The following is a 452868-nucleotide window of genomic DNA, read 5'->3' as shown; positions in this document are numbered from 1 at the left end:
GCGATGATCTTCCAGGACGCGCTGTCGTCGCTCAACCCCGTGCTCTCGGTGGGCTATCAGCTCGGCGAGATGTTCCGGGTGCACGACGGTGTCAGCCGTAAGCAGGCCAAGGCCAAGGCCATCGAGCTGATGGAGCGGGTGAAGATCCCGGCCGCCAAGGAGCGGGTGAACGACTACCCGCACCAGTTCTCCGGCGGTATGCGCCAGCGCATCATGATCGCGATGGCGCTCGCCCTTGAGCCGGACCTGATCATCGCCGACGAGCCGACGACGGCTCTCGACGTGACGGTCCAGGCACAGGTCATGGACCTGCTCTCCGACCTGCAGCGCGAGTACAACATGGGCCTGATCCTGATCACCCACGACCTCGGCGTGGTCGCTGATGTCGCGGACAAGATCGCGGTCATGTACGCGGGCCGGATCGTCGAGACGGCCCCGGTCCACGAGCTCTACAAGCGCCCCGCGCACCCGTACACGCGCGGCCTGCTCGAGTCGATTCCCCGTCTCGACCAGAAGGGCCAGGAGCTCTACGCGATCAAGGGCCTGCCGCCCAACCTGCTCCACATTCCGTCCGGTTGTGCCTTCAACCCGCGCTGCCCCAAGGCGCAGGACATCTGCCGTACGGACGTCCCGGCCCTGGTGCCGGTGAGCGAGCAGGACGGCGCGGAGCTGCCGGGTCGCGGCAGCGCGTGCCACTTCTGGAAGGAGACGATCCATGGCTGAGCCGACGAAGGCTTCGAAGCTCTCGAAGACGGACGAGCCCGCCGACGCCACCCCGAACGTCTCCGAAGTGGAAACGGTCGACGCTGCCACCGCCGAGGAGGCCGTCGCGGCCATCGAGGCGCCGGTGGAGCGCGGCGAGCCGATCCTCCAGGTCCGCAACTTGGTGAAGCACTTCCCGCTGACCCAAGGCATCCTGATCAAGAAGCAGATCGGTGCGGTCAAGGCGGTCGACGGCATCTCGTTCGACCTCTACCAGGGCGAGACGCTCGGCATCGTGGGCGAGTCCGGCTGTGGCAAGTCCACGGTCGCCAAGCTCCTGATGACCCTGGAGCGCGCCACCGCGGGCGAGGTCTTCTACAAGGGTCAGGACATCACCAAGCTGTCCGGGCGCGCGCTGAAGGCGGTCCGCCGCAACATCCAGATGGTGTTCCAGGACCCGTACACCTCGCTCAACCCGCGTATGACGGTCGGCGACATCATCGGGGAGCCCTTCGAGATCCACCCCGAGGTGGCTCCCAAGGGCTCGCGCCGCCAGAAGGTCCAGGACCTCCTGGACGTGGTGGGCCTGAACCCGGAGTACATCAACCGCTACCCGCACCAGTTCTCGGGCGGCCAGCGCCAGCGCATCGGCATCGCGCGCGGTCTGGCCCTCAACCCCGAGATCATCATCTGCGACGAGCCGGTCTCGGCCCTGGACGTCTCCGTCCAGGCCCAGGTCATCAACCTGATGGAGAAGCTGCAGGACGAGTTCAACCTCTCCTACCTCTTCATCGCGCACGACCTGTCGATCGTCCGGCACATCTCGGACCGCGTGGGCGTGATGTACCTCGGCAAGATGGCGGAGATCGGCTCCGACGAGCAGATCTACGAGCACCCGACGCACCCGTACACGCAGGCGCTCCTGTCCGCTGTCCCGGTGCCGGACCCGGAGGCTCGTGAGGGCCGCGAGCGCATCATCCTCACCGGTGACGTGCCGTCCCCCGCGAACCCGCCCTCGGGCTGCCGCTTCCGCACCCGCTGCTGGAAGGCGGAGGCGAAGTGCGCGGAGGAGACCCCGCTGCTCGCGATCCCGCAGCGGTTCGCGGGCCAGGACACCCCGGCGGCCCATGAGTCGGCGTGTCACTTCGCGGAGGAGAAGAACGTCGTGCACGCGGCGTAGAGCCCGGCAACAATGCGTGCGCCCCGCCGAACATCAAGTTCGGCGGGGCGCACGCATTCCCTTGCCCGGACCGGCTAACGGTTGGGCTTGAGATTGAAGTAGAGCTTCGACCTGGGGTGGCACCACATCGGCTCGTTAGCGCCGGCGATCTGGAGGTGCAGCATGAACTGAAGCGGCTTGCTCTTGGAGAACTTGACCGTCTTGTTCAGCTTGTACGTCCTCCACTTGGAACCCTTGGAGATGTACCACCCGTTGGACTTCCGCCACTTCTCGTCGTGGCTTCCATCGAAGACGTAGGCCGAACCGACGTGCAGCTCGCGCTCGTTGTAGTAGCGCACCTTGATGCTCTTCACTCGCGCTGACTTGCGGGTGACCTTGCCCAGGTTCCAGACGACCTTCTCCATGGTGGAAGCATGCGGCTTGCACTCGGAGTAGGCGTTCTTGTTGTAGCCGATATTGGCTGAATAGACCTTCTGGGTTCCGCCCTTGACCTTGGCTTTGCTCGTGGTCGAGCTCGGAATCTCCTGAAGGGCGGACACGCCGCCACCAGAGATGTCCCCGTGGTTCTCGGCGGCGGACGCAGGGCCGGCCATGGCCAGCGTTCCGGCAGCCAGTGCCATGGCACTCATGAGGGACGCGGTGGTCAGTGCGCGCATTACTCTCCCATTATTGTTGCTCGGTGTTGCCCATGGCTAGCGGTGCGTATTCAAGCTAAGGGGTGAAGTTCTGGTACCGCTAGTGACTTGAGGGGGAGTTGAGGCTTTGGTGGGGCTCTGCGGGAATAGCCCGGAAAATCGTCCGTAACGTAGGCCGCACCCCGAGCGTGGGAAAGGTAGAAGCGGCGAGCGGGACGGGCGAGCCGCCGAACCGAGCGACGGACGGGGGACGATGACGCAGTGGGCGAGAGGGTCTGACCGGGATCCTGATCATGCTCAGGAGTTCGATACGTTCTACGCCGCCACCGCCAAGAGGCTGGTCGCGACGGTCTATGCGATGACCGGCGATCTGGCCGAGGCGGAGGACGCCGTGCAGGAGGCGTATGTGCGGGCGTGGCACCGGTGGGAGGGGTTGACGCGGGACGGGGATCCGCTGCCGTGGGTGCGGACGGTCGCCTCGCGGCTCGCGATCAGCACCTGGCGCCGGACCAGGAACCGGCTGCGGGCCCAGCTCAGGCACGGCGCGGCACCGGATGTGCCGGAACTTTCCGCGGACCGGGTGGCGCTGCTGGCCGCGCTGCGTGAACTGCCGCCGCAGCAGCGGCAGGCGGTGGTGCTGCATCACCTGCTCGACCTGCCGGTGGAGCAGGTGGCCCGGGAGACGGGCGCTTCCAACGGGGCTGTACGCACCCGGCTCAGCCGGGCCCGCAAGGTGCTGGGCGAGCGCCTGACGGACACGACCGCTTTCGCCGCTGAGGGGGCCGCCAACCATGGCTGAGGTCGAGGAACTGCTGGACGAGGTCGCCGTACGGATGCCGACGGCGGCCCAGGTGCGGGTACGCGGGCGGCGGCGCACGCTGCGTCGGCGGGCCGCTCTGGGCGTGGCCGTCACCGCGGTGGTGGCGGGGGGCGCCGTGTGGGTGGGGGCGCCCGGAGGCGGTGCGGGGCGTGAGGTGCGGCCCGCGGCCTCGCCGACGGCCAACCCCTTCAAGGTGGGCGGCATGGTGCGGGCGCTGCCCCCCGAGGAGATGCCGGAGGCCGGGAAGTGGCACTGGAAGGGCGACGAGGAGCAGGACGAGCCGGATCTGGCGTTGCCCGCGGTCGGAGAGCCGGACAGCTGCCCGGGGTCGTACGCCCTGCGGAAGGTGCCGAATCAGGTCCAGTACGCCACGAGCTACTACAGCGACAAGGGCGCCACCGCCCGGCAGCGCGTCACCGAGTACGACAGTGAGAACGCCGCGGGCGGTGAAGTGGCCCGCCTCCGGGGTGTGTTGGCCGAGTGCGGGCTGCGGGACCATGGGACGGGCGTGGAGCACTGGTCCGGGGAGACCAAGTCCTCCTCGTGGCTCCGTGTCGACGTGAAGCGGTGGGGCAAGTGGGTCTCGGTGGTCGAAGTGGAGGCGGAGGAGAGCGCGCGGTGAAGCCGGTGATCAGTGAGTCGGTCGAGGCGGGCGGGACCCTGGCCCTGCGGCCCTGGGCCGAGCGTGACGCCGGTGCCGTCGTGGCCGTCTTCGCCTCCCCGCGGGCGGGGGAGATGGCGCGGCAGGCCGACCAGCCCGTCGACTCGGCGGAGGATGCCGTCCGCTGGGTCGCGCGCCGGCAGCGGGAGTGGGCCGCCGGTACCGCGTACGCCTTCGCGGTCGTCGACGGCGAAGGCGCCCCGCTCGGCAATGTCGCGGTGGGCGCGGTGAACCGCACGCACGCCACCGGATGGGTCTCGTACTGGACGGTGCCCGGTGCCCGCGGGCGGAACGTGGCGACGTACGGCTGCCGGGCGCTGAGCCGGTGGGCCTTCGACGAGCTGGGCCTGTTCCGGCTCGAGTTGGGGCATCGCGTCAACAATCCCGCGTCGTGCGGCGTCGCCCGGGGTGCCGGGTTCGCGGTGGAGGGGATCCAGCGGCAGAAGCTCGCGTACGACGGCGTGCGTCACGACGTCGAGCTGCACGCACGCCTGGCGACCGACTGACGGCGCGGGTCCCTCACGACCGGACGGCCCCCGGCGCCGCCCCGTGTGTCACGCGAGTGCCGCAATGTGCCTCTCGAAAGGGTGACTCCGAGGTGCGACATGTCGGATGTGGGTCGATATTGGGCCTACGTGACGCGTGATCGTTAAGAGGAGGAACTCCATGCGTGGAGCCACGCACGCCAAGTGGGCCGCATGTGCGGTGACCGTCGCTCTCGCGGCGACCGCCTGCGGCGGAGGCGGGGACAGCGGCGGCGGTGGCGGCGACGGCTCCGGGATCGTGGGGTCCTCCTGGGGCGATCCGCAGAACCCGCTGGAGCCCGCCAATACCAATGAGGTGCAGGGCGGCAAGGTGCTCGACATGATCTTCCGGGGGCTCGTGCGGTACGACCCGAAGTCCGGCGAGGCCAAGAACATGGTCGCCGACAAGATCGACACCAAGGACTCGCAGAACTTCATCGTAAAGCTCAAGGACGGCTGGAAGTTCAGCAACGGCGAGAAGGTCACCGCGAAGTCCTTCGTCGATGCCTGGAATTACGGCGCGCACTTGAAGAACAACCAGAAGAACGCCTACTTCTTCGGTTACATCGAGGGCTACGACAAGGTCCACCCGGAGAAGGGTGACGCGAGCGCCGACAAGCTCTCCGGACTGAAGGTCGTCGACGACAAGACCTTCACCGTCAAGCTCACGCAGAAGTTCTCCACCTGGCCCAAGACCCTCGGCTATCCGGCCTTCGCGCCGCTGCCCAAGACGTTCTACGACGACCACGACGCCTGGCTCGCCAAGCCGGTCGGAAACGGCCCGTACACCGTGGACTCGTACGACAAGGGCTCCAAGATGTCCCTGCGGAAGTGGGACGACTACAGCGGCGAGGACAAGGCGAAGAACGGCGGTGTGGACCTCAAGGTCTACACCGACAACAACACCGCCTATACGGACCTGATGGCGGGGAACCTCGACCTCGTCGACGACGTTCCGGCGTCGCAGCTCAAGAACGCCAAGAGTGACCTGGGTGACCGCTACATCAACACCCCGGCGGGCATCATCCAGACCCTTGCCTTCCCCTTCTACGACAGCAAGTGGTCGAAGGCGGGAATGGAGAAGGTCCGCCAGGGCCTTTCCATGGCGATCAACCGCGACCAGATCACCGAGACGATCTTCCAGAAGACCCGCACCCCGGCCACCGACTGGACGTCTCCGGTCCTCGGCGAGGCCGGCGGCTACAAGTCCGGGCTCTGCGGCGACCCCTGCAAGTACGACGCGGACAAGGCGAAGAAGCTGATCGCCGACGGCGGCGGAATTCCCGGCGGCACGCTGAAGATCACGTACAACGCGGACACCGGCTCGCACAAGGAATGGGTCGACGCCGTCTGCAACTCCATCAACAAGGCTCTCGGAAACGACAAGTCCTGCGTCGGAAGCCCGGTCGGCACCTTCGCCGACTTCCGCAGCAAGGCCTCCCAGCAGAAGCTGGACGGCGCCTGGCGCGCGGGCTGGCAGATGGACTACCCGCTGATCCAGAACTTCCTGCAGCCGCTGTACTACACGGACGCACCGTCCAACGACGGCAAGTGGTCGAACAAGGAATTCGACAAGCTCGTCGACAAGGCCAACGCGGAGACCGACACCGGAAAGGCCGTCTCCACGTTCCAGGACGCCGAAAAGGTGCTCGCCGATCAGATGGCGGTCATTCCGCTCTGGTACCAGAACGGCAGCGCCGGCTACTCGGACAAGGTCTCCGACGTGGCACTGAACCAGTTCAGCGTCCCGGTCTACAACGAGATCAAGGTCAGCTGAGGCCAGGGAGCGGTCATCCGGCGCGGTGATGCGCGCCGGATGACCGCTCCCGTTACTTCCGGAGCCCCTCATGGGACGTTATGTGATCCGGCGTCTGCTGCAGATGATCCCGGTCTTCTTCGGCGCCACGCTGCTGATCTTCCTGATGGTGAACGTGATGGGCGACCCCGTCGCGGGACTGTGCGGGGACCGAAAGTGCGACCCCGCGACGGCCGCTCAGCTGAAGAAGGAGTTCGGCCTCGATAAGCCGGTGTGGCAGCAGTACGCGACCTATATGGGCAATGTCTTCACCGGTGACTTCGGGACCGCCTTCAACGGCCAGAAGGTCACCGAGCTGATGTCGACGGCCTTCCCGCTCACGATCCGCCTGACGCTCGTCGCGATCGTCTTCGAGATCGTCATCGGCATCTCGCTGGGCGTCGTCACCGGGCTGCGGCGCGGGCGCCCCATCGACACCGTCGTCCTGCTCCTGACACTCGTCGTCATCGCGATCCCCACCTTCGTCACCGGCCTGCTGCTCCAGCTGCTTCTCGGCGTCGAATGGGGCGTGATCAAACCCTCCGTCTCCTCGGAGGCGCCCGTCAACGAACTCATCGTGCCGGGGCTCGTGCTCGCCTCGGTGTCCCTGGCGTACGTCACCCGGCTCACCCGGACCTCCATCGCCGAGAACCGCCGGGCGGACTATGTCCGCACGGCCATCGCCAAGGGGCTCCCGAGACGCCGCGTCATCACCCGGCACCTGCTGCGGAATTCACTCATCCCGGTGGTCACCTTCATCGGCACGGACATCGGCGCCCTGATGGGCGGCGCGATCGTCACCGAGCGGATCTTCAACATCCACGGCGTCGGCTTCCAGCTCTATCAGGGGATCCTCCGCCAGAGCACCCAGACCGTCGTGGGCTTCGTGACCGTACTCGTCCTGGTCTTCCTGGTGGCCAACCTGATCGTCGACCTCCTGTACGCCGTACTCGACCCGAGGATCCGTTATGCCTGACCCCCGAGAGCCAGACGGTGCCATCGCCCCGACCGGTGCGGGTGGCGCGATGGACCTCGCGGCGACCGAGGGGTCGACGCTGGACAAGGTCCCCGGCGGCCCCGAAGGCACCGGTCCTTCGGCACCGGCCCGCAGCCTGTGGTCGGACGCCTGGCACGAGCTGCGACGGAACCCGATCTTCATCATCTCGGGCCTCATCATTCTCTTCCTCGTCTTCATCTCGCTCTGGCCGTCCGCGATCGCCTCCGGCAATCCGCTCGACTGCAACCTCGCCGACGCCCAGAAGAGCTCCGCCTCCGGCCACCCCTTCGGCTTCGACGGGCAGGGCTGCGACGTCTACACGCGGACCGTGTACGGGGCCCGTGCCTCGGTCACCGTCGGCGTCTGCGCCACGCTCGGTGTCGCGATCCTGGGCAGCGTGCTGGGCGGGCTCGCGGGGTTCTTCGGCGGGTTCTGGGACGCGATCCTCTCCCGGATCACCGACGTCTTCTTCGCCATCCCCGTCGTGCTCGGCGGCCTGGTGCTCCTGTCGGTCGTCACCAGCAACACCGTCTGGCCGGTGATCGGCTTCATGGTCCTGCTCGGCTGGCCGCAGCTCTCGCGCATCGCCCGCGGGTCCGTCATCACCGCCAAGCAGAACGACTACGTCCAGGCGGCGCGCGCGCTCGGCGCCTCCAACTCGCGGATGCTCCTCCGGCACATCGCGCCGAACGCGATCGCGCCGGTCATCGTGGTCGCCACCATCGCGCTCGGCACGTACATCGCCCTGGAGGCGACCCTCTCCTACCTCGGCGTGGGTCTGAAGCCGCCGACCGTGAGCTGGGGCATCGACATCTCGGCCGCCTCCCAGTACATCCGCAACGCCCCGCACATGCTGCTCTGGCCCGCCGGAGCCCTTGCGATCACCGTGCTCGCGTTCATCATGCTCGGCGACGCGGTGCGCGACGCCCTCGACCCGAAGCTGAGGTAGGCGCCCATGGCAACCGTGGCATCCGAGGCATCAGCGGCGCCCACCCCTGGGGCGTCCAAGCTGCTCGAAGTGCGCGACCTGCACGTGGAGTTCCGGACCAGGGACGGTGTCGCCAAGGCCGTCAACGGCGTCGACTACAGCGTCGCCGAGGGCGAGACGCTCGCCGTGCTCGGTGAGTCCGGGTCCGGCAAGTCCGTGACCGCGCAGGCCATCATGGGCATCCTCGACATGCCGCCAGGCAAGATCACCGGCGGCGAGATCCTCTTCAAGGGCCAGGACCTCCTCAAGCTCAAGGCGGAGGAGCGGCGCAAGACGCGCGGCGCCGGCATGGCGATGATCTTCCAGGACGCCCTGTCGTCGCTGAACCCCGTGGTCAGCGTCGGCCAGCAGCTCGGCGAGATGTACGTCGTCCACCAGGGGATGTCCCGCAAGGACGCCAAGGCCAAGGCCGTCGAGCTGATGGACCGCGTACGCATCCCGGCCGCGAAGGAACGGGTCGGGCAGTACCCGCACCAGTTCAGCGGCGGCATGCGCCAGCGCATCATGATCGCCATGGCGATGGCCCTCGAACCCTCGCTGATCATCGCCGACGAACCGACCACCGCCCTGGACGTGACCGTCCAGGCCCAGGTGATGGACCTCCTCGCCGAGCTCCAGCGCGAGCTGCACATGGGCCTGATCCTCATCACGCACGACCTGGGCGTCGTGGCGGACGTCGCCGACAACATCGCCGTCATGTACGCGGGCCGCATCGTCGAGAAGGCCCCTGTGCACGAGATCTACCGGGCGCCCGCGCACCCGTACACGCGCGGTCTGCTCGAGTCGATCCCCCGGCTCGACCAGAAGGGCCAGGAGCTCTACGCGATCAAGGGCCTGCCGCCCAACCTCATGAACATCCCGCCGGGCTGCGCCTTCAACCCCCGCTGCCCGATGGCACAGGACGTCTGCAGGACCGACGAGCCGCCGCTCTACGACGTGGCGTACGAGGGCCTGGCCGCCGACCGCCGGAGCGCCTGCCACTTCTGGAAGGAGACGCTCGATGCCGCACGGTGAGCACATCAGCAAGAAGCAGCTGGAGGAGGAGGGCGAGACCGCGCGGCAGCTGATGGACAAGGCGCGGGCGGAGCACGAGTTCGCCGCGCTCGGCTCGGCGTCGGGCCGTGAGCCGATCCTCCAGGTGCGGGGTCTGGTCAAGCACTACCCGCTCACCCAGGGCATCGTCATCCGCAAGCAGATCGGCGCGGTCAAGGCCGTCGACGGCGTCGACTTCGACCTCGGCCGGGGCGAGACGCTCGGCATCGTGGGGGAGTCGGGCTGCGGCAAGTCGACCGTCGCGAAGATGCTGGTCAATCTGGAGCGGCCGACGGCGGGCGAGATCCGCTACAAGGGCGAGGACATCAGCAAGCTGTCCGGGCGCGCGCTGAAGGCCGTGCGCCGCAACATCCAGATGGTCTTCCAGGACCCCTACACCTCGCTGAATCCCCGGATGACGGTCGGCGACATCATCGGGGAGCCGTACGAGATCCATCCGGAGGTCGCGCCGAAGGGCTCGCGGCGGCAGAGGGTGCGGGAACTCCTCGACGTGGTCGGGCTGAACCCCGAGTACATCAACCGCTATCCGCACCAGTTCTCCGGCGGCCAGCGACAGCGCATCGGGATCGCGCGCGGCCTGGCCCTGCGCCCCGAGATCATCGTGGCCGACGAGCCGGTCTCCGCGCTCGACGTCTCGGTGCAGGCGCAGGTGGTGAACCTCCTGGACAAGCTGCAGAACGAGTTCGACCTGTCGTACGTGTTCATCGCGCACGACCTCTCGATCGTGCGGCACATCTCCGACCGGGTCGGCGTGATGTACCTGGGACGGATCGTCGAGATCGGCTCCGACGCGGAGATCTACGAGCACCCGACGCATCCGTACACGCAGGCGCTGCTCTCGGCGGTGCCGGTGCCCGACCCCGAGGCGCGGGACCACCGGGAGCGGATCATCCTGAGCGGCGACGTGCCCTCGCCCGCCAATCCGCCCTCGGGCTGCCGCTTCCGCACCCGGTGCTGGAAGGCGCAGGAGCGGTGCGCGCTTGAGGTGCCGGCACTGGCCGTCCCGGCGGAATTCCGAGGCGTCACGGGCCCCGCGGCCCACGACTCGGCGTGCCACTTCGCGGAGGAGAAGCAGGTGGTGCCGTAGGGCGGGCGCTGTCCTCAATCGCCGGACGGGCTGAATATTTCAGCCCGTCCGGCGATTGAGGACGAACTCGGCGGAGCCGGTGATGACGGCAGCCAAGGCCCCCGCGCCGAGCGGGTTTTCGGGAAGGGGCGGGGTTGGGGAAAGAAGCCCGTTGGCGCTTTACACGCGAGCAACCGCACCGTCGCGCCGGCGATATACGCACGCGGCAGGCTGAAGAACGTACGGCCGTGCGGGTGCCGTGGATCGGCCGGGGTGTGCCATGTCGCCCCGGCCGATCGCCGTCCCTAGGCCCGGGGAAGGCCCAGCGAGCGCTTCAGGAAGTCCACCTGAAGCAGCAGCAGATTCTCCGCGACCTGTTCCTGCGGGGTCATGTGCGTGACCCCGGAGAGCGGCAGGACCTCGTGCGGGCGCCCCGCGGCAAGCAGCGCCGACGACAGCCGCAACGCGTGCGCCACCACCACGTTGTCGTCCGCGAGGCCGTGCACGATCATCAGCGGCCGGTGCGGCTCCTCCGGCGCCACCAGACCCTCGTCGGTGACCAGCGAGCTCAGGGCGTACGGCGCCGGGTCCTCCGAGGGGTTGCCCAGATACCGCTCCGTGTAGTGCGTGTCGTACAGCTGCCAGTCCGTCACCGGCGCCCCCGCCACCCCCGCGTGGAAGACGTCGGGGCGGCGCAGGACCGCGAGCCCCGCGAGGTAACCGCCGTAGGACCAGCCCCGGATGGCGACCCGGTCCAGGTCGAGGGGGTGGTCGGCGGCCAGCCCCCGCAGCGCGTCCACCTGGTCGTCCAGGGTGAGCGTGAAGTCCCGCCGGATCTCCTTCTCCCAGGCGGGGGAGCGGCCCGGGGTGCCCCGGCCGTCCGCGACGACCACCGCGAAGCCCTGGTCGGCGAACCACTGGGACGTGAGGTACGGGTTGTGGGCGGCGAGCACCCGCTGGCCGTGCGGGCCGCCGTACGGATCGAGGAGCACGGGCAGGGGGCCCGAACCCTCCTCGTAGTCCGTGGGGAGCAGGACGGCGCACGGGATCTTGCGTGCGCCCCCTTCGGTAAGAGTCACGCGCGGGGTGAGCCCCGGACGCCGCGCGTATGAGGCGACGGTCGCCACCTGCTTGCCGTCGCGCAGTACCTGGACGCGGGAGCCCGGCTGGTCGAGGGTGGCCGACACGAGCACCGTGAGGCCGCCCGCGCGCACCGCCGAGTGCACCCCGGGTTCGGCGGAGACGCGCTCGACGCCCAGTTCGTTGACCCGGTAGACGTGCACCTCGCCGGTCTCCGGGGACGCGGCGGCCGCGCCCGCCGACGCCGAGATCAGCACGTCCTCGTCCGCCACGTCGAGCACCGCGCGGACGTGCAGCTGCGGCCCCGTCAGCGGGCGTTCGCCCACCGCGAGGACCCGCGCGCCGCCCTCGTCCACGATCCGCACGAGGCGCCCGCTGGGGGACCACGACGGGGCGCCGGGGAAGAGCTCCAGCCACTGCGGGTCTTCCTCCGCGTGCACCATGCGGGTCGACCCGTCGTCCGGGTCCACGGCCAGATAGAGCTGGCTGAGCTGGTCCCTGGACTGGACGAGGAGCAGCGGTGCCCCGGCCGACGACCAGTGCACCCGCGCCAGATACGGGTAGCGGGCGCGGTCCCACATCACCTCGGTGCGCGTGCCGTCCAGCTCGACGACGAAGAGGCGCACGTCCGCGTTGGCCGTGCCTGCCGCCGGGTACGCGACCCGCGCGGGCTCCGTCTCCGGGTGCGCGGGATCGGCGATCCACCAGCGCCTCACCGGGGCGTCGTCGGCGCGTGCGACCAGGAGCCGGTCCGATTCCGGCGACCACCAGAAGCCCCGCGAACGCTGCATCTCCTCGGCCGCGATGAACTCCGCGAGGCCGTACGTCACGGTCTCGTTCTCCACGGAGTCCGGCTCCGGCGCCACCAGTGCCCGGTCGCCCTCCCCGTCGGCGCCCGTCACCCGCAGGGCGCCCCCGGCGACGTACGCGATGTGGCGGCCGTCCGGCGAGGGGCGCGGGTCGATCACCGGTGCGGGGGCGGGCAGTTCGCGCGCCGTGCCCACGCGCAGTTCCGCCGCGAAGAGCCGCCCGGAGAGCGTGAAGGCGGCGAGCTCCACCGCCGCGTCCGTCGCGTAGCCCACGATGCCCGCGCCGCCCTCACGGCTGCGCTCACGGCGGGCCCGCTCCTCGGCGGAGAGCTGCTCGACCGCGCCCTTCAACAGGGCCTGGGGGTCGGCCGCGACCCGCTCGGCAGCGCCGTCCGCCAGGTCCAGGACCCAGAGTTGGTTCGCCCGGTCGGTGCCCGACGACGAGCGCAGGAAGGTGACCCGGGACCCGTCCGGCGCCACCGTGAACGCGCGGGGCGCACCGAGAGTGAAGCGTTGCGTGCGGGCGTGCAGACGGGGGAAGGAGAGCCGCTGCGTGTGACTCTCGGCGGGCCCGGCGGATGCGGGCGTCTCGGTGGTCATCGTCCGAGCCTAGAGGGCATGCGCCCCCTTGTGCTGCCGTGCTCCGAGTCATGCGGACCCACGGATAGTTATGATCCGTAGCGCTTAGTGGGTATGTACCTGCTGGCGTCCGCACTGGTGCAGGGTCTGGGACTTGGAGGTGAGCCGCCGTGGCACTCTCGATTTCGGCGGTGGTGCTGCTGGCGATCATTGTCTTCTTGCTGGTCAAGAAGTCAGGGTTGAAAGCGGGCCACATGATCGTCTGTGTCTTGCTCGGCTTCTATCTGGCGAGTTCCTCCATCGCCCCGACGATCAACGAGCTGACGACGAACGTGGCGGGGATGATCGGCGACATCAAGTTCTGATCCCTTCGCATCACATTCCGATCGTCGCGCGGGGTGCTCGTAGGGTGGTCCCATGACGGAACTGCCCGCCCGGCGTCTACTGCTCGTGCACGCGCACCCCGACGACGAGTCGATCAACAATGGCGCGACGATGGCCAAGTACGTGGCCGACGGCGTCCACGTCACGCTGGTGACCTGCACGCTGGGCGAGGAGGGCGAGGTCATCCCGCCCGACCTCGCCCATCTCGCACCCGACCGCGAGGACGCGCTCGGGCCGCAGCGCATCGGCGAGCTGGCTGCCGCGATGAAGGAGCTGGGGGTCACCGACCACCGCTTCCTCGGCGGCACCGGCCGCTACCGCGACTCCGGGATGATGGGCATCGAGCAGAACCACCGCGCGGGCGCCTTCTGGTCCGCCGATCTCGACGAAGCCGCCGCGCACCTCGTCGAGGTGATCCGCGAGGTGCGGCCCCAGGTCCTCGTGACGTACGACCCGGACGGCGGATACGGCCACCCCGACCACATCCAGGCCCACCGGGTCGCGATGCGCGCCGCGGACCTCGCCGCCGAGGGCGCCTTCCGCGCCGATCTCGGCGAACCGCACACCATCCACAAGATCTACTGGAACCGCGCGCCGCGTACCGTCGTCGAAGAGCGGTTCCGGTGGATGGAGGGTGCTCTGCGGCACTCCCCGTTCACCACCCCCGGCGTGGTCGCGGACGTCCCCGGTGTGACGGACGACGAACGGATCACGGCGGAGATCGACGGGACCGCCTTCGCGCAGGCGAAGGCGGCAGCGATGCGCGCGCACGCCACGCAGATCGAGGTGCAGGGCCCGCTCTTCGTCCTGTCGAACGGGCTCGCGCAGCCGATCTTCGAAGTGGAGTACTACGAGTTGGTGCGAGGAGAAACCGGTGCGGTGGACGGCGAGCGTGAGACGGATCTGTTCGCGGGACTCGAAGGGGCAGGGGTGACGGCGCTGTGAGTACTCGTTCGCGTGCCACGTCGGCGCCGGGTTCCGGTTCGTCGTCCGCCGCCGCCCCGCCCGGCGGCAGCGCCCTCGCCCAGCCGCTGAATTTCGGCCGTATCGCCGCCTACGGAGGCCTCTTCGTGCTCGGCGCGGTCGTCGGCACCGCCGGTGCGCTGATCCAAGGGGGCTGGTTCCCGGGCGGGTTGCTGCTCGCGCTCCTCGGGGCCGCCGGGCTCTTCCACGGCGGGGTGCGGGCCATCGGCACCAGGGCGGGGGCGGTGGCACCGGCGGCGGGCTGGCTCGTCTCCGTCATGCTGCTCACGGCCAGCCGGCCCGAGGGAGACTTCCTCTTCGGCGCGGGACTCGGCTCGTACGCCTTCCTGCTCGGCGGGATGGCGGTCGCTGTGATGTGTGCCACCCTCGGCCAGGGGACGCAACCAGTCGGGCCCGCCGCCCGACTTGGCAAGTGACGTGCCACTTCAGCCCGTGTACCGCACGGGTTTGACGGCGGTCACAGGATGACTGCCGACGGCGGCCAGTATGGTGGTGCGCGCCGCCGAGCCTCCCCCAGCCTCCGGCCGGGGGAAATTCCCCTCCGCGCGGGGAGCACGGGCGGCGGAGCCAACCGGGAGAACCTGCCTTGAGTCGTGAAACTGACAGTTCGTCCTCCGGGCCCCAGGGGCGCGGTGGAGCCGCTTACCCCTCGGGGACGCCGCCGTACGGCTCCCCCGCGCAGGGTGCCGCGTCGGACGGCGCCGTGGACGGCGCGCAGCGGCAGACCGCCGACGAGCGGCCCGACGAGCCCAAGACCGAGACCACGCTGACCACGCGCATCCGGATCAACATTCCCGGATCGCGGCCCATCCCACCGGTCGTCATGCGCACGCCCGTCGGGGACAGCGACCCTGGTGCGTCCCGTCCGCTGAACGCGGGCCGCACGCCGGACGCGTCCGACGCCGGGGACGGCGCGGGGCGTCCGGGGTCCGCGAACGGCGCGGGTGGTCCCGGTGCCGCCGGGGCGCCCGTCGCGGGCTCCGCGCCCTCCGGACCGTCCGCCGCCGGGTCGCCTGCGCCCTCCGCCCCGGCGGAGGAGAAGACGAGCGACTGGTTCGCGCCGCGCAAGAGCACCAGCAGTGCGGGCACCGGCGGGAACGGCGCGTCCGGGTCCGCGGGTTCGGGGAGCGACGGCTCCGGCACGGGCTCCTTCGACGTGTCCGGCGCCGTGGCGGCCGGCCCGCTCGGCACGGGTGCGCCGCAGGGCGGCGACCCGCACCGCGGTGACCTGCCGTACTTCTCCGGAGGGGCCGCGGGTGACGGCGGCCGTGGCCCGGCCGGGCCGACCGGCGGTCCGGTGACCGGTGACGGCCCGCTGCCGCCGAAGCCCGCCGACCCGTCCCACCCGGCGAACCAGGCAAACCCGGCAGGCCGGGCGAACCCGATGGCATCGCCGAACCAGGGCGGACCCGGCGGCCCCGGCAACCCAGGCAACTCCGGCAACCGGCCCAACCCGGCCGGTCCCGCAGCCCGTTCGGGCATGGGCGCCGGTGCGCCCGTGATGGGTGACGACACCGCCATCCTCACGCCGCAGAAGGCGGGCCCCCTCCAGGGACCCCCCGGCGGCCAGACCCCCGGCGGCCCCGTCCACGGCGGCCCCGGCTCCATCCCCGGCGGCCCCAGCGCGCCTTCCCCCGGGACCAACGTCTCCGGCGACACCCTGACCAGCGGCATCCCCGTCGTGCCGCCCGCGCAGAACTCGCCGTTCGCCGCGGGCCCGCAGACCGACGGACCCCTTCCGCACACCCCGCCCAAGCTGCCCGAGCCGGTGCAGCCGAACGTGCCCGTCGCCGCGGCCCCGGCCAAGAAGAAGGGGCGCAACAAGCTCGTTCTCGTGGCCGTCGCAGTGGTCGTCGTGGCCTGCGGGGCGTACGGCGCCGGTCTTTTGATGAACCACGCCGACGTGCCGAAGGGCACCACCGCGCTCGGCGTCGACATCGGCGGCGGCACGCGCGAGGAGGCCGTCAAGAAGCTCGACGCGGCGATCGGCGAGCGCGTCGCCAAGCCCCTGAAGCTGTCGGTCGACGGCGAGTCGGTCACGCTCAAGCCGGACCAGGCGGGCCTGACCCTGGACAGCCAGGCGACCGTCCGCGAGGCCGCGGGCAGCGACTACAACCCCGTATCGGTGATCGGCTCGCTCTTCGGCGGCGCACGCGTCGCCGATCCGGTCATGCCCGTGGACGAGGAGAAGCTTGCGGCCGCCCTGGAGCGCGCCGCGGGCGGCTCCGGCTCGGCCAAGGAGGGCGGGGTCAAGTTCGTGCCCGGCAAGGCCGTTCCCGTGTACGGCAAGGCGGGCAACGGCATCGACGTCGCCGCGTCGACGAAGGCCGTCTCGGAGGCGTACAAGAAGCAGGTCGAGACCAACAGTGCCGGCACCGTCGAGCTGCCCGTCACCACGCGCAAGCCGACCGTCCCGAACGCCGAGGTCGACAAGTTCATGACGCGCTTCGCGAAGCCCGCCATGTCCGCGAACGTCACGATCAAGGCGGGCACCGCCTCGATCCCGTTCGGCCCGGCCAAGTCGCTGCCGAAGATCCTGGAGACGAAGGTGGCGGCGAACGGCACCCTGCAGCCGCACTACAACCTCGCCGAGCTCAAGAAGCTCTACGGCAACGTCTTCGACGGCATCCTGATCCAGCGCGGCAACGGCGAGAAGACCCCGGTCCAGCCGACGGACGTGGCCGCCGCGATGAACAAGGCGCTGACCGGCAAGACGCCCGCGGAGCGGGTCGGAGTGATCGAGACGAACGGCAGCTGATTCCGCCGCGCACCCGGAGGCCGGGCGGCCCGCCGAGACGGACCGCCCGGCCTCCGGCATGACATCTGTCATCCCGGACTCGGCACACACGACACTGCCGCCGTCGACCGCCCTTTGGCGACGATGGATCACATGACGACACAGACCGCGGCACCGCCCGCGACCGGCGCGGTGAGCTTCGAGCAGGTGACCAAGAGCTACGGCGACGTGCTCGCCGTGGACGCCCTCACGCTGGAGCTCCACCCCGGCGAGACCGTCGCCTTGCTCGGCCCGAACGGCGCGGGCAAGTCCTCCACGCTCGACCTGCTGCTCGGCCTGCGCCGCCCGGACAGCGGCACCGTGCGGGTCTTCGGCACGAGTCCGCGCGAGGCGATCACATCGGGCCGGGTCGGCGCGATGCTGCAGAGCGGCGGCCTGATGGACGAGGTCACCGTCAAGGAACTGGTCCGGCTCGCCTGCGCGCTGCACCCGCGGCCCCACCGGGTGAACGACGTACTCGCCCACGCGGGCATCTCGCAGCTCGCCGACCGCAGGGTCAACAAGCTCTCCGGCGGCCAGGAGCAGCGCGTCCGCTTCGCGCTCGCGACGGCCGGCGAGAACGACCTGATCGTCCTCGACGAGCCGACCACCGGCATGGACGTCACCACCCGCCAGGCCTTCTGGGCGACCATGCGCGAGCAGGCGGAGCAGGGCCGCGCCGTCCTCTTCGCCACGCACTACCTGGAGGAGGCCGACGCGATCGCCGACCGCGTCCTGGTGCTGCACCGCGGCCGTCTCCTCGCGGACGGCACCGCCGCCGAGATCAAGGCGAAGGCGGGCGCCCGCAAGGTCTCCTTCGACCTGGAGGACGTGAGCGACGCGCTCGCGGGCAAGCTGCGCGCACTGCCGTTCCTGACCACCCTCGACGTGTCGGGCCACACGGTCCGCCTCCAGTCGACGGACGCCGACGCGACCGTGCACGCGCTGTACGGGCTCGGCGTCTACCCCCGCAATCTGGAGGTCGCCGGGCTCGGTCTGGAGCAGGCCTTCGTGGCGATCACCGAGGCCGAGGAGGCCAGGACCCGATGACGAATCCGACGCGTTCCTTCGCTTCACGCGCTCTCGTCAAGCTGGAGATCGCCCGTTCCCTGCGCAACCGCAAATTCCTCTTCTTCTCCGTGGTTTATCCCTCGCTGCTCTTCCTGATCATCGCGGGCGGCCAGTCCGCCACCGAGAAGGTCGAGGGGACGGGCCTGAACCTGCCCGCCTTCTTCATGGTGTCGATGGCGTCGTTCGGCGCTCTCACCGCCGTCCTCATGGGCAACAGCGAGCGCATCGCCAAGGAGCGCGAGAACGGCTGGGTGCGGCAGCTGCGCCTGACCTCCCTGCCCGGCCGGGGCTACGTCCTGGCGAAGACCGCGAGCGCGGCCGTGGTCAGCCTGCCGTCCATCGTCGTGGTGTTCGTGGTCGCGGCGGCGGTCAAGGACGTCCGCTTCGAGGCCTGGCAGTGGCTGGCCCTGACCGGCGCGATCTGGGCGGGCAGCCTCTGCTTCGCGGCACTCGGCGTGGCCATCGGCTATCTCGCGACCGGTGACGCCGTACGCCCGATCACGATGATCGTCTACTTCGGGCTCTCCGTGCTCGGCGGCCTGTGGATGCCGACGACGACCTTCCCGCAGTGGCTCCAGGACATCGCGTCCTGGCTGCCCACGCACGCGTACGCTGCCCTCGGACAGGCCATCGAACTGGGCAACGCCCCGCATGCGAAGGACGTCACGCTCCTCGTCGCCTACTTCCTTCTCTTCGCGGGCGGCGCGGCGTGGCTGTACCGGAAGGACACACTGAAGGCGTGAGCGAGTCATACGCCGCGGGCGGCGAGAAGCATCCCGTGTACACGTTCGGGCGACCGCCGCAGGGCCGCCGCCAGTTCCTGACGAAGTCGGTCTGGATCGGCGTCTGGCTGGTCTTCCTGAGCTCGCCGATCAAGGACCTGACCGACGGCCACCACACGACCCTCGCCACCGTGTTCGGCTGGCTCGGCCTCGCGGTCTTCGTGGTCTGCTACCTGACCCTGGTCTTCCGCTACACCACCAAGATCCTCCAATGGCGCGCCGTCATCATCTCCTTCGGCCTGCTCCTGGCCCTCGCCGTGATCCTCGCCCTCGGCTTCGGCGACCAGTGGCTCGGCCTCTTCGTGTACGTCTCGGTCTCCGCGGGCGCCGTCCTGCCGATGCGGTACGCGATCTATGTCATCCCCGGGGTCACCCTGGTGATGATCCTGGTGGGCCTGCGGGACGACGGCCTCGGCGACCTGATCACCAACCTCGGGGTGATCACCCTCCTGGTGGGCTTCGCGATGTCGGGCGTACGCGAGCTGATCCGTACGACGATCATGCTCCGGCAGGCCCGCGCCACCGTCGCCCAACTCGCCGCCAACGAAGAGCGGCTGAGGCTCGCCAGGGACCTGCACGACCTGCTCGGCCACTCGCTCTCCCTGATCACGCTCAAGAGCGAGCTCGCCGGGCGCATGCTCCCCGACCACCCGGACAAGGCGGCCCAGCAGGTCGCCGACATCGAACAGGTCAGCCGCCAGGCCCTGGTGGACGTGCGCGAGGCCGTCTCCGGCTACCGCAGGCGCACGCTCGCCGGTGAGCTCGCGGGCGCCCGCACGGCGCTGACGGCCGCCGGTGTCGCCGCCGACGTACCGCTGGAGGTGCCCGCCGAACTCCCGGGCGAGGAGGGCGAGGCGGCCCTCGCGTGGGTGCTGCGGGAGGCCGTCACCAACGTCGTACGGCACAGTGGCGCCCGACGCTGCACGGTGACGTTCACCGCCCGGCAGACCCTCGCGGGTCCGCTCCTCGAACTCTGTGTGGAGGACGACGGATCGGGCGGCTCGGGCGCCGCGGCGGGCAATGGCCTCACGGGTCTGACCGAGCGCGTGGAGGCGGTCGGCGGCGTCCTGGAGACGGGTCCGGCCGACGGCCGCGGCTTCCGTCTCGCGGCCCGCGTGCCGCTGGCCGGGGCGGCCGTAGGATCCCCCTCATGAGCAGCGTGAGCAGGGTGGACGGCGGGGCCGGTGCGGGCGGCGGGAGCGGCACCGTCAGGGTGCTCCTCGCCGAGGACCAGTCGATGGTCCGTGAGGCGCTCGCGGCGCTGCTCGGCCTGGAGCCGGACATCGAGGTGGTCGCCCAGGTGGCCCGCGGCGACGAGGTCCTCGCTGCGGCACGCGAACACGCTGTGGACGTGGCGCTCCTCGACATCGAGATGCCCGGCTGCACGGGCATCGAGGCGGCGGCCCAACTGCACGCCGAATTCCCCGGGTTGAAGATCGTCGTCCTCACCACCTTCGGCCGCCCCGGCTACCTCCGCAGCGCCATGGAGGCCGGCGCGGACGCCTTCCTGGTCAAGGACGCGCCCGCGGCCCAGCTCGCCGAAGCGGTCCGCAAGGTCCTCGCGGGGGAGCGGGTCATCGACCCCACGCTCGCGGCGGCCGCACTCGCCGGAGGCGCGAACCCGCTGACCGACCGTGAGCGCGAGGTCCTGCGTGCCGCGGCCGACGGCGCGACCAACGCCGAGCTGGCCACGGCCCTGCACCTCTCCGCGGGCACGGTCCGCAACTACCTCTCGACGGCCATCCAGAAGCTGGCCGTGCGCAACCGCGCCGAAGCGGTCAAGGTCGCCCGGGACAAGGGCTGGCTCTGAACCACCCGCCCACGGGGCTCAGTTCATCATCGCCCGTGCCCCGATGGCCTCCTGACGCAGCCGCACCGCCGCCGCCTCATCGGTGTCCTCCAGGGCGTCGGCATACGTCTCGATCTCGGCGGCGCCCGCCATGAAGTCGCCGCGCCGGACCAGGAGTTGCGCCCGGTCGTAGTGCAGCCGGTCCGAGTGGGCGGGCAGCAGCAGGGAGAGTTCGACCGCCCAGAGCGCGACATCCGAACGCTCGGGGCGGGCCGCCGCCCACGCGCGGATGTTGTTGAGGACGCGCAGGACGATGTCGAGGGGTCCCGCGGGGCTCAGCATCGACGGCACGAGCGGCGCGCCGGTGGCCCCCGCCACCAGCAGCTCCGCGTCCGTGGTGGACAGGACGTGCCCGCCCGCGAACGGGTTGGCGAGGACCTGCTCGTCGCGCGCGCCGAAGCCGACCACGAAGTGGCCGGGCAGGGCCACCCCGTGGACGGGTACGCCCGCACGCCGGGCGACCTCGATCCACACCACCGAGAGCAGGATGGGCAGACCCCTGCGCCGCCGCAGCACCTCGTGCAGGAGCGCCGAGCGGAGGTGCTGGTAGTCGCCGGGTCTGCCCTTGAACCCGTAGCGCGTGCCGAGCAGTTCGGCCAGTGCGAGCGCCCAGGACCGGGGGCCGCCGGCCTTGTCGGGCAGCCGCTCGGTCAGCTGGTCGGCCAGGCGGTCGAGGATGCGCGGCGTCGCGCGCATGCCCGCGTCGTCGAGACCGGGGTCGGCCTCCGCGGCGATCAGCAGGCACAGCAGCGCGAGATCGGGCCGTGCGGCCCGTGCCTGATCGGCGAAGAGACGTCGCCGCTCCGGGGATTGGGGGTGCATAGCTGCTTCGTGCCCTGCCGGGCCGATCGATAGCGCTCCGATCTCGCCCCGCGCCGGTGCTCCCTTCGGTCAAGGGTGCATCCGGGCCCCTTTGAGGACCTTGTCCACGGCGTTGCGCGGACCGTGGACGAGCATCCCCACCAGGTCGAGCTGGTCCGTGGGCACCGCCCGCACCGCGGCCCGGTTGTCCCGGTCGTTGCCGGTGGCGAACAGGTCGGACGTGAAAAGCGCCCTCGGCAGCGAGCGGGACAGGGCCCGGCCGTGCGCCGCGGTCAGCGTCTCCTTCGAGCCCTCGAAGACGAGCACGGGCTGGCGGAACATCGGCAGATAGGGGATGCCGTCGGCGTCCTCGTACGGCTCGCCGACCACCTCGGGCACCGCCGTGCCGAGCCCGCTGACCAGGAACGCGGTCACGTTGAGGCGCTGCCAGGGCTCCAGGTCGTCACGGAGCAGGACGGCGATCTTCGTGTCGAAGCGGACGGGCGCCGGGCCCGTGACCTCGGCGGTCTCTGTCCCGGCGGCTTCTGTCTCAGCGGTGGTTCTCATGTCTTGAGACTGCCGAGTGGACGCCTGCCGCGTCTTGTACGTTCTTTGCATGGTGGCCCGGCAGGAGATTTCCGCATGGCGCCCGCCGGTCGCGGGTGTCGTGGAGGTCTTCCACGCCCACTTCACCGAGCACGCGTACCCGATGCACGTCCACGACGCGTGGACCCTGCTGATCGTGGACGACGGAGCCGTCCGCTACGACCTGGACCGCCACGAGCACGGCACACCGGGCGACACCGTCTCCCTGCTCCCGCCCCAGGTCCCGCACAACGGCTCGCCCGCCACCCCCGACGGCTTCCGCAAGCGGGTGCTCTACCTGGACATGACACAGCTCGACGCGAGCTTCATCGGCCCAGCGGTGGACGGCCCCGACCTCGTCGACCCCGTCCTGCGCGGACGCGTGGGACAGCTGCACGCGGCCCTGGCGCGCCGGGGCGACGAGCTGGAGGCCGAGAGCCGCCTGGCCCTGATCGGCGAGCGGCTGCGCGGCCACCTGCGCCCCAGGATCACCACAGGCACCCCCGGCGACACCGGCCGGGGAGTCGCCCAGAACCTTCGCGACCTCCTCGACGAGCGGCTGTTCGACGGCGTGACCCTGGCCGAGGCCGCACGCCTGGTCCACGCCCACCCCACGCATCTCGTACGCGCCTTCAGCGGGGCGTACGGCATCGCACCGCACCAGTACGTGATGTCCCGCCGCGTCGACCACGCCCGCCGTCTCCTCCTGGCGGGGCAGCCGCCGGGCGAGGTGGCGACCGCCGCCGGTTTCTACGACCAGTCGCACCTCACCCGGCACTTCAAGCGGGTGGTGGGCATCGCGCCGGGGCGCTACGCCCGCACGGGCGCCGTCAGTTGAGCATGGCCCGCGCGGCCCGCGCCTGATCCCGCACCCGGTCCGCGGTGGTCGGCTCCACCGTCGTCACCACATCGGCGTACTCCTCCAGCTCCGCCGCACCGGCGAGGAAGTCGCCGCGCTGGACGAGTAGTTGGGCCCGTTCGTAACGCAGCCGCGCCGGGTGGGCGGGCAGCAGCAGGGAGAGTTCGACCGCCCAGAGCGCGACGTCCGAGCGCTCGGGGCGGGCCGCCGCCCAGGCGCGGATGTTGTTGAGGATGCGGAGCACGATGTTCAGCGGATCGGCGGGCGTCAGCATCGAGGAGGACACCGTGCCGCCCGACGAGCCCGCCACCAGCAGCTCCGCGTCCTCGCGGGTCAGGAGCCGCCCGCCGGCGAACGGGTCGGTGAGCACCTGCTCCTCGCGCGCGCCGAATCCGACCACGAAATGACCGGGCAGCGCGACGCCGTAGACGGGTGCGCCCGCCCGCCGTGCCACCTCGATCCACACCACCGAGAGCAGGATCGGCAGACCGCGGCGGCGCTGCAGCACCTCGTGCAGGAGGGAGGACTCCAGGCGCTGGTAGTCGGTGGGCGTTCCCATGAACCCGCACCGCGCGCCCAGGAGTTCGGCGAGCGCGACCGCCCACGCCCGGGCCCCGCCGGGCCGGAAGGGGAGCTGCCCGGCGAGCCGGTCCAGCTCGATCTGCGCCGCGTCGATGTCGTCGTCCCCGAGCTCCGGATCAGCCTCCGCGCTCAGCAGGAGGCACAGCAGGGACAGGTCGGGCCGTTCGGACCTGGCCTCCTCGGCGAACCGCCGCCGGGACGCGGCGGTCCTTGACTCCTCGTGCATGCGTGCCTCGTGCCTTACTTACCGAGCCGCCCGGAGTCACCGAGCCGACGGGTATCGATAGTGGTGGTACGTGTGGTGCGCGGCGAAGCCAAGACCGCCGTACAGCGCTCGCGCACCCTCGTTGTCGTCCTCGACCTGCAGCCAGGCCGCCGAAGCGCCTTCGGCGAGCGCCTGCCGGGACAGCGCGGCCATCACCGCGGTCGCCAGTCCCTGCCTGCGGTGCGCCGGATCCACCTCGACCGCCATGAATCCCGCCCAGCGCCCGTCCACGACGCACCGCCCGATCGCCGCGGGCCCCGCGTCCCGAGAGGCCCCGGGCACGGAAGCGAACCACACCGACGGGCCGCCCGCCAGCACCTTGTACACATGGGGTCCAGGTACTCCGGATCGTTGGTACCGCCGCAGCCACGCCTCGTCGAGGGTGCGCGCGAGACGCACCTGCTCCACCCCTGCTCCGGGCGCTTCCAGATCGCCGAGGGGCGCGAGGGCGCCGATGTGGAGCTCCGCGCTCACCTCGCGCTCCCAGCCCCGCTCCGCCAGCTCCGCACAGAGCATCTCCTGGGTGCCCGCGGCCCCCGTCGCGGTCTGGATGTACGCGGGCAGCTCCCGCGCCGCGTACCACTCGCGCACGTAGTCCAGGGCGTCGTCCAGCGGCCGTCCCGGATCGCCCGTCGGAAGCACCGAGTTGGCCCGCCGGGTGAATCCGGCCGCCGCCCGCAGCTCCCACTCGCCGAGCGGCTCGCTCTCGACGGGCTGCCAGGCGCGCGCGGCCACCCGCGCCAGTTCGGCGTACGAGGCGGCCGGGCCGCGCCTGCGGGCCGGGGCGGCGGGGACGACCTTGCCCGCGACCAGGGCGGACTCCTCGATCCGGACACGCTCACCGTCGCGCCGTGTGATCAGTACCACACCGTCATTCCACGATGTGAGAACACCCACCGTGTCGGTGAACTTGCCGTCCGTACCAGTCCCTTCGTACAGGCGCCGCACGGAGACCCGTTTGCCCACGTCAGTAGGGGTAATGTGCACCTCAAGCCGTCCGCCCGCAGTGAATTCCACAGCTCTGTACGCCCCTCCTGTTCGGATCATGCCCGGGAACGGAGATACTAGGGGCGGGCATCGACGACGCCGCGCTCCCGCGCGCCAGGCGAGCGGAGCCTGAAGACGGCCCGCCAACGCCCGTATCGAGGAGGAACGACAGCGTGACCTACGTCATCGCGCAGCCTTGTGTCGACGTCAAGGACAAGGCGTGCATCGAGGAGTGCCCGGTCGACTGCATTTACGAGGGCTCCCGGTCCTTGTACATCCACCCGGACGAATGCGTCGACTGCGGAGCCTGTGAACCGGTATGCCCGGTCGAGGCGATCTTCTACGAGGACGACACTCCTGAAGAGTGGAAGGACTACTACAAGGCGAACGTCGAGTTCTTCGACGAGCTCGGATCGCCCGGTGGTGCCAGCAAGCTCGGCCTGATCGAGCGCGACCACGCCTTCATCGCCGCATTGCCGCCGCAGAACCAGTAACGGCAGCTTGAAGCGCCGCCCCGGTCCCGTACGGCACAAGCCGCCGTACGGGACCGAGGCATTTGTCCATACACGCAGTACGTACAGGCAGTACGGGAGTCAGCACGTGTCCGTAGTCTCCGATCGCCTTCCCACCTTCCCCTGGGACAAGCTCGAGCCCTACAAGGCCACGGCGGCCGCCCACCCCGGCGGCATCGTCGACCTGTCGGTGGGCACCCCGGTCGACCCGGTCCCGGAGCTGATCCAGAAAGCGCTGATCGCGGCGGCGGACTCACCGGGCTACCCGACGGTCTGGGGCACCCCCGAGCTGCGCGACGCGATCACCGGCTGGTGCGAGCGGCGCCTCGGCGCGCGCGACGTCACGCACCGCAACGTGCTGCCGATCGTGGGCTCCAAGGAACTGGTGGCCTGGCTCCCGACGCAGCTGGGCCTGGGCCCGGGTGACGTCGTCGCCTACCCGCGGCTCGCCTACCCGACGTACGAGGTGGGCGCACGGCTGGCCCGCGCGGAGTACGTCGCGTACGACACGGAGACATTTGCGGCTGCCGCCGCGGGCACCGAGCTCGACCCGACCAACCTCAAGCTCCTGTGGCTCAACTCGCCCTCGAACCCCACCGGCCGCGTCCTGTCCAAGGACGAGCTGACCCGCACGGTCGCCTGGGCGCGCCAGCACGGCGTGCTGATCGTCAGCGACGAGTGCTACCTGGAGCTCGGCTGGGAGGCGGAGCCGGTCTCGGTGCTGCACCCGGACGTGTGCGGTGGTTCGTACGAGGGACTCGTGGCCGTCCACTCGCTCTCCAAGCGGTCGAACCTCGCGGGCTACCGCGCGGCGTTCGTCGCCGGTGACGCGGACGTCCTCGGCGACCTCCTCCAGATCCGCAAGCACGGGGGCATGATGACGTCCGCGCCGACGCAGGCGGCGGTCGTCGCGGCGCTCGGCGACGACCAGCACGTCCACGAGCAGCGCGAGCGGTACGCGGCCCGGCGCGAGGCCCTGCGCGACGCCCTCCTGAAGCACGGCTTCCGCATCGAGCACAGCGAGGCGAGCCTCTACCTCTGGGCGACCCGTGACGAGTCCTGCTGGGACACCGTCGGGCACCTCGCGGAGCTCGGCATCCTCGTGGCACCCGGCGACTTCTACGGCCCGGCGGGCGACCGCTTCGTCCGCGTGGCCCTGACCGCGACGGACGAGCGCGTGGCAGAGGCGGTCGCACGGCTCGCCTGAGCCGTCGACCGGGCCCGGGGGCACGGACGCGACGAGGGCCCGGAGCCAGTGGCTCCGGGCCCTCGTCGCGTGTGGGCGGTGATCAGCCGAGCGGCAGGCTCTTGACCGGCAGCTGGTCGGTGGGCAGGCCGCCCTTGGTGACCGCGTCCGTCGGCAGGCCCTCGCCGACGGCGTCGGTCGGCAGGCCGTCCTTGGTGGCCGTGCCCGCGGTCTCGCCGACCACGTCACCGGCGTTGCCCGCGAGGTCGCCCGCGGCCTTCTGCGCGACGGGAGTCGTGGTCTTGGCGCCCGATCCGACGACCTTGCCCGCGGTCGGGACGCCCTTCTTCACGGCCTTGCTGCCGGTCTCACCCGCGAGACCGGTGGTGTTCTGAGCCGCGCCGTCGACGGTGTTGCCCAGACCGGCACTGTCCAGGGCGGTCACACCGCCCAGGTCGGGGGTGGCCGGAAGCTCGGCGGCGCTTGCGGAGCCGGCCGCACCGACCACGGGAGCCGCCCCCGCTGCGATGAGCAGCGCGGCGCGGGCGATCCGGCGGGTCAGGGGGAGGGACATGATGCTCCTTCAGACGGGAGAGAACGTGGGTGTGTCCGGCCGGATGGGGTCCGGCGCTTGGACGCAGTGACTACCGCTCGAAGCCCTCGAAGGTTGCGGTGGCCCAACGCAAAGAATTCGCAATGCATCGCATAATCGGCTGTGGATAAAAACGGGCAAAGCGATCAACGTGCGCGGGTCTGCTGAATCGTCAATGCACTGTGTCCGCAAGGGGTCCGGCGGATGCGGGGAGGGATGCGCGAAAGGGTGGGCGGCCCATCGCCCGTAAGTGATCAGCGTGACTCGATCGGGTGATCCGCCGTACTACTGCCCAACGACAATTCGGACCTCGTCCGTGCCGGTCCCGGCGCCCGCGCGCGGCTCGCCCTTGCCTGACTTGCCCGGCTTGCGCCACTCCTGCCCGGAATCCGTGGCGCTCCACTCCCGGCCGCCGTACGAGACGCGCTCGATGCCGAGCGTGGCCGCCTGGGCCACCGCCCAGTGCGCGAGCTCCCAGCCCCGCTGCCCGGAACCGCCCTCCGCGGTGCCCGCCGTGGCGCTCACCGGCACGGTGAGCGTGCTGCCGCGAGCGCTCTCCGGCGCCACACCGCGGCCGAAGTCGCGGACCAGGGCGGCCCGCACCTTCGCCGGGTCGCCCGGCTCGTCGGCCGTGCGGGCCTCGCAGGTGAGGGTGGCGGGGGCGCGGCCCGTCAGCGCGGCGGCGAGCAGCGCGGCGTCCGGCTCGTGCTTCGCGTACGCCTGGGGGTAGCCGCTGCGCTGCACGCGCTGCGCGGCGACGGTCAGAGGCAGCCGTGAGTAGCCCGGGACGTCCTTGAGATGGGCGTAGAAACGCGCCGCCGAGTACGCGGGATCCATGATCTGCTTCTCGTTGCCCCAGCCCTGTGAGGGCCGCTGCTGGAAGAGGCCGAGCGAGTCCCGGTCGCCATGGCTGATGTTGCGCAGCCCCGACTCCTGCAGGGCCGTCGCCAGGGCGATCGTGATCGCACGCTCCGGCATGCCGCGGGAGGTGCCCACCGCGGCCACCGTCGCCGCGTTCTGCGCCTGCTCGGCACCGAACTCGTACGACGCCCCGTCGCCGTTGCCCGAGACCACCTGGCAGCGTGGAGCGGCCTTGCCTCCAAAGACGTACTGGACGACCACATAGGCCACGAGCGCGAGGAGGACCGCCACGGCGGCCCCGATGCGCAGGAGGCGGCCGCGCCGGACGAGGGTGGGGGGCTCAGGCACGCGACCAAGGTACTGGAGGCCACCGACAGGGCGGCGCGAGGAGGGGCGTTAGGGTCGCAGCCATGGCTCAGACCTCACCCGACGCATCGCTCGACCTCACGCTCGACGCTGCCGCGCTCACCGCCCAGCTGGTCGATTTCCCGTCGCCGAGCGGCCAGGAGAAGGCCCTCGCGGACGCGATCGAGACGGCCCTGCGCGGCCTGCCGCACCTCACGGTCGACCGGCACGGCAACAACGTCGTGGCGCGCACGAACCTGGGCAGGGCCGAGCGCGTGATCCTCGCCGGGCACATCGACACCGTCCCGATCGCGGACAACGTGCCCTCGCGCCTCGACGAGGACGGCATCCTGTGGGGCTGCGGGACCTGCGACATGAAGTCGGGCGTCGCCGTCCAGCTGCGCATCGCGCAGACGGTGACCGAGCCCAACCGCGACCTCACCTTCGTCTTCTACGACAACGAAGAGGTCGCCGCCCACCTGAACGGCCTGGGCCATGTCGCCGAAGCCCACCCCGACTGGCTCGCGGGCGACTTCGCGGTCCTCCTGGAGCCGACGGACAACCAGGTCGAGGGCGGCTGCCAGGGCACGCTGCGGGTCTTCCTGAAGACGAAGGGCACGCGTGCGCACTCCGCGCGCGCGTGGATGGGCTCGAACGCCATCCACAAGGCCGCGCCGATCCTGGCGAAGCTCGCCGCGTACGAGCCGCGCAAGCCGGTCGTCGACGGCCTGCGGTTCCACGAGGGCCTCAACGCCGTACGCGTCGAGGGCGGTGTCGCCACCAACGTCATCCCCGACGAGTGCACGGTCGTCGTGAACTTCCGCTACGCCCCGGACCGCACCGAGGACGAGGCGCTCGCCTTCGTGCGCGACTACTTCGCCGACTGCGAGATCGACGAGTTCATCGTCGACGACCACACGGGCGCCGCGCGCCCCGGCCTCGACCACCCGGCCGCCGCGGCCTTCATGGCCGCCGTCGGCGGCGAGGCACACCCCAAGTTCGGCTGGACGGACGTCTCCCGCTTCAGTGCGCTCGGCGTGCCCGCGGTGAACTACAGCCCGGGCAACCCGCTGCTCGCCCACAAGATCGACGAGCGGGTGCTCGCCTCACTGATCCCGGAGGCCGAGGAGCGGCTGAGTGCCTGGCTGACATCCTGATTTCCCGCAAGGGTGCGCCGCCTGTAACGCCCGTAGACCTACGCTGAAGCGGCACGTCGAGCAAGACCGTCAGCGGAAGGGGACGTCATGGGTAGTCCAGAAGGGCAGTGCCCGCCGGAGGAGCAGCACTTGGGGCCTGTGGTGCGGCGGCGTGAGCAGATCACCCCCGGCACGACGGACCAGCGGCTCCTCGACACCGATGCCGAAGGCGAGTCGGAGTGGGTGCACACCGACCCCTGGCGGGTCATGCGCATCCAGTCGGAGTTCGTGGAGGGCTTCGGCGCGCTCGCCGAACTCCCCAGCGCCATCAGCGTCTTCGGATCGGCACGCACACCGGTCGGCTCGCCCGAGTACGAGGCGGGCGTCCAGATCGGCAAGGCGCTGGTCGACGCGGGCTTCGCCGTGATCACCGGGGGCGGCCCCGGCGCCATGGAGGCGGCCAACAGGGGCGCCCGCGAGGCCAAGGGCGTCTCCGTGGGCCTCGGCATCGAGCTGCCCTTCGAGCAGGGCCTGAACGAGCACGTCGACATCGGCGTGAACTTCCGCTACTTCTTCGTGCGGAAGACCATGTTCGTGAAGTACGCGCAGGGCTTCGTGGTCCTGCCCGGCGGCCTCGGCACCCTGGACGAGCTCTTCGAGGCCCTCACCCTCGTCCAGACCCGCAAGGTGACCCGCTTCCCGATCGTCCTCTTCGGCTCCGCGTACTGGGGTGGACTCGTCGACTGGCTGCGCGACACGGTGGTGGCGGGCGGCAAGGCCTCGGAACACGACCTGCACCTCTTCCACATCACGGACGACGTGGACGAGGCGGTCACGCTGGTCACCAAGGAAGTCGGCCGCTAGCGGTCCTGGCCGCACCGGGCGGGCATCCGCTCCGCCCGCCCGGTGATCCACCGGCTCCCGGTCCTACGCGAGCCCCCTGCGGGCCACGGCGGGCTCCCGGTGCCCCGCGATGGTAGCGACCATGTCGAGGACCTGCCGGGTCTCCGCGACCTCGTGCACCCGGTACACCTGCGCCCCCAGCCACGCCGAGACGGCGGTCGTGGCCAGCGTGCCCACGACTCGCTCCTTGACCGGCTTGTCGAGCGTCTCACCGACGAAGTCCTTGTTGGACAGGGACACCAGCACGGGCCACCCGGTCTCCACCATCTCCCCGAGCCGCCGCGTCGCCTCCAGCGAATGCCGCGTGTTCTTACCGAAGTCGTGCCCGGGGTCGATCATCACGGACTCCCGCGGCACCCCGAGTGCGACCGCGCGCTCGGCGAGGCCGAGGGTGACCGAGAGGATGTCGGCCATGACGTCCTCGTACGCGCGGCGGTGGGGGCGGGTCCGCGGCTCGGCGCCGCCCGCGTGCGTGCACACCAGGCCCACGCCGTACCGCGCGGCCACCTCGGCGAGCCGGGGGTCGACCCCGCCCCACGCGTCGTTCAGGACGTCCGCACCGGCCTCGCAGACCGCCTCGCCGACATCGTGCCGCCACGTGTCGACGCTGATGACGACATCGGGGAACCGCTTGCGCACCTCGGCGACGAAACCGACCGTCCGCCGCGTCTCCTCCTCGGCCGTCACCTCCTCGCCGGGGCCGGCCTTGACCCCGCCGATGTCGATGATGGCGGCGCCCTCGGACACCGCCTGTTCCACGCGGGCGAGCGCCGGCTCGTCGCGGAACGTGGCGCCCTGGTCGTAGAAGGAGTCAGGGGTCCGGTTCACGATCGCCATGATCACCGGCTCGTGCGCGTCGAATTCACGCCTGCCAAGCCTGAGCATCCCCTGTGAGCCTCCTCTGTCGGTGCCGCGGTTCGGCCGCCTGCGACCTTAACCGTCACAGGCTCATGGCACGATCGGACCCTGACAGTTTCAGCACGGCAGTCGAGCGTGGGGGCCTGAAGAGATGGTCTTGTTCTTGTTCCTGGTCATCGCCCTCGTCGTGGTGGTCGGCGCGGTGACCCTGGCCGTGGTGGGCGGAGGGGAGCGCGCCGCGCTGCCCGACGTCGCGGCGGAGCGGTTCGTCGACCCGCTGCCGCCGGACCGTGCCCTGCGCCGCGCGGACGTGGAGGCGCTGCGCTTCCCGCTGACCGTGCGGGGCTATCGCATGATGGACGTGGACGAGGCCCTCGGCCGCCTCGCCGCCGAACTGGCCGAGCGGGACGCCCACATCGCGGAGCTGGAGGCGGCACTCGCCGGCGCCCAGGCCACCGCGGTCGGCGGTCCCGGCCTCCTGAAGACGCACGCCCCGGCCGCGCTCCAGGGCGAGACGGCCCCGAGGGACACAACCGAAGAGGCTGAAGGGGCCGAAGAGGAGGGCGGGCGATGAGCGGCGACGCCGTGGCGGGTCCCGACGGCAGACTCCGCTGCCCGTGGGGCCTCTCGACCGAGGACTATGTGGCGTACCACGACGAGGAATGGGGCCGCCCGGTCCACGGGGACGACGCCCTGTACGAACGGCTCTGCCTGGAGGCCTTCCAGTCGGGTCTCTCTTGGATCACGATCCTGCGCCGCCGCGAGGGCTTTCGCGCCGCCTTCGCCGGTTTCAAGATCGCTGAGGTCGCGCGGTTCACGGACGCCGACCGGGAACGCCTCCTCGCCGATCCCGGCATCATCCGCAACCGCGCCAAGGTCGACGCGACCCTCGCCAACGCGCGCGTGCTCGCCGACTGGTCCGAGGGGGAGCTCGACGAACTCATCTGGTCGCACGCGCCGGACCCGGCATCCCGCAAGGCCCCGGGTGTGCTGGCCGACGTACCGGCGATCACGCCCGAGTCCACGGCCCTGTCCAAGGAGCTGAAGAAGCGCGGCATCCGATTCGTCGGCCCCACCACGGCCTACGCCCTGATGCAGGCCTGCGGTCTGGTGAACGACCACCTGGAGGACTGCGTGATCCGCGTCCCCCGGGGCCGCTAGGCCACCGCAGGCCCGTCAGGACCTACCGGCCGAGGTACTTGGGCTTCGCCTTGTCCAGGAACGCCTGGACGGCGATCGCGTGGTCCTCGGACGCGCCCGCCTTCGCCTGGAGCTCGTCCTCCTTCTCCAGGGACTCCTCCAGGGTGTGGCCCGCCGCGTAGGCGAGCGACTCCTTGAGGGCCCCGTAGGCGAGGGTCGGGCCCTCGGCCAGGATGCGGGCCAGCTTCTCGGCCTCGGCCGCCAACTCGGCCTCGGGGACGACCTTGTTGGCGATGCCCAGGTCGTACGCCTCCTGTGCGCCGATGTTGCGCGGGAACAGCAGCAGGTCGCTCGCGCGGCCGGGCCCGATCACGCGCTGCAGCGTCCAGGAGACGCCCGAGTCGGCGGTCAGCGCGACCCCGGCGAAGGACGTGTTGAAACGCGCGGTGTCCGCGACGATCCGGTAGTCGGCGGCGAGCGCGAAGCCCAGGCCCGCCCCGGCCGCGACGCCGTTGACGCCCGCGACGACCGGCTTGGCCATCCCGGTCAGCGCGCGCAGCACGGGGTTGTAGTGCTCCCGGACCGTGCTCATCGTCTGTCCGGTGCCCGCCGCGCGGTCCGCCATGAGGGAACCGACGTGTTCTTTCAGGTCCTGTCCCACACAGAAGGCGCGCCCGGTCGCGGTGAGCAGTACGGCACGGACCGCGGGGTCCGACTCGGCCGACTGCACCGCATCCCGCAGCGCGACCTTGGCCTCGACGTTCATCGCGTTCATCGCCTCGGGGCGGTTGAGCGTGATGGTCGCGAGACCGTCGCTCACCTCGTAGAGCACGGTGTCGGCCATGGTGAATCCCCTCCAGTGGTCCTGCGCCGGTCATCTTTGTCGGAGCCCAGCATGACGGAGATCATCGGGCTCCGACATGAGGGGAGATATGTGACCTGCGTCAAAGAATTCCTGGCCGTGGAGGCGTAAGAGGCGGCGCAGTATCGCAGCCACATCGCCGAATTGAGTGGTTTTGCGGGCGCGCGTTGCGCAAGCGATGCAGACCGATGTTGGTCATCGGGTCCCGCGATGCGGGATAATGGCCTGGAAGCAATGTGTTCGATGCCGGTGACACCTGGGTTGTCGGCTGCGATGAGCTGGTTTCAGGAAGGGGAACGAGCATGGCGGCCATGAAGCCGCGGACGGGCGACGGCCCGCTCGAGGTGACCAAGGAGGGGCGGGGCATCGTCATGCGCGTTCCGCTCGAAGGCGGCGGACGACTTGTCGTCGAACTGACTCCGGACGAAGCCGATGCACTCGGCGACGCCCTGAAGAAGGTCGTCGGCTGACGCGGAAGCGCCCACACTTTTTCACTGCCCCGGCATCGTACAAACGTGCCGGGGCAGTGCTATTCGCGGGGTTGGGGGTGCCCGGGCAGCGCGCCGGGGTCAGCGCTTGACGGCGCAGAGCAGGCCGTCGCCCACCGGGAGCAGCGCCGGCATCAGGTCCTGGCTCTCGCGCACGGTGCGCAGGAGCTCGCGGATGCGCAGCACCTCGGCGGGCTGCGGACCGGAGTCCACCGTGCGGCCGTCGGAGAAGGCGCCCTCGAAGCAGACGAGCCCGCCGGGCCGCAGCAGGCGCAACGATTCAGCGAGGTAGTCCAGGTACTCCGTGCGGTCGCCGTCACAGAACACGAGGTCGTAGCCGCCGTCCGCGAGGCGCGGCAGTACGTCGAGTGCGCGGCCGGGGATGAACCGCGCGCGATTGCCCGCGAACCCGGCGGCGCGGAAGGCCTCCCGGGCGAACTGCTGGCGGTCGGGCTCGGGGTCGACGGTGGTCAGGACGCCGTCGGGCCGCATCCCGTGCAGCAGGTGGAGCCCGGACACGCCCGTGCCCGTGCCGATCTCGGCGACGGCCTTGGCGTCCGCGGTGGCGGCCAGTATGCGCAGCGCGGCGCCGGTACCGGGAGACACCGAGGGCAGGCCCGCGTCCTGGGCCCGGTCACGGGCCCAGCGTGTGGCCTCGTCCTCGGCGACAAAGGCGTCGGCGAACGCCCAGCTCGTCTGCCGGTTGCCGGTAATGGCCCTCTCCTGTCCCCGTGGATGCCTGGCCGTGACTGTATCCGTTGGGGGTGGGAACCCGCAGATGGGACCGGGCGTTTAGTAGGGGTAGGCGGACGCCGGGGGTAACGAATGGATCAAGACTGGCGGCGGGCCCTTCGACCAGGCAGGACACCTGGCAGGAAGCCCGTACCAAATTCCAGTAAAAACGCTTATCCGGAGCTAACGGGCGAGGTGGCTATGGTAGGGGCTCCACTGGACACCACCAGAGCCGACAGGGGAGGTGCGGCTGCGTCCGCGGATCGGGGAGGAGCGCTGAGGCGCTTTCTCGGGTTGGCGGGTGAGCCGAAATCCGTGACCGACACCGCTGACCGATTCCACACCGCCAGTTCCGCTCAGACCGCGACCTTTGCCGCTGATGCGGAATCGCAGGCGTGGACTCCCCCCACCTGGGAGGAGATCGTCAGCACGCACAGCGGACGGGTCTATCGCCTGGCATACCGCCTGACCGGCAATCAGCACGACGCCGAGGACCTCACGCAAGAGGTCTTCGTCCGTGTCTTCCGGTCCCTGTCGACCTACACCCCCGGCACGTTCGAGGGCTGGCTGCACCGCATCACCACGAACCTGTTCCTGGACATGGTGCGCCGCAAGCAGCGCATCCGTTTCGACGCCCTCGGCGACGACGCGGCGGAGCGCCTCCCCAGCCGTGAGCCGTCGCCGCAGCAGGTCTTCAACGACACGCACTTCGACGCGGACGTGCAGCAGGCGCTCGACACCCTCGCTCCGGAGTTCCGCGCGGCCGTGGTCCTCTGCGACATCGAAGGTCTCTCGTACGAGGAGATCGCCGCGACCCTGGGCGTCAAGCTGGGCACGGTCCGCAGCCGTATCCACCGTGGCCGCTCGCAGTTGCGCAAGGCCCTTCAGCACCGGTCGCCCGAAGCCCGCGCCGAGCGCCGCTCGCTCGCAGGAGCCGTGGCGCCGGGAGGAGGGGGCGCGACCGAGTGAGTGGATCACGGTCGAATCCTGCCGAGCGGCATCTGGCCGAGCAGCATCTGGGGGACCGACTCGCCGCCCTGGTGGACGGTGAGTTGGGCCATGACGCGCGTGAGCGGGTCCTCGCTCATCTCGCGACCTGTCCGAAGTGCAAGACCGAGGCCGACGCGCAGCGGCGGCTCAAGAGTGTCTTCGCCGAGGCGGCGCCGCCGCCTCCCTCCGAGAGTTTCCTCGCCCGGCTGCAAGGCCTGCCCGGCGGTGGCAGCGAGCCTCCGCCCGGCCCCAGATCCCCCGGCGGCGGCTTCGCCACCGCGGACAGTGAGTCAGGGCTGCCGCCGAGCGGAGTCTTCGGCATACGGCCCGAGACCTTCGGCTACGCGCCCTCGGGCAGCCATGCCACGGTGCTGCCGGGTTCGGGGCGCGGTTTCCGCATCCATGACGTCGACCGCCGTGACGTGGGCCGGAACGAGGCCGAGCGGTCGCTGTGGCGCGGACGGAGGTTCGCCTTCGCCGCCGCGGGCGCGGTGTCGCTGGCCGCGATAGCGCTGGGCGGCGTCACGACGGGCATCCCTGCCGACCCGGGTGACTCGCGCGCGGGCTCGGGCAGCAGCAACAGCAGTTCTGGCAGCAGCAACAGCAATGCGTCGCCGCTGCGTTCGCCGGGCTCGGCTGCCACCTCGGCTCCCGATTCCGTCCGCCGCCGCGGCAGCGGGCCGCTGTCGGTGCAGGGTCAGCGTCCCGGAGTCCTCGTGGCGCCGGTCGCGCCGACTCAGGCGACCGGCCCTCTGCTGCCCGGTGTGCCTGCGCGGGGCCCTCGTATCGACCAGCCCGAGTCCGTGTCCGCCCGGCATCAGATCGCGGCGCCGATGCTGACCGGCGCGGCGATCATGTCCCCGCTGATCCGGCCGGTGCCTCCCGTCGTATCGGGCAGCACCTCTTCCGCCGGTACGGTGCCGACCCTGGACGAGGCGGCTTCGAGCACCGCGGCGTCCTCACCCATAGAGGGCACCCTGCAGGGCACTTCGCAGATCCGCTGACGTGCTCTGCGCTTCGGTGCGGGAACCTGGTTGAATCCTCGGTGGGCCGTGCCTGCCCGAGGCTTGTGGCGGGCGCGGAGTTGAGCACGTGATCGGCGTCCGCCGTAGGCCAGGTGTGGGGAGAGCATGGACGAGGGCAAGCCCACGAAGGCGAAGTGGTGGAGCCGCCCCAGGTCGGCGTCCGCGCCTGACGGCACGGGTGCGGAGCGGGGCGGACCCGCCACCGGGGACGAGGCCACGGGCGCCGCCGACCGAGAGGACGACTCCGGCGACTTCACCCTGGCAGCAGCGACTCCGCTGGGCGCAAGGCCTGAACCGACTTCACCTGGGGTTACGCCTGATCCGGGTCCGTCCGGGGTGGGGCCGGAGGTGGCTTCGCCTGGCGCGGGGCCTGAGCCGGCTTCGCCTGGGTGGACTTCGCCCGGGGCTGGGTCTGAGTCGACTTTGGCTGGGGTGACGTCTGAGCTGGCTTCGGCCGAGCCGACTCCGACCGCTGCCGCGCTTGGCCCCCGGGCTGATGCCGTGGGTCCGTCCGCTGTCGCGCCCGGCGCCGACGCCTCGGCTCCGGCCGACGCGGCTGCTGTAGCTGCCCATACGTCTGGTGCCCCCGGCCCGGGTGTCCCCACCGGTACCGTTCCCGTCGCGCCTGCCGACGCGGCCCCCGCGCCCGGCACCTCCGCCCCGGGTGTTCCCGCTCCGGCGGGTACCACTCCCGTCGCACACGCCGGCACTGCTCCTGGTGACCCGGCTTCGGGCGTTTCGACCCAGGCTGCCGCGAATCCTGCGCCCGGCACCCCGGGCCCGGGTGTTCCCGCCCAGAGCGGCTCCGCCCCCGACGCCTCGGCTCCTGGAGCCCCCGCCGACCGCCCCCGCCCGCTGCACGACCCCGATCCGTACAGCACCCCGCCCTACGGTGAGCCCGGCCCCTGGGCCCCCGCCCCGCCCGTACAGCACCCGACGGCCACCCCGACCCACGGCACACAGCTCCCGGCGGCGAACCACAGCGGCACCCCGCCCCACGGCACCCCGGGCCCGGCCCCCGCCCACGGCTCCACCCCGCCCCACGGCACCCCGCACCCCACGCCCCCGCAAGGCGGCGGCCCGCAGCCCCACCCTCACGCCGCCCCGCATCACCAGCCTCAGCCCCAATCCCAACCCCAACCCGCCCCTCCCCGTCAGTCCTACGACCCCTGGAACGCCCCCCTCCAGCAGAGTGGTGCCGTTCCCGTCGACAAGGACAAGCAGCGGAAGCGGGCGCGGCGGGTCATTCTTGTCGGGATCGCCGTCATCACCCTCGTGGCCGGAGGCCTGGGTGGGGCCTTGGGGGCGTATCTGGAGCGGAACGCCGGTGTTTCCGACATCGAGTTGCCGCAGGCCGGGTCCCAGGACAAGGCGCGGGCCAAGGACAGCGTCGCCGGGATCGCGGCGAGCTCGCTGCCCGGCGTCGTGACCCTGCACGTCAGCGGCGACGAGGCGCAGGGCACCGGCACCGGGTTCGTGCTGGACGGCAAGGGTCACATCCTCACCAACAACCACGTGGTCGAGCCCGCCGGCACCGGTGGCGAGATATCGGTGACCTTCAGCGGCGGCGAGACCGCCAAGGCGGAGGTCATAGGCCGTGACGCCGGGTACGACCTCGCCGTGGTCAAGGTCTCCGGCGTACGCGGGCTCAAGCCACTGCCCCTCGGCAACTCCGAGAACGTGCAGGTGGGCGACCCCGTCGTCGCCATCGGTGCCCCCTTCGACCTGGCCAACACCGTCACCTCGGGCATCATCAGCGCCAAGGAGCGCCCCATCACCGCCGGCGGGGAGAAGGGCGACGGCAGCGACGTGAGTTACGTCGACGCGCTGCAGACCGACGCTCCCATCAACCCCGGCAACTCCGGCGGCCCGCTGGTCGACGCCCAGGCCCGGGTGATCGGCATCAACAGCGCCATACGCTCCGCCGACGACAGCTCGGCACCCGGCGGCGGCCAGGCGGGTTCCATCGGCCTCGGCTTCGCCATCCCCATCAACCAGGGCAAGCGCGTCGCCGAAGAGCTGATCAACAACGGCAAGGCCGTGCACCCTGTGATCGGCGTCACGCTCGACATGGAGTACACCGGCGACGGCGCCCGCGTCGGCGACAAGGGCAAGGGCGGCGGCCCCGCCGTGAACGCGGGAGGCCCCGGCGACCGTGCCGGAATCAAACCGGGCGACGTCATCACCGCGGTGGACGGCCAGCGCATCCACTCCGGAGACGAGCTCATCGTCAAGATCCGCGCGCATCGGCCGAAGGACAGCCTTGAATTGACGGTCCAGCGAGCTGGAAAGGACCGGAAAGCGACCCTCGTGCTCGGCGCGTCGGGCGGGAACTGATCCACGTCTGTCGCCCAGCGGCTACCGGACGGACAGGAACGCCGGGTACCGTGGACCCGGTCCGGATGGCAAGGAGCTCAAGGTGTTCTCAGACATTGGCCCGCTTGAGGTAGTGGCGCTGGTCGTCCTCGCCGTGCTCGTTTTCGGCCCGGACAAGCTGCCCAAGCTGATTCAGGACGCCTCGCGGACCATACGTAAGATCCGTGAATTCTCGGACAGCGCCAAGGCGGATATACGCAGTGAACTCGGCCCGGAATTCAAGGACTTCGAGTTCGAGGACCTGAATCCGAAGACCTTCATCCGCAAGCAGCTCGACAACGACGAGCTCGGCCTGAAGGAAATCCGGAACGGCTTCGACCTGAAGAAGGAGATGGCCGAGGTCACGGACGCCGTGCACGGGCGGGAGAGTGAATCCTCCGACGGCGCGACCGGCACGGACACCGCGTCCGACGCGGGCGGCCGCGTCGACATGGCCAAGAAGGACGGCCGCATGGACATGGACAAGAAGCCCGGGAAGGCCGCGCCCGTCGACCACCCGCCGTTCGACGCGGACGCCACCTGACCTCCTCCGAGGCGCCCGCGCTCCGCCCCTGAGCACGCCCCGTGGCACGTCTTTCCGGACACCCGTACGCCGACCGGTGTCCCAGCTTCCGGAACGGGTGTGGCTATCCTGCCTTGTTGTCCGGCTGAGGACGCCCGAGGGGGGCGGGCCCTGCGGACCGATGAGAACGAGGAGGCGGCCGGGTACATGGAGACGACAAGTCGCGTAGGCGCACAGGCGCCGACCGCGGACGGCACCGCACAGGCGATGCCCTCCGCCCGGCGCACGGTCGACAGCTATCTGCTGGCGCCCTTCCCCTGGTACGGCCTCGACGAGGCCTTCACGGGGCAGCGCTGGCTGATGCAGGTCGGCACCGCCGCGGACGGCGCGGTGGAGCACGGCTCCATCGGGCACGGCGATGAGCCGTCGGTACGGAGCGACGGACCCTTCGGGAACAGCGACAAGGAGCGCTTCGCGGTCGTGGTGACCGTCGCGGCCAACCCGGTGCGCCGCAGCCCGGACGGCACGGGCCTGCTGGAGGCGACCTCGGTGTCGTCCGCGGCCTGGCTCGCCGGAGTGGGTCTGCTGTCCTACACCTGGCCCAGCCAGATGGACCACAGCCTGCGCGACGACTGGCTGGACCAGCAGACCGAGACGGCCTGGGTCCTCGCGGACGATCTGCAGGGCGAGGACTGGTCGACGCTCTCGCTCCCGGTGGACGGGGTGCCGACCTCGTTCCACTACCGCGAGTCGGAGTTCGGCTGGATCCTCGCCGGGTCCACCAAGGACGGTGTGCCCCTGGGCGCCTACGGCCGCGGCATGAGCGCGTACGGCCTGGGCTTCTCCGTGGTCAAGGACATCCACGAGTACGCCGCCTAGCCCGACCGCCGCACACGTACGCCGATGGGGGCGCCGCTCATGACGAGCGGCGCCCCCATCGGCGTACGGCGGTGAAGCCCGGTAAAGCCTCAGAACTTGTTGCGCGGGGTGATCCCCAGGGTCATGCCCGCGAGGCCGCGCTGGCGGCCGCCCAGCTTGCCCGCGATCGTGCGCAGCGCCGAGCCGGCGGGGGAGTCCGGGTCCGTCAGGACGACCGGCTTGCCCTCGTCGCCGCCCTCGCGCAGGCGGACGTCGATCGGGATGGAGCCGAGGACCGGGACGTTGGCGCCCGTCGTCTTCGTGAGGCCCTCGGCGACCCGCTGGCCGCCGCCCGTGCCGAAGACGTCGACCATCTCGCCGCAGTGCGGGCAGGGCAGCCCGGCCATGTTCTCGACCACGCCGACGATCTTCTGATGGGTCTGAACGGCGATGGAGCCCGCGCGCTCGGCGACCTCGGCCGCCGCCTGCTGGGGCGTCGTCACGACGAGGATCTCGGCGTTCGGGACGAGCTGCGCCACGGAGATCGCGATGTCGCCGGTGCCCGGGGGCAGGTCCAGGAGCAGGACGTCCAGGTCGCCCCAGAAGACGTCCGCGAGGAACTGCTGGAGGGCGCGGTGGAGCATCGGGCCACGCCAGACGACCGGGGCGTTGCCCGGGGTGAACATGCCGATCGAGATGACCTTCACGCCGTGCGCCGACGGCGGCATGATCATGTCCTCGACCTGGGTGGGCTTGCCGTCCGCGCCCAGCATCCGGGGCACGGAGTGGCCGTAGATGTCCGCGTCCACGACGCCGACCTTCAGGCCGTCCGCCGCCATCGCGGCCGCGAGGTTCACCGTCACCGAGGACTTGCCGACGCCGCCCTTGCCGGACGCGACGGCGTAGACACGGGTCAGCGAGCCGGGCTTGGCGAAGGGGACCTCGCGCTCGGCGGTGCCGCCGCGCAGCGCGGACGCCAGCTCCTTGCGCTGCTCGTCGCTCATCACGTCGAGGGTGACGTCCACGTGGGTGACGCCTTCGACGGCGGCGACCGCGTCGGTCACGTTCTTCGTGATGGTCTCGCGCATCGGGCACCCGGAGACCGTGAGGTACACGGTGACCGCTACCACCCCATCAGGGGAGATATCTACCGATTTGACCATCCCCAACTCGGTGATCGGTCGGTGGATCTCGGGGTCGTTCACCGTCGCCAGTGCTTCACGCACCGCGTCTTCCGTAGCCATAAGACCGATAGTACGGCGCGGTAACCCTGCCCCGGAAAGAGCCGTCAACGGTCGCCTACATCACGCCCGCCGCTCTCCTCGGCCGGGAATACGACACGGTTGCCCCTGCGCTGCTCCTCCAGCTCCCTGACCAGGTCCTGGAGTTCCGAGCGGATCCAGTCGCGGGTGGCCACCTCGCCGAGCCCCATGCGCAGCGAGGCGATCTCGCGGCTCAGATATTCGGTGTCCGCGATGGACCGCTCGTTCTGTTTGCGGTCCTGTTCGAGATTGACCCGGTCCCGGTCGTCCTGGCGGTTCTGCGCGAGCAGGATCAGGGGGGCCGCGTAGGACGCCTGGAGGGAGAGCGCCAGGGTCAGGAACAGGAAGGGGAACGGGTCGAAGCGCAGCCCCTCGGGTGCCCAGACGTTCCAGGCGACCCACACGATGATGGTGACCGTCATCCAGACGATGAAGCGCCCTGTCCCCAGGAACCGCGCGATCCGCTCCGAGAGCCGCCCGAAGGCCTCGGGGTCGTACTCCGGCAGGAACTTGCGGCGCGGTGGCCGCGGCTGGTCGAGCCGGAAGCGGGGCGCGGTCCGCGGCTCCGGGCGGCCGTCCCGCTCGCGGTCAGCCGGTGGCACGGGGCACCTCATCCTGGTGGAATTCCGTCTCGCGCCAGTCGTCCGGCAGCATGTGGTCGAGCACGTCGTCGACGGTGACCGCACCGAGCAGCGAGCCGCCCTCGTCGACGACGGGGGCCGCCACCATGTCGTACGTGGCGAAGAACCCGGCGACCTGCGGCAGCGCCGTCTCCGGCGTGAGCGGCTGCAGATCGTCGTCGAGGATCGAGCTGACCAGCGTGTACGGCGGATCGCGCAGGAGCCGCTGGAAGTGCACCGTGCCCAGGTACTTGCCCGTCGGCGTCTCGTCCGGCGGACGGCACACGTAGACCTGCGCGGCGAGCGCGGGGGAGAGGTCCTGCTGGCGCACTCGCGCGAGGGCGTCGGCGACCGTCGCGTCCGGCCTGAGCACGATCGGCTCGGTCGTCATCAGACCGCCCGCGGTGCGCTCCTCGTACGCCATCAGCCGCCGTACGTCGGCCGCGTCGTCCGGCTGCATCAGCGTGAGCAGCCGCTCCTTGTCCTCCTCGGGCAGCTCGGCGAGCAGGTCGGCGGCGTCGTCCGGGTCCATCGCCTCCAGGACGTCGGCGGCGCGCTCCTCCTTGAGCTTGCCGAAGATCTCGATCTGGTCGTCCTCGGGCAGCTCTTCCAGGACGTCCGCGAGCCGGTCGTCGTCGAGCGCGGCGGCCACCTCGGCCCGCCGTTTGGGCGACAGGTGGTGCAGGACGTTGGCGAGGTCGGCGGGGCGCAGCTGTTCGAAGGTGGCGAGCAGGCTCTCGGCGCCCTGACCGTGCTCCTCCAGGCTGAAGCCGTCGACGGCCGACCACTCGACGGTCAGCGTCTCGCCCTTGCGCCGGAAGGTGCCGCCCTTTCCCTTGCGCACGAAGACGCGGTCGATCTCCCAGTCGCGGCGGGCCGGCAGCTGCTGCACCGACACGTCCAGGACGGTGACCTCCTCGTCCGACTCGACGAGCCTGACCCGCCGGTCGAGCATCTCGCCGAGCACGAGCCGCTCGGTGGGCCGCTGCTCGAAGCGCCGCACGTTCAGTACGCCGGTCGTGATGACCTGGCCCGACTCGATGCCGGTCACGCGGGTCATGGGCAGGAAGATGCGGCGCCGCGTGGACAGCTCCACGACGAGGCCGAGGAGGCGGGGCGGTCTGCGCTGCACCCGGAGCATCGCCACCAGGTCGCGCACCCGGCCCACCTGGTCGCCGTTCGGGTCGAAGACGGCGGTACCGGCCAGATGTGACACGAAGACCCGGGAGGCGCTGGCCGCCATTGCTCGCCCCTCCTCCGCTGGTGTGTGCGCTCGTAACCTTTTGTGTCGTTCTGTCGGGCAATGCGGGCTTCAGGCTAGCCCGTCCCGGTCGGATACGCCCCGGCGGAGCGTCCGGCCGGACTGGCGACGATCCACCTAGTCAGCACGGGTACGCTGCCGTACTGCCGTAGCCGTAGCCGTCGTCCCCACGAGAGGCAGCGCCCCCTGTGTCAGCGATCCCCCCGGTCCGCCGCACCCGCAAGACAGCCCTCGTGAGCACACTGTGCGCGGGTCTCGTCCTGGGGATCACGGGACTGACCGGGTGCAGCAGCGAGGAGGACCCGGACAAGGGCACCAACGGCATCGGCAAACTCTCCGCCGCGAAGATCCAGAGCAAGTCCCGCGCCGCGGCCGACGCGGCACCCGCGGTGCGGCTCTCGGGCACGCTCGTCAGCAAGGGGCACACGTACAAGCTCGACATGCGCCTCAAGGACGAGGGCGGCACCGGGTCGGTCACCTCGAAGGGTGAGACCTTCCAGCTGCTGCGCGTCGGCAAGCAGCTCTACCTGCTGGCCGACTCCGCCTTCTGGACCCACGAGGACGCCAAGGGCGGCCAGAAGCCCGGCAGGACGGACGGCGACGCCGCGGCCAAGCTCGACGGCAAGTACGTGAAGGTTCCCGAGGCGGACGCGTCCTACCAGCAGCTGAGCGGCTTCACCGACAAGGACCTCCTCCTGGAGGGCATGCTCACCCTGCACGGCAAGCTCGCCACCGGCGAACGCGGCACGACGTCCGGCAACCCCAGCATCAAGATCACCGGCGACAAGGGTGCGGGCGGCACCCTGGACGTCTCGCTCAAGGGCAAGCCCTACCCGCTGCGCCTGCAGCGCGCGGGTGACGCGGGCACGCTCCGGCTCAGCGACTGGGGCAGGGACTTCCCCCTCAGCGAGCCGGACAAGGACGAGATGGTGGACTACGGCGAGCAGCTGCCCGACTCGTGAGCCCGCCGCGGCCCGCAGCTAGCTCCGCCGCTTCTTCCGCCGGAACAGCAGCCGGGGCAGCGCTTCCGGCGCCGGCTGCCGGGTGGTCGCCCCGGTCGGCAGGGGCGGGGCCGCGAGGGAGCCGTCGGGCAGGTCGGTGATCGTGTCCTGCGGGGTGAGCCGGACGACCCGGCACTCGTCCGCCCAGCGCTGCGGCATCCGCTCGCCGTCGGGGGCGTTCAGGCGCTTGCCCTTGAGCTCGGCGACGGCCGCCTCCCACGCCTCGGAACGCGGCGCGAGCTCGGTCACCAGAGCCGTCCATGCGATGAGCCGGCCGCCCTTGTCCTTGCTGCGTACGGTCACTTCGGCGGTGCCGCCGTCGACGAGACCCGGCAGCGGCTGCTCGCCGGGGCCGTCGCCGACGAGGTGCGCCGCGCCTTCGTGCCACACGTGCCACAGGGCGCGGGCCGGTTCTTCGCCGCGCACCCAGATGAGGCCCGACTTCTTGGTGGCCTCCTCGAGGAGGGCCCGGGCGAGCAGCGTTTCTGTCATGCGCGCAGCCTACCGAGTGCCCCCTAGAGCCAGCCGTTGCGCTTCAGGGTGCGGTGGATGGCCCAGCAGGCGCCGCCGATGAGGCCGAGCACCATGGGGTAGCCGAACCGCCAGTGCAGCTCGGGCATGTGGTCGAAGTTCATGCCGTAGACCCCGCAGACCGCCGTCGGCACGGCGATGATCGCCGCCCAGGAGGTGATCTTGCGCATGTCCTCGTTCTGCGCGACCGCGGCCTGCGCGAGGTTGGCCTGGAGGATCGAGTTGAGCAGTTCGTCGAAGCCGACGACCTGCTCCTGGACGCGGGCCAGGTGGTCGGCGACGTCACGGAAGTACTTCTGGATGTCGGGGTCGACGAGCCGCATCGGCCGCTCGCTCAGGAGCAGCATCGGGCGAAGCAGTGGCGACACGGCCCGCTTGAACTCCAGGACCTCGCGCTTGAGCTGGTAGATCCGCCCGGCGTCGACACCGCGCGCGGAGCCCTTGCCCTTGCTCGGCGCGGAGAACACCTCGGTCTCCACCTCGTCGATGTCGTCCTGCATGGCGTCGGCCACCGCGAGATAGCCGTCGACGACGTGGTCCGCGATGGTGTGCAGGACGGCGGAAGGACCCTTGGCGAGGAGCTCGGGCTCCTCCTGGAGCCGCCGCCGCAGGGCCCGCAGCGAGCCGTGGCCGCCGTGCCGCACGGTGATGAAGAAGTCCCGCCCGGTGAAGCACATCACCTCGCCGGTCTCCACGATCTCGCTGGTGGCGGTGAGTTCGGCGTGCTCCACGTAGTGGATGGTCTTGAAGACGGTGAAGAGCGTGTCGTCGTAGCGCTCCAGCTTGGGCCGCTGGTGGGCGTGCACGGCGTCCTCGACGGCGAGGGGGTGCAGCCCGAACTCGGCGGCGATACCGGCGAATTCGGCCTCGGTCGGCTCGTGCAGACCGATCCAGGCGAAGCCGCCGTCGCGCCGCACCTGGAGCATCGCCTCGTGCGGCGTGAGGGTGTCGTCGCAGGCCGCGCGGCGGCCGTCGCGGTAGACGGCGCAGTCGACGACGGCGGAGGCCGCGGTGGGGTCGCGGGTGGTGTCGTACGAGCTGTAGGCGCTGCCGTCCTTGCGGAGCGAGGGACGGACGGCGGCGCGAAGGTCACGGATCATCGACATGGGCAGGCTCCTTTGACGGAGGCCGCCGGCGGCGGGTGGAACTACCCGGAATGGGGACGTCCTGCTGAGGATGTTTGGCACGTCCACAAAGCGGGGAGCACCGCACCATCGCGGTGGCAGCTTCGCTACTGACTCAGATCAGAGAACAGAGAGATCAGGTGGAAACGAAGTGCTCTTCCGTCGCACGCGAGCACGGGGAGCGCAGGCGCACAGTGGCAGCTACAGGGCTGCGTGAGGTGTCAGACGGAAGAACGGGTGGTACTGCACGGTCGACTTCGATCCATGGCAGCCCCACCTCCTCCGGCCGGTCCCCCGTAGGGGAAGTCCCAAGCGCGTAGCGCGCGAAGTCATCTGCGCCGGGCTTGAAAGCGCGCTCTGCGTGCTGCCCGGAACCAGCGGCCAACACTATCAGCCGACTGAAGTGTCAAGCCCCGCCTTTACCCGCCACTGACGAGTTCTATGCTCGCGACATGGCTGATGTTCTTGCTCTGGTCGAGGCCCGTCTCCGTACGGCCCTCGGTGAACCGGACGCCCGCGCCGCGGTGACCTTCCTCGGCACCGACCGCGTCGAAGTGCTGCGTTTCACGGACGGGGACGTGGTCCGCTACGCCACCCTCGGCATGTCGGCCCAGCCGATGGCCGACCCCACTGCCGCCCTCGCCGACCCGGTCAAGGGTCCGCGCGCGGAGCTGGTCCTCTCGGTGCGGGGCGGCGAGGCCGACACGGACAAGGTGCTGCGCCCCCTCGCCGTACTGGCCGCTTCGCCGCAGGTCGAGGGCCTGATCGTGGCCCCCGGCGCCTCGCTCGACGTGGGTGAACCGCTGTGGCCCGGCGCGCAGTTCACGTCGGTCCTTGTCGCGGAGCCCGGCGGCCTGGTGCAGGACCTGGAGCTCGACGAGCCGATGGAGCCCGTACGGTTCCTGCCGCTCCTTCCCATGACGCCGAACGAGGGCGCGTGGAAGCGGGTGCACGGCGCGCAGGCCCTCCAGGAGCGCTGGCTGAACAGCGGGACGGACCTGCGCGATCCGCTGCGCAAGTCCGTGTCCCTGGACTGAGATCCCGTCCGGTGAAATCCCGTACGGACTGAAATCCCGTACGGGAGATATCAGTTGGCGAAGACGGTGACGCCGTCCTCCGCCGCGTGCTTCGGTTCGAGCTCCTCGGCTTCGTGGGTGAGGGAGTCCTTGCGGACCCAGACGACGACCGCGCCGAGCACCGCCGTGACGGCCGCGACCACGAACGGGATGTGGATGTTGCTCCACTCCTCGATCTTCGGCGCGAAGAACGGTGCGGCGGCGGCAGCGAACCACCGGACGAAGTTGTAACCGGCGCTGGCCACCGGGCGCGGCGCGTCCGAGACGCCGAGCGCGAGCTCGGTGTAGACGGTGTTGTTCACGCCGATGAAGGCGCCGGACAGGATCGTGCAGACGATGGCCGTCGTGTGGTTGCCGTAGCCGAGCACGAGGACGTCCACCGCGAGCAGCACCAGCGAGCCGCCGAGCACCTTCAGCGAGCCGAACCGCGCCTGCATCCGCGGGGCCACCAGCACCGAGAAGGCCGCGAGCAGCAGACCCCAGGCGAAGAAGATCGCACCCGACTTGTACGGGGTCGTGTTCAGCACGAAGGGGGTGAAGGCCAGGACCGTGAAGAACGTGTAGTTGTAGAAGAACGCGGAGGCGGCGGCCGACGCGAGCCCGCCGTGCCCGAGCGCCTTGATCGGCGCGAGCAGCGACGTCTTCTGCGCGGGCTTCGGCTGCTCCTTCAGGAACGCCGTGATGCAGAGGAAGCCGACCGCCATCAGGACAGCGGTGCCGAAGAACGGGTAACGCCAGCTCGCGTTGCCGAGCACCGCGCCGAGCAGAGGCCCGCACGCCATGCCGAGACCGAGCGCCGACTCGTAGAGCAGGATCGCCGCGGCGCTGCCGCCGGCCGCAGCGCCGACGATGACCGCGAGCGCGGTCGACACGAAGAGCGCGTTGCCGAGCCCCCATCCCGCGCGGAACCCGACGAGCTCGCCGACCGATCCCGAGGTTCCGGCGAGCCCGGCGAAGACCACGACGAGCGCGAGGCCGAGCAGCAGGGTCTTCTTGCCGCCGATCCGGCTGGAGACGAACCCGGTCACCAGCATGGCGACGGCGGTGATCAGGAAGTACGAGGTGAAGAGCAGGGATACCTGACTGGCGGACGCGTCAAGGCCCTTGGCGATGGAGGGGAGGATCGGGTCGACGAGGCCGATGCCCATGAAGGCGACGACGGACGCGCCCGCGGTGGCCCAGACGGCCTTCGGCTGGCGCAGGAGGCTGGTCGCTCCCTCGTCGAACGGGTCCCCTTCGGAGGGGCCTTCGGTGCTGCTGTTCATGCCTGCTCCTTAGCGGCTTCCGTCGAGATCGTTGACGTATACACATATTAGTTAGCCAGACTAAAAGATGCAAGCTACATCTAATTTCCCCTGGTGACAGGGCCACCGGACGGGTGATCGTCCTTGACGGGGCGACGACCGGGGAGGACCGTTGGTCGTTATGAGGGGCGAACCCAGTTGCCCGAAGTGTGGTGGCCGGGTCAGGGCTCCCGGTCTCTTTGCCGACTCCTGGCAGTGCGACGTGCACGGGACGGTGCATCCGCTGCAACCTGTGATCCCGCCCAGTGTCGAGGCCATCCAGGTCGTGGTGCATCGCGCTCAGGTGCCGGTGTGGATGCCGTGGCCGCTGCCGGTCGGCTGGCTGTTCACGGGCGTGGCCTGCGCGGGCGACGACCGCAGCGGCGGTCGTGCGACCGCCGTGGCCTGCTCGGGGCCCGCGCCGCTCGGCGGCATGGGCGAGCTGGTCCTGGTCGCCGAGGAGCTCGGGGTCGGTCTCGGCGCGCGGTACGCGGGAGTCGACGGCCCGGATCCCGGTCCGTATCTGAACGTCGAGAAGCCACCGCAGGCTAAGCTCCTCGCCGCGGGCCGGCCGACCCCGCTGTGGCACGTGGCGGGCACGCCGGATGACCGCGCGGTGTTCGCGGGCGAGGCGCGCGGCCTGTGGCTGTGGGCGATCGCGTGGCCGGAGCAGTCGGGGCTTCTGATGTACGACGAGCTGGTCCTGACCGACCTGCGGGACGCGGGGGCCGAGGTGGACCTGCTGCCGTGCGGGGCGCTTTCGCCGCGGATCTTGATGCCGTGAGGGCGTGAGGGCGTGAGGGCGTGAGGGCGTGATGCCGTGAGGGTGTGAGGGTGGCGAGGTGCCGGGCGGCGGGTCCTCGCGGACGCTGACGGCGCGCTCGTCGGCTGTTGAGGCAGTGAGGGGTGTCTCGTCCGGGGCGGGCGGCGGAACGTTCGAGTCCCGTTATCCTTGAGCGTCCCCCTTGTCACCCGTCAGTCGGCTGCCCCCTTGGTCGCCTGCCCGTCAGAGCCTGGAGTCCGCGTCGTGCGCATCGACCTGCACACCCACTCCACCGCTTCCGACGGCACGGACACCCCGGGGCAGTTGGTGCGCAACGCCGCCGCGGCCGGTCTCGACGTCGTAGCGCTGACGGACCACGACACCACCCGCGGGTACGCGGAAGCCGTCGCCGCCCTCCCCGCCGGACTCACCCTCGTCACCGGCGCCGAACTCTCCTGCCGCCTCGACGGCGTGGGCCTGCACATGCTGGCCTACCTCTTCGACCCCGACGAGCCGGAACTCGCCCGTGAGCGCGAGCTCGTGCGCGACGACCGCGTACCCCGCGCGAAGGCGATGGTCGGCAAGCTCCAGGAACTCGGCGTCGCGGTCACCTGGGAGCAGGTCGCGCGCATCGCGGGCGACGGTTCGGTCGGCCGCCCGCACGTCGCCGAGGCCCTGGTGGAACTGGGCGTCGTGCCCACCGTCTCGGACGCCTTCACGCAGGACTGGCTCGCCGACGGCGGCCGCGCGTACGCCGAGAAGCACGAACTGGACCCCTTCGACGCGATCCGCCTGGTCAAGGCCGCGGGCGGCGTCACCGTCTTCGCGCACCCGGCGGCCGTCAAGCGAGGCCAGGTGGTACCCGAGGCGGCGATAGCGGAACTGGCCGCCGCCGGTCTCGACGGCGTCGAGGCCGACCACATGGACCACGATCCGGCCACCCGCGCCCGGCTGCACGGCCTTGCCACGGACCTCGGTCTGCTGGCCACGGGGTCGAGCGACTACCACGGCAGCCGCAAGACCTGCGTGCTCGGGGAGTTCACCACCGACCCCGAGATCTACGGGGAGATCACGCGCCGGGCGACCGGGGCGTTCCCGGTGCCGGGCGCGGGCGGAAGCCCCGCCGCGTAACGCGACCGTACGACTCCACGAGCCCACGGCTCCGCGTGACGCGACTCCGCCCCACCTTTTCCGCCGCCCCGTGCGGCATTTTCGTACGACTCACTGCAAGGCCATCACTGTGTTCGACGTTGCCGTCTTCGGATCCCTCTTTCTCACCCTTTTTGTGATCATGGACCCTCCCGGGATCACGCCGATCTTCCTCGGACTCACCTCCGGCCGCCCCGCCAAGGTGCAGAAGAAGATGGCCTTCCAGGCCGTGTGCGTCGCCTTCGGCGTGATCGCGGTCTTCGGCGTCCTGGGCCATCAGATCCTCGACTACCTGCACGTTTCCGTGCCCGCGCTGATGATCGCGGGCGGTCTGCTGCTCCTGCTCATCGCGCTCGACCTGCTCACCGGCAAGTCGGACGAGCCGACGCAGACGAAGGACGTCAACGTCGCCCTGGTGCCGCTCGGCATGCCGCTGCTCGCGGGGCCCGGCGCGATCGTCTCGGTCATCCTGGCCGTCCAGGACGCCGACACCCTCGGCACGCAGCTCTCCGTGTGGGCGGCGATCGTGGCGATGCACGTCGTGCTCTGGCTGGTGATGCGCTACTCGCTGCTGATCATCCGGGTCATCAAGGACGGCGGCGTGGTCCTCGTGACGCGGCTCGCGGGCATGATGCTCTCCGCGATCGCGGTGCAGCAGATCATCAACGGCGTGACGCAGGTGATCAACGGCAGCTAGGGCGTACCCGCCGGGGGAGCGGCCCGGGCATGCCAAGGGCCCCCGTACCAAGATGTACGGGGGCCCTTCAACCTGTGCGTGCAACCTATGTGCGCAACATATACGTGCAACCTATATGTGCAACTTGTGCGTTATGAGGCCGGGGATTCGGCCGGACGGATATAGATGCGCTGGCCGATCGCTGCGGCCTGCTGCACGATCCGATTGACGGAGGCGGCGTCTACGACGGTCCGGTCCACGGCGGCGCCGTCGACGTCGTCGAGTCGCATGATTTCGAAGCGCATAAGGCTTCTCCCTTCGTCTGGTCATCCTCCTGAAGGAGAACTACTGGAGTTGTGGCCGCCGGGACAGCTGTGTCCGGCGTTCCATACGGGTACAACGAGTTGCCCCCAGCAAACATTCCCTACGCTAAGGAAATTTTTCGACAGGCTAATTACTCGCGAGTAGCGAGACCGGTTGTGTTCGCTGCGTGACCGACGGGACAATGGCACCGATGAACGACGAGATCGAGATCAGCGCTCAGATCAGCGCCCAGCTGGAGCGCGCCAACGGACTCCTGGAGCGCGTGCTCGCCGAGGTGGCGAAGACGCCGTCCACGCACGCGATCTTCGTCGATGCCGGGTATGTGTACGCGGCGGCGGGCCGCCTCGCGGTCGGCACGGAGGACCGGCGCGCCTTCGACCTGGACGCGGAGGGGCTGATCGAGGCGTTCATCGACAAGGCGCGCACGATCTTCGCGGACAGTCGTCTGCTGCGTGTCTACTGGTACGACGGCGCGCGGCGCCGCATCCACACGGTGGAGCAGCAGTCGATCGCGGAGCTGCCGGACGTCAAGGTGCGCCTGGGCAATCTCAACGCGAACAATCAGCAGAAGGGCGTGGACTCCCTCATCCGGTCGGACCTGGAGTCACTCGCCCGGCACCGCGCGATCAGCGACGCGGCACTGATCGGGGGTGACGAGGACCTGGTCTCGGCGGTCGAGGCGGCGCAGGGGTACGGCGCGCGGGTGCACCTGTGGGGCATCGAGGCGTCCGAGGGCCGCAACCAGGCGGAGCCGCTGCTGTGGGAGGTCGACAGCCAGCGCACGTTCGACCTCGACTTCTTCAAGCCGTACGTGTCCCGGCGCACCCTCTCGACGTACGCGACGTACGACACCGCGGGCACGCCGCGTCCCGCGCGGGACGACGTCCGTTTCGTGGGCGCCCAGATCGCCGCGAAATGGCTGGCCGCGCGGGGGCGCGAGGCGCTGGTGGACCTGCTGCCGGGGCATCCGTACCTGCCCGGGTCGGTGGACCAGGAGCTCCTGGTGGAGGCCGAGAAGCTGCTCGCGTACTCGCTGCGGGGGCAGTCGGATCTGCGGCGGGCGTTGCGGGACGGGTTCTGGGAGCATTTGCAGACGCAGTACTAGGGGGCTCCTGGGCTGGTCGGGTTCTGGTCCCAGAAGGTGATGAGCGCCGCGGCGGTCTCCGTGGGGCGGTCGGTGTTGGGGGAGTGCTCGGCGCCGGTGATGACCGTGCGGTGAGCCCGCAGCCGGGCCGCCATGTCGTCGAGCCAGGGGATGGGCCAGGTGTCGTCGCGCTCGCCGGAGATGACGTGCTTGCGCAGCGGGACGGCCGCGAGCTCCGTGACGCGGTCGGGCTCGACACAGAGCTGCTTGCCCGTGGCGATGAGCTGGGCGGGACTGTGCCGCAGCCAGCGGTCGCGCAGGGCGGCGCCGTCGAGGTCGGCTTCCTCCGGCGGATCCATGGCCTGGATGGCCGCCCAGGCCTCGGCCATCGACAGGACGCCGAGCGCGTCCGTCAGCATCTTGGCGCGGGCCTGCTGGGAGGGTGCGATCCGGGCCGGCCCCGAGGCCATCAGAGTGAGCGAGGCGAAGGTGTCCGCGGGGGCGCGGAGGGTGGCGGCGCGGGCGATGAGGCCTCCGAGGGAGTGCCCGAGGAGGTGTGGCGTACCGCCGAGTGCGTCGGCCTGGGCGAGGACGTCCTGCGCCAACTCGCCCTGCTCGTAAGGGAATTCGTCGTCGATCGGTCCTGAGGTCTCGTATTGCCCCCGACCGTCTACGGAGACGGCTCGGTACCCGGCATCCGCGATGGGCCTGAGCAGGGCGATGAAGTCCTCCTTGCTCCCGGTGAATCCGGGGAGCAGCAGGACCGTGCCCTTGGCCTCGCCGGCCGGGCGGGCGTCCAGGGTGGCGAAGTCGCCGCGCACGGTCTTGAGGGGTCGGGCGTCGACGCCGGGGGGCGGGGTGAAGGTGGGGGGCCTGCTCATGCCTTCGAGGCTATCCGTAGGCGGGGCGTGGGTCCCCCCGGGTGCACCGGGGGCGACTCTCTCCTGCGGGGTGGCCTCGCTGCGGGCCTCCGGCTGGTCCGCTGCGGGGCGTGGAGCCGGCGGCTGATCCCCTGCGGGTGGCTTTCCCGCGCTTCGCGCGGATCTTTCCCACCCACTCGCCCGCCCGATTGCCCCGCAGTCGTAGGGGGTGCGGGCTGCTGGTCTCCTGCGGGTGGCCTTGCCGCGCTTCGCGCGATGTTTCCCGCCCCCCCCGCCTGATTGCCGTGCAGCCGCAGCGGGTCTGCTGCGGGTGGTTTTGCCGTGTTGCGTGCGGGGGCGATCTCAGCGGCCCGCGACGTTTGGGCGCTCGCGTGCTGTCTGTTCGTTCGTCTTGTGGCCGCCGGGTGCACGGGTGGGCGGGTGGGAGACATCCGGCGCGGAGCGCCGGGACTGCGTTGGGCGTAGGGGGAGTTGGGGCACGGCGCACGGAAGGCCCGGCACCCCCGTGGGGGGGCCGGGCCTTCAGGCGTTCAACCTCAGCGGAGCGTCTCAGCTCTCCTCGGCCGGTGCCGCCACCGCCTTGCGGGTCCGGCGGCGCGGCTTCGCAACCGCCGGCTCCTCCTCGGTGGCAACCGGAGCTTCCGTCGCCTTACGCGTACGGCGACGCGGCTTCGTCTCCTCCGTCGGCTGAGCGGGGATCTCGGCCTCGACCGTGTCGACGGCCGCCTCCGCTGCCTTGCGGGTCCTGCGGCGCGGCTTGGTGGCCGGGGCCTCGGCGGCTTCTGCCGTCTCGACCACGGGCTCTGCCACCTTGCGCGTGCGGCGACGCGGCTTCGTTTCCACCGGTTCCGTGGGGGGCGCCGTCTCCACGGCCTCGACCGTGTCCACGGCCGCCTCTGCCGCCTTGCGGGTCCTGCGGCGCGGCTTGGTGGCCGGGGCCTCGGCGGCTTCTGCCGTCTCGACCACGGGCTCTGCCACCTTGCGCGTGCGGCGACGCGGCTTCGTTTCCACCGGTTCCGTGGGGGACGCCGTCTCCACGGCCTCGACCGTGTCCACGACCGCCTCTGCCGCCTTGCGGGTCCTGCGGCGCGGCTTCGTGGCCGGGGCCTCGGCCTCCACCTCGACCACGGTCTCCGCTGCCTTGCGCGTGCGGCGTCGCGGCTTCGTTTCCGCGGGCTCCGCCGGGGGTGCCGTCTCCACGGCCTCGACTGTTTCGACCACGGCCTCCGCGGCCTCGGAACCGGTCCGCGTCCGGCGGCGGCGACGCGGCGTGCGCGGCTCCGTCAGCTCGGGCTCCGGAGCGGCCACAGCCACGGCCGCGGCGGACGGTGCGGTGGCCTCGGCCACTGCCACCGCCGGAGTCTCCAGCGGCGTACCCGACCGGGTGCGGCGACGGCGACGCGGCGTACGTGCCTCACGCGGCTCGCGCTCCGGCTCGGCAGCGCGCCCACGGTCACGACCACCGTCACGGCCGCCACGATCGCGGTCGCGGTCGCGCCCGCGCGAGCCACCCTTGCCGCCCGTCTCGCCGAGGTCTTCGATCTCCTCGGCGCGCAGGCCCGCACGGGTCCGCTCGCCGCGCGGCAGCACACCCTTCGTGCCCGCCGGGATGCTCAGCTCCTCGTACAGGTGAGGAGAGCTGGAGTACGTCTCGACCGGGTCGGGGAAGCCCAGGTCAAGGGCCTTGTTGATCAGCTGCCAGCGCGGGATGTCGTCCCAGTCGACCAGCGTGATCGCGATGCCCTTGGCGCCCGCGCGGCCGGTGCGGCCGATGCGGTGCAGGTAGGTCTTCTCGTCCTCGGGGGACTGGTAGTTGATGACGTGCGTGACGCCACCGACGTCAATGCCGCGCGCGGCGACGTCCGTGCAGACGAGCACGTCCACCTTGCCGTTGCGGAAGGCGCGCAGCGCCTGCTCACGGGCGCCCTGACCGAGGTCGCCGTGCACCGCGCCGGAGGCGAAGCCGCGCTTCTCGAGCTGCTCGGCGATGTCCGCGGCGGTCCGCTTCGTACGGCAGAAGATCATCGCGAGTCCGCGGCCGTCGGCCTGCAGGATGCGCGAGACCATCTCGGGCTTGTCCATGTTGTGCGCGCGGTACACGTGCTGCTTCGTGTTCGCGACGGTCTGGCCCTCGTCGTCCGGCGCGGTGGCGCGGATGTGCGTGGGCTGCGACATGTAGCGGCGGGCCAGGCCGATGACCGCGCCCGGCATGGTCGCCGAGAAGAGCATCGTCTGGCGCTTGGCCGGAAGCATGTTGATGATGCGCTCGACGTCGGGCAGGAAGCCCAGGTCGAGCATCTCGTCGGCCTCGTCGAGGACCAGGCACTTGATGTGCTTGAGGTTGAGCTTCTTCTGGCCCGCGAGGTCGAGCAGACGACCCGGCGTGCCGACGACGATGTCGATGCCCTTCTTGAGGGCCTCGACCTGCGGCTCGTACGCACGGCCGCCGTATATGGCGAGGACGCGGACATTGCGCGCCTTGCCGGCGGTCAGCAGGTCGTTCGTGACCTGCTGGCACAGCTCACGGGTGGGGACGACGATGAGCGCCTGCGGGGCGTCGGTCAGCTGCTCGGGCTTGGCCCGGCCCGCCTCGACGTCCGCGGGGACGGTGACGCGCTCCAGGATCGGGAGTCCGAAGCCGAGCGTCTTGCCGGTGCCGGTCTTGGCCTGGCCGATGACGTCGCTGCCGGAGAGGGCAACGGGGAGCGTCATCTCTTGGATGGGGAAAGGGCTGACGATGCCGACGGCCTCAAGGGCCTCGGCCGTCTCGGGGAGAATTCCGAGATCGCGGAAAGTCGTAGTCAGGGCATTGCCTCTTCTGTGAGACGCAGTCCGAGGCGAACGCTGGGGGTCGTGACCGTGCCACTACCGCCGGCTGCTTGGGGGGCGGGGCCGGGGGCGCGGGACCACTGCCTGCGCTCGAGCGCTCGTACCGCTGAGGTTCCCTCCTCATGCCGTACGCACTGTGCGTACTGCCTGGAGGGCTGTCGGGTCGGAGCCGATCGGGCCTCCGACCGGGCATCCTCATTCGTACGGCCCGTCGAATATTCGGCAGGCGCATTACCACTGTACCCCGGAATCTCGCAGCCGTGTCTGGCGAATTGGTCACGTAGTCGTCGTCACAGTCACTGACCAGGCCCTTACACGTTGCTGCGAGCGGGCTATTGTGCGGTTTATGGAGACGCCTGACACCGCCGCTGACACGCCTGCCGAACCCAAGGGAATCGCCGCCCAGGACTGGACGACCGCTGCCGCCGACCCGAACTACCGCGCCGCGGTCGTCGACCTGCTCGGAGCGCTTGCCTACGGAGAGCTCGCGGCGTTCGAGCGGCTCGCGGAGGACGCGAAGCTGGCGCCGACGCTCGGCGACAAGGCGGAGCTGGCGAAGATGGCGTCGGCCGAGTTCCACCACTTCGAGCAGCTTCGGGACCGGCTCTCGGCGATCGGCGCGGACGCGACCGAGTCGATGGAGCCCTTCGTTGCCGCGCTCGACGGCTTCCACCGCCAGACGGCGCCGTCCGACTGGCTGGAAGGCCTGGTCAAGGCGTACGTGGGTGACTCGATCGCCAGTGACTTCTACCGCGAGGTCGCGGCGCGGCTCGACGGCGACACCCGTCGTCTCGTCCTCGGCGTGCTCGACGACACCGGGCACGCGAGCTTCGCCGTGGAGAAGGTGCGCGCCGCGATCGACGCGGACCCGCGGGTCGGCGGGCGGCTCGCGCTGTGGGCGCGGCGGCTGATGGGCGAGGCGCTCTCGCAGTCGCAGCGGGTTGTTGCCGACCGGGACGCGTTGTCGACCATGCTGGTCGGCGGCGTCGCCGATGGCTTCGACCTTGCCGAGGTCGGGCGGATGTTCTCGCGGATCACCGAGGCGCATACGAAGCGGATGGCTGCGCTGGGCTTGGCGGCGTAGTCGCTGGGGCTCCGGGGGCCGGATTCACCTGCGGGTGCGCTGTGGCTTGCCGCGTTTCCCTGGGGGCCTGATGCGCCGGGTTCTGCTGCGGGTGGGTTGGGGCTTGTCGCGCCGTTCCCCGCGCCCCTGGGGGGGCTGGTGTGCTGGGTTCTGCTGCGGGTGGGTGGGGGTTGAGCGCGCAGTTCCCCGCGCCCCTTGGAGGGGCTGGTGTGCTGGGTTCTCCTGCGGGTGGGTGGGGGTTGAGCGCGCAGTTCCCCGCGCCCCTGGGAAGGGCTGGTGTGGCCGGTTCCCTTGCGGGTGCGTCGTGGCTTGGCGCGCAGTTCCTCGCGCTCCCAAGGGGCGCTGTGACTTGGCGCGCAGTTCCTCGCGCCCCTAAGCGGCGCTGTGGCTTGTGCGTCGGTCTCCGCGCGCCCCAGAGGCGCTGTGGCTTGGTGCGTCGGTACCCGTGCCCCTATGCGGTCCGTGTCCCTTTGGGACGGCGCGGACCCGCCCGCTACGCCGTCGCTGAGCGACGGCGTAGGTGACCCCTGCTGGGGCGGAGCAGGAGTGAGAGCAGTGCTGCTGCCACGGCCACCGCGCCCACGAGTGTGCCGGGGGCGTGGCCGGCTCCCAGGGCCATGTGCGTGACGAACGACCCGATCACGGCGCCCGCGGCCCCGGTCGACAGGACCAGGTTGCGTGCGGGCAGCCGGTGGGGCAGTCGGTGGGCCGCCGCCCATGCCAGGGCGAAACCGAGCAGTGCGGAGCCGAGTGCTTCCAGAATCACAGGGTGTTCCCTCCCTCGCGGCCAGGTGCAAAACGGTCGTAGCCGGTCTTACCCCTGGCGGCCGGAATGCAATCCTCCAGAGCCTTCCCGCAAGCGGCGCGTCGACGCGTAAGAGCCAACGCACGCGAACGGCCCGGTGGTTGTGACCACCGGGCCGTTCCCGTTCTTCGTCCTGCGTGCGGCGCCCCTGAACTACAGGGCGCTGAAGCCCACCTTGCGTGCGGTCGGCTCGCCGAGCTCGACGTACGCGAGGCGGTCGGCCGGAACCAGGACCTTGCGGCCGTGGTCGTCCACGAGGCTCAGCAGCGGCGACTTGCCGGTCAGCGCCTCGGACACCGCGTGCTCGACTTCCTCGGCACTCTGGCCGCTCTCCAGCACGATCTCGCGGGGCGCGTACTGCACGCCGATCTTGACCTCCACGGCTTTGTCCCTCCGACGGTCAGTGATGTGCGCGGTGTCCGCGCCGTACTCAGCACACATTAGCCCGGTGAGGCGATGCGCATGCTTCCGCCGCTGCACGCCAGTAGCGAACAGAGATCGGGAACAGAATGCGGGAACGGGAAACCGGCGTTCCCGATCGGTGTCAGTGGCCTTCCAGGCCATGCAGCGGGAAGCCCGCGATACCGCGCCAGGCCAGCGACGTCAGCAGCTCCACGGCCTTGTCGCGCGGGACCGTGCTGCCGCTGGCGAGCCAGTACCGGGCGACCACCTGGGAGTAGCCGCCGAGGCCCACCGCCAGCAGCATCGCCTCGTCACGGGGCAGACCCGTGTCCTCGGCGATGACCTCGCAGATCGCTTCCGCGCACTGGAGGGTGACCCGGTCCACACGCTCACGGACCGCGGCCTCGTTCGTCAGGTCCGACTCGAAGACGAGGCGGAACGCGCCGCCCTCGTCCTCCACGTACGCGAAGTACGCGTCCATCGTGGCCGCGACGCGCAGTTTGTTGTCCGAGGTGGACGCGAGCGCCGTACGGACGGACTGCAGCAGTGATTCGCAGTGCTGGTCGAGCAGCGCGAGATACAGGTCGAGCTTGCCGGGGAAGTGCTGGTAGAGCACCGGCTTGCTGACTCCGGCCCGCTCGGCGATGTCGTCCATCGCCGCCGCGTGATACCCCTGCGCGACGAAGACCTCCTGCGCCGCGCCCAGCAACTGATTGCGTCGGGCACGACGCGGCAGGCGTGTGCCCCGAGGGCGCGCTGCCTCTGTCTGCTCGATGGCTGTCACGCCGCCTCCCATGATCGTGAATGTGCGGTGTGCGCCGCGCGGCCATCGTACTTTTCGGTAACTGTGATGTGCGCGGTACGAGCGGAGAATTTCACGGACTGGATGACCGTGAAAGCCGTGCGTAGCAGGGCAAACACGGGCAGCTCAGCGATAGTCGTCTTCGTCGAGACTGACGACGCGGGCCTGTTCGGCCAGGTCCGCCTCGCTCGCCGCGTCCGTGTTCAGGTCCTGCAAGGAGTCGTCCTCGCGAGGCGTGAGTTCGGTCTGCTGCTCCGCGGCATCGGCCTCGGGCGCTTCGGTGCTGGTGTCGGCGGTTTCCTCGGCCTCGAAGGTCTCGGGGTCGGACGGGTCGACGGTCATCGTGGCTCTCTTCCTTGGAGGACTAGTGGTGCGAGTGCCCTGTTCGCCCTCACTTATGAGCCTAGGAGCTTGCCGATCCGGGCGCTACGCGATCTCCGGGTGACATCGGCCGGATCTGTGACGGCGAACACATGAACCACCGCGTGATCGTCTCGTAACATTGCCCGCATGTCTTCGACCGAGCTGCCGAACGTGATCGCTGCCTCCGTAGCGCCCAAGCCGGGTGCCGTCGGGGTCGCGGCGGGCGAGCGGCTCGACTCGGTCACCCTTCCCGGGCTCACGCTTTCGGTGCGTTCCAGGCCGTCGGTGCGTGAGGGGCTGCCGCCCGCTCTGTACGTGCACGGGCTCGGCGGATCCTCGCAGAACTGGTCGGGCCTGATGCCGCTGCTCGAGGACGTCGTGGACTGCGCGGCCGTGGATCTGCCGGGCTTCGGCGACTCGCCGCCGCCGGACGACGGTGATTATTCGGTCACCGGGCATGCGCGCGCCGTCATCCGTTATCTGGACACGCGCGAACACGGGCCCGTGCATCTGGTCGCGAACTCGCTCGGCGGTGCGGTGACCACCCGCGTCGCCGCCGTCCGCCCCGACCTGGTCCGCAGCCTCACGCTGATCTCGCCCGCCCTCCCGGAGCTCCGGGTGCAGCGCACGGCGCTGCCGACCGGGCTCCTCGCGGTGCCCGGCGTCGCGAGCCTGTTCACCAGGCTCACCAAGGACTGGACCGCGGAGCAGCGGGTCAGTGGCGTCATGGCACTCTGTTACGGGGACCCGGGCAGGGTCTCGCCGGAGGGCTACAGCGCCGCGGTGCGGGAGATGGAGCGCAGGCTCGCCCTTCCGTACATGTGGGACGCGATGGCACGCTCGGCGCGCGGCATCGTGAACGCGTACACGCTGGGCGGGCAGCACGGGCTGTGGCGTCAGGCGGAGCGGGTGCTCGCGCCGACCCTGCTCATCTATGGAGGAAAGGACCTGCTCGTCTCGTACCGAATGGCTCAGAAGGCCGCCGCCGCGTTCCGTGACTCACGCCTGCTCACCCTGCCGGACGCAGGGCATGTGGCGATGATGGAGTATCCGGATACGGTGGCCACGGCATTCCGCGAACTGCTCGCGGACACGGGCGAGTTGAGTGCATCCGGTCATTCGGGCGCGGGGAGCTGAGGCGGCGAGTGGGACGTCATAGCCGCCGAGGTTCGGCCGACCTCGCAGACAACACGGGCAGCGCGGGCAACACAGACACCGGCGACGTACCGGCACCGCAGGGCACACGTCCGCCGGCTCCCGGCACGGGACGCCGCAGACGCGCTCCCGGGGACCCCGGCACGCCCGCGCACGGCTTCCCGCAGGCGACCCCGCCGCGCGGCATGCCCCAGGCCACCCCGCCGCACGGCTCGCCGCATGTCCGTGGTGGCCACCCCGAGCAGCGTGAGCCGGGCGGGGCGTGGGGAGCCGGGCCGCGGCTGGGTGCCGCCTACGGGGCGCCGGGAGCGCGGACCGCGCCGCCCCGCTTGCCGGGGCCGCGCCGCGAGTACGTGGACGCGTTCGGCGACGAGTTCGCGGAGGAGGACCTCTTCGGGGGCGGCGCGACCGGTGCCACGCCCACGGTGACCGGTCCGGCGCCCATGGCGGCCGGGGGCCCGCCCCTGCGGACACCCCCGCCCCGTGACCCGTACGCCTCCGTCACCGACTGGGACCGCTCGGTCGACGAGGAAGAGGAAGCACAGGGAGAGCTCTGGGCCGACGCGGCCGACGGAGCGGATGGAGCCGATGGCGGCCCCGGAGCCCCCGCGGACGGCGACGCCAAGGAAGGCAAGGGCGGCGGCAAGGGCCGCACCTTCACCGGGATCGCCGCCGCCGCTGTCACCACCGTCCTCGCGGTCGTGGTGGCCGGCCAGGTGACCGGCGGGCCGAAGGACTCCGCCGCTCCCAGGACACAGGCCGCGGAGGGCCAGGACGGCCGCGCCGCGGGCGAGGACGCGTCCCGCTCGGACGACCGGCCCACGCCCCCCGAGTCCGCCCCGGCGACGTACGAGACGAAGATGGCGAAGAAGTATCCGCTCGACGCCAAGCTCACGGCGTCCGGCGACTTCGACGCGATGGCCGGGTTCGAAAAGGCGCCGGGCAAGGGGCAGTTGTTCCGCTACCGCGTCGACGTCGAGAAGGGCATGGGCCTGGACGGCGAACTGTTCGCGTCGGCCGTGCAGAAGACCCTGAACGACGACCGGAGCTGGGCGCACAAGGGCGGCCGGACCTTCGAGCGGATCTCTTCGGGGAAGCCCGATTTCGTGATCACGCTCGCGAGCCCGGGGACGACCGCGAAGTGGTGCGCGAAGTCCGGGCTCGACACCATGGCGCAGAACGTCTCCTGTGACTCCGCCGCCACGGACCGCGTGATGATCAACGCCTATCGCTGGGCGCAGGGCGCCAAGACCTACGGCGACCGCATCCACCCGTACCGGCAGATGCTGATCAATCACGAGGTCGGGCACCGGCTCGGCTTCAACCACACGGACTGCACGAAGGACGGCGAGCTCGCGCCCGTCATGCAGCAGCAGACGAAGTTCCTCGACCACGACGGAATCAAGTGCAAGGCCAACCCCTGGGCTTTTCCCAAGAGTTGAGACGGATCTGCTCGGCATGTGGTTTTTTATGGGTCGGCAGCTTTGACATCTGCCGAAAGTTCGTTCATATTTCTCCGCATGTCGCCTCGTCACGCCTCCTCGCGCGCCGCCCTTGAGCTGGCGCTCTTTGGCGTGACCGCGCTCTGCGTGTCCGACATTCACTGTTGCTGACGCCCGCCCCTGGCGCGTGCGTCGCTTTCGCATGACCTTTCTGTGGTCCTGACCTCTTTCGGCGACCCCGGGGCGAGCTCTGCTCATTTCCTGCTGTCCCCTGCTTGATTCCCCGAGAGGTCCCTTTCCCATGCGCCAACCGTCCGTCATAGCCCGCCGCGTGGCAGCGGCATCCGTCAGCCTCGTCCTGGCAGCGGGCGCCGCCGCCTGCGCGGGCCCCGAGGACAACGACGCCGGGGGCGGCGGCGCCGACGGCAAGCCCGCCAAGGGCGGCACGCTCACCGTCCTCAACAGCGACCCGCAGGTCGACTTCGACCCGGCGCGGCTCTACACCTCCGGCGGCGGGAACGTCCCCTCGCTCGTCTTCCGCACCCTGACCACCCGCAACCGCGAGGACGGCGCCAAGGGCTCGGAGGTCGTGCCGGACCTCGCCACGGACCTCGGCAAGTCGAGCAAGAACGCCACGGTGTGGACGTACACCCTGAAGAAGGGGCTCAAGTACGAGGACGGTTCGCCGATCACCTCCGCCGACATCAAGTACGGCATCGAGCGCTCCTTCGCCGGCGAACTCTCCGGTGGCGCGCCCTATTTGAGGGACTGGCTGATCGGCGGCGACAAGTACGCCGGGCCCTACAAGGACAAGAGCGGCAAGGGGCTGAAGTCGATCGAGACGCCCGACGAGCGGACCATCGTCTTCCGGCTGAACAAGCCCGAGGGTGAATTCCCCTATCTGGCGACGCAGACGCAGTTCACGCCTGTCCCCAAGAGCAAGGACAAGGGCACGAAGTACGAGGAGCACCCGGTCTCCTCGGGCCCGTACAAGGTCGTGAAGAACGAGAACGACGGCGAGCGCCTGACCCTGGAGCGCAACCCGCACTGGTCGGCGAAGACCGACCCGGAGCGCAAGGCCTACCCGGACAAGATCGACGTGCGGTCCGGCCTCAACTCCTCCGTCATCAACCAGCGGCTCTCGGCCGGTCAGGGCGCGGACGCCGCCGCCGTGACCACCGACACCAACCTCGGCCCCGCCGAACTCGCCAAGGTCACCGGCGACAAGGCACTGGCCTCGCGCGTCGGCACCGGGCACTTCGGATACACGAATTACCTCGCCTTCAACCCGAAGGTGAAGCCCTTCGACGACCCGAAGGTGCGCCAGGCCATCTCGTACGCCGTCGACCGCTCCTCCGTGGTCAACGCGGCAGGCGGCTCGTCGCTCGCCGAGCCCGCCACGACGTACCTGCCGAACCAGAAGTCCTTCGGATACACGAAGTACGACCACTTCCCGGCAGGCAAGTCCGGCAACGCGAAGAAGGCCAGGGAGCTCCTGAAGGAGGCCGGTCACAAGGACGGGCTCACCATCACGCTGACCCACTCCAACGCCAAGGACTTCGAGACGAGCCCGGAGATCGCCACCGCGATCCAGGACGCCCTGAAGAAGGCCGGGATCAAGGTCAAGCTGGAGGGCCTGGAGGACAACGACTACAAGGACAAGGTGCACAGCGCCAAGTCCGAGCCGGGTCTCTTCCTCGCCCACTGGGGTGCCGACTGGCCCTCCGGCGGCCCCTTCCTCGCCCCGATCTTCGACGGACGGCAGATCGTGAAGGACGGCGCCAACTTCAACACCGGCTTCCTGGACGACAAGGCCGTCAACGACGAGATCGACGAGATCAACAAGCTCACCGACCTCGACGCGGCGGCCAAGCGCTGGGGCGCCCTCGACAAGAAGATCGGCGAGCAGGCCCTGACCGTGCCGCTCTTCCACCCGGTCTACAAGCGGCTGTACGGCAAGGACGTCAAGAACATCGTGATCAGCGACTGGACGGGCGTCCTCGACGTCTCGCAGGTCGCGGTCAAGTAGGGGCTACCGGTCACATCATCATGAGCGAGGCCCTGTTGGCCTCGGGAGCGGGGACGGGCGTCACGGCGCCCGCCCCGGCTTCCGGTGCCCGTCAGTTCTGGCGGCGGCTGCGCACGCAGCGCGCCGCCCTCGTCGCGGCGGCCGTCGTCGCGCTTCTCGTCCTGGTCGCGCTCGCCGCGCCGCTGCTCACCGCCATCGAGGGCCAGGACCCCAGCACGTACCACCCCGACCTCATCGACTCCGGCCGTGGCGGCGTGCCCATCGGCTCGTTCGGCGGGATCAGCGCCGAGCACTGGCTCGGCGTCGAACCGCAGACCGGGCGGGATTTGTTCGCCCGGCTCGTGTACGGCGCGCGGGTCTCCCTCGGTGTCGCGCTCGCCGCGACGGTCGTCCAGGTGGTGCTCGGCGTCGGCGTCGGCATCGCGGCCGGGCTCGGCAACCGCCTGGTGGACCAGGTGCTCAGCCGCGCCACCGACGTCATCGTCGCCATGCCGCTGATGGTCCTCTCGCTCGCCCTGATGGCGATCGTGCCCAGCGGCTTCCCGCGCCCCGTCCTGGTCGCCCTGGTCATCGGGCTCATCGCCTGGGGCAGCACGGCCAAGATCGTGCGCGCGCAGACCATCACCCTCAAGGAGCTCGATTACGTGGCCGCCGCCCGGCTGAGCGGCTGGAGCACCTGGCGCATCGCGCGCCGCGAACTCCTGCCGGGACTCGCCGCCCCCGTCATCACCTACGCGGCGCTGCTCGTCCCCGTGAACATCACGGTGGAGGCCGCGCTCTCCTTCCTCGGCGTCGGCGTCAAACCGCCGACCGCGTCCTGGGGCCAGATGCTCACCTCGGCCGACATCTGGTACCAGGCCGCGCCGCAGTACCTACTGCTGCCCGCCGGGGCTCTGTTCGTGACCGTCCTCGCGCTGACCGTCCTCGGTGACGGCGTGCGGACCGCGCTCGATCCACGGGCCGCGTCGCGGCTGAGCATCGGGACGGGGCGCAAGCGGGAGGGCAAGGCATGACCGGTTTCCCGGGATTCTTCCTGAGGCGCTCCGTGGGCACCCTCGTCACGCTGCTCGCCATCTCCGTGATCATCTACGCGGTCTTCTACGTGGCTCCCGGCGACGTCGCCCAGATCACCTGCGGGCCGCGCTGCTCACCGGCTCAAGTGGCTCAGGTGAGCGAGCAGTTGCGGCTCGACGACCCGGTGTACGTCCGCTACTGGGACTTCCTGCAGGGCATCTTCGTCGGCCAGGACTACTCGACGGGCACCGGCGTCGAGCACTGCGACGCCCCCTGCCTCGGGCTCTCCTACCAGAGCGACCAGCAGGTCACCCAGCTGATCCTGACGAAGCTGCCGGTCACCGGGTCGCTCGCGCTCGGCGCCATGGTGATGTGGCTGATCCTCGGGGTCGGCACCGGGGTGCTCTCCGCCTGGCGGCGCGGACGCGTCACCGAGCGGGTCCTGACCGCCGTCACGCTCGCGGGCACGGCCACGCCCGTCTTCGTCATCGGCCTGCTGCTGATGATCGTGGTCTGCGGCCAGCTCGAATGGCTGCCCTTCCCGCAGTACGTGCCGTTCACCGACGACCCGCAGCAGTGGGCGTGGAACCTGCTGCTGCCCTGGCTGTCGCTCGCGCTGATCGAGGCCGCCAAGTACGCGCGCCTCACCCGCTCCTCGATGCTGGAGACCCTCGCCGACGACCACGTACGCACGTTTCGCGCGTACGGCGTCGGGGAGCGCTCGATCATCGGCAAGCACGCCCTGCGGGGCGCGGTCGCGCCGGTCATCGCGCTCAGCGCCAACGACTTCGGGTCGATGTTCGGCGGCGCGGTGCTCAGCGAGACGCTCTTCGGGCTGCCCGGCATGGGGCGCGAACTCGTGCACGCGGTCAAGGTCGTCGACCTGCCGGTCGTGGTCGGCATGGTCCTGGTGACCGGCTTCTTCGTGGTGCTCGCCAATGCCGTCGCGGACGTGCTGTACGCGGTGGCCGACCGAAGGGTGGTCCTGTCATGAGCGGTCCGGTAGGGAGCAGTCCTGCCATGAGTCGTACTGCCGCGAGTCTCGTCCAAGTGACCGACCTGGTGGTCGACTTCGGGGACACGCGCGCCGTCGACCGGCTTTCCTTCACGCTGGAGAAGGGCGCCGCGCTCGGCATCGTCGGCGAGTCGGGGTCCGGCAAGAGCACGGTGGCGTCCGCGCTGCTCGGACTCCACCGGGGCACCGGCGCGGGCGTCGGCGGTGAGGTCCTCGTCGGCGGCATCGACGTACAGAAGGCGTCCGGTGACGAGTTGCGGCGGCTGCGGGGCGGGAAGGCGGCGATGGTCTTCCAGGACCCGCTGTCGTCCCTCGACCCGTACTACGCGGTGGGCGATCAGATCGCCGAGGTGTACCGCGTGCACACCGGCGCCTCGCGCAGGGCGGCACGCGCGCGTGCCGCCGACGTACTCGACCGGGTGGGCATCCCGGACGCCGCACGCAGGGCGCGGTCACGGCCGCACGAGTTCAGCGGCGGCATGCGGCAGCGCGCGCTCATCGCCATGGCCCTCGCCTGCGAACCCGAGCTCCTGATCGCCGACGAGCCGACGACCGCCCTGGACGTCACCGTGCAGGCCCAGATCCTCGACCTGCTGCACGTGCTGCGTGCCGAGACGGGGATGGGGCTGCTCCTGGTCACCCATGACGTGGGTGTCGCGGCGGAGAGCGTCGACGACGTCCTGGTCATGCGGTACGGGCGGGCCGTCGAACGAGGGCCGGTGCGGGAGGTGCTCGGGGCGCCCGCGGACACGTACACGCGGGAGCTGCTCGGGGCGGTGCCCCGGGTGGACTCGCCGCGGGAGGTGTCGGCGCCGCCCGCAGAGGGGGACGTCGTCCTCGAAGCGGTGGACCTGCGCAAGGAGTTCGGCCGCGGCAAGCGCGCCTTCGCCGCGGTGGACGGCGTCTCGCTCACGGTCCGCCGGGGCGAGACGCTCGGGGTCGTGGGGGAGAGCGGCAGCGGCAAGACGACCCTCGGCCGGATGCTCGTGGGGCTGCTCGACCCTTCGGCGGGGGAGATCCGGCACGGGGGCGAGAGGACGTCGGGCGGCGGTGTACGGGCCGGCGTGCAGATGGTGTTCCAGGACCCCGTCTCCTCGCTCAACCCGCGCCGCAGCATCGGGGAGTCCATCGCCGATCCGCTGCGCGCGCGGGGCATGGGGGTCCCCCCGCTCGAGCGAAGCCGGGAATGGGGGAGGGACGATTCCGTCGTGCGCGCACGCGTGCGGGACCTCATGGAGCGCGTCGGGCTCGATCCGGCGTACTACGGGCGCTATCCGCACGAGTTCAGCGGCGGCCAGCGGCAGCGCGTCGGGATCGCGCGTGCTCTCGCCGCCGAGCCCCGGGTCATCGTGTGCGACGAGCCGGTCTCGGCGCTCGACGTGACGACGCAGGCGCAGGTGACCGCGCTGCTGGCCGAACTCCAGCGGGAGCACGGGCTCGCCCTCGTCTTCATCGCCCACGACCTCGCGGTGGTACGCCAGGTCAGCGACCGGATCGCGGTGATGCGGCAGGGGCGGATCGTCGAGCACGGAACCGTCGACGAGGTGTACGGGGCGCCGCAACAGGCGTACACCCGGCAGCTGTTGGCGGCCGTGCCCGCGCTCGACCCGGAGGCCGCGGCGCGACGCCGTACGGCCCGCAGGGAGCTGGCCGCAGCTTAACGTTCCGTAGCGGAAGAGCGCTCTCTCGCCGCCATAGCGCGACAGAACGCTACCGGCGCGGGAAAGTTACTGCCGTTCACCCCTTTTGGTGGCGTGATGGACAACCGTCCATCACGCCACCGGCATGTCCGCATACGTTCGTCCCGCTGCGAGCCGCCGGTCCAACGGCGGCTCTCCACATGGGAGATCGGGGGTGTGCGCGTGCGCATCGGACTGCTTACGGAGGGTGGCTATCCGTATGTGAGCGGTGACGCCAGGCTCTGGTGCGACCGGCTCGTACGCGGGCTCGGGCAGCACGAATTCGACATCTACGCCCTCAGCCGCAGCGCACGGCAGGAGGCGCAGGGCTGGATCGAGCTGCCGCCCCAGGTGAACCGCGTGCGGACGGCGCCCCTGTGGACGGTCGACGACGACGGCGTGGCCTTCGGGGCCGGGTACGGACGGCGGGCGCGGCGGCGCTTCGCGGAGTGCTTCGGCGAACTGGCCGCGGTGGTGTGCGACTCCGGAGCGGCGGGCGCCGCGAGGGACTCCGGCGACTCCGACGCGTTGGCGGACCGTTTCGGCAGTGCGCTTTACGGCCTCGCCGAACTCGCCAGGGACCAGGGCGGCCTCGTCGCCGCACTGCGCTCCGAAGCGGCCGTGCGCGCTCTGGAGGGCGCGTGCCGCGCGCCGGGCGCACTCCGCGCCGCGCGCACCGCACGGGTGTCCGACCTGCTCGTCGTGGCGGGACTCCTGGAGCGCGCCCTGCGACCGCTCTCCCTCGACTGGTACGGCGACGACGCCCTCGGCGCGGTCGACCTGTGCCACGCCACGTCCGGCGGCCCGGCGGCGGTCCCCGGCCTCCTCGCCCAGCACTTCTCCGGAGTGCCGCTCCTGGTCACCGAGTACGGCGTGCAGCTGCGGGCGCACTACCTCGCGACCGGCGACGAGGCACTGAGCGCCCCGGCGCGCGCGCTGCTCACCTCCTTCCACGGCAGGCTCGCCGCCGAGGTGTACGGCAAGGCCACGATCATCACCCCCGGCAACACGCACGCCCGCCGCTGGCAGGAGCGGTGCGGCGCCGAGCGGGCGAAGCTGCGCACGGTCTACCCCGGCATGGAGGCGTCCCGCTTCGCGGAGGTCGGCGAGCGGGAGGACCCGGGCGACCCCGACACCCTCCTCTGGGTCGGGCGCATCGAACCGGCCAAGGACCTGATCTCCCTGCTCCACGCCTTCGCGGAGGTCCGCAAGGAGGAGCCGAAGGCGCGGCTGCGCATCGTCGGGGCGCCCGCGGAAGGCCCGGAGGCGGCGGCGTACCTCGCGCACTGCAGAGCGCTCGCCGCGCAGCTCTTCCCCGACGAGGCGGAGGGCGCGCACGCCGTCGGCGACAACCCCGTGTCCTTCGAGGAGATCGGCGCACCCGACGTGCCCGAACTCGCGGACGCGTACGCCGCGGGCAGCGTCGTCGTCCTGTCGAGCGTCGTCGAGGGCTTCCCGATCAGCCTGGTCGAGGCGATGTTCTGCGGACGCGCGACGGTCTCCACGGATGTGGGAGCGGTCGTCGAGGTCATCGGCGGCACCGGCCTCGTGGTGCCGCCCCGCAATCCGAGGGCGCTCGCCGAGGCGTGCGTGGCGCTGCTGCGCGACGCCGGGCGACGCGACCGGCTCGGCGCCGCGGCGCGTGCGCGAGCGCTCGAACTGTTCACCGTGGAGCAGAACACCGAAGCCTTCCGCGGCATCTACCTGGAGATCGTCTCGCACTGCCCCGTGCGCAGGGAAGCGCTCGACGACGCGGGCGAGCCCGTGCCGTTCGGCAATCCGGCGGAGGCCTGCATGCCGGGCCGGTGGGCGGTCGCCGCGGGCGGCGCGGACGCGGGCTCGGGCGGCGCGCCCAGCTGGGCGCAAGAGGCGGACGGACCGGAGCGGTTGAAGGGGGCGGGGGTATGAGCAAGGAGCGGCAGGTGGACGCCCCACGGGCGCCGGGGAGCCCCGGCGGCTGGGACGAGCGGTCCGAGGAACTGGTGGCCGACGCGGCACTGGTGCGCGAACCCACGGCCTGGCGGAGTGCGGGTACAGGTGCGGCTGCGGGCAGTGGAAGCGGGGCCGTCCCCGCCAAGTCCGCGCGGCGCGGTGCCGTCGACCCCGTGAAGGCACTGATGCACCGGCACCGCGAGCTGTGCGAGCGCGCCGTCGACCCGCTGGAGATCGCCGCGGGCCTTGAGGCGCACGGAGTGACCGACCGGACCGCCGCGCGGTTCCGGCACCGGGACGTGTTCGCGCTCGCCGAGGAGATGTACGCGCGCGTGCCCCGCGACGGGGAAGAGCGCGGAGCCCCCGCTGCCACTTCGTCGCGCGGAGCCCCCGAAGTGCCCGCCGGGTGGGCGCTGTTCGCCCTCCTCCCGGGCGTGGCCTGCGCACTCGCCGCCGTGGGGATCGAGCTGAGCGAGGGACACGCGCGGTACGCGGTGGGGCTCGGCGGAGCCCTCGCCGTGGCCGTCGCGCTCCGGCTCGCCCTTCGGCGCGGACCGCTGCGCTGCGCGCACCGTGTCGTGCCGGCCACGCGCGCGTGGGTGTGCTTCCTCGTCGCGTACGCCCTCTTCGGCGACGGCCTGATGCGGGCCGCCGTCTCGGGCGGGCCCGACGGCCCCTGGGCGCCGTCGACCGCCGCGGCGCTGGGGCTCTCGCTCGCCGTCGCGCCCGCCGTGTGGTGCGTGCGGCTGTTCGCCGTGGGAGCACGGCGAAGGCTCGCGTTCAGCCGGGGGCTCGCCGAATTCACCTCCGCCGTCCGGCCCTTGCTGCTGGGCAGCGTCGCGCTGTACCTGTGCGCCGTCGGGGTCCTCCTCGTGGGGGCCGGGGCCGCCTATGGCGTACCGGCATCCGCCGGGGCAGGGGCGCTGGGCGCGCTGCTGCTCCTCGCCCGCCTGCTCTCCTCGTACGGCTTCATGCGGGCGCCCCTGCTGATGCTGGGCGCCGCGGGCGCGGTGGAGGCGGCCTCGCTCGCCTCCGTGTTCGCGGGGCGCCTGCCCGGGTGTGCATGGCTCGCGGCGCCCGTCGAGGGGGTGGTCCGGGCCTGGGGGCCCGGTGCCGTGCCCTTCGTCGCGTGCGGCGCGACCGCGGGCGTGCTCCTGCTCCACTCGCTGCGGGTGCTCAGCCGGGCCTCCGCGCATGGCGACGGGGCGCCCTGAGGATGCGCGCCGGTCCCTCCCGGCCCCATGCGAAAACTCTCTCTCCCGCGGGGCCGACACCGCGGGCCTTACCCCGTGAATCACGGCAACCCCCTGAAGGAGAACGCCAGATGAGCACCCCCAGCATCCGAGAGTCCGACCCGGGAGCCGCCCGATGAGGGTGCTGCTGATCGGAGCCAACGGATACCTCGGCCGGTTCGTCGCCGACCGGCTGCTCGCCGACCCGGCGGTGCAGCTCACCGCGCTCGGCCGCGGCGACGACTCGGACGTACGGTTCGACCTCGCGAGCGGCAGCCCCGGCGCGCTCACCCGCTTCCTGGACGCCGTGCACCCGGGCGTCGTCATCAACTGCGCGGGCGCCACCCGCGGCGGTGCCCGCGAGCTGACCCGGCACAACACCGTCGCCGTCGCCACGATCTGCGAGGCCCTGCGCCGCAGCGGATGCGGGGCGCGGCTCGTGCAGCTCGGCTGCGCCGCCGAGTACGGGCCGAGCCAGCCCGGGTCCTCGACCGCCGAGGACGCCGTGCCCAGGCCCGGCGGACCGTACGGCGTCAGCAAGCTCGCGGCCACCGAACTGGTCCTCGGCTCGGGCCTCGATGCCGTCGTCCTGCGGGTGTTCTCGCCCGCGGGGCCCGGCACCCCGGCCGGCTCGCCGCTCGGGCGGCTGGCCGAGGCCATGCGGCGCGCCATGCAGGCCGGGGACGGCGAGCTTAAGCTCGGGGGGCTCGGCGTCCAGCGGGACTTCATCGACGTACGCGACGTGGCGCGCGCCGTGCACGCCGCCTCGCTCTCCGCCGCGCAGGGGGTCGTGAACATCGGCGCGGGCCGTGCCGTGCGGCTGCGGGACGCGGCGGCCGTCCTGGCGCGCGTCGCCGGGTACGGCGGAGCCCTGCACGAGCTCGACCAAGGCGCCCTGCGGCAATCCATCGGGCACCCCCGCACCGAATCCGACCACGGGAGCCCGGCCGCCTATCCCTATCCCGACGGGTGCGGCAGCTGGCAGCAGGCCGATGTGCGCACCGCGCGCGACCGGCTCGGCTGGCGCCCCCGGATCAACCTCGAAGAATCACTCGCCGACATCTGGATGGAGGCGGCATGCCGCATCTGACCAGCACAGCCACGGGCACCGCACACACCGACGTACGACTCGGCTTCGGCATCCCCGGCTTCGCGCACCCTCTCGTCGCGCCCGCCGAATGGTCCGAACTCACCCGACCCAGTACCCCTTTGCACTGGGTCGTCCTGAATGTGAGCAGGGGACCGGGGGACCGGCCCGACCCGCACTGCCTGGAGGCGGCAGGACGGCTGCGGAACGCGGGCGTGCGTGTTCTCGGTCACCTCGACGTGACGTACGGCGCCCGCAGCTTCGGGGAGCTCATCTCCGACGCCCACCGCTACCTCGACTGGTACCAGGTCGACGGCTTCTCGCTGGACCGGTGCCCTTCGGAGCGCGCGGCGCTCCCGGAGGTGCGCAGGACGGTCACGACGCTGCGCGCGCTCTGCGACGACGCGCACATCGTCCTGGGGCACGGCACCCATCCGTACCCCGGATACGCCGAATCCGCCGACCAGTTGGTGACCTTCTCCGGCCCCTGGAGCGACTACCGCTGGTCACAGGTGGCCGAGTGGACCGCCGACTATCCGCCCGAGCGCTTCTGCCACTTCGTGCACGGCATGCCGCGCGGCCATCTCGACGAGGCGCTGCGCATCGCACGCTGGCAGGGCGCGTCTACGATCTACTTCACCGACCGCATCGACGGCCGGGGGGCGGACGACCCGTGGGAGTCCATGCCCGGGTACTGGGACGAAATCGTCTCGCGCATCGGAACAGGTGTCTCGGAATGAAGAAGGGCGTGGCAGTGTTACAGGCAGAACACCGTTCCGAAAATACCGACCAACGGAGTCCCCGTGTCGCTGCCACCCCTGGTCGAGCCAGCATCTGAGCTCACCGTCGACGAGGTTCGCAGGTACTCCCGCCACCTGATCATCCCCGACGTCGGGATGGACGGGCAGAAGCGGCTGAAGAACGCCAAGGTGCTGTGTGTCGGCGCCGGCGGCCTCGGGTCACCGGCGCTGATGTACCTCGCCGCGGCCGGTGTCGGCACGCTCGGCATCGTGGAGTTCGACGAGGTCGACGAGTCGAACCTGCAGCGCCAGATCATCCACAGTCAGGCCGACATCGGCCGCTCCAAGGCGGCGTCGGCGAAGGACTCGGTCCTCGGCATCAACCCGTACGTGAATGTGATCCTCCACGAAGAGCGGCTCGAGGCCGAGAACGTGATGGACATCTTCAGCCAGTACGACCTGATCGTCGACGGCACGGACAACTTCGCCACGCGCTACCTGGTCAACGACGCCTGCGTGCTGCTCAACAAGCCGTACGTGTGGGGTTCGATCTACCGTTTCGACGGCCAGGCCTCCGTCTTCTGGAGCGAGCACGGCCCGTGCTACCGCTGCCTCTACCCGGAGCCCCCGCCCCCCGGCATGGTCCCGTCCTGCGCCGAGGGCGGCGTGCTCGGCGTGCTCTGCGCGTCGATCGGCTCCATCCAGGTCACCGAGGCGATCAAGGTCCTGGCTGGCGTGGGAGACCCGCTGGTCGGCCGCCTGATGATCTACGACGCCCTGGAGATGCAGTACCGCCAGGTCAAGGTCCGCAAGGACCCGGACTGCGCGGTCTGCGGCCCGAACGCCACCGTCACCGAGCTCATCGACTACGAGGCCTTCTGCGGCGTCGTGTCGGACGAGGCCCAGGAGGCGGCGCTCGGCTCGACGATCACTCCCAAGCAGCTCAAGGAGTGGATCGACGGGGACGAGAAGATCGAGATCATCGACGTACGCGAGCAGAACGAGTACGAGATCGTCTCGATCCCCGGCGCCAAGCTGATCCCGAAGAACGAGTTCCTCATGGGCACCGCCCTGGAGAACCTTCCGCAGGACAAGAAGATCGTCTTGCACTGCAAGACGGGTGTCCGGTCCGCGGAGGTCCTCGCCGTACTGAAGTCCGCGGGCTTCAGCGACGCGGTGCACGTGGGTGGCGGCGTGATCGGCTGGGTCAACCAGATCGAGCCCGAGAAGCCGATCTACTAGGCGTAGCGCCTGAACGGAGATGGGCCCGCACCTCTTGGTGCGGGCCCATCTTGCTTGCGGTCGTTCCGGGCCGGCCGCACCGCATCGCCTTGACGGCTCGTCCTTGAACGCCGGACGGGCTGAAATGCCACCTGTCGGGCGAACCCCTCAGGTCTCGCAGACCTTGCCGTCCTTCGGGGTCTTTCCGTTCAGCAAGTAGTCGTTGACCGTGTCGTCCACGCAGTTGCTGCCGCTGCCGTACGCACCGTGGCCCTCGCCCTTCCAGGTCAGCTCGACGCCGACACCCTTGCCCAGCTCGTCCGCCATCTTGCGGGCGCCTTCGTAGGGCGTCGCCGGGTCTCCGGTGTTGCCGACGACCAGGACCGGCGGTGCGCCCGGAGCGCTCACGTCGGGGGAGTCGTGCAGCCCGGCCACCGGCCATTTGTGGCACCAGCCCGCCGTGTCCCAGCCCATGAAATCGCCGAAGACGGGTGATATCGCACGGAAGTCGGCCAGCTGTGCCTTCGCCTCCGCGGGCGTCGTCCGCGCCTTGCCGTCACGGCAGCCGATCGCGCGCTGCGAGTGGCTCTGCGTGCTGTAACGCCCGGACGCGTCCCGTTCGTTGTAGAGGTCGGCCAGCTGCAGCAGCGCCGCGCCGTCGCCCTTCTCGGCCTGTTCCAGGCCGCGGGTCAGGGAGGGCCAGCTGTCCCTGCTGTACAGGGTGACCGTGATGCCGGTGAGCGCCAGGGACTGAGTGAGCTTCCGGTCGCCCGTTCCGGGCAGGGGCTTGGCGTCGAGGCGCTTCAGGAGGCGCACTATCTTCTGCGAGCCCGCCTTGGGGTCCTGGCCCGAGGACTTCAGGTAGTTCTCCAGGGCGCGCTGGAAGCCGCGTGCCTGGTTCTTGGCGTGACCCACCGAGTCCGCGCTCGGGTCGACCACCGCGTCCAGGGTGAGGCGTCCCACCTTCTCGGGGAACAAGTGGGCGTACGTGCCGCCGAGTTCGGTGCCGTACGAGATACCCATGTAGTGCAGCTTGTCGTCGCCGAGCACTTGGCGCATCACGTCCATGTCCTGGGCGGCCTCGACCGTCGAGACATGGCCCAGAAGCTTGCCCGATTCCCGGGCGCAGCCCGCGCCGAAGTCGGCCGCGTCCTTGAAGTACGCCGCTTCCTCGGCCGGGGTGTCCGGGGTGAGGTCGACGGACTCCGCGGCCTGCGTCTCCTTGTCGCTGCGGCAGTGCACGCCCTCGCTGCCGGCCACCCCGCGCGGGTCGAAGCTCACCAGGTCGTACCGCTCGCGCGGCTTGTCGTACATGTCCGAGAACGACGGCAGCATGGAGACGCCGGAGCCGCCGGGTCCGCCGAAGTTGAACAGGAGCGAGCCGATGCGCTTGCCCTCGCCGGTGGACCGGGCGCGGATCAGCGCGAGGCCGATGGTCTCGCCGTCCGGCTTCGCGTAGTCCAAGGGGACCTTGAGCGTCGAGCACTGCCACTCGGAGCCGGGCGCGGGGTCGCTGCCGGTCGCCTTGCAGGCGCCCCAGTGGAGCTTCTGCGAGGTGAGCGAGGCGGGCAGAGTGGAGGAGGGGTCGGGCTTCGGTGACTGCTCGGGGCCGGTCGGCGCGGGCTTCGCGTCGTCCTCGCCCCCGTCGGAACCACCGCAGCCGACGGCGAGCCCCGCCACCAGAACTCCTGCGGCGGCCAGAGCTGCTGACCGTACGAAACGCGGCATGGAGCGCTTCCCCCCTCGGAAGACAGTCAAGCCATAGTAGGCGGGACCTCGGACAACGGCCTTGGCGGGCCGCCGAAGCCGAAGAGGCCGAGCGGGCCCGGCCGCCCGCCGGGCCGCTCTCGCCTCAGGAGCAGACCGTGCCCTCCTTCGGCACCGTGCCGTCCAGCAGATAGCCGTTCACCGCGTTGCGCACGCACTTGTTCTTGCTGTCGTACGCCCCGTGTCCCTGGCCCTTGTACGTCAGCTCGACGCCGACGCCCTTGCCGAGCGAGTCCGCCATCTTCTTCGCGCCCTCGTACGGCGTGGCCGGGTCGCCCGTGTTGCCGATGACGACGACGGGCGGCGCTCCCGGTGCGCTGACGTCCGGGTGGTCGGCGGCGCCGTCCACGGCCCAGTCGGTGCAGCCGACCATGCCCCACGCCAGATAGTCGCCGAACAGCGGCGACGCCGCACGGAACCCGGGGAGCTTCCTCTCGACGTAGTCCGGTGTGTAGCGCGCCTTGTCGTCCGCGCAGTTGATGGAGATGTTGGCCGCCTGGATGTTGCTGTACGAGCCGTCCTGGTTGCGGCCGTTCATCGAGTCGGAGAGCGCCATCAGGATCTTGCCTTCGCCGTCGTACGCCTCGTCGAGGCCCTCGGTGAGATACGGCCAGAAGTCCTTGGAGTACAGCGCCTGCGCGATGCCGTTCGTGGCGGCGGTCTGGGTCAGTTCGCGGGCGGCGATACCGGGCAGCGGCTTGGCATCCAGATCCTTGAGAAGCTTCGCGATCTTGTCCTTGACGTCCTGCTCGGTGTCGCCGACGGGGCAGTCCTCGGCCTTGGACGTGCAGTCCTTGGCGTAGTTGTCGAGCGCGAGCTGGAAGCCCTCGGCCTGGCCGAGTGAGCCCTGCTCCGCCGTCTCGGTGGGGTCGACGACCGCGTCGAAGACCGCACGGCCCACCTTCTTGGGGAACAAGTGGGCGTAGACGCCGCCGAGTTCGGTGCCGTACGAGATGCCGAAGTAGTGCAGCTTGTCGTCGCCGAGCACCTGGCGCATCAGGTCCATGTCGCGGGCCGCGTCGGTGGTGCGGACGTGGGGGAGCACCTTGCCGGAGTTCTTCTCGCAGGCTCCGTTGAAGCTCTGCACGTTCTCGACGAGCTTCTTCCGCTCGGCGTCGTCGTCGGGTGTGGCGTCCTGCTGGAAGTACGTGTCGAGCTGTTCGTCGTCCTCGCACCGCACACCCGCGCTGCGGCCGACGCCGCGCGGGTCGAAGCTCACCAGGTCGTAGCGGGTGCGCAGCTTGGCGTAGTCCTCGCCGAAGGCGGGCAGCGTGGTGATGCCCGAGCCGCCGGGGCCACCGAAGTTGAAGACGAGCGAGCCGATCCTCTTGTCCTTGTCGCCGCTCGTCCCGGCGCGGATCAGGGCGATGTCGAGGGTGTCCCCCTTGGGCTTGTCCCAGTCGACCGGGGCCTTCATGGTGGCGCACTGCCATGCGGCGCCGCCGGGCAGCGGGGACGGGGCATCGCCTCCTCCTTCGGAGGCGGCGGGTGCGGGGCAGTCCTTCCAGCTGAGCTCCTGGGCCGACAGGTCCTCGGAGTCCTTGGAGTCGTCACCGCCACAGGCCGCGAGGGTCGCAGACAGCAGGACGACGGTGGCGGCGGCACGCGCCTTGAGGTTGGGCATGCTTCCCATCCTGCGGGGGGCGCAGACGGGGCGCACGGCTGGCTCGCCCTTCCGTGGACCGGCGTCCTTCTACAGAAGAGGGCCCTTCCCTCAGAGAGGGTCCTTCCCTCAGAGAAGGCCCTTCCTTGTCAGGTGGTTGAAGAACAGCCACCCCGGGAGCACCGGCAGCCACAGCGTGAGGAGCCGGAACAGCAGGACCGCCGGGGCCGCCACGTCCTTGGGCACTCCCACCGCGATCAGACCGAAGGTGAGCGTCGCCTCGACCGCGCCGACACCGCCGGGCGTGGGCGCCGCCGAGCCGAGCGCGTTGCCGGCGAGGAAGACCACAGCGACGCTGGCCAGGGTCAGCGGCTTCATCTCCGTGGTGCTGAAGGCCCGTACCGAAGCGTCGAGACAGAGCACGAAGGTGAGCGTCAGGAGCAGCATGCCGCCGATGCCGGTGAGCAGCTTCTGGGGGCGCTGCAGCACGTCGAGCATGCGCGGCACGACGCCCGCGAACAGCGAGCGCACGCGCGTGACGACGAACTTCCGCAGGAACGGGACGGCGGTCACCACGAGCACGAGCACCGCGACCGACAGGAGACCGGCGATGACGGTCCGGGACGGCGACAGGGACGGTGTCTTCTCCGTGCCGGTCACATAACCGAAGATCATCAGCAGCATGATGTGCGAGCCGAGCCCGAACAGCTGCGAGGCGCCGACGCTCGCCACCGCGAGGCCGGAGCGCACCCCGGAGCGCTGCAGGAAGCGCGTGTTCAGCGCCACGCCGCCCACCGCGGCGGGCGCCACGATCTTCACGAACGAGCCCGCGACCTGCGCCTGCACGGCCCGCAGGAACGGCACCCGCTCCGGCACGAAGCCGAGCAGGCTCATCGCCGCCGCGAAGTAGCTCAGCGCCGAACAGGCCACCGCCACGGCGACCCAGCCCCACTCGGCCTCGCCGACGATCGTGTTGAAGTCGACGTGCGTGAGCTGCGAGAGCAGGAAGTACGCGCCGATGGCACCGGCGATGAAGCTGATGAGCGTGCGCGGCCTGATCCGCTCCAGCTGGGCCGGCTCGACGGGCGCCTGCGGCCGGATGAGCAGCACCTGGTGGCGGATCTGAGTGAGCAGATCCTCCTCGCGGGCCTGGTCGAGCGCGACGTCTATGGCCTGCTTCTCGGCCAGCCTCTCCGCGCGCACGGCCTTGCGGTCGGGCCCCTTGGCGCCCCCCTCGGCGGCCTCCACCGCTTCCGCGGCTGCCTCGGCGTCCGCCTCCGCCGCGCGGGCCAGCTTGTCCTTGCGGGACGCCTCAAGGACCGCCTCGCGCTCGCGCTGCGACCGCTCCCTGGCCAGCTTGCGCAGGGTCGCCCTGGTCGAGCGGGTCAGCGCGATGGGCTGGAGCAGCGGCAGACAGTCGGCGACCGAGTCGGGGCCGAGCACGTCGACCGCCGTGGCGACCGCGCGTTCGGCGCCCACGCGCAGCCCGAAGGCGGTCAGGAGCTGGGCGATGTCCATCCGCAGGACCAGGTCGCCCGCGGCGATCTCACCGCCCCGCAGGTCGGTCAGGATCACCGTGCCGGAACGATCCACCAGAACCGCGTCGCCCGCGAGCCTGCGGTGCGCGATCCGTCGCGACTGGAGCGCCTGCACCTGCCGCCAGGTGTCGCACAGCAGCTCATCGGTGATGACGTCGTCCGGCAGGGAGTCCAGGGTGCGGCCGCCGGTGTGCTCGTAGACGAGTATCACCGCGTCGGGGCCGAGCTCGGAGGTGGCGATCAGCTTGGGGGCGTTGGCCCCGGCCGCGATCGCCGCGTACGCCAGGAGCGCCTCCTGCTCCAGGGCCTGGCGCAGCGACTGCAGGCTGCGGCGCTGGGTGATGCCGCGCAGGGTGAGCCTGCGCCACACGCGGTAGAAGAAGCCCTGCGCCTGCTGTTCGCGGTCGATGACCGTGACGTCGAGGGGCGGGCCGTCCTCAAGGGTGACGAAGTAGCGGCGGCCCCGGTCGCCGTGCTCGCTGTCCGGGGAGTCCTCGCGTGCCGCGCTCACCGGGTGGAAGCCGACGTGCCGCAGACCGGCGAGCAGCGTCTGGCCGGTGGGCCGGACGTTCGGCGAGCCGACCGCGTACAACGTCCCGTAGGCGACGCTCCAGCCGAGGAGCACCGTCAGGATGATCGAGAACGGTGTCGTGTAGCCCGTCACCAGCATGGTGAAGGCGTCGAGCAGCAGCACCACCCACAGCACCACGCGCCAGCGCGGTCTGCGGGACATCCCCACGGCTGTCATATACGCGATGACGGGTGCGAGATAGCCGTGCACGGGGTCGGTGAGCGCGTGCAGATCGCCGGGGGACGGCCGGGTCAGCGCCTCCTGGATGGAGCCGGGCGCGGCCTTGGCGACCCAGAGGTCGGTGGCCAGCGTCACGCCGTGCGCGAGGACTGCCGCGAGGACGCCGTCGGCGATGCGCAGCCCGTCCCGTTTGACCAGGCGTTCGATCGCGAAGGCGACGGGCACGAGCAGGACGCCGATGCTCGCGGTGAGGCCCGCGAACTTGATCAGGAGGTCGGGCGCCTGGTCCGTTCCCTTGTCGATGTCCTGGGCGAGGCCCGACGTCGTGCCGTGGGCGAACGCGGCGATGGCGAGGACGATGACGATCCCGAGGACGCCGACCAGCAGCCGCATCAGGTCCGACGGACGGTGCACGCGCGCGGCGAGCAGCGGTTCGTCGCCTGCGACGCGGTCGCTGTGCGCCTCCTCGCCGTCGGCGCAGTCATCGGCGCCGTCATCGGGGAGGTCACCGGGCACGAAGGCGTCGTGGACGTCCTGCCCGGACAGGGGTACGAAGGCGTCCTCGTCCCTGCCGGCCTTCTCGGCGTTCTCGTGCTTCTTCTCGTGCTTCTTCAGGGAGTGCCCACCGGTGTCCGGGTGCGCCTCGGCCGCAGGGGTGCCCGCCGTCTCATCGGGGTGCACATCCTGCTGCTCCGTCGCCTCTTCTTGATCTCGTATCACCAGTCACCGCCCGCACGATGGTGGCATGTCCCGCCGACAGAGGGGGGCATCAGGGTGCAATGCGGGGGCGCAAAGTGTTCACCGAGCTCCAGTTTGTCTCGTACCGCACACTCTGTCGCGGGCCGCTCACGGTGTCGGTGCGGTACGGCAGGATGGTTCGGATGAGCGAGGAGAGCGGACCGGAGCAGGAGCTGTCGGCGTATCCGGAGTACGCCGAGCGGGTCTTCGAGGTGGCGGAGCTGATCCCTCCGGGCCGGGTGATGACGTACGGGGACGTCGCGGAGTGGCTTGAGGAGGGCGGCCCCCGGCAGGTCGGCCGGGTGATGGCCCTCTACGGGGACGCGGTTCCGTGGTGGCGTGTGGTGCGCGCCGACGGCCGGCTGCTGCCGGGGCACGAGCTGCGGGCGCTCGGCCACTACCGCGCGGAGGCCACACCGCTGCGTGAGGCGGGCCGCGCGTCCGAGGGCCATGTGCCGCGCCTCGACATGCGGCGGGCGCGCTGGGACGGGGCAGCGGCTGTCGACGACGCGGCGGGAAGCGGCGAGGCCGCCCCGCCGCGGGCTCCGGAGGCTCACACCTGACAGCTTCGGCCATCCCGCGGCGTCGCGGAGGACCGGTGGCCCGTACGGGGGAAGCCACGCGTCCCGCACGCCCGCTGGCGTAGCGTCGACAGCACGCATTTCTCTCACCCCGCAGACCCCGCAGCCGTCGCGCAGCCGCTTTTCACCCCGTACACCCACCAGGACCGGCGACCCACGTGAGCTCCACTTCTTCCGCCCGGCACACTCGGCACCCGTCGTACCCCCAGGTGCGACAGGGGGCCCAGGGCGCCTATCGGCTGGTGCGTACCCCGCCGGTTCGCGTGGACCCCCCTCGTCTTGACGCACGGCAGCGTGCGGTGGTTGACCACCCCGGCGGGCCGCTGCTCGTCCTGGCGGGGCCCGGCACGGGCAAGACGACGACGCTGGTGGAGTCCGTCGCCGCGCGGATCGCCAAGGGCACGGAGCCGGAGCGGGTCCTGGTCCTCACCTTCAGCCGCAAGGCCGCGGTGGAACTGCGCGACCGCATGGCGCTGCGCATAGGAGCGGCCAACGCCCCGCAGGCGACGACCTTCCACTCCTTCTGTTACGCCCTCATCCGCGCCCACCAGGACGCCGACCTGTTCATGGAACCGCTCCGGCTGCTCTCGGGTCCCGAGCAGGACGTGGCCGTACGGGAGCTCCTCGCGGGCCAGATCGACCTGGCGGGCGAGGGGCGCTCCCACGTGCGCTGGCCGGACGAGCTGCGCGCCTGCCTGACGACGCGGGGCTTCGCCGACGAGGTGCGCGCGGTGCTCGCCCGGAGCCGTGAACTGGGCCTCGGCCCCGATGCCCTGGATGCCTTCGCCCGCCGCGCCGGGCGCCCGGACTGGGGTGCTGCGGCGGCGTTCCTCGCGGAGTACCTGGACGTCCTCGACATGCAGGGAGTGCTCGACTACGCGGAACTGGTGCACCGCGCGGTGCTGCTCGCGCGGCGCCCCGAGGTCGCACGGGCGCTCGGAGCGCAGTACGACGCGGTCTTCGTCGACGAGTACCAGGACACGGATCCGGCGCAGGTACGGCTGCTGCACGCGCTGGCCGGCGGCGGGCGCTCCCTCGTCGCGTTCGGCGACCCGGACCAGTCGATCTACACCTTCCGGGGCGCCGACGTGAACGGCATCCTGGAGTTCCCCTCCGACTTCCCGCGCGCGGACGGCACTCCGGCGCCGGTCGAGGTCCTGACGACGTCCCGCAGGGCAGGGTCCGGCCTCCTCGCCGCCACCCGCCTGCTCACCCGGCGCATGCCGCTGACCAGGCTGCCCGCGGAGAAGGTGCGGGCCCACCGGGAGCTGGCCGCGGTCAGGGAGGGCGGCCGCGTGGAGACCTACACCTATCCGACGCCGGGCGCCGAACTCGACAACATCGCGGACATCCTGCGCCGCGCGCACCTGGAGGACGGTGTCCCCTGGGGCGAGATGGCGGTCCTGGTCCGCGCGGGCGCCCACACGATCCCGGCGGTCCGCCGCAGCCTCACGGCCTCCGGCGTCCCCCTGGACGTCGACGGCGACGACATCGCCCTCCGCCACGAGCCGGCGGTCACGCCTCTGCTGACGGCGCTGCGGGCGGTGGCCACGGCGGTGGTGTCGGAGGGGGCGTCTCCTGGGGGTGAGCCTGAGGGGGAGGGCGAGCGTGCTCCCGGGCCCGAGGGTGAGGCCGAGGGGGATGGTGAAACCGAGGGGGATGGTGAAGCCGAGGGGAATGGTGAAGCCGAGGGGAATGGTGAAGCCGCCCCCGAAGCCACGGCCCCCGCCTGGCTCGACACCGAGACCGCGCTGACCCTCCTCACCTCCCCCCTCGCCGGCATGGACGCCGCCGACCTCCGCCGTCTCGGGCGGGCCCTTCGCGCGGAGGAGCGCGCCGCGGGGAACCATCTCCCCGCGCCCTCCGACGAGCTGCTGGCCCGTGCTCTGGCCGAACCGGAGCGGCTCGTCGCGCATGACCCCGCGTACGCCCGAGGCGCCCAGCGGCTCGGTGCGCTGCTCCGCAAGGCCCGGGAGCGGCTCGCGGGCGGCGGCACCGCCGAGGAGGCGCTCTGGGAGCTGTGGGACGGCACGCCGTGGCCGCGCCGCCTGGAGCGGACCGCGCGCCGGGGCGGTGCCGCCGGGCGCAACGCGGACCGCGATCTCGACGCCGTCTGTGCCCTGTTCGCGTACGCGTCCCGCGCCGAGGAACGCTCCGGAGGGCGCGGCGCCCTCAACTTCCTGGAGGAGACCGAGGCGCAGGACATCGCCGCGGACACCCTCATGCGCAGGGCGGTACGCCCCGACGCCGTACGCCTGATGACGGCGCACCGTTCCAAGGGCCTGGAGTGGCGGCTCGTGGTGGTCGCCGGTGTCCAGGAGGGCCTTTGGCCCGACCTGCGCCGCCGCGGCTCCCTCCTGGAGGCCGACCGCATCGGGAGCGACGGCCTCGCCGAGCCCCTCACCCCCGGAGCGCTCCTCTCCGAAGAGCGCCGGTTGTTCTACGTGGCCGCCACGCGCGCGCGTGAGCGCCTCGTCGTCACCGCCGTCAAGGCACCCGCGGACGACGGCGACCAGCCGTCCCGCTTCCTCACGGAACTCGGGGTCGAGCCCAAGGACATAACGGGCCGTCCACGCCGCCCGCTGTCCGTCTCCGCGCTCGTCGCGGAGCTGCGCTCCACCACCGTCGACCCCCGCGTCTCGGAGCCCCTGCGCGAGGCCGCCGCCCACCGCCTGGCCCGGCTCGCCGCGCTCAGCGACGCCGACGGGCGCCCCCTGGTGCCGTCCGCGCACCCGTACCGCTGGTGGGGCATGTACGAGCCGACGGCGAGCGAGGTCCCCCTGCGGGACCGCGACAAGCCCGTCGTGCTCTCCGGAAGCGCCCTGGACCAGCTCGCCAACACCTGTTCCCTGCAATGGTTCCTGGGCCGCGAGGTGAAGGCCGACGCCCCGGCGACCGCCGCCCAGGGCTTCGGCAACGTCGTGCACGTCCTGGCCGACGAGGTCGCGTCCGGCAGGACACCCGCCGACCTCGCCGTCCTCATGGAACGCCTCGACTCGGTCTGGGACGCGCTGGCCTTCGACGCCCCCTGGAAGTCGGCGCAGGAGAAGGAGCACGCGCGCGTGGCGCTCGAACGCTTCCTCCAGTGGCATGTGATGGACCGCGCGACCCGCACCCCCGTCAGCAGCGAGCACGACTTCGACGTGACCCTCGAAGCGGGGCCCTACGAAGTGCGGGTGCGCGGCTCCATGGACCGCGTCGAGCAGGACGCGCAGGGGCGTGCCTACGTAGTCGACTTCAAGACGGGCAAACAGACCCCCACCGCCGCCGAAGTGGCCCGCCACCCGCAGCTCGCCGTCTACCAGCTCGCTCTCCGGGAGGGCGCGGTCGACGACGCCTTCGACGGCGTGCGTCCGGAGGCGGGCGGCGCGGAACTGGTGCAGCTGCGCCAGGGCGCCGCCAAGAAGGACGGCGGCGAGACCCTCCCCAAGGTGCAGGCCCAGGAGCCGCTTTCGGGGGAGTGGGTCGGCGACCTCCTCGCCACCGCGGCCGGCAAGGTCCTCGACGAACGCTTCTCGCCCACCACGGGCCAGCACTGCACGCACTGCGCCTTCCGCGCCTCGTGCAGCGCACGGCCGGAGGGCCGGCAGGTCGTGGACTGACCCGTCCCAAAAGCGCCAGTGGTCAACGTCACCTCTGTGCGCCCCACGCTCATAGCAGCCTCACAGGCCATCTAAAGTCGCGGCAAAGCTCAACGTCTCTCGAGGAGAAACACACATGGCAGCCAACCGGAAGCTCCTGACCGCGGCAGTCGCCTGTGCCGCCGTGTTCGTCGGCATCACGGGCTGCTCCAGCGAGGAGAAAGACCCCTTCGACGGCATGAGTGCCGACAAGATCGCCAAGAAGGCGTCGGACGCGTCCAAGGGCGCGGGCTCCTTCCGCGTGACCGGCGAGGGGAAGCAGGGCGGCAAGGCGGTCAACGTCGACTTCTCGGTCGGCAAGTCCGGTGACTGCACGGGCAAGATCGGCGGCGGCGCGGACGGTACCGCCGAGCTGCTCGTGTCCGGCGACGCCCAGTACATGAAGGGCGACGAGGCGTTCTGGAAGAAGGCCATGGGGGGCAGCGGCAAGGCCGCGGCCCTCAAGGGCAAGTGGGTCAAGTCGCCGAACGCCAAGAAGGAAGGCGTCTGCGACCCGGACAGCATGTTCCAGTCGAAGGAGCTCAAGAAGCTCGAGCGCGAGAAGGACTCCGAGGTCGACGGCAAGAAGGCGGCAGTCCTCACGAAGAAGGAGTCCGGCAAGAAGACCACCTTCTACGTCGCCGCCGAGGGCAAGCCGTACTTCCTGAGGGTCGTCACCTCGGGCTCGGAAGACCCGGGCACGATGAACTTCAGCGACTACGGCAAGTCGGTCACCGTCAAGGCGCCGGCGCCGGGTGACGTCGCGGACATGGAAGAGCTCATGAAGCCCTGACCCCGAAAAGCCCTGATGCCCGAAGGCCCTGAGCCCGAAGGCCCTGAGCCCCGAAGGCCCTGGGGCGCCACGAGTGACAGCGGCCACTGACGACCGGGCGTGCCCCGTTTGTCAGTGGCCGCCGCTAGCCTCTCTGACGTGCCACCTCGTATCACCGACCCCGAGCAGCTCAAAGAGCTCCTCGGCATCCCGTTCACCCCGGAGCAGACGGCCTGCATCACCGCGCCGCCCGCCCCGCAGGTGATCGTGGCCGGAGCCGGGTCGGGCAAGACGACGGTGATGGCGGCCCGCGTGGTCTGGCTGGTCGGCACCGGTCAGGTCGCCCCCGAGCAGGTCCTGGGCCTGACGTTCACGAACAAGGCGGCGGGCGAACTCGCCGAGCGGGTGCGCCAGGCGCTCGTCAAGGCCGGGGTGACCGACCCCGAGGCGCTGGACCCGGACCACCCTCCGGGCGAGCCGGTCATCTCCACGTACCACGCCTTCGCGGGCCGCCTCCTGACCGACCACGGGCTGCGCATAGGGCTCGAACCCACCTCCCGGCTGCTCGCCGACGCCACCCGCTTCCAGCTCGCCGCGCGCGTGCTGCGCGAGGCACCGGGCCCGTATCCCGCGCTGACGCGCTCCTTTCCCGACCTCGTCAGCGACCTCCTCGCGCTCGACAGCGAGCTCGCGGAACACCTCGTACGGCCCGACAGGCTCCGCGCGTACGACACCGAGCTGCTGCACGCCCTGGAGGGCGCCAAGCTCTCCAACGCCGATCTGCGCAAGGTGCCGGAGACGGCGGCGGCCCGGCTCGAACTGGCCGAGCTCGTCGGCCGCTACAGGGAGGCGAAGCGCTCCCGCGACCTCCTCGACTTCGGCGACCAGATCGCCCTCTCCGCGACGCTGGCCGACGCCCGCGCGGAGGTCGGCGAGATCCTGCGCGAGGAGTTCCGCGTCGTCCTGCTCGACGAGTACCAGGACACGTCGGTCGCCCAGCGCATCCTCCTGGCGGGCCTCTTCGGAGGCGGCACGGGCCACCCCGTGACGGCGGTCGGCGACCCCTGCCAGGCGATCTACGGCTGGCGCGGCGCGTCCGTGGCGAACCTGGACGACTTCCCCGAGCACTTCGCGCACGCCGACGGACGCCCCGCGGCCCGCCACGCGCTCAGCGAGAACCGCCGCAGCGGCGGCCGCCTCCTCGACCTCGCGAACGGCCTCGCGGAGCCGCTGCGCGCGATGCACGCGGGCGTGGAGGCCCTGCGTCCCGCGCCCGGTGCCGAGCGCGACGGCATGGTGCGCTGCGCCCTGCTGCGCACGCACGCCGAGGAGATCGACTGGCTCGCCGACTCGATCGCGCACCTCGTGCGCACCGGCAAGGCCCCCGGGGAGATCGCGGTCCTGTGCCGCACGGCGACGGACTTCGCACAGATCCAGGGGGCGCTGGTCGCCCGCGACGTCCCCGTGGAGGTCGTCGGCCTCTCCGGACTGCTGCACCTCCCGGAGGTCGCCGACCTGGTCGCCGTCTGCGAGGTGCTCCAGGACCCGGGCGCGAACGCTTCCCTGGTGCGTCTCCTGACCGGCCCGCGCTGGCGCGTCGGCCCGCGCGACCTCGCCCTCCTGGGGCGCCGCGCACGCCTCCTCGTACGGCATGGGCACGCGGCCCCGGACGACGACCCGGACCGGCGTCTGGCCGAAGCGGTCGAGGGGGTCGACCCCTCCGAGGTGATATCGCTCGCGGACGCGCTCGACACCTTCCTGGAGACGCCGCTGGAGGAGGACACGGCGGACGACGGGCTGCCCTTCTCGCCGGAGGCGAGGGTGCGCTTCGCCCGCCTCGCGGCCGAACTCCGCGACCTGCGCCGCTCGCTGGCCGACCCGCTGATGGACGTGCTGCACCGGGTGCTCGCCGTCACGGGCCTCGAGGTCGAACTCTCCGCGTCACCGCACGCCCTCGCGGCCCGCCGCCGCGAGACGCTCTCGAACTTCCTGGACGTCGCCGCGTCCTTCGCCGCGAACGACAGCGGGGCGAGCCTGCTGGCCTTCCTCGCCTTCCTGCGGACGGCCGCGCAGTACGAGAAGGGCCTGGACAACGCCCTGCCCGGCGGCGAGAACACGGTCAAGGTGCTCACCGCCCACAAGTCGAAGGGCCTGGAGTGGGACGTCGTGGCCGTCCCCGGCCTGGTCACCGGGACGTTCCCCAGCACCCAGGGCCGCGAGAAGTGGACGGCCCAGGGGAAGGTCATCCCGCACGCGCTGCGCGGGGACGCGGCGACCCTGCCCGACATCGAGGCGTGGGACTCCCGGTCCATGAAGGCGTTCCACGAGGACATGAAGGAGCACCAGCGCACCGAGGAACTCCGCCTCGGCTACGTCACGTTCACCCGCCCCCGCTCGCTGCTCCTGGGCTCCGGCCACTGGTGGGGCCCTTCGCAGAAGAAGCCGCGCGGCCCCTCGGACTTCCTCCGGGCGCTGTACGACCACTGTGCGGTGGGTCACGGGGAGATCGAGGCCTGGGCGGACGAACCGGAGGAGGACGAGGAGAACCCCGCCCTGGTGGAGGGCGCCGCCGAGCACGCGTGGCCGCTCCCGCTGGACGACACGTCCCTGGCCCGCCGCAGGGCCGCCGCCCAGACGGTCCTCACGCATCTGGACCGGCTGACGGGGGAGCCGGCGGGCGAGACGGGGGAGGGCGACCCGGACGAAGCCCGCTCGCACGAAGAGGCCCACCCGTCCGCGTACGACGACGTGCCCCCGGCCGAGGACCCGGACTGGCCGCCCCCTCCGGAGGACGAGGAGCCGCCTTACGGAGAGGGCGACTTCCCCGACGTCACCCCGGACGACTGGGACGCCCTGCCCCAGGAACGCCCGGAGCGTCCGCCGGGCGACGTGGGGCACGCGCGCGTGCCCCATCAGGCCCCCGCACCCGACGCCCGTCCGCACCCGCCGGAGGTCACCCCGCCGCACGAGCGCGAGGCCGCCCCGGAGCACCCCCGCCTCACCCCGGAGGAAGCCCGCACCCTCGCGTCCTGGGACCGTGACCTGGACGCCCTCACCGGCGAACTCCTGCGCGCCCGGGAGGCGATCAGGGACATCCCCGTACCGGCATCGCTCACCGCGTCCGAGGTGCTGCGGCTCGCCGCCGACCCGGAGGGCTTCGCGCAGGAGCTCGCGCGCCCCATGCCACGCCCGCCGCAGCCCGCGGCCCGGCGCGGCACCCGCTTCCACGCCTGGGTGGAGACCCGCTTCGAGGAACTGCGCCTCCCGCTGCTCGCCCCGGACGACCTGCCGGGCGGCGGCCCCGGCGAGGCCGAGATCGCCGACGAACGCGACCTGGACGCACTCAAGGAAGCCTTCGAGCGCACCGAGTACGCCCACCGCTCCCCGCACCGCGTCGAGGTGCCCTTCCAGCTGACGCTCGCGGGCCGCGTCGTCCGCGGCCGCATCGACGCGGTCTACAAGGAGGTCGACGGCGACGACGTGACGTACGAGATCGTCGACTGGAAGACCAGCCGCACCCGCACCGCCGACCCTCTCCAGCTCGCCGTCTACCGCCTGGCCTGGGCCGAGCTGCACGATCTGCCCCCGGAGTCCGTGAAGGCGTCGTTCCTGTACGTGCGCAGCGGCGAGACCGCACGCCCCGCGCACCTGCCGGGCCGGGCCGAGCTCGAGCGGATCCTGCTGGAGGAACCGGGCGGGCAACCGGGTGACGAACCACCGGACGATTCGGCTCCCGGGGGCGGCTAGGCTCGTGACCATGAGCCAGTCCGTTGACAGTGACGTCAGTGGCGTCAGCGCCGTTCGTACGTACATCCAGACCCACCGTGCCGCCTTCCTCGACGATCTCGCCGAGTGGCTGCGCATCCCGTCCGTGTCGGCACAGCCCGACCATGCACAGGACGTGTGGCGCAGCGCGGACTGGCTCGCCGCGCAGCTCAAGGAGACCGGCTTCCCGACCGTCGAGGTCTGGCAGACGGCCGGGGCTCCCGCCGTCTTCGCCGAGTGGCCCTCGGGCGACCCGCAGGCCCCCACGGTCCTCGTCTACGGCCACCACGACGTGCAGCCCGCGGCCCGCGAGGACGGCTGGCACACGGACCCCTTCGAGCCCGTCGTCCAGGGAAACCGCCTCTACGCGCGCGGGGCAGCCGACGACAAGGGCCAGGTGTTCTTCCACACACTCGGCGTCCGCGCCCACCTCGCCGCCACCGGCCGCACCGCCCCCGCGGTGAACCTGAAGCTCCTGATCGAGGGCGAGGAGGAGTCGGGCTCCCCGCACTTCCGCGCGCTGATCGAGGAGCAGAAGGAGCGCATCGCGGCCGACGCGGTGATCGTCTCGGACACCGGCATGTGGGCGGAGGACACCCCCACGGTCTGCACCGGCATGCGCGGCCTCGCCGACTGCGAGATCGAGCTGCGCGGCCCCGACCAGGACATCCACTCGGGCTCCTTCGGTGGCGCCGTCCCGAACCCGGCGACCGCCGCCGCCCGCCTCGTCGCCGCGCTGCACGACGAGCACGCGCGCGTGGCCGTCCCCGGCTTCTACGAAGGCATCACCGAACTCACCGACCGCGAGCGCGAACTCTTCGCCGAGCTGCCCTTCGACGAGGAGCGCTGGCTGCGTACGGCCAAGTCCCACGCGACCCACGGAGAAGCGGGCCACACCACCCTGGAGCGCATCTGGGCCCGCCCCACCGCCGAGGTCAACGGCATCGGCGGCGGCTACCAAGGGCCCGGCGGCAAGACGATCGTTCCGTTGTCCGCCTTCCTGAAGCTCTCCTTCCGGCTCGTCGCGGGCCAGGACGCGGACCGCGTCGAAGAGGCCGTGCGGACCTGGGTCGGCGATCAGTTGCCGGCCGGAATCAGCCACACGATCACCTTCGGCGCCGCCACGCGCCCGTGCCTGACGCCGCTCGACCACCCCGCCCTGCAGTCCGTCGTACGGGCGATGGGACAGGCCTTCGAGCAGCCGATCCGCTTCACCCGAGAGGGCGGTTCGGGACCGGCGGCCGACCTCCAGGACGTGCTCGACGCCCCCGTGCTCTTCCTGGGCATCTCCGTGCCGTCCGACGGCTGGCACGCGCCGAACGAGAAGGTCGAAATCGATCTGCTCCTCAAGGGAGTCGAGACGACGGCCTACCTGTGGGGCGATCTCGCCGAGAACTGGCACGACGCACACTGAGCCCCGCCTTGTCGACCTTGCAGAACCACCCATTCCATCGGGGGAGTTGGAAGCACCTGTGACCACCTGGACCGACCGCACCGCTGACCGTCCCGTCTCGCTCACCGCACCGAGCGGCATCGATCGCGCAGCCCACCACCGCCTCGACGAGGCCTGGCTCGCCGCCGCCTGGAGCCACCCCACGACACGGGTCTTCGTCGTCTCCGGCGGCCAGGTACTGATCGACGAGACGCCGGACGGCAGCACTGAACTGGTGATGACCCCGTCCTTCGAGGCGCCCCTCACCGAGGCGCACCGCTACTTCCTGGGCACGGACGACGACGGCGTCAGCTACTTCGCCCTGCAGAAGGACTCCCTGCCGGGCCGCATGGACCAGCAGGCGCGCCCCGCGGGTCTGCGCGAGGCGGGACTCCTCCTGTCGCCCCGTGATGCGGGCCTGATGGTGCACGCCGTGGCCCTGGAGAACTGGCAGCGCCTGCACCGCTTCTGCTCGCGCTGCGGCGAGCGCACCGTCATCGCGGCGGCCGGCCACATCCGTCGCTGCCAGGCGTGCGGCGCCGAGCACTACCCGCGTACGGACCCGGCCGTGATCATGCTCGTGACGGACGACCAGGACCGTGCGCTCCTCGGCCGCCAGGTGCACTGGCCCGAGGGCCGCTTCTCGACGCTCGCGGGCTTCGTGGAGCCGGGCGAGTCCATCGAGACGTCGGTGCGGCGCGAGGTCTGGGAGGAGGCCGGTGTCACGGTCGGCGACGTCGAGTACGTCGCGAGCCAGCCCTGGCCGTTCCCCTCCAGCCTCATGCTGGGCTTCATGGCCAGCGCCACGACGTACGAGATCAACGTGGACGGCGAGGAGATCTCCGAGGCCCGCTGGTTCTCCCGGGAAGACCTGCGGGCCGCATTCGAGTCCGGGGAGGTCCTGCCTCCCTACGGGATCTCGATTGCGGCCCGGCTGATCGAGCTCTGGTACGGCAAGCCCCTGCCGAAGCCGGGCACCGTCGGCTAGGGGCCCGTCCGGAGATCGGGCCCCGCCGCTCAGGCGGCCAGCTTCTGCTTCACCTGGGCCAGCGACGGATTCGTCAGCGTCGAGCCGTCCGGGAAGAGAACGGTGGGAACCGTCTGGTTTCCGCCGTTCGCCTTCTCGACGAAGGTCGCGGAATCCGGGTCGTGCTCAATGTTGATCTCGTTGTACGTGATGCCCTCGCGGTCCATCTGGCCCTTGAGCCGGCGGCAGTAGCCGCACCACGTGGTGCTGTACATCGTCACAGTGCCCGGCATGTGTCTCGCGCTCCTTTGTTGCTCGGGGTGCGTCATCGCAATGACCTGAACGTACGTGACCCGGCCACCATTCCCGCATTAGTACGACCGCACCGGCCCCCCTGTGGACAACCGGGCTCACGCGCCTCCGGCGACCTGGCAGCATGGCGGGGTGACAGCAGCAACGCACTCCACCCTCTTCCCGCAGGTCCCGGACTCTGCCGACGCGGTGCTCGCCGGGCTCGACCCCGAGCAGCGCGAGGTGGCCACCGCCCTGCACGGGCCGGTGTGTGTCCTGGCAGGCGCCGGCACGGGCAAGACCCGGGCGATCACGCACCGGATCGCCTATGGCGTGCGCGCCGGAATCCTCCAGCCCGCCAGCGTGCTCGCCGTCACGTTCACCAACCGCGCGGCGGGCGAGATGCGCGGCCGCCTCCGCCAGCTCGGCGCCTCCGGGGTCCAGGCGCGTACGTTCCACTCCGCCGCCCTGCGCCAGCTCCAGTTCTTCTGGCCGAAAGCAGTCGGCGGCCAGCTGCCGCGGATCGTCGACCGCAAGATCAAGCTCGTCGCGGACGCCGCGGCCGCCTCCCGCATCCGCCTCGACCGCAATGAACTGCGCGACGTGACGAGCGAGATCGAGTGGTCCAAGGTCACCCAGACCGTCCCCGCGGACTATGCGGCCGCCGCCGCGAAGTCCGGCCGCCTGATCCCCCGGGACTCGGCGGAGATCGCCCAGATCTACGGGGCGTACGAAGATCTCAAGCGCGACCGCTCCGTCATCGACTTCGAGGACGTCCTGCTCCTGGCCGTCGGCATCCTCCAGGACCGCCACGACATCGCCGACCAGGTCCGCGCCCAGTACCAGCACTTCGTGGTCGACGAGTACCAGGACGTCAGCCCGCTCCAGCAGCGTCTCCTTGAGCTGTGGCTCGGTGACCGCGACAGCCTCTGCGTCGTCGGCGACGCCAGCCAGACGATCTACTCCTTCACCGGCGCGACCCCCGACCACCTGCTGAACTTCCGCACCCGCCACCCCGGGGCGACGGTCGTCAAGCTCGTCCGGGACTACCGCTCCACGCCCCAGGTCGTCCACCTCGCCAACGGCCTGCTCTCCCAGGCCCGCGGTCGCGCCGCGGACCACCGCCTCGAACTGATCTCCCAGCGCGACGCCGGAGCCGAACCGTTCTACACGGAGTACGCGGACGAGCCCGCCGAGGCCGAAGGTGCCGCCCGCCGCATCCGCGCCCTCATCGCCGACGGCACCCCGGCGAGCGAGATCGCCGTCCTGTTCCGCACGAACTCCCAGTCCGAGATCTACGAGCAGGCGCTCGCCGACGCCGGTGTGGCCTACCAGCTGCGCGGCGCCGAGCGCTTCTTCGAGCGCACCGAGGTCCGGGAGGCGGGCGCGGCCCTGCGCGGCGCGGCCCGCTTCGGGGGCAACGACTCCCTGCTCGACGACGTCGTCGACCTGCCCTCGCAGGTGCGGGCCGTGCTCTCCACGAAGGGCTGGACGACCCAGCCCCCGGCGGGCTCCGGCGCGGCCCGCGACCGCTGGGAGTCCCTGGCGGCCCTGGTGCGCCTCGCCGAGGACTTCGCGCGGGCCAAGCCCGACGCGACGCTCTCCGACCTCGTGGGGGAGCTCGACGAGCGCGCCAACGCCCAGCACGCGCCGACCGTCGAGGGCGTCACCCTCGCCTCGCTGCACGCCGCCAAGGGCCTGGAGTGGGACGCCGTCTTCCTGGTCGGTCTCGCCGAGGGCATGATGCCGATCACGTACGCCAAGACCGACGAGCAGGTGGAGGAGGAGCGCCGCCTCCTGTACGTGGGCGTCACCCGGGCCCGTCTCCACCTCTCCCTCTCCTGGGCACTGTCCCGCTCGCCGGGCGGTCGCGCCGGACGCCGGCCCAGCCGCTTCCTGGACGGGCTGCGCCCGGGCTCGGGGGCGGGCACCGGAGCGCGTGCCGCGGGCGGCGGACCCGGCGGTGTCGAGCGCGGCACCGGCGGCGAGGAGAGCGGCGGCAGCCGGAGCCGCCGAAGGACGGGCAGGTCACCGGCCCGGTGCCGGGTCTGCGGGCGGTCCCTGACCGACGCGGGCGAGATGAAGCTGATGCGGTGCGAGGACTGCCCGTCCGACATGGACGAAGGGCTCTACGAACGGCTTCGGGAGTGGCGTTCGGGCCAGGCGGAGCTCCTCGGACAGCCCGCGTACTGCGTGTTCACGGACAAGACCTTGATCGCCATCGCGGAGGCCTCGCCCGACGAGGAGGGCGAGCTGGCCCGGATCCCGGGCGTCGGCGTGCGCAAGCTCAACCGATTCGGATCTGATGTCCTCGCCATCTGTGCAGGTGAGGAGCGTGTAAGGGGCGCCGATGGCAACTGATTCAAACTCGTCGAAAAAATAGTTTGCGCATGCGCAAGGAAGACCCATAGGTTCTTAAGCACGGGAACGGCGGCTTCTCCGAAGCCCTCGCCCCGTGCTGTACTTAATAGCCCGCAGGATCGGTTCCGGCCGATCCCATAGACGCCGAGAGGAGGCGATTCCAGTGATCAGCATCAACGAGAGCTTCATCAGCACCGTGAAAATGACCGATCGCTCGGTCGTCGCTTCCTGCCTGCTCGGCTTCTCGAACCTGGGCACCGGTCTGTCCGGTGGCATCGCTGCCGCCGCCATCCGTCCGGAGTCCTCCGTCCTGCCTCTGTCCCTCCCGCGGAACGCTCGCACCGCTCTCAACGTGCAGCCGATGCGTGAGGTCAATGAAGGCAGCGGACGAGCGACCAAGGCACCGGAAGCAGTAGTGACGGCACAGGCGCAGGCCTATGCCTTTGCCGCAGCCGGTGCCGGATCCAAGAAGCAGACGAAGCAGCACCAGAACCACACGATGTGGGCCTTCCGTGGGCTCGAACCCTGGAGTGATCCAGTCTGATCCTCGATCAGACCGGCGCCTTCAGGGCCGCGGAACCCCACCCGGGATCCGCGGCCCTTCTGTTTTCCCCAAAACGGGATGACGGAGCGAAGGGGCCGAGCAAGACCCGGTACCAGCCGCCAACCGGCCGACCCAGGCCGGCACGACCAGACGAGGAAAACACCACCGTGCAACTCGAAGCGCACGCCCCGTCCGTACCGCCTTCAGAGACTCTCCCCCCGCCCGCTCCCACGGAGGACCCGACCTTGACTCCCCTCACTGCGCTCACCGCGCTCGACGACGCCATCGAGAACCTCGGCGTACCCGTCCCGTGCCGTGCCTACGACCCGGAGGTCTTCTTCGCCGAGTCGCCCGCCGACGTCGAGTACGCCAAGTCCCTCTGCCGTACCTGCCCGCTGATGGAGGCCTGCCTGGCCGGCGCCAAGGAGCGGCGTGAGCCGTGGGGCGTCTGGGGCGGCGAGCTCTTCGTCCAGGGTGTGGTCGTTGCCCGCAAGCGTCCGCGTGGCCGTCCGCGCAAGAACCCGGTCGCCGCATGAACACCGCCGGAACAATCGATCGCCCCCTGACGCACGACCCCAAGAAGCAGGCCCCGATGAAGGCAGCCACCGCCGAGCCCGCAGGCTCCGCCACCCCGGACTTCACCACCACCGGCGCGAACGACTCGCGTCAGAACAGGACCCGCGAGATGCAACTCATCCCAGAAGCCTTGGCTCGTGCGCATATGCACGAACGCATGCGTGAGGCCGAGGCCCAACGCCCCGCCGCCCGTGTGATGGCGGCCCGCCGGATGCAGCGCCGCGCCGAGCGCGCGTCGCTGCGCGCCAGGCGCGCGCTCGCCATGGCCGTCATGCAGTGACGAGTCGTCAGGCGCAACCGCGTAGCTGACATAGCTTCACCAAGATGCCCGCGGGGGCCGGTCCGAACGGACCGGCCCCCGCGGTGCGTTGTGCCGGGCGAACCTCCGGGAGCGACGATATGGTCGCCGGGTGGACCAGCAGACTCCTCAGCCCGCGGGCAGCGAGAATGCCGAGAATCTCGTGTGCTCCCGCTGCGGCACCGTCGCCGAAGGCGCGCCGCCCACCTGGACCTGCTCCGTGGAGAACGGCGCCCGTCACTACTTCTGCGACTCCTGCGCCCGCGAGAACCTCAGAGCAATCGAGAGCCGGCTCGACTCCTCCTGGTGGTGACGTCCACCGGGTGGTGAGGGCCGGCCCCCAGACCTCAGGCCTCGGCCGCCGGGTCTTCCTCCTGAGGCTCCTGCTCCTCCGACTCCTCCTCCAGGAAGCCCGGCAGCCACTCCTCGAGCTCGTCCCGCATCCGCACCGTCGCCCCGAGCTGACAGAGCACCCCTATCGTGCTCAACGTCACACGATGGATCAGCAGGTACGACGGCGGGAGATTCAGCCGCTTGCCCAACTGGTAGGCGGGGGAGCGGGGATCGGCCACCCGCGCGGCCTGGCCGCGCATCCAGCCGCGGGTGAAGGTGAACTCCTCCACCAGCATCGGTTCGATGATCGGCAGCAGATAGTCGAGCACCGCGTCCGGTTCGAGCTCCACGGACTCCTGGACGAAGTCCTCCTCGCGCAACATCGCGTAGACCGCGTCGGCCTCGCCGTCGAGCGTCATCCGCAGGGAACGGCCGATGGTCGGCGGGAGCCCGCCGGGCAGCCGGTCCACCGTTCCGAAGTCGAGAACCCCGAGCCGCCAGCCGTCCTTCTCGTCGGGCAGCAGACGGAAGTTGCCCGGATGCGGGTCGGCGTGCAGCAGGCCCGTGCGCGCCGGACCCGAGAAGAGGAAGCGGGCGAGGAGCTGTCCCGCCCGGTCGCGCTGCTCCTGGGAGCCGTCCGCGATCACGTCCGAGAGGGGGATCCCGTCCATCCACTCGGTCACCAGGACCTGCTCGCACTGATGCACCACATCGGGCACCGCGACATCCGGATCGTCCGCGAACTCCTCGGCGTGCGCCTGCTGCGCCTGGGCCTCCAGGCTGTAGTCGAGCTCCTCGGAGACCCGGTCGCGCAGCTCCGCGATGAGCGGCTTGATGTCCATGCCCGGAATCAGCGGCCCCAGAAGTCGGGCGAACCGGCTGAGCTGGTTCAGGTCGGAGAGCAGCGCTTCGCCCGCCCCCGGATACTGCACCTTGACCGCGACCTCGCGCCCGTCCGCCCACACCGCCCGGTGGACCTGTCCTATCGAGGCGGCCGCGGCCGGCTTGTCCTCAAACTCCAGGAACAGCGCGCGCCAGTCCTCGCCGAGCCGCTCCGCGAGCACGGCGTGCACGGTGCGCGTAGGCATCGGCGGAGCCGCTTCCTGCAGCTTCGTCAGCGCGGCGCGATAGGGCCCCGCGACCTCCTCCGGCAGCGCCGACTCGAAGACCGACAGCGCCTGGCCGAACTTCATGGCCCCGCCCTTGAGCTCGCCGAGGACCTTGAACAGCTGATCCGCCGTGCGCTGTTGCAGCTCACGGCCGACGATCTCCGCCGACTTGCCCCCGATCCGCTTGCCGAGCCCCCAGGTCGCCCGCCCGGCGAAGCCGAGTGGCAGCGCGGCCAGTTTGGCGGTACGGGTTACCGCCTTCCGGGGAAGATCAGACATGCGCCCCTCCAAGTCCCAGACAGCCACGCCCTCGCAGGCGGTTACCCGGCCATTGTGTCGTGCGGCTCCTCGTCCCCGGCGGGGTGTTCCCCGTTATCCACCTCACCCGCCCCACATGGGCACGTGAGATGGGGTGGCACCGGCCGTGCATGCCAGTCGAATCCGGGCACGGACGCCTCCCAGCGAACCCCCGCGCCCGCCGGTGCCGCCCCGTCCAGAAAGGCCAGGGCATGCGCCGCGGCGAGGCCGGCGACCGTGGTCGACAGCGCCAGATCACAGGCGTGAACATGGCGCGCGCGTCCCGAACGCCACTGCGCCAGCATGCGCGGCCAGGTCGGATCCCGGTCGGCGCGATCCAGTGCCAGACAGTTCGCGCAGGCTGTCATCCCCGGCAAGACGAGCGGCCCGACCACTCCGGTTCCCTCGATCACCCCCGCATAGAGATGAGGCGTCCCCGATGCGACGAGCGGCTCGGCGGTGAGCGGGTCGGGCGCGTGAACGGCGAGGCCGTCCCGCGGGGCGATGATCACGAGGGAGAGACCCGGCTCCCCTTCGGCCGGCGCCCCCGCTTCCCTCCGGCCCCGGCGGGGCGGCCGGTCCGGAGCCGACTGCCGCACGAGCCGCCGCGCTGCCGCGTCCCTGCGGTCGCCGACCGCTTCGGCGGGCAGACCGCCCGGCGCCACGTCCCAGGGCTCGACGACTCCTCCCTCCATCACGTCGACCTGCCCCACGCCGGCACCGGAGAGGACCGAGGCCACCACCGCCCCCACCCGGCCCGCTCCCCGCACCTGCACCCGCATCGCGCGACGCGCCGCCAGCCTCCGCATCCCGTCACCCGGTTCGCGGGTCACGACCGACAGGGTGGCCAGATCCGGGCGCAGCCGGTCCATGGCCGATGTCCTCCTGCGCAGGGCGTCGGCCGCCGCACCGCCGCCCGTCGCGTCATCGAGGAGCCCGGCTCTGGACAGCCGCCGCACCAGCTTGTCCACGTGATCGCCGGGCAGGCCCATCCGCTTGCCCTCGGCACGCAGGAGCGGCAATCCGCGCGTCCCGTCCAGGAGCTGGAGAAAGCTGCTCGTCGCCGTGTCCACCGGTCCGAGCGTCAGGGCATGGGCGGGCGCCACGCCGAACTGGATCGTGTTCAGATCGCGCCAGCCGCGCCGCAGCGCCGGTTTCAAGATCGGATGCATGGTCTTCGTCCCCCGTGTCTCGCCGGCTCTGTCCCCGTCCGCATCACCGGTCATCAGCCAGAATGCCCGCCCCGGCGAACAGTCGCGGAACGTTGTCCACAGGCAGGGGGTATTCGTCGTACTAATCGATCGCACGGGGAGCGATACCCCGCCGAACCGTCCCGGAGGCGGGACTTCCCCCATACCCAGCGGGTAACGTCGGGGCGTGCCCGCCGACCCACTGCACCGCGCCGGAAACCCACAGCGCAGCACGACCAGCCCGCCGTCACCCGGCTCGGGGACGAGCGCGGTCGAGGTCAGGCGGAGCGCCCGCCGCCGCAGAACGGTCTCCGCGTACCGAGAGGGCGATCGCACCGTCGTGCTCATCCCCGCCCGGATGTCCGAGGCCGAGGAGAAGCGCTGGGTCAGCGTCATGCTCGACAAGCTCGCGGCCCAGGAGAGCAAACGCGTCCTGGGCGACGCGGAGCTCGCCGAGCGCGCCGAGCGCCTTTCCGAGCAGTACTTCGGCGGTCGGGCCAGGCCCACGTCCGTTCGCTGGGTCACGAACCAGAACACCCGCTGGGGCTCGTGCACCCCGTCGGAGGGCAGCATCCGTCTTTCGCACCGGCTGCAGGGCATGCCCGAGTACGTCGTCGACTACGTCCTCGTCCACGAGCTCGCGCATCTCCTCGTCCCCGGTCACGGCCCCGACTTCTGGCAGCTCCTTGAGGCCTATCCCCGTACGGAGCGGGCTCGCGGGTACCTCGAAGGTGTGGTCGCGGCCGACCGGCTGCCCCATCTGCCCGCTGCCCGCGACGAGTGAACTTCCGCCGGGCGCGGAGGTTGTGTACCGGGTCTGTACCGGCTTGGTCCGCTGTCAGGGATTGCGGTTAGCCTGACGCGACGCATTTACATTCGGGATGGGGGACGGTCGTTACGTATGGCCAGGGAATTCCAACGCGGCCACAAGGCCAAGATCAGTGACCTCACCGCAGGGACCGATCTGTACGTAGGTGTGCAGATCTCCGCCCCCGGGCTGAGCTTCGACATCAGCTGCTTCGGCCTGGACGCGGACGAGCGCCTGTCGGACGACAGTTACTTCATCTTCTTCAACCAGCCGAAGTCGCCCGAGGAGTCCATCCAGCTCCTCGGCGCGCAGGCGGGCGACACGGAGTCCTTCCGGGTCACGCTCGACCGGATCCCGGCGCAGATCCAGAAGCTGTCGTTCACCGCGACGATCGACGGCGCCGGACAGATGTCGCAGGTCGCCCCCGGGTACATCCGGATCGTCGCCGGCGGCGAGGAAGTGGCCCGCTACTCCTTCAACGGCGCCGAGTTCTCGACCGAACGTGCCGTCATGCTGGGCGACTTCTATATGAAGGACGTCTGGCGGTTCGCCGCGATCGGCCAGGGCTTCGACGGCGGTCTCGACGCGCTCCTGAAGAACTTCGGCGGCGAGGTCGCCGAGGAGGAGCCCGCGCCGCAGGCACCGCAGGCCACCGGCGCCCCGTCGTTCGCGCCGCCCGCCCAGGCCACCACGCCGCCCGCGTTCGGAGCTCCGGCGACACCCGCGCAGACCCCGGCCCCGGCTCCCGCCCCAGCCCCTGCCCCCGCGCCCGCGCCCGCCCAGAACTTCGCGCCGCCGCAGGGCTCCACTCCGCCGCCCGCCCAGGCCCCCGACCCGTCGGTGCACGCGGCGCAGACGATCATCGCGCCGATGACCCCGCCGCAGGGCGGCACCGTGCCGCCCCCGCCGGCCCCCGCGCCGTACGGTCAGCCCGGCCAGCAGCCGCAGCAGCCGCAGCAGCCGCAGCAGCCGCAGCAGCCGCAGTTCGGCCAGGTCCCCGGCCAGTCGGCGCCCCCGCCGCCCGGATACGGCCAGCAGCCGAGCGCCCCGATGCCTCCCGGCTACGGCCAGCAGCCCTCCGGCCAGTTCCCCGGTCAGCCCGCCGCCCCTTCCCCGTACGGAGCCGGCGTCCCCCAGGGCGCTCCGCAGGCCGGCGGCGTGGCAGCGGCTCTCGCCGCGTACCGCGAGGCCCCCACCGGGCAGCGCTGGACGCAGCAGAACGAGAAGCTGGTCCGCGTCGACCTCGGCGTCAGCGAGCAGGCCGTGCTCGCCCGGCAGGGCAGCATGGTGCTCTACCAGGGCAAGGTCGAGTTCAGCTACAAGGGCGCGGGCTTCGCGGGCCGCGTCGTGGGCAACGCGACCGGCCAGGAGATGCAGCTGATGCGCTGCTCCGGCCGCGGCCAGGTCTTCCTCGCCGAGGAAGCCACCCACCTGCACCCCATCGAGCTCCAGGGGGACGCGATCTGCGTCTCCGCGGAGAACGTCCTCGCGTTCGACGAGTCGCTCCAGCACGAGGTGCGCAGGATCGAGGGCCACGGCATCCCCGGTGGCGCGCTGTTCGTCATGCAGTTCCAGGGCAGCGGCACGGTCATCGTCAAGACGCACGGCGTGCCCGTCGTCCTGCCCGTCACGCCCACGACGTTCGCCGACTGCCACGCCGTGGTCGCCTGGTCGGCGGCGGCACAGGCGATCGTCTCCAGCCAGGTCCGGGCGCGCAGCAACGCGTACGCGGGCTCCACGGGGGAGAGCGTGAACCTCCAGTTCCGGGGTGCGCCCGGGAACTTCATCATCGTCCAGCCGTTCGAGGTCTGAGGGAGCCCGTCATGAATCAGCAACTCGCGGGCTTTGCCCCGGCGCCTGTCGCCGCCCGTATGGAGAACCACGGCCACCACATGCTCAAGGTGGCCATGCAGACCGGAAACGACCTCCTCGCGCGCGTGGGCTCGATGGTCGCCTACGAAGGGTTCGTGCAGTACGAGCCCAACCCGCCCGCCGTGCGGCAGATCGCACGGGAGTGGATGACCGGCGAGGGCGCACCTCTGATGAAGTGCTCCGGAGACGGCCTGCTGTATCTCGCCGACTACGGGGCCGACGTCGTCGTCATCAATCTGGCGGGCGACTCGCTCTCGGTGAACGGCACGAACCTCCTCGCCTTCGACACGTCCCTGCAGTGGGGCGTCGAGCGGGTCAAGGGCATGGCCAAGTTCGCCGGGCAGGGCCTGTGGAACATCAAGATCTCCGGCCAGGGCTGGGTGGCGCTGACCTCCCGCGGCACCCCGATCGTCGTCGACTGCGGACGCGGCGAGGACGAGACGTACGTCGACCCGGACGCCCTGATCGCCTGGTCCCCGAACCTCAAGGTGAAGGGCAAGCGCAGCTTCAAGGCCGGTTCGCTCATCGGGCGCGGCAGTGGCGAGGCCTACCAGATGGGCTTCTCCGGCGAGGGCATCGTCGTCGTACAGCCCAGCGAGGACAGCACCGACCGTCTCCGAGCCCGGGGCTGAGGGGGAGCAACACACCATGCAGAGCCCACTTTTCGCGCACACCGAGCAGCAGACTCAGGAGCGCTACACCGTCCAGAACCCGCAGCTGCTGCGGGTCGCCCTGGAGGGGCGTGACGACGTCCTGGCCCGCAAGGGCGCCATGGTCGCCTACCAGGGGCTGATCGAGTTCGACGCCGAGTACCAGAGCCAGGGCAACCAGCGGGCCCGCGCGCACACCGGCGAGGGCCTCGACCTCATGCGCTGCCACGGCCAGGGCACGGTCTATCTCGCCAACCTCGCCCAGTACATCCACGTGGTGGATGTGGACCAGGACGGCCTGACCGTGGACAGCAGCTATGTCCTCGCGCTCGACTCGTCGCTGACCCACCAGGTCATCGCGGTGGACAGCCAGTACGGAATCTCCGGCTCCGGCAAGTACCAGCTCAACATCACGGGCCGCGGCAAGGTCGCCCTGATGACCTCGGGGCAGCCGCTGATGCTGCGGGTCACGCCGGACCAGTACGTGAACGCCGACGCCGACGCGATCGTCGCCTGGTCGAACGGTCTGCGGGTGCAGATGCAGGCCCAGACGCACTCCTCCGGAGTGTGGCGGCGCCGCGGCAACACCGGTGAGGGCTGGGAGCTCAGCTTCATGGGCCAGGGCTACGCCCTCGTCCAGCCGAGCGAGATGCTGCCGCCCCAGAACGCCGTCATCGGGCAGGGCGCCCGTGCCCAGTACGGCATGGGCCAGCAGGGCGCCCGTGGGCAGAACCAGGGCAACGTCTGGAGTTGAGGCGGTGCGCGCGTAAGGGGCGGTCGCCCATGAGGACCGCCCCTTACCCATGCCGTGGTGTCACCCCTGGAGGCGCGCCCTCGTGGCCTCCACCAGGCGTACGACCGACTCGTCGGCGACCTCCGCCACCTCGTCGTAGGCGAACCAGCGCAGGTCCAGGGACTCGTCGCTGATCGCCTCGACGGCATCGGCGGGGGCGAGCGCCGCGTACTGCACGTCCAGGTGCTGCGTGCAGGGGCCCGGAATCGGATGCCGGTCCAGGCGGACGGGGCCGCCCGGAAGAAGGGTCAGGCCCGGCACCCCGGACTCCTCCGTCGCCTCACGCAGCGCCGCCGCGGCAAGTGTCGGGTCACCCGGCTCGCAGTGGCCGCCCATCTGCAGCCACATCCGCAGCTTCTTGTGGAGGGTCAGCAGCACCCGCCCGCGCTCCGCGTCGATCACCAGGGCGCTGGCCGTCACATGGCCGTCCGTACAGGCCTTCCACAGGCCGTCCTCGGGGTGGGCGGCGAGATGGTCCAGGTAGTACTGGCGCAGCTCTTCCTGGTCCTCGTAGCCCTTCAGTACGAGGACCGCGTCGTCGTGAAGGGTCACTTGTCGCTGTCGCCCTCGGAGTCGTCCCGGGTGCCGCCGTCTTCCTCGGTGTTCTTCTTGAGGTCCGGCTTGGCGGAGCCGCCCGCGGCCTCGCCGAGCATCTTGTCCAGCTCGGAGAAGTCCAGCTGCTCGTGGTGCACGAAGCCGTCCGGGTCGTCCAGGTCCGAGGCCGTCGGCAGCATGTCCGGGTGGGCCCACAGGCCGTCACGGCCGTCCACGCCGCGCGCGTCCGTGAGCGAGGCCCACAGGCGCGAGGCGTCCCGCAGCCGGCGCGGGCGCAGCTCCAGACCGATGAGCGTGGCGAAGGTCTGCTCCGCGGGGCCGCCCGTCGCACGGCGGCGGCGCAGCGTCTCGCGGAGGGCGTCGGCGGACGACAGGCGGGGCTTGGCCGCCGCGTGCAAGACCGCGTCCACCCAGCCCTCGACGAGCGCGAGAGCCGTCTCCAGGCGGGCCAGGGCGGCCTTCTGAGCGGGAGTGTCCTCCGGCTGGAACATGCCCTGCTGGAGTGCTTCCTGAAGCTGCTCGGGGTTCTGCGGGTCGAGCTGGCCGACCACGTCCTCCAGCTTGGCCGTGTCGACCTTGATGCCGCGGGCGTACCCCTCGACCGCGCCGAACAGGTGCGAGCGCAGCCACGGCACGTGGGCGAAGAGCCGCTGGTGGGCGGCCTCGCGCAGCGCCAGGTAGAGCCGGACCTCCTCCTGTGGGACGCCCAGGTCCTTGCCGAAGGCCTCGACGTTCACCGGAAGCAGGGCGGCCTTGCCGGCCGGGCCGAGCGGCAGGCCGATGTCGGTGGAGCCGACGACCTCGCCCGCGAGCACGCCCACGGCCTGGCCGATCTGCTGGCCGAACATGGCGCCGCCCATGGAGCGCATCATCCCGATCAGCGGGCCCGCCATGGCCTGCATCTCCCCGGGGAGCACGTCACCCATGGCGAGGCCGACGCGCTCGGCGACCGGGTCGACCAGCTCCTTCCACACCGGGAGGGTCGCCTCGACCCACTCCGCGCGGCTCCAGGCCACGGCGAGGCCGGAGCCCGAGGGCAGCGACGTCGCGTCGTCCAGCCACAGGTCGGCGAGGCGGATGGCCTCCTCGACCGCGCCGCGCTCCGTGGGACCGACGCTCGCGTCCTTGGTGCCGTCGGGCGTCCCCTGGGAGACGGTCTGGCGGGCGATGTCCTTGGCCATGTCCCAGTTCACCGGGCCGCCCTCGTACGAGAGCATCTGGCCGAGCTGCTGGAACGCGGCGCCCAGGTCGTTCGGGTTCATCGAACCGAACATCGCGGCGAACGGATTGTCACCGCCGGAGCCGCCGGGGCCGCCCGCGCCGGGCAGGCCGAAGCCGAAGGGGTTCGCAGGGCCGCCGGAACCTTGTCCCCCGCCCTGGCCCCCTCCGGGGGTGTCCTTCTTCTTGCCCTCGTCGCCGTTCTCCGGCTCCTCCGGCGGAAGGCCGAATCCGAATGGGGTGTCACTCACGGGATTCCTCGGCTCGTCAGGCCGCCGGTACGGTTCCGGCGGCGGCTGCCTTACAACACCACCCAGCGTAGACACCGTGACGGGATCGGGCCTCAGTGCTCCGCCGACTCATGGCCTGCGGCAGGATGGATGCCACCTGGTACGTACGCGTCATTCGCGTATCTACTGAAGACAACCGCTGGAGACGCCTGGTGAGTTCCCCAGATCCACAGGTTCGCGCAGCGCGAAACCTTTCTACTCCGGCCCCCGTCCGAGGGCCCGTGGTCGCCGTCACCGGCGCCGCCTCCGGCGTGGGCGCGCTCCTGACCGAGCGCCTGGCCGCGTCCGAGGAGATCAAGCAGGTCGTTGCCATCGACGAGCGGCGGGGCGAGTGCGCCCAGGCCCAGTGGCACATCCTGGACGTCAGGGACCCGGCCATCGCCGAGAAGCTGCGGGGCGCGGACGTCGTGGTCCACCTCGCGCTCGATCTCGACCTGGAGACGGACGCCGCGGCCCGTACGGCCTACAACGTGCGGGGCACGCAGACCGTGCTGACGGCCGCCGCCGCGGCCGGTGTCCACCGTGTCGTGCTCTGCACGTCGGCGATGGTCTACGGAGCACTGTCCGACAACGAACTACCCCTCTCCGAAGACTCCGAATTGCGCGCCACCGCGGAGGCGACCGGCGTCGGTGACCTCCTTGAGGTGGAGCGCCTCGCCCGGCGCGCGCCCCGGGCCCACCCCGGTCTGAACGTCACCGTGGTGCGGCCGGCGATCCTGGTGGGCGGCACGGACACCGCGCTCACGCGGTACTTCGAGTCGCCCCGGCTGCTCGTGGTGGCGGGCTCCCGGCCCGCCTGGCAGTTCTGCCACGTCGAGGACCTGTGCAGCGCCCTCGAGTACGCCGTCCTGGAGAAGGTCGACGGGGAGCTCGCCGTCGGCTGCGACGGCTGGCTCGAACAGGAAGAGGTCGAGGAGCTCAGCGAGATCCGGCGCATGGAGCTGCCCTCCACGGTCGCCCTGGGCGCCGCCGCGCGGCTGCACCGGATCGGTCTCACCCCGTCTCCGGCCGGTGACCTCGCGTACACGATGTACCCGTGGGTGGTCAGCGTCAGCAGGCTGCACGACGCGGGCTGGCGGCCGCAGTGGACCAACGAGGAGGTCCTCGCGGAGCTGCTCGAGGAGGTCGCGGGACGCCGGACCGTGGCAGGCCGCAGGCTCGGCCGCAAGGACGCGACGGCCGCGGGCGCCGCGGGTGCGACGGTCGCGCTGCTGGGCGCCGCCGCGGTGGTGCGACGCGCGCGGAAGGCGCGGCGGCGGATCTGACACGCGGCGGGGTCCTGTCCGCGGGCCTGTAGAGAGCTCCAACGCGGCACGCGCGGGTGCCGGGTGAAAGCGCTATTCCGTGATGTCCGTGCCGTGCGGCACCATGGCCGCATGGCACGCACCACGAATGACCACCCCGGCGAGCAGGCCGCACAGGACCCCGTCAGGCTCCTCGCGATCCGTGACGCACCGCTCTCGCTGGACGAGGTCTTCCGGGCCGTCGGCGACGACGCCGCCGGCGGCACGGCGCTCTTCGTGGGCACCGTGCGCAATCACGACGGCGGTGCGGACGTCGACGAGCTCGGCTACTCGACCCACCCGACGGCCGAGGCAGAGATGCGCAGGGTGGCCGAGAAGGTCGTCGCCGAGTACCCGGTGCGTGCGCTGGCCGCCGTCCACCGCGTCGGCGACCTGGCGGTGGGCGACCTCGCGGTCGTCGTGGCGGTCTCCTGCCCGCACCGCGCGGAGGCCTTCGCCGCCTGCCGCAAGCTGATCGACGACCTCAAGCACGAGGTGCCGATCTGGAAGCACCAGCGCTTCTCCGACGGCCAGGAGGAGTGGGTCGGCGCCTGCTGAGCCCTTCGGGTGGGCCGATGGCCTCGTGCCGTCCCATCCGGCCAGTTGGCCCCAAGAGCTTCCAGTTGCGTAACCCGACCCCTGGCGTGAGCGTTGTCGGAGCGGATGGTTAATCTGCTGATCAGTCAGTTGTGGTCGCTCAAGGGGTCGGGAGGTCGACATGGCATCACTTGCCTGGTTGCTGATTCCGCTTGCGGCAGCTGTCGGTGCGGGGCTGTGGGGCGGCTGGGCGGCGCGCAACCGCAAGTCCGGCAAGACCGGCGACCACAGCGAGCTGAACGGCTACGCGGCCTTCCGTGAGGCGATGGACAAGTCCCACTCGGGAACCTGAGGTCACGGGCTCCGAAGGCCTCTGGGGGCCCTGTGAGCCCCGTACGGACTGGCCCCAGCGGTGCACTGACAGGCAGGTCCCGTACTGTCGTTCCATGCCACGCCGCACCGCGACGATGCTCGCCTCCACCCTGATGCTGATCGCGCTGCTCTGCGCCGGAGTGCTCATCAAAGTGCCGTACTCGGAGATGTCCCCGGGGCCGACGGTGAACACCCTCGGCGACCACGGCGGCGAGCCGGTGCTGCAGATCTCCGGCCACAAGACGTACCCGACGACCGGTCACCTCAACATGACGACGGTCCGGGTCACGAGTGCCGACTACAACATGAACATCGCGGAGGCCGTGTACGGCTGGCTGGCCCACGACAACATCGTGGTGCCGCACGACACCCTCTACCCGAACGGCAAGACCGAGCAGCAGTCGAGCCAGGAGAACGCCGAGGAGTTCAGCCAGTCCCAGGAGAGCGCCAAGGTCGCGGCGCTCAAGGAGCTGGACATCCCGGTGAAGTCCCAGGTCGTCGTCTCCACCGTCTTCAAGGACAGCCCCGCCGAGGGCAAGCTCCACGCGGGCGACGTCATCCGGAAGGTGGACGGCACGCCCGTCAAGGAGATGGCGGACGTCGCCAAGCTGGTCACCAAGCGCAAGGCGGGCCAGGAAGTCGTCTTCAGCGTCGTCCCCGTCAAGGAGGCCGCCGCGGCCGAGAAGGCCGGCAAGGAGCCGACCCGGACCGACGAGATCAAGATCACCACGCAGAAGGCCGAGGACGACGGCCGCGCGGTCGTCGGCATCAAGGCGGGCACCGACCACACGTTCCCGTTCACCATCGACATCAAGCTCGCCGACGTCGGCGGCCCCAGCGCCGGACTGATGTTCGCGCTCGGCATCGTCGACAAGCTGACCCCGAACGACCTCACCGGCGGCAATTTCGTGGCCGGCACCGGCACGATCGAGGACAACGGCAAGGTCGGCCCGATCGGCGGCATCGGCATGAAGACGGTCGGCGCGCGCGCCAAGGGCGCCAAGTACTTCCTGACGCCGAAGGACAACTGCGCCACGGCGGCCAAGGACGTCCCGGACGGCCTGACGCTGGTCAAGGTGGACACGATCGACGACGCGGTCGACTCCCTCAACGACATCCGCAAGGGCGACACCGCGGACCTGCCCCAGTGCACGGCCAAGAAGTAGACGAAGAAGCAGCAGCACTCGGACAGACGTACGCGGGTGAGGGCGACCCCACCCGCGTACGGGAACAGCGTGGGTGTCAGTCGGCGAACGTGGCCGCCAGCGCTTCGGCAAGCCCCGGAACCAGGTCGGACCCGGTGAGGACCTCGGTGGGCGAGTCCTTCTCGCGCAGCCGCAGGGCCGATTCACGCGCACCGTCACGCAGCACCGCGACCGTCATGCGGACCTCCTGGCGGTCGGGATGCTCGGCCACCCACTTCGCGAGCTGAGCCTCGCCGAGCCCCTCGGGGACGGACGTCTCCGCCGACGGCGGCAGCATCAGGCGCTCCACCGTGAGCGCGCAGCCCACGACGGCGTCCGGCCAGGCGATGGTGCCGAGGAACTCGTCCAGCGGCTTGCCCTCCGGGATCTCCTCCTGCTCGATGGGGGTGAGGCCGGTTTCCTCGGGGGAGTTGTCGAGGCCGAGCTGGTTGGCGAGGCCGGGTTCCTGGGAGCGCAGTCGCGCCGTGTCGACGAGCGCGAAGAGGCGTGCGGGCCGGTCCCAGCCGAGGCCGGACGCGTACTCATCGATCTCGAGTACGGCACGGGTGAGGGGGCTCGCTGCCATGGGAGTGTTGGACATGGTCACAATCCTGCCTCGTTAGTCCCCGGAAACGGGAACCGAGTAAAGCGTGAGTAAGTTGCATAGGTGTGGGTCCACGATCACAGGACCCTGACGGATCAACAGAATCAACATCGAACTTCGAGGTGCGCACCTTGGCTTTCCAGATGCCGGACCGCGGCGGAGGCCCGACGGGGCCACGGATCAGAGTGGGCCGACCGTCCCGTCGCGTCCGGACCCTGCTCATGACATTGGGCATCCTGGCTGTTCTCGCCATGGTGTTCGTCATGTTCGCGGGGTTCTGGACGGACTGGCTCTGGTACCGCTCGGTCAACTATTCGTCGGTCTTCACGACGACCCTGTGGACCAAGATCGGCCTGTTCTTCGTCTTCGGCCTGCTGATGGCGGCCGCGGTCGGACTGAACATCTGGCTGGCGCACCGGCTGCGCCCGCCGCTGAGTGCCATGTCGATGGAGCAGCAGAGCCTCGACCGGTACCGCATGAGCATCGCGCCGTACAAGAAGTGGCTGCTGCTCGGCATCGCCACGCTCGTCGGCCTGATCGCGGGCGCGTCCGCGGCGGGACAGTGGCGCACCTGGCTGCTGTGGGTGAACGGCGTCTCCTTCGGCCAGAAGGACCCGCAGTTCCACCTGGACGTGTCGTTCTTCGCGTTCGACCTGCCCTGGTACCGCTTCCTGCTCGGCTTCGGCTTCGCGGCCACCGTGCTCTCCCTGATCGCCGCCGCCCTCACGCACTACCTGTACGGCGGGCTGCGCATCACCAGCCCCGGCGCGCGTGCCACGGCCGCGTCCACCGGGCATCTGTCGGTGCTGCTCGGCGTCTTCGTGACGCTCAAGGCAGTGGCGTACTGGCTCGACCGGTACGGCCTCGCGGTGAAGTCCAGTGACTTCAAGGCGACGGGCAACTGGACGGGCCTTCGCTACGTGGACGCGAACGCGTACCTCCCGGCGAAGACCATCCTGTTCTGCATCGCCGTCATCTGCGCGCTGCTCTTCTTCGGGACGCTCTGGCGCCGCACCTGGCAGCTGCCGGTCATCGGCTTCGGCCTGATGGTCCTCTCCGCCATCCTCATCGGCGGTCTGTACCCGGCCATCGTGCAGAAGTTCCAGGTCCAGCCGAACGAGCAGGCCAAGGAAGCGCCGTACATCGAGAAGAACATCGAGGCGACGCGGAACGCGTACGGCATCAGCGGCGTGAAGCCCGAGGACTACAAGGGCGCAGGCAAGGCCGACGAGGACCCCAAGAAGAAACGCGACGACGCGGACTCGGCCGCCAACTACCGGCTGAACGACCCGAACATCGTCTCGCCGACGTTCCAGCAGCTGGAGCAGGAGCGCGAGTACTACCGCTTCCCGAAGACCCTGGACGTGGACCGTTACAACGGCCAGGACACCATCGTCGGTCTGCGTGAGCTCAGCCTCGACAAGCTCGACAAGCGCAACTGGATCAACGACCACTTCGCCTACACCCACGGCTACGGCATGGTCACGGCCAAGGGCACGGAGACGAAGAAGGGCTCCAAGGGTGCCCCGGACTTCACGGAGTCCGGTCTGCCGACCAAGGGCAACCTCGGAGAGTACGAGCAGCGGATCTACTACGGCGAGAAGACCACCCAGTACTCGATCGTGGGCGGGCCCCAGAAGGAGCTCGACTACGAAGAGGACGGCGGCGGCCAGAAGACCTACAGCTACAAGGGCGACAGCGGGGTCAACCTCTCCAACCCGATCAACCGTGCCGCGTACGCCGTGTCCTTCGGTGAACCGCAGATGCTGTACTCGGGCGCGATCGGCGACGGGTCGCGGATCCTCTACAACCGCACTCCCAAGGAGCGCGTCGAGTCGGTGGCTCCCTGGCTGACCATCGACGGCGACACGTATCCGACGGTGGTCGACGGCAGGATCCAGTGGGTCGTCGACGCCTACACGACCAGCAACGGCTATCCGTACGCCTCGCGGACCACACTCGGCGACACCACGGCCGACTCGCTGTCCGAGTCCGACGACGCGCGCGCGGTGGTGGCCCAGCAGAACCAGGTCAACTACATCCGCAACTCGGTGAAGGCGACCGTCGACGCGTACACCGGTGAGGTCAAGCTCTACACCTGGGACGACAAGGACCCGGTCCTGAAGACCTGGAAGAAGGCGTTCCCGGGCACCGTCAAGGACAAGGGCGACATCCCCAAGGCGCTGATGGACCACCTGCGCTACCCGCAGGACATGTTCAAGGTGCAGCGCGAGCTCCTGACGCTCTACCACGTCACGGACCCCGGCCAGTTCTACAACGCGAGTGACGCCTGGCAGGTGCCGAACGACCCGACGAAGAAGGACAACAGCGCGGTTCCGCCGTACTACCTGTCCATGAAGGCGCCGGGCCAGACGCAGCAGCAGTTCTCCCTGACGACGACCTTCACCCCCAGCGGGCGGCCGAATCTGCGCGCCTTCATGACGGTCGACGCCGATGCCAGAAGTGAGAACTTCGGCACGATGAAGCTGCTGAGAGTCACGGGCGACGTGGACGGCCCGGAACAGGTCCAGAACAAGCTGAACTCGATGACCGAGGTCGGTAACTTCGTCCGGGACATGAAGGGCGCCGACTCCGACGTCCTCTACGGCAATCTGCTGACCGTGCCACTGGACGACGGGTTCCTGTACGTCGAGCCCGTCTACGTACAGGGGCGCAAGTCGGCGTATCCCCTCCTGAAGAAGGTCGCTGTGTCGTACGGCACGGAGACCGCCTTCGCGGACTCCCTGAGCGACGGCCTCAACCAGGTCTTCGGGGCCGACGGGACCACCAAGCCGCCGGCCGACGACACGGACGAGCCCACCCAGCCGCCCAAGTCGAAGGATCCGACGGTGCAGGCCGCCCTCGACGACGCCCAGAAGGCGTTCGAGGACGGGCAGACGGCCCTGAAGGACGGCGACTGGAAGGCCTACGGCGAAGCGCAGGAGAAGCTCGAGGAAGCCCTGCAGCGAGCCGAGGACGCCCAGGACAAGGCGGGCGAGAAGACCGACAAGAGCGGTGACAAGAACGCCGACAAGGACGGCGACAAGAAGGGCGGCTGACCAGCTGCGAAACACCCCCTCCGCGCCGTGGTACGGTTTGAACACAACGGCGCGGGGTGGAGCAGCTCGGTAGCTCGCTGGGCTCATAACCCAGAGGTCGCAGGTTCAAATCCTGTCCCCGCTACTAAAGAAGAAGGCCCGGATCCTTATCGGATCCGGGCCTTCTTCGTGTGTGACTGGGGTCCGTGGCGTCGTGCGCTGGTCTGTGCGAACGGTGCTCCGCCCGGGGGCAGTTGGGAAAATCGTGTTTGACTTATCTCTCTGTGGGCAAGTCGACAAAACGCTGAAGTGACCTCACTGGCTGCGGTATACCAGGTGTACCCAGGTTGCAGGTGGTGCGACGATGGACGTTATGGGGGACAAGGCAACTCTGTTGGAGACAGGGCGGTTTGTGCAGCCGGCCGACCGGGAGGATCCCGGGACGGCCGCCGAGGAGTTGCGTCATCGACTGGCCGCCGAGGCCGGAGACGTCGACGCGATGAGCGTCCTCGGGAGCCTTCTGCTGCGCCGCGGTGATCTCGACGGGGCCGAGTCTCTGCTGCGCGCTGCGACCGCCGAGGGCGACCGCGCCGCGGCCAACAACCTCGGCGTCCTCCTCCACCAGCGCGGATACGCCGACGAGGCGGCCGGCTGGTGGCGCGTCGCCGCCGTCGCCGGTTCCGCCGCGGCCGCGCACGCGCTCGGGCGCCACCACCGCGAGCGCGGCGACGAGCCCGCCGCGGAGTACTGGCTGCGGCAGTCCGCCGAGCAGGGCCACGCCCTGGGCGCGTACGCCCTCGCCGATCTTCTGGAGCACCGCGGTGACGTCGGCGCCGAGCGCTGGATGCGGGCATCGGCCGAGCGCGGCCACCGCGAGGCCGCGTACCGGCTCGCCCGTCAGCTCGACCGCCGGGCCACCGCCGACCGCACCGAGAGCGCTCGCGACGGAGGCGGACGTTCCGCTGCCGCCGAGGCCGAGCAGTGGTACCGCCAGGCCGCCGCACGCGGTCACCGGCGGGCCGCGCTGCACCTCGGTGCGATCCTGGAGCAGCGCGGCGAGCTGAAGGAGGCGGGGCGCTGGTACCTGAACTCCGCGAAGGACGGGGAGGCGCGGGCCGCCTGCGCCCTCGGCTTCCTGCTGCGTGACGCGGGCGACGAGGAGAGCGCCGCCGTCTGGTGGCTGAAAGCCGCCCAGGACGGCGACGGGAACGCAGCGAACGCCCTGGGCGCGCTGCACGCCGAGCGGGGCGAGACCCAGACCGCCGAGCGGTGGTACAGGGCCGCCATGGACGCGGGCGACGTGAACGGCGCGTACAACCTCGGTCTGCTCTGTGCCGAGCAGGGGCGGACCGTGCAGGCCGACCAGTGGTACAGGCGTGCCGCGTACGCCGGTCACCGCGAGGCCGCCAACGCGCTTGCCGTGCTGCTGCTCCAGGGCGGCGACGCCGCGGGCGCCGAGCCGTGGTTCTCCAAGGCGGCCGAGGCGGGCAGCGTGGACGCGGCCTTCAACCTCGGGATCCTGTACGCGTCCCGGGACGACGAGGACTCCGCCCTGCCCTGGTACGAGCGTGCGGCGGCCGCCGGGCACACCGAGGCCGCGCTCCAGGTCGGCACCGCGCGGCTGCGGGAGGGCGACGAGCAGGACGCCGAGCGGCATCTGCGGTGCGCGGCGGGCGGTGGCAGCGCGGAGGCGGCGTACCGCCTGGGTACCGTGCTCGACGCGCGGCGGTCCGCCGCGGGCCCGCCCGCGCTGGGGGAGCCCGCCGCCGAGAAGACCGAGTGCGAGGAGTGGTACGAGCGGGCGGCCAAGCAGGGCCACCGGCGTGCGCAGGTGCGGGTCGGGATGCTGGCCGCCGGGCGCGGGGATGTCGTCGAGGCGGCTCACTGGTACCGCCTCGCGGCGGACGCGGGCAGCAGCAACGGCGCGTTCAACCTCGGGCTGCTGCTTGCCCGCGAGGGCAGCGAGCCGGAGGCGGCGCTCTGGTGGACGCGGGCCGCCGACGCGGGGCACGGGCGGGCCGCGCTGCGGCTCGCGCTGCTCTACGCCCGGCGCGGGCAGCTGGTCGAGGGGCAGCGGTGGGCTTCGCGTGCCGCCGAGCTGGGACCCGCCGAGGTCTCCGAGCGGGCGGCGAGGCTGCGGGAAGCCCTTCAGCAGGAGCTGACCGCGTAGACCCGGACGGTGGGCGGGCGCCCTGCGGAACGCCTGCCCACAGCGGGGCGCGGAACGGATTTGCGCTGGTCGTCGGCATTGACGTACGGTTACAACACAACGGCGCGGGGTGGAGCAGCTCGGTAGCTCGCTGGGCTCATAACCCAGAGGTCGCAGGTTCAAATCCTGTCCCCGCTACTAAAGGCCAGAGGCCGGGAAGCATCAGCTTCCCGGCCTCTGGTGTGTCCAGGGGTGGCCACTACGGCTTGTGGCCCACCGCCTCCTCGTACAGCTTGCGGTCCACCGCCTTCTCCTCAGGGACCCTGTCGCCCTCGGCGACGCCCGCGGCCTCGTACGCCGCCTGCAGCCGGTCCGTCGTGCCGGCCCGGATCTCCCAGTCCATGCGCAGTGACGGAGTCGACCTCAGGACCGCCTCGTCGGTCTTCAGGAGCTTCGCCAGATCGGACACGAAGGCCTTGTCGGCCTTGTAGTCGCCGGCGAAGTACGTGTTCACGGTCCTGATGTACGCGCGCAGCAGCGCGACGCCCGCGTCCGGGTCCTTGGTCAGGAGGTTGGGGCCGAACAGGAGGCCGCCGAGCGGCTCGCCCTGCGGCTGGCCGCCGAGGAAGGCGTACTGCTTGTCGCCGTCGACCTTGCGCCAGACCGGGTCGAGGAGCCAGGCGGAGTCGGTACCGCCGTTCTGGAGCGCCGTCAGGACGTCCGCCGAACCCAGCTGCTGGAACTGGATCTTGTCGAGGCCGCCGCCGTGCTTCTTCAGGGTCGTGCCCATGGGGTACGAGATGACCGAGCCCTTGCCGATCATCGTGCCGAGCTTGCGGCCCGCCATCGGGACGTGGTCCGCGCTCTCGCCCTTCTTCAGCTTCACCCACAGGCCGCTCTTGGACTTGGGGTCGGGGGAGAAGTTCCCGGCCGCCCACTTGATGGTGAAGCCGCCGGTGATGCCGTTCATGACGGCGGCCTCGGGGGCGGCCCACTGGGCGTCGATGTCTCCCTTGGCCAGGAGCGGCAGGGCGTCGGGGGTGGGGAGCACCTTGAGGTGGACGTTCAGGCCCTCCTTCTTGAACTCGCCCTTCTCGACGGCCATCTGAAGGGGCGCGACGTACTCGGCGCTGAGCGTGCCGGTCGCGATGGTGAGGCTGCGTTCCTTGGCCAGCGGGCGCGGGGCGGGGGCGCCCTTGTCGCAGCGGGCGGGCGCGCGGTCCTTGGCGAGGTCGGACGGATCCGTCCAGCTGCCCTTGCCGCAGCCGGGGACCGCCTTGACGGTCCGGGGCTTCGCGGACGCTGCCGGGTCCGTGGTGTCGTCCTCCTTCGCGCAGCCCGCCGAGGCGAGCAGCGAGCCCGCCGCGAGCAGGGCCAGGGCGGAGAACCGGGTGCGGGTGTGCATGGAGCCTCCGTACGCGTACGAATGGTTCATGACTGGCTTCTGCCGCGGTCGCGCGGGGCCCACGGGGTGAGCAGCCGTCCCGCGATCCGCACCAGTTCGGAGAAGACGACGCCGAGCACGGCGACGCAGACGATGCCGACGAACATCACGTCGTTCTGGAAGAGCGCCCGGGAGTCGAAGATCAGGTGGCCGAGGCCGTTCGACGCCGCGATCTGCTCGGAGGCCACGATCACCAGGACCGCGACGCCCGCCGCGATCCGCGCGCCCACGAGCACGGCGGGCAGCGACGCGGGCAGCAGGACGTGGCGGAACATCTGCCACGGCGACGCACCGAAGACCTGCCCCGCGTCACGGTGCCCCGACGGCACGGCGAGCACCGCGGCCATCGTCGAGATCCAGACGAAGAAGAAGACGGTGGCCGCCACGAGCGCGATCTGCGGGCCCTCCCCGAGGCCGAACATGTTCAGGAAGACGGGCAGCAGGGCCAGCTTCGGTACGACGTACAGCGCGTCCAGAAGTGGTTCCAGCGCCGCGCGCACCAGGGAGAGCGAGCCCATGAGGAGGCCGAGCGCGTAGCCGGTGACCGTGCCGATCGCGTAGCCGGCGAGCACGCGCTTGAGCGTGGCCCACACGTCGGGCCACAGGTCGCCGTCCGCCGCGCGCTGCCAGCCGTCCTCCAGGATGGTCTGGGGAGCGGGGTAGACGCGGTCGTCGATCCAGCCCTGGGTGGCGGCCAGTTGCCAGAGGAGGACCAGGGCGAGGGGGACGGCGACGGCGAGGCCGGTCTCCAGGGTGCGGCGCCTGCGGTGGGTGCGGGCGGGGTGCAGTTCCTGGGGGCCGGGCCTGCGGACGATGACGCCTTCCTGGGGTTCCTCGGAGGCTTTGGGGGAGGTGGCCGTCGTCATGCCGGGACCGCCGCGTCCTGTGAGTCCTCGCGGACCACCTCGCCGCGCAGGAGGTCCCACAACTCGCCCTTGAGTGCGGTGAATTCGGGCGCGGTGCGGACGTCTGCGGTGCGGGGCCTGGGGAACGGCGGGCGGTGTTCGGCGATGATGCGGCCCGGCCGGGCGGACATCACCAGGACGCGGTCGCCGAGGACGATCGCCTCTTCGAGGCTGTGGGTGATGAAGAGGGTGGTGGTACGGGTGGTCTGGGTGAGGTCGAGGAGCTCGTCCTGGAGGATCGTGCGGAGCTGGGCGTCCAGGGCCGCGAACGGCTCGTCCATCAGGAGGATCTCGGGCTCCACGGCCAGGGCGCGGGCGATGGCCACGCGCTGGCGCATGCCGCCGGAGAGGGCGGCGGGGTAGGCGTCGGCGAAGTCGGCGAGGCCCAGGCGGGTCAGCCAGGCGGTCGCGCGGGCGTTCGCCTCGCGGCGGGGGACCTTCTGGATGTCCAGGCCGAAGCGGACGTTGGCCTGGACGCTCTTCCAGTCGTAGATGCCGTAGTCCTGGAAGATCATCGCGGCCGGGCGCTGCGCGGTGGTGCGGATGAGCAGCTCACCCCTGCTCGGCCGCAGGAGGCCCGCGGCTATCCGGAGCAGGGTCGACTTTCCGCAGCCGGAGGGGCCGACGATGCAGGTGAATTCGCCTGGGGCGATCTCCAGGTCCACCGGACCCAGGGCGTGAACGGCCTTGGCGCCGCGGCCGAACGTTCTTGTCACTGCGTGGGCTTCGAGTTTGGGGTGCGGATCTCCCACGGTCTCTCCTTGCGGAGTGCTGGTGGATGCTCGGGCGCCGCCGACGATATGACGACCCGTCAGATTGGGGAAGGGGGTGCGCCGTGGCTGAAATGCGCAGGGCACACGAAGGCCCCCGGCGCCTGGGGGCGCCGGGGGCCTTCGCGAACGTGAGAGGGGTTGCTACGCCGCCGCGCAGTTCGGGCAGGTGCCTCGGTACGTGACCTCGACGCCCTCGACCTTGAAGCCGAAGCGCTCTGATTCGGGGAGGCTCATCAGAGGGTTGCCCGTGGGGTGGACGTCGCGGATCGCGCCGCACTGCGCGCACACCAGGTGCTGGTGGGGGCGGTGGGCGTTCGGGTCGTACCGCTTGGCCCTGCGGTCCGTGGAGACCTCAAGGACCTCGCCGAGGGTCACCAGCTCACCCAGGGTGTTGTAGACGGTCGCGCGGGAGATCTCCGGGAGCTTGTCCACGGCGCGGCAGTGCACCTCGTCCGCCGTGAGGTGGACGTGTTCGCCGTCGAGCACCTCGGCCACGACGCGGCGCTGCGCGGTCATGCGCCAGCCGCGTCCGCGTAGTCGTTCCAACAGGTCACTCATGGGAACCAGCCTAGCAGGCGAGGGGACCAAGTCCCGAACAGGTGTGACTTTGGATGTTTGCTTGACTTAGACAATGTCCATTGTAGGATCGAGTTCGGCAGACGCCAAGGGAATCGGCCTACGCCACAGGGACAGGACTTGCAGGAAATGACGCAGGAGGCGCACGTGACGCAGGGACCGCTCACCACGGAGGCCGGCGCGCCGGTCGCCGACAACCAGAACAGTGAGACCGCTGGTGTCGGCGGCCCGGTCCTGGTTCAGGACCAGGCGCTGCTCGAGAAGCTCGCGCACTTCAACCGCGAGCGCATCCCGGAGCGCATCGTCCACGCGCGTGGCGCCGGTGCGTACGGCACGTTCACGCTGACCCGCGACGTCTCGCAGTGGACGCGTGCGAAGTTCCTCTCCGAGGTCGGCAAGCAGACGGAGACCTTCCTCCGCTTCTCCACCGTGGCCGGCAACCTCGGCTCCGCCGACGCCGTGCGCGACCCCCGTGGCTTCGCGCTGAAGTTCTACACGGAGGAGGGGAACTACGACCTGGTCGGGAACAACACCCCCGTCTTCTTCATCAAGGACGCCATCAAGTTCCCCGACTTCATCCACACGCAGAAGCGCGACCCGTACACGGGCTCGCAGGAAGCCGACAACGTGTGGGACTTCTGGGGCCTGAGCCCCGAGTCGACGCACCAGGTCACCTGGCTCTTCGGTGACCGCGGCATCCCGGCGACGCTGCGCCACATGAACGGGTACGGCTCGCACACGTACCAGTGGAACAACGAGGCCGGCGAGGTCTTCTGGGTCAAGTACCACTTCAAGACCGACCAGGGGATCAAGAACCTGACGGCGGCCGACGCGGCCGTCCTCGCCGGTGAGGACCCGGACTCCCACCAGCGCGACCTGCGCGAGGCCATCGAGCGCGGCGAGTTCCCGTCCTGGACCGTGCAGGTGCAGATCATGCCCGCGGCCGACGCGTCGACGTACCGCTTCAACCCCTTCGACCTCACCAAGGTGTGGCCGCACGAGGACTACCCGCCGATCGAGATCGGCAAGCTGGAGCTCAACCGCAACCCGGAGAACATCTTCGCCGAGGTCGAGCAGTCCATCTTCAGCCCCGCCCACTTCGTGCCGGGCATCGGTCCCTCCCCGGACAAGATGCTCCAGGGCCGCCTCTTCGCGTACGGCGACGCCCACCGCTACCGCGTCGGCATCAACGCCGACCACCTGCCGGTGAACCGCCCGCACGCCACCGAGGCGCGCACCAACTCCCGTGACGGCGCGCTGTACGACGGCCGCCACAAGGGTGCGAAGAACTACGAGCCGAACTCCTTCGGCGGCCCGTTCCAGACGGACCGGCCGCTCTGGGTGACCACCCCGGTCAGCGGTGGCACCGGCAACCACGAGGCCCCGTCGCACGCCGAGGACAACGACTTCGTGCAGGCGGGCAACCTCTACCGCAAGATGTCCGAGGACGAGAAGAGCCGTCTGATCGAGAACCTCGCGGGCAACATCGCGGGCGTCTCGCGCGACGACATCGCCGAGCGCGCGATCAACAACTTCCGTCAGGCGGACGGTGACTTCGGCAAGCGCCTCGAGGCCGCGGTCCAGGCCCTTCGCGGCTGAGATCGCTTGTCGCAGGGAGGAAAGGCGGGCCGGATCCCTTCGGGGGTCCGGCCCGCCCGCCGTTCCGGACGGTGCTCGGGCCGGACGGCGCTCAGACCGTGAGAGCCGTCGCGTGGCGCCTGCTGGGGGCCCAGCAGCGGATGATGTCGCGGACCGAGACGATGCCGGTCGGTTCGTTCCCGTCCAGCACGATCAGGTGCCGGAAGCCGCCGTGCGACATGGCGTCGGCCGCATCCTCCAGGGTCCATGACGGGGTGGCGAAGACGACATCGGTCGTGGTGTGGGTGCCGGCGGTCTCGGTGTCCGGGTTCTGGCCGAGTCCCAGTGAGATCAGGACGTCGCGTTCGGTCAGTATTCCCAGGCCGCAGGTGTCGGAGTCGAGGACGACGGCCGCGCCGACGCGGCGCGCCGACATCAGACGGGCCGCCTGGCGCAGTGTGTGGGCGGGACCGATGGTGAGGACCACCGTGCTCATGGCGTCGCGGACGAGCATGGGCTTGAGCCACCTCCTGAGTGGACCGCAAGAGAAGCGATTCACAAGTTCACAAGTGGGGGAACTCTCAGAGTCGCAGCGATGTCCGCAGTCAACAAGGGGGCGCGTGCTTCCGGTTCGGGGCGTGTACGCGTGGGACGTGCGCCTCAGTAGCGCTGGTTGAGGTATCCCAGGAGCTCGTCGTGGAGCAGACCGTTCGACGCCGCCGCGTTGCCGCTGTGCGGGCCGGGAGCGCCGTCGAGGCCGGTGAAGGTGCCGCCCGCCTCGGTCACGATGATCGCGGTCGCCGCCATGTCCCAGAGCGAGAGCTCGGGCTCCGCGCAGATGTCGATGGAGCCCTCGGCGACCATCATGTACGGCCAGAAGTCGCCGTAGCCACGGGTGCGCCAGACCGCGCGCGTGAGATCCATGAACCCGTCGAGGCGGCCCTGCTCCTCCCAGCCCGTGAGCGAGGAGTACGCGAAGGAGGCGTCCTGGAGCCGCGAGACCTTGGAGGCCTTGAGCCGGGTCGCGGAGGTCAGGCTGCGCCCGGTGTAGGCACCGGCACCCTTCGCCGCCCACCAGCGGCGGCCGAGCGCGGGCGCCGACACGACGCCCACCACCGGCTGGAAGCCGCCCTCGCCCGCCTCCATCAGCGAGATCAGCGTGGCCCAGACCGGCACCCCGCGCACGTAGTTCTTGGTGCCGTCGATCGGGTCGATCACCCATCGGCGGGGGCCCGTGCCCTCGACGCCGAACTCCTCGCCGAGGATCGCGTCCCGCGGCCTGCCCCGCTTCAGGTTCGACCGGATGAGCTCCTCGGCCGTTTTGTCCGCCTCGCTCACCGGCGTCATGTCCGGCTTGGTCTCGACCTTGAGGTCGAGGGCCTTGAACCGGTCCATCGTCGCGGCGTCGGCGGCGTCCGCGAGGACATGGGCAAGACGCAGATCATCGTGGTAGTCGGGCATGAGTGAACAGTATCGATCTCGTTGTGCCTGAGCCACAGCGCCCGATGTCCGGGCCATTCCGGGACATGACGCATACCGTGCCACCTCGCGCCGGGGCTATTGACACCGCTCCCGAGCACGTCAACTCTGGCCGCAGAGCCGCTTCGGCCCCCGGGAGGCGACGATGCCTGCGGCACGGGATTCCTTACTTGACGCGGCCGGCACGGCACTCGCCCGCCGACCATGGCCAGGTGTCCGCATGGTCGATGTCGCGGCCACCGCCGGGGTGTCCCGGCAGACCCTCTACAACGAGTTCGGCAGCAAGGACGGCCTCGCGCGCGCCCTGCTCAGGCGCGAGACCGACGCGTATCTGCACGGTGTGGAGCGGGCGTTGGCCGTGGAGGGCGGACCGGTGGACCGGCTCGCCGCCGTGAGCGCGTGGACGATCGCCGCCGCCCGCGGGAACGACCTCACCCGGGCCATGCTCACCGGCTGCTGGAGCGAACGCCTGCCCGCGCCGAGCAGGCCCGGGGTCTCCGCATCGCCCGTACCGGCACAGCGGCGCGCGGACGCGGGTGTTCCGTCGCCCGCCGAACTGCTCGCCGTGGTCCGGGACAAGGCGGTGAACGCGCTGGACGGCAGGGCCCGGCCGAAGGACACGGAGGAGCTGGCCATGGCCTGCGAGAGTGCCGTGCGGATGGCGCTGTCCTACGTCGTCGCGCCCTCGCCCACCGGCGTGGACCCCGTGGAGCTGGTGCGCGGGACCCTGGGGCGCTGGATCAACACCTGAGACGCCCCAGGCACCCGAGAAGCCCCAGGCACCCGAGACGCCTGAGGAGGCCGCTCGGCGTGCGGGTCAGTGGGCGGAGCCCGAGAGCTGCAGGCCGATGACGCCGATGATCACGAACGAGATCGAGACGAGCTTGAGCGTGGACACCACGTCGCCGAGGAAGATCATTCCGTAGATCGCGGTGCCCGCGGCGCCGATGCCCGTCCAGACCGCGTACGCCGGACCCACGTCGAGCTTGCGCAGGGCGAGCGTGAGCAGACCGAAGCTGCCCAGGGCGAAGGCCGCGAAGGTGATGGTCGGCCAGAGCCGGGTGAAGCCGTGCGAGAGTTTCAGACAGACCGCGAAGCCTGTCTCCAGGAACCCCGCGACGATGACCAGCAGCCACGCCATGTCTCTGCCTCCCGCAACCGTACGTCCGGTGACCGCTTCGCCTGGCTTGGATCAGGCCTGGTGCGATTATGCCTTTGCCGCCGCGCCTGGGGAGCAAACAACGGCCAGGTCAGTCGTCGTCGCGTCGCTCACGGGTCGAGAGGAGCCTGCGCAGCGAGTAGAGCCGCGCGGGATCCGCGTGCCCCTCCGCCACCCAGGCGTCGAGCGCGCAGTCCGCCTCGTCGTGGCTGCACGCGCGCGGACAGCCCTCGGTCCCCGGCACCAGGTCGGGGAAGGCGAGGATGACGCGGGACGGGTCGACGTGGTGCAGGCCGAAGGACCGCACGCCGGGCGTGTCGACCAGCCACCCCCCGGGAGAGCCCGCCAGGGGGAGCGCGAGCGCCGACGTGGTGGTGTGGCGGCCGCGGCCCGTGACGGCGTTGACGTGCCCGGTGATGCGTCGGCGGTCCTCCGGGACCAGGGCGTTGACCAGCGTCGTCTTGCCCACACCGGAGTGGCCGACGAACGCGGTGACCTTGCCGTCGAGCACCTCGCGCACCCGGGTGAGCTCCGCGTCGTCGGTGAACTCCTCGCGGCTGGTGACGACATAGGGCATGTCGAGGGTGGAGTAGGTCTCCAGGATCTTGTCCGCGGACGCCAGGTCGGACTTGGTCAGGACGAGAAGCGGCGTGAGACCGCCGTCGTACGCCGCCACGATGCAGCGGTCGATCAAGCGCGTGCGCGGCTCCGGATCGGCGAGGGCGGTGACGATGGCCAGCTGGTCGGCGTTGGCGACGACCACCCGCTCGTAGGGGTCGTCGTCGTCGGCCGTGCGCCGCAGTACCGATGTACGCGGCGAGATGCGCACGATGCGCGCGAGGGTGTCCTTCTTGCCGGAGAGATCCCCGACGAGCGAGACGCGGTCGCCCACCACGGCAGCCTTGCGGCCCAGTTCGCGGGCCTTCATGGCCATCACGACCTGGTCGCCGACCAGGACGGTCAGGCGGCCCCGGTCGACGGTGAGGACCATGCCGTCCGACGCGTCCTCGTGCTTGGGCCTGATGTGCGTGCGCGGGCGGTTGCCCTTGCGGTTGGGGCGGACGCGGATGTCGTCCTCGTCGGGGTTCTTTCCGTAACGGCGCATGTTCTGGGATCCGCCCGTCAGTTCCCGAGCATTCCGGTCCAGAGATCGGGGAAGTCGGGCAGCGTCTTCGCCGTCGTCGCGACGTTCTCGATCTGCACGCCCTCCACCGCCAGGCCGATGATGGCGCCCGCGGTGGCCATGCGGTGGTCGTCGTACGTGTGGAAGATCCCGCCGTGCAGGCGGCGCGGCCGGATGTGCAGGCCGTCAGCGGTCTCGGTGACGTCGCCGCCGAGTTCGTTGATCTCCTTGGTGAGGGCCGCCAGGCGGTCCGTCTCGTGCAGCCGCAGGTGGGCGACGCCGCGCAGGGTCGAGGGGGAGTCGGCGAGGGCGGCGACGGCCGCGATGCCGGGGGTCAGCTCGCCGACCTCGCTCAGGTCCACATCGAGGCCGTGGATCGAGCCGGAGCCGGTGAACACCAGGCCCTGCCCGGTCAGTTCGCAGGAACCGCCCATCTCGGTGAAGATCTCCCGCAGCCGGTCGCCGGGCTGCGTGGTGTGCGCGGGCCAGTCGGGGACGGTCACGGTGCCGCCGGTGACCAGGGCGGCGGCCAGGAACGGCTGGGCGTTGGAGAGGTCGGGCTCCACGGTCAGATCGCGGCCGAGCAGGGCGCCGGGGGTGACCCGCCACACGTTCGGCTCGCCGCCCGACTCCGGGGTGTCCACCTGGGCGCCGACGGCGCGGAGCATGTCGACGGTCATCCGGATGTGCGGCATGGAGGGCAGCGCGGAGCCGGTGTGCCGCACCTCGACGCCCTGGTTGAAGCGCGGGCCCGAGAGCAGCAGGGCGCTCACGAACTGGGAGGACGAGGAGGCGTCGATCTCGACCGGGCCGCCGTCGAGGGCGCCGCCGCCGTGCACGGTCAGCGGCAGCGCGCCGCGGCCGTCGTCGTCGATACGGGCGCCGAGCGCGCGCAGGGCGTCGATCACGCCGTTCAGCGGACGCTCGTACGAACGGGGGTCGCCGTCGAAGCGGATCGGGCCGTCGGCGAGGGCGGCGACCGGGGGCAGGAAGCGCATGACCGTGCCGGCGTTGCCGACGTCGACCGTGGCGGGGCCGTGCAGGCCGGAGGGGATGACCCGCCAGGCCTCACCGGAACCGTCCGGGCCCACGCCTTCCTCGATGCCGACGCCCAGTGCGCGCAGGGCGCCCGCCATCAGAAGGGTGTCGCGGGAGCGCAGCGGGCGGCGCAGCCAGCCGGGCTCGGCGGCGAGGGCGGCCAGGACGAGGCCGCGGTTGGTGACCGATTTGGACCCGGGCACATGGACCGTCGCGGCGACGGCTCCGCTCGCGTGCGGGGCTGGCCAGAGGGTGCTGTGCGCGGGGTTAACGGTCATGCCCACACTTTAGTGGCTCACGGTAATGGCGCAGTCGGTGCTGCTCAGAGGCCGAGCAGCCAGCGACCGCCGCCTATCAGTGAGCACAGTGAGACGGCGTGGAAGAGGAAGAGCCACATTCCGGCGGGAACGTGCGTGAGCCGGGAGAGCTGGTCGGCGTCCGAGTCGCCCGCGCCACCGCGCCTGCGCTTGGACTGCAGCTCGAAGGCGGGACGTACGCCACCCAGGAGCAGGAACCACACCACCGCGTACGCGAACGCCGCCTGGACCTGCGAGCTGGTCAGCCAGGAGACGAGCAGGAAGGTGCCGCCGGTGATGACCACCGTGAGGGCGCCGTACGCGTTCCGGATCATGACGAGCATCACGATGAGCAGCGCCGTGGCGAGCCACAGGAACGCCGTGATGTGGTCGGCGGCCAGCAGCGCGGCCCCGCCGAGGCCGAGCAGGGGCGGCGCGGTGTAGCCCGATGCCGCGGTCAGGATCATGCCGAGGCCGGTCGGCTTGCCGCGGGAGACGGTGAGGCCGCTGGTGTCGGAGTGCAGCCGGATGCCGTCGAGGCGGCGGCCGGTCAGGAGGGCGACCAGGCCGTGGCCGCCCTCGTGCGCGATGGTGATGGCGTTGCGGGCCACGCGCCAGACGCCGTGCGGCACGACGACGGCGAGCGCCACGAGACCGGTGATGATCACCAGCCACTCGTCGGGGGCGGCCTGCGTGCCGAAGACCCGGTCCCAGAGGTCGGTCAGGCTGGCGTTCGCGGTGCTTTCCATTGCGTGGGCCATTGTCTGGACCGGCTCCTCTGGTCGTACGGGGTCTGGCAGTCTGGCACGTATGTGCGGACGGTATGCATCGAGTCGTAGGCCCGAGGATCTCGCGGGAGTCTTTGAGATCGAGAAGTGGGAGCCGGAGGAGGCGCTCGCCCCCGATTTCAACGTGGCTCCCACGAAGGAGGTCTACGCGGTCCTCGACCGTCCTGTGAAAGACGCGGAAGACCCCCGGCCGGTTCGCCAGCTCCGCACGCTCAAGTGGGGGCTCGTGCCGTCCTGGTCGAAGACGCCCGAGGGCGGCGCCCGGATGATCAACGCCCGCGCGGAGACCGTGCACGAGAAGCCCTCGTACCGCCGTGCCTTCTCCTCCCGCCGCTGCGTCATCCCGGCCGACGGCTATTACGAGTGGGTGACCGGCTCCGGCGAGCGCGATCTGGAGGTCGAGGGCAAGAAGAAGCGGCCCCGCAAGCAGCCGTACTTCGTGACGCCCGCCGACGGCTCGGTCTTCGCGATGGCGGGGCTCTACGAGTTCTGGCGCGACAAGACGCTCCCGGACGAGCACCCCCTGGCCTGGTGGGTGACGTGCACGGTGATCACGACGGAGGCGGAGACTTCGCCCCTCGCGGTTCCGCCCAAGGAGGGCCCGCACACGCTGGCGGAGATCCACCCGCGGATGCCCCTGATGCTGACGCCGGACCGCTGGGACGCCTGGCTCGACCCCTCGCGCACGGACGTCGAGGACCTGCGCCCCCTCCTGGAGCCGCCCCCGCCCGGCCTGATGCGGGCCTACCCGGTGTCGACGGCGGTCAGCAACGTACGCAACAACGGGCCGGAGCTGCTGAAGGAGCTGGAGGGGCCCGAGGAGGGCACACTCTTCTGATGTGACCTCTGATGCGACTCAGCACGTGACCAAGAGCGAGATCGTCGGGACCGACGCAGGTGAGGCGCGCATCACCTGGCACCCCGCCCCCAAGAACAAGGCCCGCCTGGTGCTCGCCGTGAGCCACGGTGCGGGCGGCGGCATCGAGGCGCGCGACCTGTGGGCCATCGCCGCCGCCCTGCCCGCGCACGGCGTCACCGTCGCCCTCGTGGAGCAGCCCTGGCGCGTCGCGGGCAAGAAGCTGGCGCCCGCGCCCAAGACGCTGGATGTGGGATGGCGCGGCCTGTGGCCCGCGCTGACGAAGCCGGGCCTCCCGGTGATCGCGGGCGGCCGCAGCGCAGGAGCCCGCGTCGCCTGCCGTACTGCCACCGAGCTGGGCGCCGCCGCCGTGCTCGCCCTCAGCTTCCCGCTGCACCCGCCGGGCAAGCCGGAGAAGTCCCGCGCGGACGAGCTCCTCGGCGCCGGGGTGCCGACCCTCGTCGTGCAGGGCGGCAACGACCCCTTCGGGAAGCCCGCCGAGTTCCCCGCGGGGACGTACGAGCTCGTGGAAGTTCCCCACGGCGATCACGGCTTCGCTATTCCCAAACGCGCCCCCATCGGGGAGGCCGAAGCCATGACGATCGTCACGGATGGCGTCACGCGGTGGGCGGGAATGTTGGGTGCATGACCTCTGTTGTGCCGAACAGAAGCTAAACGCTGTTGGTACGAGAGGAAGTCAGCCGCATGGGTTCGACCATCTGCCCGGCTCGCTCCAGCGCCCCTGACCTGGAGTGGACGGTGCTGAGCGCGCCCAAGACCGCTCCTATTCGAGCGGCGGCGGGACCGGATCGTCGTCTATCCTCCGATTCGAGTGGGACTGCTTTCGGTCTCACCACGTCTTTGGAGGAGGTGGGTCCGGTCACTGGGACCGACGCAGGGGCCGAGAACGGCCAGGCGGAGCGACCCGACGGAGGCGCTGAGACGTCGGCGGAGCGCACGGCCCGCTTCGAGCGGGACGCCTTGGGCTTCCTCGACCAGATGTACTCGGCGGCGCTGCGCATGACGCGCAACCCGGCGGACGCGGAGGACCTGGTGCAGGAGACCTACGCCAAGGCGTACGCGTCGTTCCACCAGTTCCGTGAGGGCACCAACCTCAAGGCGTGGCTGTACCGCATCCTCACCAACACGTTCATCAACTCGTACCGCAAGAAGCAGCGCGAGCCCCAGCGCAGCGCCGCCGAGGAGATCGAGGACTGGCAGCTCGCGCGTGCCGAGTCGCACATGTCCACCGGTCTGCGCTCGGCCGAGTCGCAGGCGCTCGATCACCTGCCCGACTCCGACGTGAAGTCGGCGCTGCAGGCGATCCCCGAGGAATTCCGCATCGCCGTCTATCTCGCCGACGTCGAGGGCTTTGCGTACAAGGAGATCGCGGACATTATGGGGACACCCATCGGTACGGTGATGTCCCGGTTGCACCGCGGCCGTCGCCAACTGCGCGGCATGCTCGAGGACTACGCCCGTGACCGCGGCCTCGTCCCCGCCGGCGCCGCGTCAGAGTCGTCGAACGAAGCGAAAGGCTCAGGCTCATGAGCTGCGGAGAGCCGCACGAGACGGATTGCAGTGAAGTCCTGGACCATCTGTACGAGTTCCTGGACCACGAGATGCCGGACAGCGACTGCACCAAGTTCGAGACACATTTCGAGGAGTGCTCTCCCTGCCTGGAGAAGTACGGCCTTGAGCAGGCGGTCAAGAAGCTGGTGAAGCGCTGCTGCGGCCAGGACGACGTCCCCGTCGACCTGCGCGCCAAGGTCATGGGCCGCATCGATCTGATCCGGTCGGGCGAGGCCGTGCCCGATCACGACGTGACGGTGGAGACGGTGACCGCCGACGGCGGTGTGCCCGCCAAGGGGCTGCGGGCCAAGGAAGCCTGAACGTGCGGTAGTTGAGTGTGAGCAGGCCGTGACGGGAGACCGTCACGGCCTGCTTTTTTCTGTTCACCGTCACTCGTACGGTGCCAATTTCCGCCAGAGGGGCGCTCAGCACGGGGCAGCCGTTCTAGTCTCCGGACCTTGGAACGTGGTCCCTGGGGACGGTCACGGGGGAGGAGGCAGCGCCATGCGGTCCATCGCTCCATGGGCGCGCGCCTACATCCTGTGCGCCGCCCTGGCCGGCGCCGCCTGCGCCGCGCCCGCGCTGACCGCGCGCACGCCCTGGGCCGCGCTCGCGCTGCTCGCCGTGCTCTACGCCGGGTGCGAGCAGATCACCCGCTGCCGGATCATCGGCCGCCGCGCGGGCGCCCACCTCAACGGCCTCGGCACCTTCTTCCCCGTACTGCTCGCCGCCGTCTTCCTGCTGCCGCCCGCCGCCGCCGCGCTCGTCGCGGTGCCGGGGGCGCTGCTCGCCCGCGTCGAGCGAAGCCCCCGGTGGGTGCGCAGGGTCTGGCGCGCGGCCCAACTCGCCCTGGCCGCCTGGGTCTCGGCGTGGGCGTACGGAGCGCTCGGCGGGCACGAGGCCGTGGCCGCGCCCGACTTTCCGTACGCGCTCGCGCCCGCGGGAGCTGCCGTCCTCGCCTTCTCCGCCGTGCTGACCGTCCTGGACGGCGGCATCCTGGCCACCGCGGAACGGGTGCCGGTGCGCAAAGCGTGGCGGGGGCTCTTCCTGCGGTCGTTCGCGCCGGTCGCGGTGCACGGTCTCGCCGGACTGATGATGGCGGTGCTGTGGCGCAGTCCGTACGGGCCGCTCGCCGCGCTCCTCGTGCTGCTCCCGATGGGGGTCTCCTGCTGGGTCTTCGCGCAGTACCACCGCGAGCGCGCCGCCCACCAGGCCACCATCCGGGCGCTCGTCCAGGCCGTCGACATCAAGGACCGGTACACCCGTGGGCACAGCGAGCGCGTGGGACAGGCCTCCGTGCTGATCGCGCGGGAGCTGGGGATGGCGGACGAGCGGGTGGAGAGCCTGCGGTTCGCCGGGATCCTGCACGACGTCGGCAAGCTCGGCGTGCCGACCAGGCTGCTGCGCAAGGACGGCCCGCTGACCCCCGAGGAGCGGCGGGTCATCGAGCTGCATCCCGAGTACGGCCACGAGATGGTGCGCGGGATCGGCTTCCTCGGCGAGGCGCGGGCGGCGATCCTCCACCACCACGAGCGGATCGACGGGAGCGGATACCCCTACGGGCTCGTGGGGCAGCAGATCCCGGAGTTCGCCCGGGTGGTGGCCGTCGCGGACGCCTTCGACGCCATGACGTCCACGCGGTCCTACCGGCGGGGCAGGCCCGTCGAGGCCGCCGTGGCCGAGCTGTCCCGGTGCGCGGGGTCGCAGTTCGACCCCGTCATGGTCACCGCCCTGCGGCGGGCCCTCGACCGGCACGGGTGGCACCCCGCGGTCACGTCGGACACGGGCGAGGTGCCGACGGCACGCCAGGGAGAGCCCGGAGTTCCCGCCGCCCAGGGGACGGCGCCGCGGTGAGGGCCGCCCGCCGTGCGGAACGCCTGCCCGCAGCGGTGACGGTCCTCGTGTACGGCTCCGCGGGGCTGCTCACCCTGCTCGGCCTCGGCTGGACCCTCTGGCACGGCATCGCCGAAGGAGGGATCGCGCTCGCCTTCGGGGGGCTCGTCGCCGTGGGGGAGCTTGCCCGGTGGGGCAGCGGGGGGAGCGACCGGGAGCCCGCGCCGCTCGGGGCCGCGGGGGCGCTCGCGTACGCGCTGCTGGGGGAGGTCGGCGGGCGCACCACGCACCACGGCGTGCTCCAGGTGATCGCCGTGGTCGTGGCCGCCGCGCTCGTCGGGGCGGTGCCGCATGTGGCGCTCGGCAAGGGGCCCGCCCTCGACCATGTGGCGCGGCGCGTGCTCACCGTGGGATTCGCCGCCGCCTGCTTCCAACCGCTCTACAACGCGGGCAAGTTGGAGGAGTGGGTGGGGCAGGGGCCCGGCTTCGCCGCCGTCATCGCCGCGCTGCTCGTCCTGACCGCCCTCTGCGACGCCGTGCTCGCCGCCGGCATGGCGCACGCCAGGACCCTCCCCCATAGCCTCAAAGGCATGGGAGGTACCCCCATCCCCTTCGGACCCATCCTGAGAGACGAGCTGCGGGCCATGCTCGGCATCGGGTCCGCCGTGTGCGCGACGGGGGCCGTCATGGCGCTCGCGGTGGCCGTGGCGGGGCTCTGGGCGCTGCCGGTGTTCAGTCTGCCGCTGCTCCTGACCCAGCTGTCGTTCGGGCGGTACGCCGCGGTGCGGACCACCTACCGGCAGACCATCACCTCGCTCGCCCGGTCCACCGAGATCGCCGGGTACACCCCGCAGGGCCACGCACGCCGCGTGGCCGCCCTCAGCCGGGCCGTCGGGCGTGAGCTGGGGCTCTCCGCGCCGGACCTCGCCGTCCTGGAGCACGCGGCGCTGATGCACGACATCGGGCAGCTCTCCCTCGTCGACCCGGTGCCCGCGGGCGCCACCGCCGCCCTGCCGGACGCGGAACAGCGGCGGATCGCCCTGCTCGGGGGCGCCGTGGTGCGTCAGACGGGGGTGAACGGCGACGTCGCCGTGGTCGTGGAGCGGCAGGCCGACCCGTACCGCGACCAGCCGCTCACCGCCCGTATCGTGCGAGCCGCCAACGCGTACGACGAGATGGCGCGGGGAGAAGGTCCCGGAGGCCCTCTCAACGCCCTGGAGCGGCTCCGTCTGGGCACGGGCCGCGACTATCAGCCCGACGTGGTGGAAGCCCTGGCCCGGGTGCTTGCACGGGGCGGTCATAGCTTGCCCCCGGTTGGGTAACCCATGGGTAATGAGCGGCCGTCCGACCGTACGTGGTTGGATGCCAAGAGGGCCCTCAGGGCACAGCGGAACTCAAGAACTCAGTAACCGGCAGGCGGGAATCGTGAGGATCTTCGGCAAGGGACGGCACCGGCCCTCCGCCTCATGGCGGCAGGCCACCGACCGCGCCTTCACGCTGATCGGCGACGGGCGGTACGAGGACGCGGGCGCACTCCTTACCCGCGCGGCGGATCTCGAGCCGTGGCTCTCGGAGTCCTGGTTCAACCTCGCGCTGCTCCACAAGTTCCGGCACGACTGGGAGCAGGCGCGCGCCGCGGGCCTGCGGGCCGTCGCGCTGCTCGACCGGTCGGCGGGCGCCCCCGACTGGTGGAACGTGGGGATCGCCGCCACCGCCCTCCAGGACTGGCCGCTGGCCCGGCGCGCCTGGCAGGCGTACGGCCTGAAGGTGCCCGGTGGCGTGGCCGCCTCCGGGGAGCCCACCGGTATGGACCTGGGCAGCGCGGCCGTGCGGCTTTCGCCCGAGGGCGAGGCCGAGGTCGTGTGGGGGCGCAGGCTCGACCCCGCCCGGATCGAGGTGCTCTCCATCCCGCTGCCCTCCTCCGGGCGGCGCTGGGGCGAGGTCGTGCTGCACGACGGCGTTCCGCACGGCGAGCGGACGACGGGGGCGGGGGACTCGTATCCCGTCTTCGACGAAATCGAGCTGTGGGCTCCCTCACCCGTCCCGACCTGGGTGGTCCTTCTGGAGGCCGCCACCGAGGACGACCGTGACGCCCTGGAGAAGCTCGCGGCGGACGCGGGCTTCGCCGCCGAGGACTGGTCGTCGTCCGTACGGCTGCTCTGCCGCATGTGCTCCGAGAGCCGCATGCCGAGCGACGAGGGCGACGGCGAGCACCTGGACCCGCACGACCACAGCGAACCGGGTCACCCCGGACCGCTCGGCCACCGCAGCCCCGGCGCCCTGTGGGTGCCCGAGCGCGAGTGCGGCATCGCGGCGCCCGCCGCCCTGGTGCGCGGGCTGCTCGACGGCTGGGTCGCGGACAGCCCGGACTCCCGTGACTGGCGGGATCTGGAAGAGGTCTGCTGACTCCTGGCCGTAGGCTGTACCGGCACCATCTCTTGTGGGTTCCCAGGAAGGCGTACGTCGGACAATGGCGCAGGACACTGAGCAGCAGTACTCGGACGGGGTGCTCCCCGTCGACGACGAGGGCTTCGTCATCGACACCGAGGACTGCGAGGAGCGTGAGACGGCCTACCGCGAGCGCGGCACGTCCCGGCCCATCACGGTCGTCGGCAACCCTGTGCTGCACAAGGAGTGCAAGGACGTCACCGCCTTCGACGACGAGCTCGCGAAGCTCGTCGACGACATGTTCGCCAGCCAGCGGACCGCCCAGGGCGTGGGCCTCGCGGCCAACCAGATCGGCGTCGACCTGAAGGTCTTCGTCTACGACTGCATGGACGACGAGGGCGTGCGCCACGTCGGCGTGGTCTGCAACCCCGTGGTGCGCGAGCTCCCCGCCGACAGGCGCCGTCTGGACGAGGCGGGCGAGGGCTGCCTCTCCGTGCCGACGGCCTACGCCGACCTGGCCCGCCCGGACTACGCCGAGGTCACCGGGCAGGACGAGAAGGGCAACCCCGTCAAGGTGCGGGGCACCGGCTACTTCTCCCGCTGCCTCCAGCACGAGACGGACCACCTGTACGGCTACCTCTACATCGACCGCCTCTCCAAGCGCGACCGCAAGGACGCGCTGCGGCAGATGGAGGAAGGCACTCCGCGCTACCCCGTGGTGCCGAACGCCTAGTCGACTCCTCACTCGCGCGCCCCGCGAGTCACCTGCGGCCCCTGGTCGGGAACTCCTTCCCGTCCAGGGGCCGTTCGCATGAACCGGCCGGAACCGGTCAGCTGTGCGATCGAAACAGGCGTGTGATGATCCAGAATCAGTCACGTACAGGGATTTTCTCGGCACTGGGGGGTAGTGAATGGCGCAAATCTGTTCCCTGAACGGTCAGTTGTGGTGCTGAATGGAAAGCGCGGGGATACACAACGGCGCGCGCCCGGTACGGCGGGAGGGGCGTACGTCCTCACGCGGCTGAGAGGGGTTTGTCCGTGCCTGCATATTCACATGGCATTTCACCGACACAGACACATGCACGGGCGGTATCTGTGCCACCGGCGTTGGTACTTCCGGTGATCGAGTCGGAGTTTCCTCGCCGACTGCATCCGTATTGGCCGCAGCTCCAGGAGAAGTCCAGGACGTGGCTGCGCGAAATGCGCCTCATGCCCGCGGACAAGGTGGAGCGGTACGCGGACAGCCTCTGCTACACGGACCTGGTGGCCGGCTACTACATTGGCGCCCCCGACGAGTTGCTCAGCGCGATAGCCGACCTCAGCAGTTGGTTCTTCGCGTGGGACGACCGGCACGACCGCGACTCGGTGCACGGCAGGGCGGCGCAGTGGCGCAGACTGTGCCGCGGGCTCCACGAGACGCTCCGGTCCCCCCGGCAACAACTGCGCCACCGTGACCCTCTGGTCGCGGGGTTCGCGGACTGCGTCCTACGGCTGTACTCGTACCTCGGGGCCAGCTGGAACGCCCGGTTCGCCCGGCATTTCCACAGCGTGATCGAGGCGTACGACCTGGAGTTCAGGAACCGCAGGACCGGCACGGTCCCGACGGTCGAGGCCTACATCGAGCTGCGCAGGCTGACGTTCGCCCACTGGACGTGGATCGACCTGCTGGAGCCTACGGCGCGCCACGAGCTGCCGACGGCGGTGCGGAAGCATCCCGCATACCGGCGGGCGGCGCTCGCCACCCAGGATTTCTCCGCCTGGTACAACGACCTGTGTTCACTCCCCAAAGAACTCGCGGGAGATGAACTGCACAATCTCGGGATCAGTCTCATCCAGCACGAGGGGCTTTCCCTCGAAGAAGCCGTGGCCGAGGTCCACCGGCGAGTGACCCGATGCATTTCGGATTTCCTCGTCGCGGAAAAGGAAGTGATCCGTCTCGCCGAGCAATTGGCCGACGGGAGTGCGCAGGGCAGGGAACTCGCGGACGCGGTGGAATCGTGCATCGCCAACATGCGGAACTGGTTCTCTTCCGTGTACTGGTTCCATCACGAATCCGGCCGCTATCGGGTGGACTCCTGGGACGACCGGTCCATTCCTCCGTATGTGAGCGACGCGGCAATCAGCGACTTGGCCGAAACTGAATTGGTAGGTGAGGAATGAGCGTCGAATCCGCCATACCCGCGACAATGACTCCACCGCTCGTCAGCGGCGGTGCCCCGCTCATCGGCCACGCCTGGAACCTGGTGCGCGACCCCCTCGGCTTCCTCGCCGCGCTACGGGACCATGGTGATCTCGTACGCATCAGGCTGGGACCCAAGACGGCGTACGCGGTCTGCGACCCGGAGCTGGTCGGGCAGCTGCTGCGGAGCCCCGACTACATCGTCGGAGGGCCGCTCTGGGAGACCCTGGAGGTGCTCCTCGGCAAGGGCGTGGCAACCAGCAACGGCAAGACCCACCGGCGGCAGCGGCGCATGATGCAGCCCGCGTTCAGGCCCGAGCGGATCGCCGGCTACGCCACGGTGATGGAGGAGGAGGCCCGTATGACGGCCGCGCGGTGGCGGCCGGGCGACACGGTCGACATCAACGCGGAGATGTTCCGCACCGCCGTGCGCATCGTGTCCCGCTCGCTCCTTGAGGTCGACGCGATCAGTGAGAAGGCGGACCGCATCGCCGAATCACTGCACACCGTCTTCGAGGGGCTCTACCGCAGGATGGTCCTCTCGGTCGGGCCGCTGTACCGCGTGCCGACCCAGGGGAACCGCCGCTTCCAGAGCGCGCTGGCCGATCTGCACACCCTGGTCGACGAGATCATCGCCGAAGGCAGGGCGGCGGGCGATGGCCAGGACGATCTGTTGGCCGAAATGCTGCGGGCGCACGATGAATCAGGGCAGCCGCTCAGCGATCAGGAGGTTCACGACCATGTGATCTCGCTTGTCGTGGCGGGCGCCGAGAATATCGCGTCGACCTTGGCGTGGACGTTCCACCTGCTGGCCGAACACCCCGAGCAGGAAAGGCGATTGGTTGAAGAAGTAAATGCCGTCGCGCCGGACCGGGAGATCACATTCGCCGACCTCGGCGACCTTCCGCACACACGGAATGTCGTCACCGAGGCCATGCGCATACAACCGGCCGCCTGGATATTCACCCGCAGGTCGGTGGGAGAAACCAACCTGGGTGGCTACCGCATTCCGGCCGGGGCCGACATCGTCTACAGCGTCTACGCGATGCAACGCGATCCGCGTTCCTTCGAGCAGCACCTGGAGTTCGACCCGGACCGCTGGAATCCCGAACGCGCGGGTGACGTACCGGAGTTCGCGATGATGCCGTTCGGCACCGGTAACCGCAAGTGCCCGGGAGACCATTTCAGCCTGGCGGAACTCGCCATCATCCTGGCGACGGTGGCCCCGAAGTGGCACCTGACGCCGGTCGCGGAGACCGACGCCGACGCGAGGATCGGCATCACGCTACAGCCGAAGAGGGCCGTTCTCCGGGCCGAGAGGCGCTGACGGCCGGTCCGCGGAAGGTGCGGCGGTAGGCGTTCGGCGTGGTGCCGAGCGCCCGCAGGAACTGGTGGCGCATCGCCGCCGCGTTGCCGAAACCGGCACGCCCGGCGATCGCCTCCACTGTCTCGTCCGAGCCTTCCAGCAACTCCTGTGCCAGGAGCACGCGTTGGCGCAGGAGCCAGCGGTAGGGCGTGGTGCCCGTCTCCTGCTGGAAACGGCGCGCGAAGGTGCGCGGCGACATGTGGGCGCGGTCGGCGAGCTGCTCGATGGTGATGTCCGCGTCCAGATGGCGCTCCATCCAGGCCAGCACCCCGCCCACGGTGTCGCACGCCGTGCGCGGCAGCGGACGCTCCACGAACTGGGCCTGGCCGCCGTCGCGATGGGGCGGCACGACCATGCGCCGGGCGATGGCGTTGGCGACCTCGGTGCCGTGCTCCTGGCGCACGATGTGCAGACAGGCGTCGATCCCGGCCGCGGTGCCCGCCGACGTGATGACCGGGCCCTCGTCGACGTACAGGACGTCGGGCTCGACCTCGGCGCGTGGATGGCGCACCGCGAGCTCCGTGGCATGCCGCCAGTGCACGGCGCAGCGGCGGCCCTCGAGCAGGCCCGCCGCGCCGAGCACGAAGACGCCGGAGCAGACCGAGAGGACGCGCGCCCCGCGGTCCACCGCGCGGCGCAGGGCGTCGAGCAGCTCCTCCGGGAAGTCGCGGTCCACGAACGACTGACCTGCCGGAACAGCGATGAGATCGGCCTCTTCGAGCCGGTCGAGGCCGTACGGGGTGGAGATCGTGAACCCGGCGTGGTTGCGCAGCGGCCCGCTCTCCGCGGCGACCACCGCGAAGTCGTACACGGGCAGGTCCTCGTCGCTGCGATCGAGGCCGAACACCTCGCAGACAACGCCGAGTTCGAAGGGATTCACGCCGTCGAGCAGCACGACGGCCACGTTCTTCAGAGCGCCGGTCCTCAGCATGCCTGCCAGTCTGCCGCAGGGTTGGCAGTAAGTCGATGCTGTGTGGCAGTCCTGCCACTGACGCTTCCGTCCGGCCCGCAGGACAGTGAGGACATGAACGCAATCACCGATTACGCGACCGTCCTGACCGTCCTCCTCCTGCTGGCCGCACCCTCGCTCGTCGGGTACGTCCACGACCGCCGGATCGACCGCGAGCTGCGCGAGGCGGAACGCGCCCCGCGCAGCCCGGAGGGGCAGGCGGCCCTAGAACTCGTCGTCGAAGGAGACCGAACCCTCGACCGCGACCTGGTAGGCCGAAGGACGCCGCTCGAAGAAGTTGGTCAGCTCCTGGACTCCCTGAAGCTCCATGAAGGAGAACGGGTTTGAGGAGCCGTAGACCGGCGCGAAGCCGAGCCGCTGGAGCCGCTGGTCGGCGACGCACTGCAGGTACTCACGCATCGAGTCGGTGTTCATGCCCGGCAGGCCCTCGCCGCACAGGTCGCGCGCGAACTGCAGCTCGGCCTCCACGGCTTCCTTGAGCATGTCCGTGACCTGCGTCTGCAGCGCGTCGTCGAAGAGCTCGGGCTCCTCCTTGCGGACGGTGTCGACGACGTCGAAGGCGAAGCTCATGTGCATCGTCTCGTCGCGGAACACCCAGTTGGTGCCGGTGGCCAGGCCGTGCAGCAGACCGCGCGAGCGGAACCAGTAGACGTACGCGAAGGCACCGTAGAAGAAGAGCCCCTCGATGCACGCGGCGAAGCAGATCAGGTTCAGCAGGAAGCGGCGCCGGTCGGCCTTCGACTCCAGGCGGTCCATCTTCTCGACGGAGTCCATCCACCGGAAGCAGAACTCGGCCTTCTCGCGGATGGAGGGGATCTCCTCCACCGCGTCGAAGGCCGCGGCGCGGTCCTCCGGGTCGGGGAGATAGGTGTCGAGCAGCGTCAGATAGAACTGGACGTGCACGGCCTCCTCGAAGAGCTGACGGCTCAAGTAGAGCCGCGCCTCGGGGGAGTTGATGTGCTTGTAGAGCGTGAGCACCAGGTTGTTGGAGACGATCGAGTCGCCGGTCGCGAAGAACGCGACAAGGCGGCCGATCATGTGCTGCTCGCCCGGCGAGAGCTTGGCGAGGTCGGCGACGTCCGAGTGGAGGTCGACCTCCTCGACGGTCCAGGTGTTCTTGATCGCGTCCCGGTAGCGCTCGTAGAAGTCCGGGTAGCGCATGGGACGCAGGGTCAGCTCGAAGCCCGGGTCCAGGAGGTTCTTGTCGGCGTTGGTGGGGGCGGCTTCCGGCGCGAAGCGCTGTCCATCGGGGGTGGTGGTCGGGTGACGGGTGGGCATTACTGGCAGGCCTCGCAGGACTCGGGGTTTTCCAGGGAGCAGGCGACAGCCTCTTCGGCGGTTGCCTGCGGGGGCACGGGGGCGGCGGCTTCGGTTTTGCCCGCCGCCGCGCGGGCGATCCGGGTAGCCGGGCGCGAACGCAGGTAGTACGTGGTCTTCAGACCCTGCTGCCAGGCGTACGCGTACATCGAGGAGAGCTTGCCGATGGTCGGCGTCTCCAGGAACAGGTTCAGGGACTGCGCCTGGTCCAGGAACGGCGTGCGCGCGGCGGCCATGTCGATCAGGCCGCGCTGCGGGATCTCCCACGCGGTGCGGTAGAGGTCGCGCACCTCGGCCGGGATCCAGCTGAAGCCCTGCACGGAGCCGTTGGCCTCGCGCAGCGCCTCGCGGGTCTGGGCGTCCCAGACGCCGAGCCGTTTCAGCTCCTGCACCAGGTAGGAGTTGACCTGGAGGAACTCACCGCTCAGCGTCTCGCGCTTGAAGAGGTTGGAGACCTGCGGCTCGATGCACTCGTAGACGCCCGCGATGGACGCGATGGTGGCGGTCGGCGCGATGGCGAGAAGCAGCGAGTTGCGCATGCCGGTCGCGGCGATACGTTCCCGCAGCGCGGCCCAGCGCTCCGGCCAGGTCAGCTCGACGCCGTAGTGGTCGGGGTGCAGGACGCCGCGCGCGGTGCGGGTCTTCTCCCAGGCGGGCAGCGGGCCATTGCGCTCCGCGAGGTCGGCGGACGCCTCGTACGCGGCGAGCATGATCCGCTCGGCGATGCGGGTGGAGAGGGCGCGCGCGGCGGGGGAGTCGAACGGCAGCTTCAGCTGGAAGAAGACGTCCTGCAGACCCATGGCGCCCAGGCCCACCGGACGCCACCTGGCGTTGGAGCGCCCGGCCTGCTCGGTCGGGTAGAAGTTGATGTCGACCACGCGGTCGAGGAAGGTGACGGCGGTGCGGACGGTCTCGTCGAGCCGCTGCCAGTCGATGTCACCGGCGTCCGTGTCCACGAACGCGCCGAGGTTCACCGAGCCCAGGTTGCAGACGGCCGTCTCCCCGTCGTCCGTCACCTCCAGGATCTCCGTGCAGAGGTTGGAGGAGTGGACCGTGTGGCCGGGCTCCGCCGTCTGGTTGGCGGTGCGGTTGGCGGCGTCCTTGAACGTCATCCAGCCGTTGCCGGTCTGCGCGAGGGTGCGCATCATGCGGCCGTACAGATCGCGGGCCGGAATGGTCTTGCGGGCGAGCCCGGCGGCCTCGGCCTTGCGGTAGGCGGCGTCGAACTCGTCGCCCCACAGGTCGACGAACTCGGGCACGTCGGCCGGCGAGAACAGCGACCAGTCCTGGTCGGCGGCGACCCGGCGCATGAACTCGTCCGGGATCCAGTGCGCGAGGTTGAGGTTGTGCGTGCGCCGCTGGTCCTCACCCGTGTTGTCGCGCAGCTCCAGGAACTCCTCGATGTCGGAGTGCCAGGTCTCCAGGTAGACCGCGGCGGCGCCCTTGCGCCGCCCGCCCTGGTTCACGGCGGCGACGGAGGCGTCCAGCGTCTTCAGGAACGGCACGATGCCGTTGGAGTGGCCGTTCGTGCCGCGGATCAGCGAACCGCGGGCGCGGACGCGGGAGTACGAGAGGCCGATGCCGCCCGCGTGCTTGGAGAGGCGCGCGACCTGGTGGTAGCGGTCGTAGATGGAGTCCAGCTCGTCCAGCGGCGAGTCGAGGAGGTAGCAGGAGGACATCTGCGGGTGCCGGGTGCCGGAGTTGAAGAGTGTCGGCGAGGACGGCAGGTAGTCCAGGCGGCTCATCAGGCGGTACAGGGAGGCGACCTCGTCCAGGGCGCGGACGCTGCCGTCCTCGGCGAGGCCGCTCGCGACGCGCAGCATGAAGTGCTGCGGGGTCTCGATGACGTGCCGGGTGATCGGGTGCCGGAGCAGATAGCGGCTGTGCAGGGTGCGCAGGCCGAAGTAGCCGAACCGGAAGTCGGCGCCGTCCTCCAGGGCGGCCTCCACGAGACCGTCGAGGCGCTCCGCGTGGTCGGTGACGAACGCGGCGGTGCGGTCCGCGATCAGGCCCTCGCGGTGACCCACGGCGACCGAATCGGAGAAGGAGCGCACGCCCTGCGACGCCGCCTCGTCACGGATGCTGAGACTGAGCAGCCTGGCCGCGAGCTGCGAATACGTCGGGTCCTCGGAGATGAGCCCCGCGGCCGCCTCGGTCGCCAGCTCCCGCAGCTCAGCCAGGTCCGCGCGGGCCGAGCGGCCGCGGAGCGCGGCGGCGGCGACTCTGCCGGGGTCGGCGTCGGGGAGGTCGGCGGTGAGGTCGGTCAGGGTACGCAGCAGCGCGGTTCCTGGGCCGTCGGCGGTCTGCTGACCGTCGGTGGTCTGCGCTGACGCAGGTTCGGCTGGCGCGATGGTCACGTGGAGCACTCCCTCGCTCGGCTCTGGGCCCGCGGAGGGATGAGTGACACACGGGCGCCCGCCCCTGGGCAGGGCTGCGCTCCGCGTCCACCAGCCCATTCCACGAGGCCCGGACGACGTTGGCACCCGGACCGGTCGGAACGGGCGCGCTGCCGACAGGTCTTCGGACTTGAGAGCACGACAAATGCGTACTCGTACACCGTTGCGGGACAGTTCCGGACTTGCACCGGATTCCCCTGCGGCGACAGCGAGCACGAGCATACATCTTGTGCTGGCCCTGGGCGGCAGCCCCACATCTTGTGTCGGAGCGGCTGTCCCCTCCGGTCCTCTAGGGTGGCGGCCGAACTGAAGGCCGAACAGGGGGCGGTGCCGTGCGAGGGCTGGGTGCGGGTTGTGCGGCCGTACTGCTGCTGGCGCTCACCGGGTGCGGGGACGGCGGTCGGGCGACGACGGCGGAGCACACACGGACCCCGAAGCCGACCACGGCCGCCGGTGTCGACGGCGAAGCCGACCCCCGCAAGCTCTTCACGGACGCCGAGCTGAAGGCCGCCCTGCTGCCCGCGAAGGCGGTCGGGGTGCGGGCCGACACGCTCAACGCCACCACGGGGCTCTACAACCAGCATTACGGAGGCGGTGACTGGGGCACCTGTGCTCCCGGCGCGAAGGCGAGCAGGGAACTGTTCTCCCTGCGCGGAGCCAGTGCCGGCCACACCATCCGCCCCTTCCCCGGGGCGATGGCCGACGAGGGCGACCCCGTCGTCTCCCAGAGTCTGGTCTCGATGCGGGCCGGGCGGGCAGGGCGTCACGTCGAACTGCGCCGGCAGCTCCACCAGGCGTGCCCCAGTGTCACCGTCGACACCGACGCGGCCCCGGTGGTGGAGCACCACACGGCCGAGAAGCTGCCCGGTCTCGGCGACGAGGCGATCCTGGAGACCACGAGGACCGAGGGCGACGACGAACACGACGGCGAAACCCCGTACTACAAGGTCGAGGTGCGGGTCGGCGGCGTGCTCGTGCTCGTGGACGCGGGCCCCCACAAGGATCTGGCGATCTCCTCGGCGGCCAAGGCCGCGGCACGGGTCCGGACGGAGCTCTACAAGGCCCCATGAGGGCGCACGCACGGCAACGGGCCGCCGGATTGCTCCGGCGGCCCGTGTCACACACGTACGAGGAACCTCAGTGCCCGCCCGGCGCTCCCGCCGTGGCCGGCGGCAGCTCCTCCACGACACCCGGGTCGCCCGCGTCCGCCGTGTAGTCCCCGGGAGACGTCTCGTCGATGCCGTCAGGGGCCTTCATGGCGCGCAGGACGAAGGTCATGACCACGGTGACCACCACGTTCAGGACGAACGCCGTGAGGCCGATGTAGCCGATCTCGCCGATGCCGGGGATCTCGTCGGACGAGCCGCCGAAGTGCTTCTGCGTCGGTGACGCGACACCGTACGCGGCGACCGTTCCGTAGATCATGCCGATCGCCCAGCCGGCGAGCAGCGCCCAGCGGTGGAACCACCGCGTGAACAGGCCGCCGACCAGCGCGGGCATCGTCTGCAGGATCCAGATGCCGCCCAGGAGCTGGAAGTTGATCGCGACCGTCTTGTCCATGGTGAGGACGAAGGCGAGCGCGCCGACCTTCACCAGGAGCGAGACCAGCTTGGAGATCTTCATCTCCTGCTGCGGAGTCGCGTCCGGCTTGAGGAAGTCCTTGTAGATGTTCCTCGTGAAGAGATTCGCGGCCGCGATCGACATGATGGCCGCCGGCACGAGCGCGCCGATGCCGATCGCCGCGAACGCGACGCCCGTGAACCAGTCGGGGAACATGTTCTCGAACAGCTGCGGAATCGCCAGCTGCCCGTTCTCCACCTTCACCCCGGCCGCGATCGCCATGAAGCCGAGCAGCGCGAGCAGGCCCAGCATCAGCGAATAGAGCGGCAGGATCGTGGTGTTGCGGCGGATCACGTCGCGGCTCTTGGAGGAGAGCGTCGCCGTGATCGAGTGGGGATACATGAACAGCGCGAGCGCGGAGCCGAGCGCGAGCGTGGCGTACGTCCACTGCCCGGCCTCGCCCGGCGCGAGGCCCGCGACGGGCTTGCCCGCCGCCTCGTTCGTCGCCGAGAACTTGTCGCTCGCCGCCCGGAAGATCTCGTCGAACCCGCCGAGCTTGATCGGGATGTAGATGATCGCGACGGCGATGACCAGATAGATCAGACCGTCCTTCACGAACGCGATCAGCGCGGGAGCGCGCAGACCGGACGAGTACGTGTACGCGGCGAGCACCGCGAACGCGATCAGGAGCGGCAGGTCCTTGATGAACCAGTTGGTGTCCGGACCGCCGCCGACGCCCATGACGTCGAGCACGGCCTGGATGCCGACCAGCTGGAGCGCGATGTACGGCATCGTGGCGAGGATGCCGGTGACCGCGACGGCCAGCGAGAGCCCCTTCGAGCCGAAGCGCCCGCGCACGAAGTCGGACGTGGTCACGTATCCGTGCTTGTGCGAGACGGACCACAGACGCGGCAGGAAGGTGAAGATCAGCGGGTAGACGAGGATCGTGTACGGCACCGCGAAGAAGCCGGCCGCGCCCGCCGCGTAGATCGCCGCCGGGACGGCCACGAAGGTGTACGCCGTGTACAGGTCGCCGCCGAGCAGGAACCACGTGACCCAGGTGCCGAACGAGCGGCCGCCCAGGCCCCATTCGTCCAGGCTCTCGGTCTCGGCCTTGCGCCAGCGCGCGGCCAGGAAGCCCATCGCGGTGACGGCGGCGAAGAAGAAGATGAAGACGGCGAGGGCGATGCCGTTGACGCCGCCCGTGTCCGCTGCGAGCACGTTCATCGGGTCGCACCCCCCTGGGCCTGCTCGGCCTTGCGGGCGCGCTGGTCACGCTGCCACAGCTTGTAGGCGATCATCGTCAGCGCGGTGGAGATGAGGACCCACAGCATCTGGTACCAGTAGAAGAACGGGATGCCGATGAAGGTCGGGTCGACCTTCGCGTAGGAGCTCACCCAGAGCATCGCCACGAACGGCGCGACGAGACAGAGGGCAATGACCACGCGGACCGGCGTGACCACCGGTCTGCTCACTTCAGGCGCATCTGACACTTCGCGGCTCCGCTCCCTCGCTTATCCCACCTTTAACGTGCGGGAAATCTAAGCGAGAGGATTGATCTATGGAACCCCCGTCCGGATACCGGACGGGTGCCGGATGGGTCAACGCGCCTGCTCAGCAGCAGCGGAACCCCTGCCGCGGGTCTGACTCCTGCCGGTCCGTCCGCATTCGCTCGAACTCCCTCCGGGAGGGCACGGATGCCCCCGGATGCGTCTTGTGCGCGTGCTCCACATACCGGTCGTACGCGGACTCGTCGGTCAACTCCCGCGCGTACCAACGGACCCAGCGCAGCCCCCGCAGCACCCAGGTCATTTCGTGAGCTCCGCCTTCTCCTCCTGGGTCGGGATGAGCCCGGCCGGAGCGGTCAGTCCGGACTCCACGTACTCGGCCTCGCTCAGCGGCGTCGACTGCGGGTTGCGGACGTGCTTCACGCAGATCCGGGCGGCGTCCGCGATCACGATGACGATGAGCAGCGCGAGCACGGCCGAAAGGACGCCGTCCACGGTGGAGTTGGTGACAACGGTATGCATGTCGTCCATGGTCTTGGCGGGCGGCAGGATCTTGCCCGCGTCGATGGCGTCCTGGTAGTTGGCGCGCTGCTGGAAGAAGCCCACGCGCGGGTCGCTGGAGAACACCTTCTGCCAGCTCGCGGTGAGCGTCACCGTGGCGTCCCAGGCGAGCGGAATCCCGGTGATCCAGGCCCACTTGAGACGCCCGGACTTCACCAGGAGCGTCGTGCAGACGGCGAGGGCGACCGCGGCGAGGAGCTGGTTGGAGATGCCGAAGATCGGGAAGAGCTGGTTGATCCCGCCGAGCGGCTCGTGCACGCCGACCCACAGGAAGTAACCCCACAGACCTGTTACCACCGCGCTGGTGATGACGAGTCCGGGCTTCCAACTGACCTTCTTGAAGGGCTTGTAGACGTTCCCGAGCATGTCCTGGAGCATGAAGCGGCCCACGCGCGTTCCCGCGTCGAGCGCGGTCAGGATGAACAGCGCCTCAAACATGATCGCGAAGTGGTACCAGAAGGCCCGCATGGAGCCGCCGGTGACCTTCGAGAAGATCTCGGAGACGCCGACCGCGAGGGTGGGCGCGCCACCGGTCCGCGAGAGCAGCGAGGACTCCTCGACGTTCTTGGCGGCCTGCGCGAGATCGGCGGGGGAGATGGAGTACCCGAAGCCGGCGACCGCTTGGCTCGCGGCCTGGACGTTGTCCCCGATGACGCCCGCGGGCGCGTTCATCGCGAAGTAGAGCCCCGGGTCGATGATGCTGGCCGCGACGAGCGCCATGACCGCGACCGCCGACTCCATCAGCATGGAGCCGTAGCCGATCATCCGGACCTGCGTCTCCTTCTGGATCATCTTCGGGGTCGTGCCCGACGAGATCAGCGCGTGGAAGCCGGACAGGGCCCCGCAGGCGATGGTGATGAAGACGAACGGGAAGAGCGATCCCGCGAAGACGGGCCCGTCGCCGCGCGAGGCGAAGTCGGTCACCGGGTCCATCTTCAGCGTCGGCAGCGTGATGACGACGCCGAGCGCGAGCAGCAGGATCGTGCCGATCTTCATGAACGTGGAGAGGTAGTCGCGCGGCGCGAGCAGCATCCACACCGGCAGGATCGAGGCGATGAATCCGTACGCCACCAGCCAGATGACCAGCGTCGACGGCGCGAGCGTGAAGGTGTCCGCGAGGGACGACTCGGCGACCCAGCGCCCGGCGACGAGCGCGAGGAGCAGCAGCGCGATCCCGATGAGGGAGACCTCGCTGACCCGCCCCGGCCGCAGGACCCGCAGGTAGAAGCCCATGAGCAGGGCGATCGGAATGGTCATCGCGATGGAGAAGGTGCCCCAGGGCGAGTCCGCGAGCGCGTTGACGATGACGAGGGCGAGCACCCCGAGCAGGATGATCATGATGGCGAACGCGGCGAGCAGCGCGGCGGCCCCGCCGAAGGGGCCGATCTCCTCGCGCGCCATCTGGCCGAGCGACTTGCCGTCGCGCCGGGTGGAGAAGAAGAGGACCACCATGTCCTGCACGGCACCCGCGAAGATCACCCCGACGATGATCCAGATCGTGCCCGGCAGATACCCCATCTGCGCGGCAAGTACGGGCCCCACCAGTGGGCCCGCGCCCGCGATCGCCGCGAAGTGGTGTCCGAGCAGGACGCGGCGGTCGGTCGGGTGGAAGTCGATGCCGTTGTCCAGGCGCTCGGCCGGGGTGGCCCGTTTCTTGTCGACCTTCAGGACGCGTTCGACGATGAACTTGGAGTAGAAGCGATAGGCGATGGCGTACGAGCCGAGGGCCGCGGCCACCATCCAGGCCGCCGACACCTCCTCGTCCCGCGCGAGCGCGAGCACGGTCCACCCCGCGGCGCCCACCAGCGCGACGAGGGACCAGATGACGATGGATCGGGGGTTCGCTGTGCGCACCGGGTCGTCCTCCCGTTCATCATGCGATGACGGGAGGAACGTAGAGCAGCACGGTTCCCGGCGCCAGACCCCCGGAAAAGGATCAGGCCGCCGGGTGCCGGATCACTCCGTGGGGCGCTTGAGGCGGGCCACGAACTTGTAGCGGTCGCCGCGGTACACCGAACGCACCCACTCCACGGGCTGGCCGCCGCCGTCCAGGGAGTGCCGCGACAGGAGCAGCATCGGCAGGCCCACGTCCGTGCCGAGCAGGCCCGCCTCGCGCGGGGTCGCCAGGGAGGTCTCGATGGTCTCCTCGGCCTCCGCGAGATGGACGTCGTACACCTCGGCGAGTGCGGTGTAGAGCGAGGTGTACTTCACCAGGGAGCGGCGCAGGGCCGGGAAGCGCTTGGCCGACAGGTGCGTCGTCTCGATGGCCATCGCCTCGCCGTTGGCGAGCCTCAGGCGCTCGATCCTGAGCACCCGGCCGCCCGTACTGATGTCGAGGAGCCCGGCGAGGGTGTCGTCGGCGGTGATGTAGCCGATGTCCAGGAGCTGTGAGGTCGGCTCCAGACCCTGGGCCCTCATGTCCTCGGTGTACGAGGTGAGTTGGAGCGCCTGGGAGACCTTCGGCTTGGCCACGAAGGTGCCCTTGCCCTGGATCCGCTCCAGGCGGCCCTCGACGACCAGCTCCTGCAGGGCCTGGCGCACCGTCGTGCGCGAGGTGTCGAACTCGGCGGCGAGCGTGCGCTCCGGCGGTACCGGGGTACCGGGCGGCAACGTCTCCGTCATGTCGAGCAAGTGCCGCTTCAGGCGGTAGTACTTGGGCACGCGCGCGGTGCGGCCGACGCTCGGGGCCGCGCCCGCGTCGGTCTCTGTACTGCTTGCCTCGGTGCCCATGCGCTGCCTTCCCGGCTCCTGTGCTGCTGCCGTCACCGGCTCCTCCGTCTGTCGCGGCTCACATCGTGGCACGTACCGGGCTGAGCAGACCGTGCCCGCTCAGGTGTCGGTCCGATAACGGACCTGACAGCCCTTCTTATACACCCTTGACACCCCTAAAGGTCTAGGCCAAGCTCCCCGTACTGGTCTACACCATTAAAGACCAGGTTCCAGTCCCACGGGCAGATCTCGGTCCATTTGGTCGCTGCGGGTGGGGGGTTGACTGGCATCCCTTGAGGAGGGTGACGTGAAGCGCAAGCTCATAGCGGCCATCGGTGTCGCGGGCATGTTGGTCTCGATCGCGGCCTGTGGCAGCGACGACAGTGACGACAAGAAGGCCGGAGCGGACGGCTTCAAGGGGGAGACCCTGACGCTCTGGGCGATGGACGGCTCCACGCCCGAAGGCTGGACCAAGGACGTCAAGGCCGCCTTCGAGAAGAAGACGGGCGCGAAGCTGAAGCTCGAGGTCCAGCAGTGGAACGGCATCCAGCAGAAGCTGACCACGGCCCTCTCCGAGGAGAATCCGCCCGACGTCTTCGAGATCGGCAACACGCAGACCGCGGCGTACGCCAAGACCGGTGGCCTCGCCGAGCTCGGTGACCTCAAGGAAGGGCTCGGCGCCGACTGGACCGAGTCGATCAACAAGTCCTCGGTCGTGGACGGCAAGCAGTACGCCGCCCCGTGGTTCGTCCTGAACCGCGTCGTGATCTACAACAAGAAGGTCTGGGCCGACGCCGGCATCAAGGAGACCCCCAAGACCCGCGCCGAGTTCCTCAAGGACCTCAAGACGATCGGCTCCAAGACCGAGGCCGAGCCGATCTACCTGCCGGGCCAGAACTGGTACCACTTCGTCGGCCTGACCATCGGTGAGGGCGCCGAGCTGGTCAAGAAGGACGGCGACAAGTACGTCTCCAACCTGTCCGACCCCAAGGTCGCCAAGGCCATGAAGACGTACAAGCAGTTCGCGGACCTCTCCAAGGCTCCCAAGAACAAGGACGAGGCCACCCCGCAGCAGGCCGAGGTCTTCGCCAAGGGCAAGACCGGCGCCTTCATCGGCATGAGCTGGGAGGCCGCGACCGCGATCAAGGCCAACCCGAAGATCGAGAAGGACATCGGCTACTTCACGATCCCCGGCGCCACCGCCGCCAAGCCCGAGGGTGTCTTCCTCGGCGGCTCGAACCTCGCCGTCGCCGCGACCAGCAAGAAGCAGGAGCTCGCCAAGGAGTTCCTGAAGATCGCGCTGAACGACAAGTTCGAGGGTTCGCTCGCCAAGGAAGGCGGCGTCATCCCGAACAAGCAGGCCCTGGAGGCCCAGCTCAAGGGCAACCCGGCCGCCGAGGCCATGGCCCCCGCCACCTCCGGCGGCGGCACGACCCCGCTGATCCCGGAGTGGGCCGCGGTGGAGAACCCGCCGAACCCGATCAAGAACTACATGACCGCGGTGCTGAACGGTAAGTCGAACGCCGACGCCGCCAAGCAGGTCGAGGGCGAGCTCAACAAGCGCCTGTCGCAGAAGCAGTAAGGACGCGCTTTCGCCGGGGACTTCGGGCCCGGGGTGTCATCCGCCCCCGGGCCCGCTGCCCCGGCTCAGCGCTGCGTTCCGCGATGCCCACGAAAGAGATGGCAAGCATGACCGTGCAGACCGAACGGCCGCCCTCCGGCCCGACGGAGGATCTGAAATCGGACAGTAGGCCGAAGGATCCGGGCGAGCCCCGCACACGGGCCCGGTCGCTTGGGCCCTACCTGCTACTGCTTCCCGCGGTCGCGGTCACCCTGGTGTTCCTCGGCTGGCCGCTGGTCAACAACGGGATCCTGTCGTTCCAGAACCTCAACATGAGGCAGTTCATCCTCCACCTCACGGAGTGGAACGGGATCGACAACTACAAGGAGGTCCTCAGCGGCGAGGACTTCTGGCGGGTCACAGGCCGCTCGATCACGTTCACCGCGGTCAACGTCGTACTGATCATGCTGCTCGGCACGCTGGTGGGCCTGCTGCTCGCACGGCTCGGCAGGCGGATGCGGACGCTCCTCCTGGTCGGCCTCGTGCTCGCCTGGGCCATGCCGATCATCGCGTCGACGACGGTCTACCAGTGGCTGTTCGCGACACGCTTCGGTGTCGTCAACTGGGTCCTGGACAAGGCCGGCTGGCACTCGATGGCCGACTACGACTGGATGGGCAGCCAGTACTCCACGTTCTTCGTGGTCCTCGTCCTGATCGTCTGGCAGTCGATCCCCTTCGTGGCGATCAACCTCTACGCCGCCACGACGACGATCCCCAAGGAGCTCTACGAAGCCGCGTCGCTGGACGGCGCCGGCGCGTGGAAGCGGTTCACGAACGTCACGCTGCCGTATCTGAAGCCCTTCCTCTACGCGACGACGTTCCTGGAGATCATCTGGGTCTTCAAGGCGTTCGCGCAGGTCTTCGCGCTCAACGAGGGCGGCCCCGACCGGCTCACCGAGATCCTGCCCGTCTACGCCTACATCGAGGGCATGGGCAACCAGCACTTCGGCATGGGTGCGGCGATCGCGATGCTCACCATCGTCATCCTGCTGGCCCTGACCGCCTTCTATCTGCGGATCGTGCTCAAGCAAGAGGAGGACGAGCTGTGACCCGCACCGCTTCGTCGAGGTCGTCGCGTTCGTCGCGTTCGTCAATGGGGCGCCGCATCTGGCCCAACGCCGTGGCCGTCGTACTCTTCATCGGCTTCGTCTTCCCGGTCTACTGGATGTTCTCCACGGCCTTCAAGCCGACCGGCGACATCATCAGCGAGGACCCGGTGTGGTTCCCGGCCGACGCGACGTTCGAGCACTTCAAGACGGCCGTCAACGCCGACCACTTCTGGACGATGGTCGGCAACTCCATCACCGTCACGGTGCTCGCCGTGGTCTTCTCGCTGATCATCGGCCTCGCGTCGGCGTTCGCACTCGCCCGGATGCGGTTCAAGGGCCGCAGGGGCTTCATCATCGGCTTCATGCTGGCCCAGATGGCGCCCTGGGAAGTCATGGTCATCGCGATCTACATCATCGTGCGTGACGCCGACATGCTGAACAGCCTGATCCCGCTCACCCTCTTCTACATGGTGATGATCCTGCCCTTCACGCTCCTGACGCTGCGCGGCTTCGTCGCCGCGGTGCCGCGTGAGCTGGAGGAGTCGGCGATGGTGGACGGCTGCTCACGGATGCAGGCGTTCCGCCGGGTGATCCTGCCGCTGCTCGCACCGGGCCTGATGTCGACCTCGCTCTTCGGATTCATCACGGCCTGGAACGAATTCCCGCTCGTGCTTGTCCTCAACAAGGAGGCGGAGTCCAAGACACTCCCGGTGTGGCTCTCCGGCTTCCAGACCGCCTTCGGTGACGACTGGGGTGCCACCATGGCCGCCGCCTCGCTCTTCGCCATCCCGATCCTCGTCCTCTTCGTCTTCCTGCAGCGCAGGGCCGTCAGCGGTCTGACCGACGGCGCCGTGAAGGGATAACCGCCATATGACGACACTCACCAGCCCCACCGACACCCTCACCCGGGATGCCCTGACCGTCCTGCAGCCCGGCTTCGTCGGGACCAGCGCGCCGGACTGGCTGCTCCGCAGGATCGGTGAAGGCCTCGCCTCGGTCGGGCTCTTCGGCCGCAACATCGCCTCGCCCGAACAACTGGCCGCACTGACGGCACAGTTGCGTGCCGAGCGCGACGACGTCCTGGTCGCCATCGACGAGGAGGGCGGTGACGTGACCCGCCTGGAGGTCCGCTCCGGCTCCTCCTTCCCCGGCAACCACGCCCTCGGCGCGGTCGACGACACGGCGCTCACCCGTGACGTGGCCGCCGAGCTGGGCCGCCGGCTCGCCGCGTGCGGCGTCAACCTCAACTGGGCTCCGTCGGCCGACGTCAACTCCAACCCCGACAACCCCGTGATCGGCGTACGGTCCTTCGGCGCCGACCCGCTCCTGGTGGCCCGGCACACCGCCGCGTACGTCGAGGGCCTGCAGTCCGCCGGCGTCGCCGCCTGCACCAAGCACTTCCCCGGGCACGGCGACACCGCGGTCGACTCGCACCACGACGTGCCGCGCATCGGGGTGGACCCGGAGGTGCTCCGGGCGCGTGACCTGGCGCCGTTCCGGGCCGCGATCGCCGCGGGCACGCGGGCCGTGATGAGCGCGCACATCCTCGTGCCGTCCCTGGACGCGGAGTACCCGGCGACGCTGTCCCGCCGCATCCTGACCGGCGTCCTCCGTGAGGAACTCGGCTTCGACGGCCTGATCGTCACCGACGGCATGGAGATGCAGGCCATCTCCGCGACGTACGGCATCGAGCGGGGCAGCGTCCTCGCCATCGCGGCGGGCGCCGACGCGATCTGCGTGGGCGGCGGCCTCGCGGACGACGAGACGGTCCTGCGGCTTCGCGACGCGCTGGTCGGTGCCGTCCGCACGGGCGAGCTCTCCGAGGAACGCCTCGCCGACGCGGCGACCCGGGTGCGGGCGCTTGCCCACTGGACTTCGGTGTCGGGCGCGACCGAGCGTTCGGGGGGCGCGCCCGGCACCGAGATCGGCCTGGTCGCGGCCCGCCGCGCCCTGACGGTCACCCGGGGCGAGTCCTACGCGGCCCCGCTCAGCGAGGCTCCGTTCGTCGCCGCCTTCACCCCGCTGGCCAACATCGCGGTGGGCGACGAGACCCCGTGGGGCGTGGCCGCGGAGCTGGAACGGCTGCTCCCGGGCACCGAGACGGGCAGCTTCACGGGCGCGGACGCGGGTGCGCTGGCCCTCGCGGAGGCGGGGGAGCGGCGGATCGTGGCCGTCGTCCGCGACGCCCACCGCCACGCGTGGATGGCGGAGTCCCTGAACACCCTGCTGACCGCACGCCCGGACACGATCGTGGTCGAGATGGGCGTCCCGCAGTCCGCCCCGACGGGCTCCCTCCACATCGCCACACACGGCGCGGCAAGGGTCTGCGGCCTGGCGGCGGCAGAGGTCATCACCGGGGCCTAGCAAGCGTCCCGCAGGGGCGCGGGGAACTGCGCGCTCCGCCCCCACGCACCAGCAGGTGTGGCTACGAACAAAAAGGTGCCGGGACACCCCCAGCAGGGGGCGCCCCGGCACCTTTGGCTACGGCCCAGAAGCGCGCCTAAATCCCCTGCCAGGCAGGCTTCGCCGCATACGTCGCCCGGAAGTACTCCCCAAGCTTCAGCTTGGAGGCGGCGGCCTCGTCCACGACCACGGTCGCGTGCCGGTGCAACTGCAGAGCCGAAGCCGGCACCACCGCGGCCACCGGCCCCTCCACCGTCGCGGCGACCGCGTCCGCCTTGCCCTCACCGGTGGCGAGGAGCACCAGATGCCGCGCCTCGAGGATCGTCCCGATCCCCTGCGTGATCACGTGGTGCGGCACCTGTTCGATGTCGCCGTCGAAGAACCGCGCGTTGTCCACCCGCGTCTGGTTCGTCAGCGTCTTGATCCGCGTGCGCGAGGCGAGCGAGGAGCACGGTTCGTTGAACCCGATGTGCCCGTCCGTGCCGATCCCGAGCAGCTGGAGATCCACACCTCCGGCATCGGCGAGCGCCTGGTCGTACGCCTCGCACGCCGCCTGCACGTCCTGCGCGCTGCCGTCGGGCCCCATGAAGGACTTCTCGCTGAGCCCCAGCGGCTCGACGACCTCACGCAGCACCACGGAGCGGTAGGACTCGGGGTGCCCGGCGGGCAGCCCCACGTACTCGTCGAGCTGGCAGATCCGCGCCCGCGAGGCATCCACGGCACCGGAGCCGACCTTGGCGGCCAGGGCTTCGTAGATGGGCAGCGGGGTGGATCCGGTGGCGACACCGAGCAGGGCGTCAGGCTTACGGCGCACCAGGGCGGCCATGGCCTCCGCGATGAGCTCGCCGCCTGCCTTGGCGTCCGGGACGATGACAACTTCCACGCTGGGCCTGCCGATCTGGAGGGGGCTCACGGGTCTGGAGAGAGAACCCACGGGGGACTATGTGGTATAGACCAATCTAGCAGAGCTGGCCCGTCCGGGCCCCAGGTTCCCCGGCTTCAAGTTCCCGCCTTCCATGCTCGGCTCTCCGGCCCGCCCCCGCCCGTCGGCACGGATGCCCCGAAGCTCCTCACACCCCCAGGACCGACCCTCCCGTCGCGTCGATCAGCTGGCCGGTGATCCATCGCGCGTCGTCCGAGGCGACAAAGGCGACGATGTCCGCCACGTCCCGGGGCTGGCCTATGCGGTCGAAGGTCGAGTAACCGGCCATATCGGCGCGCTGCTCCTCGGGAAGCCCGTCCATCATCTCGGTCTCGATGATCCCCGGCGCCACCGAGTTGACCGTGATCCCGCGGGGGCCCAGGTCCTGCGCCAGGGTGTGCGTCAGGACGTTCAGCGCGCCCTTCGTCATCGAGTAACCGATCGTGATCGGGAAGGCGATGCGGGTGACGCCCGAGGAGATGTTGATGATCCGGCCGCCGTCGCGCAGCCGGTCGAGTCCCTTTTGGATGATGAAGAACGGCGCCTTCACATTGACCGCGAACACCCGGTCGTAATCCGCCTCCTGGACCTCGCCCACCAGGCTGTACAACCCGATCCCGGCGTTGTTCACCAGGATGTCCAGCCCGTCGGCATGCCGGTCGAACTCGGCCCAGAGCGCCTCGGCGTCGCCGGGGACGCCCAGCTCCGTGCCGAACGCGAAGGCGGAGCCGCCCGCCTCCTCGATGGCGGCGACCGTCTCCTTCGCCGCCGTCTCGTTGCTGCCGTAATGCACCGCGACCCGCGCGCCGTCCCGTCCCAGCCGCTCGGCGATGCCCCGCCCGATGCCGCGGCTGCCGCCCGTGACCAGTGCAGTCTTCCCCGCAAGCTTTCCCGCAAGTGCGCTCATGAGAGCCGCCCCCTATTTCTCTAGTGGTCGCTACAGAAAGAACCGTAGCGGACTCCCGGCCGTTTTTCTAGCGGCCGCTATACAATTCACTCCATGGCGACGAAACAGCGCGGGCGCCCCCGCTCCTTCGACCGCGAGACCGCGCTGGAGCAGGCGCTTCGCACCTTCTGGGACCAGGGGTACGAGGCGACATCGGTCACGGACCTCACCCGCGCGATGGGTATCGGCGCCCCGAGCATGTACGCGGCCTTCGGTGACAAGAAGTCACTGTTCGAGGAGGTCGTCCTGCTGTACGGGCAGACGCACGGCTCCTTCGGTGAGCGCGCCTTCGCGGAGGAGCCGACCGTCCGCGGCGGGGTCGAGCGGATGCTGTTCGAGGCCGCCGACAAATACACGGAAGCCGGTCACCCCCACGGCTGCCTGATCATCTGCGCCGCGACGAACTGCGCGACGCCGGAGATCGAGGCCGCCCTGCGCGACCGGCGCAACGCCAATGTCAGCGCCATCGAGTCCCGCATAAGGGCCGCCGTCGCCACCGGCGAGCTCCCCCCGGAGACCGACGCCCCCGCCCTGGCCCACTACACCGGAGCCGTTCTGCAGGGCATGTCCCAGCAGTCCCGCGACGGCGCGAGCCGGCAGCAGCTGGAGGCGGTCGCCGAGCTGGCCATGCGGGTCTGGCCCGGTGTATAAGTCCGCTGGGCGGCAGGAGTCCGCCGGGCGGCGAGTGAGAGAAAGAGACAACAACAAACATCTGCCGACGCGTAGACACAGGAGAATGGTCTAGTCCACAATGCGTTGGTAAAGCATCCGTCCTTCCCGCACAGGAGGGCGGACCGAGGAACCGGCACTCTCTGCCCTGACCGTGTCGGATCCTCCGATCGACCGTCCGGTACCGCACATTCCGGTGGTCGGTGTTCCTGAAGGGCTGCGGTGCCGTGGGTGGGTTGAGGGTCCCGCCCTGGCGCCGCGGCTCGTCGGGAATCTCCCGGAGCGGGCCCGCCGGACGTGCCAGGTACGCTCGCACACGTGCCCTCCATGAACGACCTCGTACGCCAGCACACCGCTCTCGGTGACTCCGATCTCGAGTGGCTGCATCTGCTGGTCTCGGAGTGGCAGCTGCTCTCCGACCTCTCCTTCGCCGACCTCGTGCTGTGGGTCCCCACGCGCGACGGCACCCGCTATGTCTCCGTGGCGCAGATGCGGCCCAACACCGGGCCCACCTCCTACCAGGACGACATGGTCGGCCACCTCGTCCCGCGCGGCCGCCGCCCGCTGCTCGACGCCGCCCTGGACGAGGGCCGCATCGTGCGCGAGGGCGACCCCGAGTGGCGCGAAGAGGTCCCGGTGCGGGTCGAATCCATCCCCGTACGCAGGGAGGGCCGTGTCCTGGGGGTCATCGCCCGCAACACGAACCTGCTCACGGTGCGCACCCCCTCCCGCCTGGAACTGACCTATCTCCAGTCGGCGTCCGACCTGGCCCAGATGATCGCCGCCGGGTCCTTCCCGTTCCCCGGCCAGCAGGTCGACATGGACGCGTCCCCGCGTGTGGGCGACGGTCTGCTCCGGCTCGACGCCGACGGCATCGTCCAGTACGCGTCGCCGAACGCGCTCTCCGCCTACCACCGTCTCGGCCTCGCCGCCGACCTGGTCGGCCATCACCTCGGCACGGCGACCGCCGAACTCGCCCCGTCCCGCGGCCCGGTGGACGAGGCGCTCGCCAAGGTCGCCAGCGGCTGGGCGCCCCGCGAGTTCGAGATCGAGGGCGGCGACGGCGTGATCCAGCTCCGCGCGATCCCGCTCAAGCCCAAGGGCCCGCGCATCGGCTCGCTCGTCCTGCTCCGGGACGTCACCGAACTGCGCCGTCGCGAGCGGGAGTTGATCACCAAGGACGCGACCATCCGGGAGATCCACCACCGGGTGAAGAACAACCTCCAGACGGTCGCCGCACTCCTTCGCCTGCAGGCGCGCCGCATCGACTCCGCCACCGGCCGCGAAGCCCTCGAAGAGGCCGTACGCCGCGTGGGCTCCATCGCCATCGTGCACGAGACGCTGTCCCAGAACCTGGACGAGCGCGTGGAGTTCGACGAGATCGCCGACCGTGTCCTCGCGATGGTGGCGGAGATCTCGCCGGGCAAGGTCACCGGCCGGCGCACCGGACGCTTCGGCATCCTGGACGCCGAGGTCGCGACCCCGCTGTCGATGGTCCTTACGGAAGTGCTGCAGAACGCCCTGGAACACGGCTTCCAGGAAGGCGACACCGGCACGGTCGAGGTCTCCGCGGTGCGCGGCGGCACCAGCAAGGACGCCCGGCTCCTCATCACCGTCCAGGACGACGGCGTCGGTCTGCCCGACGGCTTCGATCCGCACCGCTCGGGCAACCTCGGCCTGCAGATCGTCCGCACCCTGGTCGAGGGCGAGATGGGTGGCACGTTCGACATGGTGCGGGCGCCGGAGCGCGGCACGCAGGTCGTCCTCGACATCCCGGTGCGCGCCGACAAGTAGCGCCGTAGCACGGCAGTTCGCCGCACATGCAAACAGAAAGCAGTGAGCCCCGGACCGAAATGGTCCGGGGCTCACTGCTCACGTTGCGTTGCGCATCGGGGGTACTGCGCGGCTGCGGCTCGGGGGCGGGAGATGCGTACTCGCTGTACGCGCCGCCGGGCTCAGGCTCGTAGGGGGCGTGAGCGTCAGGCGCTTGCCTGGCGTGCACGGTTGCGAGCGGCGCGGCGCTTCATTGCGCGGCGCTCGTCCTCGCTGAGGCCACCCCAGACGCCGGAGTCCTGGCCGGACTCGAGCGCCCACTGCAGGCACTGCTCCATGACGGGGCAGCGGCGGCAGACGGCCTTGGCTTCCTCGATCTGCAGCAGCGCAGGACCGGTGTTGCCGATGGGGAAGAAGAGCTCGGGGTCTTCCTCGCGGCAAACGGCGTTGTGACGCCAGTCCATGGCTGCTACCTCTCCTTGGTATTACATGCAAGGTTGCTTGTGAATGTGAACGCTTTCACGAATCCCCCGACAACGGAAGGGACGTACGTCACATAACGCGACGATGTCCTATGTGTTGAGGAGGGGGTTCTGGCTTTCTGTGGGGCCGATGTTGCGGGCCGTCCCGATCGCCATGTAGAGATTCGCAAACCTCGGCGGCGGATACAACCCCTTCCGGCAAGTTTTTTTTGATTCCTCAGTGTCGACTGGGTCACAGCCGTACTTCCATGGGGTGGACCCTGGCCTAAACGTTCGAGTGAAAGGACTTTGGGCCCTTCTACTCACACAATCACACGCAGTGCACGGCGTACGCCTGTGAACGTCACGCTGGTGCGCAGCCCCAGGTGGTCACCGTCCATCTGAAGGGGGAGCGGCACCTTCGAATGCAAGGTGAAGTCGGTGAGGTCATGGAGCGTAACCGCGTGCTTGCCGTGGGGTCCCCGATCGGGCGTCGAGGTCAGCAGCTGCGTCCCGTACCGGGCCACCGCGGTGGTCGAGAGCTTGCTCAGACCGAGCACGTCGAGGCCGGTGTCGAAGGAGGCCTGCGGGGAGGCGTACATCGGGCGATTGCCCAGGTAGGTGTACGGAGAGGTGTTGCAGACTATGGAGAGCACGAGGTCGGTCACCGGGTCCTCGCCGGCCCGTTCCAGCGTGATCATTCCGTGTCTGCGGTGCGGCTCGTCGAGGAACTGACGGAACACCTGGCGCAAATAGAGCGCATGCGTGGACCGCTTGCCGCGTTCCCTCTGTTGTTCGACCCGTCCCACCACTCCGGCGTCGAATCCGAATCCGGCGGCAAAGGTGAACCAGCGCGCGGGGACGGCTTCGTCCTCCGTGCCGGGGGTGCCCGACACCTGCCCCAGGCTCACTGTCCGTTCGCTTCCCTCACGCAGCGCGTCGAGCAGGGCGCCGGTCGCCTCCACGGCGTCGTTGGGCAGACCGAGGGCGCGCGCGAAGACGTTGGTGGAGCCGCCGGGGACGACCGCGAGGCGCGGCAGCCGGGCCGGGTCGGGGCCGTTGTGCAGCAGACCGTTGACGACCTCGTTGACCGTGCCGTCCCCGCCGAGGGCGACGACCAGCTCGATGTCCCTGCTCTCCGCGGCCTGTCTGCCGAGGTCCCGGGCGTGACCGCGGTACTCCGTGGTGACCGCCTCGAGTTTCATCTCGCTCGCCAGCGCGTGGATCAGTACGTCACGCGTGCGCGCGCTGGTGGTGGTTGCCGCCGGGTTGACCACAAGGAGTGCACGCATGCGAAGCAGAGTACCTAGAGCTCTTTGACCGGCACAGACCGAGGGGGCGGACCGGGGGCCGGAGCACGGATACGCACAGCTACCCTGCAAGGGTGAGCACTGAGCGGAATCCCACCCCTGAAGCCCCGGAGCCCGGCCCTCGTCCCGGACGTCTGACGGCCGCCGCGGCCCTTGCCGCGCTGGAGGGCGTCGCACTCATCGCCGGCGGTGTCTACATGCTCCTGATGGGCCTCGCGGGTGACCCCGACAACCCGGAACAGGCCACGACGGGCGGCATCACGCTGATCGTCCTCGCGCTGCTGCCCCTGCTGGCCGCCCGTGGTCTCCTGCGCCGCCGCAGCTGGAGCCGGGGGCCCGCCATCATCACGCAGATCATGGCGCTTCCGGTGGCCTGGCAGCTGTTGCAGGCCGACAGCATGGCCATCCCGGGCGGCATCGCGCTCGCCGCCGTCGCGGTGACCGCGCTCGTCCTGCTGGTCAATCCCGCCACGACCGAGGCCCTCGGCATCCGGGGCCCGGGGAACGCACCGGACGACGTGAAGTAGCTTTCCCGCCGCCGCGCGCGGAGCAGACGTACCGAACGCGGGGCAGACGTACCGAAGGAGCAGACCAGGAGGGGCGGTCTGCTCCTTCGTCACTCCTCGACGAGGAGCTTCTCGCGCAGCTGCGCGAGTGTGCGGGCGAGGAGCCGGGAGACGTGCATCTGGGAGATGCCGACTTCCTGGGCGATCTGCGACTGCGTCATGTTGCCGAAGAACCGCAGCAGCAGGATGCGCTTCTCGCGCGGTGGAAGGTCTTCCAAAAGCGGTTTGAGGGACTCCCTGTACTCGACGCCCTCCAGGGCCTCGTCCTCCGCGCCCAGGGTGTCCGCGACCGCCGGGGACTCGTCGTCCGTGTCCGGGACGTCCAGGGACAGCGTGGAGTACGCGTTGGCCGACTCCAGGCCCTCCAGGACCTCCTCCTCGGAGATGCCCAGTTTCTCGGCGAGCTCGTGCACCGTGGGGGAGCGGCCGTGCAGCTGGGACAGCTCGGCGGTCGCCGTGGTCAGGGCGAGCCTGAGCTCCTGGAGACGCCGCGGGACCCGGACCGCCCAGCCCTTGTCGCGGAAGTGACGCTTGATCTCGCCGACGACCGTGGGTGTCGCGTACGTGGAGAACTCCACGCCGCGCTCCGGGTCGAAGCGGTCGACGGACTTGATCAGGCCGATGGTGGCGACCTGCGTCAGGTCGTCAAGGGGCTCGCCGCGGTTGCGGAAGCGGCGGGCCAGGTGCTCGACGAGCGGCAGGTGCATGCGGACCAGCTTGTTGCGCAGCTCCGCGTACTCAGGGCTGCCGTCCTTCAGCTCGCGCAGCTCGATGAACATCGCGCGTGCGCCGCTGCGGTCCTGCGGATTGTGCCGGGTGTGCTGCTGCTCACCGTGTTCGCTCATGTATCCCGCCCGTTGCGCGCCGCCCCGGACGGAGGGCTTTGCGCTCTCCTCCTGGGCGGTCGGCTCTGCCTGCTCCGACGCATCAGCCACAGTCGACGGACCCGGCTCCTCCGGGTCCTCCGGGTGCGGCCTGGCCTGCTGCTCGGGGATGCCCGTGAGCGCCGGCTCCACCGGAGCCTCGCGCCCCCTCGTCGGCGTCCCTCTCCTGCCACCGGACAGACCCCGTGTGCCGCGCTCTTCGTCCCGCACCGGCCCCTCCCCGCCCCTCACGCCGGCCCGGGTCCCGCGCCGCGCTTCTTGTAGAGACTGATCGAGACGGTGTTGTCCTCGGCCACGGAGGAGTCGACCTGACCCGCGAGGGCGGACAGCACAGTCCAGGCGAAGGTGTCCCGTTCAGGGGCCCGGCCGTCGGTGGTCGGCGCCGAGACGGTCACCTCCAGGGAGTCGTCGACGAGCCGGAAGACGCAGCTGAGCACCGAACCGGGCACGGCCTGCTGGAGCAGGATCGCGCAGGCCTCGTCGACCGCGATGCGCAGGTCCTCGATCTCGTCGAGAGTGAAGTCCAAACGCGCCGCGAGACCGGCCGTGGCCGTACGCAGCACCGACAGGTAGGCACCCGCAGCCGGAAGGCGGACCTCGACGAAGTCCTGATTCCCGGGCTCGCCTGCGATCTGGGACACCCTCACCTCCAAGGTGGTACAAGCACTTTCGGGGCTCCAGGTCCGCCGTCAGCGGCGGTCCGGACTGCGTCACACGGGTAACGCACCACGTAGTTCTGCGGTGACGCTACCGCGCTCCCCAGTTCCGTGTCCCGGGGACCCCGCTCCGTTGCTGTCACTCATAGTAAGCCTAAGGGTACGGAGAGTGGCTAGGGGTCTCGCGGTCCCAATTGGAGAGTACGGGCGTCGGGTTGACGTACCCAGGCCTCAGACGATCGAACCGTCGACGAAGCACCAACGCCAGCTCTCGCCCGGTTCGAACGTTCTCATCACCGTGTGTCCGGTGTCCTTGAAGTGCTCCGTCGCGTGCCGGAAGGGCGAGGAGTCGCAGCAGCCCACATGGCCGCAGTCCAGACAGAGCCGCAGTTGCACCGGGTGACTGCCGACCGCGAGGCACTCCAGGCAGGTCTCGCTCAGGGGTGCGGGCTCAGGGTGCGGCAGCGTTGCGACGTGCGGGCACTCGTTCATGATTGCCAGGTTACGACGGGAACACGTGTCGCGGAGGCCTGACCGATGGACGTACTGCCCCTGGTGGCACTGATCGCGGCGAGCGCCGCGGTGGCCGGAGCCGCGCGCTGGACGCCGGTGCCCGCGCCGCTGCTGCTCGTCGCGGTGGGTCTCGTGGCCGCGTATGTGCCCGGGGTCCCGGACTACCACCTGGACCCGCACATCGTGCTGCCGCTGATCCTGCCGCCCTTGCTGCACACCGCGGCCCTGGAGAGTTCGTACCTCGATCTGCGCGCCAACATCAGACCCGTGGCGCTGCTCTCGGTCGGGTACACGCTGTTCGCGACCCTCGCCGTCGGCTATCTCGCGTATCTGCTGATCCCCGATCTGCCGCTGACCGCCGCACTGGTCCTCGGTGCGGTGATCGCGCCGCCGGACGCGGTGGCGGCGACGGCCGTCGCGCGGAAGGTGGGGCTGCCGTCACGGATCACCACGATCCTGCAGGGCGAGTCGCTGGTGAACGACGCGACGGCGATCACCGCCTACAAGGTCGCCCTCGCGGCGGCGGTCGGCGAGGGCGCGAGCTGGGCGGGCGGGATCCAGGAGTTCCTGGTCGCCTCGGTCGGCGGGGTCGGCGTCGGGCTCGTCCTCATGGTGCCGCTCCACTGGCTGCGCAGGCACATGAAGGAGGCGATGCTGCAGAACACCCTCTCCTTGTTGATCCCCTTCGTCGCGTACGCCGCCGCCGAGCAGGTCGGTGCCTCCGGAGTGCTCGCCGTGGTCGTCGTCGCCCTGTTCCTCGGGCACCGCTCCTGGGAGGTCGACTTCGAGACGCGGCTCCAGGAGGCCGCAGTGTGGAAGGTGGTCGCGTTCATCCTGGAGTCGGCGGTTTTCGCGCTCATCGGCCTGCAACTGCCGGTCGTGCTCAAGGGGCTCGGCGAGTACAGCGGCATCCAGGCGGCCTGGTACGCCCTGGGGGTCTTCTTCCTGGTCGTCCTCGCGCGCTTCGTGTGGTCGTATCCGGCGACCTATCTGCCGCGGATGCTGTCGAAGCGCATCAAGGAGCGGGAGAGCGACATGGACTGGCGGCGTCCGCTGATCGTCAGCTGGGCCGGGATGCGCGGAGTGGTGTCGCTGGCGATCGCCTTCTCGATCCCGCTCGTCATGGACGACGGGGAGCCGTTCCCCGCGCGCAACCTCGTCCTGTTCCTGACCTTCACCACGGTGATCGGCACACTGGTCGTGCAGGGGCTCTCGCTGCCGTGGCTGATCCGGGTCCTGAAGCTGCCGGGGCGTGACGCGCAGGCGGAGACACTCGCGGAGGCGCAGGCGCAGAACGCCGCCTCGCAGGCCGCGGAGCAGCGGGTGGACGAACTCATGCAGGACGAGCGCAACTGCCTCCCACAGCCCCTTCAGGACCGTCTGCGCACCGTCCTGGAGCGGCGCCGCAACTCCGTGTGGGAGCGGCTCGGGCAGCCCAACCCCGTGACGGGGGAGTCGGCCGACGACACCTACCGCCGACTCACCAGGGAAGCGATCGCCGCGGAGCGCGAGGTGTTCGTGAAGATGCGGGACGAGCGGCGCATCGACGACGAGATGATGCGGACGCTGCTGCGGAAGCTGGACCTGGAGGAGGCGGCGGCCTATCGCGAGGTCGAGGACTGATCCGCGGCGGTCGCCGGCTCCGTCGCGGTGATCACTGCCGTGACCACGGAGCCGGGAGGGAAAGCGCCCTCTTCTGAGAGAGCCGTCAGCGCGTAGAGGAGCTTGGCCACGTAGACGCGCTCCACGGGGAGGCCGTGCCGGTCCTCGAAGTCGTCCGCGAACGCGGTCAGTTCGGGGGAGGCGCGGGCGTAGCCGCCGCAGTGGAAGCGCTCGTCCAGGTGCCAGTTGGCGGTGGGGGCGCCGAAGGTCCGCTCCTGCAGCGCCCGTATCTCCGGGCCGAGGAAGCCGCCCTTGAGCACCGGTATGCCGAGCGCGCGCTGGTCCGGGGCGAGGCCCGCGGCCATGCCGGCCAGGGTGCCGCCGGTGCCGCAGGCCACGGCCGCCGTGTGGGTGCGCCCGCGCAGTTCCTCGCCCAGGGCCGTGCAGCCCCGCACGGCCAGGGAGTTGCTGCCCCCTTCGGGGATGACGTAGGGGTCCTCGGCGCCTGCCGTGCGCAGGAGAGCGGCAAGGACCTCGGGGTCGGTCTTCCTGCGGTACGTCGTCCGGTCGACGAAGTGCAGGCGCATCCCGTCGGCCGCGCATCGCGTCAGCGACGGGTTCAGGGGGCGGCCTGCGAGTTCGTCGCCGCGGACGATGCCGATGGTGCGCAGGCCAAGGAGGCGGCCCGCCGCGGCGGTCGCCCTGAGGTGGTTGGAGTAGGCGCCGCCGAAGGTCAGCAGGGCCGTGTGCCCCGCCGCGACGGCGGCGTCCAGGTTCAGGAAGAGCTTGCGGTACTTGTTGCCGGGGAGGTCCGGGTGGATCAGGTCGTCCCGCTTGAGCGTGAGGGTGACGCCGTGCCGCGCGAACCGGTCGTCCCTGAGCTCCTGGAGCGGGGACGGGAGCCGGGGGCGCGGGGTGGTCGGCGGGGTGGTGCTCACCCCGCCATTCTGCCCGGCACCGGGCCGGCGGGCACGGCCACGGCCATGGCCCTGGTCCGCCGACGTGAGATGCTCCTGGTGCCGAAGGCGTCGCTCCCGGGCGTTGGACCTACTTGAGGCGTTCCCCGATGCGGTCCCGCATCCAGTCCATGGTGAAGCCCTTGGGGTCGGTCTTGCCCGGCTGCCATTCGAGGTGGCCGATCACCGAGCGCTCCGTCCAGCCGTGGTGACGGCAGATGGCCGCGGAAACCCTCTCGATGGCCGCCAGCTGCTCATCGGGCCACGGGTCCTCGCCGTCGCCGAGGTTCTCGCACTCGAAGCCGTAGAAGTGGCGGTTTCCGTCGGTGTTCGCCTCGTTGTCCGGCGGGAGCCTCTTCTCGGCGATGACCGCGCGCAGGACGTCGTCGTCGCCCAGGCCCGCGTGGTTGGCGCGGCCGTACCCGACGAGGTGGACGCGGCCGTCCTTGGTGATGACACCGTGGCAGAGCGGGCCGGGCAGCGAGGCGTACCCGTCCCGGCAGATCTCCACCGTGCGCTCGCTGCCCGACGTGACCGTGTGGTGGATCACCACGCCGTGCACGGGCCCCCACGGCCCCTTGTGGTTGCGGTTGTGGTGGGTCCAGTCACCGACTTCGACGACCGTCGCCCCTTCGTCCCTGAGTACGTCGAGGAACCTGCTCGCGGACATGGGTGGGGCCATGGCGGACTCCTTTGCGGAGCACGACGGCCGCCGATCGCGGACCGCCTTGTATGTCCGCTTTTACCGGAACCACGGTGCCCGGACCAGCTGTTCGGACGTATTCCGTTGCTGTTCGGGCACCGTGCGAGCCGATTTGGTCAGCCGCGGTGGTCGCCGCTGTGCGGGAACGCGTCGCCGTTCGTCGCGATGTGTGCCTCCACTGCCTGCAGGGCCTGCTGTGTGGCCTGAGGGGTTCCCGTGCCGTGCTGCTGCGCGTAATACGCGGCGCCCAGCTTTTTCAGGAGGTCGCCGCCTGTGCGCTGCGCCTGGACCTCGTCGATCTTCTGCTTGCCCTGAGTGAGTCCGCGCTGCGCCTGTTCCTTGGCGCGATCCAGGAAGCCTGCCATTGCCGTCTCCTACGAATTGGTGCGGAATGGTGCTGATCGGTGCAAATCTGTACGAAGAGTATCGGCCGTTGTGTCCTGTTCAACGGATGCACGGATCTTGGAGTTCCCCGCCCCCGGCGGCCCCGTTCCTGGTACGCGGGTGAGTGCCCCGTATCGCCCGATCTATTCCCGCTCGTTTGTGTAATGGCGCCCGCACTCGCCGTGCTGGAAGGGTTGTCGGCGCAGATCAGCGCTTGATCGGGAGGGCATTGCCAATGTCGGTAGGCGAAGAGGTCCGTGCGGAACGGTCCGAGCCGCAGCAGAGCTTGGGTACATCGGCCGCGCGGAATCTGGCCACCACCACCAAGTCCGCGCCGCAGATGCAGGAGATCAGCTCGCGCTGGCTCCTGCGGACGCTGCCGTGGGTGCAGGTGCAGGGCGGTACGTACCGGGTGAACCGGAGGCTGAGTTACTCGGTCGGCGACGGCCGGGTGACGTTCGTGAAGACCGGGGACCGGGTGCAGGTCATCCCGGCGGAGCTCGGTGAGCTGCCGGTCCTGCGGGACTACGAGGACATCGAGGTGTTGGGGGAGCTGGCCGGACGCTGCCAGCAGCGGGAGTTCGCCGCGGGGTCGGTCATCACTTCCTTCGGCAGCCAGGCCGACGAGGTGTTCCTGCTCGCGCACGGCAGGGTCGAGAAGATCGGCACCGGTCCGTACGGCGACGACACGGTCCTCGGGTCGCTCGCCGACGGTGCGTACTTCGGCGAGCAGGCACTGCTCGACCCGGAGGCCATCTGGGAGTACACGACGCGCGCGGTGACCGCGTGCACCGTGCTCACCCTGCCCCGCCAGGACCTGGAGCAGGTGGCCGAGCGCACGGACTCGCTGCGTGAGCATCTGCGGCGGCTGCGGTCCATCCCGGCCCAGCGGACCAACAAGTTCGGCGAGGCGCCCATCGACCTCTCCTCGGGACACATCGGCGAGGCCGTGCTCCCGGGCACGTACGTGGACTACGAATCGGCGCCGCGAGAGTACGAACTGAGCGTCGCCCAGACCGTGCTGCGCGTCCACACGCGCGTGGCCGATCTCTACAATCAGCCGATGAACCAGACCGAGCAGCAGCTGCGGCTCACGGTCGAGGCGCTCAAGGAGCGCCAGGAACACGAGCTGATCAACAACCGCGAGTTCGGCCTGCTCAACAACTGCGAGTACGAGCAGCGGCTGCAGCCGCACGACGGCGTGCCGAGCCCGGACGACATGGACGAACTGCTCAGCCGCAGGCGGGGTTCGAAGCTCTTCCTGGCCCACCCGCGCGCCATCTCCGCGTTCGGCCGTGAGCTCAACAAGCGCGGCCTCGTGCCGGAGACCATCGATATGGGCGGCCACCGCATCCCCACCTGGCGCGGGGTGCCGATCTACCCGTGCAACAAGATCCCGGTCACCGAGGCCCGCACCACCTCGATCATCTGCATGCGTACGGGCGAGGAGGAGCAGGGCGTCGTCGGCCTGCACCAGACCGGTATCCCGGACGAGATCGAGCCGAGCCTGTCCGTGCGCTTCATGGGGATCAGCGAGCAGGCGATCATCTCGTACCTGGTGTCGACCTACTACTCCGCGGCGGTCCTGGTGCCGGACGCGCTGGGCGTGCTGGAGAACGTCGAGATCGGCCGCTGGCGATGAGGCCGTGTCTGCGGGCGCGCCGCCGGGTACACCCCTTCCGTACGCGCCCGCAGGCCCAGGAACCGCCACCGTCCGCATCCTCCCCGGGGTGAGTCCATGACGGACACGACGACGGACATGACGGAGAAGCCCGAAGAGTACGAAGAGCGCGAAGGGCACGCGGGGCACGATGCGCCCGAAGCGGCGGAGATCCTGGCGGCGGCGCGGCTGCGCGTCGACCCGGAGCTGCGCCGGGCGATCGACTCGCTGCCCGGAGCGATGCGCCGCATCGCGCTCTACCACTTCGGCTGGGAACACGCGGACGGCACACCGGCGGCCGGGCACGCGGGCAAGGCGATCAGGCCCGCGCTCGTGCTCGCCGCGGTGCGGGCGCTCGGCGGGGACGAGGCCCTGGCCGTCCGGGCCGCGACAGCGGTCGAGCTGACCCACAACTTCACCCTGCTGCACGACGACGTCATCGACGGGGACACCACCCGCAGGCACCGGCCCACCGCATGGACCGTGTTCGGCGAAGCCGACGCCATCCTGGCCGGTGACGCGCTCCAGGCGCTGGCGCAGCGGCTGCTCGCCGAGGACCCGCACCCCGGGGCCCCGGCGGCGGCCGCCCGGCTGGCCTCCTGCGTGGTGGAGCTCTGCGCGGGCCAGCACGCCGACGCCGCGCTGGAGAGGCGCGGCCCCGACGAGGTCACGCTCGACGAGTGCCTCGCCATGGCCGAGGCCAAGACGGGGGCGCTGCTGGGCTGTGCCTGCGCGCTGGGGGCGCTGTACGCGGGGGCGGGGCGGAGGGAGGTGGAGGCGCTCGACGGGTTCGGCCGTGAGGCGGGGCTCGCCTTCCAGCTCATCGACGACCTGATCGGCATCTGGGGCGACCCGGGGCACACGGGCAAACCGGCCCGTGCCGATCTCGTGGCCCGCAAGAAGTCCCTGCCGGTGGTCGCGGCCCTGGCCTCCGGCACCCCGGCCGCCGCCGAACTGGCCGAGCTGTACGGACGCCCGTCGGCCGACGGCGACCTGGACCGCATGGCGCAGGCCGTCGAGGCGGCGGGCGGCCGGGACTGGGCGCTGCTGCACGCGGGCGACCGGATGTCCCGCGCGATCAACCAGCTCGCCGGCGCGGTGCCGGTGCCGGAGGCCGCGGGGAGTCTGCTGACGCTCGCGGAGTTCGTCACGCGGCGCACGCACTGAGCGTAGGGAGGCACACGCATCTGCCGTACGGCGGTGTACGTCAGCACACGGTGGCGTACGGCTGCCCGCGGAGAAGGGACCAGCCCGGCAAGACGGGCCGGACGGGCCGGACGGGCCGGACAAGACGTCGAACACGAGCGGTGAGCCCCGCATCCTGCCGAGATCCGGTCAGGGTGCGGGGCTCGCCGGTGTGCCGGGGCCCGATCGCCTAGGCTGCAACCGAAGCAACCGGTGGGGCGTTACACGCAGTTGAGCGTGGGCGAGGGGCAAAGGGGCGGGCTGTGGGCGTAGTCATCCGGAGGGCCGGGGAGAGCGACAGGGCGGACCTGGTCCGGCTGCTCGACGAGGCGTTCCGGGACGACCCGGTGAGCAGCTGGGTCTTCCCCGACGCGGAGTACCGCCGCCGCAGGCACGGCGCGCTGATGGACGGTTTCCTCGACCTCGCGCTGAGCGAGGGCTACGTCGACATCACGGAGGACGGCTCGGCCGTCGCCCTGTGGTGGTCCGTCCCCGCCGGCGCGGACGAGGACGCGGAGGAAGGGCCAGCGCAGTTGCGCGAGGCCGTGGACCCGGGCAACGCGCGGATCGAGGAGATCGCCCGGCTGACCGGCGAGGCGCACCCGACCGAACGGCCCCACCAGTACCTGCACATGATCGGCGTGAGCCCGGAGCGGCAGGGCGAGGGGCTCGGCTCGGCGCTGATCGGCGCCGTACTCGAACGCTGTGACCGGGAAGGGCTGCACGCCTATCTGGAGGCGAGCAGCAGCCGCAGTCGCGCGCTCTACTCGCGGCTCGGATTCCGGTTCATCGGTAACGCCATAAACCTTCCGGACGGCCCGCAGTTGTGGCCGATGTGGCGGGAGCCCGAACCTTCCGGCACGGACGGTGGCGACACCGGCCGATTCGCATAAAGTCGTCCAAGCACCGCTGTGTTGTCCATGGACACAACGAAGGGGGGGACGAGCTCCATGTCCCACGAAGTGACCCGTCAGGTGTCCGGCGCCACGTCCCGCGAGCGACTTCTGGCGGAGGCATTCGTGGGGGTGGCTGATTCGTTGACCGAGGATTTCGATGTAGCCGAGTTCTTGCAGAGCCTGGCCGTGCGCTGCGTGGAACTCCTCGGCGTCTCGGTCGCGGGCGTCCTGCTGGCGGATCCCGAGGACGAGTTGCAGCTCGTCGCGGCGTCCGGCGAGCACGCATGGGTGCTCGATCTGTTCGCACTGCAGCGGGAACAGGGACCGTGCCTGGACTGCTACCGCTCCGGTGTCGCACACGTGAACATCGCGCTCAACGGCCTTGAGGCGACCACCACCTGGCCGCGGTTCGCGACGTGCGCCAGGGATGCCGGTTACGCGATGACGCAGGTACTGCCCCTGCGCCAGGGAGATCAGACGCTCGGCACGCTGAATCTCTTCCAGGCGAAGCCGCAGGTGATGGGCCCCGACGAGATCGCGCTCGCCCAGGCCCTCGCGGACGTCGCCACGATCGCGATACTGCAGCGGCGTTCCCTGGAGCAGAGTGAGGTGGAGCGCGGCCAGCTGCAGGAGGCGCTCACCAGCCGGATCGACATCGAGCAGGCAAAAGGCGTGCTCGCCGAGCGCTGGAAGTGCACGGTCGACGAGGCGTTCGGGGCGCTGCGGCGCCACGCGCGCGCGAACCGCCTGCGGCTCGCGGAGTGCGCGCGGCAGGTGGTGGCGGGGGAGCTCGACACGGAGGGAATCCGCCGGGGGTGACGTGGCGGTTCCCGCCCCTCGGCGCTCGGTCTTCTCCCTGCGAAGTCTGGGGCCCGCCGGATTCAAGAAGAAGTAATTCCGAGTCAGGAGCCCCCCTTGCGAAAGCTCGTGTATCTCGTCGCCGTGTCGATCGACGGCTTCATCAGCGACCGGAGTGGCGGCATGGAATCCCTCATGTCGCATGTGGACGAGGAGTTCCTGACGTTCCTCGGGACGGAATACCCGGAGACGCTGCCGACCGGAGTTCGCCGGGCCCTGGGTCTCGCAGACGTGGAGAACAAGCATTTCGACACGGTCGTCCAGGGCAGGGGCAGCTACCGCCTCGCCCTGGACGCCGGCGTCACGAGTCCGTACGGGCATCTGCGGGAGTACGTGGCGTCCGCCACCCTCGAAAAGTCGCCCGACCCGAATGTCGAGATCATCTCCGACGACGTGATCGGGAGGATCCGCGAACTCAAGCGGGAGGTCAGCGAGTTCGACATCTGGCTGTGCGGCGGCGCGAGGATCGCGGGGGAGCTGCGGGACGAGATCGACGAGCTGGTCATCAAGACGTACCCGCTGCTCCTCGGGACCGGCATGCCGATGTTCGACCTGGGGGCGGGCGTGGGTGCGGGCGCGGAGGCGGAGCCGGTGGTCAGTGAGTTCGCGTTCGACGCGTCCCGGGCCTTCGGGAACGGCATCGTCGTACGGACGTACCGCAGGAAGCGCTGACGGCCGGGCTTTCCGGGCGGGGCGACCCGTCCTACCTTGGACGTATGGGCAGCGATGGGAGCCGTTCCGGCCCCCGCCCGCGGAGCGAGCCGGTGTGCGCGAGCTGCGGACGGCCTGTCGGTACGGCCATCAAGCGACGCAAGATCCTCGGCGCGTACGTCCCTGTGTGGGGCCCCGGGCCATGCCACAACCCGGGGTGCGACGCGTGCGTGGACGAGCCCGAGCCTGAACCCGAGGATCGAGTGGGCGCCCTTTCGTGCGCCTCCATTGTTCTATTAGGATGCGAACAATGGAGGTTTTCATGGCAATGGCTGCTCGCTCATCCCGTCGTGACTCCCGTGGCGCGCGTGAGGCCCGTGGTGCCGGTGGCGCCCGCGTCGCGCTGCTCATCGCGCTGCCCTTCGTGCTCGGGCTCGTCGCCGACCTGGCGGTGTACGCGACCGTCCGTGATCAACTGCCCGACCGGCTGGCCCGGCACTTCGGTGCCGACGGCGAGGCGGACGGTTATGTCGGGCACGGTGGGTTCCTCGTGATGCTGGTCGGGGTGTTCGTCGTGCTCGGCGCGGCGGGCGTCCTGTTCGTCCTGCGCAGCGACCTCGCTGCCTACCGGCGCGGGTTCCGAGGGCTGCTCGCCGGCGCGTTCGCGACCGCCGCGTTCCTGGCCTGGCCGATGGGCGCGAGCCTCGTCGCCAACCGTGGCACCGCCGACGGCGCCACGGCGGTGTTCCCCCTGTGGCACCTCGCCGTCGCGGTCGCCGTCGCCGGGCTCGCGGCGGGCGCGGGCGCCGGACTCGCGCGGTTCGTGCCGCTGCCCGATGTGCGGGCGCCGCTCGGCACGGCGGGGCAGGGAGCCGCCGACCGGCTCGACCTGGGGCGGGACGAGGTCGCCGGGTGGGTGCGGCGGACGGGCTCCTGGGTGCTGAGCGGGACGGGCATCGCGCTGGCGGTGGCGGGCATCGTCACCCTGTGGCTGCTGGACGACGGCTGGCTGACGCCGCTGTCCCTGTTCGTCCCCGGGCTCCTGATCGCCGCCTTCGCGCGGGCCTGCGTCACCGTGGACCGGCGGGGCCTCACGGTCTCGCCGGGGATGGTGCCGTGGCCGCGCATCCGGCTGCCCCTGGACCGCATCGAGCGTGCGGACGCGCGGCAGATCAACGCCTTCGCGGATTACGGGGGCTGGGGCTACCGGATCGTCCCCGGGCGCTCCGGTGTCATCATGCGGTCGGGCGAGGCGCTGGTGGTCCGGCGGGCGAACGGCAAGGACTTCGCCGTCACGGTCGAGGACTCCGCGACGGCCGCCGCGCTCCTCAACACCCTGGTGGAGCGGGCGGGCCACGCGGACCACACCGGCCAGGCGGACCGCATGAACCGCACGGACGACGGGCGGCGTTGACAGCATGCTGTTCCGGATCGATGCGACATCGTCGGTGCCTCTCGCCGACCAGATCGCCGCGTGCGCGCGCCGCGCGGTCGTCGACGGCTCCGCGCGGCCGGATGAACGGCTGCCCGCCGCACGCACGCTCGCCGACTCCCTCGGGGTCAACGTCCATACGGTGCTGCGCGGTTACCAGCAGTTGCGTGATGAGGGCCTGATCGAGCTCCGGCGGGGCCGCGGGGCGATCGTCGTGGACGGCGCCGCGGCGCAGGCCCGCGCCCAACTCGGCCAGCGGGTGCGGGCGTTCGTCGCCGACGCGCTGGAGCTCGGCCTCTCGGAGGACGAGGTGCGTTCCCTGGTGGACACGGCACTGAGGGCGTGACGACCGAGCGGCCCCTCAACCGGACTGACTGACGCGGGGTGTTGAGGGTCCGACGCGAGACGGGATGTATGGTCCGACGGTTCCGGTACGTGAGTCACCTGGGGAGGGGACGGACCGATGGGGCTGTGGGGGCCGACGCGGAGTGCGATGACCCGGTGGACTGTCGCGGGGCTGGTGGTCGTGGGGCTCGCGGGATGCGGGTCCGGGGCGACAGGGGGAGGCTCGGGAGATCCCGGCATCCCCTCCGTGAAGGAGGCCAAGGACATACCTGAACTGCCCCTCGACCGCTACGAGTTCAGCCATCGCGACAGCCGCCGCCATACCGAGGCGCAGGCGCGCATGACGCAGCGCTGCATGCGGAAGCTCGGCTTCGAGGACTTCCCCCTCTATCCCGGGCAGCAGAAGATGGCTTCGTCGTACTCGCTGATCGCCGTGGCGATGACGTCGTATCCGTACGGGCAGCTCGACCTCGACAGCGCCCGCCGCTGGGGCTACGGCTGGGACCCGAAGCGGTCCTTCACCGATCCCGCGCGACCGAAGGGCCGCGCCATGACGGATGACGAGTACGAGGCGATGCACGAAATGAGCCGGAAGCCCGGAGAGAGAGGCGGGTGCGTGAGCAGCGGCGCCGATCGTCTCAGCGAAGGCGTGCGGAACAAGACGCGCATGTGGACGTACGCGTCCGAGCGGAGCCAGGCCGTGGACAAGGCGGTGATCAAGGACGAGCAGGTGCGCAAGGCCCTCGCCACTTGGTCCGCGTGCCTGGAGAGCAAAGGGATCAAGCACTACAAGACCCCGGAGGACGCGTTCCGGGACAAGGCGTGGAGCCGGGGGAACGACCACGGCGGCAACACCGGCCGGACGGAGAAGGAGCGGGCCACGGCAACCGCCGACGTCGAGTGCAAGCGCGAGCACAACACGGCCGGTGTGTGGTGGGCGGTGCGCGAGGAGAAGCAGCGCGCGGATGTGGCCCGCCACAAGGACGTGTACGACGCGGTGCGCGCGGACCAGGAACGGTTGCGGGCCAACGTGAAGCAAGTGCTCGCCGAGAAGTAGCGGGGACCGGCGGGGCAGCCGCCGCTTGAGGAGTGGCCCATGGACAGCCCACACCCGACTCACGCGAAACAGGGGACATCTGCATCATGGGCTCATGGACATGACCGAGCTGGATCAGCTTCCTCCGGCTGTCGACACCGGGCGGCTGCTCGCCCTCGCCGACGGCCATCACGCACGCACCGCACGGCCTCTGGGGGTCCGGGAGGCCGGCGGGCACCTCGTGAAGACGTACGCCGTCGAGGCGCCCGGACGGAAGGTGACCGCGCGGGCCGAGGAGTCCGCGCTCGCGATCGCAGGGGCGTACTTGGGCCTCGGTGGCGCCCGTGGGTCGGCAGGGCTCGCCGTGCTGATCGTGCACGCGGGCGGTGACGGGGACTACGTCCTCGTGCACAGCTGGATCGAGGGCTACATGTCCGACCTCGCCGTCTTCGTCGGACCCGTCGACGACCCCGGTGAGCTGCGGCCGGGCCGAGCGGGGCTCGCGCCCTGCGTGTGGGAGGCCGCCGTGCTCGCGCATGAGCGGGACGCCTACGTCCGGCACGTGCTCGACGGGAGCGGGACCCTCCCCGAGCGGCTCACCGCGTGGGGCCAGGACGTCATCGAGGGGGACCTGCGATGACGTACGACGCGCCCCTCGTGCGCCACGCCCGCCCCGCCGACCTCCCCCGCATCGTGGAACTCGTCGCCGAGCACGCCGCGTACGAGAAGGGCACCCCGCCCGCCCCCGGTCTGGAACAGCGTCTGCACGCCCTCCTCTTCGAGGTGCCGGACCCGCGTCTGCGCTGCTTGGTGGCCGAGCTGCCCGGCGGCGAGGTCGTCGGCTACGCCACCTGCGCGCCGGAGATCTCCACCTGGGACGGCGCCGAGTACCTCCACATGGACTGCCTCTTCCTGCGGGACGGTCACCGGGGCCTCGGCCTCGGCGAGCGCCTGACGGACGCGGTGGCGGAACAGGCCCGTGCCCTGGGCCTCACCGAGGTCCAGTGGCAGACGCCCGCGTGGAACGAGGGCGCGATCCGCTTCTACGGCCGCATCGGCGCCGAAGCCAAGGAGAAGCTGCGTTTCGCCTGGCCGGTGACGCCGGTGACGCCGGTGACGCCGGTGACGCCCGTGACGCCCGCACAGCCGGAGCCGCTTCCGTTCGACGCCGTGCTCTGCGACCTCGACGGCGTGATCCGCTTCTACGACATGTCGGGTCTTGAGGAGATGGAGCGCGCCGCCGGTCTTCCCCACGGCAGCACCACCGAGATCGCCTTCGCGCCCGAGACCGACATGCCACTGATGCTCGGGCACAGCGGCAAGAAGGAGTGGGTGGAGGCCATCGCGCACGGCCTCGCGGACCGGGTGCCCCACGAGCGCGGGCACGCCCTGGGTACCGCCCTCGCCGAGGCCGGTTTCTCCGCCGACGCCACCGTGGTGGACCTGCTCAGGCGGGCCCGCGCGCACCTGCATGTGGCGCTCGTGACGAACGCGACCCCCTGGCTCGACCAGGACCTGGCCGAGCTCGGCATCGCCGACCTGGCGCACACCGTGGTCAGCAGCGCGGACGTCGGCATCGTCAAGCCCGACCGCCGGATCTACGAGATCGCCGTGGAGCGCACGGGGGTCCCCGCCGAGCGCTGCCTGTTCGTGGACGACCGCAAGGAGAACGTGGACGCCGCCGTCGCGCTCGGCATGGCGGGGCTGCACTACACCGGGCCCGACGACCTCCGTGCGGCGCTGGCCCCGCTGCTCGGCCGGGACTGACCCCGGACCCCCGGCGCCCCGGGGGTCCCGACGGGGCTCACCGCACCGTCCACCGCCCGCCCAGCATCAGCTCCCGGCCCTCCAGCTCATCGGCCTCGCGCCAGGCCTGGAGCCGCTGCGGAGTGATGCGGAAGTAGGTGTACAGGGTGGTGAGCTTGGTCGGGTCGAAGCCCGTCTTCTCGGCGAAGGCGTCAGCGACCTCGCGGGTCAACTCGTCCTCGCCCAGGGCGCGTACGGCCCCTTCGATGAGCACGACGTCGCGGGTCGGACCGACGCCGACCCGCGCCTTGCCGGCCGCCCGGAGGTTGCGGCCGGTGACGCTGGCGTCCGGTGTGGCCACGAGCAGGCTCTCGCCGTCCCAGAGGAAGGACAGGGGGATCAGATACGGGGTTCCGCTGTCCGCGTCGGCCGTGGCCACCCAGGCGTCGACGTCGTGGGTGAGGCGGTGCAGGGTGTCGCGCTTGCGCTGCTCGGGCGTGCGGGGGCCTGCCGTCTCCGCGTTCATTACTGTTTCCTCCAAGTGCGCTGGCACGGTGCGTCACTTCCATGACGTATCGCGACGAGGGAATGTGACAGATGGACCAGAATGAAGCAGCGGTCGACCGGAAAGCAGCCATAAGCGGGAAAGTGGCCGTGGAGCAGGGTGAGGCGCTGGCCGCCCGCTTCGAGGAGCACCGGCCGCATCTCAAGGCTGTCGCCTATCGCATGCTCGGTTCGCTCAACGAGACCGAGGACGCCGTCCAGGAGTCCTGGATCCGGCTCAGCCGCTCCGACATCAGCGAGGTGGCGAACCTGGGGGGCTGGCTGACCACGGTCGTCGGCCGGATCTGCCTCGACATGCTGCGTACGCGGCAGTCGCGGCGCGAGGACTCCCTGTCGCTCGCCCTCGACACGCATGTGCCGGACCCGGTGGTGAGCTGGGGAGACGTGGTCGACCCCGAGCAGGAGGTGCTGCTCGCCGACTCGGTCGGCCTCGCGCTGCTCGTCGTCCTTGAGACGCTGGCGCCCGCCGAACGCCTTGCCTTCGTGCTGCACGACATGTTCGCCGTGCCCTTCGACGAGGTCGCCCCGATCGTGGAGCGCACCCCTGCCGCGACCCGGCAGCTCGCGAGCCGGGCCCGCCGCCGGGTGCAGGACTCCGCGCCCACGCCCGACAACGACCCCGTACGTCAGCGCGAGGTCGTCGGCGCGTTCCTCGCGGCGGCGCGGGGCGGCGACTTCGACGCGCTGCTCGAACTGCTCGACCCGGATGTGGTGTTGCGGGCCGACACCGGCGAACTCGCCTCCGGGCTCTCGAAGTTGGTGCGGGGCGCGTCGGTGGTGGCCGGGCAGGCGGCGATGTTCTCGAAGGGGGCGCCGACCACCGAGCTGGCGTTCATCAACGGCCGTGTCGGCGCGGTCGGAGTGCCGGACGGCGAGGTCGTCTCGGTCATGGAGTTCACGATCGCGGGCGGCAGGATCGTCGAACTCAACATCCTCGTCGACCCCGCCCGCGTGCGCGCACTCAACCTGCCCGCGTTCCGGCGCTGACCGGGATCCGGCGCCGGACAAGGTCCCGGCGCCGGACCGGGAATCAGCGCCGGACACCCGCCACCTCCCGCAGGTACTCCTTGCGGCAGAGCGGATTGCGGTCGGTCCGCGGCCGGTCGGGGGCCTCGCCCCGGACCGGCTGGTACCGCTCGAAGGCGGACTCCAGCTCGCCCTCGCCGCGCGTCAGCGAGGGCAGCAGCTGCTCAAGCTCGTGCACGCGGGCCGCGGGGATCTCGCCCTCGACGACGTACGAGGCCCCGCGCGCCGTCTGGGTGTGCGGGACCGCCCGCAGCCGTGAGAGCGCGGGCAGGAGCTGCCCGAACACGTCGTCCGGCACGCTGAGCCGGAAGCGGTGCAGCGGCTCGTGCACCTGGGTGCCCGCCCGCCGCAGCGCGCTCAGGAGGACCAGCGGGGTCAGCTGCCGGAAGTCCCCGGCCGTGCTCGACATGCTCTTGTCGAAGGTGCCGTGCGCGTGGCTCTGCCGGGGCCAGTACCCGGAGTGCGTCATGGTGACGACGCAGTCGCTGACCTCCCACCCGTGCACCCCCTGGTGGAGGGCCTCGCGCACGGTCTCCTCGACGGCGCGGAAGAACGCGTACGGCATCGAACCGAGCTCGATCTCCAGGCGGAACTCCACGCCGGAACCGGGCGGGCCGGGATCGACGCGCAGCCCGACGGTGGCCAGGAAGGGGTTGTCGTCCTTGTCGATGATCTCGAAGGCGGACCCGCTGCCGGTCACGCGCTCCACGCAGATGGTCGTGGTCTCGCGGAAATCGACGTCGATTCCGTACTCGTCGAGGAGGGTCGCCTGGATGACCTCCTTCTGGACCTCGCCGTACAGCGACACGTACACCTCCTGGCGGAGGTCGTCCTGCCGCAGGTCGATCAGCGGGTCCTGCTCGGCGAGCTGGGCGAGCGCGAGATGCAGCACGCCCTTGTCGCCGGGGCGGGTGGGGACGACGACGGTCTCCAGGGTGGGCGGCGCGAAGTGGTGCCGGCCGGCGCCGCCCACCCCGTCCTCGTGCGGTACGCCGACGACATCGCCGATCCGGATGTCGCCGAGCCCCCACAGTTTCCCGATCTGCCCCGCGGTGACTCCCTCGCGCGGGGTTGCGGACCCGCGGTCGAAGACGCTCACCGCGGTGACCTTGCCCTCGCGCCCGCCGCCGAAAGGCAGCCGGTCGCGCGTGCGGACCGTCCCCGCGAACATCCGTACGTAGGCGATCTTCTCCCCGGCGTCCCCGCGCTCGACCTTGAAGACGGTGCCGGACGCCGGTTCGCCGGCGAGCGGGGCGCCGTCCTCGGAGGGCAGCAACTCCCGGATGCCCGCGATGAGTTCCGTGACGCCCGCGCCGGTGGCGGCCGAACCGAAGTACACCGGGTGTACCAGCGCCTGCTGGGTCTGCGTCGCGAGTTCGGCGCGGAGCCGCCGGTAGGGGAGCTCCGTCTCGTCGTCGACGTACGCGGAGAGCAGCGCGTCGTCGTGCGCGGCCAGTACGTCGACGAGGCGGGCGGTGTAGGAGGGATCACCGCTGTCGAAGGGCACGAAGGCCGCGTCGCGACCGCCGAGGCCGCGGGCCGCCCCCATGGGCACGATGTCCGGGACGAGCCGCTCGGAGATGTCGCGCAGCAGATCCTCGTGGCGTGCGCCGCGGCGGTCGATCTTGTTCACGAAGACGAGCGTGGGGATGCGGAGCCGCCGCAGTGTCCGCATGAGCACACGGGTCTGCGCCTGGACGCCCTCGACCGCGGAGACGACGAGTACGGCGCCGTCGAGCACGCTCAGCACCCGTTCGACCTCGGCGATGAAGTCCGGGTGGCCGGGGGTGTCGATGAGATTGACGGTGACGTCGTCGACGGCGAAGGAGACGACGGCGGATTTGATCGTGATCCCGCGCTGCCGTTCCAGGGCCAGTGAATCGGTCTGGGTGTTGCCCGCATCGACGCGACCGATCTCGTCGATGACACCGGCGGCGTGCAGCAGCCGCTCGGTCAGGCTGGTCTTGCCGGCGTCAACATGCGCCAGGATCCCCAGGTTCAGGGTGGTGGACGTGCTCGACGTATGCACTGAGTGTCATGTCCTCTGGGTTGATGGCGATTCCCTTCTGGCTGGACATGAACCAACGGCGCATTGCGTCTCCTTGACGGGTCTGGGTGTAGGCAGAGTGCAACAGGGGACGGTGTGCGGCGGCAACTGATTTATCGGGCGGCGGGACGGCACGGCGGGCCCTAGCCTCCTGCCATGCTCACCTCCGCACTCGCGTTCGCGGGCGTCGCCGCGATCATCAACGTCACGCCGGGCCTGGACACGCTCCTGGTCCTGCGCACCTCCGTGGCGCACGGCCGTGACGGTGGTCTCGCCGCCGCGCTCGGCATCCTCACCGGCTGCCTGGCCTGGGGTGCGGCGACGGCGATCGGCCTGACGGCACTCCTGACGGCGTCCCGTTTCGCGTACGACGCCCTGCGCATCGGGGGCGCCGTCTACCTGGCGTGGCTGGGAGGCACGGCGCTGTGGCGGGCCCGCCGCCGGGCGGGGGAGGGGGCGGCGGAGGCGCAGGACGGGGAAGCGGCCTCGCCCGTCACTCCCCGCAACCGCTGGGCCGCCTTCCGCGCCGGCCTCGGCACGAATCTGCTCAACCCCAAGGCCGGGCTGTTCTACATGAGCCTGATCCCGCAGTTCATCCCGGCGGGCGCCCCCGTCTTCAGCGCGACTCTGCTGCTCACGGCCATCGACGTGGCCGAGCTCGCGCTCTGGTACTGGCTCGTCACCCACGCGGCTTCCGCGCTGGGCGAGCGCATCCGCCGGCCGGCGTTCCGGCGCCGCCTGGAGCAGTTCAGCGGGGTGGCGTTCCTGGGCTTCGCCGCGAACCTGGCGCTGCACGATCGGGCCTGATGCGGGATTCTTGAAGGGAGGAAGTGAGAGCCATGAGGGTCATGTTGAGAGCGCGTCTGGACACACAGATCTCGAACGAGGCGATCAAGAACGGCACACTGCCGAAGATCATGCAGTCGGTGACGGAACAGCTCAAACCGGAAGCCGCGTACTTCGGGCCCGGCGACGGCGGCCGGACCGCCACCTTCGTCTTCGACATGGAGGACAGCTCGCAGATGCCGTCCATCGCCGAGCCGTTCTTCCTGGAGCTCGGCGCGGAGATCGAGATCTCCCCGGTGATGAACGCGGAGGACCTGCACAAGGGCCTCGCGGCCCTGCAGGGCTGACGCGACGCAACGCAGAGAGCACCCGGCTCCGCGCGGATGCCGGGTGCTCTCGTGTGCGCTCTGCGACAGAGGCTGACCGGTGGGTCAGGCCTTCTTGGTCTCCCAGAAGATCTTGTCGATCTGGGCGATGTAGTCCAGCGCCTTCTGGCCCGTGGCCGGGTCCGACGAGCCCTTGGCGGCCGAGAGGGCCTTCAGGGTGTCGTTGACCAGCTGGTGCAGCTCCGGGTACTTCTCGAAGTGCGGGGGCTTGAAGTAGTCGCTCCAGAGCACCGACACGTGGTGCTTGGCGAGCTCCGCGCGCTGCTCCTTGATGCCGATGGCGCGCGTCTGGAACTGCGCGTCGTCGTTGGCGGCCATCTTCTCCTGGACGGCCTTGACCGACTCCGCCTCGATGCGGGCCTGGGCCGGGTCGTACACGCCGCAGGGGAGGTCGCAGTGGGCGCTGACCTTTACCTTGGGGGCAAACAGGCGGGAAAGCATGCAGCGGTCCTTCCTCGTGATCGTCTTCTCAGGTGGGACATTACTCCGTGAGAGGCGGCTTTTCGCGAGTGCCCCCATGGGCTTAGGACAAAAGTCCAGGGTCAGACTGGGACTCGTGGAGGATAGGACCGGGGAGGTGCGGTGATGCCGGAGCTGTCGCAGGAGAGCGAACGGAGAAGGGCCATCTTGCCGTTGGGCGCGGCCGAGGTGACCGGCCCTTCGATGGTGCCCACGCTGTACCACGGGGACCGTCTGGTGGTGCAGTGGGGCGCACGCGTCCGAGCGGGTGACGTGGTGGTGCTCCGCCATCCGTTCCAGCAGGACCTGTTGGTCGTCAAGCGCGCCGCCGGGCGGCGCGACGGTGGCTGGTGGGTGCTCGGGGACAACACGTACGCGGGCGGGGACAGCACGGACTACGGCACGGTGCCCGAGGAACTCGTCCTGGGGAAGGTGTGGTTCCGCTACCGCCCGCCCCGGTTCAGGTCCGGTCAGCGCTCGCCGTTCAGCCTGCTGCGCTGGGCCGTGTCGGCCGCGCGGCCGGTGCTGCCCGACCGCTCCGTCTCCAGGCGTTTGCGGGCGCGGTAGGCGGCGACATTGGCGCGGGTCGCACAGCGGTCCGAGCAGTAACGTCGGGAGCGGTTCGTCGACGTGTCGAGATAGGCGTTGCGGCAGGGCGCTGCCTCGCACAGGCCGAGACGGTCCACCCCGTGCTCGGTGAGGTGGAAGGCGAGGCCCATCGCGGCGATCGCGGCGTACCCCGAGGTCGCGTTCGACGGGTGGTCCGCCAGGTGCATGTGCCACAGCGGGTTGCCCTCGTCGTCCCGGTCGTCGTGGCCCGAGATCTGCGGGCTGACCGGGAACTCCATCAGGAGTGAGTTCAGCAGGTCGACCGCGAGGGTCTCGTCGCCGCCGTCGGCCGCCTCGAAGACCGACCTGAGCCTCGCCCGCACCGAGCGGAAGCGGGTGACGTCGGAGTCCGTGGCGCGACGAGCCGCCTGCGAACTGCCTCCGAACAGCTGACGGACCGCCTCGACCGACGTCAGCGTGTCCTTGTTGCGACCCGGCTCCTCGCTGTTGACCAGACGTACGGCGTAGTCCGAGTAATAGGCCAGTTCCACTTGTAGTCCTTACCGGGGCGGGCTATCTTCGTCAGGTGCGTGAGTAACAGTTGCGCGTGCTTCTAGGGTATTACGAGAGCGTATTACGTACGGGAGGGCTTCTCATGACGGAAACGGTGTCCGGGACCGACTGGCGTGGCTGGCAGGACAGCTGGGACCGGCAGCAGGAGTGGTACCTGCCCGACCGCGAGGAGCGGTTCCGGGTCATGCTGGACATGGTCGAGGCCGTCGTCGGCACCGAGCCGCGCGTCCTCGACCTCGCGTGCGGTACGGGGAGTATTACGGACCGGCTGCTCAAGAGGTTCCCGGACGCGGTCAGCACGGGCGTCGACCTCGACCCCGCGCTCCTCGCCATTGCCGAGGGCACCTTCGCCGGGGACGACCGCGTCACGTTCGTGACCGCCGACCTCAAGGACCCCGGGTGGACGGCGCAGCTCCCGTACGACTCCTATGACGCCGTCCTCACCGCCACCGCCCTGCACTGGCTGCACAGCGAGCCCCTCACCACCCTCTACGGCCAGATCGCGGGGCTCGTCAGGGACGGCGGCGTCTTCATGAACGCCGACCACATGCCCGACCCCGCGACGCCCCGCCTGAACGACGCCGACCGGGCCCAGCGGCATGCCCGCATGGACCGGGCGAAGGCCGAGGGTGCCCTGGACTGGCGTGACTGGTGGGAGCTGGCCGCCAAGGACCCGGTCCTCGCCGGGCCCACCGCCAAGCGCTTCGAGATCTACGGCGAGCACGCGGACGGCGACACCCCCTCGCCCGAGTGGCACGCACGGACCCTGCGCGACGCGGGCTTCGGCGAGGCCCGGACGGTGTGGTCCTCGCCGTCGGACGCGATGGTGCTCGGCCTGAAGTGACGCGGCGAGCAGCGCATACGCGAAGGGCGGTACGGATCCGGGATCCGTACCGCCCTTCGCGCGTAAGCAGGGTTCGCGCGACAGAGTTACAGCACCTTCGAGAGGAACGACTGCGTCCGCTCGTGCTGCGGGTTCGTCAGGACGTCACGCGGGTGGCCGGACTCGACCACCACGCCCTCGTCCATGAAGACGAGGCTGTCGCCGACCTCGCGCGCGAAGCCCATCTCGTGCGTCACGACGATCATCGTCATGCCGGACTCGGCGAGGTCGCGCATGACGTCGAGGACGTCACCGACCAGCTCCGGGTCGAGCGCCGACGTCGGCTCGTCGAAGAGCATCAGCTTCGGTTCCATCGCGAGCGCGCGGGCGATGGCCACGCGCTGCTGCTGTCCGCCCGAGAGCTGCGAGGGGTAGTTCTTCGCCTTGTCGGCGAGGCCCACCCGCTCCAGGAGCTGCCCGGCGCGGTCCCGCGCCGCCGACTTCGTCTCGCCCTTGACCTGGACCGGCGCCTCCATGACGTTTTCGAGCGCCGTCATGTGCGGGAACAGGTTGAAGCGCTGGAAGACCATGCCGATGTCCCGGCGCTTGAGGGCTACCTCGCTGTCCTTGAGCTCGTACAGCTTGTCGCCCTTCTGCCGGTAGCCGACCAGCTCGCCGTCCACGTACAGCCGCCCGGCGTTGATCTTCTCCAGGTGGTTGATGCAGCGCAGGAACGTCGACTTGCCGGAGCCGGACGGGCCGATGAGGCAGAAGACCTCGCCCGACTTGACCTCCAGGTCGATGCCCTTGAGGACCTCGACGTTGCCGAACGACTTGTGGACGCCTTCGGACTTCACCATGGCGGTCGTCATCAGTGACCAACTCCCGAGCGGTTGCCAAGGGACAACATATTGGCCTTGATCTTCTGGAACGGCGTGGTCGGCAGGGAGCGCGACGAACCGCGTGCGTAGTAACGCTCCAGGTAGAACTGGCCGACGCTGAGGATCGACGTCATGATCAGGTACCAGCACGCCGCGAGCAGCAGGGTCTCCACCGTCGCGCCGGACGACGTACCGATGTCCTGCGCGTACCGCAGGAGTTCGTAGTACTGGACGGCCGCGACCAGCGAGGTCGTCTTCAGCATGTTGATGACTTCGTTGCCCGTCGGCGGCACGACCACGCGCATCGCCTGAGGGAGCACGACCCGGCGCAGTGTCTTGCCGTGGCTCATGCCGAGCGCCTGGGACGCCTCGGTCTGGCCCTCGTCGACCGAGAGCAGACCGGCGCGGCAGATCTCCGCCATGTACGCGGCCTCGTTGAGACCCAGGCCGAGCAGCGCCGTCAGGAACGGCGTCATGAAGTCCGACCACTCGTCCTTGTAGACGGGGCCGAGGTTCACGTAGTCGAAGACGAAACCGAGGTTGAACCAGACGAAGAGCTGGACCAGGACCGGCGTGCCCCGGAAGAACCAGATGTAGAACCAGGCGATCGACGAGGTCACCGGGTTCCTCGACATGCGCATCACGGAGAGGATGACGCCGCCGACCACGCCGATGAGCATCGACAGGGCGGTCAGGATCAGGGTCTCGCGGACGCCCCGCAGGATGCGGTCGTCGAAGAAGTTGTCGGGGATCGCGTTCCAGTTGATGTCGCCCTGGGAGAACGCGTAGACGATCGCGGCGAAAGCGGCGATGGCGACGACCGCGGCGACGTACCGGCCGTAGTGCCGGACGGGGATGGCCTTGATGGCCTCAGGGTGGGAGGACGGGGGTGTGTCCTCCGGGCCCTTCTTGGAGATGTCGGTAGTCACGGGAGTGGCCTTTCAGCGGCGAGACGGGTGCGCGGTCACTTGCCGCCGTTGATCTTGGCTTCCTTGACCGCGCCGTCCTCGACGCCCCACTTCGAGATGATCTTGTCGTAGTCGCCGCTCTTGATGATCGCGTCGAGTGCGGCCTTGATCGCGTCACGCAGCTCGGGGTTCTTCTTGGAGATCGCGATGCCGTACGGAGCGGCCTCGACCTGCTCGCCGACGAGCTCGAAGTCCTTGCCGCCGCCCGAGGTCTTCACCGCGTACGCGGCGACCGGGAAGTCGGACGAGCCCGCGTCCGCGCCGCCGGAGCGCAGTCGGGTCTGGGCCTGCTGGTCGTTGTCGAAGGACTCGATGGCGATCTTCTTGCCGCCCTTGCACTTCTTCGACTCGGCCTTGGCCAGGTCGTGCGAGACGGTGCCGCGCTGGACGACGATCTTCTTGCCGCAGAGGTCGGCCCAGGTCTTGATGCCCTGGTCGTCGCCCTTCTTGGTGTAGATCGAGACGCCCGCCGTGAAGTAGTCGACGAAGTCGACGCCGGTGCCGATCTTCTTGCCGGTCTCCTCGTCGACGCCTTCCTGGCGGTTCTTGGTGTCGGTCATGGCCGACATCGCCAGGTCGTAGCGCTTGGAGCGGAGACCGCCGAGCAGGGTGTCGAAGGTGCCGTTGTCGAACTGGAACTCCACGCCGAGCTGCTTGCCCAGGGCGTCGCCGAGGTCGGGGTCGATGCCGACCGTCTTGCCGGACTTGTCCTTGAACTCGACGGGCGGGTACGCGATGTCCGAACCGACCTTGATGACACCGGCGTCCCGGATTTCCTTGGGGAGCTTGTCGGCGAGCGGAGCGTTGCTCACCTTCTCGCCGCCCTCGTCCTTGCTCTTGGTCTGGTCACCGCAACCGGTCAGCAGCAGCGCGCCGGCGACCGCGATCGCGCCGACCGTGGCCATCCGGGACTTCGCGGACTTACCGGCGGTGGTACGACAGATGGAGCGTGCGGTCATGAGGGTCCTCCGGCGGATGAGGGAGTTGCCGAGCGGTCGTGCACACACCTTCGGGTGTCGCGACCTCGTGTGATGACGGCATCTTGCCATTCGGACCGTCCGATTCTGGGTGCCAGAGATGTCAAAATCGGATAACGGGTGATCCCGGTACCCAGACAGGCCGGGACAACAGGGCCGTACCGGCCCGGAACGAAGTACCGCTATTTGAGATCTTCCGTGAATCTCGGATGAATCTCGCGATGTGGACCGGTGGCGGGCGCTCCACGGAAAATTCGGGCACGGCCCGCCATCCGTTCTTGTCGGACCACTACAACGGCCACGGGCACCTCAGGTAACCAATCCCACTCGCCCATGCCGAGCACCGTCAGGTAGAAAGGTGCGTTACACCCCTCATCCGGGGCCCAGAGCGCGTGTGCGGCGCGCTCGCGTGTCTGTACCTCCCTCCGCCGACAGGCGGGGAACAGACGCGGTGCCCGCCCACTTCTCAACCAGGAGTGGACACCCTCAACTGATGATTTAAGACTTAAGGGGTCAGACAAGTGGCAGCGGAGATCGTCAATCCTCGCAGCGACAGCAATACGGGTCACGAAGGCGCGGAAGAGCCCTTCGATCCGGCGTTCGCGCTGCACCGTGGCGGCAAGATGGCCGTGCAGGCCACCGTGCCCGTGCGGGACAAGGACGACCTGTCCCTGGCGTACACGCCCGGCGTCGCGAAAGTGTGCACCGCGATCGCCGAGCAGCCGGAGCTGGTGAACGACTACACATGGAAGTCGAACGTCGTGGCCGTGGTCACCGACGGCACGGCCGTGCTCGGTCTCGGTGACATCGGTCCCGAGGCCTCCCTCCCCGTGATGGAGGGCAAGGCCATTCTGTTCAAGCAGTTCGGCGGCGTGGACGCGGTTCCGATCGCGCTCGCGACGACGGACGCGGACGAGATCGTCGAGACCGTGGTGCGGCTCGCGCCGTCCTTCGGTGGTGTGAACCTCGAGGACATCTCGGCCCCGCGCTGCTTCGAGATCGAGCGCAAGCTCCAGGAGCGGCTCGACATTCCCGTCTTCCACGACGACCAGCACGGCACGGCGGTCGTGACGCTCGCCGCGCTGCGGAACGCGGCACGGCTGACCGGGCGCACGCTCGGCGAGCTGCGTGCCGTGATCTCCGGTGCCGGTGCGGCCGGGGTCGCCATCGCCAAGTTCCTGCTCGAGGCGGGCCTGGGCGATGTGGCGGTCGCGGACCGCAAGGGCGTCGTGAGCCGGGACCGCGACGACCTCACGCCGGTCAAGCGTGAGCTCGCGGAGATCACCAACAAGGCCGGGCTCAGCGGTTCGCTGGAGAGCGCCCTCGCGGGTGCCGACGTGTTCATCGGCGTCTCGGGCGGCACCGTCCCCGAGCCCGCGGTCGCCTCCATGGCGCCGAACTCGTTCGTGTTCGCCATGGCCAACCCGAACCCCGAGGTGCACCCGGACATCGCCCACAAGTACGCGGCGGTCGTCGCGACGGGCCGTTCGGACTACCCGAACCAGATCAACAACGTGCTCGCCTTCCCCGGCATCTTCGCGGGCGCGCTGCAGGTGCGGGCCTCCCGCATCACCGAGACGATGAAGATCGCCGCCGCCGAGGCGCTGGCCGGCGTGGTGGGCGACGAGCTCTCCGCCGACTACGTGATCCCCTCGCCGTTCGACGAGCGGGTCGCCCCGGCGGTCACCGCGGCTGTTGCGGCGGCCGCTCGTGCCGAAGGTGTGGCTCGCCGCTGATTTTTTCTGGCCCCTGGGCCTTGGGCCCCGTCACTGCTGTGGCGGGGCCCACCGCTTTCCCACCCGCCCACCCGTTCTGTCGCTTGAACGGGTGGGCGTGCTCCTGGAGCGGGACGCGTGTCACAGGGGCTGCTGGTTACGTGCGGGTAGGGCGCGCGCCTATCGTCTGCTTCATGTTCGCCGCCTACGCCGCCCGCATCGACCGTGACCAGCCGCTCAGCGGCCTTGAGTTGGGGGAGCGCCCCGCCCCCGAGGCCCGCACCGGCTGGTCGACCGTGAACGTCCGGGCCGCCTCCCTCAACCACCACGACCTCTGGTCCCTGCGCGGGGTCGGCCTCGCCGAGGACAAGCTGCCGATGATCCTCGGCTGTGACGCCGCGGGGATCGACGAGGACGGCAACGAGGTCGTCCTGCACTCCGTCATCGGCCAGAGCGGATACGGGGTCGGCCACCGTGAGGGCCGCTCCATCCTCACCGAGAAGTACCAGGGGACGTTCGCCGAGCAGGTCTCCGTCCCCACCTGGAACGTGCTGCCGAAGCCGAAGGAGCTGTCGTTCGCCGAGGCGGCCTGCCTGCCGACCGCGTGGCTCACCGCCTACCGCATGCTCTTCACCAACGCCGGTGTACGTCCCGGGGATTCGGTGCTCGTCCAGGGCGCGGGCGGCGGCGTCGCCACCGCAGCGATCGTGCTCGGCAAGGCGGCGGGCCTGCGGGTCTTCGCCACGAGCCGTGACGAGGCCAAGCGGAAGCGGGCCCTTGAGCTGGGTGCGGTGGAGGCCGTCGAGTCCGGCGCGCGGCTGCCGCAGCGGGTGGACGCCGTCATCGAGACGGTGGGGGCGGCGACGTGGTCGCACTCCATCAAGTCCCTGAAGCCGGGCGGCACTCTGGTGATCTCCGGCGCGACGAGCGGCGACCGGCCCTCGCATGCGGAGCTGACCAGGGTCTTCTTTCTGGAGCTGAAGATCGTCGGTTCGACGATGGGATCCAAGGACGAACTGGAGGACCTGCTCTCCTTCTGCGCCGCCACGGGTGTGCGCCCCGTCATCGACGAGGTCCTCCCCCTGGACCGGGCACGCGAGGGCTTCGAGCGCATCGAGTCCGGCGACGTGTTCGGAAAGGTCGTGCTGGAGGTCTGACCCCGCCACCGCCACCGCTATCGCTACCGCTCCTGACGTCAACTGTGGTTGACACTCTCTCCTTGTCAACGTAAGTTGACATGCATGACCGAAGCTACGGATCTCGCCGAGCGTGCGGGTGACCGTGACCCACGAGTCGGACTGCGAGCCGTCTCCGCGCTGCGGAGGCTGGTGGAGCAGTTGGAGGCCGTGCAGGTGCGCAGCGCGCGTCGGCAGGGCTGGTCGTGGCAGGGGATCGCCGCGGAGCTCGGAGTGAGCAGGCAGGCCGTGCACAAGAAGTACGGGAGGCAGTGATGTTCGAGCGGTTCACGAAGGACGCCCGCGCCGTGGTCAAAGGCGCGGTCGAGCATGCCGAGGGCGAGGGCGCCGCATCCGTCGACGACGGGCACATGCTCCTCGCGCTGCTCGACCGCGAGGCGAGCCGGGCGTCCTTCGCCCTGGCCTCGCTCGGGGCCACGCGCCGCCGGGGCTCGATCGAGGACGCACTGGGCGAGGCGCGGCGCCGAGGGGGCCTCTCGCAGGCCGACACGGAGGCACTGGCCGGACTCGGCATCGACGTCTCCGAGATCGTTACCCGGGTCGAAGAGGCCCATGGCGTGGGCGCGTTGGCGGGCGGCGGCAGGTCGGGCGGCGGCAAGGCGGCCGGGCGCCGGTCCGGCCGAGGCTGGAGCGGCCACCGGCCCTTCACCCGCGAAGCCAAGGACACCCTGGAGAAGTCCCTGCGCATCGCCACCGCGCGCCGGGACCGGCACATCGGCGACGAGCACATCCTGTTCGCCCTGACCGTCCGCCCCGGCCCCGTCGGCGAGGTCCTCGCGGACCACGGCGTGACCCACGAGTCGGTGGAGAGGGTGCTGTACGGCACCGGCACCGGAAGCGGCGCCGACACCGAGTAGGCCGTGGGTGCCGGCGGCCCCGGGTCAGTCCTCCGTCACCCCTCCGGTGTGCGCAGTGTCGCGGCGATGTGGGCCGCCGCCGACGACAAGTGACGGCGGGCGTCGCGGAGCTGATCCTCCGTCACGCCGTGGTCCCGGGCCACGTCACGGATGTCGTCCCGGAAGCGGTCCAGGAGGCGGTCCAGGTCACGTGCCGGGTTGCCGGTGGTGTCCTCCTGGGCCCACTCCGGGACGTACTCCGTGGGGACCCCGTCCTCCGGGGCGGACGTGAACCTGGGCTCCTCGGCGGTGGACCGCGAGCCCTTGCGGCCGAAGTCCTTGCCGAAGTCCTTGCCGAAGTCCTTGCCCAGGTCCTTCCCGAAGTCGCCGAACTCCTTGGCCAGTTCCGTCAGACCCTCGCGGACCCCCGTCGGCCAGTCACCCCGCGTGAAGTGGTCCTGCACCTGGTCCTGGACGCGCCGTGCGATGCGCTGCACCTCCTCCTGGGCCTGGGCGCGCGCGGTGTCCTGCGCGTCCTGGGCCTGGCGGCGGGCGCGCTGGGCCTCCTCGCGTGCCCTGCGGGTCTCGTCCTTCGCCCGCCTGGCCTGCTCCTTCCACTCCTGCTTGGCGCGCTTGAACTCCTCCTTGGCCTGGCGCCAGCCCTCCTTGTCGCCCCAGGAGCTGTCGAAGAAGTCCGAGGGATCGGGGAAGGGCTTGCCCGTACCGGCACCCGTACCGGCACCCGTACCCGCGCCCGTACCGGTGCTGGATCCGGCGCCGGCGCCGCTCTTGCCCTCGGGCATCCCGCCGGACGCGCGAGCCTCGTTGGCGGCCTCCCGCATCTCACGGCGGAGCTCACCTGCCGCGCCCCGCACACCGTCCCGGATCTCCGCGGCGAGCTCGGCGACGGAATCGCGGATCTCCAGCTCCAGGTCGGCCAGCTCACCGCTGCGGTCGGCCAGTTCGGCGCGGCCCGCGTCCGTGATGGCGTACACCTTCCGGCCGCCCTCCGTGGTGTGCGTGACCAGGCCCTCGGCCTCCAGCTTCGCCAGGCGCGGGTAGACCGTCCCGGCCGAAGGCGCGTACAACCCCTGGAAGCGCTCCTCCAGGAGGCGGATCACCTCATAGCCGTGGCGCGGCGCCTCGTCGAGGAGCTTGAGCAGGTACAGGCGCAGTCGGCCGTGGGCGAACACGGGGGCCATCTCAGAGCACCTTCTTGTCGGTCGGGGCGGCGTCGGTCGGGGGAGTGTCCGTCAGGGGAGTGTCCGTCGGCTCTTCCTCCGTCGGTGGCCTGCGCAGCAGCGCGATGGACCCCGAGACCGTCGTCGCCCTGAGCTTTCCGCTGCCCGACCCCAGACGGCCGGTGATCTTCTTCGCCCCCCACTGGCCGCTGACCCGCAGATCCTCGAAGGCGTTTGACACCGCACCGCTCGTGGTGTTCACCTCGACGTCCGCGTCCGTCGGATGAGGCAGCCGGATCGCCATCTCGCCCGAGACGCTCGTCAGACCGATGTCGGCCAGGGTGCCCGCCGGGTCCAGGTCCACGATCATCGAGCCGCTCACCGAATCGGCCCGAACGGAGGAGCCCGCGCCCCCGAAGACGGTCAGATCGCCGGAGACGGAATTGAACCGCAGGTCGCCCGTGATGCCCTGCGCCTCCAGGCTGCCCGAGACCGTGTCGGCGCTGACCCGGCCGGAGAGGCCGACGAGGGTGGTGTCGCCGGTGACGCCCCTGACCTCCGTGCTCCCCTCGATCCCCGAGACCACGGCGCCCGCTCCGACCACGCCCACCTCGACGCGGGTGCCCGCGGGGACGGCCAGGGAGACCACGGCACTGCGCCGCCAGCCCTTGCGGTCGAGCCACTTCAGGAAGCCCTTCCAGGGCAGGTCGTCATAGGCGACGGTCAGGGTGCCGGCCTCCTGGGTGACGGCCAGTGGCGGCCCCTCGATCTCGGAGACCTCAAGCCGGGCGGAAACTTCGTCGGTGCCCACGACGTTCACCGTTCCGTTGACGACGCGCACACGGAGGTTCTCCACGGGGGCGTCGAACGTGAGCTTCTGGGGCTCGGCGACGGACCACTCTGACATCGGGCTGACCTCCTCGGGCGAGCTGGACGGCAACGCGCCATATCGCGTCTCTGAGATACACGATATATCGCGGTTGCGGAAAGTCAAGACACCCGTCCTTCTCTGCGCTAAATATGGCGATTTGGCCTAGCGTGGGGCCATGTCGTCCGAAGCTTTCGAGCACGCCGCAGCGGCCCCCGAACACCCCGCCGCCGGTGCGCTGCTGCTCTGCCGGGCCGAACCCCACGCGGTCGAGCCCGCCGCCCGGCTGTTGCGCGAACAGATGCTGCTCGCCCCGACGGGTCCCGAGTGGAGCGTGCTCGTGCCCGAGGGCAAGCCCTGGGTGCACGGTGACGAACCGGTGGACCGGGTGCTCACGGGCTGGGCCACCGCGCTCGCGGTCGGGGCGTCCTGGCCCGTGCTCGCGCTGTGGTGGGACTCGGACCGCTCCGGCTGCACCCTCGCCGCGGGCTTCCGGCGCACCGTCGAGTACGTGTGGCTGGCGAACGGGACGCCCGTCGGCGAGGACGAGGCGCTGCGGACCTTCGCCGCGCGGCTCGGCCTCGACCCCGTCCTGGACGTGCAGTCCCTGGAGGCCCTGGGACGCCCCGACACGGAGTCCGACGCCCGCGCCCGGCTCCTGGGGCTGCTGGCCGTCCTCGCACGGGCAGGAGTGGCACTCCCGGCCGGCCTCGGCCCCGGCGAACCCGCGGACAGGCTGCGGGCGGTGGCGCGCGTGGTGCCGGGAGTGCGGGAGATCGAGTGGGCCGGGTGGCGCGACGCGGTGCGCGCGGAACTCGACGTGGTCGAGCGGGGCCCCTTCGGGCCCTGGCTACGGGGCCCGAAGGCGCGCGCGCTGGCCGTGGCCCAGATGGCCGTGGGGCTGCCGCTCGCGGCCTGGGCCCTGCGGCGGCGCAGCGGCGGATGGGCCGCTACCGGGGCACTCCTGCTGGTCCACGGCTCCCTGGGACTGGCGTACGACAGGGTGCGGGCGGCCGACACGGGTCCTGCGAGCGGCTGATGCCGGTCCTCACGGGCCCGGAACCAGCGGTTGAGCGCCCTACTCGTCCTCGTCCTCGTCGTCCAGACGGGCCAGCCACGTCGCCAGGCGTTCGACCGGGACCTCGAAGTCGGGGTTGAGGTCCACGAAGGTGCGGAGCTGCTCGGCGAGCCACTCGAAGGAGACTTCCTCCTCGCCGCGCCGCTTCTCCAGCTCCTCGATGCCACGGTCGGTGAAGTACAAGACAGGCTCCGCGATTCAAGAACGTTGCTGACGAACGATGTGTTCTGGGATGTGTTCCGGACGGACCTCCAGGATAAGCCGGTACGCCGGTGGGCCCGGCCCCGGGTGACAAGCACTCGGGACCGGGCCCACCAACGTACGAACCCTCAGGCTTACGCCTCGAAGACCTCGCGCAGGAGAGCTTCCTGCTCCTGCTCGTGGCGCTTCTTCGAGCCGACCGCCGGGGACGAGCCGTGCGGCCGCGAGATGCGGCGCAGGCGCTCGCCGTGCGGGATGTCCGCGCCGACCGCCAGGTCCAGGTGGTCGATGAGGTTGAGGGCGATGAAGGGCCATGCGCCCTGGTTCGCCGGCTCCTCCTGCGCCCACAGGTACTTCTCGGCGTTCGGGTACTTCGCGATCTCCGCCTGGAGCTCGGCACCCGGCAGCGGGTACAGACGCTCGATGCGGATGATCGCGGTGTCCTTGACCTCGCGCTTCTTCCGCTCGGCCTCCAGGTCGTAGTACAGCTTGCCGGAGCAGAAGACGACCTTGCGGACCGCCGACGCCTCGACCGAGTCGTCGCCGATGACCGGGCGGAAGCCGCCCGACGTGAACTCCTCCGTCTTCGAGGCCGCCGCCTTGAGGCGCAGCATCGACTTCGGGGTGAAGACCACCAGCGGCTTGTGGTGCGGGTTGTGCACCTGCCACCGCAGGAGGTGGAAGTAGTTCGACGGGAGGGTCGGCATCGCGACCGTCATGTTGTTCTGCGCGCACAGCTGGAGGAAGCGCTCGATGCGGGCGGACGAGTGGTCCGGTCCCTGGCCCTCGTAGCCGTGGGGCAGCAGCAGCGTGACGCCGGAGTGCTGGTTCCACTTCTGCTCGGCGGCCGAGATGTACTCGTCCACCACCGTCTGCGCGCCGTTGACGAAGTCACCGAACTGCGCTTCCCACATGACGAGGGACTCGGGACGGGCCAGCGAGTAGCCGTACTCGAAGCCCATCACCGCGTACTCGGAGAGCAGCGAGTCGTAGACGTTGTAGCGCGCCTGGTCCTCGGAGAGGTACAGGAGCGGCGTGAAGTCCTCGCCCGTCTCACGGTCGATGAGGACCGCGTGGCGCTGACCGAACGTGCCACGACGCGAGTCCTGGCCCGACAGACGGACCGGCGTGCCCTCCAGGAGGAGCGAGCCGATGGCGAGGGTCTCGCCCATGCCCCAGTCGATCGTGTCTTCCTCGACCATCGACGCGCGGCGCTGCAGCTGCGGCAGCAGACGCGGGTGGACGGTGACCCGGTCGGGGATGTTGACCTGGGACTCGGCGATCCGCTTGACGACTTCCTGGGTGATCGACGTGTGGACGTTCACCGGGAACTCGGCCTCCGGGGCCGGGACCTCGGCCTCGGCGGGCTGCGAGATGGCCTCGCGGACCTCCGTGAAGACCTTCTCCAGCTGCCCCTGGAAGTCCTGCAGGGCCTGCTCGGCCTCTTCCAGGGTGATGTCGCCGCGACCGATGAGGGACTCGGTGTAGAGCTTGCGCACCGAGCGCTTCTTGTCGATCAGGTCGTACATCAGCGGCTGCGTGAACGCCGGGTTGTCCGACTCGTTGTGACCGCGGCGGCGGTAGCAGATGAGGTCGATCACGACGTCCTTGTTGAACGCCTGACGGAACTCGAAGGCGAGCCGCGCGATGCGGACGACGGCCTCGGGGTCGTCGCCGTTCACGTGGAAGATCGGCGCCTCGATCATGCGGGCCACGTCCGTGGCGTACATGGAGGAGCGCGACGACTCCGGGGCGGCGGTGAAGCCGACCTGGTTGTTGATGACGATGTGGACCGTGCCGCCGGTGCGGTAGCCCCGCAGCTGCGACATGTTCAGGGTCTCGGCGACCACACCCTGGCCCGCGAAGGCCGCGTCACCGTGCAGGGCGACGGGCAGGACCGTGAAGTCGGTGCCGCCCTTGTTGATGACGTCCTGCTTGGCGCGGGTGATGCCCTCGATGATCGGGTCGACCGTCTCCAGGTGGGACGGGTTCGCGGCGAGCGAGACCTTGATCTGCTCGCCGTCCAGACCGGTGAAGGTGCCCTCGGCGCCCAGGTGGTACTTGACGTCGCCGGAGCCGTGCATGGACTTGGGGTCCATGTTGCCCTCGAACTCGCGGAAGATCTGGGCGTACGACTTGCCCACGATGTTCGCGAGGACGTTCAGGCGGCCACGGTGGGCCATGCCGATGACGACCTCGTCCAGGCGGGACTCCGCGGCGCTGTCGATGACGGCGTCGAGCAGCGGGATGACGGACTCGCCGCCCTCCAGGGAGAAGCGCTTCTGGCCGACGTACTTCGTCTGCAGGAACGTCTCGAAGGCCTCGGCGGCGTTCAGCCTGCGCAGGATGCGCAGCTGCTCCTCGCGCTCGGGCTTCGTGGCGTGGGTGCGCTCGATGCGGTCCTGCAGCCACTTGCGCTGCTTCGGGTCCTGGATGTGCATGAACTCGATGCCGGTGGTGCGGCAGTACGAGTCGCGCAGCACGCCGAGGACGTCGCGCAGCTTCATCATCGACTTGCCGGCGAAGCCGCCGACCGCGAACTCACGCTCCAGGTCCCACAGGGTGAGGCCGTGCTCGGTGATGTCCAGGTCGGGGTGCTTGCGCTGCTTGTACTCCAGCGGGTCCGTGTCGGCCATGACGTGGCCGCGGACGCGGTAGGAGTGGATCAGCTCGAAGACGCGGGCGGCCTTCGTGACGTCGTCGTCGTGCGAGGCGTCGATGTCCTTGAGCCAGCGGACCGGCTCGTAGGGGATGCGCAGCGCCTTGAAGATCTCGTCGTAGAAGTCGTTCTCGCCGAGCAGCAGGTTCGCGACGATCCGCAGGAACTCGCCCGAGGCGGCGCCCTGGATCACCCGGTGGTCGTAGGTCGACGTGAGCGTCATGACCTTCGAGATGCCGAGCTTGTTCAGGGTGTCCTGGGACGTGCCCTGGAACTCCGCCGGGTAGTCCATCGAGCCGACGCCCATGATGACCGACTGTCCGGGCATCAGGCGGGGGACCGAGTGGACCGTGCCGAGGCCGCCGGGGTTGGTCAGCGAGACCGTGACGCCGGTGAAGTCGTCCATGCCGAGCTTGCCGTCGCGAGCGCGGCGGACGATGTCCTCGTAGGCCTGCCAGAACTCGAAGAAGTTCAGCGTCTCGGCCTTCTTGATGCCCGCGACGACGAGCTGGCGGTCGCCGTTGGGCTTCACGAGGTCGATGGCGAGGCCGAAGTTGATGTGCTCCGGCTTGACCAGCGTCGGCTTGCCGTCCTTCTGCACGAAGGAGTAGTTCATCGACGGCATGGCCTTGATGGCCTGCACCATCGCGTACCCGATGAGGTGCGTGAAGGAGATCTTCCCGCCGCGGGCGCGCTTGAGGTGGTTGTTGATGACGATGCGGTTGTCGAAGAGCAGCTTCACCGGGACCGCGCGGACCGACGTCGCCGTCGGGACCTCCACGGAGGCGTTCATGTTCTTCGCGACCGCGGCGGCGGGGCCGCGCAGCGTCACGTACTCGGGCCCGGCAGGGGCCGTTTCAGCAGGGGCCGCGGGCTCCGCCTTGGCGGCGGGCTTCGCGGCTGCGGGCTTCGCGGCGGGGGCCGGTGCCGCGGCCGCGGGCTTCGCAGCCGGGGCTGCGGGCGCGGCGGGTGCGGCCGGGGCGGCGGGTGCGGCCGGAGCGGCCGCGGGTGCGGCAGGAGCTGCGGGGGACGTGGTGGCCGCAGCCCCCGCGGCTGCGTCACCCGCCGGCTTGGCCGGGGTGGCCGCAGGTGATGCGCCCGCTCCCGGCTTGTAGTCGGCGAAGAAGTCCCACCAGGCTCGGTCGACCGAATTCGGGTCCTGGAGGTACTGCTGATAGATCTCGTCGACGAGCCACTCATTGGGACCGAAGGCAGCAGCAGGGCTCTTGCCTTGCCCGTCTTGGTCGGTCGAGATGCTCGAGCTACTGGGGGACTGTGACGACACGGCGGTAACCGCCCTCTTCCGCTTCACAAGGTGATGGACAGCGGGAATTAAGGCTACGCCTCCATTGCCGCCAGGTGCAGACCGGCCCCGTCATCCGTCGCGTAAGTCACATTGGAGCGAAGGTTTCGGCGGCATTATTGGCGGGAAACAAGCGAGGTTCCGCAACGCAGGATGGCCGCGCGGGCCTTGCCCTGCGCGGCGGCTTCACCCGAGCGCGCTTCCGATGCGCCCGCGAATCGCTTCCTTTTCGAACCCTACGTCAACTTCGCACTTCGGGCAGGCCCGGAAGGGTGACCTGGATGCGGCAGCCACGAGGGGATTCGGCCACACCGATGTGCCCGCCGTGCAGATCGACCGCCCAGCGCGCGATGGCGAGCCCGAGACCGGTGCCGCCATCGCTGCCGGGGCCCGCCTGCGGGGCGGCGTTGGCGTGGCTGCCCCGGTTGAAGCGCTCGAAGACGCGGTGCCACTCCGACTCCGGGATGCCGGGGCCCTCGTCGAGGACCTCCAGGTCCAGGGACTCGGGGTAGAGGCCGCGCCGGGCGCGCACGGTGACGCGGCCGTGCGGCGGGCTGTGCTTGACCGCGTTGTCGATGAGGTTGGCCACGACCTGGTGCAGCCGCTCGGCGTCCGCGTGCGCGGTCAGCTCGGGCGGCGTGACGTCCAGGTGCAGATGCACGTCCGTACGCGTGTGGCTGCCGGAGCCCGAAGCGATCCCCGCGCGCGCCGAGGCGACCATGTTGGCCTCCTTCAGGACGCCCGACAGATACGGCCACACCTCGAAGCGGCGGGCCCGCAGCGGTACGACGCCGTTGTCCAGGCGGGAGAGGTCGAGCAGGGTCTCCACGAGGCGCCCGAGCCGCTCCGTCTGCTTCAGGGCCGTGCGCATGGTCTCCGGGTCGGCGGCGGAGACTCCGTCGACGACGTTCTCCAGGACCGCGCGAAGGCCCGCGATGGGGGTGCGCAGCTCGTGCGAGACGTTGGCGACCAGTTCCTTGCGCTGCTGGTCCTGGGCCTCCAGGTCGTCCGCCATGCGGTTGATCGTGGTGGCCACGTCGCCCAGCTCGTCACGGCGGTCGGCGCCGCGCACCCGGCGCGTGTAGTCGCCGTGCGAGACGGCGCGCGCCACGGAGTTCATCTCGTCCAGGGGCGCGGTGAGGCTGTGGGCCACGAACTGCGTGATGAGCAGGGTGGCGATCACCGAGAAGACGGTGATGAAGCGCAGCTCCGTCTCCGTCTTCATCGCCACCATGAGCAGACCCGTGGTGATGAAGACCGAGACGACCACGAGGGTGCCCAGCTTGGTCTTGATGGAGAAGGGCCGCAGCCCCCCGAAGGGACCACTCATCGGACGGCCCACCTCACGGGGTCGGGGTCTCCAGGGCGTATCCCACGCCGTGCACCGTACGGATCCGCTCGGCGCCGATCTTCCGGCGCAGTGCCTTGATGTGGCTGTCGACGGTACGGGTGCCCGACGCGTCCGCCCAGTCCCACACCTCGGCGAGCAGCTGCTCGCGCGAGAGCACCGCACGCGGGGTGTTGGCCAGGCAGACGAGCAGGTCGAACTCCGTCGGCGTCAGATGGACGTCCTCGCTGCGGACCCTGACCCGCCGCTGTGCGTGGTCGATCTCCAGCTCGCCGAGCCGCAGGATCCCGCTGCGCGGGGTGGTCGCGGCCAGCGCGGCCCGCTCGACCCTGCGCAGCAGGACGTGCACGCGGGCCGCGAGCTCCCGCATGGAGAACGGCTTGGTCATGTAGTCGTCGGCGCCGACGCCGAGCCCGACCAGCATGTCCGTCTCGTCGTCGCGGGCCGTCAGCATGAGGACCGGTACCGGCCGCTGGGCCTGCACCCGACGGCACACTTCAAGCCCGTCGAAGCCCGGCAGCATGATGTCCAGGATCAGCAGATCGGGCTGCCAAGCCTGTGCGGTGTCGACGGCCGAAGGACCGTCCATCGCCGTTTGCACTACGAAACCCTCGGCGCGTAGCCGGGCGGCGATGGCGTCGACGATCGTCGGGTCGTCCTCGACCACCAGAACCCGGCGCTGGGCGCCTGGCATCGCCGCCGTCGCACCGTTGTGGGAGGTGTGTGTCTGCTCCATCGCCCCGCCCCTGACACTGATCGCTTGTGTTCGGTCAGCAGGGTACGGGTCGCGAAGGCACCTCGGCTACGCAGCCCTTACGCCGAGGTGCACCACGTCGGGTACGCCTCGGGCAACGGGGATCTCTTCCGTCCGTACCGACTGGAACCCGGCATTCCGTAGAGCGAAGTCGAAAGCGGACGAGGCCTGGGCGGACCACACGGCCAGCACCCCGCCCGGGTTCAGCCGGGACCGGCAGACGGCCAGACCGGCCGGTGAATAGAGGGAGTTGTTGTCCTCGGTCACCGTCCAGTCGGGGCCGTTGTCGATGTCGAGACAGAGCGCGTCGTACGTTTTCGGGGTGCCGTCACAGGCGTCGGCGCCGCCGAGGTGTGCCACGAGGTCTGTGTGCAGGATCTCGGTGCGCGGATCGGCGAGCGCTGCCCCGGAGAGCGCGGCCAGCGGGGCGTCCGCGCCCGAGCAGTGCCAGTCGATGACGGCCCGCTCGCGCTCGACGACCGTGATGCGGCCCCAGCGCGGGTCGGCCGCCGCGTGGGCGAGGGAGAAGCCCACGCCCAGGCCGCCGATGAGCAGCGCGGGCTCCCGGGGGTCTTCGAGGGCGTCGTACGCCGCGTCGACGAGCAGCCGCTCCGAGCGGCCGTCCGAAGTGTCCATGAGGAAACAGCCGTTGGCGATGATCTGCAGAAGCGCACCGTGGCGCCGCAGTACGACCTCGCCGTACGGCCCCTCACGCCGGTCGATCACGACGGGGGTGGTGTGGGTGTGCATGGCGGCCAGCGTAGGGGCGCGGGATCGGGGGAGACTCAAGAAGCGCGGGCCGGCGCGGACGCGCTTTTGACCTGTGAGGTTGATGTGATTCGCGTCTCACGTGGCGCCGGTCATAGACAGCACCGGAAAAATCATCAAAGGGTGGACGTGACGGAAGGAGCGCCTCACCGTGAACCGGAGTGCGTCGGCTGCCACCACGGCACCCGAGGGGATCGCCGAGCCCGGCCTCGACGGCATTCCGTGTCAGCGGGGGCCAGTGCCCGGGGTGGTCGTCCCGGAACCGGTCCATGAGGCGAGTGCCGCCCCCGGTGCCGTAACCGCGCCCGGCGGGGTCGCCGCACACCTGCGCCGTCTGCGCCCCTGGCGGCTGCTGCCGACTCCCACGGGCACGCCCTTCACGTTCGGCTTCGCGGCGATCCTCGCCGTGACGTCCCTCCTGACCTCGTACGCGGCCCCGTCCCTGATCTCGGCGCTGCACCGGCACTCCAGCACGGACGTCGCGCATCTGGCGCAGGAGCCGCTGCTCGTCCTGGTGGCCAGCGCCCTGTGGATCGCCGGTGGCATCGCGTCGCCGTACGCGATCGGCTTCCTGCTGGTCCTCACCGCCCTGGAGCGCCGCATAGGCGCGCTCCGCGCGGCGGGCGTCTTTCTGCTCGGCCATGTCGTGGCCACCCTCGCGACCGAGGTCCCGGTCGGGCTCTCCGTCCTCGCGGGCCACCTGCCCCACAGCTCCCTGCACCGCCTCGACTACGGCATCAGCTTCGGCGTCGCGGCGAGCGTCGGCGCCCTCGCGGGGCTCTTCAGGCCGTGGCTGCGGTGGCTGGTGCTCGCCGGGTTCGGCGGGATGCTCATCGACGACCTCATCGCCTTCGCGGACCCGATGACCAACTGGGGTCATCTGCTCGCCCTGTCGCTCGGTGTCGCCACGTGGCCGCTGGTGCGCCGGTGGCGCCCGCCCGCCTGACCTTCCCTTCACCCTCCGCCGTGCGGCGTCACCCTTCGCCGTGCGGCGTTTCCGCACGTACCGACGTGATCGCTCACAGCGAACACCTCTTGGGGAACATTCATGGACTCACGAGCATTGAGTCCACATAGCTCAACTTGAATGCCGAAGGGGAGATCATGTCTGCTGAGTCCACTGAGCCGAAGGCGTCCACGCCTCTCACACTGCCCGTGCTGCCGCTCGACGACGAGGTTGTCCTGCCCGGCATGGTGGTTCCGTTCGACCTGTCCGATGCCGACGTGCGCGCCGCGGTGGAGGCCGCCCAGGCGGCGGCCCGCTCCACCGGGAGCAGCAAGCCGCAGGTCCTTCTTGTTCCGCGCATCGACGGGACGTACGCCGCGACCGGCGTCCTCGGCACCGTGGAGCAGGTCGGCCGGCTCTCCGACGGCGACCCCGGCGCGCTCATCCGCGGCCGTTCCCGGGTGCGGATCGGTGCCGGGACGACCGGGCCGGGTGCCGCGCTCTGGGTGGAAGGGGTCAAGGTCGACGAGACCGTGCCCGATCCGCTGCCGGGTGCCGTCACCGAGCTGGTCAAGGAGTACAAGGCGCTCGCCACCAGCTGGCTGAAGAAGCGCGGGGCCTGGCAGGTCGTCGACCGTGTCACCCAGATCGACGACGTCTCCGCCCTTGCCGACAACTCCGGATACTCCCCCTTCCTCTCCACCCAGCAGAAGGTCGCGCTCCTGGAGACCGACGACCCGGCCGCCCGCCTGAAGCTGGCCACCGAGCAGCTGCGCGAGCACCTCGCCGAGCAGGATGTCGCCGAGTCCATCGCCAAGGACGTCCAGGAAGGCGTCGACAAGCAGCAGCGCGAGTTCCTGCTGCGGCGCCAGCTGGACGCCGTGCGCAAGGAGCTGCGCGAGATCAACGGCGACAGCAAGGACTCGGCCGAGGAGTCCGACGACTACCGCACTCGCGTAGAGGCCGCCGACCTCCCCGAGAACGTCCGCGAGGCCGCCCTCAAGGAAGTCGACAAGCTGGAGCGGTCCAGCGACCAGTCGCCCGAGGGCTCCTGGATCAGGACCTGGCTCGACACCGTCCTCGAACTGCCCTGGAACGAGCGGACCGAGGACGAGTACGACATCAAGGGCGCCCAGAACATCCTCGATGCCGAGCACGCGGGCCTGCAGGACGTGAAGGAGCGCATCACCGAGTACCTCGCGGTGCGCAAGCGCCGCAGCGACCGCGGTCTCGGGGTCGTCGGCGGCCGTCGCGGCGGCGCGGTGCTGGCCCTCGTCGGCCCGCCCGGCGTCGGCAAGACCTCGCTCGGCGAGTCCGTGGCGCACGCCATGGGCCGCAAGTTCGTGCGGGTCGCGCTCGGCGGCGTACGCGACGAGGCGGAGATCCGCGGCCACCGTCGTACGTACGTCGGGGCGCTGCCCGGCCGGATCGTGCGGGCCATCAAGGAGGCCGGGTCCATGAACCCGGTCGTGCTCCTCGACGAGATCGACAAGGTGGGCTCCGACTTCCGGGGCGACCCGGCCGCCGCCCTCCTCGAAGTCCTCGACCCGGCGCAGAACCACACCTTCCGCGACCACTACCTGGAGGTCGAGCTCGACCTCAGTGACGTGGTCTTCCTGGCCACGGCGAACGTCATCGAGGCCATCCCCGAGGCGCTGCTCGACCGCATGGAGCTGGTCAGGCTCGACGGCTACACCGAGGACGAGAAGGTCGTCATCGCCCGCGACCACCTGCTCCCGCGCCAGCTGGAGCGGGCCGGTCTGCAGTCGGACGAGGTGACCCTGGACGAGAGCGCGCTGCGCAAGCTCGCGGGGGAGTACACCCGGGAAGCCGGTGTACGGAACCTGGAGCGGTCCGTGGCGCGGCTGCTCCGCAAGGTCGCGGCGCAGCACGAACTGGGTGAGAGGGAGCTTCCGTTCACCGTCGGCGACGAGGATCTGCGCGGTCTCATCGGGCGCCCGCACCACGTGCCCGAGTCGGCGCAGGACCCGGCCGAGCGGCGCACGGCGGTGCCGGGCGTGGCCACCGGGCTCGCGGTCACCGGCGCGGGAGGCGACGTGCTCTTCGTCGAGGCGTCGCTCGCGGATCCCGAGACCGGCGCGGCGGGACTGACCCTGACCGGTCAGCTCGGCGACGTGATGAAGGAGTCCGCGCAGATCGCGCTCTCCTTCCTGCGCTCGCGCGGCGCCGAACTGGAGCTGCCCGTCGCGGACCTGAAGGAACGCGGCGTGCACATCCACTTCCCGGCGGGCGCGGTCCCCAAGGACGGGCCGAGCGCGGGCGTCACCATGACGACCGCCCTCGCCTCGCTGCTCAGCGGCCGGCTCGTCCGTACGGATGTGGCCATGACCGGTGAGGTCTCGCTGACCGGGCGCGTCCTGCCGATCGGCGGCGTCAAGCAGAAGCTGCTGGCCGCGCACCGCGCGGGGATCACCACGGTGATCATCCCGAAGCGGAACGAGGCCGACCTGGACGACGTCCCGGCGGAGATCCTGGAGAAGCTGGACGTCCACCCGGTGACGGATGTCCGCCAGGTGCTCGAACTGGCCCTGACGGAGGCCGAGGTGAGGGTCCCGGCCGCCGCGTGACGGCTGGGCCCATCAGCGGGCTCCGCCCGCGGAGGCCGGTGCGTGAGGACCCGGGACCCCGAGAGGGGTTCCGGGCCCTTGTGCGCCGGGGGGCGGACTCAGCCGTTGGCTCAGCCGTTGGCGAGTGCCTGCACCCTGTCCAGTGCGCCGTTGAACTTGTTGTGGTCACCGACCGTCGGACCGGTCGAGGTGTACTGCCACATCGTCTGCACGCCCCAGCCGGCCGGGAGCTCACCCGGAGAGGTGTTGTAACGGGCGATCCAGAGCGGGTTGTTGGCGGCGAAGCCCCCGTAGTTGCCGGTGCACTGCTTCCACCAGCTGGTGGCCGTGTAGATCACGGCGTCACGCCCGGTGCGTGCCTTGTACTGGTTCAGGAAGTCACGGATCCAGGTGACCATCGCGGACTGGGACTTGCCGAAGCAGGCCGCCCCGTACGGGTTCCACTCGATGTCGAGCGCGCCCGGCAGCGTCCTGCCGTCGCGCGACCAGCCGCCGCCGTTGTCCACGAAGTAGTTGGCCTGGGTGGCGCCGCTCGTGGTGTCGGGGGTCGCGAAGTGGTAGGAGCCGCGGATCATGCCCACGTTGTACGAACCGTTGTACTGCTGGGCGAAGTAGGGGTTCTTGTAGTACGTCCCCTCGGTGGCCTTCACGTAGGCCCACTTCACACCGCTGTTCCAGAGCGTCGACCACGCGACGTTGCCCTGGTGGCTGCTGACGTCGACGCCTTCGGTCTGTACGGCGTCGCCGCCGGGCGGCAGACTGCCCTGCCCGTCGTGCTCGATGACGCCCTGTCCCATGCGGGCGGAGCCGCGGGGCGGGGTGTCATCGCCGCCGCTGGCCTGTGCGGCGCCCGGCAGCGTGAGGAGGAGGGAGAGCGCGGAGAGGACTGAGAGCAGGATTCCGGCCGCTGACCGGTGCGAGCGGCGGGGGGTTCCGGGTCTGTGCACGGGCATGTGCGTGCCTCCGTAGGCCTCGATTGAGCTCGATGGAGCTCGTGGGGGGACCTGTCGACATGACGTGGTGTGAACATGTCACGTACGACGCTACGCACGTAGACCTGTGGCTGGGAAGGGGGTCCGGTGTCTGCCGTTGGTCTACTCCTGCGGCGGTGTCCGCGGCATGGCCCCCGGGGGCGTTACGAAATACTGGTCGAGCTGCGGCGATGGGCCGACGCGGGTGTCTGCCGCCGTGCGGGGCGGAAAACTTCTCTGATCCGGAAAGAAAGCGTGCCATGGGTGCTGAAGTGCACGAGGGCGAGAACGACGGTGGGGCCGACGTGAACAGGGGGGTCGACCGCGAGTTCCTCTCCCTGGAGCGGGAGTTGACGCTGCTGCTGCGCCGGGCGCGGGCCTCCTCCGGAGAGATGGCGCGCCAGGTCCACCCCGATCTGGAGCCGGCCGCGTACGGACTCCTGGTCTGCCTCGACGACTCGGGTCCGCAGCGGGCCACGGATCTCGCCGCGTACATCGGCGTCGGCAAGGCGACGATGAGTCGTCAGCTGCGGGCCCTAGAGGAGCTCGGGCTCGTCGCCCGCGAGCCCGACCCCGCCGACGGGCGGGCGTGGCTGGTGCACCTCACCGAGGAGGGCGGTACGCGGTTCCGTACGGTGCGGGCGGGGCGGCGGGAGCAGTACGTGCGGAAGCTGGCCGGGTGGGACCGGGTGGAGGTGGCGGAGCTGGCCCGCTTGCTGCGGCAGCTGAACGAGTCCCCGGAGTCCTGAGGGGCGGGGCGTAGTCGGGGCGCGATTCTGTCTGCGGGTGGGCTGTGGCTTGTCGCGCAGTTCCCCGCGCCCCTTGGGGGTCGTCCGCCGGGTGTCGCCTGCGGGCCGGTCGTGGTTGCTCGCTCAGTTCCCCGCGCCCCTTGGAGGGCGTCCGTGCCCTGTCGCCTGCGGGCCCGTTGCGGTTGCTCGCGCCGTTCCTCGCGCCCCTTACGGGGCTGCCCGCGCCGTTCCTCGCGCCCCCAGAGGGGCTTTCACAGCTCCGCGTACACCACCGCCGCGTCGTCGTGCCGCTTCCCCCGGGGGTACGCCGTGCCCTCGGGGTCCGCTCGTTCCAGTTCCCGGACCCGGTCCACCAGGCGTTGCGGGCCGTCCTTGCGCAGGAGCGTGAAGCATTCCGCCCAGTCGCCCTGGCGGAACGTCTCGACCCAGCGGCCCACCCCGTCCGTCAGGGCCGCCACCGCCGTCACCTCGGAGCGGGGCCAGGTGCCCGTGACCGCGCGGGATGCCGCCGAGGGATCCGCCGCCGCGGTGAAGAAGCCGTCCTCCGCGTTGCGCAGGGCCTCCACGGCGGCCCCGTACGCGCGGCCCGCCACCTCACGCTCGGCCGAGCCGCGCGGCATCGCGCGGACCGCGTCGCGCATCGCGCGGATCCTCGGGGGCAGTTCGGCGAGACGCTCGTCGAGGACCGGCGTGACCCGGCCGTCCGGGCCCGCCATCAGGAGCGCGGAGTCGGACAGGACGAGGTGTTCGACCTGCTCCTCGTCCCAACGCACCAGAATCACGGTGGCCTGAGGCGTACGCGGGTGAGAAAGGTCACAAGTTTCACAATGGGCCTCCGCGGTGCGCACGATCGCCGCCGCGAGGATCTCGGAGAGCGTCATATCCCGTCGCGAAACGGACAGTTCCCCCAGTGCGCCCCCGAGTCGCGCCGTGAACCAAGGGACGGAATGCAGGCAGCCGTCATCTCCGGCAGGCGGAGTCACCCCATCCAGGAGGACGAGCGAACCGCCCTGTCCGGCCGCGGGAAGGATCACCGAGGCATAGTCCTCGTTGGGGCGTGCGGGGTCGCCGGGCTCGGTGGCGAGTTCGATGCGCATTCAGCCAGTCTGCACGAGGCCTTCACAAGGTCATCCGGAGGTGGCAAACGCGAGGGGCGGCCAGGACCGGCAGGTCAGACGCCGGAATTCAGTCGGAATGATCGCTTCCGTCGGCGTGTGGCGGCGAATCCTGCCAAAGCCTGCGGTCGACGTCCAACCGGCGCACCGTGGCCGAGACTTTCGGCCCGGGGCGGGACTTGCTCGCCAACTCCCCGCCGATGTTCACTCCTTCGGGTGGCCAGGCATGTGATGCACGACTGCCACCCATCGGCACTGGAAGGGTCTGGAGCCGTACCTGGGGGCGCGTGTGTTGACGGATCGTCACCCGGGCCCCTGGGCAGACGAAAAACAAGAATGCGAGCACCGGTGCAGAAGATGCGGCCTGGGCGCAAGGGCAAGCAGACGGCTCCCGAAGGAGCCACGCCGGGCGCGACCACCCCTACGGAGCGCTCGCCCGAGCCCACAGCGGGAGAGGCCCCCGAGACCGCGGCGGAAGGGCGGACCGCCTCCGCCGTGACGGCTCCTGACGGCTCGAAGCCCGTGCAGCCCCAGAAGTCCGTCCATTCCAAGCCCACCGCACGCGTGCGCAATCGGCTGATCGTCGCCGTCGCCGTCGTGGCCGCCGCGATCGCCGGGGCCGGAGCGCCCGCGATCATCGCAGCCTCCGGGCAACTGAGCGACGCGCAGCAGCTCGTGACCCTCGCCGAGCACACCCAGGAGGCCGTGTCCCTCGGCCACTCGCTGGCCGACGAGCGCGACGAGGTCACCTCGTTCATCGCGGCGGGCCGCCCGCAGGGCAAGGGCCTCTCCGAGAACCGCAGCGCCCGCGTGGACCGCCAGATCGAGGAGCTGCGCACCGCCGACGCCCCGGCCGGCCTGCGCGCGGACCTCGCCGACATCGGCGCCGTGCGCAGAGCGGCGCTCACCGGCAAGAGCACTGCTCTGGAAGCCCACACGGCGTACTCGAACGTCATCACCGAACTGCACGGCCTCACCCGCGAACTCGCCGAGAAGACCCCGCCCCGCGCGGGCTCGGGCGCCGACGCCCTCGCCGACCTGGACCACGCCGTCGAACAGGCCGCGAGCGCCCGCGGCCTGCTCCTCGCCACCCTCGCCGTCCCGCGCTCCACGGAGACGAGTACCGGCGTCGACCCCGTCACCGGACTGCCCACCACGGTGGTCGAGGAGTCCCCCGCGGGCAGCAAGAGCCGTGACGCCCTCAGCGCCGCGGGCCAGGAGGCCCACGTCCGCGCACAGGCGGCCCTCGCCGACTTCCGGGACGCGGCCACGGACGGCGCCCGCTCCACGTACGACTCGACGGTCACGGGCAGTGAGGTGACCACGGCCGAGAAGTACCTCGCCCGCCTAACCGACCAGCCCTCGCTCTCCGTCGCCGAGCTCGGCTACGACCGCAAGAAGCTCGACACCGCGCTCTCCGCCCGCATCGAGATGATGCGCGGCGCCGAGTCCGCGCTCACCGTGCAGCGCACCAAGGACCTCGCGCAGCTGCGCGACGACGACGTGACGGCGCTGGAGGCCCGCGTCGCGCTCATCGGCGTCACGCTGCTCGTCGCGGTCGGCGTCTCCATGGCGATGGCCCGCAGCCTGACCCGCCCGCTCGCCGTCCTGCGCATCGGCTCGGCCCGCCTCGCCACCGAGCCCGCGCCCCAGGAGCCGATCCGCTTCACGGGCCGCGACGACGAGTTCGCCCAGGTCGTACGGTCCGTCAACGCGCTGCACGAGCATGCGGCAGCCCTCACCGAGCGCCTCACCACGCTTGAGGCCGACCGCAAGCACCTCATCGGCAAGCGGCAGTCCATGGCCGACGAGCGCGAGACGCTGCGCGCCGAACTGGCCGAGGCCTCCGCCCACCTGGAGCGGGTGCGGCAGTCCATCCACGGCACGTTCGTCAATCTGGCGCTGCGCACCCTGGGCCTGGTCGAGCGGCAGCTCGCCGTCATCGAGAACCTGGAGGACCGCGAGCAGGACCCCGACCGCCTCGCCACGCTCTTCAAGCTCGACCACTTCGCCACGGTCATGCGCCGCCACAGCGAGAACCTCCTGGTCCTCGCGGGCGCCGAGCACGGCCACCAGCACCCCGGACCGGTCCCGCTGGTCGACGTCGTGCGCGCCGCCGTCAGCGAGATCGAGCGGTACGAGCGCGTGCGCATCGCCACACTGCCGCCGCACGCGCACGTCGCGGGCTTCGCCGCGGACGACATCAGCCACCTGGTCGCCGAGCTCCTGGAGAACGCGACCTCGTTCTCGCCGCCGGACGCCTCCGTGGAGGTCTCCGGATGGCTCCTGGAGAGCGGCGAGGTCATGCTCTCCGTGCAGGACGAGGGCATAGGGGTGACCGAGGACCGCATGGAGGAGCTCAACTCCCGCCTCGCGGAATTCCGTCCGGACGACGCGTACGACCAGGAGAGCGGGGACGGGCTCGGGCTCGGCCTCTACGTCGTGGCCCGGCTCGCCGCGCGGCACGGTGCACGGGTCCGGCTGCGCGAGCAGAAGCAGGGCGGTGTCGCGGCCGTCGTGGTCCTGCCGAAGTCGATCCTCGCCGCGGCGCCCGCGGTGGGTGCGCCGCCGGCCGGTGTTCCGGTGGCCGGGGCAGCGCCCGCAGTGCACCTGCCCGGCTCGGAGGCCGAGGCGAACTCCAACGTGCTGCCGGGGCGTGCGGCGGTGACCACCGCGGTGCCGACCGCGCCGGAAGCGACGGAAGCGACGGACGCGCCGGACGTGACGGTCGGCGCTGATCCGCTGATCGCGGCCGCCGAGCAGACGGTGCGTGACGCGGAGGCGGAGGCGGAGCCCACGGCCGCACCGGAAGCCGCGAGCGAGCCGGAGCCCGCGCCTGAGCCCGGGCGCGCGCCCGAGCCGGAGCCCGAGGTTTCGCCCGAGACGACCATGGAACTCGCCATTCCGCCCGCCCCGGAGGAGCCGAAGGCTCCCGAGGAGCCGGAAGCGGTGGCCCCCGAAGCCGCCCCCGCCCCCGCCCCCAAGTGGGAGCGCGTCACCGACAAGGGGCTGCCCAAGCGCACGCCCAAGATCACCGCGCCCGAGCCCGCCGTGCCCAAGGCGCGCAGCGGCTCCGTCGACGCCGAAGCGCTGCGCAAGCGGCTCGGGGGCTTCCACCAGGGAGCCATCAGCGGCCGTCGCGACGTAGAGGCCGAGCTGACCGAACGTACCGAACAGAACGAGCAGAACGAGCAGAACGAACGTACCGAAACCATGGGGGACACAGTCGAGGAGGCAAGCAGTTGACTGCGCCCATGCGCTCGCCCAGTTCTTCCACCGGCAGTTCTCCCACCGGCAGCTCCACCGCCGACAGCAGACCGGCCGGGTTCGGACTGAGCAGCGAAGCCCGCAACCTGCACTGGCTGCTGACGAATCTCGTCGAGGAGGTGCCAGGTCTCCTGTCGGTCGCGGTGGTCTCCTCCGACGGGCTGCTCCTGCTCTCCTCCGACCCCGCGCGCAACAGCGAGCAGGCGGTCGACAACAGTTCGGGCCCCAAGGGTTCCAGCGCGGACCTCGCCACCATCGTGTCCGGCCTCGGCTCCCTCTGCATCGGCGCGGGCAAGCTGATGGACGCGGGGTCCGTCAAGCAGACCGTCGTCGCGATGGAGGAGGGCAGCCTCTTCGTCATGTCGATCAGCGACGGCTCGCTGCTCGGCGTGCACGCCACCCCGGACTGCGACATGAGCGTCGTCGCGTACCACATGGCGCTCTTCGTCGGCCGCGCCGGGCATGTCCTCACCCCCGAACTCCGCAGTGAGCTGCGCCAGTCGATGGAGAGCGTCCGATGAGCAGTAAGCCCGGCAAGCTGCCCCAGCGGGGTGGCGCGCGCAAACCCGCCCGAGTGCGTCCGTACTCGCTCACCGGCGGGCGCACCCGCTTCGGCCACGTCCTGCTCGTGGAGACCTTCGTGGCGGCGCTCGACGCCCCCGAGGAGCGCCGCGAGCTGCCGCAGGGCAACGCCATCGCCCGCGTCATGCCGGAGATGCGGGCCATCGTCGAGATCTGCCGCCGCATGCGTACGGTCGCGGAGATCGCCGCGCTCCTGAAGATGCCGCTCGGCGTGGTCCGCGTACTGCTCAGCGACCTCGCAGACCAGGGAAAGATCCGCGTGTACGGAACGGGCCACGGCCCGGGACAGCCGGACCGCGCACTGCTCGAAAGGGTGCTGAGTGGACTCCGCCGTCTCTGAACTCCGCCACCCGGGCCCCGACCCGGACGAGAACCTCCAAGCCTGGCAGACGGACCGCACCCGGGCCCCGATCGCGACGAAGATCGTGGTGGCGGGCGGCTTCGGTGTCGGCAAGACGACCCTGGTCTCCGCGGTCTCCGAGATCACGCCCCTCCAGACGGAGGCGCTGATGACGCAGGCGAGCGAGGACACGGACGACCTCACGTCGACCCCGGACAAGACCACGACCACGGTCGCCATGGACTTCGGCCGGATCACGCTCGACGACGACCTCGTGCTCTACCTCTTCGGTACGCCGGGGCAGCAGCGCTTCTGGTTCATGTGGGACGACCTGGTGCGCGGCGCGATCGGCGCCGTCGTCCTCGCCGACACGCGCAGGCTCCCCGACTGCTTCCCCGCGCTCGACTACTTCGAGAGCTGCGGGCTGCCGTACATCGTGGCCGTCAACCACTTCGACGGCACCGAGGAGTTCGAGCCCGCGGACGTCCGTGAGGCGCTGACGATCCCGTCGCACATACCGGTGCTGATCATGGACGCGAGGCAGCGGATCTCGGTGATCGAGTCCCTGCTCTCGCTGGTCGGCCACGCCCTCGCAGCAACCCCCGAATAGCTTTAGCCTTAAGCTTTTTAGTACGTAGGAGAAGCGCCGCATGCGGAAGATACTCGTCGTCGGAGCCGGTCAGGCCGGGCTCCAGATCGCTCTCGGACTCCAGTCACAGGGGTACGAGGTCACCCTGATGTCCAACCGCACGGCGGACGAGGTCCGGTCCGGCCGTGTGATGTCCACGCAGTGCATGTTCGACACGGCGCTGGAGCACGAGCGTGAGTTGCAGCTGAACTTCTGGGAGTCCCAGGCCCCGAAGATCGAGGGCCTCGGCGTCTCGGTCGCCGGGCCCGACTCCTCCCGCGTCATCGACTGGGTCGGCAAGCTGGACGGCTTCGCCCAGTCCGTTGACCAGCGCGTGAAGATGGCGGGCTGGATGGAGACGTTCGCGCAGCGGGGCGGCCAGCTGGTCATCCACGGCGCGGCGGTCTCCGACCTCGACTACTTCTCCCGTACGTACGACCTCGTGCTCGTCGCCGCGGGCAAGGGCGAGCTGGTCTCGATGTTCGAGCGCGACGCCTCGCGCTCCCCGTACGACACCCCGCAGCGCGCGCTGGCCGTCGCGTACGTCCACGGGATGGGGCCGCGGCCCGAGCACCCCGAGTTCGACGCGGTGCGGTGCAATCTCGTGCCGGGTGTGGGCGAGCTCTTCGTCATGCCGACGCTGACGACGTCCGGGCGTGCGGACATCCTCTTCTGGGAGGGCGTACCGGGCGGCCCGCTGGACGTCTTCCAGGGCGTCAAGGACCCCTCGGAGCACCTGGCGCTGACGCTCGAACTCCTGGAGAAGTTCACGCCGTGGGAGTACGCGCGGGCGACCAAGGTCGAACTGACGGACGCGGGCGGCACACTGTCCGGGCGGTACGCCCCGACCGTGCGCAAGCCCGTGGGCCGGCTGCCGGGCGGCGGACTCGTCCTGGGCGTCGCCGACGTGGTCGTGGCCAACGACCCGATCACGGGGCAGGGCTCCAACTCGGCGTCGAAGTGCGCCGCGGCGTACCTCTCCTCGATCGTCGCGCACGGCGACAAGCCGTTCGACGAGGAGTGGATGCAGGCCACGTTCGACCGGTACTGGGAGACGGCTCAGCACGTCACCAAGTGGACGAACGCCATGCTGTCGCCGCCGCCGGAGCACGTCCTGAACCTGATCGGCGCGGCAGGCCAGCTCCAGCCGGCGGCCAACCGCTTCGCCAACGGCTTCAACGACCCCTCGGACTTCGAGAACTTCTTCTATGACCCGGAGAAGACGGACGCGTACCTGGCCTCGCTCTCCGGCGCCTGAAGGGCGTCCGACCTGCAGAGTAGCCGTCGTCATTGGTTGTCGTTGGCCGTTGTGGGCCGCCCTTTCACGGCCCACAGACGGCCCGGCTCTCCCTCGGCTGAGCTGCGCTCCTGCTCCCCGAGCTTCACCACGTGGTATCGCTCCGCGTAGCCGGATAGGGCACCACGAAGCTGGCCGACCTCTCGCTGATCTGCTCGAACTGTCACCGCATGATTCGCCGAACCATGCCGCGCCTCAAGATGTGGTTGCGGCTCAACTGCTCGGGGTCGGGCTAGGCCCCTCCCTAGGGAGGGGCTGTGCGTCGTCAGCGTCGACTCTGGATCCAGAGGATCAGGACCGTCACTGCGCTGCTGCCTGCTTTGTATGCGGCGCCCCGAAGCGCCTCCCCCATCAGGTCTCGGTGGCCGAGCAGCCTGATCCTGCGTGCCAATTTTTGCAGTCGCGTAGGCGCCCCATTGGTGCGGGGCTTACCATCGTCCATACGCTTCCTTTCTTCCCGTGAGTGGTGGACTGGAATGCCGCATAAGGAGCCCCCGACTAGTGGCCTAGGAACCGATGTCGGATCGCGGGCTCCTTTTGCGTTGGTAGACCTGACCTGATTCTAGGGCAGCTGTCGACGAACCCCGTTTCTGGACGGGGTATTTGATCACATCTACTTGGTTCAGTGACGGGCCATTGTCTAACTAGGGTGTAACTGCGGGGTAACTAGGGCCGCCCCAGAAAGCGGTCATATGGGATGCCTCACACTCTTAGGTGGTAGCCCGCGTGACGCTGATTTCGACTCTAGGGCCAAGGCGCGGTGATGCAGTGGGCGTGCGAACTGTCTTGGCCACGCACTCTTGATTGCGGACGCCATCCAAGCCGCCGCCAAAGGGAATCCAGGGAATCAAGGTTGATTGACGGGAAGCGACGGGAAGCGACGGGAAGTGACGGGAAGCGACCAAGAGAGTATTCGGAGGTTGTCCGAAATTCGCCCTCTCGGCCCCGTCCGGGCGAACCCCTGAAATCGCAGTGCGTACGGTCAGGAACGTCGGCGTACGGGGCTGAATGAGACGGAAACTGACGCAGGTCAAGGGGCAAATGGCATACGTGTGGCCCACCTCATCCTTATAGGAGGTGGGCCACACGTATGCCATCTGTCAGGAGGGGAGGAACCCCGGCTTCTCCTTGCCCAATTCTTGCAGGTGGGATAGGTAGTCCTGAGCTGCGGGTTCGGTGCCATAGCGCTGCCTCATTACCGCCGCGAGTTCTCGACTGGTCATGATGAGAGAGGGAACGGACTGCCGCTCGCCCTGTAGGGCCCGCTCACCATGAATAAGCGCCTCATCGAGGTTGCCCTCCCGCGCTGCGGCGACCCCCAGGGTTACCCGCGCTTCGGAGTTCCGCATGGGTGACCGCTCCGTGCCGTCGAAGTCGGTTCCGGCGCGCAGGACCTCGTCCGCGAGTGTCCGAGCGAGTCGGTCTTCCCCGACCAGTCGGTAGCAATCCATCGCGTAGAAGTCGAACTTGGCGGGGTCGACGACAAAGTGGTTGTCCAGGTTCTCGGGGTACGGCATCCCCTCCAGCAGGCGGCGCCCCTTGTCGAGAGCCACCTCAACCTGCCGACGGTCCCCGAGCCGCGCCCACGCCTTGGCCTCCTGACCGGCGAGCTGCACGGCGACGCCGTGCTGCGGTGCGGTCTCTGCTCCAGCCTGCGCTGCGGCGATGACCCCGCGATAGTCGCCGGTCGTGAGGGCGAACCATGCCCGCATCTCGTGTGCCCACCCCGCTACCTCGGGGTGGTCTGCCTCAGTGGCCAGCGACAGAGCGGCGCGACGCGTTGACTCGGCTGCGTGGCGATCTCCCGTGTCGTACTCGACGCAGCCGACCAGCAAGGCGAGCCAACCCGACAGCGCGAGCACTTCGCGATGCTGGGCAAGCGTGAGGCTCTTGGTGTGCAGCTCAACGACTCGGCGCAGCCACTGCCGCCCCTCGATGAGGAGCTGGGCACTCGGCATGAAGGGGTACTCAGAGCAGAGGCGGTCCGTGGTGATCCGAAGAGCATCGAGCGTCCCGCTGCTGACGTCGGACCGGTTCAGACGACTCACGATCTCCAGAGTCTCCATACCGCTCACTGCCAAGATTTCCCTGTCTCCGTCCCGTCGCGACGGAGCGGGGAAGAGCGCGCGCGTCACCGTGCCGAACACGGCGGCGATGATCGGTTGATAGAAGTCGTTCGGTGCCTGGCCGGACTCCCAGCGCTTCCACTGGCGAATCATGCTGTCCTCCGCCGGTAGCTCCGTGGGGGCGTGCGAGCGCAGGGCCCTGACCGCGTCCCGCTGTGACCAGTCGCGCGCCTGCCGTTCGGCGGCGATGCGTCGTGCCCATGCGGGCCTGTCGTCAGTCATGCGCCCTCCTCCGAATGCCTACTCCGAGTCTCGCGCCCGAGCCGGGGGGACAGGGAAGGGGACAGGGGGGTGTCACTGGACATGTCCCCAGCTCCTCCCATCGTCCCCAGGGCTGTCACTTACCCCACACGCTCCGTTACTCCCATGCTGATTGCAGATCAAGCGCCACCTGGTGCGGAGCGGTTTTCCAGTGCTTCGAGCCGTGCAGTCAACGCCTGGAGTTGGGAGCGGATTTCCTTGATGTCATCACGTACGTCGCCACTTGGGGCAGACCCGTCGCTGACGAAGTTGCCCAAGTTCCCCGCCGACACGACCAGTCCCTCGGCTCGGAGCGCGGCTAGCCCGTTCTGGATGGTCTGGCTTGCGTACCCGAAGCGGTCCATCAGCTCTCGCTGAGACGCGAGTTTCTCCCCCGGCTTCATCTTCTTGATGTCGTCGCGGAGTGCGTCCGCGACCTGCACCGCCTTTGGCTTTGGCCCTCCTGTGACAGTCATTCCTTGAGGGTACCCACCACAGCGAACTAGCGCGCATCACCTCGCGAGGGTTGTGGACCACAGCAGACTAGTGCAAGCTAGTTAGCAAGTGGTCGCCCCGATCCAAGGGGAAACCACTTGACCTGCATGTCAGTGCCCGTCTGAACCGGCGGAGCCGCACGAACCGCAGTACGCGCACCAGCAGGAAGACCTGGGGGAGCGACTTCAGTCGCTCACCGACGGGCTGGGAGCGGAACCGCCTTGAAAACTGAACAGCGTGCCGACCCAGCCGCCTGAACACGGGTGGTCGATGGGTGCGGGTCACCATCCCGACCGACCATGTCGGGCCGGGTGGCCTGCCCGGTTCCGCCCTCCAGGGCGTGACCGGCATTGCGTGATCTGAAATCCGCAGCACCTTCGCGAGGGCTCGCCCTCGCTTCGCACTGCCCCGGCATTCAGCCGCGAGGGCGCCGCATCGGATGCGGTCCGGGGCGCGCAACGATCCGATTCCCGATCACAAAGGAGCCCGCCATGGCGACGCAGACGCCTCCGGGCGAGTGCCCGCAGTGCTGGGAGCACGCCCACAACAAGCGGATACACCGCGCCCTTGGTCCTCGCGAGGACTGCCCGCAGTGCGTGAACCACATGGTCAACGGCTGCCCCAACATCACGCCGAAGAAGAAATCCCGCTGGTTCTGAGCGCTCGCCGCCGGACCAGCCCTGTACCGAACGAGGTCGGCTGACAAGCCGTCCGAACAGCCCCGATGGTCGAAGGCCGGGTTCGACTCCCGCGCCGGGGCGCTCGCTCCCGCCGTGCTCACGGCGTGGGGCTTCTCCGGGGCGGTCGCCTCTCACCAAGAAAGACCGCGACCGCCTCGCCCCTTCCCGCGAAACAGGAGATCCGCCATGACCGAGCGCACCTTCGTTTCCCAGACCCCCGGCCCGATCGTGCTTGGCCTGTCCCTCCAGATGGGCCGCGTGCACGTGAAGGTCAGTCAGGACCTCACCACCGCTCGTGTGGTGCTGCACACCGAGGACAGCACGGGGCCTGCCGCCGACGCGGTCAACCGGGCTCGCAGCGAGCAGAACGGGCAGGCGCTCGGCATCGAGGTTCCGGAGATGCCGGGCAATGTGATGGTGACCAGCGTGCGCGGCAACCGCGTCACGCAGACCATGGGCACCGTGTACGGCTCGGTGACCGGCATGACCATCATCAACGGCCGTGTCGTCACCGGCGGTTCGGGCGGCATGCAGACCGTGAGCCAGATCGAGGCCACCGTGCACGTGCCCGCCGGGTCGTCCTTCGCTCTGTCCACCACGTCGGCGGACACTGTGGTGTGGGGCGACATCGACCGGATGGAGATCCGCTCCGTCTCCGGTGACCTGGACGCCTGCGACGTCCGCGACCTCACGGTGAACAGCACCTCCGGTGACGTCCGGGTCAACCGGGTCACCGAGCGGGTCACCGCGCAGTCGGTCTCCGGTGACATCGAGGTGGCCCTGTACGGCGGGAGTCATGCCCAGCTCGCGGCCACCTCGGGCGACATCCGCGTGCAGGCCACGGCCGTCGCGTCCGGGCACCTGAGCGCCCGCAGCATCTCCGGTGACGTCCGGGTCTCTGGCGCCCGTCACCTGAGCGTGTCGGCCGACAGTGTCTCTGGCCGCGTCCGGAACGGCTGATCAGCCCTCGTTCCTCCCTTCTGGCAAGGAGTTACCCGATGGCTGCCGCCGTCTTCGCTGCTGTGTTCGTCGCCCTGTACGTCGCCCACAGCGTGGGCGATCACTGGGTGCAGACCTCGTGTCAGTCCGCGCACAAGGGCCGCCCCGGCTGGGTCGGCCGCCTCGCGGGCGCCCGGCACGTCGCCACCCTGACCGCCACCAAGCTCGTGCTGTTGCTGCCGGTCCTGTGGCTGCTGAACCTCTCCGTGAGCGTGCCCGGCCTGGTGCTGGGCCTTGGCATCGACGCCGTCACCCACTGGTGGGCCGACCGCCGCAGCACCCTCGCGTGGCTGGCCAAGGTGACCGGCAAGGGCGAGTTCTACCGGCTCGGGGCCCCGCGCCCTGAGCGCGACGACAACCCGCACATCGGGACCGGCGCCTACGCCCTTGACCAGTCCTTCCACCACCTGTGGCTGCTGGTCGCCGCGCTCATCATCGCCACCGTCTGACCCCCATTCTCGCCGGGGTGGCCGCCTCTCACCAAAGACCGAGGCCACCCCGGCATCTCCGTTCCTTCGAATCCAGGAGTCACTCCATGCGTAGCTACATCGGCACCCACGAGGCCCTGAACACGACCGAGTTCGAAGAGCTCGCGCTCGGCTTCGACGACCTGCCCGCGGACAGCGACACGGACGCCTTCCAGGAGCTGTTTCGTGGCCCGCTCAGGCCCGAGTCCCGCGCGGAGCGCGCGGCCCGTCTGGACGTGGCCCGCGAGATGCTCGCGGAGCTGCGGGAGGCGGGCGAGAGCGGCGACGAAGTGGCCGCGTGGGACGCGCTGTATGCCGACGCGCTCACCCGCACCGTGCCGCTCCTGCGCGTTGCTGCCCACTCTGCCGGCACGTTCTCCGGGGCGGGGGAAGCGGCATGAGCGAGAACACGAAGCCTTCCCCCAGCGGCGGGGCGCTGGCCCTGATCGTGGTGGGCGCGCTGACCATGGTGGCCGCGACCGTCTGCCTGCTCGTGCTGCATGAGCCCGCCTGGCGGTTCGGCGTTGCGGGCGGGGGCCTGGTGCAATTCGCCGGGTGGCTCCTGCACGGGCGTCGGCTGCGGCGGATCGGCGGTGCGGCATGAGGACCGCCGCCATGACGCCCAAGCAACTCGCGGGCGCGGAACGGACCTTGAGCGTAGGCACCTGGACGATCACGTTCGGCGCGATCCTCTTCAGCGTCCTGACGGTTACCCCGCTCGTGCAGCGCACCACGGCTGCCGAGTGGGACTGGACGGCACCGATCCTGCCGCTCGTGGTCGACTCCGCGGTCGTCATCGTGATCCGCCTGGATTCCACGGTGGCCCGTCTGGGGGGCGAGGCCGGTACGTGGCCGGGCATCCTGCGTTGGCTCACCGGATTGATGACGGTCGCGCTCAACATCGGCGAATCGGCGCTCAAGGGTGATCTCGTCGGCGTGGGTGTTCACCTCGTTGCCCCCGCCCTGCTGATTGCGACCGGAGAGGCCGGACTCGCTTACCGTCGCGCGATCTCCCGGCGCCTGGATGAACTCGCCCGTGAACAGTCCGAGCAGTCCGAGCGTGAACGCTGCGAACGGCAGGCCCGTGAACGGGCCGCCCGCGAGGAGCGTGAACGCGAACGCGAGATGCGTGAACGCCGGGAGCGCGAGGCTCGCGAACACGCTGAGCGGCTCGAAGCACAGCGGGCCGAACGGGAAGCCGTAGAACGCCGTGAACAGCGCGAACATGAGGAACGCCTCCGTCGCGAGGAAGCCGAGCGGCAGGAACGGGCCCGGCGCGAGCAGCGGCAGTACGAGCAGGAGCGCGAGGACCGCGAGCGGGCCGAACGCGAGCGGCGTGAACAGCAAGAGCGGGCCGCCCGTGAACAGCGCGAACGCGAGAGCCGTGAACGGGCCGAGGCTGCCGCTCGTGAACGCGCCGCGCGGCCCAAGACAACCCCGCAGACGCGAGCGGTGAACACCGCGTCGGTCACGAAGATGAACGAGACCGACGCCCTCGCCGCCGTCCGTGCCGGGCATGCCGCGGGCGACTCCGTGCGCACCATCGCCGATCGCACGGGCTGGTCGGTCGGCTGGGTCAACGCCCGCGTGCAGGACCTCCGCGACGACCAAGTGGCCGCGTGATGGGCACCGCATACGCCAAGTGCTACGACCCCAGCGGCGCCCGCTACGGCGTGCCCACGTTCCCCTGGCGCCTCGCCCCGGACGGCCTGGCCACCCGCAGGCAGCTCCGTGCGAAGGGGCTGCGTCCGGGCGGTCAGCCGATAGCGGCTCAGGTGATGATCCGCCAGCGCGGCCGGAAGTCCGGCGCGAAGGTCGCCTACCTCTACCGCCTCGACAAGGCGCTTCCAGTGCGGCCGATGACCTCGCGCAAGTGGGGCGCGCTCGCGCTGGCGATGCTCGCCCGCCGCACCTGCCCGGTCTGCCACCTGGACGCCGGGTACTGCATCCCGGCCTCGCTCGGCATGTGCGTGCCCTGCGCCTACCCCGAAGAACAGTGCACCGCCTGACCTGGCACGACTTCGCTCATCGGGGCCCGGACGGTCGGCCTACCAAAGCGCCGCCCGGACCCCTTCCAACCCCGCTGTACGGGAGGAACGTTCAGTGAATCACGACGACGAAAACAACCTGTTCAACCGGCTCGAAGCCGAGATGGCCACCGAGGCTGGCGGCGACGTGGTCGACCTCGACGCAGCCCGCACCGCCCGTGCCGAATCGGCCACCCCCGACCCCGTTCCGGATGGTCCGGGCGTTGAGTCGGGCAGTCCGGAGCGTCCGGTCATGGTTGACCAGCCGACCGCGAAGGCTGCTGGTCCGGGCTACCTGGGTCGACTGCGGGGTGCCCGCCGTCGCGCGGTCGTCCCGGAGTGGCTGCGGTCGATGGCGGAGCTGAAGACGGCCACCGCGTGGGTGGCCAGCCACTATGCGCACGCCACCGGCTATCACGCGCTGCGCTCCCCGATCTACGCCGCCCGCCTCACTCTCCAGGCACCGGCCGGGGCGGCGAAGTTCGTGGGCGGGACGCTGCGTTGGGTCGCCGACCGCGAGGGTGAGCCGGTGCGCCTGGCTGCCGTGCGTCGCGAGGACGCGGCCGAGTACCTCAAGCTCTCGCGGCAGCGCGATGGCCGGGTGCGGCTGCGCACGCTGGTCGCGGTGCTGTCGATGTTCGTCGGGCTGGGGGCAGCGCTCGCCATTTACGTGCTCGCCCCGACTTGGTTGCAGGCGATCTCGGTCAGCGCGGTCACGATGGCGCTCGGCTTCGCCGGACGCCGCGCGGATGACCCGGTCATCCACAAGGCCGTGGAACTGCCCAAGGCAACCAAGCTGACCAGCGATATCGTGCTGCGCGCACTCGGGGCGCTGGGCATTCCGGCGATCAATCAGGCGCAGGGCAAGGGCCGGGACGGGTTCGAGTTCACTGCCCCGATCACCCGGGATGGTCCGGGATGGCGCGCGGAGGGCAACTTGCCCTTCGGCGTGACGGTCACTGACGTGATCGAGCGCCGTGACCGGCTCGCTTCGGGTCTGCGCCGTCCGCTGGGCTGCGTGTGGCCCGAAGCCGTGCCGGATGAGCACACCGGGCGCCTGGTGCTGTGGGTCGGCGATCAGGACATGTCGACCGCCAAGAAGCCCAAGTGGCCTCTGCTCACCAGTGGTTCGGTGAACCTGTTCAAGCCGGTCGCCTACGGCACTGACCAGCGAGGACGCTGGGTCGAAGTCACGCTCATGTACATCGCGGGGATCATCGGCGCCATCCCGCGCATGGGCAAGACCTTCCTCCTGCGTCTCCTGCTGCTGATTGCGGCGCTGGATTCGCGGGCTGAGCTGCACACCTACGACATGAAGGGCACCGGCGACCTCGATCCGGTGGGCAACGCGGTCTCCCATCGGCACGCCGCCGGGGACGATGATGAGGCCATCACCTACGCGCTGAACGACTTCCGCGCGCTGCGCGAGGAGCTGCGGCGCCGGACCAAGGTGATCCGCTCGCTCCCGCGGGACATCTGCCCGGAGTCGAAGGTGACCAGCCAACTCGCCGACAAGCCCTCCCTTGGGCTGCACCCCATCGTGATCGGGGTGGATGAGTGCCAGGTGCTGTTCGAGCACCCCAAGCACAAGGACGAGTTCGAGGAGATCGCCACCGACCTGGTCAAGCGCGGTCCGGCCACCGGCATCGTGCTCCTGCTCGCCACCCAGCGCCCCGACGCGAAGGCGCTGCCCACCGGGATCTCCGCGAACGCCTCGGCCCGCTGGTGCCTGAAAGTCATGGGCCAGCTCGAAAACGACATGGTCCTGGGCACCTCCGCCTACAAGCGCGGGGTGCGGGCGACCATGTTCGCCTGGGGTGACAAGGGCATCCACTACTTCGTCGGCGAAGGCTCCGATGCCCGCATCGTCTCCTCGGCCTACGTGGATGGCCCCGGAGCCGACCGCATCGCCGCACGGGCCCGCAAGCTCCGCGAAGACGCGGGCAGGCTTTCCGGGCACGCGCTGGGCGAGGAGCCGGAAGTCACCGCGAGCGCGTACGACTTGCTCGCCGACATCCTCGCCGTGGTCACGGCCAAGGAACCCAAGCTGTGGTCCGAGACGATCGTGACCCGCCTCGCCGAACTGCGGCCCGAGGTCTACGAGGGATGGGGCCCCGAAGCGCTGAACGCGGCGCTCAAGCCGCACGGCATCGCCACCGTCCAGGTGGGCCGCCGGGTGGACGGCAAGGTCGTCAACCGCCGGGGCGTCGACCGGTCCCACATCACCACCGCGATTGCGGAGCGTGACGGAAAGCGGGACGCGGGCTGAGGATCCGGGGTCGCTAGCGCTAGCGGCACGCCCCGCTAACGTTAGCGACCCCGCTAGCGCCCCAAACCTGCTCTGATCAGGCCGCTAGCGGATAGCGGCCCACCTGCGGAAACCCCTGAAACCCGCCCGGGAGGGCCGTGATGACCCCTGCCCTGCTCGCTATCACCCTGATTCTCGGCGTGACGCTGTGTTACGTCTCCGTGTGCGCCGCCTCGCCGTTCGGCAACTGCCGCAAGTGCCGTGGTTGGGGCTTCGCGATGAAGACCGACCGCAAGGGCCGCATGAAGCGCGGCAAGGACTGCCGCCGCTGCCACGCCACCGGCAAGCGCATACGCGTCGGGCGCCACCTCTACAACCTGTGGGCCCGCACCTACCGCGCAGGCACCGACACACCCGCCCCCAAGCCCGCCCGCACTCCTGCCTCGAAGGGATAGCCCGATGGCCGTCACCGTCTCCCTGGTCCTGCTCTACGGACTGATCCTGTTCTTCCTCCTGCGGGGCAAGACCCTGGGCTACGGCTCCGCGTTCATCGCCGTGATGTTCGGGTTCTTCCTCGCCTCCACCGGCGCGGCCGGACCCGTCAACGAACTCACCACCGCCGTCATCAGCGCCATCCCCGACCTGTGAGCGGAGGCACGGCCATGAACGAACAGATCATCGCCCGGCACTGGCTGGCCATCATCGCCCCCAAAGCCGCGCCCGCACTGGCCACCTCGACCGTGCTGATCCTGGCCCGCATCTGGAACGCCGACGGCGCCGAACACAGCATCGGTAACGCCGCCTTGATGACCGTTCTCGCCCTCGCCGCCGGAGCGGCCGGCACTTTCGCTTCGGTCGGCTTCGCCGGTGACCGCGTCATCGCCGGGACCGCGTTCGCCACCTCCGGCGCCCTGGCCTTCGCCGGGGTCGCCGGGTACTCCGACGGTCTGTCCCTGCCGCTCCTGCTGTGGGTGCTGGCCACCGCCGTCGCCTACGGGCTCGCGGCCCGCTACTGGCGCACCGACCGCCGCGAGCGCCTCGCGCACGAGCGGCACACGAGCGGGCGCCGCGAGGAGCACGCCCACGTGGAACGCGTCGAAGCGCTGCGGGCCGGAGCACAGATCGAATCCGCCCGCGCCGGAGCGGCGTATGCCGAGCAGCTCGCCACCGCGCTGCTCACCCGAGCCGCCCTGCCCGGCTACGACCCCGCCGCGCTCAGCCGTGCGGGACTGCCCGAACTCCCCGCCGCCGAGATCACCAAGGAGGACGCCGCATGATCTGCCGAACCCGTATCGCCGCCGTTGCCGTGGCCGTGAGCGCCGTAACTGCGCTCGCTGGATGCTCCCTGCCCGATGGGCCGCCCGGCGTCGTCGTCGCCAAGGACAACAAGACGCCCCCGGCTTCCAAGAGCCGCCCCTACTTCCTGACCGTGCGAACCGCCGAGGGCGAACGCAAGCCCTTCCAGGTCCTGATCAGCGACTACGACAAGTGCGCTGTCGGCGATCCCTACCCCGCCTGCACCGAAGGCCAGTAGCTACGCCCGAGGCGGTCGCCTCTCACCAAAAGACCGCGACCGCCTCGGCTCTCCGTCCCTTCGAGAGAAACAGGAGAAACCCCAGCATGACACCTGCCTGCCCTCCCGCGCTGCTCTCCGCAGCGCTCCATGCCGCAGCACGCGGCTGGCACGTCTTCCCCCTGCGCGTCGGCGACAAGCCGCCCGCCCTGCACGGCGAGACCCGTTGCCCCGGTACCGGCGAGTGCGCCGACGGGCACCGTAAGTTCGAGCAGCGCGCCACCCGCGACCCCGCCCGCATCCACACCGCATGGGCCACGCGCCCGTTCAACATCGGCATCGCCACCGGCCCCTCCGGTCTGGTCGTCGTCGATCTCGACATGCCCAAGGCCAAGGACCCGAAGGGCACGCCTAGCGGCGTGACGACCTTTGCGGCGCTCTGCGAGCGCTCCGGACAGGCTGTCCCTGCTACCTACCGGGTGCGGACCGCGAGCGGCGGGGAGCACCTGTACTTCACCGCCCCCGACGGGGTGCGCCTGCACAACACGAAGGAGACCTTGGCGCCCAAGGTCGACACCCGTGCGTGGGGCGGGTACGTGGTCGCTCCCGGCAGCACCACGCCGTACGGCTCGTACACGGTCCTCGATGACGCCCCGGTACTTGCCTTGCCAGGCTGGCTCCGGGACGCTCTCACGCCCCGCCAGCGGCCCGCAGGCCCCCTCCCGCTGAACGTGCCCCGGCACGGAACCCGCTGTGCGCAGGTCGCCTTGGACCGCGAACGCGCCGCCATCGAGGCCGCGCCGGAAGGCAAGCGCGAGGAGACCCTGTTCAAGGCCGCCCGCGCCATGGGCCGCTTCGTGGCCTGGGGCGACATCCCCCGCCACGAGGTGGAGCAGGCTTTTCAGCTCTCGGGCGAGTCCACCGGACTCCCGGCCTCCCAGTGCCGCGCCACTCTGCGCAGCGCTCTGAACTGGGCCATCCGCACGTGCCAGCCCCGGAGGACGGCATGAGCACCACCCCCACCCCCGAACCCCTGAAAAGCCCTCCCCTCACCACCCGTTCACCCTGCGCCGCCCCACCGGCCGTTCCCCCGACGGCCGCTGGCGTGGCGAAGGTCGCCGCCCGCAAGGGCGCCCTTTCAGCTCTTCGCTCTGACCCGCAGGAGGGGAGGACCTCATGAGCGCACAGCCTGTGGACACCGACCTGTGGGCCGGACAGGACCTCACTGACGAACCGGCGCCCACCGAAACCCCGTGGGAAGAACCCATCCCGCTCACCGGGCGACGTGAGCTTCCCGTCTTCCCCGCGCACGTCTTCCCCGCCTGGCTGCGGGAGTTCGTGACAGCCGTCGCGGAGGAGACCCAGACGCCCATCGACCTTGCGGGCTCCGTGGCCCTGTCCACCCTGGCCACTGCGTCCGGCGGACGTGCGGTCGTTCACGTGCGGGGCAACTGGCGTGAGCCCACGAACCTGTTCGTGGTCTGCGCACTGCCCCCGGCCAACCGCAAGTCAGCCGTCTTCGCCCTGCTCACCGACCCGCTGTACGAGGCCGAGAAGCAGCTCAAGGCGACCATGGCGCCCGCCATCGTCGAAGCGGCCCTGACCGCCCGCCTGGCCAAGGAAGCAGCTGACAAGGCCGCAGCCAAAGCCGTGAATGCCGAGGGCGGCAAGCGCGAGGAGCTGGTAGCCGAGGCCATCGGGCTCGCGCAGACCGCCGAATCGGTAGCCGTTCCGGTCGAACCGCTGCTCCTGGCCGACGACTCCACCTCTGAGACGGTCACCTCGCTCATTGCCGAGCAGGGTGGTCGCCTCGCGGTGATGTCGGCCGAGGGCGGGATCTTCGACATCATCGCCGGACGCTACTCCGGCGCCCCGAACATGGAGGTCTTCCTCAAAGGCCATGCCGGGGACCGGCTGCGGGTCAACCGGCAGACCCGCCGCGAGTACATCGACCACCCCGCGCTCACCATCGGCCTGGCCGTGCAGCCCGACGTGTTGCGCGACATTGCCAAGGTGAAGGGGTTCGATGGACGCGGGCTGCTGGCCCGCTTCCTGTACTCGCTGCCCACCTCCCTGGTGGGAGAGCGGGAGATCATCACTGATCCGATCCCGGAGGAGACCCGCGCGACCTATGAGCGCAACGTCGTCGCCCTCACGCTGTCTCTGGCGGAGTGGACCGACCCGGCGGTCATTCAGCTCAGCCCCGAGGCAGATCAAGCCCTCATCGGCTACCAGAAGCGCGTAGAGCCCCAACTCAGGGCGCGTGGCGGTGCGTTGGGGCACATTTCCAACTGGGCGGGCAAACTCGCCGGAGCCGTTGCCCGCATGGCCGCTCTCCTGCACCTGGCAGAGCACCTCGATCGTGGCCACACCACGCCGGTCACCGAGGCCACCATGAGCAACGCGATCACGCTGGGGGAGTACTTCACCGCTCACGCGCTCGCTGTCTTCGACGTCATGGGCGCCGATCCCACCGTGGGCCGCGCCCGCGCCGTACTCGAAGCGCTGCGGGCGGGCGGCTGGGAGGACGTCAGCCGCCGGGATCTGTTCACCAAGCTGTCCCGCAGCGAGTTCCCCAACGTCGCCGATCTCGAACCGGCGACCGCGCTGCTCGAAGAGCACGGCTATCTCCGCAGCTACCAGCCCGAGCGCACCGGGGCACGTGGGCGACCACCCGCACCCCGCTACCGCCTCCACCCCGCCCTGCGGGAGACCGAGGCGTGAGCGCCCGCAGGTGTCCGACCCCGCCCGCACAAACCGCAGAAACGCAGAAATACCCGGGCCCCGCCGCTGACCTGCGGCAACTCTCTGTGCCCACGCCCGGTGGGGTCCCGCCGCACAAACCCCAGGTAATTCCGCAAAAATCCCGGCCCTTCTGCGCCCTCACCCGGCCACCCGAGCGGGCCGCTGAATATTGCGGAATTTCGCGGGTTTCTGCGGGACCCCCCACCGCACAAACACGCAGCATGAACGCGCTGGTCAGGACGACCGCCAGGGTTTATGCGGTTTCTGCGGCGGCTCACCACCCCGCAATCGGTAGCTAGCCGAGGAGGACCCGTGGCCACGTCCACGACGAACGACCCCCGCGCGACGCTCCGGGCCGGGCTCCCGGACCGCTATCTCACCCCCGACGACATCGCCGAGATATTCAAGGTGCCCAAGGAGACCGTCTACCAGTGGCGCAAGAAGCGCACAGGCCCGCCCGGCTTCCGCGTCGGCAAGTACATCCGCTACGACCCCGCCGCCGTCCACGACTGGGCCAGGGAACGCATGGCGGATGAGGACGCCGCCTGACTACGTACTCCTGAGCGCGACTCAACACCCCAGGGAGGGCCACACCGTGGCCCTCCCTTCCTCGTTTTGAGAAGGGAACCCCGCCCGTGGCTGGCCACATCCAAGACCGCTGGTTCAAGACCGAGAACGAGACCGACGCCGACGGCAAGACAACCCGCGTCAAGACCGACCGACACGGCAAGGGGCTGCGCTATCGGGCGCGCTACGTAGGCCCCGACGGCACCGAGAAGTCCAAGAGCTTCCGTGACGGTCAGAAGCGCCTCGCCGAGAAGTGGCTGAGCAACACCGAGGCCGACATGGGCAGCGGGCAGTACGTCGACCCGCGCGCGGCCAAGAAGACCTTTCAGCAGTACACGGAGAAGTGGCTGAGCACGCTTGGGGCGGACCCGAACACCATCGAGTCCATGAATTCCCAACTCAGGCTGCACGCCTTCCCGTACATCGGGTCGCGCCCGCTCGGGTCGTTCAAGCCGGAGCACATTCGTGAGTGGGTGGCGGAACTTGAAGCGAGCGTGCCTGGCTCGTACGGCCGGATCATCTACGCGAACGTTCGCTCCGCCCTGAGCGCGGCTGTCGACGACGGATATCTGAGCCGCAATCCCGTCTCCGCTCGCTCCGTGAAACCGCCGGCCGTTGACGCCAAGCGCGTCGTGCCATGGTCCGTTGAGCGGGTATTCGCTGTGCAGGAGGCGCTGCCGGATCGCTATCAGGCAATGGCCGACCTGGGGGCGGGATGCGGGATGCGGCAGGGCGAGATCTTGGGCATCGCGGTGGACGCAATCGACTTCGAAGCGGACACGCTGCACGTGGTGCAACAGCTCAAGCTCAGCGGAAGTAAGCCTGTCTTCGCTCTCCCCAAGGGCGGCAAGACACGGGACGTTCCCCTACCAGGGCCCGTGGCCGACGCGCTCAGGGCCCACATGAAGCAATTCCCGCCGGTCGAAATCACCCTGCCCTGGAAGACGTCTGACGGGCCTAAGACGACCCGTCAGATCCTCTTCACGGCGCCCATCGGCAACCACGTGTGGCGCACCACCCTGAACGAGACCGCGTGGAAGCCTGCTCTCGTCAAGGCAGGAGTCATTCCCGAGCCAGAGACGAAGGGCGACGACTACGCGGCGGCACGCGAGCACGGCATGCACGCACTGAGGCACTTCTACGCCTCGGCGCTCCTAGATGGTGGGGAGAACATCAAGGCCGTCAGTGAGTACCTTGGACACAGCAACGCGGCCCTGACGCTGAGGATCTACGCCCACCTCATGCCGAGTAGCCGGGAGCGGACTCGGAAGGCCATCGCGACCGTCTACGACAGTGCCTCTCGATCGCTTTGACGGCCCACAGACGGCCCACGGCCCGTCATGGGCCTGCCAGTTAGGGGAAACCTGCTGGTAGGGAGCCTGACGGGTTGGGGGCCGTTTTCTCTGACCCGGAGAAGACGGGCGCGTACCTGGCCTCCATCTCCGGCAGCTGACGGCCCGCAGCTGATCCCCTTGCGCTGAACTCCCTTGGGCGGCGCAAGGGTTGCGACACACTTGTCGAATGAGGATGAGTGAGACGTTCGCGGCCACTGTGGCTGGGGAGGCGCCTGTCATCCTGCTGGTCGCCGTACTGGAGATAGGCAGCCGGACTGGGACAGTCCGCTCCGTCTTTGAGCGGCTGGGTCGGCAGCAGGGGCTGATCGACGATCTGTACTCCACTGAGCAGCCCCCGACCGGGCCTCAGGTGGAAGCGGTTGGCGTGGCGATCAGCCAGTCGGGGCGACACGCGGTCGCGGACGTCTTCGTGATGCTTTACGTCGCCTCTGCCGTCGGTGTGGGCTGCCTCCTGCTCGGCGCGGAAGTGCTGGTGCTGCGTTGGCTCGCCATTCCCCAGGAGGGCCCTGTCCCTCTCCAGGCCGCCTTCTGCCTCGCGGCGCTGGTGCTGGGATTCGCCTGGGTCATGTCGGTGCCCATGATCAGGATGATCATTTCGATCGGTGGGCACGCGATGGCCGTCGTCAAGGGTGTCAGGCGGAGCACCCGGTTCTACCGTGACCTGAGATCCCACCGGCAGGAGAGTCGGGACGGCCGCCGGCGTTAGCGCCGGGGTGCCGCCGCCCGGTTGTTGCCCGTGTCGCCGCCCTTTCGTGCCCCGCGGGGCAGCTTTGGCGGGGTGTAGTTCTTCATGGGCTTTGCCGACGGGTCGGGGCGTACTGCTCCCAGGAGGGGGTTTGCCGCGATGGGGGAGACCTTGACGCGGGCTCCGGGGCGGGGTGCCTGGATCACCATGCCGTCACCCAGGTACAGCGCCACATGTGTGGCCTTGGGGAAGTAGACGATCAGGTCGCCCGGCCGCAGCTTCCGCAGCGAGACCCGCCGCAGCTTCGCCCACTGCTCCTGCGACGTACGGGGAATCTCCTTGCCCGCCGCCGCCCACGCCCGCGAGGTGAGCCCCGAGCAGTCGAAGGCCTTGGGCCCCTCGGCGCCCCACTTGTACGGCTTCCCGATCTGCCGCACGGCGTAGTCGAGGGCCTCGTCCCCCCGCCGGGACGGCGGCCGTGACGGCGCGGACCCGGCGGAGCCCGCGGAGCCGCTCAGCGAGCCCGACGCCAGGAACTTCCGCTGCGCAGCCGCCATCCCCTCCTCCTCGGCCCGTGCCAGCTCCGCCAGCTGCTCCGTGCTCAGCCCGGCGAGCAGCTCCTCGACCTCCTTGAGCTGCCCCTTGACCGTGTCCCGCGCCTCCTTCTGCCGCGCGGCGAGCGCCAGTTGGGTCTCCAGGGCACTCTTCGCCCTGGCCGCCAGCTCGGACGCCGTCTTCTCGCCGCCGACGAGCCGCTTCACCGTCGCGGCCCGCTCCGCCGCCGCCCGCCCGATCACATGCCCCTGGTCGAGGGCCTGCTGCGCGTTGCGGGCGAGGAGGAGGCGTACGTAGGGGGAGATCTGGGACGTGCCCTGGTACTGCTGGCGGACGAAGCGGCCCGCCGCGCCCCGGCTGTCGCGCAGCGAGGTCCGGGCGCGGGCCAGGCCGGCGTTCAGCCGGGTGACCTCGGCGCGCTGGTCCTTCAGCTTCTCCGCGGTCGCGTTGTATGTCTCCGTCGACTCCTCGGCCTTCCGGTACAGCTCCTGGAGGTCCGTCAGGAGCTCGGAGACCGGGCGCTCCCCGGTGCCGTCGGGCCCCGGGACGGCGTACGCGGGGGAAGCGGGCGCGAGCAACGCGCCGACCACCGCACCCGTACACACCCATCGCAGCAGCCTGCCTGACATGCCATCACCTCCGGCGCGCGGCGGCGGCTCCGCCCCGCACCGCGAGCATCGGCCGCCCCGGCGCGGCCCGCCTCCGGAAGGTGCGCGGGTTGGCGCAATGCGGTCACTCGTCCAGGGCCCCACGGCGCGTCGCCCTTGCCGAGGCGGCCCTCAGCCCGCCCCGCCCGGCTTCGACCACGGCCACTTCAGGCCGGACCCGGCCTTGTCGCCCTCGGGGTCGTACTCGAACTTCCAGCCCGGATGCAGCCCGAACCGCTTCCCCGCGGCCCTGGCCACCCTGCGGTACACGAGCACGGTCGGCGGGCCGCCCGCCTCGTCCGGCACCGGGACCCGGTACACCTTCGGGGGGTGGCCGGTCGGGCCCAGCAGGATGGGCAGTACGCGGCCGTCCAGGGGGCCACCCACGAAGGGGGTCTCTTCGCTCTTCACCCGGCCAGTGTCACAGGAGGTGCGCCGCGTCGCTCACCACGGGCAGCACCCGCCGGGCGAGCGAGCCCGCGGGGCCGTCGGGCGTCTCCATGGCCAGCGCGCCCCGTACCGCCTCCGCGGACTGCGGGTCGCGGCCCGCCGAGGCCACCAGGACCGCCATGAACTGCTCGACCAGCCAGTCCCGCAGCTCGTCAAGCGGCGGCTGCTTCTCCTCGTCCAGCCAGATCAGGGACGCCGCCTCGACGGAGGTGATCCACATCCGCACGGTCATCCGCAGCCGTGGGCCCGTGGCGCCCGCGACCTCCAGGTGGGCGAGTATGTGCTCGGCGGCCGTCCTGCGCACCTCGTCCACTATGGCGGTGGTGCGTGAGGTCTCCACGACGCTGCCGCCCTGGAGCAGCGCGCTGAACCCCGCGTCGTGCTGGTCGACGAAGGCGAGGTAGCGGTCGAGGGCGTTGGCGAGACGCTGGGTGAGCGGACCCTCGGGCGGCTCGGCGAAGCACTGCTCCAGCTCGTCGGCGGCGGACCGCAGTGCGGCCTCGTACAACTGCTGCTTGCCGCCCGGGAAGTAGCGGTAGACGAGCGGCCGGGAGACCCCGGCCGCCTCCGCGACGTCGTCGAGGGAGACCTCGTCGGGTGCGCGCACCGCGAAGAGGGACAGGGCGGCCTCTTTGAGCTGCCGCTGCCGCTCTTCGACACTGAGGCGCCGGTACGCGCGGGTGGGAGCAGGCGAGGTCATGCCTCGCAGCGTAACCGCCCTTTCGAACAAGCGCCCCGGAACCCCGCGTACCCTCTTCGCTACGCCAGCAGACCCGAGCTCTTCCACAGCCGCCGTCCGGCACCCCGCAGCACCCCGATGTCGTCCAGGAAGTCCGTCAGGCGCTTGGCTCCCGTCTGCATGATCTCGCGGCGGTGGGCGCTCGCCCTGACCTGCGCCATGGCCTCGCGCTTGTCCAGGCCGACGTTCGTGTAGACGTCGGGGTTGATGAAGGCGATGGAGAAGACGCGGGCGAACTCACCCGAGGTGAGGCGGGTGAACTCCTGGGACCAGCGCGGGGCGGTCACCATCTGGCGGCGCAGCTCCTCACGGGCGTACCGCACATGGCGCGCCTCCTCCACGACGTGGATCCGCGTGACGCCGCGCACGAGGGTCTGGACCCGCTCGTCCGGGAACGTCAGGCGCTGCATCCAGTCGAGGATCTCCTCGCCGAGCAGCGTCGCCGTGAACGAACCGGGCGTCGTCGAGATGGTCTTGAAGAGGCGGCCCAGGTTCCGGTGCACGGCGCTGACCGGGTAGTACGGGGTGTCACCGCGCGAGATGAGGCGCGCGAACATCTTCGAGTGCCGGCACTCGTCCTCGATCTCGGTGAGGGCATAGCGCACATGCGCGCTCGTCGCCGGCTTGTCATAGATGTGCCGTACGAGCAGCTGCATCAGGATCAGTTCGAACCAGATGCCCAGCGACGCGAGCGCGGCGGCCTCGTGCTGGGAGAGCGCGATGCGCTGCTCCTCGCTCATCCGCCGCCACATCGGCGTGCCGTACAGGGAGACCAGCTCCGGGGGCCAGAACCACTTGCCCTCCTCGAAGGGTGCCTCCCAGTCCAGCTCCTTGTCGGGATCGAAGGAGTGCTTGGCGGAGGAATCGAGCAGCCGCTCGGCCACCTGCTCCCGGTCCTTCAGCAGCCCGAGGGCGTCCCGCAGCCCTTCGATCGCCGCGTCCTCCGTGATGGTCGTCATGACTCTGCCCCTGCCTCGTCGTCAGAGTTACCGGCGGTCACGACTTATGAGACTGCCTGTCAGCAAGGGCGTCAATCCCTTGCGCACGACTTGTTGACCCCGCGTCTACGAACGTGTGAGCCTGCCAACTACCGGCAGTTCGAGGCGATTACGGAGAGACCTAGGCCAATTCTTAGGAGCCGTCAGTGTCCACGCATGAGCTGTACACCCACGCACCGGACGGAAACATCTGGCAGATACCGGCGAACGGCGCGGCCCGCTTCAGCTGGGAGTACGACGAGGGCCGCGCCCGGCTGCTCGCCCTCTACCAGAAGGGCAAGGACAAGCAGTGGGACGGCGCCAAGCGCATCGCCTGGGATCTGGAGGTCGATCCGTACGACCCCCTGGGCACCCCCGACGAGTCCATGTCGCTCTACGGCACCCGGCACTGGGCGAAGATGACCGACCGGGACAAGGGCGAGCTGCGCAAGCACTATGCCTCCTGGCAGTTCAGCCAGTTCCTGCACGGCGAGCAGGGCGCGATGGTGTGTGCGGCACGCATCGTGGAATCCGTCCCCGACCTGGACGCGAAGTTCTACTCGGCGACCCAGACCATGGACGAGGCGCGGCACGCGGAGGTCTACGGCCGCTTCCTGCACGACAAGATCGGCATGCTCTACCCGATCAACGACAACCTTCGGTCCCTGCTCGGCGACACCCTGCGCGACTCCCGCTGGGACATGCCCTATCTCGGCATGCAGGTCCTCATCGAGGGCCTCGCGCTCGCCGCGTTCGGCATGATCCGCGACACGACGGACAAGCCGCTGCCGAAGCAGATCCTCGCGTACGTCATGCAGGACGAGGCCCGGCACGTGGCCTTCGGCCGCATGGCCCTGCGCGACTACTACAAACAGCTCTCCGACGCGGAACTGCGCGAGCGCGAGGAATTCGTCATCGAGGGCTGCTACTTGATGCGCGACCGGCTGCGCGGCGTCGAGGTCCTGGAGAACTTCGGGATCCCGAAGGCGGAGGCCGAGGAGTACACCGAGAACTCCGAGTTCCTCGCCCTCTTCCGGCAGCTGCTCTTCAGTCGCATCGTGCCGTGCGTCAAGGACATCGGCCTGTGGGGCAAGCGCCTGCAGGAGGCGTACGTCGACATGGGCGTCTTCGAGATGGGCAACGCCAACCTCGACCAGCTGATGGCGCAGGACGAGGAGATCGCCGAGAAGCTGGACGCGGAACGCTTCGCGGCCGAGGAGTACGAGCGCGTGGCGGAGGTCGAGGACATGATCGCCGCGGGTGGCCGGACAGCCGACGGAAATTAGGGCCGCACGTCCCGGCCCGGGGCGGCAGCATGACCCCATGACCTCGGGCCCGCACGGGGGTCGGTGCGGTGCCGGAGGCCTGGCTGCTGCGCAGGGAGGCGCTGCCGGGGGCCCGGTGACGCCGCCGGGCCGCTCATCGGGCTCAGGGGCCGGCGAGCACCGCCTCCATCACCGCCTTCGCGATCGGCGCCGCGCTGCCGCCGCCGCTGATGTCCCCCCGGTCCGCCGACGCGTCCTCGACCACCACCGCCACCGCGACCGAGGGCTGTGCCTCGCCGGACTTCTGGGCCCAGGAGATGAACCAGGCGTACGGCGTTCCGGAGTTGTCGATGCCGTGCTGGGCCGTGCCCGTCTTGCCGCCCACCGTCGCGCCGGGGATCGCCGCGTTGGAGCCGGTGCCCTCCTCGACGACGTCGGTCATCATCTCCCGCAGCTGCATCGCCGTGGCCGGGTTCATCGCCTGGTGGAGGGACTCGTTGCCGGTGTTCCGCACCACGTCGCCGTCGTCGGTGGTGGTCTCGTCCACCAGGTGCGGTGCCTCCACGGAGCCGCCGTTGGCCACCGCCGCCGAGACCATCGCCATCTGCAGGGGTGTCGCCCGGGTGTTGAACTGCCCGATGGAGGAGAGCGCGAGCTGTGCCTTGTCCATCGACGTGTCGAAGTTGCTCGCCGCCACCGACGACGGGATCTTCAGGCCGCCGTCGTTGAAGCCGAAGTTCCGTGCCGTGCCCAGCATGTCGTTCAGACCGGTGTCCGCGCCCAGCTTGGCGAAGACCGTGTTGCAGGACCACTCGAAGGCGTAGCGGAGGGTCGCGTTCGTACAGCCGTCGACCTCGTTCGTCAGCTCCGTGCTCGTGCCGGGCAGCGTGTAGGGGTTGGGTGACTTGGTGGCCGCGTCCAGGTCGGTGACCGTGCCGGCGTCCAGCGCGGCGGCCGCCGTCACCACCTTGAACGTCGAACCGGGCGGGTACGTCTGGCGGATCGCCCGGTTCAGCATCGGCTTGTCGGGGTCGCCGTTCAGCGCCGCCCAGGACCTGGCCACCGACCCATTGGTACCGGAGAGCCGCTCGGGATCGTACGAGGGCGTGCTGACCAGGGCGAGGACCTTCCCGGTGGACGGCTCGATCGCGGCCACCGCGCCCTTCTTGCCGCCGAGCCCGGCGTACGCGGCCTGCTGCGCCGCCGCCCTCACGGTGGTGCGCACCATGCCGCCGGGGTTCTGCGCCCGGCTGATGTCGTTCCACAGGGGGAGCGGCGCGAGCATCGGATCGGTGCCGGAGAGGATGTCGTCCTCGGCGCTCTCCAGGAGGGTCGTGCCGTAGACCTGCGAGGCGTACCCGGTCACCGGGGCGTACAACGGGCCGTGCAGGTACGTCCGTTCGTAGCGGAGCTGCTCCCCGGTGTCCTTGGAGCCGGTGACCGCGCGGCCGTCGACCATGATGTCGCCGCGCGGCTGGCCGAAGCGGGCGATGGCCTGGCGGCGGTTGGCGGAGTTCTTGTCGAAGGACTCGGACTGGACGACCTGGACGCGGGTCGCGTTCACCAGCAGGGCGATCAGGAGCAGCGCGCAGAACGCGGCGGCATGCCGGATGTACCTGGTCACGCGTCCTCCCCGACGGGCCCCACCGGCTGGCTGCGCGCCGAGTCGCTGACCCGGATGAGCAGCGCCACGATGATCCAGTTGGTGACGACGGACGATCCGCCCTGCGCCAGGAAAGGCATCGCCATGCCGGTCAGCGGAATCAGCCCGGTCACCCCGCCCGCGATCACGAACACCTGCAGCGCGACGATCGAGGCGAGCCCCACCGCGAGGAGCCGCCCGAAGGAGTCCCGCAGCGCGAGCCCTGCCCGGTAGCCGCGCTCCACCAGGAGCGCGTACAGCAGGAAGATCGCGGCGAGCCCGGCCAGGCCCAGCTCCTCGCCCGCCGTGGCCAGGATGAAGTCGGACTTGGCGGCGAAGCCGATGAGGATGGAGTGCCCGAGCCCGAGCCCGGTGCCGAGCATCCCGCCCGCCGCGAACGCGAAGAGGGACTGGGCCAGTTGGTTCGGCCCGTCGCCCGCGTCGATGGAGGCGAAGGGGTGCAGCCAGTCCTCGACCCGGCCGTGCACATGGGGTTCGAGCGAGCCGACCACGAACGCCCCGACCCCGGCCAGCACCAGGCCGACCGCGATCCAGCCGGTGCGTCCGGTGGCGACGTACAGCAGGACCACGAAGAGGCCGAAGAAGAGCAGCGAGGTGCCGAGGTCCCGTTCCAGGACGAGGACCCCGACGCTCAGGAGCCAGATCGCGACGATCGGGCCGAGCACACGGCCGGTCGGCAGCTGGAGCTTCGTCAGCTTCCATACCGTACGGCCGGTGTAGGCGAGGGCGTTGCGGTTGGCGGAGAGATAGCTGGCGAAGAAGATCGCGAGCAGGATCTTCGCGAACTCGCCGGGCTGGATGGAGAATCCGCCGACCCTGATCCAGATCCGGGCGCCGTTCACGGCGGGGAAGAAGATCGGCACGATCATCAGGACCAGCGCCGCGACGACACAGATGTACGCGTACCGCTGGAGCACCCGGTGGTCGCGCAGGAGGACCACGACGGCGATGAAGAGAGCCACGCCGACGGTGGACCAGACGAGTTGTGTGGGCGCCGCCTCGTCGCCCGGGGTCTCCAGGTCGAGCCGGTAGATCAGGACGAGGCCCAGGCCGTTGAGGAGCACGGCGATCGGCAGGAGCAGCGGATCGGCGTAGGGCGCGCGGAAGCGGACCGCGAGATGGGCCAGGAGCGCGAGCACGCCGAGCCCGGCGCCGTAACCGGCGGCGCCGGGCGGGACGGTGCCGTTCTTGGCGAGGCCGACGTCGCAGTAGCCGTAGACCGAGAGCAGGACGGCCACGACGATCAGGGCGGCTTCGGTGCCACGGCGCCGGGGCACGCGAACAGCGGGTACGGACGGGGGCGCCGCTGCTGTTCCGGTCATGCCCGGAACGTAGCAAGCGATAGGCGTCGATGTCCGCTTATGTCACCGTGCGGTGGTGGTGCGTCAGCACCAGCGCGGGGCGGGCCCGATGTTGGAGATGTAGTGCGCGGCACCCCACGCCCAGGTGCCGTTGGTGAGCAGGTACCAGCGGTTGTTGCCCGCCACGTGGTCGCCCGTCGTCTTGCAGTAGATGGAGACGACCCTGCCGTACGGCACGCTGCGGATCACCCTGCTGCCCCGGGTGGGGGCGGTGCGCAGCAGCAGCCCGCTCTTGGCGGTCACGCGGCCCTTGTAGATGCGCGGGTTCACGCTGTTGGCGTCGTCGGCCGCGAAGGCGGGGCCGCTGAGGGTGAGGGCGGCGAGCGCACCGCCTGCGGCGAGTATGCCGAGCCGGGTGCTGAGAGCGGTGGGCCGAAGGGACATGGGGTCTCCTCTGGGGAAAGGGCGGATGCGACGCAGCCCTCGACCCCCTGGAATTCGGGTCATAGGCCGCGATTCACAGTAAAATCGGCATGCTGAGCGCGCAAAAGGTCACGCGGCGTCAAACCGCCCGTCAAGCCGCCCCGTCGGCGCCCCTGGCGCAGTCGTCCGCGGACTCCTCGTACGGCAGCGCCAGCGTCGCGACCGCCCCGCCGCCCGCCGCGTTCGCGAACGTGAGCCGCGCGCCGAGCACCGCCGTCTGGCCCAACGCGATGGTCAGGCCGAGCCCGTGGCCCCGCGACGTCCCCTCCGTGCGGAACCGCTGCGGGCCGTGTTCCACCAGGTAATCCGGGTATCCGTCGCCGTGGTCGCGCACCGAGACCACCGGCCCGTCGACGGTCACCACGATCGGCGGCCTGCCGTGCTTGGCCGCGTTGGCGATGAGGTTCCCGAGCACCCGCTCCAGGCGCCGCCGGTCGGTCACCACGCAGACATCGCGTACGACGACCAGCTCGGCGGCGACCGCCGAACCCCGCACGGCACGCTCGGCCAGTGGGGCGAGATGGTGGTCGTCCAGGTCCACGCGCTCGCTCTTCGCGTCGAGCCGGGAGATCTCCAGGAGGTCCTCGGTGAGGGTCCGCAGCGCGGCCACCCGGTCGCGCACCAGCTCCGTGGGGCGGCCCGGCGGCAGCAGCTCGGCCGCCGCGTGCAGACCGGTCAGCGGCGTGCGCAGCTCGTGCGCCACGTCCGCGGTGAACCGCTGCTCGCTCTGCAGCTTGCCCTGCATCGAGGACGCCATCGTGTCGAGCGCTCCGGAGACCGCCGCCACCTCGTCCTGGCGGCGCGACGGCTCGCGGGTGCGCGGGTCGTTCACACGGGCGTCGAGGTCACCCGCGCTGATCCGGCGGGCCACCGTCGCCGTCTGGTGCAGGCGCCGTGTCACGCGCGTCACGGCGAACGCCCCGACCAGCAGCGTCGCCCCGATCGCGAGCGCCGACGAGCCGAGGATCGCGCGGTCGAGCCCGTCGATGGTGCGGGCCCCCTGGGCGTAATCGACCTGCACGGCGACGGCACGCCGGTCCGTGGCGGGCCCCGCGGCCCACATCGTCGGCCGGGAGTCCCGCGCGTCGACCATCGTCCCGCGCTCCCCGCCCGTGGCGAGCTTCCGCAGCTGCGCGGGGAGGCCCGGCGGATCGACGCCCGCGCCGGGACCGAGGTCGTCGCCCGCCTCGAACGCCTCGGTCGCGTCGTCCAGCCGGGCGAGGGCATGCTCGCGGGCCTGGCCCACGGTCTGGTTGGTCACCGAGACATGCACGAGCGCGCCGAGCAGCGCGGCGAGCGCGCAGCACATGACGGTGATGAAGACCGCGGCCTTCCAGGTCAGCGTCGCCGTCCAGGCGGGGAGCCGCGGCCCGCGCGGCAGCCGGTGGCTCATCGGCCGGAGCTCGCGGAGGGCAGCGGGCGGGCGCTCGCGGCCGGCTCGGGCTTGCGGGACGGCTTCCTCTTGGGCGCGTTCGGGGAGCGCACGATCTCGTCGGTCGTCGGCAGCATGGACTTCTGGTGGGAGTCCCAGGACCAGACGGTGCGGTACTCGTACCCCGCCATGCCGGACACGGCGCGGACGATCACCTCATGACCGGCCAGCTCGACACCGAGCACCGCGTCCCCCATCTCCATGATCTGCGTCAGCTGCCGCTTCTCCACGGCGTAGGCGCGTATGTCGAGATTCTCGGCGTGCCCCTTGGCCAGCCGGATGCCGACGATGAGGTCGTCCTCGCCGTCGCCGGTGAGGTCGCGGTAGTAGGCGTTCAGGACGGGGCACTCGTCGTCGGCGTGCGCGGTGCCGCACTTGGCCAGCTGCGCGGCCGTCTGCTTGTAGACCGCGTCCGAACGGTCGTACATCCCCGGGTTCTTGTCGAAGTCGGTCTTGACGACGGTCACCGGATTCACCTTGTGCAGGTCTCCGCCCGGTACGTCCACGCCCTTGACCGGCACGCTCTCTATCGTGCCGTAGTCCTCGGCGGGCGCCGACGGGGGCGGCAGCTTCGGCCACAGGCGCGTGGGGGCCTCGGCGGGGGGAGTGGATCCCGCGCCGCGCAGGCCGCCCGGGTCGCCACAGCCGCCCGCCAGCAGGACGGCGGGCAGCACGACGACCGCGGCGAGCGCGAGACGGCTCCGGTGCACTGCACTCCTGCCTGCCGGTGGAGCGGCCCGGGTGGCTGCTCGGCTGCGGCGCGAGGTTCGGTTGCGGCGCCGCAGGGTCCGGGTCCCGTTGCCCGGGTCCGGCTACGGCGCGAGGTCGGCGTAGAGAATGATGTTGTCGGTGCGGTGACCGTCCTTGATGGGCCCGCCACAGGTCAGCAGGCGCAGCTCGGGACGATCGGTCGCCCCATACACCTTATGGGTGGGGAAGTTCTTTTTGTCCACCTGTTCAATCTCGCGCACCTTGAACGTCGCGGTACTCCCGTCCGCTCGCGGCACCTCGATCTCGTCCCCCATTCTCACCTTCGCCACGTTCTTCATCAGCGCGGGCCCCCGCGCCGTGTCGTAGTGCGCGACCAGGACGGCCGCCCCCTTCTGCCCGGGAGTGACACCCCCGGTCCACCAGCCGGGCTCGTCCGCCTTGTCCACGGGCGGCACCTCCAGCGCGTCGTCCGCGCCCACGCCGAGGTCGAGCATCGACTTCGCGTCGACATCGGCCGCCGGAATGCGCAGGCCCGTCGGCCGGGACTTGCCCAGCGGGGCGTGCGGGTCGGCCGCCGGTGCGGCGGTGGCGTTGTCGACCTTGACGTCGGGCGCGGGGCCGCCGGAGCCCTGACCGCAGGCGATGAGCCCGATGCCGAGGGCGACGGTCAGCGTGGCGGCTGCTGCTATGCGGGCGGTGTGGCGGGGCTTTGCGGGGGTGGGTGCGGGGGCGGGGGTTTCTTCGGTGGGGGTGCTCATGGGGGCTCCTGGGGTGGCCTTGGTCGCGCGCCTGGTTGCGTCTGGTCGCGTCTGGTCGCGGAGGGGCGGGCTCAGGCGTCGGTGCGGCCGCGGCGCAGCATCGCGTACCCGAGACCGGCCGCACCGGCCGCCGCCATGGCACCACCGGCGGCGATGAATACCGGGTCGCCGCTGTGGAACCCCTCGGTACCGGCCTTGACCCCGCCCTCCGGGGTGCCGGGGGCGAGTGGCGCCACCGTCCGCGTGCCCTCGGAGTGCTCCGGCGCGTCCGCGACGGCGGCCACGGCCGGCATGAGGAGCGCGCCCCCGACGACGGTGGTCACGGCGGCGGAACGGAGGAGGGTGCGACGGCGGTGGCTGCTCATGAGCGGTCGTTCCTTACGGCTGGAGGCTGACGGAGCCTGACGGAGGCGGATCGCTGTGAGGGAGCGAAGAGGACGCCTCCGAAGGTAGGTGTCCGCTATTGCGGCCTTTAGTCGGCTATGTAACAGCGGGCCATAACTGCGGGGGCGGTGCTGTGACGAGTGGCTCGACTTCGCCCGGCGGCGAATGGCTCAACTTCCTTCCGCGTCGCCCAGGTTCTTGCCCAAGGCATGTCCTTGCTGCTCCCATGGTCCATGGGGTGATGGTGCATGAGCGGACTGCGCGTCATACCGGCCTGGCGGCACGGACAGGAGCGGCTGTACGTCTGCCTCGCGGACGGCAGGAACGTGGCGTGGTACGAGAGGGAGTCGTCCCGCGTGAACCTGCTCGGCGAGGAGCACAGGGAAGCCGTCCTGCGCGCCCTCGCCCCCTTCCTGACCGGCGGTTTCTCGGTCGGCCCACCGCCCGTCCCCACCCCCGCCGAGCTGGCCCGCCTCGCCCTCCACCCGGACGACGACCTGGCCCCGAACCGCCCCGGCGAGGCCCTCCTGATCGCCCTGGACCGCGACCCGGCCCCCGCCCGCAGGCTGCGCGCCGACCCGCGGCAGCGGGCGCTCACCGCCGAGCAGTCCATCGGTGAGGTGCTCGACGGCCTCGAAGGCGCGGGCTGGCACACCCTGCACTCGGTGCCGCTGCCGGGCGGCGCCCGCCTCCACCACCTCCTGATCGGGCCCGGCGGCCTGTTCAGCGTCCACACGCTCCCCGCCCGTAAGCAGCGGGTGCGCGTCGCCGACCCGATGGTCACGGTCGGCCGCGCGGACCCGCGTCCACTTCTGCGGGAGCTCCGCGCCGACGCCGACCGGGCGTCCTTCGCGCTGACCGCCGAGATCCGCCCGGTCCTCGCCCTCTCCGGGGCGACGGACCTGGACGTCACGTCCCCGCCGCGCGAGGTGCGGATCGTGCGCGACGGGGAGGTGTCGGCCCTCGCGCGGATCGGCGGCGTACTGAAACCGGCCGATGTGGAGGCGCTGCACGCGATGGCCCGCGACCGGCGTACGTGGCTGCGGGTCTAGGCGTTGCGGCTGCGGCTGTAGGTCGCGACCGCGGGTCTAGAGGTTGTCGCCCCAGCCGCCCTGGATCATGGTCTGGAACGCCCAGGCCCCGCCCCGCTTCAGCAGGATGTCGGCGTACCGCAGCTGCTGTGTCTCGCCGTTCGCCGTCATCACCGAGTCGGTGAAGACCACGGCCATGGCGGGGGAGAGGAACACGGGCGTGCGCGTGGACTCGAAGGTGATCTCCTCGCTGCCGTCCCCCATCACGTGCGTCATGGTCGCGACGAACTGTTCCCGGTCCCACTGCGCGGAGCGCCCGTCGCCCGCGGAGTCGTCGCTGACCAGGTTGAGCGGGAAGACGGCCAGGTCGGCCATGCGCTCCACATCGCGCTTCGCGCTGTGTGCGTCGTACTCGGCGAACCAGGCGGCCAGGCTCGCGCGGTCGTCGTCGGTCGGGACGTATCCGGTCTCGGGCAGAACGGTCATGCGGTCTCCTGGTCAAGTTTGACTACGGGGTGCGTAAGGAAAGTTATGCTCCATCGACTGGCTAGTCAAACTTGATTAGATGTGACGCCGGTCACGCTTGATCTGTGGCCTGGTTGGGTTCGGGGGGGGCTCAGCGGAAGCGGACGACCACCGCTGTCGCGTGCCGGGTCGTGTTCTGCCGCACCTCTACCGTGACGGGCGGCTCGGACGGCAGGGCGGCATACGTGACCTCGCCGATCCCGACGGCGATCGCGGTCCCCTCGCCCCTGGCCGTCGGCAACGCCGCTCCGGCCGCCGTCCGCAGCGCGGGGGGGAGCGGTGACGACACCACGGGCGTGCCGTCCCCCGGCAGGACGAGCACGAGGGCCTGCGGCCGTGCGCCGCTCCCGGTGAACCCGACGACCACCGCGTCCCGCGTGTCGCTGTGCCGCAGTTTCAGCCACGCGCGCGTGCCGCCCCGGTAGGCCCCGTCGAGCCGCTTGAGCACGAGCCCCTCGATGCCGGTGGCGGGCAGGGTCTCGTACCAGGTCAGGGCCAGTTCGCGGTCGGTCGTCATCGGCACGGGCTGGAGCGGCGGGCCGAGCGGTTCGAGGACCCGTACGAGGCGTGCGCGCCGTTCCTCGTACGGCAGCGCGCGGCAGTCCTCGCCCCCGTCGGCGAGCAGATCGAAGGCGGCGTACGAAGCGGGGAGCGTGCGCGCGAGGTGCGTGGAGCGGGCGCGGGTGGCGGCGGCGCGCTGCTGGACGGCACCGAAATCGATGCGCCCGTCGGCCCAGACGACCACTTCGCCGTCGAGCACGGTCCCGGCGGGCAGCCGTGCCGCGGCCTCGGCGAGATCGGGGAACGCGGTGGTGACGAACCGTCCGGAGCGGGCCTGTAGTCGTACGCGGTGGCCGTCGGCGAAGACGACCAGACGGTGACCGTCGAACTTCGGCTCGTAGGCCCAGCCGCCACCCTGCGGCAGGGCGGTCACGGAATCGGCGAGGGCGACCCGGAGGGGCGGAGTGATCATGGGGCGGCCTTGCCGGGGAGGGGGCGGGCCTGGGCCGGATCGGTGAGGGGGGCCAGGAGGTCTCCGTGGCGGGCGAGGCGGGGTGCGATGTCGGAGGCGAGGAAGACGAGCGGTGGCGGGGTGCCTGTGGTGTCGCCTGCCCGGTGGGCTGTGCGCGTGCCTGTGGGGGTGCCTGCGCGGGAGCCCGCCTCCTCGACTTCCTCCCAGGTCACGGGGGTGGAGACGGTGGGGTCCGGGCGGGCGCGGAGGGTGTAGGGGGTGGCGGTCGTCTTCGCGGCGGCGTTCTGGCTGAAGTCGACGAAGACCTTGCCGGGGCGCAGGCTGCGGGTCATCCGGTGGACGACCAGGTCGGGCAGTTCGGCCTCGGCTTCCTGGGCGAGCTTCTTCGCGTACGCGGTCACCTGCTCGGAGGGCGTCGGCTCCAGGGGGCAGAGCAGATGCAGCCCCTTGGAGCCCGAGGTCTTCGCGTAGACCCCCAGGCCGTCCGCCCGGAGGCGCTCGCGCAGCCAGAGGGCCGCCCGGCAGCATTCGACGACGCTGGCGGGCTCGCCGGGGTCCAGGTCGAGCACGAGCCGGTCGGCCATGGCGGGGGCGTCGGCCTGCCACTGGTGGGTGTGGAACTCGGTGACGAGGTTGCCCGCCCACATCAGGGTGGCCAGGTCGTCCACGACGACCTGCCGGGTGTTCCCGTCCGAGCGCGGTACGTCGGCGGTGTGCACCCAGTCGGGGGTGCCCGGGGGAACGTTCTTGGAGAAGAAGCGCTGGCCGTCCGGCCCGTCCGGGAAACGGAGGAAGGAGACGGGCCGGTTGCGGAGGTGCGGGAGGAGGGCCTCCGCCGTGCTGGCGTAGTAGTGCAGCAGCTCGCCCTTGGTGAAGCCGGACGCGGAGTAGAGGACCTTGTCGAGATTGCTGAGGGCCAGCCGCCGCCCCTCCACCTCGGTGATCGGCGTCATACGATGAGAATCCCACGAATGTGTCGAATATGGACTAAATCGATGCTCGGCTGCTGAGAGGTGCCTGACGTGCGATCCATATGGAACGGTGCGATCTCCTTCGGCTTGGTCAGCATCCCGATCAAGCTCATGAACGCCACCGAGAACCACTCGGTCTCCTTCCGGCAGATCCACACGGAGGACGGGGGCCGGGTCCGCTACCGCAAGGTGTGCGAGCTGGAGGAGCGGGAGGTGACGTCCGCCGAGATCGGCAAGGGGTACGAGGACGCGGACGGCTCGATCATCCCGATCACGGACGGGGATCTGGCGGCCCTGCCGCTCCCGACGGCCAAGACGATCGAGATCGTCGCCTTCGTACCGGCGGACGGGGTCGATCCGATGCAGATGGACACGGCGTACTACTTGTCGGCCAACGGGGTGCCCGCGGCGAAGCCGTACACGCTGCTGCGGGAGGCGCTGAAGCGGAGCGAGAAGGTGGCGATCGCCAGGTACGCGCTGCGGGGGCGGGAGCGGCTGGGGATGCTGCGGGTGGTGGACGACGTCATCGCGATGCACGGACTGCTGTGGCCGGACGAGATCCGGGAACCGGAGGGCGTTGCTCCGGACGCCCGGGTCAAGGTGCGGGACGCGGAGCTGGACCTGGCGGACGCGCTGATGGACACGTTGGGGGAGGTCGACGTGTCCACTCTCCATGACGACTACCGGGCGGCGGTGGAGGAACTGATCACCGCAAAGGCGTCCGGCGCAGCTCCCACGGAGCTGGCCGCTGAGGGGGACTCGGGCGAGGGCAAGGTGATCGACCTCATGGCGGCGCTGGAGAAGAGCGTGCGCGCGGCGAAGAAGAAGGACCGGGGTGACGGGTCGGTGGCGGAGGTGACACCGCTGGCGGGCGGCGGCCAGCGGAAGCGGGCCGCGGCGAAGAAGACGGCGGCGACGCGGACGAGGACGACGCCGAAGGAGGTGGGGGGCAAGAAGTCCACTGCGAAGAAGACGGCGGCGAAGAAGACGACTGCGAAGAACACGGCGGCGAAGAAGCCCTCGGCCAAGAAGCGGGCTCCGGCATAGGGCGCGGGGCTGGGGCGGGGCTGGGGCGGGGCAATCGGGTGGGTGGATGGGGAGGGCTGTTCGGGCCGCGGGCTACGGGGCCCGCGGCCCGTAGCCCGCGTGGCCGTCCAGGCTCGCCGCAGCGCCCGTACGCGAGCAACCTGGAGGCATGACCCAGGACAAGGACAGCAACTACCGGCCCGTCGTCTTCCGGGACCGCTCGGCGGGCTACGCCTTCCTCACCCGCTCCACCGCGGAGAGCGACCAGACCATCGAGTGGGACGACGGAGAGACGTACCCGCTGGTGGAGGTGGAGATCTCCTCCGAGAGCCACCCCTTCTACACGGGCCGCGCCCGCGTCGTGGACTCCGAGGGTCAGGTGGCCAAGTTCGAGCGCCGCTACGGCGATCAGGCACCCCCGGACACGCAGGAGTGACCGACCAGCCGACAGCCCCCCCGGCCCACACCCCGCCCACGCCACGCCGCGTGAGCGGCAGGAGTGGCAGGAGGGGCACGGCGGCCCGACCATGGCCCTAGAACCTTGATCACGAACTGCGCACGACGAGCAACGAACGAAGAACGACGAGCGAGCTTGATCACGAGAAGGCGGCGGGCATGACCGACGGCACGACCGATCTCCAGGCGCTGGCGGCCGAGGCGTACATCTACGGCTACCCGATGGTGCGCAACCTCGACGAAGTCGACCACGTCTCCCGCAAGGGCATGGGCTCGGTGGCCCCCGCGCCGTTCAACGAGTTCAGCCACGGCAGCAAGCCCGCAAGCCCCGACGGCCCCGCGGCGCCCACGGCCGACGCCAACAACGACGTCATCTACTCGGTGGCACAGCTCGACCTATCGGGCGGAGCCCTGCTCCTGACCGTGCCGGACACCGGCGGTCGCTACTACGTCCTGCAGTTCGTGGACGCATGGACCAACAACTTCGCCTACGTGGGCCGCCGCGCCACCGGCACCGGCGCGGCCAGCTACCTGCTCACACCCCCCGGCTGGGACGAGGAGGTCCCGCCGGGCGCCACCCGGATCGCCGCGCCGACCGAGATGGCGACGATCGTCGGACGGTGGGCCTGCGCGGGCCCGGACGACGCGGCGGCGGTGCGGGCGCTCCAGGAGGACACGCACCTGGAGCCGTACTGGACGGCGACCGGAGAGCTCCGCGGGCTGCCGACCCACACGTACATCCCCGACGAGGAACCGGAGACCCTCTTCTACGAGAAGCTGCGGGCCCGCATGGCCGCCTTCCCGCCCGCGCCGGCCGACGGCACGTACCAGAAGAGGTTCGCGCCGCTGGGTCTGCTGGACGCCGAGAGCCCTTACGCCCGCCCCGAACCGGAGCTCGCCGAAGCGCTCCGTGCGGGGTTCGCCGCGGGCAAGGAGCAGGTCGAGCAGGAGGCCACCCGCGGGGACGGCGCGCAGCGGCAGAACGGCTGGCAGCGCACGTACCACGCCTTCGACTACAACGCCGATCACTTCGAGGTCGGTACGCTCAAGGATCCCCAATGGATCTGCGCCGACCGGGAGTTGGGCCGCATGCTGCGCGCCACCTCGGCGCACACCGCGCTCTGGGGCAGACACGGCTACGAAGCGGCGCACGCGATGGCGTGGGACGACGCCGACGGCCGGCCCCTGGAGGGCGAGCACTCCTACACCCTGCGCTTCGAGAAGCCGCCGCCCGTGGACGCGTTCTGGTCGGTGACGATGTACGGCCTGCCGGAGCGGAACCTGGTCGACAACCCCGTGGACCGTTACTCCATCGGGGACCGCACCCCGGGCCTGAGCTACGACGACGACGGCTCCCTCACCCTTCGCCTCCAGGCGCAGCGCCCCGCCGACGACAAGACGGCGGCGAACTGGCTGCCCACACCGGAGGGCCGCTTCCGCCCGGTCCTGCGGATGTACACGCCCCGCGCGGCGGTCTTCGACGGGACGTACGAGTTGCCGCCGATCCAACGGAGTTGAGGCCCCCGGCCCGGCGCCTGGTCAAGGGGGAGTGGTGGTCCACCGAGGGGCGGTACGGGCCCAGGCCGCCTCCCAGCGGGCGAGGTTGTGCCGCTCCAGCCTGCGGTGGGCGCAGGCGTATGCGGCGGCGCCCAGGATCGGGACGGCGAGGGCGGCCAGGACGACGTAACCCATGGTGTGGTCACGGACCTCGTCCTCGGTGAGGGGCGGCTCGGTGACCTTCCCGTCGTCGCTCACCCATACGCGGACGGAGTTCCCGGCGGACAGGGCGGGTTCGACGTCCGTCCGCGCGGTGTGGCTGTGCCCGTGGCGGTCGGTGAAGCGGACCGTGACCGGGTACCGGACCTTCTTCGCCTCGGCCGAACCGGGTTCGGGGTGGCGGGGCGCGTCGTGGACGAGGACGGCGGTGGTGCGGTGCCGGGTGTCGGCCTGGTGCCGGGCGGTCTGTTCGATGTGGCGGCGGGCCGTGTCACCGACCAGGACGACGGTGGCCGGGGTGGCGGTCACGACGGCCAGGAAGAGGCCGACGGCGATCCACCCCTGGACGAGGTCGTTGCGGCGGCGCAGGGGATTGCGCCGCCAGCGCCAGAGGAGGGGGTGGGGAGTCCGGGGGTTTTGGTGTTCTTCAGGGGGCGGCTGTGCCGGGGGGATGTGGCCGGCCACGGGAGGCTCCTTAGATATTTAGATATGGGGAGGTTGGTTGGTCGGGCTGCCGGGACTAACGGGGACGGGTGGTGTCGGCGTCGGTGTGGGCGGCAGTGCGGTTGTCGGTCGCGGAGGGGTGGGCGTGGGCGGCCCGGAGGAGTTTCGAGGCTCCGCGGACCGCGGCGGTGTGCGGGGCGGGCACGGGCTGGACGGGAGCGTGCAGCGCACCGGCGAGACCGCGGCTGATGCCGGGAAGCAGCGCGCCGCCCCCGGCCAGCAGCGCACCCCGCCGGAGGGCTTCCATGGTCCGGGAGGTGCGGTCCTGTTCGAGCATCGCGCTCACCATCGCGAGGACGGAGTCGGTGATCCGGGTGGGCGTGGACGGAGCCGGTCCGTCTCCGTCGCTGGTGCCCAGGGCGGTGTGCCGTGCGTCGATCACATCGCCGTCGCAGAGGAGGGCGACCTCGGTGAGGTGGGCGCCGATGTCCACGACGAGCAGGGGCCGGGACAGATCGGCGTCGACGGCCGAGGCCACGGCGCGCGCGGTGGGAATGGTCAGGACGGCGCGCGGGCGGAGGACCTCGACGGCGACGCGGGCTTCGGCCCGGTAGGCGACTCCGCCCAGCACGGGGGCGGTCAGGATGAGCAACGGGCGTCCGAAGCGGGGCAGCCGGTGGCCGAGCAGCCGGTCGAGCATCAGGGCGGTCCCGGGGGTGTCGACGATGGCGCCGCGCCGGATGGGATACACGGCACCACCGCCGTGAAAGGTCACCGTGGGGACGTCGAGGATCATCCGCCGTCCGGACGTCCAGGCGCGGGTCCGGGCACTGCCGAGGTCGAGGGCGATGCCGGAGCACTGGCGGCACCAGGGCCAGGAGCGGTGCCGCCCTGGCACGGGCGTCGAGGGCGTCGAGGGTGCCGAGGTCATCGGTCGGCTCCTCGGGCCTGCTGGCAGCGGGCGCAACGAGCGCAGTAGCGGGCCTGCGGCACGATCAGCAGGCGCTCGCGGTCGATGGGGTGCCGGCACAGGTGGCAGGCACCGTAGTCGCCGCGGTCCATGCGTCCGAGGGCCGCCTCGACGTCGGCGAGGACCATGCGGGCGGACGCGGCGAGTTTCACACGGACCTCGGTCCGGGACGGGCTCTGGCGGTCGAGGAGCGCGTCCGTACGGGTCAGCGCGGAGGCGGAGAGCTGCTGCAGTTGTTCGCGGCGGAACAGGGCCTGCTCGCGCAGGTTCTCGCTCAGGGAGGCGAGGTCCTCGGGCGACAGGCGGGATGGGCGGGACAGACGGGATGGGCGGGACAGGCGGGAGGGCTGCGTACTTCGGTCGTCGACGATCTGGCTGGTCTGTTGGTTCACCACTTCACCCCTCGGGCAGGTCCTGGCAGGGCTCGGCAGGGCGGGAGACGGAGAGCGAGCGACAGTCGGTCACAGGGCCGACCGGTCAGTCGGCCCTGTGCTGGCAGGGGACGCAGAACCGCGTGTAGGGCAGGATCTCCAGGCGCTCGACCGGGATGGACTTGGAGCAGCCGGGGCAGGTTCCGTAACTGCCGTCCCGGACGCGGGCGAGAGCGGCCTCGATCTCTCCGAGCACCCGCTCGATGGTGTCTTTCTGCGCCGACATCACCTGTTCCTCCGCTTCGTGCCCGGCCTCGTGCCCCGCCTCGTCGATGGCCCGCAACTGGGTCAGCCGGGAGGCACGTTCGTGTTCCAGGCGCCGGCGCGCGTCGTGCGGGGTCAGACGCTCGGTGCGGGCTTCGATCGCGGGAGTGTCGAGCGACATGGCGGGTCCTTCTTCCGGCGAGGAGGCCGCCGCCAGGGGTGGCGGGGCGTGGATGCCCCCACCGTCGCCGGTACGCGACGTAAAACCCATCGGGCGCGATACCCATCTGTTGCGGGGCCGGTGGCCCACCCGGGCGTGGGCAGGCCGAGGTCAGGAAATGGGCATTGGACCCCATCGACGGACGGAACGGAAACGGGCAGGCTGGGCGGCAGCCGATCAAGACCGAGCCCCCGAGCCCCCGAGCACGAGCGAGCACGAGTGATTACGAGCGAGCACGAGTGATTACGAGAGAAAGGCGCCACCCCGTTGTCCCTGTTCTGGCGGATCTTCGCGCTCAACGCGGTGGTGCTCGGGAGCGCCACCGCCCTGCTGCTGTGGGCGCCGGTGACCGTCTCCGTACCGGTGGTACTGACCGAGGCGGTCATCCTCGTGGGAGGCCTGGCCGTCATGCTGGTCGCCAACGCGGCCCTGCTGCGGATAGGCCTGGCCCCGCTGGAGCGGCTCACCCGGCTGATGACGACGGTCGACCTGTTGCGCCCCGGGCACAGGCTGCCGGAGCAGGGCGGCGGTGAGACAGCCGAGTTGATCCGCACCTTCAACGCCATGCTCGAACGGCTGGAGCAGGAACGGGCCGCCAGCAGCGCCCGCGTGCTGCTCGCGCAGGAATCCGAACGGCGCCGTATCGCCCAGGAGCTCCACGACGAGGTCGGCCAGACCATGACCGCGGTCCTGTTGTCCCTCAAACGGGCGTCGGACGGGGCGGACGAACCCCTGCGCGGCGAGCTGCAGCAGGCGCAGGAGATCACCCGGGGGAGCCTGGACGAAGTACGCCGCCTGGTGCGCAGGCTGCGGCCGGGCGTACTGGACGACCTCGGTCTGATCAGCGCCCTGACCTCGCTGACCACGGAGTTCGCCACGCACGCGGGACTGCGGGTGGTACGCCGCTTCGACTCCGATCTGCCGCCGCTTGATCAGCAGGCGGAACTGGTCCTGTACCGGGTGGCCCAGGAGGCCCTGACCAACGCGGCCCGGCATGCCGACGCGGGCCGGGTCGAGGTGAGCCTGTCCCGGTCCGACGGCGCGGTCGTGCTGTCCGTCGAGGACGACGGCCGGGGGACCGGGATCGCCCACGAGGGGGCGGGGATCCGCGGGATGCGCGAACGGGCCTTGTTCATCGGGGCGGCACTGGACGTCACGTCACGACCGGGGGCAGGAACGAGGGCCAGACTGAAGGTGCCAACGCGGGCACAGCCCACGCCCACTCCCTCGACCCCGCCCACGTCGCCGACCCCGCCCACCCCCGGGAAGCAGTAATGAGCACGACCGACACCACAACCGACACCACGTCACCGAGGATCCGAATCCTCCTGGCGGACGACCACGCGCTGGTGCGTCGAGGGGTGCGGCTGATCCTCGACGGTGAGCCGGACCTCGAGGTCGTCGCCGAGGCCGGGGACGGGGCGGAGGCCATCGCCCTGGCCCGCACGAACGAGGTCGACCTGGCGGTCCTGGACATCGCGATGCCCCGGATGACCGGCCTGCAGGCCGCCCGCGAACTGGCCGCGCTGAAGCCCGGCGTACGCGTGCTGATGCTGACGATGCACGACAACGAGCAGTACTTCTTCCAGGCGCTGAAGGCGGGCGCGAGCGGATACGTACTGAAGTCGGTGGCCGACCGGGACCTGGTCGCGGCGTGCCGGGCGGCAATGCGGGACGAGCCGTTCCTGTACCCGGGAGCGGTCACCGCGCTGATCCGCAACTACCTCGACCGAGTACGCCAGGGCGAGGAACCGCCGGACCAGGTGCTGACGGCGAGGGAGGAGGAGGTCCTCAAGCTGGTGGCGGAGGGCCACTCGTCCAAGGAGATCGCGGAAATGCTGTTCATCAGCATCAAGACGGTCCACAGGCACCGAGCGAACCTGCTGCACAAACTGGGCCTGCGCAACCGCCTGGAACTGACGCGCTACGCAATCAGAGCAGGCCTGATCGAACCCTGACCTCCCCCCTCTGCCGCAGGACACTCGTCACCCCTGCCCGCTGCCTTACGCGCTCGGTCACCCACCGACCTTGGCCGCCGGAGGCGTCCGGTCCATCTGGCTCGTCCACTCTGTCCCACTCGATCGGTACGCCGGCCCTGCCCGGTAGCCCGGCGGCCCCTACCTGACCCACCTGCCCTGTCTCCCTGCTCCGTTGGTCGGCCACTCTCGGCTGCCCTGCCCCAACGGCTGGCCCAGCCCGACCGAACCCGGCCTCGGCCTGCCCCTCCCGACCGCCTCAAGGCCCTGGCTGCCACTCCCCAGCCGGGCTTTGAGGCCCTGAACGGCTCCGAAGGGGCCGACGGCCAGCACCAACACGGACACCAGCACGAACACGGATATAGACAGGAAAAGGGGACGGAACGTGGCACGCTCCTCGCGCACCGTCCCGCGCACCGCCTTGAGTGCGATCGGCCCGATCCCGGCAGCGGTGTTGGCTGTCCTGCTTGCCGTACTCACGACGCTGCTGGGCCCCTCGGCACACAGCGACGCACACTCACCCGTACCGCGCGTCCCCGCTGCTTCCGCGCAGGCGTGCAGCGGAGTCTTCGCGACCCTGACGGCCGCAACGGCACAGGAATGCGGCAAGCTCCCTACAGGGCCAACTACCCCTCCTGTAAAGGAACTTGGCGGGCGGGCTCCGGCAGCGACTGCCGCATCCGCCCACCCACGCACCGAGCCCCACACGACGCCTACCCCCGACGCAGGGTCAACCGCCGACGCCGCGCCCATGCACAGCGCGCCGCACGCAGACGACGGGGACTCCGCGGTCTCAAGCGCCGCGACCCGAGGCCCTCGCGACACCACCGGCGAGCGCCCGTCGCCGCTACCTTCTGCCGCGCCGGCCCGATCCAGCACGGCCGCCGGTCGACCCTCCCGGCCCGCATGGACGCCACCGTCAGCGATACGCCCACCCGCCTCCCCAGAGGCAGCGGGCTCTCCCGGTGTACGCGCGCCACCCACCCCTCCCGGCATCTGAAATCTCCCTTTCCATCCGCTGACCGCGGCCACTGTCCTGGCCGAGGCATGCCTGCCGGAGGCCCGCCGTGCACCGACCCTCGCGCCCTGACGCGAACCCCCCGAATCCCGACGGAAACCCTTCCCCGAACGCGGACGCGAACCATTGCTCGAACCCGGAGATGAACCCCACCCCGAGCCCAGAGGCGAATCCTTCCCCGAGCCCGGAGGTGAATCCTTCTCCGAGCCCGGAGGTGAATCCTTCTCCGAGCCCGGAGGTGAATCCTTCTCCGAGCCCGGAGGTGAATCCTTCTCCGAGCCCGGAGGTGAATCCTTCTCCGAGCCCGGAGGTGAATCCTTCTCCGAGCCCGGAGGTGAATCCTTCTCCGAGCCCAGAGGCGAAACCTTCCCCGAACCCGGAGGTGAACCCCACCCCGAGCCCAGAGGCGAATCCTTCTCCGAGCCCGGAGGTGAATCCTTCCCCGAGCCCAGAGGCGAATTGCTCCTCGAACCGGGAGGTGCACCGTTCCCCGAGTCCGGAGGCGAACCGATTCCCGCGCCCTGAGACGAGCCGTTCCCCGAGCCCGGCCGCGGACCGCTCTCCGAACCCGGAAGCGGACGAGAACCGCCGCTCCTCAAGTCCCGACGCGAGTCGCTCTGCGAACGCGAACGCGAACCGCTCCCTGAACCCCGACGCGAAACGCCCGCATCGCCCAGCCACCCACCCACTCCGGCGCCCAACCACCAACCGCCCGCCACCCCGAGCCGTCACCCGCCCCCCACGCCGAGCCGCGACCCGCCCCTCGTACATCAGAGCCCTACTGGCCCTGGCCGCAGTAGTCCTGTCCCTCTACGTCGCCCTGACCGTGCCCGTCCAACTGGGACTCGACCTACGCGGCGGCACGCAACTAGTGCTGGAAACCCGCCCCGCCACCTCAGACGCAAGCGGCACAAGCGGCACAGGCGAGGCCGGCGAGGCCGGCGAGGCGGGCAAGGCGGGCGAGACAGGAAAAGAGGCCACCGACCGCACCATGGAGGTGCTGCGCGGCCGTATCGACGCGCTAGGTGTCGCCGAACCCACCATCGCCCGCTCCGGCGACAACCGGATCGTTGTCGAGCTGCCCGGCGCACAGGACCCCAGCAAGGCGGCGGACATGCTCGGCCGCACCGCCGAACTCACGTTCCACCAGGTGCTGGGCCCAGCGAAGAGCCCCGCAGACGAGCCCCCCACCCCCACTCCAACCCCCACCCCCACCCCCCTAGAACTCCCCGACGAGTCCGGCCAACTCCTGCACCTCAAGCCGGCCTCGCTGACGGGCAAAGACGTCGAGGGGGCAACCAACCGCTTCGACCAGCAGGCCGGCGCCGGCTGGCATGTCACCGTCGATTTCAGGGACCCGGGCGGCGACGACGGCGACAACGGTGACGGCTGGGCCCGCCTGACCGGCGAGGCCGCCTGCCATCAAGCAGGAGACCCGGCCCGCCGGGTGGCCATCGTCCTGGACGGCAAGATCATCTCCTCGCCGCAGGTAGACCCCTCGGTCCCGTGCCGCACCGGAATCAGCGGCGGCTCGACACAGATCACCGGCAACTTCAGCGACACCGAGGCCCGCGAACTGGCCCTGCTCATCAGCGGCGGCGCCCTCCCCGTACCAGTGGAGATCATCGAGCAGCGCACGGTCGGAGCCAGCCTGGGCGAGCAGGCCATCACGGCCAGCATCTGGGCCGCAGCCATCGGCGCCGCGCTGACCTCACTCTTCATCATCGCCGTCTACCGCCTCATGGGCGTCCTGGCCACCGTGGCCCTGGCCGCCTACGGCCTCATCTCCTACGCCGCCCTGGCCGCCATCGGCGCCACCCTCACACTGCCCGGCCTCGCCGGCTTCGTGCTGGCCATCGGCATGGCGGTAGACGCGAACGTCCTCGTCTTCGAACGCGCCCGCGAGGAGTACGCGGCCCGGCACCGCCCGACGCCACGGTCGTCCCTCGCCGCAGGATTCCGCAGCGCCTTCAGCGCGATCGCGGACTCCAACATCACCACGCTCATCGCCGCGGGCCTGCTGTTCCTCTTCGCATCAGGCCCCGTACGAGGCTTCGGCGTCACCCTGGGCATCGGCGTCCTGGCCTCGATGTTCAGCGCCCTGGTCATCACCCGCGCCCTCGCCGACTACGCAGCGGCCCGCCCAGCCATACGCCGCCGCCCCGCCCTGACAGGCATCGCAGGCATCGGCACCGTCCGAGCCCGGCTCACGCGCGCGAACCCCAACTTGATGCGCCACCCCCGGAGATGGCTGGCTGCCTCCGCGGCCGCGCTGGTCCTGGCCACTTCCGGTATCGCCCTACGAGGCCTCGACTTCGGCATCGAATTCACGGGCGGCCGCCTCATCGAGTACGTCACCGAGACCCCCATCGCCCCCGAAAGAGCCCGAACGGCCCTGGCGGAAGCCGGTTTCCCCGAGGCAGTGGTGCAGAAAACCGGCAGCAGCAGAGGCAGCGGCGACGACAACAACCTCCACCACCTAACGGTCCGCACCCAACCCCTGACGAACCCTCAGGCGGGCAAACTCACCACAACAATCACCAACCTGACAGACGAACGCCCGAAAAAGCTCCGCGACGAAGCGATCGGCCCCAGCCTCGGCAAGGAACTACGCCAAGGCGCCCTCACAGCCCTCGCAATAGCGCTGGCAGCCCAACTCGCTTATCTGGCAGCCCGATTCCGCTTCCTGCTCGGGACAGCCGCGGTCGCCGCCCTGGCCCACGACGTCGTCATCCTCATCGGCATCTTCGCCTGGCTGGGCAAACCGATAGACGGCGTCTTCCTGGCAGCGCTCCTGACGGTGATCGGCTATTCGGTGAACGACTCGGTGGTCGTATTCGACAGAATCAGAGAACTAACAAAGCCCACCCCGACCCCCACCCCCACAAAGGGCACCCCCACCCCCCGGCGCGCCTTCTCCCAATCCACCAACCAGGCACTCCTACAAACCCTGCCCCGCACCATCAACACAGGAATGGGCGCGGCATTCATCCTCACGGCCTTGGCAACCCTGGGAGGCGCCTCCTTGACCGACTTCGCCCTGGCTCTCCTGATCGGCCTGGCGGTCGGCACGTACTCCTCCATGTTCACGGCCGCACCCCTGGCCATAGAGTTGAACAACCGCACCAAGAGGGGCCGTTCGGGACGCACGGCTGGACTCAGCCATGCAGGGTGGGCCGGTAGATGAGCTCCTGGGTGCGGCCGTCGAGCGTCCTCTGCTCGATCAGCTCGAGGTCGAAGTCGGCCGCACCCCGGAAGATCGGGTCCAGCCCGGTCCGACCGGTGATCACAGGGAAGACCGTCACCTGTACGCGGTCGACCAGACCGGCGGCCATCAGCGCCCGGTTCATCGACAGGCTGCCGTGCGAGCGCAGCGGCACGTCGGACTCCTTCTTGAGCCGAGCGACGACGTCGACGGCATCCCCACTCGCGACGCTCGCATCAGGCCAGTCGAGGGGACCCTCCAGCGTCGTCGACACAACGATTGCCGGGAGGCTCGTCATCCGCGTGACCCACGGGTCACGCACATCGGACTCCTCGGTGCTCGACGCCAGCATCTGCGCGAACGCCCGATACGTATTGGCCCCAAAAACCATCCGCTGCTCCTCGCGGTACAGGTCGAGACGGTGGTCGAGGAGCTCCGGCCCTTGCTTGCCCCAGTAGCCGGTCCAATTTCCGCTGGCGCCCCCAAAGCCGTCAAGGCTGGAAAAGACGTCGAAGGTGTAGGTGGCGGTCATGACGCTCTCCTCGCGATTGATGGCATGTCGTAAATACAGACCGACAACCCCACCGAGACTCATCGCCCACACGCCCCTGGATTCGGATCCCCCGAACGCCTTGATCAACTACAAGCCTTTCCCAGGATCCACCCCCACTGAAGCCCATGACCAGCACAGCAGAAGCAGCACGCGAACCGACACGAGAAAAACCTGCAACTCACTCAGTCAGTCACCCACGGGCGGGCGCGCTGACGCTGTCCATGACAGCCGCACGGTGCCGTTCAGGAGCTTCGTCGCCACGTCCACCTCGACACCGTTCCAGGTGGCGCAGGTGGCGCAGGTGACGTCAAGGTCCAAGTCACTGCTGTAAGCACGACCCACACATACGCGAAGACCCCGGCCTCAGCGTTTCCGCTGGTGACGGGGTCTTTGGGCACCTCATAAGGGGTGCCCCCGGCAGGATTCGAACCTGCGCACACGGCTCCGGAGGGCCCTTGCGACACACGCGTTTAAGCAGGTCAGGAGTCTAGGAGTAGTCTGCCCAGCCGCGTCCGTCCACAAATAGTCCGCGTGCCACGTCAGGCAGTTACGGCTTCGGAAAGCTCTGATCCAGCCACTGACGGACAGCAGCGACGGTAGTACGACCGTCCTGCCGCAGGGCGTCGACGATGTCCCGGCCGGCCACGAGAACGATCGGGTGGCCGTCCTCGTGGACCTCTTCTTGGACCTGCTTGTGGAAGTAAGACGTTGTCACCAGGACGCCGAAGTTCCGGTGCCTGATCCTGGAGATCAGACGCGAGACTTCCCGGACCCCAACTGAGCTAGCAGTCCCGTAGCACTTGGCTTCGAGGGCAAAGTCGATCGCAATTCGGCTAGAGGACGGCCCAAGCCCGTACGTTCCAATGGCATCTCGTCCTCCATCCCGGCTGGGGCGCGTGACGTCGACCGGTCCTGTGTTTGGAGCGATCAGTCGCCAGATGGCCACAGCGCAACTTTCGAAGTCGTGCTCGCGGCCGCGGAAGTACTCCCTGATTTCTTCCAGCATGGCTGTTCCGGCGGAGTCGTTCGGGAGCTGATCAGCTTTGGAACGGATGACAGTCGTTGCCGGAGCCAGCATTGGGCGGTACACCCGGCCCTCGACCCAGGTGCGCCATACGTCCGGGCACCCATCGCCGATGGGATCCCCTCCGGCGAGAAGGTGCTGAATCCAGCTGCGGGGGATCAGGCTGTGATCGAGGACGGTGAAGTGGGACCGGTAGTTCTGGAAGCGCAGACCAGCAGTGGCTCGCCAGATGGCGGTCAGTTCATCGTCTGACGTGAGGGTGGGGCTGCCCGGGGCCAACAACCCGCGGAAGAGAACCGAACGCCCCGGTCCAGCCTTCTCGAACAGGAAGAACGGAGGAACCATGGCGCGGTCGGCTGCGGTTCCGTGGGAGGCGGTGAATACGTCTCGGAGGAGAACGTTTCCTGCTCGGGGCGTGCCGTGGAGGCTCTGGCCGGCCTTCTTGTTGTCGCCGTAGTACGTGAAGGTGCCGGTCTCTACGTCCAGATGGTCTGGCCAGTCCACCTCGCCCCCGCTTGTGTAGAGCACGGCCAGCTTTACGTTGCTTTTGGTCGGCCAGCCGACATAGCGAAATCCACCCTGGTTGCCAACCCCCTTTATGAGTTTGGAGATCGGCTCATCGCCCGTGTTGCCACTCGTGCCGCCCGCGTAGAGGGCATCGACGATCAGGTCTGCGGTTTCCAGGTCAGAGAACGCCACGTGCGGCTTCGAGGTGACAGGAAGAGTCATGCTCCATGATCTACCAGCACCCACTGACAACTTGGCCCGATCGGACGGGCGTTGAGCTCGACCACGCAGCGCTCGACACCTTCGAGGACGGCCTTCCGTTAGAGCGACAGCTAGTCGTCTGGTCGTGCGGGCGGCATCTATCCAGGCAGAATCTCGCCGCCGGAATCTTCTGGCGAAGACGAATTTTCCGGCGGCACAGGTTCAGGAAACACGCAGGTCATAGCGCCAAACGGGATACTTTAGGGGTGTGCGGCATGGATAAACGCCTTGTCGTGCTGACATGCCGCCCTGTACCTTCCTCGTTGTTGGCCGCAGGGGCTGACGGCGAGGAGGGGGTCCTTGATGACGGACGAGAACGAACCGACCGAACGCCCGCTGCCCGAGTGGGACAGTGCAGAGATCGACACCCTGTTCACGAGCCGGGAGACGGCCGAGGCTGCTCGCTTCCTGCTGAAGCGGCGCAGCGACCCGCCGACCATGGATGAGTGGATTGAGCGGTCCCGCGAGGTCTTCGGCAAGGGCAACGTGCACACCCAGCGTCGGCTCCGTGAAGTGCGTGACCACTTCAAGGTCGAGTCCTACCGTCGCGAAGGCGATGGCAAGTGGGCTTACAAGCTTGATGGTTGGAGCGAGACGCCTGCCGGCGACAACGCGAAGATTTCCCCCAAGCTCCAGGCCGAAGTCTTCACCATCAAGGGCCGCTTCTGTGCGATGTGTGGTCTGGGGCCGAAGGACACCAAGCTCCAGATCGACCACATCGTGCCCCGCTCTTGGGGCGGCAAGACGGAGCTGGACAACCTGGAACCGCTCTGTCAGTCGCACAACAACGGCAAGAAGGCATTCTTCAAGAGCCTGGACCCCTACGGCGATGCTCTGGCGCGGGCGATCCACCGGCCCAACCCCTGGGAGCGGATCGGAGAGCTGCTCAAGGCTTTCGCCGAAAAGGGGGAGTTCACGCCTGCCGAACTGATCCAGATCGTGGCGCGGGACACGCACAAGGGAGACCCCAAGAAGCGATTGCGTGAACTGCGGTTCGTCCTTGGATGGGACATCGTCCCTCATCGGACCAAGGAGAACGGCGTCACGACGGTGACCTACGAGCTCCGCGGCTGTAAGCCCTGGCCGTCAGAGGGCGCACCTGAGGCGGTCAAGAAGTACGAGCGCGATCGCAAGCGTCGCAAGGACGAAGACTCAGACTGAGTCAAGCTCGGTTCGTCGGGGTTGCAGGGGCATCACACGCATGCGTTGCCCCTGCAGTCAGGGCCGCTACTTCCCGAAACACCTCCTGTCGCAGGACTCTCGTGGGTAGACTGATGTAGTGGTATGGACAGTGCCTTACGCCTTTGACCAGTTCTACGCTGCCATCAATCTCCCGGGCGATCATCGAGCTCTGGCAAACACCAGGAAAGACTGGATCATCCGTCGAATCGGTACCTCTTTGGATGTTCTGAACAGTTTCCCAATGGGTTCAATTCCAAGGTTCACGGCCTTGGAAGCGCATGCTGATCTCGATGTAATTCTCGTTCTGCACTTTGGGAAGCACATCAAAGATGAAAAACCTTCCGCTGTCCTGTCGACTGTGAAGGCGGCCTTGGGCTCAGGAGCTGGCAGTGTGCGGCGTAACGGCCAAGCCGTGACCATGAGGTTCGAGTCCTGGCCAGACGTGGACGTCGTTCCTGCATCTCGGGTTACCAACGACGACGGATCCATTTCTCACTACAACATCCCGGATATGAACCGGGAAGAATGGATCGAGACAAAGCCAAATCTTCACACTCGCCATATGATAGATGCGGCGTCAGAACGTGGTGCAAATTTCAGGCGAGTCGTGAAGATGATGAAAGACTGGAATAGGCGTCAAGATGTAAGCATTCAGAGCTATCACCTTGAAGTGATTGCGCTAAAAATGGATGCCGTCGACTGGGATGACACTGGGTGGGCTATCTATCAGTGGTTCGTCACGGCAGAATCTTCCCTGGACTGGCTGTGGCATGAGGGTAAGGACGTTTCTGAGTATCTAAGCGCTCCACGGGCGTTGAGGGTAAAGAATCAGATTGCTGATACCAAGAACAAGGCTTTCACGGCCTGGTATAAAGCATCCATCGAAGATAATCGTGAGGCCATCAGAATTTGGCGCTCCATCTTTGGTAACAGGTTCCCTACCTACGGATGAGCGGATACTTTACATGTCCTATGCGCCAACAAATCCCCCTATCTCCGAGGCTCAGAACTCGGAGAGATCCGTACGTCTGCTGGCCGCGCAACGCAGGCTTTATGCGGATGCCAAGGCGATCCATAATGCCAGAGTAATCACTGTTGTGGGGGCAGGGATGTTGGGTGTGGTGTTGGCCCTTTGCTACCCGTCTGCTCGCGCTCCAATTGGTTTTGGCTCAGCAGTTGTTCTCCTTCTGATCAGCATCGTGGGAAGCGCGAGAGAGAAGAGGAAGAGTAAGGAAGCTGCCAGCGTACAAGAGGAGTTCGATACCACAATCTTCCAACTGCCCTGGAATAGTGTCCTATCTGACCGCCCTACGAGTGGGCTTGTCGTAGAAGCTGCACACCGACACAAGGGGGGAGACCTTGAAGACTGGTACGGCAACACCGGGTCGCTGGCTCGTCCGCTCGATGTGCTTGTGTGCCAGCGCAGCAACCTAGCTTGGGGTGTTTCCACTCATCGCCGCTGGGCTGCAGTCGTCATGGCGGCGATTATTACTTGGATCGCTGGCATTGTTCTTGTTTGTTATTTTCTTGACTTGTCTTTCGCTAGCTCTATCTTCGCTGTCGTTACGCCACTTCTGCCTACTTTTCGCGAGTACATCGAAATGTGGAAGTCCAATATGGAGAGCGTTCGAGCTAAAGAGAAGGCCGAATCGAAGATCTCTGATATCTGGCAATCTGCATTGAATGCTCGTCGGTCACCCTCTGCTGCAAAGTGTCGAGAAGTTCAAGATCGTCTATGCGCTATCCGGCAAGTCAACGCAGCGATCCCCGACTGGTTCTATAGAATTTTCCGGTCCGAATCTGAGAAGGTAATGCATGTCAGTGTCACTGACTACGTAGAGCAGGCCCGGTCCAAGGGGCTAGCCTGATATATTGACAGATTTTTCTGGCTATCGATCGGGTGATTGACTTTACATTCAAGATTCACCACACGGTCGGTGGAGCTCAATGGTCGCGCCAATTCAGCGGCTCTCCCCTCGGGTGGCTCCTGCTGTGGTCTGACGCAGAGGTTGCTGCACTCCGCCGCTGTGCTGCAACGGCTCCGTAGGCCCATCGGCGTAGCGGCGTCTATCGCTCGGAGCCGTCCCAGCGCACACTGTGTCGCCACCACCGCCACCACCAGCCGGGCCTTAGACCGTGCCAGGCCCGCCGGAGGACATTCATCTCGCAGAAGTCGTAGCGGCCATTGTGTGCCTCAACCTGCCTGAGGTACTCGAATTGGGGCTTCAACGGTATGTCGGGGTGGGAGGAGTCACGCACCTGCCACCACACGTCACGAACCGGCCATCTGGCGAGCTGGTGCCGCATGCCGAGGACCCACTTTTTCCAGGTTTGATCAGACACGCCGCTCCGTCTACGTAGTTCGCACTCGTCCTCACTCAGCCGCAGATACAGGGCGCACGCACGGTAGAGATCGACTTGATTAGAATCGTCTGGATCTACTGGAGGCTTTTCCTCGTTGGGTGTGTCAAGCAACGCGGCGGGAGGAAGGCTCTTGAGGACTTCCCAATAGTGCTGAAGGTAGAACTGCTCAGATTGGCGAACGGCCTCGCGGCGCCCCTCAACGCTACGGTGCAGTATCCCCCCGATAAAGACCACGAACGCGATAATCGCGCCGAGAAGGGTGTAGTCCATACGATCACCTCAGTAGGACCTTCTGAGATCAGTGTCCTTCTTCTCAGCTCGAATGCCCACTTGAGCCCGGTGGTCTCTAACGTCCCCCGGGAAACCTCCAGTCGACCACCCAACTCCTTGCCGCGCGGTCGGTGGAGCGGCTTTGGGCGGGAGCTGCCATGGGGCGAGTGATCATGGCCCCGTAAGCTCATGGCGAGTCGGGCAGTCTGTGGACCTGCCCGTTAAAGCACGACGTTGGGGCCATGATCTTCGAGGCTCGCCCCATGGTGGCTGCCTAAAGCCGTGGAGCCGACCGCCCCAGCCGCGGGGCAACGGCCCAGGTAGCGGGTTTGCCCGCCGGGTACCGCCGCCGCGATCCGGCCTTATCGGTAACACAAAGCTGTCCCTGGCCTGCTGTGCGGCAATCCCCTGTGCCCTGTGGCTCCGTGCTTGGTTTTGGCCGCTGCCGGGGCGACGGACGGACGGCGCGCGCAGCTGGTGGCGGAGACATGGAAGCGGCGGGCGGCGGCCGGCCGGCGCCCCCGCGCTGTGCGCGGCCCCTCGGTCCTTGGATCGATCCCGACTTCGTTGGGTGGCGCGTGCCTGGTGGTCTTGATGGGGGTGTTCTTCGGCGTGCGCTTCTCGGGCCTACGGATGCTGCTGGTTCTTTTCCCCTCCCTAGGTCGGATCGCGGCGGCGGTACCCGGCGGGCTTCTCCCGCGTCACCGGGGACGGAAGACCCAGGCCAGGGGTAGTTGAAGCTCGCGGCTGACTCTGGCGGCCGCGAGCGCAGCGAGCCTTGATTAAGTAGGGAAACTCTGTCCGCGACTGCTCGGCGCTCTTGCCGCGGGGGTGGTCCGCTGCTGCCATGTCGGTGGGGAAGCTACTGGCGTGGGGGCGGACATGAGTGATCTCAAGGTCGTTCACTGGAAGCGGCATGGACACGATCGGCTCTATGTGAATCTTCCGGACGGTACTGCCGTCGCTTGGGCTGATCGCCGCACGGGCAAGGTCACGATCCTGCTTGAGCTCCACCGCCGCGAGGCGCTGCAGATGTTGCGGCCTCGACTTGTGCGCGCGGAGGTACAGCCGACGGAAGTGCCAGCACCACCGCGCACACGGCCCAGGCAAGAAGAGGTAACAAGGCTGCCTGAGCTGACACCGGCAGATGACCTTGCGTTGAACCCTCCTGGTGCTGCGCTCAGGAAGCTGCTTGACGAGAGCGGCCAGACCCTCGGGCAGCGTGCCCTCGACTGGTTGTTGAGGCGTCAGTCTGAGTGGGATTCATGGCGCAAGGGACTCGCCGGTGAGCGGCGGGTTGGTGGCGAGTTACAGAGGCTCTCTCGAAGCGGCTGGCGTGTTCTGCACTCGGTGCCGTTACCCCGAGACGTGGACATTGACCATCTGTTGATCGGCCCCGGTGGTGTGTTCAGCATCAATACCAAGCACCACCACGGCAAGGCTGTGTGGATCGGCGACGAGATGGCGCGTGTGAACCATGGCAGCCCCCAGCCATACGCGCGTAAGAGCAAGGCGGAGGCTCATCGGGCACAGAAGGTGCTGGAGCGCTACGTCAGCTTTCCTCTTCGGGTCGAGCCCGTCATCGTGTTCGTTGGGGTGACAGATCTCGCCAAGGCAGCGACTCAGCTCACCGTGCGTGTGTACCGCGAACGGGAGGTGTCCGCGCTCGGACCGCTCAGCGGGGTACTAGATCCTGGGCAGGTCGAGATGGTGCATTCCGTCGCGCGGCATCGACTCGCTTGGCTGTCGGCATGAGGTGACCCCCGGTGCAGGATGGGCCGCGACCGTTGCCATCAGCCCTGTGCGCTGTCAGATCGGGCGGCTACGCTGGTGCTGGTTGGCAGTCGGACAGAGAATCTGAGGAGTTGCTGCTTGCATGGGGCCGAAGTCGGCGCGGGCCTACCGGACGATTCGCGAGTGGGTCGCGTCGGGGAAGTATGAGCCCGGTGCGAAGCTTCCCTCTGAACGCACTCTTGAGAAGGAACTGGAGATCGGTCGGACTCAGCTTCGCGTCGTACTCGCGAAGCTCGTCGCGGAAGGCGTGATCGAGTCGCACGTCCGAAGCTCCTACCGGGTTCCTGTCCACGCCGTGAGCGTCGAACGACCAGAAGACCTCGAACCCTGGCAGATCCATGGTGAGCGTCGGATCTACGACAACCGTTGGGTGAAGCTGGATCTCGTGGACGTCGAGCCGCCCGGCGTTGAGCGCTTCGAACATCACGTGGTCCGGCTGCACCACGTCGCAATCACTGCTGTGATCGATGATCAGGACCGTGTACTCATGCTCTGGCGTTATCGCTTCGTGCCGGGTAAGTGGGGATGGGAGCTACCCGGCGGCATCGTGGACGATGGCGAGGAACCGCAAGCGACCGCCCTGCGAGAGTTCGAGGAAGAGACGGGCTGGCGCCCGAAATCCTTGGAACACGTGGTCACCTATCAGCCCATGGTGGGCATGGTCGATTCCCCGCACGAGATCTACGTCGGACGGGGCGCCACGCACGTCGGTGACCCCACGGATATCGAGGAAGCGGGGCACGTCGCCTGGGTGCCCCTCTCGGACGTTCCCGCGCTGATGGCTCGGGATGAGCTGATGGGTTCGGGAACACTTGTCGCTCTACTGCACGTCCTGGCTTCGCGCGCCGGAGGGTCGTCTAGAGCTTCTGCGTGAGCTGCTCGATTCGCCGGCGGTGTCGGACTGACCCAGTGCGGTTAGCCAGCAAGCGGGCCTGTTGTAGATGCTCCTGTGCTTGGCTGAACTCGCCGCGGGCAAGGTGTGCTTGAGCGAGATCGCAACGCAGACCGGATGTCGCGCGGACGAATGTGGGATCGGTTGTCCGGAGCCCGGTGTAGAGGCTGTCAAGAGCGTTGGCGTCGCCGATCATGGCGAGTGCGTTGCCTCGCCAACGGGCAAGGTGGCTGCTGTTCAGGAAGATGCTAAGCATGTCCGGATCTCGGTCTTCGTCTCCAGGTGGAAGGGAGACGATGGCCTTGTCCAGAGCTCGGTTGCAGTCGTCCGGCATGTTGGCCTTGGCGCACAGCTCGGCTTCGGCAGCGAACAGCCATGCCCGGAGACGTGGTGAGGTCTGCTCCCCGCCTAGGCGCTGCGCTTCCCGTACCAGTTGGACCGCCATCTCAGGACGGCCGCCCTCATTCAGTACGTACGCTTGCTCCGCCGTGGCGTGGGCTAAATACATGGGTTCTTCAGCCTCTTGCGCTGCACGCTTCCCCAACTCGTAGTTTCGCCAAGCCCGCTCGACAGAGCCGGCGCTGAGAGCTTGCCAAGCTGCCAGGGTTGCGGCCCCGGCAAGCGCTCGTGCAACGGGGCGTCGAGCGTCAGGCAATACGGCGAAGGTCAGGGCCTCTTCGAGTGCCGTTAGGTGACCCGTCATCTGGTCAACGAGGCTTGCAGCGCCCATCTGACGATCAAGGGTGCGTAGGAGCTCGGTTTGATCCATGAACGTCTTCACCATGGCGGTACTGACACTTCGGGCCGAGTCGATCCGGCTCATCAACTCGGTGTATCCGCCGGGCTCGACAGCAGGAGCGTGCCCGTCGTTGCGGTCGAAGAGCTCCGCATCTGTGACCCCGAATAGCGGGCGCAGGATGTGTGCGTATCGCTCGCTGACCTGGCGCTTTCCATTCTCCCATTCGGAGACGTAGACGCGCAGGCTCGCCGTTGATGCCACATCGAGCATGTGCTGATGTGCGAATCGCTCGATCTCGCGGATTAGTCGATCTTGTGACCAGCCTCGTGCTTTTCGGATCTCGCGTAGCCGGTTGGACACCTGTACCGCCCTCAACTTGGCGTCGTCACCTGTTAACAGAAGCATGCCGCACATCGGTGCAGGTCGGCAGGGGTTAACAGAGACCCGGTTAACCCCTGTTGGCTACCGGCGAGTTGAGGTTGGCGGTTCTCTTTAGGTGTCGCCAGAAGGCGAGTTCAGAAGCCAGATAGCGAGAGTGGTTGACAACTGGTGCGCACCAGATGCAATCTACTGGTGCGCACCAGTTGGGAACACGAGAGCCCGGAGCTGTCGAAAGCTCCGCCACACCACGCAGGAGCGGCGCCCTACCGCCAAGCAGCCCGCCGCTCCTGCCCCTCAATCAAGGGAGTTCCATGATGCAGCAGATCCCCGTGGACACCGTCGGCGCGACTCTGATGGTGGCTCAGCCTCCGCAGCCGAAGTACGCGAACCAGAAGACGCAGGAGCGTGCGGCTGACCGGCAGACCGGCGAGTTCCTAATGACCCTGGACGTGCTGTTCGTGATGAACGGTAATGCAGAGGTCGTGAAGGTCACCGTCGGTGAGTCAGCTATCTCCGGTGAGCTGACGATGGGTACGCCGGTCGCACTCACCGGGCTGATCGCCCGACCGTGGGAGAACGAGTTCAACGGCCAGAAGCGGCACGGCATCAGCTTCCGTGCGGTCGCGGTCACCGCTCAGACGGTCGGGGCACCCAAGAGCGTGAAGGCGGCCTGATCATGGTGTGGTTAACGATCGCGCTCGTGGTCGTTGCCGGGCTGGCGCTGCTGCTTCGGTGGCGCCGCCCCGCCTGGTACTGGATGACCTTTGGCATCCTCTTCGCCGCGGTCAAGGTCCGCATTCGGTACGCGTCCGTGATGGACGCCTGCGACTTGACCGAGCCGGCTTCGCGGCTGCGGCTGGCGCTGGCCCGCATGTTCAACTGGCAGACGCCCCGCCAACGCGTCCCGCGCCTGCTGTGGATCAAGCCGACACGGACCGGGCTGCGGTTGCGGATTCGGATGCTTCCGGGGCAGGACGCCTTCGACTACTCGGCCGCGGTCGACCGCCTGCGGCACGCCTTCGGCGTCCATCAGGTCACCTCACGCGAGATCAAGCCCGGTGTCATGGAAGTCGCGACGACCGGCTATGACGTGCTCAGGCTGGTGCAGATGCCGGCCAAGACCAACCGAGCCGAGCTGCGGGTTCCGGTGGCGCTGTGTGAGAACGGCTCGGTGCACTACCGGGACTACAAACAGGTACCGCACTCGGTCACCCTGGGCGCGGTCGGCTCGGGCAAGTCCGTCACCCAACGCAAGGTCATCAAGGAACTCGCCCCGCAGCGCGTGGCGTTGGTCGGGATCGACTGCAAGCAAGGCGTCGAGATCGCTCCACTGGCGCGCCGGTTCACCGCGTTGGCGGACAACCCGGACGATGCGGCCGATCTCCTGGAAGCTCTCGTCTCCCGCATGGATGCGATCTACCAGGTGATCCGGCGTGAGCAGCGGGTCAGTGCGGATACCCCGGACGGTGAGATCACCGCCAACATTTGGGGCCTGCCCGAGAAGCTGCGCCCGGTGCCGGTGGTGGTCACGATCGATGAGATCGCCGAACTCGCCCTGTTCACCACGTCGGCGGAGAAGAAGCGCCGTGAGCGCATCATCGTCGCCCTGGTCCGCCTGGCCCAGCTCGGCCGCGCCGCCGGCATCTTCCTCGACATCTACGGCCAGCGCTTCGGCTCCGAACTCGGCGACGGCATCACCATGCTGCGCGCCCAGCTCACCGGTCGGATGGCCCACCGGGTCAACGACGAATCGTCGGCGAAGATGGCCTTCGGAGACGTCTCCCCACATGCGGTGTTCGCCGCCACACAGATCCGCAACGATCGCCCCGGCATGGCCGTGATCGGCCACTCCAACGGCGACTGGACACGCATCCGCACCCCGCACACCTCCATGCGCGAAGCCGTGAGCGCCTGCAACAAGCACGCCGCTCTCACCCCAGAGATCCCGGAACTCGCCCGCTTCCGCCCGGTCGTCGACCTCGACACCGTCAAGGCGCCCGCGACGCTCGAACCCGTCGCCGAAGCCGCCTGAACCTTCCCTCGCTCCACCGGTCGGCGCGACCGCATCGCGCCAGGTCCCTACCCCAGCCATGCCTAAAGGCAACTGAAAGGACTGGTGAGCGCGATGTGTGAGCGCTGCGACGACTTCAGCCGCACGGTGCTGCTCTTCGTGGATCTCCTCCGATACGCCAAGCGCCCCGGTGCTGACAAGAACTTTGCATCCGAGGTGAGCACCGCGCTCGCCGCCTCCCTCCCGGAGCCCTTCTCCTTCCCGCCCGGCTACGACCCCACCGCCGGACCTCAGCACCCCGGTGAGGAGCGGTGAGCGCGCGGCCCGAGAAGAAGTCGCCCCCCGCCCAGCCAGCCGCGAAGAAGTGCCAGACCTGCAAGGGCTCCGGGGAGGTCACCCGGCCCGTCCGAGTCGGCCGCAAGCGCCGTGTCGTCGGAGAGCAGAACGGCTTGTGCCTGGGCTGCCTGGGATCTGGCGAAGCCCCCACCAACTGATCACTACCGGGGCTGGGCGGCCGGACCTGATCCCCGCCCCGCCCCGGCCCAACTCCCCTTGAAGGAGGTGAAGCGACGTGAACACCCCAATCCGCCCGGATGCCGTGCTCGTACAGGCCGTGATCGCCGGAGCGCTGTCCTTCGCCCACCTGCACGACCTCGCTGCCGCTGCCGGACAAGACGGCTGGAAGGCCTGGGCCTACCCGATCTCCGTCGACCTGCTGCTCGTCGCCGCTTGGCGCCGGCTGCGCAGTGACGGACCCTCGCGGCTGGCCTGGTGCTGGTTTCTGATCGCCCTGGTGGCCTCGCTTGGCGCCAACGTCGCCACCGCCGGTTTCCTCGACCTGGCCCACCCTCCGGGCTGGCTGCGCTTCGGCGTGGCCGGCTGGCCCGCACTCGCCTTCCTCGGCGGCACCCTCCTCGCTCACAGCCCCACCCCGGCACCCGGCGACCGCACCCCCGAGCCAGAGCCGGTCACCGCGACTCGCGACCCCAAGCCCGCTCCGCAGCCGGAAGCGCTCCCCATCGCCGAACCTCCCGCCGCTCTGCCCGAAGTCCCTCCCGCACCCGCTGTGGAGGCACCGGCCGCATTGGTCGCGCACGCCCGCCAGCTCGCCGACGACCACCAGGCCCGCACCGGAACCCCGATCGACCTCGACACCCTGCGCGCCCGCCTTGGCGTCCCCGCCCCGATGGCGGACGCAATCGCTGCCCAACTCCGCTGACCAGAAGGGAAGACCACGTCATGCCGCACGGATTCCTGTTCCAGCGCCTCATGGCCTACGGCCCCGTAGAGATCGGCCGCGGCCTTGGCCGGGATGGCGACAAGGCGTACATCGCCTCCTGCACCGCCGACCGGTGCGGCTGGTCGGCCGACTTCGTCACCTACTCCGCGGTGTGCATGGCGGCCAAGGGCCACCGCTGCCGCATCAAGAACTGACCCGCCGCACAGACAAGGGAGACCCGATCATGTCCGTCCCGCTCTGGTTCGCCCTGGCGATCATCGGCTACCTCGGCATCAAGCTCGCCCGCCCGCCGCTCTGGCTCGTCATCGTCCTGCTGCTCGGCGGCTACCTCCTCGCCGACAGCCTGCTCGCCCCGGCCCTCGACACCGCCATCAAGTAGCCACTCGTGAAGGGAGTTCAGCCCATGCTCAAACCCCACGTGCCGGTAAACGAGACCCCGACCGGCGAAATCATCCCGGTCATCACCACCATCGCCGCCGCCTCTCCGCAGCACCACATCAGTGCCCCGTGCGCCTGCGCCCAGCATGCCCCCGCCCCGCAGGCGTCCGCCCGGCCGGCCGTGCAGCTCACCCCCGGCGCCCTGGTGACCGTGGTCGTCGGCGGCACCGCGGCCGTGCTCGTGGTCGGCGCCGTACTGGTCTCCATGCTCCTGGCGGTCGCCATCACCGCCGGCTCGCTCGCCATCGTGGCGCTTGTCATCCGCTCGCTGATGAACGGCGAGGCCAAGCGCAGCCGTTGACCGGCTCCGGAGCGGTCTCAACCGCCAAGTCCAGTCCGCTCCGGTGCCACCTCCCGTCCGAACCAACCGATCCGGAAGGAAGACACCATCATGACCCAGCCCCTCCCCGCCCCGGTCCGTATCTGCCGGGACTGTGACGGCTTCGCCTCCGCCAAGATCACCCTGGGCGGACGCGATCGGCACGGCCACCTGCGCACGATCACAACCCACTGCCGCACGTGCCAGGGCACCGGCACAATCGACCGCCCGGCCCGTGTGTGGGCGGTGGCCGCATGAGCACCCCGGCCAATCACGCCGCCGCTCTGGCCGACGTCAAGACAGAGATAGCCCGGACCGACAACAAAGCCTCCCTGCTCCTGGCATTCGTCGGTGCCGTGCTGGCCGGCGGCTGGAGCATCGCCAAGGACGCTCCCCTGAATGCTGCCGCCATCCTCGTCGGCGGAATCGGCGTGGGGCTGCTGATTACGGCGGCCGGCCTGCTACTGGGCTCGGTTCGACCGAACCTGGGCACCGGCCACCGTGTCGGCTTTCCACACTGGGCGACGCTGACAGCCGAAGAGATCAAGACCGAGCTGGCCGGCGACCGCAGCGCACAGCACATTGAGGCGCTGTCCCGCATCGCAGTCGCCAAGTTCACCAGGCTGAAGCGGGCCATCGACCTCGTCCGCATCGGCGGCGCACTCATCATCCTCGCAGCCCTGATCACCGTCGGGGGTGCGGCATGAGCGCCAAAACTGATCTGACTCCCACCCCGGAGAGCCCTGGCCTGCACGTCGTCAAGCCCCACCCGCGCATGCACGCCGTCGGCTCCTACATCTGCGGAAGCTGCAAGGACACTGCCTGCGCCCAGGGGGACGAACACGTCTGGGCCCTCATCCAGGACTTCACCTACTTCCACGGCCGCGCACACACCGAAGAAGGTTGGTGATGACGATGCCTCTGCGAGTTCTGGATCTGTTCTGCTGCCAGGGCGGCGCGGCCAAGGGATACGCCGACGCTGGATGCGAAGTGACCGGCGTCGACATCGCCCCCCAGCCCCGGTACCCGTACCCGTTCATCCAGGCCGATGCCGTCGCCTTCGTGCGCGAGCACGGTGACGAGTTCGACTTCATCCATGCTTCCCCGCCCTGCCAGTTCGACAGCGACTGCCAGCGCATCCAGGGCAACGTCCACCCCGATCTGATCGGCCCGACCCGTACCGCGCTCGAAGCCACCGGCCGCCCCTGGGTGATCGAGAACGTGCGGGGTGCCCTGCCTAAGCTCCGCACCCCGGTCCTGCTGTGCGGCCCGATGTTCGGCCTGGCCACCTACCGGCACCGCTACTTTGAAACCGGCGGCGGTTTTCACATCGTGCAGCCCCGCCACCCCCGGCACGCCGCTCCGCAGGCCAAGATGGGCCGCCCCGTCCCGCCCGGACACTTCGGCCAGTTCATCGGCAACTTCTCCGGCGTCCCTCTCGCGCGCACCGTGATGGGCGTGCAGTGGATGAACCGCGACGGCATCCGCGAATGCATCCCCCCGGCCTACACCCAGCACATCGCCACCGCATTCCTCGCCTCCCGCCTGGAGGTGGCTGCATGAGTGACACTGTCACCGTCGCGGGCCTGGATACGGCCACCCTCGGCGACATGCTGAAGGTGGCCGGCTCCGACCGCTTCGACCGCTGGCAAGACCAGATCCACCGCACAGGCGGCTGCGCCGACCCCATTCACCTCACCGGCTGGTCCATTACCCAGGACCGCGCTACCGGCAAGACGCTGCGGCAGTACTCGACTGACACCGAGCCCGGCGGGCGGCTCCGCATCGCGTGCGGCAACCGTCGTGCCTCGCGCTGCCCGGCCTGTGCCTGGACCTACGCCGGAGACACCTACCATCTCATCCGCGCCGGACTCGTCGGCGACACCCGGCACGAGATCCCCGCCACCATCCGCCACCGGCCCCGCGTCTTTGCCACCCTCACCGCCCCCTCGTTCGGAGCCGTCCACAATCAGCCGACTCACGGTGCCTGCCGCTGCGGTACGGCTCACCGTGACGACGACCCGACGCTCGGCACTCCACTCGACCCCTACGCGTACGACTACGCCGCTGCCGTGCTCTTCAACAACCACGCCGGCGACCTATGGCACCGCTTCATCAACCGGCTACGCCGCGAACTCGCCGCCCGAGTCGGCATCACCCAGAAGGCATTCAAGGAAACCGCCCGCCTCTCCTACGGCAAGGTCGCGGAGTTCCAGAAGCGCGGTGCAGTCCACTTCCACGCTGTGATCCGCATCGACGGACCCGACGGGCCCGACACCCCGCCGCCATCTTGGGCAAGCACTGAACTGCTCACCCACGCGATCCAGTCCGCTGCCGCACACCCGTACGTCACCGTGTCCGTCCCGCCCGCCCCGGACGCTGGATACCTCGACGGCTGGCAACTGCGCTGGGGCCGACAGCTCGACGTACGGCCGATCAAGGCATTCGGAGACGGCTCCGAGATCACCGAGCAGGCTGTGGCCTCCTACGTCGCCAAGTACGCCACCAAAGCAGCCGAAAACACCGGCACCGTCGACCGGCGCATCGGCAACCGCGAAGCTGCCACCTTCCTCGGCCTGCCCGAACATCCCCGCCGGCTCATCGAAGCCTGCTTCGACCTCGCCCCCATCTACCCCGAACGCCGCCTGATCGCCTGGGCGCACATGCTCGGCTTCCGCGGCCATTTCAGCTCAAAATCCCGCCGCTACTCCACCACCCTCGGCACCCTGCGACAGATCCGAGCCGACTACCGCGCAGCCCAAGAACGCGAAGCCCACGGCCTCGACGGACGCGAACCCGACACCGTGCTCGTCCTCGCCTCCTGGCAATACGCCGGCCACGGCCACACCCCCGGCGAATCCGCCCTCGCAGCCACCATCGCCCGCGATCTCCAGCTCAACCGCGAAACCGCACGCGAAGCCCTACAAGACCAACCTGTTCCGGAAGGAGTGCACCCGTGAAAGACGAACTGATGACGGTTCCCGAGATCCTGAGCGAGCTCCGGCATGGGGAGTGTCTGATTAACGGTGGATCGCCCATCTATGTCAGGTTGGCTTGATCGCTGGCCTGGAGAAGTGGAACCACCAAGTGACTGACGCAACAACAGAGGCCCCTGAGATGCCTGCGGTCGAGGCCGTGGACACGGTCGACGATCAGCTGATCGGGATGCTGGTGGACCGGGCCCGGTTCGAGGGTCTGCAGTTGACCGGCGAGGGCGGGCTGCTGCAGCAACTCACCAAGCGGGTGCTGGAGTCCGCCCTGGAGGGCGAGATCACCGGCCACCTCGGCTATGAGAAGCACGATCCGGCCGGCCGTGACAGCGGCAACTCCCGCAACGGAACTCGCTCCAAGACTGTGCTCACCGACGTCGGCCCGGTCGAGATATCCGTGCCGCGTGACGTCGAGGGCAGCTTCGAGCCGCAGATCGTCAAGAAGCGGCAGCGACGGCTCACCGGCGTCGACGAGATGGTCTTGTCGCTCTCCGCAAAAGGGCTGACGCACGGCGAGATTTCGGCTCACCTGGCCGAGGTGTACGGCGCGAATGTGTCGAAGCAGACCATCACCACCATCACCGACAAGGTGATGGACGGCATGGCCGAATGGCAGTCTCGTCCGCTCGACCCCGTCTATCCCGTGGTGTTCGTGGACGCTATCAACGTGAAAATCCGCGATGGCCATGTGGCCAACAGGCCCATTTATGTGGCCTTGGCGGTGACCGCCGAAGGGACCCGCGACATTCTCGGGATCTGGGCCGGCGACGGAGGAGAGGGTGCCAAGCACTGGCTTTCCGTCTTCACGGAACTCAAGAACCGCGGAGTGCAGGATGTGCTGATGCTCGTCTGCGACGGGCTCAAGGGCCTGCCGGACGCCGTCGAGACGGTCTGGCCCCGCACGGTAGTTCAGACCTGCATCGTTCACCTTTTGCGCAACAGTTTCCGATACGTGGCCAGGCAGGACTGGGACAAGGTCGCCAAGGCCCTCAAGCCCGTATATACGGCGCCGAACGAAGCCGCAGCCACCGAGAGGTTCCTCGAGTTCAGCGACGCCTGGGGCACCAAGTGCCCGGCAGTCGTGAAGCTGTGGTCCGACGCCTGGGCCGAGTTCGTTCCCTTCCTCTCCTTCGACGTCGAAATCAGGAAGGTGATCTGCAGCACGAATGCCATCGAGAGCGTGAACGCTCGGATCCGCAAGGCCGTTCGCGCCCGCGGGCACTTCCCGAACGAGTCCGCGGCCCTCAAGTGCGTTTACATGGCGTTGATGTCACTCGACCCGACCGGCAAGGGCCGCAAACGCTGGACCATGCGCTGGAAGGCACCCTTGAATGCCTTCCAGATCGCCTTCGAAGGCCGACTCACCCCGGCCGTGAAGTAACCATCCGAACGGGCAAGATCAACCGTTAAATTGACACACCCCCGGCATGTCTCCCGACGAACCTTCTACCGGTGGCGGGAACTTGGGCAGGCGCCGAACGCATTCAAGCTGCCGAACGGCGAACTCCGGATATGGCGGAGCGACTACAACGCGTGGCTGCGTGAGCTGGAAGAGGCGGCGTGAAATCCCTCGACGTGAAGATCTGGGGTGTCCGTAAGCGACCCTCGAAGCGGCCCTCCTACGACGTCCGTTGGTCTGTCGCCGGCAATGTTTTCTCGGAATCGTTCCGCACAAAGGCGTTGGCTGACCACTATCGAGCCAAGCTCCTGCGTGCTGCACGAGAGGGCGAAGAGTTCGACGGGGAGACCGGTCTTCCTGCGTCGATGGCTGCGAAGCGGGCCGTCGTGACCTGGTACGCCTTCGGTTTGAGGTATCTGGCGATGAAATGGCCGCATGCTGCCCCCAACACGCGCGATGGGATGAATGAGGCTCTGACGTCCGTGACCTTGGCAATGCTGGATGACCGACCGGGGCGCCCAGCCGATGACGTGCTGAGAAGGGCTCTACGCAACTGGGCATTCGTCCTGCCCGGCCCTCAAGATCGGGAAGTGCCTGTTGATGTCGCCAATGCACTGCACTGGGTCGCCAAAGCCTCCCGCCCCCTGGACTGCCTCGCCGATCCGGTGACCGCCCGTGAGGTTCTTGATTCGTTCAAGATTCGCCTTGATGGCAAAACCGCTGCCGCGGAGACGGTGCGTCGGAAAAGGCGCACGTTCGTCAATTCCTTGCACTACGCCGTTGACTTGGGCGAGTTCCGGGAAAACCCCTTGGCCGCGGTGCGCTGGCAGAAGCCCAAGGTGTCCAGTGAGGTAGATCCTCGCGTGGTGGCCAATCCGCAACAAGCGCGCGCTTTGCTCCACGCTGTGTCCTACGTCGGCGGCTTTCGTCGTGCGCGCGGGCGGCGCCTGGTCGGACTCTTTGCCTGCATGTACTTCGCCGGCCTCCGCCCCGCGGAAGCTGTCGGCCTCGCGGAGCCTGATCTTGTTCTGCCTGGGCGGGGCTGGGGCTCTGCTCTCCTGCATCGCACACGCCCGAGCGTCGGCCGACAGTGGACCGATTCCGGCGAGACCCACGATGACCGCGGGCTCAAGAACCGTGCCGCTGAGGACGTCCGTCGCGTGCCGATCCCGCCGCAGCTCGTGGTGGTGCTTCGCGAACACCTCGACACCTTCGGTACTGCCGAGGACGGACGCCTGTTTTACAGCGAGCGTGGGGGAGTGGTGGCCTCCTCGACCTATTGGCGGGCATGGCAGGAAGCCCGGCTGCTCGCCCTCCCGCCGGCAGTGGCCGCCTCGCCGCTGGCTCGACGTCCATACGACCTGCGGCACTCCGCACTGTCGACGTGGCTCAACGCTGGCGTCGATCCGACTGAGGTGGCCGAGCGCGCGGGCAACAGTGTTGAGGTCCTGCTCGGTCGCTACGCGAAGTGCCTCGATGGTCGTCAGGAGGTGGCCAACCGCCGTATCGAGGATCTGTTGCGCGAGTACGACTGACTGATCGACCGCGCGCGTCGCTACGCTGGGCCCCCGGACCTGTCCGGGGGTCTTCGTCGTTTTGTGGGGACTGATCTGGGGAAACGCTCCAAGATCATGTCCACGAATAGTCCACAGACTCTGACATAGGGCCGCTCAGGGCGGCATACGGCTGCATACGCCTGTAGATACGCGAAGACCCCGGCCTCAGCGTTTCCGCTGGTGACGGGGTCTTTGGGCACCTCATACAAGGTGCCCCCGGCAGGATTCGAACCTGCGCACACGGCTCCGGAGGGCATGCCTCAAGTCGGTGGAGAAGCCCGGTTGACCTGCAAGTTCTCTGCAAGGAGTCCGCTCGTGCGCCGATCTCTATCGCATACCGTGCGCACGCCCGCGAAGCTGCGGGTCGAGTGCGCTCCCGCCGCTGGCGGGCAGTAGCAGTTGGGCCCGCAATGTCGGCTGTCGCGACTCAAGCGTCTCAACGCAGGTCAGGGGTGCGTGGCTGAGCTGCGCATCGCGACTCAGTATCTAAGATTCGCTCGTGGCAGAGATCACAGACGACCTGATCAAGCTGGAACGTTCCGCCGAGGAGGAGCGTGCGAAGCTCGCCGGCCTCGATGAGGAGGAACGCGCGGCGCAGTGGCAGCGGTGGTATGACGCTGCTGCCGACTTCCAGGCGGCCGTGACGGCCCACGCTGAGGCGACGGGGCAGCCGCGGCACGAGATTGAGCAGGTCGTGAAGAAGGCTGCCCGGCACTCCACGGAGGATCCTGTCCCGTAGCTGCTCGCCAGCGGTCAGTGCAGCTCCATCCGTGGAGGGGCAGCCCAACCCGTGGGTGAGTTCAAGTCCGTCCGTCAAATCATGAGATGGCGGACGGCAGGTGAGCGTAGAGTGAAAAGTACTGCTGCGTGGGGTCAGCAGAGGGAATTCTTCTGGTGGGTGAAGTTTTGTCCTTTATGACCGATGCTGAGCTGTGCCTAGGCCTTTCGCGGCACCTCTCCGCCTATCAAGTGAGTCCGGAGAAGGCTGCCCTCGAGCAGCTTGAGTACGCGGGCTGGACGTTGGATATGGCGTTCAGGCTAGAAGGCAGCACGACAAGTAGCGCCCGACGAGTTCAGGCGATCGGATTGGACGTCGGCGTCGGGGCTCGCAACCTCAAGGCTGTGCTTGCCACGATGGAAGGCCTCGGGTGGATATCCATCGAGCGTGACGACACTCAGAAGCCGGTGTCGATCACGGAACGAATACCCACCCGTGGTGATCTAATCTTGGCCGCGCCAGCACTGCTTCAGGCCGTCATGGTGACTCCCGTGGAGAGTGCAGCTCTAGCTTTGCTCAGAGCCACGGCACTGCAGCCGCTCCTGATTGAGGATGCACTCCAGGCAGCCGCAGGCGCGGACAGCGTTGACGGTAGCGATGAGTGCGTGGAATCCGCTTTGCGGCACCTGACTCATACCGGCCTGGTCCGGCGCGTCGTGGCTGCCGACGGGCGCGAAGTCCTCTACAACCCAAACATTTGGGTTCAGGGAGATTCGATCGCGCAGTCTGCCCTTCGAGCTGCTGACGCCAGAGCGACTCCAGAGGTGACAGCACTTCTCCAGGAGCTGGCTGAGAGCCCTGGAATGCCTGAAGAGCACGTCACCTCGACTGAACGAAAGTGGGTCGACTTTGCAGTATCGCAAAACCTGGTGCAGCGGTCGGTGGTTCAGACGTCGGATGGTGGAGTGGAGAGAGGGTTCCTTTTTACTCCGCACCTTGGGCGAGACCCTTTCGGTGGGACGATCGCGGACGTATCTGGACATGTTCGTCAGCTAGTTGGATCGATGATGTATGCGGCTACTTATGCTGAGTACAAACTCACCGCCCCAGAGCAGTTCTTGCGTTCTCTGATTAATCGAGGAGTGGCGGGTAACGCCTCTCCCATCGGGACCGATTATCCAATGCTGGAGAAGGCTGGTGTGGTGCGAGTTGTCGATGGGTATGGTGCGGGGAGATATAGCCTTCAGCTGTTGCAGCCCGAAGTTGCCCACGATGCACTGAAAATGCTCGACGCTCGTGAGGGAACTGGAGCTGAGAGTTCGGACATCGCGGCATTGCGGGCTCAGCGGGCGTATGTGCACGTTGAGAAAGAGCGTGCCCGCTTGGCCCTAACGGCGGGTGTAGACGAGGTGGAACAGGCAAGGCTTATCGCGGCCCTTCGAGAGGTGCCCGTGAAGCGTATGTTTGGTGGTCAAGGGTGACTTCTGAAGACTCACCTAAGAGTGCGTCGCCCAGATCGTCGGGCGGGGGAAATGAGCCCCGTCGCAGGTCTGGCCGTCCCGCGCGAGGGCGAACCGCGCCGGGGACGACGCCTTCCGAGACTGTCGGAGGCGAGCTTGAGCGCCGTGTAGCAAGGTTGGAGTTCGCTGAGGGGGCTCACGCGCGCCTGCGCGTTCCAGTGCCTGCAGAGGAAGCAGACGCTGGCCGTTCGGTACTTACTGACATAGATATCCTTTCCTTGGATGTCGATTCGCGCTTGCGTCTTTCACGGTCCAGCCTCGAATGTAAGAGTGGGAGAGGGCAGAGTGGCGAGCCGGATACCATTCTCTGGCTCGTTGGGTTCAAGCAGCTCCTAGATTTGGACCGCGTTACGCTCGTTCGGCAGATCGTAAGTCCGCGTGGTCAAAGCCTGGCGCGTAAGCTGGACGTCACTGTTATGGACGAAGCGATGGTCGCGCGCCGCGAGAAGGCCCACGCTTGGTTGCCCGCAAGGTTTGCGCACCTCGACGGCCCGGCTTGTCTGTCTGCGGAGTTGCGGACCACCGGCCAGCTCAAGGGATTGCCGGATATCCCTGCCGGGTTGGCCAGATTCCTCCGAGGCGACTCGCTGCTAGCGGAGTCACCGAATTTGCTTGCTGCAGTTCAGTCGCTGGGTGTGGCCGTTGGAAAGCAGGGAGTTCTACCTGAACCGGCCGCTGGAGTCCTTTCGGGGCATGCGCTGATTGCGGTCCTGCTGGCAGGAATTCAGGACGCCGGGCGCCTGGATACTTTCCCCGTAAGCTCTCTTCGCCGTCGCCTCGCGAGCGCGCTTACAGTAGGCGACCCTAGTGATGCTTACGTTCTGCCCATGCTGGAGAAAGCTGATGCGTTCTTCCGGTTCATCCAAGATCGCACCCACAAGGCCTACGTTGACGCGGGGGCGGAGCCGATCAGGGTGGACGTTCCTTCTTTGAGGGATGCGATAGCTTCACCCCCTTCCTACCTCGACTATTACCTCACTTTCGTTGAGCGACTGAGGGAGAATCCTCAAGTTGCGAGTGGGTTGCTGCAGACCGCGGAACTTACTTGCTTCGACGCTTTGCTGGGGGATGTCGCCTGGAAATCCGATTCCTTCTCTCACTTGTTCACCACGGAGCATAAGGGCCTCCTGTTGGTTGCCTTGCAATGTTTGGAAAACATTGCCGGAAAGTCGGTAGCTAATCCCCTGCGTGGTATTCATGACCTCCCTTTCAGGGGATCTGCTGGGAAGGTTCCCGACAGGCGAGAACCTTTTGATCAACCCACCCTTTACTGAAGAATCAAACACAGTTTGGGGCTGTGTGTTCAGCTATTTCCGTAGCATCTTTTTCGCGGACTTGGTGAGAGGGAACCGATTGCAGTGCTGAGCAGGCTGCCGTGACGCGAAGAGCGCTGACCGTAGTTCCTCCGCGCTGCACACTGGACACGCGTGCCCGTGCGGCCGGCCCGATACCGACCTCGGTCCAAAGCGCCGTGCAGGGGCAGCAATCCTGCGCGGGGGATCTGCCCCTTCGGGCATTGCCAGCGGAGACTGTCAAGTCATGCCGCTGAGCTGGCTACACGACGTTTGCTTGCGCCGGTTGTCGTTGAACCCGACTGAAGCTGTTGTGCGCTCGTTATGCACCTCCGGTGCGGCTAGGCTCCGGGATCACGGGCTCCCTGACCACGGGCTGAAGCGCCGAGAGAGCAAAGCGGCTACCTGGTGTTCCTGCGGGAAGGGGCGCTCAGAGTGGTCGATTCGGCGACACTTGCAGCCATGGATGCAGGGTTAGCAGCAGTGCTGGGTGCGGCGGTAGGGGCTCTCGGCACAGGTGCAGCGGCGGTGTTCACGTCGGTGTGGTCCGCTGGCGCACAGGCCAGACAGATGCATCACCAGATTCGCTTCGAGCATCTGCAGAGTAGGCGTGAGCCTCGCAGCAGGGCGTATGCAGAGGTTGTCGCACAGGTCCAGCGCCTGGGTAGGCAGCTTGACCTGGTCAACTACTCCTGTGGGGCTCAGATCGAAGCTGCTGAATCGCTCCCGCTGGAGTTCGACAAACTGGCTGACCTATGTGCCCGCGTGGCTGTGGAGGGCCCAGCCGCTGCAGCCGAACAGGCTCAAGTGGTGTTGACGCAGGGGAAGACGGCTCTGCGCGCCGCAACTGATGTAATCCTCGCCGCGACAGCCGGTGACGGGAGTCGGGAGCAGGCAGAGGCTTTTCGCCTGTCTTTTGATGCCACCGACGCTCTCGGTATTGAATTGAACCGCTTCATGGAAATTGCACGCGTGGCTCTAGACGATGAGTGAGGCTACTGGTCACCAGAACCGGCGGTCGTAGCCCGGTGCCGGCCCTTTGGGCGGCTCGGCGCTTCCCTGCTGAGCTGCCCTGATACGTTCCGCGCGATCGTGCGATTCTTGGCAGTGAGCAACGGAGAGACACGAGAGGAGCCCCAGTGCCGGAGGCCAGTCCGCGCGGAACCTACCTGGTGATCTCGGAGACCCTTCGAAAGGGAATCGAGGAGGGCGAGATCGTCGATGACTTGCCGTCCGAGGCTGACCTAGTACGTACGCACGGGGTCGGGCGCAACACGATTCGCAGGGCTCTCAAGACCCTGGAAGGCGAGGGTGTCCTGGAGTCCGCGCCTGGGGTGGGGTGGCGAGTTTCTCGGGGAGCTGACCGGCGCCCCCTCGTGGAACGCATGATCGCGGTAATCGAAGAGGACTCGCTCGTGATCGGGGATAGGTACCCGTCCGAGGCCAAACTCTGCGAGCGATTCGGGATGTCCCGCACTGCCGTGCGCCGTGGTCTTGCCCAGATGGAGGGAACCGGCTTGCTAGCTACTGTCCACGGTAAGGGGCGCACCGTTCGCGCTCTCCCGTCTTCCAAGGGGCGGCCGTAGCCTTGGCCGCCATGGGACTGACTGAGTGGGCGTACTCGCTCTCCGAATCGCTGCTGTCCGATCCGTTGCCGCGCAGGTGGGCACACTCCCTGGGGGTCGCTGAACGAGCCCGTTCCTTGGGCTCGATCCTGGGAGACGATGCGGAGCTGCTGGAAGCGGCTGCTGTGCTGCACGACATCGGATACTCGCCGCAAATCGCTGTTACTGGCTTCCACCCGCTTGATGGGGCTCGGTTCCTCCGGGACGAGGAGCGGGCAAGCGAGCGGGTGATCCGGCTCGTGGCGCATCACTCCTGTGCTCTCCTGGAGGCAGAGGAGCGGGGGCTCAGGCAAGAGCTGGAGACCGAGTTCGAGCTAGAGCGGCCCGACCTCGTTGACGCACTCCTCTTCTGCGACATGACGACCACTCCGGACGGCACGCACACCACATCGACCAAGCGGCTTGACGAGATCGTGCAGAGGTACGGCCCAGACACCATCGTCGGCCGCTTCATTCAACGTGCGGCGCCCGAGATCCACGGAGCCGTGGAACGAGTGAAGGGGCGCCTTGCTCAGGCCCCCGCTGGAGATCAGCCGATGTAAGGCTTCTGGCGAGAGCCGTCCAGTCCATGCTGGATACGCAGCCGCATGGACGGGTGAATATCTAGATCATCGAGGTTCGCTGGGTCGACCCAGCGAACCTCTTTGGATTCGCTACTTGTCCGCAGTGAACCGCCCGTTGGGTCGGCACGGAAGCAGATCGAGAACTGCTGCCGTACCTCGCCGTCGTCGTACGCGAGCACGTGCTGAGGGTCGGTGTAGAGACCCACGATGCTGGCAATCTCGACGTTGATCCCCGTCTCTTCTACGACTTCTCGCACGACGGTGTCACCGATTCGCTCGCCGATGTCGTGACCGCCGCCGGGCAGCGCCCACAGGTCGTTATCGGTCTTGTGGATGAGTAGGAGTTGCCCGGCATCGTTCAGGACGACTGCTGTAACCGAAGGGACCACGGAGTTGGCCTTGGGCGCGTTGGGGTCGCGGAAGTAGTCGATTCGGCTCATGCGTGAAGACCTCCGCGATCAGCAGGTGAGGTGATGGGCCTAGCTGACTCCCAGACCCGCTCGATGCTCTCAGCGTAGGCATCGAACAGTTCGCCGCCAGGCACGCGTTGGAGGTGCAGCACGGGAGCCATGTACGCGCCGACCCCGTAGAGGTGGCCGTTCGCGAGCATCTCGTCATCGGCTCGGTAGAGCGAGTTGTAGAGCGTCGTGCTGTGGAGGCGGAACTCAACTCCTGGCAGCCCAAAGAGCGGGCTGTAGTTGATGAGCGCGTTTCGAATCTTGCCTGCCATGGCGGGGCCGATCCCTTCATCCTCGCCACGCGCGGCGACGGCCGAACAGTCTGGGTCCCCGAGCATGAAGCGCACCGAGACGCCGGCCGCCGACTTCTCCTTGACGACCCGGTGGAACGTGGCGTCCTCAGTGAGCCAGAATCCTGAGTAGACGAGCACGTCGAAGGACTGCGTTGCCTGTGCGTAGAGCTGTGGCCACAAGCGATTCGGTACGACCGATCGGTGCGGGTAGAGCTTGATTAGCTCAGCGTTTCCGGCTTCGGTGACCTCAGCGGACGTCCGCTCTTCCGGCCACAGGTAGGAAACCTCGCATTGCAGGAGCGAGGCAGTCGCGTACTGGAAGCGTCGGTACGGCTTGCGGTTGGGCTCGCCAATCCAACGCTCAACCGTTTTTGCTGAGACGCCTAACCTCGCGGCCACTTTGTCGAGCGTCATCCCGCTCTCGACGATCGCGCCTCGGAGCCTCTCGTTCGGCATGTAGCGCACGCTCCCCTGACTGGGACGACTTGGGACGACTTCACCGTAGCGAAGTCGTCCACAAGTCGTACATGTGCGAGGTCGATCGTCTTCGGTTGCCAGGCCAATCTGTAGGTACATCGACGCGAAGGACTCGCGGAACTCCCAACAGCCGAAGGGCTTGACGGCGCGAACCTCCCTCTGCATGATGAGGAACACGTAATACATGTTCCTCATCTCGACAGTGCCCGCCTGAAGCGGTGGAGCCGAACGAATCGCAGTACCCGCACCAGCCGGAAGACCTGGGGGAGCGACTTCAGTCGCTCGCTGACGGGCTGGGAGCGGAACCGCCTTGAGAACTGAACAGTGTGCCGACCCAGCCGCCTGTACACGGGTGGTCGATGGGTTGAGGAGGTCAGTCCGCTCCACCTCTGCAAGAGAGCGGATGCGCACGGGTTCTGTCTCCGTGCGTGGAACAGCGCATTTCAACTTCCTCGCGGCCTGCTGGCCGCGCCGGTTGCCTCCTCCGCCCGTCCGGGCGCCCTACGGGGCGGCTCGTACGGGCGGGGCTGAGGGGAGCCGGGAGAGTCCCGAGCCCACGAAGGAGTCCGTGATGCCGAACAGGGAGACGCCTCCGGGTGAGTGCCCGCAGTGCTGGCAGCACGCCTATGACAAGAGCATCCATCGCGCCCTTGCTCCTGGCGAGGACTGCGCGCCGTGCATCAGCCACATGGTCAACGGCTGCCCCAACCGCGTGCCCAAGAAGAGCTGGTGGCGCTGACCGGTTGTCTGTGGTCCCGGCCTGCTGCCGGGGCCGCGGAGAGCCGGGGACAGCCCCGAGCCCTTCTCTGAGAGGACGCTCACCATGGACCAGCACCAGATCGACGACATCGCCGCCCGCATCACTACGGCCGCGGCGCAGTTCGCCCCGACCCACAAGCCGACGCCGGCGCAGAAGGCGGACGCCGCAGCGGTCCTGCACGGCATGCTCCGGGGGACCGAGACCTACGGCGTAACGTTCGCCGACTTCGACGCCGTCGCCGACTTTCCCCGCATGGCCATCCAGCTTGTGCAGCACCGCGACGCACCGCACTGAAGCCCGCGCCCCCTTCCCTCCCCGCCGGGGCGGTCGCCTCTCGCCAACGGACCGAGACCGCCCCGGCTCCCCCTTTCCTTCGAGGAGTTGCCCGATGGCTGCTGTTTTCGCTGCTGTGTTCGCCGCCCTGTACGTCGCCCACAGCGTGGGCGATCACTGGGTGCAGACCTCCTGCCAGTCCGCCCACAAGGGCCGCCCCGGATGGGTCGGCCGCCTCGCCGGCGCCCGCCACGTCGCCACCCTGACCGCCACCAAGCTCGTGCTGTTACTGCCGGTCCTGTGGCTGCTGGATCTTTCCGTGAGCGTGCCCGGCCTGGTCCTGGGTCTGGGCATCGACGCCGTCACGCACTGGTGGGCCGATCGCCGCAGCACTCTGGCGTGGCTGGCGAAGGTGACCGGCAAGGCCGAGTTCTACCGGCTCGGTTCCCCGCGCCCCGGCATGGGCGACAACCCGAGCCTGGGGACCGGCGCCTACGCCCTTGACCAGTCCTTCCACCACCTGTGGCTGCTCATCACCGCGCTCATCATCGCCACCGTCTGACCCCATTCTTCGCCGGGGTGGCCGCCCTCTCGCCAAAGACCGAGGCCACCCCACTTCCCCGTTCCTTCGAACCAGGAGTCACCCATGCGTAGCTACATCGGCACTCACCAGGTCGTCACGGCTGACGACTACCTCGAACTGGCCCTCGGCACCCCCCTTGAGCTGTGGCTCGGCATCGAGGACGAGAGCGAGGAGGAGCGCGCGGCCCGCCTGGACGCGGCCCGCGACATCCTCGCCCACCCCGACTACCGGGACCTGCCCGACGACGTGGCCCGCATCGCCGCTCAGGCGATCGAGACCCACGCCCCGGAGCTGTTCAACGTCATCCCCCTCACGCGCCCGACCGTCCGCCACCCGCACGCCCGGAAGGGGGCGGCGGCATGACGAACAACTCTCCTGCGCCTGAGGCCCTGTTGGACCATCAGGGCAATCCGCGGCCGTTCGTGCACATGCCGCTCACCTACGAGCAGGCCCGGTTGGGCATGGCCTTTCACGAGGCAGGGCACGCGGTGCTCGCCCTGGCCTACGGGATGCGCGTGCACAGCAGCGAGGTCATTGCCTGGGAGCCCGACGAGGGCGGCTGGGCGGTGACGGGCAACACCGCCTGGCAGGGCTGCGACACCTCGCCGTGGCACTTCGGCGCGATGTGCGCGGCCGGCCAGGTCACCCAGGTCAACTACCTGATGACTTATGGGCTGTGGACCCCGGAGCGGGCCTTGGGCTGCGCCGCGTTGCACGACCGGGAGCAGGCCATCGACGTGCTCGCCGCACACGGCGTGCGCATCGGACGCGGCCACGTTCCGGCCGGCGGGAAGTCTTGGGCGATGGTGCGCGGCCTCGCCCGCCGCAAGGCCACCCATCTGTGGCGCGAGATCCGCACCGTGGCGCACGCCATGGACGAAAACACCGTCCTGACCGGCGACCAGATCGCCGACATCACCGGACTGGCCAACGCCCGCGTCCCGGAGGTGACGGCATGAGCACGCGTCCCGCCAACCCGACTCCCCTCAGCGGCCTCCCGCTGGTCCTGATCGCCATCGGCATGGTGGCGCTCATCCTCGCCACGACGATGTCGCCGGTGACCGGCGGGCACGGATGGCGCTGGGTGACCGTGGGCGGCAGCGTCGTGCAGTTCACCGGCTGGGTGCTGCTCGGCCGGCGGATGCACCGCCAGCGGGGCGGTGCCCGATGAGGTTCGCGACCATGACGCCGCAGCAGATCCATGGTGCGGAGCGGACGTTGGCCGTCGGCACCTGGTCCATCACCTTCGGCGCGGTGCTCTTCTCGGTCCTGACCGTGACGCCGCTCGTGCGGGCGGTGACCCCCGAGGGCTGGGACTGGACGGCCCCGATCCTGCCTCTGGTCGTCGATGCGGCCGTGGTCATCGTGGTCCGTCTGGACTCGACCGTCGCCCGCCTGGGTGGCAGTGCCGGACGGTGGCCGACGGCGCTGCGCTGGCTGACCGGAATCATGACCCTCGCCCTCAACGTCGGCGACTCCGCCCTGCACGGCAACTTGGTCGGCGTGGCCGTTCACGCGGTCGCGCCGACACTGCTCATCGTCACGGCGGAAGCCGGCCTCGCCTACCGGCGCGCGATCTCCGCAGCACTGGAACGCATCGACCGTGAACGGGCCGAGCAGTCCGAGCGTGAACGCCTGGAGCGGCAGGCCCGTGAACGGGTCGCCCGCGAGGAGCGTGAACGCGAACGCGAGGCCCGTGAACGCCGTGAGCGCGAGGCACGCGAGCACGCTGAACGGCTCGAAGCGCAACGAGCCGAGCGAGTTGCCGCAGAGCGCCGTGAGCAGCGCGAACACGAGGAACGCCTACGCCACGAGGAAGCCGAGCGGCAGGAACGGGAGCGGCGCGAGCAGCGCCAGTACGAACAAGAACGCGAGGACCGCGAGCAGGCCGAGCGCGAGCGGCGTGAACAGCAAGAGCGGGCCGCCCGTGAACAGCGTGAACGTCAGAGCCGTGAACGGGCAGAGGCTGCCGCTCGTGAACGCGCCGCGCGGCCCAAGGCCACCGTGCAGGCGCGGGCGGTGAACACCGCCGCGGTGGCGAAGATGAACGAGGCCGACGCGCTCGCCGCTGTCCGTGCCGGGCACGGCGCGGGCGACTCCGTGCGCACCATCGCGGATCGCACCGGCTGGTCGGTCGGCTGGGTCAACGCCCGGATGCAGGACCTCCGTGACGACGGTCAGGCGGCGGCGTGATGGGCACCGCCTACGCCAAGTGCTACGACCCCAGCGGCGCCCGCTACGGCATCCCCACCTACCCGTGGCGCTACGCCCCGGACGACCTGGCCACCCGCCGGCAGTTGCGGGCGCAGGGGCTGCGTCCGGGCGGTCAGCCGATAGCGGCGCAGGTGATGATCCGCCAGCGCGGCCGGAAGTCCGGCGCGAAGGTCGCCTACCTCTACCGCCTGGACAAGGCGCTGCCGGTGCGGCCGATGACCTCGCGCAAGTGGGGCGCGCTCGCGCTGGCGATGCTCGCCCGCCGCACCTGCCCGATCTGCCAGGTGACCTACAGCTACTGCCTGCCCACCTCGCTCGGCATGTGCCTGGTGTGCCACGACGCACAGCCCTGGAACACCGCCTGACCTGCACCGACTTTGCTCAGCGGGGTCCGGACGGCTCGCCTGCCAAAGCGCCGTCCGAGCCCCTTCCAACCCGCTCGACATGAGGGAGCAGATCCATCGTGACCGACGTCAACGTGTCCGGGCCTCCCGTAGAGGCGCCGGACCAGGAGACCGAGAACACCGCGCGGGTGCTGCCGTTCCTGCGCAAGGGAAACGCCCCCGCCCCGGAAGCAGCGACCGTGCTCGCTCCGGGCGAGGTGAAGCCGGGTGAGTGGGAGGCCGAACTCCCCGACACCGACGACCCCGAGGCCGAGGGCCTGACCGACGGCGCGGCGGTCGACCCGCCGCGCGAGGTCTACCCGCCGACCGCGGCGGAGTGGATGGAGGCCAAGGACAAGGCGCGTCTGCCTGTCCTGCCGGACTGGGTCAAGTTGCCCGACCAGCGCACCGCCGTGCGCAAGTGGGCGGTGCGGCACTACTCCACGCTGCTCGGCTACCACGCGGTGCGCCTGCCGACCATCTACACCCCCAAGATCCTGTGGTACTCGCCGCGCGGCGCCTGGCGCTGGTCAACGGCCATCGGCCGCTGGGTGTTCGACGCCGAGGGCAAGCCGCTGCGGCTGGCCTCGGTCGCCAACGAGGACGCCGGGGAGTACCTGCGCCTGTCCCACCAGCGCAACGACCGCGTGCGGCTGCGGAGCATCACGGCCGCGCTCGGCACGGTCATCGGGCTGACCGCGGCCCTGGTCCTGTACGTGATGGCGCCCTCCTGGCTGCTCCTGCTGTCGGTCGCCTCGCTGACCACGGCGCTGGCTGCGGTGGGGGCGCCGGCGGACCGGCCGCTCATCGACCGGGCCAAGGTGACCTTCCGCAAGCGCCGGCTGTCCTCGGACATCGTCATCCGCGCCCACGAAGCGGCCAAGCTGACCGGCAAGGACCAGAACATCGCCTTCCCCCGGCCCATCGGCCGCGACGGCGACGGCTGGCGCGTCGTCGTCGACCTCCCCTACGGCAAGACGTTCGAGGACGCGGTCAAGGCCCACGCCCGCCTGGCATCAGGCATGGACATCGCCCCCACCCAGCTCTTCCTGGACAAGGACGAGACCAGCGCACGGCGGGTGTCCTACTGGATCGCCGACCGCGACCCGCTCGCCGTCCCCTCGGGCAAGTCGCCGCTGCTGGGGGCGACTCGGGTGGACTTCTGGAAGCCGTTCCCGTGGGGTGTGGACGAGCGCGGCAACCCGGTGATGGCGTCCATGCTGTGGCTGTCGCTGCTGGTGGGCGCGGTGCCGCGGCAGGGCAAGACGTTCTCCGCCCGCACCATCGCGCTCGCCGCGGCGCTCGATCCGCACGTGCGCCTCATCGTGTTCGACGGGAAGGCGTCGCCGGACTGGCGTTCCTTCACCAAGGTCGCCCACCGGATCGGGTTCGGCATCGTGCCCCGCGACGGCTTCGATCCGGTCGAGCACCTGGTCAGCGCGTTGATGGAGCTGAAAGCGGATGTGGAGGACCGCTACCACCGGCTCTCCGAACTGCCCCTGCACATCTGCCCGGAGGGCAAGCTCACCCCCGAGATCAGCCGGGACAAGAAGCTGAACATGCCCCTGACGCTGGTGGTGGTGGACGAGGTGCAGGAGTACTTGCAGCACCCCACCCACGGCAAGACCATCCTTGACCTGCTGGTCTACCTCGCCCGGGTTGCGCCGGCGGTCGGCGTCTCGGTCATGAACTCCACCCAGAAGCCCGACGACACCGCCTGCCCCTCCGTGCTGCGCGACCAGCACCAGGCCCGCTTCTCCCTGCGGGTCGGCTCTTGGCAGGTCTCCGACGTGGTGCTCGGTGCCGGGTCCTACTCCGAGGGCCTGGACGCCTCCAAGCTCCTGAAGTCCCACAAGGGTGTGGGCCTGCTCAAGGGCATGTCCGACGATTCGGGGATCGTGCGCACCTACCTGGCCAACGGCCGTGACGCGGAAACGGTGCTGGATCGTGCCCGCGCGCTGCGTGAGGACCAGGGCACCCTGTCCGGCGACGCAGCCGGCGAACAGCGCACCACCCGCAGCGCGGACGCGATCCTCGACGACACGGCCGCGGTCCTGGGTCGCAGCGAGGACAAGGTGTGGTCGGAGACCATCGTCGACCGCCTCGCCCAGTACAGCCCCGACGTCTACGGCGAGTGGGCCGGCCTGGAGGGCCGCGCCAAGGCCGACCAGCTGGCGGCCGCGCTCAAGCCGTATGGCATCAAGACGGACCAGGTGTGGGGCAAGACCGAGTCCGGCAAGGGCGCCAACCGGCGCGGCATCGAGCGTCAGCACATCATCGACGCCGTCACACACCGTAATAAGAAGCGGGCCGACGGCTGACCCGTCACGGTCGCTAGGTCTAGCAAGCCCCGTCGCTAGACCTAGCGACCTCGCTAGCGACCCAAACCGCACCTGATCAGGTCGCTAGCACCTAGCGGCCCACCTGCACAAATCCCTGAAACCCGCCCGAGAGGCCCTGTGATGACCCTCAGCCTGCTCGCTAGCGCCTGCCTCCTGCTCCTCACCCTCAGTTACAGCCTGGTGTGCTGGGTGAAGCCGTTCGGCCGCTGCCGCAAGTGCGACGGCCTCGGCCACCTCATCAAGTTCAACCGCCGCGGCAAGGCCAAGAAGGCCCGCGTCTGCCGCCGCTGCCACGGCCACGGCATTCGGATACGCCGCGGACGCCACTGGTACAACCTCGCCCGCCGCACCCACCGCGCCGGCACCCGCTGACCCACCCCCGCCCTGCTCTGCCCCGACTCAGCCAAGGAGTTCGCCTGATGGCGCTCACCGACAAGGACCCCTACAACGCCCGCGAGGCCGCCCGCATCGTCCTGCTCGCCGCCCGCGCGGCCCACAAGGAATCCCGCGGCAAGTCACCCAAGCGCGTCCTGCAGCAGGCCGCCCGCATCCGCGAACTCGCCCAGGAACGCGAGGACGCCAAGGCCGCCGCCCGCGCCGAAGCCCGCAAGAAGCGCCACACCCGCTGACGACCGATGCCCACTATCCGACTCCCGGAAGGGGGCCCGCCATGGCCCTGACCATCTCCCTGGTGCTGCTCTTCGGTGTCCTGCTCCTGCTGCTCCTGCGCTTCAAGGCGCTGGGCATCGGTGCCGCCGTCATCGCCGTGCTCTTCGGCTTCTACCTCGCCGACACCGGCGCCCGCACCACCATCAACACGCTCGTGTCCGCCGTCGCCAACGTCGTGCAGGACAGCGGCAAGTAGCAAGTAGGAGGAACGGCCGTGAACGAACAGATAATCGCCCGCCACTGGCTGGCCGTCATCGCCCCCAAGGCCGCGCCAGTGCTGGCCACCTCCACCGTGCTGATCCTGGCCCGCATCTGGAACGCCAACGGCGCGCAGCACTCCATCGGCAACGCGGTCCTGATGGCCGCGCTCGCCCTCGCCGCCGCCGCGGCCGGCGCGTGCGCCTCCGTCGGCGCCGCCGGCGACCGCGTCATTGCCGGAACCGCATTCGCCGCCTCCGGAGCGCTCGCCTTCACCGGCATCGCCGGATACGCCGACGGCCTGTCTCTGCCGCTCCTGCTGTGGGTGCTGGCCACGACCGCCGCCTACGGGCTCGCCGTCCGCTACTGGCGCACCGACCGCCGCGACCGCCTCACCTTCGAGCGGCACACCAGCGGGCGCCGCGAGGAGCACGCCCACGTGGAACGCGTCGAAGCCCTGCGAGCGGGGGCGCAGATCGAATCCGCCCGCGCCGGCGCCCAGTACGCCGAGCAGCTGGCCACCGCGCTGCTCACCCGCGCCGCCCTGCCCGGCTACGACCCCGCCGCACTCACCCGCGCGGGACTGCCCGAACTGCCCACCGCCACCGAGCACGATCACTGACCCCGGAACGGAGACACGCGTCATGAGCGCCATCACGCCCGCCCACCTCGCGGACCAGGCCGCCGAAGCCATCCGCAACCTCAACCACGCCACCCAGAGCAGCAAGGGTGAGCTGACCTACCCCAGCGACGCGCACGAGATCGTCGGCCCGCTCAACCGCCTCGCCGACCGCCTGCCGCAGAGCTTCGATCAGATCTCCGAATTCCTCGACGCCCTCGCCGAGACCAGCGCCGTCACCGCCGACCACGGCACGGCCGAGGACCACATCGGCGAGGCCCGATCCGCCCTCGCCTCCTGCGCCCTGATCGCGCAGACCCTCGCCGAACACCTCGAACGCGCGCACACCGCGCTCGCCCCGCTCGGCTACGACACCGCCAAGGAAGAGCCGCACACCGAGGCATGAATACGCCCGAGGCGGTCGCCCTCTCGCCAAAGACCGCGACCGCCCCGGCTCTCCGTCCCTTCGAGAGAAACAGGAGACCCCCAGCATGACTCAAACGACTCTCATCCGGCGAGAGCGCCCGCGACGGCGCCTGTTGGACCTGTATGCCTGCGCCGGCGGCGCCGGCATGGGCTACGCCCGTGCCGGGTTCGCCGTCGATGGTGTCGACATCGTCGACCGGCCCAACTACCCCTTCCCGCTCCACCGGGGCGACGCGCTCGAACGACTCGCCGCGCTGATCTCCTCCGGGCAAATCGAGCAGTACGCGTTCGTGCACGCCTCCTGCCCCTGCCAGGCAGGATGCGCGCTGACCGTGGGCACCAACCAGTCGCAGGGCTGGGGTGGCACGCATGCCGATCTGGTGGCGCCCACCCGTGAACTGCTCGACCAGACCGGCCTGCCCTACGTGATCGAGCAGCCCAACGGGCGCGCGAAGATCCGCAAAGATCTCACGCTGTGCGGGGAGATGTTCGGCCTCGGGGTGATCCGTCACCGCAACTTCGAGTTGGGCGGCTGGAGCATCGCGCAGCCCGCGCACGTCCCGCACCGGGGGCGGGTGCGCGGCTACCGGCACGGCCGCTTCTACGACGGCCCGTACGTGGCCGCCTACGGCAACGGCAAACCCTCAGTCTCGGAGCTTCAGGCCGCGATGGGCATCGACTGGACCAACGTCCGCGAGGAGCTGACTGAGGCCATCCCGCCGCCCTACAGCGAGTACATCGGCCGCGAGTTCCTTGCCACCCGCGTGCTGGGGGTGGCGGCGTGAGCGAGATCCTGCTGAACGCAGCCCTGGAAGCAGCTGTGCGCGGCTGGCACGTCTTCCCGCTCCGCCCCGGCACCAAGCGCCCCGCCCTGCACGGCGAAGCCTCCTGCCCCCGCACCGGACCGTGCACCGGCGGACACCAGAAGTGGGAGCAGCGTGCCACCACCGACGCCGACCGCATCCGCGCCACCTGGTCGCACGGCACGTTCAACGTCGGAATCGCCACCGGCCCCTCCGGGCTGCTGGTCGTCGACCTCGACATGCCCAAGACCAACAGCAATGGGGACACGCCTTGCGGCGTGACGACCTTCACGGCGCTCTGCGAGCGCACCGGTCACCCCGTCCCTGACACCTGCCGGACGCGGACCGCGAGCGGCGGACAGCATCTGTACTTCCGTGCACCGGCGGACGTGCGGCTGCCCAACACCGCAGGAAGCATCGCCCCGTTGGTCGACACCCGAGCCTGGGGCGGATACGTCGTCGCTGCGGGCAGCATCACCCCGACGGGACCGTACGAGGCGCTGTGCGGCTCTGAGGTGCTCCCGCTGCCCCGATGGCTGCTGAGCATCCTGAAGCCGACACCCAAGCCCGCACAGGCGCCTCCAAGGCCCGTAGCGGGGCAAACCAGCCGATATGCTGCCGTGGCATTCGCCGCTGAGGTACAGAACGTCGCCACTGCCGCCGACGGGACCCGTAACGCGACGCTGCTGCGAGCCGCCCGCGCTCTGGGGAGGTTCATCGCGTCCGGCGACCTCACCCGCATCGGGGTCGAGGAGGCTCTTAGAGGGGCGGCGGGGGCCAACGCCACGCAGTCACAGCGCTACTACGACGACGTGATCCGTCGCGCGCTGGACTGGTCCATCACGCACAACTCGGCTCGGGGCAGGGCCGCATGACCACCCCCTCCCGCTCTAAGAGCCTTTCCGAGCCGACCGCGGGCCCGCTCGCCGCTCCACAGGCTGTGGATGCGGCGGCCGAGGGCGAGCCGAAGGGCGTCGCCGAAGGCGTCCCCATTGCCGTTCGCTCTGACCCCCCACGCGGCGACGGACGGTATCCCGTGGCGTGGCTCCACATCGTCGCGCCGCGCGGTGCCGTGCCCACCGCCACCTCGAAATGCCATTGCGGCAGGGACCGCAGCGCCGTCGGCAAGGCGCGCGTCCTGGCCCTGATCGAGGACCACGCCGCTCATCGCGACCACTGCCCGCTCCGCACTTCCCAGGAAGGGAGGACGGCCGCATGACCGCCGAAGAACTCCCCGCCCCCTCCAACCCGATGGCCGTCGCCCGCCGGATCATCCCCGACTGGCAGGACCAGAATGGCAACCTGTTGTGCCGGCGCTGGCGCGGCTCCTGGATGCGCTGGACCGGTACGAACTGGCGCGAGCTGGATGAGCACCAGATGCGCGCGTCCATGTACAAGCGGCTGGAGCACGCCACGTTCAAGGGCGGCGCAGACCGCGAGGGACAGCCGGAAATCCGCGACTGGGCACCCACCAAACAGAAGATCAGCAATCTTCTCGATGCACTCGGAGCCATCACGCTGCTGCCCACCGAGGCGGACGCACCGTCCTGGATCGAGAGGAACGCGCACAGCGGCGACCGCAGCCCGATCGTGGCCTTCCAGAACGGGTTGCTGCGCATCCGGGACCGGGCGCTGCTGCCGCACACACCGGGCTTCTTCAACCTGGTCTCGGTCCCCTTCGCCTACGACCCGCAGGCGAAGGCCCCGCACTGGGAACAGTTCCTGCGACAGATCTGGCCGCAGGATCCGGCCGCCATCGAAGCTCTGCAGGAGTGGTTCGGCTACATCCTGTCCGGCCGCACCGACCAGCAAAAGATCCTCCTGATCAAAGGTCCGTCACGCTCCGGGAAGGGCACCATCGCCCGTGTCCTCAAAGAGCTGGTCGGACGGGAGAACCTCGCCGGACCGACCCTCGCGGGGCTGGGCAGCAACTTCGGCCTGTCGTCCCTGATCGGCAAACCGCTCGCGGTCATCTCCGATGCCCGCCTGTCCGGCAAGGACGGCGGGCAGGTCGTCGAACGACTGCTGACCATCTCCGGGGAAGACACCATCGACATCGACCGGAAGTTCCGCGAGCCATGGACCGGAAAGCTGCCCACCCGGCTGATGGTGCTGACCAACGAGCTGCCGAACTTCGGGGACTCCTCCGGGGTCATCGCCCGCCGCTTCGTCGTGCTGAGCATGACCCTCTCCTGGCTCGGCAAGGAAGACACCGCCCTGACCGACAAGCTCGCCGAGGAGATGCCCGGCATCCTCAACTGGGCCCTGGACGGCCTCGCCCGCCTCGAACGGGGCGGACGCATCACCGAACCGGCGTCCTCGCGCGAATCGGTCGTCATCATGCAGGACACCGCCTCACCGACCAGCGCGTTCGTCCGCGAGTGCTGCACGACCGGGGCCGACGCCACGGTGCCGGTCGACACCCTGTGGGCGGTCTGGCGGGAGTGGGCCGAGGACAACGGCGTACGCGCCGTCGGCACCAAGCAGATGTTCGGCCGCAACCTGCAATCCGTCGTTCCCCAGCTCCACCGAGCCCGCCCCCGAGACCAGTACGGCCGGCAGGTCCCCACCTACACCGGGATCACGCTCAACCTGTCCGACCCCCAGTCCGCCGGGGCGCGGATCAACCGGCAGCCCACCCGTATGGATCTTTCCTGAGTCGCTTGAGTCGCGACACAGAGCAATGCGGGCTCAACACGGTCAGGCCCGTGTCGCTCCAGCCCGGCCCACGGTTGCGGCCGGGCTGGCGCTCTTCCGGTTCCCCGCTCTTCAGCCCAGGAGAAGCTGTGGCCAAGCCCAGAGACGAGATGCTGACCATCCCTGACGTCATCGAAGAAATCGGCGTACCGCGAGCGACCTTCTACCGCTGGCGGCAGTACAAGAAGGGCCCGAAGTCCATCAAGCTCCCGAACGGCGCGGTGCGAATCCGCCGGTCCGAACTGAGTCGGTGGCTCCAGACGCTGGAGGAGAGCGCGTGACCCAGGGCACCGACAGCGGGGCCGGACGGAACAACCGGCCGGCCCCGCAGGGGTTCTCGCTCAACGTGCGCCTGTGGAAGGTCAGCAAGGCGCAGAGCAAGAGCCGTCCGTATCAGCTCCGTTGGAAAGTCGGAGGGAAGGTCAGCAGCGCCACCTTCGCCACGATGGCCCTCGCGGAGAGCCGCAGGTCCGAACTGTGGCAGGCCATGCGCCGTGGCGAGGCATTCCGCATCACAGACGGTCTACCCGAATCCGAGGTGCGGGCAGCGTCTGCCGCGGAGGAGGCCCGTGAGGAACTGCCCTGGTTCGCGTTCTGCCGCGAGTACATGGCGATGCGCTGGCCGACTGCCGCAGCTAAGACCCGTGAGGGAATCGCCGACGGCCTCGCCGCGGTAACGCTGGCTCTGGTGGAGCAAGAGCAAGAGACGCCATCGCCGGAAGAGCTGCGCCTCGCCTTCCGGTGGTCGGTCATCCCCAAGAATGCCGAACTCGACCCGCCGCAGGAGCTCGAAGACGCCTACGAGTGGATTCGTGGGAAGTCGCTTCTCGTCTCCTCACTCGAAGACCCGAAGATCCTGCGCGATGTCCAGTACCGCATTTCCTTCAAGCTGGACGGCAGCCCAGCAGCGGGGGAGACCTCCCGCCGCCGCCGGCGCGCGCTCAATACCGCGGTGGAGTACGCCATCGAACGCAAGCTCCTCACGAGGAACCCTCTCGCCATGATTAAGAAGGTGAAGAGCGCGGCATCCGATCGTGTCGATCCTCGGGTTCTCGTGAACAAGACCCAGGCTGCCCAGCTTCTCGCTGGGGTCTCGTACGTCGGAACGTGGGATCGCAAGAAGGGCCGGCGCCTGGTGGGCTTCTACGCGGTTATGTACTTCGCGGGGCTACGGCCGAGCGAGGCCGTGGGCCTCAACAAGGCTGACTGCTTCCTCCCGGAGGCGGGGTGGGGTGTCCTGACACTCCGGGACACACATCCCGTGTCAGGCAAGCAATGGACCGATAGCGGAGAGCGCCACGACAAACGCGGCCTGAAGTCGAGGGAGGCCAAGGAAGATCGGCCGGTCCCAATCCCCCCACCGCTCGTGGTGATGCTCCGCGCCCATCTGAAGGAGTTCGGTACGGCCCAGGACGGGCGACTCTTCACGAATGAGCGGGGCGGTCTGGTGGGCAGCAGTACCTATTGGCGCGTGTGGCGGGACGCTCGTGAGTACGCGCTATCGCCGGACCTTCAGGCGTCAATCCTCGGCGGGCGGCCTTACGACCTGCGACACACTTGCATCACGACGTGGTTAAACGCTGGCGTGCCAGTGGCTGAGGTCGCCCGCCGCGTCGGCAACTCGCCTGAGGTGATCCATCGGGTGTACGAGGGATGTATTTACGGTCAGGAAGAGGCCATGAATAAGAAGATAGATAAGGAACTGGGATGGGATACCTGAACTAGCCTGGCGATGCGGCCTGGACAGCGAGTTGTCTGGGCTGCATCCTCAGCCAAGGGATTCGGCTAGATTTCGTATCCCTTCGAATAGTTCATCATAGGTGAGAATTTTTAGGTCCCTGAAGGAGGAGCGGTAAAGTTCAAATGACCTGCGCTGGTTTTCGTTAGTGCATTCTTCTGTCAAGTTACCGATGACTATTACGCTCATAGGGTGCGTCGCTCGAAGGCCCGGAGTTTCAAAAGTTAACCCCGGTAGGTTGGAAACCAGGCTATGTCGGTACTCCAAAACCTGAACGGTTGATCCTGCTAGTTCCCCGGATGGCGCGTAGACGTTACCCCTGTATCTTTGCGAGCCGAGAAGCTTCGTCTTTGGTGTCTTGATTTCAACTAGGGCGACATTCCCGCCATGCTGAGCAAGGAAGTCCAGCACATTGCCGCCTGTGTTATCGACCGACTTTCCTCCAACGTAGCACTTGCTGCGAAGGTTGTAGGCTTTGCCTTCGAGAGTCAGACAGAACGCCTCCGGATGATCGATGAATAGCTGCTGCCAGTATTCTTCGCTTCCGTTCTCTCGGCTTTCTTCCCAGATTTCGACAAGGTTGGTTAAGCGGTTTGACGCTGATTTCTTAGGTGTTTCCGGGCCTCCAGTATTACGGCGCGATTGGGTCAGTTGTGATTCTGGTTGAGTGAGGGCATTTTTTACCCTCGCTAGATGCGCATCGCGCATCTTGGTAAGGACTTCAACGGAGTATGTCTCGGGCTCCATGTCGACGTGTTCGTGATGGGTTGGGCAAAGGACGATAATGTTGTTCAGACTGTAAACTTCGGAGATGGGCTTGGTGCTGGAATAGCGCTGACTGCCTGGTGCCACGGATGAGATGTGGGCAAGCTCTAGAAGCGGCACTCCGTCGTCGAGAGCGGGCGTATGGCAACCAGGGAAGGCACACCTACCTCCGGTGAGCCCGAACGCAGCTTTGATGACTGAAGTACGTATAGCTCCACGGGAATTATCCACCGGTCAATCCTGCCGCAGCGTGGGGATCGATGCTGGCGCTTCTTGCCGATTGACTCCACGCCTGGCGCGCACGAAGCGCGAAGGAGGACTCTGGTGATGGCGCCCGGTCCAGGTGCTCGCACTGCCCCGCAGCTTGGCTGACCCGCTGGACATGCCCTATCGCAGGTCTATCGCGATCAGCGCGCAACAACGACAAAGAGCGGGACCCAGTGAGACTGGATCCCGCTCTCCATGCTTGGCATCTGCGCTGGTCAACCGCATCATCGTGCTGGTTGAAGCGAGGTGCCCCCGGCAGGATTCGAACCTGCGCACACGGCTCCGGAGGCCGTTGCTCTATCCCCTGAGCTACGGGGGCGTATCGGCGCGGCTTGCGCGGCGACGTGTAGAACCCTACCAGCTCCGAACGGCTCCCCATGAACAGGTATTTCCGCACTCCATGGCTGTGGGGGCCGCCGCATCCGCACCCTGCGTCCCAGGGGTCACCCTCGGCTTCGCCGCCTGTTCCGTCGGGCGCTACCCCGCACGGGGCGGAAGTGGGGAAAACCCGGACGCGGCGGCGGGCGCGGACCTACTCTCGAGTTGTGTCAGGCGTGTCAGGCCGCGTGCTTGTTGTGGACGACAACAAGGTCATCCGGCAGCTGATCAGGGTCAACCTCGAGCTGGAGGGCTTCGAGGTCGTGACCGCGGCCGATGGTGCCGAATGCCTGGATGTGGTGAACCAGGTCAGACCCGATGTCGTCACGCTCGACGTGGTGATGCCCCGCCTCGACGGGCTGCGTACCGCCGCTCGGCTGCGCTCCGATCCGAGGACCCGGCATCTGCCCCTCGTCATCGTCAGTGCCTGCACCCAGTACGAGGTGGAGAGCGGGCTTGAGGTCGGGGTGGACGCCTTCCTTGCCAAGCCCTTTGAACCCTCCGAACTGCTGGGAATCGTACGGCAGTTGATGGAGAGTGGTAGTGGCGGGGGTGCGCTCAGTGGTGAGCGTGGAGCCGCCGGTGCCGCCGGAGAAGCCGAGCGCGCCGGTCGCCCCGGCGGCTGAGCCTCACCCTTGACCCCCGTGGCTGCCTCCGGCTCCCCCCACCGTCCACATCCCGGACCATCGGGGAAACCAGGTCGCGTCCCCACCCCCCTCCTCCCATACGCTTGACCCGTGACCCCCGTCGAGCTCTCCCGCACCGTGCTGCGCGCCATGCGTCGTGCCGTCGATGACGGCGAGCTCAGCGGCCTCGGCGAGCTGAGTGATCTCGGCGAGCTCGGCGGTGGCGAGAGGGCTGGCGCTGGCCGTACCCCCTGGCGGGTCGTCGTCGAGCGGCCTCGGCCCGGTGGGTGTGGGGACTACGCCACCAACGTCGCCCTGCAGGTCGCCCGCGCCGCCGGGCGGTCGCCCCGGCAGGTGGCCGAAGTGCTCTCCCCGCGACTCGCCGGGGAGCCCGGCATCGCGGCCATCGACATCACGGGGCCCGGTTTCCTCAACATCACCCTGGACCGCGGCACCGACACCGCCAGCCACCTCGGGAGCAGCGGCAGTGCCGCCCTCGTGCGTGACGTACTGGAGCGCGGCGCCCGTTACGGGCACGTTGGCCCCGAGACCGCGGACGCCCCCCGCGCGCCCCTCGCACTCCACACCCTCCGCTTCCCGCGCGAGCCCCGCGCCGCCGTCCTCGCCGACTCCCTCCGCCGCATCCTCCGCTCCCAGGGCACCCTCGTCCGCCTCACCTGCGACGAAGCCCCGGACCCCCGCTGGGCGGCAGCCGGCCTCGACGTACACGTCGACAGCTACGGGACCCCACCAGAGGACGCGGACGCGGACGCAGACGCAGACGCAGACGTGGACGTGGACGTGGACGTGGACGTGGAGATCATCCGGCCCGTCCCCGTCCCCGTCCCAGCCGCCGCCCCCGACCCCCTCCTCCCCCTCGGCCCCGACGCCGCCCGCTGGGCCCTGCTGTACCCCGCTGCCCACGACCGGCCCCGCATCAGCGACGAGCACCTGGTCCAGCGCGCGAGCAACCCCCTCTTCCGGGTGCGGTACGCCTACTCCCGCACCCGCGCCCTCACCCGCAACGCCGCAGCCCTCGGTTTCACCAGCGCCCCCGGTGACGTAGCCGGCCTCGCCGGCCCCATACCCCCGACCGGTCGGCCCCTCCTCGACGCCCTGGCCGACCACCCCCGCATCCTCGCCGCAGCCGCCCGTCATCGTGCGCCCGACCGGCTTGCCCGGCATCTCGTCGTCGTCGCTGATGCCTTCCTCGCCTTTCAGCCCGCCGTTCTTCCGCTCGGTGACGAGAAACCCTCGGCCGCCCACCGTGCCCGGCTCGCCCTCGCCGAAGCCGCCGGGACGGTGCTCGCAGGCGGCCTGTCCCTGCTCGGCATCAGCGCCCCCGAGTACTTGTGACACGTGAAGAAGCGACTGACGTGCCAGACACAACAGACGTGCCAGCCGTGACAGACACAACGCACGTCCCAGCCGTGCCACACGCCCCAGACGTGACTGACGTGCATGACGTGAACGAAGTGAGAGAGACGACCGCGACATGAGCCGTTCCGCACACCCCGCCGGGCCCCGCCACGCCGACGTACTGCCCGAAGGGCACTACACCGCCCCGGCCGACGACCTGAACTCCCTCGACCCGAAGGTCTGGGCGCAGACCGTGGGCCGCGACGCCGACGGTGTCGTCACCGTCGGCGGGATCCCGGTGACCCGGCTCGCCGAGGAGTTCGGCACCCCCGCCTACTTCCTCGACGAGGCCGACTTCCGCGCCCGCTGCCACGCCTGGCGCGGCGCCTTCGGGACCGACGCCGACGTCTTCTACGCCGGGAAGGCCTTCCTCTCGCGTGCCGTCGTCCGGTGGCTGCACGAAGAGGGGCTCAACCTCGACGTGTGCAGCGGTGGTGAGCTCGCCACCGCCCTCGCCGCCGGGATGCCCGCCGACCGCATCGCCTTCCACGGCAACAACAAGACCGAGGACGAGATCGAGCGGGCCGTCGAGGCCGGTGTCGGGCGCATCGTGCTCGACTCCTTCCAGGAGATCGTGCGCGTCGCGCACATCGCCGACCGGCTCGGCGTCCGGCAGCGCGTGCAGATCCGCGTGACCGTCGGCGTCGAGGCGCACACCCACGAGTTCATCGCCACCGCCCACGAGGACCAGAAGTTCGGCATCGCGCTCGCCGGGGGACAGGCCGCCGAGGCCGTGCGCAGGGCCCTGCAGCTCGACGGGCTCGAGCTCATCGGCGTGCACTCGCACATCGGGTCGCAGATCTTCGACATGGCCGGGTTCGAGGTCTCCGCGCGGCGCGTCGTCCAGCTGCTCGCCGAGATCCGGGACGAGCACGGCGTCGAGCTGCCCGAGATCGACCTCGGTGGCGGCCTCGGCATCGCCTACACCTCCGACGACGACCCCCGAGAGCCGCACGAGATCGCCAAGGCGCTCGGCGAGATCGTGACGCGGGAGTGCGAGGCCGCCAACCTCCGCACTCCTCGTATCTCCGTCGAGCCGGGGCGCGCCATCGTCGGGCCGACCGCCTTCACCCTGTACGAGGTCGGCACCGTCAAGCCGCTCGAAGGACTGCGTACGTACGTCTCCGTCGACGGCGGCATGTCCGACAACATTCGTACGGCTCTCTACGACGCCGAGTACAGCGTCGCGCTGGTCTCGCGGACGTCCGACGCCGAGCCGATGCTCGTCCGCGTCGTCGGCAAGCACTGCGAGAGCGGGGACATCGTCGTCAAGGACGCCTTCCTGCCCGCCGACCTGGCGCCCGGTGACCTGATCGCCGTGCCCGCGACCGGCGCGTACTGCCGTTCCATGGCGAGCAACTACAACCACGCCCTCCGGCCGCCGGTCGTCGCCGTGCGGGATGGTGAGGCGCGGGTCATCGTCCGGCGCGAGACGGAGGAAGATCTCCTGCGTCTCGACGTCGGCTGAGGAAATGGCCGTCGGCCGAGGAAATAATCGGCCGCGAGAACGCCGTCGACGGCGTCTGGCAGAGTATCGGCCAGTGAAATAGATGTCTCATCATCCGGACCGTGGACGGAAACTGCGATCCGGTGGGTGAGACTGGTCCCACTGTAGATGTATGAGAAGTGAGGTCGGATGATGCGTACGCGTCCGCTGAAGGTGGCGCTGCTGGGCTGTGGGGTTGTCGGCTCAGAGGTGGCGCGCATCATGACGACGCACGCCGACGACCTCACGGCCAGGATCGGCGCCCCGGTAGAGCTCGCCGGGGTCGCTGTCCGGCGCCCGTCGAAGGTGCGCGAGGGAATCGATCCCTCCCTCATCACCACCGACGCGACCGCCCTGGTCAAACGCGGTGACATTGATGTCGTCGTGGAGGTCATCGGCGGGATCGAGCCCGCGAAGACCCTCATCACCACCGCCTTCGCGCACGGCGCCTCCGTCGTCTCCGCCAACAAGGCGCTCATCGCGCAGGACGGCGCCGCGCTGCACGCCGCCGCCGAGGAGCACGGGCGGGATCTTTACTACGAGGCCGCCGTCGCCGGTGCCATTCCGCTGATCCGGCCGCTGCGCGAGTCCCTCGTCGGTGACAAGGTGAACCGCGTTCTCGGGATCGTGAACGGCACGACCAACTTCATCCTCGACGCCATGGACACCACCGGTGCCGGCTATCAGGAAGCCCTCGACGAGGCCACCGCCCTCGGGTATGCCGAGGCCGACCCGACCGCCGACGTCGAAGGCTTCGACGCCGCGGCCAAGGCCGCGATCCTCGCCGGCATCGCCTTCCACACGCGCGTGCGTCTCGACGACGTCTACCGCGAGGGAATGAGCGAGGTGACGGCCGCCGACTTCGCGTCCGCGAAGCGCATGGGCTGCACCATCAAGCTGCTCGCCATCTGTGAGCGGGCCGCCGACGGCGGGTCCGTCACCGCGCGCGTGCACCCCGCGATGATTCCGCTCAGCCATCCGCTGGCGTCGGTCCGCGAGGCGTACAACGCCGTCTTCGTCGAGGCGGAGGCCGCGGGCCAGCTCATGTTCTACGGTCCCGGTGCGGGCGGCGCCCCCACCGCGTCGGCCGTTCTCGGCGACCTCGTCGCCGTCTGCCGGAACAAGCTCGGCGAAGCCACCGGGCCCGGCGAATCCGCGTACACCCAGCTGCCCGTGAGCTCCATGGGCGAGGTCGTCACGCGCTATCACATCAGCCTCGACGTAGCCGACAAGCCGGGTGTTCTCGCCCAGGTCGCGACGGTCTTCGCCGAGCACGGCGTATCGATCGATACGGTCCGTCAGACGGGCAAGGACGGCGAGGCCTCTCTCGTCGTCGTCACCCACCGCGCGCCCGACGCCGCCCTCACCGGCACCGTCGAGGCACTGCGGAATCTCGACACCGTGCGTGGTGTCGCCAGCATCATGCGGGTTGAAGGGGAGTAGTCAGCAATGACCCACCAATGGCGCGGAATCATCGAGGAGTACCGGGATCGTCTCCCCGTCTCCGCCACGACTCCGGTCGTGACGCTCCGCGAGGGCGGCACGCCGCTCGTCCCCGCGCAGGTGCTCTCCGAGCGCACGGGCTGCGAGGTCCATCTCAAGGTCGAGGGTGCCAACCCGACCGGGTCCTTCAAGGACCGCGGCATGACGATGGCGATCACGAAGGCCAAGGAGGAGGGCGCCAAGGCCGTCATCTGCGCCTCCACCGGCAATACGTCGGCCTCGGCCGCCGCCTATGCCGTACGCGCCGGGATGGTCTGCGCGGTCCTCGTGCCGCAGGGCAAGATCGCGCTCGGCAAGATGGGCCAGGCGCTCGTCTACGGCTCGAAGATCCTCCAGGTCGACGGCAACTTCGACGACTGCCTGAACCTGGCCCGCGCCCTCTCCGAGAACTACCCGGTGGCGCTGGTCAATTCGGTCAACCCGTTCCGCATCGAGGGCCAGAAGACCGGCGCCTTCGAGATCGTCGACGCGCTCGGTGACGCCCCCGACATCCACGTGCTCCCGGTGGGCAACGCGGGCAACATCACGGCCTATTGGAAGGGCTACAAGGAGTACGCTGCCGACAAGGTCTCGACGCGCACTCCTCGTATGTGGGGCTTCCAGGCTTCCGGTTCCGCGCCCATCGTGCGCGGCGAGATCGTCAAGGACCCGTCGACCATCGCCACCGCGATTCGCATCGGCAACCCCGCGTCGTGGCAGTACGCCCTCGACGCGCGCGACGAGTCGGACGGCTTCATCGACGAGGTGACGGACCGTGAGATCCTGCGCGCCTACAAGCTGTTGGCCTCCCAGGAGGGTGTCTTCGTCGAGCCGGCGTCGGCGGCTTCCGTCGCCGGTCTGCTGAAGGCGGCCGAGCAGGGCAAGGTCGACAAGGGGCAGAAGATCGTCTGCACCGTCACCGGAAACGGTCTCAAGGACCCGGACTGGGCCGTCGCGGGCGCACCGCAGCCGGTCACGGTCCCCGTCGACTCGGCCGCCGCGGCCGAGCGGCTGGGTCTGGCCTAGCCGGACTGGCCGGGTCCGGCCTGGTGGAACTCCGCCGGATCTGGCATAACCGTCCCGGTCGGGGATAACCGCTACCGGACGGCGGGCATAACCGCCTGGAAAACCCGCAACTCCGCATAGGGGGTGCACAGGGGGCTTACGACACGCATCGTGCGCCTCCTGTGCGCCCTATGTCGCCACAGAACCTTCCTTCGATAGGCTGTACCGAACCCGCCCCGCCGCATATGCCGCGGTGCTGCCGCAGAGCGGCCTTCGGGTAGTGCCTCATCACGTGGCAAGTCCTCAAAAGATCGCAGCTCAAGGAGAGTCATCGAGCGATGGCCGGTCCCGCGTTCCGCGCCGCCGCCGTCCGGGTGCGCGTCCCCGCCACCAGCGCCAACCTCGGCCCGGGCTTCGACGCCCTCGGCCTGTCGCTGGGTCTGTACGACGACGTCGTCGTGCGGGTGGCCGACACCGGACTGAACATCGACATCGCAGGTGAGGGCAGCGAGACGCTCCCGCGCGACGAGTCGCATCTGCTGGTCCGTTCCCTGCGCACCGCTTTCGACCTGCTCGGCGGACAGCCGCGCGGGCTTGAAATCGTCTGTGCCAACCGCATTCCGCACGGCCGGGGCCTCGGCTCCTCGTCCGCCGCCATCTGCGCGGGCATCGTCGCCGCGCGCGCCGTGACGATAGGCGGTGACGCCCGGCTCGACGACAACGCCCTGCTCGAGCTCGCCACCGAGATCGAGGGCCACCCCGACAACGTCGCCGCCTGTCTGCTCGGCGGCTTCACGCTCTCCTGGATGGACGGGGGAGCGGCGCGGGCGATCAGGATGGAGCCCGCTGATTCCATCGTTCCGGTGGTTTTCGTACCGGGAAAGCCCGTCCTCACCGAGACCGCGCGCGGACTGCTCCCGCGCACCGTCCCGCATGTCGACGCGGCCGCCAACGCGGGCCGGGCCGCACTGCTCGTCGAGGCCCTGACCAGGCGCCCCGAGCTGCTGCTCCCCGCGACCGAGGACCGGCTCCACCAGGAGTACCGCGCACCCGCCATGCCCGAGAGCGCCGCATTGGTGGAACGCCTGCGCGCGGACGGTGTCCCGGCGATGATCTCCGGCGCGGGACCCACGGTCCTCGCGCTGGCCGACGAGAGTGCGGCGGACAAGGTCGCACGCCTCGCGGGAGAGGGCTGGGCGGCCAACCGTCTGGCACTCGACGCGACCGGCGCGAGCGTGCTGCCGCTTGCGCCTTGAACAGCTGGTAGCCGGATGAGAGAGGGGGAATGTTTGTTGGATCCGGTAGTGTTAACCTCAAGTCTGCACCCGACCCCACCATGGCGAGGTGCTTTGTGTCCCCGTCCGGGACATCCATCCTTCCGGGAGCCTCCCAAACTGCTCTGTGCCCCGCACTGAGCGGTGCCGAGCACGCTCCGGAACCGGCGTGACCGAGCCGAGTGACACCGCACCTCAGTGGCACCGCACCGGGAATCGTCATCACCAGTGAATTCTTCCGCCGCGCGTTGGCGGACCACCGCCCCGGCACGGTCCACACACCAAAGGACCTCCGGACAGCACAACCGGTCGCCGAGCCAGACAGGCCGACGTCCGCTCCAGGGAAGGACCCTTCGTGAGCGACACCACCGATCTGATGGGCGTGACTGCCGACACGCCCGCCACGGACGCCTCTGCGGCGCCTGCCACCGGTGCTTCGGCCGGGTCCCGGCGGCGCCGCGGCACCGGCCTCGATGGCATGGTGCTGGCGGAACTGCAGCAGGTCGCATCCGGCCTCGGTATCAAGGGCACCGCGCGGATGCGCAAGAGCCAGCTGATCGAGGTCATCAAGGAGGCGCAGGGCGGCGGGGGCGCCCCCGCGAAGGCTGCCACGCCCTCCGCTTCGTCGGCCGAGACCGAGACGAAGCCCAAGCGCCGCGCGACCTCGAAGGCCCGGACGGGTGAGGACACCGCAGCAAGCTCGACCGGTACGGACAAGGCCGCCAAGGCGAGCAAGGCCGACAAGGCCGAGCAGCCGGCGAGCGCCAAGGCCGAAGAGGCCGCCCAGCAGCAGATCGACATCCCGGGTCAGCCCGCGGGTGCCGACAAGGGCGAGCGCCGCGGCCGTCGCCGTGCCACCGCCGACGCGGGCAGCCCGGAGACGGTCACCGCCGAGGCCAAGAGCGAGCCGAAGAGCGACGCCAAGAACGACAAGAACGACGCCAGGACGGACGCGTCGTCCGAGGCCAAGGGCGACGGCTCCGGTGACAACAGCGCCGACGGCCGTCGTGAGCGCCGTGACCGCCAGGGCCGTGGCCGCGACCGCGACCGCCGTGGCAACAAGGGCGACGAGCAGCAGGGCGGCAACCGCCAGCAGGGCGGAGGCCGTCAGGACCGCCAGGAGCGGGGCGACCGTCAGGACCGCGGCGACCGCCAGCAGCGGGACCAGCGCGACAACGGCCCGCAGGACGACTTCGACGACGAGGCGGGTGGCCGTCGCGGCCGCCGCGGCCGTTACCGCGACCGCCGTGGCCGTCGTGGCCGCGACGAGTTCGGCGGCGCCAACGAGCCGCAGGTCGCCGACGACGACGTGCTGATCCCCGTCGCGGGCATCCTCGACATCCTCGACAACTACGCGTTCATCCGTACGTCGGGCTACCTCCCCGGCCCGAACGACGTGTACGTGTCGCTGGCCCAGGTCCGCAAGAACGGTCTGCGCAAGGGTGACCACGTCACCGGCGCCGTCCGCCAGCCCAAGGACGGCGAGCGCCGCGAGAAGTTCAACGCGCTCGTCCGCCTCGACTCGGCGAACGGCATGGCGGCCGAATCCGGGCGCGGGCGACCGGAGTTCAACAAGCTGACGCCCCTTTACCCGCAGGACCGGCTCCGTCTGGAGACCGACCCGGGCGTCCTCACGACCCGCATCATCGACCTCGTCGCGCCGATCGGTAAGGGCCAGCGAGGCCTGATCGTGGCCCCGCCGAAGACCGGCAAGACCATGATCCTGCAGGCGGTCGCGAACGCGATCACCGTCAACAGCCCCGAGTGCCACCTGATGGTCGTCCTGGTCGACGAGCGTCCGGAAGAGGTCACCGACATGCAGCGGTCGGTGAAGGGCGAGGTCATCTCCTCGACCTTCGACCGTCCGGCCGAGGACCACACCACGGTCGCCGAGCTGGCCATCGAGCGCGCCAAGCGTCTCGTCGAGCTGGGTCACGACGTGGTCGTGCTCCTCGACTCGATCACCCGTCTGGGCCGTGCGTACAACCTGGCGGCCCCGGCCTCCGGCCGCATCCTGTCCGGTGGTGTCGACTCGACCGCGCTCTACCCGCCGAAGCGCTTCTTCGGTGCGGCGCGCAACATCGAGGACGGCGGCTCGCTGACCATCCTGGCCACCGCGCTCGTCGACACCGGCTCGCGCATGGACGAGGTGATCTTCGAGGAGTTCAAGGGCACCGGCAACATGGAGCTCAAGCTCGACCGGAAGCTCTCCGACAAGCGCATCTTCCCGGCGGTGGACGTCGACGCGTCCTCCACCCGCAAGGAAGAGATCCTGCTGAACGCCGAAGAGCTCGCGATCGTCTGGAAGCTGCGCCGGGTGCTGCACGCGCTCGACTCGCAGCAGGCCATCGAGCTGCTTCTCGACAAGATGAAGCAGACGAAGTCGAACGCAGAGTTCCTCATGCAGATCGCGAAGACGACCCCGACGCCGGGCAACGGCAACGACTAGTCACCGCGCCGCAAAGGGCCGCCCCCGTCATCCGACGGGGGCGGCCCTTTGCGTGGACGGGGGCGTGAAGGGGGCGGTGAATGACCTTGGCCACACACCTAAGAGATTCTTACGGTCACGGGCAGTAGCCCAATGGCGGTAAAAACCGCAGGTGAGAAGCTAGAAGAGCGGGGAAGGAGTGCACGAAGTGTCACGAGCGCGCGCCGGGGCGCTCACAAAGCGTCGTGCAACCCTTCTTTCGGTTTCCACGTCTGACAAGTGACGACAAACCGCGCCTGACCCTGAAAGCAGGGGGTACCCGACCCCAGACGAGGACCGAGGAGCACATGAGCGACGAGAGCGCACCTGCGGCGGATACGGCACCGAAACGCTCCCGGGGCGGTGGCGGTCGGCGTCGCAAGCCGCGCGAAAAGCGCAGCAAGGTCCTCGTCGTCACCGCGTGGACCGCCGCGTCGGTGGTCGTCCTGGGCGGTGCCGGTCTCGGCTTCGTGTACTTCAAGCTCAACGGCAACATCAAGGGCGTCGACATCAACGCTGCCCTCGGCACGGACCGTCCCGAGGACGTCGACAACGGCTCGCAGGACATCCTCGTCCTCGGCTCCGACTCCCGCTCCGGCGACAACGCCAAGTACGGCAAGGACGAGGGCGCCGCCCGCTCGGACACGGCGATGATCGTGCACGTGAACAAGGGCCACAAGTCGGCCAGCGTCGTCTCCATACCCCGCGACACCCTCATATCCCGCCCCGAGTGCAAGACGGACGACGGCGAGACGGACCCGGGCGGCCAGCGGCAGATGTTCAACACGGCGTACGAGGTCGGCGGCCCCGCCTGCGCCGTCAAGACCGTGGAGAAGATGTCCGGCATCCGGATGGACCACTACGTGGAAGTGGACTTCACGGGCTTCAAGAAGCTCATCAACACCCTCGGCGGCGTCGAGATCACCACCAAGAAGGCGATCAACGACAAGGACAGCCACCTCAACCTCAAGGCAGGCACGCACCAGCTCACCGGCGAGCAGGCCCTGGGCCTGGTCCGCACCCGGCACGCCGTCGGCGACGGCAGCGACCTCGGCCGCATCCAGCTCCAGCAGGCCTTCATCAAGGCCCTGATCAACCAGGTCAAGGACGTCGGCGTCTTCAGCAACCCGAAGAAGCTCTACGACCTGGCGAACGATGCCACCAGCGCCATCACCACCGACTCCGACCTGAACGACGTCAAGAGCCTGGCGGGCTTCGCGGGCGGCCTCAAGGGCATCGGCGCGGGCGACATGAAGATGGTCACGCTGCCCATCCAGTACGACCCGGCGGACCCCAACCGCGTCCTGCCCCTGGAGAAGGCCGACCAGCAGGTCTGGGACGCGCTCAAGGCCGACAAGCCCATCCCCAAGTCCGCCACGGAGAAGTCCGCGGGCGACAAGGGTGACGCGCGCGACGTCGTGACCAGCGGCTGAGGCCGTTCTCGGTCCCGCCGGGAATAGAACGGGACCCACCCCGGTTTGGGCAGATGCGACCAGTCCTGGCAGACTGGTTCGTCGGCCCCGGTTCACGTACGAGCAATCCGCGCGTACGACCCGGCGCCCTCCCGAAACTAGGAGACACCTTGAAGCGCGACATCCACCCCGAGTACTTCGAGACCCAGGTCAGCTGCACCTGTGGCGCGGAGTTCACCACCCGCAGCACGATCGCCAGCGGCACCGTCCGTGCCGAGGTCTGCTCCGAGTGCCACCCGTTCTACACGGGCAAGCAGAAGATCCTCGACACCGGTGGCCGTGTGGCCCGCTTCGAGGCCCGCTTCGGCAAGGCTGCAGCCAACAAGTAGCGAGCCACTGCGCCGGTCTTCGGCCGCCCCCGGGAGGGAGCGGTTGGGACCGGCGCTTTGCCGTCTGACGCAGCAGCCACCTTCGCGTAGAAAACTCAGGAGACCCCGATGTTCGAGGCGGTCGAGGAACTGATCGGCGAGCACGCCGATCTGGAGACGAAGCTCGCGGACCCCTCGGTCCACGCCGACCAGGCCAACGCGCGCAAGCTCAACAAGCGCTACGCCGAGCTGACCCCGATCGTCTCGACGTACCGCGCCTGGAAGCAGACCGGCGAGGACATCGCGACGGCCCGCGAACTGGCCGCCGAGGACCCCGAGTTCGCCGCCGAGGTCAAGGACATGGAGAAGCAGCGCGAGGACATCACCGAGAAGCTGCGGCTCCTCCTGGTGCCCCGGGACCCCAACGACGACAAGGACGTCATCCTCGAGGTCAAGGCGGGCGCGGGCGGCGACGAGTCGGCGCTCTTCGCCGGCGACCTGCTTCGCATGTACCTGCGGTACGCGGAGCGCGTCGGCTGGAAGACCGAGATCATCGACGCCACCGAGTCCGAGCTCGGCGGCTACAAGGACGTCCAGGTCGCCGTGAAGACCAAGGGCGGCAACGGCGCGACCGAGCCCGGCCAGGGCGTCTGGGCGCGGATGAAGTACGAGGGCGGCGTGCACCGCGTGCAGCGCGTGCCCTCCACCGAGTCGCAGGGCCGGATCCACACCTCCGCGGCCGGCGTCCTGGTGACGCCCGAGGCCGAGGAGGTCGACGTGGAGATCCACGCCAACGACCTGCGCATCGACGTGTACCGCTCGTCGGGCCCCGGCGGCCAGTCCGTCAACACGACCGACTCCGCGGTGCGCATCACGCACCTGCCGACCGGCGTCGTGGCCTCCTGCCAGAACGAGAAGAGCCAGCTGCAGAACAAGGAGCAGGCGATGCGTATCCTGCGCTCCAGGCTCCTTGCCGCGGCTCAGGAGGAAGCGGAGAAGGAGGCGGCGGACGCCCGTCGCAGCCAGGTCCGCACCGTCGACCGCTCCGAGAAGATCCGGACGTACAACTTCCCGGAAAACCGGATCTCGGACCACCGCGTCGGCTTCAAGGCGTACAACTTGGACCAGGTGCTCGACGGCGACCTCGACGCGGTCATCCAGGCCTGTGTCGACGCGGACTCCGCGGCCAAGCTCGCCGCGGCCTGAGCCCCGACCGCACCCGCCCATCGCTCAGCTCAGCCCCGGAGGACCAGCGTGAACCTGCTGCTCGCGGAAGTGGCCCAGGCCACCCAGCGGCTGGCCGACGCCGGCGTGCCCTCGCCGCGCAACGACGCGGAGGAGCTCGCCGCCTTCGTGCACGGCGTGAAGCGGGGCGAGCTGCACTCCGTCAAGGACACGGACTTCGACGCCCGGTACTGGGAGACGATCGCGCGCCGTGAGGCCCGCGAACCGCTCCAGCACATCACCGGGCGCGCCTTCTTCCGTTACCTCGAACTGCAGGTCGGCCCCGGTGTCTTCGTGCCGCGCCCCGAGACCGAGTCGGTCGTCGGGTGGGCCATAGACGCCGTGCGCGCGATGGACGTCGTCGAGCCGCTCATCGTCGATCTCTGCACGGGTTCCGGTGCCATCGCCCTGGCCATGGCCCAGGAGGTCCCGCGCTCGCGTGTGCACGCCGTGGAGCTCTCCGAGGACGCCCTGAAGTGGACGCGGAAGAACGTCGAGGGGTCCAGGGTCAAGCTCTCCCAGGGCGACGCGCGTGACGCCCTTCCGGAGCTCGACGGCCAGGTCGACCTGCTGATCTCGAACCCGCCGTACATCCCGCTCACCGAGTGGGAGTACGTCGCTCCGGAAGCCCGCGACTACGACCCGGAGCTCTCGCTCTTCTCCGGCGAGGACGGCCTCGACCTGATCCGCGGAATCGAGCGCACCGCCCACCGTCTCCTGCGGCCCGGCGGCGTCGTCGTCATCGAGCACGCGGACACGCAGGGCGGCCAGGTGCCGTGGATCTTCACCGAGGAGCGGGGCTGGGCGGACGCGGCCGACCACCCCGACCTGAACAACCGGCCGAGGTTCGCGACGGCCCGCAAGGCAATGCCGTGAGCACATCCACTTCAAGTCAGCTGTACGTGTACGAGGAGGCCAGCTAAATGGCACGGCGATACGACACCAACGACGCGACCGACCGTACGACCGGTCTGCGCGAGGCCGCGTCGGCCGTCCGTCGTGGCGAGCTGGTCGTGCTGCCCACCGACACCGTCTACGGGATCGGTGCCGACGCCTTCTCGCCGGAGGCGTGCGCCGACCTGCTCGACGCCAAGGGCCGTGGCCGCAACATGCCCACGCCTGTCCTCATCGGCTCCCCGAACACGCTGCACGGCCTGGTCACCGACTTCTCCGAGTCGGCCTGGGAGCTCGTCGACGCCTTCTGGCCCGGTGCGCTGACCCTGGTCGCCAAGCAGCAGCCGTCGCTCCAGTGGGACCTCGGGGACACCCGTGGGACCGTCGCGATCCGGATGCCGCTGCACCCCGTCGCCATCGAACTGCTCACCGAGGTCGGCCCCATGGCCGTCTCCTCGGCGAACCTCACGGGCCACCCGGCCCCCGAGGACTGCGACGCCGCGCAGGAGATGCTCGGCGACTCCGTCTCCGTGTACCTCGACGGCGGTCCGACGCCGGGCATCGTCCCGTCGTCGATCGTGGACGTCACCGGGAAGGTGCCGGTCCTGCTGCGCGCGGGTGCCCTCGACGCGGAGGAGCTCCGCAAGGTGGTACCCGACCTCGAGGTGGCGAATTGACAGCCCCTGAGACGGGGCGTGGCATAGCGGCTTATCCCGACTCGTTCCGCATCCTCCACGTCAGCACCGGCAACGTATGCCGCTCGCCGATCACTGAGCGGCTCACCAGGCATGCCCTGGCCGACCGCCTGGGTGATCCCTTCACCGGCGGTCTGATCGTGGAGAGCGCGGGCACGTGGGGGCACGAAGGCGCCCCCATGGAGACCAATGCCGAGGCGGTGCTCGCGGACTTCGGCGCGGACGCGTCCGGCTTCAAAGGACGCGAGCTCCTCGACGAGCACGTCATCCGCGCCGACCTCGTCCTGACGGCGACCCGGGACCACCGGGCGCAGGTCATCTCGATGGGGCACTCGGCCGGGCTGCGCACGTTCACGCTCAAGGAGTTCACGCGTCTCGTACGGGCCATAGACCCGGCGACGCTGCCTGATCCCGAGGGCGGCGTGATCGAGCGCGCCAGGGCCCTGGTGAGGGCCGCCGCGGCGCTGCGGGGCTGGCTCCTGGCGCCCACGGCGGAGGCGGACGAGGTGTACGACCCCTACGGTGCGCCGCTGCCGTTCTTCCGCTCGGTGGGCGACGAGATCCATGAGGCGCTCGACCCTGTCGTGACGGCGCTGACGGGCGTGCGGGCCAAGGCTTAAACCTTTCTCTTCGAAAGGCGAGCTGACACCGCGCGTGCACCGTGTGGCAGGCCTACATTGGAGGGACCCTCACCCCTCGCGAGGCCCGGAGCCCAAGATGCCGGTCAGCACCGCACCCACCGCCGCCCCGACGGCGCCCGCTGACTTCGGCGCGCTCCGCCGTGCGGACCCCCAGATGGCGGAGATCCTCCTCGCCGAGCAGGACCGGCAGGCGTCCGGCCTGCAGCTCATCGCCGCGGAGAACTTCACCTCGCCGGCCGTGCTCGCCGCGCTGGGATCGCCCCTGGCCAACAAGTACGCCGAGGGCTATCCCGGAGCCCGCCACCACGGCGGCTGCGAGCTGGTGGACGTCGCCGAGCGCATCGCCATCGACCGTGCCAAGGCACTCTTCGGCGCCGAGCACGCGAACGTGCAGCCGCACTCCGGTTCCTCCGCCGTCCTCGCCGCGTACGCCGCGCTGCTGCGCCCCGGCGACACCGTCCTGGCCATGGGCCTGCCCTACGGAGGGCACCTCACGCACGGTTCGCCCGCGAACTTCTCGGGGCGCTGGTTCGACTTCGTCGGCTACGGCGTCGACCCGGAGACCGGCCTCATCGACTACGACGAGGTCCGTGCCCTGGCCCGCGCGCACCGGCCGAAGGCGATCGTCTGCGGCTCCATCGCCTACCCCCGGCACATCGACTACGCGGCCTTCCGCGACATCGCCGACGACGTGGGCGCGTACCTCATCGCGGACGCCGCCCACCCGATGGGCCTGATCGCCGGGGGAGCGGCCCCCAGCCCCGTGCCGTACGCCGACGTCGTGTGCGCCACGACCCACAAGGTGCTCCGCGGCCCGCGCGGCGGCCTGATCCTGTGCGGGTCCGAGCTCGCCTCCCGCATCGACCGGGCCGTGTTCCCCTTCACGCAGGGCGGCGCGCAGATGCACACGATCGCCGCCAAGGCCGTCGCGTTCGGCGAGGCGGAAACCCCGGCCTTCACGGCCTACGCCCACCGGGTCGTCGCCAACGCCCGCATCCTCGCCCAGGCCCTCGGCGCCGCGGGCTGCGCGATCACCACCGGCGGCACCGACACGCACCTGATCCTGGCCGACCCCACGCCCCTCGGCATCGACGCGCACACCGCCCGCGGCAGACTCGCCGCCCGCGGAATCGTCCTCGACACCTGCGCCCTGCCCTACGCCGACGGGCGGGGACTGCGCCTCGGCACCGCGGCCGTCAGCACACAGGGCATGGGCGACGCGGAGATGGTGCGCATCGCAGGCCTCTTCGCCGACGCGGTGCGCGACGAGTCCAAGGAGGCGGACAACTCGAAAGTACGAGAGGAAGTGCGTGAACTGGTGGGCAGATTTCCGCCGTATACGGCCTAGGTCGGGGTAGGTGCGTCAGGGGAAGGCGCGTACTCGTGCAACCATCGTCGCTACCCGGAAGTCCCCAACCATATGCACGCAGAGCTAGGGTGTGGGGCTGAGATGGCCAGCGATACCTGTGGGGAAGCCCGTGCGTGAATACCTCCTTACGCTCTGCATCACGGCCGCGGTGACTTACTTGCTGACCGGCCCGGTGCGGAAGTTCGCGATCGTGGCCGGCGCCATGCCGGAGATCCGCGCCCGCGACGTACACCGGGAGCCCACGCCCCGGCTCGGCGGTATCGCGATGTTCTTCGGGCTGTGCGCCGGTCTCCTTGTCGCCGACCACCTGCCGAACCTGAACGACGTCTTCGAGCGGTCCAACGAACCCCGCGCGCTGCTCTCCGGCGCCGCCCTGATCTGGATCATCGGCGTCCTGGACGACAAGTTCGAGATCGACGCCCTGATCAAGCTGGGCGGCCAGATGATCGCCGCCGGTGTCATGGTCCTCCAGGGCCTGACGATCCTGTGGATCCCGGTTCCCGGCTACGGCATGGTCCTCCTGGACCAGGGCCAGGGCACGCTCCTGACGGTCGCGCTCGTCGTGATCACCATCAACGCGGTGAACTTCGTGGACGGCCTCGACGGCCTCGCCGCGGGCATGGTGTGCATCGCGGCGACGGCGTTCTTCCTCTACGCCTACCGCATCTGGTACGGCTACGGCATCGAGGCGGCGGCCCCCGCCACGCTCTTCGCCGCGATCCTGATGGGCATGTGCCTGGGCTTCCTGCCGCACAACATCCATCCCGCCCGGATCTTCATGGGGGACTCGGGCTCGATGCTGATCGGCCTGGTCCTCGCGGCGGGTGCGATCTCCGCCACGGGACAGATCGACGGCGACGCCCTGAGCCTGAACTTCGGGGGCAGCCGCGATGCCACCCACGCGATGCTCCCGGTCTTCATCCCGCTCCTGATGCCGCTGACGATCATCGCCATCCCGTTCGCCGACCTGGTCCTCGCGATCGTCCGGCGTACGTGGAACGGCAAGTCGCCGTTCGCCGCCGACCGCGGCCACCTCCACCACCGCCTCCTGGAGATCGGCCACTCCCACAGCCGCGCGGTGCTGATCATGTACTTCTGGTCGGCGCTGATCGGCTTCGGCACGGTCGCCTACTCGGTGCACTCCGCGAGCATGTGGATCCTGTTCGCCATCGTCGCCCTGAGCGCGGTGGGTCTGGTGCTGCTCATGCTGCCGCGGTTCCGGCCGCACATCCCGCGCTGGGCGGAGTCCTTCGTGCCGCCGCGCTACCGGCGGCGCAAGCAGGCCGCCGCGGAGGAGTCCGCGAGCGACGGGGCCGCCGTGACGGATGAGGCGGACGCGGAAGCTGACGACCGTCCTCCGGTCGGGTCAGGCGTCAACGGGGCGACGGCCGTTGGCACCCGCTCGCGCTTCGAGGATCGGCGCAAGGCCGGCTCGTCGAGCTGACGGCCACCGTCAAACTCTCCCAATACCAGACAAGTTGCCGCGCTGCGTGCACAGACGCGCAGGTTCACTCTCATGTGTGACAGCGAGCACACCTAGCAGGTAAAGACCTCATCAAATAGTTTGTGATACCGTTCACGAAACCAGGGGATAGAGCCGAAGGACCGTAGTGCGACGGTCCATTGGCCCGAGGGACACTCTCGACCCCGGACTACGCTCGTCCATGACGACACCCTGCCCCCTTCAGTAAGCGGAGCGCCGCCATGCCGTCTCAAGACACCCGAACCCTTCTTCAGTCCGCCGTACCCACCGCTGCCGTCGGCGCGATCGCCGCAGTGGTCAGTGGTGTGGTCGCGGGTGGCAAGGGGGCTATCGGTGCTGTCGTCGGCACCCTGGTGGTCATCGCTTTCATGGGCGTCGGGATGTTCGTGCTGCAGCGCACGGCGAAGGCGCTCCCTCATCTGTTCCAGATGATGGGCCTGCTGCTCTACGTCGCCCAACTCCTGCTGCTTCTCATCTTCGTGGGCCTGTTCAAGGACACCACCCTGTTCAACCCGAAGGCATTCGCCGTCGGGCTTGTGCTGGCGACCGTCGTCTGGATGGCCACGCAGGCCCGCGCGCACATGAAAGCCAAGATCCTCTACGTCGAACCCGACTCCGAGCAGAAGGACAAGCCGGAGAAGTCGGGGTCTTCGACGTGATGGGTAGGGCCGGGATAAATGCGCGTTCGAGATGCTGCTATCGTCCGGTGCCAACTGCGGCACTGCTGGCGCGGGCATCCGAGCTGACGCCTGCACGATCGCGAGGCTCGATGCCTGAACGCCGCGCCCACATCCGAAACACCAGTCTGGTGCCGAACCGCGGCTGCGCGCCGCGCCGACACGACAACGAGGTTGCCGTACCTATGCGTCACGCCGAAGGAGCCCGCGGTGAGTGCTGACCAAACTGAGCTCGCCTTTGACTGGAGCTGTCGGATCATGTCCGACGGATGCGGCTTCCCGGCTCCGGGCCTGCACTCGTTCCTCTTCAAGCCGATGTTCGAAGTCGGCGGGTTCGAGTTCAACAAGGTCATGCTGCTCGCCCTTCTGACCACGCTCGTCGTCGTCAGCTTCTTCTACGCCGCCTTCGGCAAGGCGAAGGTCGTCCCGGGCAAGCTGCAGATGGCAGCCGAGGCCGGCTACGACTTCGTACGCCGCGGCATCGTCTACGAGACGATGGGCAAGAAGGAGGGCGAGAAGTACGTCCCCCTGATGGTCTCGATGTTCTTCTTCATCTGGATCATGAATATCTGGTCCGTGATCCCGCTGACCCAGTTCCCGGTCTCGTCGGTCATCGCGTACCCGGCCGTGCTGGCACTCGTCGTATATCTGATCTGGGTGCCCCTGACGTTCAAGCGCCACGGCTTTGTCGGCGGCTGGAAGAACATCACCGGCTACGACAACTCGCTCGGTCCGATCAAGTGGCTCGTCTCGTTCATCGAGCTCTTCTCGAACCTGCTCGTGCGTCCCTTCACGCACGCGGTGCGACTCTTCGCCAACATGTTCGCGGGTCACCTGATGCTGGTGATGTTCACCGTCGCCTCCTGGTACCTGCTGAACAGCGTCATGATCCCGGCTGCGGGCGTCTCGTTCGTCATGACGATGGTCATGATCCTCTTCGAGCTTTTCGTGCAGGCCGTCCAGGCGTACGTCTTCGTGCTCCTCGCCTGCTCGTACATCCAGGGCGCTGTCGCCGAGCATCACTGAGCTCCCTGACCCCCTAACCCCCAGATCGCCCGGTGGCCAACCCCCACCGGTCCTTGAAAGAGAAGGAAGAACCGGCATGTCCGCTCTCCAGACCCTCGCCGCCGAAGGCCTCCACGGTTCCACCGGCTCCATCGGTTACGGCCTCGCTGCGATCGGCCCCGGCATCGGTGTTGGCATCGTCTTCGGTAAGGGCACCGAGGCCCTGGCCCGTCAGCCCGAAGCTGCCGGCCTGATCCGCTCGAACCAGATCCTCGGCTTCGCCTTCTGTGAGGCGCTCGCCCTCATCGGCATCGTTATGCCGTTCGTGTTCGGTAAGTAGTCACTGCTTACTGACACTTTTCGACGAAAGGCATTGATGTGATCGCCAACCTGGTTCAGCTGGCGGCCGAGGAAGAGCAGAACCCGCTCGTCCCGCCGGGTCCTGAGCTGCTCGTCGGCGCCATCGCCTTCGCCATCGTCTTCTTCTTCTTCTGGAAGAAGCTCCTCCCGAACATCAACAAGGTTCTGGAAGAGCGCCGGGAGGCGATCGAAGGCGGTATTGAGAAGGCCGAGGCCGCTCAGACCGAGGCCCAGAGCGTGCTTGAGCAGTACAAGGCTCAGCTCGCCGAGGCACGGCACGAGGCCGCGCGTCTGCGCCAGGAGGCGCAGGAGCAGGGCGCCCAGCTCATCGCTGAGATGCGTGCCGAAGGCCAGCGGCAGCGCGAGGAGATCGTCGCCGCGGGTCACGCGCAGCTCGCTGCCGACCGCAAGGCCGCCGCGCAGTCGCTGCGTCAGGACGTGGGCCAGCTGGCCACCGACCTGGCCGGCAAGCTCGTCGGTGAGTCCCTCGAGGACTCCGCACGGCAGAGCCGCACCATCGACCGTTTCCTCGACGAGCTCGAGGAGAAGGCCGAGGCGGCTCGATGACAGCGCACGGAGCCAGCCGCGAGGCCCTCGCGGCCGCGCGCGAGCGTCTCGACGCGCTGACGGACAACACCTCGGTGGACGCGAAGCGGCTCGCTGACGAGCTGGCCTCGGTCACCGCGCTGTTCAGCCGTGAGGTCTCCCTGCGCCGGGTCCTGACCGACCCGTCGCAGTCCGGTGAGGCCAAGGCGGAGCTCGCCGGGCGGCTGCTCGGCGGGCAGGTGAGCGGCGAGAGTGCCGACCTGGTGGCCGGCATGGTCCGCTCGCGCTGGTCGCAGTCGCGTGACCTGGTGGACGCCCTCGAGGAGCTCACCAACCTCGCCGACCTGACCGGCGCGCAGAAGTCCGGCGCGCTGGACGACGTCGAGGACGAGCTGTTCCGGTTCGGCCGGATCGTCGGCTCGAACACCGGCCTCCGGTCCGCGCTGACCGACCGCGCCGCCACGGGTGCGGCCAAGAGCGAGCTGCTGCGCAGCCTGCTCGGCGGCCGGGCCAACGAGGTCACGGAGCGGCTCGTCGAGCGCCTCGTGACCGCGCCCCGTGGACGTAGCCTGGAAGCGGGACTCGAGTCCCTCTCCAAGCTGGCCGCGGACCGCCGGGACCGGATGGTCGCCGTCGTCACTTCCGCCGTTCCGCTTTCGGACCGGCAGAAGCAGCGCCTCGGTGCCGCCCTCGCGAAGGTCTACGGCCGACAGATGCACCTGAACCTCGACGTGGACCCCGAGGTCCTCGGCGGGATCACGGTGCAGGTCGGCGACGAGATCATCAACGGCAGCATCGCGGACCGCCTCGAGGACGCGCACCGCCGCATGGCGCGCTAGCAGTAACTCAAAACGTAGGAATGACGGCCCTAGTTGGGCCGTGCAGAGGATTCACCCTTACTTGGGGGGAGTCCCCAGACCCCCAAAGTGAAACTTCGGGCCCAACAAGGAGAGCAGGGAACCCAGATGGCGGAGCTCACGATCCGGCCGGAGGAGATCCGGGACGCACTGGAGAACTTTGTCCAGGCGTACAAGCCGGACGCGGCCTCGCGCGAGGAGGTCGGTTCGGTCACCGTTGCCGGTGACGGCATCGCGAAGGTCGAGGGCCTCCCCTCGGCCATGGCCAACGAGCTGCTGAAGTTCGAGGACGGCACCCTCGGTCTCGCCCTCAACCTTGAGGAGCGCGAGATCGGCGCCGTCGTACTCGGCGAGTTCAGCGGCATCGAAGAGGGCCAGCCGGTCACCCGTACCGGCGAGGTCCTGTCCGTCGCGGTGGGCGAGGGCTACCTCGGCCGCGTCGTCGACCCGCTCGGCGCCCCGATCGACGGCCTCGGCGAGATCGAGACGTCCGGACGCCGCGCCCTCGAGCTGCAGGCCCCCACGGTCATGGACCGCAAGTCGGTCCACGAGCCGATGGAGACCGGCTACAAGGCAGTCGACGCCATGACCCCGATCGGCCGTGGCCAGCGTCAGCTGATCATCGGCGACCGCCAGACGGGCAAGACCGCCCTGGCCGTCGACACGATCATCAACCAGCGCGACAACTGGCGCTCGGGCGACGTGAACAAGCAGGTGCGCTGCATCTACGTCGCCGTCGGTCAGAAGGGCTCCACCATCGCCTCCGTGCGCGGTGCCCTCGAAGAGGCCGGCGCGCTTGAGTACACGACCATCGTCGCCGCCCCGGCGTCCGACCCGGCGGGCTTCAAGTACCTGGCGCCCTACACCGGTTCGGCCATCGGCCAGCAGTGGATGTACGAGGGCAAGCACGTCCTCATCATCTTCGACGACCTCTCGAAGCAGGCCGACGCCTACCGCGCCGTGTCCCTGCTGCTCCGCCGCCCGCCGGGGCGCGAGGCCTACCCGGGTGACGTCTTCTACCTGCACTCGCGTCTGCTCGAGCGCTGCGCGAAGCTGTCGGACGAGATGGGCAAGGGCTCGATGACGGGTCTCCCGATCGTCGAGACCAAGGCGAACGACGTGTCGGCGTTCATTCCGACCAACGTCATCTCCATCACCGACGGCCAGTGCTTCCTGGAGTCCGACCTGTTCAACGCCGGCCAGCGTCCGGCCCTGAACGTCGGTATCTCGGTCTCCCGTGTCGGTGGCTCCGCCCAGCACAAGGCGATCCGCCAGGTGTCCGGCCGCCTCCGCGTGGACCTCGCCCAGTACCGCGAGCTGGAGGCGTTCGCCGCCTTCGGTTCCGACCTGGACGCCGCCTCGAAGGCCTCCCTCGAGCGCGGTCAGCGGATGGTCGAGCTGCTCAAGCAGGCTCAGTACCAGCCGATGGCCACCGAGGACCAGGTCATCTCCATCTGGGCCGGCACCACGGGCCGCATGGACGAGGTACCGGTCAACGACATCCGGCGTTTCGAGCGCGAGCTGCTCGACTACCTGCACCGCAAGGAGCAGGGCCTGATGACCTCCATCAAGGAGGGCGGCAAGATGACCGACGACACGATCACGGCCATCGCCGACGCCGTCGCCGAGTTCAAGAAGCAGTTCGAGACCTCGGACGGCAAGCTGCTCGGCGAGGACGCTCCGGCTGCCGTCGACGCGTCCAAGTGACGACGGAAGGGACCTGACTCATGGGAGCCCAGCTCCGGGTCTACAAGCGTCGCATCAAATCCGTCACAGCGACCAAGAAGATCACCAAGGCGATGGAGATGATCGCCGCCTCGCGTGTCGTCAAGGCACAGCGCAAGGTGACCGCCTCCACTCCGTACGCGACCGAGCTCACGCGCGCGGTCACCGCGGTGGCCACGGGTGCCAACAACAAGCACCCGCTGACCACCGAGGCCGAGGCGCCGACCCGGGCCGCTGTTCTGCTCCTCTCGAGCGACCGCGGTCTGGCCGGTGCCTTCAACTCCAACGCCATCAAGGGTGCGGAGAAGCTCACGGAGAAGTTGCGGCGCGAGGGCAAGGAGGTCGACACGTACATCGTCGGCCGCCGTGGCATCGCGCACTACAACTTCCGTGAGCGGAAGATCGCCGGGCAGTGGACGGGCTTCACCGATGCCCCTTCCTACGCGGACGCCAAGGCGATCGCCGCACCCCTGATCGAAGCCATCGAGACGGACACGGCCGACGGCGGCGTGGATGAACTCCACATCGTCTACACCGAGTTCATCTCGATGATGACGCAGGAAGCAACCGGTGACCGGTTGCTCCCGCTCAGCCTCGACAAGGTCGCGGAGGAGGCGGGCCAGAGTGACGAGGCCCGTCCGCTGTACGACTTCGAGCCGTCGGCGGAGGACGTCCTCGACGCCCTGCTGCCGCGCTACGTCGAGAGCCGTATCTACAACGCGCTGCTCCAGTCGGCTGCTTCCAAGCACGCCGCCACGCGCCGCGCGATGAAGTCGGCGACCGACAACGCGGGTGACCTGATCAACGCTCTCACCCGTTCTGCCAACGCGGCCCGCCAGGCCGAAATCACCCAGGAAATCAGCGAGATCGTCGGTGGCTCCAGTGCCCTGGCCGACGCTTCCGCGGGGAGTGACAAGTAATGACGACCACTGTTGATACGGCCGTTGCCACGGGCCGCGTCGCCCGGGTGATCGGCCCGGTCGTCGACGTGGAGTTCCCCGTCGACGCGATGCCGGAGATCTACAACGCCCTTCACGTCGAGGTGGCCGACCCGGCCAAGGACGGCGAGAAGAAGACGCTGACGCTCGAGGTTGCCCAGCACCTCGGCGACGGCATCATCCGCGCCATCTCGATGCAGCCCACCGACGGTCTGGTCCGCCAGGCCGCGGTGACCGACACGGGCGAGGGCATCACCGTCCCCGTCGGTGACATCACCAAGGGCAAGGTGTTCAACACCCTCGGCGCGATCCTGAACGAGCCGGAGGCGGAGGCTCAGGTCACCGAGCGCTGGCCGATCCACCGCAAGGCCCCGGCCTTCGACCAGCTCGAGTCCAAGACCGAGATGTTCGAGACCGGCCTGAAGGTCGTCGACCTTCTCACCCCGTACGTCAAGGGTGGAAAGATCGGTCTGTTCGGTGGAGCGGGCGTCGGCAAGACCGTCCTCATCCAGGAAATGATCATGCGTGTGGCCAAGCTGCACGAGGGCGTTTCCGTGTTCGCCGGCGTCGGCGAGCGCACGCGTGAGGGCAACGACCTCATCGACGAGATGGAAGAGTCGGGCGTTCTGGACAAGACCGCCCTGGTCTTCGGCCAGATGGATGAGCCGCCGGGCACGCGTCTGCGCGTCGCCCTGGCCGGTCTGACCATGGCGGAGTACTTCCGCGATGTGCAGAAGCAGGACGTGCTGTTCTTCATCGACAACATCTTCCGCTTCACGCAGGCCGGTTCCGAGGTCTCGACCCTGCTCGGCCGCATGCCGTCCGCGGTGGGCTACCAGCCGAACCTGGCCGACGAGATGGGCCTCCTCCAGGAGCGCATCACCTCGACGCGTGGTCACTCGATCACCTCGATGCAGGCGATCTACGTCCCCGCGGACGACCTCACCGACCCGGCCCCGGCCACGACCTTCGCGCACCTCGACGCGACGACCGTGCTGTCGCGTCCGATCTCGGAGAAGGGCATCTACCCGGCGGTCGACCCGCTGGACTCGACGTCCCGCATCCTGGACCCGCGCTACATCGCGCAGGACCACTACGACGCCGCCATGCGCGTCAAGGGAATCCTGCAGAAGTACAAGGACCTCCAGGACATCATCGCGATCCTCGGCATCGACGAGCTCAGCGAAGAGGACAAGCTGGTCGTTCAGCGCGCCCGTCGCGTCGAGCGCTTCCTGTCGCAGAACACCCACGCCGCCAAGCAGTTCACCGGCCTGGACGGTTCGGACGTGCCGCTCGACGAGTCGATCGCCGCGTTCAACTCGATCATCGACGGTGAGTACGACCACTTCCCCGAGCAGGCGTTCTTCATGTGCGGTGGCATCGAGGACCTGAAGGCGAAGGCCAAGGAGCTCGGCGTCTCCTGACCCCGATTCTCCCGGGAGGGGTGGGCGAGTCCCGCCCCTCCCGATACGCCCACTAGAATTTGACCCAACACCCGGCGAAGCCGCCGGGTGGTGACCCGAGGAGCCACCCTTGGCTGCTGAGCTGCATGTCGAGCTGGTCGCCGCGGACCGCAGTGTCTGGTCCGGCGAGGCCACCCTGGTCGTCGCGCGCACCACGTCCGGCGACATCGGCGTCATGCCCGGTCACCAGCCGCTGCTCGGTGTGCTGGAATCGGGCCCGGTGACCATTCGTACGAGCGGCGGCGACACCGTCGTCGCCGCCGTCCACGGAGGATTCATCTCCTTCGCGGACAACAAGCTGTCACTGCTTGCTGAGATCGTCGAGCTGTCGGACGAGATCGATGTACAGCGTGCGGAGCGGGCGCTCGAGCGCGCGAAGTCGGAGGCCGACGCCTCCGCCGAGCGTCGCGCGGACGTCCGACTGCGGGCGGTTTCGTCGCGCTGAAACCTGCGCGACGGCGTTGACGTGACTCAGCCGCGGCCAGGTCCGGAGCAATCCGGACCGGGTCGCGGCTGAGGCAATGCGGGTGCAATTCTGTTGGTCCGTTTCGAAGAGGCGAGGAGGTCGGTGCCGATGATCCTCACTCTGCTCGTGTGCGGACTCGTGTTGGTCGTTCTGGTGTTGGTGGGGCTCTTCGTCTTCGGGCTGCGGCGCCGGCTCATCCAGCGGTCCGGCGGCACTTTCGACTGCAGCCTGCGCTGGAACGCCCCGGAGAAGGGCGACACCTCCGGCAAGGGCTGGGGGTACGGTGTCGCCCGCTACAACGGCGACCGGATCGAGTGGTACCGCGTCTTCTCGTACGCTCCCCGTCCGCGCCGGGTCCTGGAGCGTTCGGCCATCGAGGTGGTCGACCGGCGTGCTCCGGACGGCGAGGAGGAGCTCGCGCTGCTCTCCGACGCGATCGTGCTCGGCTGTCTGCACCGCGGCGTCCGTCTTGAGCTCGCGATGGGCGAGGACGCGCTCACCGGTTTCCTGGCGTGGCTTGAGGCGGCGCCTCCCGGCCAGCGGGTGAACGTGGCTTGAGCGCCCCGTAGGGGGCGCGGGGCTGTGACATGTGCGGCTCCGCCGCGTGGGCGCGCTCAGCCACATACGGCCCGCGGACCAAGACAATGAGAAGCCGGGAAGACAAGGGGCGTTCTTGTCTTCCCGGCTTCGTCCATGGAGGGACGGCCCCCGCTACTTCAGGCCGTCATTGATGGCGCTCACCAACTCGCCGTTGGCGGTGTCACCGCTGAACTCCCAGAAGAAGGCGCCTCCCAGGCCCTGCTGCTTCGACCAGGCCATCTTGCTCTTGACCGTCGCCGGGGTGTCGTACGACCACCAGTTGGTGCCGCAGTGGGCGTAGGCCGTGCCGGCGATGGTGCCGTTCGAGGGGCAGCTGTTCTTGAGGACCTTGTAGTCCTCGATGCCCGCTTCGTACGTGCCGGGCGCCGCGCCGGTGGCCGTGCCGCCCGGCTCCTTCTGGGTGACGCCCGTCCAGCCGCGGCCGTAGAAGCCGATGCCGAGCAGGAGCTTCGCGGCGGGGACGCCCTTCGCCTTGAGCTTCGTGATCGCGTCGGCGGTGTTGAAGCCGTCCTGCGGGATGCCGGGGTAGGAGGTGAGCGGGGAGTGCGGGGCCGTCGGGCCCTTGGCCGCCCAGGCGCCGAAGAAGTCGTACGTCATGACGTTGAACCAGTCGGCGTACTGCGAGGCGCCGCCGTAGTCGGCCGCGTCGATCTTGCCGCCGCTGGAGCCGTCGGCGGTGATCGCCGCGGTGACCAGGGCGTCCTTGCCGAACTCGGTGCGGAAGGCCTGCATCATGTTCTTCATCGAGGCCGGGCCGCTGGTGTCGCAGGTCAGGCCGCAGGCGTTGGGGTACTCCCAGTCCAGGTCGATGCCGTCGAAGACGTCGGCCCAGCGCGGGTCCTCCACCAGGTCGTGGCAGGACTTGGCGAAGGCCGCCGGGTTCTTCATCGCGTCGGTGAAGCCGCCGGACCAGGTCCAGCCGCCGAAGGACCAGAGGACCTTGAGGTTGGGGTGCTTGGCCTTGAGCTTGCGCAGCTGGTTGAAGTTGCCGCGCAGGGGCTGGTCCCAGGTGTCGGCGACGCCGTCGACGGACTGGTCGGCGGTGTAGGCCTTGTCGTAGTCGGCGTAGGCGTCACCGATGGTGCACTTGCCGCCCTGTACGTTGCCGAAGGCGTAGTTGATGTGGGTGATCTTGGAGGCGGAGGCCGAGGTGTCGATGTTCTTCACGTGGTAGTTGCGTCCGTAGACGCCCCACTGGGCGAAGTAGCCGAGCTTGACCTTGTCACCCGGGCCGGGGCCCGGGTCGCCGCCGCCCGTGGTGTGCACCTTGACGGCGCCGGAGGCCGGTCCCGTCTGGTCCGCGGTGTCGCGGGCCTGGACGGTGTACGAGTAGTCGGTGCCCGCGGTGAGGCCGCTGTCGGCGTACGAGGTGCCGGTCACCGTGGCGACCTTGGAGCCGTCGCGCAGGACGTCGTAGTTCTTGACGCCCTTGTCGTCGGTGGCCGCCTTCCAGGCCAGCTTCACCGAGGTGTTGGTGATGTCGGACGCGGTGGGGGTGCCGGGTGCCGAGGGAGGGTTGTCGCCGGGGACGCTGCCGCCGTCACAACTGGCGCCGTTCAGCGTGCAGTTGGAGGGGGAACCGGACCCGGCGCCGTTGAACCCGAAGGAGACCGAGGCGCCGGGGGCGAGCGTCCCGTTCCAGCCGAGGTTCTTGGCGGTCCAGCGGTTGCCGGAGTTGGTGACGGTGGCGTCCCAGGCGGAGGACACCTTCGTGCCGGTGGGGAAGTCCCAGGCGACGGCCCAGGAGCTGATGGTGGTGGTTCCGGTGTTCTTGACGGTCCACTTGCCTTCGAAGCCGCTGCCCCAGTCCTGGGTCTTGGCGTACGTGGCGGTGGCCGCGGGGGCGGCTTCCGGTGCGGCCTCGGCGGGACCGCCGAGTGCGACCAGGGTGGCGAGCGGGAGCAGCAGGGTGGTGAGGCCTGCCACAGCTCGGTGTCTGAAGCGCAAGGTGCGCAAGGTGTGCTCCTCGGGTGAGATCCGGGGGGTCAGAGGGGGTGGATCCCTGCGCCGCCCGTGAGCACGTGGAACACGTGGGGGAGTGCTCACCGCAGTGCCGGTGAGAATAGAAAGGTCTGGACCAGCGGTCAAGAGGTCTGAACCATTGGCCGGATTGTGCCGGTCGGGCACACCGGGGCCGGGCTCATACACCCAACTCCTGTGCGAGGACGGCCGCTTGCACCCTGCTGCGCAGCTCAAGCTTGCCGAGCAGGCGGCTGACGTGGGTCTTCACCGTCGCCTCCGCCATGTCGAGGCGGCCCGCGATCTCCGCGTTCGAAAGTCCCTCGCCGAGGCACGCGAGCACCTCGCGCTCGCGGCGGGTGAGGGTGTCGAGGATGGCGGGATCGGGTCCGTTCGCCCGGCGGGCGGCCCGCGTGGTCCTGGGGGCCGCGAACTCGGCGATCAGCCGCCGGGTGACGGCCGGGGCGATGAGGCCCTCGCCGCGACCGACCGTACGGACCGCTTCCAGGAGATCCTTGGCCTCGGTGTTCTTCAGGAGGAACCCGGAGGCGCCCGCGCGCAGTGCCCCGAACACGTATTCGTCGAGGTCGAAGGTGGTCAGGACGAGCACGTCCGAGAGCCCCTCGGCGACGACCTGACGGGTCGCGGAGACCCCGTCGAGGCGCGGCATCTGGATGTCCATGAGCACCAGATCGGGCCGCAGTTCACGGGCGAGCGCCACCGCCTCCTCGCCGTCGGAGGCCTCACCGACCACCTCGATGTCCGGCGCGCTGCGCAGGATCAGGACGAGCCCCGCCCGTACGGCGGACTGGTCCTCGGCGACGAGCACGCGGATCATTCGGTCACTCCTTCATCTGAGGGGTCGAGGTCCAAGGGGTCGACGGGCAGGGTCGCGCGCACGACCCAGACCTTCCCGTCACTGCCGCCGCCACGGGGGGAAGCGTTGCTCTCGGGCCCCGACTCGAAGGCGCCGCCCAGGAGTTCGACGCGCTCCCGCATGCCGACGAGGCCGGCTCCCGAGCCCGGGGCGCGTGGCCCGGAGGGGGAGCCGTAAGGGCTGGTCACGCCGACTTCGAGAGCGAGCCGCCGCTGGGTGAGCGTCACCGTCACCGGGCCGGGGGACGCGTGCTTCAGGGCGTTGGTCAGGGACTCCTGGATGATGCGGTACGCCGCGAGCTCGACCGGGGCGGGGAGCTTGGAGTCGTCCGGGGTGCGGGTGTCGTCGAGGGTGACGTCCAGACCATTGGTGCGGGCGTTGCCGACGAGGGCGGTGAGGCCGTCCAGGGTGGGTGAGGCCGTGGGCTCCCGGTCGTCGCTGGAGTCCCGCAGGATGCCGATGAGGCGGCGCATCTCGGCCAGGCCCTCGACGCTGTTCTCGCGGATGACGGCGAGGGCGTCGCGGGTGGTCTTCGGGTCGTCCAGGGAGAGCGCGGCCGTGGAGTGGATGGCGATCGCCGAGAGGTGGTTGGCGACCATGTCGTGCAGCTCGCGGGCCATCCGGGCGCGTTCCGCCGTGATGGCCTGTACGCGGTCCATCTCGGCCAGCAGCGCGGTCTGTTCGGCCCGCAGGCGCGCGGCGCCGGCGGCCTCGCGGTGGGTGCGTACGAGGACGCCGGTGGTCGCGGGGGCGAAGGACACCAGGCCGGTGACGACACCGACGAGGATCGCCTCGGGGTCGCGGAACCAGGCCAGGAAGCCGATCGTCACCGCCACCGTGATCATGCCCGTGGTGACCGGGATACGCCGGGCGGCGGACGGAGTCCCGTAGACGACGGCCGCGTACATGATGTCCGTGAACATCATGACCGAGACGAGATTGCCCGCGGTGAACTGGTCGGCGACCAGCGCGAGGGTGCCGATGACCAGGGCCGTCTGCGGCCTGCTCCTGCGCAGCAGTTCGAGGCCCGCCAGGACGAAGAGCGGGATCAGCGCCCAGGCGGCGCCGAGCAGCCGGTCGGTCTGCATGTGCAGTCCGAGCCCCCAGAACGCGAGCCCGGCGAGCGTGCTGCCCACGGAGATCTGCACGTCGACGCGGTGCGGGCGGGGGAGGGACGGGGCCATGTCTCCATCCAACACGGCGCGCGGGGGCCGTGCCTGATCCTGAGGGAGGAACCGCGCGCTACATCGAAGGATGCAGTGCCACTTCGTCACTGGCGACGATGATCCGCGGCCGGTCCGACGGGAGCCTGGAGAGGTGACCGAGAGGAGCGAACCGTGATCGTCACACTGATCATCATCTGCGAGGTCGGATTCTGGGTGCTGCTGGCCGGCGGCCTGGCCCTGCGCTACGCGGCGAAGATGCCGCGCACGAGTGTCGCCGTGCTGCTGTGCGAGCCGGTCCTGGAGGTCATCCTCTTCGTCGTCACCGCGATCGACCTGAAGAACGGCGCGGAGCCGGACTGGAAGCACGGCCTCGCCGCCGTCTACATCGGCTACTCCATCGCGCTCGGGCACTACACGATCAAGTGGGTGGACGTCCGCGTCGCCCACCGCTTCGCGGGCGGCCCGCCGCCCTCGACCCCCAAGTACGGCACGCCCCGCGCCGTCCACGAGTGGAAGATCGCCGCCCGCTGGGTCCTTGCGGCGCTGATCGCCATGGGGCTGCTGCAGGGAGCGGTCTGGTACGTCGGGGGCGACGGGGACGCCGACTCCCTGCGGATGTGGCAGCAGAGGATGCTGTGGCTCATCGGCATCAACGTGATCATCGCGGCGACCTACACGGTCTTCCCGAAGAAGGCGCCGGCCGTGCGGGACGACGAGGAGAAGCCGAGCTTCCTGAGCAGGCTCTAGCGCTCGCCGCCCGGTACCCACAGGACGTCGCCGACCGCCTTGTTCGCCGTACGGGCCAGGATGAACAGCAGGTCGGAGAGGCGGTTGAGGTAGGTGGCCGTCAGCGGGTTCATGACCTCGCCGTGCGCCTCGAACGCCGCCCAGGTGGACCGCTCGGCCCGCCGCACGACCGTGCACGCCTGGTGCAGCAGTGCCGCACCCGGCGTGCCGCCCGGCAGGATGAAGCTGCGCAGCTTCTCCAGTTCGTCGAGGAAGCGGTCGCAGTCCTTCTCCAGCTTGTCGATGTAGGACTGCTCGACGCGCAGCGGCGGGTACTCGGGGTCCTCCACGACCGGCGTGGACAGGTCGGCGCCCACGTCGAAGAGGTCGTTCTGGACCCGGAACAGGACCTTCACGACCTCTTCGTCGAGCTGACCGAGCGCGATCGCCGTGCCGATCGCGGCGTTGGCCTCGTTCGTGTCGGCGTACGCCGAGATCCGCGGATCGGTCTTGGCGGTGCGGCTCATGTCGCCGAGGGCCGTCGTGCCCTTGTCGCCGGTCCTGGTGTAGATGCGCGTCAGATTGACCATGAGGCCAGCCTAGTTACGCGCCCGCCTTCCGGAAGACACGTGTGCCGACCGTCACGGACCCGAGGGCGAGCGCGGCGGCCATCAGGACGCCGTACAGCATCGCCGTGCTCGCGTACTCGCCCACGTAGGCGGCCCGCACCGCGTCCACGAGATAGCGGAACGGCATGAAGTGCGAGAGCACGTCCAGCCAGCCCGGCGCGAGCGCCATCGGCAGCATCAGGCCGGAGAGCAGCATCGAGGGCATGCTGACCGCGTTGATGACGGGCCCGAACTCGTGCGGCTTGGAGACGAGCAGCGCGAGCGCGTACGAGAGGGACGCGAGGACGACGGTGAGGACCCCCACGAACGCGAAGCCGATGAGGATGCCCGCGAGCGGCGCCCGCAGCCCCATCACCACGGCCGCGAGGACCAGCAGCACCGCCTGGAAGACGAAGAGCGCGGCGTCGCGGAGGACCCGCCCGAGAAGGAGCGCGAGCCGGCTGACCGGCGTCACCCGCATCCGCTCCACCACGCCGAACTGCTTCTCGATGATGATCGCGAATCCGCTGTACGAGGCGCCGAAGAGGCCGAGTTGGAGCAGCAGGCCCGGCACGAGCACCTGCCAGGAGTCACCGCGCGAGCCGAGCGGCAGGTCGGTCAGGAGCGGGCCGAAGAAGAGCAGATAGAGCAGCGGCATCAGGACGCCGAAGAGGATCTGGAACTTGGAGCGCAGGGTCTGGCGGGCGTACCGCCCGAAGATCAGCGCGGTGTCGGAGAGGAACGCAGACATGTCGGGTCCTGGGGGTCGAGGTCCTGGGGGTTCAGACGCTTCAGACGGCGACGGGCGCCGTGTCCTTGGGGGTGAGGTCGCGCCCGGTGACGGCCAGGAACGTGTCCTGGAGCGAGGCGTCGATGGAGCCGCCGTACCGGAGCTTGAGCGCGCTCGGGGTGCCCTCGGCGACCACGACGCCCTTGTCGATGACGACGAGGCGGTCGCAGAGCGCGTCGGCCTCGTCGAGGTAGTGGGTGGTCAGGACGACGGTGGTGCCGTGGTCGTCGCGCAGCCGCCGCACGAGCGCCCACAGGTCGGCCCTGCTGCCCGGGTCGAGCCCCGTGGTCGGCTCGTCGAGGAAGAGCACCTCGGGCCTGTGCATCAGGCCCATGGCGATGTCGAGGCGCCGCCGCTGGCCGCCGGAGAGGCTCGCGCACTTGCGGTCGAGGAACTCGGTGAGGCCCAGGTCGGCGGCCAACTCCGCGGCGCGAGTGGCGGCTTGGGGCTTGGTCAGGCGGTAGAGCCGCCCCTGGGTGACCAACTCCTCGCGTACGGAGACGGTGAGGTCGACGCCGCCTGACTGGGCCACGTACCCGATCCTGCGCCGTACGGCCGCCGGGTCGCGGGCCAGGTCGATGCCCGCGACGGTGGCGGCGCCGCCGGTGGGCGGCAGGAGGGTGGTGAGCATGCGCAGCGTCGTCGTCTTGCCCGCGCCGTTCGGTCCGAGGAAGCCCAGGATCTCGCCGGGGGTGACGGTGAGGTCGATGCCGCGCACGGCTTCGACGGTGGCGCGCTTGGTCCGGAAGGTCCGGGTGAGGCCTGCCGTGCTGATGATTGCCATGGCGACCACAAAAACAGAGTCTCTTAAATTTTGCAATCGCCCCAAGTTTTATGTGGGGGCAAGTTTTACATGGGGGCAAGTTTTCAGTCGCCCTAGCCAGTGGTCGTAGGGTGGGGGCATGGCTGAAGGGCTCAGGGAGCGCAAGAAGCGGCAGACGAAGCAGCGGATCTCGGACATCGCGACCGGGCTCTTCCTGGAGCACGGCTTCGTCACGGTGACCGTCGCGGACGTCGCGGAGGCCGCCGACGTCTCCGTGAACACCGTCTACAACTATTTCCCGGCCAAGGAGGACCTCTTCCTCGACCGGGGCGAGGCCGTCGTCGACCGGCTCTCCGGTTATGTGCGCGGCCGGCGCGCGGGGGAGTCCGCCGCCGCCGCGGTCCTGCGCCAACTGCGCGCGGACGTGGAGGGCGTGTCGCCCTCCATCGGTCTCTTCACCGGCTGGGCCGACTTCATGAAGGTCATCACCGACGCCCACGCCCTGCGCTCCCGGCTCTGGGAGATCCAGCAGGAGGCGCTCGGCCACCTCACGAAGACCCTCGCCGACGAGACGGGGGCCGCCGACGGCGACCCCATGCCCGGCCTGATCGCGGGTCAGCTCTCCTGGGTCCACAGCACGCTCATGGCGTGGATCGGCGACGAGATGGTCAAGTGCCGCAAGCCCGCCGAAGTGTCCCGGGATGCCCTCGTGCTGCTCGACGAGATGGAGGACCTGCTCGGCGAAAAGGTCCTCAACTACGCGGTGCGCGGCGCCGAATGACCCGTACCAGTGTGATGTCCGTCATCTGAGACGTGACGCGCATCTCTTCACGGCCACAGCCGTGCTCACGACCGCTAATGTCCGCCGGAAGGGCTTACGTAAACAGCGTGTAAGCCAGGCGTGATAAGCGGTAGGGGAGTCGTAACAGTGGCACGGAAGCTCGCCGTCATCGGAGCCGGACTCATGGGGTCCGGCATCGCTCAGGTCTCCGCCCAGGCGGGCTGGGACGTCGTCCTGCGCGACGTCACCGATGAGGCCCTGACCCGTGGCACCGACGGGATCAAGGCGTCGTACGACAAGTTCGTGAGCAAGGGCAAGCTCGCCGCCGAGGACGCCGAGGCGGCGCTCGGGCGCATCACGACGAGCACCGACATGGACGCCGTCGCCGACGCGGACATCGTCGTCGAGGCCGTCTTCGAGAAGCTCGAGGTCAAGCACGAGATCTTCCGTACGCTCGACAAGATCGTGCGCGAGGACGCGGTGCTCGCCTCCAACACCTCGGCCATCCCGATCACGAAGATCGCGGCCGTGACGGAGCGTCCGGAGCGGGTCGTGGGCGCGCACTTCTTCTCGCCGGTGCCGATGATGCAGCTGTGCGAACTGGTGCGCGGCTACAAGACCAGCGACGAAACCCTCGCCCGCACGCGTGAGTTCGCCGAGTCCGTCGGCAAGACCTGCATCGTCGTGAACCGCGACGTCGCCGGGTTCGTGACGACCCGTCTGATCTCGGCGCTCGTCGTCGAGGCCGCGAAGCTCCACGAGTCGGGCGTCGCCACCGCCGAGGACATCGACATCGCCTGCAAGCTCGGCTTCGGGCACGCCATGGGACCGCTCGCGACCGCCGACCTGACGGGCGTCGACATCCTGCTGCACGCCACGGACAACATCTACACGGAGTCCCAGGACGAGAAGTTCGCCGCGCCCGAGCTGATGCGCCGGATGGTTGACGCCGGTGACATCGGCCGCAAGAGCGGGCAGGGCTTCTACAAGCACTGACGTCTGCTTCCACCCGTGCGGGGTCACCCCTCGGAGTGAATTCGGTATCGGTTCGCTTACAGACGGCAACTTCCTTGCCCATGCGGCAGTCAGTTGCAGTGACATACGCAGACGCCATACGGAACAGACGTCACAGGAAACTCAGCACTCTCGGGGAGCGCATATGCACATCAGGGGCGACCAGGCCCAGCTGGTCGTCGGGGGACGCCTCGACGTACGCAGCGCGGCGGACGCCCGAACGGTCCTGCACTCGGCCGTCGACGACGGAGCCGGTGACCTGGTGCTCGACCTCTCCGAACTCGACTCGTGGGACGCCACGGGACTCGGCGTCATCATGGGTGCGCACCGGCGCGCGGGACGGTGCGGACGCCGTCTCGTGCTGCGCAGTGTGCCGCCCCAGATGCAGCGCCTGCTGGTGGCCACCCGGCTCCATCGCATCCTCGCCATCGAGGGCGGCATCGGGGTGGAATCGCTTCCGCGGGTGTGAAACGCATTTCGCGCGCAATCCTCACGAGACTGTGACGTCTCGGACGGAGCGGTACCCCGCCCGTTCGGAGATACTGAGCGAAGGTCTAGGGTTCGGTCGCCCACCGTCATGACGAAGACAGACGCCCGAGCGGGGGCACCGGACCAGAAGCGACAGCGCAGTGTGCACAAGGCCGGAGGGGGCTGTGTACACGACGCATCTGGGGGGCTTTGACCATGGACCCGATGAACCGGGGACCGGAAGAGTACGGCCATGACGGCATCAACGACGACGATTCGGCGCGTTCCGTGCGGCCACCGCGCGATCCTTCCCCAAGCTCTCAACTCCGTTCGAGCAGGGGAGACCCCAACACACCGGACTTCGGTCAGCCCGCGCCCACGCTCGCCCGCACCGTCCAGCTCGTCTCGGGTGACTTCCTGCTCACCGTTAACCCCGTCGACGGCAGCGAGATCGAACCCTGCCCGCCCGGCGAACGTCCCGCACGGCCCGTCAAGCGCACCGCCGCCGAGCGTGCCGAGCTGCGCCGCTCATCGGCGCCGCCCGTGCCGCCGGGTCCCGCACTGCCCCGGATGCCGCTCCTGGAGCGTCAGGAGGAGCGTGAGCGGCTCGTGCGCCTGCTCGCACGCGGGCGCTCGGTGCGGCTCACGGGTCCCGCGGGCTCGGGGCGAACCTCGCTCCTGAACGCCGTCGCCGAGGACTGCGCGGACCTCGCACCGGACGGCGTCATCCGGCTCTCCGGGTACCACAAGTCGCCCGGCGACCTGCTCCAGGATCTCTTCGGCGCGGTCTACAACGCCCCGCTGCACCGCCCCGACCGCGCACTGCTGCTCGAACTGGTCCACGACATCGGCGCGGTCGTCGTCCTGGACGACCTGGAGTTCGGCGCGGCCGCCCTGGAAGAGCTGCTCGACGCCACACCCGAGTGCGCCTTCCTCATCTCCGCCACCCCCGAGGTCGCGGCGCCGTCCCCGGACTCGCACCTCGAAGAGGTCTTCCTCGGCGGGCTCGGCCGCAGCGGCGGCCTCGAACTCCTGGAGCGCGCCGTCGGCCGCGTCCTGACGGACGACGAGGCGGGCTGGGCGGGCGACCTCTGGTTCGAGTCGGAGGGGCTGCCCCTGCGCTTCGTCCAGGCGGGCGCCCTGCTGCGCCAGCGCGACCAGCTGCGCGCCGACCCGAACGCCTTCGACGAGTACGGCTACTTCGCCGAGGGGCCGGTCGACGCGCCCTTCGACGCCGAGGGCCACGACGTCCCGCTGCCCTCGCTCGCCGACGGCGCGGCGCCCGCGGCGCTGCTCGCCTCACGGCTGAGCCCGTCGGCACGCACCACGCTGCGGTTCGCCGTCGCACTCGGCGGGGAACTGCCGCACCAGGCCCATCTGCCCGCCCTCGTGGGGGACACCCACGCGGACGCGGCCCTCGCCGAGCTGGTCTCCACCGCGCTCGTCACGGCCGTCGGCTCGCACTACCGGCTCGCCGCCGGGGTGCGTACACAGCTGGAGGTGTCCGGGTACGGGGACGACACCGCGGAGCACGCCCAGAGCGCCGCCCGGCACTACGCCTGGTGGGCGGGGCACCCCTCGGTCGGCCCGGAGCGGGTCGTGGCCGAGGCGGACGCCGTGCTCGCGGCGCTGGGCGTCCTGGTCGCGGGACAGTCCGCTTCGGGGGCACCGGCCGGCGGCGGGTCCATGGGCAGCGAGGAGAGCGCCGCCGTGCTGCTCGCCCGCACCGTCGCGCCCGCCTTCGCGGGAGGGCTCGACTGGGGCGCCTGGGAGCGTGCCCTGCGGTCGGGCCAGGAGGCGGCACGGACCGCGGGAGAGGTCGCCGAAGAGGCGTACTTCCACCATGAACTCGGCGTCCTCGCGCTCTGCGGCGGACAGCTCGACCGGGCCCGCGTCGAGCTGGAGGCCTCCATCGGCCTGCGCGGCGCGCTCGCCGACAAGCGGGGCATGATCGCGGGGCGCAGGGCTCTCGCCCTGGTCGCCGACCGCTCGGGCGGCGTGATGCCCGGCGGAAGCACGGCAGCCGCGGGCGAGGAGATGCCCGACGCGCGCCACGAGGAGTCGGCATCGCCCCCGGGCGGCGTACCGGCGGCGTTCGCGCTGCCCACACCGCCCCCGGAGCCCGAGACCCTGGTCACCCGCAAGGCGCCGCCCGCGGTGGGCGTCGGCCCGGCACCGACCCGCCGCTCCATCGTCAGCGGCACCCGGCGCAACCTCGTCGCGGCGGGCGCGGGCGCCCTGCTCGCGGCCGTGCTCGGCACCGTGGTGACCCTCGGGGCCACGTCGGACAAGAACGATAACCCGCCCGACAAGGTCAAGACGGAGCAGTCGGCGACCGAGGACCAGGGCGACGACGGCCTGACCGCCGACAAGCCCGCGAAGGACTCGACGAGCCGCCCGGACGACGACGGCGCGGACAACGTCCCCGGCACCGCGGACGACGGCGGGGCCAGTGAGAGCGGCGGACCGTCGGACGAGCCGAGCGACAGCGGCAAGCCCTCCGACGACACCTCGGGCAAGCCGACGACGAAGCCGACGGACAAGCCCACCACGAAGCCGCCCACGACGAAGCCCCCGACGACCAAGCCCCCGACCACGAAGCCGCCGACCACGAAGCCGCCCACGACGAAGCCTCCGACGACCCCGCCGCCGACCACGCCGACGCCGGACCCGCCGTCGTCCCCGGTCACCTCGAATTCGGCCAGCGGCCCCGCGAGCAGCCCGGCGACGAGCGACTCCGCGTCGGACGCGGAGTCGACGATCTGAGGCACGTGACGGACTGACGCACGTACGCGCACGTACGCAAGAGAGGGCCGGGTCCTGGTGGACCCGGCCCTCTCGCGTAGGGGGAAGCGGTACGGAGAACTTCCTAGAACAGCCGCAGCTTGTCGTCCTCGATGCCGCGCATCGCGTTGTAGTCGAGGACGGCGCAGCCGATGCCGCGGTCCGTGGCGAGCACGCGGGCCTGCGGCTTGATCTCCTGGGCGGCGAAGATGCCCTTGACGGGGGCCAGGTGCGGGTCGCGGTTCAACAGCTCCAGATAGCGGGTGAGTTGCTCGACACCGTCGATCTCGCCGCGCCGCTTGATCTCCACGGCGACGGTCTGCCCGTCGGCGTCACGGCAGAGGATGTCCACCGGGCCGATCGCCGTCATGTACTCGCGGCGGATCAGCGAGTAGCCCTCACCGAGCGTCTCGATCCGGTCGGCGAGCAGCTCCTGGAGATGTGCCTCCACGCCGTCCTTGATGAGGCCGGGATCGACGCCCAGCTCGTGCGAGGAGTCGTGCAGGATCTCTTCCATCGTGATGATGAGTTTCTCGCCCGCCTTGTTCACGACGGTCCAGACGCCCGCGTCGTCCCCCGTCCCCTCCTTCAAGGTGCAGGGCGGGGACATCCAGTTGAGAGGTTTGTAGGCCCGGTCGTCCGCGTGGATCGAGACACTGCCGTCCGCCTTCACGAGGATCAGGCGGGGGGCCGACGGGAGATGGGCGGTGAGCCGGCCCGCGTAATCCACGGAGCAACGGGCAATGACGAGACGCATGGTGCGCAACGCTACTCGACCCCGGGTGGTCCGCGCGATTCCTCCATCGATGGACCTGTTCGATCCTGGCCGGTTATGTTCCCAATCTCCTGGTGCAGCGCGGGTCCGGTGCTTAACGTATAAGCAGGAGGTCGCCGTGCGTGCACGCTGCGTGTGCGAACTCCCCGCCCTGTCCGGAAGCCCCCGCTCCCCGGGGGTGCGAGAGGAGAACCCATGTCGCTCGACGTCTCACCGGCGCTGTTGGAACAGGCCGAGCGAGGCGAGGTCGATGAAGCGGAATTCGTCGACTGCGTCCGGACCTCCCTGCCTTACGCATGGGAGATGATCAGCTCCCTGGTGGCCCAGCTGAAGGTTGACGGCGGAGAGTTCGCCGACAACCAGACGCCGCCGCCCACCGAGCAGGCGCGCGGCCAGCTCCTGCGGGCGCTGGCGAGTGACGCGATTCGCGGCGCTCTGCAGCGCCACTTCGGAGTGCGGCTCGCATTCCAGAACTGCCACCGTGTGGCGGTTTTCCCGCTGGACGCGTCCGTGGACGACAGGCTCGCCCGGTTCACATCGATCCGGGGCCAGCTGCTCAACCAGTCGCCCGAACTGCGGGACTGCTGAAGCCTTTTGCTGCCGCTCCGTACGCGGGAGGTGTTCTAGTACCGGAGCGGCAGCTCCCCCGCCCCACGCTCAGCCGAGCTGGGGCAGCACTTCGGCACCGAGCCTGCGGACGTTCTCCTCGGTCGTCGCCAGATCGCCCGAACCCTCGACCAGCAGCGCGAAGCGTGTGATCCCCGTGCGCTCCGAGGTTGCCGCGATCCGGTCGGCGCACAGCTGCGGGGTGCCCACCGGGTGCAGTCCGCAGAGCAGTTCCGTGTACGCGAGCGGGTCCCGCATGGCCCGGGGGCGGCCGTCGACCGTGACGTGTGCGTCGAGCCCCTGCTTGAGCCACCCCGGCATCGCCTTCTGCAGCGTCTCCGCCGCGTCCAGGCGCCGGTCCGCGATCTGCGCGACCCCGGCCGAGACGTGCGCGGCGCGGTGGACCTCTTCCGGCGTGCGCCCCGCGGCGCGCGCGTGCCGCTGCCACAACGCCACCATTTCGGCCTTCTCCTCGTCCCCGACATGCATGCCGAGCAGCATCGGCAGACCGCGTTCCGCCGTGAGCCGCACGCTGGCCGGCGAGGTGCAGGCGACGATCACCTCGGGGCCGCCGGACGCCTCCCCGGCGTCCGCGCCCGAGCCGGCCAGCGCCTCCTGCGGCCGTGGCACCACGGCCACCTCGCGGAAGGGGAAACGGCCCGCCTCGCTCGCGACGCGCGGCTCGCTCAGCCACCGCAGCAGCAGGTCGAGCGAGTCCGGGAAGCCCTTCTCGTACGCGTCCAGGCCGGACCCGAAGACCTCCAGGTCCACCCACGGTCCGCCGCGCCCCACGCCCAGCGAGAAGCGCCCGCCGGACGTCAGGTGCAGCAGCGCCGCCTGCTCGCCAAGGGCCACGGGGTGGACGGTCGGCAGGACGCTCACGGCGGTGCCGACCCGGATGCGCCGCGTACGCCCGAGAAGGAGCGCGGCGAGGGTCACGGCGGACGGACACGTGCCGTACGGCACGAAGTGGTGCTCGGCGAGCCAGACCGAGTCAAGGCCCGCCTCCTCGGCCACCTCGGCGGACCGCACCGCGCGGTGCAGTGCCTCCCCCTGCCCCTGTCCCGGGAACTGGGCGGCCAGAACAAAACTACCTACACGCATCGCACTCCTGCCTCCTTGGCGCCGACGCAGGCACTCCCCCTACGGGCAACAACGCATGACACGTGCCAAAGGCACGGCTTGGCATGAAGATTGACGGATTTTCTGCGAAATGCAGGGGGGATCTGTGGGGGTTGATGACGGACGTCTACCCGTGTCCGCGCCGCGTAGGCTGGACGTACCCCTGGCCCCCGTACATCCCGTGAGGTGTTCCGTGTCCCCGCGTCGCAACCGCCCGAAGGGCGCCGGAGAAGCCAGCCCGCGCACGGACGGGGAACCGACGGGCCGCTACGGCGGCTTCCAGTCCACCGAGTCCTGGCAGGGCGAGCAGTGGAGCCTGCGCCACGTGGCGGGGGCCAGTGCGGCGGGCAAGAGCTACCGCTGCCCCGGCTGCGACCAGGAGATCCCCTCCGGGGTCGCGCACGTGGTGGCCTGGCCCGAGCACTCGGGCGTGGACGAGCGCAGGCACTGGCACAAGGCCTGCTGGAACGCGAAGGACCGCCGCACCACGCGGGTGCAGCGGTCCCGTAACGCGCCTAGGTACTGACGGCTACACGTCGCGCTTCTCCAGGAGGGCGAAGGCGCCGACGATCGCGGCCGCGGTCACGCCGACGAGCAGCAGGAGCTGCGAGGTGCCGCCGCCCTCGCCGTCCATCTCGAAGATCTTGGCGAGCGAGTTGATGGCGTTGTAGTCCATCATCTTCTCGCCCAGCGGGCGCGTGCCCTCGGAGATCATCAGGAACACGGGCAGGATCGCGGGCACCAGGACGACGCCGAGCATCGCGGTGATCGCACCCGCCGAGTGGCGCAGCATCGATCCTGCGGCGAGCGCGAGGACGCCCAGGAGCGAGACGTAGAGCCCGCCCTTGAGGACCGTGCCCGCCCAGTCGACGTCACCGGCCTCGGGGCCGCTGTGCATCCCCGACGTCATCAGGCCCACCAGCAGGATGGAACCCGCCGAGACGACGAAGGCGATCACGAAGAAGATCAGGATCTTGGCGGCGAGCACACGGTAGCGCTGCGGCGACGCCGTGAACGTCGTACGGATCATGCCGGTGCCGTACTCGGACGACGTCACCAGGACGCCGAGTGTGATCAGGCAGATCTGGCCGAGCACGAGACCGAAGAACGCCGGGATCGTGAACGGCACGTCCGCGTAGTCCCGGTCCTGCGTGTTCACGCCCACGAGCAGGCCGATGCCCACGACCAGGAGGAAGAAGACGCCGAGGGTCCACATCGTCGAGCGGACCGACTTGATCTTCGTCCACTCGGACGCCAGGGCGTTGCCGAGGTGGGTCTTCTTGACCGGGATCGGCGAGGTGTAGGCGTTGTTCATCGCCTGCTGCCAGGCGGAGGGCGGCGCGGGTGCGGCCGGCGGGGGCGCCATCGGGGCACCTTGCGGCACGGGAGCGCCGGCCTGGGCGTACGCCTGCTGGGGTGCCTGCTGGGGCTGCGCCTGCGGCTGCGGAGTCGGAGGCGTGGTCATCGCGGGTCCTCGCTGTCGCGCTTGGTCATGTCGGGGGCGGGGGCGGGGGCAGGAGCAGCGGCGGGCGCCTGAGGGGCGGCGGCCGCGTACGGGTTGGGAGTGCCCTGCGGTGCGCCGGGGGCGCCAGGTGCGCCCTGCGGCATCGCGAACGGCTGGCCGCCCTGCTGGGGCGGCGGCGGTGCGTACCACCCGGGCTGGCCCTGGCCGGGCACCGGCATCTGCGGCTGCGGCATCGCACCCGGCGGCAGCTGCTGCTGGAGGCCCGCCCGCTGGTCGACCGTCGAGCGGTAGTCGACGGCGCCCTGCGTCATCCGCATGTACGCCTCTTCCAGCGAGGCCTGGTGCGGCGAGAGCTCCCACACGCGGACGTCCGCGCCGTGTGCGAGGTCGCTGATGCGGGGGAGCGGAAGGCCGGTCACGCGCAGCGCGCCGTCCTGCTCGGGCATGACCTGGCCGCCCGCCTCGCTCAGCGCGGCCGACAGCTTCTCGCGCTGCTGCACGTCGCCTTCCGGCACCCGCACCCGGGCGAAGTCGGCGGAGTTGTGCGAGATGAAGTCCTTGACGCTCATGTCCGCGAGCATCTGCCCGCGGCCGATCACGATCAGGTGCTCGGCGGTCAGCGCCATCTCGCTCATCAGGTGCGAGGAGACGAAGACCGTGCGGCCCTCGGCGGCGAGGGACTTCATCAGGTTCCTCACCCAGAGGATGCCCTCGGGGTCGAGGCCGTTGACCGGCTCGTCGAAGAGCAGCACCTGCGGGTCGCCGAGCAGCGCCGCGGCGATGCCCAGGCGCTGGCCCATGCCGAGCGAGAAGCCCTTGGAGCGCTTCTTCGCCACGTCCTGGAGGCCCACGACGCCGAGCACCTCGTCGACCCGGCGGGCCGGGATGCCGGAGAGCTGCGCGAGGCACAGGAGGTGGTTGCGGGCGTGCCGCCCGCCGTGCACCGCCTTGGCGTCGAGCAGCGCGCCGACCTGGCGGGGGGCGTTGGGGAGCTTGCGGTACGGGTAGCCGCCGATCGTCACCTGGCCCGTGGTGGGTTGGTCGAGCCCGAGGATCATGCGCATGGTCGTCGACTTGCCGGAGCCGTTCGGGCCCAGGAAGCCGGTGACCGTGCCGGGTCGCACCTGAAAGGAAAGGTTGTACACGGCTGTCTTGGCGCCGTAGCGCTTCGTCAGGCCGACTGCCTCGATCATTCTCCGCACCCATCGAATGGTTCAGGACGTCGGGGCACACGCCCCCGTAAGGGTTAGGAGGATATCGGGGAGCTGACGGTTCCAGCCAAGAGCGGGTAAAACTCTCGGTCAGGGGAAGCCCGGCTGCGGCAGCGCCCAGCCCGCGTCGGCGAAGGCACGGGTGCCGAGCTCACGCAGCCTACGGTCGGCGGCGGCCTTGCGCACCCAGTCGGCGGGACCGGGCCCGAGCAGTCCGCGCAGCGCCGCCGAATCCCCGATGAGCGAGGCGAGCAGCGCCGCCTGGTCGCCGCCGCCGGGGCGCGGCAGCCCGGTCCCCGGATCGACGAGGACGCCGTACGAGCTGACGTAGAGCGAGGCGCTGCCGAGCTTCTCCCCGGACGGCAGGGTGAGCCCGAAGCCGTCGCCCGGGACGAGCGAGCGCCGGTAGTTGGGGAACTCCGTCTCGTCGACCGCCCTGAACTGGTCCCGGTCGAGCCAGCTCACCACGAGGGAGGTCTCGGCCGCCGGGTCGATGTAGGGGGCCGCCGCCACGTAACCGGCCCGCCCGATGTGCGCCGAGCAGCCGACGGCGATGCCACGCACCCGGACCGGGACCATCGGCACGGCGGCGGAGAGGGAACGTCCCAGGAGTTTGTACGCGACCTGCGCGGGCGAGGCGTTCGACCCGACGGCGATGACGGGGTGCCTGCCGCTGACGGGGACCGCGCCCCGCTCGGCAAGCGCCTCGTCGAGCGGCTGCCCCGCCACGAGCCACTGACCGAGCGGGAGCGGACGTACACCGAGGGGGAGGAGCTCGCCGCCGGTCAGGAGGGACGGCTGCCGGACCGGCCGCCCCGGGTAGGCCAGCGGCTGCAGGGCGGGCACGACATCGAGACCGAGCGCGGCCAGGCTCGGATCCACCGCCATCACATTCCCCCCCCGGAGCGGGACTAGGCGTCGCGCTTCTTCAGCAGCGCGTATCCGCCGATCAGTGCCACCGCGACCCACACCACCATGATCGCGAGCCCGCCCCAGGGACCGTACGGGACGTCGTCGTCCAGCGGTGTCTTCACCTGCATGATCCTGTTCCCCGCCTGGTCGGGGAGGAAGCGGCCGATCTTCTTCGTCGCGGAGACGTTGCCCAGGATGCTGGAGATGAGGAAGAAGAACGGCATCAGGATGCCGAGGGACAGCATCGGACTGCGCAGCATCGTCGCGACGCCCATCGAGAACATCGCGATGAGCGTCATGTAGAGCCCGCCGCCGATCACCGCACGCAGCACTCCCGGGTCGCCGATCACGGCCTTGTGCTCGCCGAGCACCGCCTGTCCCACGAAGAACGCGATGAAGCTCGTGACCAGGCCCACCACCAGACAGAGCAGGGTGGCGACCGCGACCTTGCTCGCCATGAAGGTGGCGCGCTGCGGGACCGCGGAGAGCGAGGTGCGGATCATGCCGGTGCTGTACTCGTTCGAGACGACGAGCACACCGAAGACGATCATCGCGAGCTGGCCGAGGCTCATGCCGGCGAAGCTGGTGAAGGTCGGGTCGAAGACCCGGCGGTCCTGGGCGTTGAGGCTGTCGTAGTCGTTCTTCGCCAGAATGCTGATGAGCAGGCCGAGCCCGACCGTGACGACCACCGCGAGACCCAGCGTCCACACGGTCGACGAGACCGAGCGGATCTTGGTCCACTCCGACTTCAGTACTTGTGCCGCGGCCATCGTTCAGGACCCCTTCTTGGGCTGCTGCTGCCAGCTCTCGCCCCAGCCCGCGGCCCGCGCGGGGGGTGGCGGGGCGGCGCCGGGGCCCGTGTGGTCGGCGTGCGCGTGATACTCCACCGACTCCGCGGTGAGCTGCATGAAGGCCTCTTCGAGCGAGGCCCGCTGGGGGCTCAGTTCATGGAGCACGAGCTGATGGCGGGCGGCGAGCTCACCGAGATCCGCGGCTTCGGTCCCATCCACCTCCAGGGTGCCGTTGCCCGCCTCGACGGCGGTGACGCCCTCCTGGTGCAGCACATCGAGGAGCCGTTCGCGCTGCGGGGAACGCAGCCGGACGTACGAGCGTGAGTTCTGCTGGATGAAGTCCGCCATGGAGGTGTCCGCGAGGAGCCGCCCCTGCCCGATGACGACGAGGTGGTCGGCGGTCAGCGCCATTTCACTCATCAGGTGGGAGGAGACGAAGACCGTACGGCCCTGTGCGGCGAGGGACTTCATCAGGTTCCGGATCCAGTGGATGCCCTCGGGGTCGAGTCCGTTGACCGGCTCGTCGAACATCAGGATCTCGGGGTCGCCGAGCAGCGCGCCCGCGATGCCGAGCCGCTGGCCCATGCCGAGCGAGAAGCCCTTGGCCTTCTTCTTGGCGACCTGTGTCAGGCCCACCGTGTCGAGGACCTCGTGGACGCGGGCGCGCGGGATGCCGTTGCTCTGCGCGAGGCAGAGGAGATGGTTGAAGGCGCTGCGCCCGCCGTGCATGGCCTTGGCGTCGAGCAGGGCGCCGATGTACTTGAGCGGTTCCTTCAGCTGGGCGTACCGCTTGCCGTCGATGCGCGCGGCGCCCGCCGTGGGGTTGTCGAGCCCGAGCATCATCCGCATCGTCGTGGACTTGCCGGCGCCGTTCGGTCCGAGGAAGCCGGTGACGATGCCCGGATGCACGGTGAAGGTGAGGTCGTTGACGGCCAGCTTCTCGCCGTACCGCTTGGTCAGCCCCTCGAGCTCGATCATGCGGCCACGCTAAGACGGGACAGAGCCCCCTGCCACTTGGGCAGAGGGCTCTGAAAGCGTCCCGGACGTCAGCGGGTCTGCTGCGCCGGAACCCCACGCGAGACGGGCTCGTCGTCGGCGGGCGTACCCGCGGCGGCGACGGCCGCACCCGTGAGGGTGGCCAGCATCTCGCGCACGTTGGTGAGCTGCGCGTTGATGCTGTCGCGACGGTTCGTCAGAGCCGCGAGCTCCCGCTCGGACTCCGAACGGATCCGGTCGGCCTTGGCGTTCGCGTCCGCGACGATGTCCTCGGCCTGCCGCTGAGCGGTCTCGACGGTCTGACGCGCGCGACGCTCGGCGTCCGTACGCAGCTTCTCCGCCTCAAGACGGAGCTGCTCCGCACGGTGCTCGATCTCCGCGAGACGCTTCTCGGCCTTGGCCTGACGCGAGGCCAGGTCACGCTCCGACTGCTCCCGGCGCTTGGCGAGGTTCGTCTCGAAGTCGGCCGCGGCCTGGGCGGCCTTGGCGCGGGTCTCCTCGAAGAGGGCGTCCGCCTCCTCGCGCTTCTGCTGGGCGTCCTTCTGCGCCTCGCTGCGCAGCGTGCCCGCCTCGCCCTTGGCCTTCTCGACGATCCGGACGCCCTCGTCCTCCGCCTTGGCCTTGCGCTCGGCCGCGAACGACTCGGCGTCGTTGCGCACCTGCTGGGCCGCCGACTCGGCGAGCTCGCGGTGCTGCTCGGCTGCGCGACGAGCCTCCTCGCGCAGGTCCTTCGCCTCCTCCTCGGCGAGGCGGAGGATCTTCTCGACACGGGCACCGAGGCCCGCGTACGACGGTTCGGCGTCGGCTACCTGCGCCTGCGCGTTCTGCGTCTCGAGGTGCAGTTCCTCAATGCGCTTTTCCAGAGCAGTGATACGAGCAAGAGCGCTGTCACGGTCGGAGACGAGCTTGGAGATACGTTCGTCCACCTGAGCGCGGTCGTACCCACGCCGCACAAGCTCGAAGCCGTAGGGGGAAGTGTCGCTCATGGGGTTCCTGTCGAATGAGACCGGTGAGGTGATAGAGGGAATCCTAGGGGTCCAAGCGGCGTGTCATCGAGCAGATGCCCGTTTGATCTGGAGAATGACACCCCTTTTGAGTGGCTAACCGCCGGAGCACTTGCCAGCGACAGTGCCGAAGGTCCTTACAAAGCACGCGAGATGTTCTTTGGCTAGCCCTCAGACGGCTTGCCACCCGATCGAGTTGACCCCGCGGCTGCACCGGCCTTGACGCCACCGTCCTTCGCGCCGGGGATCGGTGGGGCCTCAAAAGACTCCAACGCCTCCAGCACGTCCTGGACACGGGAAATCTCCGCGTTGATGTCCTCCCGGCGCCGGACGAGGACCTCCAGCTCGCGCTTGCCCTCGTCAACCGTACGCTCCGCCTCGGCCTGCGCCTCCGCCTTGACGCGCTCGGCGTCGCGCACCAGCTCGGCGACCTTCGTCTCGGCCTCCTTGAGCAGCGCCTCGGCCCGCTTCACGGCGGAGATGCGGACCTTGCCGGCCTCGGAACTCGCGTCCGACACCAGCTCCTTGGCCTTCGCCTCGGCCTCGGCGAGCTGCTCCTCCGCGGCCTTCACCAACGCGTCACAGCGCTCGCCCGCGGACTTCATCGCCTCGGCGGACTCGCGGCGCGCACGCTCGTGCAGCTCCTCGATCTCCGCGCTGAGGCGGTCGCGCTGCTCCTCGGAGCGCTCCCTTATGGCCGTCGCGTCCCTGCGGGCGCCGACGAGCAGTTCGTCCGCGTCCGTACGGGCCTTCTCCACCAGGGAGTTGCCCTCGACGCGCGCCTCGGCCACCAGCCGGTCGGCCTCCGTGCGGGCGGCGCCGACCATCGTGTCGGCCTGCGCCTCCGCGTCCGTGGTCGCCTTGAGGGCCTTCTCCTGGGAGTCCGCCGTCAGCTTGTCGGCCTCGGCCGCCGCCTCCGTGATGAGCGTGTCCACCTGCTCGGCCGCCTCGGAGCGGCGCTTGTTGGCCGCCTGGCGCGCCTCGTCCAGGGTCCGTTCGGCCTCCTCCCGCGCCTGCGAGGTGAGCCGCTCGGCCTCGGCCGCCGCCTCCGCCTTGACGCGCTCGGCCTCGGACCGGATGCGCTCGGCGTGCTGCTGGGCGGAGCCGACCGTCTCGGCGGCGTCCGCGCGAAGCCGCTCGGCGTCGCCCGTCGCGTCCGAGATGAGCTTCTCGGCCTTGGCCACCGACTCCGAGCGCACCCGCTCGGCCTCCGATGCCGCCTCGCCGCGCAGCCGCTCGGCCTCCGCCGCGGTCTCGGTCCGCAGCCGCTCGGCCTCCGCGACCGTCTCGTTCTGCAGCCGCTCCGCCTCGCTGCGCGCCTCGCCGATCAGCTGGTCGGCCTGGCTCGCCGCGTCGCTGCGGATGCGGTTGGCGTCCTCGCGGGCGTCGGCACGCGTACGGGACGCGTCCTGCTCGGCCGACGCGATCGCGTCCGAGGCTTCCGTGCGCGAACGCTGGGCGTACTCGGAGGCGTCCGAACGCAGCCGCTCGGCCTCCGCGATCGCCTCCGACACGGTGCGCTCGGCAAGCGACTTGGCGGCCTCGCTCTCCTCGGTCGCCTCGCGCCGGGTGCGGTTGGCGTCCTCGGCGGCACGCTCCCGCTCGGCGTACGCGTCGGAGCGGACCCGGTCCGCCTCCTCCTGCGCCTCGGTCCTGGTGCGCTCCGCCGCGTGCTCGGCGGCGCTGCGCAGGCCCGCGATCTCCTCCTGCGCGGATTCCTGCAGGCCCGCCACCGAGTCCCGTACGGACTGGGCGGTCTGCTCGGCGCTGGAGACCATCTCGGTCGCCCGGCGGTCGGCCTCCTCGACGAGGCGGACGGCCTCGGCCTGGGCCTCCTCGACGCGGTTGCGGGCGGAGGCGAGGAGCTCCTCGCTCTGCTCGCGGGCCCGCTCGCGCTCCTGGTCGGCCTCGCCCCGCGCGGAGCTGAGGGTCTCCTCGGCCTCCCTGCGGCGCCTCGCGGCCTCCTCCTGGGCGGCGGACAGCGCCTCGGCGGCCTCCGCGCCCACGCGCTCGGCGGCGGCGGCCGCCTCCGAGCGCAGCCGGTCGGCCGACTCCTGGGCCTCGGTCTTGAGCCGCTCGGCTTCGTTGGCGGCGTCCGAACGCAGCCGCACGGCGACGTTCTCGCCCTCGGCGCGCGCCTGCGACGCGTCGGCGGCGGCCTCGGTGCGCAGCCGCTCGGCCTCGGTCTCGGCCTGCGACTGAAGGGTGCGGATCCGCTCGGCGGACTCCGCACGCAGGCGGTCCGTCTCGTCCGACGCCTCCTTGCGGATGCGCTCGGCCTCGGCGCGGGCGTCGGTCAGCGCCTGCTCGGCGGAGGCGAGACGCTCCTCGGCCTCCGAGTGCAGGCGCGCCAGCTCGTCGGCGGCCTCGGCCTGACGTGCCGCTATCGCCCGCTCGGTCTCCTCGTGCAGGGCCCGCGCCGCTTCCTCGGCCTCGGACTTCGTGGCCTCGGCCTGCTCGGCGGCCTCCTCGCGGTGCCGGTCGGCCTCGGCGCGGGTGCGCTCCAGGGTCTCCTCGGCCTGCTTGCGCAGGGTCGTGGCGCGCTCGATGGCCTCGGTGCGGACCCGGTCGCTCTCGGTGGCCGCGGCCGACTTCAGCTCCTCCGCGTCGGCCTTCGCCTTGGCGAGCAGCTCCTCGGCGGACCTGGCGGCTTCCTCGATCTGCTGGACGGCCTCGCGCCGGGCCTCGCTGCGGATCCGCTCGCCCTCGGTGACCGCGTCGGCCCGCAGCTGCTCGGCCTCGCCGCGCAGCCTGCGCGCCTCCTCCTGCAGCTCGACGGTCTTGGCGCGGTACTCCTTGGTGTCGTCCTTCGCCGTGCCCTTGAGCTGCTCGGCGATGTCGTGCGCCTCGGCGCGCAGCCGGTCCGCCTCGGTCTCGGCGTCGGTGCGGATCCGCTCGGCCTCCTCCGTGGCGGCCTTCGTCGTCTCCTTGGCGTCCTTGGACGCCTTGTCGAGTACGTCCTCCGCGGTGCGGGCGGCCTTGGCGAGCTGGCCCGCGGTCTCCTCGGCGGTGATCGTGCGCGCCTTCTCGGCGGCTTCCTTGATCAGCTTCTCGGCCTCGGCACGGGCGTCGGCGACGAGCTGCTCGGCCTCGGTCCTGGTGGCCTCGGCTTCCTTCGTGGCCTCGCCGACCAGCCGGGCGACCTGCTCCTTGGCGGTGCGCGTGCGCTGTTCGTTGGCACCCTCGGCGGCCGAGAGCTGCTTGGACGCCAGTTCCTTGGCCTCGGCGACGACCTTGTCGGCCTCCGCGCGCGCCTCGCGCAGAGCCGTCTCTGCCTCCGCCATGCGCTGCTCGGCGGCCCGGCTCGCCTCGGTGGCCTGGCGGCGCGCCTGCTCGGACTCGGTGGCCGTGGTGGAGCGCAGCTGCTCCGCGTGGTCGGTGGCCTCCTGCGCCTGCGTGGACGCGGCGTTCAGGAGGCGCTCGGCGTCCGAGCGGGCCCGGCGCAGGATCGCTTCGGCCTCGGCGCGGGCCGACTCGGCGTCGCTCGACATCCGCTGGCGGGCTTCTTCGGCCACGCGCTCGGCCTCGGCGCGGGCGGCGGCCAGGGCCTGGTCGGCCTCGGCGCGCGACTCGTCGAGCAGGCGGCGCGCCTGCTGTTCGGTGCGCGCCCGCAGTTGCTCGGCCCACGCCACGTTCTCGTTGACGTGCGACTCGACGGTCTGGCGGCGCTCGGACAGCTCCTGGTCGAGCTGCTGACGGCGCGACACCGCCTCGGCGTGCAGTTCGGACTGGAGCCTGGCCTGCTGCTCGGCGTGCTCCTGGAGGATGCGCTGGGTCTGCGCACGTGCGTCGCGCAGCTCCCGCTCGGCGTCCTGGCGCAGCTGGTCGGCCTGGATCTGGGCATTACGCAGCAACTGCTCGGCCTGATAGCCGATGTCCGCGCCGTCATAGGCAGGGCGGGACGCGAGGTTGCGGCGCGCCTCGTGCAGCTTGGCGCGCAACACCTCGACCTGATAGCCGAGGTCCTCGGCGTGCTGAACAGCCTTCTCTCGTTCGGTCTTCAGCCGGTCCATCTCGGCCTCGAACCGCGAAAGATGGTCCGTCTCAGCCCGCGAGCTCTCTTGGCGTTCGTAGCCCCGCACTGCGCGGTCCCATCCGTCCCCTGGTCGCAAGTCTCTTCGTACGAGCCCTGTCCATCCGCCGAACGGGGCCCACGGGGAATGGTGTCAGATCAACAGCAGAGCTTGGGCTGCTGCCCTGACGCTCGTCCCCCGAAACCCGGACCCCGGCAAGCGGCCGCCCAGCGTACGGACGACCGGCCGCCCGAACTTCGGACGGCCGACCCCAACCCTACCGGCCCAAGTATGCGGAGGTCAGTGCTCCGGTGACTCCTGAGCTGCCGAGGTGACGAGTTCGGTCAGCACACCGTGACAGTCCTTGGGGTGCAGGAAGGTGATGCGGGATCCCATGGACCCGATTCGGGGCTCCTCGTAAAGGACGCGTACGCCCTTGTCCTTGATGGCCGCGGCGTCGCCGTCCACGTCCGCGGTGCCGAAGGCGATGTGGTGCACACCCTCACCGTTCTTCGCCAGCCACTTGCCCACCGCGGAATCATCGCGAGTGGGTTCGAGGAGCTGCAGGTAGGAGGCCCCTCCGTCGCTCGTCTCATTGATCTTGAGCATGGCCTCGCGCACGCCCTGCTCTTCATTGACTTCGGTGTGGAACACCGTGAAGCCGTACGTCTCCCGGTAGAACTCGACGGTCTTGTCGAGGTCGAAACAGGCGATCCCGATGTGATCGATTCGCGTCAGCATGTTTTAAGTGCAGCCTCTCCGGCAGTGATTACACAACGTGCGCGCGATCACACCTAGCGCCCGATGACGCACGGCGTACCGCTCAGTACATTCAAGTAAACCCTCATTAACTCCTCCTCCCAAGGGGCCGTGGCACATGTCTGGAACGACCGGTACCACCTCAGTGATCGTCGCGGGCGCGCGAACGCCCATGGGCCGCCTGCTCGGCTCCCTGAAGTCCTTCTCCGGCGCCGACCTGGGCGGTTTCGCGATCAAGGCCGCGCTCGACCGGGCCGGCATCGGCGGCGACCAGGTGCAGTACGTGATCATGGGGCAGGTGTTGACGGCCGGGGCAGGGCAGATCCCGGCGCGTCAGGCCGCCGTCAAGGCGGGCATCCCCATGAACGTCCCCGCGCTCACCGTCAACAAGGTGTGTCTCTCCGGGCTCGACGCGATCGCGCTCGCCGACCAGCTGATCCGCGCGGGCGAGTTCGACGTCGTCGTCGCCGGCGGCCAGGAGTCGATGACGAACGCGCCGCACCTCCTCCCCAAGTCCCGCGAGGGCTACAAGTACGGCGCCATCGAGATGCTCGACTCCATGGCGTACGACGGCCTGACCGACTCCTTCGAGAACATCGCCATGGGTGAGTCCACGGAGAAGCACAACACCCGCCTGGGCATCGCCCGCCCCGAGCAGGACGAGATCGCCGCCGCCTCGCACCAGCGCGCCGCGGCAGCCCAGAAGAACGGCATCTTCGAGGCCGAGATCACCCCGGTCGAGATCCCGCAGCGCAAGGGCGACCCGGTCCTCTTCTCCAAGGACGAGGGCATCCGCGCCGAGACGACCGCCGAGTCGCTCGGCAAGCTGCGCCCCGCCTTCACCAAGGACGGCACGATCACGGCCGGCACGTCCTCGCAGATCTCCGACGGCGCCGCGGCGGTCGTCGTGATGTCGAAGGCCAAGGCCGAGGAGCTCGGCCTGGACTGGATCGCGGAGATCGGCGCGCACGGCAACGTCGCGGGCCCGGACAACTCGCTCCAGTCCCAGCCGTCGAACGCCATCCAGCACGCCCTGAAGAAGGAGGGCCTGGACGTCGCCGACCTCGACCTCATCGAGATCAACGAGGCCTTCGCCGCGGTCGCGGTGCAGTCAATGAAGGACCTCGGGGTGTCCTCGGAAAAGGTGAACGTCAACGGCGGTGCCATCGCCCTGGGCCACCCGATCGGCATGTCCGGCGCACGCGTCGTGCTGCACCTCGCCCTTGAGCTGAAGCGGCGGGGCGGCGGCGTGGGCGCGGCCGCGCTGTGCGGTGGCGGCGGGCAGGGTGACGCACTGATCGTGAAGGTGGCGAAGGCCTGACGCCGTTGCGCGTCCGAACCTTCTCCCCCGTCTTGGACACGTCTTGGAACGGAGCTGTCTGACATGCAGGACGTCCCCTCCCTGGTGGCGCAGGCCCGCGAGGGCAGGCCACGGGCCGTGGCCCGGCTGATCTCACTGGTCGAGGGGGCGTCACCGCAGCTCCGCGAGGTCATGGCGGCGCTGGCTCCGCTGGCGGGCCACGCGTACGTGGTGGGCCTCACGGGATCGCCCGGTGTCGGCAAGTCGACTTCGACGTCGGCGCTGGTGTCGGCGTACCGGCGGGCGGGGAAGCGGGTCGGCGTCCTTGCCGTCGACCCGTCGTCCCCCTTCTCCGGGGGCGCGCTGCTCGGTGACCGGGTCCGGATGTCGGAGCACGCGTCCGACCCCGGGGTCTACATCCGCTCGATGGCGACGCGCGGCCACCTGGGCGGCCTCGCGTGGTCGGCGCCGCAGGCGATCCGTGTCCTGGACGCGGCGGGCTGCGACGTGATCCTGGTCGAGACGGTCGGCGTGGGCCAGTCCGAGGTGGAGATCGCCTCGCAGGCGGACACGTCGGTGGTGCTGCTCGCCCCCGGCATGGGCGACGGAATCCAGGCGGCGAAGGCCGGAATCCTGGAGATCGGTGACGTGTACGTCGTCAACAAGGCGGACCGGGACGGCGCGGACGCGACCGCGCGAGAGCTGAACCACATGCTGGGGCTCGGGGAGTCGCGGGGCGCCGGGGACTGGCGTCCGCCCATCGTGAAGACGGTGGCCGCCCGGGGCGAGGGCATCGACGAGGTCGTCGAGGCCCTGGAGAAGCACCGGGCGTGGATGGAGGAGCGGGGCGTACTCGCCGAGCGGCGCGCCGCTCGGGCCGCGCGTGAGGTGGAGACCATCGCGGTCACCGCTTTGCGGGAGCGAATCGCGGATCTCCATGGAGATGCGAGGCTCTCGGCGTTGGCGGAACGGATCGTGGCGGGGGAGCTCGACCCGTACGCGGCGGCCGACGAACTGGTGGCGAGCTTGACCTCGGGTTGAGCGGGGCCGGCCCGGCGGGGCCTTGCGGAGCCGTGCGGGGCTCCTGCGGGGCCCTGCGGTGACTGGGGGCTTAGCTGCTGGGCCGCTGGGCCGCTCGGTGGCTGTGCGGCTCTGCGGTCTGCGTGGCCCTGCGGCTGTGCGGCTGTGCTGGTCCGGGTGGCCCTGCGGGCGCACTAGCCGCCGCTTCGCGGCGATGTTTCCCGCCCACCCACTACCCGGGGTAATCGGGTGGGTGGGCGGGAGACACCCGTCGGGAAGCGACGGTCCAGGTCGTAGCGCGACGCGAGCCCGGTCCCGCAGGGCGCCCCGCGACGCGAGCAGGCCCCGCAGGGGCACACCCTGCGGGACCGGCTCTCCGGGGGGACGGGGGATTAGTCGTCGGAGCCGTCGTCGTCCGAGTCGTCGTCGTGGCTGTCAGAGTGGTCCGCGGTGACCTTGCCGGACTGCAGGTCCACCTTCCAGTCGGACTCCGCGCCCTTCGGACCGGAGGTCTCCGCCTCCCAGGCCTTGGCCGTGCCGTCGTCGTCCAGGTCCACGGAAGTCACCGCACCCTTCGAGCCCGCGGCCTTCGCCGCGTCCTCCGCGTTGACGGAGGCACCCTTCAGGGCGGCGGCCACGCGGCCCGCGTCGCCGTCGTCGTCCTTCTCGGTGTGCGAGCCGAGCACCTTGCCGGTGCCGGGGTCGACCTGGACGCTGTGCCACGTGTCGCCCTTGAGCAGGTCGACGTCCCAGACCAGGCCGCCGTTGTCCTCGTCGTCGAGCTCGGCGGAGACCGCGGTGCCGGCCTGGTCCGCCAGCGCCGCCTTGATCGCGTCGGCGGCCGTCACCTTGGCGGCCTTCACCTCGGCGGTGTTCTCCTTGGCGTCGTCGCTGTCGTCCCGGTCGTCGCCGCGGTCGTCGTCCTTCAGCTGAACGCTCGACTTCTTCGCGGCGGCCGACGAGTCGTCGTCGCCGGTGACGGCGAGAGCCGACGCCGTGCCGCCCCCGACCAGTGCGATGGCGGCGACGGTGGCGATGACGATGTTGCGCTTCATGAGGGGGTCCTCCCGAGTCGGTGGCTGTGCGGCCGGTGGGCCGCTGCCGTTCGCTTTCGACAAGAACCAATCTGGCTGAGCGACCCTGAAGCCAGGCTGAAGCCGCCTGAAGAACTCTTCAGGTTCGCTCTGGGACCCTGAACGCATGCGCCTGTTGATCGTGGAAGACGAAAAGCGCCTCGCGTTGTCCCTGGCCAAGGGCCTGACGGCCGAGGGGTACGCCGTGGACGTCGTGCACGACGGCATCGACGGCCTGCACCGGGCGAGCGAGGGGACGTACGACCTCGTCATCCTCGACATCATGCTGCCCGGCATGAACGGCTACCGCGTCTGCTCCACCCTGCGCGCCGCCGGTCACGACGTGCCGATCCTGATGCTCACCGCCAAGGACGGCGAGTACGACGAGGCCGAGGGGCTCGACACGGGCGCCGACGACTATCTGACCAAGCCCTTCTCGTACGTCGTGCTCGTTGCCCGGGTGAAGGCGCTCCTGCGCCGCCGCGGCAACGCCGGCCCTTCCCCCGTCCACACCCTCGGCGACCTCAAGGTCGACACCGCGGCGCGCCGCGTCTTCCGCGGCGACGACGAAGTGACGCTCACCGCGAAGGAGTTCGCGGTCCTGGAGCAGCTCGTCCTGCGCGCGGGCGAGGTGGTCTCCAAGGGCGACATCCTGGAGCACGTCTGGGACTTCGCCTACGAGGGGGACCCGAACATCGTCGAGGTGTACATCAGCGCGCTGCGGCGCAAGCTCGGGGCGTCGCTGATCAAGACGGTGCGCGGCGCCGGATACCGCCTGGAGACCCCCCGATGAAGAGATTCTTCAGTTCCGTCCGGGCCCGCGCCACCCTCGGCGCCAGCCTCGTCGTGGCCGTGGCGCTGGTCGCCGCCGGTGCCGCCGTCCTGCTCTCGCTGCGCGCGAACCTGACCGACCAGGCGAGCGGCCAGGCCGAGTCCGCCGCCCGCGGGGTGGCCTCGCAGCTCGCCGCGAACGTGCCGTACGGCGATCTGGACCTGGACGGGGAGGACCATCCGGTCCAGGTCGTGGACGGCGACGGACGGCTCGTCGCCGCCGGCGACGACCTGGAGAGCATCAGCGGCACCGGGGTCGACGCAGTGAAGCCCCGGCCGGCAGCGTCCGCGCCCCCCAAGAGCGAGGGCGATGACGACGACGAGAGTGAGGGGGACGCGCTCGAAGCGGGGGAGATCTCCGAGGATCCGGCGAAGGTCACCTCCGGCTCCGCCACCGTCGACGGCGAGACGCAGGACTACCGTTTCGCCGCGGTCGAGGTGAACGTCGAGAAGAAGGGCGACCTCACCGTCTACGCGGGCGCCTCGCTCGCCGCCCGGCAGAGCGCGGTCTCCACGGCGCTGACGTCCATGCTCATCGGTTTCCCGCTGCTCCTCGCCGTCATCGCCCTGGTGACCTGGCTGGTGACGCGCCGCGCCCTGCGCCCGGTGGACGCGATCCGCTCCGAGATGGCCGCGATCACCGCGTCGGAGGACCTCGCGCGCCGCGTGCCCGAGCCGGACACGCACGACGAGATCGCCCGCCTGGCCACGACCACGAACGAGACGCTCGCCGCCCTGCAGAGCTCGGTGGAACGTCAGCGCCGCTTCGTGGCCGACGCCTCGCACGAACTGCGCAGCCCCATCGCCTCCTTGCGCACCCAGCTCGAAGTGGGCGTGGCCCACCCGGAGTTGCTGGATGTGGACGGTGCGGTCGAGGACACCGTACGACTGCAGGAACTGGCCGCCGATCTGCTGCTCCTGGCCCGTCTCGACGCGGGCGAGAAGCCGGGCGGCGGACATGTGGATCTGGCGGCCCTGGCCCGCGAGGAGCTCTCGCAGCGCACACGGGACCGCGCCGACGTCCGCATGGATCTGGAGAGCGTCGAAGTCACCGGCTCCCGCGGCCAGTTGGCGCGGGTGCTCGGCAATCTCGTGAACAACGCACAGCGCCACGCGCGCTCGCACGTCACGGTCGCCACCCGCGCCGACGGCGCGTGGGCGGTCATCGAGGTCTCCGACGACGGGGACGGTGTGCCGGAGGGCGAACGCGACCGGATCTTCGAGCGCTTCGTCCGCCTCGACGACGCCCGCACCAGGGATGACGGTGGGGCGGGTCTGGGCCTTGCCATCGCACGCGACGTCGCCGCACGCCACGGCGGGACCCTCACGGTCTCGGAGGCCCCAGGTGGGGGAGCGCTCTTCGAGCTCAGGGTCCCTGCCGTCACCCGGTGAGGGTCAGGGCTTGCCCCGCTGGGCGCGGAGGTGTTCCGCGATCGGGCTCAGGGCCTTGTGGAGTTCGCCGAGCGCCTCGGGTGAGATCAGGTCGACGAAGTGCCGGCGGACGGAGTCCACGTGGTGCGGGGCGACCCGCTGCATGGTCTCCATGCCCTCGTCCGTGAGGACGGTGTAGAGCCCGCGCCGGTCGGACTCGCAGTTCTCCCGGCGGACCAGGCCCGCGTTCTCCATGCGGGTGATCTGGTGGGACAGGCGGCTCTTGGACTGCAGTGTGGCGGCCGCCAGATCGCTCATGCGCATCCGCTTCTCTTCCGATTCGGAGAGATGCACGAGGATGTCGTAGTCGTTCATGGTCAGGTTGAACGGCTGGAGGTCTTTCTCGAGCTGATATGTCAGCATCCTGTTGACCTCCACGTGGGTGCGCCAGGCGCACTGTTCCTCGTTGGTCAGCCACTGCGGGGCCGTCTCGGTCTCCATGGAATCGATTCTACCTAAGAAGTTGAAAGGTGAACGAATGTCGGTGTGTGACACGCGCCTCTCACCCTCCAGGTGAAAGAGGGGCACAGGCGTTCGCCGTCACACTCCGCAGACTACCGCTCACAGGCCGAAGCGACGCTGGAGGTCCCCCAGTTGTCCGGGAAGGCGCGGTTGCCCCGGCTGCTGACCGTGTTGTCCGTGTTGGCCTTGGCTGCCCGGTGCACCCTGGCCGCCCGGCACGCCCGCCTGCTGCGGCACCGCACCCGTCGCCTGCTCGGCCATGAGGGCCTCCGAGGACTGCAGAAGGACCGTGCCGGCGCCCACGAACTCGAACTGGTGCTCCTCACCTGAGGTTCCGCCGATCCCGGTCAGTGCCCGCACGCCACCGATGACTCCGGTCAGGTATCCGTGGTCGTAGTGATGGCAGGGCGAAGGGCAGTCGGCCCAGCCCACCAGGGCCTGCGGATCGACCCGGATCGGCGGCTCCATGAAGACGACCGGCCCGTTCGACGCGGCCACGAACTTGCCCGTCCCGATCAAGGTCAGAAAGCCCGGAACGATGGACTGCTTCAGCGCGAGAGTTGGCTGAAAAGCGAGGAGGTTGCCGGAGCGAATGGTCAGGTTGCCGTCTTCCAGGTCGTACGAATTCACGTCGAAGGCCCGGTCGGCGAGGAGCATCTTGCCCTGGCCGTCGGCCACCACCCAGTCGCTCGCGTGCAGGGGCGAATGAAAACTCGTGCGCACCAGACGGTCCAGGCGGCCGTGCCCGATGCCGTTGAACTCGATCGACCCGTAATAGGCGATCATCTTCCCCTTCTGCAGGAACCACTGGCTCCCCTTGAGCTCCACGCAGAAGGTGTACGCGTTCACGCTGTCGTCGCTCGGCAGCGTCATCGGGTCGAAGACCGTGGGCCCGCCCGCGGGCATTGAGGGGTTCACAGCTTCTCCTCCGATGCCTGGACGTACACCGCACCGCTCCCGGACAGCTCCAGCTGGAACGCCTCGCCCGAGCCCCGCCCCACCATGTCGCGCCAGCCGAGCGCCGTGGAGAGTTTGTTGCGCACGTCGCCGTGGTGCGCCACATACGCCTGCGGGTCGACATGGACCGGGCGCTGTGGGGTGATCGGCACCTCGATGACACCGCCGTGCGCCATGACGGCGACCGAGCCCTGTCCCTTGAGGGTGGTCGTGAAGAGGCCCTGGCCGGTGACCTGTCCGCGGACCATGCCCATGACGCCGCCCTGCGAGCCCATGAACATCGTGCCCTGCTGGAGCGTCCCGTCGAAGGCGAGCAGCCGGTCCGCCTCCACGTAGAGGGTGTCTCCGGTGAGGTCGATCACCTGGATGTGGTGACCGCCGTGCCCGAAGAGGACGGTGCCGACGGGGGTACCTCCCTGGTCATTAAGACCTTGGGGGACTTCGACGGTCATCAGGGGTGTCGCCTCGTTGGCGACGCGGCGGCCGATCATGGAGGCCAGGCCGCCCTGTCCGCCCTGCATGTTGGGCGTGAAGACCACGTCTCCCTTGTAGGCGAGCATGGCGCCGCGCTGGCTGAACAGCCGCTGGCCCGGAAGGATGGTCGCCTCGACCATCTTCGAGTTGATCTCTCGGAAGGGCATGTCAGACGTCCCCCGCGATCGTGTTCCGCTCGCTGGGCTGGACGTAGACCAGTCCGTCGCCCTCGAAGCGGATCTGGAAGGCCTCGCCGCCGCCCTCGCCGAGCAGCGTACGGAAAGTGACCCCCGACTGGAGGTTCTGCCGGAGGTCTCCCTGGTGCGCGACATAGGCCCCCGGATCGACCGTGAGGGGATACTGGCGGCTGACGCGCAGCACCACCGCGGGGCCGTCGGACATGATCGCCGCCTGGCCCGAGCCCTCGACGGTCGTGGTGAACAGACCGTTGCCCTGCGAGGCGCCGCGGACGCCGGTGAAGTGGGTGCCGGTGCGCAGGCCCCCGTCCGTGCACAGGAGATTGCCCGCCTCGACGAAGAGCGTCTCGCCGCGCAGCTGCACCAGGTTGATCTCGGTGGCGCGGTCCGCGAACCAGCACGTGCCGTGCCCCTTCACCTCCATCACCGTCATCTGCTCGCCGGTGAGTCGGCGGGTCACCATGCCCCGTATGCCCTCGCCTCCGCCGGTCATCTTCTTGAAGGCCATCTGGCCGTCGTACGCGACCATCGAGCCGTTCTTCGCCTTGACGGCGTCGCCGGACATGTCCACGGCGAGCACCCTGCTGCCTTGCAGTCGGAACGTTGCCACGTATCGACGGTAGCCGTCGGATATGGGGTCGGAACAGGGCAACGGCCCCTGAGCGAACCCCGAGAACACCCCGATGTCACAATGGGGGTCGCTTGTGCGCGCATTCACAAGATCAATGCCAGCAATGCCGTCGAGCGGCCCCGCCCCTCGCTCCCGCCTCCCACCGAAGGTGTTCCGTGGACATCAAGACCGCTTCCGCACTCCGCCGCCTCCGTCTGGTCTCGGCCCCCGAGGCCGTCTCCTTCCTGCTGCTGATCGTCTGCTCGGTGCTGAAGCGGACCACGGAGTTCAACGCCGTGCCGGTGATGGGCATGGTCCACGGCGTGCTCTTCGTCCTGTACGTGCTGTTCTGGCTCGACGCCTGGAACCGCACGAAGTGGGACGTGAAGACGGCCGCCCTCTACTTCATCCTCTCCGTCCTGCCGACCGGCGGCTTCTTCGCCGAGCGGAAGCTGAAGCGTGAGGCCGAGGCCGCCGTGATCGCGTCGCGCGCCCGCCGCGAAGGGGTGGTCAGCGCATGATCGTCGCCTTCTCCGTGACCCCGCTGGGCGTCGGCGAGGACGTGGGGGAGTACGTCGCCGACGCGGTCCGCGTGGTCCGCGAGTCGGGCCTGCCCAACCGGACCGACGCGATGTTCACGTCCGTCGAGGGCGAGTGGGACGAGGTGATGGACGTCGTGAAGCGCGCCGTCGCCGCGGTCGAGGCCAGGGCGCCGCGCGTATCCGTCGTCATGAAGGCGGACATCCGCCCCGGGGTGACGGACGGGATGACGTCGAAGGTCGAGACGGTGGAGCGGCACCTCTCCGAGTAGCCGCCACGTACGTGTGAAGAAGCCCCTGCCGACAGCTCGGTGGGGGCTTCTTCACGTACGGGGGCCGACGTCGTCGGCGCCGAAGTGCCGTGCGTCCGGCGCGGGAGATCGGCGAGCCCGTCCACTGACGGAGCAACGCCGCGGGACACGCGCCCCGGGGCACCCCGCCCCGCAACCACGGCCGAACCGCTCACCCTAAGACCGCCCGCACGGACGCATCCGGTTCGACACGCCGAGAAAACTCCACTTTTGTGTGGGTATCGGCTCGTTCGGACCCGAACCTGCCAGAGCCAGATCACTCAAGACCTGGAGGGCGCTGTGCGGCCGGAGGGCTACGACTACGAAACCCACAGCACACTCGCCGGACCGCTCACGGAGCCGGACGGTGAAGGTGGCCGCTATCGGGTGCAGTACAACAAGCTCCTCGCCAGCGAGCCCCACCGAATACGAGCCGTCATCCTCATGACGCTCGCCCCCGTTCTCACCGGCCTCCTCCTCGTCTACCTCGTGTGGCCGACGCACTGGACGGAACGCGAGGGCGCCGACCGCTGGCTCATCGGGCTCGACATCACGATGCTCGTGGCCATCGGCCTGATCGAGCTCTTCATGCTCGTCAACGTCATCTCGATCGCCCACGCGACGATGGTGGCGAGGGACCCGGTCCCGGTCACCCCCGAACCCGGCACCCGCGTCGCGTTCCTCACGACGTACGTACCGGGCAAGGAACCTCTCGGCATGGTGCGCGCGACCCTCGAAGGGGCCAAGCGGATACACCACACCGGCCCCCTCGACGTCTGGCTCCTGGACGAGGGCGACAACGAGGACGCCAAGGCGCTCTGCGCCGAACTCGGCGTACGTCACTTCACCCGCAACGGAGTGCCCGAGTGGAACCGCAAGAAGGGTGTCCACAAGGCCCGCACCAAGCACGGCAACTACAACGCCTGGCTCGCGATGCACGGCGACGCGTACGAGTTCTTCGCCTCCGTGGACACCGACCACGTCCCGCTCCCCAACTTCCTGGAGCGGATGATGGGTTACTTCCGGGACGAGGACGTCGCGTTCGTCGTGGGGCCGCAGGTCTACGGGAACTACGACAGCGCCGTCACCAAGGCCGCCGAATCCCAGCAGTTCCTCTTCCACGCCCTGATCCAGCGCGCGGGCAACCGCTACCGCGCCCCCATGTTCGTCGGCACCAACAACGTCGTACGCATCGCGGCGCTCCGTCAGGTCGGCGGCCTGTACGACTCCATCACCGAGGACATGGCGACCGGCTTCGAGCTGCACCGCCACAAGAACCCCGGCACCAAGCGCCACTGGCGGTCGGTCTACACCCCGGACGTGCTCGCCGTCGGTGAGGGCCCCGCCTCCTGGACGGACTTCTTCACCCAGCAGATGCGCTGGTCGCGCGGGACGTACGAGACGCTGTTCAAGCAGTACTGGAAGGCACCGTTCACGATGCCGCCCGGCCGGCTCTTCTCGTACACGATGATGCTCGTCTACTACCCCATGACAGCTGTCAACTGGCTGCTCGGCGTGCTGAGCTGCGTGCTCTTCCTCTGGTTCGGCGCCTCCGGCACGCAGGTCGCCGCCTCCGTCTGGCTGATGCTCTACAGCGACGCGGCAGCGCTCCAGATCGGCCTCTACCTCTGGAACCGCCGCCACAACGTCTCCCCGCACGAACCGGAGGGCTCCGGAGGCCTCGCGGGCATGGCGATGTCCGCGCTCTCCGCACCCATCTACGCCAAGTCGCTCGGCGCCGCCGTCGTGCGCCGCCCGAGCCGCTTCGTGGTCACGCCCAAGGGCGGTGACGCGAGCCCGGACCGGGTGCTGACCTTCCGCATCCATCTCTTCTGGGCGGCGGTCCTCTCCAGCTCACTGGTCGCCTCGTTCGTGCTCGACCACACCCATGTGGCGATGCGCACCTGGGCCGTACTGGCGATGGCCATCTCGCTCGCCCCGGTGGCGATCTGGAGCTGCACGCTCCTCAAGGAGCGCAGGGCCCGCGGAGCGGCCCGCCAGAAGGCGCGTCGGCTCGGCAGGGAAGACGCGGACAGCAGGGCCGCCACCGGCGCGGAGGGCGAGCCGGAGCCGGCGTTCGCCACCGGTACGACGACAGGAGGGAACTGACCCATGGCTTACCGGCCCTCGCAGCGCACCAAGAAGACGCTTCTCGGCGTCGGGGCGGGCGCGCTGCTCGTAGGACTCAACGCACCGGCGGCAGTCTCCTTCGCGGAGGAGCAGTACTACGAGTACAAGATCGCCCAGCCCGGCTACAAGGCCAAGTACGGCTCCTGGAAGCAGATCGGCATCCCCGAGGAGTTCCGCACCAATGCCATCCACGCCGCGCTCCTGCACACCGGCAAGGTCCTGATCGTCGCGGGCTCCGGGAACGAGCAGAAGAAGTTCGACGCGGGGTCGTTCGACACGATCCTCTGGGACCCGAAGACGGACACCTTCAAGAAGGTCAGGACCCCGGAGGACTTCTTCTGCTCGGGTCACGCCCAGCTCCCCGACGGGCGCCTCCTGGTGGCGGGCGGCACGGCGCGCTACGAACTCCTCGACGGCGAGATCAACCGGGCCGGCGGCGGCATGCGCGTCAAGAACGAGAACCCCGACAAGGCCATCGTCCTTAAGAAGGGCACCCGTTTCCGCTCGCCGTCGGGCGTCGAGTACGTGAGTAAGTTCGACGTGAAGGTCCCCAAGGCCAAGCGGGACTACAAGATCACGTACTCCAAGAGCGGTGTGATGCAGCCCTGGAAGACGACGGTCAAGGCGAGCGAGGCACGCGTCTTCGTCGAGGCCGCCCAGGAGGGCGACGAGTTCGTCACGCGGAAGTCCGCGCAGTACGAGATCGAGGGCCTCACCGGCAAGGACGCGGACAACGCGTACGGGATCGCCGAGAAGATCACCATGGACAAGCAGGACTTCCAGGGGATCAAGGCGGCGTACGAGTTCGACCCGACGGCCGAGAAGTACATCGCCGTGGACCCGATGAAGAAGGCCCGCTGGTACCCCACGCTCGTCGGTCTCGACGACGGCAAGGTGCTCGCGGTCTCCGGCCTGGACGACGTGGGCATGATCGACCCGGGCGACAACGAGATCTACGACCCGAAGACGAAGAAGTGGACCGACGGTCCCAAGCGCTACTTCCCGACCTACCCGGCGCTCTTCCTCACCAAGGGCGGCAAGCTCTTCTACCCCGCGTCGAACGCGGGCTACGGACCCGCCGACAAGGGCCGTCAGCCCGGCCTCTGGGACCTGAAGACGAACAAGTTCGACAAGATCCCCGGCCTCGTCGACCTCGACCAGACCGAGACGTCCGCGTCCCTCCTGCTGCCCCCGGCGCAGGACCAGAAAGTGATGATCATGGGTGGCGGTGGTGTCGGCGAGTCCGAGAAGGCGACCCGGCGCACGGCCGTGGTGGACCTCAAGGAGAAGAGCCCCGCCTTCAGGACGGGTCCCGAACTCCCGCAGGGCACCCGCTACCTGAACAGCGTGATCCTGCCGGACGACTCGGTGTTCACGTCCAACGGCTCCAAGGACTACCGGGGCCGCGGCGCGAGCAACATCCTCAAGGCGCAGTTCTACGACCCCAAGACGAACAGCTTCCGGTCGGCGGCGTCCCCCAAGGTGGGCCGCAACTACCACTCCGAGGCGCTGCTCCTGCCCGACGGACGGGTCGTCACCTTCGGTTCGGACCCGCTCTACGACAACCAGGACAACACCAAGCTCGGACACTTCGAGCAGCGCATGGAGGTCTTCACGCCGCCCACGCTGCACAAGGCGGGCGACAACCGTCCGGTCCTGGGCGAGGGACCGGAGCAGCTGGCGGCCGACGGCCGTGCGACCTTCCGTACGAAGAATCCCGGGAAGATCGCCTCGGCCCGTCTGATGCGCCCCAGCGCGGTGACGCACACGACGGACGTCGAGCAGCGGTCGATCGCGCTCGGCCTCACCAAGGGCAAGGGCGAGGTGACGGTGGACGTGCCCAAGGGCGACACCGCCCTGGTGCCGCCGGGCTGGTACATGCTGTTCGTGACGGACCAGGACGGCGCCTCGTCGGAGGCGAAGTGGATCCACGTGAACGGGAAGTAGCCGGATCCGCCGCGGTCAGGTGGCCTTGGCGTTGCGCGCGAGCCCCAGCGCGTAGTCGGGCCACCACTGGCCCGCCGCCGGGCCGCCGCGGCACGGTCCGTCCGAGTCGCCGGGCCGCTTGATCCACAGGACCGCGTCGAGCAGCGCGTCACCGGTCCGGTCCGTGGGCGGGGTGCCGAGGCCCCGTCCCGGCGGATTGCACCAGGCGTCCGCGCGGTCACCGGCGAGCGGGCCCTTGCCGTTGCGGCTGGTGTCCATCACGAAGTGCTTGCCGCCGACGACCTCGGAGAGGCTGCGGCCGTACGCCTTGATGGTGTCGTCGCCCTGGAAGTTCGAGACGTTCAGCGAGAAGCCGTCCGCCTGGTCGATGCCCGCCTGCTTGAGCGGTTCGGCGAGCTTGTCCGCCTGGCTGATCCAGCCCGGGTTGCCCGCGTCCAGATAGACCTTCACCCGGGGCTGCTTCTTGAGCCGTTGGATGGCTTCGGAGAGCAGCTGGTAGCGCTCCGCGTGGTACTCGGCGGGGGTGCAGCCGTCCACGATGTGCGCGACCGCGTCAGGCTCCAGGATGACGACGGCCGACCGGTCGCCGATGGCGCCCGCGAACGTGTCGATCCACTGCCGGTAGAAGTCCGAGCTGTGCGCGCCGCCCGCCGAGTGCTGGCCGCAGTCGCGGTGCGGGATGTTGTACGCGACGAGCACGGCGGTGCGGTCGCCCTGCGCGGCGCCGTCCACGGCGGCCTTGATGTCCGGGGCGGGGTCGTCGCCCGCGGGCCACACGGCCATGGGCTGCTCGGAGATCCGCTTGAGCGCGGCGGCGTCCTGGGTGCGGCCCTCCTGCTCCCACTGCCTGACCTGCCGGGCGGCGGCGCTCTCCGGGTCGACCCAGAAGGCGTTCCGCGATGCCTTCCCGGTGGCGTCGGTGGAGGGTCCGGCCTCGGTGGCCGTCCGCTCCTTGCCCGCGCCGGATTCGGCGGAGCACCCCGTCGTGAGCCCGAGGGCCGTGAGGGCCGTGAGTGCGGTGAACGTGCGGAGCAGCCGGTGCATCCAGCCCCCTTGGGCGACGGTGACCGGGCAATCGTTACATAACGGTCCAATCGGCCTCGGTTACGACACCGGGCGTGCCCCTCAGATGCCGCCGCCGCTCGCCAGCGCGATGCCGAGCGGAGTGCGTTCGTAGAGCACCTGGTGTCTGTATCGCCGCGAGATCAGCAGCCCCGCGTCGCGCAGGGCGCCGAGGTGCGCGGAGACGGACGAGGGGGCGAGCCCCAGGCGGTGCGCCAGGGCCGAGGTGGTGGCGGGGTCGGTCAGCGAGGCAAGGACAGTGGCTCTGCCCCGCCCGAGCAGCCGTACGAGCGCCTCGGACGTACGGTCGCTCGGCTCGGCCCAGAGTCCGGCGAGGCCACGGGCGGGATAGGCCAGGGTCGGCTGCCAGGGCGGCTCGTGGCCGCCCACCACGTCGGGCCAGGCGAAGACACTGGGCAGCAGCACGAGGCCCTCGCCCGCCAGATGCCGCACATGATCGGCCGACCGCGCGACGGTCAGCGTCTTCGACTCCCAGGTGAACCGGGGGTCGAGCTCGGCGATCAGCGCACCGAGGCCGACCTCCGCGAGCCGCCGCGAGTGGAAGGCGACATCCGCGTCGAGCAGCGCGCGGAGCCGGGGCCAGTCCGGCTCGACGAGGGTGTGCCAGGCGGCCTCCACGGCATCCGCGAGGTCCCGCACCGCGCGTACGGGATCGGCGAGCAGCGCGCGCCCCCGAGGGGACTCGGTGGCCCCCGGGGTGCAGGCGAGCGCCCGCGCCAGCTCCTCACGCGCGGCCTCGGGGTCGGCCGCGCGCACCGCCGCGATCTCCTCGTCGAAGGTGGCGGCGGGGCCGATGGGCGGAGGGCCGAGGAAGTCCGGGGTGTAGCCGCGCTGCGGCATCAGCAGCCACAGCAGCCCGAGTTCGAGCCCGGCGCTCGCCCCGCGGATCCGCCGCAGCCACTGCGGGTGGTAGCCGTGCCGGTCCGGCCGCTTCAGGGTCCGCACGGCTTCCTGCGTCTCCCACAGCGGCGACACGGCGAACCGGCACCGCAAGAGATCGTCGGGACCGAAATGCAGCCGGTTCGGCACGCGTACCCCCCCCAAGATTCGCCTGGAACCGAAACTCTAGGGCGACGGGCACGCACGCGTGCAGGGTGCGGTCATGTCTGACGATGCCAACCCCGAGGCGTGCGCCCCCGAACCCGCCGGCTACCTCCGCCTCTTCACCGTCCGCGAGTTCCGCGCCGTCTTCCTCGCCCACGCCCTCTCGCTGCTCGGCGTCGTCATCAGCGAGGTCGCGCTCACCGTCCTCGTGTACGGCCTCACCGGGTCGCCGCTGCTCAGTGCGCTCACCTTCGCCCTGGGGATGCTGCCGTACCTGATCGGCGGGACCCTCCTCTCCGGGATCGCCGACCGGTATCCGCCGCGGCGCGTGCTCGTGCTGTGCGACGTGGTGTGTGCCGGCTGCGCGGTGCTCATGGCGCTGCCCGCCACGCCCGTCTTCGGGCTGCTCGCGCTGCGGTGCGTCATCGCTCTCGTGTCGCCCGTCTTCAACGGGACGCGGATGGCCACCCTCACCGACATCCTGGGGGACGGCGACCTGTTCGTCCTCGGGCGCTCCCTGCTCAGGATCGTCTCGCAGAGCTCCGTACTCGTCGGCTTCGGGCTCGGCGGCGTCCTGCTCACCCTCGTGCCGCCGCGCGGGGCGCTCCTCATCACCGTCTCTACGTTCGCCGCGTCGGCGCTGCTCCTGCGGTGCGGGACGCGGCGCAGGCCCGCACGCGGGGGCGTCGGTCCCGCCCTGCTGAAGTACTCGCTCAGCGGTGCCAGGCAGGTGCTCGGCGACCGGCGGACCAGGGCGCTGCTGCTCCTCCTGTGGGCGCCGCCCATGTTCATGGTCGCCCCGGAGGCGCTCGCCGCTCCGTACGCCGACCAGATCGGGGCCGGCGTCGCGGGCGTCGGACTGCTGATGTGCGCCCTGCCGGTCGGCACGATCGCGGCGGAGCTGTACGCGGGGTCCGTGCTCTCCGTCTCCGCCCGGGCCCGCATCGCCCTGCCGCTCGCCTCGTTCACGCTGCTGCCGCTCACCGTGTACGCGCTCACCCCCGGCCTCCTGTGGGCGATGCTCGCCCTCGCGCTGGCCGGCGCCGGATCCGCGTACACGCTGGGCGTCGACCGGTGGTTCGTCGACGCGGTTCCGGCGGAGCTGCGCGGGCGGGCCATGACCGTGCACACGGCCGGGCTCATGACGATCCAGGGGGTGGGGATGGCGCTCGCCGGGCTCGCGGCGGAGTTCTTCGCGGTGAGCACCGTCGTCACGGCGTCGGGTGTGCTCGGCACGGTCTGCTGCCTCGTGCTCGCGGCCGAGGTCCGCGCCACGGGCCGTACGGCCGCCGGTGAACCCGCCGAACCCCGGGAACAGGCGACCGAATCGCGAGACGGGGCTGACCACCATGTGACCGGCGGGTAAGGTCTTTGGCGTGCCGAAGCCGCTCAGCCTTCCCTTCGATCCCATCGCCCGCGCCGACGAGCTCTGGAAGCAGCGCTGGGGATCCGTACCGGCCATGGGCGCGATCACCTCGATCATGCGGGCGCAGCAGATCCTGCTCGGCGAGGTCGACGCGGTCGTCAAGCCGTACGGACTGACCTTCGCGCGGTACGAGGCGCTGGTCCTGCTCACGTTCTCGCAGGCGGGCGAGCTCCCGATGTCCAAGATCGGCGAGCGGCTCATGGTCCACCCCACGTCCGTCACCAACACCGTCGACCGCCTGGTCAAGTCCGGTCTCGTCGACAAGCGCCCCAATCCGAACGACGGGCGCGGCACGCTGGCCTCCATCACGGAGAAGGGTCGCGAGGTCGTCGAGTCCGCCACCCGCGAGCTGATGGCGATGGACTTCGGGCTCGGGGTGTACGACGCCGAGGAGTGCGCGGAGATCTTCGCGATGCTGCGGCCGCTGCGGGTGGCGGCGGAGGACTTCGAGGAGCAGTAGGAGCACCCGGAGGGGAACCCGATGGGGAACCCGGTGGGGCGGTAGAACCGACCGTTCCGGTCGTGCCGGGGCCGCCGGAAGATCGCGCAAATCGGGCCGATACGCTCGTAGGCATGAAGCGATCCGTGCTGACCCGTTACCGGGTGATGGCCTACGTCACCGCCGTCATGCTGCTCATCCTGTGCACCTGCATGGTGTTCAAGTACGGCTTCGAGAAGGGTGAGGGCCTGACGCTGGTCGTCTCCCAGGTCCACGGCGTCCTCTACATCATCTACCTGATCTTCGCCTTCGACCTGGGCTCCAAGGCGAAGTGGCCCTTCGGCAAGCTGCTGTGGGTGCTGATCTCCGGCACCATCCCGACGGCCGCGTTCTTCGTCGAGCGCAAGGTCGTCCGCGAGGTCGAGCCGCTGATCGTCGACGGCTCCCCGGCCACCGCGAAGGCGTAGCGCCCCACCCGGGAACACCGCCACGGACATACCCGTGGCGGTCAGCCATCGACATTTACTAGGACGTCCAAGTAAATTCGAGGGTATGGACGCTGACGCCATCGAGGAGGGCCGCCGTCGCTGGCAGGCCCGGTACGACACCGCGAAGAAGCGCGACGCGGATTTCACCACGCTCTCCGGTGACCCGGTCGAGCCCGTCTACGGGCCACGGCCAGGGGACGCCTACGAGGGATTCGAGCGGATCGGATGGCCCGGCGAATACCCCTTCACCCGCGGACTCCACCCCACCGGCTACCGCGGCCGGACCTGGACCATCCGCCAGTTCGCGGGCTTCGGCAACGCCGAGCAGACGAACGAGCGCTACAAGATGATCCTGGCCGCCGGCGGCGGCGGACTCTCCGTGGCCTTCGACATGCCGACCCTGATGGGCCGCGACTCCGACGAGCCGCAGTCCCTCGGCGAGGTCGGGCACTGCGGGGTCGCCATCGACTCGGCCGCCGACATGGAGGTCCTGTTCCAGGACATCCCGCTCGGTGACGTCACGACGTCGATGACGATCTCCGGACCCGCCGTCCCCGTCTTCTGCATGTACCTGGTCGCCGCCGAGCGCCAGGGCATCGACCCGGGCGTCCTGAACGGCACGCTCCAGACGGACATCTTCAAGGAGTACATCGCGCAGAAGGAGTGGCTCTTCCAGCCCGAGCCGCACCTGCGCCTCATCGGCGACCTGATGGAGCACTGCGCGCGCGACATCCCCGCGTACAAGCCCCTGTCGGTCTCCGGCTATCACATCCGCGAGGCCGGGGCGACGGCCGCGCAGGAGCTCGCGTACACCCTCGCGGACGGCTTCGGGTACGTGGAGCTGGGGCTCAGCCGCGGCATGGACGTGGACGTCTTCGCGCCCGGACTGAGCTTCTTCTTCGACGCCCACCTGGACTTCTTCGAGGAGATCGCCAAGTTCCGCGCCGCCCGCCGCATCTGGGCCCGCTGGATGCGGGACGTGTACGGCGCGCAGACCGACAAGGCCCAGTGGCTGCGCTTCCACACGCAGACCGCGGGCGTCTCGCTCACCGCGCAGCAGCCCTACAACAACGTCGTGCGCACCGCTGTCGAGGCCCTCTCCGCGGTCCTCGGCGGCACGAACTCCCTGCACACGAACGCCCTCGACGAGACCCTCGCGCTGCCGAGCGAGCAGGCCGCCGAGATCGCGCTGCGCACGCAGCAGGTACTCATGGAGGAGACGGGCGTCGCCAACGTGGCGGACCCGCTGGGCGGCTCCTGGTACGTCGAGCAGCTCACCGACCGCATCGAGGCCGACGCCGAGAAGATCTTCGAGCAGATCAAGGAGCGGGGACGCCGGGCGCACCCGAACGGGGAGCACCCCATCGGGCCCATCACCTCCGGGATCCTGCGCGGCATCGAGGACGGCTGGTTCACCGGTGAGATCGCCGAGTCGGCGTTCCAGTACCAGCAGTCCCTGGAGAAGGGCGACAAGCGCGTCGTGGGCGTGAACGTCCACCACGGGTCCGTCACCGGTGACCTGGAGATCCTGCGGGTCTCTCACGAGGTGGAGCGGGAGCAGGTCAAGGTCCTCGGCGCGCGCCGTGCGGCCCGGGACGACGCCCGGGTTCGTGCCGCGCTCGACGCCATGCTGGCGGCTGCCCGTGACGGGGCGAACATGATCGCCCCCATGCTGGAGGCGGTGCGGGCCGAGGCGACGCTGGGGGAGATCTGCGGGGTCCTGCGGGACGAGTGGGGGGTCTACACCGAGCCGCCCGGGTTCTAGTCCGGGTTCTTTGGGTGTGGGCCCCTGCGGAGCCCCCTGGAAGGCCCCTGCGGGGCCTCCTCGGGGCCCTCTTGGAACCCGGCCGAAAAATGTGGGTGTCAGATGCAGGGGGCTGGGTAGGCGCCGCCCGTCCCACCGCCCTGCCCCTGGAGTCACCCTGTGTCACCCGTGAGCCTGCCCGGCCCCACCCGTACCGCCGTGATCGCCATCGGAGCCGCCACGCTCACTCTCCTCGGTGCCCTGACGGTGTACGGATCCGGCGAGGTCAGCGCGAGCCCGCCGGCCGAGCCGAAGGTGCAGGACTCCTTCGACTCGCTCGGCCCCGAGGTGCACGCGGCGAAGCTCTCGAACGGCCGGACGGCTCACTACTCCGACACCGGGAACAAGAAGGGCAAGCCCGTCCTGTTCATCGGCGGTACCGGCACGAGCGCCCGCGCCGCGCACATGACGGACTTCTTCCGGACGACCCGTGAGGACCTGGGCCTGCGCCTCATATCCGTCGAGCGCAACGGCTTCGGTGACACGGAGTTCGACAAGAAGCTCGGCAAGGCCGACTTCGCCGCTGACACCCTTGAGGTCCTCGACCAGCTCGGTGTGGACGACGTCAGCGTGATCGCGATCTCCGGCGGCGGCCCGTACGCGGCGGAGCTCGCCGGGCGTGCCCCCGACCGGATCTCGGCCCTGCACCTCGCGGCGGCCCTGCCGCCCTATGGCACGAAGCCCGCGTACTGCGCGATGTCCGACGACGAGCTCGCCGGCACGGTGAAGGAGTCCATCAAGGACCCGCGCAAGTGGTGGGCGTTCCCCGACGACAGCCCCGTGAAGTCGATACCGGGCTTCGCCGACACGGCGTACGAGGAAGGCGCGCGCACCTACAACCAGCGTGGCCAGCAGGCCGACCCCGCGCCGCAGGTGCACGAGCAGAAGCTGTACTGCGGACGGCCGGGCCCCGATCTCTCGAAGCTCGACGCCCCCGTCTACCTCTACGGCGGCAAGAAGGACACGACCGTGCCGCCGGAGACCCTCAAGACCTGGCAGGAGGCGCTGCCGGGCAAGGCGACGGTGCGTACGTACGCCGACTCCGGGCACGACGTGCAGTACCGCCACTGGGACCAGATCCTGGTCGACCTGGCGGGACACGGTGACCGGACGGTCGTCTGCCGCGGCAAGCACACGCGTGTCCTGCCCGCGGGGGAAGCGGACCGCCTCGTCGCGAAGGGGCGCGCTGATCTCGGCAGTTGCGCCTGGAAGAACTAGCGGTCACCGAGTGTCAGTCTGAACAGCGCGCCCCCGCCCGGCGCACCCTCCGCCGTCAGCTCCGCCCCGTGCGCGTGGGCGATCTGGCGGGCCATCGCGAGACCAAGGCCCGAGCCCGGCAGGGCGCGGGCCTTCTCCGCGCGGTAGAAGCGGTCGAAGACGTACGGCAGATCCTCCTGGGCGATGCCGGGACCGTGGTCGCGGACCGTCAGGGTGCCGGGCGTGAGCGCAACCTCCACGGGAGTGCCCGGCGGGCTGAACTTGGCCGCGTTGTCCAGGAGGTTGGTGACGAGGCGGGACAGGCGCGCGGGCACGCCGGGAAGGCTCGCGCCGACGGCGTCCGGCGCCACGTGGAGCGTGAAGGGCACCTGCGGCCAGTGGCCGCGCGCCGCGTCCACGACATGGGTGACCAGGGGAGCGAGCCGCACCTCCTCCAGGAGGGGCTGCGGCTCCTCGTCGCGCGCCAACTCGATCAGGTCGTTGACCATGCCGGTGACCTCGCGCAGCTGACGGCCGAGCGCGCCGGACGCCCGCTCGCGCTGCGCGTCGGTCAACCGGTCGGCGCGGGCCAGGAGTTCGGCGTTCGTCCGCAGCGCGGTCAGCGGGGTACGCAGTTCGTGCGAGGCGTCGGCGACCAGGCGGCGGCGTGCGGCGACCGACTCCTCCAGCTCGGCCAGCATCGCGTTGAACGAGGCGGCCAGGCGTGTCACCTCGTCCTCGCGGCCCGGCGGCCCCGGCGGCAGCTCGATGCGGTGGCGGGCGTCACGGGTCGCCGCGATGCGCTCCGCCGTGGCGGTGAGGCGGGCGACCGGTGCGAGGCCGGTGCGCGAGACCCAGTAGCCGCCGAGCCCGGACAGGAGCACTCCGGCGCCGCCCACCGCGGAGAGCAGCACGGCGGCCTGCTGTACCCCGCGCTCGGCGATGTCGGCGCGCAGGGCGACCTGGACGGCGTTTCCCGTGCCGTAGTTGGTGGTGTACATCCGGGTCGGCTTCCCGTACAGCGTCAGGCTCGTGTAGTACGGCTTCGCCCGGCCGCTCGCGACCTGCCGGGTGGAGGGAGTGACCGGGAGCAGATACGGCTTCGACGGGTCCTTCGCGGCGTCGGCGGGGACGACCTGGGAGCAGGCCGGGGTGCCGGGGTAGCGGCACTCGTCCGTGACGACGCCAGGCTCGGCGTCGTACTCCCGCTGCTGGGCGATGAGGGTCGCCGACTGGGCGAGGTTCTGGTCGAGCTGCTGGTAGAGCTTGTAGCGGATGACGAGGAACGCGGCCACGCACACCCCGACCGCGACCAGCGCCACGGCCGCCGCCGCGGCGAGCGCGAGCCGGGTGCGCAGCGGACGCCTGCGCCGCCACCGCGCGCCGAGCCTGCGCCGGGCGCTCACGGGCTGCCCAGCCGGTAGCCGACACCGTGCACGGTGTGCACCAGGCGTGGCTCGCCGCCCGACTCCAGCTTGCGGCGCAGATAACCGACGTACACGGCGAGGGAGTTGGAGTCGGGTCCGAAGTCGCGCCCCCAGACCGACTCCTGGATGAGGTCGCGCGGAAGGACCTGCCCCGCGTTCCGCAGCAGCAGTTCGAGCAGCGCGGCCTCGGTGCGGCTGAACTCGACCGTGCGGTGGCCGCGGCGGCCGGTGCGGGTCGACGGATCGAGGACGAGATCCCCGTACGCGAGGTCGTCGCCGTCGGCGGTGGAGTGCTGCTCCGGGGCCGCGCGGCGCAGGAGGGCACGGACGCGGGCGACGAGCTCGTCGAGGGCGAAGGGCTTCACCAGATAGTCGTCGGCACCCGCGTCGAGGCCGTCCACGCGTTCGCTGACGGAGCCGAGGGCGGTGAGGACGAGGACCGGGGTGCGGTCGCCGAGTGCGCGCATCTGACGGCAGACGGCGAGACCGTCCATGACGGGCATCATCACGTCCAGGACCACGAGGTCCGGCTCCCACCGGGCGATGGCGCTGAGCGCGCGCTGCCCGTCCGGGGCGCCGCGGACCAGGTGGCCCTCGATCGTGAGGCCGTCCTCGACCGCCGCGCGGACCTCCGGATCGTCGTCGACCACGAGGATCTTGGCCGGCGGTGGGCCGCCGCCGGTCACGGGTGGGCCCGGCCTGCTCGTGTGACTCATGGGTCAAAGGTGCCAAACGCGGCTCTTAAAACCCTCTTAGACCTGCTCGTAATGCTCCGTTGCCATGCGAACACCCGATATGCGAGCTTCCGGGACAGGGGTCCGTGCCTCTCTCTCCGTCGTCATCGGCGCGGGCGGCACCGGGGGACACATCTATCCCGGTCTTGCCCTCGCCGACGCCCTGCGCCGCGCCGTGCCGGGCGCCGTCGTCTCCTTCGTCGGCACGGAACGAGGCCTGGAGACCCGGCTGATACCGGACGCCGGATACCGCCTGCACACCGTCGACATGATCCCCTTCGACCCCTCGCTCGGCGCCAGGCGGTTCCTCCTCCCCGCCGCCCTGGTGAAGTCCGGCGCCCAGTGCCGGGCGATCCTGCGGGACCAGGGCGCGCAGGTCGCGGTCGGGATGGGCGGCTACCCCAGCGCTCCCGTCATCGTCGGCGCCCGGATGGCGGGCCTGCCGAGCCTGATCCACGAGTCCAACGCGGTGCCGGGCCGGGCCAACCGGTTCGCGGCCCGCCTCACCCCGAACATCGCCGTCGCCTTCGACCGCAGCCGGGAGCATCTGCCGGGCGGTGAGCGCGCGTACACCACGGGGATGCCCATCGCGGCGCCGCTCGCCGCGCTCGACCGTGCGGCGCTGCGGGCCGAGGCCCGGCGGGAGTACGGGATACCGGACGAGGCCCGGCTGCTGCTCTTCAACGGCGGCAGCCTGGGCGCCGCCCGGCTCACCGAGGCGGCCGTGGGGCTCGCGGCGCGCTGGCGGCACCGCGACGACGTACAGCTCCTGATCAAGACCGGGCCCGCCGCGCTCGACGAGACGCGGCGGCGGCTGACTCAGGCGGGCGTGGAGGGGATCGCCCGCGCCGTGCCCTACCTCGACCGGATGGACCTCGCGTACGCCGCCGCCGACCTGGTGGTCTGCCGCGCCGGGTCGGCGACCGTCGCCGAGCTCGCCGCCACCGGGGTGCCCGCCGTCCTCGTCCCCTATCCGCACGCGCCCGGCGACCACCAGACCCACAACGCGCGGGTCCTCTCCGACGCGGGCGCGGGTCTGCTCCTTCCCGACGGCGAGACGACGGCCGCGCGGCTCGCGGAGCTGGTCGGTCCGCTGCTCGCCGATCCGGCGCGGCTCGCCGCGATGAGCGGGGCGGCGGATCCGGGCCCGCACGCACGGGCCGCCGACCTGCTCGCCGAGCGGGTCATCCAACTGACGCACCACACACCCCACTTGGAGTACGCATGAGCAACAACGGCACCACGTTCAGCTGGGCGGGCCGCACGGTCCTCGTCACCGGGGCGGAGGGCTTCATCGGCTCGACGCTCGTCGACCTGCTCCTGGAGCAGGGGGCGAAGGTCCGCGCCTTCGTGCACTACAAGCCGTACGCCGACAAGGGCCACCTCGCGCATCTGATGGGGGACCCGCGGGTCGAGATGCTCGCGGGCGACGTCCGGGACGCGGGGCGCGTGACGGACGCCGTGGAGGGCTGCGACACGGTCTTCCACCTGGCCGCGCTGATCGGCATCCCGTACTCGTACGACTCCCCGGGGGCGTACGTCCAGACGAACGTCGTCGGCACGGAGAACGTGGCCGAGGCGTGCCGGCGGCACTCCGTGCGGCGGCTGGTCCACACCTCCACGAGCGAGGTGTACGGGACGGCGCTGACCGCCCCCATCTCCGAGGAGCACCCGCTCCAGCCGCAGTCCCCCTACTCCGCCTCGAAGATCGGCGCCGACATGATGGCGCTCTCGCACTGGCACGCCTTCGAGCTGCCGGTGACGGTCGTCCGCCCCTTCAACACCTACGGCCCGCGGCAGTCCGCCCGAGCGGTGATCCCCACGATCCTGGCCCAACTGCACTCCGGCGCACGGGAGATCAAGCTGGGCTCGCTCACGCCCACCCGTGACTTCACCTACGTGACGGACACCGCGCGGGGCTTCATCGCGCTCGCGGAGTGCGAGGCGGCGCTCGGCCACGCGGTCAACCTCGGGGTGGGCCAGGAGATTTCGATCGGCGAGCTGGCCCAGGCGCTGATCGAGGCGTCCGGGCGGGACGCGAAGGTGGTCGTCGACCCGTCCCGGCTGCGCCCTTCGGGCAGCGAGGTCCAGCGGCTCCTGTCGGACAACTCCCGGGCGAGGGAGTGGGCGGGCTGGACTCCGGCGGTGTCCTTGGCGGAGGGCCTGAAGCGGACGTCCTCCTGGGTCGCCGAAAACCTCCACCTCTTCGCGGCGGACCGCTACCAGGTCTGAGGCTTCCGCCGGGGGCCCGGAGAGGCGTGGTGGTTGAGGCCCCGGGGCCCGTTACTGCTGGGACGCTGCTGCCGCGAGGCCGCCCAGCAGGAGCAGCGTGAAGCGGCGGGCCCAGTCCTCGTCCACCGGTTCGCCGCTGACCAGGGCGCGGTGGACCACCGCGCCGGCGATCACGTCGAAGATGAGGTCGGCCGTGCGGCCCGCGGCGTAGGGGTCGGGTTCCGGGGGCAGTTCGCCCCGCTCCTGAGCCCGCTTCCGCCCCGCGAGGACCAAACGTTTCTGGCGGTCCACGATCGACGTACGGATCCGCTCCCGCAGCGGCTCGTCCGAGGTGGACTCGGCGACCACGGCCATCAGCGCCGTCTTCGTCTCGGGGCGGCACAGCAGCGCCGCGAACTGCAGGACCACACCCTCGATGTCCGCCGAAAGGCTGCCCCGGTCCGGCAGCTCCAGCTGGTCGAACAGCTCCGCCACCGCGTCCACGACCAGCTCGCTCTTGCCCGCCCAGCGCCGGTAGAGGGTCGTCTTGGCCACGCCCGCACGGGTGGCCACGTCGCCGAGGGTCAGCTTGGACCAGCCGAGCTCGACCAGGGCCTGGCGGGTCGACTCCAGGATCGCGGTGTCCGCCGCGGCGCTGCGGGGGCGGCCACCGGTGCGGGCGGGAGGCGGGGTGCGGCTCTGCATCCCGCGACCATACCGGCCAGTACGAAAGGGGCCGGAGACGCGGCGAGTGAGGCAGATCACGCTGATTCGCGCAGGCCCGCCGCCCACACGTGTACGCCTGGCAGTTACGCTACGACCCGTAGCGAAAGAGTCGTGGGCGGGACGAACGGCAACTCCTCGGCGCCCACGTTCTTTCGCGGCGGACGAACAGAGACAACCAGAGCGGCAACCACAGCAGTGAGCACCGGCACAGGGTGGGGACCCTGCGCCACAACCATCGGTCCTCCTCGGGACCTTGGCGCCACGACCGCCCGCGGCCCCGCAATCCGGCGGGGGGCCTCGGACGGGCGCGGTTCCCGCACGGCTTGGGGGAGGATGTACTCATGCAGCCACGGAACATGTCCATGAGCGGAGTCGTCGACCTCGCCGCCGTGAAGGCGGCCCAGGAGGCCAAGGCGAAGGCGGAGCAGGCGCGCGCCGAAGCGGCCAGGCAGGGCGGGGGCGCCGTACCGGGCGTCTCGCCGTCGAGTCTCGTCATCGACGTCGACGAGGCCGGTTTCGAGCGCGACGTCCTCCAGCGCTCCACCGAAGTGCCCGTCGTCATCGACTTCTGGGCCGAGTGGTGCGAGCCGTGCAAGCAGCTGAGCCCGCTGCTCGAAGGCCTCGCGCGGGAGTACAACGGCCGTTTCGTCCTCGCCAAGATCGACGTGGACGCCAATCAGATGCTGATGCAGCAGTTCGGGGTCCAGGGGATCCCGGCCGTCTTCGCGGTGGTGGCCGGGCAGGCCCTGCCGCTCTTCCAGGGCGCGGCCCCGGTGGAGCAGATCCGCCAGACCCTGGACCAGCTGATCCAGGTCGGCGAGGAGCGCTTCGGTCTGACCGGCATCGTCGTCGACCCGGGCGCCGAGGGCGGGGACCAGCAGGAGGCCCCGGTCGCCGAGGTGCCCGCGGGCCCGTACGACGCCCTGCTCGAAGCCGCCGTCCAGGCGCTGGACGCGGGCGACTTGGGCGGCGCTGTCCAGGCGTACCGCAACGTACTGAACGACGACCCGGGCAACACCGAGGCCAAGCTCGGCCTGGCCCAGGCCGAACTGCTCCAGCGCGTCCAGGGCCTGGACCCGCAGCAGGTCCGCAAGGACGCCGCCGACCGGCCCGCGGACGTGGCCGCGCAGATTGCCGCCGCCGACCTGGATCTGGTGGGTGGTCATGTGGAGGACGCCTTCGGGCGGCTCATCGACGCGGTCCGGCGCACGGCGGGCGAGGACCGGGACGCCGCACGCGTGCGGCTGCTCGAACTCCTCGACGTGGTCGGTTCGGACGACCCGCGGGTGACCACCGCGCGTACACAGCTCGCACGGGTGCTTTTCTGACCGGTTTCCGACCCTGTCCGGACGTTCGACCCGGACCTGGACGTTCGGCCTGTCGTGGGCCGTTCGCTGACCAGTCCTTAAACGCTGGGGCTTGTGATGCCCGAGTGAAAATTTGCCGTCAAGGCGCCACAGTGGCCGCGCTTTACCAAAACTTGGTAATCGCGGCCACTGTTACTTGGAGTAAGCCCAGGCCAGTCTTCTGTCCTGGTGTGCCCTTCAACATCCCGTTCTGTTCCTGCCCATGGGTGCACCGTCCGTGGCCGACCGATACCGCGCGGTCGTGGTTCGGTTATCGCACCGTTACTAGCGAGTAACGAACCCCCTTGTGCGGGGGCCGAGAATGCACCACGATCGGCGACGCTCGGTCCAATAACCCGCAGCCCGAAAGCCAGTCGGGAGCGGGCTTTCTGGGTCCCCACCGAGCAGGCCGGAGACACCCCGTCGCCGGTCTTGGACAGGGGGGTCTCTGCCGTCCGGCAGGGCCTGTCCGGCAGGTTGTGCGTGTCGCGTGCGACCAGTGGTTGTCGCTCGGGGGTGATCGCCGGTGCTGAGTGGCGCAGTTTGCGCGCCTCCCATGCGGGCGCTCTCCTTCCCGAGGACGTAGCGCTTCTCCCATCCCTGCCCGGCTGAGCTGCCCGAAAGGGACCAGTCAGGGCCGGAGATGTACGTCCGAGAAGGAGGAAAGTCATGGAGTCCGTGGCTCGTGGCGGAACCAGATGGAAGCGGTTCGCCGTAGTCATGGTGCCGAGCGTCGCGGCGACTGCCGCGATAGGCGTGGCCCTCTCGCAGGGTGCACTCGCGGCATCGTTCAGTGTGTCCGGTCAGCAGTTCAAGGTGACTGCCGACCAGCTCGACGGTACGGGTTTCGTCCAGTACGGGGCGCTTGACAGCGGCAAGTCGGGTCACCACCCGGTCGCCGTCGTCGGCCTCGAATCGGCCAAGATCACCAACCTGTGTCAGTCCGTCGTCGTTCCGGTCCCCGTCTTCGGCGATGTGTCGATGACCCTCAAGGCCGGCGCCAAGGGCGGCCCGAGGGTCGAGGCGAAGAAGCTCTACATCGACGCCGATGACCTCAAGGCCGACGCGACGTTCACCAACGTCGACATCGGTGTCTCGGTCGACCAGACCACCAAGGGCCCGGGTCCGTCGAAGGGCGACAAGTACGCCCCCGACTCGTTCGCGCAGCAGGCTGACAAGGTGCGGTTCACCGGCGTCAAGCAGCGTGCGTGGGCGACCACCGCCGGCACCTTCAAGCTCTCTGGTCTGGGCATGTCGGTCAAGAAGGGCAAGCACGAGTGCTACTGAGGCTGATGCCTTAGCAGCGGTACTTGTTGCGAAACACGGCCGGGCGCGGGGGCGCGACGGTACTCGACAACCGTCCCCGTGCCCGAATCCGCAGGACACAGAACCAACGCCATTCCCCGAGGAGCTGTACGACATGAGCGCCGAAGCGCAAGTGGGGCTGGGAGACAAGCTCGGCCGGATGCGCCAATCGTTCCGAGGGTGGCGCGGTCAGCGCCCGTTCTGGGGTGGTCTGCTGACGTTGCTCGGCGGCATCCCGATCATGTACTTCCCGTACGCGAACCTCACGCTCGGCACGATGACGATCCGGATGGCGACGACCGCCGGTGCCGGCTCGCTGATCATCGGCGTCCTGCTTGTCGTGCTCGGCCTGACCATGTGGTTCCAGCCGCATTCGCGGATCTTCGCGGGTGTCGCGGCGATTCTGCTCGCCCTGGTCTCTCTGGTGGTCTCCAACTTCGGTGGCTTCGTCATCGGCTTCCTGCTCGCTCTGCTCGGCGGTGCCCTCGGCATCTCCTGGGCGGCGGCCAAGCCCGTGAAGGGGTCCGTGCGGAAGCGGACCGAAGGCCCCGACGACGGGGCGCCGGAGCCCGCGGCCGCGGGGGCCGCGAACGGGGTGAGCGGCACTACGGACGATCTGTCAGGAACGAGCCCGGACAACGGGACGAACGGGAGGCACCGTGCCGGCTGACGAGGTGCACCATGCGGACTCCGCGGGGGAGCCCCGCGCGAGATCCGGGCCGCGCCACGCGGCACCCAGAAAGCCGCTCCTCACTCGCCTGCACGTTCCGGCGGGCAAGGCGATAGCCATCGCGGCCATGCCGACCGCAGTCCTCATGGGCATGGGTCTGACCCCCCAGCTCGCGCAGGCCAAGCCGCTGCCGAAGAACCCCTTCCAGGACGGCCCGTGCGTCACGGCGCCGGACGACACCTCCAAGGAAGCCGACAAGGCTGCCGCGGACAAGGCGGAGAAGGAGAAGGCCGAGCAGGCGGAGGCCGAGAAGAAGGCTGCCGCCGAGAAGGCCGACAAGAGCGGCAAGGACGACTCCGGCAAGGCCACCGCCGAGCCGACGCCTTCGCCCTCCGCCGGTGACAAGGCGGGCTCGGACTCCGATGGCGCCGACGGCACCGACAAGGCCGAGCCGGCCCCGTCGACCTCGGAGGAGAAGACCGAGGAGCCCGCTCCGGAGCCCTCCGAGACCAAGAACCCGCTGGACCCGCTGGGTGTCGGTGACGCGCTCAAGGACCTCTTCACGCCCGACGAGGAGAAGTCCGAGAGCCCCGAGCCGACCCCCTCCGCCTCGGAGGAGACCACGTCCCCCGAGTCCCCCGAGGACAAGGCGAAGGACACGGTCGACGACGTCACCAAGCCGGTCGACGACACCCTCGACGGGGTCAAGGACGGCGTCAAGGACGGTGCCGACAAGGCCGGGGACACGGTCGACAAGGCCAAGGAGGACGCCGAGAAGGCCGCCGAAGAGGCTGCCGCCAAGGCGAAGGCCGAGGAGTCCGCGGACCCGATGGCGCCGGACGAGGACGGCAAGAAGCCGTTCCCGTGCGTGGTCGAGAAGAAGGTCGCCGGAGACGCCGAGCAGACGCCCTCGCCGATCCCGAACCAGCCGTGGTACCTGGAAGCCAGCTCGCTGACGCTGAAGGGCGCCGACTACCAGGGGGTCGTGAACCTGACGATGCCCAACGGCAAGACCAAGCAGTCCTTGAAGTACGTCATCGACAGCACGGACATCGGCGACCTGCACCAGATCGTCGATGGCCCGGCCGGCAAGAAGTACCACGTCGAGGCCGCCAAGGGTTCCACGTCCACGATCCGTAACGGCAAGACGACGATGTACACCGAGAGCATCTCGGGCAAGCTCTTCGGGCTCATCCCGATCACGTTCGACCCGGAGCACCCGCCGCCCCTGAACATCCCGCTGATCTACTTCACGGACGTGAAGGTCAAGCAGGCGGGCCAGTTCGGCGGCGAACTGCACGTACCCGGTCTGCACCAGTCGATCACCGACTGACTTCGGACCGCCCGGTCCCACGAACCACCGGGAGCCGCGAAGCGCCGAGGGCGCCCCCTGGATCAGGGGGCGCCCTCGGTGTCGTACGGGGAGGCGGTGCGTCAGTCGCGGCCGACGCCGCCCAGGTGGTGCACCCGGACCATGTTGGTGGTGCCGGGGACACCGGGGGGCGAACCGGCCGTGATGATCACGGTGTCGCCGTCGTTGAAGCGGTTCAGCTTGACCAGCTCGGCGTCCACGAGGTCGACCATCGCGTCGGTGTTGTCGACGTGCGGCACGACGTACGAGTCCACGCCCCAGCTCAGGGAGAGCTGGTTGCGGGTCGCCTCGTCGGTGGTGAAGGCCAGGATCGGCTGGGCCGCGCGGTAGCGGGACAGACGGCGGGCCGTGTCACCGGACTGCGTGAAGGCGATCAGTGCCTCGCCGCCCAGGAAGTCCGCGATCTCGCACGCGGCACGGGCCACCGAACCACCCTGCGTACGCGGCTTCTTGCCGGGCACGAGCGGCTGCAGGCCCTTGGCGAGCAGCTCCTCCTCGGCCGCCACGACGATCTTCGACATCGTCTTGACGGTCTCGATCGGGTACGCGCCCACGGACGACTCGGCGGACAGCATGACCGCGTCCGCGCCGTCCAGGATCGCGTTGGCGACGTCGGACGCCTCGGCGCGCGTGGGGCGCGAGTTGGTGATCATCGACTCCATCATCTGGGTCGCGACGATCACCGGCTTGGCGTTGCGGCGGCACATCTCCACGAGGCGCTTCTGCACCATCGGGACCTTCTCGAGCGGGTACTCGACGGCCAGGTCACCACGGGCGACCATGACGGCGTCGAAGGCCGCGACGACGCCCTCCATGTTGGCGACGGCCTGCGGCTTCTCCACCTTGGCGATGACGGGGACCCGGCGGCCCTCCTCGTCCATCACCTTGTGGACGTCCTTGACGTCGCCGGCGTCGCGCACGAAGGACAGGGCGACCATGTCGCAGCCCATCCTCAGGGCGAAGCGCAGGTCCTCGACGTCCTTCTCGGAGAGCGCGGGCACGTTCACGGCCGCGCCGGGCAGGTTGATGCCCTTGTGGTCGGAGATGACACCGCCCTCGACGACGATCGTCTTCACCTGCGGGCCGCTCACCTCGACGACGCGCAGCTCGACGTTGCCGTCGTTGATCAGGACCTGGTCGCCCTTGGAGACGTCACCGGGCAGGCCCTTGTAGGTGGTGCCACAGATGGACTTGTCACCGGGGACGTCCTCGGTGGTGATGGTGAACTCGTCACCGCGCACCAGCTCGACGGGGCCCTCGGCGAAGGTCTCCAGGCGGATCTTCGGACCCTGCAGGTCGGCGAGGACGCCGACGGCACGTCCGGTCTTGTCGGCAGCCGCACGGACGCGGTCGTACCGCCCCTGGTGCTCGGCGTGCGTGCCGTGGCTGAAGTTGAAGCGGGCCACGTTCATGCCGGCTTCGATCAGCGAGACGAGCTGCTCTTCGGAGTCGACGGCGGGGCCCAGCGTGCAGACGATTTTGGAACGGCGCATAGGGGCGATCCTATCGGTTTGTTTCGCTTCGGAATATTCCGTCTGGTGGAATCTACAAATGGGCGTAAGGCCGCTCAGGCGTGGCCTTCACGAGGGGTCGCCGAGCGACGCCACGAGCGCGTAGGTCTGCTGCGCGATCTCCAGCTCCTCGTCGGTGGGGACGACGGCGACCGCGACCCGCGCGTACTCCGGCGAGATCAGCCGGGCCTCGTCGGAACGTACAGCGTTGAGCTCTCCGTCGACCACGAGGCCCAGCTCCTCCAGACCCGCGACGGCAGCCTCCCGCACCGGCGCCGCGTTCTCACCGACCCCCGCCGTGAACGCGATGGCGTCCACCCGGCCGAGTACCGCGTAGTAGGCGCCGATGTACTTCTTCAGGCGGTGGATGTAGATGTCGAAGGCGAGCGCGGCGGCCTCGTCGCCCTCGTCGATCCGGCGCCGGATCTCCCGCATGTCGTTGTCGCCGCAGAGTCCGACCAGACCGCTCTTCTTGTTGAGCAGGGTGTCGACCTCGTCGACCGACATCCCGCCGACGCGGGCCAGGTGGAAGACGACCGCCGGATCCACGTCACCGGAACGGGTACCCATCACGAGCCCCTCAAGCGGCGTGAGCCCCATCGATGTCTCCACGCACCTGCCGCCCCGCACGGCGCTCGCGGACGCGCCGTTGCCCAGGTGCAGCACGATGACGTTCACGTCATCGGGCGTCCTGCCGAGCAGCTTGGCGGTCTCCCGGGACACGTACGCGTGCGACGTCCCGTGGAAGCCGTAGCGCCGCACGCGGTGCTGGTCGGCGGTGGCCACGTCGATCGCGTAGCGCGCTGCCGACTCCGGCATCGTCGTGTGGAACGCCGTGTCGAAGACGGCGACCTGCGGGAGGTCCGGGCGCAGTGCCTGGGCCGTGCGGATGCCGGTGATGTTGGCCGGGTTGTGCAGCGGCGCCACCGGCACGAGCCGCTGGATCTCCGCGAGCACCTCGTCCGTGATGACCGTCGGCGCGGTGAACTTCAGACCGCCGTGCACCACGCGGTGGCCGATCGCGGCCAGGTCGGGGGAGTCCAGGCCGAGCCCGTCGGCGGCCAGCTCGGCGGCGACCGCCCGCAGGGCCGCCTCGTGGTCGGCGATCGGCTCGTCGCGCTCGCGCTCCTCGCCGCCGCCCGTCAGCGGGGTGTGCTTGAGCCGCGAGGTCGCCTCGCCGATGCGCTCGACCAGGCCGACCGCGAGACGGGAGCTGTCCCGCATGTCGAGCAGCTGGTACTTCACCGACGAGGAGCCGGAGTTGAGGACGAGGACACGGGTGGCGCTCACAGGAGGAATGCTTTCTGTAGACGTCATACGGGGACTGCCGGGTGCTACGCGGAGGTGGTCGGGGCGCCCTGGGCCTGGATCGCGGTGATCACGACGGTGTTGACGATGTCCTGCACGAGGGCGCCGCGGGACAGGTCGTTGACCGGCTTGCGCAGGCCCTGGAGGACCGGGCCGACGGCGATCGCGCCGGCCGAGCGCTGCACGGCCTTGTACGTGTTGTTGCCGGTGTTCAGGTCCGGGAAGATCAGCACGCTGGCCTGGCCCGCGACCTCCGAGTCCGGCAGCTTCGTCGCCGCCACCGAGGGCTCCACGGCGGCGTCGTACTGGATCGGGCCCTCGATCTTCAGGTCGCTGCGGCTCTCCCGCACCAGCTCGGTCGCCTCGCGCACCTTGTCGACGTCGGCGCCCGAACCTGACGTGCCCGTCGAGTACGAGAGCATCGCGATCCGCGGCTCCACGCCGAACTGCTCGGCGGTGGCCGCCGCCTGGACGGCGATGTCGGCGAGCTGCACCGCGTTCGGATCCGGATTGACCGCGCAGTCGCCGTAGACGAGCACCTTGTCGGCCAGGCACATGAAGAAGACGGAGCTGACGATCGAGGCGTCGGGCTTCGTCTTGATGATCTCGAAGGCGGGCCGGATGGTGGCGGCCGTGGAGTGCACGGACCCCGACACCATGCCGTCGGCGAATCCTTCCTGCACCATCAGGGTGCCGAAGTAGTTCACGTCCGCGACGACATCGTGCGCGAGCTCGACGGTGACGCCCTTGTGGGCACGGAGCTCGGCGTACTTGGCGGCGAACGCGTCCCGCAGCTCGGAGGTCTGCGGGTCGATGAGCTGCGAGTCGGCGAGGTCGACGCCGAGGTCCGCGGCCTTCTTGCGGATCTGCTCGACGGGGCCCAGCAGCGTCAGGTCGCAGACACCGCGGCGCAGCAGCACGTCGGCGGCGCGCAGGACGCGCTCCTCGGTGCCCTCGGGCAGGACGACGCGGCGCTTGTCGGAGCGCGCCTGCTCCAGGAGCTTGTGCTCGAACATCATCGGCGTGACGCGGTCGCTGCTGGGCGCCTGTACGCGGGTGAGCAGCCCCGCCGTGTCGACGTACCGCTCGAAGAGCCCGAGGGCCGTCTCCGCCTTGCGGGGCGTGGCGGCGTTCAACTTCCCCTCCAAAGCGAAGAGTTCGCCCGCGGTGGGGAAGGAGCCGCCGGAGACCGCGATGACCGGGGTGCCGGGCGCGAGGCGGTCGGCGAGCTTCAGGATCGCCTCGCCCGGCTGTTCGTTGAGGGTGAGCAGGACGCCCGCGATGGGCGGCGTACCGGCGCTGTGCGCGGCGAGCGAGCCCACGACGAGGTCGGCGCGGTCGCCGGGGGTGACCACGAGGCAGCCCGGGGTCAGGGCGTTCAGGAAGTTCGGCAGCATCGCGCCGCCGAAGACGAAGTCGAGCGCGTCACGGGCCAGGCCCGCGTCGTCGCCGAGCACGACGCGCCCGCCGAGGGCGTGGGTGATCTGGGCGACCGTGGGGGCGGCGAGCGCGGGCTCGTCCGGCAGGACGTAGCTGGGCACGGGGAGGCCCGCCGCGAGGCTGTCGTGGATCTCGTCGCGGTCGGCGGGCGCCACCCGGTTGGTGACCATCGCCAGGACGTCGCAGCCCAGGCTCTCGTACGCGCGATAGGCGTTGCGCGTCTCGGAGCGGACCGATTCGGCGGTCTGGTTCTTGCCGCCGACGACGGGTATCACGGAGGCGCCGAACTCGTTGGCGAGGCGCGCGTTGAGCGACAGCTCGTCCGGGAGCTGGGTGTCGGCGAAGTCCGTGCCGAGCACGAGAACGATCTCGTAGTCCCGCGCCACCCGGTGAAAACGGTCGACGAGCTGGGAGACCAGCTCGTCGGTGCCCTGCTCGGCCTGGATCGCGGAGGCCTCGTGGTAATCCATCCCGTACCCGGATGCCGCGTCCTGCGCCAGCCGGTAGCGGGCCCGTAGAAGATCGAAAAGACGATCCGGCCCGTCGTGGACGAGTGGACGGAAGACCCCCACCCGGTCGACCTGGCGGGTCAGGAGTTCCATGACTCCCAGCTCGATGACCTGGCGGCCGTCGCCCCGGTCGATCCCGGTCACGTACACGCTGCGCGTCACGCGTGCTCTCCCCTTCGTCGCTGCTCCGCTGCGGTTTTCCCTGGCCGCCCGGCGAGACCGGGCGACTTCCGTCAAGGCCGGACAAATGACCCGATATGGTTGCCGTGCCTTCTTGACAATACCTCTGCGGCTGGCTAGGTCGCCCGCCGGACGAAAGGCCTCAGGGGGCGGGCACAAAGGCCCTCTCCCCAGGTCTCCCCAGGATCGGGCGGAGCAGGCGTGGGGCGGGAGTGGTGGTTGTGTGAGCAGCGACCGCTGCGCGGCCATGGAACAATCAGACCGGCTCACAAGTATCAACAGCGAGCAGGAGACACAGCACGATGCGCATCGGAATTCTCACCGCAGGCGGCGACTGCCCCGGCCTCAACGCAGTGATCCGGTCGGTCGTGCACCGAGCCGTCACGCACTACGGCGACGAGGTCATCGGCTTCGAGGACGGTTACGCGGGCCTGCTCGACGGCCGCTACCGCTCCCTCGGCCTGAACGAGGTCAGCGGCATCCTGGCCCGTGGCGGAACGATTCTTGGCTCCTCCCGCCTGGAGCGCGACCGCTTCCGTGCGGCCTGCGAGGACGCGCCCGCGCTCGCCAAGGAGATCGGCTTCGACGTCCTGATCCCCATCGGCGGCGAGGGCACGCTCACGGCGGCGAAGATGCTGTCGGACGCGGGCCTCCCGGTGGTGGGCGTCCCCAAGACCATCGACAACGACATCTCCTCCACCGACCGCACCTTCGGCTTCGACACGGCGGTGGGTGTCGCGACGGAGGCGATGGACCGCCTCAAGACGACGGCCGAGTCCCACCAGCGCGTGATGGTCGTCGAGGTCATGGGCCGCCACGCGGGCTGGATCGCCCTGGAGTCCGGCATGGCGGGCGGCGCCCACGGCATCTGCCTCCCCGAGCGCCCCTTCGACCCCGCTGACCTGGTCAAACTGGTCGAGGAGCGGTTCTCGCGCGGCAAGAAGTTCGCGGTGATCTGCGTGGCCGAGGGCGCGCACCCGCAGGAGGGCACCATGAATTACGGTGTCGGCGCGATCGACCAGTTCGGCCACGAGCGCTTCCAGGGCATCGGCACGGCGCTCGCGTACGAACTGGAGACCCGCCTCGGCAAGGAGGCCAAGCCGGTCATCCTCGGCCACGTCCAGCGCGGCGGCACCCCGACGGCGTACGACCGCGTCCTCGCCACCCGCTTCGGCTGGCACGCGGTGGAGGCGGCGCACCGCGAGGAGTTCGGCCGGATGACGGCGCTGCGGGGCACGGACATCACGATGGTGCCGCTGGCGGAGGCGGTCACCGAGCTGAAGACGGTGCCGAAGGACCGGATGGACGAGGCGGAGTCGGTGTTCTAGCCGGAGGAGTCCTGCTAGGAGTGCCCCGCCCCCCGTACCTGCGCCCAGAAGTGCTCCAGGATCTTGTCCAGGAAGTCCTTCCCGGCGCTCCCCGAGGCATCGGCCCCGGCCCCGCCGCCCCAGCTGAGCGTCCGGACCATGCGCGACTGGTAGTCGGCGTGGAGCTGCTGCAGCACGTCCTCGACGTGCCGCTTCTGCACGGGCAGCATCTTGCTGACGGGCCGCACGTACCCCTGCCATCGGCTCGTGACGGCGCTGCGCAGCAGCTCGGCGAGGTCGTCGGCGCGCCCGATGACGTTGATGAAGTCGGGCAGGGGGAGCTGGAGCACCTCGGCGAGCGCGGCGGACTGCCGGTCGTTGCCGCGCCAGGTGTTGGTCTCCTCCATGTGCAGATAGGCCTGGATCTCGACGCCGGACCCCCGCGCCACGTCCTCGGGCGCGAGCCCACGGGCGAGGCGGTGCTCGCGCAGGGTGGTCGCGGCGCCCATGAGCTCGCCGGGGGAGCACCACAGGGTGCCGGCGAGGGCGGTGAGCTCGGCGGAGGTGGGCGCGGCGAGCCCGCGCTCCCAGGCGGCGATGGTCTCCGGGGTGATGTAGGTGAGCCCATAGCTCGCCCGCATCCCGTAGGCGACGTGCCCGTGTGCCATCCCCAGAGCCTCACGGAGGCGCCGGGCGGCGGGGAAGTTGAACGGTGGCGTGGGCTGGTGCGGCGGTCGGCTCGGTTGCACGGGCACACGGTATGGGTGTGGGGCGCCGGCGACTACGGTGCGTTCATACGAGGTTGCGGATTGGTGCGAAGCTACGGGGCGTTTGTGCCTCCATCGGACAAGCCTCCCGACGCGTGTGTTTCCCGGAAGGGCAGCCCGACGCGGATCTTGATCTGCCGGTCACCGTGCTGCCCGACGACGCCTGCGACGCGCTGCCCGACGTGCGGCAGGGGGGCCGGGGGAGCGGCGGGGTCGTTGACCGTGCCGTCGGGGCCTTCGGCCGAGGCGCCGCCGACCAGCGCCTGGAGGAGCCGGGTCAGCTGCAGGTCCGCGTCCAGGCGGCACATCCGCCGCGCGGCGTCGTGAGGTGAGTTGGCCCGGACCCCAAGGAGCGGGGGTCCAGGCCCGATTGCTCACTCATGTCGGACCGTCGGCTATCGGTTGATCGACTGGATCTCCTCGACCACCACGTCCTGGTCCGCGCCGAACTCCCCGTCGGGCAGCGCCTTTTCGCCGTCCACGCCCGTTCCGGTCCAGTGGATCTTCCACGTGACCGTTGCCTTGAGCGGGTACGAGCCGTCGCCGGACGAGCGGAGGTACTTCACGCCGCAGGGCGGGTCCTCCTTGGACTTGCCCTTGGCGTACGGCTCGCCGATCTTCCCGCCGTCGATCGGGCAGACGCCTGAGGCGGGGTAGGTCTGGGCGTCCTTGGTGCCGGGGTCGATCTTGAGGGAGGTCGGCTCGGCGGTCACCGTCGCCTGGATGTCGAGGACCGGCACCGAGGCTGTCACCGAGACCGGCTTGAACTCGGCCTTGTCCAGCCACGCCCAGGTGGGGAGATTGACCTTCGTGGTCTCCGCCGGGGCGAGCGTGACCTCGGTGTCGGGCACGCGGATCTCCGCGTACGCGAGCTGCGCGAGGATCTCAGGAGTGACGGCCTCCGGGGTGTCCGCCGGGGGCGGGTCACCCTTGTCGACCCAGAAGTACGGCTTGGTGCAGTCGAGCGCACCCGGGGCGCCTATCCCGCCCTCGGGTATGAAGCTGTCCCACCAGTAGCCCTTGCCGGCCTTCTCCTTGTTGAAGTCCTTGTAGGGCTGCCCGTCGACGTAGCGGTTGCGCTGCGACAGGTCCCACTCCGACCCGGTGGACTCGGCGGCCCAGATCGGCTCGAGCTTCTTCTGGAGCTGAGCCGGGGAGAACGCGGGAGCGTAATAGCAGGGCGGGGGCGTCCAGTTGGTGGCCGGGGTCACCGGTCCCGCCTTGCCGCCCTTGCCGTTCTTCGAGCGGTCGTAGACGATGCGTCCCGCGGTGGCCGACAGATTCTGGCCGTCGCTGTCCGCGTCCACCTGCGTCTCGGAGCCGCCTCCGGGGTCGATGTCGGCCCACGCCTGCGGGCTGCTCAAGGCGACCGCCAGGCCCGCGAAGAATGCCGTCAGGGCTGTGGCCCTTCCTACGGTTGGCATTGAGCTGCCCCTCTTGTGGAGATGATCTGCGATGTCTGCCACGTGCCGTTGTCGTTCTTGACCAGTTGCGTGTTGTAGGAGACGTAACTGTTCTTGGTGACCGGGGTCTTGTCGACCTTGCCGGTCTTCTTTTTCTTCGTGTAGCCCTTTCCTTCGTCCGCACAGAAGGAGAGCGTGGCGGTCTTCTTGTCCTTGAGCGTCACCTGACGGTCGTAGTAACGCACGTCTCCCGTGAGGGAGAGACCGGCATCCTTGAACTTCCCGACCCAAGTCACCGCGGCTTCCAGGGCCTTGCCGGTGTTGTAGTAGCCGACCGCCTCACCCTTCGGGTCCGTTCCTGTGATGGCGGCATTCACGGCCCGCATGCGCTCGGCGTTGTCCGCGAGCACCGCCTTCTTCGCGGCGTCCCCGGTGCGGGGCTCCTCGAAGGTCATCGTCAGGTCGTCCGGGAGCTTGATCTCGGGGCGGCCGGAATCCTCCGACGGGCTCGCGCTCGGTGATGCCGACTTCTTGCCGCCCTCCTGCTCTGCCCCGGCGATCTTGTCGTTCTCCTTGGACTCGTCGTCGCCGCTTCCACAGGCGGTCAGCAGCAGAGCTGCGGACGCGGTGAGGGCGACCGTCGCGAGACGGATAGGGCGGTTCACTGAAGGCTCCTGGTGAGGGTGAGAGTTGGCGCGAGCTAAGCACGCTAGTGGGCGCCGATCGGCGGCACCAGAGAGATATCTGCTACGCAATGGGGCGGGAGGTGCGTATCCCGGTGAATCCGGGCGGTGTATTAATCCCGGGGTACACGCATGTCGGAAGCCGAGTGGGGAGTGCATGCTCATGGGTATGGACCGAAAAGCCATGGATCTTGAGGGATATATGGAGCGGGCGCGCAGCGGGCCCTGCTTTGTCTGTGCGTTCGTCGCCGGGGATCCTGACTACGCCCATCACACCGTCTACGAGGACGACACCCACGTCGCGTTCCTCGATCGGTGGCCCACCCTCCCCGGCAAGGTCCTCGTCGCGCCGAAAGCCCATGTCGAGCACGTCGTCCGCGATCTCGACGAGGCGGCGTACACGCGGGTCATGCTCGTCGTGCGGAAGGTCGCCCTCGCCGTCGAGCGGGTCCTCGACGCCGAGCGGACCTACCTCTACTCCCTCGGCAGTCAGGAAGGGAACAGCCACCTCCACTGGCACATCGCCGCCCTGCCGCCCGGAGTCCCGTACGAGGAGCAGCAGTTCCACGTCCTCATGACCGAGAACGGTGTGCTGGACGTGGAGCCGGAGGAGACGGCCGACCTCGCCGCCCGGATCCGGGCCGCCGTCGAGCCCTCCTAGCCGCCACGGCCCCTACTGCTTCGTCGGCCTGTACTTCTTGTCGACCTTGCCGATCTCGCTCCAGGCGTGCGCGCCCCGGCGGTCGAACCACACCGGCCGTTCGCGTGCCGAGCGGCGCTTCTCGAAGGAGACCTCGGCGAGTACGCCGTTGACCGAGACGCGCTGGATCCCGCGGTCCAGGGTGTGCCGCAGCGACGTGGCCGCATCCCCGGCGGGGAGCTCCTTGAGCGCGGTGGCCAGGGCCAGTGCGCCGTCGTACAGCTCCTGGTTTCCGCGTGCGGGGAGGTTGTCGTCGGGCTCGCCCGCGTAGTTGCGGGTGCGCAGCACCCCTTCGGGGACGTTCTTGTCCCGCTGCTCGGCCGCCGACCGCTCCTCCGAGTCCTCGCAGATGCCCTCCGGGCCGCTCTGGGTCAGCACGGGACCGTCGAAGCCGTCCGCCTTCAGCGCCTTGGCCCAGACACCGGCGGACGTGCCCGTGGGCACCACCACCGCGTCCGCGCGTGCCCCGGCGACCAGCGCGGGGATCCGCGACGTCTTCACCTTGTGGGGGTCGACGTCCAGCGCCTCCGTGGTGACGCCGCCCTTGCGCAGGGCGGTGCCGATGCCGTCCTCGCGGTTCACCCAGAGCCTGTCCTCGGCCACCAGTACCCGGCGGGCCGTCGTCTCCGACCGGAGGTACTCGGCCATCGCCTCGCCCTGCCGCGCGTCATCGGCGGGGATCGCGAACGCGCCCTCGGCGTGCGCGACTTCGGAACACGTGCTGATCTCCGGCAGGAACGCCTCGTCCGTGTCGTGCACCCAGGAGAAGTCGGCGGTGTCACCGATGACGGCGAGCATGTCCGGGTGCTCGGCGAGCATCTCGCGGGCCGTCGTGTCCGGGTCGGCGGACACGGGGACGAGCCGGAAGCGGCTGCGGCTCTTCGTGCCGAGCGCCTCCGAGAAGGCGGACGCGACGGTGCGCCGCTGCTGCGTCGTGAACTGGTCGTACTCCGACTTCTCGTACGTGTCCCCACCGCTGGAGTGTTCGGCGCCGACGTGCCGGTAGCTGTGGGCGACGCCGATCGTGTAGACGGCCGGGGCGTCACCGGCGCCGGACGCGGACGCGGACCCGGTGTCGGATGCGGCGAGGGAACGTATGCCGAGGCCCGTCGGGATGCTGACCGCCAGGATGAGCGCGGCGGGGATCAGCAGACGCCGTCCGCGCGAGCGGCGGCGGGGCTCGGGAGCGGCGGCGTCCTTGCGGACGGCCGTCGGGTGGGGGCGGGCGTCCTCGATGCGGGCGGCGGGCTCGGTGCGCGCGTTCGCGACCCGGGCAGCCGCGGGCGCGGGCTGCTCGCGCCGGCCCTCGGCGTGGACCGTCGGCGGGTGTGCCGGCCCGTCCGCACCCGGGACGGCATCCTGCACGTCGTCCGAAGCAGGCGCCGAGGCCGGTGCCGAAGCCGAAGCCTCGTAAGCGGAGGAGCCGCCCCGCGCCCCCTCCGCCTCCGCGATCCCCAGGATCCGTTCGAGCGTCGTAGCCGCGTCCGCGGGCCGGTCGGCCGGGTCCTTGGCGAGGAGGTCGAGCACGAGGCGTTCGACCGGCGCCGTCACCTCGGCCCGCGCCCGCGAGGGCCGCAGCGGCGCGTCGTTGACGTGGTTGTACATGACGCCGGCCGCCGTGCCGGTGAACGGCGGTCTGCCGACGAGGAGTTCGTAGAGGACGCAGCCGAGCGCGTACAGGTCGGTGCGTCCGTCGCCCGCCTCCTGGCGGAACCGCTCGGGGGCCAGGTACGGCACGCTGCCGAACGGCAGTTGCCCCGTCTGCGTCAGGCGGGAGTCGCCCGCGGCGCGCTCCATGAAGGTCGCGATGCCGAAGTCGACGACCTTGGCGGTGCCGTCCGGCGCGATCATGACGTTGCCGGGCTTGATGTCACGGTGCACGATGCCCGCCGCGTGCGCGGCGTCCAGGGCACGGCAGATGTCCGCCGCCCAGCGCAGCGCGTCCGCCACGGGCACGCGGACGCTCTCGCGCAGCACGTGGTCGAGCGAGCGCCCCTGCACCATGGCCATCACCAGGTACGGGGTGTTCTCGTCCGTGCCGTGGTCATGGACGGCGACGATGTCCGGACTGTCCAGCGAGGCCGCGGCGCGCGCCTCCTGCCGGAAGCGCGCAAGGAGCTGCTCCAGCTCATCCGCACCGGCGGAATCCGCCGGCACGAAGACCTTGACGGCCACCTCCCGCCCCAGACTCCGGTCCCGTGCCCGCCAGACCTCTCCCATGCCGCCCGCGCCGAGCCGCTCAAGCAGCTCGTACCGGCCGTTCAGCAAACGCCCCCGCATGTGCCCTCCCTCAGACCCGGTGATCCTAGCCAGCGGGTCGGACGGCCGAAGCAGGGCCGGTCATCCCTTCACCGCACCCCCCAACGCGAACCCCCCGCCAAGGCGGCGTGAGATCAGGACGTACAGGAGGATCACCGGGGTTGAGTAGATGATCGAGAACGCTGCCAGTTGGCCGTAGATCACTGTTCCCTTGTTGCCGAAGAAGTCGTTGATGCTGACCGAGGCCGGCATCTGTTCCGGGGTCAGGAGCAGCATGAACGGGACGAAGAAGTTGCCCCACATCATGACGAAGGAGAAGACCGTCACCACGGCGACGCCGGGCCCCATCAAGGGGAGCACGATGCGCAGCAGGGACTGGAACGACGAGGCGCCGTCCGTCCAGGCCGCCTCCTCCAGTTCCTTCGGGACGCCGTCCATGAAGTTCTTCATCAGCCAGATGGCGAAGGGGAGTTGGGACGCGGCGAAGAAGAAGATCGTGCCCTGCATCGTGTCGATCAGGTCGACCTGGACGAACAGTGCGTAGACCGGGACCATGATCGCCGTGATCGGCAGGCTCGTCGCGAAGAGGATCGTCAGCATGAAGGGGCGGTTCAGGCGGGACCTGAAGCGGGAGAGCGGGTAGGCGGCGAGCGCCGCGCAGACCACCGTCAGGAGAGTGCCTCCGCCACACAGCAGCAGGCTGTTGAGGAGGGGTGTGAAGGTGATCTCCGGGGTCAGGACCGCGTCGTAGTTGTCCAGGGTGAGGCCGTCGGGGACCTTCACCTTGAGGTCCGCCTTGGTGTCGAGCGACGACAGGATCACCCAGGCCAGCGGCAGCACGAACGCCGCCGCCACGACCAGCAGGCCCCCGTCCGCGGCCAGGCGTCTCGCCGTGCGGCGTGAACGCGGGCTCCGGGTGGGCGACTTGGCGGTGCTTGCGGTGCTTGCGGTGTTGGCCGGCACTCAGACCTCCGTGCGGAGCAGGCGCATGTAGACGAGGGAGAAGAGTGAGCCGACGACCAGGAGCAGAAGCGCCACCGCCGTGCCGTAACCGATCATGCTCTTCTGGAAGGCCTGTTCGTACATGAACAGGGGGAGGGTCTGGCTGCGGTTTCCCGGGCCGCCCCGCGTCATCACCCAGATCAGACCGAAGACCGACAGGGTCTGCAGGGTGTTCAGCATCAGGTTCGTGCCGATGGAGCGGCGGATCATCGGCAGCGTGATGTGCCACATGCGGCGCCAGCCGCCCGCGCCGTCCACTTCGGCCGCCTCGGTGATCTCCTTGGGGATCTCGTTCAGGGCCGCGGAGTAGACCAGCATCGAGAACGCCGTCCCCCGCCACACGTTGGCGAACGACACCGCCAGGATCGGCAGCGTGTACATCCAGTTCTGGGGCGGGAGATGGAGGAAGTCCAGGACAGCGTTGAGGGTGCCTTCGCGGCGGAAGAACGCGTACAGGAGGAAGGCCGCCACGACCTCCGGCAGCACCCACGCCGTGATCACGATCGCGCCCGTGATCGTACGGATCGGCTTGGACGCCCGCTGCATCAGGGACGCGAGCGCGAGGCCGATGGTGTTCTGCCCGATGAGCGAGGACACGACCGTGAAGACCAGCGTCAGCCAGACGGCGTTGAGGAACGCCTCGTCGCCGAAGGCCTTACGGAAGTTGTCGAACCCGACGAAGCTCGACTCCGCCTGGCCGGTGAGCTGGAGGTCGGTGAAGGCGATGTAGGCGCAGTAGCCGATGGGGCCCGCGAGGAAGAGCAGCAGCAGGACGACGGCGGGGGAGACGGGCAGCGCGCGGGACAGGGCCCGGCCCGTCGGCTTGCGGCGGGACGGGGGCCGCGCGGGGCGCGGGGCGCCAGGCCCCGGCGCGGTCTTCGCGATGTCGCCCGGCCCGGCGGGGGGTGCGGTGGTCACCTCGGGCACTCACTTCCCTTGCGTACGGATGCGACGGACGTGACGGATGCGATGGCGACATACCCCCGCCTACTTCTCGATGACCTTGTCGTTGGTCGCCGCCTTGATCTCGCTGTCGTATCCGCTCGCCGCCTCGTCCACGGACCCGTCGCCCGTCGTGACCTTCTCCATGGCCTCCTGCACCGCCGTGGACACCTTCGGGTACGCCGGGTACGCGGGCCGGTAGTGCGTCGTGGGCACCAGGTCGGTGAAGAACTTCAGGCCCGGCTGCGCCTTGAGGTACGCGGGGTCGGCGGCGACGTCCTTGCGGACCGCGATGCCCGAGTTCGCCACGTACCACTTCTGGGCGTTGGCCTTGGTCTGCATCTGCTCGATGAACTTGAACGCCAGGCCGGGGTTGGACGCCTCGGACGGGATCGCCCAGGTCCAGCCGCCGGACATGCTCACCTTGCCGGGAGCCTGGCCGTTCTGGGTCGGCATGTGGGCGAGGCCCAGCTTCTTCGACCACTCGGGCCACTCGTGGCCCGCGCCCTTGCCCCAGTCCTGCGGCAGCCAGGAGCCGTCGAGGTTGATGCCGAGCTTGTCCTCGGGGAGCAGCTCGCCGCGTACCCGGGTCGCGAAGTTCGGGTCGAGGGCGTCGGAGACGTCAGGGCCGAGCTTCTCCTTGTAGACCGTTTCGACGAACTTCAGGGAGTCCTTGAAACCCTGGCTGCCGGTGACCCACTTCTTCGACTGCGGGTCGTACATCGGGTCCTCGCCCGTGCCGTACAGGAGCATCTCCATGCCCTGCATGGTGGCCGCCTCGCCCGCGGGCTTGCCCGTGTAGACGTTCATGGGCGTGACGCCGGGGACCTTCTTCTTGATGGTGCGCGCGGCCTGCAGGATCTCGTCCCACGACTTCGGCTGCCAGTCGGCGGGCAGCCCGGCCTTCTTGAAGATGCTCTTGCTGAACCAGAGGCCGCGGGTGTCGGTGCCGTCCGGCACGCCGTACGTCTTCCCGTCCGCCGCCTTCGCCGCCGACTTGGACGTACCGATGAACTGGTCCCAGTCCTTCCACTTCTTCAGATACGGGTCGAGCGGCTTCAAGTACCCGCTGGTGATGTCCGAGTTGATGAGGAAGGTGTCCTCGTAGACCAGGTCGGGCGCGGTCTTCGAGGAGCGCATCATCTGCTGCAGCTTGGTGTAGTACTCGGAGTCCGGCGCCTTGATCGGCACCAGCTTCACCTTCTTGCCGGGGTTCGCCTTCTCGAACTGCTTCTTGATGTCCGCCAGGAAGGTGTCCATGACCTTGACCTGGTTGTCCGTGGACTGCTTGAAGGAGACCTTCACGGTGTCCGGATCGTCGCCGGAGTCCCCGCCGCACGCGGTGAGGGTGGCGGCGGCGACCAGGGCGGTGGCGAGGAGCAGAGGGGTGGTGGGACGCACGGGCACGACCTCCTACTGGCCGACACGGCCGGGTTACCACGCAGGGCGCAACGCGGGGCTGCCCGGTGAACGTAAGGGCGGGCTCGGAGCAAGGTCAATGCCCGTGCGTCGCCCCTTGTCATCAACGTGACAACGTTGTTATTGGAGGCGGCGCCAGGGCGTTACCGGGGTGCCCGCACAGTGACAATCGGCGTACCCCGGCGGGGACTTGAGGGCTCAGGTGTTCGACGTCAGCCAGCGGTACGCGTACTCGGGGCGGCCGACGTGGCCGTACTGCGGGGTGCGGGCGGCGCGGCCCGTGGTGACCAGGTGCTCCAGGTAGCGGCGCGCGGTGATGCGGGAGATGCCCACGGTCTCGGCGGCGGCAGCGGCGGTGACGCCCTCGGCGGGCGCGTCGCGCAGGGTGCGGGTCACCCTCTCCAGGGTGGGGCCGCTGAGCCCTTTGGGCAGAGCGGCGGGGCTGGGCGCGCGCAGGGTGGCCAGGGCGCGGTCCACCTCGTCCTGGCCGGTGGCCTCGCCCGCGGCGGCGCGGAACTCGGCGTAGCGGGTGAGGCGGTCGCGGAGGGTGGCGAAGGTGAAGGGCTTCAGGACGTACTGCACCACGCCGAGGGAGACGCCCTCGCGTACGACGGTGAGATCGCGGGCCGAGGTGACGGCGATGACGTCCGTGCGGTGGCCCGCGGCGCGCAGGGTGCGGGCCAGCTGGAGGCCGTGGCCGTCCGGGAGGTGCAGGTCCAGGAGGAGGAGGTCCACCTCGGTGCGGTCCAGGGCGCGTTTCGCCTCGGCGGCGCTGTGCGCCTTGCCCACGGCGTGGAATCCGGGGATGCGGTTCACGTAGAGGACGTGGGCGTCCGCCGCCACGGGGTCGTCCTCCACGACCAGGACGCGGATGGGCTCTGTCATGTGGTGCCTCCGTCTGCTGCGTCCCCTGCGCCGGACGCCGTACGGGATGCCTCCGTACTGGATGCCTCAGTACCGGACACCTCGTCACCGGCACCCGGCATCCTCGGAGCGGTCGCCGTCCGGAGGCGGACCTCGAACTCCGCGCCACCCCCGGCCGCCTCCCGCACCTTAAGCGTCCCCTCGTGCTTCGTCACCGTCTGGTGGACCAGGGCCAGGCCCAGGCCGCGGCCCGCCGTGGCCTTCGTCGACCAGCCGCGCCGGAAGACCGCCTCCGTGTGGGCGGGGTCCACGCCGGGGCCCGTGTCGGACACCCGCAGCGTCAGTCCGGCACCGTCCGCGCGTGCCGTCACCGTCACGCGGGCCGCGGGGGAGCCCTGGGCCGCGTCCACCGCGTTGTCGATCAGGTTGCCGAGGACCGTCACCAGGTCCCGCGCGGGCAGGTCCGCGGGCAGCATCCCGTCGTCGATGCTGCTGTCGGGGGAGACGACGAGCTCCACGCCGTGCTCGTTGGCCTGGGCCGCCTTGCCCAGGAGGAGCGCCGCGAGGACCGGCTCGCTCACGGCCGCGACCACCTGGTCCGTCAGCGTCTGGGCCAGCTCCAGCTCGGCGGTGGCGAAGCCGACGGCCTCGTCGGCGCGGCCCAGCTCGATGAGGGAGACCACCGTGTGGAGGCGGTTCGCCGCCTCGTGGGCCTGCGAGCGCAGCGCCCGCGTGAAGCCGCGTTCCGAGTCCAGCTCGCCGGTCAGCGCCTGGAGCTCGGTGTGGTCGCGCAAGGTGACCACCGTGCCGCGTCGCTCGCCGCTCGACACCGGTGAGGTGTTGACGACGACCACCCGGTCCGCCGTCAGGTGCAGCTCGTCCACCCGCGGCTCGGCCGCGAGCAGCGCGCCCGTCAGGGGCGCGGGCAGGCCGAGCTCGGCGACGTTCCGGCCGACCAGGTCGCCCGATACGCCGAGCAGCTCGCGCCCCCCGTCGTTGATGAGGGCGATGCGCCGCTGCCCGTCCAGCATCAGGAGTCCCTCGCGCACCGCGTGCAGCGCGGCCTCGTGGTAGTCGTGCATGCGGCTCAGCTCGGCGGCGTTCATGCCGTGGGTGTGGCGGCGCAGGCGGGCGTTGATGACGTAGGTGCCGAGTCCGCCGAGCGCGAGCGCGCCCGCCGCGACGCCCAGCAGGGCGAGCAGCTGGCCGCGCGCCTTCTGGCTGATCTCCTCGATGGTGATGCCCGCGCTGACCAGGCCGGTGATGCGGTCCGTGCCGTCGTCGGCCAGGATCGGCGTGACCACGCGCACCGAGGGGCCCAGCGTCCCCGTGTACGTCTCGGTGAAGGTCCTGCCCCGCAGCGCGTCCGCCCGGTGGCCGAGGAAGCGCTCGCCGATCCGCTCCTCGTCGGGGTGCGTCCAGCGGATGCCGTCCGGGTCCATGATCGTGACGAAGTCGACCCCGGTGTGGCGTCGTACGTCGGTGGCGTACGGCTGGAGGAGCTTCGTCGGATCCTTGCCGCGCGCGGCCTCACGTACCGAAGGGGAGTCCGCGACCGCCCGTGCCGCGGCCGTCGCCTGCCGGCGCGCGCCCTCCTCGGCCTGCTGCCGGTCGCTCAGGAACGTGAACAGTGCACATCCGGCCACCACGACGGTGACCAGGACGATCTGCATCGCGAAGAGCTGCCCGGCGAGGCTGCGGGGCCGGGGCGGGCGGGCGAGGGACATGCTGCCAGTCTGCCTGGCCGTATAAGTGCGAACTAAATGAACGTAAGGGTGACCGCCCTCACAGGGCGAGAGATAGTCACCCGAGATTCGCCTGCCCAGGACGTGAGCCGCACGCACTGGCCGAAAACGCCGACGTAGTCGTTCAAGGAGGGCCCTCGTGGCCGACACCACCGACAGCCAGGTGGCCAAGGCTCCCGCAGCCAAGCGGGACCGAACCCACTATCTGTACATAGCCGTCATCATCGCCGTGGTCCTCGGTATCGGTGTCGGTCTGCTCTTCCCCGACTTCGCCAAGGAGCTCAAGCCGGTCGGCACCGGCTTCGTGAACCTGATCAAGATGATGATCTCGCCGATCATCTTCTGCACGATCGTCCTGGGCGTCGGATCGGTCCGCAAGGCCGCCAAGGTCGGCAAGGTCGGCGGTCTCGCGCTCGGCTACTTCGTCGCGATGTCGGTCGTCGCGCTCGCCATCGGCCTGCTCGTCGGCAACATCCTGCACCCGGGCTCGGGCATGGACATCTCCGACTCCGAGAAGGGCGCGGGGCACGACGCGGCCGAAGAGGCGAACAAGGGGCTCGTCGACTTCGCGCTCGGCATCATCCCGAAGACGCTCGTCTCCGCCTTCACCCAGGGCGAGGTGCTGCAGACGCTGCTCGTCGCGCTGCTCGTGGGCTTCGCGCTGCAGGCCATGGGCCGCTCCGGGGAGCCGATCCTGCGCGGCATCGGGCACATCCAGAAGCTGGTCTTCCGCGTGCTCGGCATGATCATGTGGGCCGCCCCGGTCGGCGCGTTCGGCGCGATGGCGGCGGTGGTCGGCGAGACCGGCACGGACGCCCTGAAGGCCCTCGCCACGATCATGGTCGGGTTCTACGTCACCTGTGCGCTGTTCATCCTGATCGTGCTCGGCACGCTGCTGCGCCTGGTGACCGGCGTGAACCTCTTCAAGCTCCTGAAATACCTGGGCCGCGAGTTCCTGCTGATCCTCTCCACCTCCTCCTCGGAGTCCGCGCTGCCGCGGCTCATCGCGAAGATGGAGCACCTGGGCGTCAGCCGCCCGGTCGTCGGCATCACCGTCCCCACGGGCTACTCGTTCAACCTCGACGGCACGATGATCTACCTGACCATGTCGTCGCTCTTCATCGCCGAGGCGATGGACCAGCCGCTCGGCCTCGGTGAGCAGATCTCTCTGCTCCTCTTCATGATGATCGCGTCCAAGGGCGCGGCGGGTGTCTCCGGTTCCGGCATCGCGGTCCTCGCCAGTGGCCTTCAGTCGCACAAGCCGGCCCTGGTGGACGGCGTCGGCCTGATCATCGGCGTCGACCGCTTCATGAGCGAGGCGCGCGCCCTGACCAACTTCGCGGGCAACGCGGTCGCCACGCTCCTGATCGGTACGTGGACCAAGGAGGTCGACCGGGAGCGCGTCGACCTGGTGCTCGCCGGGAAGCTGCCGTTCGACGAGAAGACGCTGCTCGACGAGGACGCTCCCGAGCCCGAGCCGGCGGGCGCGGGCCAGGACACGGCGGACGGCGTCCCGTCGCAGCCGGCGAGCAGCGAGAAGAAGTCCCTGATGGCTTAGCCGTCGGTGGTCGCGGCCCTTCGGTCGGCGACCCTCGTCACCAGCTCGGTGGCTTGTGAGGCGGGCAGGCCCGCCGCGGTCAGAAACGTGATCGCGGTGGACCTGCCCGCCTTTTCCGCTGGTACGACACCGTCGTTGACGGCCTCCATCATGGCGAACAGGATCCCTTCGAGCACATAGCCGAGCGCCCGCGTCGGCAGCGGCGACACGAACGTGCCGTCCTCCAGGCCGCGTCGGAACATCTCCATGCCCGAGTCGTGGACGCGGCCGAGCCGTTCGCGGATGCCGCTCATCGTCACGCTCCGCTGGGCGAGGGAGAGCAGCAGGCGGTAGCGGTCGGCGACGTCATAGACGGCGAGCAGGGAGCTCGCCACGGCCTCCGCGGGATCGTCGATGCCTTCGCGCCCCGTCGCGTGCGCACTCTCCACCGCCTCGACGGCGCGTTCCACGATCGCCTCGATCAGCGCGTCACGGCTGGGGAAGTGCCCGTACACGGTCCGTCGCACGACGCCGGCGGCGCGCGCGATCTGGTCCATGGACGCGTCGGGGTCGCGCAGCAGCTCCGCGACGGCGACGTCAAGGATGCGGCGGCGGTTGGCATCAGCTCGGACGCTGCTCGCTGGGCGGGGGTTCATGGCCCCATTCTGCCCACTCCACCGGTCTCCCGGTCACCCCACTTGCACAAAGCTGTGCAACATCGATATCTTGCACAGCAGTGTGTAGTTGCACATGACTGTGCAAGATGGGATGGGTGGAATCGAGATGCCTCTGCTGATCAAGGAACCGGTCGAACGGATGGACCGTCCGTACGCCCGCCGCTGGTGGGCCCTGGGCGTTCTCTGTCTGAGTCTGCTGATCGCCGTGATGGCGAACACCGCCCTGACGGTGGCCGCGCCCGACATGACGATGGACCTCGGTCTGTCCAGCGCCGATCTGCAGTGGGTCATCGACGCCTACACCGTCCCGTACGCCGCGCTGATGCTGCTGCTCGGCGCGATCGGCGACAAGTACAGCCGCCGGGGCGCGCTGGTGCTCGGTCTGGTGATCATGTCCGTCGGCGCCGCCGCGGGTTCGGTGGTGGACAGCTCGACGGCGGTCATCGTGGTCCGCGCGGTGATGGGCGTGGGCGCGGCACTGATCATGCCCGCCACGCTGTCGCTGCTGGCGGCGACCTTCCCGCGCGCGGAACGGGCCAAGGCGATCACCATCTGGGCGGCCACGTCCGGCATCGCGATCGCAGCGGGCCCGCTGATCGCGGGCGCGCTGCTCCGTGACAACGGCTGGCACGCGACGTTCCTGATCAACATCCCGGTGGCCGTGCTCGCGATCATCGGCGCGTTCGTCCTCGTGCCGCCGTCGAAGGCGGCGCAGCACGGCCGCATCGACTACGTGGGCGGACTGCTCTCGGTCGTCTGGGTGGGCTCCCTGATCTTCATGATCATTGACGGCCCGCACTTCGGGTGGGGCATCCGCGCGATTTCCGCCGCCGTCGTGGCCGGTCTGGGCCTGATCGCTTTCGTCGTATGGGAGTTGAAGCACCCCCGCCCGGTCCTCGACGTACGCAAGTTCACGCAGCGTGGCTTCGCGGGCTCGAACCTGGCCGTGGCGCTCTTCTTCCTCGCGGTGTTCGGCGCCTTCTACTTCCTGACCCAGCACCTCCAGTTCGTCCTCGAATACGACCCGCTGGAGACGGGCGTCCGCATGCTGCCGCTGGCCGGTGCGGTGTTCGTGGGCTCGGCGGTCACCGGGATCCTCGCCCCGCGCATCGGCGGCAAGATCATGGTCGTGGCGGGCATGGTCGGCGGCACGGTGGCGCTCGCGCTCCTGACGCAGATCGACGCGGGCTCCACGTACGCGGACTTCGTGGCACCGCTGATCATCCTCGGCCTGTCGCTCGGCTTCGCGGTCTCGCCGTGCACGGACGTCATCATGGGCGCTTTCCCCGAGTCGGAGCTCGGCGTGGGCGGCGCGGTCAACGACACCTCGCTGGAGCTCGGCGGCTCGCTCGGGATCGCGGTCCTCGGCTCGGTCCTCGCGGGGTCGTACTCGTCGAAGCTGGCCGACGGGACATCGGGCAGCAAGCTTCCCGCGTCCGCGCTCGACACGGCCCAGGACTCCGTGGGCGCGGGCAACGGTGTGGCGCAGGGCATCGCCGAGCAGGCGCGTGAGCTCTCGGAGAAGGCGGCGGGAGCTTCGTCGCCCCAGGAGGCGGCGCAGCTCAAGTCGCAGGCGCAGGAACTCGCCGGGGGCGCGCACCAGATGGCCGACGCGGTGGGCTCGGCGTTCTCCGACGCGGTGGCCCACACCAGCCTCGTCGGTGCGGTGATCCTGGGCGTCGGTACGGTCGTGGTGGCGGTGCTGCTGCCGGGCCGCCGGAAGGCGGCGGCGGTGACTGGGACCGAGGAAGCCACGGAGGCCAATGAGGCTACCGAGGCCGCTGATGCCATGAAGGCCCCGGAGGCCGCCGGTCGCCGGTAGTCGGGGAGCGACGCTTGAGGCTGTCCGGTGGCCCGCCGGATAGCCTCAAGGGAAGCCGGACACGGGGAACGGGCCAACGGGGAACGGGGAAAGGGGGCGGAGCTCATGGGGTCCAAGCCGAGGCGAGCCGCCATCGGGGACATGTGGATCAACTGCCAGATCTGCAAGGGGGATCTGTTCCGTGACCGGGAGGTCAAGCTCAACAGCTCCGGCATGGAGCTGATGAACCTGGCATGGGCGAACGAGTCGGCGACCGGGCTCATCTGCTGGCGGTGCGGTTACGTCCAGCTCTTCGTGAACCGCGAACTCCGGTTGTACCGAGCGGACAAGTGACCCCGGCGGAGGGCGGCGGCTGCGTCGCCTGCGACCTCGCCGACGGCACCCGCCCCCTTCCCGGCGGCACCCTGCTGCGCACACCGCACTGGACCGTCGAGCACTGCGTCGGGCCCCTGGGCGTCGGCACCCTCGTCGTGAAGCCGCTGCGGCACATCACCGGCGTACACGAGATGAGCGCGGGCGAGAGCGCCGGGCTCGGGCCGCTGCTGGCCCGCGTGACCTCCGCCCTGCGCACGGCGGTCGGCGAGGAGTGCGAGCAGGTCTACGTCTGCCTCTGGTCCCACCACGGACGCGTGCCCGGTCACATCCACTTCGTGGTGCAGCCCGCCCGTACGTCCGACATCGACCGGCACGGCGCCGCGTACGGGCCCGGCCTCCAGGTGGCGATGTTCGCCGAGGGCGCGGAGCCGGAGCCGGAAGCGGTGGAGGAATTCTGCGGGCGGGTGCGGCGCGTGCTGGGTGAGGGTTCCGCCATCTAGGTGGGCGCGTGCGCAAACTGTTGACTCTTGTTCAAACCTGCCAGTAACTTCAGCGTTGCACCACTGAGAACCGCCGAAAGCTGCTGAAGCCTGCCCAAATCGCCCCCACGGCATGGTTGTTGGCGCTCGTGGCTTGCTCGCTCCTCTCCGGGACCGCCCCCCATCGGATTCAAAGGAGACTCCAGATGGTGATCCGCGCACGCGCCCACTCCCTCTCCCGCACGACCGGGCCCCGCACCCGTGCCCTGCGCCTGGCGGCGGCACTCGCCGCCGCCGGGACCGCCACCCTCGGCCTGGCCGCACCCGCCCGGGCGACCGGCGGCGACCCACTCGACTACGTCGCCCTCGGCGACAGTTTCAGCGCCGGGTCCGGCGTCCTTCCGCTCGACCCGACCGCGCCCCTGCTCTGCGCGCGCTCGACCGCCAACTACCCGCACGTCGTGGCGAAGCGCACCGGCGCCCGGCTCACCGACGTGACCTGCGGCGGAGCCCAGACCAAGGACTTCGCGGGGTCGCAGTACCCCGGTGTCGCCCCGCAGCTCGACGCGGTCGACGCCGACACCGATGTCGTGACGCTGACGATCGGCGGCAACGACAACAACACCTTCATCAGCGCGATCCTCGCCTGCGGCTCCGCCGGGGTGCTGTCCGGCGGCAAGGGCAGCCCCTGCAAGGACGCCAACGGGGACAGCTTCACGAAGCAGATCGACGCCAACACCTACCCGGCGCTGAAGACCGCCCTGCGAGCGGTCAAGGCCAAGGCCCCGCACGCGCGCGTCGGCGTCCTGGGCTACCCGTGGATCGTGCCGGCCGAGGCCGACCCCGGCTGCTTCGCCAAGATGCCGATCGCCACCGGGGACGTGCCCTACCTGCGGGACCTGCAGGCCCACCTGAACAAGACCGTGCGGCGCGCCGCCTCCGAGACGGGCGCCACTTTCGTCGACATGGCCGCCGCCTCGGAGGGACACGACGCCTGCAAGCCGCAGGGCACGCGCTGGATCGAGCCCGTGCTGTTCGGCACGAACTTCGTCCCCGTCCACCCGAACGCCCTCGGCGAGTCCGGGATGGCCGACCAGGCCATCGGCGTACTGAAGCTGGGCTGACCCCGGAGTCGCGCTGGCCTTGACGCCCGCGTCAAGGATTACGGTCGTACGCATGCGCATCGGCGAACTTGCGGAGCGGGCCGGCACCACCACGCGGACCCTTCGGTACTACGAGTCACGGGGGCTGCTGCCCGCTCGTCGCAGTGGCAACGGCTACCGCACCTACGACGAGGACGACGTCCGTCTCCTGGAGCAGATCAGGACCCTGCAGGACTTCGGGTTCGATCTGGAGGAGACGCGGCCGTTCGTGGAGTGCCTGAGATCGGGGCACCCGGCGGGCGACTCCTGCCCCGCTTCCCTCGACGTGTACCGCCGCAAGCTCGGTGAACTCGACTCCCTGATCGGGGAGTTGACGGCGGTGCGCGAACAGGTCGGTGCGCAGCTCGTGCGGGCCGAGGCGGCGATTCCGGGGGGACCGGAGCCTCGGTGCGAGCTGACGGACTGACGTACGCAGGGACGGACAGGGGACGGAAGCATGGCGATGGTCAAGGCGGACGGTGTGGCCGAGGTGACGGACGCGGACTTCGAGGGGGAGGTGCTCAAGGCGGAGCTGCCCGTGCTCGTGGAGTTCGGGGCGGAGTGGTGCGGTCCGTGCCGGCAGCTCGCGCCGGTGCTCAGTGAGATCTCGCGCGAGGAGGCGGACCGGCTGAAGATCGTGCAGATGGACGTGGACCACAATCCGCAGACGGCGATCGCGTACGGGATTCTCTCGGTGCCGTCCCTGCTGGTGTTCCGCGGCGGTGAGCCGGTGAAGTCCATGGTGGGCGCGCGTCCCAAGCGCAAGCTGCTCGCCGAGCTCACCGAGGCCGAGGTGCTCTGACGGCACGCGCCCAGGTGGAAAGAGAAATGCCCCGGACGAATTGACGTCCGGGGCATTTCTTGGCGTATATTAGATCCTTTCGCGACCTCATACCCATCTGGGTATACCGGTATCGCGAGAATCTGTATAAGAGCACTGTAACTGGCGAGGGGCTGAATTGTCAACCGAGGAATTGCGGGAAGAGCAGCAATTCGTCTCCGGACTGTACGCGCGCCTCGACGCGCTGCGCGAGGAGGCGGAAGCCGCCGTGCATGCGTCGTTGACGCAGGTCGGCAATGGTCTGCAGGCCAGGCTTGAGCGTGACGTCCTGGTGGCCGAGCGGTCCGGACTGCTGGCCGCCTTCAACGCGGGAGAGAACGGGCTCTGCTTCGGGAGGCTCGAATTCCGCGACGGCCGTGATCACCACATCGGGCGCATCGGAATCCGCGCGTCCGACATCGAACGCACCCCACTCGTGATCGATTGGCGCGCGGAAGTCGCACGCCCCTTCTACCTCGCGACCGGTCATACGCCGATGGGGCTCCGCCGCCGCAGGCACATCACCACGGAGGGCCGCGACGTGACGGCCCTGCACGACGAGATCCTCGATCTCGGCGACACCACCCGCACCGGGCACGAGGGCGCGGACGCCGACGAGGTGCTGCTCGCCGCGCTCGACTCGGCCCGCACCGGGCGCATGCACGACATCGTGCAGACCATCCAGGCCGAGCAGGACCGCATCATCCGGGCCCCGCACCACGGCGTCCTCGTCGTCGAGGGCGGCCCCGGCACCGGAAAGACCGTCGTGGCGCTGCACCGTGCCGCGTTCCTCCTCTACGCCCACCGCCAGCTGCTCGCCAAGCGCGCGGTCCTGATCGTCGGCCCGAACCCCGCCTTCCTCGGCTACATCAGCGAGGTCCTGCCCGCGCTCGGCGAGACGGGCGTGCTCCTCTCGACGGTCGGCGAGCTGTTCCCCGGCGTGAGCGCCACCGGCACCGACACCCCCGAGGCCACGGAGGTGAAGGGCCGCGCGGAGATGGCGGACGTGCTCGCCGCCGCCCTGCGCGACCGGCAGCAGACCCCCGAGCCCGGCGCCCCGCTCATCATCGAGCACGACGACGGCGACCTCGTCCTGGACTGGACGATCGCCCAGGAGGCACGCGAGGCGGCCCGGGAGGCGGATGTCCCGCACAACCTCGGCCGGCCGCACTTCGCCTTCCGCATCATCGACATGCTCACCGAGCAGCTCACCGAACGGCTCGGCGCCGACCCGTACGGCGGCCCGAACTTCCTCGGCCCCGACGACGTCGCCCAGCTCGGCAAAGCGGTCGCCGCGAGCCCCGAAGTGCACGCGGCCATCGAGGAGTTGTGGCCGCAGCTCACCCCGGAGGGCTTCCTCGCGGACTTCCTCCAGGAGCCGACGCATCTGTCGGACGAGGACGCACGCACGATCCGGCGCCCGCGCGGCGGAGCCTGGACGGCCGCCGACGTCCCGCTGCTCGACGAGGCCGCCGAGCTGCTCGGCAGTGACGACAGCGCGGCGCGGGCGATGGCGGAGGCCGAACGGGCCAAGCAGATCGCCTACGCGCAGGGCGTCCTCGACGTGTCGTACGCGTCCCGTACCTACGAGTTCGAGGACAAGGACGACGAAGAGTCCGAGGTCCTGCTCGCGCACGACATCATCGACGCCGAGCGGATGGCCGAGCGCCAGGAGGAGGCCGACCACCGCAGCGCCGCCGAGCGCGCGGCGGCGGACCGGACCTGGGCCTTCGGGCACATCATCGTGGACGAGGCGCAGGAGCTCTCCGCCATGGCCTGGCGGCTGCTGATGCGACGCTGCCCGACCCGCTCGATGACGCTGGTCGGCGACCCCGCGCAGACCGCGGAGGCGGGCGGCTGCGGCTCCTGGGAGACGATCCTCTCCCCGTACGTCGAGGACCGCTGGGAGTACACCCGGCTCGGCGTCAACTACCGCACGCCGGTGGAGATCATGGACGTGGCCGCCGAGGTGCCCCGCATGGAGTACCCCGAGTTCCAGCCGCCGAGTTCGGTGCGGTCCACGGGCGTGCTCCCCTGGGCGCGCCGCGCCGACGACCTCGCCGCGGCCGTGGCCGACGCGGTGGCGGCCGAGGCGCGGGACGACGGCCGCCTCGCGGTGATCGCCCCGCGCGAGCTGCATGAGCAGCTCGCCGCAAAGCTCCCCGGTGTGACGGCCGGGGAGGCCCCGGACCTGACGCGGCCGGTCGTCATGATCGACCCGCGTCAGGCGAAGGGCCTGGAGTTCGACACGGTCCTGGTCGTGGAGCCGGGCCGCTACGGCACGAGCGACCTGTACGTGGCCCTGACCCGGGCCACGCAGCGCCTCGGCATCCTGCACGCCGATGAGCTGCCGGTGGCGCTCAAGCAGGTCGCAGCCACACCGTAGCCAGCGGTGGCAGGGTGAGGCGGATGGACGCGGGGCGGCCGTGCGACGCCACCGGCTCGGGCTTGACGGGGTCCGGGTTGGTGACGTCGCCGCCGCCGTAGGCCCCGGCGTCCGTGTTCAGGACCTCGTGCCAGGCGGTGAACTCGCCGGGCACGCCGAGGCGGTACTCGTGCCGCACCACCGGCGAGAAGTTCGAGATGGCCAGGAGCGGTGCCTCGTCCGTCTCCTCGTCGGCGTACCGCAGGAACGCGAAGACGTTGTCCTCGGCCGCGTCGCCCTCGACCCAGGCGAATCCGCCGGGGTCGGTGTCGCGCTGCCAGAGGGCCGGCTCGCGGCGGTAGACGGTGTTCAGGTCGCGCACGAGATCGCGTACGCCCCGGTGGTCGGCCTCCGCCCCGTACGCCGGATCGAGCAGCCACCAGTCGGGGCCGTGCCCCTCCGCCCACTCGGCGCCCTGGGCGAACTCCTGCCCCATGAAAAGCAGTTGCTTGCCCGGGTGGGCCCACATGAAGGCCAGATAGGCGCGGTGGTTGGCGCGCTGCTGCCACCAGTCGCCGGGCATCTTCGACACCAGGGACTTCTTGCCGTGCACGACCTCGTCGTGCGAGATCGGCAGGACGTAGTTCTCGCTGTACGCGTACACCATCGAGAACGTCATCTCGTTGTGGTGGAACTTGCGGTGCACGGGCTCCTTCGACACGTAGTCGAGCGAGTCGTGCATCCACCCCATGTTCCACTTCAGGCCGAAGCCGAGCCCGCCGAAGCCGCCGGGGCCCTGGTGGTGCGTCGCGCGGGTCACGCCGTCCCAGGCCGTGGACTCCTCGGCGATCGTGACGACGCCGGGCGCGCGCCGGTAGACCGTGGCGTTCATCTCCTGGAGGAAGGCGACGGCGTCGAGGTTCTCGCGCCCGCCGTGCGCGTTCGGCGTCCACTCGCCGTTCTCACGCGAGTAGTCCAGATACAGCATGGAAGCGACGGCGTCGACGCGCAGGCCGTCGATGTGGAACTCCTCGCACCAGTAACTGGCGTTCGCCACAAGGAAGTTGCGGACCTCCTTGCGGCCGTAGTCGAACTCCAGGGTGCCCCAGTCGGGGTGCGCGGCCCGGCCCGGATCCTCGTGCTCGTACAGCGTGCGTCCGTCGAACTCCGCGAGCGCCCAGTCGTCGCGCGGGAAGTGCGCGGGCACCCAGTCCATCAGGACGCCGATGCCCGCCCGGTGCAGCGCGTCGACGAGGTACTTGAAGTCGTCGGGCGTGCCGAGGCGGGCCGTCGGCGCGTAGAAGCCGGTGACCTGATAGCCCCACGAGCCGCCGAAGGGATGCTCGGCGACCGGCATCAGCTCGACGTGCGTGAACCCCAGGTCGGCCACGTACGCGGGCAGCTGCTCGGCGAGCTGGCGGTACGTCAGCCCGGGTCGCCAGGACGCCAGATGGACCTCGTACACGGAGAACGGCGCCTGATGGACGGGCACTTCCGCCCGGCGCACCAGCCACTCCGCGTCATGCCATTCGTGGTGCGACTCGTGCACGACCGACGAGTTCGCGGGCGGGGTCTCCGTGCGGCGGGCCAGCGGGTCGGCGCGCAGTGTCTTCGAGCCGTCGGGCCTGGTGATCTCGTACTTGTACAGCTCGCCCTCGCCGACGGACGGCACGAACAGCTCCCAGACGCCGCTGCCGCCCAGCGAGCGCATCGGGAACCCGGTGCCGTCCCAGAAGTTGAAGCTGCCCACCACGCGCACGCCCAGGGCGTTGGGCGCCCACACCGTGAAGCGGGTCCCGGTCGCCCCCTCGTGCACCATCGGGCGCGACCCGAGCGCGTGCCACAGCTGCTCGTGGCGGCCCTCGCCGATCAGATGCAGGTCGAGCTCACCGAGCGCGGGGAGGAAGCGGTACGCGTCGTGGATCTCCAGCTCGGCGCCCTCGTACGTGATGTGGAGCCGGTAGTCCTCGGGGACCTCGCGCAGCGGGAGCACCCCGGAGAAGAACCCGTCCCCGTCGTCCCGCAGCTCCGCCCGCAGGTCCTTGGCGACGACGGCGACGGAGCGTGCGTACGGCCGCAGCGCGCGGAAGGCGATGCCCTCGGGCACGGCATGGGCGCCGAGCACGCCGTGCGGATCGTGGTGCGTGCCGCCCAGGAGACGGGCACGGTCGTCCTGGGGGACGGGCGACTCGGGACGCCCGGCGCTGGGCTGCTTCGACTGGTCGGGCTGCTTCGGCTGGTTCGGTGGCTTCGGCTGCTTCTGCCGGGGCGCCCGGCTGGCGGGCTCCGGCTTCCGCTTGCCCTTCTTGCTGGCCTCGTCGGACGGTTTGCGCGGCTGCGGGCGGGGGGTCACGGGGAAGCCTCCAGGACGATGGCGGGTCAGCTTGCTTCGGTGGCGGGGCCGTTCGTGGCGAGGCGCTTGATCGCGGAGAGGGGGACGGGGAGCCAGTCGGGGCGGTGGCGGGCCTCGTAGAAGACCTCGTAGACCGCCTTGTCCGTTTCGTAGGCGCGCAGCAGGACCGGGTCCATGCGCGGGTCGAGGCCGGTGACCTCCGCGTACCCCGTGCAGTACGCCGCCCGGCAGTCGCCTGCCCACTCGGGCGCCCATGGCTCGTGGGAGCGCGCCGCGTAGTCGAAGGACCGGAGCATGCCCGCCACGTCCCGCACCGGCGGCTGCGGCATCCTGCGCTCGGCCAGCGGACGCGACGGCTCACCCTCGAAGTCGATGAGCGACCATTCCCCGGCGGGGGAGCGCAGGCACTGCCCCAGGTGCAGGTCACCGTGGATGCGCTGGGCCGTCCAGGTCTCCTCGCCCCGCCCCAGATCGGCGAGCGCCTCGAAGGTGGTGCGCAGGGCGGGGGCGTACGGCTGCAGGGCGGGCACCGCCTTGGCCGCCGTGTCCAGGCGGTCGGCCATGCCCTCGGCGATCAGCTGCAGCTGGGCGCGGCCCAGCGTGACGGTGGGCAGTGCGTGGGCCAGTGCCTGGTGCACCTCGGCGGTCGCCCGGCCGAGTGCCCGCGCCTCGCCGCTGAAGTCCCGCCCCGCGGCGAGCTCCCGCAGGGCCAGCTCCCAGCCGTCGGATGTGCCCTTCAGATAGGGCTGGAGCACGCCGAGGACGTTCACTTCGTCGGCCGCGTCCTCTCCGGCCCCCAGGAACCAGGCGGCGGGGGCGGGCACCCGCGTGCAGTCCTCGCGGGCCAGCACCAGCGGCAGTTCCAGGTCCGGATTGGCCCCGGGCACGATGCGGCGGAACAGCTTCAGGATGAACGTGTCCCCGTACACCAGCGAGGAGTTGGACTGCTCGACGCCGAGTAGGCGCGGTGCGAGGTCCGCGGCTATCTCCATGCGCGGGTCGCGCTCGAAGCGGAGCTTGCCGACGCGTGCCCGCATCCGCAGCGCCTCAAGGAGGAACCCGGACATACGGGAGTCGTGCAGTGCTTCGTAGACCGTGAACCCGGTGAGCGGCCCCCGCGTCACATGCCCGATCAGCGCGGGGGCGAGCCGCGGCGGCAGCTCGCGCCGCACGCCGAGGAGGAGTTGGTAGCAGTCGGCGGGATGCGGCGGTGGGCCGCCCGCCTGCGCCGGCACCTGCGGCTGCCGGACCCGTACGAGCAGGTGCAGTAGGGCCGACTCGGAGGTGGGGGGCAGCAGTTCGGTCGCCGAGAGCACGGTGAGGTCGGCGATGGGACGGCCTTTGCCCGCGAACCAGCGCTGTCGTGGCAGCCACGCGCGCAGCAGCGGATCGAGCGAGGCGAGCAGCGCGTCCGCGGTGATGCCCGGGCGGGTGACGGCTTCCGACATGGCGTCGCGTCCTTTCCGCGGTGCGGACAAGGGAGGAGTGCGGGAGTGCCGGTTGTGCGGGGAGAGTTCCCAGGGCGGGGCGGTGGAAACCGCCCCGCACCGGAGGCGCAGGGGTGGAGACTACGCCGGGTCCTTGCGCAGCCGGAACCAGTAGAACCCATGTCCGGCAAGAGTCAGCAGGTAGGGGAGCTCGCCGATGGCCGGGAAGCGCACCCCGCCGATCAGCTCCACCGGGTGCCGTCCGTTGAAGGTCTGCAGATCCAGTTCCGTCGGCTGCGCGAACCGCGAGAAGTTGTGCACGCACAGCACGAGATCGTCCTTGTACTCGCGCAGGAACGCGATCACCGCCGGATTCGACGACGGAAGTTCCGTGTATGAGCCGAGTCCGAAGGCGGGGTTCTGTTTGCGGATCTCGATCATCCGGCGGGTCCAGTGCAGCAATGAGGAGGGGGAGGACATGGAGGCTTCGACGTTGGTGACCTGGTAGCCGTAGACCGGGTCCATGATCGTGGGGAGGTAGAGGCGTCCGGGGTCGCAGGAGGAGAAGCCGGCGTTGCGGTCGGGGGTCCACTGCATGGGGGTGCGGACGGCGTCGCGGTCGCCGAGCCAGATGTTGTCGCCCATGCCGATCTCGTCGCCGTAGTAGAGGATCGGTGAGCCGGGCAGGGAGAGGAGCAGGGCGGTGAAGAGTTCGATCTGGTTGCGGTCGTTGTCCAGGAGGGGGGCCAGGCGGCGGCGGATGCCGATGTTGGCGCGCATGCGGGGGTCTTTGGCGTATTCCGCGTACATGTAGTCGCGTTCTTCGTCGGTGACCATTTCGAGGGTGAGCTCGTCGTGGTTGCGCAGGAAGATGCCCCATTGGCAGCCGGAGGGGATGGCGGGGGTCTTGGCGAGGATTTCGGAGACGGGGTAGCGCGATTCGCGGCGTACGGCCATGAAGATGCGGGGCATGACGGGGAAGTGGAAGGCCATGTGGCATTCGTCGCCGCCGTCTTTGAAGTCGCCGAAGTAGTCGACGACGTCTTCGGGCCATTGGTTGGCCTCGGCGAGGAGCACGGTGTCGGGGTAGTGGGCGTCGATTTCGGCGCGGACGCGTTTGAGCAGGGCGTGGGAGCGGGGGAGGTTTTCGCAGTTGGTGCCCTCTTCGGCGAAGAGGTAGGGCACGGCGTCCAGGCGGAAGCCGTCGATGCCCAGGTCGAGCCAGAAGCGCAGGGCGGAGATGATCTCTTCCTGGACGGCCGGGTTCTCGTAGTTGAGGTCGGGCTGGTGGGAGAAGAAGCGGTGCCAGAAGTACTGTTTGCGCACCGGGTCGAAGGTCCAGTTGGAGGCTTCGGTGTCGACGAAGATGATGCGCGCGTCCTGGTACTGCTTGTCGTCGTCGGCCCAGACGTAGTAGTCGCCGTAGGGGCCTTCGGGGTCGCTGCGGGACTGCTGGAACCACGGGTGCTGATCACTGGTGTGGTTCATCACGAAGTCGATGATCACGCGCATGCCCCGCTGATGCGCGGAGTCCACGAACTCCACGAAGTCGGCGAGATCGCCGAACTCGGGGAGGACGGCGGTGTAGTCCGAGACGTCATAACCGCCGTCCCGTAGTGGTGACTTGAAGAACGGCGGCAGCCACAGGCAGTCCACGCCCAGCCACTGCAGGTAGTCCAGCTTGGCGGTGATCCCCTTGAGGTCGCCGATGCCGTCGCCGTTGCTGTCCTGGAAGGAGCGGACCAGGACCTCGTAGAAGACGGCGCGCTTGAACCACTCGGGGTCTCGGTCCTTGGCGGGCGTGTCCTCGAATGTGTCCTGGACGGGCTCGTTGATGATCATGGTGTGGGTGACCCTCCGATCAACGGTGAGGACGGTCGCAGGACGCGAAAGATGTGCGCGGGCGTGCGGCCCGGCTCGAGGCGCACATAGTTGGCCCTGCCCCAGTGATAGGTACTGCCGGTGAGCTCGTCGCGCACCGGCACGGTCTCGTGCCAGTCAAGGCCGAGTTCCGGCATGTCCAACGAGACCGTGGCCTCCTGGGTGTGGTGGGCGTCGAGGTTCACGACCACCAGAACCGTGTTCGATCCGTCCTTGTCATGGGCCGTCTTCGAGTACGCGATCACCGCTTCTTGGTCTGTGGGATGGAAGTGCAGGTCACGCAGTTGCCGCAGGGCGGTGTTGGTGCGCCGTACGCGGTTCAGCGTGGTGATCAGGGGTGCGATGGTGGAGCCGGTGCGCTCTGCGGACTGCCAGTCCCGCGGCCGCAGTTCGTACTTCTCCGAGTTCAGATACTCCTCGCTGTCGGCCCGCGCCGGGGCGTTCTCGCAGAGTTCGTACCCGCTGTAGACGCCCCACGTCGGCGAGAGGGTTGCGGCGAGCACCGCGCGGGCCTCGAAGGCCGGGCGTCCGCCGTTCTGGAGGTAGGCGTGCAGGATGTCCGGGGTGTTGACGAAGAAGTTCGGCCGGAGGTAGTGCGCGGTCTCACCCGACAACTCGCGGAGATAGTCGGTCAGTTCACCCTTGGCGTTGCGCCAGGTGAAGTAGGTGTAGGACTGCTGGAAGCCGATCGCGGCGAGGGTGCGCATCATGGCGGGGCGGGTGAAGGCCTCCGCCAGGAAGATGACGTCGGGGTCGGTGCGGTTGATGTCGGCGAGGACCTGTTCCCAGAAGGTGACCGGTTTGGTGTGCGGGTTGTCGACGCGGAAGATACGCACGCCGTGGTCCATCCAGAACCGCAGCAGGCGTACGGTCTCGGTGATCAGACCCGGCATGTCGCGGTCGAAGGCCAGGGGGTAGATGTCCTGGTACTTCTTGGGCGGGTTCTCCGCGTAGGCGATGCTGCCGTCGGCGCGGTGCTGGAACCACTCGGGGTGCTTGTCGACCCAGGGGTGGTCCGGCGAGCACTGCAGGGCGAAGTCCAGGGCGACTTCCAGGTGCAGGTCGGCGGCGCGGCGCACGAAGGCGTCGAAGTCCTCCAGGGTGCCCAGGTCGGGGTGGATGGCGTCGTGGCCGCCCTCGGGGGAGCCGATGGCCCAGGGCACGCCCACGTCGTGCGGGCCGGGGGACAGGGAGTTGTTGGGGCCCTTGCGGAAGGTGGTTCCGATGGGGTGGACCGGCGGCAGGTAGACCACGTCGAAGCCCATCGCGGCGATCGCCGGGAGCCGTTCGGCGGCGGTGCGGAAGGTGCCCGAGCGCGGGGGCTCGCCCTCCCGGACGACGGCACCTTCCGAACGCGGGAAGAACTCGTACCACGACCCGAACAACGCCCGCTCCCGCTCCACCAGCAGCGGCAAGTGCTCTGACTCCGTGACGAGTTCACGCAGCGGATACCGGGCGAGGACCGCGTCCACCTCAGGGGTGAGGGCGGCGGCGAGGCGGGCCGCGGCGGGGCGTTCCATGTCGCGCAGGGCGTCGGCGGCGGCGCGCAGGACGGCGTCCTCACCCGCCGGGGCTCCGGTGGCGGCGCGTTCGTGGAGCCGGGCGCCTTCCTCCAGGACGAGTTCGGTGTCGATGCCCGCCGGGATCTTGATGTGCGCGTGGTGCCGCCACTGGGTGAGGGGGTCGCCCCACGCCTCGACGGTGTACGTCCAGTTCCCCTCCGCGTCCGGGGTGACGTCCGCGCCCCATCGGTCGGTGCCGGGGGCCAGCTCGCGCATGGGCGTCCATGGCCCGGGACGCCCCTGCGGGTCGCGCAGGACGACGTTGGCGGCGACCGCCTCGTGCCCTTCGCGGAAGACGGTGGCGGTGACCTGGAAGGTCTCGCCCGCCACGGCCTTGGCGGGCCGCCGCCCGCCGTGGACGAGGGGTGCGATGTCGAGGATGGGTATGCGGCCGGTGAGGGTGTCCGGCCGGCCGGGGCGCGGGGGTGGATCCTGTGGTTCGCGCGCGTCCCGCGATTCCCGCTGTGGTGCCGGAGTTTGGGGCACCCTTGTGGGGGCCTTTCCCGAGGGCGTCGCCGACGGGCGTGTTGAGGGCATTACCGCTCCTGTCCGCGTTGCATGAGTGGGGCGGATACGGGGGTGTGGAGGGGTTCAGCTACTGCGTGGCGCACTTGGGGGAGCCGTACTTGAGCCGTGACTGTCGTGACTGCCGTGACCGCCGTGCCGAGTCGTGACTGACCGTACTGAGCCGGGTGCGTACCGGGGGAGCCTTCCCACCGACTTCGGGTGGGCAATCCGGCGCTTTGTTAACTACTGGTGCGTAAGGCCCCATACATGACCGGTTCCGTATCGAGGGTGCTTCGGGTTGGCTCCAGAGGCAAGGCCGCGCCCGCACACACAGGACCGGCCCCGCCGTGCGCGGCGGGGCCGGTCCTGTGCTGTGTCGTGCTCTACGGGTTGTTGACCTGCAGCAACTTGTTCGGGGAGCCGAGACCGGCGCCCGTCACCTTGCCCGGCACTGCCCGGTCGGTCAGTGCCTTGCTCACCGCGGCCGGTGTGGCCGATGGATGATCGGCCAGGTAGAGCGCCGCCGCGCCCGCCGTGTGCGGCGAGGCCATCGACGTGCCCGAGATGGTGTTCGTGGCGGTGTCCTCGGTGTTCCACGCGGAGGTGATGCCGACGCCCGGCGCGAACAGGTCTACGCTGCCACCCCAGTTGGAGAAGCTCGCCTTGGCGTCCTTGACGTCGGTGGCGCCGACCGTGATCGCCTCCTTCACGCGGGCCGGCGAGAACAGGAACGCGGGAAGCCCGTCGTTACCCGCCGCGACCGTGTAAGTGACCCCGGACGCGATGGAGTTGCGTACGGCCGCGTCCAGCTGGGCGTTGGCCGTGCCACCGAGGCTGAGGTTGGCGACGGCGGGCTTCTTCGCGTGTTTCGTCACCCAGTCGATGCCCGCGATGACCTGCGCGGTCGTCCCCGACCCCGCGTCGTCGAGCACCCGGACGCCCACCACGTCCGTCTGCTTGGCGACGCCGTGGTTCTCGCCGGCGACGGTCGCGGAGACGTGCGTGCCGTGTCCGTTGCCGTCCTGCGCGGTGGCGTCGTCGTCGATGAAGTCCCAGCCGCTGCTCGCACGTCCGCCGAAGTCCTGGTGCGAGGTGCGGATGCCGGTGTCGATGACGTACGCCGTCACGCCCTTCCCGGCCGACTCGGGCGCGGTGTAGGACTTGTCGAGCGGCAGACTCTTCTGGTCGATCCGGTCGAGGCCCCAGGAGGGCGGATCCTGCTGGGTCCGGTCCAGGGACACGGTGCTGTCCTGGACGACGGAGGCGACTCTGGGATCACCCGCGAGTTTCTTGGCCTGGCCCGAACCGGCCTTCACCGCATAGCCGTTGAGCGCGGTGCTGTAGGTGTGACGTACTTCCGCCCCGTACTTCGTGGCGAGGCCCTGGCCCGCACCGGACGGGGCCTGTGTTCCGCCCTTGAGCGTGACGATGTAACTCCCGCTGATGGAACCGGGCTCGCCGGCGCCGAGTATCTCCCCGAGGGGGGCATCGGCATCGGCGGCATGGGCGGGAGCGGCGTGTGCTGGCAGCGTGGTGGCCGAAAGCACCACCGCGGTGGTGGCGGCGGCAACGGCCCCGGCCCACCGCAGACGCTTCGTTCGCGACAGAGTCATACGCTGGTTTCCCTCCCCGACTTGACGTGCGACTCGCGGAGTTGGAGTGGTCCGTGCCCGGATTCCCCGTGTCCTCCACGAGCGCCACTTGGCAGCCTCTCGTGCGGCGTGAGGGCCTACAAGACCACACGGCGTAAGGGAATCGGCCATACCGCCCGTGGGGGTGCTGTGAGGGTTGCGCCGATTTCCGGACGGATTCGGGATGCCTGCGTTAGGTGCGGGACCACGGGGTGACCGCCGGTACGTCGACGTCCGTTTTCCGCCGGTCCGGCGGCGCCGGAGCCGTCACGCTGACGGCATGACCACCCAGCGCGAAACTGCCGCACCGGACTCCGTGTCCGTCCTCACCGGCATGTACGAGGCGGAGTCCCGCTACCTGGCGGCCGGCGGCCCCGGCAGGGCCACGTTCGACCTGCTCGCCCCCTACTTCTCCCCGGACGTCGTGATGCACCAGGCCGAGGCACTCCCGTACGGCGGCACCTGGCGCGGCCACGACGGCATGACCCGCTTCTTCCTCGCCATGGCCGAGACCTGGGAGACTTTCGAGATCGGCGAGCAGCGGTTCCTGGCCACGGGCGAAACGGCGGTCGTCCACACCCAGGTCCACGCGCGGGCCCGTGCCACGGGGCGCGAACTGGCCTTCCCCGTACTGCAGACGATCGCGGTACGGGACGGGCGGATCACGGAGGTACGGCCGTTCTACTGGGACACGGCGGCGATCGTGGCGGCGACGGCGACGGCGACGGCCGGGGCCTGAGGGTCAGAGGGCACGGCCGGAGACGAAGCGGCCCTCGGAGGATTCGGCGAAGACGGCGCCACCGAGGTAGAGCGGCGTGTTCAGCTCCACGCCGTCGAGCCTGGTCGTGTCGGTGAGCGGCACCGTCCGTTGCGTGACGTTCCCCGCGTCACCGTCGAGGGGCACGGTGTAGATCTCGTAGGTGCCCGCCGCCAGGAGCCGGTCATCGGCGAGCGCGAGGGCGGTGGGCACGCCGCGTGCCGGAAGGTCCCATAGCTTCCTGCCGGACTTCCACGCGTACGCGGTGAAGCGCGGGGTGGTGATGTCGGTGTGCGAACTGTTGGCGACGACCAGGACACCCGCCGCGCCGACGACCGGCGCCACGTCGGGCTTCTTGGAGGCGCCCACGACGCGGCGGACCGCGAGGGTTTCGGGGTCCAGGTCGCTCACCCCGCCCCGCCGCGCGGACCAGCACAGGACCGCCCCGTCGTGGCCCATGAGATCTCCGCACCGGGGCCCGGACACCTTGGCCTTCTCGTCGCCGTTCCCGGCGGACAGCGCGAGGGCTCCGCCCGACTCCAGCGCCGTGTACACCGTGCCGCCCTGGACGAGCAGTCTGCCGACGGCCTTGGCGTCGAGGGCGGTCTCCCACAGCTGACCGCCGGTCTTCGCGCGGCGGGCGCGCAGCGTGGTCGCGCGGGGGCCGGAGGACCCGGCGGACTTGACCTCGGCCGTGAAGAGCACGCCTCGGGCGTACGCCATGGAGATCAGCCGCGCGTGCTTCGGCGCCGCGCGGCGCCACAGCTCATCGCCATGCTCCAGGTCCAGGCCGGTCACGCCCAGTTCACTGGGCACGAAGACGCGCTCACCGTCGGTCTCGGGAGGGCTCTCCTGGACGCCGGACGGCTTTCCCTGGAAGCCGGGTGCTGTCCAGCGGACCTCGCCGGTCGCCGCGGTCAGTGCGGTCGCCGCGCCCCGCCCGTCACGGCACACCAGCGTCGAGCGGGCCAGGACGCAGCCGGTTCCCCTGCCGTCCGCGCCCTCCGGTTTCTTGCGCGACCAGGGCTGCCAGCCGCCGGGGAGCGCGGAGGGCGTGACGGCGGATGCGCCCAACTCTCCGGAGTGGCCCCGTCCGTACGTCCTGACGAGCGAGGAGGCGGCAGAGCCCCCGGCGGGAGTCTTCGCCGCCGGTGTGGCTGCCGGTGAGTTCTCCGCGGGGTCGGCGGGGTCGGCGGGTACGTCGGGCAGGACGAGCGCCGCCGCGGTCACCGCCGCCGTGGCCACCCCCGCCGCCACGATCCACTGCCAGGGCCGCCGCCGGGGCGCGGGCGCCGGGCCGGGAGCCGCCGGGGCCGTCGGAGCCGCTGGGGCCGTCGGCGGTTCGCCCGGCATGGTGGGGACGTACGGGGCGCCCGGTTCGAACTCCGCCGCGGCCGAGCGGTACTCGGCGAACAGCGAAAGCACCTCCGACGGCCAGGGGAAGCGGGCGGTGCCGTGGGTCTCCAGGCGCTCGGCGAGCGCCGCCGGAGCGGGGCGCCGGGCGGGGTCGGGGGCGAGGCACTCGGCGATGAGGCCCCGCAGTTCGTCCGGGACCCGGGAGAGGTCCGCGTCGCCCTGCGCGATGCGGAAGACGACCGAGGCGAGCTCCGGGTCGTCGAAGGGGCCGCGGCCCGTCGCCGCGTGGCACAGGACCGCGCCGAGCGAGAAGACGTCCGACGCGGGCACGACCGCGTGCGAACCCTCGATCTGCTCCGGAGCCATGAATCCCGGCGTGCCCACGAGCACGCCCGTCATCGTCAGGGCCGTGGCCTCGAAGGCCTGCGCGATGCCGAAGTCGATCAGGCGGGGGCCGTCGGGGGTGAGGAGGACGTTGCCGGGCTTCAGGTCACGGTGCAGGACCCGCGCCGCGTGCACGGCCGCGAGCGCCCGGGCGAGCCCCGCGCCCAGTGCGCGGACCGCCGCCACCGGGAGCGGACCGCAGCGGGCGACCGTGTCGGCGAGGGACGGGCCCGGCACGTACTCCGTGGCGAGCCAGGGGAGCCGGGCATCCGCGTCACCGTCCAGGAGGGCGGCCGTGAACGGGCCGGTGACCGCTCGGGCCGCCGCCATCTCCCGCCGGAAGCGGACACGGAACGCGTCGTCGAGGTCCAGGTCGAGCCCCTGCCGTACCGCTTTCACGGCGACGAGCCGCCCCTGCCCCCGCCGGGCGAGGAAGACCTCGCCCATGCCGCCCGCGCCGATCCGGGCGAGGAGACGGTAGGGGCCGATGTGGCGGGCGGCGCCGGTCGGCAGGGGCGTGAGCATGCGATTCCTCGACTCGACTCGACTGCACGGCAACTGGTCGGTTCAGTGGGATTCAGGGAGGGACAGGGATGGTGACGCACCGTCAGGGCAGCTCCACCGATGAGATCTTGCCCTCGTCGTAGATGACGTGCGCGACGCCTCCGAGTGCCAGCACGGTCGGCGCGCGCAGCATCTCCGCGACGACGGTGCCGTTGACGTTCGGCGGCGCCTCCGCGCGGTCACCGGGCGCGCCCGGCACGGGGTGCCGCACGGGTTTTCCGCCACCGGTACCGAGCGGCATGGTGTAGAGCGCGCCGCTGTCCGCGTAGACGATGCGACCGCCGACGACCAGCGGTGCGGAGGACGGGATGTTCCCCTTGGGGAGCTTCGCCGAGCGCCGGAGGAGCCCGGTGCTCTTGTCGTTGACGATCACGCTGTGCCGTGCGGGATCCACGGCGACGGCGAGGGCACGGTCCATGGCCGTCGGGCCGGGGGCCGACGCATAGTCCTTGGGCGTGGGGTAGCGGAAGGGTTTGCCGGCTTCTTCGAGCGTGCGGGGGTCGAGCCGCAGCACCTGCACGCGGGGCGACGGTGTGCCGTCATCGGAGCCGCCGCCGGGGGAGGCCGTGCACAGCACGTCCTTCTCGCCCGCGAGCACCGCCCCGCACTCGCTCCTGGACTGCCCGAGAAGATCGCCGGTCCGTGCGTCGTACGCCGCGAGGCCGTCCTTCTCGTCCACGTAGACGACGCCGTCGCGCAGGGCCCGCATGCTGTACCGGTGGAAGTCGGCCTGGGCCACCAGCGGCTTGCCCAGATCCTCGTCCCACAAGGGCTTTCCGCCGTCGATGTCGTACGCGTGCAGGGACGCCCTCGCGCCCCTGTGCATGTACGTTTCCTCGGCACCGACCAGGAGGACGTCGTCGTCCAGGAGCGGCCGTAGCGTGAACGCGCCTGCCCCGTCCGGGCTCGGGGCGTCCCAGAGGACCTCACCCGTCGTGGAGTCGCGCACCTGCAGGACGTTGTCGTGGGCGATGACCGCCTTGCCGCCGCGCACCTGCGGTTCGAGGCTGTCACCGGGCATGAAGAACGCGCCGCCCGGACCGTAGTACGCCTCGCCCACCCCCTCCTCCGGATCGACCTTCCCGGACCTCCACAACCGCTTCCCGCTGCTGGCGCTCACCGCCTCGTACGTGCCGTTGGTCAGCAGGCAGACGATGGCCTGGGTGTCGGCGGCGCAGCTCATGGGCGAGTGGCTCAGCTTGGCCTGCCACTTCTTCCAGCCCTTGGGGCGCTGCGCGGCCACCTGGGCCACGACACCGGAGCGGTCCGCCGTGCCCTCCGCGTCCACGCCGGCCCGCCCGGCCAGCTTCTTGACGGCGGCGGGGTCGGTCGGACCCGGATCCACCGTCCCGGACCCCGCCGAGCCGCCGCCCGCGGACTCGTCACGCCACGGGCCCCACACGGCGAGCGCGCCGCCGAGCGCGCCCACCACCACGGCCACGGCGACCGTGCCGAGGAGCGCGCGCGGGAGACGGCGCCGGGGGCGGGGTGCGGCGGTGGGCGGTGGCGATCCGCTCATCGTCGGGAGCTGGTGCACGCCCATGAGGGCGGGCGACGCGGATATCCCGGGAGCGCTGACCGGATGGCCGGGCGCCGTGGCGGGGCTGCCCTGGGCGGTCACCGGGCGCCCGGCCTCCGGCTCCGGCCAGAGCGGCACCGGAAGCAGCGGCTGCCCCGAGGCGCACAGCTGCTCCACGTCCCGCCGCGCCTCGGCCACCGCCTCCCGCACCGCCTGCGGCCACTCGGCGTCCGTGGCCGCGTCCCGCAGCCGTACGAACCGGTCGGCGATCTCCGCCGCGCTCGGCCGCTCGGCAGGGTCCCGCGCGAGGCACGCCGAAAGGACGTCCCGCAACTCGGTCGGAATGGCGCCCAGTTCGGCCTCCGCACGCGAGACCCGGTACAGGACCGCGGCCATCGGGCCGTCGCCGAAGGGGTCCTGTCCCGTCGCCGCGTAGGCGAGCACCGAGGCCAGGCAGAAGACGTCCGACGCCGCCACCACGTGTCTGCCGCCCGCCACATGCTCCGGCGACATGAAGCCCGGCGTGCCGACGAGCAGGCCCGAGCCGGTCATGGTCGTGGCGGACTGCACGCGGGCCACGCCGAAGTCGATCAGCTTGGGGCCGTCCTGGCCGAGCAGTACGTTGCCCGGCTTGAGGTCACGGTGCAGGGCGCCCGCCGCGTGCACCACCGTCAGGGCCCGCGCCACGCCCGCGCCGAGCACGGCGACCGCGCCCGCGGGCAGCGGCCCGCTCCGGCGAACGGCCTCGGAAAGGGTGGGCCCGGGAACGTACTCGGTGGCCAGCCACGGCACGTCACCCTCGGCCTCGCTCGCCACGAGCCGCGCCACGAAAGGGCTGTCCACGGAGGCCGCCACCTCCGCCTCGCGCCGAAAGCGCCGCCGGAACACGGGGTCCGTAGCCAGTTCGTTCCGGATGGCCTTGACGGCGACGAGGTCCCCGGGCCCGAACCCGGTGGCATCGTCGGGGCGCGCGAGGAAGACCTCGCCCATGCCGCCCGCCCCGAGCCGGGCGAGCGTCACATACGGTCCGATCCGCCGAGGCGACGTATCCCGCAACTGGCCGATCATCCGCCCCGTCCCCCTGTGTACCCGTGCACCCGCATGCCTGTGCGTGCCCCTGCCAACTTCTGTCCCGCCACGCCACGTTACCCCCGCCACGGAGCGTGCGCCCTGTGCGCCGTGGTGACAGGAGCGGCGCGGCGCTAACGTCGATGCGGCACGGCGATACGTGAGGTACGAAAGCCCGGCACACGCCCCGTCAGACGCTCCGGCAGAGGTGCACCTTGATGAAGGCCATCCGTCGATTCACCGTACGTCCCGCCCTTCCCGAACCTCTCACTCCGCTTTCGGAGCTGGCGCGAAACCTGCGCTGGTCCTGGCACCCGGACACCCGTGACCTGTTCAAGTCCGTCGACCCCGAGCAGTGGACCGCCTCGGGCTGTGATCCCGTGCGGCTGCTCGGGAACGTGCCGCCCGCACGGCTCGCCGAGCTGGCCGGGGACGGGGATTTCCTGCGGCGCCTCGCCGAGGCATCGGACGGGCTCCGGGAGTATGTCACCGGGGCCCGCTGGTATCAGGCGCAGTCCGCCGAGCGCGGCGGCGAACTGCCCCGTGCCGTGGCCTACTTCTCGCCCGAGTTCGGCATCACCGCCGCCCTCCCGCAGTACTCGGGCGGGCTCGGCATCCTCGCGGGCGACCACCTGAAGGCGGCGAGCGACCTCGGGCTCCCGCTCATCGGGGTCGGGCTGCTCTACCGGCACGGCTACTTCCACCAGTCCCTGTCCCGCGACGGCTGGCAGCAGGAGACCTACCCGGTGCTCGACCCGAACGAGCTGCCCCTCTCCCTCCTGCGCGAGGCCGACGGCACTCCGAGCCTGGTGGCGATCGCGCTGCCCGGCCGCCGTTCGCTGCGCGCGCACGTCTGGCAGGCCAGCGTCGGGCGCGTACCGCTGCTCATGCTCGACTCGGATGTGGAGGAGAACGACCCCGCGGCCCGCGAGGTGACCGACCGGCTCTACGGCGGCGGCAGCGAGCACCGGCTGCTCCAGGAGATGCTGCTCGGCATCGGCGGGGTGCGCGCCATCAGGACGTACTGCCGGCTGAGCGGGCACGCCGAGCCCGAGGTCTTCCACACGAACGAAGGTCACGCGGGCTTCCTCGGCCTTGAGCGCATCCACGAACTGGCCCTGGAAGGCGTCGAGTTCGACGCCTCGCTGGAAGCGGTGCGGGCCGGGACCGTCTTCACCACCCACACCCCCGTGCCCGCCGGGATCGACCGCTTCGACCGTGAGCTCGTCGCCCGGCACTTCGGTCCCGAGGCCGAACTGCCCCGCATCGACGTCGAACGCATACTGCGGCTCGGCATGGAGACCTACCCCGGCGGGGAGCCCAACCTCTTCAACATGGCGGTGATGGGCCTGCGGCTCGGGCGCCGCGCCAACGGCGTCTCCACCCTGCACGGCAAGGTGAGCCGCGAGATGTTCGCGGGCCTGTGGCCGGGATTCGACGCCGAGGAGGTGCCGATCGCCTCCGTCACGAACGGCGTGCACGCCCCGACCTGGGTGGCCCCCGAGGTCTTCCGCCTCGGCGCCCGCCAGATCGGCGCGCAACGGACCGAGGACGCGCTGTCGGTGGGCGGCTCCGACCGGTGGGACGCGGTCGCCGAGATCCAGGACGCGGACATCTGGGAGCTGCGGCGCGAACTGCGCGGCCAGCTCGTGACGGAGGTCAGGCAGCGGCTCTACGCGTCATGGCGTCAACGGGGCGCTGCGAGCGCCGAATTGGGCTGGATCGACGAGGTGCTGCGGCCCGACGTCCTGACGATCGGCTTCGCGCGCCGGGTCCCCTCGTACAAGCGCCTGACGCTGATGCTGCGGGACCGGGACCGGCTGATGGAGCTGCTCACCCATCCGGAGCGGCCCGTGCAGATCGTGGTGGCGGGCAAGGCGCATCCGGCGGACGACGGCGGCAAGCGGCTCATCCAGGAGCTGGTGCGCTTCACCGACGATCCGAGGGTCCGCAACCGGATCGTGTTCCTGCCGGACTACGGCATGGCGATGGCGCAGAAGCTGTATCCGGGGTGCGACGTGTGGCTGAACAACCCCCTCCGTCCGCTGGAGGCGTGCGGCACGAGCGGGATGAAGGCCGCCCTGAACGGCTGCCTCAACCTGTCGGTGCTCGACGGCTGGTGGGACGAGTGGTTCGAGCCGGACTTCGGATGGGCGATCCCCACGGCGGACGGGGCCGCGACGGACGACGACCGGCGGGACGACCTGGAGGCCGCGGCGCTGTACGACCTCCTTGAGCGCAGGATCGCGCCCCGCTTCTACGAGCGGGGCCCTGAAGGACTTCCCGACCGGTGGATCGAGATGGTGCGCAGGACACTGACCCGGCTCGGCCCGAAGGTGCTCGCGGGGCGGATGGTGCGTGACTACGTGGAGCAGCTGTACGTTCCCGCCGCGCGGGCGCACCGCACGCTGGGCGTGGACGCCGCGGGGGAGCTGGCCGCCTGGAAGGCGCGGGTGCGCGCCGCCTGGCCGCGGGTCGCCGTCGACCACGTCGAGGCGTCGGCGACCGGCGCCACCGCCGAACTGGGCGCCACGCTCTCGCTGCGGGTGCGCGTACATCTGGGCGAGCTGACCCCGGACGACGTGGAGGTCCAGACGATCGCGGGCCGCGTCGACCCCGAGGACGTCATCGCCGACGCGAGCCCGGTGCCGCTGAAGCCCGTGGGCGGACCCGACGCGGAGGGCCGCCGCCTCTACGAGGGCCCCCTGGCCCTGGACCGCACGGGACCCTTCGGCTACACGGTCCGCATCCTCCCGGCCCACCGGCTCCTGGCGAGCGGCGCCGAGCTGGGCCTGGTGGCGGTGCCTTCGGAGGGGACGGGGGAGGCCGCGGGGGTGCTGCTGCGGTAGGGCGGCCCGCGGTACGACGACGAGCGGCACCCGGGGGGAAGTGCGAACCCCGGGTGCCGCCTGGTCGTGCTGGTCGTGCGTGAACTACCGCTGGTGGTGCGGGGAACTACTTGACGTTGACGCCGGTCCAGGCCGCCTCGACGCCCTTGTACTCGGCCGAGTCCGCGCCGAACAGGTCCTTCGCGGCGCTCAGCGTGCCCTCACGGGCCGCCTTGTAGTCCGTCGTCGTCGTGAAGTACGACGTCAGGGCCTTGAACCAGATCTTCTCGGCCTTGTCACGGCCGATGCCCTCGACCTTGGAGCCGTCGGCGGTCGGGGAGTCGTACTTGACGCCGTTGATCTCCTTCGCGCCGCTGCCCTCGGACAGCAGGTAGAAGAAGTGGTTGGCGATGCCGGAGGAGTAGTGGACGTCGGTGTTGCCCGCGTCCGCGCTCCAGTTGTCCAGGGACTGGCCGTCCTTGGAGGGCTTGTCCATGTAGCGCAGCGGCGATCCGTCGCCGTTGATGTCGATCTTTTCGCCGATGAGGTAGTCGCCGACGTCTTCCTTGTTCTTGGCGCTGAACTCGACCGAGGTGCCGAAGATGTCGGAGGTCGCCTCGTTCAGGCCGCCCGACTCACCGCTGTACTCCAGGTTGGCGGTGGCCGCGGTGACGCCGTGCGACATCTCGTGGCCCGCGACGTCGATCGACGTCAGGGGCTTCTTGTCGCCCTCGCCGTCGCCGTACGTCATGCAGAAGCAGCTGTCGTCCCAGAAGGCGTTGACGTAGGCCTTGCCGTAGTGGACGCGCGAGGTCGCGCCCTTGCCGTCGCCCTTGATGCCTTCACGGCCGTGCACGTTCTTGTAGTAGTCCCAGGTGAGCTGGGCGCCGTAGGCGGCGTCGACGGCGGCGGTCTGGGCGTCGTCCGCCTTGCCGTTGCCCCACGTGTCGTCGTCGTCCGTGACGAGCTTGCCCTCGCCGCTCTCGCTGTGGTCCAGGTTGAACGTCGAGTGCCCGCCGCGCGCGTCGTCGGTCAGGTCGAAGCCGCTGGTGCCCTTCTTGGAGCCGATCTCGACGTCGCCGCTGTACTGGCTGTGGCCGGCGCCGTTCTCGATGGCCTGGTACTGGAAGAGCTTCTTGCCCGTGGCCGCGTCGGTGATGACGTGCAGCTTGCTGGGCGTGCCGTCCTTCTGGACGCCGGTGACGACGGTCTCGTGGGCGAGGACCGGCTTGCCGGACGCGGCCCAGACGACCTTGCGCGTCGTCTGCGCGTCGGCCTTCTTGGTGTCGCCGGACTTGGCGGCGGTCGACTCGGCGGACTTCGCGGCCGACTTGGCCCCGACCTTCGCGGAGGTGGAGGCGACCTTGATGGTGGCCTTGGCCGCCTTGGTCACGCTCTTGACCGAGCCGCTCTTCGCGGTGTGGACGACGAGGTCGCCGCCGAGGACGGGCAGACCGTCGTAGGTGCGCTCGTAGCGGGTGTGCGTGGTGCCGTCGCGGTCCTTGACGACGTCACGGACGACGAGCTTCTCCTTGGCGCCGAGGCCGATCTTCTCGGCGGTGGCGGCCTTGTCCGCGTTCGCGTCCTGCAACAGGCCGGCGCGGGCGGTGGAGGAGAGCGCGATCTGCGATCCGGCGGGCGCGGCGGCCTGGTCGGGCTGCGCGGAGGCCCCGGTGGCCAGACCGCCTGCGAGAAGTGCTCCGGCGGCAACGGCGGTGGCGATGGCCAGCGTTGAGCGCTTCCGGGATATGTGGGGGGTCACGCATGCTCCTTCTGTGGGGGGCCCGGACGGCGTTGGGGAGCTGTCCGGGCTGAAAGATGCGGTGCGGGTGTACTGATGTTCAGTTGTGGCGTGCGAGGGAACAGTGCCAGTTGAGGCAGGTGCATGTCAGTCCCCTAGCCGCAGGTTGGCCAGAAATCGTCCGTTGAGCGATGGTCCATGTACGCAATGCGAACGGCGCGTTACGCGGCCGGGGAGTCCAACAGCAGGACGCACGGGCGTACATGGGCACGCATGGGTGCGCCGCCCCGGGGGAGTTGAACCACCCGGAGCGGCGCAGTCTGCATGTGCCCTCTTCAAGCCCGGTCAGGGCTTACGGGAACGTCAGCTTCCAGCTGTTGATGTAGCCGGTGTCCTGCGCGGCCACGTCCTGGACCTTCAGCTTCCAGGTGCCGTTGGCCACCTCGGACGAGGCGTTGACCGTGTAGGTCGCCTGGATGTTGTCCGCCGAGTCCGACGCGCTCGAGTTCTTCAGGCGGTACGTGGAACCGTCCGGGGCCACCAGGTCGACGACCAGGTCGCCGCGCCAGGTGTGGACGATGTCGACGCCGACCTTCAGGGTCGAGGGTGCGTTGCCCGTGCGGCCGGTGACGTTGACCGACGAGGTGACTGCCGCCCCGTTGTCCGGGATGGAGACGTCCGCGGTGTTCTCGAAGTCCGTGCCGCCGCCGGGGCCGCCGCGCGTGCCGACGTTGACCGCGGCCCAGGCATCGCCCACCGCCTTGTACTCGGCGCTGGTGGTGCCGTACAGCTCACCGGCCACCGCGAGGGTCCCGGTGCGGGCCGCCGCGTAGTTGGTGGTCGTGGTGAACTTCGTCGTCAGCGCCTTGAACCAGATGAGCGACGCCTTGTCACGACCAATTCCGGCCACAGGCAGGCCGTCCGAAGTCGGCGAGTCGTACGAGACGCCGTTGATCACCTTGGCGCCGCTGCCCTCGCTCAGCATGTAGTAGAAGTGGTTGGCGACACCGGACGAGTAGTGGACGTCGATGTTGCCGATGCCCGAGTACCAGGAGTCCTTGGACCCGCCGTCCTTGGAGGGCTTGTCCATGTAGCGCAGCGGCGTGCCGTCGCCGTTGATGTCGATCTTCTCGCCGACGAGGTAGTCGCCCTTGTCCTGCGCGTTGTTGGCGTTGAACTCCACGGCCGCCGCGAAGATGTCCGACGTGGCCTCGTTCAGGCCACCGGACTCACCGCTGTAGGTCATGTTGCCGGTCGCGGCCGTGACGCCGTGCGTCATCTCGTGGGCCGCCACGTCGATGGACGTCAGCGGCTTGGCGTTGCCGGAGCCGTCGCCGTACGTCATGCAGAAGCAGGAGTCCTGCCAGAACGCGTTGACGTAGTTGTTGCCGTAGTGCACCCGCGAGGTCGCGCCGACGCCGTCACCGCGGATACCGGTGCGGCCGTGCACGTTCTTGTAGTAGTCCCAGGTGAGCTGGGCGCCGTAGGCGGCGTCCGCTCCCGCGGTCTCCAGGTTGGAGGCCTGGCCGTTGCCCCACACGTCGTCCGGGCCCGAGAAGAGCGTGCCGGAGCCGGACGTGGCGTGGTTGAGGTTGTACGTCTTGTGGCTGCCTCGGCCGGTGTCGGTCAGGGTGTAGTTCGACCCCGACTGAGCGCTGCCCACGGTGACCTGACCGCTGTACTGCGTGTTGCCCGTGCCGTTCTCGACGCCCTGCCACTGGAAGAGCTTCTTGCCCGTGGCCGCGTCCGTGATGACGTGCAGCTCGTTCGGGGAGCCGTCGTGCTGCAGCCCGCCGACCACCGTCTCGTACGCGAGAGTCGGCTCGCCCTTGGCCATCCAGACGACCTTGCGCGGCGCGCGGTCCGCGTCGGTCTTCTTCGACCCCGCGGCCTTCGCCGCGCCGAGCGCCTGCTTCTCGGCGGTCGACGCCTTCACGTCGGCCGTGGTGTCGACGCCCTTGAGCTGCGCCTTCGCGGCCTTGGTGACGCCCTCGGTCTTCCCGGACTTCGCCTCGTCGACCACCAGGTCACCGCCGAGGACCGGCAGGCCCTCGTAGGTGCGCTCGTAGCGGGTGTGGGTCGTGCCGTCGCCGTCCTTGGTGACGTCACGGACGACGAGCTTCTCCTTGGAGCCGAGCCCCAGGTCCTTGGCCGTGTCCGCCTTGGTGGCGTTGGCGTCCTTGAGGAGCGCCGCACGCTGGGCGGGACTGAGCTTCACGGGCAGGGAACCGGGGTCGGCCTTGCCTATTTTTCCGGCGGCCGAGGTCTTGGCCGGTGATATCGCGGGGCCGTCGGCCGATGCCGGGCCCGTCTGGAAGGCCACCGCAACGAGGGCGGCGACGGCGGTCAGGGCGCCAGCGGCGGTGGCGCGTCTGTGGGAGGCAGGTCTGTGAGAGGTGCTTCTCAACACGGACTCCTTCTGCGTGGCCGTGGGTTACGCGGCCAGGGGGACCGGTCGGCGCGGTCGTGCCGTCCGGGCAGAACAAGGCAGAACGTGGAGCTGGGGTTACGAAGGGTGGAGCGAGGTGCATCCAGGTGGTGCTGGGAATCGAGGGGAAGAGTGGCACCGGCGCGCTCTGTTTGTCAGGGGTGCGTCAAGAGTTGGCCGGAAATGGTCCGCTGCCCGGTGGGGCACGTTCGATATACGGAGGGGACGCTCAAGGTCAAGAGCTTCGCATTGTTCGACGAGAGCCGGTCACCGGCGCCCGGAGCGGCGTGGCTGATTCCGCACCCCGACTCCCGCCGGACCCCGATGGGTTGCGGCAGGTGGGGACGCACGGAAAACCGGCCTGGAGCGCTGCGTCGCGCCAGGCCGGTGCTCGGGGGAGGGCTCGAAGTCGCGCTCAGAAGTTGTAGGGCTTCTCGGTGTTCCAGTTGGTGACCTCGGCGTCGGACCAGGTGAACTCGGACTGTGCGCCCTTGCCGTCGAGGGCGCTCGTCTCGGTGCCGGGCCCGGTGTAGCCGGTCCGGTCGCTCAGGGCGATGGAGAGGTCCGTCGACGAGTGGGTCCTCCCGCCGACGGTGAAGAGCGCGATGGCGGAGTAGACCTTGCCGCCGGGCTTGACCGTGATCTGCGAGGAGCCGCCGGGGGCGTCCTTGGCGGAGTGCGGCACGACCTTCGAGGTGTTGCCGAGCATCACCGACGGCATCGAAGTGATCCAGCAGGACTTCGAGTCGGCGTTCGTCGCGGTGACCAGGAGGTGCTCGCCCTGCTCCGAGGGGAAGCGGTGCACCACGGAGTACGACATCTCGTCGCCCTTGCACGGCTTGGTCCGCTTGGCGTTGCCCGCCCCGCCGTTCTTCCCGGACCCGTCCGTCGTCTCGGTCACCGTCCCCTCGGAGCTCTTCGAGCCGTCGGCGGTGGCGACGGTCTTGCTCGCACCGCCGGTCGAGGCGTTGTCGCCCGAGTCGTCGGAGCCACCGCAGGCGATCAGGGACAGGGCGAGAGCGGCAGTGGTGCCGGCGAGGACGGCGGCCCGGATCCGGTTCGTAGGCATGCTGAGGTTCCCCCGTGCGGTGGTGGTGGGTGCGGGGCCCGCTGGTCGTTCCCGCTGTGGACACCAATGTGGCCGTCCCCACTGGCGTTCCGCTCACGCCCTGCTGACGTCCCGCTAACGCTCACGTCGTGTCGTGGCGCGTCGTTGTCGCGTCGGCGGGACGGCGACTAACCCACCACGCTGTCCCGCCAAGCCCGGTGCAGATCGGCGAACGAGCCGCTCCCGGAGATGAGTTCGGCCGGAGTGCCGTCCTCGACCACCCGCCCGTGCTCCATCACGAGCACCCGGTCGGCGATCTCCACCGTGGAGAGCCGGTGGGCGATCACCACGGCGGTGCGCCCGCGCAGCACCGTGTGCATGGCGCGCTGCACGGCCCGCTCGCCCGGGATGTCGAGCGAGCTGGTCGCCTCGTCGAGGATCAGTACCGCCGGGTCGGCGAGCAGCGCCCGCGCGAAGGCGACCAACTGCCGCTGGCCGGCGGAGATACGGCCACCCCGCTTCCGTACGTCGGTGTCGTAGCCGTCGGGCAGGGACGCGATGAAGTCATGCGCCCCGATGGCCTTCGCCGCCTGCTCGATCTCCTCGCGGGTGGCGTCCGGGCGGCCGATGGCGATGTTCTCGGCGACGGTGCCGGAGAAGAGGAAGGCCTCCTGGGTGACCATGACGACGCCGCGCCGGAGCTCCGCGTTGGCGAGATCCCGCAGGTCGACCCCGTCGAGCAGGACCCGGCCCTCCGTCGGGTCGTAGAAGCGGGCGAGCAGCTTGGCGAGCGTCGACTTGCCCGCGCCGGTGGAGCCGACGACGGCGACGGTCTGGCCGGCGGGCAGTGTCAGGTCGAAGCGGGGCAGGACCTCGCCGCCGGTCCGGTAGGCGAAACGCACACCGTCGAAGTCGACCTCGCGGCCCGGGTGTTCGGAGGCGAGGGCGGGCAGCGGCACCGCGCGGTCGGGGTGCGGCTCGGGCACGGAGGGGGTCTGGGCGAGCAGTCCGGCGACCTTCTCCAGGGACGCGGCGGCCGACTGGTAGGAGTTCAGGAACATTCCGAGCCGGTCGATCGGGTCGTACAGGCGTCGCAGATACAGCACCGCCGCGGCGAGGACGCCGAGCGCGAGGGTGTCGTCGGTGACGCGGTAGGCGCCCCACAGGACGATGCCGGCGACGGCGGTGTTGGCGACGAGCCGGGAGCCGACCACGTAGCGGGCCATCTCCAGCATCGCGTCGCCGTTCGACCGCTCGTGGTGGTGGTTGAGCACGGCGAACTCCGCCTCGTTGGCGCGCTCGCGGCGGAACGCGCGGACCGGGCGGATGCCGTTCATCGTCTCGGCGAACTTCACGATGACGGCGGCGATCGCCGTGGACCGCTTCCCGAAGAGGGGGCCCGCGCGGCGCTGGTACCGGCGTACGAGGAGGTAGAGCGGCACGAACGACGCGACCGCCACCGCGCCGAGGCTCAGGTCGAGCCAGAGCAGCATCGCCGAGATGTAGACGAAGGACAGGATGACGGTGATCAGCTCCTGCAGCCCCTCGCTGAGGAGTTCCCGCAGGGATTCCACGTCGGTGGTGGACCGGGAGATGAGCCGCCCCGAGGTGTACCGCTCGTGGAAGTCCACGCTGAGGGCCTGCGCGTGCCGGAAGATGCGCCCGCGCAGATCGAGCAGTACGTCCTGGTTGACGCGGGCGGAGGCCACGATGAACGCGTACTGGAACGCGCCGGACGCCCCCGCGCAGAGCAGGTATCCGATGCCGATGACGACGAGGGGCCCGTAGTCGCCGACCCGGACCGCGGGCACGCCGCGGTCGATGGCGTACGCGACGAGCAGCGGGCCGCCCTGCACGGCGGCCTGCTGCAGGAGCAGCAGCACGGTGGCAAGGACGACCCGCCCCCGAAGCGGCGAGAGCAAGGAACGGAGGAGGGCGGAGGTGGCCCCGGGGGCAGCGGGAAGACTGTCCTTGTCGAAGTGATCGACGGGGTCCAGGGGTTCGCCCCCCGCGTCAGGCCCCCCACCGGAGGCAACACACTCACCGCCTGCCGCACCGTCCGTCTCACCGGCTGCCCCGCGGGCCGCCTTCCCGGCTGCTCCACTGTCCGTCTCGCCGTCCGGCGGTGAGAGGCGTTCCTCCTCGTCGGGCCCCGAGGTTCGTGACGCCGGTGTCGACGCGGTCATCGTGCGCCCTCCCCTTCCGCGGACGCGACGCCCGCCTCCGTCTGCCCGTCGGCGGCCGTCTGGCCTGCTTCCTCTGACGCGGACACCGAGTCCGCTTGGCTTGGCGTGGACGCGGGGTCCCATTGCTCCGCCTCGGGTGCCGGGCCCGTTTCCCCCGTCGCGGGAGCGGCACCCGCTCCCGACATCAGCCACGCGTATTCGCCGTTCCCCCGCAGCAGTTCCTGGTGTGTGCCGATTGCGGTGATGCGGCCGTCGGAGAGCAGGGCGACGCGGTCGGCGAGCAGGATCGTGGACGGGCGGTGGGCCACCACCAGGGCCGTCGTGTCCTTCAGGACGCGGCGCAGAGCGGCCTCGACCAGGGCCTCCGTGTGGACGTCCAGCGCCGAGAGCGGGTCGTCGAGGACCAGGAAACGGGGGGTGCCGACCACCGCGCGGGCCAGCGCCAGACGCTGGCGCTGCCCGCCGGAGAGGCTCAGGCCCTGCTCGCCGACCTGCGTGTCCGTGCCCTGCGGCAGCGCGTGCGCGAAGTCGGCCTGGGCGATGTCGAGGGCGCGCTCCAACTCCGCCTGGCCCGCGGCCTCTTCGGCGCCCATCAGGACGTTCTCGCCCACCGTCGCGGAGAACAGCGTCGGCTCCTCGAAGGCGACCGCCACCAGCGTGCGCAGCCGCTCACGGTCCATCTCCGCGATGTCCTCGCCGTCCAGCGTGATGCGGCCCCCGCTCACCTCGTGCAGCCGGGGCACCAGCGCCGTCAGGGTCGTCTTGCCGCTGCCCGTGGCGCCGACGAGGGCGAGGGTCTCGCCCGGCCGTATGTGCAGGTCGATCCGGTCGAGCGCGGGCGGCGCGTCGGCCGGAGCGTCCGGGTAACGGAACTCCACACCGTGGAAGCGGAGCCCGGCTTCCATCGGGCCGGAGCCGGGCCCTGAGTCGCCCCCGGGCGAGGTGACGGCAGCCGAGGACTCCGGCTCCGCGTCCATCACCTCGAAGTACCGCTCCGTGGCCGTCGCCGACTCCTGGCTCATCGCGAGCAGGAACCCGATCGACTCCACCGGCCAGCGCAGCGCCAGCGCAGTGGAGAGGAAAGCGACCAGTGTGCCCGTCGACAGGTCCCCGTCCGCGACCTGGACCGTCCCCAGGACGAGCGCCGCACCGATCGCGACCTCCGGCAGCGTCATGATCACCGCGTAGATCGCGGCGAGCAGCCGCGCCTTGGCCAGCTCCGTGCCCCGCAGCGTGTGCGAGAGCTCGTGGAACGCGCGCGCCTGACTGCGGTGGCGGCCGAAGCCCTTGATGATGCGGATGCCGAGCACGCTCTCCTCGACGACCGTCGTCAGATCGCCGACCTGGTCCTGCGCCCGCCGCGCCACGGCCATGTACCGGCCCTCGTAGTACGCGCAGACGATCACCAGCGGCACCAGGGGAGTGAGCAGCACCAGACCGAGCGCCCAGTCCTGCGCGACGAGGATGGCCATGCCGACCACGATCGTCGTCCCGTTCACGATCAGGAACGTCAGCGGGAAGGCGAGGAACATCCGCAGCAGCATCAGGTCCGTCGTGCCGCGCGACAGCAGCTGGCCCGAGGCCCAGCGGTCGTGGAAGGCCACCGGAAGCCGCTGGAGATGGCGGTAGAGATCCGCCCGCATCGCCGCCTCGACGGAGGCCAGCGGCCGTGCCACCAGCCATCGCCGCAGACCGAAGAGCAGCGCCTCCGCGACGCCGAGCAGAAGCAGGAGCAACGCCCCGAGCCACACCCCGCCGAGCTCCCGGTCCGCCACCGGGCCGTCCACGAGCCACTTCAGCACGAGGGGGAAGACCAGCCCCGTACAGGAGGCGAGGATGGCGACAAATGCCGCGCCGAACAGGCGGGTTCGGACGGGTCGGACGTATGGCCACAGTCGCAGCAGCGTCCGTGCCGCGGAGCCTTCCCGGGCGGGTTCCTTGGTCGGTGCATCTGGTTTCGGCATCAGGAGCGAGCCTACGGATGGCGACTGACAGAGCCCACCGAGTTTTGGCCCGTCCCCGCTCGTCCCCTGGTCCTAAGACCAGGCCGGCAGCCCCCAGGGCCGGCCCGCACCGGCGAAGTCGTACCCCTCCATCAACCGATCGGCTGATGCCCCTTCGAGCGCGATGGGCGATGCCCGGACCCCCGCCCACCGGCGAGTCTCGACCCATGCCCATCATCGAAGTGCACGACCTGCGCAAGGCCTACGGCGGACGGACCGTCGTCGACGGGGTCTCCTTCGCCGTCGAGGAGGGCGAGATCTTCGGCGTCCTCGGACCGAACGGCGCCGGCAAGACCACCACCGTGGAATGCGTCGAGGGCCTGCGCGTCCCCGACACCGGAACCGTCCGCGTCGCCGGGCTCGACCCCGTCGCCGACCACGACCGCGTCACCCGGATCCTCGGCGCCCAGCTCCAGGAGAGCGAGCTGCAGCCGAAGCTCACGGTGCGCGAGGCGCTGGAGCTGTACGCCGCGTTCTACCCGGACCCCGCGGACTGGCGCCCCCTCGCCGAACGCCTGCGCCTGACCGACAAGCTGGACAGCCGCTTCGGCAAGCTCTCCGGAGGCCAGAAGCAGCGCCTGTTCATCGCGCTCGCCCTGATCGGGAACCCGAAGGTCGTCGTGCTCGACGAGCTGACCACCGGGCTCGACCCGCGCGCCCGCCGCGACACCTGGCAGCTCATCGAGGACGTACGGGACAGCGGCGTCACCGTCCTCCTGGTCACGCACTTCATGGAGGAGGCCCAGCGCCTCTGCGACCGCATCGCGGTCATCGACCACGGGCGGATCGCCGCCCTGGACAGCCCGGCGGGCCTCATCAGCCGGGCCGCGGGATCGACCGTCATGTCCTTCACGCCGTCCGCGCCGCTCGACGAGCGCGAGCTCGCCGCGCTGCCCCGGGTGATCTCCGTCGACCAGCGAGACGGCCGCTACACCCTGAACGGCACCGACGAGACCGTCAACGCCGCCATCACGCTGCTCGCCCGGCACCACATCACCGCCCACCAGCTCCGGGTCTCCGACGCCACGTTGGACGACGCGTTCCTCGACCTGACGGGAGCATCGGCATGACCACCGCCACGGTCCTTCACCCCGGCCGGACCAACGGGGCCGCCGCCGTCCTCAGGACGGAGTTCCGCCTCTTCCGCCGCGAGCCGGGCGCCCTCTTCTGGATCATGGCCTTTCCCACGATCCTGCTGGTGGTCCTCGGCTCCATCCCCGACTTCCGGGAGCCGTCGGACTCGCTCGGCGGGCTCAGGATGATCGACGCGTACGTGCCCGTGACGGTGCTGCTCTCGCTGATCATGGCGGGCCTGCAGGCCATGCCGCCGCTCATCACCGGCTACCGCGAACGCGGCATCCTGCGCCGCATGTCCGCCACGCCCGTACGCCCCGCCGCCGTGCTCGGCGCGCAGATGGGCATCCACGGCGCGGCCGCCCTCGTCTCCGCACTGCTCTCGCTGACCGTGGGCCGCGCCGTCTTCGACGTGCCGCTGCCACGCCAGGCCTTCGGATACGTCGTCGCGCTGCTCCTCGCGATCCTGTGCGGGCTCGCCCTGGGCGCCCTGGTGTCGGCGCTCGCCCGCACCACGAAGGCCGCGACCGCCATCGGTTCCGCCGTCTTCTTCCCGACGATGTTCAGCGCGGGCGTCTGGCTGCCCGTGCAGGCCATGCCGGACACGCTGGCCCACATCGTGGAGGCCACCCCGCTCGGCGCCGCGTCCCAGGCGCTCGGCGACGCCGCCGCCGGTGACTGGCCCGGCCCGGTCCACCTGGGCGTCCTCGCGTTGTGGACCGTGGCCCTGACGGCCGGGGCATCGCGCTGGTTCAGGTGGGAGTGATCCGCACGTGACGTGGCTCGTCGACGACACTGGGGCGGTGAGTACGAGCACGGCGGACGCCACGAAGATGATCGAACAGCGGTGGGGCCTGTTCCACCGCTGGGGCCCCTACGTCCTCCTTGCCTTCGGGCTGCTCATGGCGGTCGCCACGGGCGACGTGGTCGGCATGGACCGGGGCGACTGGTACCTGGCCGGGACGCTGGTCGCCGCGGGCCTCGCGCTCCAGCTCGGGTGGGGCGCGCTGGCCCCCGCACGGCCGGAACCCACGCCCGCGTCCGTCGTCTACTACCTCCTGCGCTGGGCGATCGCCTTCGTCCTCACCTGGCTCAACCCGTTCTTCGCGTTCTACGCCGTCGTCGGCTACTTCGGCGCCGAGCGGCTGCTGCCCCCGCGTCTGGTCAAGCCCGGTCTGCTCCTCACCGCCGTCACCATGTCCGGCTCCCAGTCCGGCGGCCTCCCGCCGGACGGCGAGCTCGGCTGGGTCGTCTTCGGCGGGCTGTTCGCGGTGAACGTCGCGCTGCTCATGGTCTTCGCCCACCTCGCGGCTCAGGAGGAGCAGCGCGCCCTCGACGCCGCCGCCACCATCCTGGAGCTGGAGCGCACGAACAACGCCCTCCAGCAGGCCATGGACGAGAACGCCGCCCTGCACGCCCAACTCCTCGTCCAGGCGCGGGAAGCGGGCGTCGCCGACGAACGGCGGCGGCTCGCCGCCGAGATCCACGACACCATCGCGCAGGGCCTGACCGGCATCATCGCCCAGCTCCAGGTCGTCGCGAACGCGGGCGACGAGGGACTGGCGCGCGAGCACCTGGGACGCGCCGCCGACCTCGCCCGGCACAGCCTCGGCGAGGCCCGCCGCTCCGTCCACAACCTCTCCCCGACGGCCCTGGAGCACGACGCGCTCCCCGAAGCGCTGAAGAAGACGGTCACGGAGTGGTCCGAACGCACCGGCGTCCGCGCCGAGTTCACGGTCACCGGGACCGCCGAGCCGCTCCACGAGGAGATCGAGGCGACGCTCCTGCGCATCGTCCAGGAGGCCCTGTCCAACGCCTCCCGGCACGCGGCGGCCACCCGCCTCGGCGTCACCCTCTCGTACATGGACGGCGAGGTCGCCCTGGACGTGCGCGACGACGGCTGCGGCTTCGACCCGCTGGCCCTGGTGCGGCGCAGCGGCTCCGGCGGCTTCGGCCTCGACGGCATGCGGGCCCGCGCCGAACGCGTCGCGGGCTCGTTCACCGTGGAATCGGAGCCGGGTCACGGCACCGCTCTCTCGGCTCGCGTACCGTTGGTCCGCCATGGATGACCTGATCACTCTGCTCGTCGTCGACGACCACCCCGTCGTACGCGACGGCCTGCGCGGCATGTTCCAGTCGGCCCCCGGCTTCGAGGTGCTCGGCGAGGCCGCCGACGGCGTCGAGGCCGTCGCCCTGGTGGAGCGCCTCGACCCCGATGTCGTCCTGATGGACCTGCGCATGCCGGGCGGCAACGGCGTCGACGCGATCGCCGAGCTCGCCCGGCGCGGTTCCCGATCCCGCGTCCTGGTCCTCACCACGTACGACACGGACTCGGACACGATCCCCGCGATCGAGGCGGGCGCGACGGGCTACCTCCTCAAGGACGCGCCGCGCGACGAGCTGTTCACCGCGGTCCGGGCGGCGGCCCAGGGCCGCACGGTCCTCTCGCCCGCCGTCGCATCCCGGCTCGTCTCACGCGTGCGTGCCCCCGGAAACGAACCGCTGAGCACCCGCGAACGGGAGGTGCTCGCGCTCGTCGCCAAGGGCACGTCGAACCGTGCGATCGCCGTCGAACTCTTCATCAGCGAGGCCACGGTCAAGACGCATCTCACCCACATCTACGGCAAGTTGGGAGTCAAGGACCGCGCGGCGGCGGTGGCCACGGCGTACAGCCGGGGGATCCTCGGCTGAGGACCATGCTTGCTAGCCGGCCTGCCACAGCGCGGGAGTGTTCGGCGGCTCCCAGCCAACCTGCGCCTGGTGCCCCTGCAGGCAGCGGTAGGTCGTACCGCCGTACGTGACCGAGTCACCCGGGGCGTAGACCTTGCCCGCCGCCCAAGTGCCGCCCGGCTCAGGGTCACCGGGGCCTGGGTCGCCGCCACCCGTCGTCTTCAGCGTCAAGCCGAACTGCTGGAGCAGCGGGTTGATGGGCTGGTGGAACGTCGTCCCTCCGCTGGAGCAGTTGCCCGAGCCGCCCGAGGTGACGCCCTGCGCCTGGCTGCCGGATATGAAGGAGCCGCCCGAGTCGCCGGGCTCCGCGCAGACCGTCGTCCGCGTCACGCCGCTGATGGTGCCCTCGGGGTAGGTGACGCTGGTGTTGTGCTGCTGGATCGTGCCGCAGTGCCACCCCGTAGTGGAGCCGGAACGGCAGATCGACGCACCCACCGGGGACTGCGTGGAGCCCCCGACGCCGACCCGTTGCCCGCCCTGGCCCTTCACGTACGGGGTGGCGGTCCACTGGGAGTTGACGGCGACCCAGGCCATGTCCCTGCCGGGAAAGATCGAGGCCTGGAACGTGCCCTGGGCCACCTGGTTGTAGCCGCTGGTCGCGGTGCCGGCCCGCCCGCAGTGGCCCGCCGTGGCGAAGCCCTGCTGCGTGCCCTTGGTGATCGGGAAGCCGATGGAGCACCGGCCGCCCATGTAGTACGCCTCGCCGCCCACGAGGTCGTAGAGCGGGTGCGGCCGTTCCTTGGTCTTCTCGACGCGTACGAGGGAGGAGCCGAGCCCCGCGGCGGAGACGAGGGACTTCGCGGCGGCGGGCCGCACGGCACGCACCACGACCGCGTTGGAGCGTACGTCGACGTACCAGACGGGAGCGTCGCGCGTCGCCGCCGTCTTCGCGGCGCGGTCCAACCTGGCCTTTGCCGCGTCCAGTTGAGCTGCGGAGTGCCGCACCACCTCGGCCCGCGCACCCCGGGCCTCGATCGCGGGGACGTCCGAGGCATCGGTGGTCGCCACGGTGAGCCGCGCCGACGTGGCGCCGTGCACCCAGGCGCCCGCGAAGTCACGGCCGAGCGCGGCCCGCAGGGCTCCCGCGACGGCGCCGGCCTCGGCCTCGTTGACCAGACGGGCCTCGGCCTGCGCCGACGTGAGGCCGAGGTCCCGCCGCATGGCCTTCAGGACCTCGGGCGATGTCCTGTCGACGGCGGCGGTCTCGGCGGGGGAGGGCAGAGTGGACGCGGCGGGATCGGCCTGGGCGTTCGCGGTGCCGGGCAGACCCGCGAGGACCAGGGCGCCGGCCGCGGCGAGCGCGGCGCACGCGGCGGCGGCGCGTCTGTGGTGGATGGGGGGCATGGGGCATCTCCTCGGTACGAGGGGCGAGCGGACCGGTGAGGGGGACGGCCAGCGGATCGCCCACACCGTAAAACCCTCAACTGCCCCCCAGAAGCTGTCATCCGACCCCCGCCCCCGACGTTATGGAACGCCCGCCGCGACGCCCAGGGAAGCCGCGGACCGGGGCTCGCGGAGGCTGTGGCGAGGCCGCCGCGCGCCACACCGTGCAGCTCTCGCCGCGCGTCGCGGCATGGGAGGCCGGTCGCGATGGTCATGAGGGCGCGGGCGATGCTGGCGCAGGCTGGGGGTCTACGCTCACGGCGTCGCCGCCCGGCGCTTGCGGATGCCGCGGATCGGGGCTCGCGGAGGCCGCGGCGAGGCCGCCGCGCGCCACACCGTGCAGCTCTCGCCGCCCGCCGCGGCATGGGAGGCCGGTCGCGTTGGTGATGAGGGCGGGGGGCGATGCTGGCGCAGGCTGCGGGCCTACGCTCACGGAGTCGCCGCCCTACGCTCATGGAAGCCGCCGCCCGACGGTCACCGAAGCCGCCGATCGGCGCTCATGAAGGGCGCGGGGCGGAGCTCACGGGAGCGTGGATCGTCGTTCGTGGAGCCGCAGGTCGGCGCTCACGGAAGCTGTGGTGAGGGGGCCGCCAGCCAGGCCGTGTAGCTTTCGCTGCGGGCCGCGGCCTCGGCGTGGGCCGCGCGGGCCTGTGCGAACACGGCGGGCGCGGTGTCGTGGGCCGGGGCCGCCGGATGCCAGCCGAGCAGATGCCGCCAGTACAGCGGCGCCCCGGAGAGCGGCCGGGTCACCAGGCCCGGCGTCGGCGGGAACGTCGCCCGGCAGAGCCCTACCGCCCGCCCCACCTGGACCAGATGGACACAGGACGCCACGTCCGTCTCGTACACGGAGGAAGGCGTGAACCCCGCGCGGGCGCACGCCGCGGTGAAGCAGTCCGCGAAGCAGCCGTCGCCCGGCACGTCGGTCCACGCCTCGTCCGCGAGCTCGGCCAGGCCGATCTCACCGCGGGCCGCCAACCGGTGCCCGGTGGGCAGCATGACGAAGACCGGGTCACGGGCGACCTCCCGCCACACGAGCAGCTCGCTCTCCGGCGGCGGACTCGCCCCGCAAGCCCCCACCAGCGCGAAGTCGAGGCGCCCGTCGGCCGTGCGGGACGCGATCTCCCGCTCCGACCAGGAGGTGTGGGTGGTCACCCGCGCCCCCGGGTGCGCGGCGGCGAGCCGGTCCACCAGGGCGCCGAGCAGCGGCCCGTGCGTCGCGCCGAGCCGGAAACCGACGCCGCCCTCCCAGGCCCGGCCGAACCGCAGCGCCTCCTCCCGCAGGCCGCTGACCGCCGGAAGCACGACCCGGGCGCGGGCCAGCACGAACTCCCCGAGCGCGGTGGCCCGCACCCCGTGCCGCCCCCGCTCGAAGAGCTCCCCTCCCAAGGCGCGCTCGATCCGCTTGAGCTGTGCGCTCAGGGCGGGCTGCGCGAGCCCGAGCGCGGTGGCGGCCTTGGTCAGGCTGCCCGCGTCGGCGATCGCCCGGATCGTCCTCAGGTGCCTCAACTCCAGGTCCATCACCCGAGCTTGACCGGCACGGGGAAGCGCGGCAATGGGCAGGTTCGGACCAATAGGGCCGCCGTGCGGTGCTCACGTCATCCGCCCGTCCCCGCCACCCCCTCCCGCACCCGCAGCAACAGCACCGACCGCCCCGCCACCATGACCGTCGTGTCGGCGCGCAGGACCGTACCGGGGGCGGCGCCCTGCTCCTCCAGGGAGGTGTCCACCACCACCTCGTACGCCTGCGCCCACGGCGCTCCCGGCAGCACGAACCCGCTCGCACCCTCCGCCGCGTGCAGGATCGCGAGGAAACTGTCGTCGACGACCGGTGCGCCCCGGGCGTCCCGGCCCGGTATGTCGCGGCCGGACAGATACATGCCGAGCGTCGCGGCCGGCGCGTACCAGTCGCCCTCCGTCATCTCCGTCCCGCGCGCGGTGAACCACGCCAGGTCCCGCAGCCCGTCCGCCGAATGCGCACGGCCGGAGAAGAAGGCCCGCCGCCGCAGCACGGGATGCCGGTGGCGCAACGCGATCAGACGGGACGTCAGGTCGAAGAGCGCACCCCACCCGGGCTTGTCGAGCAGACCCCAGTCCACCCAGCTGACCTGGTTGTCCTGGCAGTACGCGTTGTTGGAGCCCCCCTGCGTACGCCCCATCTCGTCCCCGGCCACGAGCATCGGCACCCCCGTCGAGAGCAGCAGCGTCGTCAGGAGATTGCGCAGCTGGCGCCGCCGCAGCTCCGTCACCCGCTCGTCCGCCGTCTCGCCCTCCACGCCGCAGTTCCAGGCCCTGTTGTCGTCCGAACCGTCCCTGTTCCCCTCGCCGTTGGACTCGTTGTGCTTGCGCTCGTAACTCACCAGGTCCCGCAGCGTGAACCCGTCGTGCGCCGTCACGAAGTTCACCGACGCGTACGGACGGCGCCCGCCCCACGCGTACAGGTCGCTCGACCCGGAGAGCCGGTACCCCAGATCCCGCACATCGGGCAGCGCGCCCCGCCAGAAGTCCCGCACCGCACCCCGGTAGCGGTCGTTCCACTCCGTCCACAGCGGAGGAAACGCCCCCACCTGATAGCCGCCGGACCCCACGTCCCACGGCTCGGCGATCAGCTTCACGCGCCGCAGCACCGGGTCCTGCGCGATCACCGCGAGGAAGGGGGAGAGCATGTCGACGTCGTGGAACGAACGCGCGAGCGCCGCCGCCAGATCGAAGCGGAACCCGTCCACGCCCATCTCGGTCACCCAGTAGCGCAAGGAGTCCGTGATCAGTCGGAGCACGTGCGGCTGCACCACCTGGAGCGTGTTCCCGCAGCCCGTGTAGTCCGCGTACCGCCGCGCGTCGGACGGCTGAAGCCGGTAGTAGCCGCGGTTGTCGATGCCCTTGAGCGAGAACACCGGGCCCAGTTCGCCCGCCTCCGCCGTGTGGTTGTAGACGACGTCAAGGATCACCTCGATCCCGGCCTCGTGCAGCGCCCGCACCATCCGCTTGAACTCGCCGACCTGCTCGCCCCGCGTCCCCGACGCCGCGTACGCCGCGTGCGGTGCGAAATAGCCGATCGAGTTGTAGCCCCAGTAGTTGCGCAGGCCTCGCTGCAGGAGATGGTCCTCATGGGCGAACTGGTGCACGGGCAGCAGCTCCACCGCCGTCACCCCGAGCCGCACGAGATGGCCGATCGCCGCCGGATGCGCCAGACCCGCGTACGTCCCCCGCAGGTTCTCCGGAATCCCCGGGTGCAGCTTGGTGAAGCCGCGTACGTGGACCTCGTAGATGACGGAGTCCGCCCACGGCGTCTTCGGGCGCCGGTCGTCGGCCCACTCGTCGTCCGGGGCGTCGTCGTGCACGACCACCCCCTTGGGCACGTACGGCGCCGAGTCCCGGTCGTCCCGCACCGTGTCGGCCACCTGCTGCTGGGGCCAGTCCCGCACGTGTCCGTACACCTCGGGCGGCAGACCGTGTTCGGCGAAGTCGCCGTCCACCGCACGCGCGTACGGATCGAGGAGCAGTTTCGCCGGGTTCCAGCGCGCGCCCGTCCATGGGTCCCAGCGGCCGTGCACGCGGTAGCCGTAGCGCTGCCCGGGACGGACGCCCGGCAGGAAGCCGTGCCATATCTCGTGGGTCAGTTCCGTCAGCGACGTCCGCGTCTCCACGCCCCGCTCGTCGAACAGGCAGAGCTCGACGGCCTCCGCACCCCCCGCCCACAGCGCGAAGTTGGTGCCCGCGACCCCGTCGGGACCCACCCTGAACCGGGCGCCGAGCGGCGTCGGTGCCCCCGGCCAGGCGGGCCGGGCGCGCGCGACCGAAGCGGCCCGCGGCGCGGCGCGCGCCTCCGGCCGCGTCGACGTCCCGTTCACGGCGGCCTTCCCGTTCCCCGCGGCCGCGTCCGTCCCGCGCCGCCCACCCCGGAGTGCTTCCTGTTCGGCTGCGCTGGACACCCATTCGCCTCCTGCGGCTCGACCCCTGCCGCGTCCCGGCGGCGTGGGCGTACCCGACCGGACGGCACGTGCGGACCCGAGGGCCCGTGCCGCCCTCCCCACTGTTCTGCCCAGCGTGTGCGTCGCACTCACGTTTCCCCAGGAGGGGGACGGTCGTTGGGACGGACGTGAGACAGGTAGCGAGGCGCGCTCGGCGCGCAGGGGCCGCGCTGGCCGCCGTAGTGACATGGGCAGGACTGCTGGCCGGAGCCGCGGGATGCAGCGGTGACGGCGGTGGCATCGACCGCATCATGGGCAAGCCGCGGTCGCCCGCCGACGCGATCCGGGTGACGCCCGACGACGGCAGCAAGGGGGTCAAGGGAGAGGAACAGCTCCAGGTCGAGGTCCCCGACGGACGCCTCGAATCGGTGAAGGTCGTCCGGGTGCAGGACGCACGGGAGCAGAACGTGCCCGGCCGCATCGACGAGGACGGCATGACGTGGAGGCCGCTGGACGACGGTGGTCTCGCGCTCGCCGCGAAGTACTCCGTGGACGCCGTAGCCCTGGACGGGCACGGCCGCCGCTCGGCCCGGCACACGACGTTCACGACGCAGGTCCCCGACGAGCGGTTCATCGGCTACGTGTCGCCGGAGAACCGTTCCACCGTCGGCACCGGAATGATCGTCTCCCTGGAGTTCAACCAGGAGATCGAGAACCTACAGGCCGTCCAGCGCGCCATCAGCGTCACCGCGAAGCCCGCCGTCGACGTACGGCCGCACTGGTTCGGCAAGACCCGCCTGGACTTCCGCCCCGAGAAGTACTGGAAGCCCGGCACGAAGGTCACCGTCGGCCTGCGCCTGCGGGACGTCGAGGCCGCCCCCGGCGTCTACGGCCTGCAGGACAAGAGCTTCTCCTTCACGGTCGGCCGCAGCCAGACCTCCCTGGTCGACGCCGCCGAGCACACCATGGAGGTACGCCGCGACGGCGAGGTCCTCTCCACGGTCCCGATCACCGCGGGCGCGCCCAAGACCACGACGTACAACGGGAAAATGGTGGTCACGGAGATGCTGGAGGTGACCCGGATGAACAGCCGCACCGTCGGCTTCGGCGGTGAGTACAACATCCCCGACGTGCCGCACGCGATCCGTCTGACGACGTCCGGCACCTTCCTGCACGGCAACTACTGGTCGCCGGACGCCCCCGGCAACACCAATGTCAGCCACGGCTGCGTGGGCCTGCGCGACGTGAAGGGCGGCAGCTCACGGACCCCGGCGGGGTGGTTCTTCGACCGGACCCTGATCGGCGATGTGGTGGAAGTCGTCAACAGCGATGACAAGAAAGTCGCTCCTGACAACGGGCTCGGTGGCTGGAACATGGGGTGGAAGGAGTGGACGGCGCCGCCCGGCTCTGAGCCGGAGAGCAAGCCCGCGGACGGTCGCTGAGCCGGGGCCCGCACCACATGCGCAGTTGGGACTGAACAGTGACATTGGCGGGGAGTCATCGGTCAGGGCCGTGTGGTTATCTAGCGCAGGCGCGTGTCTGTGCGCGCTGAGGCACTGGGGTGCGGGCCTGACCAGGCCGTGCGAGGGGAGACACATCTTGAACGGGCGACCGATATCGGGGACGTCGGTTGGTGCGCGGGGGCGCGCACGACGACGGGGGACCAAGGGTCTCTTTGCGGTGGCATCGGGTGTGACGCTGCTGTTGGTCACGGCATGCGGCGGGGGCGGCGGCTCGGACGCGGGCAGCGACGGCAAGGACAAGGCGGGCGACAAGAACGCGCCGTCGACGGCAGTGGTGACCGTGGCCCCGAAGGACGGCGCCGACTCGGTGGCCACCAGCGGCGCCCTGAAGATAGCCGCCGACAAGGGCAAGTTGTCGCAGGTCAAGGTCGAGGACAGCAAGGGCAATCCGGTCCCGGGCAAGATCACCTCGGGCGGTGCGAGCTGGACGCCGGCGCATCACCTCGCGGCCTCCACGAAGTACAAGGTCCACGCGATAGCCAAGGACTCCGAGGGGCGTGAATCGGCCAAGGACACGTCGTTCACGACGCTGACGCCGAAGAACACCTTCATCGGGCAGTTCACTCCGGAGGACGGCTCCAAGGTCGGCGTCGGAATGCCCTTCTCGGTCCACTTCTCGCGCGGCATCACCGACCCGGAGGCCGTCGAGAAGGCCATCGAGGTCAAGACCGAGCCGTCCGTGGCGGTCGAGCCGCACTGGTTCGGCAACGACCGCATCGACTTCCGTCCGGAGAAGTACTGGAAGGCGGGGACGAAGGTCACCGTCAAGCTCAACCTCGACGGTGTCGAGGGCCGGCCGGGGGTCTACGGCGAGCAGGCCAAGACCCTGAAGTTCACCATCGGCCGCAGCCAGGTCTCCACCGTCGACGCCAAGTCGCACCAGATGAAGGTCGTCCGGGACGGCAAGCAGATCAAGAAGATCCCGATCACCGCGGGCGCACCGGGCACGACGACGTACAACGGCCAGATGGTCATCAGCGAGAAGCTCCAGGTCACGCGCATGAACGGCGAGACCGTCGGCTTCGGCGGCGAGTACGACATCAAGGACGTCCCGCACGCGATGCGCCTCTCGACGTCGGGCACGTTCATTCACGGCAACTACTGGTCGGGCGGCGCCTTCGGCAACACGAACGCCAGCCACGGCTGCATAGGCCTGAGCGACGTGCGCGGCGGCTACAGCAAGAAGACGCCCGCCGGATGGTTCTTCGACAACTCCCTGATCGGTGACGTCGTGGTCGTGAAGAACAGCGCGGACAAGACGATCCAGCCCGAGAACGGCTACAACGGCTGGAACATGTCCTGGGACAAGTGGAAGGCCTGACCGGTCGCCACCGTCGTGCGGGGCACGGCTAACGTGCCCCGCATGACATCTGTGCATCTCGAAGTCGCCGAAGGCGTCGGTACGATCCGCCTCGACCGCCCCCCGATGAACGCGCTCGACATCGCCCTGCAGGACCGGCTCAAGGAGCTGGCCCAGGAAGCGACCCGGCGCGACGACGTACGCGCCGTGATCGTCTACGGCGGCGAGAAGGTGTTCGCGGCGGGCGCGGACATCAAGGAGATGCAGGACATGGACCACGCGGCGATGGTCGCGCGGTCCCGGGACCTGCAGGACTCCTTCACCGCGGTCGCCCGTATCCCCAAGCCCGTCGTCGCCGCCGTCACCGGCTACGCGCTCGGCGGCGGCTGCGAGCTCGCGCTCTGCGCCGACTTCCGCATCGCCGCGGACAACGCCAAGCTCGGCCAGCCGGAGATCCTGCTCGGCCTGATCCCCGGGGCGGGCGGCACCCAGCGCCTGGCGCGTCTGGTCGGCCCGTCCAAGGCCAAGGACCTCATCTTCACCGGCCGCATGGTCAAGGCCGACGAGGCGCTCACCATGGGTCTGGTGGACCGGGTCGTGCCCGCCGCCGAGGTGTACGAGCAGGCGCAGCAGTGGGCCCGGCGGCTCGCGCAGGGGCCCGCGCTCGCGCTGCGCGCCGCCAAGGAGTCCGTGGACGCGGGTCTGGAGACGGACATCGACACCGGGCTCGCGATTGAACGCACCTGGTTCGCGGGTCTCTTCGCCACCGAGGACCGTGAGCGGGGCATGCGGAGCTTCGTCGAGGAGGGTCCGGGCAAGGCGAAGTTCCTCTGAAGTGCCGCGGTGGCGCGATCAGTTGAGGGCACGTCAGCCAAAGTGTCCCCCGAAGGAGCGGATTATGCGCGCCTTAAGAGAACCTTAAGTCTGCCTCCTTCGCGGCCCTAAGTGATCACCCGTAAGCGGGTAGTCATCGCAGGTCAGCAGGGGTGTCGCCGGGGCTTGACTGCCACTGGCATATGCCTACCCAGCCCCCCGGAACGGATGGTTCCGGGGGGCTTATTCCGTCGGAACGGCCCCGGAACCCGTTTCGTGCGGCCATGATGGGGGGCATGGCGGGGCTGGAGGGTATCGAACAGCCGCGGCGACACGGGAGTGCGACCGCGGCGCGCTGGTCGCCGGCGGTCGAGGACGAACACGCGCTGAAAGCGCTGGAGTTGTTCGGCAATCCGACGGACGCGGAGGTTCCGCTGCCGTCGCGCCCGGAGTCCGCCGCCATCGCGCGCAGGCTCGCCCAGGTCGTGGTGCTCCGGCACTGGGGGCTCTCGCCGAAGCTGACCGAGGACGCGGTCCTGCTCACCTCCGAACTCGTCGGGAACGCCGTGCGGCACACCGGTGCCCGTGTCTTCGGGCTGCGGATGATGCGGCGGCGCGGCTGGATCAGGATCGAGGTGCGGGACCCCTCGCGCGGACTGCCCTGTCTGATGCCCGTCCAGGAACTCGACCTCAGTGGCCGCGGCCTCTTCCTGGTCGACAAGCTCTCCGACCGGTGGGGCGTCGATCTGCTGCCGCGCGGCAAGACGACCTGGTTCGAGATGCGGGTCGCCGACCGCTGAGTCCGGGCGGCTGTGAGCGGGCGGGAACACGCGAAAGCCCCCGGTCGCCGACGTGCGGCGCTGCGGGGGCCTGCGCGGAGCGCCGTGGACAAAGGGGTGTGGTCCACGGGCGCTGATGACGACCTGAGCCCGGGTCAATGGGGGTCGTGGCTTCGACTATGGCAGACGGGGGCCACTGATCCAAAAGTCCCTATCCGGTCATAACGGTGCAAACTCTGACAGTTCACAGGTGAATCCTTGGTGAGCTGGGACACCTGCCTGGTAAACGCTGGTTAAGTTCCGGCTGTGACAGGTGTTCCGCAAGGGGTGGCCGGGTGACCAGGTGCCCCCGCGGCCCCGACCCGCACGGTTTGTGCGCGGGCAATCAGCGGCTTTTACCCTCTTTGCCCATTAAATGGTCGGGTGACCGAGACCGACCGCCGTGGAGCCCTGCGCGCGGGCGCCGGACTGGCCGTCGCGGGCGCGCTCACCGCAGGCTGCGCCGCCTCCGGATCCGCCCCCGCAGCGCACCGGACCGCGCCTGCCAGGCCGCCCGCCGCGAAAGCACCCCGCGCCGCCCCCGCCCCCCGCCGTTTCCCCGGCCTCCCCGACCAGATCGCGCACAGCCCCCGCGGCCGGCCCCAGGTCGCCCTCACCTTCCACGGCCAGGGCGACCCGGCCACCGCGCGGTCCCTGCTCGCCATCGCCGAGAAGGCGGACGCGAGGATCACCGTCCTCGCCGTCGGCAGCTGGCTCGACGAACACCCCGGGCTCGCCCGCCGCATCCTCGACGGCGGCCACGACCTCGGCAACCACACCCAGCACCACCGCACCATCAACGCCATGTCCGAGGCCGACGCCTACGCGGAGATCACCGGGTGCGCCGACCGGCTGCGCCGCCTGACCGGCTCCATCGGCACCTGGTTCCGTCCCTCGCGCGCCGAGACCGCGACCCCCCTCGTCGCGGGCCTCGCCCGCCGCGCCGGCTACCCGCACGTCCTCTCGTACGACGTCGACTCCCTCGACTTCACCTCGCCGGGAGCCCAGGCCGTCACCCGCAAGATCACCTCGGAGGTGCGCGCGGGCTCCGTCGTGAGCCTGCACTTCGGGTACGCGGACACGGTCGCCGCGCTCCCCGCCGTCCTGGAAGAACTGGACCACCGCGGCCTGCGCGCCGTGACGACCACGGAGCTGCTGACCTGATGACCCCGCACCTGAACCTCACCCGGCGCACCGCAGCGGTCATCGCCGCCGGAGCCGTCGTCGCCGCCGCGCTCGCCGGCTGCGGAAGCGACGACCACGCGGACGAAGCCCTCAGCACCAAGGGCATCCAGAAGCCCGCCAGGACCAAGGCCGCGCCGGGCCTGCCGGGCATGCCGCCCGTCCTCGACCCGAAGGACGTCTACGCGGCCGACCGCCCGGGCAAGCTCTCCCCGGTGGTCAAGGACTTCCCCTCCCGGATCTACGTCCCCAACACCGGCTCCAACACCGTCTCGGTCATCGACCCCAAGAAGTACGAGGTGATCGACACGATCGACGTCGGCGTCCAGCCGCAGCACGTCGTGCCCTCCTGGGACATGAAGACGCTCTGGGTCAACAACAACCGCGGCCACACGCTCACGCCGATCAACCCCAAGACCGGCAGGGCGGGCAAGCCGGTCGACGTGCACGACCCGTACAACCTCTACTTCACGCCCAATGGCAAGTACGCCATCGTGATGGCCTCGATGGACCGCGAGCTGGTCTTCCGCGACCCGCACACCATGAAGACCGTCAAGACCGAACCGGTCAGCTGCTACGGCGTCAACCACGCCGACTTCTCCGCCGACGGACGCTATTTCATCGTCTCCTGCGAGTTCTCCGGCGAACTACTCAAGGTCGACACGGAGAAGATGAAGGTCGTGGGCCAGCAGAAACTGCCCTTCAAGGGCGCCATGCCGCAGGACGTGAAGGTCTCGCCCGACGGCAAGACCTTCTACGTCGCCGACATGATGGCCGACGGCATGTGGGTCCTGAGCGGCGACAAGTTCGACAAGCCGAAGCTCCTGCCGACCGGCAAGGGCACCCACGGTCTGTACGTCAGCCGCGACTCACGCGAGATGTACGTGTCCAACCGCGGCGAGGGAACGATCTCCGTCTTCGACTTCCCCAAGAACAGACTCACCAAGAAGTGGAAGCTCCCCCAGGGCGGCAGCCCCGACATGGGCGGGGTGTCCGCGGACGGCCACACCCTCTGGCTCTCCGGCCGTTACGACTCCGAGGTGTACGCCATCGACACCCGCACCGGTGTCCAGACCGCGCGCATCCCCGTCGGCAACGGCCCGCACGGCCTCGCGGTGTACCCGCAGCCCGGCCGCTACTCACTGGGGCACACCGGGATCTTCCGCTGAGTCATTCAACGGTTGACCATCACGGCCACCGGGCACCACAAGGGTAGATCTCGCCGACCTCCCCTCTGCCGCTCAGGAGGCTGCCCGTGCTCAAAGGCATCGACGTCAGCTCGTACCAGTCCACGTTCGACACGGACGGCATATCCTTCGTCATCATCAAGGCGACAGAGGGCCGTTCGTACGTCAATCCACGACTGACCGCACAGGTGAAGCGGGCACGGGACGGCGGATGCGTGGTGGGCTTCTACCACTTCCTGTGGCCGGGGAACATCACGGCCCAGGCGGAGTACTTCGTCAACAAGTCCCCTGAGAAATCAGGGGACTTGCTCGCGGTGGACTGGGAGTGGACGGGCGAGCACACCCGGGCGAGCAACGCGGAGAAGGACCGCTTCATCCGCGAGGTGAAGCGCCTGCGCCCCGACCACCGGGTGCTGCTCTACACGAACCGCGACTTCTGGCTGAACCACGACCGCACGTCGTACGCGGGCGACGCCCTCTGGATCGCCGACTACGTCTCGGCGGGCAAGCCCCGCATCCAGGCGAAGTGGCGCATCCACCAGTACACGTCGACGCCACTGGACAAGAACGTCGCGAACTTCGAGGACGAGGACGCGCTGCGGGAGTGGGCCGAGCCGTAGTCACCCCCGCAGTGCGGCCCGTGGCGGTCAGGCGCGCCACTCCGCCGTGCGCTCCGGGGAGGCCTCGGCCAGTGCCTTGGTGACCGCCTCGGCGTCCTTCGCCAGGCCGTAGACCGGGGTGCCGGGCTGCTGGCGCCAGGAGTTGTCCTGACCGCCGTTGTCGACGGTGTCGAAGCCCAGCTCGTCGAGCAGGTCGCGTACGACCTTCTTGGCGGCCTCGTCGTCGCCGGAGACCGGGAGGGCGACGCGGCCGGGGGTGCCCTTGGGCTGGGGCTTGTCGAGGATGTCCTGGGCGTAGGTGCCGTTGAAGGCCTTGATCACCGGGTGGCCGATCTGGCGCTCGGTCCAGCGGCTCTCGGTCAGGCCCTCCTCGATCTCGGCGATCTTCCCGTCGCGCTGCTGCGGGTAGTAGTTGCCGGTGTCGATGACGGCGACGTTCTCGGCGGCGCCGTCGAGGAGGCCGGACGGCAGGTTCGGTACGGCCTTCAGGGGGATCGTGACGACGACGACCTCGGCGCCGCGCGCGGCCTCCTCGACCGGTACCGCCGTGGCGCCGGTCTCCTCGGCCAGGGCGGTGAGGGTCTGCGGGCCACGGGAGTTCGCGACGGCGACGTCGTGGCCGATGGCCCTGAGGCGGCGGGTGAGGTTGCCGCCGATGTTGCCCGCTCCGATGATGCCGATCTTCATGACTGACCCTTCCGGGGGTTGGTTCGCCGGTGTCGTAGCGCTCTTAGCGGAGCCAACCTCCGGAACGGGGGAAGTATTCCGGCTCGGTGGTCGGGCCCCCTCAGAGTGTGACCACGATCTTCCCGAAGTGCCTGTTGGACTCCATCAGACGGTGCGCGTCCCGGATGCGGTCGAGGCCGTCGAAGACCTCGGCCACCGGCGGGCGGAGGGTGCCGTCGCGCAAGCCCTGGTTGAGGAAGGCCGTGGAGCGGCGGCGGCCACCGGGTGAGGTGGTCAGGGTGGCGTTGGCGTAGAAGTGGATCTTCAGGCCCGCGATCCACGGCAGCTCCGCGGGGCGGGGGTCGAGCCAGCCGTAGGCGACGACGGTGCCCTCGTCCGGCACGAGCGCCTCGGCCAGGGTGCGGAAGCCGGGGCCGCCGATCGCGTCGAAGATGAGTTCTACGCCGCTTCCGCCGGTGGACTGTCTGGCTTCCTTCACGACGTCCTCGGTGTTCTTGCCGTCCGTGACGATGACGTGCTCCGCGCCGAGGTCCAGGAGCTGCTGCTTCTTCGCCTCGGTGCGCGTGGTGGCGAGGGGGACGGCGCCGATCCGCCGGGCGACCTGGATCGCGGCCGTGCCGACGCCGCTGGACGCGCCGGTGATCAGGACGTGGTCGCCGGGCCGCAGACCGCCGGTCTCGATCATGCCGCCGTACGCCGTGGTGTACGTCAGCCAGGCGGCGGCCCCGGTGACCGCGTCCACCTCGGCGGGGCGCGGCACGAGGGCGGACTCGGGCAGCACGACGCGCTCGGCGTAGACGCCCTGGGTGCTCATCTCGATGCCGGGGCCGGTGAACACCGTGTCGCCCACGGCGAATTCGGTGACTCCGTCGCCGGTCGCCTCGACGGTTCCGGCGGCCTCGTAGCCGAGCCGGGAGCCGGGGAGGGACGGTTGGTAGTAGTAGCCCCCGGATCGGAAGAGGGCCTCGGCGCGGTTGAGGCCCAACGCCTCGACGCGGACCAGGACTTCACCCGGGCCGGGGGCCGCCAGGTCGAGCGCGTGGACCGTGAGGACGTCGGGGCCGCCGATCTCGTCGAAGAGGACGGTGCGAACGCCGGTCGTGGTGCGCGGAGTTGTCATGCCGACGACGCTATGTGTGCCGTGCGAGACGTTCCATGCCTGCTGATCTCTCTTTTCTATCCGTACGTCTCGCTGCCCGCGTCAAGGGCTACGGTTCGGACATGGACGTACTCAGTGACGCGATCGCCGCCATGCGGACGGGCCTCCCGCACTCCTCCCGTACGTACCAGCACGCCCCCTGGGGCATCGGCTTCGCCCCGTCGAACGGCGCCGGGTTCCATGTCGTCCTCCAGGGCTCGGCCTGGCTGCTTCCCGCCGGTGAGCGCGCGGAGCCGGTGGCGCTCGGACCCGGCGACGTGGTCTTCCTCGCGCACGGGCGGGGGCACGGCCTGGCCAGCGCGCCCGGCGTACCCCTGGAGGAGTTCGCGCTCGAAGCGGACGGGCGCTGGCCGAGGGTGTCCCGGAGCGCGGGGGAGGGTGCTGCCACGGTGCTGCTCTGCGGCGCCTATCAGCTCGACAAGGCACGCGCCCATCCGCTGCTCGCCCACCTGCCCGAGGTGGTGCACCTGCCGGCCAGGGTCGGCGAACACGCCTCGCTGCGGGCCGCGGTGGAGCTCCTCGGCGCCGAACTCGCCGACGCGCAGCCGGGGTCCGACGCGGTCGTGCCCGCGCTGCTCGACACGATGCTGCTCTACATCCTGCGCGCCTGGTGGCTCCGGGAGCAGCCCGCCGAACACCCGGCGGGCTGGGCGGCGGCCCTGCGGGACCCGGCGGTGACGGCCGCGCTGCACGCCATCCATGACGACCCCGCGCGGCCCTGGACGGTCGAGGAGCTCGGCGCGCGGGCGGGCCTGTCGCGGGCCCCGTTCGCCCGCCGGTTCGCGGCGACCGTGGGGATGCCCCCGCTCGCGTACCTGACCTGGTGGCGGATGACGTCGGCCGGCCGGCTGCTGCGCGAGGAGGATCTGCCGCTGCGGCAGGTCGCCGAACGGGCGGGCTACACCTCCGAGTTCGCCTTCTCCAAGGCGTTCAAGAGGGAGTTCGGGGTGGCCCCGGGGCAGTACCGGCGGCTGCGGGCGCCGGACAGCGGTGGCCAGGCGGTGTGACGCGGGGCACAGGAACTCGTCCGGGGTCGCGGAGAGGTACGTGATGTGAGGCGTACTGAACTGGGAGATCCGGGAGATCCGGGAGGCGGCATCCATGCGCGTATCCGGGCGGGCGAGCGGGAGGCGTTCGGTGAGTTGTACGAGGCGTACGCGCGGACGGTCTACAACCATGCCCTCCGGCTGACCGGCGACTGGTCGACCGCCGAGGAGGTCATGTCCGAGACCTTCCTCGCGGCCTGGCGCACCCGCGAGCGTCTGGAGCCGGGCGGCGGTTCGCTCAAGCCGTGGCTGCTCGGCATCGCGACGCACAAGGCGCAGAACGCCAACCGTGGCCTGCGCAGACGGCTCGCCTTCCTGTCCCGGCAGCCGTCGCCGTCCCAAGTGGCGGACTTCGCGGAGGAGTCGGCGGGGCGGATGGACGACGCGCGCAAGCTGGCGGCGGTGCACGGCGCACTGCGGCGGCTGCGCCGTCCGGAGCGTGAGGTGCTCGTGCTGTGCGTGTGGTCGGGGCTCGACTACGCGCAGGCGGCTCAGGCGCTCGGCGTTCCGGTAGGCACGGTGCGGTCGCGGCTCTCGCGGGCCAGGGCGCGGCTGCGGAAGCTCAGCGAGGACGGGGTGGATGTGACGGGTGCGTCGAAGGTGAAGAACGTGACGGAACCGCTCCGTGGCCGCGGAGAGGTAGAGAGTGAGGCCGCGTTCGCGGCCCTGCCCCTGCGGGAGGAATTCCGATGAACGCCGCCACCCCCTCTCGGGGAGAGGCCGCAGCCGAGGCCCGGGAACTGGCCGGGCTGCTGCCGGAGTCGGGCGAGGACGAATGGGAACTCCCGCCGGGTCGTCATCTTCACCACAAGGACGCCCTGATGCAGCAGATCGACCACGACACCGCCCCTGACTCCACCCCCGGCTCCGCCCCCGCGTCGCCCCGCCGCAGGCTGCTGCGTCCGGCGGTGCTGATGCCTGCCGCGGGCGCGCTCGCGGTGGCCGGGATCCTGGCCGCCACGCTTCCCTCCGGCGGCACCGGAGGCGTACGCGACATGGGCGCCGGACGGGGTGCCACCCCCGCCGCGACCGTCACGCTCGACCGGATCGCCACCGCGTCCCTGAAGTCGGGAACGAAGCCCGTGAAGGACAGCCAGTTCGTCTACCTGCGCAGCCTCGTCCAGTCCAACGACGGCGAGCTCGACGGCCCGGTGAAGCTCGGACCCCTGTACAAGGAAGAGATCTGGCTGTCCCAGAACCCCGAGCCCGTCACGGACATCGGCATGACCCGCACGAGCGGGAAGGGCGCTCCGATGGCCGGGCAGGACGTGCCGATCGAGGCGTCCGCCGTGGACGGTTCCGATGACAGCGGTGCCATTCCGGAGGGGCCCGACCGCCCGACGTACGACTGGCTCGCGACGCTGCCCACCGATCCCGACGCCCTCCTGAAGAAGCTGTACGCCGAGACGGACGTGACCGGTGAGCGGGAGACGAAGGCGCAGGCCGTCTTCGACCGGATCGGCGACCTCGTCGGCGGGTCGGTCATGCCGCCGGAGAACGCCGCCGCCCTCTACAAGGCGGTCGCCAAGCTCCCCGGTGTGGTGGTGGTGCCCGACGCGGTGGACGCGGCGGGCCGCCACGGGATCGGCATCACCATCGAGGAGTCGGCGTTCGCCACGCGCAGCGAATGGATCTTCGACAAGAAGACCTTCACCTACCTCGGTTCGCGCGGCTACATGACGAAGAACCACAAGCCGGGCGGCAAGCCGGGCAAGGCGGGGAATCCCGAGGTCGTCTACGGCAGCAGCGCGGTCCTGGAGCGCGATGTGGTCG

General features: G+C 69.9%; 429 protein-coding genes, 3 tRNA genes and 1 riboswitch (2 of these 433 running past the window's edge). Of the genes, 270 read left to right on the top strand and 162 right to left on the bottom strand.

Annotated elements, in window-relative coordinates; genetic code table 11:
• Positions 1-723 carry the 3' portion of an ABC transporter ATP-binding protein gene (locus OG302_RS15880; protein ID WP_371527386.1) on the top strand. It extends 339 nt beyond the left edge of the window, so the window shows 723 of its 1062 coding nt (coding positions 340-1062); the start codon falls outside the window, past its left edge; the stop codon is at positions 721-723.
• Positions 716-1882, top strand: a complete 1167-nt coding sequence (locus tag OG302_RS15875) for an ABC transporter ATP-binding protein (protein WP_371527385.1) — start codon at positions 716-718, stop codon at positions 1880-1882. The genes OG302_RS15880 and OG302_RS15875 overlap by 8 nt, the downstream gene beginning before the upstream one ends.
• Before the next feature lie 74 nt (positions 1883-1956).
• Here the strand turns inward: OG302_RS15875 and OG302_RS15870 are convergent, their stop codons facing one another.
• Positions 1957-2538: a hypothetical protein gene (locus OG302_RS15870; protein ID WP_371527384.1), complete on the bottom strand. Its 582-nt coding sequence runs from the start codon at positions 2536-2538 to the stop codon at positions 1957-1959.
• 232 nt (positions 2539-2770) lie between these two features.
• Between OG302_RS15870 and OG302_RS15865 the strand changes: the two genes are divergently transcribed.
• From OG302_RS15865 to OG302_RS15830, 8 genes are all read left to right on the top strand, one after another.
• Positions 2771-3316, top strand: coding sequence for a SigE family RNA polymerase sigma factor (locus tag OG302_RS15865; RefSeq protein WP_371527383.1), 546 nt, complete (start codon positions 2771-2773; stop codon positions 3314-3316).
• On the top strand, positions 3309-3959 hold the full coding sequence (locus tag OG302_RS15860) for a hypothetical protein (RefSeq protein WP_371527382.1): 651 nt from the start codon (positions 3309-3311) through the stop codon (positions 3957-3959). Before OG302_RS15865 ends, OG302_RS15860 begins: the two co-directional genes overlap by 8 nt.
• Positions 3960-3964: 5 nt before the next feature.
• Positions 3965-4504, top strand: a complete 540-nt coding sequence (locus tag OG302_RS15855) for a GNAT family N-acetyltransferase (RefSeq protein ID WP_371750134.1) — start codon at positions 3965-3967, stop codon at positions 4502-4504.
• A 160-nt stretch (positions 4505-4664) separates the two neighbouring features.
• Complete coding sequence (locus OG302_RS15850; protein ID WP_371527381.1) at positions 4665-6299, top strand: ABC transporter substrate-binding protein; 1635 nt, start codon at positions 4665-4667, stop codon at positions 6297-6299.
• Between the two features lie 70 nt (positions 6300-6369).
• The gene (locus OG302_RS15845; RefSeq protein WP_361833222.1) at positions 6370-7293 is read left to right on the top strand and encodes an ABC transporter permease; all 924 of its coding nucleotides are present in this window, start codon (positions 6370-6372) and stop codon (positions 7291-7293) included.
• On the top strand, positions 7286-8263 hold the full coding sequence (locus tag OG302_RS15840; RefSeq protein WP_371527380.1) for an ABC transporter permease: 978 nt from the start codon (positions 7286-7288) through the stop codon (positions 8261-8263). The genes OG302_RS15845 and OG302_RS15840 overlap by 8 nt, the downstream gene beginning before the upstream one ends.
• A gap of 6 nt (positions 8264-8269) precedes the next feature.
• Positions 8270-9316 carry an ABC transporter ATP-binding protein gene (locus OG302_RS15835; RefSeq protein ID WP_371527379.1) on the top strand — a complete coding sequence of 349 codons (1047 nt, stop codon included), beginning with the start codon at positions 8270-8272 and terminating at the stop codon, positions 9314-9316.
• Positions 9317-9368: 52 nt separating this feature from the next.
• A complete protein-coding gene (locus tag OG302_RS15830; RefSeq protein ID WP_371750133.1) occupies positions 9369-10442 on the top strand; it encodes an ABC transporter ATP-binding protein in 1074 nt (357 codons plus the stop codon).
• A gap of 284 nt (positions 10443-10726) precedes the next feature.
• Here the strand turns inward: OG302_RS15830 and OG302_RS15825 are convergent, their stop codons facing one another.
• Positions 10727-12910, bottom strand: a complete 2184-nt coding sequence (locus tag OG302_RS15825) for a prolyl oligopeptidase family serine peptidase (RefSeq protein ID WP_371527378.1) — start codon at positions 12908-12910, stop codon at positions 10727-10729.
• A gap of 149 nt (positions 12911-13059) precedes the next feature.
• Between OG302_RS15825 and OG302_RS15820 the strand changes: the two genes are divergently transcribed.
• The 8 genes from OG302_RS15820 to OG302_RS15785 all read left to right on the top strand — a co-directional run bounded on the left by OG302_RS15820 (position 13060) and on the right by OG302_RS15785 (position 20696).
• Entirely contained in the window at positions 13060-13254 is a 195-nt protein-coding gene (locus tag OG302_RS15820; RefSeq protein ID WP_344521425.1) for a hypothetical protein, read from the top strand.
• A gap of 52 nt (positions 13255-13306) precedes the next feature.
• Positions 13307-14218, top strand: a complete 912-nt coding sequence (gene mshB / locus OG302_RS15815) for an N-acetyl-1-D-myo-inositol-2-amino-2-deoxy-alpha-D-glucopyranoside deacetylase (protein WP_371527377.1) — start codon at positions 13307-13309, stop codon at positions 14216-14218.
• 86 nt (positions 14219-14304) lie between these two features.
• Positions 14305-14673 carry a DUF6113 family protein gene (locus OG302_RS15810; RefSeq protein ID WP_371750132.1) on the top strand — a complete coding sequence of 123 codons (369 nt, stop codon included), beginning with the start codon at positions 14305-14307 and terminating at the stop codon, positions 14671-14673.
• Positions 14674-14843: 170 nt separating this feature from the next.
• Positions 14844-17015: a hypothetical protein gene (locus tag OG302_RS15805; protein ID WP_371527376.1), complete on the top strand. Its 2172-nt coding sequence runs from the start codon at positions 14844-14846 to the stop codon at positions 17013-17015.
• Positions 17016-17147: 132 nt separating this feature from the next.
• Entirely contained in the window at positions 17148-18083 is a 936-nt protein-coding gene (locus OG302_RS15800) for an ABC transporter ATP-binding protein (protein WP_371527375.1), read from the top strand.
• Positions 18080-18847, top strand: coding sequence for an ABC transporter permease (locus OG302_RS15795; protein WP_371527374.1), 768 nt, complete (start codon positions 18080-18082; stop codon positions 18845-18847). The genes OG302_RS15800 and OG302_RS15795 overlap by 4 nt, the downstream gene beginning before the upstream one ends.
• Positions 18844-20040, top strand: a complete 1197-nt coding sequence (locus tag OG302_RS15790; protein ID WP_371527373.1) for a sensor histidine kinase — start codon at positions 18844-18846, stop codon at positions 20038-20040. Before OG302_RS15795 ends, OG302_RS15790 begins: the two co-directional genes overlap by 4 nt.
• Positions 20037-20696, top strand: coding sequence for a response regulator transcription factor (locus tag OG302_RS15785; protein WP_361833237.1), 660 nt, complete (start codon positions 20037-20039; stop codon positions 20694-20696). The genes OG302_RS15790 and OG302_RS15785 overlap by 4 nt, the downstream gene beginning before the upstream one ends.
• An 18-nt stretch (positions 20697-20714) precedes the next feature.
• On the opposite strand, the gene OG302_RS15780 is transcribed toward OG302_RS15785, so the two are convergent.
• Both OG302_RS15780 and OG302_RS15775 read right to left on the bottom strand, forming a co-directional pair.
• Positions 20715-21557 (bottom strand): tetratricopeptide repeat protein, encoded by an 843-nt coding sequence (locus OG302_RS15780; protein ID WP_371527372.1) that lies wholly within the window; start codon positions 21555-21557, stop codon positions 20715-20717.
• Positions 21558-21626: 69 nt separating this feature from the next.
• Complete coding sequence (locus OG302_RS15775) at positions 21627-22103, bottom strand: DUF2000 family protein (protein ID WP_371527371.1); 477 nt, start codon at positions 22101-22103, stop codon at positions 21627-21629.
• A 49-nt stretch (positions 22104-22152) separates the two neighbouring features.
• Between OG302_RS15775 and OG302_RS15770 the strand changes: the two genes are divergently transcribed.
• On the top strand, positions 22153-22959 hold the full coding sequence (locus tag OG302_RS15770; RefSeq protein ID WP_371527370.1) for an AraC family transcriptional regulator: 807 nt from the start codon (positions 22153-22155) through the stop codon (positions 22957-22959).
• Here OG302_RS15770 and OG302_RS15765 read toward each other — a convergent pair.
• Both OG302_RS15765 and OG302_RS15760 read right to left on the bottom strand, forming a co-directional pair.
• Positions 22952-23788 (bottom strand): tetratricopeptide repeat protein, encoded by an 837-nt coding sequence (locus OG302_RS15765; RefSeq protein WP_371527369.1) that lies wholly within the window; start codon positions 23786-23788, stop codon positions 22952-22954. The genes OG302_RS15770 and OG302_RS15765 overlap by 8 nt on opposite strands.
• A gap of 36 nt (positions 23789-23824) precedes the next feature.
• Entirely contained in the window at positions 23825-24844 is a 1020-nt protein-coding gene (locus OG302_RS15760; protein ID WP_371527368.1) for a GNAT family N-acetyltransferase, read from the bottom strand.
• A gap of 143 nt (positions 24845-24987) precedes the next feature.
• Here OG302_RS15760 and fdxA point away from each other — a divergent pair, with 143 nt between their 5' ends.
• Positions 24988-25308 (top strand): ferredoxin, encoded by a 321-nt coding sequence (gene fdxA, locus OG302_RS15755; protein WP_030573070.1) that lies wholly within the window; start codon positions 24988-24990, stop codon positions 25306-25308.
• A gap of 106 nt (positions 25309-25414) precedes the next feature.
• Positions 25415-26533, top strand: a complete 1119-nt coding sequence (locus OG302_RS15750) for a bifunctional succinyldiaminopimelate transaminase/glutamate-prephenate aminotransferase (protein ID WP_371527367.1) — start codon at positions 25415-25417, stop codon at positions 26531-26533.
• Between the two features lie 82 nt (positions 26534-26615).
• Here the strand turns inward: OG302_RS15750 and OG302_RS15745 are convergent, their stop codons facing one another.
• Both OG302_RS15745 and OG302_RS15740 read right to left on the bottom strand, forming a co-directional pair.
• On the bottom strand, positions 26616-27086 hold the full coding sequence (locus OG302_RS15745) for an ATP-binding protein (protein WP_361833251.1): 471 nt from the start codon (positions 27084-27086) through the stop codon (positions 26616-26618).
• Positions 27087-27389: 303 nt separating this feature from the next.
• Positions 27390-28313 (bottom strand): heavy metal transporter, encoded by a 924-nt coding sequence (locus tag OG302_RS15740; RefSeq protein WP_371527366.1) that lies wholly within the window; start codon positions 28311-28313, stop codon positions 27390-27392.
• 62 nt (positions 28314-28375) lie between these two features.
• Between OG302_RS15740 and dapE the strand changes: the two genes are divergently transcribed.
• Entirely contained in the window at positions 28376-29467 is a 1092-nt protein-coding gene (gene dapE, locus OG302_RS15735; RefSeq protein ID WP_371527365.1) for a succinyl-diaminopimelate desuccinylase, read from the top strand.
• A gap of 87 nt (positions 29468-29554) precedes the next feature.
• Complete coding sequence (locus OG302_RS15730; protein WP_371527364.1) at positions 29555-30310, top strand: TIGR00730 family Rossman fold protein; 756 nt, start codon at positions 29555-29557, stop codon at positions 30308-30310.
• 63 nt (positions 30311-30373) lie between these two features.
• Here the strand turns inward: OG302_RS15730 and folP are convergent, their stop codons facing one another.
• The gene (gene folP, locus OG302_RS15725) at positions 30374-31234 is read right to left on the bottom strand and encodes a dihydropteroate synthase (protein WP_371527363.1); all 861 of its coding nucleotides are present in this window, start codon (positions 31232-31234) and stop codon (positions 30374-30376) included.
• Positions 31235-31358: 124 nt separating this feature from the next.
• On the opposite strand from folP, the gene OG302_RS15720 reads away from it, so the two are divergent.
• Both OG302_RS15720 and OG302_RS15715 read left to right on the top strand, forming a co-directional pair.
• A complete protein-coding gene (locus tag OG302_RS15720) occupies positions 31359-31781 on the top strand; it encodes a DivIVA domain-containing protein (RefSeq protein ID WP_371527362.1) in 423 nt (140 codons plus the stop codon).
• Positions 31778-32368, top strand: coding sequence for a DNA-3-methyladenine glycosylase I (locus tag OG302_RS15715; RefSeq protein ID WP_371527361.1), 591 nt, complete (start codon positions 31778-31780; stop codon positions 32366-32368). The genes OG302_RS15720 and OG302_RS15715 overlap by 4 nt, the downstream gene beginning before the upstream one ends.
• A gap of 22 nt (positions 32369-32390) precedes the next feature.
• On the opposite strand, the gene OG302_RS15710 is transcribed toward OG302_RS15715, so the two are convergent.
• The gene (locus OG302_RS15710) at positions 32391-33191 is read right to left on the bottom strand and encodes an enoyl-CoA hydratase/isomerase family protein (RefSeq protein WP_371527360.1); all 801 of its coding nucleotides are present in this window, start codon (positions 33189-33191) and stop codon (positions 32391-32393) included.
• A gap of 320 nt (positions 33192-33511) precedes the next feature.
• On the opposite strand from OG302_RS15710, the gene OG302_RS15705 reads away from it, so the two are divergent.
• Positions 33512-33679 carry a DUF3117 domain-containing protein gene (locus tag OG302_RS15705; protein WP_003966491.1) on the top strand — a complete coding sequence of 56 codons (168 nt, stop codon included), beginning with the start codon at positions 33512-33514 and terminating at the stop codon, positions 33677-33679.
• A 99-nt stretch (positions 33680-33778) separates the two neighbouring features.
• On the opposite strand, the gene OG302_RS15700 is transcribed toward OG302_RS15705, so the two are convergent.
• Positions 33779-34477, bottom strand: a complete 699-nt coding sequence (locus OG302_RS15700) for an O-methyltransferase (RefSeq protein ID WP_371750131.1) — start codon at positions 34475-34477, stop codon at positions 33779-33781.
• A gap of 153 nt (positions 34478-34630) precedes the next feature.
• On the opposite strand from OG302_RS15700, the gene sigE reads away from it, so the two are divergent.
• The 5 genes from sigE to OG302_RS15675 all read left to right on the top strand — a co-directional run bounded on the left by sigE (position 34631) and on the right by OG302_RS15675 (position 40201).
• Positions 34631-35398 carry an RNA polymerase sigma factor SigE gene (gene sigE, locus OG302_RS15695; protein WP_361833267.1) on the top strand — a complete coding sequence of 256 codons (768 nt, stop codon included), beginning with the start codon at positions 34631-34633 and terminating at the stop codon, positions 35396-35398.
• A complete protein-coding gene (locus OG302_RS15690; RefSeq protein ID WP_371527359.1) occupies positions 35395-36423 on the top strand; it encodes an anti-sigma factor in 1029 nt (342 codons plus the stop codon). Before sigE ends, OG302_RS15690 begins: the two co-directional genes overlap by 4 nt.
• 126 nt (positions 36424-36549) lie before the next feature.
• Positions 36550-38781 carry a trypsin-like peptidase domain-containing protein gene (locus tag OG302_RS15685; RefSeq protein WP_371527358.1) on the top strand — a complete coding sequence of 744 codons (2232 nt, stop codon included), beginning with the start codon at positions 36550-36552 and terminating at the stop codon, positions 38779-38781.
• Positions 38782-38863: 82 nt separating this feature from the next.
• Positions 38864-39343, top strand: a complete 480-nt coding sequence (locus OG302_RS15680; protein ID WP_371527357.1) for a sec-independent translocase — start codon at positions 38864-38866, stop codon at positions 39341-39343.
• Between the two features lie 186 nt (positions 39344-39529).
• Complete coding sequence (locus tag OG302_RS15675; RefSeq protein ID WP_371527356.1) at positions 39530-40201, top strand: hypothetical protein; 672 nt, start codon at positions 39530-39532, stop codon at positions 40199-40201.
• A gap of 89 nt (positions 40202-40290) precedes the next feature.
• Here the strand turns inward: OG302_RS15675 and OG302_RS15670 are convergent, their stop codons facing one another.
• From OG302_RS15670 to OG302_RS15660, 3 genes are read right to left on the bottom strand one after another with little or no spacing between them, the layout of a single operon-like run.
• On the bottom strand, positions 40291-41424 hold the full coding sequence (locus tag OG302_RS15670) for an Mrp/NBP35 family ATP-binding protein (RefSeq protein WP_351163497.1): 1134 nt from the start codon (positions 41422-41424) through the stop codon (positions 40291-40293).
• A gap of 44 nt (positions 41425-41468) precedes the next feature.
• Positions 41469-42056: a DUF1003 domain-containing protein gene (locus OG302_RS15665; RefSeq protein WP_371527355.1), complete on the bottom strand. Its 588-nt coding sequence runs from the start codon at positions 42054-42056 to the stop codon at positions 41469-41471.
• Complete coding sequence (locus tag OG302_RS15660) at positions 42031-43305, bottom strand: magnesium transporter MgtE N-terminal domain-containing protein (protein WP_371527354.1); 1275 nt, start codon at positions 43303-43305, stop codon at positions 42031-42033. The genes OG302_RS15665 and OG302_RS15660 overlap by 26 nt, the downstream gene beginning before the upstream one ends.
• A 206-nt stretch (positions 43306-43511) precedes the next feature.
• On the opposite strand from OG302_RS15660, the gene OG302_RS15655 reads away from it, so the two are divergent.
• A complete protein-coding gene (locus OG302_RS15655) occupies positions 43512-44285 on the top strand; it encodes a hypothetical protein (RefSeq protein WP_371527353.1) in 774 nt (257 codons plus the stop codon).
• A gap of 18 nt (positions 44286-44303) precedes the next feature.
• On the opposite strand, the gene OG302_RS15650 is transcribed toward OG302_RS15655, so the two are convergent.
• Together OG302_RS15650 and OG302_RS15645 are read right to left on the bottom strand one after the other, a co-directional pair.
• Positions 44304-44816 carry a hypothetical protein gene (locus OG302_RS15650; protein WP_371527352.1) on the bottom strand — a complete coding sequence of 171 codons (513 nt, stop codon included), beginning with the start codon at positions 44814-44816 and terminating at the stop codon, positions 44304-44306.
• 23 nt (positions 44817-44839) lie between these two features.
• Positions 44840-45961, bottom strand: coding sequence for a magnesium and cobalt transport protein CorA (locus tag OG302_RS15645; RefSeq protein ID WP_361833282.1), 1122 nt, complete (start codon positions 45959-45961; stop codon positions 44840-44842).
• Positions 45962-46431: 470 nt separating this feature from the next.
• On the opposite strand from OG302_RS15645, the gene OG302_RS15640 reads away from it, so the two are divergent.
• Positions 46432-47016 carry a suppressor of fused domain protein gene (locus OG302_RS15640; protein WP_371527351.1) on the top strand — a complete coding sequence of 195 codons (585 nt, stop codon included), beginning with the start codon at positions 46432-46434 and terminating at the stop codon, positions 47014-47016.
• A 50-nt stretch (positions 47017-47066) separates the two neighbouring features.
• Here the strand turns inward: OG302_RS15640 and OG302_RS15635 are convergent, their stop codons facing one another.
• Positions 47067-48320: an MFS transporter gene (locus tag OG302_RS15635; protein ID WP_371527350.1), complete on the bottom strand. Its 1254-nt coding sequence runs from the start codon at positions 48318-48320 to the stop codon at positions 47067-47069.
• Positions 48321-48480: 160 nt separating this feature from the next.
• Between OG302_RS15635 and OG302_RS15630 the strand changes: the two genes are divergently transcribed.
• From OG302_RS15630 to OG302_RS15620, 3 genes are all read left to right on the top strand, one after another.
• A complete protein-coding gene (locus OG302_RS15630) occupies positions 48481-49122 on the top strand; it encodes a DUF6758 family protein (protein WP_361833288.1) in 642 nt (213 codons plus the stop codon).
• 243 nt (positions 49123-49365) lie between these two features.
• Positions 49366-50232: a PHP domain-containing protein gene (locus tag OG302_RS15625; protein ID WP_371527349.1), complete on the top strand. Its 867-nt coding sequence runs from the start codon at positions 49366-49368 to the stop codon at positions 50230-50232.
• A 109-nt stretch (positions 50233-50341) separates the two neighbouring features.
• Entirely contained in the window at positions 50342-50947 is a 606-nt protein-coding gene (locus OG302_RS15620) for a MarC family protein (protein WP_361833292.1), read from the top strand.
• Between the two features lie 131 nt (positions 50948-51078).
• Here the strand turns inward: OG302_RS15620 and OG302_RS15615 are convergent, their stop codons facing one another.
• Positions 51079-51231, bottom strand: a complete 153-nt coding sequence (locus OG302_RS15615; protein WP_167829028.1) for a hypothetical protein — start codon at positions 51229-51231, stop codon at positions 51079-51081.
• A 200-nt stretch (positions 51232-51431) separates the two neighbouring features.
• Here OG302_RS15615 and OG302_RS15610 point away from each other — a divergent pair, with 200 nt between their 5' ends.
• Complete coding sequence (locus OG302_RS15610; protein ID WP_371750130.1) at positions 51432-52355, top strand: NYN domain-containing protein; 924 nt, start codon at positions 51432-51434, stop codon at positions 52353-52355.
• On the opposite strand, the gene OG302_RS15605 is transcribed toward OG302_RS15610, so the two are convergent.
• Positions 52352-53215, bottom strand: coding sequence for an alpha/beta fold hydrolase (locus tag OG302_RS15605; protein WP_371527348.1), 864 nt, complete (start codon positions 53213-53215; stop codon positions 52352-52354). The genes OG302_RS15610 and OG302_RS15605 overlap by 4 nt on opposite strands.
• A gap of 549 nt (positions 53216-53764) precedes the next feature.
• Entirely contained in the window at positions 53765-55927 is a 2163-nt protein-coding gene (locus tag OG302_RS15600; RefSeq protein ID WP_371527347.1) for a DEAD/DEAH box helicase, read from the bottom strand.
• A 463-nt stretch (positions 55928-56390) separates the two neighbouring features.
• Between OG302_RS15600 and OG302_RS15595 the strand changes: the two genes are divergently transcribed.
• Entirely contained in the window at positions 56391-57128 is a 738-nt protein-coding gene (locus tag OG302_RS15595; RefSeq protein WP_371527346.1) for a ferritin-like fold-containing protein, read from the top strand.
• Between the two features lie 493 nt (positions 57129-57621).
• Here the strand turns inward: OG302_RS15595 and OG302_RS15590 are convergent, their stop codons facing one another.
• The 4 genes from OG302_RS15590 to OG302_RS15575 form a co-directional block, all read right to left on the bottom strand.
• Complete coding sequence (locus tag OG302_RS15590; protein ID WP_371527345.1) at positions 57622-57894, bottom strand: hypothetical protein; 273 nt, start codon at positions 57892-57894, stop codon at positions 57622-57624.
• A gap of 192 nt (positions 57895-58086) precedes the next feature.
• Positions 58087-58314, bottom strand: coding sequence for a DUF3107 domain-containing protein (locus OG302_RS15585; protein ID WP_055565193.1), 228 nt, complete (start codon positions 58312-58314; stop codon positions 58087-58089).
• A gap of 163 nt (positions 58315-58477) precedes the next feature.
• On the bottom strand, positions 58478-59119 hold the full coding sequence (locus tag OG302_RS15580; protein ID WP_249587903.1) for a TetR/AcrR family transcriptional regulator: 642 nt from the start codon (positions 59117-59119) through the stop codon (positions 58478-58480).
• 144 nt (positions 59120-59263) lie between these two features.
• Positions 59264-59479: a hypothetical protein gene (locus OG302_RS15575; protein WP_371527344.1), complete on the bottom strand. Its 216-nt coding sequence runs from the start codon at positions 59477-59479 to the stop codon at positions 59264-59266.
• A gap of 168 nt (positions 59480-59647) precedes the next feature.
• On the opposite strand from OG302_RS15575, the gene OG302_RS15570 reads away from it, so the two are divergent.
• The 12 genes from OG302_RS15570 (at position 59648) to moeZ (ending at position 74067) form a co-directional block, all read left to right on the top strand.
• Positions 59648-60637: an alpha/beta hydrolase gene (locus OG302_RS15570; protein ID WP_371527343.1), complete on the top strand. Its 990-nt coding sequence runs from the start codon at positions 59648-59650 to the stop codon at positions 60635-60637.
• A gap of 8 nt (positions 60638-60645) precedes the next feature.
• Positions 60646-62097 carry a DUF3152 domain-containing protein gene (locus OG302_RS15565; RefSeq protein WP_371527342.1) on the top strand — a complete coding sequence of 484 codons (1452 nt, stop codon included), beginning with the start codon at positions 60646-60648 and terminating at the stop codon, positions 62095-62097.
• Between the two features lie 78 nt (positions 62098-62175).
• On the top strand, positions 62176-62268 hold the full coding sequence (locus OG302_RS15560) for an Ms4533A family Cys-rich leader peptide (protein ID WP_344520500.1): 93 nt from the start codon (positions 62176-62178) through the stop codon (positions 62266-62268).
• Positions 62269-62398: 130 nt separating this feature from the next.
• Positions 62399-64126 carry an ABC transporter substrate-binding protein gene (locus OG302_RS15555; RefSeq protein ID WP_371527341.1) on the top strand — a complete coding sequence of 576 codons (1728 nt, stop codon included), beginning with the start codon at positions 62399-62401 and terminating at the stop codon, positions 64124-64126.
• A gap of 20 nt (positions 64127-64146) precedes the next feature.
• The gene (locus OG302_RS15550) at positions 64147-65139 is read left to right on the top strand and encodes an ABC transporter permease (RefSeq protein ID WP_371527340.1); all 993 of its coding nucleotides are present in this window, start codon (positions 64147-64149) and stop codon (positions 65137-65139) included.
• Entirely contained in the window at positions 65136-66134 is a 999-nt protein-coding gene (locus OG302_RS15545; RefSeq protein WP_371527339.1) for an ABC transporter permease, read from the top strand. The genes OG302_RS15550 and OG302_RS15545 overlap by 4 nt, the downstream gene beginning before the upstream one ends.
• 26 nt (positions 66135-66160) lie before the next feature.
• Entirely contained in the window at positions 66161-67816 is a 1656-nt protein-coding gene (locus OG302_RS15540) for a dipeptide ABC transporter ATP-binding protein (protein ID WP_371527338.1), read from the top strand.
• Between the two features lie 201 nt (positions 67817-68017).
• Positions 68018-69742, top strand: a complete 1725-nt coding sequence (locus OG302_RS15535) for a DUF3492 domain-containing protein (protein ID WP_371527337.1) — start codon at positions 68018-68020, stop codon at positions 69740-69742.
• Positions 69739-70980, top strand: coding sequence for a hypothetical protein (locus OG302_RS15530; RefSeq protein ID WP_371527336.1), 1242 nt, complete (start codon positions 69739-69741; stop codon positions 70978-70980). Before OG302_RS15535 ends, OG302_RS15530 begins: the two co-directional genes overlap by 4 nt.
• 154 nt (positions 70981-71134) lie before the next feature.
• Positions 71135-72088, top strand: a complete 954-nt coding sequence (locus OG302_RS15525; RefSeq protein WP_361833324.1) for an NAD-dependent epimerase/dehydratase family protein — start codon at positions 71135-71137, stop codon at positions 72086-72088.
• Positions 72076-72825 (top strand): spherulation-specific family 4 protein, encoded by a 750-nt coding sequence (locus OG302_RS15520; RefSeq protein WP_371527335.1) that lies wholly within the window; start codon positions 72076-72078, stop codon positions 72823-72825. The genes OG302_RS15525 and OG302_RS15520 overlap by 13 nt, the downstream gene beginning before the upstream one ends.
• A 63-nt stretch (positions 72826-72888) precedes the next feature.
• Positions 72889-74067 carry an adenylyltransferase/sulfurtransferase MoeZ gene (gene moeZ / locus OG302_RS15515; RefSeq protein ID WP_361833328.1) on the top strand — a complete coding sequence of 393 codons (1179 nt, stop codon included), beginning with the start codon at positions 72889-72891 and terminating at the stop codon, positions 74065-74067.
• A gap of 147 nt (positions 74068-74214) precedes the next feature.
• Here moeZ and OG302_RS15510 read toward each other — a convergent pair whose 3' ends face one another.
• From OG302_RS15510 to OG302_RS15500, 3 genes are all read right to left on the bottom strand, one after another.
• Positions 74215-75774, bottom strand: coding sequence for an alpha/beta hydrolase (locus OG302_RS15510; protein WP_371527334.1), 1560 nt, complete (start codon positions 75772-75774; stop codon positions 74215-74217).
• 124 nt (positions 75775-75898) lie between these two features.
• Entirely contained in the window at positions 75899-77437 is a 1539-nt protein-coding gene (locus tag OG302_RS15505) for an alpha/beta hydrolase (protein ID WP_371527333.1), read from the bottom strand.
• Between the two features lie 108 nt (positions 77438-77545).
• Positions 77546-80386 carry a lysylphosphatidylglycerol synthase domain-containing protein gene (locus OG302_RS15500; RefSeq protein ID WP_371527332.1) on the bottom strand — a complete coding sequence of 947 codons (2841 nt, stop codon included), beginning with the start codon at positions 80384-80386 and terminating at the stop codon, positions 77546-77548.
• Between the two features lie 200 nt (positions 80387-80586).
• Here OG302_RS15500 and OG302_RS15495 point away from each other — a divergent pair, with 200 nt between their 5' ends.
• The 6 genes from OG302_RS15495 (at position 80587) to nudC (ending at position 91601) form a co-directional block, all read left to right on the top strand.
• On the top strand, positions 80587-81006 hold the full coding sequence (locus OG302_RS15495; RefSeq protein WP_371527331.1) for an MGMT family protein: 420 nt from the start codon (positions 80587-80589) through the stop codon (positions 81004-81006).
• Positions 81007-81266: 260 nt separating this feature from the next.
• Positions 81267-84626, top strand: a complete 3360-nt coding sequence (locus OG302_RS15490; protein ID WP_371750129.1) for an ATP-dependent helicase — start codon at positions 81267-81269, stop codon at positions 84624-84626.
• 115 nt (positions 84627-84741) lie between these two features.
• Entirely contained in the window at positions 84742-85437 is a 696-nt protein-coding gene (locus OG302_RS15485; RefSeq protein ID WP_371527330.1) for a hypothetical protein, read from the top strand.
• A 138-nt stretch (positions 85438-85575) separates the two neighbouring features.
• Positions 85576-89163, top strand: a complete 3588-nt coding sequence (locus OG302_RS15480) for an ATP-dependent DNA helicase (protein WP_371527329.1) — start codon at positions 85576-85578, stop codon at positions 89161-89163.
• A gap of 10 nt (positions 89164-89173) precedes the next feature.
• Positions 89174-90595, top strand: coding sequence for a dipeptidase (locus OG302_RS15475; RefSeq protein WP_371527328.1), 1422 nt, complete (start codon positions 89174-89176; stop codon positions 90593-90595).
• Positions 90596-90653: 58 nt separating this feature from the next.
• Positions 90654-91601 carry an NAD(+) diphosphatase gene (nudC, locus tag OG302_RS15470; protein ID WP_361833344.1) on the top strand — a complete coding sequence of 316 codons (948 nt, stop codon included), beginning with the start codon at positions 90654-90656 and terminating at the stop codon, positions 91599-91601.
• Positions 91602-91630: 29 nt separating this feature from the next.
• On the opposite strand, the gene OG302_RS15465 is transcribed toward nudC, so the two are convergent.
• Entirely contained in the window at positions 91631-91873 is a 243-nt protein-coding gene (locus tag OG302_RS15465; RefSeq protein ID WP_249587883.1) for a mycoredoxin, read from the bottom strand.
• A gap of 151 nt (positions 91874-92024) precedes the next feature.
• Between OG302_RS15465 and OG302_RS15460 the strand changes: the two genes are divergently transcribed.
• The 5 genes from OG302_RS15460 (at position 92025) to OG302_RS15440 (ending at position 95963) form a co-directional block, all read left to right on the top strand.
• Positions 92025-94232 (top strand): ATP-dependent DNA helicase UvrD2, encoded by a 2208-nt coding sequence (locus OG302_RS15460; protein WP_371527327.1) that lies wholly within the window; start codon positions 92025-92027, stop codon positions 94230-94232.
• 163 nt (positions 94233-94395) lie between these two features.
• Positions 94396-94776 (top strand): hypothetical protein, encoded by a 381-nt coding sequence (locus OG302_RS15455; RefSeq protein WP_371527326.1) that lies wholly within the window; start codon positions 94396-94398, stop codon positions 94774-94776.
• A gap of 167 nt (positions 94777-94943) precedes the next feature.
• Positions 94944-95312 carry a WhiB family transcriptional regulator gene (locus tag OG302_RS15450; protein WP_160507109.1) on the top strand — a complete coding sequence of 123 codons (369 nt, stop codon included), beginning with the start codon at positions 94944-94946 and terminating at the stop codon, positions 95310-95312.
• Positions 95309-95632, top strand: a complete 324-nt coding sequence (locus OG302_RS15445) for a hypothetical protein (protein WP_361833350.1) — start codon at positions 95309-95311, stop codon at positions 95630-95632. Before OG302_RS15450 ends, OG302_RS15445 begins: the two co-directional genes overlap by 4 nt.
• 130 nt (positions 95633-95762) lie before the next feature.
• Positions 95763-95963, top strand: coding sequence for a hypothetical protein (locus OG302_RS15440; RefSeq protein ID WP_361833352.1), 201 nt, complete (start codon positions 95763-95765; stop codon positions 95961-95963).
• A 34-nt stretch (positions 95964-95997) separates the two neighbouring features.
• Here OG302_RS15440 and OG302_RS15435 read toward each other — a convergent pair whose 3' ends face one another.
• Both OG302_RS15435 and OG302_RS15430 read right to left on the bottom strand, forming a co-directional pair.
• Entirely contained in the window at positions 95998-97371 is a 1374-nt protein-coding gene (locus OG302_RS15435) for an ABC1 kinase family protein (protein WP_371527325.1), read from the bottom strand.
• A gap of 41 nt (positions 97372-97412) precedes the next feature.
• Positions 97413-98561 (bottom strand): ThiF family adenylyltransferase, encoded by a 1149-nt coding sequence (locus OG302_RS15430; protein WP_371527324.1) that lies wholly within the window; start codon positions 98559-98561, stop codon positions 97413-97415.
• A gap of 205 nt (positions 98562-98766) precedes the next feature.
• On the opposite strand from OG302_RS15430, the gene OG302_RS15425 reads away from it, so the two are divergent.
• The 4 genes from OG302_RS15425 (at position 98767) to OG302_RS15410 (ending at position 102663) form a co-directional block, all read left to right on the top strand.
• Positions 98767-99363, top strand: coding sequence for a M48 family metallopeptidase (locus OG302_RS15425; RefSeq protein ID WP_371527323.1), 597 nt, complete (start codon positions 98767-98769; stop codon positions 99361-99363).
• Positions 99364-99480: 117 nt separating this feature from the next.
• Positions 99481-101199, top strand: coding sequence for a TerD family protein (locus OG302_RS15420; protein ID WP_371527322.1), 1719 nt, complete (start codon positions 99481-99483; stop codon positions 101197-101199).
• Between the two features lie 11 nt (positions 101200-101210).
• Positions 101211-101891: an AIM24 family protein gene (locus tag OG302_RS15415; RefSeq protein ID WP_371527321.1), complete on the top strand. Its 681-nt coding sequence runs from the start codon at positions 101211-101213 to the stop codon at positions 101889-101891.
• Positions 101892-101907: 16 nt separating this feature from the next.
• Complete coding sequence (locus OG302_RS15410; RefSeq protein WP_371527320.1) at positions 101908-102663, top strand: AIM24 family protein; 756 nt, start codon at positions 101908-101910, stop codon at positions 102661-102663.
• Between the two features lie 60 nt (positions 102664-102723).
• Here the strand turns inward: OG302_RS15410 and OG302_RS15405 are convergent, their stop codons facing one another.
• Positions 102724-103254 (bottom strand): NUDIX hydrolase, encoded by a 531-nt coding sequence (locus tag OG302_RS15405; protein ID WP_371527319.1) that lies wholly within the window; start codon positions 103252-103254, stop codon positions 102724-102726.
• Positions 103251-104726 (bottom strand): zinc-dependent metalloprotease, encoded by a 1476-nt coding sequence (locus OG302_RS15400; protein WP_371527318.1) that lies wholly within the window; start codon positions 104724-104726, stop codon positions 103251-103253. Before OG302_RS15400 ends, OG302_RS15405 begins: the two co-directional genes overlap by 4 nt.
• A 191-nt stretch (positions 104727-104917) precedes the next feature.
• Between OG302_RS15400 and OG302_RS15395 the strand changes: the two genes are divergently transcribed.
• From OG302_RS15395 to OG302_RS15380, 4 genes are all read left to right on the top strand, one after another.
• Positions 104918-106030 carry an NAD-dependent epimerase/dehydratase family protein gene (locus OG302_RS15395; protein WP_371527317.1) on the top strand — a complete coding sequence of 371 codons (1113 nt, stop codon included), beginning with the start codon at positions 104918-104920 and terminating at the stop codon, positions 106028-106030.
• Positions 106031-106141: 111 nt separating this feature from the next.
• On the top strand, positions 106142-106606 hold the full coding sequence (locus OG302_RS15390) for a molybdenum cofactor biosynthesis protein MoaE (RefSeq protein ID WP_361833372.1): 465 nt from the start codon (positions 106142-106144) through the stop codon (positions 106604-106606).
• 160 nt (positions 106607-106766) lie between these two features.
• Entirely contained in the window at positions 106767-106937 is a 171-nt protein-coding gene (locus OG302_RS15385) for a hypothetical protein (RefSeq protein WP_361833374.1), read from the top strand.
• A 94-nt stretch (positions 106938-107031) separates the two neighbouring features.
• The gene (locus OG302_RS15380; RefSeq protein ID WP_371527316.1) at positions 107032-108123 is read left to right on the top strand and encodes a PDZ domain-containing protein; all 1092 of its coding nucleotides are present in this window, start codon (positions 107032-107034) and stop codon (positions 108121-108123) included.
• A gap of 76 nt (positions 108124-108199) precedes the next feature.
• On the opposite strand, the gene OG302_RS15375 is transcribed toward OG302_RS15380, so the two are convergent.
• Complete coding sequence (locus OG302_RS15375; RefSeq protein WP_361833377.1) at positions 108200-108742, bottom strand: PPA1309 family protein; 543 nt, start codon at positions 108740-108742, stop codon at positions 108200-108202.
• A gap of 146 nt (positions 108743-108888) precedes the next feature.
• On the opposite strand from OG302_RS15375, the gene OG302_RS15370 reads away from it, so the two are divergent.
• From OG302_RS15370 to OG302_RS15355, 4 genes are all read left to right on the top strand, one after another.
• Positions 108889-111804: a UPF0182 family protein gene (locus OG302_RS15370; protein ID WP_371750128.1), complete on the top strand. Its 2916-nt coding sequence runs from the start codon at positions 108889-108891 to the stop codon at positions 111802-111804.
• Between the two features lie 50 nt (positions 111805-111854).
• A tRNA-Met gene (locus OG302_RS15365) sits at positions 111855-111928 on the top strand.
• A gap of 219 nt (positions 111929-112147) precedes the next feature.
• Entirely contained in the window at positions 112148-113953 is a 1806-nt protein-coding gene (locus OG302_RS15360) for a sel1 repeat family protein (protein WP_371527315.1), read from the top strand.
• A gap of 103 nt (positions 113954-114056) precedes the next feature.
• Positions 114057-114130: transfer RNA gene (locus tag OG302_RS15355), tRNA-Met, on the top strand.
• 61 nt (positions 114131-114191) lie between these two features.
• Here OG302_RS15355 and OG302_RS15350 read toward each other — a convergent pair.
• The 4 genes from OG302_RS15350 to OG302_RS15335 form a co-directional block, all read right to left on the bottom strand.
• Positions 114192-115337, bottom strand: a complete 1146-nt coding sequence (locus OG302_RS15350; protein WP_371750127.1) for an ABC transporter substrate-binding protein — start codon at positions 115335-115337, stop codon at positions 114192-114194.
• Positions 115338-115363: 26 nt separating this feature from the next.
• Positions 115364-116242 (bottom strand): ABC transporter permease, encoded by an 879-nt coding sequence (locus tag OG302_RS15345; RefSeq protein WP_371527314.1) that lies wholly within the window; start codon positions 116240-116242, stop codon positions 115364-115366.
• Entirely contained in the window at positions 116239-117033 is a 795-nt protein-coding gene (locus OG302_RS15340) for an ABC transporter ATP-binding protein (protein ID WP_371527313.1), read from the bottom strand. The genes OG302_RS15345 and OG302_RS15340 overlap by 4 nt, the downstream gene beginning before the upstream one ends.
• 162 nt (positions 117034-117195) lie before the next feature.
• On the bottom strand, positions 117196-117612 hold the full coding sequence (locus tag OG302_RS15335) for a Fur family transcriptional regulator (RefSeq protein WP_371527312.1): 417 nt from the start codon (positions 117610-117612) through the stop codon (positions 117196-117198).
• A 147-nt stretch (positions 117613-117759) separates the two neighbouring features.
• On the opposite strand from OG302_RS15335, the gene OG302_RS15330 reads away from it, so the two are divergent.
• Complete coding sequence (locus tag OG302_RS15330) at positions 117760-119229, top strand: catalase (protein ID WP_371527311.1); 1470 nt, start codon at positions 117760-117762, stop codon at positions 119227-119229.
• Positions 119230-119320: 91 nt separating this feature from the next.
• On the opposite strand, the gene OG302_RS15325 is transcribed toward OG302_RS15330, so the two are convergent.
• Together OG302_RS15325 and hisN are read right to left on the bottom strand one after the other, a co-directional pair.
• Positions 119321-119722: a cyclic nucleotide-binding/CBS domain-containing protein gene (locus OG302_RS15325; RefSeq protein WP_371527310.1), complete on the bottom strand. Its 402-nt coding sequence runs from the start codon at positions 119720-119722 to the stop codon at positions 119321-119323.
• A 146-nt stretch (positions 119723-119868) separates the two neighbouring features.
• Positions 119869-120669: a histidinol-phosphatase gene (hisN, locus tag OG302_RS15320; RefSeq protein WP_361833393.1), complete on the bottom strand. Its 801-nt coding sequence runs from the start codon at positions 120667-120669 to the stop codon at positions 119869-119871.
• 163 nt (positions 120670-120832) lie between these two features.
• Here hisN and OG302_RS15315 point away from each other — a divergent pair, with 163 nt between their 5' ends.
• Positions 120833-121438: a TetR/AcrR family transcriptional regulator gene (locus tag OG302_RS15315; protein WP_371527309.1), complete on the top strand. Its 606-nt coding sequence runs from the start codon at positions 120833-120835 to the stop codon at positions 121436-121438.
• Positions 121439-121504: 66 nt separating this feature from the next.
• Here OG302_RS15315 and OG302_RS15310 read toward each other — a convergent pair whose 3' ends face one another.
• The 4 genes from OG302_RS15310 to OG302_RS15295 all read right to left on the bottom strand — a co-directional run bounded on the left by OG302_RS15310 (position 121505) and on the right by OG302_RS15295 (position 125052).
• Positions 121505-121828 (bottom strand): multidrug efflux SMR transporter, encoded by a 324-nt coding sequence (locus OG302_RS15310; RefSeq protein ID WP_361833397.1) that lies wholly within the window; start codon positions 121826-121828, stop codon positions 121505-121507.
• 109 nt (positions 121829-121937) lie between these two features.
• Positions 121938-122951 (bottom strand): ribosome small subunit-dependent GTPase A, encoded by a 1014-nt coding sequence (rsgA, locus tag OG302_RS15305; RefSeq protein ID WP_361833399.1) that lies wholly within the window; start codon positions 122949-122951, stop codon positions 121938-121940.
• A gap of 17 nt (positions 122952-122968) precedes the next feature.
• Positions 122969-124285 (bottom strand): 3-phosphoshikimate 1-carboxyvinyltransferase, encoded by a 1317-nt coding sequence (aroA, locus tag OG302_RS15300; RefSeq protein ID WP_371527308.1) that lies wholly within the window; start codon positions 124283-124285, stop codon positions 122969-122971.
• A gap of 44 nt (positions 124286-124329) precedes the next feature.
• Positions 124330-125052 (bottom strand): M50 family metallopeptidase, encoded by a 723-nt coding sequence (locus OG302_RS15295; protein ID WP_371750126.1) that lies wholly within the window; start codon positions 125050-125052, stop codon positions 124330-124332.
• Positions 125053-125113: 61 nt separating this feature from the next.
• Here OG302_RS15295 and OG302_RS15290 point away from each other — a divergent pair, with 61 nt between their 5' ends.
• The 10 genes from OG302_RS15290 (at position 125114) to OG302_RS15245 (ending at position 135246) form a co-directional block, all read left to right on the top strand.
• The gene (locus OG302_RS15290; RefSeq protein WP_361833405.1) at positions 125114-125929 is read left to right on the top strand and encodes an SOS response-associated peptidase; all 816 of its coding nucleotides are present in this window, start codon (positions 125114-125116) and stop codon (positions 125927-125929) included.
• Position 125930: 1 nt separating this feature from the next.
• Positions 125931-126596 (top strand): alpha/beta family hydrolase, encoded by a 666-nt coding sequence (locus tag OG302_RS15285; protein WP_371527307.1) that lies wholly within the window; start codon positions 125931-125933, stop codon positions 126594-126596.
• 221 nt (positions 126597-126817) lie between these two features.
• Positions 126818-127498 carry a sigma-70 family RNA polymerase sigma factor gene (locus tag OG302_RS15280; protein WP_361833409.1) on the top strand — a complete coding sequence of 227 codons (681 nt, stop codon included), beginning with the start codon at positions 126818-126820 and terminating at the stop codon, positions 127496-127498.
• The gene (gene rsrA, locus OG302_RS15275; RefSeq protein ID WP_361833411.1) at positions 127495-127839 is read left to right on the top strand and encodes a mycothiol system anti-sigma-R factor; all 345 of its coding nucleotides are present in this window, start codon (positions 127495-127497) and stop codon (positions 127837-127839) included. Before OG302_RS15280 ends, rsrA begins: the two co-directional genes overlap by 4 nt.
• Before the next feature lie 184 nt (positions 127840-128023).
• On the top strand, positions 128024-129373 hold the full coding sequence (locus OG302_RS15270; RefSeq protein WP_371527306.1) for an HD-GYP domain-containing protein: 1350 nt from the start codon (positions 128024-128026) through the stop codon (positions 129371-129373).
• Positions 129370-130674 (top strand): HD-GYP domain-containing protein, encoded by a 1305-nt coding sequence (locus OG302_RS15265; protein WP_371527305.1) that lies wholly within the window; start codon positions 129370-129372, stop codon positions 130672-130674. The genes OG302_RS15270 and OG302_RS15265 overlap by 4 nt, the downstream gene beginning before the upstream one ends.
• Positions 130675-130777: 103 nt before the next feature.
• A complete protein-coding gene (locus OG302_RS15260) occupies positions 130778-131758 on the top strand; it encodes a hypothetical protein (protein WP_351163657.1) in 981 nt (326 codons plus the stop codon).
• A 64-nt stretch (positions 131759-131822) separates the two neighbouring features.
• Positions 131823-132473 (top strand): peptide deformylase, encoded by a 651-nt coding sequence (gene def / locus OG302_RS15255; RefSeq protein WP_371527304.1) that lies wholly within the window; start codon positions 131823-131825, stop codon positions 132471-132473.
• 305 nt (positions 132474-132778) lie between these two features.
• Positions 132779-133900: an epi-isozizaene synthase gene (gene cyc1, locus OG302_RS15250; RefSeq protein WP_371527303.1), complete on the top strand. Its 1122-nt coding sequence runs from the start codon at positions 132779-132781 to the stop codon at positions 133898-133900.
• Entirely contained in the window at positions 133897-135246 is a 1350-nt protein-coding gene (locus OG302_RS15245) for a cytochrome P450 (RefSeq protein ID WP_371527302.1), read from the top strand. The genes cyc1 and OG302_RS15245 overlap by 4 nt, the downstream gene beginning before the upstream one ends.
• On the opposite strand, the gene OG302_RS15240 is transcribed toward OG302_RS15245, so the two are convergent.
• From OG302_RS15240 to OG302_RS15230, 3 genes are all read right to left on the bottom strand, one after another.
• Positions 135200-136216 carry a helix-turn-helix domain-containing protein gene (locus OG302_RS15240; RefSeq protein ID WP_371527301.1) on the bottom strand — a complete coding sequence of 339 codons (1017 nt, stop codon included), beginning with the start codon at positions 136214-136216 and terminating at the stop codon, positions 135200-135202. The two genes, OG302_RS15245 and OG302_RS15240, sit on opposite strands and share 47 nt — an antisense overlap.
• A gap of 243 nt (positions 136217-136459) precedes the next feature.
• Positions 136460-137416: a ribonucleotide-diphosphate reductase subunit beta gene (locus OG302_RS15235; protein WP_371750125.1), complete on the bottom strand. Its 957-nt coding sequence runs from the start codon at positions 137414-137416 to the stop codon at positions 136460-136462.
• A 116-nt stretch (positions 137417-137532) separates the two neighbouring features.
• Positions 137533-139929, bottom strand: a complete 2397-nt coding sequence (locus OG302_RS15230) for a ribonucleoside-diphosphate reductase subunit alpha (protein WP_371527300.1) — start codon at positions 139927-139929, stop codon at positions 137533-137535.
• Between the two features lie 136 nt (positions 139930-140065).
• Positions 140066-140203, bottom strand: a riboswitch (cobalamin riboswitch).
• 97 nt (positions 140204-140300) lie between these two features.
• Here OG302_RS15230 and OG302_RS15225 point away from each other — a divergent pair.
• A complete protein-coding gene (locus OG302_RS15225) occupies positions 140301-141038 on the top strand; it encodes a hypothetical protein (protein WP_371527299.1) in 738 nt (245 codons plus the stop codon).
• Between the two features lie 67 nt (positions 141039-141105).
• On the opposite strand, the gene mctP is transcribed toward OG302_RS15225, so the two are convergent.
• The 5 genes from mctP to OG302_RS15200 all read right to left on the bottom strand — a co-directional run bounded on the left by mctP (position 141106) and on the right by OG302_RS15200 (position 146327).
• Positions 141106-142755, bottom strand: a complete 1650-nt coding sequence (gene mctP, locus OG302_RS15220) for a monocarboxylate uptake permease MctP (protein ID WP_371527298.1) — start codon at positions 142753-142755, stop codon at positions 141106-141108.
• Positions 142752-143021 (bottom strand): DUF3311 domain-containing protein, encoded by a 270-nt coding sequence (locus OG302_RS15215; RefSeq protein WP_371527297.1) that lies wholly within the window; start codon positions 143019-143021, stop codon positions 142752-142754. Before OG302_RS15215 ends, mctP begins: the two co-directional genes overlap by 4 nt.
• A gap of 121 nt (positions 143022-143142) precedes the next feature.
• Positions 143143-143340 (bottom strand): YbdD/YjiX family protein, encoded by a 198-nt coding sequence (locus tag OG302_RS15210; RefSeq protein WP_361833429.1) that lies wholly within the window; start codon positions 143338-143340, stop codon positions 143143-143145.
• Complete coding sequence (locus OG302_RS15205; protein ID WP_371527296.1) at positions 143337-145451, bottom strand: carbon starvation CstA family protein; 2115 nt, start codon at positions 145449-145451, stop codon at positions 143337-143339. The genes OG302_RS15210 and OG302_RS15205 overlap by 4 nt, the downstream gene beginning before the upstream one ends.
• 102 nt (positions 145452-145553) lie before the next feature.
• Complete coding sequence (locus OG302_RS15200; protein WP_361833803.1) at positions 145554-146327, bottom strand: GntR family transcriptional regulator; 774 nt, start codon at positions 146325-146327, stop codon at positions 145554-145556.
• Between the two features lie 286 nt (positions 146328-146613).
• On the opposite strand from OG302_RS15200, the gene OG302_RS15195 reads away from it, so the two are divergent.
• The 4 genes from OG302_RS15195 (at position 146614) to OG302_RS15180 (ending at position 151340) form a co-directional block, all read left to right on the top strand.
• The gene (locus OG302_RS15195) at positions 146614-147888 is read left to right on the top strand and encodes an extracellular solute-binding protein (protein ID WP_371527295.1); all 1275 of its coding nucleotides are present in this window, start codon (positions 146614-146616) and stop codon (positions 147886-147888) included.
• Positions 147889-147995: 107 nt separating this feature from the next.
• Entirely contained in the window at positions 147996-148976 is a 981-nt protein-coding gene (locus OG302_RS15190) for a carbohydrate ABC transporter permease (protein WP_371527294.1), read from the top strand.
• A 44-nt stretch (positions 148977-149020) separates the two neighbouring features.
• On the top strand, positions 149021-149839 hold the full coding sequence (locus OG302_RS15185; RefSeq protein WP_371527293.1) for a carbohydrate ABC transporter permease: 819 nt from the start codon (positions 149021-149023) through the stop codon (positions 149837-149839).
• Between the two features lie 7 nt (positions 149840-149846).
• On the top strand, positions 149847-151340 hold the full coding sequence (locus OG302_RS15180; RefSeq protein WP_371527292.1) for a glycoside hydrolase family 3 protein: 1494 nt from the start codon (positions 149847-149849) through the stop codon (positions 151338-151340).
• 136 nt (positions 151341-151476) lie between these two features.
• On the opposite strand, the gene nagB is transcribed toward OG302_RS15180, so the two are convergent.
• Both nagB and OG302_RS15170 read right to left on the bottom strand, forming a co-directional pair.
• Positions 151477-152262 carry a glucosamine-6-phosphate deaminase gene (gene nagB / locus OG302_RS15175; protein ID WP_361833441.1) on the bottom strand — a complete coding sequence of 262 codons (786 nt, stop codon included), beginning with the start codon at positions 152260-152262 and terminating at the stop codon, positions 151477-151479.
• Between the two features lie 187 nt (positions 152263-152449).
• Entirely contained in the window at positions 152450-153208 is a 759-nt protein-coding gene (locus tag OG302_RS15170; protein ID WP_371527291.1) for an SDR family oxidoreductase, read from the bottom strand.
• A 93-nt stretch (positions 153209-153301) separates the two neighbouring features.
• Here OG302_RS15170 and OG302_RS15165 point away from each other — a divergent pair, with 93 nt between their 5' ends.
• Positions 153302-153898 (top strand): TetR/AcrR family transcriptional regulator, encoded by a 597-nt coding sequence (locus tag OG302_RS15165; RefSeq protein ID WP_371527290.1) that lies wholly within the window; start codon positions 153302-153304, stop codon positions 153896-153898.
• Positions 153899-154243: 345 nt separating this feature from the next.
• On the top strand, positions 154244-155710 hold the full coding sequence (locus OG302_RS15160; protein ID WP_160510515.1) for a sensor histidine kinase: 1467 nt from the start codon (positions 154244-154246) through the stop codon (positions 155708-155710).
• Between the two features lie 185 nt (positions 155711-155895).
• Here the strand turns inward: OG302_RS15160 and OG302_RS15155 are convergent, their stop codons facing one another.
• Entirely contained in the window at positions 155896-156153 is a 258-nt protein-coding gene (locus OG302_RS15155; RefSeq protein ID WP_016639615.1) for a WhiB family transcriptional regulator, read from the bottom strand.
• A 320-nt stretch (positions 156154-156473) separates the two neighbouring features.
• Positions 156474-157442, bottom strand: coding sequence for a diacylglycerol kinase family protein (locus tag OG302_RS15150; RefSeq protein WP_371527289.1), 969 nt, complete (start codon positions 157440-157442; stop codon positions 156474-156476).
• A gap of 92 nt (positions 157443-157534) precedes the next feature.
• On the opposite strand from OG302_RS15150, the gene OG302_RS15145 reads away from it, so the two are divergent.
• Positions 157535-157987: a hypothetical protein gene (locus tag OG302_RS15145; RefSeq protein WP_371527288.1), complete on the top strand. Its 453-nt coding sequence runs from the start codon at positions 157535-157537 to the stop codon at positions 157985-157987.
• An 89-nt stretch (positions 157988-158076) separates the two neighbouring features.
• On the opposite strand, the gene OG302_RS15140 is transcribed toward OG302_RS15145, so the two are convergent.
• The 3 genes from OG302_RS15140 to OG302_RS15130 form a co-directional block, all read right to left on the bottom strand.
• On the bottom strand, positions 158077-159141 hold the full coding sequence (locus OG302_RS15140) for an RNA polymerase sigma factor SigF (RefSeq protein ID WP_371527287.1): 1065 nt from the start codon (positions 159139-159141) through the stop codon (positions 158077-158079).
• On the bottom strand, positions 159138-159551 hold the full coding sequence (locus tag OG302_RS15135; RefSeq protein WP_135332116.1) for an anti-sigma regulatory factor: 414 nt from the start codon (positions 159549-159551) through the stop codon (positions 159138-159140). The genes OG302_RS15140 and OG302_RS15135 overlap by 4 nt, the downstream gene beginning before the upstream one ends.
• A gap of 246 nt (positions 159552-159797) precedes the next feature.
• On the bottom strand, positions 159798-160058 hold the full coding sequence (locus tag OG302_RS15130; protein ID WP_371527286.1) for a UBP-type zinc finger domain-containing protein: 261 nt from the start codon (positions 160056-160058) through the stop codon (positions 159798-159800).
• Between the two features lie 45 nt (positions 160059-160103).
• Between OG302_RS15130 and OG302_RS15125 the strand changes: the two genes are divergently transcribed.
• A complete protein-coding gene (locus tag OG302_RS15125; RefSeq protein ID WP_371527285.1) occupies positions 160104-161702 on the top strand; it encodes a Na+/H+ antiporter in 1599 nt (532 codons plus the stop codon).
• On the opposite strand, the gene OG302_RS15120 is transcribed toward OG302_RS15125, so the two are convergent.
• The 3 genes from OG302_RS15120 to OG302_RS15110 all read right to left on the bottom strand — a co-directional run bounded on the left by OG302_RS15120 (position 161681) and on the right by OG302_RS15110 (position 163705).
• Complete coding sequence (locus tag OG302_RS15120; protein ID WP_371527284.1) at positions 161681-162619, bottom strand: 1-aminocyclopropane-1-carboxylate deaminase/D-cysteine desulfhydrase; 939 nt, start codon at positions 162617-162619, stop codon at positions 161681-161683. The two genes, OG302_RS15125 and OG302_RS15120, sit on opposite strands and share 22 nt — an antisense overlap.
• A gap of 109 nt (positions 162620-162728) precedes the next feature.
• The gene (locus OG302_RS15115) at positions 162729-163319 is read right to left on the bottom strand and encodes an N-acetylmuramoyl-L-alanine amidase (RefSeq protein ID WP_371527283.1); all 591 of its coding nucleotides are present in this window, start codon (positions 163317-163319) and stop codon (positions 162729-162731) included.
• 137 nt (positions 163320-163456) lie between these two features.
• Complete coding sequence (locus OG302_RS15110) at positions 163457-163705, bottom strand: hypothetical protein (protein WP_371527282.1); 249 nt, start codon at positions 163703-163705, stop codon at positions 163457-163459.
• Positions 163706-163959: 254 nt separating this feature from the next.
• Between OG302_RS15110 and OG302_RS15105 the strand changes: the two genes are divergently transcribed.
• The 10 genes from OG302_RS15105 (at position 163960) to OG302_RS15060 (ending at position 173554) form a co-directional block, all read left to right on the top strand.
• Entirely contained in the window at positions 163960-165366 is a 1407-nt protein-coding gene (locus OG302_RS15105; protein ID WP_371527281.1) for a family 2B encapsulin nanocompartment shell protein, read from the top strand.
• Positions 165367-165462: 96 nt separating this feature from the next.
• Positions 165463-166551: a family 2 encapsulin nanocompartment cargo protein polyprenyl transferase gene (locus tag OG302_RS15100; protein WP_371527280.1), complete on the top strand. Its 1089-nt coding sequence runs from the start codon at positions 165463-165465 to the stop codon at positions 166549-166551.
• A gap of 281 nt (positions 166552-166832) precedes the next feature.
• Positions 166833-167462 (top strand): GNAT family N-acetyltransferase, encoded by a 630-nt coding sequence (locus tag OG302_RS15095; protein ID WP_371527279.1) that lies wholly within the window; start codon positions 166833-166835, stop codon positions 167460-167462.
• A 57-nt stretch (positions 167463-167519) separates the two neighbouring features.
• Positions 167520-168284: an ANTAR domain-containing protein gene (locus tag OG302_RS15090; protein ID WP_371527278.1), complete on the top strand. Its 765-nt coding sequence runs from the start codon at positions 167520-167522 to the stop codon at positions 168282-168284.
• A 96-nt stretch (positions 168285-168380) separates the two neighbouring features.
• Complete coding sequence (locus OG302_RS15085; RefSeq protein WP_371527277.1) at positions 168381-168995, top strand: dihydrofolate reductase family protein; 615 nt, start codon at positions 168381-168383, stop codon at positions 168993-168995.
• A 301-nt stretch (positions 168996-169296) separates the two neighbouring features.
• Positions 169297-170388 (top strand): DUF1648 domain-containing protein, encoded by a 1092-nt coding sequence (locus OG302_RS15080; protein WP_371527276.1) that lies wholly within the window; start codon positions 169297-169299, stop codon positions 170386-170388.
• A gap of 4 nt (positions 170389-170392) precedes the next feature.
• Positions 170393-170752, top strand: coding sequence for a GntR family transcriptional regulator (locus tag OG302_RS15075; protein WP_371527275.1), 360 nt, complete (start codon positions 170393-170395; stop codon positions 170750-170752).
• Between the two features lie 147 nt (positions 170753-170899).
• Complete coding sequence (locus OG302_RS15070; RefSeq protein WP_371527274.1) at positions 170900-171808, top strand: hypothetical protein; 909 nt, start codon at positions 170900-170902, stop codon at positions 171806-171808.
• 94 nt (positions 171809-171902) lie between these two features.
• Positions 171903-172427, top strand: coding sequence for a hypothetical protein (locus OG302_RS15065; RefSeq protein WP_371527273.1), 525 nt, complete (start codon positions 171903-171905; stop codon positions 172425-172427).
• Positions 172424-173554 (top strand): HAD-IA family hydrolase, encoded by a 1131-nt coding sequence (locus tag OG302_RS15060; RefSeq protein WP_371527272.1) that lies wholly within the window; start codon positions 172424-172426, stop codon positions 173552-173554. The genes OG302_RS15065 and OG302_RS15060 overlap by 4 nt, the downstream gene beginning before the upstream one ends.
• Positions 173555-173591: 37 nt before the next feature.
• On the opposite strand, the gene OG302_RS15055 is transcribed toward OG302_RS15060, so the two are convergent.
• Positions 173592-174059, bottom strand: coding sequence for a pyridoxamine 5'-phosphate oxidase family protein (locus OG302_RS15055; protein ID WP_371527271.1), 468 nt, complete (start codon positions 174057-174059; stop codon positions 173592-173594).
• 71 nt (positions 174060-174130) lie between these two features.
• Between OG302_RS15055 and OG302_RS15050 the strand changes: the two genes are divergently transcribed.
• Positions 174131-175084, top strand: a complete 954-nt coding sequence (locus OG302_RS15050; protein WP_371527270.1) for a sigma-70 family RNA polymerase sigma factor — start codon at positions 174131-174133, stop codon at positions 175082-175084.
• Between the two features lie 43 nt (positions 175085-175127).
• Here OG302_RS15050 and OG302_RS15045 read toward each other — a convergent pair whose 3' ends face one another.
• Positions 175128-177152, bottom strand: coding sequence for a GTP-binding protein (locus tag OG302_RS15045; protein WP_371527269.1), 2025 nt, complete (start codon positions 177150-177152; stop codon positions 175128-175130).
• A 174-nt stretch (positions 177153-177326) separates the two neighbouring features.
• Between OG302_RS15045 and OG302_RS15040 the strand changes: the two genes are divergently transcribed.
• Positions 177327-177977: a LysE family translocator gene (locus tag OG302_RS15040; RefSeq protein WP_371527268.1), complete on the top strand. Its 651-nt coding sequence runs from the start codon at positions 177327-177329 to the stop codon at positions 177975-177977.
• 32 nt (positions 177978-178009) lie between these two features.
• The gene (locus tag OG302_RS15035; RefSeq protein ID WP_371527267.1) at positions 178010-178303 is read left to right on the top strand and encodes a hypothetical protein; all 294 of its coding nucleotides are present in this window, start codon (positions 178010-178012) and stop codon (positions 178301-178303) included.
• 84 nt (positions 178304-178387) lie between these two features.
• Here OG302_RS15035 and sodN read toward each other — a convergent pair whose 3' ends face one another.
• The gene (sodN, locus tag OG302_RS15030; RefSeq protein ID WP_160507177.1) at positions 178388-178783 is read right to left on the bottom strand and encodes a superoxide dismutase, Ni; all 396 of its coding nucleotides are present in this window, start codon (positions 178781-178783) and stop codon (positions 178388-178390) included.
• A 144-nt stretch (positions 178784-178927) separates the two neighbouring features.
• On the opposite strand from sodN, the gene sodX reads away from it, so the two are divergent.
• Positions 178928-179368, top strand: coding sequence for a nickel-type superoxide dismutase maturation protease (sodX, locus tag OG302_RS15025; RefSeq protein ID WP_371527266.1), 441 nt, complete (start codon positions 178928-178930; stop codon positions 179366-179368).
• Here the strand turns inward: sodX and OG302_RS15020 are convergent.
• Positions 179272-179901, bottom strand: a complete 630-nt coding sequence (locus OG302_RS15020; RefSeq protein ID WP_371527265.1) for an ABATE domain-containing protein — start codon at positions 179899-179901, stop codon at positions 179272-179274. The two genes, sodX and OG302_RS15020, sit on opposite strands and share 97 nt — an antisense overlap.
• 104 nt (positions 179902-180005) lie before the next feature.
• On the opposite strand from OG302_RS15020, the gene OG302_RS15015 reads away from it, so the two are divergent.
• On the top strand, positions 180006-180767 hold the full coding sequence (locus OG302_RS15015) for a trans-aconitate 2-methyltransferase (RefSeq protein ID WP_371527264.1): 762 nt from the start codon (positions 180006-180008) through the stop codon (positions 180765-180767).
• A gap of 86 nt (positions 180768-180853) precedes the next feature.
• On the opposite strand, the gene OG302_RS15010 is transcribed toward OG302_RS15015, so the two are convergent.
• Genes OG302_RS15010 through OG302_RS15000 form a run of 3 tightly spaced genes read right to left on the bottom strand, consistent with a single transcriptional unit; the run spans position 180854 to position 183554 of the window.
• On the bottom strand, positions 180854-181618 hold the full coding sequence (locus tag OG302_RS15010) for an amino acid ABC transporter ATP-binding protein (protein WP_361833487.1): 765 nt from the start codon (positions 181616-181618) through the stop codon (positions 180854-180856).
• Positions 181618-182556, bottom strand: a complete 939-nt coding sequence (locus tag OG302_RS15005; protein ID WP_371527263.1) for an amino acid ABC transporter permease — start codon at positions 182554-182556, stop codon at positions 181618-181620. The genes OG302_RS15010 and OG302_RS15005 overlap by 1 nt, the downstream gene beginning before the upstream one ends.
• Positions 182557-182591: 35 nt before the next feature.
• Positions 182592-183554 carry an ABC transporter substrate-binding protein gene (locus OG302_RS15000; protein ID WP_371527262.1) on the bottom strand — a complete coding sequence of 321 codons (963 nt, stop codon included), beginning with the start codon at positions 183552-183554 and terminating at the stop codon, positions 182592-182594.
• Between the two features lie 539 nt (positions 183555-184093).
• Here OG302_RS15000 and OG302_RS14995 point away from each other — a divergent pair.
• The 4 genes from OG302_RS14995 (at position 184094) to OG302_RS14980 (ending at position 187340) form a co-directional block, all read left to right on the top strand.
• A complete protein-coding gene (locus OG302_RS14995) occupies positions 184094-185308 on the top strand; it encodes an NADP-dependent malic enzyme (RefSeq protein WP_363209222.1) in 1215 nt (404 codons plus the stop codon).
• A gap of 173 nt (positions 185309-185481) precedes the next feature.
• A complete protein-coding gene (locus tag OG302_RS14990; RefSeq protein WP_361833494.1) occupies positions 185482-186444 on the top strand; it encodes a zinc-binding dehydrogenase in 963 nt (320 codons plus the stop codon).
• 84 nt (positions 186445-186528) lie between these two features.
• On the top strand, positions 186529-186738 hold the full coding sequence (locus OG302_RS14985) for a helix-turn-helix domain-containing protein (protein WP_361833496.1): 210 nt from the start codon (positions 186529-186531) through the stop codon (positions 186736-186738).
• Positions 186738-187340, top strand: a complete 603-nt coding sequence (locus tag OG302_RS14980) for a Clp protease N-terminal domain-containing protein (protein ID WP_371527261.1) — start codon at positions 186738-186740, stop codon at positions 187338-187340. The genes OG302_RS14985 and OG302_RS14980 overlap by 1 nt, the downstream gene beginning before the upstream one ends.
• Positions 187341-187375: 35 nt before the next feature.
• Here OG302_RS14980 and OG302_RS14975 read toward each other — a convergent pair whose 3' ends face one another.
• Positions 187376-188521 carry a helix-turn-helix transcriptional regulator gene (locus tag OG302_RS14975; RefSeq protein ID WP_371527260.1) on the bottom strand — a complete coding sequence of 382 codons (1146 nt, stop codon included), beginning with the start codon at positions 188519-188521 and terminating at the stop codon, positions 187376-187378.
• A gap of 1 nt (position 188522) precedes the next feature.
• Positions 188523-189407 (bottom strand): DUF4097 domain-containing protein, encoded by an 885-nt coding sequence (locus OG302_RS14970; RefSeq protein ID WP_371527259.1) that lies wholly within the window; start codon positions 189405-189407, stop codon positions 188523-188525.
• Positions 189408-189546: 139 nt separating this feature from the next.
• On the opposite strand from OG302_RS14970, the gene OG302_RS14965 reads away from it, so the two are divergent.
• Positions 189547-190407, top strand: coding sequence for a hypothetical protein (locus OG302_RS14965; RefSeq protein ID WP_371527258.1), 861 nt, complete (start codon positions 189547-189549; stop codon positions 190405-190407).
• A 39-nt stretch (positions 190408-190446) separates the two neighbouring features.
• Here the strand turns inward: OG302_RS14965 and OG302_RS14960 are convergent, their stop codons facing one another.
• The 5 genes from OG302_RS14960 to OG302_RS14940 form a co-directional block, all read right to left on the bottom strand.
• Positions 190447-190629: a DUF6104 family protein gene (locus OG302_RS14960; RefSeq protein ID WP_037695221.1), complete on the bottom strand. Its 183-nt coding sequence runs from the start codon at positions 190627-190629 to the stop codon at positions 190447-190449.
• Positions 190630-190781: 152 nt separating this feature from the next.
• Positions 190782-194591: a multifunctional oxoglutarate decarboxylase/oxoglutarate dehydrogenase thiamine pyrophosphate-binding subunit/dihydrolipoyllysine-residue succinyltransferase subunit gene (locus OG302_RS14955; protein ID WP_371527257.1), complete on the bottom strand. Its 3810-nt coding sequence runs from the start codon at positions 194589-194591 to the stop codon at positions 190782-190784.
• Between the two features lie 259 nt (positions 194592-194850).
• Positions 194851-195939, bottom strand: a complete 1089-nt coding sequence (locus OG302_RS14950; RefSeq protein ID WP_361833508.1) for a HAMP domain-containing sensor histidine kinase — start codon at positions 195937-195939, stop codon at positions 194851-194853.
• 13 nt (positions 195940-195952) lie between these two features.
• The gene (locus tag OG302_RS14945; RefSeq protein ID WP_190081978.1) at positions 195953-196693 is read right to left on the bottom strand and encodes a response regulator transcription factor; all 741 of its coding nucleotides are present in this window, start codon (positions 196691-196693) and stop codon (positions 195953-195955) included.
• Between the two features lie 66 nt (positions 196694-196759).
• On the bottom strand, positions 196760-197461 hold the full coding sequence (locus OG302_RS14940) for a spermidine synthase (RefSeq protein ID WP_371527256.1): 702 nt from the start codon (positions 197459-197461) through the stop codon (positions 196760-196762).
• 169 nt (positions 197462-197630) lie between these two features.
• On the opposite strand from OG302_RS14940, the gene OG302_RS14935 reads away from it, so the two are divergent.
• The gene (locus tag OG302_RS14935) at positions 197631-198425 is read left to right on the top strand and encodes a rhomboid-like protein (RefSeq protein WP_371527255.1); all 795 of its coding nucleotides are present in this window, start codon (positions 197631-197633) and stop codon (positions 198423-198425) included.
• Between the two features lie 158 nt (positions 198426-198583).
• Positions 198584-201013, top strand: coding sequence for an endopeptidase La (gene lon / locus OG302_RS14930; protein WP_371527254.1), 2430 nt, complete (start codon positions 198584-198586; stop codon positions 201011-201013).
• A gap of 110 nt (positions 201014-201123) precedes the next feature.
• Here the strand turns inward: lon and OG302_RS14925 are convergent, their stop codons facing one another.
• Positions 201124-201966: a lysozyme gene (locus tag OG302_RS14925; RefSeq protein WP_371527253.1), complete on the bottom strand. Its 843-nt coding sequence runs from the start codon at positions 201964-201966 to the stop codon at positions 201124-201126.
• A 278-nt stretch (positions 201967-202244) separates the two neighbouring features.
• Between OG302_RS14925 and OG302_RS14920 the strand changes: the two genes are divergently transcribed.
• The gene (locus OG302_RS14920) at positions 202245-202733 is read left to right on the top strand and encodes a MarR family winged helix-turn-helix transcriptional regulator (RefSeq protein ID WP_371527252.1); all 489 of its coding nucleotides are present in this window, start codon (positions 202245-202247) and stop codon (positions 202731-202733) included.
• A gap of 251 nt (positions 202734-202984) precedes the next feature.
• Here the strand turns inward: OG302_RS14920 and OG302_RS14915 are convergent, their stop codons facing one another.
• Entirely contained in the window at positions 202985-203830 is an 846-nt protein-coding gene (locus OG302_RS14915; protein ID WP_371527251.1) for a protein phosphatase 2C domain-containing protein, read from the bottom strand.
• Positions 203831-204184: 354 nt separating this feature from the next.
• On the opposite strand from OG302_RS14915, the gene OG302_RS14910 reads away from it, so the two are divergent.
• The 5 genes from OG302_RS14910 to OG302_RS14890 are packed head-to-tail and all read left to right on the top strand — an operon-like array spanning position 204185 to position 209923.
• On the top strand, positions 204185-207094 hold the full coding sequence (locus OG302_RS14910; protein WP_371527250.1) for a nitrate- and nitrite sensing domain-containing protein: 2910 nt from the start codon (positions 204185-204187) through the stop codon (positions 207092-207094).
• Between the two features lie 8 nt (positions 207095-207102).
• Complete coding sequence (locus OG302_RS14905) at positions 207103-207636, top strand: roadblock/LC7 domain-containing protein (protein ID WP_371527249.1); 534 nt, start codon at positions 207103-207105, stop codon at positions 207634-207636.
• Complete coding sequence (locus OG302_RS14900) at positions 207633-208037, top strand: DUF742 domain-containing protein (RefSeq protein WP_361833526.1); 405 nt, start codon at positions 207633-207635, stop codon at positions 208035-208037. Before OG302_RS14905 ends, OG302_RS14900 begins: the two co-directional genes overlap by 4 nt.
• Positions 208018-208647 (top strand): ATP/GTP-binding protein, encoded by a 630-nt coding sequence (locus OG302_RS14895; RefSeq protein WP_361833528.1) that lies wholly within the window; start codon positions 208018-208020, stop codon positions 208645-208647. The genes OG302_RS14900 and OG302_RS14895 overlap by 20 nt, the downstream gene beginning before the upstream one ends.
• Before the next feature lie 40 nt (positions 208648-208687).
• Positions 208688-209923, top strand: coding sequence for a styrene monooxygenase/indole monooxygenase family protein (locus tag OG302_RS14890; RefSeq protein ID WP_371527248.1), 1236 nt, complete (start codon positions 208688-208690; stop codon positions 209921-209923).
• Positions 209924-211062: 1139 nt separating this feature from the next.
• Here the strand turns inward: OG302_RS14890 and OG302_RS14885 are convergent.
• The gene (locus tag OG302_RS14885; protein WP_371527247.1) at positions 211063-212310 is read right to left on the bottom strand and encodes an XRE family transcriptional regulator; all 1248 of its coding nucleotides are present in this window, start codon (positions 212308-212310) and stop codon (positions 211063-211065) included.
• 158 nt (positions 212311-212468) lie between these two features.
• Complete coding sequence (locus OG302_RS14880; protein WP_371527246.1) at positions 212469-212804, bottom strand: winged helix-turn-helix domain-containing protein; 336 nt, start codon at positions 212802-212804, stop codon at positions 212469-212471.
• A 510-nt stretch (positions 212805-213314) separates the two neighbouring features.
• On the opposite strand from OG302_RS14880, the gene OG302_RS14875 reads away from it, so the two are divergent.
• The 17 genes from OG302_RS14875 (at position 213315) to OG302_RS14795 (ending at position 226130) form a co-directional block, all read left to right on the top strand.
• Positions 213315-213482 (top strand): pRL2-8, encoded by a 168-nt coding sequence (locus OG302_RS14875; protein ID WP_371527245.1) that lies wholly within the window; start codon positions 213315-213317, stop codon positions 213480-213482.
• 207 nt (positions 213483-213689) lie between these two features.
• Positions 213690-214463, top strand: a complete 774-nt coding sequence (locus tag OG302_RS14870) for a DUF4097 family beta strand repeat-containing protein (protein ID WP_371527244.1) — start codon at positions 213690-213692, stop codon at positions 214461-214463.
• 38 nt (positions 214464-214501) lie between these two features.
• Entirely contained in the window at positions 214502-214951 is a 450-nt protein-coding gene (locus tag OG302_RS14865) for a transcriptional regulator (protein ID WP_371527243.1), read from the top strand.
• Positions 214952-215037: 86 nt separating this feature from the next.
• Positions 215038-215370 carry a hypothetical protein gene (locus OG302_RS14860; protein ID WP_371527242.1) on the top strand — a complete coding sequence of 111 codons (333 nt, stop codon included), beginning with the start codon at positions 215038-215040 and terminating at the stop codon, positions 215368-215370.
• Positions 215367-215573, top strand: a complete 207-nt coding sequence (locus tag OG302_RS14855; protein ID WP_371527241.1) for a hypothetical protein — start codon at positions 215367-215369, stop codon at positions 215571-215573. Before OG302_RS14860 ends, OG302_RS14855 begins: the two co-directional genes overlap by 4 nt.
• Before the next feature lie 11 nt (positions 215574-215584).
• Positions 215585-216592 carry a DUF2637 domain-containing protein gene (locus OG302_RS14850; protein ID WP_371527240.1) on the top strand — a complete coding sequence of 336 codons (1008 nt, stop codon included), beginning with the start codon at positions 215585-215587 and terminating at the stop codon, positions 216590-216592.
• Complete coding sequence (locus OG302_RS14845; RefSeq protein WP_371527239.1) at positions 216592-216978, top strand: RRQRL motif-containing zinc-binding protein; 387 nt, start codon at positions 216592-216594, stop codon at positions 216976-216978. The genes OG302_RS14850 and OG302_RS14845 overlap by 1 nt, the downstream gene beginning before the upstream one ends.
• A gap of 94 nt (positions 216979-217072) precedes the next feature.
• Positions 217073-219265, top strand: a complete 2193-nt coding sequence (locus tag OG302_RS14840; RefSeq protein ID WP_371527238.1) for a cell division protein FtsK — start codon at positions 217073-217075, stop codon at positions 219263-219265.
• Positions 219266-219405: 140 nt separating this feature from the next.
• Positions 219406-219699: a hypothetical protein gene (locus tag OG302_RS14835; RefSeq protein ID WP_371527237.1), complete on the top strand. Its 294-nt coding sequence runs from the start codon at positions 219406-219408 to the stop codon at positions 219697-219699.
• Between the two features lie 4 nt (positions 219700-219703).
• Entirely contained in the window at positions 219704-219892 is a 189-nt protein-coding gene (locus OG302_RS14830; RefSeq protein WP_371527236.1) for a hypothetical protein, read from the top strand.
• A 14-nt stretch (positions 219893-219906) separates the two neighbouring features.
• Positions 219907-220521 carry a hypothetical protein gene (locus OG302_RS14825; protein WP_371527235.1) on the top strand — a complete coding sequence of 205 codons (615 nt, stop codon included), beginning with the start codon at positions 219907-219909 and terminating at the stop codon, positions 220519-220521.
• Entirely contained in the window at positions 220518-220778 is a 261-nt protein-coding gene (locus OG302_RS14820; RefSeq protein WP_371527234.1) for a hypothetical protein, read from the top strand. Before OG302_RS14825 ends, OG302_RS14820 begins: the two co-directional genes overlap by 4 nt.
• An 86-nt stretch (positions 220779-220864) precedes the next feature.
• The gene (locus OG302_RS14815; RefSeq protein ID WP_371527233.1) at positions 220865-221767 is read left to right on the top strand and encodes a bifunctional DNA primase/polymerase; all 903 of its coding nucleotides are present in this window, start codon (positions 220865-220867) and stop codon (positions 221765-221767) included.
• A gap of 166 nt (positions 221768-221933) precedes the next feature.
• Complete coding sequence (locus OG302_RS14810; protein ID WP_371527232.1) at positions 221934-223481, top strand: YfjI family protein; 1548 nt, start codon at positions 221934-221936, stop codon at positions 223479-223481.
• A gap of 333 nt (positions 223482-223814) precedes the next feature.
• The gene (locus OG302_RS14805) at positions 223815-224051 is read left to right on the top strand and encodes a helix-turn-helix domain-containing protein (RefSeq protein ID WP_371527231.1); all 237 of its coding nucleotides are present in this window, start codon (positions 223815-223817) and stop codon (positions 224049-224051) included.
• An 86-nt stretch (positions 224052-224137) separates the two neighbouring features.
• Positions 224138-225382 carry a tyrosine-type recombinase/integrase gene (locus OG302_RS14800; RefSeq protein WP_371527230.1) on the top strand — a complete coding sequence of 415 codons (1245 nt, stop codon included), beginning with the start codon at positions 224138-224140 and terminating at the stop codon, positions 225380-225382.
• A gap of 214 nt (positions 225383-225596) precedes the next feature.
• The gene (locus OG302_RS14795; RefSeq protein WP_371527229.1) at positions 225597-226130 is read left to right on the top strand and encodes a hypothetical protein; all 534 of its coding nucleotides are present in this window, start codon (positions 225597-225599) and stop codon (positions 226128-226130) included.
• Here OG302_RS14795 and OG302_RS14790 read toward each other — a convergent pair.
• The 4 genes from OG302_RS14790 to OG302_RS14775 all read right to left on the bottom strand — a co-directional run bounded on the left by OG302_RS14790 (position 226127) and on the right by OG302_RS14775 (position 229459).
• Entirely contained in the window at positions 226127-227293 is a 1167-nt protein-coding gene (locus OG302_RS14790) for an NlpC/P60 family protein (protein WP_371527228.1), read from the bottom strand. The two genes, OG302_RS14795 and OG302_RS14790, sit on opposite strands and share 4 nt — an antisense overlap.
• A 150-nt stretch (positions 227294-227443) precedes the next feature.
• Complete coding sequence (locus tag OG302_RS14785; RefSeq protein WP_361833534.1) at positions 227444-227722, bottom strand: hypothetical protein; 279 nt, start codon at positions 227720-227722, stop codon at positions 227444-227446.
• Positions 227723-227732: 10 nt separating this feature from the next.
• Positions 227733-228461 (bottom strand): TetR/AcrR family transcriptional regulator, encoded by a 729-nt coding sequence (locus tag OG302_RS14780; protein ID WP_371527227.1) that lies wholly within the window; start codon positions 228459-228461, stop codon positions 227733-227735.
• A gap of 59 nt (positions 228462-228520) precedes the next feature.
• Positions 228521-229459, bottom strand: coding sequence for a diiron oxygenase (locus OG302_RS14775; RefSeq protein WP_371527226.1), 939 nt, complete (start codon positions 229457-229459; stop codon positions 228521-228523).
• Positions 229460-229644: 185 nt separating this feature from the next.
• Here OG302_RS14775 and OG302_RS14770 point away from each other — a divergent pair, with 185 nt between their 5' ends.
• Entirely contained in the window at positions 229645-230763 is a 1119-nt protein-coding gene (locus OG302_RS14770; RefSeq protein WP_371527225.1) for a ferritin-like domain-containing protein, read from the top strand.
• Between the two features lie 142 nt (positions 230764-230905).
• Here the strand turns inward: OG302_RS14770 and OG302_RS14765 are convergent, their stop codons facing one another.
• The 7 genes from OG302_RS14765 to OG302_RS14735 all read right to left on the bottom strand — a co-directional run bounded on the left by OG302_RS14765 (position 230906) and on the right by OG302_RS14735 (position 237455).
• Complete coding sequence (locus OG302_RS14765; protein ID WP_371527224.1) at positions 230906-232366, bottom strand: penicillin-binding transpeptidase domain-containing protein; 1461 nt, start codon at positions 232364-232366, stop codon at positions 230906-230908.
• Positions 232363-233727 carry an FtsW/RodA/SpoVE family cell cycle protein gene (locus OG302_RS14760; protein WP_371527223.1) on the bottom strand — a complete coding sequence of 455 codons (1365 nt, stop codon included), beginning with the start codon at positions 233725-233727 and terminating at the stop codon, positions 232363-232365. Before OG302_RS14760 ends, OG302_RS14765 begins: the two co-directional genes overlap by 4 nt.
• A 63-nt stretch (positions 233728-233790) precedes the next feature.
• Positions 233791-234150 (bottom strand): SH3 domain-containing protein, encoded by a 360-nt coding sequence (locus OG302_RS14755; protein WP_371527222.1) that lies wholly within the window; start codon positions 234148-234150, stop codon positions 233791-233793.
• A gap of 130 nt (positions 234151-234280) precedes the next feature.
• Entirely contained in the window at positions 234281-235582 is a 1302-nt protein-coding gene (locus OG302_RS14750; protein WP_371527221.1) for an ATP-binding protein, read from the bottom strand.
• Positions 235579-236331, bottom strand: coding sequence for a hypothetical protein (locus OG302_RS14745; protein WP_371527220.1), 753 nt, complete (start codon positions 236329-236331; stop codon positions 235579-235581). The genes OG302_RS14750 and OG302_RS14745 overlap by 4 nt, the downstream gene beginning before the upstream one ends.
• A 102-nt stretch (positions 236332-236433) precedes the next feature.
• The gene (locus OG302_RS14740; protein WP_371527219.1) at positions 236434-237090 is read right to left on the bottom strand and encodes a class F sortase; all 657 of its coding nucleotides are present in this window, start codon (positions 237088-237090) and stop codon (positions 236434-236436) included.
• A gap of 71 nt (positions 237091-237161) precedes the next feature.
• Positions 237162-237455: a hypothetical protein gene (locus tag OG302_RS14735; protein ID WP_371527218.1), complete on the bottom strand. Its 294-nt coding sequence runs from the start codon at positions 237453-237455 to the stop codon at positions 237162-237164.
• Positions 237456-237722: 267 nt separating this feature from the next.
• Between OG302_RS14735 and OG302_RS14730 the strand changes: the two genes are divergently transcribed.
• Positions 237723-238526, top strand: coding sequence for an NERD domain-containing protein (locus tag OG302_RS14730; protein WP_371527217.1), 804 nt, complete (start codon positions 237723-237725; stop codon positions 238524-238526).
• A 36-nt stretch (positions 238527-238562) separates the two neighbouring features.
• Here OG302_RS14730 and OG302_RS14725 read toward each other — a convergent pair whose 3' ends face one another.
• The 3 genes from OG302_RS14725 to ligD all read right to left on the bottom strand — a co-directional run bounded on the left by OG302_RS14725 (position 238563) and on the right by ligD (position 240956).
• Positions 238563-238991 carry a nuclear transport factor 2 family protein gene (locus OG302_RS14725; protein ID WP_371527216.1) on the bottom strand — a complete coding sequence of 143 codons (429 nt, stop codon included), beginning with the start codon at positions 238989-238991 and terminating at the stop codon, positions 238563-238565.
• A gap of 130 nt (positions 238992-239121) precedes the next feature.
• Positions 239122-240003, bottom strand: a complete 882-nt coding sequence (locus OG302_RS14720) for an ATP-dependent DNA ligase (RefSeq protein ID WP_371527215.1) — start codon at positions 240001-240003, stop codon at positions 239122-239124.
• Positions 240000-240956, bottom strand: a complete 957-nt coding sequence (gene ligD / locus OG302_RS14715; RefSeq protein ID WP_371527214.1) for a non-homologous end-joining DNA ligase — start codon at positions 240954-240956, stop codon at positions 240000-240002. Before ligD ends, OG302_RS14720 begins: the two co-directional genes overlap by 4 nt.
• A gap of 69 nt (positions 240957-241025) precedes the next feature.
• Here ligD and OG302_RS14710 point away from each other — a divergent pair, with 69 nt between their 5' ends.
• The 3 genes from OG302_RS14710 to OG302_RS14700 all read left to right on the top strand — a co-directional run bounded on the left by OG302_RS14710 (position 241026) and on the right by OG302_RS14700 (position 243974).
• Positions 241026-242021, top strand: a complete 996-nt coding sequence (locus OG302_RS14710; RefSeq protein WP_371527213.1) for a Ku protein — start codon at positions 241026-241028, stop codon at positions 242019-242021.
• Positions 242022-242169: 148 nt separating this feature from the next.
• Positions 242170-242436: a type B 50S ribosomal protein L31 gene (locus OG302_RS14705; RefSeq protein ID WP_371527212.1), complete on the top strand. Its 267-nt coding sequence runs from the start codon at positions 242170-242172 to the stop codon at positions 242434-242436.
• Positions 242437-242615: 179 nt separating this feature from the next.
• On the top strand, positions 242616-243974 hold the full coding sequence (locus OG302_RS14700) for a DUF1254 domain-containing protein (RefSeq protein ID WP_371527211.1): 1359 nt from the start codon (positions 242616-242618) through the stop codon (positions 243972-243974).
• A 21-nt stretch (positions 243975-243995) separates the two neighbouring features.
• Here OG302_RS14700 and OG302_RS14695 read toward each other — a convergent pair whose 3' ends face one another.
• The 4 genes from OG302_RS14695 to OG302_RS14680 form a co-directional block, all read right to left on the bottom strand.
• On the bottom strand, positions 243996-244637 hold the full coding sequence (locus OG302_RS14695) for a hypothetical protein (RefSeq protein WP_371527210.1): 642 nt from the start codon (positions 244635-244637) through the stop codon (positions 243996-243998).
• A 55-nt stretch (positions 244638-244692) separates the two neighbouring features.
• The gene (locus OG302_RS14690; RefSeq protein ID WP_371527209.1) at positions 244693-245547 is read right to left on the bottom strand and encodes a hypothetical protein; all 855 of its coding nucleotides are present in this window, start codon (positions 245545-245547) and stop codon (positions 244693-244695) included.
• Complete coding sequence (locus OG302_RS14685; RefSeq protein WP_371750124.1) at positions 245544-245924, bottom strand: TraR/DksA family transcriptional regulator; 381 nt, start codon at positions 245922-245924, stop codon at positions 245544-245546. The genes OG302_RS14690 and OG302_RS14685 overlap by 4 nt, the downstream gene beginning before the upstream one ends.
• Positions 245925-246063: 139 nt before the next feature.
• On the bottom strand, positions 246064-246402 hold the full coding sequence (locus OG302_RS14680; protein ID WP_371527208.1) for a TraR/DksA family transcriptional regulator: 339 nt from the start codon (positions 246400-246402) through the stop codon (positions 246064-246066).
• 306 nt (positions 246403-246708) lie between these two features.
• Here OG302_RS14680 and OG302_RS14675 point away from each other — a divergent pair, with 306 nt between their 5' ends.
• From OG302_RS14675 to secD, 3 genes are all read left to right on the top strand, one after another.
• Positions 246709-247716 (top strand): HAMP domain-containing sensor histidine kinase, encoded by a 1008-nt coding sequence (locus OG302_RS14675; protein ID WP_371527207.1) that lies wholly within the window; start codon positions 246709-246711, stop codon positions 247714-247716.
• Positions 247716-248399: a response regulator gene (locus OG302_RS14670; RefSeq protein ID WP_371527206.1), complete on the top strand. Its 684-nt coding sequence runs from the start codon at positions 247716-247718 to the stop codon at positions 248397-248399. The genes OG302_RS14675 and OG302_RS14670 overlap by 1 nt, the downstream gene beginning before the upstream one ends.
• A gap of 1805 nt (positions 248400-250204) precedes the next feature.
• Positions 250205-252622, top strand: coding sequence for a protein translocase subunit SecD (secD, locus tag OG302_RS14665; protein ID WP_371750123.1), 2418 nt, complete (start codon positions 250205-250207; stop codon positions 252620-252622).
• Here the strand turns inward: secD and OG302_RS14660 are convergent.
• Both OG302_RS14660 and OG302_RS14655 read right to left on the bottom strand, forming a co-directional pair.
• Positions 252594-253172, bottom strand: coding sequence for a dihydrofolate reductase family protein (locus OG302_RS14660; protein ID WP_371527205.1), 579 nt, complete (start codon positions 253170-253172; stop codon positions 252594-252596). The two genes, secD and OG302_RS14660, sit on opposite strands and share 29 nt — an antisense overlap.
• A 568-nt stretch (positions 253173-253740) precedes the next feature.
• A complete protein-coding gene (locus OG302_RS14655) occupies positions 253741-254946 on the bottom strand; it encodes a restriction endonuclease (RefSeq protein WP_371527204.1) in 1206 nt (401 codons plus the stop codon).
• A 342-nt stretch (positions 254947-255288) separates the two neighbouring features.
• Between OG302_RS14655 and OG302_RS14650 the strand changes: the two genes are divergently transcribed.
• The 3 genes from OG302_RS14650 to OG302_RS14640 all read left to right on the top strand — a co-directional run bounded on the left by OG302_RS14650 (position 255289) and on the right by OG302_RS14640 (position 258035).
• Positions 255289-256146 (top strand): HNH endonuclease, encoded by an 858-nt coding sequence (locus tag OG302_RS14650; protein ID WP_371527203.1) that lies wholly within the window; start codon positions 255289-255291, stop codon positions 256144-256146.
• Between the two features lie 118 nt (positions 256147-256264).
• A complete protein-coding gene (locus OG302_RS14645; protein WP_371527202.1) occupies positions 256265-257119 on the top strand; it encodes a hypothetical protein in 855 nt (284 codons plus the stop codon).
• Positions 257120-257132: 13 nt separating this feature from the next.
• The gene (locus tag OG302_RS14640; RefSeq protein ID WP_371527201.1) at positions 257133-258035 is read left to right on the top strand and encodes an S-4TM family putative pore-forming effector; all 903 of its coding nucleotides are present in this window, start codon (positions 257133-257135) and stop codon (positions 258033-258035) included.
• 199 nt (positions 258036-258234) lie between these two features.
• Here the strand turns inward: OG302_RS14640 and OG302_RS14635 are convergent, their stop codons facing one another.
• Positions 258235-258801: a hypothetical protein gene (locus OG302_RS14635; RefSeq protein WP_371527200.1), complete on the bottom strand. Its 567-nt coding sequence runs from the start codon at positions 258799-258801 to the stop codon at positions 258235-258237.
• An 882-nt stretch (positions 258802-259683) separates the two neighbouring features.
• Between OG302_RS14635 and OG302_RS14630 the strand changes: the two genes are divergently transcribed.
• Positions 259684-260556 (top strand): nuclease-related domain-containing protein, encoded by an 873-nt coding sequence (locus tag OG302_RS14630; RefSeq protein ID WP_371527199.1) that lies wholly within the window; start codon positions 259684-259686, stop codon positions 260554-260556.
• A gap of 121 nt (positions 260557-260677) precedes the next feature.
• On the top strand, positions 260678-261469 hold the full coding sequence (locus OG302_RS14625) for an NUDIX domain-containing protein (protein ID WP_371527198.1): 792 nt from the start codon (positions 260678-260680) through the stop codon (positions 261467-261469).
• Here OG302_RS14625 and OG302_RS14620 read toward each other — a convergent pair.
• Positions 261453-262496, bottom strand: coding sequence for an XRE family transcriptional regulator (locus OG302_RS14620; RefSeq protein ID WP_371527197.1), 1044 nt, complete (start codon positions 262494-262496; stop codon positions 261453-261455). The genes OG302_RS14625 and OG302_RS14620 overlap by 17 nt on opposite strands.
• Before the next feature lie 425 nt (positions 262497-262921).
• Between OG302_RS14620 and OG302_RS14615 the strand changes: the two genes are divergently transcribed.
• From OG302_RS14615 to OG302_RS14510, 22 genes are all read left to right on the top strand, one after another.
• Positions 262922-263281: a hypothetical protein gene (locus tag OG302_RS14615; protein WP_367049111.1), complete on the top strand. Its 360-nt coding sequence runs from the start codon at positions 262922-262924 to the stop codon at positions 263279-263281.
• Positions 263282-263283: 2 nt separating this feature from the next.
• Positions 263284-264639: an FtsK/SpoIIIE domain-containing protein gene (locus OG302_RS14610; protein ID WP_371527196.1), complete on the top strand. Its 1356-nt coding sequence runs from the start codon at positions 263284-263286 to the stop codon at positions 264637-264639.
• 93 nt (positions 264640-264732) lie between these two features.
• Complete coding sequence (locus OG302_RS14605) at positions 264733-264933, top strand: hypothetical protein (RefSeq protein WP_371750122.1); 201 nt, start codon at positions 264733-264735, stop codon at positions 264931-264933.
• Positions 264930-265112, top strand: coding sequence for a hypothetical protein (locus tag OG302_RS14600; RefSeq protein ID WP_371527195.1), 183 nt, complete (start codon positions 264930-264932; stop codon positions 265110-265112). The genes OG302_RS14605 and OG302_RS14600 overlap by 4 nt, the downstream gene beginning before the upstream one ends.
• 77 nt (positions 265113-265189) lie before the next feature.
• Positions 265190-265837, top strand: a complete 648-nt coding sequence (locus OG302_RS14595) for a DUF2637 domain-containing protein (protein WP_371527194.1) — start codon at positions 265190-265192, stop codon at positions 265835-265837.
• A gap of 20 nt (positions 265838-265857) precedes the next feature.
• Complete coding sequence (locus OG302_RS14590) at positions 265858-266052, top strand: mobile element transfer protein (RefSeq protein WP_371527193.1); 195 nt, start codon at positions 265858-265860, stop codon at positions 266050-266052.
• A 29-nt stretch (positions 266053-266081) separates the two neighbouring features.
• The gene (locus tag OG302_RS14585; RefSeq protein WP_371527192.1) at positions 266082-266237 is read left to right on the top strand and encodes a hypothetical protein; all 156 of its coding nucleotides are present in this window, start codon (positions 266082-266084) and stop codon (positions 266235-266237) included.
• 24 nt (positions 266238-266261) lie between these two features.
• On the top strand, positions 266262-266597 hold the full coding sequence (locus OG302_RS14580) for a SpdD-like protein (protein WP_371527191.1): 336 nt from the start codon (positions 266262-266264) through the stop codon (positions 266595-266597).
• Positions 266598-266687: 90 nt separating this feature from the next.
• Positions 266688-266873 (top strand): hypothetical protein, encoded by a 186-nt coding sequence (locus OG302_RS14575; RefSeq protein WP_371527190.1) that lies wholly within the window; start codon positions 266688-266690, stop codon positions 266871-266873.
• Positions 266870-267322 (top strand): Pycsar system effector family protein, encoded by a 453-nt coding sequence (locus tag OG302_RS14570; RefSeq protein ID WP_371527189.1) that lies wholly within the window; start codon positions 266870-266872, stop codon positions 267320-267322. The genes OG302_RS14575 and OG302_RS14570 overlap by 4 nt, the downstream gene beginning before the upstream one ends.
• A complete protein-coding gene (locus OG302_RS14565) occupies positions 267319-267525 on the top strand; it encodes a hypothetical protein (protein ID WP_371527188.1) in 207 nt (68 codons plus the stop codon). Before OG302_RS14570 ends, OG302_RS14565 begins: the two co-directional genes overlap by 4 nt.
• Positions 267525-268178 carry an SAM-dependent methyltransferase gene (locus OG302_RS14560; RefSeq protein ID WP_371527187.1) on the top strand — a complete coding sequence of 218 codons (654 nt, stop codon included), beginning with the start codon at positions 267525-267527 and terminating at the stop codon, positions 268176-268178. Before OG302_RS14565 ends, OG302_RS14560 begins: the two co-directional genes overlap by 1 nt.
• Complete coding sequence (gene repSA / locus OG302_RS14555) at positions 268175-269575, top strand: replication initiator protein RepSA (RefSeq protein WP_371527186.1); 1401 nt, start codon at positions 268175-268177, stop codon at positions 269573-269575. The genes OG302_RS14560 and repSA overlap by 4 nt, the downstream gene beginning before the upstream one ends.
• A gap of 157 nt (positions 269576-269732) precedes the next feature.
• A complete protein-coding gene (locus OG302_RS14550) occupies positions 269733-270986 on the top strand; it encodes an IS256 family transposase (RefSeq protein WP_371524805.1) in 1254 nt (417 codons plus the stop codon).
• A gap of 30 nt (positions 270987-271016) precedes the next feature.
• Positions 271017-271169 carry a helix-turn-helix transcriptional regulator gene (locus tag OG302_RS14545; protein ID WP_371527185.1) on the top strand — a complete coding sequence of 51 codons (153 nt, stop codon included), beginning with the start codon at positions 271017-271019 and terminating at the stop codon, positions 271167-271169.
• On the top strand, positions 271166-272539 hold the full coding sequence (locus OG302_RS14540; RefSeq protein ID WP_371527184.1) for a tyrosine-type recombinase/integrase: 1374 nt from the start codon (positions 271166-271168) through the stop codon (positions 272537-272539). Before OG302_RS14545 ends, OG302_RS14540 begins: the two co-directional genes overlap by 4 nt.
• Positions 272540-273059: 520 nt before the next feature.
• Positions 273060-273299: a hypothetical protein gene (locus OG302_RS14535; protein ID WP_371527183.1), complete on the top strand. Its 240-nt coding sequence runs from the start codon at positions 273060-273062 to the stop codon at positions 273297-273299.
• A 176-nt stretch (positions 273300-273475) separates the two neighbouring features.
• A complete protein-coding gene (locus OG302_RS14530; protein ID WP_371527182.1) occupies positions 273476-274759 on the top strand; it encodes a hypothetical protein in 1284 nt (427 codons plus the stop codon).
• Positions 274760-275214: 455 nt separating this feature from the next.
• Positions 275215-276072, top strand: a complete 858-nt coding sequence (locus OG302_RS14525) for a hypothetical protein (protein ID WP_371527181.1) — start codon at positions 275215-275217, stop codon at positions 276070-276072.
• Positions 276073-276525: 453 nt separating this feature from the next.
• Complete coding sequence (locus OG302_RS14520) at positions 276526-277083, top strand: hypothetical protein (protein ID WP_371527180.1); 558 nt, start codon at positions 276526-276528, stop codon at positions 277081-277083.
• 146 nt (positions 277084-277229) lie between these two features.
• A complete protein-coding gene (locus OG302_RS14515) occupies positions 277230-277676 on the top strand; it encodes a GntR family transcriptional regulator (protein ID WP_371527179.1) in 447 nt (148 codons plus the stop codon).
• A gap of 11 nt (positions 277677-277687) precedes the next feature.
• Positions 277688-278257 (top strand): HD domain-containing protein, encoded by a 570-nt coding sequence (locus OG302_RS14510; protein WP_371527178.1) that lies wholly within the window; start codon positions 277688-277690, stop codon positions 278255-278257.
• Here OG302_RS14510 and OG302_RS14505 read toward each other — a convergent pair.
• Together OG302_RS14505 and OG302_RS14500 are read right to left on the bottom strand one after the other, a co-directional pair.
• A complete protein-coding gene (locus OG302_RS14505) occupies positions 278245-278718 on the bottom strand; it encodes an NUDIX hydrolase (protein ID WP_371527177.1) in 474 nt (157 codons plus the stop codon). The two genes, OG302_RS14510 and OG302_RS14505, sit on opposite strands and share 13 nt — an antisense overlap.
• Positions 278715-279485 carry a helix-turn-helix domain-containing protein gene (locus tag OG302_RS14500; protein ID WP_371527176.1) on the bottom strand — a complete coding sequence of 257 codons (771 nt, stop codon included), beginning with the start codon at positions 279483-279485 and terminating at the stop codon, positions 278715-278717. The genes OG302_RS14505 and OG302_RS14500 overlap by 4 nt, the downstream gene beginning before the upstream one ends.
• 592 nt (positions 279486-280077) lie before the next feature.
• On the opposite strand from OG302_RS14500, the gene OG302_RS14495 reads away from it, so the two are divergent.
• The 19 genes from OG302_RS14495 to OG302_RS14405 all read left to right on the top strand — a co-directional run bounded on the left by OG302_RS14495 (position 280078) and on the right by OG302_RS14405 (position 293193).
• Positions 280078-280245 carry a pRL2-8 gene (locus OG302_RS14495; RefSeq protein ID WP_371527175.1) on the top strand — a complete coding sequence of 56 codons (168 nt, stop codon included), beginning with the start codon at positions 280078-280080 and terminating at the stop codon, positions 280243-280245.
• An 84-nt stretch (positions 280246-280329) separates the two neighbouring features.
• Positions 280330-280560 carry a hypothetical protein gene (locus tag OG302_RS14490; RefSeq protein ID WP_371527174.1) on the top strand — a complete coding sequence of 77 codons (231 nt, stop codon included), beginning with the start codon at positions 280330-280332 and terminating at the stop codon, positions 280558-280560.
• 94 nt (positions 280561-280654) lie between these two features.
• Complete coding sequence (locus tag OG302_RS14485) at positions 280655-281101, top strand: transcriptional regulator (protein ID WP_371527173.1); 447 nt, start codon at positions 280655-280657, stop codon at positions 281099-281101.
• Positions 281102-281185: 84 nt separating this feature from the next.
• A complete protein-coding gene (locus OG302_RS14480; protein ID WP_371527172.1) occupies positions 281186-281485 on the top strand; it encodes a hypothetical protein in 300 nt (99 codons plus the stop codon).
• Positions 281482-282081, top strand: a complete 600-nt coding sequence (locus tag OG302_RS14475) for a hypothetical protein (RefSeq protein WP_371527171.1) — start codon at positions 281482-281484, stop codon at positions 282079-282081. The genes OG302_RS14480 and OG302_RS14475 overlap by 4 nt, the downstream gene beginning before the upstream one ends.
• The gene (locus OG302_RS14470) at positions 282078-282293 is read left to right on the top strand and encodes a hypothetical protein (RefSeq protein ID WP_371527170.1); all 216 of its coding nucleotides are present in this window, start codon (positions 282078-282080) and stop codon (positions 282291-282293) included. The genes OG302_RS14475 and OG302_RS14470 overlap by 4 nt, the downstream gene beginning before the upstream one ends.
• A gap of 11 nt (positions 282294-282304) precedes the next feature.
• Positions 282305-283315, top strand: a complete 1011-nt coding sequence (locus OG302_RS14465) for a DUF2637 domain-containing protein (RefSeq protein ID WP_371527169.1) — start codon at positions 282305-282307, stop codon at positions 283313-283315.
• Entirely contained in the window at positions 283315-283701 is a 387-nt protein-coding gene (locus OG302_RS14460) for an RRQRL motif-containing zinc-binding protein (RefSeq protein ID WP_371527168.1), read from the top strand. Before OG302_RS14465 ends, OG302_RS14460 begins: the two co-directional genes overlap by 1 nt.
• Before the next feature lie 98 nt (positions 283702-283799).
• Positions 283800-286040, top strand: a complete 2241-nt coding sequence (locus tag OG302_RS14455; RefSeq protein WP_371527167.1) for a cell division protein FtsK — start codon at positions 283800-283802, stop codon at positions 286038-286040.
• 141 nt (positions 286041-286181) lie between these two features.
• On the top strand, positions 286182-286433 hold the full coding sequence (locus OG302_RS14450; RefSeq protein ID WP_371527166.1) for a hypothetical protein: 252 nt from the start codon (positions 286182-286184) through the stop codon (positions 286431-286433).
• 47 nt (positions 286434-286480) lie between these two features.
• Positions 286481-286690, top strand: coding sequence for a hypothetical protein (locus OG302_RS14445; RefSeq protein WP_371527165.1), 210 nt, complete (start codon positions 286481-286483; stop codon positions 286688-286690).
• A 41-nt stretch (positions 286691-286731) separates the two neighbouring features.
• Positions 286732-286926 (top strand): hypothetical protein, encoded by a 195-nt coding sequence (locus OG302_RS14440; RefSeq protein ID WP_371527164.1) that lies wholly within the window; start codon positions 286732-286734, stop codon positions 286924-286926.
• A gap of 18 nt (positions 286927-286944) precedes the next feature.
• A complete protein-coding gene (locus tag OG302_RS14435) occupies positions 286945-287550 on the top strand; it encodes a hypothetical protein (RefSeq protein WP_371527163.1) in 606 nt (201 codons plus the stop codon).
• Between the two features lie 22 nt (positions 287551-287572).
• The gene (locus tag OG302_RS14430; protein ID WP_371527162.1) at positions 287573-287953 is read left to right on the top strand and encodes a hypothetical protein; all 381 of its coding nucleotides are present in this window, start codon (positions 287573-287575) and stop codon (positions 287951-287953) included.
• 85 nt (positions 287954-288038) lie between these two features.
• Positions 288039-288758, top strand: coding sequence for a DNA methylase (locus OG302_RS14425; protein ID WP_371527161.1), 720 nt, complete (start codon positions 288039-288041; stop codon positions 288756-288758).
• Positions 288755-289651 carry a bifunctional DNA primase/polymerase gene (locus OG302_RS14420; protein WP_371527160.1) on the top strand — a complete coding sequence of 299 codons (897 nt, stop codon included), beginning with the start codon at positions 288755-288757 and terminating at the stop codon, positions 289649-289651. Before OG302_RS14425 ends, OG302_RS14420 begins: the two co-directional genes overlap by 4 nt.
• A 340-nt stretch (positions 289652-289991) precedes the next feature.
• Positions 289992-291434 carry a phage/plasmid primase, P4 family gene (locus OG302_RS14415; protein WP_371527159.1) on the top strand — a complete coding sequence of 481 codons (1443 nt, stop codon included), beginning with the start codon at positions 289992-289994 and terminating at the stop codon, positions 291432-291434.
• A 128-nt stretch (positions 291435-291562) separates the two neighbouring features.
• Positions 291563-291754 (top strand): helix-turn-helix transcriptional regulator, encoded by a 192-nt coding sequence (locus tag OG302_RS14410; RefSeq protein ID WP_371527158.1) that lies wholly within the window; start codon positions 291563-291565, stop codon positions 291752-291754.
• Entirely contained in the window at positions 291751-293193 is a 1443-nt protein-coding gene (locus OG302_RS14405) for a tyrosine-type recombinase/integrase (RefSeq protein ID WP_371527157.1), read from the top strand. The genes OG302_RS14410 and OG302_RS14405 overlap by 4 nt, the downstream gene beginning before the upstream one ends.
• A 48-nt stretch (positions 293194-293241) precedes the next feature.
• Here OG302_RS14405 and OG302_RS14400 read toward each other — a convergent pair whose 3' ends face one another.
• Both OG302_RS14400 and OG302_RS14395 read right to left on the bottom strand, forming a co-directional pair.
• Positions 293242-294207, bottom strand: a complete 966-nt coding sequence (locus OG302_RS14400) for a Shedu anti-phage system protein SduA domain-containing protein (protein ID WP_371527156.1) — start codon at positions 294205-294207, stop codon at positions 293242-293244.
• 283 nt (positions 294208-294490) lie between these two features.
• Positions 294491-294562, bottom strand: a tRNA-Arg gene (locus OG302_RS14395).
• 178 nt (positions 294563-294740) lie between these two features.
• Between OG302_RS14395 and OG302_RS14390 the strand changes: the two genes are divergently transcribed.
• The 25 genes from OG302_RS14390 to OG302_RS14270 all read left to right on the top strand — a co-directional run bounded on the left by OG302_RS14390 (position 294741) and on the right by OG302_RS14270 (position 321061).
• Positions 294741-295247: a response regulator gene (locus OG302_RS14390; RefSeq protein WP_371527155.1), complete on the top strand. Its 507-nt coding sequence runs from the start codon at positions 294741-294743 to the stop codon at positions 295245-295247.
• Between the two features lie 111 nt (positions 295248-295358).
• Positions 295359-296603 carry an ArgS-related anticodon-binding protein NrtL gene (gene nrtL, locus OG302_RS14385; protein ID WP_371527154.1) on the top strand — a complete coding sequence of 415 codons (1245 nt, stop codon included), beginning with the start codon at positions 295359-295361 and terminating at the stop codon, positions 296601-296603.
• A gap of 139 nt (positions 296604-296742) precedes the next feature.
• Positions 296743-298134: a diaminopimelate decarboxylase gene (lysA, locus tag OG302_RS14380; RefSeq protein WP_371527153.1), complete on the top strand. Its 1392-nt coding sequence runs from the start codon at positions 296743-296745 to the stop codon at positions 298132-298134.
• Positions 298135-298302: 168 nt separating this feature from the next.
• Positions 298303-299595 carry a homoserine dehydrogenase gene (locus tag OG302_RS14375; protein WP_371527152.1) on the top strand — a complete coding sequence of 431 codons (1293 nt, stop codon included), beginning with the start codon at positions 298303-298305 and terminating at the stop codon, positions 299593-299595.
• A 6-nt stretch (positions 299596-299601) separates the two neighbouring features.
• Positions 299602-300660 carry a threonine synthase gene (gene thrC / locus OG302_RS14370; protein WP_371527151.1) on the top strand — a complete coding sequence of 353 codons (1059 nt, stop codon included), beginning with the start codon at positions 299602-299604 and terminating at the stop codon, positions 300658-300660.
• A gap of 317 nt (positions 300661-300977) precedes the next feature.
• Entirely contained in the window at positions 300978-301895 is a 918-nt protein-coding gene (gene thrB, locus OG302_RS14365) for a homoserine kinase (RefSeq protein WP_351163864.1), read from the top strand.
• 373 nt (positions 301896-302268) lie between these two features.
• Positions 302269-304362, top strand: coding sequence for a transcription termination factor Rho (gene rho, locus OG302_RS14360; RefSeq protein ID WP_371527150.1), 2094 nt, complete (start codon positions 302269-302271; stop codon positions 304360-304362).
• Between the two features lie 326 nt (positions 304363-304688).
• On the top strand, positions 304689-305813 hold the full coding sequence (locus OG302_RS14355) for an LCP family protein (protein WP_371527149.1): 1125 nt from the start codon (positions 304689-304691) through the stop codon (positions 305811-305813).
• A 149-nt stretch (positions 305814-305962) separates the two neighbouring features.
• Positions 305963-306181, top strand: coding sequence for a 50S ribosomal protein L31 (gene rpmE, locus OG302_RS14350; RefSeq protein WP_361833600.1), 219 nt, complete (start codon positions 305963-305965; stop codon positions 306179-306181).
• 108 nt (positions 306182-306289) lie between these two features.
• On the top strand, positions 306290-307366 hold the full coding sequence (gene prfA, locus OG302_RS14345; RefSeq protein ID WP_371527148.1) for a peptide chain release factor 1: 1077 nt from the start codon (positions 306290-306292) through the stop codon (positions 307364-307366).
• A 48-nt stretch (positions 307367-307414) separates the two neighbouring features.
• Complete coding sequence (prmC, locus tag OG302_RS14340; protein ID WP_249587746.1) at positions 307415-308260, top strand: peptide chain release factor N(5)-glutamine methyltransferase; 846 nt, start codon at positions 307415-307417, stop codon at positions 308258-308260.
• 47 nt (positions 308261-308307) lie between these two features.
• A complete protein-coding gene (locus OG302_RS14335) occupies positions 308308-308955 on the top strand; it encodes an L-threonylcarbamoyladenylate synthase (protein WP_361833605.1) in 648 nt (215 codons plus the stop codon).
• Entirely contained in the window at positions 308952-309593 is a 642-nt protein-coding gene (locus tag OG302_RS14330) for a protein-tyrosine-phosphatase (protein WP_361833607.1), read from the top strand. The genes OG302_RS14335 and OG302_RS14330 overlap by 4 nt, the downstream gene beginning before the upstream one ends.
• 97 nt (positions 309594-309690) lie before the next feature.
• The gene (glyA, locus tag OG302_RS14325; RefSeq protein WP_371527147.1) at positions 309691-310962 is read left to right on the top strand and encodes a serine hydroxymethyltransferase; all 1272 of its coding nucleotides are present in this window, start codon (positions 309691-309693) and stop codon (positions 310960-310962) included.
• 130 nt (positions 310963-311092) lie between these two features.
• Positions 311093-312427 (top strand): MraY family glycosyltransferase, encoded by a 1335-nt coding sequence (locus OG302_RS14320; protein ID WP_371527146.1) that lies wholly within the window; start codon positions 311093-311095, stop codon positions 312425-312427.
• 260 nt (positions 312428-312687) lie between these two features.
• Positions 312688-313125 carry a hypothetical protein gene (locus OG302_RS14315; RefSeq protein ID WP_361833611.1) on the top strand — a complete coding sequence of 146 codons (438 nt, stop codon included), beginning with the start codon at positions 312688-312690 and terminating at the stop codon, positions 313123-313125.
• Positions 313126-313401: 276 nt separating this feature from the next.
• A complete protein-coding gene (gene atpB / locus OG302_RS14310) occupies positions 313402-314169 on the top strand; it encodes a F0F1 ATP synthase subunit A (RefSeq protein WP_361833613.1) in 768 nt (255 codons plus the stop codon).
• A gap of 76 nt (positions 314170-314245) precedes the next feature.
• Complete coding sequence (atpE, locus tag OG302_RS14305) at positions 314246-314488, top strand: ATP synthase F0 subunit C (protein ID WP_361833615.1); 243 nt, start codon at positions 314246-314248, stop codon at positions 314486-314488.
• A 38-nt stretch (positions 314489-314526) separates the two neighbouring features.
• Positions 314527-315075: a F0F1 ATP synthase subunit B gene (locus tag OG302_RS14300; protein WP_371527145.1), complete on the top strand. Its 549-nt coding sequence runs from the start codon at positions 314527-314529 to the stop codon at positions 315073-315075.
• Entirely contained in the window at positions 315072-315893 is an 822-nt protein-coding gene (locus OG302_RS14295; protein WP_371527144.1) for a F0F1 ATP synthase subunit delta, read from the top strand. Before OG302_RS14300 ends, OG302_RS14295 begins: the two co-directional genes overlap by 4 nt.
• Before the next feature lie 126 nt (positions 315894-316019).
• Complete coding sequence (gene atpA, locus OG302_RS14290; RefSeq protein WP_361833621.1) at positions 316020-317618, top strand: F0F1 ATP synthase subunit alpha; 1599 nt, start codon at positions 316020-316022, stop codon at positions 317616-317618.
• A 20-nt stretch (positions 317619-317638) separates the two neighbouring features.
• Complete coding sequence (locus tag OG302_RS14285) at positions 317639-318556, top strand: F0F1 ATP synthase subunit gamma (protein WP_371527143.1); 918 nt, start codon at positions 317639-317641, stop codon at positions 318554-318556.
• A complete protein-coding gene (gene atpD / locus OG302_RS14280; RefSeq protein WP_371527142.1) occupies positions 318556-319998 on the top strand; it encodes a F0F1 ATP synthase subunit beta in 1443 nt (480 codons plus the stop codon). The genes OG302_RS14285 and atpD overlap by 1 nt, the downstream gene beginning before the upstream one ends.
• A 109-nt stretch (positions 319999-320107) precedes the next feature.
• Positions 320108-320482, top strand: a complete 375-nt coding sequence (locus tag OG302_RS14275; protein ID WP_371527141.1) for a F0F1 ATP synthase subunit epsilon — start codon at positions 320108-320110, stop codon at positions 320480-320482.
• 129 nt (positions 320483-320611) lie between these two features.
• A complete protein-coding gene (locus OG302_RS14270) occupies positions 320612-321061 on the top strand; it encodes a DUF2550 domain-containing protein (protein WP_371527140.1) in 450 nt (149 codons plus the stop codon).
• A gap of 153 nt (positions 321062-321214) precedes the next feature.
• Here the strand turns inward: OG302_RS14270 and OG302_RS14265 are convergent, their stop codons facing one another.
• From OG302_RS14265 to OG302_RS14255, 3 genes are all read right to left on the bottom strand, one after another.
• Positions 321215-323050: a glycosyl hydrolase family 18 protein gene (locus OG302_RS14265; RefSeq protein WP_371750121.1), complete on the bottom strand. Its 1836-nt coding sequence runs from the start codon at positions 323048-323050 to the stop codon at positions 321215-321217.
• A gap of 193 nt (positions 323051-323243) precedes the next feature.
• On the bottom strand, positions 323244-323900 hold the full coding sequence (locus OG302_RS14260) for a response regulator (RefSeq protein ID WP_371527139.1): 657 nt from the start codon (positions 323898-323900) through the stop codon (positions 323244-323246).
• Positions 323897-325123 (bottom strand): sensor histidine kinase, encoded by a 1227-nt coding sequence (locus tag OG302_RS14255; protein ID WP_371527138.1) that lies wholly within the window; start codon positions 325121-325123, stop codon positions 323897-323899. Before OG302_RS14255 ends, OG302_RS14260 begins: the two co-directional genes overlap by 4 nt.
• A gap of 153 nt (positions 325124-325276) precedes the next feature.
• Here OG302_RS14255 and OG302_RS14250 point away from each other — a divergent pair, with 153 nt between their 5' ends.
• A complete protein-coding gene (locus tag OG302_RS14250) occupies positions 325277-325852 on the top strand; it encodes a hypothetical protein (protein ID WP_371527137.1) in 576 nt (191 codons plus the stop codon).
• Here OG302_RS14250 and OG302_RS14245 read toward each other — a convergent pair.
• The 3 genes from OG302_RS14245 to OG302_RS14235 are packed head-to-tail and all read right to left on the bottom strand — an operon-like array spanning position 325849 to position 328013.
• Complete coding sequence (locus tag OG302_RS14245; protein ID WP_371527136.1) at positions 325849-326421, bottom strand: cob(I)yrinic acid a,c-diamide adenosyltransferase; 573 nt, start codon at positions 326419-326421, stop codon at positions 325849-325851. The genes OG302_RS14250 and OG302_RS14245 overlap by 4 nt on opposite strands.
• 13 nt (positions 326422-326434) lie before the next feature.
• Positions 326435-327190, bottom strand: a complete 756-nt coding sequence (locus tag OG302_RS14240) for an ABC transporter permease (RefSeq protein WP_363209299.1) — start codon at positions 327188-327190, stop codon at positions 326435-326437.
• Positions 327191-327230: 40 nt separating this feature from the next.
• Positions 327231-328013 (bottom strand): ABC transporter ATP-binding protein, encoded by a 783-nt coding sequence (locus tag OG302_RS14235; RefSeq protein ID WP_371527135.1) that lies wholly within the window; start codon positions 328011-328013, stop codon positions 327231-327233.
• Between the two features lie 118 nt (positions 328014-328131).
• Here OG302_RS14235 and OG302_RS14230 point away from each other — a divergent pair, with 118 nt between their 5' ends.
• The 4 genes from OG302_RS14230 (at position 328132) to OG302_RS14215 (ending at position 333021) form a co-directional block, all read left to right on the top strand.
• Positions 328132-328773 carry a TetR/AcrR family transcriptional regulator gene (locus OG302_RS14230; RefSeq protein ID WP_371527134.1) on the top strand — a complete coding sequence of 214 codons (642 nt, stop codon included), beginning with the start codon at positions 328132-328134 and terminating at the stop codon, positions 328771-328773.
• A 147-nt stretch (positions 328774-328920) separates the two neighbouring features.
• A complete protein-coding gene (locus OG302_RS14225; RefSeq protein WP_361833644.1) occupies positions 328921-329769 on the top strand; it encodes a 3-hydroxyacyl-CoA dehydrogenase family protein in 849 nt (282 codons plus the stop codon).
• A 163-nt stretch (positions 329770-329932) separates the two neighbouring features.
• Positions 329933-330256, top strand: coding sequence for an STAS domain-containing protein (locus OG302_RS14220; protein ID WP_160507247.1), 324 nt, complete (start codon positions 329933-329935; stop codon positions 330254-330256).
• A 215-nt stretch (positions 330257-330471) separates the two neighbouring features.
• Positions 330472-333021 carry an ATP-binding protein gene (locus tag OG302_RS14215; protein WP_371527133.1) on the top strand — a complete coding sequence of 850 codons (2550 nt, stop codon included), beginning with the start codon at positions 330472-330474 and terminating at the stop codon, positions 333019-333021.
• Between the two features lie 103 nt (positions 333022-333124).
• Here OG302_RS14215 and nucS read toward each other — a convergent pair whose 3' ends face one another.
• Entirely contained in the window at positions 333125-333796 is a 672-nt protein-coding gene (nucS, locus tag OG302_RS14210; protein WP_361833648.1) for an endonuclease NucS, read from the bottom strand.
• A gap of 213 nt (positions 333797-334009) precedes the next feature.
• Between nucS and OG302_RS14205 the strand changes: the two genes are divergently transcribed.
• The gene (locus OG302_RS14205; RefSeq protein ID WP_361833650.1) at positions 334010-334402 is read left to right on the top strand and encodes an SCO5389 family protein; all 393 of its coding nucleotides are present in this window, start codon (positions 334010-334012) and stop codon (positions 334400-334402) included.
• 69 nt (positions 334403-334471) lie between these two features.
• Here OG302_RS14205 and OG302_RS14200 read toward each other — a convergent pair whose 3' ends face one another.
• Positions 334472-335524 carry an LLM class flavin-dependent oxidoreductase gene (locus tag OG302_RS14200; RefSeq protein ID WP_371527132.1) on the bottom strand — a complete coding sequence of 351 codons (1053 nt, stop codon included), beginning with the start codon at positions 335522-335524 and terminating at the stop codon, positions 334472-334474.
• A 211-nt stretch (positions 335525-335735) separates the two neighbouring features.
• Here OG302_RS14200 and OG302_RS14195 point away from each other — a divergent pair, with 211 nt between their 5' ends.
• Positions 335736-336068 (top strand): ATP/GTP-binding protein, encoded by a 333-nt coding sequence (locus OG302_RS14195; protein WP_371527131.1) that lies wholly within the window; start codon positions 335736-335738, stop codon positions 336066-336068.
• A 3-nt stretch (positions 336069-336071) separates the two neighbouring features.
• Here the strand turns inward: OG302_RS14195 and OG302_RS14190 are convergent, their stop codons facing one another.
• The 8 genes from OG302_RS14190 to mce all read right to left on the bottom strand — a co-directional run bounded on the left by OG302_RS14190 (position 336072) and on the right by mce (position 346675).
• On the bottom strand, positions 336072-336908 hold the full coding sequence (locus OG302_RS14190; protein ID WP_371750120.1) for an ABC transporter permease: 837 nt from the start codon (positions 336906-336908) through the stop codon (positions 336072-336074).
• Between the two features lie 95 nt (positions 336909-337003).
• Positions 337004-338200 (bottom strand): ABC transporter ATP-binding protein, encoded by a 1197-nt coding sequence (locus tag OG302_RS14185; protein WP_371527130.1) that lies wholly within the window; start codon positions 338198-338200, stop codon positions 337004-337006.
• Between the two features lie 108 nt (positions 338201-338308).
• Positions 338309-339106 carry a hypothetical protein gene (locus tag OG302_RS14180; protein ID WP_371527129.1) on the bottom strand — a complete coding sequence of 266 codons (798 nt, stop codon included), beginning with the start codon at positions 339104-339106 and terminating at the stop codon, positions 338309-338311.
• Positions 339107-339129: 23 nt separating this feature from the next.
• Positions 339130-339900, bottom strand: a complete 771-nt coding sequence (locus OG302_RS14175; RefSeq protein WP_371527128.1) for an ABC transporter permease — start codon at positions 339898-339900, stop codon at positions 339130-339132.
• A gap of 3 nt (positions 339901-339903) precedes the next feature.
• Positions 339904-340899: an ABC transporter ATP-binding protein gene (locus tag OG302_RS14170; protein WP_371527127.1), complete on the bottom strand. Its 996-nt coding sequence runs from the start codon at positions 340897-340899 to the stop codon at positions 339904-339906.
• Positions 340900-340967: 68 nt separating this feature from the next.
• The gene (locus OG302_RS14165; RefSeq protein ID WP_361833664.1) at positions 340968-341903 is read right to left on the bottom strand and encodes a cellulose-binding protein; all 936 of its coding nucleotides are present in this window, start codon (positions 341901-341903) and stop codon (positions 340968-340970) included.
• Positions 341904-342085: 182 nt separating this feature from the next.
• Complete coding sequence (gene scy, locus OG302_RS14160; RefSeq protein WP_371527126.1) at positions 342086-346003, bottom strand: polarized growth protein Scy; 3918 nt, start codon at positions 346001-346003, stop codon at positions 342086-342088.
• A gap of 231 nt (positions 346004-346234) precedes the next feature.
• Positions 346235-346675 carry a methylmalonyl-CoA epimerase gene (mce, locus tag OG302_RS14155; protein ID WP_135330222.1) on the bottom strand — a complete coding sequence of 147 codons (441 nt, stop codon included), beginning with the start codon at positions 346673-346675 and terminating at the stop codon, positions 346235-346237.
• 136 nt (positions 346676-346811) lie between these two features.
• Between mce and OG302_RS14150 the strand changes: the two genes are divergently transcribed.
• Positions 346812-348014, top strand: coding sequence for an acetyl-CoA C-acetyltransferase (locus tag OG302_RS14150; RefSeq protein WP_371527125.1), 1203 nt, complete (start codon positions 346812-346814; stop codon positions 348012-348014).
• Between the two features lie 63 nt (positions 348015-348077).
• Complete coding sequence (meaB, locus tag OG302_RS14145; protein ID WP_249587711.1) at positions 348078-349034, top strand: methylmalonyl Co-A mutase-associated GTPase MeaB; 957 nt, start codon at positions 348078-348080, stop codon at positions 349032-349034.
• A 371-nt stretch (positions 349035-349405) separates the two neighbouring features.
• On the opposite strand, the gene OG302_RS14140 is transcribed toward meaB, so the two are convergent.
• Entirely contained in the window at positions 349406-350068 is a 663-nt protein-coding gene (locus OG302_RS14140) for a PepSY domain-containing protein (protein ID WP_371527124.1), read from the bottom strand.
• Between the two features lie 145 nt (positions 350069-350213).
• Between OG302_RS14140 and OG302_RS14135 the strand changes: the two genes are divergently transcribed.
• Together OG302_RS14135 and OG302_RS14130 are read left to right on the top strand one after the other, a co-directional pair.
• Complete coding sequence (locus OG302_RS14135) at positions 350214-350879, top strand: response regulator transcription factor (protein ID WP_371527123.1); 666 nt, start codon at positions 350214-350216, stop codon at positions 350877-350879.
• Positions 350876-352309 (top strand): sensor histidine kinase, encoded by a 1434-nt coding sequence (locus tag OG302_RS14130; RefSeq protein WP_371527122.1) that lies wholly within the window; start codon positions 350876-350878, stop codon positions 352307-352309. The genes OG302_RS14135 and OG302_RS14130 overlap by 4 nt, the downstream gene beginning before the upstream one ends.
• Before the next feature lie 3 nt (positions 352310-352312).
• Here OG302_RS14130 and OG302_RS14125 read toward each other — a convergent pair whose 3' ends face one another.
• From OG302_RS14125 to OG302_RS14110, 4 genes are all read right to left on the bottom strand, one after another.
• Positions 352313-352789: a MarR family winged helix-turn-helix transcriptional regulator gene (locus OG302_RS14125; RefSeq protein WP_371527121.1), complete on the bottom strand. Its 477-nt coding sequence runs from the start codon at positions 352787-352789 to the stop codon at positions 352313-352315.
• 120 nt (positions 352790-352909) lie between these two features.
• Entirely contained in the window at positions 352910-353716 is an 807-nt protein-coding gene (locus OG302_RS14120) for an AIM24 family protein (protein WP_371750119.1), read from the bottom strand.
• A gap of 8 nt (positions 353717-353724) precedes the next feature.
• Positions 353725-354408 (bottom strand): AIM24 family protein, encoded by a 684-nt coding sequence (locus tag OG302_RS14115; RefSeq protein WP_371527120.1) that lies wholly within the window; start codon positions 354406-354408, stop codon positions 353725-353727.
• 1 nt (position 354409) lies between these two features.
• Positions 354410-355048: an AIM24 family protein gene (locus OG302_RS14110; RefSeq protein WP_361833683.1), complete on the bottom strand. Its 639-nt coding sequence runs from the start codon at positions 355046-355048 to the stop codon at positions 354410-354412.
• Between the two features lie 176 nt (positions 355049-355224).
• Here OG302_RS14110 and OG302_RS14105 point away from each other — a divergent pair, with 176 nt between their 5' ends.
• From OG302_RS14105 to OG302_RS14090, 4 genes are all read left to right on the top strand, one after another.
• Positions 355225-355569 carry a DUF3817 domain-containing protein gene (locus OG302_RS14105; protein WP_371527119.1) on the top strand — a complete coding sequence of 115 codons (345 nt, stop codon included), beginning with the start codon at positions 355225-355227 and terminating at the stop codon, positions 355567-355569.
• Complete coding sequence (locus OG302_RS14100; RefSeq protein ID WP_249587703.1) at positions 355566-355859, top strand: MTH1187 family thiamine-binding protein; 294 nt, start codon at positions 355566-355568, stop codon at positions 355857-355859. Before OG302_RS14105 ends, OG302_RS14100 begins: the two co-directional genes overlap by 4 nt.
• Before the next feature lie 318 nt (positions 355860-356177).
• Positions 356178-357986, top strand: coding sequence for a glycosyltransferase family 2 protein (locus OG302_RS14095; protein WP_371527118.1), 1809 nt, complete (start codon positions 356178-356180; stop codon positions 357984-357986).
• Positions 357987-357989: 3 nt separating this feature from the next.
• Positions 357990-359954, top strand: coding sequence for a galactose oxidase-like domain-containing protein (locus tag OG302_RS14090; protein WP_371527117.1), 1965 nt, complete (start codon positions 357990-357992; stop codon positions 359952-359954).
• Positions 359955-359969: 15 nt separating this feature from the next.
• Here OG302_RS14090 and OG302_RS14085 read toward each other — a convergent pair whose 3' ends face one another.
• Positions 359970-360998: a glycoside hydrolase family 6 protein gene (locus tag OG302_RS14085; RefSeq protein WP_371527116.1), complete on the bottom strand. Its 1029-nt coding sequence runs from the start codon at positions 360996-360998 to the stop codon at positions 359970-359972.
• Positions 360999-361079: 81 nt separating this feature from the next.
• Entirely contained in the window at positions 361080-362066 is a 987-nt protein-coding gene (locus OG302_RS14080; protein WP_371527115.1) for a DUF5937 family protein, read from the bottom strand.
• A gap of 73 nt (positions 362067-362139) precedes the next feature.
• On the opposite strand from OG302_RS14080, the gene OG302_RS14075 reads away from it, so the two are divergent.
• From OG302_RS14075 to OG302_RS14055, 5 genes are all read left to right on the top strand, one after another.
• Complete coding sequence (locus OG302_RS14075; protein ID WP_371527114.1) at positions 362140-363447, top strand: MFS transporter; 1308 nt, start codon at positions 362140-362142, stop codon at positions 363445-363447.
• A gap of 10 nt (positions 363448-363457) precedes the next feature.
• Positions 363458-363967 (top strand): MarR family winged helix-turn-helix transcriptional regulator, encoded by a 510-nt coding sequence (locus OG302_RS14070; RefSeq protein WP_371527113.1) that lies wholly within the window; start codon positions 363458-363460, stop codon positions 363965-363967.
• Positions 363968-364080: 113 nt separating this feature from the next.
• Positions 364081-364413, top strand: coding sequence for a DUF3817 domain-containing protein (locus OG302_RS14065; protein ID WP_361833697.1), 333 nt, complete (start codon positions 364081-364083; stop codon positions 364411-364413).
• Positions 364414-364498: 85 nt separating this feature from the next.
• Positions 364499-366199, top strand: coding sequence for a methylmalonyl-CoA mutase (locus tag OG302_RS14060; protein WP_371527112.1), 1701 nt, complete (start codon positions 364499-364501; stop codon positions 366197-366199).
• A gap of 159 nt (positions 366200-366358) precedes the next feature.
• Positions 366359-367456 carry an alpha/beta fold hydrolase gene (locus OG302_RS14055; protein ID WP_371527111.1) on the top strand — a complete coding sequence of 366 codons (1098 nt, stop codon included), beginning with the start codon at positions 366359-366361 and terminating at the stop codon, positions 367454-367456.
• Here OG302_RS14055 and OG302_RS14050 read toward each other — a convergent pair.
• Both OG302_RS14050 and OG302_RS14045 read right to left on the bottom strand, forming a co-directional pair.
• The gene (locus OG302_RS14050; protein WP_371527110.1) at positions 367453-368841 is read right to left on the bottom strand and encodes a sensor histidine kinase; all 1389 of its coding nucleotides are present in this window, start codon (positions 368839-368841) and stop codon (positions 367453-367455) included. The two genes, OG302_RS14055 and OG302_RS14050, sit on opposite strands and share 4 nt — an antisense overlap.
• Positions 368838-369578 (bottom strand): response regulator transcription factor, encoded by a 741-nt coding sequence (locus tag OG302_RS14045; protein WP_371527109.1) that lies wholly within the window; start codon positions 369576-369578, stop codon positions 368838-368840. The genes OG302_RS14050 and OG302_RS14045 overlap by 4 nt, the downstream gene beginning before the upstream one ends.
• A gap of 64 nt (positions 369579-369642) precedes the next feature.
• On the opposite strand from OG302_RS14045, the gene OG302_RS14040 reads away from it, so the two are divergent.
• Together OG302_RS14040 and OG302_RS14035 are read left to right on the top strand one after the other, a co-directional pair.
• On the top strand, positions 369643-370824 hold the full coding sequence (locus tag OG302_RS14040; protein WP_371527108.1) for a glycosyltransferase: 1182 nt from the start codon (positions 369643-369645) through the stop codon (positions 370822-370824).
• On the top strand, positions 370821-371828 hold the full coding sequence (locus OG302_RS14035) for an SDR family NAD(P)-dependent oxidoreductase (RefSeq protein ID WP_371527107.1): 1008 nt from the start codon (positions 370821-370823) through the stop codon (positions 371826-371828). The genes OG302_RS14040 and OG302_RS14035 overlap by 4 nt, the downstream gene beginning before the upstream one ends.
• Before the next feature lie 51 nt (positions 371829-371879).
• Here OG302_RS14035 and OG302_RS14030 read toward each other — a convergent pair whose 3' ends face one another.
• Positions 371880-372512 (bottom strand): TetR/AcrR family transcriptional regulator, encoded by a 633-nt coding sequence (locus tag OG302_RS14030; protein WP_371527106.1) that lies wholly within the window; start codon positions 372510-372512, stop codon positions 371880-371882.
• 362 nt (positions 372513-372874) lie between these two features.
• On the opposite strand from OG302_RS14030, the gene OG302_RS14025 reads away from it, so the two are divergent.
• From OG302_RS14025 to OG302_RS14010, 4 genes are all read left to right on the top strand, one after another.
• Positions 372875-373861 (top strand): tetratricopeptide repeat protein, encoded by a 987-nt coding sequence (locus tag OG302_RS14025; protein ID WP_371527105.1) that lies wholly within the window; start codon positions 372875-372877, stop codon positions 373859-373861.
• A 687-nt stretch (positions 373862-374548) separates the two neighbouring features.
• Positions 374549-375166, top strand: a complete 618-nt coding sequence (locus tag OG302_RS14020; protein ID WP_371527104.1) for a DUF6230 family protein — start codon at positions 374549-374551, stop codon at positions 375164-375166.
• Positions 375167-375299: 133 nt separating this feature from the next.
• On the top strand, positions 375300-375854 hold the full coding sequence (locus OG302_RS14015) for a DUF6114 domain-containing protein (protein WP_371527103.1): 555 nt from the start codon (positions 375300-375302) through the stop codon (positions 375852-375854).
• 127 nt (positions 375855-375981) lie between these two features.
• Positions 375982-377187, top strand: a complete 1206-nt coding sequence (locus tag OG302_RS14010; RefSeq protein WP_371527102.1) for a hypothetical protein — start codon at positions 375982-375984, stop codon at positions 377185-377187.
• Positions 377188-377288: 101 nt separating this feature from the next.
• Here the strand turns inward: OG302_RS14010 and pyk are convergent, their stop codons facing one another.
• The 3 genes from pyk to pta all read right to left on the bottom strand — a co-directional run bounded on the left by pyk (position 377289) and on the right by pta (position 382156).
• Positions 377289-378719 carry a pyruvate kinase gene (pyk, locus tag OG302_RS14005; RefSeq protein ID WP_371527101.1) on the bottom strand — a complete coding sequence of 477 codons (1431 nt, stop codon included), beginning with the start codon at positions 378717-378719 and terminating at the stop codon, positions 377289-377291.
• Positions 378720-378806: 87 nt separating this feature from the next.
• Complete coding sequence (locus tag OG302_RS14000; RefSeq protein WP_371527100.1) at positions 378807-380027, bottom strand: acetate kinase; 1221 nt, start codon at positions 380025-380027, stop codon at positions 378807-378809.
• A gap of 44 nt (positions 380028-380071) precedes the next feature.
• Entirely contained in the window at positions 380072-382156 is a 2085-nt protein-coding gene (gene pta / locus OG302_RS13995) for a phosphate acetyltransferase (protein ID WP_371527099.1), read from the bottom strand.
• 320 nt (positions 382157-382476) lie between these two features.
• Between pta and OG302_RS13990 the strand changes: the two genes are divergently transcribed.
• Positions 382477-383502, top strand: coding sequence for a 6-phosphofructokinase (locus OG302_RS13990; RefSeq protein ID WP_361833727.1), 1026 nt, complete (start codon positions 382477-382479; stop codon positions 383500-383502).
• Positions 383503-383516: 14 nt separating this feature from the next.
• Here OG302_RS13990 and OG302_RS13985 read toward each other — a convergent pair whose 3' ends face one another.
• The 4 genes from OG302_RS13985 to OG302_RS13970 form a co-directional block, all read right to left on the bottom strand.
• A complete protein-coding gene (locus OG302_RS13985) occupies positions 383517-384149 on the bottom strand; it encodes a helix-turn-helix domain-containing protein (protein ID WP_371527098.1) in 633 nt (210 codons plus the stop codon).
• A gap of 152 nt (positions 384150-384301) precedes the next feature.
• Positions 384302-384556, bottom strand: coding sequence for a hypothetical protein (locus OG302_RS13980; protein WP_371527097.1), 255 nt, complete (start codon positions 384554-384556; stop codon positions 384302-384304).
• 87 nt (positions 384557-384643) lie between these two features.
• Positions 384644-385672 (bottom strand): hypothetical protein, encoded by a 1029-nt coding sequence (locus OG302_RS13975; RefSeq protein ID WP_371527096.1) that lies wholly within the window; start codon positions 385670-385672, stop codon positions 384644-384646.
• Entirely contained in the window at positions 385660-386316 is a 657-nt protein-coding gene (locus OG302_RS13970; RefSeq protein ID WP_371527095.1) for a hypothetical protein, read from the bottom strand. Before OG302_RS13970 ends, OG302_RS13975 begins: the two co-directional genes overlap by 13 nt.
• A gap of 187 nt (positions 386317-386503) precedes the next feature.
• Here OG302_RS13970 and OG302_RS13965 point away from each other — a divergent pair, with 187 nt between their 5' ends.
• Entirely contained in the window at positions 386504-386995 is a 492-nt protein-coding gene (locus OG302_RS13965) for an HIT family protein (protein ID WP_371527094.1), read from the top strand.
• A gap of 12 nt (positions 386996-387007) precedes the next feature.
• Here the strand turns inward: OG302_RS13965 and OG302_RS13960 are convergent, their stop codons facing one another.
• The 6 genes from OG302_RS13960 to OG302_RS13935 all read right to left on the bottom strand — a co-directional run bounded on the left by OG302_RS13960 (position 387008) and on the right by OG302_RS13935 (position 395247).
• Complete coding sequence (locus OG302_RS13960) at positions 387008-389314, bottom strand: bifunctional serine/threonine-protein kinase/ABC transporter substrate-binding protein (RefSeq protein ID WP_371527093.1); 2307 nt, start codon at positions 389312-389314, stop codon at positions 387008-387010.
• Between the two features lie 60 nt (positions 389315-389374).
• Entirely contained in the window at positions 389375-390256 is an 882-nt protein-coding gene (locus tag OG302_RS13955; RefSeq protein WP_371527092.1) for a carbohydrate ABC transporter permease, read from the bottom strand.
• Positions 390257-391180 carry a carbohydrate ABC transporter permease gene (locus tag OG302_RS13950; RefSeq protein ID WP_371750118.1) on the bottom strand — a complete coding sequence of 308 codons (924 nt, stop codon included), beginning with the start codon at positions 391178-391180 and terminating at the stop codon, positions 390257-390259. It lies immediately after the preceding gene.
• A 102-nt stretch (positions 391181-391282) separates the two neighbouring features.
• Positions 391283-392638, bottom strand: a complete 1356-nt coding sequence (locus OG302_RS13945) for an extracellular solute-binding protein (RefSeq protein WP_371527091.1) — start codon at positions 392636-392638, stop codon at positions 391283-391285.
• 216 nt (positions 392639-392854) lie between these two features.
• Positions 392855-393541 carry a response regulator gene (locus tag OG302_RS13940; protein WP_361833745.1) on the bottom strand — a complete coding sequence of 229 codons (687 nt, stop codon included), beginning with the start codon at positions 393539-393541 and terminating at the stop codon, positions 392855-392857.
• Entirely contained in the window at positions 393538-395247 is a 1710-nt protein-coding gene (locus OG302_RS13935) for an ATP-binding protein (protein ID WP_371527090.1), read from the bottom strand. Before OG302_RS13935 ends, OG302_RS13940 begins: the two co-directional genes overlap by 4 nt.
• A 181-nt stretch (positions 395248-395428) precedes the next feature.
• Between OG302_RS13935 and OG302_RS13930 the strand changes: the two genes are divergently transcribed.
• Positions 395429-396823 carry a cation:dicarboxylate symporter family transporter gene (locus OG302_RS13930; RefSeq protein ID WP_371750117.1) on the top strand — a complete coding sequence of 465 codons (1395 nt, stop codon included), beginning with the start codon at positions 395429-395431 and terminating at the stop codon, positions 396821-396823.
• Here OG302_RS13930 and OG302_RS13925 read toward each other — a convergent pair.
• Positions 396820-397458, bottom strand: coding sequence for a TetR/AcrR family transcriptional regulator (locus OG302_RS13925; RefSeq protein ID WP_371527089.1), 639 nt, complete (start codon positions 397456-397458; stop codon positions 396820-396822). The two genes, OG302_RS13930 and OG302_RS13925, sit on opposite strands and share 4 nt — an antisense overlap.
• A 127-nt stretch (positions 397459-397585) precedes the next feature.
• On the opposite strand from OG302_RS13925, the gene OG302_RS13920 reads away from it, so the two are divergent.
• From OG302_RS13920 to OG302_RS13890, 7 genes are all read left to right on the top strand, one after another.
• Positions 397586-399301 carry an MFS transporter gene (locus OG302_RS13920; protein ID WP_371527088.1) on the top strand — a complete coding sequence of 572 codons (1716 nt, stop codon included), beginning with the start codon at positions 397586-397588 and terminating at the stop codon, positions 399299-399301.
• 105 nt (positions 399302-399406) lie between these two features.
• Positions 399407-399634, top strand: coding sequence for a hypothetical protein (locus tag OG302_RS13915; RefSeq protein ID WP_371527087.1), 228 nt, complete (start codon positions 399407-399409; stop codon positions 399632-399634).
• Positions 399631-400116 (top strand): HIT family protein, encoded by a 486-nt coding sequence (locus OG302_RS13910; RefSeq protein ID WP_371527086.1) that lies wholly within the window; start codon positions 399631-399633, stop codon positions 400114-400116. The genes OG302_RS13915 and OG302_RS13910 overlap by 4 nt, the downstream gene beginning before the upstream one ends.
• A 185-nt stretch (positions 400117-400301) precedes the next feature.
• Complete coding sequence (locus OG302_RS13905) at positions 400302-401219, top strand: SGNH/GDSL hydrolase family protein (protein ID WP_371527085.1); 918 nt, start codon at positions 400302-400304, stop codon at positions 401217-401219.
• A gap of 52 nt (positions 401220-401271) precedes the next feature.
• Positions 401272-401664 (top strand): MerR family transcriptional regulator, encoded by a 393-nt coding sequence (locus OG302_RS13900; protein WP_371527084.1) that lies wholly within the window; start codon positions 401272-401274, stop codon positions 401662-401664.
• A gap of 36 nt (positions 401665-401700) precedes the next feature.
• Complete coding sequence (trxA, locus tag OG302_RS13895; protein ID WP_371750116.1) at positions 401701-402039, top strand: thioredoxin; 339 nt, start codon at positions 401701-401703, stop codon at positions 402037-402039.
• Positions 402040-402196: 157 nt separating this feature from the next.
• Entirely contained in the window at positions 402197-404443 is a 2247-nt protein-coding gene (locus OG302_RS13890) for a helicase (protein ID WP_371527083.1), read from the top strand.
• Here OG302_RS13890 and glgB read toward each other — a convergent pair.
• From glgB to OG302_RS13865, 5 genes are all read right to left on the bottom strand, one after another.
• Positions 404418-406775, bottom strand: coding sequence for a 1,4-alpha-glucan branching enzyme (glgB, locus tag OG302_RS13885; protein ID WP_371527082.1), 2358 nt, complete (start codon positions 406773-406775; stop codon positions 404418-404420). The two genes, OG302_RS13890 and glgB, sit on opposite strands and share 26 nt — an antisense overlap.
• 26 nt (positions 406776-406801) lie before the next feature.
• On the bottom strand, positions 406802-408223 hold the full coding sequence (locus tag OG302_RS13880; RefSeq protein WP_371527081.1) for a maltokinase: 1422 nt from the start codon (positions 408221-408223) through the stop codon (positions 406802-406804).
• 120 nt (positions 408224-408343) lie between these two features.
• Positions 408344-410044 (bottom strand): maltose alpha-D-glucosyltransferase, encoded by a 1701-nt coding sequence (gene treS / locus OG302_RS13875; protein ID WP_371527080.1) that lies wholly within the window; start codon positions 410042-410044, stop codon positions 408344-408346.
• Positions 410041-412182 carry an alpha-1,4-glucan--maltose-1-phosphate maltosyltransferase gene (locus OG302_RS13870; protein ID WP_371527079.1) on the bottom strand — a complete coding sequence of 714 codons (2142 nt, stop codon included), beginning with the start codon at positions 412180-412182 and terminating at the stop codon, positions 410041-410043. Before OG302_RS13870 ends, treS begins: the two co-directional genes overlap by 4 nt.
• Positions 412183-412535: 353 nt before the next feature.
• Positions 412536-413765, bottom strand: a complete 1230-nt coding sequence (locus OG302_RS13865; protein WP_371527078.1) for a S8 family peptidase — start codon at positions 413763-413765, stop codon at positions 412536-412538.
• Between the two features lie 298 nt (positions 413766-414063).
• On the opposite strand from OG302_RS13865, the gene OG302_RS13860 reads away from it, so the two are divergent.
• The gene (locus OG302_RS13860) at positions 414064-414522 is read left to right on the top strand and encodes a nuclear transport factor 2 family protein (protein ID WP_371527077.1); all 459 of its coding nucleotides are present in this window, start codon (positions 414064-414066) and stop codon (positions 414520-414522) included.
• Between the two features lie 3 nt (positions 414523-414525).
• On the opposite strand, the gene OG302_RS13855 is transcribed toward OG302_RS13860, so the two are convergent.
• Both OG302_RS13855 and OG302_RS13850 read right to left on the bottom strand, forming a co-directional pair.
• On the bottom strand, positions 414526-416805 hold the full coding sequence (locus OG302_RS13855; protein ID WP_371527076.1) for a protein kinase: 2280 nt from the start codon (positions 416803-416805) through the stop codon (positions 414526-414528).
• Between the two features lie 82 nt (positions 416806-416887).
• The gene (locus OG302_RS13850) at positions 416888-419383 is read right to left on the bottom strand and encodes a protein kinase (RefSeq protein WP_371527075.1); all 2496 of its coding nucleotides are present in this window, start codon (positions 419381-419383) and stop codon (positions 416888-416890) included.
• 266 nt (positions 419384-419649) lie between these two features.
• Between OG302_RS13850 and glgP the strand changes: the two genes are divergently transcribed.
• Positions 419650-422280 carry an alpha-glucan family phosphorylase gene (gene glgP / locus OG302_RS13845; RefSeq protein ID WP_371527074.1) on the top strand — a complete coding sequence of 877 codons (2631 nt, stop codon included), beginning with the start codon at positions 419650-419652 and terminating at the stop codon, positions 422278-422280.
• 106 nt (positions 422281-422386) lie between these two features.
• On the opposite strand, the gene OG302_RS13840 is transcribed toward glgP, so the two are convergent.
• The 5 genes from OG302_RS13840 to OG302_RS13820 form a co-directional block, all read right to left on the bottom strand.
• Entirely contained in the window at positions 422387-424021 is a 1635-nt protein-coding gene (locus tag OG302_RS13840; protein WP_371527073.1) for a M4 family metallopeptidase, read from the bottom strand.
• A gap of 331 nt (positions 424022-424352) precedes the next feature.
• Positions 424353-426407, bottom strand: coding sequence for a M4 family metallopeptidase (locus OG302_RS13835; protein ID WP_371527072.1), 2055 nt, complete (start codon positions 426405-426407; stop codon positions 424353-424355).
• A gap of 436 nt (positions 426408-426843) precedes the next feature.
• Positions 426844-427497, bottom strand: a complete 654-nt coding sequence (locus OG302_RS13830; RefSeq protein ID WP_371527071.1) for a DUF4232 domain-containing protein — start codon at positions 427495-427497, stop codon at positions 426844-426846.
• A 167-nt stretch (positions 427498-427664) separates the two neighbouring features.
• The gene (locus tag OG302_RS13825; RefSeq protein ID WP_371527070.1) at positions 427665-429662 is read right to left on the bottom strand and encodes an ABC transporter ATP-binding protein; all 1998 of its coding nucleotides are present in this window, start codon (positions 429660-429662) and stop codon (positions 427665-427667) included.
• Complete coding sequence (locus OG302_RS13820; RefSeq protein ID WP_371527069.1) at positions 429659-431626, bottom strand: ABC transporter ATP-binding protein; 1968 nt, start codon at positions 431624-431626, stop codon at positions 429659-429661. The genes OG302_RS13825 and OG302_RS13820 overlap by 4 nt, the downstream gene beginning before the upstream one ends.
• A 206-nt stretch (positions 431627-431832) precedes the next feature.
• Between OG302_RS13820 and OG302_RS13815 the strand changes: the two genes are divergently transcribed.
• The 4 genes from OG302_RS13815 to OG302_RS13800 all read left to right on the top strand — a co-directional run bounded on the left by OG302_RS13815 (position 431833) and on the right by OG302_RS13800 (position 435430).
• On the top strand, positions 431833-432735 hold the full coding sequence (locus OG302_RS13815) for an ABC transporter ATP-binding protein (protein WP_371527068.1): 903 nt from the start codon (positions 431833-431835) through the stop codon (positions 432733-432735).
• Entirely contained in the window at positions 432732-433505 is a 774-nt protein-coding gene (locus OG302_RS13810; RefSeq protein WP_371527067.1) for an ABC transporter permease, read from the top strand. Before OG302_RS13815 ends, OG302_RS13810 begins: the two co-directional genes overlap by 4 nt.
• A gap of 67 nt (positions 433506-433572) precedes the next feature.
• Positions 433573-434808 carry a sensor histidine kinase gene (locus OG302_RS13805; protein ID WP_371750115.1) on the top strand — a complete coding sequence of 412 codons (1236 nt, stop codon included), beginning with the start codon at positions 433573-433575 and terminating at the stop codon, positions 434806-434808.
• Positions 434801-435430 (top strand): response regulator transcription factor, encoded by a 630-nt coding sequence (locus tag OG302_RS13800; protein WP_361838426.1) that lies wholly within the window; start codon positions 434801-434803, stop codon positions 435428-435430. Before OG302_RS13805 ends, OG302_RS13800 begins: the two co-directional genes overlap by 8 nt.
• A 12-nt stretch (positions 435431-435442) precedes the next feature.
• Here OG302_RS13800 and OG302_RS13795 read toward each other — a convergent pair whose 3' ends face one another.
• The 3 genes from OG302_RS13795 to glgX all read right to left on the bottom strand — a co-directional run bounded on the left by OG302_RS13795 (position 435443) and on the right by glgX (position 440781).
• Entirely contained in the window at positions 435443-436813 is a 1371-nt protein-coding gene (locus tag OG302_RS13795; protein WP_371527066.1) for an alpha-lytic protease prodomain-containing protein, read from the bottom strand.
• Between the two features lie 603 nt (positions 436814-437416).
• Positions 437417-438370: a LysR substrate-binding domain-containing protein gene (locus tag OG302_RS13790; protein ID WP_371527065.1), complete on the bottom strand. Its 954-nt coding sequence runs from the start codon at positions 438368-438370 to the stop codon at positions 437417-437419.
• A gap of 77 nt (positions 438371-438447) precedes the next feature.
• Positions 438448-440781 carry a glycogen debranching protein GlgX gene (gene glgX, locus OG302_RS13785; RefSeq protein ID WP_371527064.1) on the bottom strand — a complete coding sequence of 778 codons (2334 nt, stop codon included), beginning with the start codon at positions 440779-440781 and terminating at the stop codon, positions 438448-438450.
• 221 nt (positions 440782-441002) lie between these two features.
• On the opposite strand from glgX, the gene OG302_RS13780 reads away from it, so the two are divergent.
• The 7 genes from OG302_RS13780 to OG302_RS13750 all read left to right on the top strand — a co-directional run bounded on the left by OG302_RS13780 (position 441003) and on the right by OG302_RS13750 (position 448203).
• On the top strand, positions 441003-442202 hold the full coding sequence (locus OG302_RS13780) for an Ig-like domain-containing protein (RefSeq protein ID WP_371527063.1): 1200 nt from the start codon (positions 441003-441005) through the stop codon (positions 442200-442202).
• A 157-nt stretch (positions 442203-442359) separates the two neighbouring features.
• Complete coding sequence (locus tag OG302_RS13775) at positions 442360-443604, top strand: Ig-like domain-containing protein (RefSeq protein WP_371527062.1); 1245 nt, start codon at positions 442360-442362, stop codon at positions 443602-443604.
• Between the two features lie 42 nt (positions 443605-443646).
• A complete protein-coding gene (locus OG302_RS13770) occupies positions 443647-444417 on the top strand; it encodes an enoyl-CoA hydratase/isomerase family protein (protein ID WP_371527061.1) in 771 nt (256 codons plus the stop codon).
• A 275-nt stretch (positions 444418-444692) separates the two neighbouring features.
• A complete protein-coding gene (locus OG302_RS13765; RefSeq protein WP_371527060.1) occupies positions 444693-445196 on the top strand; it encodes an ATP-binding protein in 504 nt (167 codons plus the stop codon).
• A 402-nt stretch (positions 445197-445598) separates the two neighbouring features.
• Entirely contained in the window at positions 445599-446378 is a 780-nt protein-coding gene (locus OG302_RS13760; RefSeq protein WP_371527059.1) for a polysaccharide deacetylase family protein, read from the top strand.
• The gene (locus OG302_RS13755; RefSeq protein ID WP_371527058.1) at positions 446378-447565 is read left to right on the top strand and encodes a YncE family protein; all 1188 of its coding nucleotides are present in this window, start codon (positions 446378-446380) and stop codon (positions 447563-447565) included. The genes OG302_RS13760 and OG302_RS13755 overlap by 1 nt, the downstream gene beginning before the upstream one ends.
• Before the next feature lie 86 nt (positions 447566-447651).
• Positions 447652-448203 (top strand): glycoside hydrolase family 25 protein, encoded by a 552-nt coding sequence (locus OG302_RS13750; RefSeq protein ID WP_361838407.1) that lies wholly within the window; start codon positions 447652-447654, stop codon positions 448201-448203.
• 27 nt (positions 448204-448230) lie between these two features.
• On the opposite strand, the gene OG302_RS13745 is transcribed toward OG302_RS13750, so the two are convergent.
• Both OG302_RS13745 and OG302_RS13740 read right to left on the bottom strand, forming a co-directional pair.
• A complete protein-coding gene (locus tag OG302_RS13745; RefSeq protein WP_371527057.1) occupies positions 448231-448890 on the bottom strand; it encodes an NADPH-dependent F420 reductase in 660 nt (219 codons plus the stop codon).
• Positions 448891-448990: 100 nt separating this feature from the next.
• Positions 448991-450010, bottom strand: coding sequence for a zinc-dependent alcohol dehydrogenase family protein (locus OG302_RS13740; protein WP_371527056.1), 1020 nt, complete (start codon positions 450008-450010; stop codon positions 448991-448993).
• A gap of 101 nt (positions 450011-450111) precedes the next feature.
• Between OG302_RS13740 and OG302_RS13735 the strand changes: the two genes are divergently transcribed.
• The 3 genes in view from OG302_RS13735 to OG302_RS13725 are tightly spaced (at most 45 nt apart) and all read left to right on the top strand, a layout consistent with a single transcriptional unit that may run on beyond the window.
• The gene (locus OG302_RS13735) at positions 450112-451056 is read left to right on the top strand and encodes an AraC family transcriptional regulator (RefSeq protein ID WP_371527055.1); all 945 of its coding nucleotides are present in this window, start codon (positions 450112-450114) and stop codon (positions 451054-451056) included.
• 45 nt (positions 451057-451101) lie between these two features.
• Positions 451102-451788, top strand: a complete 687-nt coding sequence (locus OG302_RS13730) for an RNA polymerase sigma factor (RefSeq protein WP_371527054.1) — start codon at positions 451102-451104, stop codon at positions 451786-451788.
• On the top strand, positions 451785-452868 hold the 5' portion of the coding sequence (locus OG302_RS13725) for a CU044_5270 family protein (RefSeq protein WP_371527053.1). It continues 47 nt past the right edge of the window; 1084 of the gene's 1131 nt are visible here — the first part of the coding sequence; it begins with the start codon at positions 451785-451787; its stop codon lies off the right edge, out of view. Before OG302_RS13730 ends, OG302_RS13725 begins: the two co-directional genes overlap by 4 nt.

Origin of the sequence: Streptomyces sp. NBC_01283, assembly GCF_041435335.1 — a bacterium.
Classification (GTDB): domain Bacteria; phylum Actinomycetota; class Actinomycetes; order Streptomycetales; family Streptomycetaceae; genus Streptomyces.
This window is presented reverse-complemented; position numbering and strand designations above follow the sequence as displayed.

Excerpts from the sequence above, each read along its gene's own strand:
- OG302_RS15875 (WP_371527385.1), top strand. The coding sequence starts at position 716 with ATGGCTGAGCCGACGAAGGCTTCGAAGCTCTCGAAGACGGACGAGCCC.
- OG302_RS15870 (WP_371527384.1), bottom strand. The coding sequence starts at position 2,538 with ATGCGCGCACTGACCACCGCGTCCCTCATGAGTGCCATGGCACTGGCT.
- OG302_RS15865 (WP_371527383.1), top strand. The coding sequence starts at position 2,771 with ATGACGCAGTGGGCGAGAGGGTCTGACCGGGATCCTGATCATGCTCAG.
- OG302_RS15860 (WP_371527382.1), top strand. The coding sequence starts at position 3,309 with ATGGCTGAGGTCGAGGAACTGCTGGACGAGGTCGCCGTACGGATGCCG.
- OG302_RS15850 (WP_371527381.1), top strand. The coding sequence starts at position 4,665 with ATGCGTGGAGCCACGCACGCCAAGTGGGCCGCATGTGCGGTGACCGTC.
- OG302_RS15845 (WP_361833222.1), top strand. The coding sequence starts at position 6,370 with ATGGGACGTTATGTGATCCGGCGTCTGCTGCAGATGATCCCGGTCTTC.
- OG302_RS15840 (WP_371527380.1), top strand. The coding sequence starts at position 7,286 with ATGCCTGACCCCCGAGAGCCAGACGGTGCCATCGCCCCGACCGGTGCG.
- OG302_RS15835 (WP_371527379.1), top strand. The coding sequence starts at position 8,270 with ATGGCAACCGTGGCATCCGAGGCATCAGCGGCGCCCACCCCTGGGGCG.
- OG302_RS15830 (WP_371750133.1), top strand. The coding sequence starts at position 9,369 with ATGGACAAGGCGCGGGCGGAGCACGAGTTCGCCGCGCTCGGCTCGGCG.
- OG302_RS15825 (WP_371527378.1), bottom strand. The coding sequence starts at position 12,910 with ATGACCACCGAGACGCCCGCATCCGCCGGGCCCGCCGAGAGTCACACG.
- mshB (WP_371527377.1), top strand. The coding sequence starts at position 13,307 with ATGACGGAACTGCCCGCCCGGCGTCTACTGCTCGTGCACGCGCACCCC.
- OG302_RS15800 (WP_371527375.1), top strand. The coding sequence starts at position 17,148 with ATGACGACACAGACCGCGGCACCGCCCGCGACCGGCGCGGTGAGCTTC.
- OG302_RS15795 (WP_371527374.1), top strand. The coding sequence starts at position 18,080 with ATGACGAATCCGACGCGTTCCTTCGCTTCACGCGCTCTCGTCAAGCTG.
- OG302_RS15785 (WP_361833237.1), top strand. The coding sequence starts at position 20,037 with ATGAGCAGCGTGAGCAGGGTGGACGGCGGGGCCGGTGCGGGCGGCGGG.
- OG302_RS15780 (WP_371527372.1), bottom strand. The coding sequence starts at position 21,557 with ATGCACCCCCAATCCCCGGAGCGGCGACGTCTCTTCGCCGATCAGGCA.
- OG302_RS15775 (WP_371527371.1), bottom strand. The coding sequence starts at position 22,103 with ATGAGAACCACCGCTGAGACAGAAGCCGCCGGGACAGAGACCGCCGAG.
- OG302_RS15770 (WP_371527370.1), top strand. The coding sequence starts at position 22,153 with ATGGTGGCCCGGCAGGAGATTTCCGCATGGCGCCCGCCGGTCGCGGGT.
- OG302_RS15765 (WP_371527369.1), bottom strand. The coding sequence starts at position 23,788 with ATGCACGAGGAGTCAAGGACCGCCGCGTCCCGGCGGCGGTTCGCCGAG.
- OG302_RS15745 (WP_361833251.1), bottom strand. The coding sequence starts at position 27,086 with ATGTCCCTCCCCCTGACCCGCCGGATCGCCCGCGCCGCGCTGCTCATC.
- dapE (WP_371527365.1), top strand. The coding sequence starts at position 28,376 with ATGGCTCAGACCTCACCCGACGCATCGCTCGACCTCACGCTCGACGCT.
- OG302_RS15730 (WP_371527364.1), top strand. The coding sequence starts at position 29,555 with ATGGGTAGTCCAGAAGGGCAGTGCCCGCCGGAGGAGCAGCACTTGGGG.
- folP (WP_371527363.1), bottom strand. The coding sequence starts at position 31,234 with ATGCTCAGGCTTGGCAGGCGTGAATTCGACGCGCACGAGCCGGTGATC.
- OG302_RS15720 (WP_371527362.1), top strand. The coding sequence starts at position 31,359 with ATGGTCTTGTTCTTGTTCCTGGTCATCGCCCTCGTCGTGGTGGTCGGC.
- OG302_RS15715 (WP_371527361.1), top strand. The coding sequence starts at position 31,778 with ATGAGCGGCGACGCCGTGGCGGGTCCCGACGGCAGACTCCGCTGCCCG.
- OG302_RS15710 (WP_371527360.1), bottom strand. The coding sequence starts at position 33,191 with ATGGCCGACACCGTGCTCTACGAGGTGAGCGACGGTCTCGCGACCATC.
- OG302_RS15705 (WP_003966491.1), top strand. The coding sequence starts at position 33,512 with ATGGCGGCCATGAAGCCGCGGACGGGCGACGGCCCGCTCGAGGTGACC.
- sigE (WP_361833267.1), top strand. The coding sequence starts at position 34,631 with ATGGTAGGGGCTCCACTGGACACCACCAGAGCCGACAGGGGAGGTGCG.
- OG302_RS15685 (WP_371527358.1), top strand. The coding sequence starts at position 36,550 with ATGGACGAGGGCAAGCCCACGAAGGCGAAGTGGTGGAGCCGCCCCAGG.
- OG302_RS15675 (WP_371527356.1), top strand. The coding sequence starts at position 39,530 with ATGGAGACGACAAGTCGCGTAGGCGCACAGGCGCCGACCGCGGACGGC.
- OG302_RS15670 (WP_351163497.1), bottom strand. The coding sequence starts at position 41,424 with ATGGCTACGGAAGACGCGGTGCGTGAAGCACTGGCGACGGTGAACGAC.
- OG302_RS15665 (WP_371527355.1), bottom strand. The coding sequence starts at position 42,056 with ATGAGGTGCCCCGTGCCACCGGCTGACCGCGAGCGGGACGGCCGCCCG.
- OG302_RS15660 (WP_371527354.1), bottom strand. The coding sequence starts at position 43,305 with ATGGCGGCCAGCGCCTCCCGGGTCTTCGTGTCACATCTGGCCGGTACC.
- OG302_RS15650 (WP_371527352.1), bottom strand. The coding sequence starts at position 44,816 with ATGACAGAAACGCTGCTCGCCCGGGCCCTCCTCGAGGAGGCCACCAAG.
- OG302_RS15645 (WP_361833282.1), bottom strand. The coding sequence starts at position 45,961 with ATGTCGATGATCCGTGACCTTCGCGCCGCCGTCCGTCCCTCGCTCCGC.
- OG302_RS15640 (WP_371527351.1), top strand. The coding sequence starts at position 46,432 with ATGGCTGATGTTCTTGCTCTGGTCGAGGCCCGTCTCCGTACGGCCCTC.
- OG302_RS15635 (WP_371527350.1), bottom strand. The coding sequence starts at position 48,320 with ATGAACAGCAGCACCGAAGGCCCCTCCGAAGGGGACCCGTTCGACGAG.
- OG302_RS15630 (WP_361833288.1), top strand. The coding sequence starts at position 48,481 with ATGAGGGGCGAACCCAGTTGCCCGAAGTGTGGTGGCCGGGTCAGGGCT.
- OG302_RS15615 (WP_167829028.1), bottom strand. The coding sequence starts at position 51,231 with ATGCGCTTCGAAATCATGCGACTCGACGACGTCGACGGCGCCGCCGTG.
- OG302_RS15610 (WP_371750130.1), top strand. The coding sequence starts at position 51,432 with ATGGCACCGATGAACGACGAGATCGAGATCAGCGCTCAGATCAGCGCC.
- OG302_RS15605 (WP_371527348.1), bottom strand. The coding sequence starts at position 53,215 with ATGAGCAGGCCCCCCACCTTCACCCCGCCCCCCGGCGTCGACGCCCGA.
- OG302_RS15600 (WP_371527347.1), bottom strand. The coding sequence starts at position 55,927 with ATGACGCTCCCCGTTGCCCTCTCCGGCAGCGACGTCATCGGCCAGGCC.
- OG302_RS15595 (WP_371527346.1), top strand. The coding sequence starts at position 56,391 with ATGGAGACGCCTGACACCGCCGCTGACACGCCTGCCGAACCCAAGGGA.
- OG302_RS15575 (WP_371527344.1), bottom strand. The coding sequence starts at position 59,479 with ATGACCGTCGACCCGTCCGACCCCGAGACCTTCGAGGCCGAGGAAACC.
- OG302_RS15570 (WP_371527343.1), top strand. The coding sequence starts at position 59,648 with ATGTCTTCGACCGAGCTGCCGAACGTGATCGCTGCCTCCGTAGCGCCC.
- OG302_RS15560 (WP_344520500.1), top strand. The coding sequence starts at position 62,176 with ATGTCGCCTCGTCACGCCTCCTCGCGCGCCGCCCTTGAGCTGGCGCTC.
- OG302_RS15555 (WP_371527341.1), top strand. The coding sequence starts at position 62,399 with ATGCGCCAACCGTCCGTCATAGCCCGCCGCGTGGCAGCGGCATCCGTC.
- OG302_RS15550 (WP_371527340.1), top strand. The coding sequence starts at position 64,147 with ATGAGCGAGGCCCTGTTGGCCTCGGGAGCGGGGACGGGCGTCACGGCG.
- OG302_RS15545 (WP_371527339.1), top strand. The coding sequence starts at position 65,136 with ATGACCGGTTTCCCGGGATTCTTCCTGAGGCGCTCCGTGGGCACCCTC.
- OG302_RS15540 (WP_371527338.1), top strand. The coding sequence starts at position 66,161 with ATGAGTCGTACTGCCGCGAGTCTCGTCCAAGTGACCGACCTGGTGGTC.
- OG302_RS15530 (WP_371527336.1), top strand. The coding sequence starts at position 69,739 with ATGAGCAAGGAGCGGCAGGTGGACGCCCCACGGGCGCCGGGGAGCCCC.
- OG302_RS15525 (WP_361833324.1), top strand. The coding sequence starts at position 71,135 with ATGAGGGTGCTGCTGATCGGAGCCAACGGATACCTCGGCCGGTTCGTC.
- OG302_RS15520 (WP_371527335.1), top strand. The coding sequence starts at position 72,076 with ATGCCGCATCTGACCAGCACAGCCACGGGCACCGCACACACCGACGTA.
- OG302_RS15510 (WP_371527334.1), bottom strand. The coding sequence starts at position 75,774 with ATGCCGCGTTTCGTACGGTCAGCAGCTCTGGCCGCCGCAGGAGTTCTG.
- OG302_RS15505 (WP_371527333.1), bottom strand. The coding sequence starts at position 77,437 with ATGCCCAACCTCAAGGCGCGTGCCGCCGCCACCGTCGTCCTGCTGTCT.
- OG302_RS15495 (WP_371527331.1), top strand. The coding sequence starts at position 80,587 with ATGAGCGAGGAGAGCGGACCGGAGCAGGAGCTGTCGGCGTATCCGGAG.
- OG302_RS15485 (WP_371527330.1), top strand. The coding sequence starts at position 84,742 with ATGGCAGCCAACCGGAAGCTCCTGACCGCGGCAGTCGCCTGTGCCGCC.
- OG302_RS15475 (WP_371527328.1), top strand. The coding sequence starts at position 89,174 with ATGAGCCAGTCCGTTGACAGTGACGTCAGTGGCGTCAGCGCCGTTCGT.
- OG302_RS15465 (WP_249587883.1), bottom strand. The coding sequence starts at position 91,873 with ATGCCGGGCACTGTGACGATGTACAGCACCACGTGGTGCGGCTACTGC.
- OG302_RS15445 (WP_361833350.1), top strand. The coding sequence starts at position 95,309 with ATGAACACCGCCGGAACAATCGATCGCCCCCTGACGCACGACCCCAAG.
- OG302_RS15435 (WP_371527325.1), bottom strand. The coding sequence starts at position 97,371 with ATGTCTGATCTTCCCCGGAAGGCGGTAACCCGTACCGCCAAACTGGCC.
- OG302_RS15430 (WP_371527324.1), bottom strand. The coding sequence starts at position 98,561 with ATGCATCCGATCTTGAAACCGGCGCTGCGGCGCGGCTGGCGCGATCTG.
- OG302_RS15420 (WP_371527322.1), top strand. The coding sequence starts at position 99,481 with ATGGCCAGGGAATTCCAACGCGGCCACAAGGCCAAGATCAGTGACCTC.
- OG302_RS15415 (WP_371527321.1), top strand. The coding sequence starts at position 101,211 with ATGAATCAGCAACTCGCGGGCTTTGCCCCGGCGCCTGTCGCCGCCCGT.
- OG302_RS15410 (WP_371527320.1), top strand. The coding sequence starts at position 101,908 with ATGCAGAGCCCACTTTTCGCGCACACCGAGCAGCAGACTCAGGAGCGC.
- OG302_RS15390 (WP_361833372.1), top strand. The coding sequence starts at position 106,142 with ATGGCACGCACCACGAATGACCACCCCGGCGAGCAGGCCGCACAGGAC.
- OG302_RS15385 (WP_361833374.1), top strand. The coding sequence starts at position 106,767 with ATGGCATCACTTGCCTGGTTGCTGATTCCGCTTGCGGCAGCTGTCGGT.
- OG302_RS15380 (WP_371527316.1), top strand. The coding sequence starts at position 107,032 with ATGCCACGCCGCACCGCGACGATGCTCGCCTCCACCCTGATGCTGATC.
- OG302_RS15375 (WP_361833377.1), bottom strand. The coding sequence starts at position 108,742 with ATGTCCAACACTCCCATGGCAGCGAGCCCCCTCACCCGTGCCGTACTC.
- OG302_RS15370 (WP_371750128.1), top strand. The coding sequence starts at position 108,889 with ATGCCGGACCGCGGCGGAGGCCCGACGGGGCCACGGATCAGAGTGGGC.
- OG302_RS15360 (WP_371527315.1), top strand. The coding sequence starts at position 112,148 with ATGGACGTTATGGGGGACAAGGCAACTCTGTTGGAGACAGGGCGGTTT.
- OG302_RS15350 (WP_371750127.1), bottom strand. The coding sequence starts at position 115,337 with ATGCACACCCGCACCCGGTTCTCCGCCCTGGCCCTGCTCGCGGCGGGC.
- OG302_RS15345 (WP_371527314.1), bottom strand. The coding sequence starts at position 116,242 with ATGACGACGGCCACCTCCCCCAAAGCCTCCGAGGAACCCCAGGAAGGC.
- OG302_RS15335 (WP_371527312.1), bottom strand. The coding sequence starts at position 117,612 with ATGAGTGACCTGTTGGAACGACTACGCGGACGCGGCTGGCGCATGACC.
- OG302_RS15330 (WP_371527311.1), top strand. The coding sequence starts at position 117,760 with ATGACGCAGGAGGCGCACGTGACGCAGGGACCGCTCACCACGGAGGCC.
- OG302_RS15325 (WP_371527310.1), bottom strand. The coding sequence starts at position 119,722 with ATGCTCGTCCGCGACGCCATGAGCACGGTGGTCCTCACCATCGGTCCC.
- hisN (WP_361833393.1), bottom strand. The coding sequence starts at position 120,669 with ATGCCCGACTACCACGATGATCTGCGTCTTGCCCATGTCCTCGCGGAC.
- OG302_RS15315 (WP_371527309.1), top strand. The coding sequence starts at position 120,833 with ATGCCTGCGGCACGGGATTCCTTACTTGACGCGGCCGGCACGGCACTC.
- OG302_RS15310 (WP_361833397.1), bottom strand. The coding sequence starts at position 121,828 with ATGGCGTGGCTGCTGGTCATCGTCGCGGGGTTCCTGGAGACAGGCTTC.
- rsgA (WP_361833399.1), bottom strand. The coding sequence starts at position 122,951 with ATGCGCCGTTACGGAAAGAACCCCGACGAGGACGACATCCGCGTCCGC.
- aroA (WP_371527308.1), bottom strand. The coding sequence starts at position 124,285 with ATGACCGTTAACCCCGCGCACAGCACCCTCTGGCCAGCCCCGCACGCG.
- OG302_RS15295 (WP_371750126.1), bottom strand. The coding sequence starts at position 125,052 with ATGGAAAGCACCGCGAACGCCAGCCTGACCGACCTCTGGGACCGGGTC.
- OG302_RS15290 (WP_361833405.1), top strand. The coding sequence starts at position 125,114 with ATGTGCGGACGGTATGCATCGAGTCGTAGGCCCGAGGATCTCGCGGGA.
- rsrA (WP_361833411.1), top strand. The coding sequence starts at position 127,495 with ATGAGCTGCGGAGAGCCGCACGAGACGGATTGCAGTGAAGTCCTGGAC.
- OG302_RS15270 (WP_371527306.1), top strand. The coding sequence starts at position 128,024 with ATGCGGTCCATCGCTCCATGGGCGCGCGCCTACATCCTGTGCGCCGCC.
- def (WP_371527304.1), top strand. The coding sequence starts at position 131,823 with ATGGCGCAGGACACTGAGCAGCAGTACTCGGACGGGGTGCTCCCCGTC.
- OG302_RS15245 (WP_371527302.1), top strand. The coding sequence starts at position 133,897 with ATGAGCGTCGAATCCGCCATACCCGCGACAATGACTCCACCGCTCGTC.
- OG302_RS15240 (WP_371527301.1), bottom strand. The coding sequence starts at position 136,216 with ATGCTGAGGACCGGCGCTCTGAAGAACGTGGCCGTCGTGCTGCTCGAC.
- OG302_RS15235 (WP_371750125.1), bottom strand. The coding sequence starts at position 137,416 with ATGCGCTACCCGGACTTCTACGAGCGCTACCGGGACGCGATCAAGAAC.
- mctP (WP_371527298.1), bottom strand. The coding sequence starts at position 142,755 with ATGAACGTGCTCGCAGCGGACACGGGCGGCGTCAACGGCATCGCCCTC.
- OG302_RS15210 (WP_361833429.1), bottom strand. The coding sequence starts at position 143,340 with ATGACCTGGGTGCTGCGGGGGCTGCGCTGGGTCCGTTGGTACGCGCGG.
- OG302_RS15200 (WP_361833803.1), bottom strand. The coding sequence starts at position 146,327 with ATGGGCACCGAGGCAAGCAGTACAGAGACCGACGCGGGCGCGGCCCCG.
- OG302_RS15190 (WP_371527294.1), top strand. The coding sequence starts at position 147,996 with ATGACCGTGCAGACCGAACGGCCGCCCTCCGGCCCGACGGAGGATCTG.
- OG302_RS15185 (WP_371527293.1), top strand. The coding sequence starts at position 149,021 with ATGGGGCGCCGCATCTGGCCCAACGCCGTGGCCGTCGTACTCTTCATC.
- OG302_RS15180 (WP_371527292.1), top strand. The coding sequence starts at position 149,847 with ATGACGACACTCACCAGCCCCACCGACACCCTCACCCGGGATGCCCTG.
- OG302_RS15170 (WP_371527291.1), bottom strand. The coding sequence starts at position 153,208 with ATGAGCGCACTTGCGGGAAAGCTTGCGGGGAAGACTGCACTGGTCACG.
- OG302_RS15165 (WP_371527290.1), top strand. The coding sequence starts at position 153,302 with ATGGCGACGAAACAGCGCGGGCGCCCCCGCTCCTTCGACCGCGAGACC.
- OG302_RS15160 (WP_160510515.1), top strand. The coding sequence starts at position 154,244 with ATGAACGACCTCGTACGCCAGCACACCGCTCTCGGTGACTCCGATCTC.
- OG302_RS15155 (WP_016639615.1), bottom strand. The coding sequence starts at position 156,153 with ATGGACTGGCGTCACAACGCCGTTTGCCGCGAGGAAGACCCCGAGCTC.
- OG302_RS15150 (WP_371527289.1), bottom strand. The coding sequence starts at position 157,442 with ATGCGTGCACTCCTTGTGGTCAACCCGGCGGCAACCACCACCAGCGCG.
- OG302_RS15130 (WP_371527286.1), bottom strand. The coding sequence starts at position 160,058 with ATGAACGAGTGCCCGCACGTCGCAACGCTGCCGCACCCTGAGCCCGCA.
- OG302_RS15125 (WP_371527285.1), top strand. The coding sequence starts at position 160,104 with ATGGACGTACTGCCCCTGGTGGCACTGATCGCGGCGAGCGCCGCGGTG.
- OG302_RS15115 (WP_371527283.1), bottom strand. The coding sequence starts at position 163,319 with ATGGCCCCACCCATGTCCGCGAGCAGGTTCCTCGACGTACTCAGGGAC.
- OG302_RS15110 (WP_371527282.1), bottom strand. The coding sequence starts at position 163,705 with ATGGCAGGCTTCCTGGATCGCGCCAAGGAACAGGCGCAGCGCGGACTC.
- OG302_RS15105 (WP_371527281.1), top strand. The coding sequence starts at position 163,960 with ATGTCGGTAGGCGAAGAGGTCCGTGCGGAACGGTCCGAGCCGCAGCAG.
- OG302_RS15100 (WP_371527280.1), top strand. The coding sequence starts at position 165,463 with ATGACGGACACGACGACGGACATGACGGAGAAGCCCGAAGAGTACGAA.
- OG302_RS15090 (WP_371527278.1), top strand. The coding sequence starts at position 167,520 with ATGTCCCACGAAGTGACCCGTCAGGTGTCCGGCGCCACGTCCCGCGAG.
- OG302_RS15080 (WP_371527276.1), top strand. The coding sequence starts at position 169,297 with ATGGCAATGGCTGCTCGCTCATCCCGTCGTGACTCCCGTGGCGCGCGT.
- OG302_RS15075 (WP_371527275.1), top strand. The coding sequence starts at position 170,393 with ATGCTGTTCCGGATCGATGCGACATCGTCGGTGCCTCTCGCCGACCAG.
- OG302_RS15070 (WP_371527274.1), top strand. The coding sequence starts at position 170,900 with ATGACCCGGTGGACTGTCGCGGGGCTGGTGGTCGTGGGGCTCGCGGGA.
- OG302_RS15065 (WP_371527273.1), top strand. The coding sequence starts at position 171,903 with ATGGACATGACCGAGCTGGATCAGCTTCCTCCGGCTGTCGACACCGGG.
- OG302_RS15060 (WP_371527272.1), top strand. The coding sequence starts at position 172,424 with ATGACGTACGACGCGCCCCTCGTGCGCCACGCCCGCCCCGCCGACCTC.
- OG302_RS15055 (WP_371527271.1), bottom strand. The coding sequence starts at position 174,059 with ATGAACGCGGAGACGGCAGGCCCCCGCACGCCCGAGCAGCGCAAGCGC.
- OG302_RS15050 (WP_371527270.1), top strand. The coding sequence starts at position 174,131 with ATGGACCAGAATGAAGCAGCGGTCGACCGGAAAGCAGCCATAAGCGGG.
- OG302_RS15040 (WP_371527268.1), top strand. The coding sequence starts at position 177,327 with ATGCTCACCTCCGCACTCGCGTTCGCGGGCGTCGCCGCGATCATCAAC.
- OG302_RS15035 (WP_371527267.1), top strand. The coding sequence starts at position 178,010 with ATGAGGGTCATGTTGAGAGCGCGTCTGGACACACAGATCTCGAACGAG.
- sodN (WP_160507177.1), bottom strand. The coding sequence starts at position 178,783 with ATGCTTTCCCGCCTGTTTGCCCCCAAGGTAAAGGTCAGCGCCCACTGC.
- sodX (WP_371527266.1), top strand. The coding sequence starts at position 178,928 with ATGCCGGAGCTGTCGCAGGAGAGCGAACGGAGAAGGGCCATCTTGCCG.
- OG302_RS15015 (WP_371527264.1), top strand. The coding sequence starts at position 180,006 with ATGACGGAAACGGTGTCCGGGACCGACTGGCGTGGCTGGCAGGACAGC.
- OG302_RS15010 (WP_361833487.1), bottom strand. The coding sequence starts at position 181,618 with ATGACGACCGCCATGGTGAAGTCCGAAGGCGTCCACAAGTCGTTCGGC.
- OG302_RS15000 (WP_371527262.1), bottom strand. The coding sequence starts at position 183,554 with ATGACCGCACGCTCCATCTGTCGTACCACCGCCGGTAAGTCCGCGAAG.
- OG302_RS14990 (WP_361833494.1), top strand. The coding sequence starts at position 185,482 with ATGTTCGCCGCCTACGCCGCCCGCATCGACCGTGACCAGCCGCTCAGC.
- OG302_RS14985 (WP_361833496.1), top strand. The coding sequence starts at position 186,529 with ATGACCGAAGCTACGGATCTCGCCGAGCGTGCGGGTGACCGTGACCCA.
- OG302_RS14980 (WP_371527261.1), top strand. The coding sequence starts at position 186,738 with ATGTTCGAGCGGTTCACGAAGGACGCCCGCGCCGTGGTCAAAGGCGCG.
- OG302_RS14975 (WP_371527260.1), bottom strand. The coding sequence starts at position 188,521 with ATGGCCCCCGTGTTCGCCCACGGCCGACTGCGCCTGTACCTGCTCAAG.
- OG302_RS14970 (WP_371527259.1), bottom strand. The coding sequence starts at position 189,407 with ATGTCAGAGTGGTCCGTCGCCGAGCCCCAGAAGCTCACGTTCGACGCC.
- OG302_RS14965 (WP_371527258.1), top strand. The coding sequence starts at position 189,547 with ATGTCGTCCGAAGCTTTCGAGCACGCCGCAGCGGCCCCCGAACACCCC.
- OG302_RS14950 (WP_361833508.1), bottom strand. The coding sequence starts at position 195,939 with ATGAGTGGTCCCTTCGGGGGGCTGCGGCCCTTCTCCATCAAGACCAAG.
- OG302_RS14945 (WP_190081978.1), bottom strand. The coding sequence starts at position 196,693 with ATGGAGCAGACACACACCTCCCACAACGGTGCGACGGCGGCGATGCCA.
- OG302_RS14940 (WP_371527256.1), bottom strand. The coding sequence starts at position 197,461 with ATGCACACCCACACCACCCCCGTCGTGATCGACCGGCGTGAGGGGCCG.
- lon (WP_371527254.1), top strand. The coding sequence starts at position 198,584 with ATGTCTGCTGAGTCCACTGAGCCGAAGGCGTCCACGCCTCTCACACTG.
- OG302_RS14925 (WP_371527253.1), bottom strand. The coding sequence starts at position 201,966 with ATGCCCGTGCACAGACCCGGAACCCCCCGCCGCTCGCACCGGTCAGCG.
- OG302_RS14920 (WP_371527252.1), top strand. The coding sequence starts at position 202,245 with ATGGGTGCTGAAGTGCACGAGGGCGAGAACGACGGTGGGGCCGACGTG.
- OG302_RS14915 (WP_371527251.1), bottom strand. The coding sequence starts at position 203,830 with ATGCGCATCGAACTCGCCACCGAGCCCGGCGACCCCGCACGCCCCAAC.
- OG302_RS14910 (WP_371527250.1), top strand. The coding sequence starts at position 204,185 with ATGCGAGCACCGGTGCAGAAGATGCGGCCTGGGCGCAAGGGCAAGCAG.
- OG302_RS14905 (WP_371527249.1), top strand. The coding sequence starts at position 207,103 with ATGCGCTCGCCCAGTTCTTCCACCGGCAGTTCTCCCACCGGCAGCTCC.
- OG302_RS14900 (WP_361833526.1), top strand. The coding sequence starts at position 207,633 with ATGAGCAGTAAGCCCGGCAAGCTGCCCCAGCGGGGTGGCGCGCGCAAA.
- OG302_RS14890 (WP_371527248.1), top strand. The coding sequence starts at position 208,688 with ATGCGGAAGATACTCGTCGTCGGAGCCGGTCAGGCCGGGCTCCAGATC.
- OG302_RS14885 (WP_371527247.1), bottom strand. The coding sequence starts at position 212,310 with ATGACTGACGACAGGCCCGCATGGGCACGACGCATCGCCGCCGAACGG.
- OG302_RS14880 (WP_371527246.1), bottom strand. The coding sequence starts at position 212,804 with ATGACTGTCACAGGAGGGCCAAAGCCAAAGGCGGTGCAGGTCGCGGAC.
- OG302_RS14875 (WP_371527245.1), top strand. The coding sequence starts at position 213,315 with ATGGCGACGCAGACGCCTCCGGGCGAGTGCCCGCAGTGCTGGGAGCAC.
- OG302_RS14870 (WP_371527244.1), top strand. The coding sequence starts at position 213,690 with ATGACCGAGCGCACCTTCGTTTCCCAGACCCCCGGCCCGATCGTGCTT.
- OG302_RS14865 (WP_371527243.1), top strand. The coding sequence starts at position 214,502 with ATGGCTGCCGCCGTCTTCGCTGCTGTGTTCGTCGCCCTGTACGTCGCC.
- OG302_RS14860 (WP_371527242.1), top strand. The coding sequence starts at position 215,038 with ATGCGTAGCTACATCGGCACCCACGAGGCCCTGAACACGACCGAGTTC.
- OG302_RS14855 (WP_371527241.1), top strand. The coding sequence starts at position 215,367 with ATGAGCGAGAACACGAAGCCTTCCCCCAGCGGCGGGGCGCTGGCCCTG.
- OG302_RS14850 (WP_371527240.1), top strand. The coding sequence starts at position 215,585 with ATGACGCCCAAGCAACTCGCGGGCGCGGAACGGACCTTGAGCGTAGGC.
- OG302_RS14845 (WP_371527239.1), top strand. The coding sequence starts at position 216,592 with ATGGGCACCGCATACGCCAAGTGCTACGACCCCAGCGGCGCCCGCTAC.
- OG302_RS14835 (WP_371527237.1), top strand. The coding sequence starts at position 219,406 with ATGACCCCTGCCCTGCTCGCTATCACCCTGATTCTCGGCGTGACGCTG.
- OG302_RS14830 (WP_371527236.1), top strand. The coding sequence starts at position 219,704 with ATGGCCGTCACCGTCTCCCTGGTCCTGCTCTACGGACTGATCCTGTTC.
- OG302_RS14825 (WP_371527235.1), top strand. The coding sequence starts at position 219,907 with ATGAACGAACAGATCATCGCCCGGCACTGGCTGGCCATCATCGCCCCC.
- OG302_RS14820 (WP_371527234.1), top strand. The coding sequence starts at position 220,518 with ATGATCTGCCGAACCCGTATCGCCGCCGTTGCCGTGGCCGTGAGCGCC.
- OG302_RS14815 (WP_371527233.1), top strand. The coding sequence starts at position 220,865 with ATGACACCTGCCTGCCCTCCCGCGCTGCTCTCCGCAGCGCTCCATGCC.
- OG302_RS14810 (WP_371527232.1), top strand. The coding sequence starts at position 221,934 with ATGAGCGCACAGCCTGTGGACACCGACCTGTGGGCCGGACAGGACCTC.
- OG302_RS14795 (WP_371527229.1), top strand. The coding sequence starts at position 225,597 with ATGAGTGAGACGTTCGCGGCCACTGTGGCTGGGGAGGCGCCTGTCATC.
- OG302_RS14790 (WP_371527228.1), bottom strand. The coding sequence starts at position 227,293 with ATGTCAGGCAGGCTGCTGCGATGGGTGTGTACGGGTGCGGTGGTCGGC.
- OG302_RS14780 (WP_371527227.1), bottom strand. The coding sequence starts at position 228,461 with ATGACCTCGCCTGCTCCCACCCGCGCGTACCGGCGCCTCAGTGTCGAA.
- OG302_RS14775 (WP_371527226.1), bottom strand. The coding sequence starts at position 229,459 with ATGACGACCATCACGGAGGACGCGGCGATCGAAGGGCTGCGGGACGCC.
- OG302_RS14760 (WP_371527223.1), bottom strand. The coding sequence starts at position 233,727 with ATGACCGGAACAGCAGCGGCGCCCCCGTCCGTACCCGCTGTTCGCGTG.
- OG302_RS14755 (WP_371527222.1), bottom strand. The coding sequence starts at position 234,150 with ATGTCCCTTCGGCCCACCGCTCTCAGCACCCGGCTCGGCATACTCGCC.
- OG302_RS14750 (WP_371527221.1), bottom strand. The coding sequence starts at position 235,582 with ATGAGCCACCGGCTGCCGCGCGGGCCGCGGCTCCCCGCCTGGACGGCG.
- OG302_RS14740 (WP_371527219.1), bottom strand. The coding sequence starts at position 237,090 with ATGAGCACCCCCACCGAAGAAACCCCCGCCCCCGCACCCACCCCCGCA.
- OG302_RS14735 (WP_371527218.1), bottom strand. The coding sequence starts at position 237,455 with ATGAGCAGCCACCGCCGTCGCACCCTCCTCCGTTCCGCCGCCGTGACC.
- OG302_RS14730 (WP_371527217.1), top strand. The coding sequence starts at position 237,723 with ATGAGCGGACTGCGCGTCATACCGGCCTGGCGGCACGGACAGGAGCGG.
- OG302_RS14725 (WP_371527216.1), bottom strand. The coding sequence starts at position 238,991 with ATGACCGTTCTGCCCGAGACCGGATACGTCCCGACCGACGACGACCGC.
- OG302_RS14720 (WP_371527215.1), bottom strand. The coding sequence starts at position 240,003 with ATGATCACTCCGCCCCTCCGGGTCGCCCTCGCCGATTCCGTGACCGCC.
- ligD (WP_371527214.1), bottom strand. The coding sequence starts at position 240,956 with ATGACGCCGATCACCGAGGTGGAGGGGCGGCGGCTGGCCCTCAGCAAT.
- OG302_RS14705 (WP_371527212.1), top strand. The coding sequence starts at position 242,170 with ATGACCCAGGACAAGGACAGCAACTACCGGCCCGTCGTCTTCCGGGAC.
- OG302_RS14700 (WP_371527211.1), top strand. The coding sequence starts at position 242,616 with ATGACCGACGGCACGACCGATCTCCAGGCGCTGGCGGCCGAGGCGTAC.
- OG302_RS14690 (WP_371527209.1), bottom strand. The coding sequence starts at position 245,547 with ATGACCTCGGCACCCTCGACGCCCTCGACGCCCGTGCCAGGGCGGCAC.
- OG302_RS14680 (WP_371527208.1), bottom strand. The coding sequence starts at position 246,402 with ATGTCGCTCGACACTCCCGCGATCGAAGCCCGCACCGAGCGTCTGACC.
- OG302_RS14670 (WP_371527206.1), top strand. The coding sequence starts at position 247,716 with ATGAGCACGACCGACACCACAACCGACACCACGTCACCGAGGATCCGA.
- OG302_RS14660 (WP_371527205.1), bottom strand. The coding sequence starts at position 253,172 with ATGACCGCCACCTACACCTTCGACGTCTTTTCCAGCCTTGACGGCTTT.
- OG302_RS14655 (WP_371527204.1), bottom strand. The coding sequence starts at position 254,946 with ATGACTCTTCCTGTCACCTCGAAGCCGCACGTGGCGTTCTCTGACCTG.
- OG302_RS14650 (WP_371527203.1), top strand. The coding sequence starts at position 255,289 with ATGACGGACGAGAACGAACCGACCGAACGCCCGCTGCCCGAGTGGGAC.
- OG302_RS14640 (WP_371527201.1), top strand. The coding sequence starts at position 257,133 with ATGTCCTATGCGCCAACAAATCCCCCTATCTCCGAGGCTCAGAACTCG.
- OG302_RS14635 (WP_371527200.1), bottom strand. The coding sequence starts at position 258,801 with ATGGACTACACCCTTCTCGGCGCGATTATCGCGTTCGTGGTCTTTATC.
- OG302_RS14630 (WP_371527199.1), top strand. The coding sequence starts at position 259,684 with ATGAGTGATCTCAAGGTCGTTCACTGGAAGCGGCATGGACACGATCGG.
- OG302_RS14625 (WP_371527198.1), top strand. The coding sequence starts at position 260,678 with ATGGGGCCGAAGTCGGCGCGGGCCTACCGGACGATTCGCGAGTGGGTC.
- OG302_RS14620 (WP_371527197.1), bottom strand. The coding sequence starts at position 262,496 with ATGCTCGATGTGGCATCAACGGCGAGCCTGCGCGTCTACGTCTCCGAA.
- OG302_RS14615 (WP_367049111.1), top strand. The coding sequence starts at position 262,922 with ATGCAGCAGATCCCCGTGGACACCGTCGGCGCGACTCTGATGGTGGCT.
- OG302_RS14610 (WP_371527196.1), top strand. The coding sequence starts at position 263,284 with ATGGTGTGGTTAACGATCGCGCTCGTGGTCGTTGCCGGGCTGGCGCTG.
- OG302_RS14605 (WP_371750122.1), top strand. The coding sequence starts at position 264,733 with ATGTGTGAGCGCTGCGACGACTTCAGCCGCACGGTGCTGCTCTTCGTG.
- OG302_RS14590 (WP_371527193.1), top strand. The coding sequence starts at position 265,858 with ATGCCGCACGGATTCCTGTTCCAGCGCCTCATGGCCTACGGCCCCGTA.
- OG302_RS14585 (WP_371527192.1), top strand. The coding sequence starts at position 266,082 with ATGTCCGTCCCGCTCTGGTTCGCCCTGGCGATCATCGGCTACCTCGGC.
- OG302_RS14580 (WP_371527191.1), top strand. The coding sequence starts at position 266,262 with ATGCTCAAACCCCACGTGCCGGTAAACGAGACCCCGACCGGCGAAATC.
- OG302_RS14575 (WP_371527190.1), top strand. The coding sequence starts at position 266,688 with ATGACCCAGCCCCTCCCCGCCCCGGTCCGTATCTGCCGGGACTGTGAC.
- OG302_RS14570 (WP_371527189.1), top strand. The coding sequence starts at position 266,870 with ATGAGCACCCCGGCCAATCACGCCGCCGCTCTGGCCGACGTCAAGACA.
- OG302_RS14565 (WP_371527188.1), top strand. The coding sequence starts at position 267,319 with ATGAGCGCCAAAACTGATCTGACTCCCACCCCGGAGAGCCCTGGCCTG.
- OG302_RS14560 (WP_371527187.1), top strand. The coding sequence starts at position 267,525 with ATGACGATGCCTCTGCGAGTTCTGGATCTGTTCTGCTGCCAGGGCGGC.
- repSA (WP_371527186.1), top strand. The coding sequence starts at position 268,175 with ATGAGTGACACTGTCACCGTCGCGGGCCTGGATACGGCCACCCTCGGC.
- OG302_RS14550 (WP_371524805.1), top strand. The coding sequence starts at position 269,733 with ATGCCTGCGGTCGAGGCCGTGGACACGGTCGACGATCAGCTGATCGGG.
- OG302_RS14530 (WP_371527182.1), top strand. The coding sequence starts at position 273,476 with ATGACCGATGCTGAGCTGTGCCTAGGCCTTTCGCGGCACCTCTCCGCC.
- OG302_RS14525 (WP_371527181.1), top strand. The coding sequence starts at position 275,215 with ATGGACGAAGCGATGGTCGCGCGCCGCGAGAAGGCCCACGCTTGGTTG.
- OG302_RS14510 (WP_371527178.1), top strand. The coding sequence starts at position 277,688 with ATGGGACTGACTGAGTGGGCGTACTCGCTCTCCGAATCGCTGCTGTCC.
- OG302_RS14505 (WP_371527177.1), bottom strand. The coding sequence starts at position 278,718 with ATGAGCCGAATCGACTACTTCCGCGACCCCAACGCGCCCAAGGCCAAC.
- OG302_RS14500 (WP_371527176.1), bottom strand. The coding sequence starts at position 279,485 with ATGCCGAACGAGAGGCTCCGAGGCGCGATCGTCGAGAGCGGGATGACG.
- OG302_RS14495 (WP_371527175.1), top strand. The coding sequence starts at position 280,078 with ATGCCGAACAGGGAGACGCCTCCGGGTGAGTGCCCGCAGTGCTGGCAG.
- OG302_RS14490 (WP_371527174.1), top strand. The coding sequence starts at position 280,330 with ATGGACCAGCACCAGATCGACGACATCGCCGCCCGCATCACTACGGCC.
- OG302_RS14485 (WP_371527173.1), top strand. The coding sequence starts at position 280,655 with ATGGCTGCTGTTTTCGCTGCTGTGTTCGCCGCCCTGTACGTCGCCCAC.
- OG302_RS14480 (WP_371527172.1), top strand. The coding sequence starts at position 281,186 with ATGCGTAGCTACATCGGCACTCACCAGGTCGTCACGGCTGACGACTAC.
- OG302_RS14475 (WP_371527171.1), top strand. The coding sequence starts at position 281,482 with ATGACGAACAACTCTCCTGCGCCTGAGGCCCTGTTGGACCATCAGGGC.
- OG302_RS14470 (WP_371527170.1), top strand. The coding sequence starts at position 282,078 with ATGAGCACGCGTCCCGCCAACCCGACTCCCCTCAGCGGCCTCCCGCTG.
- OG302_RS14465 (WP_371527169.1), top strand. The coding sequence starts at position 282,305 with ATGACGCCGCAGCAGATCCATGGTGCGGAGCGGACGTTGGCCGTCGGC.
- OG302_RS14460 (WP_371527168.1), top strand. The coding sequence starts at position 283,315 with ATGGGCACCGCCTACGCCAAGTGCTACGACCCCAGCGGCGCCCGCTAC.
- OG302_RS14450 (WP_371527166.1), top strand. The coding sequence starts at position 286,182 with ATGACCCTCAGCCTGCTCGCTAGCGCCTGCCTCCTGCTCCTCACCCTC.
- OG302_RS14445 (WP_371527165.1), top strand. The coding sequence starts at position 286,481 with ATGGCGCTCACCGACAAGGACCCCTACAACGCCCGCGAGGCCGCCCGC.
- OG302_RS14440 (WP_371527164.1), top strand. The coding sequence starts at position 286,732 with ATGGCCCTGACCATCTCCCTGGTGCTGCTCTTCGGTGTCCTGCTCCTG.
- OG302_RS14430 (WP_371527162.1), top strand. The coding sequence starts at position 287,573 with ATGAGCGCCATCACGCCCGCCCACCTCGCGGACCAGGCCGCCGAAGCC.
- OG302_RS14425 (WP_371527161.1), top strand. The coding sequence starts at position 288,039 with ATGACTCAAACGACTCTCATCCGGCGAGAGCGCCCGCGACGGCGCCTG.
- OG302_RS14415 (WP_371527159.1), top strand. The coding sequence starts at position 289,992 with ATGACCGCCGAAGAACTCCCCGCCCCCTCCAACCCGATGGCCGTCGCC.
- lysA (WP_371527153.1), top strand. The coding sequence starts at position 296,743 with ATGAGCCGTTCCGCACACCCCGCCGGGCCCCGCCACGCCGACGTACTG.
- OG302_RS14375 (WP_371527152.1), top strand. The coding sequence starts at position 298,303 with ATGATGCGTACGCGTCCGCTGAAGGTGGCGCTGCTGGGCTGTGGGGTT.
- thrC (WP_371527151.1), top strand. The coding sequence starts at position 299,602 with ATGACCCACCAATGGCGCGGAATCATCGAGGAGTACCGGGATCGTCTC.
- thrB (WP_351163864.1), top strand. The coding sequence starts at position 300,978 with ATGGCCGGTCCCGCGTTCCGCGCCGCCGCCGTCCGGGTGCGCGTCCCC.
- OG302_RS14355 (WP_371527149.1), top strand. The coding sequence starts at position 304,689 with ATGAGCGACGAGAGCGCACCTGCGGCGGATACGGCACCGAAACGCTCC.
- prfA (WP_371527148.1), top strand. The coding sequence starts at position 306,290 with ATGTTCGAGGCGGTCGAGGAACTGATCGGCGAGCACGCCGATCTGGAG.
- OG302_RS14335 (WP_361833605.1), top strand. The coding sequence starts at position 308,308 with ATGGCACGGCGATACGACACCAACGACGCGACCGACCGTACGACCGGT.
- glyA (WP_371527147.1), top strand. The coding sequence starts at position 309,691 with ATGCCGGTCAGCACCGCACCCACCGCCGCCCCGACGGCGCCCGCTGAC.
- OG302_RS14315 (WP_361833611.1), top strand. The coding sequence starts at position 312,688 with ATGCCGTCTCAAGACACCCGAACCCTTCTTCAGTCCGCCGTACCCACC.
- atpB (WP_361833613.1), top strand. The coding sequence starts at position 313,402 with ATGTCCGACGGATGCGGCTTCCCGGCTCCGGGCCTGCACTCGTTCCTC.
- atpE (WP_361833615.1), top strand. The coding sequence starts at position 314,246 with ATGTCCGCTCTCCAGACCCTCGCCGCCGAAGGCCTCCACGGTTCCACC.
- OG302_RS14295 (WP_371527144.1), top strand. The coding sequence starts at position 315,072 with ATGACAGCGCACGGAGCCAGCCGCGAGGCCCTCGCGGCCGCGCGCGAG.
- atpA (WP_361833621.1), top strand. The coding sequence starts at position 316,020 with ATGGCGGAGCTCACGATCCGGCCGGAGGAGATCCGGGACGCACTGGAG.
- OG302_RS14285 (WP_371527143.1), top strand. The coding sequence starts at position 317,639 with ATGGGAGCCCAGCTCCGGGTCTACAAGCGTCGCATCAAATCCGTCACA.
- atpD (WP_371527142.1), top strand. The coding sequence starts at position 318,556 with ATGACGACCACTGTTGATACGGCCGTTGCCACGGGCCGCGTCGCCCGG.
- OG302_RS14270 (WP_371527140.1), top strand. The coding sequence starts at position 320,612 with ATGATCCTCACTCTGCTCGTGTGCGGACTCGTGTTGGTCGTTCTGGTG.
- OG302_RS14260 (WP_371527139.1), bottom strand. The coding sequence starts at position 323,900 with ATGATCCGCGTGCTCGTCGCCGAGGACCAGTCCGCCGTACGGGCGGGG.
- OG302_RS14255 (WP_371527138.1), bottom strand. The coding sequence starts at position 325,123 with ATGGCCCCGTCCCTCCCCCGCCCGCACCGCGTCGACGTGCAGATCTCC.
- OG302_RS14245 (WP_371527136.1), bottom strand. The coding sequence starts at position 326,421 with ATGGTCAATCTGACGCGCATCTACACCAGGACCGGCGACAAGGGCACG.
- OG302_RS14240 (WP_363209299.1), bottom strand. The coding sequence starts at position 327,190 with ATGTCTGCGTTCCTCTCCGACACCGCGCTGATCTTCGGGCGGTACGCC.
- OG302_RS14235 (WP_371527135.1), bottom strand. The coding sequence starts at position 328,013 with ATGGCAATCATCAGCACGGCAGGCCTCACCCGGACCTTCCGGACCAAG.
- OG302_RS14230 (WP_371527134.1), top strand. The coding sequence starts at position 328,132 with ATGGCTGAAGGGCTCAGGGAGCGCAAGAAGCGGCAGACGAAGCAGCGG.
- OG302_RS14220 (WP_160507247.1), top strand. The coding sequence starts at position 329,933 with ATGCACATCAGGGGCGACCAGGCCCAGCTGGTCGTCGGGGGACGCCTC.
- OG302_RS14215 (WP_371527133.1), top strand. The coding sequence starts at position 330,472 with ATGGACCCGATGAACCGGGGACCGGAAGAGTACGGCCATGACGGCATC.
- nucS (WP_361833648.1), bottom strand. The coding sequence starts at position 333,796 with ATGCGTCTCGTCATTGCCCGTTGCTCCGTGGATTACGCGGGCCGGCTC.
- OG302_RS14205 (WP_361833650.1), top strand. The coding sequence starts at position 334,010 with ATGTCGCTCGACGTCTCACCGGCGCTGTTGGAACAGGCCGAGCGAGGC.
- OG302_RS14200 (WP_371527132.1), bottom strand. The coding sequence starts at position 335,524 with ATGCGTGTAGGTAGTTTTGTTCTGGCCGCCCAGTTCCCGGGACAGGGG.
- OG302_RS14190 (WP_371750120.1), bottom strand. The coding sequence starts at position 336,908 with ATGGCGCCCCCGCCGGCCGCACCCGCGCCGCCCTCCGCCTGGCAGCAG.
- OG302_RS14185 (WP_371527130.1), bottom strand. The coding sequence starts at position 338,200 with ATGATCGAGGCAGTCGGCCTGACGAAGCGCTACGGCGCCAAGACAGCC.
- OG302_RS14180 (WP_371527129.1), bottom strand. The coding sequence starts at position 339,106 with ATGGCGGTGGATCCGAGCCTGGCCGCGCTCGGTCTCGATGTCGTGCCC.
- OG302_RS14175 (WP_371527128.1), bottom strand. The coding sequence starts at position 339,900 with ATGGCCGCGGCACAAGTACTGAAGTCGGAGTGGACCAAGATCCGCTCG.
- OG302_RS14170 (WP_371527127.1), bottom strand. The coding sequence starts at position 340,899 with ATGATCGAGCTCGAGGGGCTGACCAAGCGGTACGGCGAGAAGCTGGCC.
- OG302_RS14165 (WP_361833664.1), bottom strand. The coding sequence starts at position 341,903 with ATGAGCGACACTTCCCCCTACGGCTTCGAGCTTGTGCGGCGTGGGTAC.
- mce (WP_135330222.1), bottom strand. The coding sequence starts at position 346,675 with ATGCTGACGCGAATCGATCACATCGGGATCGCCTGTTTCGACCTCGAC.
- OG302_RS14150 (WP_371527125.1), top strand. The coding sequence starts at position 346,812 with ATGTCTGGAACGACCGGTACCACCTCAGTGATCGTCGCGGGCGCGCGA.
- meaB (WP_249587711.1), top strand. The coding sequence starts at position 348,078 with ATGCAGGACGTCCCCTCCCTGGTGGCGCAGGCCCGCGAGGGCAGGCCA.
- OG302_RS14140 (WP_371527124.1), bottom strand. The coding sequence starts at position 350,068 with ATGAAGCGCAACATCGTCATCGCCACCGTCGCCGCCATCGCACTGGTC.
- OG302_RS14135 (WP_371527123.1), top strand. The coding sequence starts at position 350,214 with ATGCGCCTGTTGATCGTGGAAGACGAAAAGCGCCTCGCGTTGTCCCTG.
- OG302_RS14130 (WP_371527122.1), top strand. The coding sequence starts at position 350,876 with ATGAAGAGATTCTTCAGTTCCGTCCGGGCCCGCGCCACCCTCGGCGCC.
- OG302_RS14125 (WP_371527121.1), bottom strand. The coding sequence starts at position 352,789 with ATGGAGACCGAGACGGCCCCGCAGTGGCTGACCAACGAGGAACAGTGC.
- OG302_RS14120 (WP_371750119.1), bottom strand. The coding sequence starts at position 353,716 with ATGCCCGCGGGCGGGCCCACGGTCTTCGACCCGATGACGCTGCCGAGC.
- OG302_RS14115 (WP_371527120.1), bottom strand. The coding sequence starts at position 354,408 with ATGCCCTTCCGAGAGATCAACTCGAAGATGGTCGAGGCGACCATCCTT.
- OG302_RS14100 (WP_249587703.1), top strand. The coding sequence starts at position 355,566 with ATGATCGTCGCCTTCTCCGTGACCCCGCTGGGCGTCGGCGAGGACGTG.
- OG302_RS14090 (WP_371527117.1), top strand. The coding sequence starts at position 357,990 with ATGGCTTACCGGCCCTCGCAGCGCACCAAGAAGACGCTTCTCGGCGTC.
- OG302_RS14085 (WP_371527116.1), bottom strand. The coding sequence starts at position 360,998 with ATGCACCGGCTGCTCCGCACGTTCACCGCACTCACGGCCCTCACGGCC.
- OG302_RS14075 (WP_371527114.1), top strand. The coding sequence starts at position 362,140 with ATGTCTGACGATGCCAACCCCGAGGCGTGCGCCCCCGAACCCGCCGGC.
- OG302_RS14065 (WP_361833697.1), top strand. The coding sequence starts at position 364,081 with ATGAAGCGATCCGTGCTGACCCGTTACCGGGTGATGGCCTACGTCACC.
- OG302_RS14060 (WP_371527112.1), top strand. The coding sequence starts at position 364,499 with ATGGACGCTGACGCCATCGAGGAGGGCCGCCGTCGCTGGCAGGCCCGG.
- OG302_RS14045 (WP_371527109.1), bottom strand. The coding sequence starts at position 369,578 with ATGAGTCACACGAGCAGGCCGGGCCCACCCGTGACCGGCGGCGGCCCA.
- OG302_RS14040 (WP_371527108.1), top strand. The coding sequence starts at position 369,643 with ATGCGAACACCCGATATGCGAGCTTCCGGGACAGGGGTCCGTGCCTCT.
- OG302_RS14035 (WP_371527107.1), top strand. The coding sequence starts at position 370,821 with ATGAGCAACAACGGCACCACGTTCAGCTGGGCGGGCCGCACGGTCCTC.
- OG302_RS14030 (WP_371527106.1), bottom strand. The coding sequence starts at position 372,512 with ATGCAGAGCCGCACCCCGCCTCCCGCCCGCACCGGTGGCCGCCCCCGC.
- OG302_RS14025 (WP_371527105.1), top strand. The coding sequence starts at position 372,875 with ATGCAGCCACGGAACATGTCCATGAGCGGAGTCGTCGACCTCGCCGCC.
- OG302_RS14020 (WP_371527104.1), top strand. The coding sequence starts at position 374,549 with ATGGAGTCCGTGGCTCGTGGCGGAACCAGATGGAAGCGGTTCGCCGTA.
- OG302_RS14015 (WP_371527103.1), top strand. The coding sequence starts at position 375,300 with ATGAGCGCCGAAGCGCAAGTGGGGCTGGGAGACAAGCTCGGCCGGATG.
- OG302_RS14010 (WP_371527102.1), top strand. The coding sequence starts at position 375,982 with ATGCCGACCGCAGTCCTCATGGGCATGGGTCTGACCCCCCAGCTCGCG.
- pyk (WP_371527101.1), bottom strand. The coding sequence starts at position 378,719 with ATGCGCCGTTCCAAAATCGTCTGCACGCTGGGCCCCGCCGTCGACTCC.
- OG302_RS13990 (WP_361833727.1), top strand. The coding sequence starts at position 382,477 with ATGCGCATCGGAATTCTCACCGCAGGCGGCGACTGCCCCGGCCTCAAC.
- OG302_RS13985 (WP_371527098.1), bottom strand. The coding sequence starts at position 384,149 with ATGGCACACGGGCACGTCGCCTACGGGATGCGGGCGAGCTATGGGCTC.
- OG302_RS13980 (WP_371527097.1), bottom strand. The coding sequence starts at position 384,556 with ATGTGCCGCCTGGACGCGGACCTGCAGCTGACCCGGCTCCTCCAGGCG.
- OG302_RS13975 (WP_371527096.1), bottom strand. The coding sequence starts at position 385,672 with ATGCCAACCGTAGGAAGGGCCACAGCCCTGACGGCATTCTTCGCGGGC.
- OG302_RS13965 (WP_371527094.1), top strand. The coding sequence starts at position 386,504 with ATGGACCGAAAAGCCATGGATCTTGAGGGATATATGGAGCGGGCGCGC.
- OG302_RS13960 (WP_371527093.1), bottom strand. The coding sequence starts at position 389,314 with ATGCGGGGGCGTTTGCTGAACGGCCGGTACGAGCTGCTTGAGCGGCTC.
- OG302_RS13940 (WP_361833745.1), bottom strand. The coding sequence starts at position 393,541 with ATGACAGAGCCCATCCGCGTCCTGGTCGTGGAGGACGACCCCGTGGCG.
- OG302_RS13935 (WP_371527090.1), bottom strand. The coding sequence starts at position 395,247 with ATGTCCCTCGCCCGCCCGCCCCGGCCCCGCAGCCTCGCCGGGCAGCTC.
- OG302_RS13925 (WP_371527089.1), bottom strand. The coding sequence starts at position 397,458 with ATGAACCCCCGCCCAGCGAGCAGCGTCCGAGCTGATGCCAACCGCCGC.
- OG302_RS13920 (WP_371527088.1), top strand. The coding sequence starts at position 397,586 with ATGCCTCTGCTGATCAAGGAACCGGTCGAACGGATGGACCGTCCGTAC.
- OG302_RS13915 (WP_371527087.1), top strand. The coding sequence starts at position 399,407 with ATGGGGTCCAAGCCGAGGCGAGCCGCCATCGGGGACATGTGGATCAAC.
- OG302_RS13905 (WP_371527085.1), top strand. The coding sequence starts at position 400,302 with ATGGTGATCCGCGCACGCGCCCACTCCCTCTCCCGCACGACCGGGCCC.
- OG302_RS13900 (WP_371527084.1), top strand. The coding sequence starts at position 401,272 with ATGCGCATCGGCGAACTTGCGGAGCGGGCCGGCACCACCACGCGGACC.
- trxA (WP_371750116.1), top strand. The coding sequence starts at position 401,701 with ATGGTCAAGGCGGACGGTGTGGCCGAGGTGACGGACGCGGACTTCGAG.
- OG302_RS13880 (WP_371527081.1), bottom strand. The coding sequence starts at position 408,223 with ATGTCGGAAGCCGTCACCCGCCCGGGCATCACCGCGGACGCGCTGCTC.
- treS (WP_371527080.1), bottom strand. The coding sequence starts at position 410,044 with ATGATCATCAACGAGCCCGTCCAGGACACATTCGAGGACACGCCCGCC.
- OG302_RS13870 (WP_371527079.1), bottom strand. The coding sequence starts at position 412,182 with ATGCCCTCAACACGCCCGTCGGCGACGCCCTCGGGAAAGGCCCCCACA.
- OG302_RS13865 (WP_371527078.1), bottom strand. The coding sequence starts at position 413,765 with ATGACTCTGTCGCGAACGAAGCGTCTGCGGTGGGCCGGGGCCGTTGCC.
- OG302_RS13860 (WP_371527077.1), top strand. The coding sequence starts at position 414,064 with ATGACCACCCAGCGCGAAACTGCCGCACCGGACTCCGTGTCCGTCCTC.
- OG302_RS13855 (WP_371527076.1), bottom strand. The coding sequence starts at position 416,805 with ATGCTCACGCCCCTGCCGACCGGCGCCGCCCGCCACATCGGCCCCTAC.
- glgP (WP_371527074.1), top strand. The coding sequence starts at position 419,650 with ATGAAGGCCATCCGTCGATTCACCGTACGTCCCGCCCTTCCCGAACCT.
- OG302_RS13830 (WP_371527071.1), bottom strand. The coding sequence starts at position 427,497 with ATGCCTACGAACCGGATCCGGGCCGCCGTCCTCGCCGGCACCACTGCC.
- OG302_RS13825 (WP_371527070.1), bottom strand. The coding sequence starts at position 429,662 with ATGACCGCGTCGACACCGGCGTCACGAACCTCGGGGCCCGACGAGGAG.
- OG302_RS13820 (WP_371527069.1), bottom strand. The coding sequence starts at position 431,626 with ATGCCGAAACCAGATGCACCGACCAAGGAACCCGCCCGGGAAGGCTCC.
- OG302_RS13815 (WP_371527068.1), top strand. The coding sequence starts at position 431,833 with ATGCCCATCATCGAAGTGCACGACCTGCGCAAGGCCTACGGCGGACGG.
- OG302_RS13810 (WP_371527067.1), top strand. The coding sequence starts at position 432,732 with ATGACCACCGCCACGGTCCTTCACCCCGGCCGGACCAACGGGGCCGCC.
- OG302_RS13805 (WP_371750115.1), top strand. The coding sequence starts at position 433,573 with ATGATCGAACAGCGGTGGGGCCTGTTCCACCGCTGGGGCCCCTACGTC.
- OG302_RS13800 (WP_361838426.1), top strand. The coding sequence starts at position 434,801 with ATGGATGACCTGATCACTCTGCTCGTCGTCGACGACCACCCCGTCGTA.
- OG302_RS13795 (WP_371527066.1), bottom strand. The coding sequence starts at position 436,813 with ATGCCCCCCATCCACCACAGACGCGCCGCCGCCGCGTGCGCCGCGCTC.
- OG302_RS13790 (WP_371527065.1), bottom strand. The coding sequence starts at position 438,370 with ATGGACCTGGAGTTGAGGCACCTGAGGACGATCCGGGCGATCGCCGAC.
- OG302_RS13770 (WP_371527061.1), top strand. The coding sequence starts at position 443,647 with ATGACATCTGTGCATCTCGAAGTCGCCGAAGGCGTCGGTACGATCCGC.
- OG302_RS13765 (WP_371527060.1), top strand. The coding sequence starts at position 444,693 with ATGGCGGGGCTGGAGGGTATCGAACAGCCGCGGCGACACGGGAGTGCG.
- OG302_RS13755 (WP_371527058.1), top strand. The coding sequence starts at position 446,378 with ATGACCCCGCACCTGAACCTCACCCGGCGCACCGCAGCGGTCATCGCC.
- OG302_RS13745 (WP_371527057.1), bottom strand. The coding sequence starts at position 448,890 with ATGAAGATCGGCATCATCGGAGCGGGCAACATCGGCGGCAACCTCACC.
- OG302_RS13740 (WP_371527056.1), bottom strand. The coding sequence starts at position 450,010 with ATGACAACTCCGCGCACCACGACCGGCGTTCGCACCGTCCTCTTCGAC.
- OG302_RS13735 (WP_371527055.1), top strand. The coding sequence starts at position 450,112 with ATGGACGTACTCAGTGACGCGATCGCCGCCATGCGGACGGGCCTCCCG.